A 461,373-nucleotide genomic window follows, 5' to 3' on the forward strand; every position below is an offset into this window, starting at 1 on the left:
TAAAAACTCTGAAAACATACGGAAGCATCAGGTTTCTTTTGAAAAAGCGCAGGATACTTTTTTTGATGCAAACCGTATGATTTTAGAAGATATAAAGCATTCCAGTTCTGAAAAACGTTATTTTTGCATTGGAAAAACAGACGAAGGAATTTTGACAGTGCGTTTTACAATACGCGGTCAAAATATTAGGATTTTCGGCGCAGGCTATTGGCGCCAAGGAAAGAAACTCTATGAAGAGCATTTACAGTAACCCCGAAAAAGCAGTAATGGAAGCATTGGATTCTGCCGTATTAGTGGCGGATTTTCTTCCTTCACCAGCAGAGCTTATAAAAAAAACAACAAAAGAAAAAATAACAATCTCAATAGATTCTGATTGTATTAGTTTTTTCAAAGCAGAAGCAAAGAAAAATAATACAAAATATCAGACTATGATGAATGAAGTACTTTCTCAGTATGCAAAGCATTATGCGGTAAATTGAATTGTAGAATAGAACAATCGTATAACACCCGCTTCAACGCTGACATTGCTGTGCAATGCAGGTTAAGCGTTAGTTAGATGGACATGCTGTCGCATGCAGAAGAAAATAATATGCGGATATAAAATCATTATGGAACATAATTCGGAAATTCTGTGTAAAAATTCAGAAAAAATTCATACAACTGAAATGGGTATTGAGCAAATAAAACGCAATCTTGATTTAAATACCTAAGATGTTGTTGAGTGGTGTAAAAATAAAATTCTTGATAAGAGAAATTCAATAATCAGAAAAGGAAAAATTGGTATATAAGTATTGAGGATATTGTGATGACCGTTAATGCATACAGTTATACAATAATTACAGCTCATAAGAAAAAAAGCTATATGACAATAAAAGAATTCGAGAATAAATATTGGTACATGAGTGAACTCAAAGGATTAGCAAAATTACTTGAAATTCCTTTTCACACAAAAATACGAAAGGATCAGCTTGAAGACATTATTATTCGATTTTTGGAAACAGGAACTGTAAACAAAAAGAATAGTTATCAGAGTAAAAGCCGGAATAAGGACATATTGAATAATCATAGTTATGTTGAAAATTTTAGCAACAAAAAAGAAACATGGGAATTCATAAATAGTGAAATGGATAGACGAGTTCGAGGATTAAAACCAAAATCAGGGGCGAAATATTGGCTTAATCGCTGGATTGAAAATAAACTTTCTAATTGCAAAAAAATAACATATAATGATGTCATTTGTGAATATATTCGTTTAAATAAAACTGAAGGAAAACTTCCGCAAATCCCGTCCTGTAAATTTAATAACTTTATAAGCGATTATCTGGCAAATGAAAAAAATGCAACACGAGAAGAGGCTTTGCAAGCATGGAATAAACTAAAAGATATGAAAGCAAAAAAAGATTATATAACATGGAAAAAGAATAAAAATACATAGAAAATTTCATCTAACACCCGCTTCAACCTGACACTTGTTTTGTCACGAAAGTTGCTGGAGGCGGTCGCTGCTGGTGCAGCTCCCTTTTTAATACAACTTTCGTGCCAACTTTGCCTTACGCTATACGCTTCGGCAAAGGCACAAATGCAGGTCAAGCGAATGTTAGTTGGACATTGCTAGCGCAATGCATTTTTTGGATTACTGTACTAATTATCGTTTTTTGTGTAAAATTACAAAAAGGATTTATTCATAAGACACTATGATAACAACGAATATATTATCGGGAGATTGTCTGGAAAAACTAAAAGCATTACCCAACTCTTCCGTCGACCTTATTGTTACCTCACCTCCTTATGCCGATCAGCGGAAAAATACGTATGGCGGTATAAAACCGGAGAAATATGTATCATGGTTTCTTCCGATTGCTGCGGAGCTTTTTAGAGTTTTGAAAAATGACGGTACTTTTATTCTCAATATAAAAGAAAAGGTTCAAAACGGGGAACGCAGCACGTATGTTCTTGAATTAATCTTGGAAATGAAAAAGCAAGGCTGGTTATGGACAGAAGAATTTATTTGGCACAAAAAAAACTGTTATCCCGGAAAATGGCCGAACAGGTTTAGGGATGCGTGGGAGCGTTTGTTACAATTCAATAAAATAAAAAAATTTAATATGTATCAAGAAGCTGTAATGGTTCCTATGGGAGATTGGGCAAAAAATAGGCTTAAAAATTTATCGGAAGTCGATAAAATACGGGACAACTCAAAAGTCGGAAGCGGTTTTGGAAAAAATATTTCAAATTGGCTTGAAAGAGATAGGGCATATCCAACCAATGTCCTTCATTTAGCCACTGAATGCGGTAACAAAAACCATAGTGCTGCATTCCCTGAAAGTTTGCCTGAATGGTTTATAAAATTATTTACTCAAGAATATGACACTGTCTTGGATCCTTTTATGGGATCGGGTACGACAGTCTTTGTTGCAAACCGTATGAACCGTCATGCGATAGGAATTGATATTGTAGATGAATACTGTGAAAAGGTACAAAAGAAAATCAATGAACAAGAGATAATGTTGTTTGAACGTGAGGTTAACTATGGGTAGTTTGAGCATAGATGACGTAAAAATATATGTTGAAAACCATATTGGTACCTTTCATAAAAAGAGAATAAGCAGTTTAGATAATTTAAAACTATCGACAATCTTAAAAAGAAAGAATCCGTATCTTTTTAAAGCAAAAAATATTTTAACTGCCGAACAGATTGTATCCGGATTTTTAAATGCTCATATTTCCTCAAATGAAGAAACAATCTTTGGCGACTGGCTTGAAGGACTTGCTCTTTTCATTAACTCTAAAGTGTATGGAGGTTATAAATCCGGTATACAAGGTATTGACCTTGAATTTGATGATAAGAATACACGTTATATTGTCAGTATAAAATCGAGTCCTAATTGGGGTAACAGTTCTCAAATTAAGAAAATGATTGCCGATTTTAAAACAGCTAAAAAGACATTACGGACAAGCAACTCTCAGTTACATATTGTTGCAGTGAACGGCTGCTGCTACGGTAAAGAAAAGAATTATGATAAAGGTGATTATTTTAAATACTGCGGTCAGCAATTTTGGGAATTTATTTCAGGAGATGAAAATTTATATATTGATATCATTGAACCGTTAGGATTTAAAGCAAAAGAAAAGAGTGATGAGTTTATGCAGTCATATACACAGATGATAAATAAATTTACCGGAGAATTTATCCAAAACTATTGTTTATCTTCCGGTGAAATCGACTGGAATAAAATAGTAAAATTTAATTCTGCAAAAGAAAAATAAAAATGGTTATCAACTAACACCCGCTTCAACCTGACATTGCGGAAGAGCCGCAAATGCAGGTTAAGCGGCGGATGTTAGACCGATGTCTTACGGCACGATTAACTGTAACTTTGAAAAATGGGATGCATTTTTTTGTAAATTAAAGCGAAAACCCAAATTAAAAGCTTAGGTTCTTTGAATAAAGTTGTGTTTTATTATTATCTACTTGGATAAGAAAAATAAATTTTTATCTAAGAATTTTAAAACTTGCTAAGTAAATCAACAAAATAAAAGTCCTTCGGACGGTCTGGTAATTATAATAATTAACTTGTTAAGAAAAATAAACTTTGTCTTAGGGTTTTAAACTCGTTAAGGAAAACAACAAATAAAAGTCCTTCGGATGGTCTGGTAATTATAATAATTAACTTGGTAAGGAAAATAAATCTTGTATCTTAGGATTTTAAAACTTATTAAGGAAATCAATGAATTATAAGTCCTTCGGACGGTCATGGTGATTATAATAATTAACTTGTTAAGGAAAAATAAAGTTTTATCTTAGGATTTTATAACTCGTTTAGTAAATCAACAAAATAAAAGTCCTTCGGACGGTCATGGTAATTATTATAATTATTTGCTAAGTAAAGTAAAATTTTAGCTTTATAGTAAAATTGTTGATTTTTTAATTTAATGATGAAAAGCTGTATAGGCTAAAAAAAGTCTAATTGTTAAGAATAAGCTTATAATTTTAAGATAATATTATTTATAAAAGTTTAGTTTTGTAAATAATAAAGCTTCATAGTAAAATTTTAAGTTTTTTTATTTATTAAATATAGTAATAAAAAGCAAAATAGTGTAAAATTAAAAGCATAATTGTTAATATAAGCGATTAAATAAACTAAAAGTGTCTAACACCCGCTTCAACCTGACATTGCGGAGTAGCCGCAAATGCAGGTTAAGCGAATGTTAGGTTAATGGCACGTAGTGCCACTTATTGTTAATAAAAAAAGCTAAAAATTGATTTTATGACAAATAGAAGTTGACAATAATCTTACTTTTGTATATATTATAATATATACGGAGGTGCTGATATGGTTTGTGCAAAAGTATTCACAAGCGGAAATAGTCAGGCTGTAAGGATACCTAAAGAATTTCATATTGCTTTTTCTGAATTATTTATCAAGAAAATCGGTTCATCAATAATCCTAACACCAAAAGAAAGCAATTGGGAAAATCTTGAAAGAAGTCTTTCTGAGTTTTCTGATGATTTCATGACAGAAGGAAGAAGTCAACCGACAATGCAAGAAAGGGAAGTTTTTTAATGTATTTGCTAGATACAAATATCTGTATTTTCCTCATAAAGAATAAAAATCTATATTTAAAGGAAAAAATATTTAACTGTAAAAAAGAAGAATTATTTCTTTCTTCTATTACAATTGCTGAGTTGGAGTATGGTGCTGCGAAAAGTCAATTTAGAGAAAAAAATCGCCAAGCTCTTTTGGATTTTTGTTCCGATTTTACTAACATAATAGGTTTTACGACAGAAGATACAGAAACATACGGAATGATTAGGGCTTATCTTGAAAATAAAGGGATAGCAATTGGACCTTTTGATACACAGATTGCTGCTCAAGGCTTAGCTAGAAATCTTATTGTGGTTACAAATAATATAAGAGAATTTTCTAGAATACCAGGACTAAAAGTCGAAGATTGGACAAAAGAATAATAGAAACCTAACACCCGCTTCAACCTGACATTGCGGACGAGCCACAAATGTAGGTTAAGCGAATGTTATACGGATGCCTGAAGGCACAATTAACTGCAACTTTGAAAAAGTAGGGTGTTTTTTGTAAATTTAAGGCTTAAAACTAAAATTAAAAGCTTAGGTTCTGTGAGTAAAGTTTTGTTTTATTATAATATCTACTTGGATAAGTAAAAATAAGCTTTCATCTGAGTATTTTAAACTCGTTTAGGAAATCAACGAAATAAAAGTCCTTCGGACGGTCTGGTAATTATAATAATTAACTTACTTAGGAAATAAAAATGAGTCTTATAATAATATTTTTTTTATTGATAATTTATATTCCGTTTCTTTTTATTAAAGATGAAAAAAGTAAATTATATTTCAGAATAATTGTGATAATATCAAATATATGTTTAATGCTTTTATCAATATTTTCTTTTCAATTATTAAGATGTTTAAGTGTTATTGGAGTACTTATATACTTTTATTTATGTATGCTAGTTATAATTTTAAACATCTTATTTGTTATAACAAACATTATAAAACTAAAAAAAATAAGGGGATTATTTTTTTTAATACCAATTGCGTTTTCTATTTTCTTTAGTTTTTTGATTATAAAAAATCAGTTATCGGAAAGAATTGCTTTAAAAATTGAATTTAAAAAATATAAAAATGAGCTTGATAGTTATATTACGAATAATGTAAAAAATGAAAGTATACGAATATTTGATAATTATGTAGGAATTATATGGGATCCTGGTTTTTTAGATACATATAGTGTTATAATTTATGATAAAAATAATAATTTAGATATTTTATATGATTCATCTGAAGATATGTTTGAGGATAAAGAAATGTATAATGAATTTAAAAAAGCTTTTGAATATGAAAAAATTGTTAATTTAATAAAAATTGAGGATAACTATTTTAGATGTAATATACATCAGTAAACGATTGCGTATAACACCCGCTTCAACCTGACATTGCGGAGGAGCCGCAAATGCAGGTTAAGCGAATGTTATACGGACACGCCGCTGGCGTGCTAAGGAGAAAAAAATATGGTACTTAAAGAAACGACTTCTAAACAAGATAGAATAGATATTGCACTAGAAATGTATAATTTAATTGGAATAACAAAAAAGACACTTCGTAAAACAAAAATAGGCTGGTTTGTTGTTCTTATAATTGGAATAGGAGCATTAGTAATGGGGTATTGTATGAGGAATACCGGAAAAAATGATAATTTTCGATATTTCATTTATTTATTTGGTATTTTCTATACTATTCGTTCTATGATTGGCTTAATTTTTTTAGAGCGAGAGTACAAAGCTCGTGTTGCAAAAAAATTAAAAAAATATGATGCCGAAGTACTAAAGAGATATAACATTTCTGAGAATATTGAAACAATTATAGAAGTAACTGATAGTTATATTGAAACAGTAAGTCTTGGTACGATTTCTAGGTATAACTTACAAGATTATATTACAAACTCTGAATCAGAAAAATTTTATATTTTAGAATTCTCAAATGGAAGGTATATTTTCTTAAAAAAAGAAATATTGGGAAAGAAAGAAAATTATGATGCGATTATAAAAACAATAGAAGAAAAAGAGAATATTTTATTATCAGGTAGGTAGAACTTGATGATAAAATAAAACTTTAGAGAAGATATAATGAAGAAGAGGCTTAAGTCAACTTTATACCACTTGACAGTTTATAAGTATTTTAAGATAATTATTTAGTAAAATATTACGAATATTAGAGGTGTATATGATTGCTATAAAACCTGTTTCGGATTTGCGTAATTATAATGAAGTTTTGCAGGATGTTGCTGATGAATCGCCGGTTTTTCTTACTAAAAATGGCAGGGGGTGTTATGCTGTGATTTCTATAAGAGATTACGAAAAATTGACGGCTACGAAAACTCTTTTTTCTGAATTGAAGAAAGGTGAGGAATCTGCTTTGCAAAACGGATGGCTGGATCCAACTGAAGTCAGAAAAATGGCAGGACTTTGAATGTTTGAGATAAAGATTGCTCCGCAAGCGGCAGCAGATTTACTTGAAATCAAAGATTATATAGAGAATGAACTTCAAAATCCCATAGCAGCACATAATACCATTTCAAAAATTATAGAAACTTATGAAAATTTAACGGCTTTTCCAAATGTAGGGATTCCTGTGGAAAAATATGTTTCATTTCCTACAGATTATAAGTTTGTGCTTGCAAATAATTATTCAATATTTTATAGAATTGAAGACGAAGTTATAAGAATTGTAAGGATTTTGTATTCAAGAAGAGATTTTGTTCGTATTTTATTTGGAGAGAATAGCAAATAGCGTCTAACACCCGCTTCAACCTGACATTGTGGACGAGCCGCAAATGCAGGTTAAGCGAATGTTAGACCGATGCCTTACGGCACGATAAACTGTAACTTTGAAAAATAGGATATATTTTTGTAAATTAAAGCTTAAAATCCAAATTAAAAGCTTAGTTATTTTGAATAAAGTTATATTTTATTATAATGACTAATTGAATACGAAAAAATAAATTTTTTTCTAAGTTTTTTGAACTTGTTAAGAGAATCGATGAAGTCCTTCGGACGGTCATGGTAATTATAATAATTATTTGTAGTATTAAGATTTATTGTTAAAAAATTGAAAAAGTGATATATTATTTATAGTATGATATTCGATTGGAATAACGAAAAAAATATGATGCTTAAAAGAGATAGAAATATATCGTTTGAGCGGATTATTGTAGCAATTGAGCAAGATGGTTTATTGGATATTTTAGAGCATCCAAACAAAGAAAAATATCCAAATCAACTTTTGCTTCTTGTAAAAATTGATAGATATGTATATGTAGTTCCTTGTGTACTTGAAAATGATGTTTGTTTTTTGAAAACTATTTTTCCAAGTAGAAAATATACGTCTAGATATCTTGATTGGAAAGGAGAAGGAAATGAATAGTGAAAAAGAGTTGTATGAATCTATAGAAAATGATGAATGGAAATCGGTAAAAAATTTTTATGATTTTAGTAATGATTTAAAAAAGGCTGCTGAAAGTATGATTATGAAAAGAGATAAGATAGATATAATGCTTGTAAAGCAAGATATGAATAATCTAAAGGCCAAAGCTTTTGAAGAAGGTATGGAATGTGAAGTTTTTGCAGGAAGTATTTTACATAAATATTTAACTGGAAAGCTGATAGAAAGATAAATAATTCAATGCGTCTAACACCCGCTTCAACCTGACATTTGTTTTGTCACGAAAGTTGCTGGGGGGTCGCTGCTAACGCAGCTCCCTTTTTATGCAACTTTCGCGCCAACTTTGCCTTAACTCTTCGCTTCGGCAAAGCCACACATGCAGGTTAAGCGAATGTTAGACGGACGGTGCACAGCACCGCTGGGAGAAATATTTTGAATAATAAAACTAAAAAACAGCATTATATTCCGCAATTTATTTTAAGAAATTGGTCTGATAATAAATCTTCGATAAAAGTATTTTTATTACGAGATAATCAAATTATATCGAATGCTCCAATTAATGGACAAGCTCAAAAAGCATTCTATTATGGAAAGGATCAAAAAATTGAAAAATTGTATGGATCGTCAGAAGATGAAGCAAGTGTTGTAATTAAAAAAATTCAAAAAAGAGAAGAATTAACTAAAGAAGATATTCGAGTTTTGAAGCATTTTATTGTAGTACAAAATACTAGAACTCCAGGTAAGATACAGGAGTTTACTGATAGTATAACCGAAATGTCAAAAGAACTATTAATAAAATCTCATAAATTTGATAATTGGAAAAAAGAAATTGAAGCTGCAAAAATTGAGCTCAATAATTATCCGTTTTGGCAACTACTAATGTATTTACAGAGCTTTCTTTTGTTTGTAGATTTAAGGTTTTTAATATTAGAATCAAAAACTACAAATAAATTTGTAATAGGACAAAACCCTGTAATAATAACAAATAAATTCCTAGAAGAAAAGAGATGGACTAATTCGAAAAAAGGACTTGCATTAAAAGGTGTAACGGTTTTATTACCTATTTCTCCAGAGTTTGTAATTTGTTTTTATGATAACGAATCATATTCAATTATTGGAGAAAAAAAATATCATAAATTAACGGATGAAGAAATAAATAATTTAAATATGTATCAATTTGTAACTACTGAGAATTCAATTTATTTCAAAGAGTTTAATGAAATTTATAACAAATTTAATTCAGTAACAGAAGAATACAGAAACAATTCAAAAGCAACACTTAAATCTTCACCAATTATTAACAATACACAAATAATTCAGATGGGAAATAAAGATTATCCAATAGAACCAAAACAAGAATTTTTGGCAATAAAAGAAAAGGCTTGGTTATTACCACTAGAGTATTGTTCATTAGAAAGAAAAGGAGCTAGAGCCGCTCAAGAATATATTGAAAAAGATCCTAAATTGTCAGAGCTTCTTCAAATTGATTAAAATAAAATCGTCTAACACCCGCTTCAACCTGACAATTGTTTTGTCACGAAAGTTGCTTGACGGTCATTGCTAACGCAATTCCCTTTTTTATGCAACTTTCGCGCAAACTTTGCCTTACGCTATACGCGTCGGCAAAGGCACAAATGCAGGTTAAGCGAATGTTAGACAGATGCCTCACGGCACGATTAACTGCAACTTTGAAAAATACAGGATGTAATTTTGATGAACATGTAAATGCTATTGCGTTTATACATTCGCTATCTTGTTATTTAGAATACAAAAAGAAGATTTAAAACAATGAATGAAAAAGAAATAATGTCAGAACTGAATAATTTGACTAAGCAAAAAGAAAAATGGAATACATCTATTGACAATGTAGTATTGATACTCAAAAGTACCAATTCTAAAAAAATAAAAGCAAAATCATTGTGGTTGCTTGGTGAAATGGGGCTACAGAATTCTTCACAAATACAAGACCATATACAAATAATAGCCAGTTTTCTAAATGATAAAGAGCCTAAATTAAGAGAAAGAGCTGTTAATGCTTTAGGAAGGATTGGAAGAGCTAACCATTTATTAGTAATGCCTTATTGGGATAATATAATGGATATGAAAAATGATGAATCATCGGATGTCAGAATGTGTTTTATATGGGCTTGTGAAAATATTGCAACAAATTCTCCTGAGTTATATAGCAATTGTATGGATATTTTTTTAGAGTTGATAAATGATAAAAATGACAGAGTTCGTATAGAAGCTCCTGAAATGTTTAGAGTTATAGGAAAACGAAAACCAAAATATGTAGAACCCTATTTGGACAAATTGCAATGGTTTGCTGATAATGATTTACATCGAGTTGTTCGTATTCATTCAGCAGGGGCTGTTCGAGTTACAAAAAAAGCATTGGAAGCAACTAAAAATATCGATGAATAAAAACAGCAAATAAGATAGTGTCAAAAGGAATAGTGGCTTTAACCGATTGGTGCAAAGTTTATTTTAAGCTTTATCTTACTGACAGCTTTTATACTCGATATGTTATAGATTATTTTTGGGAAAAATAGTATTATTAATAAAGGAGATTTATATGACGATTGCAGATTTTGTAAATGAAATTATGGAGCTTTTTATTAAGTCGGCTTCTAGACCTGATGATGTTCTATTAGTTAGAGATATTTTTAATAAATTTTCTATTTCACAAGGCTCAGAAAAACATTTAAATTTTATAAAGGCTGTAGAAACGCTTAAATCACAGGGGTATATTTCTATTGAGAAAAGAGCTGCTGGTTTAGAATGCCTTGTATTAACAACCAAAGGTTTTGAGTCGATAAAAAAAGTGAAAAGGATTTTATGTCGATCGAAGATTTTGTAAATGAAATTATGGAGTTTTTTATTAAGTCGGCTTCTAGACCTGATGATGTTCTATTAGTTAGAGATATTTTTAATAAATTTTCTATTTCACAAGGCTCAGAAAAACATTTAAATTTTATAAAAGCTGTAGAAAAGCTTAAATCACAGGGGTATATTTCTATTGAGAAAAGAGCTGCTGGTTTAGAATGTCTTGTTCTCACTGATACAGGATTTAATACTATTGGTTAGATAATATTAAATGCTATAAAAATAAAGTATTTCATAAAAGCAGTCTATAACATGATGTAAAAAGTAATGCTTGTCAATTTGTATTAAGTTGTATAAATAAAAGTGTCTAACACCGGCTTCAACCTGACATTGCGGAGGAGCCGCAAATGCAGGTTAAGCGAATGTTAGACAGATGCCTTACGGCACGATAAACTGTAACTTTGAAAAATTTGCTGTGTATTTTTATAAATTAAAGCTTAAAACCCAAATTAAAAGCTTATGTTCTTTGATTAAAGTTGTATTATAATATCTACTTGGATAAGGAAAAGAAAACTTTTATCTAAGTATTTTAAAACTCGTTCAGGAAATCAACGAGTTAAAAGTCCTTCGGACGGTCATGGTGATTATAATAATTAACTTAGTAAGGAAAATACAAGTTTAGTTTTGTGTTTTAACATTATTATGTAATATAAAAAATAAAGCTTATTTATAATATTTGATTTGTTGTTAAAAAGCTGAAAAAATGATATATTATTTATAGTATGATATTTGATTGGAATAATGAGAAGAATATGATGCTCAAAAAAGATAGAAATATATCTTTTGAGCGTATTATTATAGCGATTGAACAAGATAGTTTACTGGATATTTTGGAACATCCGAATAAAGAAAAATATCCAAATCAACTTTTGCTTATTGTTGAAATTGATAGATATGTATATGTAGTTCCTTGTGTACTTGAAAATGATATTTGTTTTTTGAAAACTATTTTTCCAAGTAGAAAATATACGAGAGAATATCTCGAAAGGAAAGGAGTAGAGAATGAATAGTGAAAAAGAGTTATATGAATCCATAGAAAATGATGAATGGAAATCGGTAAAGAATATGCATGAACTTAGTAGTGATTTAAAAAAAGCTGCTGAAAGTATGCTTATGAAAAGTGAAAAGATAGATATAATGCTTGGTAAACAAGATATGAATAATCTGAAAGCAAAAGCTTTTGAAGAAGGTATTCACTATGAAGTTTTTGCAGGAAGTATATTACATAAATATTTAATTGGAAAACTGGTAGAAGGATAAAAAAACTAATGTGTCTAACACCCGCTTCAACCTGACATTGCGGACGAGCCGCAAATGCAGGTTAAGCGAATGTTAGATTGACCTGCCTAAAGGCAGGCGGGTAATGGAACCGATCGAAACAGAATAAAAAATAAAATAATTGCAATGAAAAAGAACATTGCGAAAGGAAGGTCGAAATGAAAAATATAAAAATACCTTTAAGGATATTGTTTGTATTCAGTATGTTGTTTATTTCTATAGTAACACTACTTGTAGGGTGTTCTCAGCCTGTAGGTTTCCCGCAATCTTTTCGGGTATATTATAGGGCACCTCTAAAAACCTATTTTTTAGTGTACCTATTTATTATTTTAGTAGCTTTTTTATAAATTGTCTAGTGTAAAACTTGGATTCTTTATCTTAGTTCCCTTACTTTTCATTTTATTACCTATATGCTCCCTCATTTTATTTCTTTAGATAGCAATATCGACATAAGTTGTATGTTAAGTTCATCATTATTATCGAAAATGTTGCACGAGCTAATCCTATCGTTCTTACATAGATACCTTTCATTGAGTTTGTCATAAAGCCAAATACATGTTCTACTCTCGCCCGTATTTTTGATTTTTTTCTGTTACTGATTTTTTGTTTTTTAGTAAGAGGTTTTCCTCTTGCTCCTCTTTCACAAATTTGCCCTTCTATTCCTTTCGCTTTTAAAATCCTGTCTATTTCTTCTCCTATATAAGCACTATCTGCGTATAATCTTTCATCTTCCTTTTCAACTAAATTTTTTAATTCTTTACTATCATGAACATTGGCTGCTGTTACCGTCGCTTTCAATATAAGCTTACTTTTTTTATCTACTTTTATATGATCTTTATAACCGTAATAGCTACGTTTGTGCTTCTTTGTCCACCTAGCATCACAGTCTTTTTGTGATAATTTTGCCTTATTTTTTGCTTCTTGCCATTGTTCAGGGATTTTTCCGTTTTTGATTTGTTCATTTTCATCTTTGCTGTTATGCTGTATCGGAGCTTCTACTATTGTCGCATCTATTATCGTTCCCTCTTTTCCTATTAAGTTATTTCTAGCTAATTCTTTTCCAAACTTTTCAAATAACTTTTTTGATACTCTCGCTTCAATGAGTTTTTCTTTAAAAAGCCATATTGTTTTTGCATCGGGTACTTTATCTTTTAATTCCAATCCTAAAAATCTCATAAAGGATAGCCGATCGTTTATTTGATATTCCGTTTGATCATCACTTATGTTGTATAATTTTTGTAAGATTATTATTTTAAACATCATTACATAATCGTATGCAGGTCTTCCGCCTAAACCTTTTGGCTCTTTGGTTAATGCTTTTTTCAATAGCGGTCTGAATATTTCCCAATTTATTTTTTCATTTAATTTTTCAAGACTATCTCCTAACTTGCTTAATACTCTTAAACGATCTTCTTCATCAAATAATCCTTTTTGTTTCATATCTCATTTTATCATCTTTTTAATCTTTTTTAAAGGGGGTTTTTAGAGGTGCCCTATAGTGATAATTATTCACAGCTCATCACGGATGCAAATTATTCAGCAAAAGTAAAAGTTGAAGGTATTCAGGTAATTACGCAACAGGTAAGTTGTGGATATGCTGTAATAGAAATGCTTGCAAAATGGAAAAATAAAAATATTAACGAGCAATCATTGTTATCCCAAAATAATGGTAGGATTTCCACATCTCTTGGAGCAGGCTTTTTGAATGAAACGGCCAAGCAGTTTCCGGAATGGAACATAATTAGGTGTGTAAATATTTCCAATACCGAATTGCTAAGGCAAATATATTCGTCACTCAAAAATGGATTTCCCGTCCCAATTGAATTTGCTGCGAAAAATACAGATGATGAATGGACACTTCATTTTGCTCTTGTTAATGCAGTTGATTTTCCTAACAATCAGATTTTTGTGTTAAACCCGTATGGGTATGAGGAAACATATACTATAGATAGTTTTATCAAAGCAACACGGTATGAGTGTTATGAAAATATGGAGTGGTATTTCTCCGCCGGATTCCATATGGGTTTATTTAATAAAAACACAATCTATCTTTTAAGTAGTAAATAAGGAGGTGGTATGAAGCGGGTAACGATTACTTTCTTTATGTTTATTTTTTTCGTATCGTCTATTTCTCTGTATGCAGTAGAAACCGAAAGACGGTTTTCTATTCAAACAAATCCGATTTACATCATCATCGATGCAATTTATCCTTTTCTGGATAAAGAAAAGCAGACTAATTATTTTACAATGAATCTTGAAGTTCAATATTCGCTAAGTAAACAATTTTTCCTCTCACTGAATAATATCATCACATATGAAAAGTATTTAATGAGTTATTATCAAGATAGTAGTGGAAGAAAGTTTAACAAAAGCTTTGCACAGCAGTTTCAATATATAGCTGAACCGGAGTTTGCATATAAGCTGTCCGGCTCATATCTGCAGGGCTCCTATGTTGGTGCAGCTCCCAGAATAGGGTTCACACATGTCTCTTCAAGTAATATAAATGACACCTTCCTTATCTTGGGTTTTGGTGTTATTTCCGGTTACCAGTGGATAATAAAACAGGGGTTTACAATTCAATTAGGAGCCGGAATCGGCAGATCGTGGACTATTCCGGTCAAAAAGAATGTGAGTGTATATGACCGACGAAGTGAATGGCGTTTATTCAATCTTCCCTTTGATATACCTCTGAAAATACAAATTGGATATTCTTTTTAGGGCGTATATGGTATATAAAATGACAATAATGATAATATCAACTCTTATGTTGATGGTGTTTTATTTTCTTTTGTTGTATGGAGGAGTAGCTTTTGTTCAGAATAAGAAGTTTTTTTCTTCAGCACCTAAAGAAGTTTATGATGCCATTCCTAATAAAAAAGAAAAATTTCATGGTGCCCATATAATAGGCCGGATTATAATTGCAATTGCTTTTCTTATCTTTTTAGGTGCATTTATACTTGGTGCATGGAACGGAATACATAATAATTTTAATTTTATCGAATTCTTTATAAGGGCACCTCTAAAAACCCCCTTTAAAAAAGATTAAAAAGATGATAAAATGAGGTATGAAACAAAAAGGATTATTTGATGAAGAAGATCGTTTAAGAGTATTAAGCAAGTTAGGAGATAGTCTTGAAAAATTAAACGAAAAAATAAATTGGGAAATATTCAAACCACTATTAAAAAAAGCATTAACCAAAGAGCCAAAAGGTTTAGGCGGAAGACCTGCATACGATTATGTACTGATGTTTAAAATAATAATCTTACAAAAATTATACAACATAAGTGATGATCAAACGGAATATCAAATAAACGATCGGCTATCCTTTATGAGATTTTTAGGATTGGAATTAAAAGATAAAGTACCCGATGCAAAAACAATATGGCTTTTTAAAGAAAAACTCATTGAAGCGAGAGTATCAAAAAAGTTATTTGAAAAGTTTGGAAAAGAATTAGCTAGAAATAACTTAATAGGAAAAGAGGGAACGATAATAGATGCGACAATAGTAGAAGCTCCGATACAGCATAACAGCAAAGATGAAAATGAACAAATTAAAAACGGAAAAATCCCTGAACAATGGCAAGAAAAACAAAATAAGGCAAAATTATCGCAAAAAGACTGTGATGCGAGGTGGACAAAGAAGCATAAACGTAATTATTACGGTTATAAAGATCATATAAAAATAGATAAAAAAAGTAAGCTTATATTGAAAGCGACGGTAACAGCAGCCAATGTTCATGATAGTAAAGAATTAAAAAATTTAGTTGAAAAGGAAGATGAAAGATTATACGCAGATAGTGCTTATATAGGAGAAGAAATAGACAGGATTTTAAAAGCGAAAGGAATAGAAGAGCAAATTTGTGAAAGAGGAGCAAGAGGAAAACCTCTTACTAAAAAACAAAAAATCAGTAACAGAAAAAAATCAAAAATACGGGCGAGAGTAGAACATGTATTTGGCTTTATGACAAACTCAATGAAAGGTATCTATGTAAGAACGATAGGATTAGCTCGTGCAACATTTTCGATAATAATGATGAACTTAACATACAACTTATGTCGATATTGCTATCTAAAGAAATAAAATGAGGGAGCATATAGGTAATAAAATGAAAAGTAAGGAACTTAAGATAAAGAATCCAAGTTTTACACTAGACAATTTATAAAAAAGCTACTAAAATAATAAATAGGTACACTAAAAAATAGGTTTTTAGAGGTGCACACATGTTATTCATTACATTGTATATATCCCGATTTGTGCCGCTTTAGCGTGGATATGCACTCTGATGTACCTCTAAAATAATAAAGTAAAAAATCTAAATTATGAAGTTAGAGGCATAGCCTGTAACTATATAAAGGAGTAAGGATGAAAAAAGTACTTTTAATATTACTAATTTTAATTATAAATATTCCCTGCTTTTCACAAGTGATAAATATCGATTATTTTCCAAAAAATAATGATATTGATAAACAATATGAAATAGATATGCAATCTTGGAGTACTAATTATGAATGGCAGATTATTATTGGAAAATATTCATCTATTTGGGAAAGACAAATGTATTTGGAAATGGAAAGACTTATTTCAATCATTCCACATTTTGAAAAAAAAATAAGAAAAAATCAAAAAAAATGGGAAGAAACTATAGAACAGGATTTTAAATTAATAGCTGCAAATGTTGATTTCAATAAAATAGGACGAGAAGTATATATTGGTGAATATTGCACTGCAAGAATAGAACTTTATAGAAACAAAGCAATATATTATTTATGTCTTTATTACACAATCAAAGATCAGATATCAGAAGATAATTTATATACTGATATTAAAAAAACTGAACTAGCAAAATAAATATTAACTTATTTAATCTTATTATTGTTTCAAAGATGAATTATGTTGCGGTTCGTGAAAAATTCATTCAGTTTGATATTATTTTTAAGCCGTAAAAGAAATCGGATAATATGAAATTGATTAATAGGATGTAAGCTCATGAAATATGATTTTAATTTTCTTGAAGATTATTTTAAAGATTACAATGTAACTATAAATATAGATGGTGATACATCTTTTAAAATTACTTTAGATCAAGAAGTTACAATATATTTTCAAAATGCAGAGAATGAAGATGATTCATTAATTGCGTTTGTAAATGGTGAGTGGCATTGTCATGATGATATAATTTTTTCCGGAAAAAACGGCTATTATATATCTTTAAATTATATTGATTTTATTTCAGAAATAATTGAAGGGAATGTATTAATTTGTTTATTATATTCAGCCGGAAAATTAAAAGATATTTTTCCTATTCATAAAAATTATTTTGATGAACTCGATTATATGGAATTTGGTGAAGAGTTAAGAATAAAAAAATTGAAAATAGAAAAAAAATTTGGAAAACTTAATTATGAGCAAGAGAATTGAAATATTAAATTCTTTTTATGATGATATCGATGAAGACTCTAGGTTGGACAGAAGCCGTCATGGACAATTGGAGTATATCACTACAATGAACTATATTCACCGATATGCAAAAGCCGGAGCGAAGATATTGGAAATTGGAGCCGGTACAGGCAGATATTCCATTACCTTGGCAAAGGAAGGATATAAGGTAACGGCTGTTGAACTGGTAGAAAGCAATCTTGAGGTGCTGAGAAAAAACGGCAGCGGTATTAAAAATATCGTTTCTTATCAGGGGGATGCCTTAAATCTTGATAGATTTGAAGATAATAAATTTGACATTACATTATTATTCGGGCCGATGTATCATTTATATGATAAAAAAGATGTACACAAAGCATTGGATGAAGCAATTCGCGTTACAAAAAAAGGTGGAATAATTTTGACGGCTTTTCTTTCCGTATATGCCATTATGAACAACAATTACCTTAAAGAAACTCTTGCCGCAGGTATAAAGATGAACTTCGATGATGATTATAAAGTTAAACATTTTGAAGAACAGCTGTTTACAGGCTATGACATTACAGAATTTGAACAGCTTTTTGAATCTCATAAGACAAAGTATCTGACTACCGTTGCTGTAGACAATATTTTGGAATCGGCAGAAGGTAGAACCGATTTTAAAATGCAGGATAAAGACTTTGAGCTATTTGTGAAGTATCACTTAGCAACATGTGAAAAAAGGGAATTGCTTGGAGCTTCAAGTCATCTATTATATATATGCAAAAAAGAAGATTGATGGAAATCAAGAGAAAATTGAAAGAAAAGTTTCAGAAATATGTTCTAAATTGTAAAATAGACATGTAAGTATAAATAAATTTATGAAGGTATAAAATGAAAGATAGGCGTGTAGTTTTAAAGTATTTTGTTGTGATAAATTGGACTGATAGACAAAAGTACACTGAAATATTTAAAAAATTTATAAATGAGTTTAATAAGTTTCTACATAATAAAAAAATTGATATTATTGACAAATTTGAAATAAATTATAAAGTACAAAAAGATAATTTAGAAAAATTCAATAATGCAAAAGAAATTGTTGATGTTTTTGCTAGTAATGGACCCAAGAAAATATCTGTTATACTGGAAAATCCGGCTTTGAACCTTATTAAAAAAGATAGAGAAAAATATTTAATCGGTATTATTTTAGATTTTAAAGAAGGTATACCGGAATTTGATATACAGGAGATTACAAGATTCGTTGATGATATCTTTCATATTACATACGGGTACGGATTTTTTCCCGGTAAAAATCAAGATATAATTACGGAAAGTTTTATAAAACAAGGTTTATTCAGTGCTTCGATAAAAGGAAAGCAAAACGACTGTAAGGTGGATGAAAGCATTGCAATGGGGAATGTAAATAAATTTTATGAGTATAATTTTCTCAATAAACTACAAATAGACAAAAATACAATTTTAGACTATAAATCTATAGGAAATAATTTATTTTACTATAAACACAAATGATTATTGTAAAAGAATAAATATATATTATATACAAAGAATATGAAGCAATATACATTTTACCTTTTTGACATGGGATCTACCTTATTGGAATTCCATAATCCAAAATGGAATGAAGATGAGATAGTTAAAACCGGTCACAAGCGCATGATAAACCATATTTCTGATATCTATGGGCAGGCTATTGCCGATAAAATAGACAAGGAAGTTATTTTACCATGGTATACTTATGTTGAAAATGAACGTAAAATTAAGAGAATTGAATACCGTATCTGTGAAGCCTTGTTTTTAAAATTTTACGAATTGGGAATTCATATTTCTTATAAAGAAATTATCGAAATATTAAAAAAAGATTATCTTGATTTTTATAATTATGCCCATCCGAATGAAGGAGTAATTGATTGCCTTAAACTATTAAAGGCTAAGGAGTGTAAAATTGGTGTTGTTTCAAATATCATGTATCCTCAAGAAATATATATTGAAATTTTTAAGAGGGTAGGGCTTGACACATTTATTGATAATTATACTTTTAGCTATGAAAATACATATATGAAACCTAATCCTTCTATTTTTTTACGAGCACTTATGCAGCTAAATGCGAAAATTTCTGAAACGCTTATGGTGGGAGATAATGAAAAAGTCGATATTATAGGAGCAAAAGCTGTAGGATTAAAAACCTGTTTATATGACAAAGATAAAAAATATAAACAGCACCAAGCCGACTTTTATATTAATAATTTTATGGAGCTTATTGATTTTAAAGTACGCTATGAATTATAAATTTATATTTTTACGGCACGGCAGATCATTGGCCGATGATGAGGGTAAACATGAAGGGCAATATGATTCTCCTTTAACTGAAATAGGAATAAGGCAGGCTAAGAACATCACCGAAATATTGAAAAGTTATGATTTTGATTTGATTATATCTTCTCCATTAAAACGAGCCTTGCAAACTGCCGAAATTATTTCAAAAACATTGAATATCAAAATTGAAGTAAATGACTTATTTAAGGAACGTGATAATGGTATTCTTGCCGGTTTGACATTTGAAGAAGCCGAAATAAAATATCCTGAACCTAAAAATCAAAGTATTTATAGAAACTTTCCTTGCGAAAGCGGTGAAAATGAAATTCAGCTTAATTCCAGAGCCTTATTATGTATAAATGCTATATTAAAGAAAAAACCCGGAAAATATTTAATTATTGCTCATGGAAAAATACTCAATGCGATAATCAAACAAATCCTAAAAATGCCTATAGGAAATCTTAATAATTCTGCCGTTTTCAGATTAAAAGATACCGGATATATTGAAATGGATTATTATATTGAAAAAGATTTATGGGTATTCAATAAAATGGAAAATCGGATATAAATAAAATTAGATATAAATACCGGAGGTAAATGTTTAATGGATTCACAAATTATAACTGCTGCAAGATTGGAATCAGCCGGAAAATATGAGGAAGCTCTGGCGGCTTACGAAAAAATTATTATTGAAAATTTGAACGATGAGGACTTATTATATCTGCAGAGATCTATTGCAGCTTGTAAATATTATCTAAAAGACTATGAAAGTGCCGAAAAAGCATTTATTAAAATTTTGGAAGAAGACAAAATAAGTGCCGATGAAAGAGGTGATATTGAAGATTGCTTGTACCTATGCTGTTTATATGGAAATAAGATAGAAAAGGCTGAAAGATATTTTACTAATAAATTGAAATTATCTGAAAATAATTATGAAGAAAACTTGTGGAATTACTGGTATTTGGGTCAAATATATTATTTAAAAAAAGATTATTCAAAGTCAGAGCTTATGTATAAAAAGGCCTTGGAAGCTGCAAAAAAATCTAATAATGCAAGGATAAAATTCTTTTTAGCTCATTTACTCGGTATTCAAATTATTTTAAAAAAGTACGATGAGGCATGGGAATATATCGAAAAAAATAATGAATATGAAGATAAGTCATCGGGTCTGTATAAAATAGTGCAGGGCGTATTAACAAAATGTACTCACCCTAATGATAGTAATTGGAAAAAAATATATGATCAAGGAATCAAAGAAGCTAAAAATGAAAAATTTGAAGAAAATATTGAGTTAGGAAAACGGCTGTTAGATTCACCGATTTCAAAAGAAGAAATTTCGCAATTTCTTGATAAAAATGGCCGTATTGTAAGGTGGCCTAAAAAAAATTATGACAAAATAAATGTCTTAAAATATTTGCAAGAAAAATTCGAGCCCGATAAAAAATATTCTGAAATTGAAGGGCACCTCTAAAAACCCCCTTTAAAAAAGATTAAAAAGATGATAAAATGAGGTATGAAACAAAAAGGATTATTTGATGAAGAAGATCGTTTAAGAGTATTAAGCAAGTTAGGAGATAGTCTTGAAAAATTAAACGAAAAAATAAATTGGGAAATATTCAAACCACTATTAAAAAAAGCATTAACCAAAGAGCCAAAAGGTTTAGGCGGAAGACCTGCATACGATTATGTACTGATGTTTAAAATAATAATCTTACAAAAATTATACAACATAAGTGATGATCAAACGGAATATCAAATAAACGATCGGCTATCCTTTATGAGATTTTTAGGATTGGAATTAAAAGATAAAGTACCCGATGCAAAAACAATATGGCTTTTTAAAGAAAAACTCATTGAAGCGAGAGTATCAAAAAAGTTATTTGAAAAGTTTGGAAAAGAATTAGCTAGAAATAACTTAATAGGAAAAGAGGGAACGATAATAGATGCGACAATAGTAGAAGCTCCGATACAGCATAACAGCAAAGATGAAAATGAACAAATCAAAAACGGAAAAATCCCTGAACAATGGCAAGAAGCAAAAAATAAGGCAAAATTATCACAAAAAGACTGTGATGCTAGGTGGACAAAGAAGCACAAACGTAGCTATTACGGTTATAAAGATCATATAAAAGTAGATAAAAAAAGTAAGCTTATATTGAAAGCGACGGTAACAGCAGCCAATGTTCATGATAGTAGAGAGTTAAAAAATTTAGTTGAAAGGGAAGATGAAAGATTATACGCAGATAGTGCCTATATAGGAGAAGAAATAGACAGGATTTTAAAAGCGAAAGGAATAGAAGGGCAAATTTGTGAAAGAGGAGCAAGAGGAAAACCTCTTACTAAAAAACAAAAAATCGGTAACAGAAAAAAATCAAAAATACGGGCGAGAGTAGAACATGTATTTGGCTTTATGATAAACTCAATGAAAGGTATCTATGTAAGAACGATAGGATTAGCTCGTGCAACATTTTCGATAATAATGATGAACTTAACATACAACTTATGCCGATATTGCTATCTAAAGAAATAAAATGAGGGAGCATATAGGTAATAAAATGAAAAGTAAGGGAACTAAGATAAAGAATCCAAGTTTTACACTAGACAATTTATAAAAAAGCTACTAAAATAATAAATAGGTACACTAAAAAATAGGTTTTTAGAGGTGCCCTGAAGTAAATGCAATCTTAAAAACTTGGCATACTTTCAATGACCATGCGCTTTTACGGCGTGAACTTTTTGATAAATTTTTATTGGAACGTACTCCTGATTGTAAAGAATATTGGGTTACTAAGGAGAAAGTTTAAACTTTGTAAGGTTTTATTATGATTAATGAAGAAAAATTTAAAACAGAAATTATTAAAGATGCGGAAAAATATGTAGAAAAAGTCTTTAATGAAGATTTCAGCGGTCATGATTTTTTCCATACGATGAGAGTATATCGCACGGCAACTTATATTGCTGAAAAAGAAAATGCCGATATTTTTATTGTTCAATTAGCAGCCTTATTGCATGATGTAGATGACAGAAAACTTTCACCTAAGACAACTGCAAATAAGGATAGGGCTGTTTTATTTATGAAGTCTAAAAATATAAGCGATGCTTTATGTAAAAGTATTGTTTCTATTATTGCAGAAGTTTCGTATGCAGGTAAGGATTCCAAGACGCCTTCTTTAATTGAAGGGATGTGTGTTCAAGATGCTGATAGATTAGATGCCCTAGGTGCAATAGGAATTGCAAGAGCCTTTGCTTACGGAGGAAGCCGTCATAGACAAATGTATAACCCGGTTGTAAAGCCGTGTATGGACATGGGAAAAGAAGAATATCAAAATCATGTATCGACTACAATTAATCATTTTTATGAAAAATTATTTTACCTTAAAGACTTGATGAATACAGCTACAGCAAAGAAAATTGCAGAAAAAAGAGAGTTGTATATGAAAGACTTTGTTTTGGAATTTTTAAATGAATGGGAACTAAAAGATTTATGATGTTTGATAAAAATAGTTATGTTACAATTACGGTTTAAAAAACTTTATTTCCTTTTATTTGCAATGACTATTAGCATAATAATAATTATCTTATTAACCGGTGTTTAGTTGAATAGTAATAACAAGGCTAAATCTTATTTTATTGGCAGGATAGAAAATTTTGATGGTTATTTTGTAAATGACAATTATATCCTTGTCAATTTTTCCGGTAATGGAAGTCATCTTTATGGAGGAATAGTACATAAAGATAAATTTAAAAATAAAAAAGGTTTATCTGCCGAAGACATTGAAAATTGTTTAAATAGTGAAAATGCTTATAAATTTAAATTAAATGATTATCCTGACAATGCCGTGATATATATCGGGAATTATGATTCGGATAAAAGTATAGAAGTGTTTTTTTATGAATTTATGGGTTGGAGCATTGAATTTCCTATAGAAATTACGCCCTCAGGTATAGTGCAAAAACACGGTATGTTTAATAATATAGTTGTTACTTTTTCGGTAATACTGCATACGCTTCCTGTTTATATTTTTGTATTTATATGCAGTATACTATTATTACTTGTTTTGATAATTTATATAGGTATAAAACTTTTAAGGTTTATAAAAAATAATATTTATTCATGGAAGCTTTAATTTTTAAAGCTTTGTTGTAAATCGGATGTTGTAATGAGAAATTATGTATATATTTGGAATAATCCAAATAAAAATTATATTATTGTTTCAGGTATTGAATTTAAAGATATTGTAAGCATAGATAAAAATAAAAATTATCTTTTATTATCCCATGAATCTGAAACTGCAGAATATGATTTAAATACCCGATTTGATTATATCAGGTCTAATAAAATAGATAATCTATTAAAAGAAGATATATATAGTTTTGGAAATTTTTCTTGGGTTCCATATACAGGAGAAGTTTTTCCTATGCTGTCAAAAGAAACTATTGCGGAATTGCTTTATTTTAACCACATTACAGAACCCTTTGGTAAAATCCTTTTTGATGAGTTATTAAATGAATATTTAGCCTTTGCACATGATGACGGCTGGTTTTTAAAAATGTATTATGATAATTTTCAGTTTATAAATAAAATACTTGAAAAGATAAATAAAGAATTTTCTTGTTGCATTAACACATCGGAATTCCGAAAAGGACTTTATGCCTATTGGATAGATAAAAACGGTATAGAAACTGAAATTATATCTGATGATATAGATAAAATTTTAAATAAGAGATATTGGAAACATAAGACGGTATAATATATATTATTCACATACCAATAAAATATATTCCAACAAAGGAGTTCAAACATATTGATATTTTTAATTATTTTTTTAATTGTTGATTTTTGTGTTTCTCTATTTTTGATGATCAATGGTATTAAAAAATATATTATTTCACTTGATTCCTGCTTTTTAAATATTGGGTTAATAACAACAGTTATATTTTTTGAGATAGCGGCTCTTGTAAATTCTTATTATTTGGATTTTGTTTTTATGCCGATTATTATTTGGCTTTTCGGTGTGTTTTTTTTGATTTATCTTGTGGTGTGCGAATATAAAACCTATTCGAATGTACAAGAAATTATTGGCCGTCTTACTTTGACAGGCAAGCACAAAGATGTTTGTGATGCTTTGCTGGAAGGCTTTATCAAATTTGGTACAGGTATGCCTCCTCGTGGGTCGTTTAGATGGTATGGATCTGATGAATATTTATATCAAAAAGCTTTTCTGGAGTTTTCTAATTTGGATTTAACGGAAGAATCGGAAGATCTGATTAAATTCCAAAAACCTATTCGAAAATCACAAATTATAATAAAAATATGGATTGCTTTTTTTATAGCCTTTGCCTTGCAAATAGTTCCGGTAATAATCGGTCTAAATATGCGGAGTTAAGTTTTTTAAGGCTTTTTATAAACTTTTTATCATTTTGCAAGTATATATTTTTCAATAGGCTATATCATTTATCTATAAATAAGATATATTAAAATAAAGGAGGTGAAGTTTTTTAATGAAAATAACTTTTTGCAAAAAAGAAATCGTGATTTTGATAGTCTTTTTATTATGTATTGCTTTGTTTTTTTTGGGGAAAAAATATGAAAATAATTTTATAAATAATATTTTAGATATAGCTTTTGAAAAACATAATAAATATTATGGAGAGCAGCAATATACAATTGAGAATATATGTATTTATAAAGAAAAATATATTATTGTAAGGTTTATTTTAAAAGATGCAGACAAAATAATGCAAGAGGAGCAAGCTTTCAATTGTTTTGGACAATGGAGAGGTTGTGATATTGTTGAAATTACAGATGATTAAACAGTCAATAATCGGCCTAAAGATACGGAATAACTGATAATCTTTCAAAATTTATGCGACAGTCCATCAAAAAGAGGAAAAGAAGTGAAGTTTTCTTACGGTTTGAAAACATGTAAGTCTATATCAGTTATAAACTTACAAAATGGGCAATACCGGAATCGAACCAGTGACCCCAAGCGTGTCATGCTTGTACTCTAACCAACTGAGCTAATTGCCCTTAAAATTCATTAAGATAGTGAGATAATATATTATTTTTCACTTTACGTCAAGCCCCTTTTTTGTTATATTATATATGTTGCAGATTTTATTCTGTGAATTTATAAATTTTAGGAGTATGACAATGAACAAAGAAATAAGCTTTTTTTTATGTAAAGAGCAAAAGGGAACCATTATAGGGCTTGATTGCTGCCCGGATGCTGAAGTTTCATGCTGTGGAGAAAAACTTTCAGCAGTAAAAATCGGAAGTGTTGATGCTGCAAAAGAAAAGCATGTGCCTGTAATCGAAGTAAACGGAAACACCGTAAAAGTTAAAGTAGGCTCTGTTGCACACCCTATGACTGAAGAACACCATATTGCTTGGATATGTCTCAAGACTGAAAAAGGGCTTCAGTTTAAGGAATTGCCTGTTACCGGTGCTCCCGAAGTTGAATTTGCCCTTACAGCCGATGATAAGGTAATTGAAGCTTACGAATTCTGTAATCTTCACGGAGTTTGGTCAGGAAAATAAGGTTTAATTTTTTATGAGCCTCTAAAAATGAAAGTTTTAGAGGCTTTTTTTGTGCTTGAGTATGTAAGTTTAATTTTTAGAGGTTGATTTTGATTAAAAGAGTATTAGTTACAGGAGGAGCCGGTTTTATAGGTTCCCACATCGTTACGGATTTATGCGAAAAAGGCTATGAGCCTGTTATTTTGGATAATTTTTCTAATTCTTCTCCCAAAATAATTCCGGTATTGGAAAAAATATGCTCTAAAAAGCTGGAGCTTGTACAAATTGACATAAAGGACAAGGAAAAACTCTTTAATTTTTTTAAAGATACCTCTGTCGATGCGGTAATTCATCTTGCCGCTTATAAGGCTGTAGGAGAATCCGTCGAAAAACCCTTAAAATACTACGAGAACAATATTTCAGGCCTCGTCAATCTTTTATCCGCCATGCAGGAACACAAGGTCAAGAAGTTTATATTCAGCTCTTCGGCCACGGTTTACGGCGATGCAAAGCTTGTACCCATCCCCGAAAATTCTCCCATTTCGGCAACAAATCCTTATGGAAGAACCAAACTGATTTCGGAAGAAATTTTACAGGATACGGCCTTTTCCGATAAGGATTTAAGCATAATTGCCTTGCGTTATTTTAATCCCATAGGTGCCCATAAGAGTGCCGACATAGGGGAGCTTCCTTCAGGTATTCCGAATAACCTTTTTCCTTATATTGCTCAAGTTGCCTTGGGAAAACTGCCTCATCTAAACGTCTTTGGAAACGATTATGACACCCCTGACGGAACCTGTATCCGTGACTACATCCACATTTTGGACCTCGCATCAGGACATACCGCAGCCCTAGAGAAATTAGATTCAGGCTTTAAGGGCTTTGACGTATATAACCTTGGAACAGGAATCGGCTATTCTGTTTTGGATATAGTGAACGCCTTTAAAAAAGCTTCCGGTATCGATCTTCCCGTAAAACCGGTTGCACGCCGTGCCGGAGATGTTCCACGCTCTTGTGCAAATCCCGACAAGGCCCACAAGGAACTCAACTGGAAGGCAAAATACAACCTTGAAGAAATGTGCAAAGACGGCTGGGCTTGGTATAACAAACACCCCGAAGGCTTTGTGTAATAATCGGCTAAGATGAAAAATAAAAAATCGGCTCCCAATCTGATAGTAATGCTTACAAGAAATGACTTTACGGTCAATAATGCTTATGATCTGTTTAGTGAGTGTAAGCATTTGGGCGTTAAATATTGGGGAATAAAAGAAGCTCCTTTGCCTGAATCAGAGATAAAACGCCTGTTTTCCTTTTTTCATCAGTACGGTAAAAACGCTGTTCTTGAATCGGTTACTTATTCTGAAGAGGAAGGTTTGGAATCCGCAAAAAAAGCGGCAGCCTGTGAGTGCGATATTTTAATCGGAACAAAATATTATGATTCCATAAATGAAATTTGTAAAAAAAATAATATAAAATATATGCCTTACATAGGAAGGGTATATAATCGTCCATCAATCTTGGAAGGAACTTCCGATTCTATTATCGAAGAATCAAATAAATATATTGACAGTGGTGTTTATGGGGTAAATTTTCTTGGATATCGGCACAAAAATACTTCTCATGAGCTTATCAAAAATGTATTACAAAAAATAAAAACGAATATTTGTGTTGCAGGCAGTATCGATGACTTTGAGAAACTCAATGAAGTGATAAAATATTCTCCTTGGGGATTTACTATAGGTAATGCTTTTTTTGAGAACAAATTCGGTTCAGGTTTTTCTCAACAGATTGAAAGACTGTGTTCCTATCTTGGTAAAGAAGAATAAAATGTTAAAGAATTTTTTTTCTCACGCATATACAAAAAATGTCTTTTGTATAGATTACGAAAAACTTTTTCGGTTGGGCTATAAAGCCCTTATATTCGATATTGATAACACCCTTGTCCATCACGGCGATGATGCGCCCAATGAAGTTAAAACCTTATTTTCTACTTTAAAAAAAATAGGCTTTAAACTAATTTTGCTTTCGGATAATTCTAAAGAAAGGGTTGAAAAATTTGCGAGGGATATTGGTTGTCCTTATATTTGTGAAGCCTCTAAACCCGATACCTCTCCTTTTTATAAGGCTTTGCAGATACTTGATACAAAAAATAATGAAACAATAGTTATTGGCGATCAGATTTTTAAGGATATCTTGGGTGCAAATAAAAGTAACATTCCGAGTATTTTGGTGCAGTTTATAAGGCTAAAATCCGAAAAATGGATTGGATTTACGCGATATGTTGAAAAGCTTATTTTGTTTTTATATAAATTTGCCGGAAAATATAATAATAGAATTGGGAATATAGAGATCAAAACGGCAAAAAAACGAAGGCTTTTTTGCGAAATAAATCCGTTTTTTTATAAAATTTCGGTTCTAAAAGAAAGACTCAAACGGCATTTAACGAATTCGCTTTCAAAAACATCCTTTGCGAAGGATAAGTCTATTGATAGGCTTCCCGTAAGGATATTCCGGTATAGTTCAAGCCTGATTAAACGCGGAAAAGACATTGATCCCGTTTTACAGCAAAATAAGGCCTTGAATATCGATATTTCGGCAAACAAAATTAACGGATTATTGATAAATCCCGGTGAGGTTTTTTCTTTTTGGCATATACTGGGAAAACCTTCAAAACGAAACGGTTTTAAAGAAGGAAGAATTATAGTAAACAATAAATTGATTGCCGGAGTAGGGGGCGGGCTTTGCAATCTTGCGAACACAATTCATCAGCTGATTTTACATAGTCCGCTGGATGTCATTGAAGTTCATTTTCATTCCGATTCATTAGCACCGGAGGAAGGTGAGCATAAAATATTGAGCTCCGGAACTTCCGTAGATTATAACTACATTGATTTTAGATGTAAAAATAACACGGAGCAAACTTTTCAATTACTGACTTGGTGCGAAAATGAGCATCTTTTTGCAGAGTTAAGAAGTGTTACGGATATTGCTTATAGCTATCGGCTTTTAGAGGAAAATCGCCGTTTTGTGAACGAAAACGATAAATATTTTTGCATGTCGGAAATTTATAAGATTACGTGCGAAAAATCTACCGGCCGAGTTCTAGAAAAGAAGCTGATAAGGAATAACCGGTCCGAAGTTATGTATGATTATTCTTTAATATGAATTATTTCTCAAGCCTATTGACATTTTATACGGTTTTTTGCTATACTTCGACCCTAGTGTTTAAATTTGTTTGGTATAAACCCGTTAATATGCCGGCAAAAGATTTTTTTTATGAGGTATAAAGATGTACGCACTTATTGAGTATAAAGGCAAACAGTATAAGGCTGAAAAGGGCGCAAAACTCGTAGTTGATAAGCTATCTGCAGAAAGCGGAAGCAAAATCGACATCGACACCGTTCTTTTGATCAGCGATGGCGATAAGGTTACTGTAGGAACTCCCTATGTAAGCGGAGCCAAGGTTTCTGCTACAGTAGGCGATTCTTTCCGAGAAAGAAAGATTATTGTTTACAAGCACAAGGCTAAGAAAAACTACCACAGAACCCAAGGTCATAGACAGGCTCATACCTGCATTACTGTTGACGATATTATCGGGTAAGAAAAGTGGTAAAAATTCGGCTTTTTTCAAATGCTGAAAACTGTTTTTCGGCCTTTGAATCATCAGGCCATGCAATTTCTGATACTGAAGGAAAGCCGGAAAAAGGCGGCAACATAGTTTGTGCCGCCGTTACTATTTTGCTTAAAACGGCAGTTTTAAGTTTGAGCTCGGCGCAAAAAGAGAGTTCAAGCTTAAAGGCCGAGATTAGGGCAGACAATCCGGGCTATCTTTCGGCAAAGGTAACAGCTTTTTCGGATGACGATAGACCCGAATTGCAGTATTTACTGAAATTTTTAACAATAGGTTTAATGGCCATCGAGGCAGAATATCCTGATTGTTTGGATTTACAGATAGCTTAAAGATTTTGATAATTTTTTTGGAGGATTATTATGGCACGTAAAAAGGGCGGCAGCGGTGCAAAAAACGGAAGAGATTCCAATCCTAAATATTTGGGTGTTAAAGTTTACGGCGGACAAGAAGTATCAGCCGGTTCAATTTTGGTTCGCCAGAGAGGTACTTCAATTCATCCGGGTAACAATGTAGGCTGCGGAAAAGACTATACATTATTTGCAAAAACTGACGGTGTAGTTACCTATCATGAAAGAAAGGGTAGAAAACTCGCCTCAATCGAAGCAAAATAACTTTGCTCTTCGAGCTTAAAATGTATAAATTTGAAAGCCGGTTTTTGCCGGCTTTTTTTGTAGGAAAAAAGAATCGATTATGGTAAAATTTGCAGATGAATCTAAAATAAGGGTTTCCTCAGGAAAGGGCGGCAACGGCTGTATTGCCTTCAGACGGGAAAAATATGTTCCCATGGGAGGACCGTCGGGAGGTGACGGAGGACGCGGCGGCGACCTCATATTTGAAATACGCCGTAACATGAGGACTCTGGTTCATTTGCGGCATAAGCGTGTCTACAAGGCAAAAAACGGCGGAGGCGGCGAAGGCTCTCAGCGTTTCGGTAAAAAAGGTGATGACTGCATAATTCCTCTTCCTCCCGGCTGCGTTATAAAAGACCCTGAGACGGGAAAAACTATCTTGGACTTCGGCGATGCGGAAGAAGGCCGCTTTGTTTTTCTCAAGGGCGGAAACGGCGGCTGGGGAAACTGTCATTTTAAGACCTCCACCAATCAAGCCCCTAAAACGGCTCTTCCCGGACAAGAAGGGGAAACGAGGGAAATAATCGTAGAGCTTAACATAATAGCCGATATAGGCTTGGTAGGCTTCCCTAATGCCGGTAAATCATCTCTTCTCGATTATTTTACAAATGCAAGGCCCAAAATCGCTCCCTATCCCTTTACCACCAAAATTCCGAATCTTGGAGTTTTGCGTGTGGATGAAGAAAGGGATGTTATCATTGCCGATATACCGGGAATCCTCGAAGGGGCTTCTGAAGGTATTGGCCTCGGTATAAGATTTTTAAAGCACATATCCCGCTCGGCAGGTCTTGCCTTTTTAATCGACCTTTCAGATGACAATTATTTGAAGGCATACGATATTCTTTGTAAAGAATTGGAAAACTATTCAAAAGAATTGGCTCAAAAGAAAAGGATAATAATTGCGACAAAATTGGATTTACCCGATACAAAAGAAAGATTGGCGGAGCTTAAAAATGCAATTCCCGATCAGGAAATTTTGGGTATCTCGCTTTACAATGAATGGGGCTTATCTGAGGTAAAACAGGCCTTTATTCGATTGGCCGATGAAATGCAAAAATCAAAACCGCAAAAAGAAACTCTTGACCCCTACGCGCAAAATCAAAATTTTATGACGGTGGAACTTGATGACATTTCTTATGAAGAACAAAACGATGATGAACACTTCGGAGCAACAGTCAGCCTAAGCCGCAAAAGGAAACCTAAAAAATGAGATTGGCAATCTTAGGCGGTTCTTTTAATCCCATTCATCTGGGACACTTAAATTTAGCTTTTTACTCTCATAAAGAATTAGCCTATGATAAGATTGCTATTGTTCCGGCCTATATTTCTCCCTTTAAAATTTTTTGTAATGATACGCAGGTTGAGGACAGGCTCAAGATGATAGACCTTGCCATTGCAGATAAGCCCTACATGTACTGTGAGCTCTATGAGATTGAACGCAAGGGTGTTTCTTACACAATAGATACAATCGGCTATCTCTATCAAAAATTTCCCGACATCGAAGGAAAAATAGGTCTTATTATCGGGGACGATTTAAAAGAAAATTTTTTCCGCTGGAAGGATGCGGAGGAAATTATAAAAAAGACCGACATAATTATCGGTAAAAGAACAGGGGTTAACGGTTCTTTTAATCTCTCGGATATCGAGCCTGAAAAGGCTTCTATCAAAGAATTAAATAACGAAATTTTAAATATTTCGTCGACTCAAATAAGAGATGCGGTTTTAAAAAATGAAGATTTTTCTTCTCTTGTTCCAAAACCCGTTTACGACTATATTATCAAGCACGGCCTTTATAAGAAAAAAGAAATACCTGTTTCTGATATTAAAAGCAGCATTTCTAAATTAATCAATGCCGCCGATATACAAGCAAAAATACGGGAAATAGACAGCTTTGCAAAAAGTGTTTTAAATGAATCCCGATATGCTCATTCGGTGCGCGTCGCAGAATATGCCCGTCATCTTGCAGAAGAGTATAAAACCGAAGGCGTACCGCCGGCTCTTGCTTATTTTACCGGGCTTGCCCATGACATCTGTAAAAAGTGCTCGGATGAAGAGCTTGTAAAACTTGTAGAATCCGATAATCTCGGAATTGATGATATTGAAAAGACCCGCTTAAATCTTTTGCACGGAAGAGCAGCTGCCGTTGTTTTGCAAAAAAAATTCGGCATCAATGACAAGTCAGTCCTAAAGGCTGCTGCCTTTCATACCTTCGGCTACGAAGGAATAGATGCCTTGGGAAAGATTGTTTACATAGCCGATAAGATAGAGCCGGGCCGTCCTAATACCGAAAACTTTAGGGAGATGGTAAAGTCTTCTTCTCTTAATGAGTTGATGCTTGCTGTCTTGAATTGGAACCTCAGCTTTATCGAAAAAAAGAGCGCTAGAGTTCATCCCGAAACAAAAAAAATGTATGAACAAATACAAAAGGAGCTTAAAAAATGAAAATAAAACTTATGGATACCGGAAAAAATATTATATTCCTCTTAGTAATTCTTATCGTTTTAATTACCTCCTTTGTTGTAGTGCTTTTAAAAATGCAAAGAGATACCGTTCAGGATTATCTTTCTTCCGATAAAATTTTAAAAGTTCTTTTGGTGGTTGAGGACAAGGGAGTTCCAATTTCGATAAGTATACTGGCCTATTATCCTGAAACGAAGAGGGCTGCCATGTTCGATGTACCTGCAAATATCGGTTTGATTATTCAATCCTTAAACCGCACAGATGCTATCGGAGCCGTATATACAGAAAAAGGTATATCGAGTTTTAAAACCGAAATCGAAAAACTTGCAGGCATTTCCGTGCCTTTTTATCTGACATGCAATCTTGATAATTTTTCTATGCTGACAGACATGCTTGGCGGGCTTTCAGTTTTTATCCCTTCGCCTGTGGATATAGAACTTGATAATAAGCGGGTTCTTTTGCCTTCAGGATCCGTTTCTCTTGACGGCGATAAGATACGGGATTTTCTTGTTTATGAGGATGAATTGGATACGGAAGGAGAAGCAGCTGCAAGAAAGCAAAAGGCCGTTCTTGCTCTTTTTAGAGCAATAAGCGATAATTCGCCCGAGATTTTTTCTAAGGAGAGGTTTTCGGTTTTAAGCAATAATTTTAGATCGAATGTTTCAGGTTCCGACTTAAAAAATTTAATTGAATCTATAAGCAAGATGGATTCTGAGCGCTTGGTGCCGCAAAGACTTACCGGTGCTGTCCGCATTATCGAAGACAAGCGTCTTTTGACTCCGTTCCGTGAGGGGCAGCAGATAAAAGAAATTATCCGCCAGACAATTGCCGTTTTGGCATCCGATGATTCTTCTGCTCTTGAACGCGTTTACGCCTTAGAAATTTTAAACGGAACAAATGTACAAGGGCTTGCAAAGAGCACCTCCGAGCTTTATCAAAGCTTTGCCTATGACGTTGTCAGCATAGGCAACTCAGAAAATCCTGTAGCCGAAACTGTTTTGATAGACAGAATCGGAAACCCTTCCGTAGCTAAAATTGTTGCAAAGGTTATACGATGTAACAATATTCAAACTACGCAGCTTCCTGCTGAAGGAGACTACGGAAGCGAAACCAATGTTGACTTTACCCTGATTTTGGGTTCGGATTTTAACGGTTTTTTTGTTGTCGAGAAAAAAGATGACAAAAAAGATAATGATGATGAAAATGATAAGGATAAAAACTAATGATAGAAAATTTTGACTTTTATGCTCCGGCCTTGGAGCTTGGAAAATTATTGCACGATTTTAAGGGTGAAGATGTTGTTGTCTTGGATTTGCGGGATAAAAACATTTGGACCGATTTTTTTGTAATTTGTACCGTAACAAGTGCCGCTCATTCAGGCGGTTTGGAAAAAAGAGTGTACGAATTTTTGCCTGAGCACAACTTGGAAGAATATCATACCAAGCGTAAGTCTCCCGACGGCGATGAGTGGCGGCTTATAGATTTGGGCGGTATTGTTGTTCACCTTATGAGCGAAACTGCCCGTAATTTTTACAGCCTTGAAAAGATTTGGTTCGATTCAAAAAATGTTCTTGAGGACTAATTTAAATTTCTTTTGATGAAGCTTTAAAAATGAATAAAACAAATCGTTTTAAAAATTATTTTTCTCTTTTTGCAAGTTTTTTTAAGATAGGTCTTGTAACCTTCGGCGGAGGGCTAGCCATGCTGCCCATATTAAAAAGAGATTTGGTTGATTCCAAGGGCTGGGTAACAGAGGCTGAGATTTTGGATTACTTTGCAATAGGTCAGAGCACACCGGGAATTATAGCGGTAAATGTTGCAACCTTTGTCGGATATAAAAGAGGAGGGCTGATAGGTTCAGTTTTTTCTACCTCAGGGGTTGTTTGTCCTTCTCTTATAATAATTACGCTCATAGCCGCCTTTGTTTCAAATTTTAACGAATTAGTCTGGGTTCAAAAAGCTTTAAAGGGAATAAATGTTGCAGTTTCCGTTTTATTGGTAAAAGCAGTTTTTGCATTCGGAAAAAAGACGGTTTTTGATCTTTGCACATTTTTAATAGCAGCCTTTTCATTTGCGCTTATGTTTATTTTTAATGTGCAGGGAATATGGATAGTAATAGGCTCGGCTTTTTTTGGTTGGCTTTTTCAAACCTTCAAATCGCGGCAGCTTTTAAAATCGAGCGGAGGAGAAAAATCCTAATGAGCCTGATTGGTTTGTTTTTTTTGTTTATGTACATAGGGCTTTGTACCATAGGCGGCGGCCTTGTGGCTATTACTTTGATGCAGCAAGAGTTGATTACCAGAGGGCTTATAAGTTCCGAAGATTTTTTTGCAATGGTTGCCATTTCAGAATCAACTCCCGGTCCGATGGGGATCAATATGGCAACCTATATAGGCTATGAACTTTACGGAGTTTTGGGAAGTATAGTTTTGACTACCGGAATTGTTCTTCCTTCACTGATAGTTATAGTTTTGATAGCCCGCTTTGCCTCAGCTTTCCAAGAAAAGCCTTTGGTAAAAAAAAGTTTTTACGGCTTAAGAGCCGGAGCTGTCGGTATGATTGCCGTTGCCTGTTGGCAGGTAATAAATATTTCGGTTTTAAATTTATCTGTCTTTAGAACAAGCGGAAAAATACTCGACATTGTGCATATAAAACAGTTTGCTTTTTTTTGGCTTCTATTTTTTGTAAGTGTTTTTTTTAAAAAGCTTCATCCGGTAGTTTTGGTTGCAGCCGGAGCCCTGTTCGGCATTCTGTTTTTATAATCAAAACCTATTGACATTTTTTGTATTTTGCTATATTATATTCACCGTTACGGGCAATAGCGCAGTTGGTTAGCGTACAAGTCTGGGGGACTTGGGGTCCCCGGTTCAAATCCGGGTTGCCCGATAAAGAACTTCGTTTTTAAAAACGAAGTTCTTTTTTTTTGCAAAAAAAGCAGTCTTTTAGACTGCCTTTATCTTTTAATATCCGAATACCAGTTTTACTGCTGCTTCAGCACCGGCAGCTTTAAAGCTTTCCGTAAATGAAGGCGATGTCAAAGAAACAGCTGTTTCAACTCTGAAAATTCTTGTTTCCAAAAAAAAACCTGCCCCGTTTTTCCATACCCTATCTTCATAATTCATTGAAAGGTAAGTTCCCAATACCTTTAAAAATCGGCTTTCGATTTTAAGACCTGCATCTACATAAAAGGGCCTAAAACAATGACAGCCTATGCTCGGCGTAATAATCAAATAATCGTTAGAAAAAGGTCTTATATCCGAACTTACTGAAAGTTTTAAAGGCCGGAATATCTTTTTTTCCGGTAAATCGTATACTATCGGAGTTTCTGTAAAAGATCCGCCGGGAGGTTTTATTTTTGAGGCCTTGTCGGGTGTTATAAAATTATTCAGATATTGAATTATAGATTCTATTTTAAAATCTCCTTCGAATGTTTTTGAAAATCCTTTATTTAAATGTGCCGGAAAAAGCGGAATATTTATAAGATTAAAATTTATATTTGCGAGTTCATTAAATTTATAGGTACCGTAAAAACTAAAATCTACGCCTCCCTTCGATAAAATATCTTTTATATCTAATTTTGACTTGGGGTTTCCAAATATGGGAATATGAGAATACATATTAAGTTTTAATTTGCCTTTTAAAACTAATCGGCCGGTTATCGAATCCGTTAAAAATTCATAGTCACCGATATCGGATTCCATATAAAAGCCGGGTACAAAATAAGAAGTGCTGAGTCTGAATTTAAATGAGTTAAAACTCATGCCGTAAAAAATACCTGTTGATGCAAATGTTTGTGAATTGCCTAAGATTTTTCCTTTAAAATTGTTCGATGAAAGATTCCCTTTTGCCGCAAGATCGATTATATTTTTTGGTATATTTGAAAAAGTATAGGCTTCCGCTTTTACAAATATACCGAATTCAATTTTCGATTTTATATAAATGTTTAAATATATGTTTGCATCGGCAGCAGTCGATATTCCGAAACCCGCTTTGGGCAGCGTATTTGACATTTGCGATAAATCTATTTCAAGCGTTTTTTTAAATAAATCTTTAAATCTAAAATATGAATTTGAAGCTCCGGCTTTAAATTCGATGCCTAAAGCGAATGACTGTCTGCCGGTTTTTAAAAAAGGTTCTTTGGGCGGTTTTTCGGTTTCTATCGTTTTATCTTCATTTTCGATTAATGTTTCGGTAGATTCAGGTTCTTCTTCTTTAATATCTTCTTCGGTTTCATTCTCTTCGTTTTCAAAAGAATCGGTAAAATAATCTATTCCGTTTCTTATTCTAATTTCGTTGAGCATTGTCTCTGTTTGTTCGGTTAAATAATCTGATGAAGTTTCCGTATCTTCGGAATATATGTTTAGAAATATAAGTGAAATTACAGTGAATATAAAAATATATTTTTTCATTTAACTTACCTCTTAAAATTCATGGATTATATCCATATTCGTAACTGTGTAAGCCGAAAAGTTTAAAGCTCCGTTTTTTTTGAGTCTTTGATTTGATGCATTATCAAATTTAATATTTACTTCAATGGGAAACGGTATTCTTTTTTGAATTTCTTGTAATTCGTTTTGAGGTATTTTTATTTTGATTTCATTTTCTCCATCTTTTAATAAGATGTTTTTTTGGAATTGATGTATGCCGTTTTCTTTCCAATCGGGATTTAAAATCTCTGCTTTAAGGTTAATACCTAATTGATTGTTATATTTTATTACAAGTTCCAGTTCTTTTGTTTTATTGATAATATCATCAATATTTTTATTTGCTTCTTTGCGTGAAAATATATCTTTAATCGATATAATTTTTTTTGTTATGGCACGGTTTAAAGTTGCATCAGCTTTAATATCAAAAACAATGTCGATATTAAATTGCGCTCTTCCGTTGTTTTTTTCTAATGCTTTTTTTGAAACAATGAGTTTTTCTAAACTTGAATTAACATCAAACTGCATTTCGGCTGCCTTTTTTGCAAAAATATTTTTTATATCGATATCGGTATTAAACAAGCTTGCCTTTGAAAAGTTTGTTTTGTATGCAGATACTTCCGAAAAATCGGGTCTTGCTTCTACAAAGGATACCTCTCGGCTCTGGTTTTGAATTATATCTATATGTGAAAAATTTGTTTCATTTTTCGGCTTATATAAAAGTTCTATGTTTGTGTTAAGCGTAGGTTTATCTTCCATTTTAATAATGTTTGAATTAAGATAAATATAAGCGGCTGCAGGTTTTGGATCGATATTATCTAAATACTCATTGTCCTTAAATATATTTAAGATCATAGGATTTTTCGGGATTTTACTTTTGATGGTGTTATTAGGCTGTGCAGGTTTTATACAAGCCTTGTTCCAGTCAAAGTTTACGGTAATCTTTCCGCCTAAAGAATATGTATGTTTATTTTTTATATTTTGTAATTTTAAGATTTTAGGATTTGCCGAAGTATGAGATTCCGGAAAACCCAGATTCGCTGTAAAGTCTAATTGAGTTAACCCGCCGAGTTCCAATTTATAATTATCTTTTTTAATCATATTATATGTTTCTGTATTATTTTGATCGGTAGTTACAAAGGTGTGAGAGCCATTACCTATCGGTGGTGATTCAATAGTAATATTTATATCATTTCCTTTTGGTAAGTTATTTGTAAGTTCGATATCTGCCGAAATGCTGTTAAATTCTATCCAGTCTACAAGATTTTTTAAATCTGTGCTGATTGGTTGTGTAACCGTGTAATCAAGATTCAGATCTTTTTCAATCGTAATCTCTTCAAATGTATTTATAGCACTTGCAATGTTTAAAGTTAAGTCTCCGCTTCCTTGGTAACCGGCAGGTATTGTTCCTGTTATTTTTATCTTTCCTGCAATAGTTATAGGATCACTTGGTTTTAGTATTAAACCTTTTAAGCCCAGTTCTCCTTCCACATTCGAATTAGTCTTGTTTGTAAAATTTTTAAAATTAATACCATTACTTCTCACTTCTATCCCGGTATAATCAATGTTTATTGTATTTGGTAAATTAGCTCCTGATACTGAAATATTTAGTTTTCCTTCTGCAATTTTGGCTTCTTTAAAACTTCCTGCCGTAAATGATAGTTCCTGGAAATTTTGAATAGGAATTTCTATCGGCTGTGCCGACAGCGGAATATCGTTTCCGCTGATGTTATCTGGAATTTCCACTCCGGTCAATTTTTTACTTCTTCCAATGTTAATTTCAGGAATGTTTATTTCAATGTTGTCAATATTTTTTTCGATAGTGCCCGGTGCAAAATTTTTGATTTTATCAACATAGTTACGCATGTCGACTTCTGTTCCGGTAATAGGGTAATGTACCAAATAATGTAAAGTATTGGCTTCATCTCCATATTCATATACTTTAATGGAATCAAGTTCTTCTACGTTTCCTTTTAGTGCGGTTTCGACCGATTTTTTCGTGATAAAATCGTCAACATTTATCCGACTTGTTCCCAGATTAATCTTTATTTGCGGGGAGGCTTTTATTCTGACTTTTTTAAAAAAGCCTTGTTTACATGATGTTAAAATAAGCAATATTAGAATAGCCGAAAATATATTCCTTTTGTGTTTCATTGTTTGTGTCTCCTCGATATTTTCGTAAATCTGACGGGTAAGAAAACGGCATAAAGTCTTTTTCTTAAACCTTATGAGAATATCAATTTTCTCTATAAAAGTCAATAGGTAAGAGCAAGATTTTTTTGTATTAATGCTTATATTTTTCATTTATATATTGATATATTCTTATATTTATGATAGCATTTAGTTATGAAAACTCTTGATAAATCATTACCGTTGTTGTTAAAACGGATTTCTGAAAAATATCCCGATATAAGGGCGCAAATGTTTAAGGGAGAGGATAAGGAATTCCGAAGCCTTTCTTATAAAGAACTTTATGAGGCAACTCTCGATTTTGCTGCCGGATTGCTTTCGATTGGAGCTAAACCTAAGGACCATATAGGTCTTATAGCCGATAACCGTAAAGAATGGCTTCATGCAAGTTTTGGAATTATGAGCATAGGAGCTGCAGATGTTCCGCGAGGCTGTGATGCAACCGAACAAGAGATAACTCACATTCTTTCCTTTTCGGAATGTAAATTTGCCGTTTTGGAAAACGAGGCTCAGGTCAAAAAAGTTTTGAACAATATAGCCGAAATTCCTCTATTGGAATCGATTATCGGTATTGAGAGTGCAGATTTTAAAAAGCTTATTGAAGAATATAAAATTCAAGAAAGAAAGATCAGATTTTATACCTATGCAGACATCATCGAATTAGGAAAGAGTGCAAGAATCGAAGGCAAATTCAAACCTGAAGAATATGCCGAAAACGTTGATACCGATGATTTGGCATCTATAATTTTCACTTCTGGAACAACCGGAAATCCTAAGGGTGTTACAATGACTCATAGGAATTTTATGACGCAGCTTGTTGAGCTTCCCGATAGGATTATCCTTAAACCCGGTCAAAAAGCTATATGTGTTCTTCCTGTCTGGCACTCATTTGAAAGAGCCTGTGAGTATGTTATAATGATTTCAGGCGGTACTATTGCTTATTCAAAGCCTATAGGAAGTGTTCTTTTAGCCGATATGATAAAGATAAATCCGTCTCTTTTTCCCTCTGTTCCTCGAATATGGGAGGCCGTTTATGACGGTATATTTAAGGCAATGAAAAAAAGGGGCCGCCCGCTTTATTATCTTTTCCTATTCTTTATTGATGTAGGAATAAAGACAATGAGGTTAAAGCGCAGAGTAACAGGTCAGTGTCCTCATTTTCAAAAAAGAAGTAAGTTTATATATCCGGTATTGGCCCTTCTCCCTCTTTTGTGCATAGCCCCTCTTTATTATATAGGAGACCTACTTATTTACCGCACAATCCGCAAAAAGTTCGGTAAATGTTTTAGAGCAGGTGTTTCAGGCGGAGGTGCATTGCCTCCCAATGTTGACGAATTTTTTTGGGCAATACGCATAAGCGTTATGGAAGGTTACGGTATTACCGAAACGGCTCCCGTAATTTGTGTCCGTCCCATGCCTAAGCCGGTTTTCGGTACGCTGGGTAAACCCCTTGCATGTTTTGAATCCAAAATTATAGATAAAAATGGCAAGGAATTGCCTCATAACAGAAAAGGATTGCTTCTTGTCAGAGGTGATGCCGTAACAAAGGGCTATTATAAGGATCCGGAAAGAACTGCAGAAGTCATAGATAAGGACGGATGGTTTGATACAGGCGACCTTGCAATGAAGACAATTGACGGGGAATTAATTCTTAAAGGAAGGCGAAAAAATACTATAGTTTTGCGCGGCGGAGAGAATATTGAGCCTGTGCCCATTGAAGTAAAACTGCAAGAGTCTCCTTTAATTTCGATTGCCGTTGTTTTAGGTCAAGATCAGAGAGGTTTGGGAGCATTGATTGTAGTCAACAAAGAAAATCTCCAATCATGGGCTGCGAATAACGGTCTGCGTAATGTTCCTGTCTCGGAACTTGTATGTGATCCGAATGTTCAAAAAATGTATGAGGCTGAAGTCGCCGAGCTTGTTAATTCAAAAACAGGATTTAAACTTTTTGAAAGAATAAATAAGATTGTTCTTATTCCTGAAGAATTTCAGGCAGGAAAGGAGTTGTCAGCAAAGGGCGAGATGATGCGCCATAAAATAAATCAGCTTTACCGCAAAGAAATATACGAGCTTTTTAAATAAGCCTTTAACACAAAGTGTATAAAGCTTAGCATAAAGCCCTTATAAGATTATTTCTTATAAGGGCTTTTTTGTGTTTAAAAACGATTATGCAAAAAAAAAGAACTCAAAACTTTGAGTTCTTTTGCGGCGAACTGGACTTGAACCAGCACACCCGTTAAGGCATCAGCACCTCAAGCTGACGTGTCTACCATTCCACCACCGCCGCAACTGAAAAGGATTTTATCAGATAATCAAAAAAAAGTCAATAGGAGATAAAAACTAAATTTTATTTCCTATTAAATATTATATCCAAGGATTTTCCGTTTCATCGGTATTTTGGTTATCGTCATTGGCAGCATTCGATGTATCTTCGTTTTCATTTATTTTTTCTCCGTTTGCCGGAGCTCCGTCTGCCGGAGGATCTATAAAAATTGAAGGATCTATTTCTATAGGTTCTATGTCTACCTTAATTTCTTCTTCACCTTGGGCCATTCCCGATCCCTTGATTCTGTCTATACCCATATCCCTAAGCTTTATACCTGTCGTATGTTCGGTACAAACTTCAGAAGGCTGAGTTCCATAAAGGAAGGGTAGTGTGATGGTTTCATCGGTGCAGTTCTCCGATGGCAGCATTCCGGATTTTTTACATACATCAACCATTATAACGCCTTTTTCAGGCCGTACGAAATCTTTAAAAGGTTTATTTTTATGGACTTCCCTCATAAAGTTAGCTGCAACATATCCTGATAGTGCGGCTCCTGCATTATCGGTTCCAAGCGAATAACTTCCGCGGTCAAAACCGTACCAAACAACTGCCGAGTAGTACGGAGAATATATAGCCGTCCATGAGTCTGCCCAGTTTTGGGTTGTTCCCGATTTTGCGGCCATCGGCATTCTAAATATCTTTCCCGTTTTTTCGTTTTTATAATCGAATTTTTTACCGCCGGAAGAAGCTCCGTAAAGGGTTCCCAAGGTAAGAGTCTTTTTAAGAATTTCCGTCATAATAAAGGCATTGCTGGGGCTTATAACCTGCATTGCAGCTCCGCGTTTTCTTTGTTCGATTCTTAAATCCAATTCCGGATCCATTATCGTAACTCCATCCCTGTCTTCTATTGCTCTTACGGCTATCGGGTCTACAGCCCTTCCTTGATTTCCGAATACTGCAAAGGCTCTTAAAAGCTGAACAGGAGTTACGGCACTTATTCCGAGGGCTAAGGGATATACTTTTTCAAAGGTTTTATCTATTTCCGCAGGGTCGGTAATGCCCATGAGGCTTGCGATACGGTCTATAGCTCTGTCAAAACCTACAAGTTCCAAAGTTTTAATTGCCGGAATATTTAAAGAGAGGGGTAAGGCCTTATATACAAGAACGGTTCCGTTCCATTTACCGCTGTAGTTGTTAGGAATATATTGTACTCCGTCTGCCGATTCAAAAACTTGAGGAGTGTCATCAAGTCTTGTGGCTGCGGTAATTATTTTTTCGTCAATAGCAGCCGAGTATATCAAAGGTTTTATTGTACTTCCTACCTGAAGTTTTGACTGGGTTGCTCTGATAAGCTGGTTGGTCTCGCTGTATTTGCTTCCCCCTATGATTGCTGTTATATAACCCGTTTCATTTTCTATCGAAATAAAGGTTCCTTCTACAACTCTTTCTTTTAAAACTTCCTGTGTCTTAGCTGTAGATTGTTTTGTAAGAGTTTTCAGGTTGTCTATACCGCACATTAAAGCGAGCACATCTATTGTGTCGTTTAATTTTTTTCGGTAATAAGAATTGGTCTTTACCTTGAGCTGCTTTTCTCCGAGGCTTAACGATTCTATTCCGAAACAAAGGCTTAAAAGGGAAGTCAGATTGCTGTAGTGCTCCGCTTGACTGAATGAAGCCGAGGTTGAAGCGGAAACTCTATCGTTTGCCGTAGTAATATATTTTTGGAATTCCTTATCGGCAATTTCCTGATGCCGTAAATCGCAGGTTGTGTGTACCGTGTACCCGTCTTTATATAGGTTCATTGTACCGTATAACATATTGTCTGCAACTTCTCGTCTTACATATTCGGAAAACCACGCTGCTTTGTCTTCCCGTGTAAACCATGCCGATAAGGCAATTCTGGTATAGTCAAAATTCGCCCAGTAATCTTCAAAGGATTCTCTTGCTTCTTCTTTGGTGATAAAGCCCAGATTGACCATATTTTGAAGAACATTTTCCTGTCTTTCTTTTGCCCTGTTCGGATAATTGAAAGGATTGTATCTTGTCGGATTTGAAAGCTGTATGATCAAGATAGCCGCTTCTGCCGGCGTAACTTCTGCTGCGGAACGGCCGAAATAAAAGCGCGAAGCCGCACTTACTCCGTTTGTGCCCCCTCCAAAATAAGCTTCATTTAGGTAGAGCATCATAATTTCATCTTTTGAGTGCCGCCTTTCCATTTGGATAGCCCACCAAAGTTCTTTTATCTTTCTTCCAACTCTTTTATCTGTTCTGTCACAATATAGAAGTCCTGCAATCTGCTGAGTGATTGTACTTCCGCCTCCTAAAGACCTTCCGGTAAGCTGTCCTATTACGGCCCTGATTATTGATTTTATTCTAAAACCTTTGTGCTCGTAAAAGAGGCGGTCTTCACGGGCTAAAAGAGCTGCAATCAGGTTAGGTGAAATGTCTCTGTAGTTGATGAGCTCTCTTTTTTCATCCAAAGAAAATTCGGTTATAAGATCGCCCCTTATGTCCAATATTCTTGACGGGAGGGCAGGATTGAAGTCAACAAATAATTCGCTTTGTTTTATGTTTTTTGTAAGTGCCAGCATTTTTCCGAGAGCGAAAGCTCCTCCGGCTAAAACCAAAAAAATCAAAATAAGATATAGGTATATTATCTTGTTAAGCTTATTCATACTTTATATAAGAACATAAATTTAAGTTTTTTACAAGGGGGTTTGGAATTTTGTTTCAAGATATAAAAAAAGAGCCGGTTTAAAAAACCGGCCCGCCCATCAGGCTGTCGGCGGACGGTGGGTGGGAGGGGAACCATCCGCCGATATTTATTTATCGGCGGAGAATCAAAAAACTTAAAGCTATCTTCGCTTATTTTTTAAAATAATCCATCTGATTTTATCTGCAATGTTAAAGAGTTTGTACATGAACGGTTTATAAACAAGGTCGAATGTTCCTATGTATTCCACCAATTGAGGCTTATATCCTGCCTTAAATTTATGAAAGCCGTACCATGAATTCTCTGTATCGGGATTTGGACCTAAGCAGCCCCAAAGGTCAAAAAGAGAGCAATTTAAGTTTTTTCCGTATTTAATTGCTTCCCACATTATTAGATTATTCGGCATCAATTCCCGATGGCTGTTTCCTGAGGCTCCATAGGGGTAATAAAGTTTCCCGTTAAATTTAAAGAGTATCCATGCGGTTAAAACTTCTTCTCCATAAACGGCTTCAAATATTCTTAGACTTTCTTTCGGAAATATTTTAAACATTTGCCTAAAATATTTTCCGTTGTGATTAAAAAATCCCTGTCTTTTTGTGGTTTCTTCCATCAGCCTTATATAGTCTTCCATGCCTTCTTCGGTGCTTTTGTCGATTACACTTACTCCTTTTTTTTCGGCAAGACGGATATTGTACCTTGTTTTGGAATGAAAAGAGGCTAAAAGTTCGTCTTCGGTTTTTTCGATATTTAAAAGAAAATTATATTTTTCAAAAAAAGGTTTTCCGATTTTTGCTCCGTTTTTTAACAAAAAATTTATTTTTTCTTCAAAAAAATTTCCGGGTAAAAGGGACGTTTCGGTTGAAGACTCAGTTTCGGATACGGGTTTAAAGATATCCGGTTCTATTTTTATAAAAACCGCATTATGTTTTTTCCCAGCTTTTTTTAAGGCTTCAAGGCATTCAAAATCAGGCATTACGGTTTTTGAAGCTATGCCGACCGTATAATTAGTCTTGGGTATTTTAGAAAAAATAATCTGAATTCCGCTTTTTAGTTTTCCGTCTTCAAAAAAACCTATTCTTTCAGCCGCTGCTCCCATGCTTTCCTTAAAGTCGCCCCAAATCCATGATTGGATGGGGTGAGGTGCAAGCTTGTCGAATTCGTCTTTATATTCGGATGTTAAGAGTTTAGTTTCTTTCATAAAAAATTCCTATTTATTTTTGTTTACAAAATTGGCAGGATTTTTTGGTATACCTTGCTCATGTATTTCAAAATGAAGATGAGGGCCCGTTGACATTCCGGTAGATCCTACGGCTCCTATGATTTTACCCGATTTTACGGTTTCATTCAAGGTCACATAAACCTTACTCAAATGACCGTAAAGACTTATTCTTCCATCGGTGTGGGCTAAAATGATGTAGTTTCCGTAAACATTGCTATAAGAGATTTCTTTTATTCTGCCTGCAGCACATGCCATGACAGGGCTCCCTGTGGGGGCTGCAAGGTCTATTCCCGGATGGTAGCCGGTTTTACCCGTAAACGGATCCTGTCTTTTGCCGAAGCCTGAAGTAAGAACAGCTTCTTTAAGAGGAAACCTATAAAATGGCATAAAGAAAAAAGCTCTTATTGTTCCGTCAAAAATTTCTCCCGGAAAACAAAAGATATCTCTTTTTCCCTCCATTCCGTATATTTTTATTTTTACAGGTTCAAGTTTACTTTTTTTAAAAAAAGCTTCGGTAAGTTTTTCGATACTTGAAATGGATTTTCCGGGAAGGTAAACAGCCGGCATTGTAGGAAGAATAAGATTCTGTCCCGAAATATCGGTTTGAACAGATTCAATTCTGTTTAATGTAACTATTGCATCATAAGGAATGGAGCAGCGGGCCGCAATTTTTATTATGGTGTCTTCACCGGTTGCCTTATAAGTGTAAAATCTGAGCGGGAGTTCATTTCCGGTTTTGGCTGCGGCCAAGGCTTTACGGGCATCGGCTACATCATCACTGTATTGAACAAAAATATGGTCATCAATATTTAATTTTTCTATGTGAGGGTAGGGGATTTGGGCATACATGAAGGATGCCGATAAAAAAAAGGAAAAAACAAGAAATTTAAAGACCTTCATTACCGTTATTTTTTGTTTGATCAATACCGAATGCCAAAAAACCGTAAATTACAAAAATCAAAACAAGCACAATTAGTGCCGGTATCTTATTGAAAGTTAAAACCAAACCTATGCATAATAGGAGTCCTCCTATTACGGTTATTTTTTTTAAGATGGAAATGATGAGTCCGCGAGGGCTTTTTTTGTATGCCTTAATTACCGATTTTATTAAAAGGTAAAAAATTCCGCATACAAACAGGCTTATGGAAATTATCGTGTACAGACCCGTATTTGTAACAGCCAGCTTCCACAAAGGATAGGCTACCGCGATACCTGCGAGTATACACACTCCGGCTATTGCCGAAAAGGTCAACAGACCGAAAAGAACGGCCCCGTATCCCTTGATGATTTTTCCAATATTCATAAAGCCCTCCAGACTCGTGATTGAGGTTAATTCTCCTTAAAATTTAAGGCGGATTATTCCTCTGAGATTGCTTCAACAGGGCAAACGCCTGCGCAAGCACCACAGCTGATACAGGTATCAGCATCAATTACGTGTTTGCCGCCGGCTTCGCTGATAGCGTTTACGGGGCATTCACTTTCGCACGCGGCACAGTTCGTGCATTCGTTAGAAATTTTATAAGCCATTTGCATACTCCTTATGATAAATTTCCATATTTTTATTATAACATTTACACATAAAAAAGGCAAGGTCTCCCATGAAACTCAGAAACTTGAGTAAAAAAAAAAGAGATTGGCAGTTTTGCCAATCTCTAAATTAAACGTCCTTGAAATAAGATTCAAAACGTATCATTTTATCGGTTAAAAAAAACGGCATCCGGATGTCAAAATGATGCCGTCTGTAAATCCGACCGTTATTTATATTATCGGGTATATTTAAAAAAAACTTAAATTTTTTATTCAAAATATGTTAAAAAAGACGGTATTTTATGATTATTTTCAATAAAAAAAGGGATATAAGATAATCTTATATCCCTTTAAGTGCCGTCGGACAGAATCGAACTGTCGACACAAGGATTTTCAGTCCTTTGCTCTACCGACTGAGCTACAACGGCGTAACACAGGCGATATTATCAGTTTTTCTAAATTATGTCAATAGATTTTTCAAATCTTTTTCCAATAAATCGCCTTTAGTTTAGTAGATTAACTTGACGGGGCAGTGATCTGAGCCCATTACTCCGTCCAATATGATAGAATCCTTTATTTTAGGTAAAAAAGAATCATTTACGCAGTGATAATCAAGCCGCCACCCGATGTTTTTTTCTCTGGCTCTAAAGCGGTAGCTCCACCATGTGTATTTTTCTGGTTCTTGGCAAAAGTGCCTAAAAGTATCGGTATAGCCTGATGAGGTAAACTCATCCATCCAAGCCCTTTCTTCAGGAAGATAGCCGGGATTTTTTTCGTTGCTCTTAGGATTTGCTAGGTCTATCGGCTTATGGGCTATGTTGTAGTCCCCGCAAAGGATTACGTTGTTTCCTTTTTTTTGAATGGAATCGCAGAATTCGAGAATGGCTGCGCAAAAGTCCAGCTTGTAGCCTAGGCGGGCTCCTCCGTCTTGCGAGTTGGGAAAATAAGCCGAAATAATAGAAATCTTGTCAAAGTCGGCTACCAAGACCCTTCCTTCATCGTCGAATTCTTTTAAACCCATTGTTCTTACCTGCAAGGGTTCTTTTTTTGTAAATACGGCAGTTCCCGAATAGCCTGCCTTCTTTGCTGAAGCCCAATAGGCAAAATATCTTCCGTTCGGGAGCTCAGGTTCCGTAAGCTCCTTGCTGAGTTGAGGCTTCGCTGCTTTTGTTTCCTGCACGCAAAGTACATCGGGATTTTCGGTATTAAGCCAATCCAAAAAGCCTTTTTTTTCTACGGCCCTGATGCCGTTTACATTCCATGAAATAATCGAATTCATAAAAAAATTCCTTAACTATAATTGTTATAACTGCGACAAAATTTCTGTGTGGTCTTCAAAGATTGCAACGGTATGCTCCATGTGGCATGAAACTGACCTATCGGCTGTTACGACAGTCCATCCGTCTTTTTTTACCTCGACATCGGCTGTTCCCATGTTAATCATGGGCTCTATTGCAACGACCATTCCTGCCCTCAGCCGTGGATTCGGCCTCATTCTTTCGGGTACGTTCGGAATGCTCGGGTCTTCGTGCACGCCGAGGCCTACTCCGTGTCCGCAATAGTCATAAACAACCCCGTAATTATGGGAACTTGCCAGATTAAAGACAGCCTTCGAAATATCGGAAACTCTTTTGCCTGCCTTACATGCTTCGATTCCTGCGTAAAGACACTGAGTGGTAACTTCCAAAAGTTTTAGGTTTTCCTTTGAAACATTTCCGACAGGGTAGGTTACGCAGGCATCGCTTATGTAGCCCCCAAGGTCGATTCCTATATCCATCGAAACAAGGTCTCCGTCTTTTACTATTCTTTTTCCCGGAAGACCGTGAATAACCTCTTCATTTATCGAAATACATGCTGCCCCCGGAAAACCTTCAGAATACCAAGCAGGAACACCTCCGATTTTTTTTATATAGCTGACACAAAAATCATCAAGTTCTTTTGTAGTCATACCGGGTTTTATTACCGGTTTTAATTCTTCAAAAAGTCGGGCAAGAGCCTTACAGGACTTTCTGATACCGTTAATTTGTTCTTCCGTTTTAATTATAATCATAGCGATTCTCCAATTGATTTTGAATAATTTTAATGCCCCTTAATTTGGGGCTGAGCAGTATTGCCTCATTTAAGCATTGAGAGGCTCTATATGTGTCCCCAAACCTATAATATATTTCGGACATACGTTTAAGAATGTTAGCTCTATCTATCTTTTTAAAGCCTAATTCCAGAGCAGCTTCATAACAGTCTAAGGCAAGCTCGTCTTCGGTATACCTATGCAGTTTATCGCTTATTATGGATTTTATCAAGCCGGTAACCTCAGGAAAAAAATGTTTAAAATAGGGCTTTTGTTTTTCCAAGTAAAAGATTTCTTCCAAAAGCAAAAAAGACTCATAATATTCTCCGCGGAAATAAAGTTCTTCTGCAAGGACAAAGCCGCAGTCCATAAAATCTTCTTTATTAAAATACTTTGAAAGATAAAAGCCTCCTGCCTCGCTTCTTCTTTTATTGTATTCTTCTACGGCAGACTGTTCCAATCCGTGGAAAAGATCAAAAAAGATGAGTTTAGCCCGGCTTTCGTAATCCGTTTTTTTTAAAAGCCAAAGCCTGTAGTCGAAGCTTTCCGCCGCATTTTTTTTTGAAAAAAAATCGAAATAATCAAAAGGGTTTTCGCCCGCCGTTTTTTCTTTTAAAAGACTTTGATAGGCATTTAAAAGAAGCCTCATAGCCGATTCGGATTTTTCCTTTTCTTCTTTTGTCTTATTTTGAGTTAAGTCCGGATGGTGAAGCTTAGCTTTTTTTCTAAAAGCCGTCTTTATCTCGGCCGGTGAAGCCTCAGGCGAAACTCCTAAAATGGCATAATTATCGTTTTTTTTCATCATAGAACCCGTGATGATAGCATTTATTTAGGCCGATGTCTAGTAGAAAAAATCGATGGAATTCTTTTAAAAAAATTTGATTTTTCTTAAAACTCTTATTAAATTTCTATTTATATAAAGCTAATTTTTAAGGAGAAATCTAATGGGAATTTATGATTATACTGTTAAAGACAGTTTTGGGAATGACTTTTCTTTTAAAGACTACAAAGATTATGTCATTTTAGTCGTGAATACGGCTTGCGAGTGAGGTCTTACCCCTCACTTCCAAGGTTTGGAAGCATTGTACAAAGAATACAAGGATAAGAAATTCCTTGTTGCAGCCTTTCCATGTAATCAGTTCGGAGGGCAGGACCCCGGAACAAACGAAGAAATAAGGAATTTTGCTCAAAGCAAGTACGGGGTTTCTTTCCCCATAATGGCAAAGATTGAAGTTAACGGTGAAAATACCGAACCTCTTTTTTCTTTTTTGAAAAAAGCTTCTAACGGTGAAGACATCAAATGGAATTTTGCCAAATTCTTAGTCGATAAAACGGGAGAAAAAGTCACAGCTTATGCACCGACTGTTGCTCCTGAAGACTTAAAAAAAGATATCGAAAAACTTTTGAAATAAGATTTTTGATTGACGGCACTTCATTCCTGTGGTATAATTCTTCATTGAAATAAAAACATTTGAGGTGATTTTATGATAATAAACAAAAATGAAGTGCCGAAAAAAGTTAAACCCAATCTCCGCGGCGGTAACGGTGAGATAAGCGTAATAGAATTTTTAAGTGTCAGATCGGTCAAAAACTGCCGTATGTTTTCCGAAATGACTGTTCCGGTTGGAGCAAGTATAGGAGAGCACGTGCATACAGGTGAAACCGAAATCTACATTATCCACGAAGGCAAAGGTCTTGTTACGGATATGGGTGAAAAGCAGGAAGTCGGTCCCGGCGATGTAGTAATTACCGAGGATAATCAACTTCACAGTCTTGAAAATACAGGTGCTGTTCCCATGGTGTTAACAACTCTTGTAATAACGCATTAAAAGAATTACCCGGCTAAATATATAAACCCTTATAGATAATTTTAAAATTTATTATTGCGTTTTTTTTGACTTTGGTATATAATCTTTTTTCAAGGAGATTTATATGAACGCAAAAAAAAATAAAGCTTATCTCAATTGGTTTGTTTTCACTGTGCTTTTAACCTGTGCTACATTTTTAACCTCATTTTTTCCGTTGTGGGCAAATGTTCCTATCAACATTATCGCTCCTATTGTCGTGCTGTTTGCATGCAAAATGGTAATGTTTGAGCGGCTAAAACTTTCAACCCTCATCATAATGAGGACTCTTATCGTTTTGGTTTTATTTAACCTTATGAACGGAGACTTTTTTGTTAAACTTGTTCTAATTTTTTTGGTTATCAATATTTTGGAAGCAACTTTTACAGATTTATTAAAAAATAAACAACCGTATAATTTTGTTACCGGTCTTGTTCTTGCCGCTTCCGTTTTCTGTCTTGCAGGTTCTTGGCTGCCTGAATATATGGGCCCTCTTACCGGTATTTATAAGGCTGAAGCAGGAGTTTTCGGAGAAGGACTTTTTGCTTCTAAAACCGTTTTTACGGTAGGAACCGTGTCTTGGATTTTGGCCTATACTCTTTGGAATTGGCTCTTTGTAATCGGAGAATTCGGACCTTCCGTTGCTCTTGAACATGTAGGCATTCTCCTAATGCCTCTTTTAGGAATATGTATCACCGGCACTCCCGGTTTTTGGCTCGTATTCCGTGCAAACTCTCTGACCACAGGAGGAGTTTTTCAAATCTCGTGTAAAAATTTTGTTGAAAACGAATTTAAACATGAGTCAATGATAAGACTTTGCGAAAAAATAAAAACCTCAAAGTTGCAGTGTATTTTAATGATTGTGAACTTAATATTAATGGCTGTTCCGATTGTTATGTTCTTTACGGGTAAGGGATTTTAAGATTTTATGGAAAATTATGATGTCGTTATTATAGGTGCCGGAAACGGAGGGCTTGCATCTGCTGCAACTCTTTCTCAAGCCGGAAAAAAAGTATGCGTGTTGGAAAAGCACAATATCCCGGGCGGATGCGGTACAAGCTTTTGCCGAGGCCGTTTTGAATTTGAGGTGGCCTTACACCAGCTGAGTTCTATGGGAACAAAGGAAAATCCCGGCCCGCTTCGCAAGCAATTCAGACGCTACGGAATCGAAGATAAAATCGAATGGATTCCTATCGAGTCCTTGTACAAAATCAATTTGCCTGATGGGCGAGGGATTACTCTTCCTGCCGATAAGGAAGAAGTTCAAAAAAAACTGATTAAAGAATTTCCGGCAGAAGCGGAAAACATAAAAAGGTATTACCAAACCGTTTATAAGTTCAATGAAGAGATAAATTCTTTTAGGGCAAAAAGTGCGGGCTCTAAAGGAGAACCTTCGAGGCTGAAAAAATGGCTTACCAAAACATTATTTCCTTCCGTATATCCTACCTTGACAAAGTATGCCGTACGAAGTACGCAGGATGTTCTTGACGAGTTTTTTAAAGATAAGGCTCTGCAATTATGCCTTTCCGCCTATTGGTGTTTTATGGGAGTCGCTCCCGAAAACTTTCCTTTCACGATTCTTGCAATGTGTACTTATATTTACACAGAGGATAAGCCCTTTTATGTAAGAGGCGGTTCTCAAGTTATAAGTCAGGCCCTTACCGAAATGATTCGGGAAAACGGCGGAACCATTTTATTTAATAGAAAAGTTGAACGTATTATTATTGAAAACGGAAAAGCTTGCGGTGTTATCGATGATGAAGGACAGGAGTTTAGAGCAAAGAAGATAATATCCAATATTTCGCCGACTCAAACCTATGCAAAACTTTTGCAAAAGGAAGAGCTTCCCGATTCAGTCCGCTCGTATTTTAAAAGTTATAAGCCGGGTATTTCCGCTTTAACTTGTTTTATCGGACTGGACTGTCCGCCGGAAACGATAGGTTTTACCGATTCTTTTAATTTGACCTATGCGAGTTTGGATGCAAATGAAGATTTTAAAAATGCCTATAAGCTTGATACTTCAATCGATCCGATTATTTCTACATGTTACACAGTAGATGATCCTAAAGTTTCACCTCCGGGTACAAGTATAATCACTGCCGGAACTCTTAAATATTCTGAAGCCTGGGAAAAACTTTCGCCTGAAGAATATCATCAAAAAAAATATGAACTTGCTTCGACGATAATTGACAGGCTTGAAAAACGCTTTCCCGGTTTACGAAGCCATATCGAAGAAATAGAAGTTGCAACTCCCTTAACCCATATGCGGTATCTTGGACATCCTTCCGGGGCTATTTATGGATATGAACAAGATTTACGCTCTTCGGTATTTTTCTTTCCTGCAACCGATAATGCTATTCCTAATTTGGTTTTTGCAAGCGGATGGGTAAATACCTGCGGTTTCGGCCCCAATTATATGTTCGCCGATAGGCTTGCATCGTCATTATTAAAGGAGATGGACAATGAGTGATCTTAAAACTCTTATTATAAGCCGTATGGAAAACGGAGCAAATATATTAAACGAATTGGCTGTTTCAAAAAAAATAGGGAAGGATATTACGGTTGATGCATCGGCTGTCGAGAAAAAAATTAACCAGTATCATCCCAATATTATGAAACTCATAGTTTCCGAAACCGAAAATATCGGCAATTATGCAAAAAAAATTCGCTTTGTAAGTGAAACAGGCTTTTTACCGATTTTTGAAGCCGGTCAGTACATAAACCTTTTTGTTCAAATTGAGGGGGTAAGAACTTCAAGACCTTACAGCCTTTCTTCTTCTCCAAAAGAACGCAGCTATTTTGAAATTATTGTTGCAAGACAAGAAAAAGGTTTTGTTTCCGATTATCTGATTGATAATGTAAAGCCGGGAGACAGATTTGAAGCTAACGGCCCTGCCGGAGTGTTTCATTTTAATCCGGTATTTCATCATAAAAGACAAGTTTTTTTGGCCGGAGGAAGCGGTATTACTCCATTCCTTTCAATGAGCCGGGAAATACTTCATGCCGGTTTGGATCGAGAGGTATTCCTTATTTATGGAACTCGAAACGAAGAGCTTGCCATAAATCATGAGGAGTTGACCCATCTTTCCGCCGAGTTTAAAAATTTTCATTATTCTTTGGTTGTATCGAATGACCCTGAATGCAAAAAATACCGTACAGGTTTTATCGATTCCGAATGTATAAAGGCTCTTGTTCCTGATTATAAAAATGCTACCTACTATATCTGCGGCCCCGAAATTATGAACCAATTTTGCAGCAAGGCTTTAACCGAAATAGGTATTTTGCCTAAGCACATAAGACGGGAAATGTTCGGCGCAAGACAAGACATTCAAAGCGAGCCCGGATGGCCCCAAAACTTAAGCGGAAAAGAAACCTTCACTATAAAGATCGGCGATAAAAAAATTCCTGCCTTATCCGGCGAAAGCGTTCTTACTGCCTTGGAGCGCTCGGGTATCAGAATGAATGTATGCTGCAGAAGCGGTGAATGCAGTTTGTGCAGAATCCGTTTGGTTTCGGGAACCGTTTTTACGGCCCGCGGAGTTTTAAGCCGATATGCGGATGAACTTTTTAATTATATCCATTCATGCAAGGTTTATCCCACAAGCAACTTGGAAATTATTTTGTAATTTTATTTATGGAGGAATAAGATGTTTTTCTTTACAGGTTATACTTTAAAGACTTTACTTGGATTTGTCTTTTTACTGGTTATGCTCATAGGGCTTAATGAATTGACGAGAAGGAGCAAGTGGATTTCGATTATCTTTTATGCCGCTTTACCGATTGTTCTTTCTATCTTTGTTTGGCCTCTTACAACTGCAAACGGAGGTTCAGGCGCAACTTGGTTTGCATGGGTAAAAACTTATTCGGCTTTGGCCGGTGTCATAGGTTTTATGCTTTTGCGCTATGTAAAAAAACTTGAAACAAATAAGTTTATGCTTACCTTTCCCATGCTGATTTTGGTTATCAATATTTTGGAAGCTGTTTATGCCGACATTGAATGTTATTCAATGCATGGCGTAGTACGCGGAGGACTTTTGATGGAAGGAGGTCCTTGGAATATTATAAATGCTATTGCAGGTATCTTCCTTTGTCTTTCTCTTTCCGGCTGGCTAAAAATAAAGATAAGCAATACAAAATCACGGGATATGATTTGGGCCGATCAATTATGGTTTTGGATTATTGCATACGATTTATGGAATATTTCTTATTGCTATAACTGTATTTCGAACCGCTCTTTTTATGCGGGATTTACATTGATAGTTTCTTGTACGGTTGCGGAATTTTTCTTCCGAAAAGGTGCATGGCTTCAGCATAGGGCTCAAACTCTTGCTATCTTTGCAATGTTCTCTCTTACCGCCAATTATGCTTCATATACGGATTGGTTCGGTATTACCTCAACTCAAGCCCCGGCTCCTAAAACCGTATTGGCTATTGCTGCTTTGATAGTAAATGTTGCCGTATTTGCTTACGAACTGTATATTATAAGCAAAACAAAGCGTAATCCGCTTAAAGAAGAAGTTTTTACCGATTTAAAATCATACAAGGCTATACTTGCAGAAAATAAATTGGTATAATTCTATATTCGATATATTTTTATATATGGAGGTTTATTATGGCAAACGAATTTAAGGCAAAAGCCGAAATCGATTTGGGCGAAGGTTTTAAAGTTGAATGTGAGGCATCCGGCAAAAAGATTATTGCAGATGAACCTGTCAGTTTCGGCGGAACCGATTTGGGTATGAACCCGATCGAAGTTCTTTTGAGCGGCCTTGGGGCTTGCAAGTGCGTTATTTCGAAAATGCTCGCAAAGAAAAAAGGCCTTAAACTGGATTATTTGGCTGTCGAATGTATAGGTTCTTTCAGTTCAGGAAAGGTAGGACTTTCCGATATTGAAACAATCTATCATATTAAGTCCGATGCTTCCGATGAGGAGCTTGAAAAGTTTATGACCTTGGTTGACAATAATTGTCCGGTAAACGACACACTCAAAAATCCGCTCCCCATAACTCATAAACTTATTAGAGCTTAAGTCTCTTGTATTTTTTTTGAGCTTTAAAGATACGGATTTATTTAATCCGTATCTTTTTGCGTTTCCTGTCTTTTTGTCTTTTTCTTTCGGCGGACATGTTTAACCTGTTTACCCAATTTTGCAGGGCGGGGCTGGCTTCTTTCCATCGAAACCTTAATTCCTAAGTCATTTAGAGTGCTTTTTACGGCAAATTCCAATTCCCTTCTTTGAGGATTCATTGGGAGAATAAAGTGTCTGCATTCTTTGTAAACGTAAGTGTACACTTCTTGAGGAAGTCCTTCAGGGTCTGCAATCAGTTTTATGTAATCTTTTAGTAATGATTTTAAACACTCTCCCTGTTTTATCTGATGTTTAGAATTGGCTTCTTTATCCAAAAGAGCAAGGTTTTCTAAATACATCTTTTTGAATTTGGAAGAAGAGTCTATAAAAGCGCAGGCTCCCGGCTGAAGGTAAACATAGAGCTTAAAGTCTAAAAGTTTTTTTATAATGTCGCTTGAGTGCCCGCTAAAAACAATCTTATTTATTTCTTCGGTTATTCTTGACGGGGACACAAATTCCAATAGATAGGCATTTTTACGTATTTGCAGCTGAACAAAAAACGGAATACTTGAATCGGTCATTGCTGCATACTTTATAGCCCGAATCATTCTTACCGGATCTTCTGAAAATATAAGTTGAAGCGGAATAATGGGTTTTATCTTTTTTGCTCTTATATCCTTAACCCCGCCTACATAATCGATTACGAGCTCGTGAATAGGGTCGTAGTAGAGGGCATTTAAAGTAAAATCTCTCCGGTGTACATCCTCATCAATCGTACCGAATTTATTTCCTATGCTTCCGTCTTCAGTAGATCTAAAGGTACTGACTTCATATATTTTTTCTCCAAAAAATATATGAACCAATCTAAAACGTCTGCCTATTACTCTGGAATTCCGGAACATTTTCCGTATTTTTGAAGGTTCTGCCGAGGTCGCAATATCAAAGTCTTTTGGAACATGGCCTATCAATAGATCCCGTACTGCTCCCCCTACTATGTAGGCTTCAAAACCTTGAGAATTTAAACGCTGTATAATTTTCACGGCTTCAATGTCTATTTTTTCGGGGGCAATGTGGTGCTCGTCCTTAGTATAGACTAAAGCCTGCCGAACCTGCTTTCCTTCGGCATTTTGACCGTATCGAACTAACATTTTTGAATGAATATATTGCATGTAAAAAGGCTTTATGTCAATGAGTACTTGCTTATTTTTATTAAAATTTTATGGTTTTAGATAAAAAAGCTCTTTAAAAATTCATTGGAATATAGTACAATATTTCTTCTATACATTGCATAATTGGGGAAGCAGCGAAAAAACTATGACAATAAATAATGCCGGACTCGGAACTATAATCTCTACAGATATCGTTGTTTTAAATGATCATGAAAGAACCTTGGTCGAACATGCTTTCGAGCGATTAAATGAAGAATACAAGTCTGCTGTTTTGGAAATAGGAAAAAAACTCATGGACTTGGAAAGAATGTCGGCTGCAATTTCCCGTTTTCCTTCAATCCATGAAACAAGCGTTCTTGCCGGCGAAAAACGAAGTCAGGCAACCTTGATAGAAAACCTTTGTAAAACCCCTTCCGATGCCCGCACTCTTTCAATGCCCACAAAGGCCGTTTTGGGGAGGGGGTTTCTTGTCGCCAAATTCCATATTTTTTCGGCCCTTAGCAAGGTTGCTTCAAATTCCTCATTTTCTGAAGAAGAAATTGAAGAACTCAGATCCGCTACCATGAATATCATGTTTACTATTATGTCCGAAGATGTATATATTTCGATTTTGGACAGCAATATCTTGGATGAGCAAAAACAAGAAAAGGTTGCAAATGCTTTAACCTATCTTTGGGAACACCGCTTGGATCAAAACACAACTTCATTTGCTCCCGTCTTAACCCGTGTTTGGACTGCCCGTGACACAATAGCCCCCGTATTCGGCACAATGATGGGTACAAGCGAGCTTTTTTTGCTTTCTTCCAAACTGGATGACTCATGGCAAAGCTTCATGCTTGCAAAACTTTCTAATAAAACGGTAGGACAGTCACTGGAAGAGTTTTTATTCGGTATCTCATATGAGGACATTCTCTATGTCCGCAACCAGCTTGTAAGCTGTAAGATACCGGCAATGGGCAGGGACGATGTTGCTAAACTTTTAAACAAAAAACTTGATTTTGATAATTCCGATCCGCGTCATTTTTACTCTTCCTATGTGCAGCGCCGAAACAACGCCGATGCCCGTAAGCGCCTCAACGCCGCCGGCCCCAAAAACACAATCGAAGACTACTACATCAGCTTTCTATTCGAAAAAGGCTTGGAGCTGAAAGACGGGAAGGCTGAAGGTAGAAAGTGAGAGGTGTTAATTAGGTAAATATTGTGTTTTTTTACCTTTACCATCTTTTATTATATTTCCGTTTTCACTAAGACTCTTTAGAAGCCTCGATACGCTTGATGAGCTCATGCCGAATTTTTGTTCTATATCGGAGCGGGAGACTCTTTCCTGATTTTTTATAAATTCCATTATTTTTACTTCTGTGTCCTTTAGCTTATTATTTTGAAGTATATGGTTTGAATTAACATTGGGCAGCACTATTTTAAAGGCATTTGCAGTATTTTCGATTACCGGCTTTTGTGTAAGATTCTCGTATGCTCCTATAATTTTACTCATACCTGTTCCGTAGGCTTCAATAAGGTGAAGACGGTAAAAAACTCCTGCCAAATTCTTATTTCTGCATACTGAAAGCCCCAACATAATATCCTCAAGTAAAATTCCGGGCAAAAGTCCGCCTATAGAAACAAATTCAATTCTGTCCGTATATATGCTTATCAATGAGCTTGCACTAAATGAATAGTCCCTATGTACCAATAGATTTAAAAGAGCCTCACGAATTGCTGATGGAGGGTAATCCCGTGTGTCTATACGCAGCAGCTTATCAAAGGTTGATCTGGTTTGATTGTGCATGTCGATGTACGCATAAATATCATTCAATTGTTGAATGAGAGAGCCTGAAAATTCTTTTCTGTCCTTGAAAATACTTTGATCCCTGCCTTCAAATACGGCTGCCTTTACGGAGTGTATACATTGGTCCGATAACAATAATCCCATATTTGTGTATATCTCGTCTTGATTAAATATTTTCAAGGTTTGTTTTTGTTTGGCTCCAAAATCCAATTTTCTCAACTTAAATTCCTTTGATAAGGCATTAAATGTTAAATTTTGTTCTGTGGAGCGCATATCTTCAAAATTATCACCATCCGTTTCCTTTATCATGTTTCTTATTGCCGTATCGCTTGCAGGGGCGGAGGATGAACCCTGCCTGACATATACACCTTCCGGTCTTAAACCTTTTTTAGCAAGATAATAGGGGCGGTTGCTGCCTCTTTGAACGGTAATTTTGATTATTGCCTTTCCCTGTTCTTGTATTATTTTATAATTAACAAACATTGTTATATCAGGTCTGATTGAATCTCTTATCATATTACTAAGCCGGAGCATTGAATCATCAATATCTTTTAGCCCTGCGATTGTGCCGTCATCCTTGACACCGGCATAGACTGTTCCGCCCTTGCAATTTGCAAATGCGATAATCGCTTTTTTGATGTTTTCATCGATAGTTTCTTTGAGTTCTAAGATTTCACTTTCTTGAAAAATCAATTTATACCTTCCTTTGTAGGCAAACTTGTACTTGGGTATATTATAACTTGTTTTATGTTTCTCGTCAAGTATTTTTGGGGAGAACTGACGAGAATGAGGAGAACTGACGAGAATGGGGAGAATAGTTTTAGGCTACTCCCACTCAATCGTAGCCGGCGGCTTTGAGGTTATGTCGTAGACTATTCTGTTGATGCCGCTTACCTCATTTATGATACGGGAAGAAACCTTGTCCAGTACCTCGTAAGGGATGCGTACCCAGTCGGCTGTCATAAAATCCGAGGTCTTTACTGCACGCAGGGCGAGGGTATAGTCGTATGTTCTAAAGTCTCCCATAACGCCGACCGTCTTTGTGGAGGTAAGCACGGCAAAATACTGGCTTAAATCTTTTTTTATGTCTGCCCGTTCAAGTTCGCTTCGCCAGACAGCATCGGCTTCACGCAGAATATCGAGCTTTTCTTCGGTTATCTCGCCCATGATTCTTATGGCAAGACCGGGGCCGGGGAAGGGTTGGCGGTGTACCAGATAATCGGGGAGGCCGAGCTCCGTGCCTAACTTTCTTATTTCGTCCTTAAAGAGAGTTTTTAGAGGTTCAATCAATGACTTAAAACTTATGTGATCGGGAAGGCCTCCTACATTGTGATGGCTCTTTATAACGGCAGAACTCTTGGCTCCGCTTTCAACTATATCTGCATAAATTGTGCCTTGGGCAAGGAAGTCCACGGTTCCGATTTTTTTGGCTTCTTCTTCAAAAACGCGGATAAACTCTTCACCGATTATCTTGCGTTTTTTTTCGGGATCCGAAACGCCTTTTAGTTTTCCTAAAAAACGGCTTTCCGCATTTACTCGGATAAAGTTCATCGGAGCATCTCTAAAGGCTGCCTCTACCTCATCTCCCTCGTTTTTGCGCATAAGGCCGTGATCCACAAAGATACAGGTAAGGTTTTTTCCCACAGCCTTGTTTAAAAGGGCTGCAAGCACCGAAGAATCTACTCCGCCTGATAGAGCTAAAAGCACCTTGCCGTCACCGACCGTATTTTTTACATCTTTTATTGCTTCGGCCAAAAAGCTTTTCATGTTCCAATCGCCCTTGGCTCCGCATACATTGTATAAAAAGTTTTTGATTATATTTTGACCTTCTTCGGAATGTTCAACCTCGGCATGGAATTGAATACCGTAAAGCTTTTTTTCCTTGTTTGCCATGGCTGCATTTTTTGTGTTTGCCGTTTGAGCTGCCGAGACAAAGCCTTCAGGCAGACGGGAAACACAGTCTACATGGCTCATCCAAACCGAAGATTTATCCTTTATGTTTTTAAAGAGCGGAAAAGCTGTGTCGAATTTTGTTATGGTTTTGCCGAATTCTCTTTTTAAGCTTTTTTCGGCCTTTCCGCCGAGGCAATGAGCCATGGCCTGCATACCGTAACAGATGCCTAAAATCGGAATACCTAATTCAAAAATTTCTTTTGGGGGCAGGGGAGCATTTTCTTCATAAACGCTGTTAGGCCCGCCCGTAAAAATAATACCTATCGGCTTATTTTCTTTTATGTAATCAAGGGTCTTTGAGGCTCCGACAATATCCGAATAAACATTTAGGTCGCGTACCCGCCTTGCTATGAGCTGATTATATTGACCGCCGAAATCCACAATTAAAATCTTTTCCGTAATCTTCATAAGAATCATTTTAGCCGATGAGTCTTTTTTTTTCAAGATGTATATCTTTCAATTGACTTATGATAATGATTGTGTTATACTTTTTTTAACGAGGTATAAAAATGTTTTTAAACAGTGTCGCCATCCGCACGGATGAAATGGAAAAATCACTTGAGTTTTATGAAAAAGTGCTCGGATTTACTTTTAATTATATGATGTCGGCCGCTCCCGGAAAAAGAATTGCCTTTTTGACGGATCCCGACAGCGGAATGAATCTTGAACTTATCAGTCATGAAGTTCCAAAAGCTCACAACGGCAGCCGCCTTTCTCTTACCGTTCAGGTAGACCAGATAAGCGAGGCTGAAAAATATTTAAAAGCCAATAATGTCCGCATTACGGCTCCTCCAAGAACCGTAAAGGACGGTAAAAAAATCTTAACCGCAGTAGATCCCAACGGGGTTGAAATAGACTTTATAGAATTTAAAAAAGAAAACGAATAAAGGACTTATTATGATTAAGACTGTAAAAGATATAAACTTAAAAGATAGACGTGTCATAATGCGTGTCGATTTTAATGTTCCGATGAAAGACGGAGTAGTGCAGGATGATACCCGAATCAGGGCCGCCCTTCCTACAATAAAATATATACTCGAACAAGGCGCAAGATCTCTTGTTTTGATGAGCCATTTGGGCGATCCTGCAAAAGATACAAAAAAAGCCAAGGAAAAGGCCGAAAAAGACGGAAAAGCTTTTGATGAAGATGCCTATGTCGCCGGAAAGCACAGGATGAAGCCCGTAGCCGAATACTTATCCGATCTTCTCAAACTTCCCGTGGATTTTGCTCCTTCATGCATGGGGCAGCTTGAAAAGGTAAAATCCCTTCCACAAGGCGGGATTTTAATGCTTGAAAACACCCGCTTCCACAAAGAAGAAACCTCAAAGGAAAAGGCCGAACAGCAAATCTTGGCAAAAGAACTCAGCCTTTACGGAGATGTGTTTGTAAATGATGCTTTCGGAACTGCTCACCGCTCCCATGCTTCTACAGCCGAAATTTCGAACTTCCTAAATGTTCGTGTCGCAGGTTTTCTCATGGAAAAAGAAATTAAATATCTTGAACCCATGTTAAATAATCCTGCAAAGCCGATGACTGCAATTATAGGCGGCGCAAAGGTTTCTTCCAAGATTGCGGTTTTAGAAAGCCTTTTAAAAAATGCCTCTTCTTTAATAATCGGAGGAGGAATGGCCTATACTTTTTTAAAGGTTCAAGGAAAAAAAATAGGGAAATCCTTGTTTGAAGAGGATTTTATAGATACGGCTAAAAATCTTCTGGATGAGGCTGAAAAGCAGGGTGTAAAAATAATTTTACCCATCGATCATATATGTTCTGAAACTTTTTCGCCTAATGCTGAGGCTGTTCTAATAGATACATCCGATATTCCCGATAATCTTATGGGAATGGATGTAGGACCCAAAACTCTGGCTCTTTATAAAGATATTGTATCTTCATCAAAGTCTATTGTTTGGAACGGCCCTGTCGGTGTTTTTGAGTTTGAATCCTTTGCAAAGGGAACCGAAGAAACTGCCCGTCTTGTAGCATCCGTAACCGAAAAAGGAGCTGTTACAATTGTGGGCGGAGGCGATTCCGTAGCTGCCGTCAACAAATTTAATCTGTCCGATAAGATGAGCCATGTGTCTACCGGAGGCGGAGCTTCTCTCGAATTCCTTGAAGGGAAAATTCTGCCGGGTATTGCTTGTCTTGACAGTGTATAGGTTTTAATGAGTTATAAGACGAATAAGAAGCCCTTTTTTTTGATTTTTCTCTTAAGTTTGCTTTGTCTGAAAGCCTTTTCTGCAGGAGTTTCGGTTACCGATGCTGCAGGAAAGCTAGATCTTGATATTTCGTGGGATCCTCTTTCGCAAGAATTGATTTTTATGAAAAATAATTCTCAAGTGAGCTGTAAAGTAGGGGAAAGTCTTATAGTATTCGATAACGGAAAAGCCGAATTTACATATCCTCCGTATCAAAAAGACGGACTTACCTTCATAAGCGGTGAAATGTATAAAAAACTTGAAACGTTTTTTGCAGTTCCTCAAAAAGAAACAAAATATAGGGTAGGGGTTATTTTGATAGATCCGGGGCATGGAGGCAAAGATCCCGGTTGCGTCGGTTCATACACCGAAAATAACAAAACAATAGTAGTCCATGAAAAAACGGTTGCTTTAAAGGTAAGCCTTGACCTTTACAAGATGTTAAAAAAAGCTTATCCCGATAAAAAAATTCTTTTAACCAGAAATAAAGATGTCTATCCTACCCTCGAAGACAGGGTAAATATGGCAAATTCCGTAAAACTTAAGAAAAATGAAAGTATTCTCTATGTTTCGGTCCATGTAAATGCTTCTCTTAACTCAAGAGCTTCAGGTTTTGAAGTTTGGTATCTTCCGCCTGAATATCGGCGTGAAGTAGTCGATAAAAAAACTGTCCCCAAAGAAATACATTCTATCTTAAATTCGATGATGGAAGAAGAATTTACAATGGAAAGTATCTTGATGGCTCAAAACATTTTGGACGGGTTGGATGCTCAAATCGGAAAAAGAGTCCGAAACGGGGCATACGCGAGAACCAATGGTTTGTGGTAAGGAATGTAAAAATGCCTAGTGTTTTAATCGAGTTGGGTTTTATCAGCAATAAAACGGAAATTAAGCTTTTAAATTCACCCGACTACTTGAAAAAATGCTCGCTTGGCATATATAATGGACTTTCGGCTTTTATAAGCAATTTTGAAAACAATTAATCGGAGTATGGAATGAATTACATAAAAACAAAGATCGTTTTAGCTTTTTTATTACTATTGATAATAGGAACTGTACTTTTACATCTGTTCTAAATAAAAACATGACCGCTATGTTTTTTTAAAATTCCATAACAGGTAAGGTAGATACCGAAATACGCTATGTTCCGGTACAAAATATAAAGGAACCCGAAGCCGCTTTTTTTGAAGAATTGATGCTCGGTCCCGTAAATCATCATTGTTTTTCCTTTATTCCGGCCGGTTCCAAACTTTTGTCTTGTTTTGTGAAAGAAGGCATTTTATATGCAGATCTGCCTGCTTCTTTTATTGATGGAATAAAGGAAGAATTGGATTCCGAGGAAATCCGGAAACTTTTGCAAAAAAATATATTTACAAACTGTAAACATTTAAAAGCTGCCTATATTTTTGCAGAAGGTACCGAGATTTACGAATTATTAAAAAAATAACGTCAAAAATGAAGAAAAAGTGTTGACAAAATTGAATTATTACGTATACTTATAGTAACAGGGCATAAATTAAGTGCATAAAAGGAGTTTTTGAATGAAAAAAACATTTATACTTGTAGCTATGGCATTCCTTTTGATGGGTGCCGTTGCGGTTGCTGAAGAAGCGATTATTATTGATTTCGCGCTGTTGAATGCCGATATCATTGCAAATGATGCAGGCAAGATGACTCAAAACCGACGAACCGTTATGGATTACGGTCAAGCTGCCGGTGCCTCTTACACTGAGGAACAAAAAGCTTTGATGAGATCATCTTTGGCCATTGAGCAGTGGGAAGTAAAATTAAATTCTTCTGCTAGGAACCCTCTTTCTGTTGCTACTTCAACAGTTAAAGAAGCTGAAGTAAGAGCTGAAGGCGATAAATTCGCAGGTCAGAAGTTGATGGGTGTACGCATCTTGTTCCCGACTTGGACAAACAATGCCAATGCAGAAATTAGACCCGGATTTTTAATTCCTGCTTACGAAAAAATGGCTCAAGTTGACGATCAGGGTAACTTACAGGAACCCACTGAAGAGGATAAGGCTTCAGGAAAATCAAGATTTGAAGAAGGCTACGGTGTTGTTCGAAATACCGGCGTTATCAAATCAATTGCCGTAAATACTTATGGTATGAACTTCCCCCATGGTCTTTATGTTCTTCTCAGAGATCAGAACAACGAAGTAAAAAGATACTTCATGGGTTATCTTTTGTTTGACGGTTGGAAAGAGCTCGTTTGGAACAACCCTGCCTATATTGCACATGTAAAGGCCAGAGAGTTGAGACTTTATCCTGTTTATCCTGTTTCTCTTCCCCATGTTGCTTTCGAAGGTTTCTTAATTACCAGAGATGCAGCTCATGACGGAGGCGATGCTATCGCATACTTCAAAGATGTTAAAATCATTTATGACAAAGCAGTATTGACAACAGTACGTGACTTTGCTGATGAAGATCTTTGGGGTATTCAGACCGAAAGAGAAATGAAACGAAAGAAGATTGAAGTTGAAAAATTCGGACATGTTCAGGTTTTAAGATTCCTCGAACAAGAGAAACTTGCTACCGAAGAAGGTTTTACACCCTCTGAAGGTTCCGAAAAGAAACAACAATAAGTTTTAAAAATTAGCATAAGCGGTCGAGATAATGACTCGGCCGCTTTTGTTTGATGTCCTGTTAGGTTTTACCAAAATATGTTGTCTGAAGATATTCCTTGGCTCCCTAAAAAAGAGAAATTGAGGGAGATGTATTCTTCTTATGTGCCTCATTTAAATGTTTTGATAGTGCGCATAGAAGAGTTTTGCGTTCTATTGTTAAAATAGCTTCTGCACCCACATATAAGACAAGGGTAAAAGTTTTAACAGTTATTATCTGAAACTGTTGAAATTTCCGCCCAAAAGTGATACGTCCGATTTACCTGTCCTCACAGATATTATGGGGGTCAGGATCATATGTCCTTTTTTACAGGATATAAATGAAGTTGAAACTATTTTACTAAAGAAATTTAAAGTAATAGAAGTAGAGCGCAAAGGTTCGGAAAGGACTTTAGAGAATTCGGATATGAATCTGTTCATTTTTGCTCGAAATACCCGAGGATTTAAGGTAGGCCTTGTATTACCTAAAATTTAATCTTTGAAATCCAGCTTAGAACAATTCTTCAAGATGCTTGGGCAGAGGTTGAACATGAGCTGGTATATAAGTCGGAGTTTTCTCCCTTTGATCAACCCCTAAAAAGAAAGCTTGCTTCGATAAACGCAAGTTTGAGTTTGGCTGATATTATTTTTCAGGAAATTCGCGATTATCAAAACAAGCTTAATACTGAACTTGAAAAGAGACGCTTTGAATTTTATTCGATGGCTGACGAATATACGGCAAAGGTTTTGCCTGAAACCGATATTGTTCAGCATGATAATTTAGAGCATAGCGGAGAATTGAAGGTTGCCGAAACAATAGACGATTTGATTTTGGCCGCGATTGAAGCCCATAATCAAAATCTTTTGATAAGGCAGAAAAAATTATACAAAAATAATCGAGCAAAACCCGAATGATGTTGTCCTTTCGGTCGTATTTAAGCATAGGGGAATGGCGTATTTTGCTCAAGCTGACTATGAAGATGCTTATAAAGATTTTTTGCAGAGTTGTAAATACAATCCTGCTAACTTTCGATCTCTTTACTATGTAGGAATAGCTTTAACTCTCTTAAATAGAGATGATGAAGCTATCGAGTATTTTACAAAATCGCTTGAAATCAATAAGTTTCAAGCTCATGTTTATTTTAGGCGAGCATTGTCCTATTTTAAATTGGCCTTGTATCCTGAAGCTGCCAAAGATTTAGATTCCGCCTCGGATCTTGGCTTGGCTGAAGAAGATGCAAAAAAATTGCGCATAGCTATTGCAAAAAAAATTGATATGGTGTAATCTAAGCGGCTGTATTATGTCATATACAATAACTATAGTTTTAAATTAATTACGGAGGTACCTTAAATGAAAAATCGATCTGCGATTAAAAGACATAACCAGAGTGAAGTTCGCCGAATGCGAAACCGCTCTGCAAAGAGTGAAGTACGTACAACAGCAAGAAAGTATACTGAGGCTGTTCATGCCGCTAATGCAGAAACTGCCGCAGCCTTACTTCGCGAGCTTTCCAGTCAGCTTGATTCGGCAGCCAGAAAGGGAATTTTAACAAAGAATTCGGCAGCCCGCAAAAAGTCAAGAATGCAGCTCTTGTATAATGCTTCATTTGCAGCAAAATAAAAATGAAGGAAAACCGCAAAACCTATCCGGTATTGCGGTATTTTTTTATAATTTAAAAAGATGAAAAAAAAACTGTCGAAGGTAGACATAATAGATTCCGTTTATAGAAATAATCCTCAATATCAACTTAAGCAGATTACAGGTATAACAAATCTGTTTTTGGAGGAATTGTCTCTTCTTTTGAAAAAGGGAACTCCCATAGAAATACGAGGTTTAGGTTCTTTTGATTTTGTGGTTTTACACGGAAAAAAAAATGCCCGAAATCCTAAAACAGGAGAAAGAGTTTTGACCGCTGACAGGTGTAAAATAAGGTTTAAGCCGGGAAAAGAACTTAAAGAGGCTCTCCTTAAATTAAATACAAAAGAGTTTTAGGATAATGAAAAATAAACACATTTCTTTTTTTATAAATCTTTTACTCGCCCTTTTTGGAGCTATTCTCTTTGCCCTATCTCATCCCAATTATTTATGCTTAAACGGATTCAGTTTTTTAGCTTACATAGCCCTTATTCCGTTTTTTTTATTGATTAAAAGAACCCGTCTTAAATTTTTCATTTTTGGGGAGCATTTTCGGGAGCTCTTTCATATTTTATTTTTAATTTTTGGATAATGTTTTTCATCCTATTGCGATTTATGTAATTATTGCAAAATACTCCGTAATGTATTCGATTTTATTTTTTATGTTAAAATAATCGATTCTTATCTTCCGAAATACGGTTTTATTTTTCAAACGATAGTATGGGTGTCCTTTGAGTATCTAAGTACTTTAGGCTTTTTGGGTTATTGTTACGGTATAATGGGCTATAGTCAATGGCGCTTTTCCGTCTTAATCAGAGTATCTTCCATATTTGGAGTTTGGGGAATTTCTTTTTTGGTTATTTTCTTTTCAGCTTGTACGGCTGCAATAATTTTTGATTTTTTTAAAGAAAGAAAGGTTTGGCCGGTTTTTAAAAAATATAACTTGCCTATGATGATTTGGCTGGGAACATTTTTCGCTTTTATTTTATACGGAATTTTTACAAAGATAAATCTTTCAGAAATTCCAAAAACAAAGATTGCTCTTGTCCAGCCTAATAGAGACCCATGGCTTGGAAATTTGGAAGTTTATAGAAATAATTATGAAGAACTGAAAGATTTATCTGAAAAAGCCATAAAAAATTTTCCTGATTTGGAATTAGTAGTTTGGCCGGAAACTGCTTTTATTCCCATGATAAGATGGCATTATAAATACACCTCAACCTCTAATCCCAATTCTCTTTTGGTGCGGGAATTACTGCATTTTTTGGATAATCAAAAAGTTTCTTTTTTAATAGGAAATGATGAAGGTGTTTTGGATAAAAAATTTTTAGATAACAATTTTGATGATCTTGAAGATAAGAGGCTTGACTATAATGCTGCCTTACTCTTTACTCCAAAAAAAAATGTTTTACCTCCTGAGCCTCAAGTATACCGAAAAGACACTTGGTTCCGTTTACGGAACATTTTCCTTATCAAAAACTTTTCCCGGTATTTATCGATTCTTAAAGAAAATGATACTCATTTTGGGAAAAAGGAGATAAAGCAAATCTTCTTGAGTTTAATCATTTAAAAATCGGAGTGCCAATTTGTTTTGAGGATACCTTCGGCTATATTTCAAGGGATTTTTCAAAAAACGGTGCAAATATCATAATTAATCTTACAAATGATGCTTGGGCAAGAAGCCTTGTAAGCCAATACCAGCATTTGGCTATGGCCGTTTTTAGATCTGCGGAAAATCGCATACCCGTATTGCGGGCTGCAAGTTCCGGTCAAACGGCTTTTATCGATCAAAACGGCAGCATAAAAAAAATGGCGGCTCCGTTTACAAAGGACATTTTAATTGCAGATGTACCCGTCTTGACAGAAGGATATAAAACGGTTTACTCTTATTTTGGTGATTTTTTCGGAGTATTTTGCACAATAGGTTCAATTATGATTTTGTGCTTTATCATAGTGAATAAATTTATCGAGAAAAATTCGGAGGTTAAATGAAACGGAATAATAAATATAAAGAAAAGAATGTGACGGTTTTAGGTAAAGAAACCGTTTTTGACGGAGTGATGAAATTTTCTGAAAGTTTGCAAATTGAAGGTAAATTTATCGGTGCCATAGATTCTCAAGGTTCTTTACATGTGTCAAAAAGTGCCGATTGCAGAGTTCAGTATGTAAAGGCTGCTTCTATTACCGTTGAAGGCTCTGTTGTCGGGTCCCTTTCTGCTGCCGATAAAGTTGATTTAAAATCCGGATGTTCCGTTAAAGGCGATATTACAGCCGGGAAGTTAAGAATAGCCGACAAGGTTTCTTTTGAGGGCTCTGTCAGAATGATTAAAAATACCGGTGTTCCCGAAAAAAACTTTTTTTCGATAAAGTCGGAGCAGCTTAAAGAACAGCTTAGCCGTCAATAATTTAAAAGCTTTTAAGGTAAAGCTGAGTGATTGATTTTGAACTTGTAAAAAAAGTTTTTTTTGTTCTAAAAGAAAGAGACATAAAACTTATAACCTGCGAATCATTGACCGGAGGTTTAATATCTTCGGAGTTTACAAAAATTCCGGGTGCGTCCGAAGTTCTTTGGGGCGGCTATGTGGTATATACGCCTCAGGCAAAAATTGAACTTTTAGATGTAGACCCTATGATTTTAAAAAACTTCGGCCTTGTGAGTGCTCAAACCGTAGAAGCCATGAACTTGGGAGCCGTTAATACGTTTTTAGCGGCTTCTTCCGCTCCGATTTCTGTAGTTTCTATTGCCGTAAGCGGAGCGGCCGGCCCTTCGAGTCTTGAAGGCCATCCGGCCGGAACTGTATATGTGTCTTCTGCTCTTTTTGATTCTAAAAACTTGAATTTTAAAATTCAAAACGGTTTAAAAAAAGTCGAAAAATCTTCTCTTTTATTTGATACTCATTTTTATAAATTTTCGGGTTCAAGGGATGAGGTGAGAGAACAAACTTTAAATAAAGCTTTTTTACATGTTCTATCATTGATAAAAAATTGATAATCATACACAAGTTATGAAAAAGATAAGACTTTATACAAGACAAGATATTCGTTCGTTAAAAGAAATTGAAGAATTAGGATGTTTTACAAATAAAATTTCTTATGTTAAAGAACAGTTTGATGATATGTCGGATTATATTTTAGATTGTTATAAATATTTTGTAAAGAAGCTTCTACGCGCGTTACAAAAGCTGAAAATGTAGAACTTCCGGTGTGGTGTTCAATAAGCAACGAAAATTGTCTTCATCCGATTGAAAATACTATTGTTTATGTTTTGGATGTACCTGAAGACGAAGTTATTTATTTTGACGGTACAAAATGGGATTATGTTTTAAATCACCATTATATTCCTTTGGATGAAGAGGATCATAAAAGTTACAAGGCTCATTTAAAAGAAAGAGGTTTTGATAACGGTTTTGAATTTTTACCGGGAAATATAAGGGAAATTTCCGCAAGAAGTTAAAATAATCATGGACAGTTGGACAAGAATTTTTGATATTGATGAATGGAATATTTTTAAAGTTCAGGCAAATATCTGGCAGATTAAAAAAGAATGGATAAAAACTATAGTGAATATCGGAGAACCTATTCCGTAATTTTTTTGTTTTAATATACATGAAAAAAAGAACGGCAGCTTCTATTAGAAACTGCCGTGATTTTAAGTGTTGAACTGAAATTATAAATATGGAATACTGTTTTTCGTAAGACTCCTCCAAGTCTTTTATTCGTAAGGAATAACCTCAGTTCTCCACAAAATCATAAAATGAATAGCAGTGTCCTCGTACTTTGTTCCCTTGTACACATCCAATATCGTAATCTTAACATCTTCTTGTTCCGGCAAAAAGCTTATATCGACAGTTTGAGGATGAGGCGTATCTTTTACGGTAAATTCCTTTTTCTTTCCGCTTTTAACACCCTCAACAGATATTTTTTTAATCCTTCCGTTTTCATCATAAAGCTTAGGGTTTGAAGCTGAAATATAACCGTTCATCAAGAGGATGTATTTATCATCACTATTTTTCCATGTTTTTATAACAAAGGATTCTCCTATACCCCAACCGTCTACTCCTTCTACCCAAGGAGTATCTTGGTTCATATCAGATAGGTTTTCTATCTTGTACTCTCTTTTTTCTTTTTTTGTTTCTTCAACAAGATGTGAATTTACATTTTCATAATTGAATAAAGGATACTCTCCTGTTCCTCCCATAGGAAATCTTGTAAAAAAATCTGATGCTTCTTCACCATTGAGTGCAGGCAACATGCCCAGGCCTATAACAGCGTCCTCATTTTCTCCCCAAGCTTTTTTTGCCAAGCCCGTTAAAAGCATAAACTTATTGCCTAAATATTCTTTTGATTCGGGATCAAGATTTGCATATAGGTCTTCAGGCATGTCCGCATTCAATTCGAATAGAGGAAAGCGGCCTACGTACTTTTTTTTTGTACTTGTAGATTTTTTTTACCTCTTGCTCTTTTGAATTATACCAGCTTATCTCAATCATGTTTCCTTTTGGAATCGATAAAATAAGCAACAGGAGGTCCATCCGTATATCCGAAGCCTGTTAAATCAAAGTTTTGCCCTATTGCAAAACTACCCATAATTAAAAAGACACAAAAGTGAAGTTTTTTTTAATAAACCGATCTTTCTTTCTAAAAACATTTTCGTTTCTCCTTACTGTTTTATATATGAATAGAAAAGCCCTAAAATCTTACCATTTTTCTTATCGGGAAGCCAAATATCAAGTTGTGTATTTCCTATATTTTTATTATAAAATTTTACTATTATAGAAATATCATTTTTTTTAGGCTCCATAACGGTAAACTCCAGTTTCTTGTTTTTAATCTTTTTAATAATTTGTGAGTATGTATCATTTCTTTCGATAATAAGCCCTTTTATATCAACCTTATGAAAATCTCAAGATCGAAACCTATATGTTCGAAAATGCCGTCATTGGTTAGAGTAATTATAAATCCATCATCCTCATACATAATATTGAATCTTCCGGGTGTATGTTTGTAAAATGTCGGCTTACCGAATTTCTTTTCAATATCTTTTTTGCTAAGTACCGAATTAAATTTGAATTCTTTTCCCTGCACTATAATGGTGCCATCGGCGATTTTAACTTCACTGATATCATTTGAATATATTTGTATTAAAAAAATACAAAACAAAGCACAAATAAAAATATTATTTTTCTTTTTAAAAACATTTTCTTTATCTCCTTATAATGAATATTTTATTCATGAATAAGATCCATATACAGTGCTGTGGCCATGAGTACAGGCTGCCTTCCAGACTCAGCACATATAATTGTTATATTTACTTTTCCGAATTTTTTGCTGATAAAGTCCATATCTATCATGGGATTAGTACCTTCTTTTTCATAAAGATTGTATGTGATTTTAAGAGCCTTTATTTTTTTTTGGATACTATTATATGTATCATCCGGTCTTATTTCTAGATCATATATTACAATCGGATCCGTATCTTCATTTGTTATAAAAAATTCAAATCCGCAAAAATAATTTTGACGGTCAAACATGAATATCAATCTTTCCTCTTTATAAATAACCTCAAGAAGTTTTGCCTTATCTGCAACTCCAAAAGCTTTACCTATTTTTGCTTCCAAGTCTTTTAACGTATATTTTTTACCCGGAATTAACTTTTGATTTCTAAATATAAAGGGAGCATCATTGACTATGAACTTTGCCTTTTCTGCCGCACTAAGAGCTGATGCAAAACTACCTACAACTAACAAAAGGCATAAAAATGCACTTTTTTTCGATAAACCGATTTTTCTTTTTAATAACATTTTCTTTTCTCCTTGTAAAAGTTTTTAATTAGTTTTTTAAATCATGCATATTTTTAGCGACAGCTTAATCCACATACCAAAGGCTTACATATGTTACTTCTTGTTTATTTGAAGTTGAACAATAAATTACTAAGAGAACATTTCCAAATTTATTTTTAAATCTAACTTTGAATTCAAGATCTCTATGATTTGCTTTATAAATAACATTAAAGTTTCTTTTGAGCTCTATTAGTTTTTTGACTATGCTTGAATGATTGTCATCTTTTGATATGAATAATCCATAGATATTTAAGCCTTTTATTTTTTCGGGATATTTAAAAACAAACCCATCAAATGAATTCTCTTGGTCAAAATTAAAAACAATCTTATCCTCATAAGAACGACACCAACCTCCCGGATTGTCTTCATGCCAATCAGGTTTACCCAATTTTTTTTCAATTTCGTCTCTGGTGTATTTTTTCCACGGAATAAGAGGCAAGTCCTTATAAATAAAAGGTTCATCGCTAATTACGAATTCTGCCTTTTCTGCCGCATTAAGAGCTGCTGCAAAACTACCCACAACTAACAAAAGGCATAAAAATGCACTTTTTTTCGATAAACCGATTTTTTCTTTTAAAAACATTTTCTTTTCTCCTTATTAAAAGTTTTATTCGTAAGGAATAACCTCAGTTCTCCACAAAATCATAAAATGAATAGCCGTGTCCTCGTATTTTGTACCCTTGTACACATCCAATATGGTAATCTTAACATCTTCTTGTTCGGGTAAAAAACTTATGTCCACAGTTTGAGGATGGGGTGTATCCTTTACGGTGAATTCTTTTTTCTTGCCGCTTGTAACTCCCTCAACCATTATCTTTTTAATTCTTCCGTTTTCATCATAAAGTTTAGGATTTGAAGCTGAAATATAACCGTTCATCAGTAAAATGTATTTATCATCACTGCTCTTCCATGTTTTTATAACAAAGGACTCTCCTATACCCCAGCCGTCTACACCTTCTACCCAAGGAGTGTCTTCTCTCATGTCGCATAGATTTTCTATCTTGTATTCTCTTTTTCCTTCCTTTGATTTTTCGACAAGATGAGAACTTACATTTTCATAGTAAAAATAAGGTGTTTCTCCTGAGCCCCCTGAGGGAAATCTTGTAAAAAAGCCTTCTGCTTTTTTACCCTTGTGTGCAGGCAGCATGCCAAGACCTATAATATCATCCTCGTTTTCTTTCCAAGCTTTTTTTACCAAGCCCGTTAAAAGCATAAATTTATTGCCTAAATATTCTTTTGATTGAGGATCAAGGTTTGCATATAGGTCATCGGGCATATCGGTATTCAATTCAAATAATGGAAAACGGCCTATGTACTTTTTTTTGTAAGTATAGACCTTTTTTACCTCTTCTTCTTTTGCATTATACCAGCTTATTTCGATCTTATTTCCTTTTTGGAATTCGATAAAATAACCAAGTGGAACTCCGCCGGTATATCCGAAGCCTGCCAAATCAAAGTTTTGCCCTATTGCAAAGCTGCCCATAATTAAAAAAAGACATAAAAATAAGCTTTTTTTAAATAAACCGATCTTTCTTTTTAAAAACATTTTCTTCATCTCCTTATAAAAGTTTTATTCGTAAGGGATAACTTCGGTTCTCCACAAAATCATAAAATGAATAGCCGTGTCCTCGTATTTTGTACCCTTGTACACATCCAATATGGTAATCTTAACATCTTCTTGTTCGGGTAAAAAACTTATGTCCACAGTTTGAGGATGGGGTGTATCCTTTACGGTGAATTCTTTTTTCTTGCCGCTTGTAAGACCCTCAACCATTATCTTTTTAATTCTTCCGTTTTCATCATAAAGTTTAGGATTTGAAGCTGAAATATAGCCGTTCATCAAGAGTATGTATTTATAAAAAGACATGTTTTTGGTGCTTATTGTAAATGTCTCTCCTATACCCCAGCCGTCTACGCCTTCTACCCAAGGGGTATCCTGTTCCATAATTGATAAATTTTCTATTTTATACTCTCTTTTTCCTTCTTTTGATTCTTCGACAAAATACGAACTTACATTTTCATAATTAAAACAAGGATATTCTCCTGTTCCTCCCATGGGAAAATCAGAAAAAAAGTCTGAAGCTTTTTTACCCTTGCGTGCGGGCAGCATACCCAGTCCTACAATACCGTCTTTATTTTCTCCCAAAGTTTTTTTCGCCAATCCCGTTAAAAGCATAAATTTATTTCCGTAATAGTTTTTTGATTCGGTATTAAGTCCTGCATATAGGTCTTCAGGCATATCGGCATTCAATTCAAATAAGGGAAAGCGGCCTATATACTTTTTTGTAAGTATAGATTTTTTACTCTTTCTGATTTGCATTATACCAGCTTATTTCAATCTCGTTTCCTTTTTGAATTCAATAAAATAGGGCATGGTACCGTATCCGTATATCCGAATCCCGTTAAATCAAAGTTTTGCCCTACGGCAAAACTACCCATAATTAAAAAGACATAAAATAAACTTTTTTTAAATAAACCGATTTTACTTTTTAAAAACATTTTCTTTTCTCCTTATAAAAGTTTTTAAGTAATTTTTTAAAACCGGACAGGTCTTTAACCTGTCCGGAAAATGTTGATAGTAAATAATTATATATCTACATGCCGTTTAGATGTTATGGTAACGCTGATATTTTCGGGAGTGATTCCTGTCAGCATATTCATAAAATCATCATGTGTGGACTGTCCTCCTGTTATGGACGAAATACACCCTGCAGACCAAGGATTAATCCATATTCTATTCCCGCCGTCTTTCGGTATAAAACCTTTTTTATATTCGGTAGCATGAAAAAGATAGTATTTGGAATTTATATCATCCCTAATATTTTTAGGAATGTTTGTATCCTTAGTTTGCAGCCTCAACGTATTTGCAATTTTATTGAATTATATGTACCATCTGCTTGCTCTGTCAGGTCTTCTGCCGTAAAATAATATTTACCGTCAGGTAAGGTCATACCTTCATGTTTATCGGCAAAGGCTTTACTTTCCGCATTAGCACCAACCATGTCCTGAATATTGCATTTTACAACCTGACCGCTGGCCAATTTTAAGCTTTCAATAGTCCTGACAGAATCGAATTCGTTTCCATACCCGTCATGCTCACGCTTAATTGAAATATCCATACCGTCAACATTAAAATTATTCATTTCGATATACCTGCCATTTACATCGATAGCAATAATTGGGCTTGAATAGTCATTGAGCTGTTTATCTACGGCAATGGCTTTTCCATTTAACCAACTAGATTCAACTTGACTGGCAAAATCAGTATCCATTTTTGCTAGCAATGCTGCTTTTCCTCTCTCTCTTGGTGATAAGATGTCTTTATTCCTTCCATTTCCGGTATTAGGGCCGGCAGATGATTTTGTGTCTGCCGGTGATGGAGTTGTTTGGTTCCCGGTATTCCCATTGTTGCCGGTGTTTCCGGCAGCAGGAGGGGGTTGATTTTCTCCGTTGTTGCCGTTTCCGCCGCCTGTACCTGAATTGGAATTATTGTCATCATCATCCCGGTGATCTCCGCGTTCTATTGAGTCATCATCACCGTCACGATCGTCACCATCATTTCTACCGTTGCCGCCTCCGTCATTTTCTGGAGGCTGTGTTTCATCCTGTCCCGGTTTAGGGTCAGTCGGTGCCGGTTCCGGGGGCGGAGTAGGTGTCGGCTCTGCCGGTTTCGGCTTTTTGATCGGCGGATTATTTGGATTAGGTTCAATAGGATTGTCATCAGTGTCTCCAGGGGTATTGCCATTGCCCGGCGGATTATCAGGTGCAGGTTCTGTGTCTATGGGTTTAGTTCCCCGAGCCGGCGGTTTAACCGGATTGGGTTTCGGGATCCAGTTCTCCACATTATCATCATTCGCTGTCGTTATAGGTATAAAGGCGAATGCCCGACTTTGGCTTCAGAATCATTTCTTCCGCCGTTACTGCCGGAGATTATAAAATCATCTAAATCTCTTAAGTAATAAGAATTTTTCCAACTTTCCATAAATTTTCTCCTTGTAAAAAAAATATTTTTTCCATGCATAGAAAATATGGAAGCTTTTGGAAATTACTTAATTTTCCTCCTGCTTCCATTATATTATAGCTTTTAATTAAAAACAAGACTACTTTTTCAAAAAAAATATAATTTTTTATATTTTGTCTTTTTTTGGGATATTTTTACTCATTTTTGAATAATATTTATAAAATTTTGCAGAATTTAAATAAAATTATTTTCTCTCTTGACACTATGACACCTATTGTATAATATTAACCTTAGTTGGAGGACTATATGAAATTGGTTTTGGTCAGGCATGGCGAAAGTGAATGGAACAAGCTTAATTTATTTACCGGATGGACGGATGTGGAATTAAGCGAAAAGGGTGTAGAAGAAGCAAAGGAGGGCGGAGTCTATTTAAAAAAAGAAGGTTTTGATTTTGACATCTGTTATACTTCTTATCTAAAAAGGGCAATCCACACACTCAATCATATTTTAAATGAGATGGATAGAGAATGGCTTCCCGTCATAAAAACTTGGAAGCTTAATGAAAGACATTACGGGGCCTTGCAGGGCTTAAACAAGGCAGAAACGGCCGAAAAATACGGAGAGGATCAGGTAAAAATTTGGCGCCGATCCTTTGATATTGCCCCTCCTGTCTTGGAAGGAGGAGATAAGCGTTGTCCCTATTTACAGGAACAATACAGGGGAATTGAAAAATCAGAGCTTCCCCTAACAGAAAGCTTAAAAGATACCATAGCCAGAGCCGTTCCTTTTTTTGAAGAGACTATAAAGCCTCAAATGCTTGAAAAAAAAAGAATTCTTATAACAGCCCATGGGAACTCCCTCAGGGCATTGGTCAAGTACTTTGAAAATTTAAGCGATGAAGAAATCATTTCCGTAAATATTCGACAGGCGTCCTCTTGGTCTACGAATTCGATAAGAATTTTAAGGTTATGAGTAAACGCTATCTGGGAGACCAAGAAAAATAAACGCAAAAATAAATGCAGTTGCAAATCAAGGAAAAAGAAATAAGGTAAGAATATAAAATGAAGCGAATTTAGTAGGATGCATAAATCACGAGTCGAACAGCTTTAATCCTATTATTACGGGTATTGAAGATTTTGTTATTTTTAGAGGAGAAGAAGTTTTAACAAAAGGTTTAAAACCCTATTACTCTTCTACCGGAATTATCGAAACTATTCAAAATGGGCTGGGAGGCAGTACCTGCCGTAGTTGCAAGGGCTGTTCCGAACGGCTTGGTGGATTATAATCTATATACCGAGCTTAAAAAGAATTTTAGCCTATATAGATAAGGCTCTTTTAGGCTCCGATTGACGGCATCTGCTTAGGCCTTCACGGTTCTTTAAAGGTTCAAAAATAGGACCTGCCGAAGGAGACCTTTAAAAGCAATCCGCGAAAAGCTTCCCCATATTCCTTTAACGACAGCTTTGGACATGCATGCTACCGTAACCGATGAGATGATTAAATATTGTGACGGTATCGTAGGTTATAAAACCGCTCCTCATATTGACTGCTATGAAACCGGTGTCCATGCAGCCGAACTTTTAAAAGCTGCCTTAGAGCCTTCAAATAAACTTTGTATAGGGTAAAAATCCCATGCTGGTGGCAGGAGAAAAAGCGAAACCGCCGCCGAGCCTATGAAGAGTTTAATCGCCTCTTGTGTCGAGGCCGAAAAGGAAAATGGCTTGCTTGCCGCCTCCGTTCTTTTGGGCTTTCCGTGGGCAGACAGCAAGGATAACGGAGTAAACATTGTAACAACTGCCTTAAACGATCAGGCCCTTGCAGACAGGGCAGCCTTAAAGATAGCCAAGGAATTTGGGCCGAGCGTCATAATTAAATTTAAGGTAGAGCATTATGATTCCTTTACTTCAATAAAACCGCTGTTGAATCTGTAGTGCAAAATAAAGAAGGCCCCGTCTTTGTCTCCGATTCGGGAGATAATCCATACAGCCGGTTCTTCGGGGATTCCACCGAGTGCTTTGAGGCCCTTTTAAAACAAAAAGAAGCTTTAAAAGCTCTACCCACTAAGGTGCTTTATTCAGGATTTTTTGATAAGGCTGCCGTTGAAAAATGCTTTGAGGCAGGGGAGGGCTCTTCCTTAGAAATAACTATAGGCGGAACATGGGATAAAATCAACGGCAAAAAAATTCCTTGCCCCGTAAAGGTTTTAAAACTTGTAAAAAACTACGGCGTTTATGATTCCCGATTGGCTTTTGTCGAAATGGAAGACATAAGAATAGTTTTAACCTCAAATCACATAGGCTTCGGGGATGATGAGCTCTTGCCTGCCGGGTGTAAACGCAGAAGATTATTGTATAGTTATCGTAAAGCTGGGTTATTTGGAACCCTGTTTTCAAAAATAGCAAAGAGGGCGATATTGGCGGAATCTAAGGGCTGTTCAAACGAGGTCTTGGAAACCTTGATTACCCTCAAACTCGCGTCCAATATATCCCTTGGATAAGGACATGGATATAAAATTATAATTTAAAATCGGTTGGTGTTATGAATAGAGAGAGTGCTGCGTTTCGGAATCGATGTCGGCTCGACAACCGTAAAGGTTGTTGTTTTAGAAGATGACGGAACGGTTTTGTTCAGTAAGTATCAAAGGCATAGGGCCGATATACGGACAACTATTATATCCGTTTGCGAACTTGCTGTTGAAGCTGTCGAAAAAATACGGAGAAGATGTAGAGCTCCCTCATTGTAACGGGATCAGGAGGGCTTGCCGTTTCGCACTGGCTCAATATACCCTTTATTCAAGAGGTCGTAGCCTCAACTGCCGCCGTAAAATAATTCCTCACACCGATGTTATAATAGAACTCGGCGGCGAGGATGCAAAGATTACTTATTTTGAGCACGCCAATATCGAGCAAAGAATGAACGGAACCTGTGCAGGAGGTACGGGCTCTTTTATAGACCAGATGGCCGCCCTCTTGGAAACCGATGCCTTGGGCTTAAACGAGCTTGCAAAAAATGCTAAGACCATTTACCCTATAGCCGCCCGCTGCGGAGTCTTTGCCAAGACCGACGTTCAGCCTCTCATAAACGAGGGGCAAAAGAGAAGACATAGCAGCCAGTATCTTCAAGCTGTAGTAAGCCAGACTATTTCGGGGCTTGCCTGCGGTAAACCCATCCGCGGAAAGGTTGCTTTTGGGAGGCCCCTTACATTTTGGATCAGTTAAGGCACAGGTTTATCGAAACCTTAAAACTTAATGATGATGAAATTATCACGCCTGAAAATTCTGAGCTCTTTGTAGCCATGGGGCAGCCTTGAGTGCTGCCGGAGGCTTTAAGATACCCAAGGCCTCAAGCTCTCCCTTTAACCGGCCTGCTCTCTGGGACCTAAAAGGCCCGGTTTAAAACTTTTCAAAAGAGCGAATGCAAATCTCCTCTTATTTTTGAAGAAGAAGTTGAAGCCGAACCAATTTTATAAAACTTTCAAAATTCAAAAGATATTTATAAGATAGCTTCTTCCGAGATGCCCGAGGTTCAGCGCCTTCCTCCTCTTTAAAATGAAGAAGAACTTGAGACTTTCAGGATAAGGCATGCAAAGGAAAAAGCTCCCCGGCCGATATTTCTCTGCTTCCGGCCCCGTCTTTAGGGCTTGATGCAGGCTCAACTACCACCAAGGCCGTTTTAATTGATGGGGAAGGAAAATTCTTGGCGTTTTATGACGTAAATGCAGGAAACCCTGTCGAACTTGCAAGGGTTTTAAAGACCTTTACAAAATGCTTCCTCCAAAGCCTATATAGCCCGCTCCGTTTCTACAGGATATGGGGAGGGCCTTTTTCAGGCTGCTTTGGGTGTAGATGCAGGAGAGGTTGAAACGATCGCACACTACCGTGCCGCAGAATCTTTTACCCGAGTAGACTTCCTTTGGATATAGGCGGTCAAGATATGAAGTGCCTCCGCATGAAAAACGGAGCCATAAGCTCTATTCAGCTGAATGAAGCTTGTTCCTCAGGCTGCGGAAGCTTTTTGGATAACTTTGCCCGATCCCTCGGAATGAGCATAAGCGAATTTGCGAGCATGGCTCTTCTTGCCGAAAAACCCGTAGATTTAGGTACACGATGCACGGTTTTTATGAACAGCCGAGTTAAGCAGGCTCAAAAGAAGGAGCCTCGGTAGGAGACATTTCTTCAGGTCTTTCTTATTCCGTTATAAAAATGCCTCTTTAAGGTTATTAAATTGCGCGATGCCTCCGAGGTAGGAAGCAAGGTTATAGTGCAGGGCGGAACCTTTAATAACGATGCCGTTTTGCGTGCTTTTGAGCTTGTTTCGGGAAGACAGGCTGTCCGCCCGGATGTCGCAGGGCTTATGGGTGCATACGGAGCTGCCTTAATTGCAAAAGATCAATGGCATGACCTTGACGAAGAAAATCTTTCTGAAGGAAAAATAAGATCGAACATTGCCGATATGGAAGGCTTGGAAAATTTTAAGGTAAAGCTTGATTTATTGCGCTGTCCCAAATGCCCAAATAACTGCCTTTTAACCGTAAACACCTTCGATATTTGCGGGGTAAAACGGCGATTTATTACGGGAAACAGATGTGAACGCGGTGCTGAACTCGACAAAAACAGCGGACTTGAAGAGTGTTCATCTCAAGTTTCCGTTAAGGATCAAGGAGGCGTAAATAAAAAAGATATACCCAACCTCTTTGACTGGAAGTATAAGAGGCTTTTTAAATATAAACCCATTCCCAAAATGAAGCTCCACGGGCGAGATAGGAATCCGCGGGTTTTAAACATGTACGAAAACTATCCGTTCTGGTTTACCTTTTTTACTGAGCTGGGATTTTCGGTTAGAATTTCTCCCCGCTCAACCAGAGGAACCTACGAGATGGGTCTTGAATCTATTCCGTCCGAATCGGTTTGTTATCCCGGAAAGATAGCTCACGGTCATATTGAGGCCCTCTTAAAATTAGGCGTAAAAAATATTTTCTATCCCTGTATTCCTTACGAGAAAAAAGAAGATGACGGAGCCGGAAACCATTATAACTGTCCCATTGTTACAAGCTATCCTGAGGTTTTAAAAAACAATATCGATGTTCTAAGGCAGGATGCAAATATAATTTATTTAAATCCCTTTTTACCCTATTATGACAAGAACCGATTGATAGATCGTCTTCATGAGGAGCTGTGCAAAGTTTTCGATATGTTTGGAAGAAATAATGACTGCCGTTAATGCGGCATGGACCGAAGAAGAAGGCTTTAAAAAGGAAACGGAGGAGAAGGGAGAAGAGGTTTTACGCATAATGAAAGAAAAAAATCTTAAAGGCATTGTGCTTGCAGGCCGTCCCTATCACCTTGACCCCGAAATAAACCACGGCATCCCTGAAATGCTCAACGGTCTCGGTCTTGCGGTTTTAACCGAGGACTCGGTTGCCCACTTAGGAAAATAGAGCGCCCTTGCGTGTCGTAGATCAGTGGACTTATCATAACCGTCTCTATAGGGCCGGAAACTTTACTGCAACTCAAGATAATCTGGAATTTATACAGCTTACCAGCTTCGGCTGCGGTTTGGATGCGGTAACGGCCGATCAGGTTCAGGAAATAGTTGAGTCAAAGGGGAAGATGTACACCCTCATAAAAATAGATGAGGGTTCAAACCTCGGAGCCGTGAGAATAAGAGTACGTAGTCTTTTGGCTGCTGTCAAGGAAAGAAAGAGGCATAAACTTTCTTTAACAAGAAAAAGCTCGGCCTATGAGCGCATAGTTTTTTCAAAGGATATGGAAAAACGATACACTATTTTAGCCCCTCAGATGTCTCCCATTCATTTTGACCTTATAGGTGCGCTATTTCGCACTCAGGCTATAACCTGGAAATTCTTACCGAAATCGATCAAACTGCCGTAGAGTACGGCTTAAAGTATATAAACAATGATGCCTGTTATCCTGCCATCATAGTTGCAGGACAGATGATAGCAGCTCTAAAATCGGGCCGCTACGATTTACGCACCACAGCTTTGGCGATTACTCAAACCGGAGGAGGCTGCCGGGCCACAAACTACATAGGCTTTATAAGGCGGGCCCTTATAGATGCAGGCTTGGTTTTGTACCGGTAATAGGTATCAGTGCCCAGTCCATCGAAAAAATCCGGGTTTTAAATTAAAATTTTCCTGTTTTGCATAGGGTTGCTCAAGCTATGTGCTTAGGAGATCTTTTAATGAGGGTGCTTTACCGCACCCGGCCCTACGAAAAGGTTCCCGGTTCTGCAAACGATATATAAAAATATGCCGTCCTTATCAAAGATGCTCTAAAAAATGTCTTCTAAAAATATAAGGAAATTATAAACGGCATTGTAAGCGAGTTTGATAATCTACCCTTAAAAATATACGAAAACCGAGGGTCGGCGTAGTAGGGGAAATATTGGTTACCCCACCCCGCAGCCAATAACGATATTTTTAGTACAATCGAGAGGGAAGGAGCGGAATGTGTCGTCCCTGATCTTTAGACTTCTTCCTTTATTCTTCCGTTTCGGGTATCTATCACAATACCTATCTCGATTACTCGTTTAAAAACGATTCATTGCAATTTACAATCTGGGTCATAGAAAGATACAGAAAGCCGATTAAAAAGCTTTAAAGCGAAGCAAGCGTTTTACTCCCTGACAGCATATACAGATTAGCCGATTCTGTAGACGGAATTTGCAGCTGGGTAACGTTACGGGAGAAGGCTGGTTCTTGACAGCCGAAATGATAGAGCTCATTCATTCGGGAGTTTCAAATATTGCCTGCGTGCAGCCATTTGCCTGCCTCCCTAATCACGTAACCGGAAAGGGAATGATAAAGGAATTGCGCCGCCGCTATCCCGAGGCAAATATTTCTGCCATCGACTTCGACCCCGGAGCCAGCGAGGTAAATCAGCTCAACCGCTTAAAACTCCTCCTGGCCAATGCCAAACCCGGCCTCCACCCCGATGAAACAAAGTGAGAAGTCCTTTGTACTTTTTCTCCCTTCTTGACACTAAACTTTTATTTTAGTATAATTTTAACTTATAATAATAAGGAGTTTACTTTGACAAGAGATTTAGAGTATTAAAGGAATTTATCTTGCTCCTTACATGCAGGTTGCTACTGCCTTAATCGGAAAGGCCCGTCATGCAGGAGGAAATATGTTCCGGCATCAGGTAGATACTATGGGCATTCTTATAGACTACGGGTACATCGACAGTGTTCTTTTTAAAGCTTCGCTAATCCATGACGTTATCGAAGATATTGAAGATTTTAATGTAAACGAAATTTTAAATATCGATTCCGAGTCGGGACAGGTTTATGAGCTTGTTTTGGAAGTTACCAAAAAAGGGTCAAGAAAAGTCGGAGTATCTAAAAACATAATAAAAACAAATCCGAAAAGGCTAAAATTTTAAAATGTGCCGACAGAATAAGCAATATGATAAGTTTGGTTTTGTGACGGATCCCGAATTTATTGAACGCTATTGCAATGAGACGGAGCTCTATATTTTCCCATAGCTTTGAAGTTAATTTTGAAATGTACAAGGAGCTTATGGCCTTGGTAGTTTCCCGCAGACAATATTTGGTTGAGTGCGGTTATCTTGAAGAAAGCGTGAAAAATGCAAAGCGCGTTAAAACAGTTAGGGAATAACGATAAACAGTTCACGGGGTATTTATGATTGAAATTCAAATGTTTCAAAGGCCTACGGCTCTTCAAAACAAAGGCTGTAGACGGAATTTCGGTAAACGTAAAAACGGCGAAATTTTCGGCTTTTAGGCCTAACGGAGCCGGAAAACAACTACAATTAAGATGATAACCGGAGTTCTTAATCCCGATTCCGGCTCAATAATGGTTGACGGCATAAACATAGCCGATGACCCTATGGAAGCAAAAAGAAGAATCGGCTATGTTACCGATAACCCGGAGCTTTTTTCTCAGTTAAAGGCTGCCGAATACTTAAATTTTATAGGCGACGTTTATGGAGTACCCGCCGATATAAGACAAGAAAGAATAGAGCGTTATACCAAACTTTTCGGCATAAATGAAGCCTTAAACGGGAGCATAGGCAGCTTTTCCCACGGAATGAAGCAAAACTTTGGTTACCGGAAGCCTCTTATCCGATCCTCCTGTCTGGATCTTGGATGAACCGATGGTCGGTTTGGATCCCAAATCTGCCTTTTCTTTAAAAGAAATTATGAGAGAAAGAGCAGACGCAGGAAAGGTCGTTTTCTTTTCGACCCACGTTATGGAAGTAGCCGAAAACTTTGCGACAGGCTTGCAATCATAAATACAGGTAAAATTATGTTTGAAGGCTCTTTACAGGAGTTGCGTGAAAAGAGGCGAAAACGCTTCTCGAAAAGCTTTTGGAGCTTGTTGAGGATAAGTCATCTTCAATTTGAAAATGCAGAAGCCTAAAGAGAGTTAAAAATTATGAAAGTTTTTTAGATTGGTTAAAATTATTTGGCTTCGGTTTTAACTTTAAAAATTTAAGGCCCAAATCAAAAAGAAAAAGAAGGGTGATCAAACCGTTACAAGAAATTTGCTAAAGTGATAATTTGGTATGGCAATTCTATTTATCTTGGTTTTTGCGAATTTTGTTTATCTTCGGTTTTTTTCTCAACTTAAACTTTGATAAGGCATTAAATGTTAAATTTTGTTCTGTGGAGCGCATATCTTCAAAATTATCACCATCCGTTTCTTTATCATGTTTCTTATTGCCGTATCGCTTGCAGGGGCGGAGGATGAACCCTGCCTGACATATACACCTTCCGGTCTTAAACCTTTTTAGCAAGATAATAGGGGCGGTTGCTGCCTCTTTGAACGGTAATTTTGATTATTGCCTTCCCTGTTCTTGTATTATTTTATAATTAACAAACATTGTTATATCAGGTCTGATTGAATCTCTTATCATATTACTAAGCCGGAGCATTGAATCATCAATATCTTTTAGCCCTGCGATTGTGCCGTCATCCTTGACACCGGCATAGACTGTTCCGCCCTTGCAATTTGCAAATGCGATAATCGCTTTTTTGATGTTTTCATCGATAGTTTCTTTGAGTTCTAAGATTTCACTTTCTTTGAAAAATCAATTTATACCTTCCTTTGTAGGCAAACTTGTACTTGGGTATATTATAACTTGTTTTATGTTTCTCGTCAAGTATTTTTGGGGAGAACTGACGAGAATGAGGAGAACTGACGAGAATGGGGAGAATAGTTTTAGGCTACTCCCACTCAATCGTAGCCGGCGGCTTTGAGGTTATGTCGTAGACTATTCTGTTGATGCCGCTTACCTCATTTATGATACGGGAAGAAACCTTGTCCAGTACCTCGTAAGGGATGCGTACCCAGTCGGCTGTCATAAAATCCGAGGTCTTTACTGCACGCAGGGCGAGGGTATAGTCGTATGTTCTAAAGTCTCCCATAACGCCGACCGTCTTTGTGGAGGTAAGCACGGCAAAATACTGGCTTAAATCTTTTTTTATGTCTGCCCGTTCAAGTTCGCTTCGCCAGACAGCATCGGCTTCACGCAGAATATCGAGCTTTTCTTCGGTTATCTCGCCCATGATTCTTATGGCAAGACCGGGGCCGGGAAGGGTTGGCGGTGTACCAGATAATCGGGGAGGCCGAGCTCCGTGCCTAACTTTCTTATTTCGTCCTTAAAGAGAGTTTTAGAGGTTCAATCAATGACTTAAAACTTATGTGATCGGGAAGGCCTCCTACATTGTGATGGCTCTTTATAACGGCAGAACTCTTTGGCTCCGCTTTCAACTATATCTGCATAAATTGTGCCTTGGGCAAGGAAGTCCACGGTTCCGATTTTTGGCTTCTTCTTCAAAACGCGGATAAACTCTTCACCGATTATCTTGCGTTTTTTCGGGATCCGAAACGCCTTTTAGTTTTCCTAAAACGGCTTTCCGCATTTACTCGGATAAAGTTCATCGGAGCATCTCTAAAGGCTGCCTCTACCTCATCTCCCTCGTTTTGCGCATAAGGCCGTGATCCACAAAGATACAGGTTTTTCCACAGCCTTGTTTAAAAGGGCTGCAAGCACCGAAGAATCTACTCCGCCTGATAGAGCTAAAAGCACCTTGCCGTCACCGACCGTATTTTTTACATCTTTTATTGCTTCGGCCAAAAAGCTTTTCATGTTCCAATCGCCCTTGGCTCCGCATACATTGTATAAAAAGTTTTTGATTATATTTTGACCTTCTTCGGAATGTTCAACCTCGGCATGGAATTGAATACCGTAAAGCTTTTTTTCCTTGTTTGCCATGGCTGCATTTTTTGTGTTTGCCGTTTGAGCTGCCGAGACAAAGCCTTCAGGCAGACGGGAAACACAGTCTACATGGCTCATCCAAACCGAAGATTTATCCTTTATGTTTTTAAAGAGCGGAAAAGCTGTGTCGAATTTTGTTATGGTTTTGCCGAATTCTCTTTTTAAGCTTTTTTCGGCCTTTCCGCCGAGGCAATGAGCCATGGCCTGCATACCGTAACAGATGCCTAAAATCGGAATACCTAATTCAAAAATTTCTTTGGGGGCAGGGGAGCATTTTCTTCATAAACGCTGTTAGGTCTCGCCCGTAAAAATAATACCTATCGGCTTATTTTCTTTATGTAATCAAGGGTCTTTGAGGCTCTGACAATATCCGAATAAACATTTAGGTCGCGTACCCGCCTTGCTATGAGCTGATTATATTGACCGCCGAAATCCACAATTAAAATCTTTTCCGTAATCTTCATAAGAATCATTTTAGCCGATGAGTCTTTTTTTCAAGATGTATATATCTTCAATTGACTTATGATAATGATTGTGTTATACTTTTTTTAACGAGGTATAAAAATGTTTTTAAACAGTGTCGCCATCCGCACGGATGAAATGGAAAAATCACTTGAGTTTTATGAAAAAGTGCTCGGATTTACTTTTAATTATATGATGTCGGCCGCTCCCGGAAAAAGAATTGCCTTTTTGACGGATCCCGACAGCGGAATGAATCTTGAACTTATCAGTCATGAAGTTCCAAAAGCTCACAACGGCAGCCGCCTTTCTCTTACCGTTCAGGTAGACCAGATAAGCGAGGCTGAAAAATATTTAAAAGCCAATAATGTCCGCATTACGGCTCCTCCAAGAACCGTAAAGGACGGTAAAAAAATCTTAACCGCAGTAGATCCCAACGGGGTTGAAATAGACTTTATAGAATTTAAAAAAGAAAACGAATAAAGGACTTATTATGATTAAGACTGTAAAAGATATAAACTTAAAAGATAGACGTGTCATAATGCGTGTCGATTTTAATGTTCCGATGAAAGACGGAGTAGTGCAGGATGATACCCGAATCAGGGCCGCCCTTCCTACAATAAAATATATACTCGAACAAGGCGCAAGATCTCTTGTTTTGATGAGCCATTTGGGCGATCCTGCAAAAGATACAAAAAAAGCCAAGGAAAAGGCCGAAAAAGACGGAAAAGCTTTTGATGAAGATGCCTATGTCGCCGGAAAGCACAGGATGAAGCCCGTAGCCGAATACTTATCCGATCTTCTCAAACTTCCCGTGGATTTTGCTCCTTCATGCATGGGGCAGCTTGAAAAGGTAAAATCCCTTCCACAAGGCGGGATTTTAATGCTTGAAAACACCCGCTTCCACAAAGAAGAAACCTCAAAGGAAAAGGCCGAACAGCAAATCTTGGCAAAAGAACTCAGCCTTTACGGAGATGTGTTTGTAAATGATGCTTTCGGAACTGCTCACCGCTCCCATGCTTCTACAGCCGAAATTTCGAACTTCCTAAATGTTCGTGTCGCAGGTTTTCTCATGGAAAAGAAATTAAATATCTTGAACCCATGTTAAATAATCCTGCAAAGCCGATGACTGCAATTATAGGCGGCGCAAAGGTTTCTTCCAAGATTGGTTTTAGAAAGCCTTTTAAAAAATGCCTCTTCTTTAATAATCGGAGGAGGAATGGCCTATACTTTTTTAAAGGTTCAAGGAAAAAAAATAGGGAAATCCTTGTTTGAAGAGGATTTTATAGATACGGCTAAAAATCTTCTGGATGAGGCTGAAAAGCAGGGTGTAAAAATAATTTTACCCATCGATCATATATGTTCTGAAACTTTTTCGCCTAATGCTGAGGCTGTTCTAATAGATACATCCGATATTCCCGATAATCTTATGGGAATGGATGTAGGACCCAAAACTCTGGCTCTTTATAAAGATATTGTATCTTCATCAAAGTCTATTGTTTGGAACGGCCCTGTCGGTGTTTTTGAGTTTGAATCCTTTGCAAAGGGAACCGAAGAAACTGCCCGTCTTGTAGCATCCGTAACCGAAAAAGGAGCTGTTACAATTGTGGGCGGAGGCGATTCCGTAGCTGCCGTCAACAAATTTAATCTGTCCGATAAGATGAGCCATGTGTCTACCGGAGGCGGAGCTTCTCTCGAATTCCTTGAAGGGAAAATTCTGCCGGGTATTGCTTGTCTTGACAGTGTATAGGTTTTAATGAGTTATAAGACGAATAAGAAGCCCTTTTTTGATTTTCTCTTAAGTTTGCTTTGTCTGAAAGCCTTTTCTGCAGGAGTTTCGGTTACCGATGCTGCAGGAAAGCTAGATCTTGATATTTCGTGGGATCCCTTTCGCAAGAATTGATTTTATGAAAAATAATTCTCAAGTGAGCTGTAAAGTAGGGGAAAGTCTTATAGTATTCGATAACGGAAAAGCCGAATTTACATATCCTCCGTATCAAAAAGACGGACTTACCTTCATAAGCGGTGAAATGTATAAAAAACTTGAAACGTTTTTTGCAGTTCCTCAAAAAGAAACAAAATATAGGGTAGGGGTTATTTTGATAGATCCGGGGCATGGAGGCAAAGATCCCGGTTGCGTCGGTTCATACACCGAAAATAACAAAACAATAGTAGTCCATGAAAAAACGGTTGCTTTAAAGGTAAGCCTTGACCTTTACAAGATGTTAAAAAAAGCTTATCCCGATAAAAAAATTCTTTTAACCAGAAATAAAGATGTCTATCCTACCCTCGAAGACAGGGTAAATATGGCAAATTCCGTAAAACTTAAGAAAAATGAAAGTATTCTCTATGTTTCGGTCCATGTAAATGCTTCTCTTAACTCAAGAGCTTCAGGTTTTGAAGTTTGGTATCTTCCGCCTGAATATCGGCGTGAAGTAGTCGATAAAAAAACTGTCCCCAAAGAAATACATTCTATCTTAAATTCGATGATGGAAGAAGAATTTACAATGGAAAGTATCTTGATGGCTCAAAACATTTTGGACGGGTTGGATGCTCAAATCGGAAAAAAGAGTCCGAAACGGGGCATACGCGAGAACCAATGGTTTGTGGTAAGGAATGTAAAAATGCCTAGTGTTTTAATCGAGTTGGGTTTTATCAGCAATAAAACGGAAATTAAGCTTTTAAATTCACCCGACTACTTGAAAAAATGCTCGCTTGGCATATATAATGGACTTTCGGCTTTTATAAGCAATTTTGAAAACAATTAATCGGAGTATGGAATGAATTACATAAAAACAAAGATCGTTTTAGCTTTTTTATTACTATTGATAATAGGAACTGTACTTTTTACATCTGTTCTAAATAAAAAACATGACCGCTATGTTCTTTTTTTTAAAAATTCCATAACAGGTAAGGTAGATACCGAAATACGCTATGTTCCGGTACAAAATATAAAGGAACCCGAAGCCGCTTTTTTTGAAGAATTGATGCTCGGTCCCGTAAATCATCATTGTTTTTCCTTTATTCCGGCCGGTTCCAAACTTTTGTCTTGTTTTGTGAAAGAAGGCATTTTATATGCAGATCTGCCTGCTTCTTTTATTGATGGAATAAAGGAAGAATTGGATTCCGAGGAAATCCGGAAACTTTTGCAAAAAAATATATTTACAAACTGTAAACATTTAAAAGCTGCCTATATTTTTGCAGAAGGTACCGAGATTTACGAATTATTAAAAAAATAACGTCAAAAATGAAGAAAAAGTGTTGACAAAATTGAATTATTACGTATACTTATAGTAACAGGGCATAAATTAAGTGCATAAAAGGAGTTTTTGAATGAAAAAAACATTTATACTTGTAGCTATGGCATTCCTTTTGATGGGTGCCGTTGCGGTTGCTGAAGAAGCGATTATTATTGATTTCGCGCTGTTGAATGCCGATATCATTGCAAATGATGCAGGCAAGATGACTCAAAACCGACGAACCGTTATGGATTACGGTCAAGCTGCCGGTGCCTCTTACACTGAGGAACAAAAGCTTTGATGAGATCATCTTTGGCCATTGAGCAGTGGAAGTAAAATTAAATTCTTCTGCTAGGAACCCTCTTTCTGTTGCTACTTCAACAGTTAAAGAAGCTGAAGTAAGAGCTGAAGGCGATAAATCTGCAGGTCAGAAGTTGATGGGTGTACGCATCTTGTTCCCGACTTGGACAAACAATGCCAATGCAGAAATTAGACCCGGATTTTAATTCCTGCTTACGAAAAATGGCTCAAGTTGACGATCAGGGTAACTTACAGGAACCCACTGAAGAGGATAAGGCTTCAGGAAAATCAAGATTTGAAGAAGGCTACGGTGTTGTTCGAAATACCGGCGTTATCAAATCAATTGCCGTAAATACTTATGGTATGAACTTCCCCCATGGTCTTTATGTTCTTCTCAGAGATCAGAACAACGAAGTAAAAAGATACTTCATGGGTTATCTTTTGTTTGACGGTTGGAAAGAGCTCGTTTGGAACAACCCTGCCTATATTGCACATGTAAAGGCCAGAGAGTTGAGACTTTATCCTGTTTATCCTGTTTCTCTTCCCCATGTTGCTTTCGAAGGTTTCTTAATTACCAGAGATGCAGCTCATGACGGAGGCGATGCTATCGCATACTTCAAAGATGTTAAAATCATTTATGACAAAGCAGTATTGACAACAGTACGTGACTTTGCTGATGAAGATCTTTGGGGTATTCAGACCGAAAGAGAAATGAAACGAAAGAAGATTGAAGTTGAAAAATTCGGACATGTTCAGGTTTTAAGATTCCTCGAACAAGAGAAACTTGCTACCGAAGAAGGTTTTACACCCTCTGAAGGTTCCGAAAAGAAACAACAATAAGTTTTAAAAATTAGCATAAGCGGTCGAGATAATGACTCGGCCGCTTTTGTTTGATGTCCTGTTAGGTTTTACCAAAATATGTTGTCTGAAGATATTCCTTGGCTCCCTAAAAAAGAGAAATTGAGGGAGATGTATTCTTCTTATGTGCCTCATTTAAATGTTTTGATAGTGCGCATAGAAGAGTTTTTGCGTTCTATTGTTAAAATAGCTTCTGCACCCACATATAAGACAAGGGTAAAAAGTTTTAACAGTTATTATCTGAAACTGTTGAAATTTCCGCCCAAAAGTGATACGTCCGATTTACCTGTCCTCACAGATATTATGGGGGTCAGGATCATATGTCCTTTTTTACAGGATATAAATGAAGTTGAAACTATTTTACTAAAGAAATTTAAAGTAATAGAAGTAGAGCGCAAAGGTTCGGAAAGGACTTTTAGAGAATTCGGATATGAATCTGTTCATTTTTTGCTCGAAATACCCGAGGAATTTAAGGTAGGCCTTGTATTACCTAAAAATTTAATCTTTGAAATCCAGCTTAGAACAATTCTTCAAGATGCTTGGGCAGAGGTTGAACATGAGCTGGTATATAAGTCGGAGTTTTCTCCCTTTGATCAACCCCTAAAAAGAAAGCTTGCTTCGATAAACGCAAGTTTGAGTTTGGCTGATATTATTTTTCAGGAAATTCGCGATTATCAAAACAAGCTTAATACTGAACTTGAAAAGAGACGCTTTGAATTTTATTCGATGGCTGACGAATATACGGCAAAGGTTTTGCCTGAAACCGATATTGTTCAGCATGATAATTTAGAGCATAGCGGAGAATTGAAGGTTGCCGAAACAATAGACGATTTGATTTTGGCCGCGATTGAAGCCCATAATCAAAATCTTTTTGATAAGGCAGAAAAAATTTATACAAAAATAATCGAGCAAAACCCGAATGATGTTGTCCTTTCGGTCGTATTTAAGCATAGGGGAATGGCGTATTTTGCTCAAGCTGACTATGAAGATGCTTATAAAGATTTTTTGCAGAGTTGTAAATACAATCCTGCTAACTTTCGATCTCTTTACTATGTAGGAATAGCTTTAACTCTCTTAAATAGAGATGATGAAGCTATCGAGTATTTTACAAAATCGCTTGAAATCAATAAGTTTCAAGCTCATGTTTATTTTAGGCGAGCATTGTCCTATTTTAAATTGGCCTTGTATCCTGAAGCTGCCAAAGATTTAGATTCCGCCTCGGATCTTGGCTTGGCTGAAGAAGATGCAAAAAAATTGCGCATAGCTATTGCAAAAAAAATTGATATGGTGTAATCTAAGCGGCTGTATTATGTCATATACAATAACTATAGTTTTAAATTAATTACGGAGGTACCTTAAATGAAAAATCGATCTGCGATTAAAAGACATAACCAGAGTGAAGTTCGCCGAATGCGAAACCGCTCTGCAAAGAGTGAAGTACGTACAACAGCAAGAAAGTATACTGAGGCTGTTCATGCCGCTAATGCAGAAACTGCCGCAGCCTTACTTCGCGAGCTTTCCAGTCAGCTTGATTCGGCAGCCAGAAAGGGAATTTTAACAAAGAATTCGGCAGCCCGCAAAAAGTCAAGAATGCAGCTCTTGTATAATGCTTCATTTGCAGCAAAATAAAAATGAAGGAAAACCGCAAAACCTATCCGGTATTGCGGTATTTTTTTATAATTTAAAAAGATGAAAAAAAAACTGTCGAAGGTAGACATAATAGATTCCGTTTATAGAAATAATCCTCAATATCAACTTAAGCAGATTACAGGTATAACAAATCTGTTTTGGAGGAATTGTCTCTTCTTTGAAAAAGGGAACTCCCATAGAAATACGAGGTTTAGGTTCTTTTGATTTTGTGGTTTTACACGGAAAAAAAAATGCCCGAAATCCTAAAACAGGAGAAAGAGTTTTGACCGCTGACAGGTGTAAAATAAGGTTTAAGCCGGGAAAAGAACTTAAAGAGGCTCTCCTTAAATTAAATACAAAAGAGTTTTAGGATAATGAAAAATAAACACATTTCTTTTTTTATAAATCTTTTACTCGCCCTTTTTGGAGCTATTCTCTTTGCCCTATCTCATCCCAATTATTTATGCTTAAACGGATTCAGTTTTTTAGCTTACATAGCCCTTATTCCGTTTTTTTTATTGATTAAAAGAACCCGTCTTAAATTTTCATTTTTTTGGGGAGCATTTTCGGGAGCTCTTTCATATTTTATTTTTAATTTTTGGATAATGTTTTTTCATCCTATTGCGATTTATGTAATTATTGCAAAATACTCCGTAATGTATTCGATTTTATTTTTTATGTTAAAAATAATCGATTCTTATCTTCCGAAATACGGTTTTATTTTTCAAACGATAGTATGGGTGTCCTTTGAGTATCTAAGTACTTTAGGCTTTTTGGGTTATTGTTACGGTATAATGGGCTATAGTCAATGGCGCTTTTCCGTCTTAATCAGAGTATCTTCCATATTTGGAGTTTGGGGAATTTCTTTTTTGGTTATTTTCTTTTCAGCTTGTACGGCTGCAATAATTTTTGATTTTTTTAAAGAAAGAAAGGTTTGGCCGGTTTTTAAAAAATATAACTTGCCTATGATGATTTGGCTGGGAACATTTTTCGCTTTTATTTTATACGGAATTTTTACAAAGATAAATCTTTCAGAAATTCCAAAAACAAAGATTGCTCTTGTCCAGCCTAATAGAGACCCATGGCTTGGAAATTTGGAAGTTTATAGAAATAATTATGAAGAACTGAAAGATTTATCTGAAAAAGCCATAAAATATTTTCCTGATTTGGAATTAGTAGTTTGGCCGGAAACTGCTTTTATTCCCATGATAAGATGGCATTATAAATACACCTCAACCTCTAATCCCAATTCTCTTTTGGTGCGGGAATTACTGCATTTTTTGGATAATCAAAAAGTTTCTTTTTTAATAGGAAATGATGAAGGTGTTTTGGATAAAAAATTTTTAGATAACAATTTTGATGATCTTGAAGATAAGAGGCTTGACTATAATGCTGCCTTACTCTTTACTCCAAAAAAAAATGTTTTACCTCCTGAGCCTCAAGTATACCGAAAAAGACACTTGGTTCCGTTTACGGAACATTTTCCTTATCAAAAACTTTTTCCCGGTATTTATCGATTCTTAAAAGAAAATGATACTCATTTTTGGGAAAAAGGAGATAAAGCAAATCTTCTTGAGTTTAATCATTTAAAAATCGGAGTGCCAATTTGTTTTGAGGATACCTTCGGCTATATTTCAAGGGATTTTTCAAAAAACGGTGCAAATATCATAATTAATCTTACAAATGATGCTTGGGCAAGAAGCCTTGTAAGCCAATACCAGCATTTGGCTATGGCCGTTTTTAGATCTGCGGAAAATCGCATACCCGTATTGCGGGCTGCAAGTTCCGGTCAAACGGCTTTTATCGATCAAAACGGCAGCATAAAAAAAATGGCGGCTCCGTTTACAAAGGACATTTTAATTGCAGATGTACCCGTCTTGACAGAAGGATATAAAACGGTTTACTCTTATTTTGGTGATTTTTTCGGAGTATTTTGCACAATAGGTTCAATTATGATTTTGTGCTTTATCATAGTGAATAAATTTATCGAGAAAAATTCGGAGGTTAAATGAAACGGAATAATAAATATAAAGAAAAGAATGTGACGGTTTTAGGTAAAGAAACCGTTTTTGACGGAGTGATGAAATTTTCTGAAAGTTTGCAAATTGAAGGTAAATTTATCGGTGCCATAGATTCTCAAGGTTCTTTACATGTGTCAAAAAGTGCCGATTGCAGAGTTCAGTATGTAAAGGCTGCTTCTATTACCGTTGAAGGCTCTGTTGTCGGGCCTTTCTGCTGCCGATAAAGTTGATTTAAAATCCGGATGTTCCGTTAAAGGCGATATTACAGCCGGGAAGTTAAGAATAGCCGACAAGGTTTCTTTTGAGGGCTCTGTCAGAATGATTAAAAATACCGGTGTTCCCGAAAAACACTTTTTTTCGATAAAGTCGGAGCAGCTTAAAGAACAGCTTAGCCGTCAATAATTTAAAAGCTTTTAAGGTAAAGCTGAGTGATTGATTTTGAACTTGTAAAAAGAGTTTTTTTTGTTCTAAAAGAAAGAGACATAAAACTTATAACCTGCGAATCATTGACCGGAGGTTTAATATCTTCGGAGTTTACAAAAATTCCGGGTGCGTCCGAAGTTCTTTGGGGCGGCTATGTGGTATATACGCCTCAGGCAAAAATTGAACTTTTAGATGTAGACCCTATGATTTTAAAAAACTTCGGCCTTGTGAGTGCTCAAACCGTAGAAGCCATGAACTTGGGAGCCGTTAATACGTTTTAGCGGCTTCTTCCGTCTGATTTCTGTAGTTTCTATTGCCGTAAGCGGAGCGGCCGGCCCTTCGAGTCTTGAAGGCCATCCGGCCGGAACTGTATATGTGTCTTCTGCTCTTTTTGATTCTAAAAACTTGAATTTTAAAATTCAAAACGGTTTAAAAAAAGTCGAAAAATCTTCTCTTTTATTTGATACTCATTTTTATAAATTTTCGGGTTCAAGGGATGAGGTGAGAGAACAAACTTTAAATAAAGCTTTTTTACATGTTCTATCATTGATAAAAAATTGATAATCATACACAAGTTATGAAAAAGATAAGACTTTATACAAGACAAGATATTCGTTCGTTAAAAGAAATTGAAGAATTAGGATGTTTTACAAATAAAATTTCTTATGTTAAAGAACAGTTTGATGATATGTCGGATTATATTTTAGATTGTTATAAATATTTTGTAAAAGAAGCTTCTACGCGCGTTACAAAAGCTGAAAATGTAGAACTTCCGGTGTGGTGTTCAATAAGCAACGAAAATTGTCTTCATCCGATTGAAAATACTATTGTTTATGTTTTGGATGTACCTGAAGACGAAGTTATTTATTTTGACGGTACAAAATGGGATTATGTTTTAAATCACCATTATATTCCTTTGGATGAAGAGGATCATAAAAGTTACAAGGCTCATTTAAAAGAAAGAGGTTTTGATAACGGTTTTGAATTTTTTACCGGGAAATATAAGGGAAAATTTCCGCAAGAAGTTAAAATAATCATGGACAGTTGGACAAGAATTTTTGATATTGATGAATGGAATATTTTTAAAGTTCAGGCAAATATCTGGCAGATTAAAAAAGAATGGATAAAAACTATAGTGAATATCGGAGAACCTATTCCGTAATTTTTTTGTTTTAATATACATGAAAAAAAGAACGGCAGCTTCTATTAGAAACTGCCGTGATTTTAAGTGTTGAACTGAAATTATAAATATGGAATACTGTTTTTCGTAAGACTCCTCCAAGTCTTTTATTCGTAAGGAATAACCTCAGTTCTCCACAAAATCATAAAATGAATAGCAGTGTCCTCGTACTTTGTTCCCTTGTACACATCCAATATCGTAATCTTAACATCTTCTTGTTCCGGCAAAAGCTTATATCGACAGTTTGAGGATGAGGCGTATCTTTTACGGTAATTCTTTTCTTTCCGCTTTTAACACCCTCAACAGATATTTTTTTAATCCTTCCGTTTTCATCATAAAGCTTAGGGTTTGAAGCTGAAATATAACCGTTCATCAAGAGGATGTATTTATCATCACTATTTTTCCATGTTTTTATAACAAAGGATTCTCCTATACCCCAACCGTCTACTCCTTCTACCCAAGGAGTATCTTGGTTCATATCAGATAGGTTTTCTATCTTGTACTCTCTTTTTTCTTTTTTTGTTTCTTCAACAAGATGTGAATTTACATTTTCATAATTGAATAAAGGATACTCTCCTGTTCCTCCCATAGGAAATCTTGTAAAAAAATCTGATGCTTCTTCACCATTGAGTGCAGGCAACATGCCCAGGCCTATAACAGCGTCCTCATTTTCTCCCCAAGCTTTTTTTGCCAAGCCCGTTAAAAGCATAAACTTATTGCCTAAATATTCTTTTGATTCGGGATCAAGATTTGCATATAGGTCTTCAGGCATGTCCGCATTCAATTCGAATAGAGGAAAGCGGCCTACGTACTTTTTTTTTGTACTTGTAGATTTTTTTTACCTCTTGCTCTTTTGAATTATACCAGCTTATCTCAATCATGTTTCCTTTTTGGAATTCGATAAAATAAGCAACAGGAGGTCCATCCGTATATCCGAAGCCTGCCAAATCAAAGTTTTGCCCTATTGCAAAACTACCCATAATTAAAAAAAGACACAAAAGTGAAGTTTTTTTTAATAAACCGATCTTTCTTTCTAAAAACATTTTCGTTTCTCCTTACTGTTTTATATATGAATAGAAAAGCCCTAAAATCTTACCATTTTTCTTATCGGGAAGCCAAATATCAAGTTGTGTATTTCCTATATTTTTATTATAAAATTTTACTATTATAGAAATATCATTTTTTTTAGGCTCCATAACGGTAAACTCCAGTTTCTTGTTTTTAATCTTTTTAATAATTTGTGAGTATGTATCATTTCTTTCGATAATAAGCCCTTTTATATCAACCTTATGAAAAATCTCAAGATCGAAACCTATATGTTCGAAAATGCCGTCATTGGTTAGAGTAATTATAAATCCATCATCCTCATACATAATATTGAATCTTCCGGGTGTATGTTTGTAAAATGTCGGCTTACCGAATTTCTTTTCAATATCTTTTTTGCTAAGTACCGAATTAAATTTGAATTCTTTTCCCTGCACTATAATGGTGCCATCGGCGATTTTAACTTCACTGATATCATTTGAATATATTTGTATTAAAAAAATACAAAACAAAGCACAAATAAAAATATTATTTTTTCTTTTTAAAAACATTTTCTTTATCTCCTTATAATGAATATTTTATTCATGAATAAGATCCATATACAGTGCTGTGGCCATGAGTACAGGCTGCCTTCCAGACTCAGCACATATAATTGTTATATTTACTTTTCCGAATTTTTTGCTGATAAAGTCCATATCTATCATGGGATTAGTACCTTCTTTTTCATAAAGATTGTATGTGATTTTAAGAGCCTTTATTTTTTTTTGGATACTATTATATGTATCATCCGGTCTTATTTCTAGATCATATATTACAATCGGATCCGTATCTTCATTTGTTATAAAAAATTCAAATCCGCAAAAATAATTTTGACGGTCAAACATGAATATCAATCTTTCCTCTTTATAAATAACCTCAGAAGTTTTGCCTTATCTGCAACTCCAAAGCTTTACCTATTTTTGCTTCCAAGTCTTTTAACGTATATTTTTACCCGGAATTAACTTTTGATTTCTAAATATAAAGGGAGCATCATTGACTATGAACTTTGCCTTTTCTGCCGCACTAAGAGCTGATGCAAAACTACCTACAACTAACAAAAGGCATAAAATGCACTTTTTCGATAAACCGATTTTTCTTTTTAATAACATTTTCTTTTCTCCTTGTAAAAGTTTTAATTAGTTTTTAAATCATGCATATTTTTAGCGACAGCTTAATCCACATACCAAAGGCTTACATATGTTACTTCTTGTTTATTTGAAGTTGAACAATAAATTACTAAGAGAACATTTCCAATTTATTTTAAATCTAACTTTGAATTCAAGATCTCTATGATTTGCTTTATAAATAACATTAAAGTTTCTTTTGAGCTCTATTAGTTTTTTGACTATGCTTGAATGATTGTCATCTTTTGATATGAATAATCCATAGATATTTAAGCCTTTTATTTTTCGGGATATTTAAAACAAACCCATCAAATGAATTCTCTTGGTCAAAATTAAAACAATCTTATCCTCATAAGAACGACACCAACCTCCCGGATTGTCTTCATGCCAATCAGGTTTACCCAATTTTTTCAATTTCGTCTCTGGTGTATTTTTCCACGGAATAAGAGGCAAGTCCTTATAAATAAAAGGTTCATCGCTAATTACAGATTCTGCCTTTTCTGCCGCATTAAGAGCTGCTGCAAAACTACCCACAACTAACAAAAGGCATAAAATGCACTTTTTTCGATAAACCGATTTTTCTTTTAAAACATTTTCTTTTCTCCTTATTAAAAGTTTTATTCGTAAGGAATAACCTCAGTTCTCCACAAAATCATAAAATGAATAGCCGTGTCCTCGTATTTTGTACCCTTGTACACATCCAATATGGTAATCTTAACATCTTCTTGTTCGGGTAAAAAACTTATGTCCACAGTTTGAGGATGGGGTGTATCCTTTACGGTGAATCTTTTTCTTGCCGCTTGTAACTCCCTCAACCATTATCTTTTTAATTCTTCCGTTTTCATCATAAAGTTTAGGATTTGAAGCTGAAATATAACCGTTCATCAGTAAAATGTATTTATCATCACTGCTCTTCCATGTTTTTATAACAAAGGACTCTCCTATACCCCAGCCGTCTACACCTTCTACCCAAGGAGTGTCTTCTCTCATGTCGCATAGATTTTCTATCTTGTATTCTCTTTTTCCTTCCTTTGATTTTTCGACAAGATGAGAACTTACATTTTCATAGTAAAAATAAGGTGTTTCTCCTGAGCCCCCTGAGGGAAATCTTGTAAAAAAGCCTTCTGCTTTTTACCCTTTGTGCAGGCAGCATGCCAAGACCTATAATATCATCCTCGTTTTCTTTCCAAGCTTTTTTTACCAAGCCCGTTAAAAGCATAAATTTATTGCCTAAATATTCTTTTGATTGAGGATCAAGGTTTGCATATAGGTCATCGGGCATATCGGTATTCAATTCAAATAATGGAAAACGGCCTATGTACTTTTTTTTGTAAGTATAGACCTTTTTTACCTCTTCTTCTTTTGCATTATACCAGCTTATTTCGATCTTATTTCCTTTTGAATCGATAAAATAACCAAGTGGAACTCCGCCGGTATATCCGAAGCCTGCCAAATCAAAGTTTTGCCCTATTGCAAAGCTGCCCATAATTAAAAAAAGACATAAAAATAAGCTTTTTTTAAATAAACCGATCTTTCTTTTTAAAAACATTTTCTTCATCTCCTTATAAAAGTTTTATTCGTAAGGGATAACTTCGGTTCTCCACAAAATCATAAAATGAATAGCCGTGTCCTCGTATTTTGTACCCTTGTACACATCCAATATGGTAATCTTAACATCTTCTTGTTCGGGTAAAAAACTTATGTCCACAGTTTGAGGATGGGGTGTATCCTTTACGGTGAATTCTTTTTTCTTGCCGCTTGTAAGACCCTCAACCATTATCTTTTTAATTCTTCCGTTTTCATCATAAAGTTTAGGATTTGAAGCTGAAATATAGCCGTTCATCAAGAGTATGTATTTATAAAAGACATGTTTTGGTGCTTATTGTAAATGTCTCTCCTATACCCCAGCCGTCTACGCCTTCTACCCAAGGGGTATCCTGTTCCATAATTGATAAATTTTCTATTTTATACTCTCTTTTTCCTTCTTTTGATTCTTCGACAAAATACGAACTTACATTTTCATAATTAAAACAAGGATATTCTCCTGTTCCTCCCATGGGAAAATCAGAAAAAAAGTCTGAAGCTTTTTTACCCTTGCGTGCGGGCAGCATACCCAGTCCTACAATACCGTCTTTATTTTCTCCCAAAGTTTTTTTCGCCAATCCCGTTAAAAGCATAAATTTATTTCCGTAATAGTTTTTTGATTCGGTATTAAGTCCTGCATATAGGTCTTCAGGCATATCGGCATTCAATTCAAATAAGGGAAAGCGGCCTATATACTTTTTTTTGTAAGTATAGATTTTTTTTACTCTTTTCTGATTTGCATTATACCAGCTTATTTCAATCTCGTTTCCTTTTTGGAATTCAATAAAATAGGGGCATGGTACCGTATCCGTATATCCGAATCCTGCCAAATCAAAGTTTTGCCCTACGGCAAAACTACCCATAATTAAAAAAAGACATAAAAATAAACTTTTTTTAAATAAACCGATTTTACTTTTTAAAAACATTTTCTTTTCTCCTTATAAAAGTTTTTAAGTAATTTTTTAAAACCGGACAGGTCTTTAACCTGTCCGGAAAATGTTGATAGTAAATAATTATATATCTACATGCCGTTTAGATGTTATGGTAACGCTGATATTTTCGGGAGTGATTCCTGTCAGCATATTCATAAAATCATCATGTGTGGACTGTCCTCCTGTTATGGACGAAATACACCCTGCAGACCAAGGATTAATCCATATTCTATTCCCGCCGTCTTTCGGTATAAAACCTTTTTTATATTCGGTAGCATGAAAAAGATAGTATTTGGAATTTATATCATCCCTAATATTTTTAGGAATGTTTGTATCCTTAGTTTGCAGCCTCAACGTATTTGCAAATTTTATTGAATTATATGTACCATCTGCTTGCTCTGTCAGGTCTTCTGCCGTAAAATAATATTTACCGTCAGGTAAGGTCATACCTTCATGTTTATCGGCAAAGGCTTTACTTTCCGCATTAGCACCAACCATGTCCTGAATATTGCATTTTACAACCTGACCGCTGGCCAATTTTAAGCTTTCAATAGTCCTGACAGAATCGAATTCGTTTCCATACCCGTCATGCTCACGCTTAATTGAAATATCCATACCGTCAACATTAAAATTATTCATTTCGATATACCTGCCATTTACATCGATAGCAATAATTGGGCTTGAATAGTCATTGAGCTGTTTATCTACGGCAATGGCTTTTCCATTTAACCAACTAGATTCAACTTGACTGGCAAAATCAGTATCCATTTTGCTAGCAATGCTGCTTTTCTCTCTCTTGGTGATAAGATGTCTTTATTCCTTCCATTTCCGGTATTAGGGCCGGCAGATGATTTTGTGTCTGCCGGTGATGGAGTTGTTTGGTTCCCGGTATTCCCATTGTTGCCGGTGTTTCCGGCAGCAGGGGGTTGATTTTCTCCGTTGTTGCCGTTTCCGCCGCCTGTACCTGAATTGGAATTATTGTCATCATCATCCCGGTGATCTCCGCGTTCTATTGAGTCATCATCACCGTCACGATCGTCACCATCATTTCTACCGTTGCCGCCTCCGTCATTTTCTGGAGGCTGTGTTTCATCCTGTCCCGGTTTAGGGTCAGTCGGTGCCGGTTCCGGGGGCGGAGTAGGTGTCGGCTCTGCCGGTTTCGGCTTTTTGATCGGCGGATTATTTGGATTAGGTTCAATAGGATTGTCATCAGTGTCTCCAGGGGTATTGCCATTGCCCGGCGGATTATCAGGTGCAGGTTCTGTGTCTATGGGTTTAGTTCCCCGAGCCGGCGGTTTAACCGGATTGGGGTTTTCGGGATCCAGTTCTCCCACATTATCATCATTCGCTGTCGTTATAGGTATAAAAGGCGAATGCCCGACTTTGGCTTCAGAATCATTTCTTCCGCCGTTACTGCCGGAGATTATAAAATCATCTAAATCTCTTAAGTAATAAGAATTTTTCCAACTTTCCATAAATTTTCTCCTTGTAAAAAAAATATTTTTTCCATGCATAGAAAATATGGAAGCTTTTGGAAATTACTTAATTTTCCTCCTGCTTCCATTATATTATAGCTTTTAATTAAAAACAAGACTACTTTTTCAAAAAAAATATAATTTTTTATATTTTGTCTTTTTTTGGGATATTTTTACTCATTTTTGAATAATATTTATAAAATTTTGCAGAATTTAAATAAAATTATTTTCTCTCTTGACACTATGACACCTATTGTATAATATTAACCTTAGTTGGAGGACTATATGAAATTGGTTTTGGTCAGGCATGGCGAAAGTGAATGGAACAAGCTTAATTTATTTACCGGATGGACGGATGTGGAATTAAGCGAAAAGGGTGTAGAAGAAGCAAAGGAGGGCGGAGTCTATTTAAAAAAAGAAGGTTTTGATTTTGACATCTGTTATACTTCTTATCTAAAAAGGGCAATCCACACACTCAATCATATTTTAAATGAGATGGATAGAGAATGGCTTCCCGTCATAAAAACTTGGAAGCTTAATGAAAGACATTACGGGGCCTTGCAGGGCTTAAACAAGGCAGAAACGGCCGAAAAATACGGAGAGGATCAGGTAAAAATTTGGCGCCGATCCTTTGATATTGCCCCTCCTGTCTTGGAAGGAGGAGATAAGCGTTGTCCCTATTTACAGGAACAATACAGGGGAATTGAAAAATCAGAGCTTCCCCTAACAGAAAGCTTAAAAGATACCATAGCCAGAGCCGTTCCTTTTTTTGAAGAGACTATAAAGCCTCAAATGCTTGAAAAAAAAAGAATTCTTATAACAGCCCATGGGAACTCCCTCAGGGCATTGGTCAAGTACTTTGAAAATTTAAGCGATGAAGAAATCATTTCCGTAAATATTCCGACAGGCGTTCCCTTGGTCTACGAATTCGATAAGAATTTTAAGGTTATGAGTAAACGCTATCTGGGAGACCAAGAAAAAATAAACGCAAAAATAAATGCAGTTGCAAATCAAGGAAAAAAGAAATAAGGTAAGAATATAAAATGAAGCGAATTTTAGTAGGATGCATAAATCACGAGTCGAACAGCTTTAATCCTATTATTACGGGTATTGAAGATTTTGTTATTTTTAGAGGAGAAGAAGTTTTAACAAAAGGTTTAAAACCCTATTACTCTTCTACCGGAATTATCGAAACTATTCAAAAATGGGGCTGGGAGGCAGTACCTGCCGTAGTTGCAAGGGCTGTTCCGAACGGCTTGGTGGATTATAATCTATATACCGAGCTTAAAAAAGAATTTTTAGCCTATATAGATAAGGCTCTTTTAGAAGCTCCGATTGACGGCATCTGCTTAGGCCTTCACGGTTCTTTAAAGGTTCAAAAAATAGGACCTGCCGAAGGAGACCTTTTAAAAGCAATCCGCGAAAAGCTTCCCCATATTCCTTTAACGACAGCTTTGGACATGCATGCTACCGTAACCGATGAGATGATTAAATATTGTGACGGTATCGTAGGTTATAAAACCGCTCCTCATATTGACTGCTATGAAACCGGTGTCCATGCAGCCGAACTTTTAAAAGCTGCCTTAGAGCCTTCAAATAAACTTTGTATAGGAAGGGTAAAAATCCCCATGCTGGTGGCAGGAGAAAAAAGCGAAACCGCCGCCGAGCCTATGAAGAGTTTAATCGCCTCTTGTGTCGAGGCCGAAAAGGAAAATGGCTTGCTTGCCGCCTCCGTTCTTTTGGGCTTTCCGTGGGCAGACAGCAAGGATAACGGAGTAAACATTGTAACAACTGCCTTAAACGATCAGGCCCTTGCAGACAGGGCAGCCTTAAAGATAGCCAAGGAATTTTGGGCCGAGCGTCATAATTTTAAATTTAAGGTAGAGCATTATGATTCCTTTACTTCAATAAAAACCGCTGTTGAATCTGTAGTGCAAAATAAAGAAGGCCCCGTCTTTGTCTCCGATTCGGGAGATAATCCTACAGCCGGTTCTACGGGGGATTCCACCGAGTGCTTTGAGGCCCTTTTAAAACAAAAAGAAGCTTTAAAAGCTCTACCCACTAAGGTGCTTTATTCAGGATTTTTTGATAAGGCTGCCGTTGAAAAATGCTTTGAGGCAGGGGAGGGCTCTTCCTTAGAAATAACTATAGGCGGAACATGGGATAAAATCAACGGCAAAAAAATTCCTTGCCCCGTAAAGGTTTTAAAACTTGTAAAAAACTACGGCGTTTATGATTCCCGATTGGCTTTTGTCGAAATGGAAGACATAAGAATAGTTTTAACCTCAAATCACATAGGCTTCGGGGATGATGAGCTCTTGCCTGCCTTGGGTGTAAACGCAGAAGATTATTGTATAGTTATCGTAAAGCTGGGTTATTTGGAACCCTGTTTTCAAAAAATAGCAAAGAGGGCGATATTGGCGGAATCTAAGGGCTGTTCAAACGAGGTCTTGGAAACCTTGGATTACCCTCAAACTCCGCGTCCAATATATCCCTTGGATAAGGACATGGATATAAAATTATAATTTAAAATCGGTTGGTGTTATGAATAGAGAGAGTGTGCTGCGTTTCGGAATCGATGTCGGCTCGACAACCGTAAAGGTTGTTGTTTTAGAAGATGACGGAACGGTTTTGTTCAGTAAGTATCAAAGGCATAGGGCCGATATACGGACAACTATTATATCCGTTTGCGAACTTGCTGTTGAAGCTGTCGAAAAAAAATACGGAGAAGATGTAGAGCTCTCCCTCATTGTAACGGGATCAGGAGGGCTTGCCGTTTCGCACTGGCTCAATATACCCTTTATTCAAGAGGTCGTAGCCTCAACTGCCGCCGTAAAAAAAATAATTCCTCACACCGATGTTATAATAGAACTCGGCGGCGAGGATGCAAAGATTACTTATTTTGAGCACGCCAATATCGAGCAAAGAATGAACGGAACCTGTGCAGGAGGTACGGGCTCTTTTATAGACCAGATGGCCGCCCTCTTGGAAACCGATGCCTTGGGCTTAAACGAGCTTGCAAAAAATGCTAAGACCATTTACCCTATAGCCGCCCGCTGCGGAGTCTTTGCCAAGACCGACGTTCAGCCTCTCATAAACGAGGGGGCAAAAAGAGAAGACATAGCAGCCAGTATCTTTCAAGCTGTAGTAAGCCAGACTATTTCGGGGCTTGCCTGCGGTAAACCCATCCGCGGAAAGGTTGCTTTTTTGGGAGGCCCCTTACATTTTTTGGATCAGTTAAGGCACAGGTTTATCGAAACCTTAAAACTTAAAGATGATGAAATTATCACGCCTGAAAATTCCGAGCTCTTTGTAGCCATGGGGGCAGCCTTGAGTGCTGCCGGAGGCTTTAAGATACCCAAGGCCTCAAGCTCTCCCTTTAACCGGCCTGCTCTCTTGGACCTAAAAAAGGCCCGGTTTAAAACTTCTTCAAAAAAGAGCGAATGCAAATCTCCTCTTATTTTTGAAGAAGAAGTTGAAGCCGAACCGAATTTTATAAAACTTTCAAAATTCAAAAAAGATATTTATAAGATAGCTTCTTCCGAGATGCCCGAGGTTCAGCGCCTTCCTCCTCTTTTTAAAAATGAAGAAGAACTTGAGACTTTCAGGATAAGGCATGCAAAGGAAAAAGCTCCCCCGGCCGATATTTCCTCTGCTTCCGGCCCCGTCTTTTTAGGGCTTGATGCAGGCTCAACTACCACCAAGGCCGTTTTAATTGATGGGGAAGGAAAAATTCTCTGGCGTTTTTATGACGTAAATGCAGGAAACCCTGTCGAACTTGCAGTAAGGGTTTTAAAAGACCTTTACAAAATGCTTCCTCCAAAAGCCTATATAGCCCGCTCCGTTTCTACAGGATATGGGGAGGGGCTTTTTCAGGCTGCTTTGGGTGTAGATGCAGGAGAGGTTGAAACGATCGCACACTACCGTGCCGCAGAATTCTTTTTACCCGGAGTAGACTTCCTTTTGGATATAGGCGGTCAAGATATGAAGTGCCTCCGCATGAAAAACGGAGCCATAAGCTCTATTCAGCTGAATGAAGCTTGTTCCTCAGGCTGCGGAAGCTTTTTGGATAACTTTGCCCGATCCCTCGGAATGAGCATAAGCGAATTTGCGAGCATGGCTCTTCTTGCCGAAAAACCCGTAGATTTAGGTACACGATGCACGGTTTTTATGAACAGCCGAGTTAAGCAGGCTCAAAAAGAAGGAGCCTCGGTAGGAGACATTTCTTCAGGTCTTTCTTATTCCGTTATAAAAAATGCCCTCTTTAAGGTTATTAAATTGCGCGATGCCTCCGAGGTAGGAAGCAAGGTTATAGTGCAGGGCGGAACCTTTAATAACGATGCCGTTTTGCGTGCTTTTGAGCTTGTTTCGGGAAGACAGGCTGTCCGCCCGGATGTCGCAGGGCTTATGGGTGCATACGGAGCTGCCTTAATTGCAAAAGATCAATGGCATGACCTTGACGAAGAAAATCTTTCTGAAGGAAAAATAAGATCGAACATTGCCGATATGGAAGGCTTGGAAAATTTTAAGGTAAAGCTTGATTTATTGCGCTGTCCCAAATGCCCAAATAACTGCCTTTTAACCGTAAACACCTTCGATATTTGCGGGGTAAAACGGCGATTTATTACGGGAAACAGATGTGAACGCGGTGCTGAACTCGACAAAAACAGCGGACTTGAAGAGTGTTCATCTCAAGTTTCCGTTAAGGATCAAGGAGGCGTAAATAAAAAAGATATACCCAACCTCTTTGACTGGAAGTATAAGAGGCTTTTTAAATATAAACCCATTCCCAAAAATGAAGCTCCACGGGGCGAGATAGGAATTCCGCGGGTTTTAAACATGTACGAAAACTATCCGTTCTGGTTTACCTTTTTTACTGAGCTGGGATTTTCGGTTAGAATTTCTCCCCGCTCAACCAGAGGAACCTACGAGATGGGTCTTGAATCTATTCCGTCCGAATCGGTTTGTTATCCCGGAAAGATAGCTCACGGTCATATTGAGGCCCTCTTAAAATTAGGCGTAAAAAATATTTTCTATCCCTGTATTCCTTACGAGAAAAAAGAAGATGACGGAGCCGGAAACCATTATAACTGTCCCATTGTTACAAGCTATCCTGAGGTTTTAAAAAACAATATCGATGTTCTAAGGCAGGATGCAAATATAATTTATTTAAATCCCTTTTTACCCTATTATGACAAGAACCGATTGATAGATCGTCTTCATGAGGAGCTGGGTGCAAAGTTTTCGATATGTTTGGAAGAAATAATGACTGCCGTTAATGCGGCATGGACCGAAGAAGAAGGCTTTAAAAAGGAAACGGAGGAGAAGGGAGAAGAGGTTTTACGCATAATGAAAGAAAAAAATCTTAAAGGCATTGTGCTTGCAGGCCGTCCCTATCACCTTGACCCCGAAATAAACCACGGCATCCCTGAAATGCTCAACGGTCTCGGTCTTGCGGTTTTAACCGAGGACTCGGTTGCCCACTTAGGAAAAATAGAGCGGCCCTTGCGTGTCGTAGATCAGTGGACTTATCATAACCGTCTCTATAGGGCCGGAAACTTTACTGCAACTCAAGATAATCTGGAATTTATACAGCTTACCAGCTTCGGCTGCGGTTTGGATGCGGTAACGGCCGATCAGGTTCAGGAAATAGTTGAGTCAAAGGGGAAGATGTACACCCTCATAAAAATAGATGAGGGTTCAAACCTCGGAGCCGTGAGAATAAGAGTACGTAGTCTTTTGGCTGCTGTCAAGGAAAGAAAGAGGCATAAACTTTCTTTAACAAGAAAAAGCTCGGCCTATGAGCGCATAGTTTTTTCAAAGGATATGGAAAAACGATACACTATTTTAGCCCCTCAGATGTCTCCCATTCATTTTGACCTTATAGGTGCCGCTATTTCGCACTCAGGCTATAACCTTGAAATTCTTACCGAAATCGATCAAACTGCCGTAGAGTACGGCTTAAAGTATATAAACAATGATGCCTGTTATCCTGCCATCATAGTTGCAGGACAGATGATAGCAGCTCTAAAATCGGGCCGCTACGATTTACGCACCACAGCTTTGGCGATTACTCAAACCGGAGGAGGCTGCCGGGCCACAAACTACATAGGCTTTATAAGGCGGGCCCTTATAGATGCAGGCTTGGGTTTTGTACCGGTAATAGGTATCAGTGCCCAGTCCATCGAAAAAAATCCGGGTTTTAAATTAAAATTTCCTGTTTTGCATAGGGTTGCTCAAGCTATGTGCTTAGGAGATCTTTTAATGAGGGTGCTTTACCGCACCCGGCCCTACGAAAAGGTTCCCGGTTCTGCAAACGAGATATATAAAAAATATGCCGTCCTTATCAAAGATGCTCTAAAAAAAATGTCTTCTAAAAAATATAAGGAAATTATAAACGGCATTGTAAGCGAGTTTGATAATCTACCCTTAAAAAATATACGAAAACCGAGGGTCGGCGTAGTAGGGGAAATATTGGTTAAATTCCACCCCGCAGCCAATAACGATATTTTTAGTACAATCGAGAGGGAAGGAGCGGAATGTGTCGTCCCTGATCTTTTAGACTTCTTCCTTTATTCTTCCGTTTCGGGTATCTATCACAATACCTATCTCGATTACTCGTTTAAAAAACGATTCATTGCAAATTTTACAATCTGGGTCATAGAAAGATACAGAAAGCCGATTAAAAAAGCTTTAAAGCGAAGCAAGCGTTTTACTCCTCCTGACAGCATATACAGATTAGCCGATTCTGTAGACGGAATTTTGCAGCTGGGTAACGTTACGGGAGAAGGCTGGTTCTTGACAGCCGAAATGATAGAGCTCATTCATTCGGGAGTTTCAAATATTGCCTGCGTGCAGCCATTTGCCTGCCTCCCTAATCACGTAACCGGAAAGGGAATGATAAAGGAATTGCGCCGCCGCTATCCCGAGGCAAATATTTCTGCCATCGACTTCGACCCCGGAGCCAGCGAGGTAAATCAGCTCAACCGCTTAAAACTCCTCCTGGCCAATGCCAAACCCGGCCTCCACCCCGATGAAACAAAGTGAGAAGTCCTTTGTACTTTTCTCCCCTTCTTGACACTAAACTTTTTATTTTAGTATAATTTTAACTTATAATAATAAGGAGTTTACTTTGACAAGAGATTTAGGAGTATTAAAGGGAATTTATCTTGCTCCTTACATGCAGGTTGCTACTGCCTTAATCGGAAAGGCCCGTCATGCAGGAGGAAATATGTTCCGGCATCAGGTAGATACTATGGGCATTCTTATAGACTACGGGTACATCGACAGTGTTCTTTTAAAAGCTTCGCTAATCCATGACGTTATCGAAGATATTGAAGATTTTAATGTAAACGAAATTTTAAATATCGATTCCGAGTCGGGACAGGTTTATGAGCTTGTTTTGGAAGTTACCAAAAAAAAGGGTCAAGAAAAGTCGGAGTATCTAAAAAACATAATAAAAAACGGGTCCGAAAAGGCTAAAATTTTAAAATGTGCCGACAGAATAAGCAATATGATAAGTTTGGGTTTTGTGACGGATCCCGAATTTATTGAACGCTATTGCAATGAGACGGAGCTCTATATTTTTCCCATAGCTTTGGAAGTTAATTTTGAAATGTACAAGGAGCTTATGGCCTTGGTAGTTTCCCGCAGACAATATTTGGTTGAGTGCGGTTATCTTGAAGAAAGCGTGAAAAAAATGCGCAAAGCGCGTTAAAACAGTTTAGGGAATAACGATAAACAGTTCACGGGGGTATTTATGATTGAAATTTCAAATGTTTCAAAGGCCTACGGCTCTTCTAAAACAAAGGCTGTAGACGGAATTTCGGTAAACGTAAAAAACGGCGAAATTTTCGGCTTTTTAGGGCCTAACGGAGCCGGAAAAACAACTACAATTAAGATGATAACCGGAGTTCTTAATCCCGATTCCGGCTCAATAATGGTTGACGGCATAAACATAGCCGATGACCCTATGGAAGCAAAAAGAAGAATCGGCTATGTTACCGATAACCCGGAGCTTTTTTCTCAGTTAAAGGCTGCCGAATACTTAAATTTTATAGGCGACGTTTATGGAGTACCCGCCGATATAAGACAAGAAAGAATAGAGCGTTATACCAAACTTTTCGGCATAAATGAAGCCTTAAACGGGAGCATAGGCAGCTTTTCCCACGGAATGAAGCAAAAACTTTTGGTTACCGGAAGCCTCTTATCCGATCCTCCTGTCTGGATCTTGGATGAACCGATGGTCGGTTTGGATCCCAAATCTGCCTTTTCTTTAAAAGAAATTATGAGAGAAAGAGCAGACGCAGGAAAGGTCGTTTTCTTTTCGACCCACGTTATGGAAGTAGCCGAAAAACTTTGCGACAGGCTTGCAATCATAAATACAGGTAAAATTATGTTTGAAGGCTCTTTACAGGAGTTGCGTGAAAAAAGAGGCGAAAACGCTTCTCTCGAAAAGCTTTTTTTGGAGCTTGTTGAGGATAAGTCATCTTCAAATTTTGAAAATGCAGAAGCCTAAAGAGAGTTAAAAATTATGAAAGTTTTTTTTAGATTGGTTAAAATTTATTTGGCTTCGGTTTTTAACTTTAAAAATTTTAAGGCCCAAATTCAAAAAAGAAAAAAGAAGGGTGATCAAACCGTTACAAGAAATTCCAAGGCTAAGATACTTGGCATGGCAATTCTATTTATCTTGGTTTTTGCGGAATTTTTGTTTATCTTCGGTTTTTTGATTTTCGGTTTATACGGAACGGCAAAGGCCTTAAACAATATTAGCATTCTTTTTGAGGTAACGGCAGTTATTATATCCTTTATGAGTCTTTTATTCGGCTTTATGCTTACTATTTCTACCTACTACATCGGTGAAATTGAAGAACAGTTTTTGTCGATGCCCATAAGGCCCCGTACCTTGTTTGCATCAAAATTTGTTGCAAACAGCATAAACGCTCTGATTACTTCTTTTGCCTTTTTTTCGGTTTTAATGGGAATATACGGGTTTATGGAATCTCCGCCTTTTTTATTTTATGTCTCGGCTGTCATTTGCGCCCTTATAATTCCTCTTCCAATGATTTCGATTTGTTATTTTTTTAATATCCTAATTATGCGTTTTACAAGGGTTTTTAAAAATAAAAATGTTATCATGGCTGTAAACGGTATTTTAGGTATGGCCTTGGCCCTCGGCTTCAATTATATAATTCAATCTACTACGGGCTCCGATCCTGAAGCTGTTTATAGGATGGTAGAATCCAATGCTGCGGCTTTTCAAAATTATGGAACATACTATCCTCCGGTAAAACTTGTAGGTCTTATTTTAAGTGCTCCCGATTCCGTTTTAAGCTTTTTATATATTATATTACTGATTGCCTTTTGCACGTCTATTCCGGCCTTGGTTATAGGCCTTATGTCAAAACTTTATACCGAAAGTCTAATAGGCTTTAACGAAAAAAACATAAAAAAACTTGAAGCAAAACAGGTTTCAATCTTTTTACATAAAAACATCAAAAAATCCTCTCCCTTCATCGCTTATGTAAAGAGAGAATTTAAAATGATGAACCGTACCCCGATTTATCTTTTAAACGGCCCCTTTTCGATTATCTTTATGCCGATATTGATAATTGTTATAAGTATTGCAAGGGGTGCAAACTTAAATAATGTTCCGCCTCATGTACTTATCTTTATGCAGGGGAATGCAGGCTTTGTAGTTACAGGCCTTGCGGCAGGCTTTTTAGGTTCAATGACCAATATTGCGGATACGGCCCTTTCACGTGATGCAAAATTTATTCCGTTTATTAAGAGCCTCCCTGTTGATATTGCATCTTATATGTACGCCAAATTAGCCCATGCCATGATCTTTGCTCTATTGGCAATAGTAATAGGAGTGGGCTTTGCCGGTTTTGTATTTAAATTCAATATTTTACACATGGTTTTAGCCTCCTTGGTGGCTCTTTGCTTTTCGGCCTTTGTCAATCTAGTTTCTTTATTTTTGGATACGGCTCATCCAAAACTGCATTGGGATAATCCTGTTGCAGCCATGAAGCAAAATACAAACGTGGTTTTTATCATGCTTTTTAACATGATTATTTTGGGCCTTTCTGCCGTTGTGGTATTTTTTACGATGAATTCATACCTTTGGGTAATCTTGATTTATTTTTGCGGTATACCGGCTGCTGCCTTTGCCGTTTTGATTAAACCATATGGAATTTATGCGGAAAATAAAATAGCGAGTATCGAATTGTAATTACCTGCTAGACTAAAATGCATTTTTTTTGTAATCTTTATAAAGCATTATGGAACGACTTAAATTATATTTTTATTATTTTAAGAACAAAATTCTAAAAAAGTATGAGGGTAAAAAAGCTAAGTCGGCAATAGATACCGAAGAAATCAAAGAAGAAATTTGGGAAGCCGATTTTTCTAAAAAAGTAAATACCCGCTTTATTGAAGAGACCGGAGACGGTTACCAATCCTTATTTGAAGAAAATCTTGATGGTAAACGGGTCTACTCGCTGGAATTAAAACGCAAACATCTTTATGCATGGGCTTTAAACCCTGTGTTCAGGTATAAAGATTTTGTGCTTGATGCAGAACTTGAACTGCCTGTTTTTAAAGATAATTTTCTTCCCGAAGAAAATACAAGCGCAGGCTATTGTGCCGCAGGTTTTGTGTTTAGGCATATAAGCGATAAGGCTTTTTATTCGCTTCTTATTTCAGATAAGGGATGGATAAGGCTTGAAGCCGTAGTCAATTCTACGCCCATGCCCATCTTAGGCTGGACAAAACCTTTGATCGATGTTGAAAGTTCAAAATTCAAAATAAAATTAATCTGTGTCGGAACAAGTATTACAATTCTTGTGAACAATACTTGGTTGGGTAAATTCGATTCCGATATTGTTCAGGCTGCAGGAAAAATCGGTTTTGCAGGACAAAACTGGGAATCTTATTCAAAGGTAAAATTTTATTTGAACGAATTCAAAATTATTTCCCAGCCCCTCCTTGTCGAAAGCACCGATTCGGCAGCCAACAATCCTGATGCTATTTCGCCTGAAGCCTATATAAACCTTGCTTCAACATATTATGCCATGGGTCAGTATGTTGCGGCCATCTATCAGATAAAACAGGCTTGGAAACTTCGTGATCCGGATATTCAAGATCATATTTTGGCCGGAAGAATATATTTTGCTCAGCGTTTAAACGCAGAAGCCGAAAAAGAATTTCTGTCTGCCCTTGATATCGAGCATGACAATTACGAAATAATGGCTGAACTGGCCGGCCTATATTATAAGTCCGGCGATATGAAAAAACTGGGAGCTCTTTTAAAAGATATTCCGAATGAAGAAATTAAAAATTCGGTTTTGCTTTGTTCCTTGCAGGGGCATTTTTTAAATTCTCAAGGAGAACACGAAAAATCTGCATCCTTTTATGCAAAAGCCTTTGCTTTAAATCCCGAACAAGGCTTGCTAAAATATAACGAAGCAAATGAACTTAACCTTGCCGGAAAAAAAGTTGAAGCTGTCGAGGCCTATGCAGAAGCCGGGAAACTTTTTTTGGCTTCCGAAGAATATAACGAGATGGCCGATGTAATAAATGCCCTTGAGCGTATTGCTCCGGACGATGAGCGTACTTGGGCCTTAAGCGGTAAATTCTATTATGCCATAGACAATAAATGGGAAGCTAAGGTTAATTTTAAAAAACTCTGCGATGCAAAAACAAGCGATTCTACAATATGGTATTTATACGGACTTCTAATTCATGATGAAAATCCTGAGGAAGCTATAAAGTTTTTTAAAAAAGCTTGTAAGCTCGGACCCGAGCACGGACTTTATCATTTTAGATTGGCTGAAGCCTTGTACCTGATAGGGGAGGATTGTTCTGTTCCTCTTGCAGAAGCCGAAATACTCGAACCCAACAACGGATGGATTTTCAATTTAAAAGCTCTTTGTGCAATTGATGAAGATGCCTTCTTCGATGCTCAAATCGAAATCGAAAAAGCCCGTAACATGCTTCCCGATGAGATAGTGGTTTTAGAAAACTATGTAGAAGTTATGCGTCTTCAAGGCCGATTAAAAGAATGTGCTCCTCTTTTTGACATTGAAGCCGGTACAGCCGATTTGGCGGCTGAAAGGAACAGGGCCGAAGCCTTTCATATTTATGCCAATGCCTTATTCTTTGATGAGCAATATGATGAAGCCGATATATGGTATCAAAAAGCCTTAAAACTGAAGCCAGTAGATCCGGTTCTTTTGACAGATAAGGCAGAAAATTCTATCGAGATAGGTTATCTAAATGATGCTGACGGCCTTTTGGTTAAGGCTATGGATATAGAGCCTACAGAAAGAATATACAGGCTTATTTCCATTCTTTCGGTAAAAAAAGGCGACCATGCCCGTGCCGAAGTCAGTTTAAGGCAGGCTATCGAAGAATTTGGAGAAAGCGATGAACTTTTGTTTGATCTTGTAAACCTTTATATTCAGACAAACCGGAAAGAAAAAGCCAAAGAAACGATAAAGCTTTTAGCTGATTGTGAAGACCAAGAGCGCTTAAAAGAACTAAAAGCTTTTTTAAAAAAATGATTTTAAAGATTAAAAAATCTTCACTTTTTTCTCCGCAGCCTATTGAGGTTCCTCCGTCAAAAAGCCATTCCATGAGGGCTCTTGTTTTATCCTCCTTTGCTGAAGGCTCTTCCGAGATTAAAAATTTTCTTATGAGCGGAGATACCAAAACGGCTTTATCGGTATTCAAATCCTTAGGCGTAAAATTTAAAATCGAACAAAAAACAAAATCCTCTGCAGATATACTTGTTTTTCCGCCTAAAGAAGGTTTAAAAAAACGGATTGAAAAGCAAAAATCCGTAAAAATAGATACCGGGAATTCCGGAACCCTTTTTTATTTTTTAGGCTCCATTCTTTCTTTAATCTCTTCAGACTTTGTTTTAACAGGCGACTCATCAATTCTAAAAAGACCTGTCAAACCATTAACCGAAATTTATGAAGGCTTAGGCTTAAAATACGAATTTCTTAACAGCACCGAAAGAGCTCCTATACGGGTTTTAGATGCTCATATCAAGGGAAAAGAAGCTCCCATCAGCCGTTTAGGAGAAACATCTTTAATCAAAGATTTTGAAGAAAAAAAACTTTATCTTGCAGGAGATTTTTCTCAGGTTGTAAGCGGGCTTCTGCTTGGGGGAGCTTTGACCGATTACTCTTTGCAGATAAATTTAAAAAGGGCAGGGGAGCTTCCATATTTAAAAATGACCCTTTATTGGCTTAAAACTTGCGGTATCGAATTTATTGTTTCGGATGACTTTAAAACTTTTAAAATCGCGGGCGGGCAGAAAATTCCTTCATTTTCATCAAGTATTCCGGGTGACTGGTCAAGTTCAGCTTTTCCTATTGCTCTATCGCTGATTACGGCTTCTCCTCTCAGCATAAAAAACATAGATATAAATGATGTTCAAGGGGATGCGCGTATAGTCGAAATCTTAAAAGAAATGAATGCAGATATCCGCTTTGAAGAAGAAACACAAACCCTTAAAATTTACCCTTCAAGCTTAAAAGGCGGTGTTTTTGACTGTTCCGATATTCCCGATGCAGTGCCGGCTCTTTCTGCAATTTCCTGTTTTGCAAAAGGCGAAACACTTTTAAAAAATATAGAAATATGCCGCTATAAGGAGTGCGACAGGATTTCAGCAATTGTTTCAGAGCTTACAAAACTTGGAGCAGATATTACTGAAGGGAAAGATTTTTTACTTATCCGCGGAATAGTAGGAAAGAATCTAAAACCTGCTAAAGTTTTTTCACATGGGGATCACCGTATAGCCATGATGCTGGCGGTTATTGGAGCCGGTATCGATAGCAAAGACGGTTCCGATTTTATTCTTCAAGATGCCCAATGTTTCGATATAAGTTATCCTTCTTTTTTGGAAGAACTCAAAAATATAGGTGTCAATATTACTGCCGATAAGTAGTTGACTTTTTCTTTTTAATGTTTTAAAATTTCATCTTCGATACCGTACCTACTGGGTATAAAGGATTTTCTCATGCACAAAGTGTATAAAAAAATAATTGTTTTATTTTTTACTCTTTTTACTTTTAACTTGCTTGCAGATGAAGACATTTTTGTTTTTTATTCGCAGCCTTCTTCAATTGCGTCCAAATTTGTTACGGGTATTTCGCAAGATTCTTACGGCCGAATTTGGTTCGGAACAAAAGAAGGGCTTGCCTGTTATGACGGGATTAAATATAAAAATTATGAGTATATTCCTTTTTCGGAAAATTCGATTCAGTCCTCGCAAATTCAATGTCTATATAAGGATACTTTAAAAGGCAAAAACGGAAGTGACGTATTTTGGTTGGGAACTTTTGACGGTGTTGAAATGTTTAATGTCGATACGGAAACTTTTACCCATTTCGATATTACTAATTCGGTAGTTTGCTGTTTTTTGAGAGATTCGGAAGGACGTTTGTGGGCCGGTACATTAAACGGGCTTTATATTTTAGATGAAGAAAAAGGCACGGCCGTAAAATTTTCTACAACCTCATCTTTTTATATCGGGAACAACAGCATAAGAAATTTGTATCAGGATTCAAAGGGAGTAATTTATGCCTGTACCTACGGCGGATTGTGGGAGTATGATGAAGACATAAGATGTTTTAAAATTTCTTCCTTGCTTGATGATAAAAAATTGTGCAATAATGTAACCGTTTATAATATTTTGGAGGATGCCGGAAAGTATTGGGTCTCGGTATGGGGGACGGGACTTTTTCTTATCGATCCCGAAAAAAATACAAAGAAATCTTTTTCTTTTTCGAATAATAAAATTTATTGCATGTCAAACGATTTTCGCAATAATATTTTACTCATAGGTACATGGGGCGGGGGCTTTATCGGCTTTGATAAGAATTCATACACGTATACCGAATATACTTCAAATCAACGCTCTTATAATCTTTCAAACGATTTTATTTTTTCCATATTTGTAGATAACTACGGTTCTCTTTGGCTTGGTACAAACGGAGGGGGCGTAAACATTTACGATACCAAACGTATGTGGTCAAAGTTGATTTTACCGCATGAAAATAAAATTAACGGCCGAGAGAATGCCGTTTCCGATTTAAAAACCGATAAAGACGGAAACTTATGGATAGGACTTTTAAGTAACGGTATAACTCATTATAATTTTAAAACAGGAAAAAAGAAAAACTATTTTTATTCCCAATACGGTCAAGCAAAAGTGATTTCAAATTCCGTATTTAAATTTTTTATCGACAAAAATAACGATATCTGGGCAGGTACCGATAAGGGTTTGTGTAAGTACAATAAGAGAGCTGATGCCTTTTTGCCCGTTGCTTTATATAATAATAATGTTTCCGAGACAGGCGAAAAAATAATATACAGTATAACGGGAGATGAAAGCGGCAACTTGTGGATAGGAACCTATGAAGGTGGGCTCATTAAATTTTCTCCTTCATCAGGAATAATAAAAAAATATAAAAACGATCCTCAAAATCCTCACAGCTTAAGTAGCAATCTAGTTCTTACTCTTAAAACGGATTCTTTAAAAAACCTTTGGATAGGCACAAACAAAGGTCTTGCCAAGTACATGCCTGAAACAGATGATTTTATTATATATCGTTACAATATAAAAAATAAAGAGGGAATCTCATCGGATAAGATTACATCTTTTTTCCAAGATTCTTCAGGAAAAATTTGGATAGGAACAAATGACGGCGGTTTAAATATTTTTGACCCTATCACAAAAAAAATTACAAAATATACCGTAATTGAAGGTTTACCTGCAAACAGGATTACCGGGGTTACGGATATGGATGACGGCTCCGTATGCGTAACATCAGCTAAAGGAATGACTGTTTTTAATCGAGATAATGAAATTATATACAGCTATACTTTTTATAACCATGAAAGGCGTTTTACTACTGAACCTATTAAAATCGGTAATTCATGTTTTGTAGGTACACAAGAAGGTGTTTTAGGTGTCGACCTCGAGTATTTAGTATCTTTTAAAAAACAGGAAATTCCGGTCAAGATAAGAACTATAGGAATAAACGGAAATAAAACATCTACTTTTAAAATGGATATGGAAGAACGTTTTAGTTTTAAGCATTCCGAAAATAATATCAGCTTTGAGTTTGCCTCCATGGATTTATCTCCCCTTTCCCGGCCTTATTATGTTTTTATGCTTGAAGGATTTGATAAAACTTGGGTAAACGGTAATTTAAAAAATTATGTTCAATACACCAATCTTGATCCCGGATACTATACCTTTAGGGTAAAAGATATATCCAATCCATATCCTGAACCGGCATCATTTTCATTTGTTATCGAAAGACCTTTTTGGTTGTCTGCTCCGATGATAGCGGCCTATATTGTTAGTTTTGTATGCTTGGCTGTTTTGATTTGCAGGCTTCGTCAGCTTTTTCAGTATAAAGTTGCAAATAAAAAACTTCAAGAAGAACAAAAAGATCTTATATCGGCAAATGAACAGCTTACGGTATTATCCACAATAGATCAGCTGACGGGGGTCGGTAACAGAAGACAGCTGGATACGGCAGGTAAAGATTTTTGGCGCAAGGGTTTGGACAATAAACAGAAGATGTCCCTCATAATGATAGATATAGATTTTTTTAAACAATACAATGATTTATACGGACATCAAGCAGGCGATCATGTTTTGCGCAGTGTCGCTCAAACCTTAAAACAAAATCTTAGGGCTAAATATGATTTTGTCGGAAGATACGGCGGAGAAGAATTCTTAGTCTTGCTATACAACAGTTCTTCTGCCGAAACAATGAAGATAGCCGAAAAATTGCGGATTGAAGTCAAAAATTTAAAAATTGAACACTCAGCCGCTAAGGATAAAGTCCTTACAATAAGTTTAGGTATATACACTGCTGTTCCGGTAAATGAGCTTTCGTATGAGACTATGCTTTCCTATGCAGATGCGGCTCTTTATAAGGCCAAGCAAAGCGGAAGAGATTGCTGCAAAATGTATACCGAGTAGTTTATGAAATTTAAAACTTCCTATTGACCATTGCAAAAATAAGGTGTAGACTATTCACTATGAAAGATAAGATAATCGACGCCGCTATTAGGCGTGTTCCCGATTTCCCCAAAAAGGGAATCCTTTTTTATGATATTACGGGTATTTTGGTAAATCCTAAAGTTTTCAGTTATTGTCTTGATAAGATGACCGAAATGTATAAGGATGAAAAAATAGACGCAGTTGCCGCTATAGAAGCAAGAGGCTTTATCTTTGCTGCTCCTTTTGCCTACAAGATGGGAATTCCTCTTATTTTAATACGCAAAAAAGGAAAACTCCCGGGAGAAACTTACTCGGCTTCTTACAACCTTGAGTATGGACAGGCTGCTGTTGAAGTTCATAAAACCGATGTGGTAAAAGGTCAAAAAGTTCTTCTTTTAGATGACTTGATTGCTACAGGCGGAACTCTAAATGCTGCCAGAAAGATATTGGAAGAAGGCGGAGCTGAAGTTTCAGGCTTTTGCGGCGTTGTCGGCTTACCGTTTTTAAACTACAACAAGGTTCTAAAAGATTTGCCCGTAAAGACTCTCATAGAATATGAGAGCGAAGAAATTTAAATCTATTTTTAATATTTTTGATTTTTTTCACCTTGAATATTTTTAATTTATATGATAAAATCTAAAAGTCGTTTTGTAATTTCTATAAAACGACTTTTAAACTTAGAATTTATGCTTTATCTATAGTATTTGGAGTTATGATATGACTAAAACAAGAGGAAAGGTAGTCGGTATTAACGGTAACATGATAAGCGTTGCTTTTGAAGGCTTAGTTACCCTTAATGAAGTAGGCTATGTTGAGGTTGGTTCAAAAAAACTAAAAAGCGAGGTAATTCGAATTCGCGGTGAAATAGCTCAGCTTCAAGTATTTGAAATTACAAAGGGAATAAAAGTAGGAGACACCGTAGAATTTACTGATGATCTCCTTTCCGTCGAGTTAGGTCCCGGCCTTTTAGGTCAGGTTTATGACGGACTGCAAAACCCTTTACCTGAACTGGCCGAACAAGCAGGTTATTTTTTGGAACGGGGTATCTACTTAAACGCTCTTTCAAGAACCGCGAAATGGCATTTTACTCCCTCTGCGAAAGAAGGCGATTCTTTAAAACGTGCAGACATTTTAGGAACCGTACCTGAGGGCAGCTTTACCCACCGTATCATGATTCCTTTTAACATGTATGGCTCTTATAAATTAAAATCTATAAAACCTGAAGGGGATTATACCGTAGATGACACAATAGCTGAGGTTACGGACGAAAGAGGAAATGTAATTCCTCTTACCATGAGCTTTAAGTGGCCCGTAAAACGCCCGATTGACTGCTATGCAGAACGCTTAAAACCTACCGAAACCTTGGTTACAAAGATGAGAACAATGGATACATTCTTCCCTGTTGCTAAGGGCGGAACCTATTGTATTCCCGGTCCCTTCGGTGCAGGAAAAACCGTTTTGCAGCATGCTACCAGCCGAAATGCCGATGTCGATATTGTTATCATCGCAGCCTGCGGTGAGCGTGCAGGTGAGGTTGTAGAAACCCTTACGGAATTCCCTGAGCTTAAAGATCCCAAAACGGGCCGAACCCTTATGGAAAGAACGATAATTATCTGTAACACTTCTTCAATGCCTGTTGCAGCCCGTGAAGCTTCAGTTTATACCGGTGTAACCCTCGCAGAATACTACCGCCAAATGGGCTTGGACGTTCTTCTTCTTGCAGACTCTACAAGCCGATGGGCTCAGGCTCTTCGCGAAATGTCGGGCCGCTTGGAAGAAATTCCCGGTGAAGAAGCCTTCCCTGCCTATCTTGAATCCTACATTGCAGCCTTCTACGAAAGGGCTGGTATTGTCCGCTTAAGCGACGGCTCAAAGGGTTCCGTTACAATCGGAGGCACCGTGTCTCCTGCGGGCGGTAACTTTGAAGAGCCTGTAACTCAGGCCACTCTAAAAGTTGTAGGCGCCTTCCATGGTCTTTCACGGGAAAGATCCGATGCCCGAAAATACCCTGCCATTCACCCCCTAGATTCTTGGTCAAAGTATCCGAGCGTTCTTCCTTCAGAACAAGTCAGATACGGAAGAAGCTTTTTACGCCGAGGTACCGAGGTCGAACAGATGATGAAGGTTGTAGGTGAAGAAGGAACAAGTATCGAAGACTTTATCATTTACTTAAAAGGCGACTTACTTGATGCCGTTTACTTGCAGCAAAACTCCTTTGATAAGGTAGACGATGCAGTTTCGGTTGAGCGCCAGCAGCATATATATAATATCTTGGTTGAGATTTTAGGTTCTTCATTTAAATTTATTTCTAAGGATGAAGCCCGCTCTTATTTCAGCAAACTTAAACTTATGTTCATCGACTATAACTACTCGCCTTGGGGCTCGGATGCATTTAAATCCCATGAAGACGGAATTAAAAAGCTCATCGCCGAAAAAGCGGATAGCTTAGATGAAAGCGCAAAAAAATTATTGAAGCAGGCGGTGTAAGATGAAAAAGGTATATAGTAAAATAGAATCGATTAACGGTTCGGTTATTACGGTTAAGGCCGACGGAGTTTCATACGGAGAATTGGCTGAAGTTCAAACCCGCTTCGGAGCCTCCCTTGCAGAAGTCAATAAGCTTGACGGTGACTTGGTTTCGTTGCAGGTTTTTGCAGGAGGACGAGGTGTTTCGACCGGAGATGAGGTCCGCTTCTTAGGTAAGGAAATGCAGGTAAGCTATTCCGAAGATTTGCTCGGCCGAATATTTAACGGTTCAGGCGATCCGAGAGATTCAGGGCCTGCCTTAAAGGACAACATGATTCCTATAGGCGGTCCTTCGGTAAACCCATCAAAGCGTATTCTTGCAAACAGAATGATCAGAACGGGTATTCCGATGATCGACGTATTTAATACCTTGGTTGTTTCTCAAAAGCTGCCCATATTTTCAAGCTCCGGCGAGCCTTACAACGAGCTTTTAGCTCGAATAGCCATGCAGGCCGAGGTTGACGTAATTATCTTGGGCGGAATGGGATTAAAATATGACGATTATCTTTATTTTAAAGACACCCTTGAAGAAGCCGGTGCTTTAAGCCGAACAGCTATGTTCGTTCATACGGCAGCTGACCCGACTGTTGAATGTCTTATGATTCCGGATATGTGTCTTGCAGTTGCAGAAAAGTTCGCCATCGCAGGTAAGGATGTTTTGGTTCTTTTAACGGACATGACAAACTTTGCAGATGCAATGAAAGAAATAGCCATTATTCAGGAACAGGTTCCTTCAAACCGAGGTTACCCCGGAGACCTTTACAGCCAGCTTGCAGCCCGCTATGAAAAGGCTGTAGATTTTGCTGATGCAGGATCGGTTACGGTCTTGGCCGTTACAACAATGCCCGGAGACGACGTAACACACCCCGTTCCAGATAACACAGGTTATATTACCGAAGGCCAGTTCTATCTTAAAAACGGACGAATCGAGCCTTTCGGAAGTCTTTCACGATTAAAGCAAAACGTAAACGGTAAAACAAGGGACGACCACCGTGCGCTTATGGACAATATGATTAAGCTCTATGCTTCATATAAGGACACTCTGGAGAAAAAATCTATGGGCTTTATGATGAGCGAATGGGACGAAAAACTCTTAAAATACGGTGCAAAATTCGAATCGGGAATGATGGACTTGTCCGTAAACATTCCGCTTGAAGACGCCCTCAGCTTAGGCTGGAAGATTCTTGCCGAATGCTTTACCCGTGAAGAAACCGGTATTAAATCCGACTTGGTAAATAAGTACTGGCCGGCAAACTAAAGGGTAGGCTATGGCAATAAAACTGACGAAGAATGAGCTTAAGAATCAAAAAGAATCTTTAAAAATGTATAGAAGATACTTGCCGACTCTTCAGCTTAAAAAACAGCAGCTTCAAACCGAAATCCGCACCATCGAAGCCCGGGCTAAAGAGGTCAGGCTTCACAGGGATGCCCTCAATCAGGAATTCGAAGACTGGGTAGCGGTATTCGGTGAGCAAAATGTTTTTAAACCCTCCATGGTTAAGATAAAAGAGATTCTCACCTCAACCGGAAATATTGCGGGGGTGAGCATCCCTGTTTTTTCCGGTGCGGAATTTGAACGTGCTAAATATGATCTTTATAAGACGCCCCTTTGGGTTGATACGGCTGCAGAAAAAATGCAGGAAGTTTTGAGCTTAGACCTTGAAGCAAAGGTGCTTGATGAACAGGTGCGCCTTTTAAATTCCGAGCTTAGAACTACCACTCAGCGCGTAAACCTCTTTGAAAAGGTTAAGATACCCGAAACGAGGGCAAACATAAAGAAGATAACGGTTTATTTGGGGGATCAGCAGGTTGCAGCTGTTGTTCGCGGTAAAATTTCTAAAAAGAACCTTGAAAAGGTTCATGATAAGGATGAGGCTCTATGATTGTACCGATGAAAAAACTAACCCTTTTAGTCTTAAAAAAAGAGCAGCGTCATGCCTTAAAGAATTTAAGAAAATTAGGGCTTTTACATATTGAAGACCGTCCTGCAAACGGCACCTTGATAAATGAGTTAAGATCCGAAAAAAATGACATAACTCTTGCTATTAGTCTTTTAACGGAATATCTTCCCAAAAAAGAGAAAAAAGGCGTAACGCCCCCCTCTCTTTTAAGTGAAGAAGATACTCTTACATTTGTCGATTCGGTACTGTCTCTTACATCTTCTTATAAGAGCAATATGGAAGAAGCTGCAAGATTGACAGGTGAAATCGCTTCTTATGCAGACTGGGGAGAAATAAATACTGCCGATTTTACTTTTTTGGCAGAGAGGAGCATATATCTTTTCCCTGCAAGTACTTCGGTAAAGACTTATTCTTCACTTCCGGAAGATATTAAAACTATTTTGGTAGGACATGGGAAAACCGGTGTGAGGTTTTTAATCCGGAGCGAAACAAATGCTCTGCCTGCGGATTTACCTCAGGATATTATTCCTTTAAAACTTCCTGAAACTTCCGTTAAGGCCTTAAAAGAGAGGTTAAAGAGCTTACAGGCAAAAATCTCTTCCTATAAACAGGAAATGACAAAGATGTCGGCATACTTAAATTCTCTCCATGCCTTGGATGAGGTTGTAAGCAAAAAGCTTCAATTTGAAATAGTTCATGACGGTATGCAGACAATAGATTTCGGGGATCAAGATGATGATGAAAGAGTTCAGCTCGTTTGGCTTACAGGATATATTCCCTGCGAAGATGAGGCCAAACTTATTTCTCTTGCAAAAGAAAATTCTTGGGCCTATCTTTCTCAAGACCCTGAAGAAGAAGATCCTGTTCCGACAAAGATAAAGCGAAATAAGATTGTAAATCTGATTTCTCCCTTAATCGACTTTTTGGGTACTGTTCCGGGATATACGGAGCCGGATATATCTCTTTGGTTCCTGCTCTTTTTCGGAATTTTCTTTGCAATGATATTCGGGGATGCCGGTTATGGTGCCGTTTTGTTCGTAATTTCAATTATTTTGATATTAAAAACAAAGGCAAAAAAACAAAAAGTGCCTACGGCTTTTTATATGTTCGGCTATTTAGGTTTGATGACAATTATCTGGGGTACCCTGGTTTGTAACTGGTTCGGTATGTCTACCGAAATTGTACCGCCTTTTCTTAAAAACTTGGCTGTTCCGGCTATTGCAAACTTTACCCCTGAGGATGTACGCAATCAAAACCAGATTTTGCTTTGCTTTACTCTAGGCTTAACCCAGCTGATGATAGCCCATGTAGTAAGCTTATTTAGGAATATTAAGTCCCCTAAATTTCTTGCCGATGTAGGTTCTCTTTCGATGCTCGGCGGAATGTATTTTGTGGTTTTAAACCTTGTTGTAGATTCCCAAAAGTATGCAATAAATAATGCCGTGCTTCTTGCGATCGGTGCGGGTTTTGCTTTAAACTTTATCTTTGTAAACTATTCTAAAGGAATAGGGCAGGCTATTGTTGAAAGCTTAAAAAACATTATCAATATGCTTTTGGGCGTAGTAAACGTATTTGCAGATATTATGAGCTACATAAGACTTTGGGCTGTAGGTCTTGCCGGAGGCGCTATAAGTGCAACCGTAAATGAGATGGCAGGCCCTGCCTTAGGAGGCTTTATAATCTTTGCAGGTGTCTTACTTTTATTGTTCGGACACGGTCTTAACTATATTATGAACGTGCTTTCCGTTATAGTCCACGGTGTTCGATTGAATACCTTGGAATTCTCTAATCATGTAGGCTTGACTTGGTCGGGCTTTAAATATGAACCCTTTAACGAATAAATTTGGAGGAAGGATATGACTTTTGGTTTTTTTGGTGCTGCTGCTGCGTTGGGTATTTCAGCTATCGGTTCTGCAATCGGTCTTGCCATTGCAGGTCAGTCAACAATCGGTGCATGGAAGCGCTGTTATTTAAATAACAAGCCCGCTCCCTTTAGTTTGGTCGCCTTTGCAGGTGCTCCTCTTACGCAGACTCTTTACGGATTTTTGCTTATGAACAGGATGCTTACTTCATCCCAGAGCGATTGGTTCTTATTGGGCTTAGGCCTTGTTTGCGGTGTTTCTATAGCATCGTCCGCTATTGCTCAGGGTAAGGCTTCTGCTTCAGGTTCCGATGCTATGGCTGAAACAGGAAAGGGCTTTGTACAGTACATTACTATCGTAGGTCTTTGCGAAACCGTTGCTCTTTTCGTAATGGTCTTCGGGATGATGAAATGCTAAAGCATGCTTAGTACATGGTAGCCGCACTATAATGCTTTTGAAGCAGTTGGCTTCCTTCTGTGCGAAATTTTGAACAAAATTTCGCACATTTTTCAAAAAAGGGCAAACGCATCATGAGGGTAAATAAAATAGCAAAAAAATAGGCTGTGAATACCCCTCTTGCAGTCGCATAGCGGCGAAAGGCGGGTTGAACAGCCTATGTTTTTTGCGAAGATAAAATTATGATGCGTTTGCCCTGAACTAGGTATTGACTAAGATAGTATTTTTTGATATTCTATGAAAACTCCGGCTCGCAGAAAATGCGGGCCTCAGAAATGTGTCCATAGGAGGGAACATGAGAAACTATGAACTTATGACGGTTTTTCCGGTTGAAGAGGATCTCTATAAACCGGGAATAGATGCTCTACATTCAATTCTGGCAGATTTCGGTGTTCAGATCAAGTCTGAAGAGCCTTTCGGCGATCGGGATTTAGCTTATGAAATCAAAAAGAAGACAAAGGGACGATATGTTCTTTTCAACATCGAAGCAGATCCTGCGAAGATGATTGAATTGGATAAACGTTTTAAGCTGATTACTCAGATGTTGACTTATCTTTTTGTCCGTTTAGAGGACTAAAAAGGAGGCTTTATGGCAGATATAAATCATGTAGTATTGGTGGGCCGCTTGACTCGAGATGCTGAGCTTAAATATACGTCTTCCGGTATTGCGGTTTGTAATTTTGCCGTGGCCGTCAATAGAAGACGAAAAACAGGCGATGACTGGAGCGAAGAAGCAAGTTTTTTTGACGTGGTTCTTTGGGGCCGGCAAGGTGAAGCCCTTAATCAATACCTTGTAAAAGGTAAACAGGTTGCTATTGACGGTGAGCTTAGGCAGAACCGTTGGGAACAGGACGGGCAAACCAGAAGCAAGGTTGAAATTGTTGCTAACAATATTCAGCTTGTAGGCGGCTCTACAGGTCAGGGCGGGCAATCACAGTCTGCACCTCAACGCCAAGGATCATATCAGGGCGGTGGAAATAATCAGTACAATGATGGAAATCAGGCACCTTCTGCTTATCAAAGACGGCAGGAGCCTTCTTATGATGACTACCAGCCGGATATGGGAAATTCAGATTTGGATAATATTCCATTTTAAGGAGATTTAAATGTCGGACGAAACAATGAATGATGTAGACATGGAAGCTAACATGCAGGAAAATATTCGCGAAGGCGAAGACAAAAGAAAGGGTAGATCTTTTTACCGCAAAAAGGTTTGCCGATTTTGTACACAAAAGTTAAAGATCGATTATAAAGAACCGGATGCTTTACGCCGCTTTATAACCGAACGCGGTAAGATTCTTCCCAGAAGAATTACCGGAACTTGCGCAAAACATCAGCGAAAACTTGCCGTTGAAATTAAACGGGCAAGAGCTGTTGCCTTGCTTCCTTTCGTTATGAACGAGTAGAAATTTTAATGTAAGCAGCTGCCTTAAATTTCTTATTTTTAGGTTTTGCTTACATTAAAACAGACTATGTAAAAAGCCCTTTCCGACTCCCGGAATTGGGCAGATATTTTTTTTAGGAGCTTGTATATGAAAGTAATTTTAAATGAAGACGTTAAGTATCTCGGAGAAGAAGGAGATATTAAGAACGTAGCAAAGGGATATGCCCGAAACTACCTCTTCCCCAGAAACTTAGCCGTTCCTTGTAATGAGTTCACTCTCGCTCATTTTGAATCACGCAAAGAAGAAATTGAAGCTAAAAAAGCTGCAAAACGTCAGGATGCAGCAGGGCTTAAAGAAAAACTTGAAGCTCTTTCAATTAAGATTCTTATGCCTGCAGGACCTAACGGAAAACTTTACGGTGCCGTTACAACTCAAACAATTTTTGATGAACTTCAAAAACTTGATTTCGATATTGAAAGAAAACGTATCGAAATTCCCGGTCAGACAGTTAAGAGTACAGGTGTGCATAAGGCTGTTATCAAGCTTTACGAAAGCACCTCGGCAGAAATTTCCTTTACTGTTGAGGCACAGATTGCCGAAGAAAAACCTGTTAAGCCCTCCGACAAAAAAGGAAGAAAGCCGCGAAGAGATGAAGAAACTTCGGATGAACAAGTTTCAACAGAAGAAAGCGCTGCTGAAGGATCTGTATCTGAAGAAGTTCAAAATTCAGAATCGGAAAATTAATATTTAAAATATGCGGATATTTTTATCCGCATATTAAAATTTCAATTTGAAACTTTTATGGATAGTAAAGAAAAACCTCATCCCAAATATAAACAGTTTACTATTCGCTTTTTAGACCGCTCTATTAGATTTTTAAGTGCGTCTGTTTTTGTTCTTATTCTTTTTTATATTTTAAGCAGTTCTCAAGATTTTTTGGATTCAAGTTTGTTTATAATTTTAAATGTTTTGATGAGCCTTTGCATATTACTTATAATTTTTACTTTTGCTGCCATTTCAGTCAAAACTTTTTTTATGATCCGCTATAAAGAGACCGTGCGTATTGCAGGCTTAATTGCAGATGTTTTTTTATTTATTATATCGATAGGTTTGGCTGTCCTTTTTTCTTTTCTTGTTGTGGTTGCTCATGGAAATGTTTAAATAAAAAAGACTGCCCTTAGGCAGTCTTTTAACCATTATGCAGTTTTTCCGTCAAAAAGTTTGATCTTCGGTTTTAGAGAAGAACTGCCTATCATTTTTTTGTTTACAATAAGTTCTTTTCTGCCTTTTAATGAGGGGGCTTCAAACATTGCATCAAGCATGAGTTTTTCGACAATTGAGCGCAAGCCTCTGGCTCCGGTATTTTGGTCTATAGCTTGCTGTGCTATTGCCGTAATTGCATCTTTTTCAAAATGCAGGTCTACATTATCAAGCTTAAAGGCTGCCTGAAATTGCTTTATTATGGCATTTTTAGGTTCAACCAATATGCGTGTTAAATCTTCTTTTGTAAGTTCATTTAAGGCAACTTTTATAGGGATTCGTCCTATTAACTCCGGAATAAGGCCGAACTTTACCAAATCATCCGGCGAAACCTGATCATATAAATCTGCAAGATTTTTTTCGCTTAGTTTTTTTACCTCGGCTCCAAATCCTATGGGTTTTGTTGCGATACGGGTTTCGACTATCTTATCTAAACCTACAAAAGCGCCTCCGCAGATAAAGAGGATATTTGTTGTGTCTATTTTAAGCATATCCTGATTGGGATGCTTTCTTCCGCCTTGAGGAGGAACGGAAGCTGTAGTACCCTCAATTATTTTAAGCAAGGCCTGCTGAACTCCTTCACCGGATACATCACGGGTAATAGAGACGTTTTCACTCTTTCTTGAAATTTTATCTATTTCGTCTATAAAGATGATACCTCTTTCAGCTTCTTTTATATCCCCGTTAGCATTTTGAATTAGTTTTAGCAGGATATTCTCGACGTCTTCTCCTACATAGCCTGCCTCGGTCAAAGTTGTGGCGTCGGCAATGGCAAACGGAACCTGCATTTTTTGTGCAAGCGTTTTAGCTAAAAGAGTTTTTCCTGAACCTGTAGGACCCAATAAAAGAACATTGGACTTTTCGATAACTACATCATCTTCTAAAGGAGGATTCATAATACGTTTATAGTGATTATAAACGGCTACCGATAGGACTCTTTTTGCCTGATCTTGGCCTATTACATATTCATCAAGATAATCTTTTAGTTCTTTAGGTGTAGGAATAGGGCCTGTATGGTCAACCGGTCTTACCGTCTTATAGGACTTTATATAGCTTCCGCAAAGGTCTACACATCTGTCACAGATGGCAATACCGCCGGGGCCCGGGACTACAAAGCGCTCCGCACTTTCAGGTTTATTGCAAAAAGAGCATATTAAAGCTCCACCCATTCTATTTCGAGCCATCTTTTCTCCTGTTCATAACGGTATCTATAATACCGTAGGTTAAGGCTTCTTCCGCCGACATAAAAAAATCTCGCTCCATATCGGCTGCTACCTGTTTTTCGGTTTTACCTGTGTTTTCTGCAAAATATTTTATTGTAAGTTTTTTTAGTCTTACGATTTCTTTGGCCTGTATGTTGATATCTACGGCCTGACCTTGAACGCCTCCCCATGGCTGGTGAATCATAACACGGGATGAGGGGAGGGCATAACGCTTGTTTTTTGCCCCTCCTGCTAAAAGGACTGCTCCCATGCTTGCGCATTGACCCAAACAAATTGTTTGTACATCGGGACGGATATGCTGCATGGTATCGTAAATAGCAAGACCTGCAGTTACAGAACCTCCGGGACTGTTTATATAAAGACTTATATCCTTATCCGGATTTTGTGCTTCCAAAAACAAGAGCTGGGCTACAACCAAATCAGCCGACATATCGTTTATCTCTCCGTCCACAAAGATAATTCTATCTTTTAAAAGACGAGAAAATATGTCATAACTGCGCTCTCCGTTTCCTGTTTGTTCAATTACATAAGGTACAAGTGTACTCATTTTTTTCCCTTATATTTAGATAGAAATTAATCTTTTAAAAGTTCTTCAAAGGTAATTTTTTTGCCTTTTTTGATTGTACATTTTTCGTAAAGAGCTTTAAAAAGTTTTTCTTCTTTTAAGCCTTCGGTTAAATATTCTTTTTCGCGCGGATCAGAATAATATTTCTTTAATTCATCAAGAGAAATATCCATGCGTTCCGATAAGCGTACATATTCGGCTTCGATTTCATCATCGCTTACTTCAATATTTTTTTCTTTAAGAAGGGTTTCGATTAAGACTCTCTCTTTTAAGTTCTTTTCGGAATCTTCTCTCCATCCTTCCAAAAGAGTTGCTTTTGACTGCGGCCCTTTGCCGAACATTTTTTCAAGTTCTTCAGGTGTGGTTCTAAATTGGTTTGCCATCATCATCCATCTGGATTCCAGTTCTGCACGGATCATTGATTCTGGAAGGTCTATTGTATGCTCCTTTACCATCTGTTCGGTTAAAGAGGCTTTTTGTAAAGATTTGATTTTGTCTTCGGCACTTATTTCGAAATTCTTCTTTATGTCGGCTTTTAGCTCATCCAAGGTCTTGTACTTTTCGTTTATGTCTTGAGCAAAATCGTCATCCAGTTTGGGCAGGTCTTTATATTTAAGTGCTGTAAGAGTTACCTTTATTTTCTTGGTTTTTCCGGCAAGATCCTTATTTGAATCATCTTCAGGGAAGGTTTTGGTAATTTCCTTAGATTCTCCTTTTTTCATGCCGATTATGTCATCATCAAGTTTATAGATGTTTTGGCCCGAACCTAGAGTGAATACAAAGTCTTGTCTTTCTGTGCCTGAAATTGTTTTGCCTTCATCATCAAGCTCGCAATAATTTATTGTTGCAATGTGGTCTTTTTCTGCGGCACTGCCTTCTTTGCAGGCTGTAACGAGGGCATTTCGCTCCTGAAGTCTTTCAAGTTCTTTTTTTATGTCTTTTTCCGAAACACTTGCTTCAGGAACTTCGACTGTAAAGCCTTCAGTTTTTTTAATTTCGACCTTGGGGAAAACATCGTAGTGGACCGTAAAGGAAAAGTCTTCTTCAACTTTTAATTCGGGTTTTTCGTTTAATTCGGGATATGAGTAGGGAAGGGGCCTTTCATATTCGTTAAGAGATTCAAAGATTTCTTTTAAAGAATCTTCGATAAGGTCTCCTGCCAAATCGCCCTTTATAGCATCGCCATATTTTGTTTCAAGTACTGATACGGGAACCTTTCCTTTTCTAAATCCCGGTATTTGAAGCTCTTTTGAATATTTGTTGAGCAATTTTTTATAGCTTTCTTGAACCTCAGCTTTTTTAATTTTTACTGAAAGTTCCGCATGTGATTTTTCTTTAAGAGTTACGTTCTTTTCGTAGTCCATTTTTCCTTCCTTAAGAGTTGATTTTAAGACTGCCCTTTGCAAAAGGGTAAAAAAAAAGCGATCCGTTCACCGAATCGCTTTAGAAGCGGGAAACGAGGATTGAACTCGCGACATCCACCTTGGCAAGGTGGCGCTCTACCACTGAGCTATTCCCGCAATTCTACTCCACTTTTTTGTTTTTGTGGAATTGTGCGAGAGGAGGGACTTGAACCCTCACGCCGAAGCACTAGATCCTAAGTCTAGCGTGTCTGCCAATTCCACCACTCTCGCTTAACAGTGAGCGTGTGTATAATATACATAAACCCAAAAAATGTCAAGTATTGCAATTTAAAAGTAAGCCATCTAAAATGCCTCACCAACGAAAAGGAGTATATTCTTTTTTTTTATTTTTGTCAATAGTTTGGGATAAAAAAATATAAAATAATTGACAATGACTGCAAAAATGGATATCTTTTAAAGGTATTTCACTAAATTTTAAAATAGGCTGCTTGGGAGTTTTAAATGCTTGAGGATATCTATAAAAATGAAATAGTTAATGCATGGGTAGAAGATAATGAGCCCATCGATTTGATTGAAAAAAGGTACAAAAATATAAGTTCTGTTGTTGATGGTATGTATGATTTTGTATTGTCTTTTTCTTATTATTACACCATAAGAAGAGATTATGGCACGGATAGGAAATATACAATGATTGAGATGCATATTTTAACGGATATTTACGATAATGAAAATATCACGGTTTCAGCTCTTGCAAAAAAATGGAATAGAACATCAAGTGCAATTTCTCAAATTGTGCATAGACTTATAAAATGGGGATTGGTTTATAAAGAAGTTAATGAATCCGACGGTAAAGTCTTTTTTTTACGAACTACAGAAAAAGCTAAAGAAACGGTTTTAAAACATAAAGCTTATGACAATAAAGATAATGTCAAGACGCGAAAAAAACTTTTGGAATCTTTTACTGTGGATGAAATGGTAGCCTTTGATAAAATTCTAAAAGCCTATACACGAATTCTTGAAAAAAATAACAGTAAAAATAAGCCTTTATAAAAAATCCCTCTTATGCTTCACAGATGAAACACAAGAAGGCCTAAATTTTACTCACGATAAAATTTTACTTTTTAATGTCATTTTTTTCGATCCTTTAAAGCTTTGCTTAATCTTTCTAATGTTTCTTGAATAACGGATGAAGGAGCTGCCAAGTTAATTCTTTCAAATCCTATTCCTCCGTCTCCGAAAATATAGCCTTCATCAAAAAATATTTGAGCTTTGTGAATCATAAAATCTTCCATAGCCTTATGCTCCATTTTCAATGCTCTAAAGTCCATCCATTGCAAATAAGTGCCTTCAATGAGAGGTGCTTTTATTTCGGGATGATTTACTTCAAAAAATTCTTTTACGATTCTTTGATTTTTATCTATAACCTTTATACATTCATCCAGCCATTTTCCGCATTCTTTATAGCAAATTTCGCAAGCCTTATAGCCTAGTGTTGTAAATGGCATTCCGCTTGTAATATCCCGTGATTTTTTGAATCTTTCCCTCATATCAGGATTTTTAATTATTATGTTGCTCATACCCATTCCTGCTATATTGAATGTTTTTGATGGTGCTGTAAAAGTAATCATCTTGTCGGCAAGAGCTTCATCGATAGATTGAAGCACTGTATGTTCATAGCCGGGCATAATTAAGTCAAAGTGAATTTCATCTGACCAGAGAAGAAGATCACTCTTTAAAACTATATCCTTTATTTTTTGAAGTTCATCTTTTTTCCAGACCCTGCCCACAGGATTGTGAGGAGAGCAAAAAAGCAAGGCTTTATTATTTTTATCCTTGGATAGTTTTTCCAGTTTTTCAAAATCGATCGTATAGTATCCGTTTTTTTCCAACAGTTCACATTCTACGATTTTGCGCTCCTGATCTTTTACAGCCATAAAGAAAGGATAGTAAACAGGGGTTATTATAATAACTCCATCGCCCGGTTTTGTAAATTCCCTAACAGCATTGTACAATGCCGGAACGACTCCCGCCGTATTTATTATCCAGTCTGTTTCAATCTCCCAGTTATGTCTATCCTTCATCCATTTTTTTACGGTTCTTTTATACTCGTCAGTTGGGCCTGTATATCCTAACACGGCTTCGTCAAGATATTTTTTTAAACCTTCAATAAGTTCCGGCGGATTTTTAAATTCCATGTCGGCCACCGAAAGAGGCACCACATCATTTCCAACTTGGGGATTTTGCGAATACATTAAATTCCACTTGAGTGAACCTGAATTTTTCCTTGAAATTTTTGTTGTAAAATCGTAAACCATTTTTTTCTCCTATTCTTCCGTTTCAGCAAGTAAGGCATCTTCTATAATTTGCCTTTTATTTGCTTCCAATTCTTCAATTTTTACATTTCCGGCTTTTAAATTGTAAATTGAGAGGATCGATATTATGACCATAATACCTATCATAAAAAGTTTTTCTTTTGTAGAAAGCATCATAAATAAGTTATAACAAACGATTGCCGCACAAAGTGCCGAGAGTATACATATGATATCCATAAGTATTCTAGGCATATGCAATACAGATTTTTTCCATTGTTCCGGATAGTCTCTTATTACCTTAATACATTTTATATTTGTATATAAATTTGTCAACATAGCAGGTATCATTACCAAAGAGACGATCGCATCTAATTTTAACCCAAGCAAAACCGGTAAAATTGACAGGATATAGTAAATACCGTAAACAGCCCATGGATAACCTGTTTTAGTTGTTTTTGTAAAAAATTTTGGCAGCCAACCTGCTTGTGCCACTTTCAGTATTGGATATCGAACCATTATTATACCGGTAATCATTGATGTTGCTATGGCAAAAACAGCTCCTCCCATTATAAAGAGAATGAAAATTGATCTTGGAAAAATCTCGGCGGCTACAAGTGAGAGATTTTGGCCTGCGACCTCGCTTATGGGAAGAACTCCTGCCGATACATAACCCATTAACCCATAAACGATAGCAATTGCTATTGTTACAAGAAAAATACCATAAGGTATATTTTTTTTAGGTTTCATTGTAACAGCCGATACCGATACCGGGCCCATTGTGGTTCCCTGGCATGCCCATCCCATAATTGCTATTCCTGCAATAACTCCTTTAAATCCATCAGTAAAAAAATTAGGATCGGAGAAATATCCAGGTTTTACCTTTGGAATACCGAATACAATGTAAAAGACAATTGCTGCAATTAATACTACAGTCATTATATTGTTTATTGTGGATATAAACTTTGAGCCTCTTATTGTTGCCGCAAAAAATAAAGTAATAATTATGATTGCAATTAATTTTGTGTATGGTATAATTTGCGGTAGTACTATTCCTGCATAGTTTACCATCGCAAGACCATACATAGCGACAGAAAAACCATTAATAAATGTTATATATCCATTTACACCTGTAAAAAAAGGATTAAAAACCAATGCTTTTTGACTATAATCACCTCCTTCAAACATAAACATTGATGATAAAAGTACATTGTAAAAATATGCCAAAAGCATAAAAATACAACCAGCCATAATTGATACCAATATGGATTTGCCGGTAGCGGCAATACCCAATCCGGTTAGCACAAAGATCCCGGAACCTACAGCTCCACCAAAACCTAGAGAGAAAATGTTAAATAAATTTAAATTTCTCTTTTCTTTTGTTGTTTCCATACTACACTCTCCTTTATATTGATATATAGTTAAGCTTATTTATTATTTATATCCTTAACTATTAAGTATATTATAAAATACCTTGTTAAAAAATGCAAGTCTTTTAATTGTTTTTATTCATTTTATACTGACAAAATTATAAAAAATGCTTATATTATTAAATAAATTACTATACAACTTATAAAAAAATAGGAAAATCGGTAAAAATTTGAAAATGCGCGAAGATTATAATTTGGGTTTTATTTTGCAATATGAAAATGTTGCTTGGTTTGATGAAGAATGCGGAGAGGTACGTATTTTAGACAGGCGTGTTTATCCGGCAAAAACGGAATTTTGTGTGTGTAAAAAATATGAGGAAGTTGTTAAAGCTATTGCCGATATGGTGACCCAAAGCGGCGGCCCATTTGCTGCGGCTGCTATGGGTATGGCTCTTGCTGCCTATCAAGGGAAAAATCTTTCAAAAGCTGAATATATTAAGTTTATGAAAGAAGCTGCCTATGCTTTATCCCATGCCCGGCCGACTACGAGTAAGGCAATGGAAGCTGTTACTGCCGAATCCTTGAGCCTCTTTGAGTCTCTAATAAAAAATGGTGTCTCCTCAAATGATATTATCACATCCTTAAAGCAAAATGCCGTGGAGCAAAATAACAGACGTTATAAAAAAAATACGGCAGCCGGCTCTATTTTCGCGGATTTGGTTCCTGACGGATCTTCAATTTTAACCCAGTGTTTTGGTGAAACGACGGTAGGAGGATATTTGCGTAAGTTTAACGAGACTAATAAAAAAATCAAAATTTTTTGTGCTGAAACCCGGCCTTATTTTCAAGGAGCACGCTTAACAGCTTCTTTGGCTTATGATATGGGCTTTGATACGACTGTTGTTACGGATAATATGCCGGCTCTTCTTATGAGCGAAAAAAAAATTGATTTTTGCGTTTCAGCTTCCGATGTTATAACTCTTGACGGCTTTATTATAAACAAGATAGGTACACTTCAAATGGCTATAGCTGCAAAATACTTCGGTGTTCCTTATTATGCAATAGGCTTTCCCGATAAAAACTACGCTTGCGCAAGTAAGGTAAAAATAGAATACCGCAATCCCGAAGAAACACTCTACGCTATGGGAAAACGAACTGCGATTTTGCCTTCGGATTGTAAAACTGAGAAAGAAAATAAAAGCGGTTTAATTTCAGGCCTTTATCCTGCCTTTGATATAACCCCTTACGATCTTTGTTCAGGTATAATTACAGACACCGGTTTTTTTAAGCCTATAATTTAAATATCAAACTGACTCCGGCCGATTCAAAAAACATATCGATAATTTTTTTTGAGTTTATGATTTTTTTGGTAAAATGTGTTTTGTCTTTAAAGTTATAGTAAATAGGAGCCGTTTTCCACACAGCATTAAGTTTTATGCGTATTTTTTCGGCAGGCTTAAAAAATAAAGAGCTCCTTAATTCGAAGTTCCATAATTTTTCAGCCTTGTTTATTGTACCCGGCAGAGGTTTATATAGTTTTTTATAAGTAATAAACTCAAGCCTTATTCCGTTCAAATATAGAGGCATATTATATTCTATGGAGTAAGAACCTTTATAAGCTGCTCCGTTTCTGTTTTCCCCTAAATCATTATCAAAAAACCAAAAATCTTCTTTTCTTGCAGGAAAAAGAGCCTTATAATTTATAAAATGCTCTGTTTTTAAAATGAGGTCAGCCCATTCGTTTCTTATTTTGGAGTTTAAATTAAAATATAATTCAATTCCGCCTTGAGCATTAAAAAACAACTTTGAAAAATATAGAGGTTCAATAACTTGAAAATTATTGACATTTTGATTTTCTGCAATGCCGTAAAAATTTAGAGCAGGGTAGGCCCAGCCTGTTCCCAGTGAGGCTTCTGCAATAAAATTTATAAAAGGTAAATATGCCAGTTTTAAATTAAAGGATCCTAAAATATTTGCAGGTTTTAAGCTCCCATTCAACTTCAGTTCCGTATATTTTGCAGTATTGTTTTCCATGTGGAACCGTAAAAAATAAGATAAGGATATATTAAAATTAAGGGGATAGTTTAGTCCGGTTTCAATTTCAAGCTTGCCGGGTTCTTCAGCTCTTCCTAAAAAATTTACAAAGCCGATGAGAATAAGCACTACTGAATATATTTTTTTTTGTTTCATCGTATGTCTATGTCAATAAAAGCCGAAGCAGGAGAATTAACTCTTACTTCGGCTTTTGTTATTTACCGATTATATCGGAAGCCGATTAATCGGCGATGCCTCAATTTTTTTATTCGGCATTTGTTGCGGGGGTTGTGGGCTGGATAAGATTCCCGGCTCTGTCGATGATATCGACATCGGAATTGGGTGTTATCTGATCAACATAGAATGTGTATAAAACGGGATCAGAAACATTTCCTACATTATCGATAGCCTTAACCTCAATGTTGTAAACTGCATTTTGTGTAAATCGGATGGGTTCAACATATTTAGTATATTCTCCATCGTTTACTTTTATATAAATTGCATCAACACCTGAAAGTTCATCTTTTGCAGCAAAAGAAACCGTTTCGCTTGTAGAAACAATAACTCTTCCTTCTTCATCTACAACACTCTTGCTGGGGAATATCATGTATTCCTCATCCTTGTTGATAAGACGGTTGGAGTTTGCAAGGCTTACAACAGGTGCAGTTTTGTCTATAGTAACTGCAAGCAGTTTAATGGGAGAAAGGTTACCTACATTGTCAATGGCCGTATAATAAAGATTTACGGGACCTTCAGCATCAAATGAAACATAGGTTTGCTCCGATTCTCTTCCGTTTCCTGAAAGTTTGAGAGCATTTAGATCTGTTCCCATATAAGCGGCTGCTACACCTGCTCCGCCTACGATATCGGCAGCAGAAACATACCATTTTGTGTTTGCTGAGCAGTATACTATTACACCATCGTTATACAAAGGTTCTGTTGTTTTGATTATTGTATCGGGAGCCGTATTATCTACTATTACCGAAAAAGTTTTGGGTAATTCCAAGTTTCCGCTGTTATCAAAGCCCCTGTATGAAATATCAAATTTCCCTTCTTCAAGAAGTTGGAAGGGGTTTTTGTATCTCATAAAATCGGCGCCATTTAAGGCAAACTCTACAAATTCAAGTCCGGTTTCCTTATCGGTTGAGCGGAGTTTAAAAAATACGTCACTGTTTACATAGTTTTTACCTTCTTCCACGTAGTGGATTGCAGGACGGACATAATCGGTTCCGACAATCGAAGGAGCTTGAGCCCAAGCTGAAACAAATAAAAGCGAACATACTGCTGCAAAAAAAAATTTTTTAATCATTAGTTACCTCCAAAATGATTTTTTTAAATTTCATAGTGTTTATTCTACACTGTGAATTTCTACTCTTCGGTTTTTGAAACGTTCAGTAATCTCCGAATGGGTACGGGCAGGTTCAGCTGCTCCTTTACCTTCGACGATTATGCTGTTCGCATCAAACAGTTTCATTTTTTGAAAATAGCCTGCTACAGCGATAGCCCGCTGTAATGCGATGCGATCTTCATCCTTTTGCGAGTCGAGTTTTGCACTGTGGCCTGAAATTACGATTTTCTTTACATTTTTTGCTTTTAGATCTTCGCTTATTTCTTTAAGTCTTTGTGCAGTAAACTGATCGATTTGATAGGATTGCGGTGCAAAATAAATTACGTAGAAATCATCCTGCATATCTTTTTGTTCCGCCTTCTTATCAGTTTCTTCTTTTACCATTTCCTGTTCTTGAACTTTTTCAGGTTCAGCCGGCTTTTCTTCTTGTTTAGGGGCAGACTTACACGAAAATAACAAAAGAACAGACAACAGCAAAAGTAATACTCTTACTTTTTTCAAAGAAACCTCCTTAAAATAATAATCTTAAGTATATTATGCTTCTTTTCCTGTCAATAGTCAAGGATTTTTTATGATTTTTATGTAAATCATTTCTCCTTGGCTTCGGTAACAAAGGTCGTATATTGGGATAAAAATAGAAGAGGCACGGTACCGATAGGGCCGTTTCTTTGTTTTGCCAAAATCAGTTCTGTCGGAATGGGTTTTGCTTCATCCTCGCTTGTATCAACCCTTTCGCGGTGCAAAAACATAACTACATCGGCATCCTGTTCAAGAGAGCCTGATTCCCTTATGTCGGCAAGTCCGGGTTTTTTCCCTTCAGCATCTCGTGTAAGCTGAGAAAGAGCTACCACCGGAATATTAAGCTCACGGGCCAGACTTTTTAAGGATCTGGAAATTTCTGCAATCTGTTCATGGCGCGGTACGGCTGCATTTTCACCGGTAATAAGAGTGATGTAGTCGATAAAAATGATTTTTACGTTATATGGAGGGCTGCAAAGCTGCCGGGCTATAGCCCTTAAATCCAATAGCTTCATATTCGGCATATCTACAAGGTAAAACGGTGCTTCATAAAGAGCTCCGCAAGTTTCTGAGACTTTTCCGAAATCTCTTGCCGTGAGGTTTGCAGATCTTATCCTGTTGGAATTTATCTTGGATCTGGACGCAATCAATCGCTGTACCAGCTGCATATCCGACATTTCAAGGGAAAAAAAGGCTGTCGGTATTTTTTCGTCGATAGCGATATGGGCAGCCATAGTCATGGCAAGAGCCGTTTTTCCTACCGAAGGACGGGCTCCCACAATGATAAATTCGGAATTCTGAAACCCGTAAGTCATATTATCCAAGCTGGTAAAACCGGACGGTACGCCGGTATACTCTCCTTTACGTTCATGAAGTCTTTCGAGGACTTCCAAGGTGGGCATTATAACTTCTGCGAGAGATTTAAAAGTTGCGGAATTTCCGGCTTCCGTAAGGTCAAAGATGCTTTTTTGGGCTTCTTCAAGTACGGTGCGGCTCGATATGCTGTCATCAAAAACATCAGCCGAAATTTTATTGGAAACTTTTAGCAGATTCCTTCTTATGGCAGCTTCCAGTACTATTTTTGCATAAAATTCGTAGTTTGCAGAGCTTGGAACTTCATCCGTCAAAGAAGCTATATATCCTGCTCCTCCGACTGCTTCCAATTCATTTGTAGAACGAAGGTAGTCTGTTAATATTAAAATATCGGCCTTTTGGGAGCGGGTGTCTAATTCCGAAATAGCCTTATATATCTTTTGGTGTTGAGGAGAATAAAAAGCTCCTGCATCCAATATAGGCCTTACAAAGGTAAAGACATCCGGATCTATTAAAATCGCTCCCAAAACGGCCTTTTCCGCTTCCATATTGTTGGGCGGAAGCTTGTTTTTTAAATTTTTTATACCATCCATAACTTCCCTCTCACGAAGGGCTATTTTAACAGATAGTAAGATTAAAATCTAGCCGAAAAAACTTTAAATCTTAAAAAGTTTAACTTCTACGCTTTTTTTCTCTTTAATTTCTACTTTTAATTTTTTAAATCCTTTCGGTTTTCCGCCCTTATGATTACTGTATCCTACGGGTTCTTTAGGCATACCTAAAAAGTTCCTATCCAGTTTATCATTTTCGTTGGAGTCTTGGTAAACAAAGAAAACATATTCTCCTTCAGGAAGTTTTTCGGTTATGCTCATATCTTTGCCGTCTACTTTAATGCTTACCGTCTTTAAAGGTTCTTTTTTCTTAAAAGATTTTTCGTCTCCGTAGATCATTAAAAAGAGCTTTCCTTCGATGGCCGTAATGTTTGTGATGTTAACAGTAACTTCAAACTCCGGTTTTGCTTCTTCCGAATGTAGATTTGTGAACACCGTAAAAAGAATTGCAAAAATAAAAATCGATTTTTTCATCGTATTTCTCCTATTATTTTCATTTATGTATATTTTCCTATTCGGCATTGCCGTAAAAAATCTTTACCCGATTAAAATGTACAAGGAGGTACATTCAGTATCGGACACGGATGTCCGTGGTTCTATTCTTACGAGTTTTTTGCAGAGCAAAAATACTCGAAGATCAAAAATGTACACGGATGTACATTTTTGATCGACGTATTGACAATTTCTTTCTTATTCCTTAAAATATCGTGCTATGAATAAAGATATTACGGTTGATGAACTTCGTTCAAAATATATAGAATTTTTTAAAAGTAAAAATCATGTCGAGATTTCGGGCCGCTCTCTAATACCCGAAAATGATCCGACGGTTTTGTTTACTACGGCTGGTATGCATCCGTTAGTTCCTTACTTGATGGGAGAACCTCATCCTGCCGGAACCCGTTTAACCGACGTGCAAAAATGTGTCCGCACAGGCGATATAGACGATGTAGGAGATGCTTCTCACTTAACTTTTTTTGAAATGCTGGGCAACTGGTCATTGGGAGACTATTTTAAAAAAGAATCTATTTCTTATAGCTTTGAATTTTTAACCGACGAAAAATACTTAGGTATTCCCGTCGATAAACTTTCCTTTACGGTTTTTGAAGGAAATGAAAACGCCCCCAGAGATGAAGAGTCGGCTTCCATTTGGGAAAGCTTGGGAGTTTCCAGAGATAAAATTTTCTTTTTGCCTAAAGAAGATAACTGGTGGGGCCCTGCCGGAGAAACCGGCCCCTGCGGTCCCGATACCGAAATTTTTATAGATACGGGAAAAAAAGCTTGTTGCGATAAATGCGGCCCCGGATGCAGCTGCGGTAAGTACGTCGAAATCTGGAACAATGTTTTTATGCAATACCACAAAAACAAGGACGGCTCCTATTCCCCACTGACAAGAAAATGTGTAGATACCGGAATGGGAGTTGAGCGTACCGTTGCCATGCTTCAAGGTAAGCCTTCAGTTTATAACACCGAGGCCTTTACCTCGATTATTAAATCGATTGAAGACTTGAGCGGTGTAAAATACGGCGATAACGAAAAAACCGATGCCTCAATACGCATTATAGCTGACCATATCCGAACTGCCTGTTTTATCTTAGGAGATCCTAAAACTACTCTCCCTTCAAATATCGGGGCGGGCTATGTTTTACGAAGAATTATCAGGCGGGCAGTAAGGCACGGCAAAAAACTCGGCATAGACGGAAACTTTTTATCGGTTCCGGCTGCTGCCGTTATCGCGCAAAATTCAAACTTTTACACCGAGCTGAAAGACAACGAAACTTTAATTTTAACCGAGCTTAAAGCCGAAGAGGATAAATTCCTTGAAACCTTAAAAAAAGGCGAGGCCGAATTCGAAAAAATGCTCCCCAATCTTTTAAAGAATCCCAAAAAGATTATTCCCGGAAGGATGGCCTTTAAGCTTTATGATACATACGGCTTTCCTATTGAGTTAACCGAAGAGCTTGCCTCAGAATCGGGATTGACGGTTAATAGGGAAGAGTTTGATGAGGCTTTTAAAAAGCATCAAGAGCTTTCAAGAGCGGGAAGCGAGCAGGTGTTTAAGGGCGGTCTTGCAGATCATTCCGAGCAGACGACAGCCTATCACACCGCTACGCATCTTTTGCATAAGGCTTTGAGGGTAGTTTTAGGTGATCATGTTCAGCAAAAGGGTTCAAATATAACGGCTGAAAGGCTGCGCTTTGACTTTTCTCATCCTGAACCTATGACGGAAGCAGAAAAGAAGGAAGTTGAGCGTCTTGTAAATGAGGCCATAAAAGCCGATTTACCGGTAACCATGGAAGTTATGCCCTTGGATGAGGCTAAAAAAATAGGAGCTATGGCTCTTTTCGGCGAAAAATATGAGGATGTTGTAAAGGTTTACAAGATAGGAGACTTTTCTACAGAAGTATGCGGCGGTCCCCATGTCGAAAAAACCGGTGTTTTAGGTAATTTTGTAATAAAAAAAGAGCAGTCTTCCTCCTCCGGAGTAAGACGCATAAGGGCTGTGCTTGAGCATTAAGTGTAACCTATCTATTGTGCAGTTTGTTATATAGGACAAAAGTTTGGCTTTGCCTTCTTTAAATATATCATTCCCCGGCGGGGATAATTGATGAGGATGAAATGAAAAAGAAAGTTTTTAGTGTGGTGATGTTGATTGGTTTTTTGAGTGTTTTGGCTGCTCAAAATGATTTACAGGTTATTGCACAGATAAATCTGTCAAAAAAAGAACCTATTACCCTTGGACAGCTTAAAAAGCTTGTTAAGTTTGCCGAGTCTCAAGGCGGCAATATAAAAACAAGTGACGACAAAAAACAGATCCTTGAAAGGTTAATGAGAACTAAACTTTTAGTTCAAGTTGCAGAAAAGGAAAACATCAAGATTGCTAACTCGCAAGTAGATGCAGCCTTTAACGAAGCTGTTTCTACAATAGTGAATTATCCCATAACTGAAAGCGAATTTGCAAAGCTTATAAAACGCGAACAAAATGTTTCTCTTGACGAATTTATGAAGAATTTGACCGGAAATAATGTTGAAGAGCTAAAAAAGATAATAAAAGATAATTTGACGATACAAACCTATATATCTTCAAAGAATCAAGCAGAAATTATAAAGATGGCAACTCCTACAGATGCTCAAATACGATCCTTCTATGAGATGAAAAAAGGAGAACTTGTACGTCCCGATATGGTTAAAATGCTTCTTGTTGCAGTCAAAAAAGAAGGAAAAGATAAAGAAGAAATCGAAAAAATCAATAATCTATATAACAGAGTTAAGAAGAATTTAAAAGAAATAGCAAATATTAAAAAAGAAGCCGAAAAGAATAATTATATTGCCCAAGAAGGCTACATACCTAAAAATGCGATAGGTGCACAAATTTTAAATGCTACACCTGAAGCCTTAATGGATATTTTTTCAAAAAATGTAAATCATATCTTTGATATTCAAGATAGAGCCGACAGCAGACAGTTTTTTATTATAATTGAAAAACTTGATGCAAAAATTTTAACTTTAAGCGATTTACCTGATCCTGCGTCAACGGTTACCCTTTATGATCAGATCAAGGGAATGCTCTCTCAACAAATGGCTTTAAATGCTGTTGAAACGATTATTCAAAGTACATATACAAGTTTGAAAACTGATGCAAATTGTAAAATTTTAAAAACCAATGCAGAGCTTGATAAGCTTTTTGCATGGTAATTGCAGATTCTGATGAGTATAGGCAGACGAAGAGGACGGATTCTCGCTTTTCAAGCTCTTGCAGCTTGGGATATGGGAGGAGCCGTCCTCGATGATTTATTGACATTCTCGTGGCAAAAAGAACAATCCGAATCTGAAGAAAGTTCCGATAAATATATTTTTCCCAAAATGATGCTTTTAGGTACTATCGAAAATATTACCGAAATAGATAAAGCAATTCAGGAAAATCTAGACAACTGGGTTATTGAAAGACTTAACTCCGTTGATAAAGCTATATTGAGATTGAGTGTTTATTCTCTTTTATACCAAAAAGATACTCCTGCTCCCATTGTCATAGATGAAGCCATAAATTTGGCAAAAGATTTCGGTACGGATGATTCTTATAAATTTGTGAATGCGGTACTTGACAGTATTAAAAATAAATCTTAAAATTTCAGAATGAAACGGCAAATAATTTTTGTAAACCTTGTCCTTTTATTGTTTTTGATTTTTTCCTGTTCGCAAAAAATGGATGAACAGGCTTTTTCGCAAGCCCTTTCAAAGATTGATACTCAAATCTCTGAGGGCCGTTTACCGAAGGCTTTAAAAGGATTAAAGCGCCTTTCAAAAAAAGCTTCAACTTCTACAAATTACGTTAGTATTGTAAAAAGACAGTTAAAACTAAATGCCGTTCCTGATGCCTTAATTTCGCTTCAGGCAGGTATAAAGAGTTTTCCCGAGTCGGTTGAACTTCCTGCTTTATTGACCTATGTACTTACCGATACAGGGAAGGCGGCTGAAGCTTTACCGTATTGTGACAGGTTGAAAAATTCTTCTTATGCATCTTTAGGTGCTGAAGCTTCGATTTTGGCTGATGTTTATTTTAACTCGTTTAACTCCGATTCCGGTCTTTTAAAAGCCGCTTATGATAAAACAAAAAATCAAGTTTTTTTAAAAAATGCGGCTGTTTCTTTGGCATCCAAGGGGCGGTTAAGAGAGGCTTCAAATTTGCGTTATGCAATTCCTCAGGATACGGCTCCTGAGCATCCTTTTTTTTGGAGCTGTATTGTTTATGACTTGGGTGTCTTTGATCCTATTTTTGGGGATTTATATTTTTCTCTTGTATATGCGGATAAAGAGGGCGGTTCAGGAAAATTGGCGGAAAAAGCCCGTCTTCATTTGATGCTGGCTGCAGATGCCGCCTTTGGGCAGGGTGATACTGAAAGAGCCAGAGCTTTTTGGCAGGCTGCCGTGGACAGGAGTCCCGAGATGTCTCCGATAACGTTTTATGATTTGGCTTTGACTGCTCCCGATGAAAAAGAAAGGGTAGATCTTTTAATCGAGTGTATCGATTTGTATCCCGATTTTTATCCTGTCATAGCCCGCTATATTCGTGAAGCTCTTGCTTTAAGGGAATTAAATGATCCGGATAGTCTTACTTCCTATCTTGAGTCTAAAGGTTTTTATTCTCTTAAAATGGAAGAGACATATTTTACCTCGCCCAAAATGACCTATTTACCGGAAGAACTTTTAACTAGGGCTATGAATCGCCCCGAATTTGATCCCAGATTTATTTTGGAAGAATTTAGATATAAACAGATAAAAGATAAGACCTATGCTTCTAAAGCAAGGGGTAAGGCCGATATGTGGAAGATTCTTGAAAAATACGGAAAAGAATCGACTATTCGTGAATATGCAAAATGGTATTTTGCCAAATCAGGTGATTTTAATGCTTGTTTTAGTGTAGGTGACATAGGCAAGCGGTATGAAGATTCTTTTTATTTGGGAATAGCTTCGGCAGCAGGAGGCGATTTTGAAAGTGCAATTTCAGAGTTTGCCACCTCGGCTCAAATTCCGGCCTATGCTTATGCCTCAACCGTAAATTCGGCCTATATGTACTATATGCTGGGGAAAACTGAAGAAGCCGTAAATGCTTACAGCCTCGCATCTTCTATGACCAAAGATAAAATGGAGCAGAGTTTGCTCCATTATGAGATAGCTTTAATTTTCTACGAAAAAAAAGCTTTTGATAGAGCTATAAGCGTTTTAGGTTATGCCTTGGAGTTGAACCCAAAAAATTATCAAGCCGCGTCTCTTATAAAAAGGCTAAAGGCTCTTAACTAATCGTTTTCAAGTTTAAATATTACTATGCCCGATGTTTCGGTTTTTTTGGGAATAAAATTTGCTGCAGAAACAAAGTCTATGAATTTTTTTATGGAACTTGTTGAATCCTTATCATTTCTTTCAAGATATTTATTTTCAGCATATTCTTTTACTATTTTTAAGGCATTCTCATAGTCTTCTCTTAAAATATAAAAGGCTGTATAGTTTGTTCCTGCTACTCCTGAACCTACCAGTATCGAAGAAAGGTGCTCATTTTCTGTACGGAATGGAATGCCTTCGTTTTGAAAAAGAGATTTTATTATCATTATATCTTCCTGATAAAAAAGATACATGAATTTGATTGACTTTTTTCCTCCACGCACAGCCTCAAAAAAAGCATCTTCCATTTCGACTATATTCTCTAAGGCTTCACTTTCTTCAGTCGATCCGTCATTTAATTTGACTCCTTGCGAATTTTCTTCCCAAGATTTCTTTAAAAATAAAAACAAAAAAATACCGGTTAAAACGGCAACTAACCACCACATAAGTACTCCCATAAAAACTTTTTGCAAGGATTATTAAATCCTGAAAAAAGTTTTTTCAAGTAGTTTTGCATTTTGCAAAACTACATATAATAAAACGATGTTTTGTGCAAAGCACAAAACTCGAAGATAAACAGTGAGGCAGAATTCCTGCCGAGCTGTTTATCGTATCTCCCAATTTAGATCATCTTATTCATTTTTCCGTAGATATTGCGGACAATTGTTTTTTGATCTTCATTAAAATTTTCTCCTGCAAGGTCAATCAGACTTTGAAGGGAAACAAGGCATTCGTGCAAGGCTGTGTGAAAACCTCTTGAGGTTTTAAACCAAAAATGCCCCGTGCCGTCGCAAAAGAGGGTTATAAAGCCAAGCTGCTTTGTAGTTTTCTTTGCGATTGTAGTTCTAAATAAGAGGTTTAAAGAATTTATAAGCTCTTCTAAGTCCTCTTCGATAAAATAATTTTTGCGTTTTTCAAATCTTTTTTCGTCTGCGGTTTTTTCGATTGGCTCGATATTAAAATTATTTACTACATTTAAAATCAAATCCATTTTTTCTCCCGATAGAAGCTCGCTTTTGCCGATTTCTATTTTTCCTCTTAAGCCCTTTAACTGCTCCAAGGCTCCGTTTTGATTTTCCTCGGTATATTTTCGGCGAATAGCCTCGGCCGTGAGTTTAAATTCCTTCCAAGGCAGGATGAGATGTTTTTTGCCCTTTATCTTTTTTATAAGATAGCGGGTTCCTTCGATTAGAACGCTTTCTTCTTCGATCTTTTTCTTTTCTTCTTTTGTTTCGGCCCTCTGTTCGTCTTTTCCTGTTTTTGAGCTCTTATCTTTTTTTTCTAAAAGGGCAGGGGCGACCTCTTCGATTATCTTTTTTGAAAGAGGGGATACCGACATGGCATACATGCGCGAGGTTCTAACTATTTCGCCTGCAACTATAAACTGCTCCTTTTCCTTGTACATGCAGGAGCCGGGATGAATAAAAATCTTTTCGGTAGTAAGGGAGCGGTAAGAATCCCTTCCTTGTGCCGAGCATACAAACTGAATCATTCCCTTGGCTATGGCCGTAAGATAGTGCTCCATTTTTCCGCCCGAAAGAATCGGCACTCCCATATCTGAAACGATGAGCTCAAGCTGTTCTTTTATGTTGGCTATTTCGGCCATTACCCTGTCATCAAGATAGTGAATCTTGCAAAACCTCTCCTTATCAAGGGCTTGAGAGTACATCCTAAAAACCTTTAAGAATGAAGCAAAGTCTCCCAAGGGCTCATCGAAGAGGGCATGAGCCTTGCGGGCTTCAATTTCTTCACCCTCGGGGAAGATGACCGGGCTTCTTGCCGATAAAAAGGCCGCGGCGATTAAAACCTCTTCTACAAGGTCGGGGTATTTTGTGATAGCTTCGACTATAATTCTTGACTGCCTCGGAGCCAAGGGGAAAAGACACATCATCTTTCCTATGCTGCTTAAAGAGCGGTCGCTTTCGAGGGCATCAAGCATGTTAAGGGTGTCTATGGCCCCTATGATGCCTTTTTTACCCGGAGGCGAAATAAAGTCGAAATTTTCAAAGTCGAGGATGCCGAGTTCAGCCATGCGCATAACAACCTCGGATAGGTCTGTACGGTAGATTTCTTCGAGGGTATAAAGCTGCCTCGTTTCAAAGTCCTTGCGGGTATAAAGTCGGTAGCATACGCCTTCCTGAGTTCTTCCGGCTCGTCCTCGTCTTTGGTTACAAGAGGCCTTCGATATGAGGGTCTCATCCAAGCTTGAAGTAAAGGTAAAAGGATTATAAAAGTTAAGCTTTGCAAGCCCTGAATCTATGACGACCGCAATGTCATTTATGGTAATTGAGGTTTCTGCTATGTTTGTCGAGATAACAATCTTTTTTTTGCCGAAGGGCGGAGACTTAAAAACCCTCTCTTGTTCTTCCTTGCTTAAGCGGCCGTAAAGGGGAAGGATAAAAAGTTTTCTGTACCACGGTTCTTTTGAAAGCCTTTCGATGCAGTCCTTGATAGCCCTTTCTCCGGGAAGAAAAACAAGGATGGCTCCGCTCCGTCCCTCGCTTAAGATGCGTCCTACAATCGAGGCTATCTTGTCCATCAGGGCCGTTTCCGCTTCCTGCGTTTCTGTCGAGGCCTTGATTACGGGAGGGTCAAAGATAAGGGTAACGGGGTAGGTGATAGCATCTATTTTGATTACCGGGCATCCGTCAAAATACATCGAAAATAGATCGGTGTTTATGGTAGCCGACGAAATAATTACCTTAAAGTCCTTGCGTTCGGCTATTATCCGCTTTAAAAGCCCCAAGATAAAGTCTATGTTTAAACTGCGTTCATGGGCCTCATCGATCAAGATTACGGAATACTTACTGAGCCAAGGATCGAGCTTCAGTTCCTGTAAAAGAATGCCGTCGGTCATTATTTTTATCTTTGTATCGCTTGAGGTCTTGTCCTCAAATCTCATCTTATATCCGACAAGGCCGGGCATGGGTTCTTTAAGCTGTTTTGAAATAAATTCGCTTACCGAAAGGGCCGCAATACGGCGCGGCTGAGTAACACCTATCATACCTGAACGGCTGTAACCTGCTTCATGTAAAATAACCGGCAGCTGGGTAGTCTTGCCTGAGCCTGTGGGGCTTTCTACAACTATTACCTGATTGTGCTCAAGCATTTCCAATATTCTGTCTTTTTGTTCGTATACCGGTAGATTTTTATATTTCATATAGTGAGCATTATAGCCTATTTTTGAAGAGGCTTCAAGTATGGGCCTTGACATAAGCTCCTTAAATTGTTACCCTATGGCAGTTTTATGGTTATCAATTTATTTTGGAGAAAATATGAGCACAAATTTTAAACCTTCGATTGTTACAGTTTTTGTTCCGCTTTTTGCGGCCCTTATTGCCGTAAGCGGTTTTATCGCCTTTCCTCTTCCCGGAACTCCCGTTCCCATAGTGCTTCAAAATATGATGCCTATTTTGGCATCGGGGCTTTTGGGGGGGCTTTACGGGACGGCTTCAACTGCAATTTTTTTGGCGGCCGGCTTATTAGGGCTTCCCGTCTTTTCGGGGGGAAGGGGCGGTTTAGCTCATCTTTTGGGTCCTACGGGCGGTTTTTTAATCGGCTACCTTGCAGTTGCCGCTTTTTTAATTCTTTTTTTTAGAAAGCCGGGTGTCAAGGACTTGGCCGGTTTTAAGTTTATAGGCTATTTAAAAATACTTGCAGCTTCTTTTTCCGGCTTTGCCCTTATCTATGTGTTTGGGATAGCAAGATTTATGCAGCTTACGCAGAGGGGGCTTTTTGAGGCCTTGAGCCTTACCTGCCTTCCTTATTTGCCGGGGGATTTTATCAAGATGATCTTGGTTTCCTTTTTGATTTACAAGCTGCGTCCTGTTACGGCAAAATACTTTTTGAGGGAATCCTAAAGTATGAGCGAAGAAATTATAAGCTTAAAGAATATAACAAAGACCTTTGTTCAAAGTTCATTTGACGGAGTGTTTAATTTTAAGGCTTTGGATGAGGTTTCTTTAAGCGTTTTTAAGGGGGAACTCCTTCTTATTTCGGGAGCAAACGGTTCGGGAAAGACCCTCCTTATGTCGATTATTGCAGGGCTTATAAGGCCCTCATCGGGGTTTGTTGAGGTAAAAGAAAGATGCGGAATAGTTTTTCAAGATTCCGATTTACAGATTCTGGGCGAAACCCCTGAAGAGGATATTCTCTTCGGATTAAAAAATATAAAACTTCCGAGAGAGGAAAGAAACAAAAGGCTGGAGGAGGCTTTAAAAAAAACAGGCCTAATGGATAAGAGGTATTATTCTTCCCGCTCCTTGTCGGGAGGAGAAAAAAGGCGGCTTTGCGTTGCAGGAATTTTGGCGATGAAGTTTCCCGTCATCATCTTTGATGAGCCCTATGCGAATTTGGATTATGAGGGGGTAGTGCAGGTTAATGCTCTTATTAAAGAATTAAGGGCTGAAAATTATACGATTCTTCTTTTAAGTCATGAGCTTGAAAAATGCTATGCCCTTGCAGACAGGTTTTTGGTTCTTCATCGGGGGAGAAAAGTTTTTGACGGAACACCTGATGAGGGCTTAAATCAAAACTTAAAAGAGTGGAGCATAAGACCTCCTCTTTTTTCATACACAAAGAGGGAGGATTTGGTTTGGATATAAGACCCTTATTTTCTTATAGGAGGGGAACAAGTTTTTTACATAGGATGTCCCCCCTTTTAAAATTGCTTTTTCTTTTCGGGTTTACAGCCGTCATTTTTTTCTCCCCTAATTATGTGCCTTTTTATTCGGTCTTTTTTATTTTACTTGCCCGTTTTATAGATTTTTCGTTTTTGGATCAATTAAGGGATTTAAAACCCATCTTTCCTTATTGTCTGCTTCTTTTAAGCCTTCATATTTTTTCTTTTTTTATAAAAACGGAAAGCAACATAAAGGACTTGAGTTTTCTTATTTTAAAACTCGTCGGCCTTATGCAGATAAGCTCTCTTTTTTTTAATACCACAAGCTCCCTCCAATTAAAAGAAACACTGGAAAAAATTCTACCCTTTAAGGCAGCTGCTTTGTTTTCTCTTTTTTTGTTTTTTATTCCTCTTTTGTTTTCTGTTTGGACAAAACTGGATTATTCATGGAAGGCTAGGGGCGGAAAAAAAGGCTTTTTTAAATTTTTTAAACTCCTCCCTATTTTTATCTCCGAAGCCATGTACAAAGGAGAAAAACTGATGTATGGATTGAAAAACCGATCATAATCTAATAAAAATGATTGACATAAGCTTATAATTATCTTATAATAAAACAATGATATCGATTCGATGGAGCCGTAAAGCTTCAAAACAACTTGATAAAATACAAAAAGCCGATAAGAAACAGATTCTTGAAGCTGTTGATACTTTATCCGGTTTTCCTTATGTTTTAAATGTAAAAGCATTAAGTAATCACACATATGATTATCGGTTGCGTGTCGGTAGATATAGGATTCTTTTTAATCACATGGAGAAAATACATATACTATCAATCGAGGAGGTAAAAAAAAGAGATGACAACACCTATTGATGTTCAATTTATAGCGGGAAAAGACGGAAAACCGGAGTATGCGGTTATCCCTTTTAAAGCTTTTCAAGCATTATGTAATCATAAGGTAAGAGAATTTAACGAAAAAGAAACAATCCCGCATGAAGTAATAAAAAAAATACATTTGGAAGATATGAGTTCTATTCAGGCATGGCGTGAATACTTAAACTTTACACAAACTGAAATTGCCGAAAAAATGGGAATAAGCCAGGCTGCATATAGTCAAATGGAAACCTCCAAAAAGAATCGAAAAGCAACACTGGAAAAAATAGCAAAAGCGATGAATATTGACTATTTGCAATTACGAATATGATTTTCCTATCTTTCCCCTGTAGTTGACGGCTTAGAGCTTATTTTGTATAATTATATTCTATGAAAGTATTGCATTTAGGCGAGGAGACTTTGAGGGAGGTTTCTAAGCCGGTTGAAAAAATAGATGAAAATATTAAAAGCTTAATAGAAGAAATGTTTGTTACCGTAAAAAAAGAAAACGGTATAGGCTTGGCCGCTCCGCAGGTAGGAGAAAATATAAGGCTTTTTATCGTATTTATAAATGATCAAAAATATGTTTTTATAAATCCCGAAATTATCGAAACTTCTCAAGAAATGTGTGTGATGGAAGAGGGCTGTTTAAGTATACCAAAGGTCTATGATGATGTTGTACGCCCGTCTTCCGTAAAGGTTCAATTTTTAAACATTGACGGCAAAATAAAAACCATAGAGGCATCAGGCCTTCTTGCAAGAGTAATTCAGCATGAAAACGACCATTTAAACGGAGTTCTTTTTATAGACCGTTTAAGCGAAGAAAAAAAAGCCGAAGCTATCGAAAAGTTTGAGCGTAAAAAAACTCTTTTTGCAAAAAAGAGGATCCGCCTGAGATGAGAATCCTTTTTGCGGGAACGCCTTCCTGTGCTGTGCCGGCCTTAAATTTGATAGCTCGCGAATTTGACCTTTGCGGAGTTTTGACTAATCCTCCGGCTCCGGCAGGGCGGAATAAAAACATGCAGGATTCCGATGCTGCTCTTGCAGTAAAAGAACTTATAAAAGAAGGTGTTCTGCCTGAAGATTTCCCTGTTTTGACGCCTCAAAAACTTGATGATAATTTTAGAAAAGAACTCGCAGCTCTAAAGCCCGACCTTTTGGTTTGTTTTGCCTACGGTAAAATTTTCGGGCCCAAGACGATGGCTCTTTTTCCGTTAGGCGGAATAAATATTCATCCCTCTCTTTTACCTAGATGGAGGGGATGTGCTCCCGTTCCTGCGGCCATACTGGCAGGGGATAGACTTACAGGAATTACAATTCAAACGATTTCGCCTCAGACTGACTGCGGCAATATTCTTGCACAGATTGAAGTTCCTTTAAATAATTCTGAAACTACAGAAAGCCTTTTAGCTGATTGTTCGAACAAGTGTTGTCCTCTTGTGCAGGAAGTTCTTTTAGATTTTGGAAATAAATTAAAGCTGGCAAAACCTCAAGATGACTCAAAGGCTCTTTATTGTTCTATGCTTAAAAAAGAGGACGGTCTTATAGATTGGTCAAAGCCGGCTGAAGAAATTGAAAGAAAAATAAGAGCTTTTACCCCATGGCCGGGCTGTTTTTCCTTTAAAAAAGGCGAAAAAATCGGCATAATCGAAGCGAATTTTTATATTGAGGCTTCAAATGAAATGACAAAAAATCAAAAATTTGGTACAATACTGGGTACCGATAAAAAGTGCGGTATTTTAGTTCAAACAGGAAACGGTGTTCTTGCTGTTTCCATTTTACAAAAACAGGCTAAAAAAAAGCTTGGATGGAAAGATTTTTTAAACGGTTCTCCTAATTTTTTGGAAGGCTGTTTTGAAACATAAATTTTAAAATATGGATGGTGTAATAAATGGGACTAGATAATATTTCGGACAGTATAGAGAGTAATGGAAAAGTAATACTTTTTACCTCTTTGGTAATGCTTGTATTTTTTGTTTTTATTTCTACGATAGTATTTTTTATGTCGGTAAAAACGGCTGATCAAGTTTTGGTTCCTAATGTTGAAGGTGAAAAATTTGAAGATGCTGTGCTTAAACTGCAAGTTAAAGAATTATATACCCGTCTTCAATTGAGATTTTCGGATGATCCGGAAGACACCGGAAAAGTTTTAGAACAAAGTCCTCCTGCAGGTACTATCGTAAAAGCAGGAAAAAGAATAAATCTCATCGTAAGCAGCGGTCCTGTTGTTGACAGGGTTGAAAATTATGTCGGAAAAACCTTATCCGATGTACAGCAGCATTTTGCCTCCTTGTTTACGGCCGGGCGTAAACAGCTTCTTTCTATAAAAGAGCCAATTATGTATAAATCCAGTTCCATTCCTGCCGGTACTATTTTAGAGCAAAATCCTGCTCCCGAAACAAAAATTACCGAAAGTATTGTAATTGAATTTATCGTAAGTAAGGGGCCTGAAAACGAAAAAGTTTCCATTCCGAATATGGAAGGATATAAACTTCCCGAAATTTATTCGGCAATAGCAAAAAATAAGCTTTCCTTTAAAATAAAATCAGAACTTAACTCTTCGATAGATGCTCCAACGGTCGTAAGCCAAAGTGAAACAGCCGATTCATCTGTAGATGCATATTCTCAAGTTGAACTTGGTATGCAATTCCCTGATTCTACAGATAAAATGATTTACGGAATATATTCGCCGATTTTGCCCAAATATCCTTATCCTGTAAAGGTTGCTGTCGATGCCGTATATCCTGACGGAAAACGTGTTGAACTTGTAAGTTTTGATCATCAGGGCGGGAAATGCGATATTCCTTATGGATTGCCGCAAGGAACAGTTCTTGTTCTTACTGTATTAAATAAACAGGTTCAAATGTTTGAAGTAAAACAATAGGAGACAAAAATGAGTAGAAAAATTTACAAAATTTTAAGTTTAATTTTGATTTTCTTTATTATGTTTTCATGTAAGACAACACCTAAGAATGATCCTAATTTTATAGGTGATTTTGATTCTTTTGATTTAGGCTCGGTCATGGCCGGTGTTGTTACGAGGATTAAGGGTGAGATTAAACCTACGGAGTTTAAATTTACTTTTTTTCCGCGTTCAAATATTGTTTCCATTAAACATAAATTTATGGTCGATACTGTAAGTATTTTTTTGGATCAAAGCGATAGGGAAATCTTGATTAAGGCAATGGAAACTTACATTGATGCATATAAAAATCATTCTTTGACCAAGGCTGATTCAGATAAAGATGCTTTTTTTGCTAAAACAAGAATTCTCATGGCTTGGGGCTTATTTGGAGGATCTTCTCATAGAGCTGAACCTGTGTTAAGAGCTCAGTATCAATTGTTGTCGGAGAATAGACCTTATTTTATTTTGGCTAATGCAACAACACGGGCTATAGGGGAAAAAGATGATTCCAACTGTCCTGCATTGAGGTTAGCTCTTTCACCGGCCCAATGTGAAGATTTTATAATGCTTTTAAAACAAGAGACTCTTGTTCAAGCTGTAGAGAACATAAAAAAAGATTTTGAGCGCTTTGAACCTGCAAATAACCAAAACGGAAATACGGAAGCTTCAGAAAAAAACGATACTGTAAACTATGACGGTTTTTAGATAATCGTTATTTTTATCGGCATTCCTGTATTTTATAAATCTTCTATATTGCCGTCTTTATCTACCAAAAATACTCGCGGAGTATTTTTGGTAAAGAAGCCGTTTTCTACTACACCTGTAATCTTGTTTAAACTTTCTTCTAAGGTTTTAGGATTTACAATAACTGACTCAGGCCATTTTACATCAATTATAAAATTGCCGTTGTCGGTAACAACCGGCCCCATTTTTTTTATGCCTTCACGCAATACAACCGTTATACCTTGGGCTTCGAGAGTCTTTGATATACTTAAACGGGCTTCGGGTATTATTTCAATCGGAAGGGCGAAGCCTTTTCCCATCGATTTAACTTTTTTTCTATCATCGGCAATTACAACAAATTCTTTTGAGTTGTATGCGATTATTTTTTCTCTAAGAAGGGCGGCACCTCCTCCTTTGATTAAATTTTTTTCCGGGTCAATTTCGTCGGCTCCGTCGATAGCCAAGTCTAACGAACCGCCGATTTGCTGCGAGCTTAGGGAATATATAGGTATGCCCAGTTTTTCACATTCGATAGATGTTTGAAAACTTGTCGGCACAGCATAGATTGTTTTTAATTTGCCTGAAGATAAAAGTTGGGATAGACGGTGTACAGCCGGCATGGCTGTCGAACCTGTGCCGAGACCTATTTTCATTCCGTCAAAAATTTTCCCTTCCGAAAAAAGAGTGTCGATTGCATGATAGGCAACTTTTTCTTTTAATTTTGATGTATCCATTATAAATATTCCTTTCCTGCAAAAGCTTTAAATTGATGATAGGCTTGATATTCCAGCATTTTATAGCCGTTACAAACCCTGCATCCTGAAGTTCTTGCCCGTTTTAATAATTTGGTAGTTTCAGGTCTATAGATTAGTTCGAATACTTTTTCTTTTCCTGTAAAGGTATAAAAGTTAAGAGGATCCGCATCTATGTTGGGTTCCATACCGGCATTTGTTGTTTGAATGATTAGGTCCGAAAAAGCATGAAGATGTTTGATATTTATCGGATCTAAAAGAGCCCATGTAAATTTATATTTTTCTGCAATGTTTTGTGCATTTTCGGCTGTCCGGTTAAAGATACAGGCCTTACCGTGGAGAGATTTAACTACCTCGGCAACGGCTCTGGCTGCACCTCCGGCTCCTATAATGGCAACCTTATATCGGCGTAAATCTTTTTCGTTTAAAAATTCTATTAAAGCTTGTTCAAAGCCGTCAACATCGGTATTGCAGCCGAACCATTTTTTGTTTTCGTTTATAAGAGTATTTACGGCTCCGATAAATTTTGAAGCTTCAGATATAGAATTTATTTGAGGTATTATCTCGCTTTTAAAAGGAGCAGTAACCGAAAGTCCTTTTATGTTAAGAAGATTGGCAAAATCCAAAGCTTCTTTTGATGACAATGCAGATATGGGAATGTATACCGAATTAAGATTTTTGCGTTTAAAACCCTGATTATGAATTTTAGGACTCAGACTGGTGTTTACGTCTCCGCCTATTACACCGTATACTGCAGTTTTACTGTCAATTTTAGAAAACCGATATAGATCTTCTAAAGTTTCGGGATCTATCAGTTCTTTTTCAAGTTTGTTTTTCTTTATGTATTCGGGTGTAAAGGTGTATACAATTTGTGAGTTTAATTTTTTTGATAGTATACGTGAGCATAAACCATAGGGACCCATTGCCGATAAAATATACTCTTGATTTTGTATCAGCTTTGAAGCTTTAAAAAGTTCTGAAACGTCATTTAAACAACTTGCAGTAAAGGCAAATTTAGGAATGTCGGTTTCAAATCTGGGCAAGCCTTCCACAGTTTTTACTATATTTTTTACAGGAACCTTGCTGTGCAGACTTCTTATTATCTTAATATCAAAAGCTCTTGCTGCTTCTTCAATTCCTGATGAGTCAAAATCGTTTTCTAAATCTATGTAAGAAAAATTTTTTATCGGATCTGAGTTTGCGAAGGCAAGGCCTCGAGCGAATATTGTCATTCGAGCACCTTCTCCTCCGGTAAAGTTTCCTCCATCCGATTTACGTCTTACGGTTAAAATACATGGAATTCCTGCTCTTTCCGGAAATTTTCGTAAATAGAGTATTTCGCTTTGATTTAGATAATCTACGCGAAGCTCTGCAATATCGATAAATTTTTTATATTTTTCTAATGCGGAAAGATTTTTTTCGATTGTTTTTTCCGTTAAAACAAGACAGACCTTTGTAGACATAATCAGCTTTTTTTTCGGTCTTGGGTTACATAGCTTCCTTCAAACCCTTTGATTTCTTTTATTTTTTTAAGCCAATACTCGGCCTCGGTTTTGTTTTTAAAAGGTCCGACTCTGACGCGGTGTGTAAGACCTGTTGCAGTCTCCTTGGTAAAGATTTCAGCCTTCATGTGTTTTGCTGTAAGCTTATCCCTTGCAGCCTCGGCATTTAACCTGCTTGTCAAAGAAGCTGTTTGAACCCAGTATAGGGTGGAAACGGTTTTTTGAGCGGGGCTTTTTTTGACAGCCGGTTTTTCGGTTTTTGGAGGAGTCTTCTTTTCTGTTTTAGGTTTTTGAACCGTATTTGATGTAAGGCCTTTTATGGAAGCAACCCCTGTATTTTGATTTTTTGTCTCTGCAGCAGTTTCTTTTTTTTCGGATTCGGAAGGTTTCGTGCCGGCTTCCTCATTTGTGTTTAAGTTTTCAGCAAGATTGTCAGGTAAACTTGCCGTTTTTTCATCTTTTTGGCTATTGGTTAAATCACTCACGTTTATTGAGGTCTCTGCGGTTCCTGTTTGTCCTTCTCCGCTTACAACGGTTATATTGTTTGCGATATTTACAAGGGCAGGCGAATCCGATTCAAGCGGGGGAATTGATTCAGGATTCCGTGTCCACTGGAGCGGATCTACATTTGTATTTATCTTATCTGCTTCTATTCTGCCTAAGTCGGATATTTCAGCCGCTGTCATGGTGCTTTTATTGCGGAACGGAGCATATAGGTACAATCCGACCCCGAAGATAATCAAAGCAAACAACGAAAGAAAGAATACTATCCATAAAATTTTTTTCTGTTCCATAAAATAACCTCAAAAACCTCTTTTTTTGATTTCATGCAAAAGTTTTCTTTTTAAACTTGCAGGAGACCAAGAGTTCTTTACTACTATTGTATCGGCATTTAAAAAAAAGTATTGAGAAAAGAATTTCTTTTGTTTTGAAAATCTTAACCGAATATTTTTTAAAGGAAGCCTGTCCCTTTTTTTTGCCCTTATGAACCTTAAAATAAACGGAGCATCTATGTACAATATAAAACGGCATTCTTTTATAAGTTTCGTTTTATGAAGGGTAGGGGCGTTTAAAAGAATGGGCCTCTCAGGCCTTTCTGCAAAGGCTTTTTTTATCTCCTCCCTTATTTTTTCTTCAATTATGGGAAGAATAAAGTCTTCCTGTTTTTTTAATAGAGCTTCATCCGAAAATACCAAAAGTGCAAAGGCTTTTTTATCTATGCCTTTTTCCGTTTTTAAATCTATCCCCCGCTTTTCGGCTTCGGCCTGAAAGAGATTAAAAATTTCGTTTTCATACTCTACAAAGACCCTTCGTGAAACGGCATCAGCATCAATACAATAAAAGCCGTACTCCTCTAAGATAGAACTTGCCGTGTTTTTCCCTGAGCAGGAGGGGCCTGAAAGCCCTATCAAAATCGGTTGAGTTCCGGCCATTAGTGAAATTCTCCCCAGCTCATTCCGGATTCGATGCTGACCCTTAAGGGGACTGAAAGTTTGATTACGCCTTCCATTTTTTCTTTTACGATGGACATTACCTTTTCTTTTTCAGTTTCAGCAGCGTCTATTATAAGCTCATCGTGCACCTGTAAAACTATGGTCGCATCAAGTTTTTGCTTTTTTAAGGCCTTATCGACTTTAAGCATGGCAAGTTTTACTATGTCGGCGGCTGTGCCTTGAATGGGGGTGTTTACAGCAATGCGTTCAGCCCCTGCCTTTTCTATCTTGTTCTTGCTGTTTATAGCCGGAAGATAACGCCTTCTTCCCATAATTGTTTCAACATAGCCTCTTTTTTCGGCCTCTTGGCAGACTTGGGTCATAAAGCCTGACACTCCCGAATAGGTTGCAAAATAAGCCTTTATAAACTCGTCAGCCCTTTTGCGCGGAATTCTCAAAGAGGAGGCAAGGCGGAAGGCGCTCATGCCGTACATTACCCCGAAGTTTATGGTCTTTGCGATGCGCCTCATATCCTGTGTTACATCCTTCATGTCTACTGCGAAGATTAAACTTGCAGTTTTGGCATGAACGTCTATGCCCTTATTAAAGGCTTCCACAAGGTTGTGATCCTTTGAAAGATGGGCAAGGATTACAAGCTCAATCTGAGAGTAGTCGGCAGAGATAAGAACCCGCCCCTTTTCAGAGTGAAAGGCTTCCCTTATCCTCCGCCCCTCGTTTCCGCGTATGGGAATGTTTTGTAAGTTTGGGTCACGGCTTGAAAGGCGGCCTGTGGCGGTTCCGGTTTGAATAAAACTTGTGTGGATTCTTCCGTTTTTATCGGTCATCTTGGGAAGGGTGTCGGTGTATGTGGATTTCAGCTTTGCAAGAGCCCTGTAATCCAAGATTTTTGCAGGCACAGGGTCTTCGGAAGCAAGGCTTTCGAGTACCGAGGTATCGGTAGAGTAGCCCGTCTTAGTTTTTTTGCCGGGAGTGAGCTTTCTTTCTTCAAATAATACTTCTTGAAGCTGCTTGGGCGAAGCTATATTGAACTCATGGCCTACGAGTTTATAAATATCCTTTTCGCATTCTTCAAGTTCTTTTCCTAATTCTTTTGAATAAGCATTAAGTTCTTCTCCCTTTAAAAAGATGCCTTTTATTTCCATCTCGGTTAAAAGTTTTGTGATAGGCATTTCAAGGTCAAAAAAGAGCTTTTCCAGATTATTCTTTTTTAAGAGGGGTAAAAATTTATTATAAAACTTAAGTGTTATGTCCGCATCCTCTGCAGCATAGGGGCAGGCTTCCTTTAGCGGAATATCCGAAAAGTTTTGCCCGCTCTTTACAAGCTCCTTAAATCTTATCGTTCTTAAACTCAAAACACTTTCTGCAAGCTTATCCATTCCGTAAGAAGATCGGGCAGGATCCAAAAGCCATGCGGCTATCATTGTGTCAAAAAGATTTGCCGAAATGCCTTTTACAAGGTTTGAGCAAAGCGCCGCCTGAATGTCGAATTTTCCGTTATGCATTATGAGGGTCATCTTTGACTCAAATAGCTTTGATACGGCCTTTTGAGCATCCTTAAAGGCTATGAGCTTGGGTGCCTCTTCTCCAAGTTCGGGGCTCGGCGCCTTTAATGGAAAGTAATAAGCCTCTCCTTCTTTTAAAGCAAGGGAGAAGCCGCAGATTTCCGCATTTAGAGGATCTTCGCTTGTGGTTTCACAGTCATAGGCTGCAAGACCTTGTTTTACGGCCTCGTCTATGATTTTAAAAAGCTCTTCTGCCTCGTCCACAAGTTTGTAATCACCCTTGTTTTGAGGAAGGGAGATTTCTTCACCTGCACCTAATTCTTGCGGAAGCATCTCGAGAGGTGCTTTTTCGGTAATAATTTTTTCGGAATAGAGCTTTGCAATATTGGGAAGCTCTTCGTTTATAAAAAGACGGGCGGCTGCTTCATAGTCCATTTGGGAAGTAGAGTAGGTGTTTAAATCTTTTTCGATAGGAACATCGAAGCGGAGTTTTATGAGATCTTTAGAAAAATAAGCCGCTTCCTTTCCTGTTTCTATCTTTGTTTTTAAGGCTCCTTTTAAGTTTTCTGTATTTGCATAAATGCCGTCGAGGGTTTTGTACTCTTCGAGGAGCTTTACGGCCGTTTTCGGACCTACCCCCTTTACTCCGGGAACATTGTCGGCCGCGTCGCCTATAAGGGAGAGGAGGTCTAACATTCCGCCGGGATAAACTCCCCATTCTTCTTTTACGTTTTCGGCTCCGAAGCCTTCCCAAGCCTTAATCTTCCCCGGCTTTAACATGGTTGTGGTTTTTGAAACCAGCTGCATTAAGTCCTTATCGCCCGAAATAATCACACATTCACGCCCTTCCTTTTCTGCGAGGGCTGATATTGAAGCGATTACATCATCTGCCTCAAAGCCGTTACAGCGGACTGCGGGAATTTTAAAGATTTTTAAAATTTCTTCTATTTTGTCGATTTGAGCATGGAGGTCATCGGGCGTTTTATCCCTTGTGGCCTTGTATTCTTTGTACATCTCGTGCCTAAATGTGGGCGTAAGGGAATCTAGGGCTGTAACAAATAGTTTAGGATTGTATTCGGTAAATATGGAATGAAGGCTTTTAAAAAAGCCGAATATAGCCGAAACGTTTTCGCCCTTACTGTTTGTAAGAGGTCTTGAAATAAAGGCAAAATAAGAGCGGTAAATAAGAGCGTAGGCATCCAAAACATAGATTGTATCTTTCATAAATTAAGACCTCCGTTAGAGGGGAATTATACTATGTAAGAGCCATTAAATGCAAGCTGTATTGTTTTTTTTATATTTTTGTGCTATTATGATAAAGGTTGTTTTTATAGATAAAAAAATATCAGTCTTAGAGGTTTTTATGAAAAGGAAATTATTGTTTGCTTTATTGCTCGTTTTGACTCTTGCTTCTTGTTCTTTGTTTTTTCAAGAAGAATACGGAACCGTTACGATAGATTTAGAAGGCGGTAATGCCCGTTCTATAAATTCTTCTACGGGGCTTCCTAATCTTTCGGATTCCGAATTGGAAATAGAAATAACGGGTGACGGGCAAGGTACTCTTTACAAAAAAATCCTTGCTTCGGAGCCTAAGTTTTTTCAAGCTAATTTTCCTATAGGAGCAAGGCTGGAAATAAGCATAAAATTAAATGGTCCATCTTCTTCTTGGTCGGCTAATGCAAAGCACACAGTGAAGGAAGGCAATAACGATATACTGCTTCTTTTAAATAAAAATGCCTCAGCCTTGGCAAACGTGGGCTTTTCGACGAAGGCTGCGGCAAATACATATGAATTTAATATAGCCGGAAAAACAATTGATATTAGCTCAAATCCACTGCCTCTTTTTACCAGAGACAGCCGAGGCCGCCTATACATTGCCTATAAAGAAAGCTCCGGTTGGAGGCTGAACCGCTATGAAAGCGACGGAACACCGAATAATTTTGTCTCCGGTTCTCAGATATTATCTACGATTACCTCTGTCTCAAGTGTAAAACTCGCCTCCGATCCCATAACCGGAAAGGTTTATGCAGCAGCAAATTCAAAGCTATATCTTATAAAAGATGACGGTTCGACAATTGAAACACAGTTCGGAGTAGCCGCCATCCCTGAGGGCCTTATTGCTGTTTATAATAATAACTTATTTGTATTAGATTTAACTCCTGCTGCTCCTAATAATAATTTAAAAATGTTTAATATCACAGAAGGAGGAAGCGGTCTTGCACTTACAGAAGTCGGTACTGTTTCCGTATCAAAAGAACAAATAACTGTATCAGGGACACAAATTCAGGTAGATTTTAAGGATATCCTTGTAAAAAACGATAAGATATATATCCTCTTTGCAAAAAATAGTCTGCCTTCGGGAACTCCTCTGGCTCATTATTACTCCTTAGGCGGTATGCTTGAATATACATACAATGCTTCGGGGGCTTCTTGCCGGGTTTCAAAAATACGGGTTTAACGGTACTGTAACGGCTGATTCTTCCGGTATCGTTACTGCCGGTGAATCTAACTTTTATGGTGCAGTCTCTTTTATCGGCTATGATGAGCAAAACATCTACATTGCCGATGACGGCTGCACATTAAAAAAAGAAAGCAATAATATAAAAATAGATAAAAACGTAAACCGCATATTTTCGTTTAATACCTCAACCAAGGCCCTTTATTCTTACGCAACCGAAAATAAATGGTTTAAGGAATACGAAGAAACCGCCACACCTTCTCCCGGTACGGGCAAGGTCTTATTGTGGGAGAAGAATACTGATTCAGGCGCTCAAGGCTTTAAATTCTATCTTGTTGATGAAGATAAAGTTAACAACCAATTGCCAAATACTCCTTTCCTTCAAGACGGAGGTTCTGATTACCCGACAGATGTATTTTGTTATGATCAAGAAGGGAACCTCTATGTAGTTTGGTTTGATTATCCAAGTTATTTTGTAAGAAGATATGAAAAATCTAAGGGTTACAGTACGGCTGACACCAAAGAAAATCAACAAAAGATGGTAAATAATTCCGGAAGTACATCTCTTTCTGCTTCTGAAAAACCGACAGCTATTGCTGTTGATGTTTCAGATAACGAAAAGGGGTACTTGTATTATAGCTATGAAACGGGTGAGAAAGTTATAATAAGGAATAGATGGTTTAAATCTAGCGGTTTTAAGACAGGCTCATATCTTAATAAACACACATTGAATAACCTTTCTGGAGCTAATGATTCTAAAATTACTTCTATGACTGTAAATAATGACGGTTTATTTGTTGCTCAAAAAAACGAATATACTAGTCCAAAAAAATTTAAAAATGTTATACATAAATACTCAAATTTTGACCACTCAAACACTGATTATATAGGTGATACATCAAGTCCTATACTGCATGGCACCGGTAATAATTATGTTGATGAAAATATTTTTGCAATGCAGATAATAAATGGTGTACTATATTATACAGTTATTAAGCAAGATGGACAGTTGGAAAATCAAAATACAAACATTGTAAAAACATCAGCTAAGTTAGTAAAAAGCAGCAATTCATTAAATAGCGCAATGAATTATCAGTCTTTTGACACTGTATGGTCTACCCAATCTTCTTCTACTGACGGCTACGCCCCATACAGGTTCATAGGTACGGTTCCCAATAAACTCATAATCGCCTCCGACGGTTATTATGGGGATAAGAACAGTACCGGTGATAAAGCTCAAAATAAAAACAAGGTCTTGACCTTTGATATCAATACGACTTCAACTATTTGGACTGTTACACATAAAGATACCGATGCAACATTTTCACGGGAGTTGACCCATGATACCACAAATGGCTTTAAGTGGGAGTAAATAAAATTAAACCGCAAAGGTAAATTCAGCTAAGACTGCATAAAAAATTGCGGTCTTAGCCTTCCTTGCGGTTAAATTCTATCTTTCCTAAAATTTGAGCTAGATATTGTAACTTCAAAACAATATTGCCTTGCTTTTGTATGGACATTGGTGTATAATATAGGTGTTTAATAACTTTGGAGGGCAAATGGCAAAAACAGCAAATCTTTATGCAAGAATTGAACCTGACGTAAAAGAACAGGCTGAAATTATTTTAGATTCCCTTGGAATTCCTGCATCAAATGCGATAAGTATGTTTTATAAACAAATTATTTTAAACAGGGGCATTCCTTTTGAGCTAAAACTTCCGGCAAAGCCTCCTATTATTTTAGAAGATTTAACTGAAGAAGGCTTGAATAGAGAGCTTATGAAAGGCTACTCCGATATAACTAATGGAAATAAAAAAGCAGCTGAGGCGGTTTTTGATAAGATTCAAAAAGATTATTGTATATGACATATAAAATCGAAATTTCAGGTCATGCAGAATCCGATTTAAAAGATATTTATGAATATATTGCCTTGAAGTTGTTTTCACCTAAAGCTGCAGCTCGGCAATTAATGAGGCTAAAAGCCGGTATCATGAGTCTTGATCAGATGCCTAAGCGATATAAAGCCTATCAAAAGGAACCGTGGTATAGTAAGGGCTTGCGTGTTATGCCCGTTGATAAATTTTTAGTTTTTTATATACCATCGGAAGCCGATAAAAAAGTTTATATTATTCGTGTAATATATGGCGGAAGAAATATTGAAAAAGAATTGAACAATTGACAAAAATCAATTTAGCATTTGTCCTTCTACCTTCCCCAAGATTGACTTATTCTTTTTATATTGATATAATCTTGTTATATTAAAATTTAAGGGGTATCTATGCAAATAAAACGAGAAGCGGTTTGCGGAACACTCCAATCAAATGATTGCCTTGTCCGTATTGTTCCTTCCGAAAAACTTGAACTTGACTTAAAAAGCTCTGTTTTAAACGAATTCGGTGCACAAATTAAAAAAACGGTGCAGGAAGTATTGGATGAGTTTGAAGTAAAAAATGCCAAACTCTTTATCGAAGACAAGGGCGCCTTAGATTGTACAATCAAGGCCCGTGTAGAAACAGCATTGAGGCGCGCAAATGAAGAATAGAAGAAGTATGCTCTTTATGCCCGGTAATAATCCGGGAATGTTGGTATCGGCCGATATTTTGGGCGCCGACTCCATAATTTACGATTTGGAAGATGCAGTCTCTCTTGATGAAAAAGACTCGGCGAGAACATTGGTTCGGAATGCTCTTTCCTTTTTAAAGTTTACCCACTCCGAAATCACAGTCAGAATAAACCCCATCGACTCCCCTTATTGGGAAAAGGACTTGGAGGCAATTATTCCCGTTCTTCCGGACGGAATCGTAATTCCGAAAGCCTCTGTCGATGCAGTTCACTCTGTCGAACAAAAAATAAACGAGATAAAAAGTGAGCATAAGATAACTAAAGATTTCAGCTTTCTTATGCTTGTAGAATCTGCCCGCGGAATTATGGATGTAAATTCTATCGCAAAGGCATCGCCCCTAATTCAAGGTCTTCTTTTAGGCGGTGAAGACTACTCCGTAGATATGGGAATTCAGCGCACCCGTCTTTCAAAAGAACTTGAATATGCCCGCTTTAGTTTGACGACTGCCGCCCATGCCTACGGCTTGGATTCCCTCGACACCCCTTTTACGGATGTAGAAGACTTTGAGGGTCTAAGGCTGGATACGGCCTTTAGTAAGAGCATAGGCTTTTCGGGCCGCTTGGTTATAAATCCCCGTCAGGTCGAAGAGATACATAAAATATTTTCTCCTTCCGCTGCCGAAATTGAAAGAGCCCAAGCTATTTTACAGGCAGCAGAAGAAGCCAAACAAAAGGGCTTAGGCGTATTCAGCTTTAAGGGAAAAATGGTTGACTTACCGGTTATCAAGAGGGCTCAGGCTCTTTATGATTCTGCCAAAAACTGGGGCTTGATAAAATAGGGAGGTAAGGATATGAATAACATACTTGGAAGAGAAGGCTTGGACAATCCTTTTAAGGGAGCCTTTGTAAATAAAAAAAATGCAAAATACGAGCTTACAAAAAATGTAAAGCCCGCTTTCGGGAAAACATTAGCCCAAGCCCTTGATGAACTTAAACTCCATGACGGAATGGTTATAAGTTTTCATCATCACCTTAGAAACGGCGACTATGTTCTTGATATGGTAATGAGGGAAATCCAAAAAAGAGGAATCAAAGATTTAACCGTAATGGCTTCTTCAATTTTCCCCTGCCATGAAATTTTGGTTGAACTTATGGAAGACGGAACGGTTACTCAGCTTATGACTTCTTATATGTCAGGCCCCGTTGCCAAGGCTGTAAGTTACGGTAAGTGTAAAAAGCCCGTAATTATGACGACACACGGAGGCCGCCCCAGAATGATTTTAGAAAAAGAGGTTACCATAGATGCTGCCTTTTTGGCATCTCCTTGTGTAGACGATCAAGGAAATATTTCGGGCTCTGAAGGAAAGTCGTTTTGCGGCTCCCTGGGTTATGCCGCAGCCGATGCTCAGATGGCAAAAAAGACTATAGCCGTTACCGATACAAGGGTTTCAAAGGTTAAAAGGCCCGACATTGAAGGCCGCTTTGTAGACATGGTTGTTGAGGTAGACAGGATAGGAGACCCTGCAGGTATTGTAAGCGGAACAACTCAGATTACAAAGGATCCTATCGGCTTGAAAATAGCCCGCGACTGCCGCACCTTGATTGAACATTCGGGGCTTTTTAAAAACGGATTCAGTATGCAGACAGGGGCAGGCGGTATTTCTCTTGCAGTTGCAGATGAAATGCACCGGGCCATGAAAGAAAAAAATATAAAGGGAAGTTTCGGCTGCGGCGGAATTACAGGCTATTTTGTAAAGATGCTTGAAGAAGGGCTTTTTGAAAACCTTTACGATGTTCAGTGCTTCGATCTTTCAGCCGTAGATTCTACCGAAAAAAATACAAATCATCACAAGATTTCGGCCGACCTTTATGCAAATCCCAATAATCCAGATCATGTTGCAGGAAAGCTTGATGTCGTTATCCTCGGTGCGAGCGAAATAGACTTGGACTATAACGTAAACGTAACTACAGGTTCTGACGGTATAATATTGGGAGGTTCGGGCGGACATGCCGATACGGCAGCCGGAGCTAAGCTTTCGATAATAGTTTCAAAGCTATTTAATGCCCGCATTTCTTGCCTTGTAGACAAGGTACGCACGGTAACCACTCCCGGAGAAACAATCGATGTTTTTGTTACAGATAGAGGTATTGCAATTAATCCGCGCCATGCAGATTTAATCAAAAAACTAAAATCCGAAACAAACCTTGAAATTAAAACTATCGAAGAATTAAAGGAAATTGCAGAATCCTTTACAGGCAAGCCTCAAGTTAAGCCCCGCTCTGCTGAGGTAGTGGGAATAAGCACCTACCGCGACGGCACTGTTTTGGACGTAATAAACAAGGCTTAAGCTAAAAATTCTTCCTATTGACTTTTTTGTTGATTTTTGGTAAAGTTTCTTTATCAAAAATCAACATGCCAACTTAGCTCACCCGGCAGAGCAGCACCCTCGTAACGTGCAGGTACTCGGTTCAAGTCCGAGAGTTGGCTTTTTTTTCTTTTAAAATAGTTTTTTCTTTCTATATAAGTACTCATCATTAGCTTGAATCATTGGAAATTTTTAAAGAAACTGCAAGGAGCGCGGAGGGGAATATTTAAAGTGATTTAAAAATCCCTGATTATATTCGTAAAATTTAAATTTTAAAAAAAAACTTGACAGGAAAACTTCGCAATGGTATAATTAAATCGTAGTAAAACTACGATTATGTTCAAAACCATAAACTGGAGTAGCGGTGTGGATATTTATGATACGGATATTTTTTTGCTTATAAAAACTAATTATGCCATTTTGAGTAAAGGACAAAAACAGGTTGCCGATTATGTTTTACAAAACACGTCAACTGTTATGCTTTCTTCTATAGCTGCTTTGGCAAAAGAATGCAAGGTTAGCGAAGCAACCATAATGAGGTTTTTAAGAAAAATCGGCTATCATTCTTATCAAGTTTTCCGAGTTAAACTAGCTCAAATTTACAGCGGAAAACATAATAATCTTTATAATGAAGAAATTCAAAATGAAGACAGCAGCGAAACCGTTATAAAAAAAGTTATTGCAGATATCGGAACTGCAATTCAACAATTACTTACACTTAATAGTACTTCTCTTTATCTTGAAGCGGTAGATGCCATATTAAAAGCAAAAAAAATATGTATATTTGGAGCAGGTTCTTCGGGTTATGTGGCCGGGGACTTGTATCACAAATTGCTAAGATTCGGTTTAAATGCCGTAACAAGTGAGGACTCTCATATACAGGCAATTCATTGTGTTCATATAGATAAAAACGATTTACTGATTTTGATATCCCACTCCGGAGAAACCCTTTCGTTAATCGACTGTTTGCAAAACGCAAGCCGTTTAGGTGCAAAGGTAATGTCAATAACAAGTTTTCCTAACAGCAGTTTGGCAAATAAAAGTGATTTAACTCTTCTTAGTTGTTCCAATGAAACGAAATTTAGACCGGATGCTCAAAAAAGTAGAATTCTACAAGTGGTTATTACCGATATTTTGACGGTATTTATTGCTGCAAGGTTAAAAGAACAGGGAAAAAAGAATATATATGGTTCACAATTGGCTGTTGCCAAAATGAAGAAATAGCTGAGGTAAACTGTTAAAACAGTTTTAAAAATATTTTGAAAGGAGAAGAAGATGGCTAAGATGATTAAAAAAATTGCGATATTGGGAGATGCAATGATTCCCAATCCTCTGTTTGAAGCTGCATACAATAAGATTCTAAAATCTTATTGTAAGGAAGTTGTTTATGGGGAGTATGAAAGCGTTTGGGCAAATCTACAAGACAGAAGACTTAAGGTCGAACAAAATGGGCCCGAAATCGAAGAGGTCGATCCTGTATTGGCTTCAGGCGGGAAAGCTAATGACAGCGAGATGGTGTTGGGGCTTTTTCAGCCTATGAGTAAAAAAATGATGGATCAAATGCCTAGTTTAAAAATTATAGGAGTTTGCCGTGCCGGAGTTGAAAATGTCAATGTAGAAGCTGCTACAAAAAAGGGAGTTCTTGTTTTCAATGTTCAAGGCCGAAATGCTGAGGCTGTAAGCGATTTTACGATTGGATTGATATTAAGTGAAATACGAAATATCGCCAGAGCTCATTTTTCTATTAAAAATAAAGAATGGAGAAAGGTTTTTTCTAATTCAGATAACGTGATGGAGTTAAAAGGAAAAACTATCGGCTTGATCGGATTCGGTTATATCGGTCAGCTTGTGGCAAAAAAATTATCAGGCTTTGATGTAAATGTAATTGCTTACGATCCCTATATCAAAGAAGAAGTTGCAAAAAAACTCGGAGTAAAATTAGTCGAAAAAGAAGAACTTTTTAAAACTTCGGATATAGTTTCTGTTCATGCCAGGTTATTACCTTCCACAAAAGGTATAATTGACAAAAAAAGCATAGATTCTATGAAGAAAACGGCCATCTTTATTAATACCGCTCGTTCAGGCTTGGTTGATTATGATGCCTTAGCCCTTGCTCTTAAAGAAAAGCGAATTTTAGGGGCTGCATTGGATGTTTTTGAATCCGAGCCTCTTGAGGAAAATAATCCTTTAATAGAGCTTGATAATGTTACATTAACTACACATATAGCCGGAACTACCAGTGAAGTTTTAGCAAACAGTCCCGGTTTGTTAATGAACGATATTAAAAATATATTGGAAGGAGGTAATAGTAATTTTATTGTTAATCCTGAAGTTTTGGACAATGCTGAATTTAAAGCTTGGTTAAAAAATTAAGAGGATTAAGAAGGTGTGTTAAATCTTATGTGTCAAAAATATATACTAAGATTTAATTTAAAAACGAATAACCTTTTCCCTTACTGTGTGCGTTTTGTAAGGGAAAAGGCACAATACTCATAATTTTCAAGAGGAGAAAAAAATGGTATCAGGAACATTATTGTTATTAATTTTTTTATTGTCAATAGGGCTTATTTTATTGTCTATTATCAAATTTAAATTAAATCCGTTCATTACATTATTGGTTGCCGGAATTTTAACGGGACTGATGGTTAGGATGCCTATGGGACAAATTCCAAAGGTTCTTTCGAGCGGGTTTGGCGGCACTTTAGGCGGAATAGGTATAATTATTGGTCTCGGTGTTGTATTGGGACAGTTACTTGCCGAGGCAAATGCTACAGATCAAATTGCCGATTCTTTGTTAAAAAAGACAGGCAATAAAAAAGCTCCTTTAGCAATGAATATAGCAGGCTTTTTGATTTCGATTCCGGTATTTTTTGATGCGGCCTTCGTTATTTTTGCGCCGCTTATTAAACAGCTGTCAAGAAAAACAAAGATGCCGTATATTACCTATCTTACATCCTTGGTTATCGGTTTAATTGTAACCCATGCACTAGTAATACCTACTCCCGGACCTGTTGCTGTTGCTAATGCCATGGGTGCGGACTTCGGAATATTTTTATTATATTCTCTTTTGGTGTCCATTCCGGCTGCTTTGGTCGGCGGATATTTTTTCGGTTCTTTCCTCGGAAAGAAAAACCCTGCAGTTGCAGAGCTGTCAACTGAAGAAGAAAAATATGAATCCCATGCCGATAATCGTCCCGGTATAGGTTTATCTTTGACAGTCTTGTTGCTCCCCGTAGTTTTGATTCTTTTAGGTTCCATTTTATCATTGGTAATAAAAGGAGATAGCGCTTTTAAGTCTTTTTGGACTTTTGTAGGTGATAAGAATATTGCTTTAACGATAGCCGTCCTTTTTGCCATGATTGTTTTAAAGCCTTATATAAAAAGGAGTATTACAGACGTATTTATAACAGCTATAGCACAGGCCGGTATGATTTTTATGATAACAGGAGCCGGCGGAGCTTATGGTAATATGATTAAGGCTACCGGTATTGGAGATTTCTTGGTAGGAGCTTTCCAAGATGTAAGAATGCCCATGATTCTTTTAGGATTTTTGTTAAGCCAGATTTTGCGGGCTGCAACAGGTTCAACTACCGTTGCCCTTGTTACAACTTCTGGAATTTTAGGTTCTGTGGCAGCAGAAATGGGCTTGTCGCCGATCCTGATAGGTCTTGCTATTTGTGCCGGAGGTATAGGATTATCACTTCCCAACGACAGCGGATTCTGGGTTGTATCTCGATATGGAAATTTATCTGTACCGAATACAATGAAGGCTTGGACTTTGGCAGGAACCATTGCAGGCGTAACGGGATTAATCTGTGTAATTATTTTAAGCTTTATTCCTCTGCCTGGTTTGATGTAAACCCTTAATTTAGCTGCAACAAAAGTTTATTACTTCTGTTGCAGCTTTTTAGACAATGCGTAATACTACGTTTTTACCTTGGATTATAATATGGAAAAAATAGAAACAATTGTGGCTTTGGATATCGGAACATCCAGCATTCGAGCTATACTTTATAACCTTGCAGGTGAAGAACTTTTTTCCTCGCAGGTAAAATATAGCCCCGTTTTTTATAACGATGGGCGTGTAAGACAAAGCCCTACCAGCTGGGGCTTGTCTTTGATGCTTGTTTTGGGCAAATGTGCTCAAATTATAAATGAAAATCATTATAAGAATCTCGCTATCGCCGTTACTGCACAAAGAGCTTCGGTTCTATGTATGGATGAAAAAAATAATGTTATGGGCGATGTTCTTATGTGGCAGGAAAAAACCGCTTATGCGGAAACTGATAAGATAATAAAGGAAATTTCTGAAGCCGATATATATAAAATTACGGGTCTCAGAGCCGATTCTTATTTTTCAATGCCGAAAATCCTTTGGTTAAAACATCACGAGCCTGATATTTTTTATAATACCTATAAATTTTTAGGTATTCAAGATTATGTTATTTTCCAACTGACCGGAAAATATATAACGGATCATTCTCAGGCATGCCGCACTATGATGATGGATATAAAAACTTGTGAATGGAATGAAGACCTTTTAAAGATCGCCTGTATCAGCAAGGATAAATTGCCTGAACTGGTTTCTCCCGGAAACGTTGTAGGAAAAATTAGTATTGATACGGCTATGATGACCGGGTTAAATCCCGAAACAGCCGTTGTAATTGTAGGCGGAGATCAGCAAACAGCAGCTATAGGTATGGGAGTTATCAATGAAGGCTCTATAGAGGCAAATACGGGAACAGGCGCTTTTCTAATAACCCATACCGATAAGCCCGTTTTTCATCCTGAGCGTAAAACACTTTGCTCAGCCTCCGTTATAAAAGGTAAGTGGGTTGTAGAAGCCGGAATTCTCACAGGAGGAGCCTTGTATCATTGGTTTGGTAAAGAATTTGTACATAGTGAAGCAGCTTCTCCAACAATGGTAGATTATCCGACCTTGGATAATTTGGTCAAAAGTTCACCTGCAGGAGCAAACGGTATTGTTGCCTTACCTCATTTTAAAGGAGCTGCTGCACCTTTTTGGGATCCATATGCAAAAGGCGTTTTTTTTAATTTGACATTAGCCAATACAAGGGCCGATATGGCAAGAGCCTTACTTGAATCTGTGGTTCTGGATATGGGTGAAAATCTTAATCTTATTCAAAGTTTAGTATCTTCAAAATTCCGTGAGGTTATTGTTGCAGGAGGTTTAACTACACTTGATATATACAATCAAATTCAAGCGGATGTATTTAATCTCCCGGTAAGGATGCCGCCGACGGTGGAGGCTACAGCAAAAGGAGCTTTAATTTGTGCAATGGTAGCTTTAGGTATAGAAAAAGATCACATAAGTGCTTTTTCAAGAGTGGGGAGTGTGAATGAAAAAATTTTTAATCCTATTAAAAATAATGTTACACTTTACGAAAAAACTTTTGAATTCAGAGATAAGCTCTATAACACATTGGAAAATGGGAATATGTATAAAGAATCTTTTGATTATAATAATTATTTAAGAGATTTAATAAAAAACGATGGATAAAATATTTTTATGGGGGTATTCAATGATAACTAATTTAAAAAAATTGCTTTTAAACAGCAAAGGCGGAATTGCTTCTTTTAATACTGTTGATTTAGAAATGGCAAAAGGCTGTATCTTGGCCGCGGAAGAGCTTGATCGGCCTATTGTTATGGGTGTCGCATCAAGACATTGGGAAATCTTGGGAGGAAAAATCTTTTTGGCCTCCTTATTGGCTATGGTAAAAGAAGCTAAAGTTCCTATTGCATTGCATTTGGATCATGCTAAACCGGACCAACTCGATATGATTAAAGAAGCTATAGAAGGCGGTATGACTTCCATTATGATTGACGGGTCTACCTTGCCTCTGAAGGAAAATATAGAAATTACAAAAAAAGTTATAGAAATTTGCCATCCTTTGGATATCAGTGTAGAAGCTGAATTAGGAGCTATCATTGGAGATGAAGGAATTGCCAATTTGGTTGACTCATCCAAAACAAAAAAATATACCGATCCTAAGGATGCTGAATTTTTTTGTCAAGAAACAGGAGTTGAGGCACTTGCAATTGCAGTAGGCACAGCTCATGGATTGTATAAGGATCCCCCTAAGCTACAGCTTGAGTTAATTTCTGAAATACATTCTGTAGTTGGAGAAACTTTTTTAGTTTTACATGGGGCAACCGGTATACCGGATGAAGCCATAAAAGAGTCTGTAAAAAGGGGAATTAGAAAAATTAATTTCTTTTCCGGTCTTTTGCAGGAATCAATGAATACCGTCCGTTTAGTTGAAGATGGAGATAATGATTATGTAAAATTGAGAAAGGCTATTAGAGAGACTTGCAAAAATACGGCTAAAGAAATTATTGCTCTTTACAATTGCTGATTATAAGCCGGTCTTTGTAATCATTTAAGGTTTATGGAGGTATCTATGAAAAGAAGTTCTTTTAGTTTCATTATTTTATCATTTGTTTTAATTTTATTATCTTGTGTGAGCAATAATGGGAAAATAATTAATGAGGAATTAAAGCCGAATAATTTAGTATTTGAAGCAAAACAGATAACCGAATTTAAGAGTGGTAAAACTCTTACTTATAAGTACTATTGTCCTAAGACTGAAAAAGACAAAAAGAAAACTTATCCATTGGTTGTAATGGCAGGAAATTTTTTTGATGACTATCTGATTGATGAACTTACAAAAAAAATTAACGGCAAAAAGGAAAATGTCAGTTATATTTTACTGGAAAATACTGACCCTAATTCTTTAATTGCTGTTATAAATGATTTTAGATCTATGAACTATCCTATTACGGATGATATGATTTACCTTATTGTAAATAATACAAATACCAAATTTATTCCAAAAATAAAGCTTAATTATGAAGCCTTATTTGCCAATATAATTATTTTAGATATTACAAAAATTGAAGAATCCATTGATAAATTATTGGCTATAAGACGAGGTATTATTTATAATGCAGTCTTAAAATCGCAAAATATTTTATCTTCTGATGAAGATTCTAAATTGGCTGTTGACGGTAAATCAGATACCATTTGGACCGATAGTAAAAAAAGTCTGGAAATCGTTTTTGGGTTTGATAAGATCATGAAGATCAGCCGATACAGAATCGATAGTATGCAGCCTATGGGAGCTATAAAATTTGAAGTGTTTATTGGCAATAAATGGCAAACAGCAGATAATTATACTAATAATACAACAAATGTAATTGATCGCTGTGTACCAACAATCGAAGCCGATAAAGTTAGATTGGTATTTACAAATAAAGAGCTTGCCATAAAAGAAATAGAAATTTTTGCAGAATACAAAATAACGGAAAAATATAAAGTTTCAGAATTTAATTATAAGGGCGTAAAATTACCATACAGACTCTTTATACCGCAAACATTAAAACAGCATACTAACATTCCTTTGGTGGTCTTTTTACATGGAAGCGGTCAAAGAGGCTCTGATAATAGGCAGACTTTAGGTGTAACTAAGGCTGAAGGAGCTCTTATTTGGGCTTATCCTGAAAACCAGAAAAACTATCCCTGCGTAGTTTTGGTTCCGCAAATAGATAAAAACCAACTATGGAGAGATAAAGACGTTATGGATGCTTTCTTTAAATTAGTAGAAGACTTGCAAAAAACTTATCCTAACATAGACAAAGATAGGATTTACGGCACGGGCTTATCAATCGGAGCAGAAGGGTTGGCAAATATGTCAATTGTAAAGCCCGATTTTTTTGCGGCCATGCTACTTGTTGCCGGAGGTCCAAATAATCCGGTGGGAGGCGGTCCTGCTGTAGAAGAAACTGTTGTACCTAATGTTGCCAAATTTGCTAATATCCCGATGTGGGAAATGCAGGCATTTGATGATAATATCAGAAGTATAAACTTGACTACTAAAATGATAAATGCCTATAGAGACCTAGGTTTTAATCCTAAATTTACGGTTTATCTTCCGGGAGAGACTCATAAAGCCGCAACTAATGCTCATAGTTCTTGGTTGTTGGCATATAAGGATAACAGGATCTTTTCTTGGCTCTTTAAACAAAATAAAAATAACAGGCTTGCTCCTTTTCCCCAAGCTGTAAGCCGCATTCCTCAACTTACTGATGAGGATATATTAAAATTAGCAGAGCCGGGTAAGAATTATGTAGACTTTGATAAAGTTTTTAAATAATAAGGGAAAAGTCCAGTGAATATAAATTATCGTCTTTCAAAGCAAAACTCCCCTTGCTTTTATTAAGGTCATCGTGTATACTTTAGTGAGATAAAAATATAATGCTTAAAGATTTTAGGCTGTTTTAGGGAGATTAGTATGTATGATTTAATTGTTTTGGGCGGAGGCCCGGGCGGTTATGTTGCTGCCATAAAAGCAGGGAGGGCAGGGTTAAAAACCGCTCTTATCGAAAAAAACAGGCTGGGAGGAACCTGTCTAAATAAGGGCTGTATTCCTACAAAATACCTTCTTCATACAGCCGAAGTATTCGGCAGCTTTGCCGAAAACGACCTGGGTCTTTCAGGTGAAAACTTAAAATACGACATAAACTCCATCTACGAGAAAAAAAATGCCGTTATCGATAAACTTGTAGGCGGAATTGAAAAAATAATTGAAAATGCGGGGGTTGATTTTTTTAATGCAGAAGGCAAAATCACTTCAAAATCTTCAGTAAATGTAGACGGAAAAGAACTTGAGTTTAAAAATCTTATAATCGCAACAGGCTCTTCCGTATTCGCTCCTCCCATAGCCGGAATCGAAACGGCTTTAACCTCAGACGATATTTTGGGAAAAGAACCGGTCGATTTTAAGAGCGTCATCATAATCGGAGGCGGCGTTATCGGTGTAGAATTCGCTACAATGTATGCCAATTTAGGAAAAGAAGTAACCATCGTAGAACTTGAAAAAACAATCCTACCTCCCTTTGACAGGGATATAGCCATGCAGCAAGCCCTTGTTCTAAAAAAGAAGGGTGTAAAGATAATAAACGGTGCCATGGTTACCAAAATCGAAAAAACAGGCTGTACCTTCACGCTTAAAGAAAAAGAAGAACATATTACAGCCGATGCCGTAATCGTATGTATCGGCCGAATTGCAGAAATAAAAGACATCGGCCTTGACTCTGCCGGAATTGATCATGATAAGAGAGGCATAATCACAGATGCCTGCATGAAAACAAATGTCGACGGTATCTATGCTATAGGAGATGCCGTAAAGGGAAACGTAATGCTTGCCCACAATGCCGAAAATCAGGGCCACCTTGTTGTCGAAAATATTGTAAACAATACCAAACATGAAAAGCAAGACGTTATTCCTTCCTGTGTATACTCCACACCTGAGATTGCAGGTGTAGGTCTTTCGGAAAAAGAGGCGGAAGCTAAGGGCATAGCCGTAAAAATCGGTAAGGTTCCCATGGGTTCAAACGGAAAATCGGTGCTTTCCGGCTTGGATGTAGGCTTTATTAAGGTTCTCTTTGATCAAGAAGACAGGCTTGTAGGCTGTCAGATGATGTGCGATTCGGCTACAGATATGATAGGTGCTATCGGAACTCTTGTAACAAACAAGGCAAAGAGGGAAAATATCTTAAAATCCATGTATCCTCATCCGACGGTAGTAGAAGCATTCTATGAGGCCGTAGAAGATGTCGAAAAGTCGGCTACACACATGATCTATAAAAAATAACCATAAGAGAGCTTTAAAAAACTTCAGTTTTTAAAAATAACCTGACGGCAAGGTTTTAAGAGCTTTGCCGTTTTTAATTTTTTAATTAAAGCAATATTTTTTTATATATTTTCCTATTGCTTTTCTTTTATATCTGGTATACAATATAACTGGTAATGGGTAATTATCAATTACAAATTACCAATCACAAATTAATAAATTTAGGAGGGATAAGATGAAAAGAACACCTTATTATGAAAGTTTGCTCGCCAAAGGCGGCAAGTTCGTTGAGTTCGGCGGATATGAAATGCCTATTCAATTCGCCGGTATTTTAAAGGAGCATCTTGCTGTACGCAACAATGTAGGACTTTTCGATGTTTCGCACATGGGAGAGTTCTATATTGAAGGAGATAATGCCGAAGCTGCCATAAATGCTCTTATTACAAACGACATTCGAGGAATGGCTGACGGAGATGTCCGCTATACTCTTATGTGTAATGAAAAGGGCGGAATTGTAGATGACTTCCTTGTTTACCGCTATAATCAAAAGAAATTCCTCTTGGTTGTAAATGCCGGAAACCATGACAAGGACTATGACTGGGTAAAAAAACATTTAGATAAGAGCGTTACCTTCACAGACCGCTCACCCGAAATTGCTCAGCTTGCAATTCAGGGACCCAAGGCTACCGCATTGGTAAAAAAGTTTATTGATGCTTCTGCAATGCCCTCCGCTTATTATACCTTTAAAACATTCCAGTGCCCCAAGGGAGAAGTAATCGTTTCTCAGACAGGTTATACCGGTGAAGACGGTTATGAAATCTACTGCCCCAAAGAATGGGCTATCGAACTTTTTAATCAGGTTATGAAGGCAGGAGAAGAGTTCGGAATCGAGCTTTGCGGCTTAGGCTGCCGGGACACATTGCGCCTTGAAGCCGGAATGCCCTTGTACGGCCATGAAATGACTGAAGAAACCTTGGCTACCGAAGTAACCTTAAAACCCTTTATCAAACTTGAAAAAGAAGACTTTATCGGCAAAAAAGCTCTCGAATCCAATGAAGCTAAAAAAATCCGAAAAGGCTTTAAGATGATTGACCGCGGTATTGCCCGAGATCACGACAAGGTATTCTTAGGAGACAAGGAAATCGGCTATGTCACTACAGGAACTTCTTCGCCCTCATTAAAAGTCGGTATCGGACACATGAGAATCGACCGAGGAATTAAGGATGAAGAAGTATTTATCGAAGTACGCGGTAAAAAGCTCAAGGCTAAAATTGTACCTACAAGCTTTTTAAAAGAAATTAAGGGTTAATTAAAAAGGTTTTATAAGTTTTTACCAAAAACTTAAAAATATAAAATAGGAGTTAGATATGGAAATTAAAGAAGATGTAAAGTATTTGGAATCACACGAATGGTTCAAAAAAGAAGGAAACATCGGTATCATCGGTATCAGCGATTATGCTCAAGGTGAAATGGGCGATGTCGTATTCATTGAGCTTCCTGAAGTAGGAGATGAAGTTACAGCCGACAAGGCCTGTGCTACAGTAGAATCGGTAAAGGCCGTTTTCGAAATCATCAGCCCCATGACGGGAAAAGTCGTTGAAATAAACGAAGACCTCTTGGATGCTCCCGAAAAAATCAATGAAGATGCTTTCGGTGCATGGTTCTTTAAGGTAGAACTTAAAGGAGAGTCTTCAAAATTGATGGATGCAGGTGCATACAAAGGTCTCTGCAAGTAGTATTTGTAAGTAGACTTGATAAACAGTAGGGCAAAAACTGCCTCGCTGTTTATCTTCAAGTTTTGCCTTATTTTAATTAGGAGGGTTTATGTCTAACTATATTCCTCACTCCGCTGAGGAAACAAAAGAGATGCTTGATCTCATCGGCGTAAAATCGATTGACGATTTATACGGCTTTGACTGCAAAGACTGTAAAACAGTTGATGTAGGCGAGGGAAAGACTCAAGCACAAGTCGAAAAGTTCTTTCAAAATTTAAGCAGTGAAAACACTGTTTTTAAATCCATATTACGGGGTGCCGGAGCTTATAACCACTATGCTCCCGCAGCTGTAAGGCACATGGCTTCCAGAGAGGAATTCTTAACAGCCTACACACCCTATCAGCCCGAAATGAATCAGGGCGAACTTCAAGCAGGTTTTGAATATCAGTCTATGATCTGCGAACTTACCGGAATGGATGTTTCCAATGCCAGCGTTTATGACGGAGGCACGGCTGTAGCCGATGCCATAGTTATGTCCCTTGGCCGAAAACAAAACAAGGTTTTAATTTCGGAATGTGTTGAACCCAGCTCAATCGAAATTGCTAAAACCTATCTAAGGCACAGCGGCGTAGAATTCGTAATGATTCCCCGTGACGGCTATAAAACCGATGTTTCAAAGATTAAAGGTCTTTTAGATGAAACAGTCGGAGCCGTTATTATGCAGCAGCCCAACCGCTTCGGTACAATCGAAGACTGTGAAGCTGTAGGAAAAATGGTAGAAGGCACCAAAACCCAGTTTGTAATGAGCTGCAATCCTATTTCTTTGGCAATCCTAAAAACGCCGAAAGAATGCGGTGCTTCAATTGCTTTGGGTGAAGGACAGGCTTTAGGTCTTCCTCTTGGAGCAGGCGGCCCCTATCTAGGCTTCCTTTCTACAATCGAAGACAATATGCGAAAAATCCCCGGAAGAATCATCGGACAGTCAACCGACCATGACGGAAGAAGAGCCTTTGTTTTAACTCTTCAAGCCCGCGAACAACATATCAGACGCGAAAAAGCAAGCTCCAGTATATGTTCCAATCAAGCGCTTTGTGCTTTAAGAGCTTCAATGTTTATGTCTGCCTATGGAAAAGAAGGATTAAAAACCGTTGCAAATGTTTCTTTAAGCAATGCGCACTACTTTGCCGATGAGCTTAAAAAAATCGGTTTAACCGTAAAAAATAACGGCGAGTTCTTCCACGAATTCGTAACGGACGGAAAGGGAAAGGCTGATGCAATTCTTTCAAACCTTGAAAAAAACGGTGTTTTAGGCGGTTTAAAGATTTGTGATGATGCTATTCTTTGGTGTACAACCGATGTTCTTTGCAAATGCGAACTTGACAAGGCCGTAAAAATTATTAAGGAGGTATTGTAATGAGCGAATTGATTTTTGAAAAATCCGTAAAGGGTCATAAATTTGCCGAAGCAAAATTAACCGTACCCGAATACAAACTTGATTCAAAATATTTAAGAGCAAGCGATGCAAAACTTCCTGAAGTTTCGGAACTTGAATTTGTCCGCCACTATATGGAATTAAGCAAGAGAACTCACGGCGTAGATAACGGCTTTTATCCCTTAGGTTCTTGTACAATGAAGTATAATCCTAAGCTCAATGAAGAAGTTGCCGCTCTTCCGAACTTTACCAATATTCACCCCTTGCAGCCTGAACACACAATGAAAGGCTGTGTTGAAGTTATGGGCGACTTAGGTAAAAAACTCGGTGAAATTACCGGTATGGATGCCTTCTCCCTCCAGCCCTCAGCAGGTGCTCACGGAGAATTCACAGCCCTTTTGGTAATCCGAGCCTATCACGAAAAACGCGGCGATCATGCCCGAAACAAGATTTTGGTTCCCGATTCGGCACACGGTACAAACCCTGCCAGTGCTGCAATGGTCGGATGCGAAATCGTAAACATTCCTTCAGATAAAGACGGAAACGTTGATATCGAAGAATTAAAAAAGACTGTAGGAAACGATACTGCAGCCCTCATGCTTACAAACCCGAACACCCTCGGTCTCTTTGAAACCCATATCAAAGAAATTGCCGAAATTGTTCACAATGCAGGCGGCTTATTGTACTATGACGGTGCTAACCTTAACGCAATTATGGGAAGAGTAAGACCCGGAGACATGGGTTACGATATAGTTCACTTGAACTTGCATAAAACATTCTCAACTCCCCACGGAGGCGGAGGTCCGGGAAGCGGCCCTATCGGTTGTAAAAAATTCCTCGAAGAATTCTTACCTGTTCCTGTAGTTACCGGTTCTGACGGCAGCTATAAGTTAGACTATAACCGCCCGAACTCAATCGGAAGGGTTAGAAACTTCTATGGAAACTTCCTCGTATTCTTGCGTGCCTATGCCTATATCTTAACTCTCGGAAGCGAGGGCATAAGGGAAAGTTCAGGCTATGCCGTCTTAAATGCAAACTATCTAAAGAAAAAGCTTGAAAAAGAATATGAAGTTGCCTTTGACAGAACCTGTATGCACGAGTTTGTTCTCACCCTTGACAAGATCAAGGAAGAGACAGGTGTAAGTGCCCTTGACATAGCTAAGGGCTTAATCGACGACGGTATCCATCCGCCGACGATGTACTTCCCGCTCATCGTACACGAAGCCTTGATGTTTGAACCTACGGAAACTGAAAGCAAGTCCACATTGGACTTTACAGCCGAAGTTATGATCAAACTCAAAAAAGAAGCTTATTCAAATCCCGAAAAGCTTCACGGCTATCCCTACACACGCCCCATCGGCCGCGTAGACGAAACAAAGGCAGCCCGAGAACCTGTTTTAAGGTACAAGGCTTGCTGCTGTGACTGTAAATAAACAGTATTGAAGCTTTATCCCCCTCTAAAACTGATGTTTTTAGAGGGGGATTTTTTTTTGCTAATAGGTTACGAGAACATAAATCATTGACACATAAATATGTTGACTTGACAAAATACTATTTTAATGTAGACTATAAATAAGGAAATATATCGATGGCTGTACTTTCATTAAACGAAATAAAACTAAGGGCACAACAATTTGTACTGAATTGGAAAGATAAGGCTGCAACCGCACGGGAAGAGGCGGATGCCCAAACATTTGAAAACGAATTCTTTGCAATCTTCGGCGTTCCGAGGAGTAAAATTGCCGTTTTTGAACAAAAGGTAAAACTGCAAGACGGCTCAAACGGTTATATAGACCTTTTTTGGAAAGGTTACATTCTTATCGAAATGAAAACGCCCGGTAAGGACAGAAAAAAAGCCTTTGAACAGGCAAAAACTTATGCCAATGCGCTAAGTAATTCCGATATGCCTAAGGGAATTCTTATTTGCGATTTTTGCAATTTTGATTATTGGGAGCCTCTAAAAACATCAGTTTTTAGAGGGTTTCCTTAAATTTAATTTGCGATGTTTTTCATAAGTCATTGATACATAAGGACTTATGATTAGAGATGCTCTTCACGAATTGAATGCTGCCCTGTATAAAAAAATTATCTTCATACTATAAAAGGCAATACTTTTGCATAAGACAGTTTTACCACCTTGACTTCTTCTTATTTTTGATAACAATGTTAGCATAAATTCTTTTATATAGGGAGAGATGTTGAAGTTTGCGGCTAAAACACTGCCATATAGAAAATATTTAAATTTTTTGTATAATATGTGTTATGAGTTCTATAGATATAGCTTTGATGTGCAGGGCATTGAGCGACAGTACCCGTTTGGAAATAATTCAGATGTTAAACGATGGGGAAAAATGTGCCTGCAAGATTTTGGAAAAATTTTCAATTACACAGCCGACCCTTTCGTATCACATGAAAATATTAACCGACTGCGGTCTTGTTCTCACTCGAAAAGAATCCAAATGGATTAATTATTCTCTCGACAAGAAAAAACTTAAAACATTTCAAAAAGAAATTAACGCCTTAACCGATAAAAAATAATGCACCGAGCTAATAACGCACTCTCTCCTTTTCATGTATTGATTTAACTTCTGAAAAACTTTAAAAAAAAGCAAAAATACATATTGACAAATATCTATATGTTTTGTATGTTATACATAGAGAAATATCTATGTATAAGGAGGTGTCGTATGAACACATTTTTGGAACTCGCCAAAAGCAGACATTCCGTGAGGAGTTATGAAAAGCGTGCTGTTGAGGCGGAAAAGCTTAACTGTATTTTGGAAGCGGGGCGTATTGCTCCTACGGCAGCGAATATGCAGCCCTGCCGTTTTCTTGTTTTAAATGACGAGGCGGCGATGAGTAAGCTGCAAAAAGCATGTACTCCGCACGGGGCACCGCTTGCCATTGTGGTATGCGCCGACAAAAAAGCGGTGTGGGTTCGCCCCTTTGACAAGGCGAGCATGACAGATATTGATGCGAGTATCGCTGCCGACCACATGATGATGTGCGCTCAAGACATGGGGCTTTCAAGCTGTTGGATTACTTATTTTAAGCCCGATGTAGTGCGTGCCGAATTCAATATCCCCGATGATTTGATTCCGGTAAACATTTTGGTTATCGGTTACGGAAAAGAAGCGGCAAAATCGCCTGACCGCTATGACGATGAGCGGAATCCGATGGACATGATAGTTCAATACTCATCATTTTAGAAAAACAAGATGATAGATGTTGAACTCGGTCCTATAAGACCACCGTCGGAACATCAAAGCCTCTTGTTGCGTTTGACAAGAGGCTGTTCTTGGAACAGATGTTTTTTTTGCGGATTGTATAAGGGAATGCGCTTTTCGGTGCGTTCTACCGAAGAGGTTATAGGCGATATAAAAAAATATGCTGCCTATTACGGGGAACGCGCAAGTTTTTTTAAATCCTGCTTTTTGCAGGACGGAGATGCCTTTAATATTCCCGCAAAGGATTTTCGGCTAGAATAGATGCCCTATTACGGCTACAATAGGGCACATGTTTCAGCACTACACGAGGCAGCCTCGTGAAATACCATAACAAATAGTAAGAAAAAGCTTTTATATGGGCATCTTTTATTTCTGCAGAGGGGGATATTCCCCGATTTTCCGTGGCGGGGAAAATAATGTATTTATGAATAGAAATATAACCACCAGGATATAATCAAAAGAGCCGCCATAATTGGTAAATAAAAATGACTTATTGTTGGCATAGTTTTTTTTGGAACTCTGATATTAGAAATATCCATTGAAAAATCTATGTCTTTTTCATTTTTTTCTCGCACAATATCATATAACACACGATATGCTCGTTCTATTTTTAAGAAATGTATATTTAAAAGCCAAAATAATCCTGTAGGCATCATTGCACATAACATAATGAACCAACTCTCTTGTTTTCCAGCGAGAGCTAATACACCTACAACCAATAAAATTGTCCATGTCTTTAACTGAATGGAATTATTATTCATTCGTTCGATAACATTTTGAATAAATTCTAAATGTTTTAACTTATTATCCATAAATTCTACCTCTTTTTGATAAATTGTCTGTGAGTTTTATATCTGGAAATAAGAGGTTTAATTTCATTAATGCAGAATTCGGATATTTTTCGTCACTTGGCACATCCATTTCCCACCTAGACAACTCAGTCATTGATAATTTATATAAATTTTTAATATCAACAGGAAAAGCCATTGTTAGTTTCTTAGATTCTATAGAAAACGATTTTCTCATTTCTCCTTCAACAAACTTTCTGGGGCTATTTTTTCTGATAAAATTTAGTAATAATAATTCATAATATATCCAAGGAGAATAAGTCATTTGTCTAATATTATTTGTAGACAATGAATTGGGAGTATTAAAAAAGAAAACATAATCCATTTTATCTATCATTTTTAAAAGCGCTGTCGCCAATATCATATGAACATGGCTGGTGGATATATTTCTTTTTTCATAATCATATATCAATCCGTAGTACGTATCTTGTTTAACGCAGTATTCATCGTCAATTTTTTTTAATAATTCATTGGCGTATCCCCATACTCTTGAGTCAACAAAACTTTTTATACCGAATCGCTGATATAACCAGTGTTCAAACTTTTCCACTAATCCAATATCCTTATGTGAATGTGAGATAAAAACATGAGCATCAACACTTGGAAACCAGTCTTGTTCAAGACTTTGTACATCAATAGCATTATTAGGTAGCAAAAAATTTTCCAATGATCGCTGTATATTGAATTTATTAGAAATATCTATATCAAAAAAATTATCATAAAGCTGATTACTGTTTTTTAATAAATCATCTATTTCGTTCTCTGTTATTTTAACATTAAAAGCTCTATACATAGATATACTCCTTTCATATTTCAAAATACGAATATATTTTATAGAGGTCAAGGTATTTAATGAAATAATTATTTAATTTTTTGTATTTTATCACTCTTCAAAAGAGGTATAAATCATAATTTCAAGCATCAAAATACTTATAAAACTTTACAAGCTCTCCATCCAACACATAGCCTTATCTACCTTTTTATGATATAATTATCCTTACAATTAGGAGGTTTTGTAAAAAAACATCTTACCCATAGTTGAACAAGAATTACGTGATGAATATGGTTTTAAAATCGATGACTTTCGTCTGGAAGAACTATATCCTCTTGAAAGCTCTTATATTCAGCCTATGACAGTTTCATTATTAATACCTGAAGAAAAACCTAAAAATTTATTTACTACAACGGCTGTAAATTTACCATATACACGCATTTATAAGAAAATTGATTTTATAACGCTTCTATTTCTTTTAAGCTTAATCCTGTTCCTTCGGCTATTTTAGCAATATCAAAACCAAGCCGTTTAAATGCTGCCGCTGTTTCAAGAGCTTTTTGATATGAGCCTTGTTCAATACCTTGCTCAATTCCTTCAGCAAAGGCGATTTCCCGTTCTTCGGCACGTTGTACGGCTATATCGGTCTCATAATCATATTCGGCTAGTAACATATTTAATACCTCCTTAGTTTTGCGTTTTAAATAATCACGCAAAATATTGTTTGCTATACATTCTTCAATGGCTTTTTGAAAGCCGTTTTGAGGATCAGTTTTTTTCCATTTCCGTACCGTTTCTACAAATATGGTGTATTCATACATTGTTTTACAGTTTTTCAATACAGGATGGCATTTTTGATGATTTATGTTTATTACCTTAACTATCAATTCAAGATTAGGTTCTTCTGTTTTTTCAATAAAAGCATCCGATAATTTTAATGTCTTATCACAAGGAAAAGTTTCTTCTCCATTGTAAAATACATAGAATTCCGGAATCGGGATATACAGCAATTTACGGCTATATTTTTCTTTTGATTCAAAGAGTGTTTCATATAGCCGGGTGACATATTCAAGGCAGCGTAAAGGCATGTTGGGGTTAATAGTGGACTGATGTTCCGCCAGAACTATGATTTTATTGTCTACTAGATAAGAAACATCATTATAAAATATCATATACAAGATTTGGTCAAGCCTTATACTTTTCAGTTGCTCTTTATCGCTAAGAGCAGTATTATGTAACGCATTATATAGCGACAAAAAATTCTCTTTTGCTTTTTCATCTTCACTAAAAAGGTCAACAAAAACCGAGTCTTTGTATTTTCTGTTTGAAGTGCTCATAATTATCCGCCTCTCCTAACTGTTTGTATTATAGCATATATTATAATTTTTTGTAAGCTGTGTTATGCCAAAACTAGCTCTTGACGAATTCGGAAAAATATGGGATTATAATTATCTTGAGGTGATTTTATGGATGAAAAATTAAATTTGGTTATTCTTGACGGGTTTACTTCCAATCCCGGAGACCTTTCTTGGGAAGAGTTAAAAGCCGTTTCAAATCTTACAATATACGATAAAACAAGTGCGGATGAGCTTATTGAAAGGTGTAAGGAGGCAGATGCCGTTCTTACAAATAAGGTCGCTTTTTCTAAAGAAATAATGGACGCCTTGCCTCGTCTTAAATATATAGGTGTTTTGGCTACAGGATACAATATTGTCGATGTCGAAGCTGCGAGGGCTAAAAATATCTGTGTAACAAATATTCCGTCGTACAGCACGGACAGTGTGGCCCAACTCGTTTTTGCTCTTATTTTCCATTTTTATTGGCGTGTAAAAGAGCACAGCGATGAGGTTATGGCCGGAAAATGGACTTCTTCTCCTCATTTTTGCTATCACAGTTTCGATATAAGGGAGCTTTCCGATAAAACCCTAGGAATTGTCGGCTTCGGCAACATAGGTCAAGCTGTCGCAAAAATTGCCCTTGCCATGAACATGAAGGTAATCTACTTTAACCGTTCGTCAAAAACCGTCAATGGCTTGGAAGAAGCAAAACAGGTTTCAATCGATGAGCTTTTTTCTTCTTCCGATATAATAAGCTTAAACTGCCCTTTGACTGAAGAAACAAGGGAAATTATAAATGCCGGCTCTTTAAAAAAAATAAAAAAAACTTGTATCATAATCAATACGGGAAGGGGCCCTCTTATAAACGAAAAAGATGCAACTGAGGCCTTAAAAGAAAAAAGGCTTGCAGGGCTTGCCTGCGATGTATTAAGTTCCGAGCCGCCTCATAAAGATAATCCCTTGTTTAACGCTCCTAACTGCATTATAACGCCCCACATGGCATGGCAAACCCTTGAGGCAAGGGAAAGGCTGATAAAAATAGCTGCCGACAACGTAAAAGCCTTTATTTCAGGAAAGGAGATAAACAGAGTAAACTAAATTGTAAATTCTTTATAAAGAATTAAGATTTCAAGGGAAAAAATCCTTGCTATTTTGGCAAACATATTGTACAATTATTGGTGTAAGGTGGATTTAACTTAGGTTATAGAATATATGACATAAGGAGTATGCGAATGAGCCGACTTGAGATCTTTTCACAAAACAAATCACAACTTGTTGTTGAAGAGCTTTATAAAAATCTTCAACATAGAATAGAAGCAAGCCCGCCTGGTCTTTGCCCTGTTTACATAACACGTGCGTTTATCGAAATGTGTCATGCCCAAACTTGCGGAAAATGTGTGCCTTGCCGTATAGGCCTTTTACAGTTAAAGCATATTTTAACCGATGTCCTAAACGGAGATTCCACAATGGAAACCCTTAATCTTATTGAAGAAACGGCAAAATCGATAAGAGAAACGGCAGACTGTGCCTTGGGTTATGAGGCTGCAGATATGGTTTACAGAGCCATAATTTATTGCCGTGACGACTTTGAAGAACATGTAAAAAACGGAAGATGCGGTTGTATAACAACTCAACCAGTGCCCTGCGTAGCCCTTTGCCCTGCAAATGTGGATATTCCGGGCTACATAGCTCTTGTGAGAGATGAAAAATATGCTGATGCTGTCCGCCTAATAAGAAAAGATAATCCATTCCCCTCTACATGTGCCTTTATCTGTGAACATCCTTGCGAACATAGGTGCCGCCGAAATATGGTAGATAGTGCTATAAATATAAGGGGATTAAAAAGAGTTGCCGTAGAATTTGCAGGTAAAGTGCCTCCGCCTCCATGCGCTCCTTCTACAGGAAAAACAATAGCTATAGTCGGAGGCGGTCCTGCAGGGCTCACCGCGGCTTATTATTTACAGCTCATGGGGCATCAGACAACCGTATATGAAATGCTGCCCAAATTAGGAGGAATGCTCCGTTACGGTATACCTAATTACCGTCTTCCTAAGGACAGGTTAGACGAAGATATAGATGCAATTCTCGAAACCGGAGTTAAAGTTGTTTACGGTAAAAAAATAGGAACCGACATAGAACTCAATGAACTTATAAAAGATAATGATGCGGCTATTATAGCAATTGGAGCCTCAACCGACAAAAAACTAGGCCTTGAAGGAGAAGATGCCGAAGGCGTTATCTCTGCCGTTCAATTCCTTAGAGATGTGGGAATGGATAATGGTATGGATTTAACAGGCAAAAAAACTGCAATAATAGGAGGCGGAAACGTTGCCATGGATGCTGTGCGTACTGCTGTCCGCCTAAAATCCGAAAAAGTTACCTGTCTTTATCGAAGGCGTGTAGCCGATATGACGGCTCTTCCTGCCGAAATTGAAGGAGCCTTAGCAGAAGGTGTAGAAATGATGACCTTAAAAGCACCTTCAAAACTTGAAGTAAAGAATGGAAAACTCACAGGCGTTTGGGTTACTCCCCAGATGATTTCCAAAATAAAAGACGGCCGAGCCTCCGTTGTATCTACAGGGGAACCGGATATTTTTATTCCGTGTGAAGTGCTTGTCGTTGCAATAGGACAGGATATCGAAACTCAGCATTATGAAGAGTCAGGTATACCTATTGATAGAGGCAAGCTTTTTACGATGCCCAGCGCAAGTTTTAAAGGAATTCCCGGATTATTCTCGGGCGGGGATTGTGCTTCAGGCCCCTCAACAGTTATAAAGGCCATCGCCGCCGGAAAAGTTATGGCTGCAAACATAGATGAATATTTAGGTTACAGCCACACTATAAGCTGTGATGTAGAAATCCCTACACCTAATATAGATGACCGGCTTGCATGCGGAAGGGTAGAATTGGGCGAGAGGGAGGCCTCGGAAAGAATAAAAGACTTTAAAGGTGTAGAATTATGCATGAGTAAAAAAGAGGCTTGTCAGGAATCAAACCGCTGTCTTAAATGCGATCATTTCGGCTTTGGAATATTTAAAGGAGGGCGTGAACGATTATGGTAAATTTGACTATAGATAATATAAAAATAACTGCTGATGACAACATGACAATTATGGAAGCTGCCGATAAATCGGGTATTCCTATTCCGAGACTTTGTTTTTTAAAAGACATCAATGAAATCGCCGCATGCCGTGTATGTGTTGTTGAAGTTGAAGGCAAGGAAAAACTTATAACCTCCTGTAACAACTCAGTCGAAGAAGGAATGATTGTATATACCAATAGTCCTAAAGTAAGGCTTGACAGAAGAAGAACGGTTCAGATGATTTTGTCTCAACATGATTGTAAGTGTGCAACCTGCGTAAGAAGCGGAAACTGTGCATTACAAACACTGGCAAACGATCTTAACATTCAAGATGTATTATATGAAGAACAGCTTGAACATCAGCCCTGGGATAAGAAATTTCCTCTTATACGGGATTCAAAAAAGTGTATTAAATGTATGCGCTGTATTCAGGTTTGCGACAAGGTTCAAAGCCTTAATATTTGGGAATTGGAAGGAACGGGAGCCAGAACAACCATAAATGTTTCGGGCTCAAGAACCATAGCCGAAGCCGATTGTTCTTTATGCGGTCAGTGCATAACTCATTGTCCCGTAGGAGCTTTGCGCGAAAGAGACGATACCGAAAAATTCTGGAGAGCGGTTGCCGATCCTGATAAGGTTGTTGTTGTTCAAGTTGCCCCTGCAATCCGTACGGCTTGGGGAGAACACTTAGGCCTTGATCTAAAAGACGCTTCCGTCAACAAAATATTCGATGCCCTAAAACGAATGGGGGCCGACTATGTTTTTGATACAAGTTTTTCGGCCGACTTAACCATAATGGAAGAAGCTTACGAATTTCTTGAGCGTTTTTCAAAGGGAGAACTAAAAGATAGGCCGATGTTTACCTCCTGTTGTCCGGGGTGGGTACGTTTCATAAAAAGCCAATATCCCCATCTGGTTTCTTATCTTTCTTCGGCAAAGTCTCCAATGCAGATGTTCGGGGCTGTTATGAAGTCTTATTTTGCAGAGACAATCGGTAAAAAGCCTGAGGATATTTTTTCGGTTGCAATTATGCCCTGTGTCGCAAAAAAAAGCGAGATAGATATGGAGCTTTTCTATGGGGAGTATGCAGGTCACGATATGGACTGTGTTATTACAACCAGAGAATTTGTAAGAATGATTAAGTCAGCCCATATTCTTCCCGAAACCCTCAAAGAAATAGAAGCGGATAAACTTTTCCACGATGCTTCAGGTGCAGGAATTATCTTCGGAGCTACAGGCGGTGTCATGGAAGCGGCCTTGCGCACAGCTTATTACGCAATCATGGGAGAAAATTGTCCGCCCGATGCTTTTAATGTCGTAAGAAATTCCTTACAAGAAGAATCAGGCATTATTGAAGCTTCCTTTAATCTCAAGGATATTAAGTTGAGTATAGCTGTTGCAAGCGGCTTAGGCAATACAAGACGGCTTATCGATTCCATAGAAGCTGGTGAAAAACACTATGATTTTGTAGAAATTATGGCTTGTCCCGGCGGCTGTGTAGGAGGAGGAGGGCAGCCCATACATGACGGTTATGAATTGGCTTTTGACAGAGGGCAAAATTTATACTTTATCGATAAGAATTCGAAATTACGCTATTCCCATGAAAATGAAGATATAAAAACCCTCTATAATAATTTCTTCGAAAAACCGAATAGCCATAAAGCTCACAGTCTTTTGCATACGGATCACTTTTTATGGGAAATGCCTCGAAGTCCTAAGCGGGATAGAAAGGGGTATGTTATAAGTAAAAATACCGTAATAAAGATACCATAGAATAAGCGATACGGAGATTTTTCCCCTGTTGTTCTTTCTTTAAAATTTATGTATACTTACTTCCAAGAGTATTTTTAATACTCTTGGAAGGATTTTTATATGAACTGGAAACTGATTTATTTTTTATTGATAGTATTATTTTTAGGCTTGTTTGCAGGATTTAACATGAAAAATTCTTGCGATGTTTCTTTGATTTTTTATACGTTTGAAAATATACCTGTTTATGTAAGCAATATTTTTTCGTTTTTAATCGGTCTTATTTTAACCATTCCTTTTTTCTTTGGAAGCAAGAAAAAGAAAAATAAGCAGACGAAAGAAATAAAAGAAACTCTTACCGCGAGCGACGGAATCGGAATAGATACTGTTGATCTAAAAAAACCTAAAAAATCATGGTTTAAGCGTAAAAAAGAATCTAAAACTTCAATTCCTGAAAATAATCCTGAGATTAAATGAGGTAAAAAAGTATTTATGGAATTAAAGATAAAAAAAATATTGTTTTTTTTATTTTCTCTCTTTTTTTTGCATAGCTTAACGGCTCAAGATTCCTTGCCTCAAAATATTCAAAAGATTATAAAAAACGGTTTCACAAAAAAAACTCCTCGTGAAGTTTCTTCATTTATTGAAGCCGAAATAAAAAAAATATCTTCAAATGCGGAAAAAATTATAGCCCTTTCGGTTTTAGCCGACTATGAAGAAAGATTCGACTTATTTTCTCGAGCCGGAAAACACTATCTTGAAGCTGCAGAACTTTCTCCCGAAGCCGGAAAAAAAACTCTTTTAACCAAGGCTCTCGGAGCCTTTCTTTTGGCTGACAACATAACCGATGCTTCCGAACTTTGCAGCAGCCGCTTATTACCGTCGGTTAATGAACCTTTTTCAAAAGACGATATAAAAATCCTCACATTTTTTGAATGGTTAAAATTGAAATCTGAAGAAGATGCAGCTCTTACAAACATAAAAAAATATGTTGTAGATTCAAGATTTAAAGAATTTCATCCGGCACTTCTTTTAAGCCTTTGGTGGGTAGATGGGGATAAAAAGGCTGAAAATACTCTTTTAAAAAAATTTCCTAACAGCATTGAAGCAGGTGTTGTAAGAGGCGATACAATTTTAAGTCCTAAAACTTTCTGGTATTTGATGCCGAGGAATATTGCATTAAAAGAAACAGATGCAGAAGATGAGGATAAACCGATAGGTAAGACTCAAGGAACCGTACAATCCCAAGAATCCCAAGGAAATTTTTCCGCCAAATTTTATCAGACCGGTTTTTTTAAAAAAGAAAATTTTGCAAAGGGGCTTTCAGATGAGCTTAAAAAGAAAGGTTTTACCGTACTTATAAAAAAAGAAGAACGCGGAGATGAAACTTTTTTTTCGGTTTTGGTAAAAGATGACGGTAAGGGAGATATGGTTATACGCTTAAAAAGTGAGGGTTATGAAGCAGTTCCTATCTTTGATTAGTTCTTTTTCTTATTTGTGTCAGCTTTTACTTCTTTTTTGATCTCAGGCGGATTTAAAAGTCTTTCGATTTCTTTTTCCAGTTCACTAATAGTTTTTTTGTCGTCATCTTGTGTAAATTTTTCTTTTGATTCGTCGAGAAGTTCTTTTGCTTCTTCATATTTTTTTACGATAATTAAAAGCCTCACATAATTAAAAAAATATTCGGGAGTTTCTTTATCTTCCAAATAAATCTTTTCATAAATTAAAAGAGCTTTTTCTTCATTACCGGAAGATGCCAGGGCATAGGCATAGGCTGTAGATATTTTTATGTTTTCGGGAGCTTTTTTGTAAAGAGGTTCAATATATTTTAGGCAAGAATCCCAATCTTTTTGAAGAGCATAAACTTGAGCCAGATTATATTGGACCGCATTTTTATATTTTTCCGACCTTTCGGCTTTAAGATAATAATCTACAGCCTTAGAATAGTTTTTTATCTCCGTATAGCCTTGAGCAATTGAAAAATACTCTCCTGCAAGGTCTTCTTCAACGGAGCCCTTTGCAAAAGCTTTTGAAAACGAAATAAAAAAGAAGACTCCCAAAAAAAGTATAAAAATATTTTTTTTCATTTTTTTACCCATCATAAAAACTCTTTAGTTTCCTAAAACGGTTTTCTCTATCTGTCTTAATTGAGAGCGGTATAACCCCGAAATATTTGAGCCGTAATCTGCAAGGAGCTGAATGATGTTTCGAGGTGTTTCATCAGTGTCGTTTCCGTTTATTCTGTCTCCTGCATCGCCCAAGCCCGGCATTATATAGGCCGAGGTGTTTAGGGCAGGATCCATCCAAAGGGTGTAGAGGGTACAATTATCCAAGGCACGCACAATACGCAAAGCTCCCTTTAAGGCAGAAATTACATGGAAGCAGCTTATGGATTTCGGCTTTATACCCAATTTTTTTAAATGCTTTACAACTGTTACAAGACTTCCTCCGGTAGCATTCATAGGATCGGCAAAAATAAGATCTTTGCCGTCCAATTCTTTTAAGTTAAAATATGACCTATCCAAATCAAGGATGTACTGCATATCATCTTCTTTGCGGGAATCATCCCTTTTAATCTTAAAGAGGGCAAAGGGGGTTACATAGCCGTGAGAAGAATATTCTTCGATTTCTTTTGAAAGAATCATTGAAGGGAGAAGGGCTCCTCTCAACATAACGCACATAACTGTGTTTTCGATTTTATGGTCGATATCGGTTATTTTGTGAACGGCATAGTTTTGCACCGGATCGGTAACAGGAGTTTTTACTACAAGATAGTTTTTCTTATCTTTTTGGTGCCCCTTATAAGCAAGTTTAAAAAGCATTTCAAAAGAACGCTGGGTGTAATATAGGAATTCGCTGTGTTCCGTCTTTATAGAGCGGAGCTTTGCAATAACTCTTGAAGCCTCGGCATGACTTTCGTGTTCCGTATCGAAGGAAAAAACTTTAAGTTGCGGGATTTCCTTGCAGATATTTTGCATAAGATGTCCCATCTCGGTATAGAGCCTTATAACCTCTTCCTTGGCCTTTTTCTTCTTTTCTCCGTTCTCCTTTTCTAAAACCTTAAAATTTTCAATAGCTTCCCGGTAAAGAGCATTCATTTCGTTAAGATGCCTTAGATCGTCTTCAGTTAAATACCCGTCAAGAGCTTCAGCTCCCATAATTACCTTACCCATATCGGCTCCTAATTTACAATCAGGGAAGTATAAAAGAAAATCTGTAAAAATTCAAGTACTCGCTGAAAATCTGATATCCGTGTCCGATTTTTCAGCTTAGAGTTTGTGGCAAGCACAAACTCTTGAAGTTGGGAACCACCGGCATCCGTGCCGGCTCGGGAATGTACATCCGTGTCCGATTTTTCAGCATGGTAAGATTACTTATTATTTTTTAGTATATATTTATATAGTGCTTTTTTTATATCTATTGATATATTTGCTACATTTTTTCTTGCAGGAGTATGTAATGGGACAACACGGATTGATCTTCCTTTAAAAGTATAATAATAGATATTTATTTTTTTACCTTGCTCTTCATGAGTTTCCGGTTTATTGTTTTTATCTTGTTTTAAAATGGCATCGTCAGTTTCTACATAATATTTTTTAAAAAATTTTTTGTACATGTCTTTGGAAGTAAGTACGATTGTATCAATACCTTTATATTTATCAAGAAGGGAGTTAAGATCGTTAGTTTCCATAACTTCAAGGTTTTTATCTGAATTATTATTTTCAGTTCGTATTGCTTTTTTGACAATATCTGTTATGCCTATATTGTGTTTTTCCAATACTTCTTTTTTTTCTTTTATTGTCTTTAATGAATTTTCTTTACAACATAAAGCATATTCTATTAATTCCCAAAATTCGTTACGCTTATTGCCGTAATACCAATCTTCTTTGTCATTCTCTTTATTAGGATCCGTAAAATCTTTTCCCGGAAAGGTGCCCAATATTAGTGTCTTTGTGTTTTTAGAGACGAAGGGTTCAAACGGATGTACATGTTCTGTGCTGCTATTTAAAGCAGAATTGTTTTTGTTGTTCATAAAATTTTCCTTAAAATATAATTTTTCCGCTTTTTGCGATTGCCCTTATAAATTGCGGAAAGTTTTATAAGGGCAGTTTAATTATTTACCAAAGGCCAGAATATCCGTGGTTCCATATTTGGCGAGTTTTCGGCAGAAAACTCGAAGCTCAAAATCTGACAAGGATGTCCGATTTTGAGCGGTTAAAAGCCTGCTAGACAACAAACTCTACTATTGTAGTACTTGAAGCGGTAGTCCACACCGCCATAGTCGAAATAGACTCGCCACGCGACATCATAGTCGTAGGAACCCTGAGACGACGACCAAAAGGACGAAGTGCCGAGACTTAAATCAGCATAGGAGTTTCCAAGACCGTGTATTTTTGCAAGGCTCTCATTGATTGTCTCGCGGTTCTTATACACCTCGCACAACTCCGCAAGACTCGGCATATACCACTTGATATCCGCCCCTGCCAAAACAGTACTATATGTAGTGTTATACCGGTTTACCCAGTCAAAGGCAGGATAGTTTTCTGCTGCATTTGCCGTACCGTCAGGGTCAATACTGCATATATAATGCCAGTTATCGCTTCCGTCAAGGTCTCCGGTAAATGTTGCTGTGGAAGCAGCTCCGCTTCCTTCAGCAGAGGGTGTACAGATTATACCTTCAAACTTCGTCTTATAGCCGGTACTTCCATTCTTTGCCCACATTAAACCTGACGGGCCTATATGGAGGGCGATACCCAGAGCTGATCCATAGCAGTTTAGCCCTGCAATAATTGCAACATGAGGATTGCTTGAGTCTATCGCGGTATAGCTGTCTTTATCGACAAGAGTTTTATCCGCAAGCACGATTTTACCTACAGTGTACTCGCTATAGTCTTTTACACTAAAGGTGCCGTTCAGACTTTGACTTCCGCTTGTAGTTGTTACGGTATAATCTCCTGCCTGTCCGGGGATTATCAGTTCTACTGTAAGCTCAGTATCGCTTAGGATGCTAACGGTAGAACCGTTTGTAATTGAAGGTTTATCTGTACAGCTTAAGGTAAAGTTACTCGGAGTTACGCCCGGAGCCTTAAAGTTTGTTCCCCTTACCCTCGCAATAAGCTTTGAGTCTTCCTTTGAGGTTCCGGCTTTAGGGATATAAAAGGAGGTAAATTTAGGAGCTCCATATACCTGTATTGTAGGATTGATTATGTTTTGTCCGTAATTGTATGACAGATTAGAATAGATTTCCTTCTGTTCCTTATCTCCAAAAAATACCTTAGCTATAAAGACTCCTTCTTTTTGGGGTACGGGGATATCCGCTTTAAAGTCTGAGACAATTCCTGCCTCTTGAGTCCTTGCATCAATGGATATCTCACCTCCTTCTATTACGCCTTCACTATTTTTATGCCTCCTGCAACTGCAAGATTTGCTCCTGTTATGGTAATCTTTGTCTTGGTTTCACCAGTTACCTCAGTTGAAGCTATACTTTTTAAGCTTAATTCGGGCTGTGCGGTAAGCCTTGCTTCTTTTGTGATTACAAAGCTTTCCGTTACAGGAGAATAATTTCCGCAAAGCTTTATCTTTACCGTATACCTTTTACCTTCAAAACTTGCATCATTGGATGAAATAAGGGGAGCTGTAAGGTCCACAGAGGCTTGATTATTTCCCGTATTTATGGATGTAACCGTTACAAGACTTCCCTGTAAGGCTCCTTCCTCATCAAAAATACCGGCCTTTACTGTAGTATCGGTTTGACTTGATATGAGGTTGAAGTTTGAACCTGTAATGGTAAGTCTTATCGTAAGATCGGGATCATTGTATGCAAGATGTTTACGGTTTAAAAGTATCGCAGTAAGGGAGGACTCATGGAGGCGGTAAGGGAGATTTTTGCTTCTTCGCCCTTGTTTCCTGCTCTGTCTACAGTCTTAAGGGTGAATTCATATTCCGATCCGTCAGGTTCAATATTTTCAATCGTAAAGCTTGTTTCGGTTTTGACCTGCTCCGTTACGATCGGCGTTCCGCCCTTTTTGTAACTTACAAGATAGTGGGAAAAATCGGTATCTATAGAAGCATCCCAGTTTAAGCTTATTATTTGGGTACCCGAATTGTAGTATGCTCTAAGACTTTTAACCTTTGAAGGAGCTGTCTTGTCTATATTGCTAATCTCAATAATTTCAACTTCTCTTCTGCCCTCATTGTCCTGAACACCCACGGAATACTTAGAGTTTTCGCTTACCTCAAAACTATTACCGGTAATTGTTGTTCCGCTTGCCAAAACGTCTTTTGCACTGTGTACGCCTTTTTTCCATTTTGCAGTTTTTACCGATGTACTTGAAGTTAGGCTGATGGTAACATTTCCGTTCGTAGGAGCTGTAGGATTTTGCGTCAGGTTAAGGGTCATAGGGGAACCTGCCGGTCTGGGACTTTTTTTTATGCTTGTCCCCTTACTTTTGTTAAGGCTTGTGTCGATTGTCTTAACTGTAAATGTGTATTCCGTACCTTCCGTAAGGTTTTCTACAATAAAACTACCTTCTTTACTCTTTTCAGCCGAAAGATAAACGGCATTGGCAAGGGTTCCTGCCGCAGGGCTTGCTGTAATTTCTACCTGATACAAATCCTCATCACTAGGATTTTTCCAGCTTAAACTTACCTTACCGCTGCCGGCAACTGCTTTAAGTTCCGTAACTTCGGCGGGCGGAACCTTGTCCCCAAGTTTTACCTCAGGCTTTTGCGGACAGCCTGTAAATAAGAGACCCGCAACCACCAACAATGCAGTAATAAATACTGCCCGATTTAAGAATTTCTTCTTAATTTTTAAATTAGTTTTTTCCATAACTAATTTTCTCCTTTTAAAGAAATTAATTTATATAAAAGGGAACCTCTAAAAACTTCAGTTTTTTAGAGGTTTTCCTTAAATTTAACTTGCGATGTTTTTCATAAGTCATTAATACATAAAGGCTTATGAAAAACTCGACGGGCATATCTAAAAACCTAACAAAGTTTTTAGATTGAGAAAAAAAATTATTTGTAAAATCAAAACTTATATGATAAAAACAAAATAAGCAGTTAGAGATATTAGAACTAATAGAGAAAATGGGGGAGGGTAAACTCAGGCTAACATTTTTTGTTTCTTTACAAAGCCTAAAAAGGGAAGGCAAAGAAACTAATGTTAAACACAAAAAATACTTAACCATGTGAAAATAATAGTCTAAAAACTGCAAGATGTCAAGACTACTATAAAAATGACATAAAAATATCGAAGTATAAAATTAAAAAGGTTTATCGAGCTGCAATGAATGGGATATGTCGTAGATAAATCCGTTGTTTTGACAATACGCCTCTATGTCTTTTTCAATTTTTTTGCTTGGGCCGTATTCCAGTAAATAGACGGTAAATCCGTAGGTTTTACATTTATCCAGATAGGCAAAAAAATACTCTCTGTCTTCTATGGGTTTTACTCCAAATGTATTATTCTTAAAATTTATTTCGGTAAATACGCTTTCCTGATTGATTCCGTTTACGATTCCTTTAAGAGCATTTTGCTTCATTGCTTGACTTATAAAAGTATCTCCGCCGTTTATTATAATAGGTTTATTTTCTTTATGTATTTCATGTAAAAGAGTCATAAGTCCCCGATATATTTCGGGTGTTTGATAATGATAATAGATGTCGGCATTATCAAGAAAAAAACCGTCTATGCCTTTTTGAGATAAGAGCCGTGCTTTGTCCTTTATTCTTTTTTGCCATCTTTTGTCCGCAACATTTATCCATTTTTCTTCATCCCAATTTTCATAGTCGCCTAAAGCTATATCTTCAAACGCTTCATAATCATCGCGGAATGTTTCGATAGAGCCGATGTTTAAATAAGAAAATATATTAACATTTCCGTTTTTGTGAAGCTGTTCTATATCTTTTTTAGAAAAAAATTCAGCATCAATTACCAGTGTTTTTATTCCTTTAAGATTTACCGCTTTGTCGGAGACCATACCTATCAGTACTTTATACTCTTTGTTGTTTTCTGCCGCCATGCCTTTTATTACAATAATCGTAAAAAAAATCAAAACCATGTAAAGATATTTTGTGTTTTTCATAAACTGCTCCTTATCAAAATGAGAATATTATATCTCTTATTTATTTGCTGTGTATACTACGGCATAATCTTCTGCACGGCTTTCCGTAAAGCTGTAATCAGAATATGCTGAAACGGATTTGAATCCTGCCTGCTTAAATAAGGCTAAAAGCATTTGCCTCTTAAGTGGATGTAATACCGTAAAATCCGAACCAACGGTACTGCACAGCTTATCGGTAAATTCTATAGTAAATCTGATATCCCCGTCAGGTAAAAAATCATAGTGCCGCTTAAAAATAAAATCTTTCGTTTCTTTATCTTTAAAGTTCATTTTTTTATCAGCAAGGATGCGGTCATAATTGAGAACTTCAACAATAAAGATGCCGTGTTCCTCTAATGACCCATACACGGAACTAAAAAAACGGCGGAGAATATCTTCATCACGCAAATGCGGAAGCGTATTACCGAAACACAACACTCCCTTAAATTTACCGAACTGCATAATATCGGCGATATCTGCATGATAGAACATAAGTTCACCTGTTTTGCGGATACACGAAGCTTTCTTTTCTGCAATTCCAATCATCTTTGCATTTAAGTCGAGTCCGCATATATTATATCCCTTTTGATATAAACCCATTGCAAGTTCACCGGTTGCACAGCCTGCATCGCACAATCTGCCCGGCAACGGACAAAGGTGTTGTATAAATTCAAGTTTTTCCGTTTCAAGCGGAAAAAGGTCGCTGTAATGTTCTGCAATTAAATCGTATACATTCATAGTTTTTCCTTATAAAAGTAATCAGCATTGGTAATAGTTTTTTAGTAAAATATATAGGCTTAGTATACGGTTAAGTGCTATGGTTATCAAGCGGTAAAAATTTTTCCTATTGACAAAGTTTTTTCTTTAAATATACTGGTAACATAGTTATCAAGGCAGAAAATATGAATACCGGAACTTACGCACAAACACACGAAACGATTCTCAAAAATGGCAAAGAACTTTTTTTGAAGGAAGGCTTTGAGCGTGCCAATTTGCGTGAAATATGCAGGCTTTCAGGCGTTACTACAGGCGGATTTTACCGGCACTTTAAGGATAAGGCCGACCTTTTTTCCGCATTGGTGGAGCCTGCGGTTCAAGGCTTGTTGGAGCAATATTCCGCCTCCGAAAAATTGTGCTTCGGAGTGCTTGAAGAAGGCGGCATAGAGGAAATATGGAAGGTTTCGGCTGAAGCCCTTGAAGATTTTGTCTCTTATATTTTCGACAATCTTGAAGCTTTTAAACTGGTTCTATGCTGTGCATCCGGTACCAAATATGCCGATTTTACCGATTGGATGGTAAAGCGGGAAATGAAGGATATGTATAAAACCTACGAACTGCTTGAAAAAAAAGGTATTGCCGTCCGCCGGCTTCCCGAAAAAGAATTGCACATGCTTACCCATGCGTATTTTTCCTGTATCTTTGAAACCGTGCTGCATAACTTTTCAAAAAAAGCCGCCTTACAGTCAACGAAAACTTTGGCAGAATTTTTTTCCGCCGGCTGGAGGAAGGTTTTCGGGGTGGAGGATTAAAAGGACGGAATACCGATTAACAAATTGTTTCCTAAAAACAGAAACATAGAAGGAAAGAGATAGTACTTTGAGACAAAACTTTATGAATAATGAATTTGAAATTGAACTGCAAGATACTGAATGGCAGTTTTCTTATATCGATCATGATAGAGAAATTGTAAGAGCTATTGTAATTGATAATAATGAAAATTATTATTTTGTAAGAGTGCAAAGAGACGATGATTTTGGTAAAGTAACACTGATTGAAACTGCAGGCGGCGGTGTTGAACCTAATGAAAATTTAGAAGATGCAATTAGAAGAGAACTTAAAGAAGAATTGGGTGCGGAAGTTGAAATTCTTTCTAAAATAGGAGTTGTCAGTGATTACTATAATTTAATTCACAGGCATAATCTGAACAATTATTATCTTTGCAGAGTAAAATTTTTCGGCGATAAGAATATGACGCAAACAGAAATTGATGACTTTCATTTATCTACCTTAAAGTTACGTTATGAAGAAGCTGTAGATGAATATAAGAAATACTCAAACAGCAGGTTAGGAAAACTCATTGCAAATAGAGAGATTCCGATCCTTATGAGAGCAAAAAAGATGATTGTTGAAAATCCCATATTTTGATAAACAGGATATTTTTACTACAAAACATTTTCCCATCCTCTTGACCTTTTTTCTTATTTTAGATAACATTGTTAGCATATAATGCTATCATAAATGCTTTTATATAAGGAGGCATGTTGAAGCTTCAGGTGCAAATAGAACCTTCCGCTTCAACTAGAGTTTTGTGTAAACACAAAACTCTCATCATTATATGCACTTTCTCATTGACATTGCGAAAGTGCGTAAAAAATTATATTCGCAATTCTTATTCGTAATCCGCTTTAGCGGATATGTACAATAAATTTCTTTGCAGAACAGAGCTGATAAGCTCTGATGAATTGCTCATCTAATTTTTTTAGGAGGTGTTGTATGAACACATTTTTGGAACTCGCCAAAAGCAGACATTCGGTGAGAAGTTATGAAAAGCGCGCTGTTGAGGCGGAAAAGCTTAACAGTATTTTGGAAGCGGGGCGTATTGCTCCTACGGCGGCAAATATGCAGCCCTGCCGTTTTCTTGTTTTAAATGACGAGGCGGCGATGAGTAAGCTGCAAAAGGCATGTACTCCGCACGGGGCACCGCTTGCCATTGTGGTATGCGCCGACAAAAAAGCGGCGTGGGTTCGTCCTTTTGATAAGGCAAGTATGGCGGATATTGACACAAGTATCGCTACTGACCACATGATGATGTGCGCTCAAGATATGGGGCTTTCAAGCTGTTGGATTACTTATTTTAAGCCCGATGTAGTGCGTACCGAATTCAATATTCCCGATGATTTGGTTCCGGTAAACATTTTGGTTATCGGTTACGGAAAAGAAGCGGCAAAATCGCCTGACCGCTATGACGATGAGCGGAATCCGATGGACATGATAGTTCAATACTCATCATTTTAGAAAAACAAGATGATAGATGTTGAACTCGGTCCTATAAGACCGCCGTCGGAACATCAAAGCCTCTTGTTGCGTTTGACAAGAGGCTGTTCTTGGAACAGATGTTTTTTTTGCGGATTGTATAAGAGGATGCGCTTTTCGGTGCGTTCTACCGAAGAGGTTATAGGCGATATAAAAAAATATGCCGCTTATTACGGGGAGCGCGCAAGTTTTTTTAAATCCTGCTTTTTGCAGGACGGAGATGCCTTTAATATTCCGGCAAAGGATTTGCTTTCGATATTGCATACACTTAAAAAGTATTTTCCGGCACTGCAAGCGGTTACTACTTATGCCCGTTGTGACAGCATTTTGAAAAAGACCGAAAACGAATTACAAGCTCTTTGCGAGGCGGGCTTAAATCACTTGTATCGAGGAATTGAAACGGGCTCGGACACGATATTGCAAAAAATCAACAAGGGGATAACCGCAGAGCAAATTGTAAAATCGGGCTTGGCAGCTAAGAAAGCCGGCATGACATTATCGGAATTTACCTTGCTCGGAATCGGCGGTAAATCTCTTTCCGAAGAAAATGCAATCGAAACGGCTAAGGTAATCAATGCCGTTAATCCCGAATTTATCCGCGTACATCACACGGCATTTAAACCGAATACAAAATTGGGGCGGGATGTCGAAAAAGGATTATTCGATTTGCAATCGGAAGAGGAAATGGTTTGTGAGCAAAAATTTTTTATCGAGCAGCTTACCGATATTACAAGTTATTATGTGAATGAGCATATTGTAAACTTACTATTGGAAGTGCGGGGAAAACTGCCTGAAGATAAAAATACAATGCTTGCAATTATCGACTCGTACCTTTCGATGAGTGCGGAAGATAAACTTAATTTTGCCGTCGGAAGAAGATTGGGATATTACTATTACCTCAAAGATATGCAAAACGAAGCCGAAAACACCGCCGTTACAAAGTACATAAAAGAAAACCCTAATACCGACTTTGCCTTATTTTGTAATGAGTGCAGAGCCAAGATGATATAGAAAAAGGGATCAATTTTTAATTATGAATGCTTAATGAGGAATTGGGGCCCTTTAATGAAGGATACAATATCTATAAAATATGTACCGTTGTTGTAGCAAATTTATTAAACAAGATTATCATGTGCGGCATTCATTAATTGACGCAAGTAGGAATAAATGGCATAATAAATGAAAAGAACCGGCGAATTTAAATTTTTTAATGAGACAAAACTTTATGAATAATGAATTTGAAATTGAACTGCAAGATACCGAGTGGGAGCTCACTTATATTGATCATGATAGAGAAATTGTACGGGCTATTATAATTGATAATAATGAAAATTATTATTTTGTAAGAGTACAAAGAGATGATACTTTCGGAAAAATGACACTGATTGAGACGGCAGGCGGCGGTGTTGAACCTAATGAAAATTTAGAAGATGCAATTAGAAGAGAGCTTAAAGAAGAATTGGGTGCGGAAGTTGATATTCTTTCTAAAATAGGCGTTGTCAGTGATTACTATAATTTAATTCACAGGCATAATCTGAACAATTATTATCTTTGCAGAGTAAAATCTTTTGGTGATAAGAATATGACGCAAACAGAAATTGATGACTTTCATTTATCTACCTTAAAATTACGTTATGAAGAAGCTGTAGACGAATATAAGAAATACTCAAACAGCCAATTGGGAAAACTCATTGCAAATAGAGAGATTCCGATACTTATGCGGGCAAAAAAGATGATTATTGAAAATCCGATTTTTTTGGAAATATAAGGTTTCATACAGGGATTACCGGCAAGCAGATAAATTAAAGCATTTGTATCAGCTAAAAAATCAGTTCCACTCATTCCGCATTTCCTTCTGTATTTTCAATGCATCTTGATGAAATTTTAGTGAACCGAAATATTTTGATAAATCCGTATGTTTTTCTTTTTCGGCTGATTGATTATATCTATAAAGAATATATTGGACATAATTCTGTATATCGGCAAGGCATTCTTGCGGAACCGTTTTTATTTGTTCAACTAATGTTTCATAAACCATATATTTCTCCCTAATTAAGTATATCAAAGGAAGTTTCTTCAAACTACATTACTATATCATTTATTGCCGAATATTTCTACTACTACAAAGTCCCTCCATCCTCTTGACTTTTTTCCTGTTTTAGATAACAATGCCAGCATACAATGTTATCTAAAAATCATGAGAGGGAATAAAATGAACCAAGATATGAAAACACAATTATTGACAAAAAGCCCGATGGAACTGCTTTTTAAGTTGGCGGTTCCCGGAATAGTCGGTATGGTCGTTATCGGGCTGTACCCGTTTATGGACGGAGTATTTGCCGGAAGGATTATCGGAGACTATGCGATGTCTGCAATCAGTATCTCGATGTCGCTGACGCTGATAAACGGAGCGGTGTCGGCCTTGCTCGGAGTCGGAAGTGCGTCCATTTTGTCGCGGGCAATCGGCAAAGGTGATACGGAAACGGTAGATAAAATTTTCGGCAATGTTTGTTATTGGGTGCTGCTTTTTTCGGCAGTGATTACGGCGACGGGTGTGCTTGCCGCTCCCTATTTTTTGGAGATGGTGGGAGCAAAGGGAGCGATTAAAGATTTCGGCGTGCGGTATTTGCGGATTGTATTTTTAGGTTCGGTGTTCGTAAACTTTGCTCAAACCGGAAATATGACCATGCGCGGCGAGGGTGCTTTAAAGCAATCCATGCTCATTATGGGAGCGGGAGCTCTTTTGAATATCGTGCTGGATCCGATTTTTATGCTCCTGATGGGGGACTACGCAATTGAGGGAGCTGCGGCTGCTACGGTGATCTCGCAAATTGTGCAGGCGGTTTTAACCCTGCGGTATTTTGCGAAAAAAAGCCCCTTTGTCAAAATACACAAAATTAAAAAGTATAAAGAAATTTACCGTGAAATGTTTGGCATCGGAAGCTCGGCTATGCTCATGCAGCTTTTGTTTGCAGTGCAGCAAACGGTTTTGTTCAAGCAGGCGTTTACCTTCGGCGGCGATAACTGGGGGATTTTAATGTCCGCTACAATGCGGCTATACATGTTTTCGTTTATTCCGCTGTGGGGTATGAGTCAGGGCTTACAGCCGGTTATCGGGGCGAACTACGGAGCCAAGCAGTACGAAAGAGTGCGGGAAACGATGAAGCTTTTTATGTACGGGGCAACGCTTCTTGCGGCTCTCTCGTGGGTTCCGGCAATGCTTTTTTCCGAAACTCTCTTGTCGATCTTCAATGTGCGCCCCGAGATTATTGCAGCAGGCAGTATCAATTTCAAACTGTTTTATTCCACATTTATTTTATACGGCATTATGATTATGACGCTTACCTTTTTTCAATCAATAGGAGATGCCAAAAAAGCGGGAGCTATCGTCCTCTTGCGCCAGCTCATTCTCTTTGTGCCTGCAATGCTGATTTTGCCTGAGCTGTTTGGAAGCCTTGCCGTCTGGTGGGCGGAACCTGCCGTTGATTTTACAATGATACTCATCGGCTTTATCATGCAGCAAAGGGTGTTATGGAGGTTATGATATAGTGTCATTTATTGAGTATTTCATAATAAGAAGGTACCTAGTTGGAAAATGTGAACACTTGTGGTATAATACATATTATTAAGTATAATTTAAATGAAATTGCAGTATCTGACAAAAAGGAGAATAGAATGACTATTTCAAAATTAAAACGAGAAAATATTTTTTGCAATGATTTCAAAGATTTAAAAGTAAATAACGAAATTCAATTTAGTAAAAATGGTGTTGCAGTAATTTATGGACCAAACGGAACAGGAAAGACTAGTCTTGCAATGGTTTTGGCTCAAGAAAAAAATACTGAATATACAGTTCAATTTAACGGTAAAATGTATACGGAACAAGATAATTCATTTGTTCATATAATCCATGATCAAAATGGAAGAAACATAATCGAAGGATCAACCGAAGATTTTATTCTTGGAGATAATATAAAAAGAGAGTATGAGTTAAAAAAAGATCTAGATAGCGGTTTTGACTCATTGTATTCTAATTTAATTAATATTCTCAAAGAAAGATATGGAATTTCAATAAAATCATCAATTTTTTTAAATTTTATATCTGATAATTTATTAAAAAATTATATATCCGACTTAGCAAATAGCAAACAAAAAGGAAAAAATATTTCAAGAGATGAATTTTTAAATCATTTTTCAAGTAAAAACTTAAAAGAAATTAATAAATCTTTTGATGAAGAAAAATTTTCTTTTTTTGTTGAAGATCTAAGAAGTAAGAATTCTTGTTTAAAAGCACTTGAAAAAGTAGTAATCGATTCTTTCTGCAAAGAGGATGAATATGAAAAAATTGAACAAACCGATGATGCTGTAAGAATTCTTGAAAAATATAAAGAAATTCATAATTGTATTGTTTGTGATACACAGATTGACTATAATATCTTATTAACCAGAAAAAAAGAACAAAATAAGCATATCCTTGCATCTTTATCCCAAAATTCACGCAATATAATTGAAAATATTATTAATATAATTCCTATAACAGATAAATTTAATATCAAACAAATCCTTGTAGATGTTTTCAAAACCGGCAATCTTGATGAATTACATGCACTAATTTCAGAGATAAATTTATATAAAAACTATTATAACACTCTCCTTGAAAATACTTTTATTGAAAATATAAAAAATTCAAAATTGTTAGACATTCATACGGAATACTCTCAAATAATTTCGGAAAAACTTGAATTTGAGGATGAAGATGTTCTTTTTATTGAAAAATTCCTCAATAGTTGCCTTGAAAGAAAAATATCTTTATCACGTGATGAAAATAAAAATATTCGTTTATTGCTTGGCAACGAAGAATTTCTAAACCAATCACGTACTGATTTAATGTTAAGTAATGGGGAACAAAATTTTTTATCACTTTCATTTGAACTTCTGAAAGCAAAAAAAACAGATAAAGAATTAATAATTTTAGATGACCCTATTTCAAGTTTTGATTCCATTTATAAAAATAAAATTGCTTATGCAATACTTAAATTTCTCAATAATAAGAAATCACTGATATTAACTCATAATACTGATTTAATAAAATTATTGGAACACCAAGCAAAAGCCTGTTTTACTTTATATTATATGAACAATACGGTAGGAGAAAATAATGGCTTTTTACACATAAATGAAAATGAAATAAAAATATTATTATATATTCCTAATTTAATAAATGTTTTCAGGACAGAGATTAAACAAGAAATTATAGATGAAAAAGCGTTTCTCATATCTATTATTCCTTTTATGAGGGGGTATTGTTTGTTAATAAATGACAATGAAAACAAAGACAAGCTTACAAAATTAATGCATGGGTACGAAACTGAATGTGAAGAATTATCAAAAATATATAATACCGTATTTTCAACCGAAATAATTGAAAATAAATACACAATATCAGCTTGTGATATTCTTAATTATGATGTTAACAATTTACAAATAATAAAAAATGATAATTACCCACTTCTTTCTAAAACATTAATTCATTCCTTTACATATCTGTATTTACGAATGGTTGTAGAAAAAAAACTTGTTGATAAATTTTCTATAAATGTAAAAAAATATGATATGCTTAGCAGTATAATTAATTATTCTTTTTCTGAAAATACAAAGGTTAATATTGAAAATAGAGTTTTCTTTTTATCAAAAAAAACACTATTAAATGAATTTAACCATTTTGAAATGGATATGAATATTTTTCAACCTGCTATAGATATTACAAATTTTGCATTAAAAAAAGAAAAAGAAGATATTATTACAAAACTTGCATCGTTATAAGCAAAGATAGTTTAATTTTCTTTGAGATTTGATTATAAAAACTGATAGAGCTGACTATTGTAAATAACTACTTTTTGATGTAAGTTTTGTGATTATTTTTAAGTAAATGTTAATAGATATAAATGCAGTTTAAAATTCTGCGTGGTATAGTATTAAATAATGATATATGTGGTAGGAGCTATAATATGGAAATACATGAGGCTATAAACCTAGCAATTGATAACATTATTATTGAGGGGCTTAATGATATTTATCCAAATGTTTTTGAAGTGTCTTTGCTCAAGGATATTAATTTTAGAGAAAAGATAATTGAAGCTACTATTCATAAAATAAAAAAAAATACAATAACAGAGATGGATTTTCAACCTCTTCAATATTCATATTTTCCTAAAAAAGAAGCTTTTGATTTTCGAAAAGCTGCTTCCATACAACCGTGGGATTTAATAAAATATATGTCTCTTGTGCTTTTATGTGCAGAGGAAATTGAAAGTAAAAGACCTGCAAAAGATAAGAATATTGTTTTTTCTTATCGGTTTTATCCCAAAGATGGACGATTGTTTGATACAAATTATGATTATAAAGCATTTCAAAAAAATCTTTCTGATAAGATAAAAGAAAAAAGATATAAGATTTATATAAAGGCTGATATTGCAAATTATTATGATAGACTTAATCTACATCGTCTTGAAAATATTCTTTTATCTTATTGTAGCAATAAGACAATTGTTAAGTTGATAAATCAGTTGTTATTATTTTGGTCTAACAGAGATTCTTATGGCTTGCCCGTTGGTTCAAATCCAAGCAGAATTCTTGCAGAGGCGGAATTAATTGAAGTCGACAATTATCTTTTATCAAAGAAAATAGATTTTATAAGATTTGTAGATGATTACAGAATATTTGCAAATGATGCAAAAGAAGCTCATTACTATTTAAATTTATTTATTGCACGTTTATCATTGGAGGGATTATCTGTAAATACAGGGAAAACCTCAATTGAAAAAACAAAAGAATATCAAGGAGAAACTAAGACGGTATCTACCATTGAAGTAATTGATACCTCTCATGTAAAAAAAATAAGGGCGAAAATCCAACTCGATTAATTGTAGGTTATTCCGGCCTAATCCCTACGAAATATCGGCAACCAACTCAATCTGAAATAAGTATGTACCAAACAATGGAAGTTACAGAAATTAAAAGTAAAATAGCAGGGGAAGAAATTATAAAACCAGAAATTATTAGAGATTTCGTAAAATATATAGCTATTAACAATGCTTGGAAATTATTAGACACATTATTGGATATAATGGATAAATTTCCTCAGTTTATCCCGTATATTTGTGATATGATAATAAAAAAACAGAATACATTATCAGAAAATGCAAAACATAAAATTAAAGATAAATTTTTGTCTATAATTCAAAGTTCAAAATCTTATCCGGAATATATTTATTTATCTGCTGTAACAATATTGACAGAAAAACAATTTCTTTCTAAAAATGAAGTATTAAATTTTTATAGAGACTTAAGACGTTCAACTGGTGCATTCATTGGTAGATATACAATAGATAGACTTGAAAAATTCTTAACACGAGGCGAAATATTGGAAATAAGGAATGAATTCCATCAAGTTGGATTGTGGGAAAAACGTTCTATTATTAAAATATCAAAGGAAAAATTGGATGAAGAAGAAAGCAGGCCATGGTTGAAAAATATCAAAAGTTCAATAAAAATCGATCCGTTTTCAGAGTTTTTGCTTTGATTTATTACTTTTAACAAAATTTTCCAATCAAATATTATAATTTATGCAATATATTTTAAATGTCAATAATATTTACACGCTCTCATGTGTTGAAAAAGGATAAATTCATCAAATGGATTATAAAAGAAAATCTAAAAAGAATAGACTGATAACATTAGATAGAGCATTAATATAAAATATTAAAATCTGTCTATCTTGATTTTATTAACTTAATGTACAATAATTTACTAAACAAATACAATTTTAATAAGAACAAGGATATCTCCCATGCCCACAACCAACCTCACTCGTTTAAAAGAAATATCCAGAAGACCCAAAGAATCACTTGAAGCAATCGGCACAGACGACATTGCATTCATACAAGACTTTCTTACCTGTAAAACAATGCGTATCTACAGTGCCGGAGCCATCAGAATAATGGAAAACAATTTGACCTTCTAACTTTGATATTTTACATTTGAAGTTTGCCATTCGAACTTCAAAATTTAACATTTGACCTTCGACCTTCTACATTTGTACTTCCCCATCTTCTCTAAACCCTTTTTTAATGCTATAATCTTATCTATAAAATGAAACTGGATTTATATATAGATAAAGACGGACAAAAACTAAGATGCGGATATACTACGGGGAGCTGTGCGGCGGCGGCGGCTAAGGCGGCGGCTTTGATTTTGGGCGGTGAAACTATGACCTCGGTTAAAATCGATACGCCTGCAGGGGTCGTACTTGACCTTCCTGTAGAGCATTGCCGCTCGTATAAAGACAAGAACGGGACAGCTATTGGAGAAGCTGCCGTTCAAAAAGATGCGGGGGACGACCCTGACAGCACCGACGGCATCTACATCCATGCTCGGGTCTCTTATAGAAACGATGGGAAGGTTCTCATTGACGGTGGAGAGGGTATAGGAAGAATTACCAAAAAAGGTCTTTTCGGAGAAGTAGGGGAGGCTGCCATTAATCCCGTACCCCGTCAAATGATAGAAAAAGAAATTTTAAATGTTTCAAAAAGGGGCTTCAATGTAGAAATTTTCAGTCCTCAAGGAGCCGAAATCGGCAAAAAAACCTTTAATAAAAATATCGGTGTTGAAGGCGGCATCTCTATTATCGGCACAAAGGGCATAGTCTATCCTATGAGCGAGGATGCTATCAAAAAAACCATCTATCTTGAAATAGACGCAATACTACAAAATTCCGAAAAAAAAGAAATTCTCTTAGTACCGGGAAACTACGGGGAAGGCCTTAAAGAAAAACTAAAAAACATAATAGACCTTCCTACCGTAAAAATGTCAAACTATATAGGAGATAGTTTAAGCTATGCCTATTCCAAAGGCTTTAAAACCATGACTTTGCTCGGCCATATCGGTAAATTTGCCAAACTTTCCATAGGTATTTTTAACACTCATAACCGCAGTGCAGATACCCGCATGGAGGCCTTTGTATACTACCTTGCCATGCAGGGGGCAGACAAAAAAACAATCGAAACCGTCAATTCCTTTTTAACGGCTGAAGAAGCCTTCAATTTTCTTGTTGAAAACAAGATGGAAAACCTCATCAAAGCCATGGAAAGAGGGGCCGAAGAAAGAATCAAAAAATATCTCAAGGATGAAAGCCTTTCAATAAGGGTTTTAATCTACTCGATGAAATATGGTCTCCTAGAATAAAGTTAAATCTGCATTTTTTTGGTATTGCCGTATAGTTCTTCACGCAGCTTTTTTACATGTTCGTCTTTTATATAGTCATCAAAATTCATCATCCTGTCGATTATGCCGTTGGGCGTAATTTCGATAATCCTGTTTGCGATTGAAGAAATAAATTCGTGGTCATGGGAGTTAAAAAGAATAACTCCGGGAAATTCCACGAGGGCATCGTTTAAGCTCGTAATGGCTTCAAGGTCAAGGTGGTTTGTAGGCTCGTCGAGGATTAAAACATTAGCTCCCGAAAGCATGAGCTTACTCAATATACAGCGCACCTTTTCGCCTCCCGATAGAACATTTACGGGCTTTAAGGACTCGTCGCCAGAAAAAAGCATTCGGCCTAAAAAGCCCCTTACATAGGCATCATCTTGGTCGGGAGAATATTGTTTAAGCCATTCCGTGATATTTAAATCGTTATTAAAATACTCGGCATTATCCTTATTAAGATATGCATGGGTTACTGTCTGTCCCCAATAAACATCTCCCGAATCCGGAGTTAATTTTCCGGTTAAAATATCGAAGAGGGCTGTTTTGGAATTATGCTCTTGTCCTACAAAGGCTATCTTATCGGTTCTGTTTACCGTAAAAGAAAAATCGTTTAAAAGTTGAATTCCTTTTTCTTCTGAAGTGTCAGGTGTCTTATAAGAAATTTTTTCGGTACGGACAACATTGTTTCCGATTTCACGATTGGGTTTAAAATGAACATAAGGAAATTTACGGCTTGTAACTTCTATTTCTTCTAAGGCAAGTTTATCGTATACCTTTTTTCGGCTGGTTGCCTGACGGCTCTTTGCTGCATTCGAGGCGAAGCGTAAGATAAACTCTCTTAAATCCTTCATCTTTTCTTCCCGTTTCTTTTGCTGATCCTTGGCCTGCCTTTGCATAATCCTGCTCATCTGGTACCAGAAATCGTAGTTACCCGAATACATGCGGATTTTGCCGTAGTCGATGTCGCAGACATGGGTACAAACAGTATTTAAAAAATGCCTGTCGTGAGAAACAACAATTATAATATTGGGGAATTCGATTAAAAATTCTTCAAGCCAGGCTATGGATTCAAGGTCTAAACCGTTTGTCGGTTCGTCCAAAAGAAGAATATCGGGGGTTCCAAAAATAGCCTGAGCAAGCAAGACCCGAACCTTTTGGCCTTCGTCGAGTTCGCTCATCATTCTGTCATGATAATTTTCATCAAGGCCCAAACCTGAAAGAATCTGCTCTATTTGATTTTCAGCTTCCCAGCCGTTTAAATCGGCAAATTCGGCCTCCAACTCCGAAGCCCGTATTCCGTCTTCTTCACTAAAATTTTCTTTTGCATAAATGGCTTCTCTTTCATTTCGAACATTGTAGAGCTTAGGATAGCCCATAAAAACCGTGTCTTTTACGCTGTACTCATCAAAGGCAAAGTGATCCTGTCTTAAAACTGCCATACGCTCTCCGGGGGTGATACTGAACTCACCCGAATCGTGCTCCAATTCTCCCGAAAGAACCTTTAGAAAAGTAGACTTTCCGGCTCCGTTTGCCCCGATAATTCCGTAGCAGTTTCCTTTCGTAAATTTTAAATTGACATCCTTAAAAAGCGGCCTGTCGCCGAACTTTAAACTTAAATCGCTTACTGTAATCATAAGCTACGATAATACAATAAAGAGGATAAAATGTCAATCAATTCAATTTTTGGTATTAAGTCAATTTTGAAGATGAAGAGCCCGACCAGCCGAGCTTTGACCTTAGGGCCTTGTAAAAATTGTCGGGAGAGCAGCCGGCCATTTTTACCTTATTGGGAGACTCGCTTATTATGATTTCATCATCCTCTTGTAATGAAACCATCTCCTGTCCGTCAATTGAAACGATGGTATCTTTTGCCCTTGTGGGAAGAACTTTTATCTTCATCTGCCCTGATGAGGGGAGAACTAAGGGGCGGTTCGACAAGGAGAAGGGTGAAATGGGTGTTAAAACAAAGGCCGAGACATCCGGATCCAAGATAGGTCCTCCTGAGGCTGCCGAGTAGGCAGTCGAGCCTGTAGGGGTCGAAACGATGACTCCGTCAGCCCTAAAAATCCCGAATGAAATTCCGTTAAACGAAATATCCAGGTTTATCAGCTTTGCTATGCCTGAACCCGAAACAACAATATCGTTTAAGGCCTCATATGTTGCAATTTCTTTATTTTCCCGCCTTATCGAAGCTGAAAGAAGCATCCTTTCATGTAAGGCTTCTTTTCCGTTTAAAAGGCGTAAAAGTTCGCCTTCCCATTCCTTGGGTTCAATATTTGCAATGAAGCCGAACCTCCCTAAGTTTATAGGAAAAACCGGAATATGCCGCGGAGCACTATAACGGGCCGTAAATAAAACCGTACCGTCTCCGCCAAGGCTTATTGCAAGGTCATAGTCTTCATTTAATTTAGGAGAATGGGAGATGCCGTCATATTTGTATACAAAAGAATCGATTCCCTTTGCCGATAAAAAAGCTTCGATTTCTTTACAAATCTTTTTTGCATTTGGTTTTTCGACACTTAAAACAATAAGGGCTTTTTTCAAAATTCACATTCCTTAAAACTTTGGAAGCCTAATTTTATAAAAAAATTAGGGCAGGGTAGCCAGTACTCTGGCAATCTCGGCCGACTTTTTTGCTCCCAATCTCGGATAGAGCGGAAAAAGCACACATCTTAGTAAAAGAGAAGACGCATTTATAAGGATTTCCTGATTTTCTTTTAAATACTCGACAGTCGAATTTTTAAAAGCAAGCTCTATATCTATATCCTTTTTTGCCGCATATTTTTGTACATCCGAAACTCCCGAATTCAAAATAACGGGAAAAGAATAAACAGGATTTACCGTATCTTCTTTTTGGGCTATCGTTTTATGCTTTCCCTGCATCAAAGAGCGTACATAGGACTCATGCATTTCCTTACGCTGCTCCATGTTCTTTGCCATCTGTTTTAGCTGAACAAAGGCCAGGGAGGCATTTATATCGGGCAATTGGTCTGTAATAGGGGCTTCATCGTAGAGTTTTTTTAAGACTATTGCGTTTCTTCTTTCGGGAGCCAATAATACGGCGCCGCCCCCTCCGGTTAAAATATCTTTTTCTTCCAGTCCCAAGATAGAAAAAATCCCCATGCTGCCTGCATATTTTTCCTTATATGCCGCCCCTGCACTTTGCGAAATATCTTCTATTACGGGAATGTTTAAGTTTAATATCTTTTCTATGTCGGGTAAAAAACCCAAAGTCTCATGCAGAACAAGTGCTCTTCCCCCTGTTTGTACGGCATTTTCAAGGCTTTCAAAAGAAGGAAAAACGGAGTCGGCTTCTACATCAAGTACAATGGGCTTATAGCCTTGGCGGTTTAACTCGACATACTGCCAAGAGGGCGCCAAACTTGAGATAATAACCGATGAACCTGATTCAAGGTTTAAGGCTTTTAAGGCGTATGTTAAGGCTATTGCAGGGCTTCTTAAAGCGGCGGCTCCGGCTGTTTGAAAAACTTCACAAACCTGCTTAATAAGCTTTTGATTCATCTCGCCGGGGCCTATTTTTTCCTCGACCATACACGTAAGAACTGCATCCATTTCGGAGCGTCTTATAGTGGAACTGTAAACGGGTATTTTCATAATTTTTATAAATTGGTAATCTTTTGTAATTCTTTCGGATTAAAGAGCCTGTGAATGTCCAAAATTATTAAATATCCCGGATCTCGGCGGACAACGCCGTTAATGTATTCCGCTCCGATACCTGCTATCATTTGAGGCGGAGGTTGTATTTCTTCTTTTTTTACATCGACGACACGGGCAACCCTGTCGATTATGATACCGATTTTGTTGTTTTCAACCTTTATGATTATAAAGCCGCCTAAAAATTCATCCCCTGCATCCAAAGAAGCTTTTTTTATGTGAAATCTCTTGTGAAGACTTATTACCGGGATAATCTCACTTCTTAGGTTAAAAATTCCTTCGACATAATACGGAGCATTGGGAATCGGTCTTACATCTTGAACCCTGACTATTTGGTCAACATCCATAATTTCTACACCGTAAAGCTCTTCTCCAAGTTGGAATGTAACTAATTTTAAAAGGTTATCATTTTCAACCTTGGCCTTTTTATTAAGGCCTCCTGCATTTGCCATATAGTTCCTTCCTCCAATATCTTATGATATTACCACACATACATATAAAATTCAAGTGGAAAATGGAGTTTTGTCAATTTTTTATCATTCCTTCAAAATAGTTTATTTTCATTGCAGAGCGTACCGAATGAGTTGTGGCAGTTGCCTTTTCCCTAGCTTTTTTGGTGCCCTCAATCAGGATTTGATACACCGAAGGGAGGTCTTTTTGAAAGGCTTCCCTTTTTTCCCTGATGGGTCTAAGTTCTTCCTGTAAAATATTGTTTAAGAATTTTTTTATTTTAACGTCGCCGAGACCGCCTTTTTGGTAATGTTCTTTTACCTCGTCCAAGCACGAATAATCGCTCCAGAATTCCGGGAAGTGCTCGTTTCGGGTAAAGGCATCGAGATAGGTAAAGACGGGGTTTCCTTCAACCTTTCCGGGATCTTCCACACGGAGATGATTCGGGTCGGTAAACATTCCCATTACCTTCTTTTTGATTTCTTCGGGGCTGTCAGAAATATATATACAGTTACCGAGCGACTTACTCATCTTAGCCTTTCCGTCCGTTCCGGGAAGCCGTCCGCAAGTCTTGTTCGAGGGCAAAAGCTCCTTAGGCTCTACCAAGGTTTCCCCGTAAAGGGAATTAAAGGAGCGGACAATTTCTCGGGTCTGCTCAATCATCGGCATTTGGTCTTCGCCTACGGGAACCGTATTTGCCAAAAAGGCGGTAATATCGGCTGCCTGACTGATAGGGTAGGTTAAAAAACCTACAGGGATACCTGCATTAAAGCCCCGCATTTTAATCTCATTTTTTACCGTCGGATTCCGCTCAAGGCGGGCAAGGGTTACAAGGTTCATATAATAAAAGGTAAGCTCGCAAAGCTCAGGAATTTGAGTCTGCACAAGGATTGTCGATTTTTGAGGATCTATTCCGCAAGCAAGATAGTCCAAGGTAACTTCAACAACGCTTGTCCTAACCTTTTCAAGATTATCCGCATTGTCGGTCGTAGCCTGTGCATCCGCAATCATAATATAAATTTCGTCGTATTTACCCGAATTTTGCAAGGCAACCCTGTTTTTTAATGAACCGACATAGTGCCCTATATGAAGTTTTCCTGTGGGTCTATCCCCGGTCAAAATAATGTTTTTCATCTAAAGTCCTTACCCATTAATTGCCAAATGCAATTCATCCAGCTGTTTTTGGTCCACTTCGCCGGGGCTGCCGTCCATGGGGCTTACCGCAAAGGAGTTTTTCGGGAAGGCAATTACTTCTTTTATCGAACTTTCGCCTGCCATAATCATAACTATTCGGTCAAGACCGGGAGCAATGCCTCCGTGGGGAGGAGCTCCGTATTTAAAGGCTTCGGTTAAAAAGCCGAATTTCTTTTCTGCCTCGCTTTCATCAAAGCCTACAATTTTAAAAATACGCTTTTGAAGTTCGGGATTGTGGATTCTTATGGAGCCTGATGCTACCTCATATCCGTTTAAAACCAGGTCGTAAAGGTCGCCTTTTACGGGTTCGGGATTTTCTTCCATCGTTGCAAGATATTTTTCCTGAGGAGATGAGAACATGTGATGAGCCGGATCCCACTTGTTTTCTTCCTCGTTCCATTCAAAGAGGGGGAAGTCTACAATCCAGACAAATTTAAACTCGGCGGGGTTTAAAAGTCCCAAATCTTTTCCTAGCTTGCTTCTGACTGCCCCTAAGGCTGTGCAGGCAATCTTGTACTTATCGGCTACAAATAGAATTAAGTCTCCCTTTTCGGCTCCGAGTTTTGAGCAAACCTCTTTTTCCTTTCCTTCAAAGAATTTGGAAATACCTCCTTCGAATTTTGCTCCTTGTTCCGTTACCTTAATCCAAGCCAAGCCCTTAGCCTTGTATATTTTTGCTGCGGCTTCAAGTTCTTCAATCTTTTTGCGGCTGTAGGCTTCGGCCTGTCCCTTTACTACCAAGGCTTTGACGGCTCCGCCTGAAGAAAGAGCATCTTTAAAAACCGCAAAGTTTCCGATTTCTGCCATAAAGGCGGCGTCCTGCATCTTCATTTCAAAACGCAAATCGGGTTTATCCGTGCCGTAAATATCGATAGCCTCGTCATAGCTAAGCCGTTCGAAGTTTTCAGGAAGCTCAACATTTATGCTCTTTTTAAAAGCATACTGCATCATGCCCTCGGTCAAAGTTAAAACATCTTCGCGGGAGGCAAAACTCATTTCAATATCTATTTGAGTGAATTCGGGCTGCCTGTCGCCGCGGGCGTCTTCATCGCGGTAGCAGCGCGCAATTTGAAAATATTTATCAAAGCCCGAAACCATTAAAATCTGTTTATAAATTTGCGGAGATTGAGGGAGGGCATAGAATTTTCCGGGGTAAAGGCGAGAGGGAACGAGATAGTCGCGCGCGCCCTCCGGCGTGGACTTAATAAAGGTCGGCGTTTCAATTTCCAAAAATTCTTTTGAGGTTAAAAACTCCCGCACCGCAAAGGCGAATTTGGAGCGCAAAATAATATGCTCCTGCATAGACTTTGAGCGCAAATCCAAATACCTGTATTTAAGACGCAAATCCTCGTTTGCGTTTGTTTTTTCGTCAATTTGAAAGGGAAGCACCTCGCTTTTTGAAAGCACTTCAATCTTTAATGCCTTAACCTCGATTTCTCCTGTTGCCATTTCCCTGTTTATCATGGAATCGGGGCGCAGCCGTACAAGCCCCTCAACGGCAATACAAAATTCCTGCTTGAGGCTTACCGCAAGGGCCTTTAATTCTTCGCTTGCATCATCGTCCACAACAACTTGGGTCAAACCGTAACGGTCGCGTAAATTTAAAAAAGTAATACCGCCGTGATCCCTCTTTCGGTGAATCCAGCCGTTTAAAACAACAGTTTTTCCTGCAAAATCCTTGTTTAAGCCGCCGCAGGTTACGGTTCTTTGCATTTTTTCCATAATCAAATATTATAGTTAAAATACAAAAGCTGTGCAATAGGGAGAAAATTATAAACATTTAGTATAAATTATAATAGGTCTTGTAAAAGCTTTTTATTTAGTTTATTATCAAAAAGGAGTTTTTATGAAAAAAATTATTATTCTAATTATGCTTGTTGTCTTATGTTTGACTTGCACAGGCTGCATAGATATTGTACAGCATATAACCCGTCTGCCTGACGGATCCGAGCAAAATACAATAAGAATAACTGTTTCTAAAATGATTTTTGCTCTTGTGGCAGGAAGCTCTTTCAATGAAGATAAAAATTATGAAGAATTTTTTAATGATAAAGAAATTAAAGAGCTTATTGATATTCCGGAGTTGAGCCCTTTTTCGGCGAAAATATCAAAAATAAATGATCCGATTGATATTGGCTACTTAATAGACATGAATATCAATTACAATGATAAAAATATTCTAAAAAAAATAAATTCCCAAGACTCAATAGATTTTATTCCAAAATACACAGGTGAAAAAGCAATAATTAATTTGACTGCTTTTTCAGAAAAATCAAATGAAAAACCTAATAATGATGAAGCCGCTATGGCATTACTGGCATCAGGAAAATATAGATTATTAATAAGTAAATCCTGTATAAAAAATATCAGCAAGGTAGTTCTTAAAAATGATAAGGAAGAACTTGATTATACATTTTTAGATTTATATGACCAATTTTTAATTGAAATTCCTATACCTATACTTTTTTCCGAAAAGGTAGTTTTGGAAATATATTTTTAAAAAAGATTAAATTTTTTTAAAAAAATTTTACTCTTGACTTCAAATAATCTCTACAATAATTATAAAAGGGGAAATTTTTTCTTCTTTAAAAAATTATTGGAGAGATGAAATATGGAAAAACTTTTTAAAATTACCCTCCGTAATGACTACGCATTTAAGAGAGTATTTTGGAGCAGAAGAAAACAAGGATATTCTACAGGACTTTCCGGAATGTATACTGGATATTCCGCCTGAAAATATTGCAGGATTGGAGCTCGTGGATAAGGAGTTTCATAAAGATAAGATGTACACTGAAAACTTAAAAACAGGAGAAGTATATACAAAATTACCTAGATGTATTACAATAAACATAGTAGGTGAAGGGTTTAATCTTAACTCGCTTATTCACAGTGAGTATAATGTAGTTGAAAAGCATTTAAACGACATACTTTCCGATGAACTTGAAATCCACTTTTTAAACTTAGCCAAGGTAAAAGAGCAAGAAGAAAATGTCGAACATGATGAAAAGAAAAAGAAACTTTATAACCGGCTAAGGTTTATCAAAATAAGCTTGAAACTGCCAGACTGATGAGGAATGAAAATCTTGGAATTGACTTAATTTCAAAGATTACCGGCCTCAGCGAAGAAGAGGTGGAGAAACTGTAAATTAGGAGAGGGCATTACTAAATTGGTTATTAAGACTTTTAAAAATCCCTTCGCAGCCTTTGCGTTCCTTGCGGTTAATTTCCTCACAGATTTTTTATCTTGACATTTTGCAGTTTGTAGAGTACAAAGAGAGAAGTTCAAAGTACGAAGGTCGAAGAGCGATGTTCGACATTCGTACTTCCAATCGTTCGACATTCGTAATTTCCGACATTTGCACTTCGCCCTTTCTTTCATTCGCACTTCCCATGGGAAACTTAACCGGCTAATATTTTAAAATTCCAACTCAAAAACAATATTCACTTCCGCTGAAACTTCAATTTGCCCCATAGGCGAAAAATTTCCGTCTGAGGACTCATCGTAGGCTTGTTTCATGTTTTGAACAGCATAGGCTCCTGTATACCCGCGGGGTGACATTCCTGACGGGTTTTCGCTTATGCTTATTATCTTGCCTAGAGAAAGAGGTTTCCCTCCGTTAGAAGCCGCCTTACAAAGGAGGTTAGCTTTTTCTTCAGCCGCTTTTACGGCTGTAACCCTTGCCTCGTCCATCAGTTTTCTCATGTCGGCAACAGAAAAACCCACATTGTAAATTCTATCTACGCCTGTGTTTAAAAGATCCGTTAAAAAAACTTCGTAATCTTCGATTTTTGTAAGAAGAACTGCTATATTTTGGACAACCTCGTAGCCGTCAAAATATTCATTACCGTTGTCTCTGTACCTGTATCTGGGGTTAATATTTACGCGTTCAATACTGATATTTTTTTGCTCAATTTTATACTTTTCAAAAAGCTCTTTTAATTTTAAAATAGCAACATCGTTTTTATTTTTTGCTTCAGATAAATCCTTATCCTTTGAAAAAACCGAAAACGAAATCGAAACCTGATCGGGGGATTTTAAAATTGCGGAGCGTCCTGTAACGCTTATAAAACGAGCTTCGTTTGCTGCAGGACTACATGCATTAAATAAAATAAAACTTATATATAAAACTCCGATAAGTCTTATACTTTTGATAATAGAATTTTTCATAAAGCCTCCGAATTTGCACTTGCAAAAAGGTAAAAAAACTTTGTAAGTAGTATACTAAAAATAACAAAATTTTGCCCGATAAAGTTACGATTTTTTATTTTTAGTCTTTTAAAATCGATAAAACTATGCTATCATTTACATAGGAAAAAGTTTTTATGGAGTTATAATAAACAGCTCGGTAGGAATTCTACCTCGCTGTTTATTTTCGAGTTTGCCTTTCAGGCAAACATCGTTATATTGTATGCGGTTTGAGAACAAACCGCTTGAAAAAACTTTTTGTAAGGATTTGATAAATCCTTACAAAAAGTTTTTATGGAGGAACTTATGAAAATAATGATGGTCACAAGTGAACTTGTTCCTTTTGCAAAAGTAGGAGGATTGGCTGATGCGGTTACCGCATTATCTACAGCATTAGCAAAAAAAGGGCACGACGTCAGAATCGTAATGCCTCGTTATTATAAGATAGATAGAAAAAACTTAAAACAAATTCCCGGAGCAATGGCCGTTCATCTCGGCGGTTATGAACATTGGGTAGGAGTGTATGAATCTGTTTTGCCTTCTTCAAAGGTAAAGGTTTATTTTATAGACCATGAACAAGCATTCGGAAGAGACGGTGTTTATGGGGCTTATTTTGAACCCGATTTTTCCGATAATCCAAAAAGATTTTCTCTTTTAGCCCATGCCGCCTTCCAAGTTTGTAGAAAACAGGCGTGGATTCCCGACATTGTGCATGCCCATGATTGGGCTACAGGATTAGTGCCCGTACTTTTACGCTTTACCGAAAAAAATACCGAATTTAAAAATACTGCAAGCATTTTTACTATTCATAATATGGGATATCAGGGTGTTTATTCTAAAGAAACTTTCCCCGATACAGGCCTTGATTGGAGCGATTTTTATAATACGGGTTTTGAAGACTGGGATAGAATAAACTTTTTAAAAGCAGCTATTGTTTCATCCGATATGCTTACCACAGTATCTCCTACTTATGCAGAAGAAATCAAACGCCCCGAATTCGGTTTTAGAATGGACGGAATCTTGCGTTACAGAGAAAAAGATTTAACGGGAATTTTAAACGGAGTAGATACCTCAATCTGGAATCCTGCAAAGGATGAATATATTCCCTACAGATATACTTCCAAAAACCTTGAAGAAAAGGAAAAAAATAAGACGGTTTTACAGGAAAGAATGGGACTTGAAACAGATCCGTCCATTCCCGTCTTTGGAATGATAAGCCGATTGGTTGATCAAAAAGGAATTTCCGAGCTTTTCGGTCCAATGTACGGCTCGGCCTTTAAGATATGCTCCGATATAAAACTTCAAATGGTTGTGTTAGGGGCAGGAGAAGCTTGGTGCGAAAAAGAACTTCATTTTCTTTCCCAAAGATTGCCGAACTTTAGGTGTTACATAGGTTATGATGAAGAATTAAGCCATCTAATTGAAGCAGGAAGCGATTTTTTCTTGATGCCCTCAAGATATGAACCTTGCGGCTTGAACCAAATGTATTCTCTTCTTTACGGAACCCTGCCCATAGTCCGAAAAACAGGAGGCCTTGCAGACACGATAGAAAACTACAATGAAGAAACCGGAGATGGAACGGGTTTTGTGCTTGAATACTTGAGCCCTCAAAGCATCTATGATACGGTCGGCTGGGCAACTTATGCATGGTATAATAAAAAAGATCATATAAAAAAGATGAGAACCAAGGCCATGGGTAAAAAGTTCGGATGGACCATAGCTGCGGAAAAATATCTAAAAGTATATGCCGATGCTATTGAAAAAAAAACGTCCATAATATAGACTAAAGAAAAAAGAGGAGGAGGTCTTTACACCTTATTTCTATGATAAAATATGTAACTTCATTTTTTAAAGCAATCAATGCAAATGCTCATCCGGGAGATATCGCTCATGCAGCGGCTCTGGGGCTTTTTTTGGCAATATTACCGAAAAATAATTTAACCTTTACTTTTTTATTTTTTTTATCGGTGTTTATCAGAATCAACAAAGGAGCTTTTTTTATATCCTTTATCTTGTTCGGCTTTATAACCCCATTTATGGATGTATTGATAAATAATATCGGCTTTTGGGCAGTTCAACTTGCTTTTTTACGACCCGTTTTTATTGCTTTGGAAAACATTCCCTTTGTAGCTCTTTTTAAGCTTTCAAATACAATGGTCTTGGGCGGCATAATTTGGGGACTTATACTGTATATTCCTGTATACATCTTAACAAGAATTATAACAGCAAAATATCGAAAATATATGCAGCCTTCTGTAGGTAATGTAAAGGGTGCCGGTTTTTTGGGTAAGATACCGATTCTCCGTCACTTAACAAAAATTTCTGATATAAAGGACAACTTTTAATATGACAGATAAAAATAACGAAACATTGCAAAAAGATGAATTAAAAGCCGCCAAGAAGGCTGCCAAAGGAGCTAAAAAGCTCGAAAAGGTAAAAAAACTTTTTAAAAAACGCTACACCAAACGAGCCCTTAATCGAAAAATTTACAAAAAGATCTTTATTCCGGCGGATAAAGATTTTATCCAAGGTTTTATAGTTTCAAGCATTGATGAAAAAACAAATAAAGAATATTTCGAATTCGATAAAACAAAGATAAACGATAAAACTCAACTAAAGCGAATAAACAAAATAGCTTTGGAAATAGGCAGGCAAAAGGGAAGGGTGAATATTCCTGCTGTGTTAGGTGCTTTGGCTTGCGTTTTTGCAGTTTTGTTTTTTGTATATATTTTTAGAAATGTATTGGCAAAAAAAATAGTTGTAGGAACTTCCGAGGCCGCCTTCGGTGCAAAATGCGAGGTTAGCCTTGTAGACTTCGATTTATTTAAAACCCGATTTAGAATTCAAGGATATAAGGTTGCAAACAAAAATCAGCCCATGCGTAATTTATTTGAGATTAAAAATATAGACTTTTATTTTAATCTTTTGGAATTAAGCCGCGGAAAATTTGTTGCAGAAAATATGGCTATAGAAGGTTTTACATGGAATACGGCACGGAAAACCTCAGGAGCCTTACCGCCTAAAAAACAAAAACCTGTCGATCCCAATAAAAAACCTAATCCCATTACCGAACTTATAAATGATGAAGTTAAAAAGGTACAATCGCAAATATCGGTAGACAGCGGTTTAAAAGCCGTTCAAGACCAAATAGATCCGAGAAAAATTCTTGAACGAGAAAAAGCGGCCTTTAAAACTCCGGAAATTACAGAGAAAATAATAAACTCCGTAGACCCGATGGCTCAAAAATGGATTAAGACTAAAGATGATGTAGAAAAGCAAGTTGTAGATACGGTTGAAGCTGTTCAAAAATTAATAGCCATAGATATAAATAAAATTAATGATGTAAAACAGCTGCAAGAGTTAATCGAAATTATTCAAAAAGTGGTTAAAACAGGACAAGATGATTTCAATTTGGCAAACCGCCTTTTTATCGATGTTCAAAACGATATTAAAGATGTTGACCGCATGGCACGGGATGCAGGTGCTGCGGTTAAAAACGATATAAACCGCTTAAATAAAATCGCAGGGCAAATCAAGTCCATAAATGTCGACACCGGAAAAAAACTTATTGCTGATCTTATAAATACCTTTATAATAAATACCCTTGGTGTATATTATCCTTATTTTGCACAAGGAATGGCTCTTTTACAAAATTCACAAAAACAGCCTAAACAAGAAAAAGAGCTTACATTGGCTCAAAAATCAAGGGCTATGGAACGCCTTCCCGGTAATACTTTTATATTCGGAAAAGATTCTGTTCCGACATTTTTAATCCGAAATATTTCGCTTTCGGGTCATCATCCTGAAAAGGATGTATTTGAAATCGGAGGAACCGCAAAGGCTATAACCAACGATTACGACAAACTGGGTGCTCCGCTTACAATCAATTTAAATGCAGCCCATGGAAAATTAAAGGAAACTGCAGAGGGTATAATAGATTTGCGTTCTTATACCAAAGAGCTGGTTGATACGGGCTTTACCTTTGAAGGCTTGGACATGGATATACCTTCGCCTGCAGATGCCGTTCCTTCTCTTACAGGCGTATTAAAAACAGGAGGCGGTGTAAAGGTCTCTAAAAATAAGGATGTGGTTATAGATGCAAATATGGAAATTATGAAAAGCGTTCTTACCGTTCAAAAGTTTGAACCGGCCTTCGTTTTTGAAATCTATCAAAATGTTCTATCCGATATTAAAAATATAAACGTAAAAACTCTTCTTACAATAAATAGGGGTGAAAGATTTAAGCTCGATGTGGATACCGATGTCGATAATCAAATTGCTGCAGCCTTAAAAAAAGAATTTGCAAGGCAGGTTGAAAAGGTAAAAGCTGAGCTTATACGACAGGGGCAAAAATGGCTCGATGAACAAAAAGAAAATTACAAAAAAGAAATAGATGCTTTTATGTCGGCAGCAAATAAGGCTAAAAAACTTCTTGATGACGTAAAAAACTACGAAAAAATATTGGACAAGAAAAAGGCTGAAGCCGAAAAACGCATAAAAGATATTGCTGCTGGCAAGATAAAAGATGTTCAAAATGAGGTAAAAAAAGAAGCCGAGAATAAGGTAAAAGATATCTTTAAAGGATTCGGGTTTTAATGTCCTTAAACAATAAAGAAATTGACCTCATTCTTGATGAACTAAAATTAGAAGGCTGGTTTATTCAAAAAATAAGTCAGCCCTCTTATACAACCTTAGTTTTTTATCTTTATAAAGATAAACCTTTGACTCTTTTTATTTCTCTTGAAGCCGGTGCATGCAGACTTCATTCTACACGCAAAAAAATTCCTAAATCCGATAAACCGATGCGTTTTATGGAACTTTTGAAATCCCGAATCAAGGGCGGGAAAATCATAAAGGCCGAACAATTAAACGAGGATAGGATTATCCGTTTTCACATTGCAAGCGGGGTGGGGCTGTTTTTTCTGTATTTTAGAATATGGAGCGGGGCCGCAAACATAGTTTTGACCGATGAAAATGATCTTATAATAGACGCATTTTACCGGCGCCCAAAACGAGGAGAGATTTCCGGAGGGACATGGATAACTCCTGATCCGCAAAAAATAAAAAAACAAGATTATTCCGTTCGAGAGTATGATAAAACAAAAAGTTTTAACGAGGCTGTCGAAGAGTGGTATATAAATAATGCTCCTCGAGTTTCTAAAGATGCCTTATTGGCAGAAGCCGAAAATATTTATGGTTCTAAAATTGTAAGAATCGAAAAAGCTCTTTTAAGACTGAAGGCGAAAAGGGAAGAATTTTTAAATGCTCAAAGCTTAAAAAACGCAGGAGATTTGCTTTTTTCAAACCTGCATCTGATAAAAAAAGGAATGAATTTTGTTGAGCTTGAAGATTACACAAAAAACGGCACAAAAATAAGTATCAGCTTGGATCCTTTAAAAACGCCTCAAGAAAATGCGAATCTCTACTACGAAAAATATAAAAAAGCAGTTTCAGGTTTGGATGCCTTGGAAGAAGATATTCTGTCGGCAGAAAAAGAAATAGAAAAACTAAAAGAAAAGATAGAAAAAATTAAAACTGAAGAAAATCCGTATTTAATTCAAAAAATTCTTCAAAAAGAAAAAATCCCTGTTCAGCAAAAAACTAAAAACACAAAATCGGCTCCGGGTTTAAAATTCTTTTGTGACGGTTGGACTATTTTGGTAGGCCGCACGGCCGCCGAAAACGATGAGCTTTTACGGCATTTTGTTAAGGGGGCAGACCTTTGGCTTCATACAAGGGATTATGCAGGCGGCTATGTCTTTATAAAGGCTAGGGCAGGGAAGAGTATCCCATTGCCTGTTTTGATTAAGGCCGGAAACCTTGCTGTCTTTTATTCAAAGGCAAGAAAAAATGCACAAGCCGATCTATATACCACTCAGGTAAAATATCTGCGGAGGGCAAAAAACGCACCCAAAGGAACTGTTCTTCCGGCCCAAGAAAAAAATCTTTCCATAAAATTGGATGAAAAAATCTTAAAACAGTTGGAAGAAGAAAAAATATCGGTTTTATAGGTTTATAAATTCTACTGAGGGATTTGCATTTTTACTCATTGTTAAAATTCCGTAACTTTTATTGGAGCTCATTCGCGGTCTTGATGCTGAGCCGGGATTTATAAAAAACATACCGTTTACTTCTTTTATCATAGGTACATGTGTATGCCCAAAAATGCAAACCTGACACGAATGCTTTACTGCAAAATTTGAAAGAGTGTTCAGTTCAAAGTCGACATAGAATTCGTGTCCGTGCGTTAAAAGAATTTTTTTTCCGCATACTTCCAAAAAAATAATTTCAAAAAATTCCAAAAGCTGTTCCGGATTTTTTTTAAACCCGAAGCCCGTTTTTCCCGCATCCAAATTTAAGACATATTTTTTTGAATCGCAATTCCCCATGACAAGAGCTGCTACAGGAGGCATGCATTCCATCAATTCTTTTTCGTATTGTGAAATTGTTATATAATTTAAAAAATCTGCAAGGCCGTCTCCCGAAAACAACACAGCATCCGACTTTTTTCCTTCACGGCATAAGATATTAATTATCGTATCCGCATTACCGTGTGTATCCGAAATCAAAATAAGACGGGCACTGTCCGCGTATTTTAGTTTTTTAAGAGTTTCAGGGGAAGCAAAAATTCCTTTATCAAAGTGCTCCAACGAGTTCACAATTTATGCACCCCCTTCAAGGTTGTCAGGATTTATAATTCCGTCATTTTCCGTTTCATTTTCTTCCGATTTTTCTTGATTGTCCGAGTTGCCTTCTTGATTTTCTTCAGTGTCTTTGTAAATTAAAAGATATCTATGCGATTGAAGTCCCGTATCGGAATCGGTATACGGTTTTATTATATAATGATTAGGAAATAGGTCTTTACCCAATATGGTTTGTGCAGTAAAAAAAGCTTGTTGAAATTCTTCTATTGGGAATATTTTTATCTGTTTATTGTGTGCATTTATATCCTCACCGGCAAAAATTGCTGCAACAAGCAAGAGCATAACCTCATTGTCACTTATTAAAAAATCTTTTTCTTCATTTAACAATTCTTTAGGAATTTGAAAATCGACTACAATGTCTGAAGCGGCTTCTAAAGGGAGTATTTCATCCATCGGTAAAAGGCTTATTATCGTAAGATTAGGATTTTTCTCTGCCGCATTAATGAGATATTTTCCGCCGTCTTCCGGAATACCTATTGAAATAAGAATTGTAGTTTTTTGTTCTTCAATTTTTTCATTTATCATTCTGAGACGAGGAAGTTTGCTTTTTTTTACCATGTCGGAATAGGGTAAAACTTGAACATGAGAATCAGAGCTGCCCAAACCATATTCGTTTTCAAGATATTTTAAGATATCTTTCCGTTCATGATAATCTTTTCCAAGCACGATGAGTATATTGTTTTTGATAATTCTTTTGGGTTTTATTTTTTCGTAAACAACTTCTTTTTCTTTATTGTTATTACACGAAATAAAGAAAAACGTGAAAAGTAAGCTTATAAAAATTAAGAAAATTAAAAGTTTTTTTTTCATAAATAATTTTTCCTTTTTTTGTCTTTAAGTTTTAGTTTAAAAGGATATAAAAAGTATATCAAAATTTTATGGTAAAGGAAAGAGGAGGCGAAAAGATTTTAATGTTCTTTTCTTTAATTTTCCATTAAATACCCCGAATAAGTAGACAGAACATACATTATAGGAAGTTTTATAAAGGCTTTTTTTGTAAGAACGGTTTGGATATTTATTTTTTAAGTTTTTATACTTGAGCCCTTTTACTTTTTTATCCTTTTCAGCTGCCAAGAATAAACCTTAAAAGGAACAAAATCAGGATATAGATCTACAATATTATCCACTATTTTTGTATCTTCTTTTGTAACAACTTCCTTATAACCGATTATTTCTTGAAACCCGTCAGGCATTTTTATTAATTGAACTCTGCCGATAAAATATCCCGGATGATTTTTTTTTGTAAAAGCAAGCAGCTATGTCGTCTTCTACTTTAAACGAATAATTTTGAGAATATATCCCCAAAACACACAAAATAAATAAAATTGATATAAAATATTTACGCATTTTTTTCCTCCATGTTTTTTATTTTATATAAGGTTTGCCCTAAAGGTTTTCCCTTTTAGTTCTTTTAATTCTGCATAGGCAAAATTCCCTATCAAACTTTCAGGCGGATTGCCTTGGATTACGGCCATTTCTCCTTGTTCGGTGTGCCCGAAAAGCTCGGAACTGTCATTCCTTGAATGGGATTCAACCAAGATATCGGCCTTTTTGCCCAGCTTAGCCTTCATCTTTTTTGCCGTAATTTTTAGCTGTAAGTCAATAACTCGCCCGAGTCTTTCTATTTTTATTTCTTCAGGAATTCTGTCAGGATAATTAAAGGCCCTTGTTCCTTCACGCGGATTATAATGATACATAAAGGCTGAATCGAATTCTACTTCATGCATCAAGTCTAATGTAGCTTTTACATCATCTTCAGTCTCTCCGGGAAAGCCCATCAAAATATCCGTACTCAAGGCTATGTCGGGAATGGTTTCTTTTAGACGTTTTATTCTGTTTTTATAGTGTTCTATAGTGTAAATCCTGTTCATTTTTTTTAAAATTGCATCGGAGCCGTGCTGGACAGGAAGATGAACAAGTTTGCAAAGTCTTTTTTCTGCAGCGATTGTGTCGATTAAGGCATCGGACATATCCTTAGGATGGCTTGACATAAAGCGTATCCATCTTATCATATCGGTTTTGTCTGCCTCTCTTGCTATAAGGCGTAAAAGCTCGGGAAAATTTATCAGACTCCCCTCCCCGTCTTCTCCTTTGTATGAGTTTACGTTTTGGCCGAGCAGGGTAATTTCTCTTACTCCCCTTGATGAAAGTTCGGTAATTTCATGCAAGATTTCATTTACCGGACGGGAAACCTCCCTGCCCCGAACATAGGGCACGATACAATAGGTGCAAAAATTATTACAGCCGTTCATAATCGGCACATAGCTTTGAAAAGATTTAGGTGAATGAGAAAGAGGAGCAAAATAATAATTGGATGAAGGCTTTTCTTCGATATTGTTGCTTGCAAACTCGGCCATATAGCTTGAATCTTTGAATCTAGCTTCAATTTCATCAAAAATTTGCGGCAGAAGGTTCCGCTCAAACATTCCGACAACATAATCGATAAGGGGAAATTCTTCCTGTATTTCGGTATAAAGTCTTTCAGCCATGCAGCCGATCAAAAGCACAAAAAATTTTCTCTTTTTTTTCAAACCGGAAAAATGTCCTAATCTTCCTAGAACTCTGTTTTCGGCAGTTATACGCACGGAACAAGTATTGATTATAAGCAAATCGCAGTGCTCGGCATCGGATGCAGCTGTCCATTTTTTTTCAAGTAAAATTTGTTCCATTGATGAGGATTCAGCCTGATTCATTTGGCAGCCGTAGGTTTCAAAAAAGTAAGTCATAAATTCCGAATATTTTAAAGCAGAATAAGAAAAATGTCCATAGGGCTAGCTAAGTACGTGTCTTTCGGCATGGTAACTTGAGCGCACAAGGGGGCCGCTCTCAACAAAGGAAAACCCCTTTTCTAAGCCTATTTTTTCATACTCTTCAAAGGTTTCGGGTCTTATATATTCTTTAACTTCTATATTTTTAGTAGATGGCCTTAGATATTGGCCAATGGTCATAACTTTACAATTTATTTTGCGCAAATCGTCCATGGTTTCCAAAATCTCATCCCTTGTTTCACCAAGGCCCAACATAATACCGGATTTACATACCAGTCCTGATTCTGCAATTTGCTTTAAAACCTTAAGAGAGGTCTCGTATGTAGCCCTGCTTCTTACATGGGGTGAAAGACGGCGCACTGTTTCAAGGTTATGAGAAATAACTTCAGGTTTTGCTTCGATAATCATTGATACCAAATCTTCATGGCCTTGAAAATCAGGGATTAAAACTTCCATCGTGACATTAGGAGTTCTTTCTTTTACGGCTTTTATAACCTTTACCCAGTGAGAGGCTCCGAAATCTTTTATATCATCCCTGTCTACCGAGGTTAAAACTACGTGTTTTAATTTTAAGGCTTCAACGGATTGAGCTATTTCCATAGGTTCATTTGGGTTTAGAGGTAAGGGATGACCTGTAGGTACATTACAAAATTTACATGCACGCGTACAGATATTCCCGCAAATCATAAAGGTTGCAGTTCCGCACCTCCAACATTCTCCCTGATTAGGGCATTTTCCGCTGGTACAGATAGTATTTAATTTATGTATTTTAATCGTGTTCGACACTTCCTGCGAAAGTGCTCCGCTGGGAAGTTTTATTTTTAACCAATCAGGTTTTCTTTGATTACAAGTCATACACAAATCCCCTAAAATTTATTTTCTTCTTTAATTATATTTCAAAACAGTAAAAAGGTCTAGACGGTTAAAAATATGTTTTTTAATACTCTTGCATATTTTTTTTTTTTAATTATAATATTTTTATGAAATACATAGTTAACAATTCGCATGACCCTGAATATAATATGGCTTTTGAAGAATATTGTTTTAGAAATCTGCCTTTGGAAGATGAAGAATATGTTTTTTTGTGGAGTAACAACCCCACTATTCTTTTAGGTAAAAATCAAAATACCTATCAGGAAATAAACGAAAAATATATAAATGAAAACGGAATAAAGGTAGTAAGACGCATTACGGGCGGAGGCGCTATCTATCAAGACCTTGAAAATATAAACTTTTCTTTTGTCACAAAAACAAAGGGAAACGAAAAAATCGATTTTAAAAAATATTATATTCCTATTGTAAATGCGCTAAAAAAAATCGGCGTTGATGCGGAACTTTCAGGAAGAAACGATGTTACGATTGACGGGCAAAAATGTATAGGGGCATCTCAATCGGTATGGCAGGGACGAGTTTTAAGCGACGGCTCCATTCTTTTTAATGTTGAAATGGACGCTCTTTCCAAGGCCTTGACAGTACGAAAAGAAAAACTTGAATCGAAGGGCGTAAAAAGTGTCCGCTCAAGGGTTACAAACATAAAGCCCTATTTAAAAAGAGATATTACCGTAGACCAATTTAAAGATGAACTTTTAAAAGCTATCTTTGAAGTTGAAAACCAAGAGCCTGTAGAATATAAGCTTTCGGAAGAAGAACTTAAAGGTGTGATGAAGATTTATGAGGAAAGGTTTTCCCGCAAAGAATGGAACTATGGAGCTTCTCCCAAGGCCGAATATTCCCACTATGAGAGATTTCCTATAGGCAGTATCGAAATCTTTTTTAATGTCGAAAAAATGAAAATAAATTCTTTAAAAATTCACGGGGATTTTTTCGGTACGGCCGATAAGGGAGATATTGAAGAACTTTTAAACGGCTGTGAGTATTCTGAAAGTGTTTTAACCAAAAAATTATCGGATGTCGATTTAACACCCTACTTCGGAAACATAGAAAAAGAAGCTTTTATAGGAATGTTTTTTAAGTAACTGTTTTAAATTATGCAAAAATTGACTTAAGCAAAAAGTGATTAAAAATTTGATTTGTCAAAAAAAGCACCGATTAAAAACCGGTGCTTTTTTTATTAAAACTAAGCCTTATTTTAAATGACAGGCTACAAAGTGGCCGTTTCCTCTATCTTCAAGGTCAGGACGAGTTTCTGTACAGATGGGCATCTTGTGGGCACATCTTCCGCAAAATACGCAGCCCTTAGGCGGATCAATGGGACTTGGAACGTCTCCGGGGAGAATTATTCTTTCCCTCTTTAAACCGTACTTTGGAATAGGAATTGCAGAAAGTAAGGCCTTTGTATATGGATGAATGGGATTTGAAAATATCGATTTATAATCGGTTATTTCAACTATTTTTCCTAAATACATAACAGCAATCCTGTCGCTTATGTGTTTAACTACACTCAAATTGTGTGATATGAACAAATAAGTAAGCCCCAATTCTTTTTGAAGCTCTGCTAAGAGGTTCAATATTTGTGCTTGAATACTTACATCCAAGGCAGAAACGGGCTCGTCCATAACGATGAATTTAGGCTTTAGGGAGAGAGCCCGGGCAATACCTATGCGCTGCCTTCTTCCTCCATCCAATTCATGAGGGTAGGAGTCTTCAAGGCGTTCTTCCAATCCTACAATGTTCATAACCTCTTTTACTCTTTTTTGTACTTCGGCTTTTGTTTTATAGGCCTTGTTTACGTAAAGGTAGTCCGCAATGAGCTCAAAGGTGTTTAATCGAGGATTTAATGAAGAATAAGGATCCTGAAAAACAATCTGCATATCCTGTCTCATCATCCTCTTATCCTTGCGGCTTTTATATTCAAGGGTATTATTCCCTTCAAATATTACTTCACCTGAGGTAGGTTCATGCAATCTTAAAATTGCCCTGCCTGCCGTAGATTTTCCGCAGCCTGATTCGCCCACAAGGCCTAATGTTTCCCCCTTGTTTATGCTGAAACTTATATCGTCTACAGCATGAAGGAGGCCTTTTTTTGTGGTAAAATATTTTTTTAAGTTTTTAACTTCAAGAATTGTACCGCTCATTTTTCACCCCCTTTGTCAAATAAAAAGCATGAAACGCAGTGGGAATCATCCAAATCAATCATCTTAGGAACTTCACATTTACATCTTTCGGTTGCAAACTCGCACCTCGGATGAAATTTACAGCCTGTAGGAAGATCTACAGGGTTAGGAGGAGCACCCTTGATAACATGTAAGCTCTCTTCATCGGCATCCAGTGTAGGAATTGAAGCAAACAAGCCTTTTGTATAAGGATGTTTCGGATCGGTGTAAAGTTTTTCGACAGTACCGTATTCGATAACCGAACCTGCATACATAATTGCAACATGGTCGCAGATTTCGGCAACAATTCCCAAATCGTGGGTTATCATAATCATCGAGGTATTATACTTGTTTTGAAGCTCAATCATAAGTTCCAAAACCTGAGCCTGAATTGTAACATCCAAGGCTGTTGTAGGCTCGTCTGCAATGATTAGCATAGGATTACAGGCAAGGGCCATGGCAATTACAACCCTCTGCTTCATTCCGCCTGAAAACTGGTGCGGATAATCGTTGATTCTTTCCCTCTTTATGCCGACCGTTTCAAGCATTTGAGCCGTTTTTTCTTTTAGTTCTTCTTTTTTTAAGTTTTGATGAAGGGCTAAAACTTCGGCAATCTGCTCGCCTACAGTCATAACAGGGTTTAAGGAGGTCATCGGATCTTGAAATATCATCGAAATTTTATTTCCGCGTATTTCCTGCATTTCTTTTTCGGTTTTGCTTAAGATATCTTCTCCGTCAAAAGAAATTTTACCGCTCATTATTTTTCCCGGAGGATTCGGTACAAGCCGCATAATTCCTAAGGCTGTGGTGGTTTTTCCCGCTCCAGTTTCGCCTACAAAGCCAAGGGTTTCACCCTTTCCCAGTTTTAAGTTTAAATTGTTTACGGCTTTTGTTTCTCCTGCTTCGGTTATATAGTAAATACTTAAATCTTCAATGTTTAATAATTCTTCCATAAAAAGCCGTCCTTATCGTTTTAATTTTGGATCAAGAGCATCGCGCAAACCGTCACCCAAAACGTTGAGGGCAAAGATTGTAATAACAATGGCGAGTCCGGGGAATAAGGTTAGATGAGAGTAGCTTCTTATATAAGCTCTTCCTCCCGAAAGCATGGCTCCCCATTCGGGAGTCGGAGGCTCAAGGCCGAGACCGATAAAACTTAAACCCGCTGCATTCAATATTGCATAGGCAACACCCAAGGTCGCTTGAACAATTATGGGCGCCATACAGTTGGGAATTATGTGTTTGAAGATAATTCTAAAATCTGAAGAGCCCCCTGCCCTAGCCGCTTCGATAAATTCCATATCTACTATGGACATAACCGCCGAACGGACTATTTTTGCATAGCCGGGAATTCCTGCAATACCTACTGCAATCATCAAATTCCCAAGGCCGGGGCCTAAAGAAGCAACTATGGCTATCGCAAGAAGGATATCCGGAATAGCCTGCAAAACATCTATAAAGCGCATTAAGGTTGTATCGACTCTTCCTCCGAAGTAGCCTGTAACGGCTCCGATAAAAGAACCTACAATCAAGGCTATACCTACGGATATAAAACCTACCTTTAACGAAATTCTTGCACCGTAAATAACACGGCTTAAAATGTCGCGTCCGAACTCGTCCTGTCCAAAAGGATGGGCTGCACTCGGGCCTGCAAATTGGTTATCCAAATCGGTACCGTCAAAGGTATAGGGGGCTACAAAGTCTGCAAACACAGCCATTAAAACCAAAACTATAATTATAAACAAGCCCACCATGGCAAGCCTATTTTTACTCATTCTATGAAAAACGCCTCTAAAGCCGTTCAATTTTTTTCTGTCTTTTATTGTTTTCATCTTGCCGGTCTCCTATGTATATTGAGTTTTAATTCTCGGATCGACATAGGTATAAAGTATATCGACGATTAAATTTACGATTGCAAATGTTACGGCAACAAATAAAACGCATCCTAAAACAACAGGGGCATCACGCAATTTAATGGAGTCAATCATGAGCCGTCCTATTCCGGGAATGGAAAATATAATTTCGGTCATAACAGCACCGCCCATCAATTGTCCGAATTGGATACCGACAATCGTTATAACGGGAATAAGAGAGTTACCCAATGCATGTTTAAAAATAACTATCTTTTCTTTTTGCCCCTTTGCCCTGGCTGTTCTTATATAATCTTGACGGATCGTTTCAAGCATACTTGAACGGGTCATTCGTGTTAAGACTGCAACAGATTGAGCTCCCAGAGCCAAAGCAGGCAAGACCATGTGCTTAAAGCCTGAAAATCCCGATGAGGGGAACCAGCCTAACTTTACCGAAAATAAAAGAATCATCAAAAGTCCCAGCCAAAAAACCGGCATCGATAAGCCGATTAAGGCAAAGACCATCGTTATATGATCAAAAACGGAATATTGTTTTATAGCCGATATGATACCCAAAGGAATCCCAAGGCATATTGCAACTATGGTTGAAGCTACGGCTAATCTTATGGTGGCACCTACACGGGCTCCTATTTCTAAAACGACCGGCTGCTCTGTGATGTAGGATTCACCCAGGCTTCCTTTAAAAACAATATTTTTTAAATAGCGTCCGAACTGGACTAAAAATGGATCGTTTAAGCCCATTTTTTCTCTGAGCTTTAAAACTTCTTCAGGCGATGCATTTGTTCCTAACTTATTCCGCACAGGATCGCCCGGTGTAAAATATAAAAGCGAAAATACTATAACCGATACACCGAACATTACAGGAATCAATAGAAGAATTCGCCTTATTATATATTTAAGCATACTACAACCTCTAGAATAAAATAAGCCGAACTTTAAATCAAGTTTTAAAGTTCGGCTATTGAATTTTTAATTATTTATCGGCGGGTTTGATATTTCCCAAAAAGTGATGACCTAACGGGGATAAACGTAAACCTGTGATATTGCTTCTGATTCCTGCAGCTTGTTCACCGTTATATTGGAAAATAGCCGGTGTTAAATACATAATTCTTTCCTGAATCTGCTCGTAAACCTTAGCTCTTTCGGGTCCGTCTAAAACTCGGCGTCCTTTAATGATAAGTTCGTCAAGTTCAGGATCGCTTAAGAAAACATAGTTTCCGCCCGGACCTCTCGAAATTGAATGGAAACATGGATAAACAACCATATCGGGATCGGGTGTATCCGAAGACCAACCGATTTCAAATAACTGCTGCTCGCCTTTTTCCAACATTTCAATGTATTTTGACCATTCAAGAACTTCGATAGAAAGATCAATACCTACATCCTTAAACTGTTCTTTCATGATAACGGCCATATCGATTCTTTCTGTTCTTTCATTTGTTGAAAGCCGAATTTTTAACCCGTTTTCATACCCGGCTTCTTTTAACAGCTTTTTAGCCTTTTCTACATCCCTCGGAATAGGCTTTAGTTTATTTGCAATTGAATAGCGGATAGCAGGTGCATAGGGGCCCGATGCAGTTCGGCCCAAGCCCTTCCAAACAGCCTTTACTATCTGATCTGTATCAACGGCACAGGCAATAGCCTGTCTGACTCTGACATCATCAAGAGGCGGCTTACCGCAGTTCATTCCCATGTATTGGGTTAAATAGTCAAAGCTTCTGATAAGTTTGATTTCGTTGTTTCCATTAAATCGATCCAAATCATTGGGAGAAACATCGTATACGATATCTGCTCCGCCTGATTCAAGCTCAATAATACGGTTAGTAGGTTCCGGTATAATTCGGAATTCTAGGTACTTGTAATAGGGTTTTTTACCTTGATATCCTTCATATCTTTCAAACTTTATTTTATCCGATTTTGTATGACTTATAAATTTATATGGACCTGTTCCTATGGGGTTTCGTGCATATTGATCTCCTGCTGCTTCAACAGCTTTTTTATTTACTATGTGAGCTGATGAATGGCAAAGGGCCGTTAAAATACCGGCATAAGGAGCCTTCATTTTGAATTTTACCGTATAGTCATCAACAGATTTGATAGTATCGGGATCTATATCCGAAAATATGTGGGCAACAGCAGGAGATGCACAAGCTCTTAAATAGCTGAATACTACATCATCTGCTTTAAGCTCTTCTCCATTGTGGAATTTTACTCCCTTCCTCAAATAGAAAGTATATTCCATTCCGTCGGCAGAAATGTCGTATTTTTCGGCCAGAGCAGGAACAACCTCATTATCCGGAGTAATTGCGATTAAACCTTCATACATTTGCATCATTGCATTTGCAGAATATGAGTCGTTTTGGGCACTTGGATCCATTGTTATGGCATCACTGGACATAGCAACAATCAATGTCTGAGATCTAACGTCATTGGCTTCTCCTCCGCAAGAAATGATAAATGATGAAAGCATCACCATCAAAACAAAAATACCAAAAAACTTCTTCATTATACACCTCCTAAAGTGCATTTAACAATACGTATACAATAATTCTAGCACCGAGGTTTTGATTTGTCAACGTTTAAGAGAAAAAATTATGTATTTTTCTTCTTTTTTCTCTTTTCTTTTAGATTTCCTTTTTCAAGCAAGAGAGTTTTAGTAGGTATATCGCAGACTTCAAAATCACCAAAATATTGAATGGCTCCGGGGAATCTATAGACGGTTTCGACAGCCCATTTATCCCGATTTTTTTCGTAAGTTTTAAAGGGCTTGCCTTTTAAGTCTACTACGGATTTTTTTATAACGGGGGTCATCTTACCCTTTCTTCTTTCCATATTCATCATCATGGAAAGAGGCACGCCGCAGGGAAGCCAATAATCGACATCATCGGTTAAGTTTTGAACCGATGCTATATAGCCCGAAAAACCGTTAACGGCCAATAAAAATGCTGTAAAACCTAAGGTATAACAATAATCGGAATCGAAGTTTGAAGGAAATGCGGAGCGTCCCTCATAACCGAAAAAGTGAGCATAGGTGCTGAATCGTCCTTCAAACCTTCCATCTTTTTTCATTTCGGTTATTTTTCTGGTAACCAAATCTATCAAAAGTTTTTCCGTTTCAATTCTGGAAACTTGAACGTTTCCATGAGGATCGCGGTCCATTAAAAGCTGTAAAGATATGTTTTCAGGGAGGCTGTCAAAAAGTGTAAAGGATTTTTTTGACATGTGTTTTTGAAGCCAAGAATGTTTGCCCGAAAAAGTTTTTAGTTTTGAAAAAGCTGAGGCCTTTCCTGCCATAAGATCGTTTATTTCTTCGATCAATTCATCCATTTCAGGGATAAATTCTATAATTCCTTCAGGAACTAAAATAACCCCGAAGTTTTCGCCTTTTTTGGATCTTTTTACAATGATATCTACAATGTAATCCGTAACCTGCTGCAAGGTAACTTTTTTTTCGGCCAATTCTTCACCTATTAAACAGATATTAGGTTGAGTTTTTAAAGCACATTCAAGGGCAATGTGACTGGCAGACCTTCCCATGAGTTTTATAAAATGCCAATACTTATGGGCGGAATTTACGTCGCGGCAAATGTTTCCGATTAGTTCCGAATAGAGTTTTGTTGCAGTGTCAAAACCGAAGGAGGTTTCTATATATTCATTTTTTAGATCTCCATCAATAGTCTTAGGAACTCCTATAACCTTGGTATTTAATTTTGCCTGAATAAAATATTTTGCCAAAAAAGCGGCATTTGTATTTGAATCATCTCCGCCTATTATTATAAGAGCATCCAGCTTCAATTTTTTTACGTTTTGAATTGACCTTGCAACCTGCTCCTCAGTTTCGATCTTTGTTCTGCCTGAGCCGATTATGTCGAAACCGCCCGTATTTCTGTATTTATCGATTAAGGCTTTTTTGATTTCAACATATTTACCCTTTACCAAACCTTCGGGGCCGCTTAAAAAACCGTAAAGTTTCGAATTAGGATTACCTTTTTTTAAGGCATCAAAAAGTCCTGAAATTACATTATGTCCTCCGGGAGCCTGCCCTCCTGAAAGGATTACGCCGAATTTTAAAGGCTTGTGCTCCAATTCGGATTTTCCTTTTACAAATTTGATAATAGGCATTCCGTAAGTATTCGGGAATATTTCTTTTAGTTCCTCCTGATTAGATTGTGCATAAGCAGCCTTTCCGATTTCAGGCTTAATCAAACTCAAAGGTTCCGCAAATACTTTTGGGATTTTCGGTTTGTAATTGTAGCGCAATCTCTGCATTGTGGATTCATTCATTTTTTACTCCTTTAAAATTTAATGCGGCCGTTTAAACTTCTTGCAAGTGTTAAGCGGTCGGCATATTCCAAATCGCCTCCGACAGGTAAACCTGAGGCAAGTCTGGTTATATTTACAGGTAAGTCCTGCAATATTTTTTGAATATATAAGGCTGTAGTATCACCTTCAATTGTGGGGTTAGTAGCAAGGATAACTTCGGTAATTCCGCCTTCGTGAATGCGTCTAATAAGCTCGCTTATATGTAATTGATCGGGGCCTATACCTTCAAGAGGAGCTATGAGTCCTCCCAAAACATGAAACAAGCCTCGGTATTCGGGAATTGAAGAAATCGTATTTACATCCTGAGGAAAACCTACCACGCAGATAGCGGTTCTATCTCTTGTCTCATCTGCACAAATATTGCAAATATCTTCTTCAGTGTAAGAACCGCATATTTTGCATGGATGAATTTTTTCGTGTAAGGTTGAAACGGCTTCAGCTAAACGCATAGCATCAGCCGGGCCTTGCTTCAAAAGATGATAAGCAATGCGGGCAGCACTTTTATGCCCGATACCCGGCAGGCGGGAAAATGAATCTATAACGGCATCAAGGGCATTCATTCCGGCTTACCCCCTCCTTAAAAAGGCAGGCCGCCTGCAAGATTTGCAAGGGGCCCCAGTTTATTTTGTAAAAGCTCTTTTAATTTTGCAACAGCATCATTATGAGCAGCCCTGATTAAATCTTGGAGCATGGGTACATCCCTGTTATCAACAGCTATTGGATCAAGAAAAATAGACTCAACTTCAAAACTGCCCCTTAGCCTTATTTTGACAAGGCCTCCTCCGGAAGCACCTTCAACAACTTCTTGATCTAGGTCAGCTTTAAGATTAGCAATTTTTTCTTGGATTTCTTTTGCATTTTTCATAATATCAAAAGGATTCAATTTGCACTCCTCATAAATACTTTTTATTTATAGTAAGTAATAACTATAGATTAACATTTTTTTATAAATAATACAAGTACGGATTTTATAAATACCTTTACAAATCTTTTATGGAAAAAGATTTTCTTTGGATAGGACTGTATCCGTTAAGCCTGATAGCTTGTACATGAGCCTTTGTTGCATAGCCTTTATGCTTTTCATATCCGTATTCGGGATAAAACCATGAATAACGGGTCATAATTCTATCCCTTGCAGTCTTAGCCAAAATAGAAGCTGCCATAACTTCATGTACTGAATCATCGGCCTTTACGACAGCCTTAATCGAAGAACAATTTTTTATATTAGGAATAGAATTACCGTCAACAATTATATCAGGCTCTTCAAATTTTATATTTTGAATTTTACAATATTCTTTAAGTTTTATATAAAGATCATCATAGGCTCTTTCCATAGCCAAAAAAGTTGCCTGAAGTATATTTATTTCATCTATTTCGTAATTGGATGCCCGGCCTATTCCCCAAATTACCGAAGGATTGGAATATAATATTTTACGTACCGATTCTCGTTTTTTTTCGCTGAGTTTTTTTGAATCTTTTAAAATAGAAAAAACAAAATTATCCGGAAGAATTACAGCGGCTGCCGTAACAGGGCCCGCAAGAGGCCCCCTGCCCGCTTCATCAATACCGCAAAACATTAAGGCTCCCTCTCAATGGATTTTAAAAACCCGCGGACAAGCGGATTAAATTTAATATCCAATTTTGAATTTTTATTATACCATACAGCCGTATCTTTATTTTGTGCCGTTTCAGGTAAACGAATTAAATTTAAACGGCCTAAAGATATTTCGGAATTCCATGCTTCTAAAAATCTGGCTGTAAAACCTGAATTAAAAGAAGCATTTATGTTATCAAGTTCTATTATGGAATTTGAAGATGAAATTGCAGCAACCGAAAATCCTGTACCTTCAAATTCAAGATTTTGAAAAACAGCCGATGAATTATTTAAATTAAATATAAGACAATATCTTTTTTGATCCGATATTATCTTGGAGTCGGATATATCCAAATGGGAGTAAAAAGAGTTTAGCACCGCTCCGCCTTCAAAGGCTTGTATTTTTACGTTGTTAAGTTTTATGCCTGCCTTATCCGCATAAATTATAGGAACTTCCCTAGGCTCTTCAAGTCTTTCTCTTCTAAAAATATTGCAGTTCTCGACTTCAAAATTTGCACCGATTACGACAAAGCCCGAATTTTTAGAAAAATGAATCGAGGTTTTTTGTGCAGCCGAAGTAATTTTTATATTGCGTGTAATAAGTACAGCTTCATTTAAAATACAGTCTCCCCTTATATAAATTTTCCATTTTTCGGAACCTGTCTCATTTTTTTTTGAAAGTGAAACCCTATTTATATATTTGACTGCCTCATAGATAGTTGAAAAAGGCTTTGACGGATTTCCGTCAGGATTTTTTACCTTGGAATTATTATCAACATATACGGCGTTTCTGTCTATTGTAAATTCTTTTTTTATGCCGGCGCTTCTATTACCGGCTTCATCCTTACTGTAAATATTTACCGAATAGACGGTTTTTTCTCCTATAACTCCCGTCAAAATAATTTCTCCATTTGATGAAGTAAAAATAGGCGGTTCAATCTCCGTTATTATACGGTTATCGGAAGGAGTCTTAATTTTTATTTTTACACTTGAATTTGTAGCAGATAACGGCGGATTAAAAGAAACTTCAGGTATTTCGGGCGGCAGCTTATCTATAGTAAAAGAAGTTTGAAAATCGCCATGAAAAATTCCGTCATAAAAGGCTTTTATTTTAACGTCAAAAAAACGTTCTTCCTTTAGTCCCAAATCGAAAGTATAGGAAGCGTCTTTTTTAAATTTGAAAGAATTCATTGTAGGATCGATATAAGCACAACCGTCTCCTGTTTCAAAAAAATAATCGTACCGTTCATCATCAAACTTAAGTTCTATATTTCTGTTTACAGGTGCTGCAGGAACCGGAGAGAGTGAAGGTTTTTTCGGTAATGATATTCCGTTTATTTTTCCTTCCTTTGTTTTTGTCCAATAGAACACGCAATCTTTACTTCTATCAATGAACACCGGCCCGTCATATATATTTAAAAGATGTGAAATTTCAGGAGACGGTTCTTCTTTTTCTTTTATCAAATAATAAACCGGTAAATCGGAGTTAAATTCCAAAAAATACCAATTTAAGATATTGTACTCGGAATTTTTTTCAAATAAGTTTTCATCAAGTGCGGTTTCCGGTATTTTAGGAGAAGAGAGCCCTGAGGGTGAAACTTCATATTTTACTATCTTTTCATCAACACTGCCCGATTCGGAAACGGCCTTTATTCTAAGCTCCACTTCTCCTTCTTTTTCAAGCCTTATAGGCCCTGTGTATAAAAGACCGAATTCCTGAGGGTCGCTTCCGTCAACGGAATAGATAATTTGAGTTCCGGGAGGAGTTTTAATGATAAGCTGTTGTGCCTCATTCCAAACCCCTTCTTTCGGACTTAAAACATTTAAAAGTTTTTTTTGTTCAGGCCGTTCAACTACCAAATGAAAAGGTTTACTCATTTTTCCGGACGAAGATTGAGCCCAAATGCAGAGATGTGTTCCAAAAACAAAAAAAAGATTTTCATCTTTTGGTATTTTTCCGTTTGAATATAAATCTGCAAACGGATTAAAAGATCTGTAAAAGACGGAAACAATTTCTTCATCTTTAGGTTCAGGATATTTTACGGTCAGACTGACGCCGTCTTTTTGATAGTCTTGTTTTATTTCAAGCTCATCCAATTCATAGCAACTTATTTTAAAAGAAAAACAGAAAAACAGAGTTATGATAAAACCGATTTTTAAGATGCTATGAATCTTCATTTTTTTCAATTTATTATTCCTTTAAAGACTTCTCTTAAAGCAGGATTGTTTGAATAATAATTTTCTTCAAGCTCTGCACTCGAAAGACCAACTAATTCATGACTCATATAATGAATCCAAAGATTATCTTCTTCGGTACGTATATCGTGTTTTCGGCACCAATAATCCGGATGATATTCATATTGCTCATTTTTGTTATGGAAATACTTATAATCATGGACTGCAATTTTTATATTTTCTCTTTTTAATCCTTGTTTAACCAAATAAGCTACAAGATAATTTACAGTAGCTCCCGAATCAAAGATATCATCCACCAATAAAACGGAAGCATCTGTTTTTAATTTACTCGGCGGAAACGTCCAACCATCCAAAATAACTTCCGAGTTATTATGTACACCCGAATATGAGTGCGCAACAACAGTCGAATATAAAATCTTTTTTTTGTCTTTATAGGCTATCTTAAAAAACTCGCTTATTACATTTGCTAAATATGCACCTCCCCTCATGGAGGCATAGATAATATCGGGAATATATCCTTCGTCATACATCTTTCTTGCAAGAATGAGGCCGTTATCTCTTACTGTGTTGTAGCTTAAAAATTCTTTCATAAAATCCTCGTGATAGATAGAAGATTATATCATGTTACGGCATATTTTTCAATATATTTTTTATTTTATTTTTTTAGAAGAGAATCTATATAATCGATGGTTTGACAAGCCGTGTTTTCCCAATTATATCGTTTTACCCATTCCAAACCTTTTTCAATCATTTCTTTTCTTTTTGCCGTGTTTGCATCGCAATCAATTAAAACAGAAATAGCTTCTGCAATTTCTTCCGGTTTTTTTGAGTCGAAAAATAAAGCAGAATCTCCTGCAATTTCGGGAAGGGCGCCTGCTTTTGCACAAGCTACCGGAACGCCGCATGCCATGGCTTCAATAATGGGTAGGCCTACGCCTTCGATCATCGATGGAAAAACACAAAGGTCTGCCGACGAATAAAGATGGGGAAGACTTTCATGAGGAAAATATCCTGTAAGCAAAATATCCGAGGAAAAACCGGACTGCAATACTGCATTATGGACGGCTTCGGAATTATCGCCGTCGGAGCCTGCAATTACAAGACGATGAGAAGAACCTGTTTGCTTTTTAAATAAGGCAAATGCTTTTATCAATTCTACATGGCATTTTTGCGGATGTGTTATGCGGGAAGCATAAATTATATAAGGCTTTTGAATGGCAAAGGGTTGAATTAAAACCTTGTCTTCATCGTTTGTAATGGGTTTAAAAAGAGAACAATCAATACCATTGTATATAACTTTTATATTGGAATCGGAAACACCGAATTGGGCTAAATCGGTTTGAATATATTTTGTGGGGCTTATAATACCTGAAGCGCTTTTAAGAGTACGCTTTAGCCCCATCTTCGCAATCATTCCCAAATCTGCCGATAAAAGACTTTGAATAATCAAAATTGACGGAACTGTAAAAGCCGGAGGTAAAAGCTCTACACCGCCCGGATAAATAACGGCATCATACCTTTGTTTTTTTATAAAAGAGTTTAAATTTTTAAAATGCCAGAGTTTTTCCGAAAATTTTGTATCGGAAATATCAATTCCTGCAAAAGAAACATAATCTATATCGGACGTATAAGTATACTTGTCAAGTTCCGGACCGAAAAGCTCGAATTCGTAATCATTTTTGGGCAAATTTTTTACAAGAGAAAGTATATAAGAGCCTATACCTGAGCGCCCGTGATCACATCCGAATGCATCAACTCCAATTTTCAAAATAAATTCCTCCGAGCATAAGGATTATATCACAAATAATAATTTTATGCTATAAGTGCTTAAAATTTAAGCCTTATTGTCCTGCCGCTTTTTTTAACAATAAAGTATTTCCTGCCCTATTATGCTCTTGAACGGTTTTGTTAAAAATGTGTTTTCCCGTATCTGGATCTATCAGTCTAAAATAAAAATAATCCGTATTTGCAGGATTGCAGGCTGCATTCAAAGCCGTAAACCCGGGATTTGAAATAGGTCCCGGCGGAAGACCTGCATGAATATAGGTATTGTATGGATTTTGGATTTCCAGATCTTCGAAAAATAACCGCTTGGGATGTTTTTTATTTTTAATTTCGGTAATTATGTATTCAACTGTTGCACATGACTGTAGTCCCATATTTATTTTAAGACGGTTTGTAAAAACACTTGAAATTATAGGAGCTTCTTCAGGCAGTTGATATTCTCTTTCGATAATGCTGGCTAAAATTACTTTTTTATGGATATCCGAAAACTCTTTAGGAAAATTCGGAATGGAGACCGTCTTTTCGAAAAAAGTTTTTATAATCATCTTTATCATCATTTCAGGAGTGTCTTCCTCCCCGAAAAAGTAAGTATCCGGATATAAAAAACCTTCTGCCGTATCTGCTTTAATACCGTTTTGTGCTAAAAATTCCGGATCTGAGATTATGTTTATAAATTCTTCTGCTTTTATAAGTCCTGCATTATCAAAAATTTGAGCCGTCTTTTTTAAGGTTAATCCTTCAGGTATCGTAAGTTTTTTAAGAGCTTGAGAGCCTTGTGTAAGTTTATGCAAAATATCCTGTGTAGTCATTTCGGAGTTTATTTGATACGTCCCTGCCCTTAGGTTAAGTTTCTTTAGGCGGACATAGGCATAAGCATAGAGCTCCGAGCGTATAAGGTTTTTAGCTTTTAAATCGCTTATAATTGTTTTTGCAGCACTTCCTCGGCTTACTTTAAATGTCACAACAGACTCATAAAAATCCGATGGAGGATTATTCAGTTCTAAAATCCCAAAAAAAGCTCCGGCCGCAATAAAAGCGGCTGCACACAAGATTACAATAATAATCTTTGATTTATTTTTCATATACAAAATTCCTTAATTTATTATAAACAGGCTTTTTCGAAAAATGCCTCAGCCTCTCCTATAGTCATTTTTCCGTACACATAAGACTCTGCAAAATCGGACAAAGGTTCCAAGGCTTTAGGAAGAGAATCGGCATTTTTTCTGAGATACAAAGCCAATTGTTTTAATTCCTTATCCGAAAACAAATATGACAGGGATTCGGTTTCACTCATATTAAAAAAGACCTGCCTTCTTGAGCAATAAAAATTTCAATATCGGGTGCGCGTGAACAATCCCTATACCAATCAGCGGTCTGTTTGAGTGAAAATACCTTTTTATCTTGATAAGTAGGTTCATGATGAAAAAGAGCAATGCTTTTTATTTTCCAGCCGGCTGCAAAGTCTATTGCAACGGAAAAAGTCGAATGCCCCCACCCTTCCTTTTGGATTGAGTCCGTAAGAGTGTATTGAGCGTCTATTATCAGCATCTCGGCATCGGTATAAAATTCGGCGTTTTGTTCGTTTCTTTCAAAATCACGCGGACGAAGTTCCGTATCGGTGGAATAGATTATTTTTTTTCCGTTTTCGATTACGGAATAAGCAGTGCATCCTCCCGGATGACGCACTCTATGCCAGCCTATTTTTGTATCGCCTATTTCGACATATTTTTGATCAGGTTCTATATATTTAAATTCAAAAGAAGCACCGAAGCCGTCTTCTCCAAGCATCGAAATCGGAAAATACGGGTATTTCATTTGGTCTTCTAAAAATTCCTTTGCTTTTTTTCGGGTACTGTATACTATAATCTTGTTTCGAGGATCGTAAGCAGGATTAAAAAAAGGAAGACCTTGAATATGGTCCCAATGGAAATGCGAAAAAAATAAATGATAGGTTGTGTTTTTTCCGTAATCAGGCCTTTTCATTAAATCTATGCCTAACTCTCTTATCCCTGTTCCGGCATCAAAAATCAGATGCTCCCCTTCATTTGTTTCAACTTCAACACAGGAAGTATTAGAGCCTATGGTGCCGAAAAGCCATTTAGGCAGAGAGGCTAAAAAACGCTCCCTTGAATCCTGACTTTCAAGGTCCTTTAGAGTTATTCTTTGAACTACTGCTGCAATTTTACTTTGAACTTGCGCCGGCGTAAGCGGAGCCGGAAGCGAGCCTCTAACACCCCAAAATTTTACAAGCATAAAATTATTCCTTAAACTTAATCTACTCTCCGCTTAATACAGGGCTCAGCCTTTCGCCTTGTAAGAATTTTTTCAATTTTTTCGGCAGAATAAAATTCACCTTTTCCCATGCCGGGACAATATTGGGCATTTATATCCCACATATCTTTTGAACTTAAAACCGAATTCCAAAAAGGAAAGTCCGAACATTGTCGAGGTCTTGCAGTATAAGCCTTACATCCCTCATCCCAAAGTATACAGTCATAATTGGATTTTTCCTTTAAAGATAGGTATTCAAAACCGTCCTCTTTAGGAACCCAGCGGCAATACACTTTTATAAATTCGTCTTTCTGCATAGCTGTCCATTCCAATAATCTTAAAAGATCATGTTCGGACAAAAACACAAATCCCGGATCAAATCGGCAACAGGCCGAACATCTTGTGCATGAAAAATGTAAACCGTCTTTCCAGAATTTATTATTCATAAATAATAGTATAAAACAAAAAAGGGATTGTTTCAAGATCTTTTTTATCAAAAGATTTAAAACAATCCCTAAAATGGGGAGTCAAGGATTCGGACCTTGGAAGGCATAGCCAACAGATTTACAGTCTGCCCCCTTTGACCGCTCGGGAAACTCCCCATAAAAAGCCAACTTAGGGATTCGAACCCTAGACCCCGAGATTACAAATCACGTGCTCTGGACCAGCTGAGCTAAGTTGGCATAGACAACAAAGGGGAGTTTACTCGATAAACCGAATTTTGTCAAGAGGTTTTAATGAAAATTTTAGATAATTTTTAGGGTATCGTGTAAAAACCGATGTTTTTAGAGTCCGCCTCTTATAAATTTGATTTCTCCGTTTGACTCCGCATATAAAAGATATTCGGTATCGGGTTTAAAATTACGCAAAATGACGGTTTTTATCTTTGCAGAAGAAAAGAGTTTTAAAAGATAAGGGGAAAATACCGTATATCCATAAAGCTCTTTTATAAGAGCTTTTTCTTCTTTTGAAAAAAAAGTATAGTCATAAATTGCAGGAAAGCCGCCGCGGTTATAATAATTAAAGAGGTTTAAACCCGTTCCTTGTTTTGATTCATCCGAAAAAATTCTATACGGAAAAACTATTGGACCTGTCTTAAATGTAAAAACTATGCATTCCAAATTAAGTTCTTGTCCATGCCATGCCCTTTCATAACTATTTATGAGCTCTCCTTTGGGTGTAAAAAAAGAAATAACGGCGCTTACCGTTTCGGTATTTTGTCCGAAAGTTTTTATTACGGTACCGGTATTGTATACGGTAAAACCGGACTCGGAGATTTGTTTTTCGATGGAATTTAATTTATCTGCATAAAAATCTGCAGCTCCGAAAATTAAAAAAAACAAAAATGAGACGGATAAAAAAATAATCAAAAATCTTTTTTTTCTTTTTAAAAGCAAAGTTATACCTTCCCGATGAGTTTTAAAAATGCTTCTTCGGTTATGATAGCTGTTCCCAATTCTTGGGCTTTTTTGTTTTTAGATGAACCCGAATCGGGGGTATTGGTTACAAGATAACTTAGGCCCTTTACAACGGAGGATTTTACTGTTCCGCCCTTCTCTTTTACCAAGACTTCAGCTTGAGCTCTCTTCATCGTATTAAGCTCCCCTGTAAAGCAAAAACTCAAACCCTTTAAAACGGCTCCTTCTTCAGCTGAAAGGGGGGGCTTAATTTTTATAAAGCCCTTATCGATTAATCCTGTCATCTCATCTTTTAAGATCGAAAGATTGGTTACCAATGTACGGGATAGTACCTGCCCGAACTGATAAACATTTGCAAAATCTTCTTCTGAGGCTTTAAGAAGTTTATCCAAATCATCAAAACCGGCTTCTTCAAGCTTTTCGACCATGGTTTCGCCGATTCCTTCTATATCAAAGCCTGCAATAAATTTAGTTAAGCTTATTTCTTTTTTGGAATGAAGGGCCTTATAGACCTTTTCGGCAGAGAGCTTTCCCATGCGGTCTATAGCCGCCAATTCTTCAATGCTGAGGGTGTATAGGTCAGTAATGGAATTGACACGTCCCATATCAAAAAGCCTTTTTATGAGGGTAATGCCGAAATCTCTTATGTCGAGAACGCTTATCCATTTTTCGATTCGGTGATGAATAAGCTTAGGACAGCTCATATTGGGGCAATAAAGCCTCGTTCCCTCATTGGTAAGGGGGGTACCGCAGACAGAGCAGGTATCGGGATATTCTATTTCTTTAGCATCCGGAGGGTTATCTGCAAGGCCTTCTATTTTAGGAATTATCTCCCCCCTCTTGGTTACCACTACATGGCTTCCGATTTTCAAGTTGAGGGCCTTGATTATGTTCGGGTTTGCAAGACTTGCTCTTTTTACCGTAGTGCCTGCAAGGCGTACCGGCTCGATAAGGGCTATTGGGGTATAGGTTGCCCCCGACTCGCTCCATTCGATTTCTTTTAAAATGGTAACGGCTTCTTCTAGGCTGAACTTAAAGGCGATCTGCTTTTCGGGGCGGGCTCTTTTCATGTCATCAGGATCGATTGTATCGTTTTTTATTACAAGGCCGTCTATATCGTAGTCCAAGGAAGGACGGATATCCATAACATGGGCCCTGTATTCTATTACCTCATCAATGCTTTTACAGTATTTTACTTCAACACAAGTAAATCCCGCTTCTTTAAGCCAATCGAGTTTTTCGGATTCGGTTTTAAATGGGGCTTCTCCCGTAAAGGGGCGGCCTATGCTTCCTTGGACGGCATCATAGGCAAAGAGGTTTAAGTGCTCGCACATTTCCCCGGTCTTTTTTTTCATAAGCCCGTTTGCGGCATTTCGGCAATTAGCCTTATCCTTAAAGTATTTTTGATGAACGGAGCGGAGCATTATAACCTCGCACCTTATTCCTCCCGAAAAGGGTTTACCCCCATCGGCACCGGAACTGCCTTTTACTGAGATGTTTTTTATGAGACCCTTCATTTTAAGCACATTCTCGGTTATATCGTCTCCGATTTTTCCGTCGCCTCTGGTAACTGCACGCACAAAGCGGCCTTCTTCATATTGAAGCTCAAGGCTCGCTCCGTCCATTTTATATTGCACGATATATTCTTTAAAGGGCATCTTTAAGGCCCAGGCTTCAAAAGAAGGCGGATCGGCAGCCTTTTCCTGGCTTCCCATTGGAATGATGTGTTCGGACTTTGGAAAACCGTCGGTAGACTCCAAAGGAACGGTAAAAAAAAGTTTATTTTGAGGATCCAGTTCCCTTAACTCGTCCCAAAGAGCATCGAATTCCGCATCCGAAATTTCAGGCTGGGCATTATAATAAAGGTCTTGATGCCTTTTAATAGTTTTTTCAAGGTCTAAAATTCTTTTTTCTTCAGTTGTTGACATATTTATTTGCTCACCATTGTTTTTAGCATTATATCACAACAGCATATAAAAATAAAGTATACTTTAAAATCAATTGCCAATTTTACTCTTTTGTGATATATTGTGAGGTAATGAGTGAATTAAAAAAGCGGCTTGAAAATATCGAAAAGACTCTTGATTTATTTTTACCCGAAAATGTAACATCCTCTTGGATTTCTCAAAGTTTCGGCGAATTAAATGCAAATTTGTCCGATGACTTTTTTTTAAATATAATTAACCCTGTAAGGGATTTGGTAAAGAGAGGCGGAAAAAGGTGGAGGCCCCTTCTATGTGTGCTTTCATGTGAATTGGCCGAAGGCGATCCCGAAAAGGCCTACCCCCTTACCCCCCTCATAGAGTTTTGCCATACGGCAAGCCTTGTTCATGACGATATAGAAGACAAGTCCGAGACCCGCAGAGGGGCTCCGGCTGCTCACATAAAATACGGGCTTGATACGGCCTTAAATTCAGCCTCATGGCTCTATTTTGAAGCCCTTAATCCCCTGATCAATTACAAGACATCCGAATCGGTAAGGGCCGGAATATACTCGCTTTATTCTCAAAATTTAAGAAGGCTTCACTTAGGGCAGTCGATGGATATAGGCTGGCATTCAAATCCCGATATCATTCCGTCCATCGATCAATACATAACAATGATAAGCCTAAAAACCGGCTCGCTTGCAAAACTGGCAGGAGAGTTGGGATTCATAGCTGCCGATAAGTCTATGAATGAGGTTTTGGAATACGGAAAACTTATGACCGATATGGGAATAGGTTTTCAGATATTGGATGATGTCAAAAATATTACCGAAGGAAATGCAGGTAAAAAGCGCGGAGACGACATAATCGAAGGCAAAAAAAGCCTACCGGTAATTTTTTATGCAGAAGAAAATCCTCAAGGCGCCGAAAAAATAAAGCTTTTATTTAAACAGGCAGCCAAGGAAGGAATAGATTCTCCGGCTGTAGAAGAGTGTATTTCGGCTATTTCTTCTTCAAGGGCCGTAAAAAGGGCCGAAGATTACGGTAAAAAGATTGTAGAAGCTTCATTGATAAAGCTTCAAAATAATTACAAACAAAACGAAGCAAAAGAACTTATCTTCGATTTGTTTAACATGATATTGAGGTAGAAAATGCAAGAATCGGCTCAATTTTTTAACGATACGGGAGTCAGCATGTCGATGCAGGGGTTTCATAACGAAGCCATAGCCTGCTTAAAAAAAGGACTTGCCCTTGAACCGGACAACAGCCTCATGTGGCTTAACCTCGGTTTAAGCTATTATGCGGCCAAAAGACAAAACGACAGTAAATTTGCCCTTTTTCAATCTTTAAAATACAATCCCTACGAGGCAGATGCTTGGGATTCTTTAGGCCTTGTTTTGTTTGAAACCGGAGACATCGATCAGGCCGAAAGAGCCTTTGAAAGCGCCTTAAAACTTGAACCCGAAAACGGCCGTGTTTGGAACAATTACGGAACGGTTTTATTTAACAAGGAAAACTATAAGGCTGCAAGAAGAGCCTTTGAATCGGCCGTTACCCTTGACCCCGAAATGGGAGATGCTGTATTTAATTTGCGTGATACCTATCTTGAATTGGGTATGGATAATTTAGCCGAAAAATGCAATAAGATTTTAAAAGAAATGGATTATCAAGAATAAAATGAATATTCTATATATTGCTGAAATTACAGGCAAAGCAGGAGTACGTCTTATAAAAACACAACTTTCAAATCTAAAAGAAAAATATAAGGCTGATTTTGTTATTGCCAATGCAAACTCTGCTACAGGCTCAGGAGGCCTTGGAAAGCAGCATGCCGTATACCTAAAAAAATTAGGCATTGACTGTATAACCTCAGGGGACTTAATCTTTCAAAAAAAAGACTTGGTGGATTACCTTCCTAAAACGCCCCATGTGCTGCGCCCATTTAATTTACCTTCGGAATCTCCCGGCCGCGGATGGAAAATTTTTAGTTTAAAAATAAATAAAAAAATAGCCGTTGTTTCTGCTATCGGAAGAATAGGCAGACATAAAATTATGGCGGAAAATCCATTTACTGAAACCGAAAAACTTGTTTCCCAATTAAAAGAAGAAACCGACCATATCTTTGTAGATTTTTCTTCATTTGCAACTGCCGAAAAGCAAGCCCTTGGTTTTTTACTTTCAGGAAAGGTTTCAGCCATTGTAGGCTCGGGTACAAAAGTACAGACAGCCGATGAATGTATTTTAGAAAATAAAACCGCCTATATAACAGATGCAGGCAGAACGGGGAGCCTTAATTCTGTCGGAGGCTATTCAATTGAAGATAAGATAAGGGAGTACCGAACATGTCTTCCTGATTTTGGGAAGGATGCATGGGCTCGGCCTACTCTTCAAGGGCTCTTTATAAAAACGGATAATGACGGAAACGCTATAGAAATAAAAAGAATTTTTGAGGAGTCAGAACTTTGCAAAGACACGGAATAGTTACCTCAGTATGGACTGATAAAAATATGGAAAAGATAAACATAGATTTGGATAATTCCCAAACTGAAGAGTCCTGCGCTATAAAACAAAAAGATTGCTATGCGGTAAAAAGCTGTGCAACATGCGGAGGTTGCGGCTTTGCCGGAAAAAACAAGGAAACAGGTCTTTTAGCCGTAAGCGGAAATAAGATTACTGCCTTAAACAAAAGCGGTAAAAGTTTAAAAAAAGGAGACCCGGTTATTGTCGAAATTAAGGAAAATCAAACAAGACTTCAAGCCCTTTCTTCGGTTATCCTTCCTATCCTCCTCGCATTTATTTTAAGCTTAAGCTCTTACCTCTTTTTTCACACCGAAAAAGCAATTGTAGGCGGTCTTTTTTTAGGGCTCATAATAGGAACAGCCCTAGCCTTCCTATTAAAAAATAAAATGGGAGATAAGGCCCTGCCTCAAGTAATAGGCCGCCTGTAGGTTCATTAATCAGGCAGCCTAAACCGATTTTTACTTACGGATTGAATACTCCGGGCTGGGGAGCCCTGATTCTTACCAAGGCTGTAAAGGCATCGGAGTTTAGACTCATAAATTCTTCTATCGAAGTTTCTTTTCCGCTTTCATATACATCGATATGAAAATTCCCGAAAACATCAAAATAAGGAAAAAAGGCTGCAATATGGTGATACTGACGCAAAGGAGGATTTCCTTTTTCCCGGCTTACGGCTCCAAGATAAAAATGGCCGGGCTCACTTATTGCAAGATAATAAAGAAGAGCTTGTAAATAGGGAGTTTGATAGCCGGCAGTTTTCTCGTATCCTTTAAACGAAGCAAAATCCTGCTTCATATTTTTTTGTCTTATGGGAGGCACAAGGGCAAAGGGTTCTATCATAACGTCAACACCTGAGACTATCGGTTTTATTGTGCGCTTTACGTTTAAGCTTAAAGCTGCGGCCGCCAGATTGCGTATCCATTCAAGCCCGAAATGCAAGTCTTTATCCTTATATGGTTTTGTAAAATAAGTATCGGGTACATCGGTTTTAGTTCTAAGACTCTTAATAAAAATACCCTGCCCTGCTATCGGCCTAATCATTCCGTCTACTATCCATTTTGCAAAACCTGAACAGTTTACTCCGCCTTTTACGTCTTTAAGTCTTTGATCCGGTCTAATGGCTTTAACAATATCGTCCTCAGTTTGAGCCCTTCCATCCGTTAAATGGACCGGTTTACCGAATTCGTCAAAACCGCCGTCTTCAATAAATACCAATGTTTTTAATCTGTCTCTGATGGTATCGGAAGCAGCTTCTACACCGTTATAAAAAATCGGAGGGTTAAATATATCCCATGGAAGCATTTCTTTTGTAATAGAGCGTAATTCTAAAAGAGAAAGATAATATAAATTTTCGAACGGAATACCAACTGATATATCTTTTCGTACATAGGCATTAAACAGGCAAATACTTATAAGAGAACGCCCCTTAACCTGAGCCGGTCTTATACTCAAATAAAGCTCAGGATTTTCACGAGGATAAATTTTAATACACTCAAGAGCTCCGGTTTCATAATTTCTATATAAAATCCATGTTCCCTGCGGAACCTTTTCGAGATTTGAAAACTCGGTATCTATAGGGCTTATAACTACGGCAAGGAGATTTTTTTCTTTTAGATATACGGGCCTTACTTTAAAAAGATTTCCGGCAGAATCCGCCTCAATTTGTAAATGATTGGTTGCAATTTCTTCAGGCTTTTCTAAAAGCCATGATCTTGCTATATCTCTTCTAATCAAGGCAGAGTCGGGTACTCTTTCAAGCGGAACAAGAGGAATAATACCGTTATCCCCTTGCGAATAAGAGTCTTCATAGGATATATCTATTTTTTCATCTCCGTAAACGGAACAAAGAACGAAAAACAAAAGAAAAACATATTTTTTAAGTTTTAAATTAAAGCTGCCCATATTCACAGTATCGGATAAATAGAGGATGAACTTAACAGGATATGTTTATCAATCCGCCTCTCTTGCAATTTGGCATACGAGTTCAATATCATTTGCAAAATAATCATCGTCCATATCGATAGTTGCAGCATAGGAATTATAAAACAAATGATGGCTGCGGCTGTCCCATGAAATTATATAACGCTTATCCGTTTCTATTTTGTTCGGTCTAAATATTTTACGAGCGAAAGTTTTTTTCATTGTGTCCATTTCAATCTTGGAAAAAAGATCTACTCCGTTTAACTTCATAGATATTCCTTCTTTTTTCATTTTTTCAATATAAAAACTTTTTACCGTAAAATGAATGATACTACAGTCTTGCAGCGGAGTGTCTTTTTTCATGTTTCCGTAGAATATAATTTCGGCAATCGCCATATTGTTTTTCGCCAAAACTCCTTTGGAATAAGGAACAATCTTCGTACTCTGCCAATGGTAACCTTTTGCGATAGAAATGTCCATTGAATCGGAATATTTTTCAAATTCATCCGAATAAGGAAAGTCTCTATGATCCGACATTGTCGCATGTCCCGTTTCCATATAGATGTCAAAGCCGTCATTCATAAGTTCTTTGACTATGGTTTGCCCCAATTTTATTTTTGTGTTATTTATGGTGAGTATGGGGGATTTTACAGGTAAGCCGATAATAAGATATGTCATCATGCAAAAGAGTAAGAACAATAAAGAGCCGAAAAGAGCAACCATTGCTTTACCTGTACGCTTTCTAGCATTAAACACAGCCATAATCGGAACAAGGAATATGGTTCTTATTAAAACAGCTGTTGCCGACGGAAATTTTGTACCCTTGTATATAATCTGTATTATAAAAAGAATTGCTATTACAAACATCAAACCGTACACAAAAATTTCCCCTATGCTCAATTTGCCGGCTTTTGTATTTTCATTCACAGGTTCATCAATTAATCTTTTTCCGTTGACAATTGTATTTTTATAATTGTGATACAGGTAGTAGGCGGCACAAGCAAATGAGATACCTAAAAATGCCAGCATTCCAATGTGTAAAAGTTTTCCCAAGAGGTTTCTCCTTTTTATTATATCGCTCATTTTAAAATTTAATCAGTATTACTAAAAATCCTTTCCGCCTGCTAATCACAGGCAGAAAGGATTTTTCAAAAACTATTTATACTCATCCTTTACATAAGAATCGGGCGAATCTTTTCTTTGCTCCATCAAAGCCTTAAACCAATCAGGAGCATTCGATAAATCGACCATATTGGGTAGCTTTTTTTGATAGATATTTAAAAAATCGGCACAATAAAGGAGCCATAGAACATTACCGCCCCAGTCGTTTATTTCAGCGGAAGAATAAGGGTAGTTTTTGCCGTAATTTAATATTTTATTAAGTCTAAGCCAAACCCATTGAGTGCTTTGTTTTTTCTTAAAATTTGTTTTTTCCCTATCTGTATATTTGAATAAATCTTCACTATCTTGATAAGACGGAAAAATTATATTGCACTCATTATCCTTATTATAAAAATAAATCTTATTTATTTTTTTCGAATCTGTTCTATAGCCTATTTTATATTTCGAATTAAGAAGTAAATCGGCCTTCTTATTTATAAAAGCCGAAGGTTTATCGGCATAATTTTCCGGAATATTTGAACCAACGGTTACAACAATCCATTTTCGCAAGATGCGCTCATCTTTTTCGTCAAATCCTTCGATACCAAAACTATGCTGTTTTAAATTTTCCAAGTTTTTTACCGTAAATTCCGTGGAGCCATCTTCAAAAGTCTTTAAAATTTCAAAACCCTCATCTCCTATGCCTTTTTTTATAACAATTTTTTTAATTGCCGGAATATTTATCCAGGAAAGACGGACCGACTTATCTCCGGGGTTTGCAGTAAATATAAATTTACCAAGCTCCAAGTCTAAATCGGTTTTACCGTAATTGGGAACGGTTTTGCGGTACTCCAATACTTCTTTAAACCAATCGGGGGCATTTGTCATATCGACCATTGAAGAAATCTTAGCCTCATACATATTGATAAAATCGGCAAGGTATAAAATATAAAGGACATTCCCCATTCCGTTGTTAGCATTAAAAGCACCAGAAGCAAACTGTTTTTCATTAGTATTTAAGACCTTATTCATCCTGTACCAAAACTTATTTCCAGAATTTGAATTTAACCCTTCAATTTCTTCTTTATCAAATCCAAAAACCTTTTCGGCTTCTTGGTAAGCAAAAGGAAGCATAAGCCTTTTACCGTCTTTTGTAAATTGGATTTTTTCCGATAGGCCTTCGGTTGTAAATCCGATTTTTTGATTCGGCTTAAGAGGCTTTTGCTCATTTTTTTCACTAAAATAAGGCTGTTTGCCTCCCTTTCCGCTTCCGACTGTCTCACATCCTGTAAACAAAGTACTTACAATAATTGTAAATACAACCAAATTAAAAAAATGTTTTTTCATTTAAAAACTCTCCTTTTAAATCGTTTAATTTTATGGGTTTTTATTAATTTTGTCAAGCAAAAATCTCTCTTATCAACTTTAGATTATACAAAACAATAATCTTATCGGCTGTTCCGCCTGTAGATATATTGTTTTTTTCGCACCATGCAGAAAATTCGGTAATAGCAGTTTCTTGAACCGGCCATTCTTCCTCTATGGAAAGGAGACTGTGAGCTTTTTTTTGTACTTCATGTAAAGTGTTTTCTCCTTTGCGTTTTATAATCGTAGTGTCGCAAGTTGTTTCAATCATCTTGACAATAATTTTTGCAAAGTTATCCCCCTCTAAAAAAGTTTTTTTATAAAGGGGGAGCCAAACTTGAAAGTGCTCTGCAAAGCCTGAGAGGGCCAAGCCCCTCACTCCCCCGCTACCTAAATTACTAAAGGCTTGTAAGGAGGCCGAGGAACAGGCTTTAAGTTCAAAATCTTTTTTTAAGGGAAAAGAAAAGGCTGCTATTTCCCTGCTTAAATCGGCAAATGTTTTTTTTCCTTTTATTATGCGAAAGGTGCAGGCGTTCAAAATAAGAAGTAAAAATAAAGCTCCCTTATAGGTGTTTACTCCTCCCGTTAAATCGAATAGGCATTCTTCTTGTTTTTTTCCGTATTCGCGCAAGGCTTCAAAGGAAACACAATCTTTTGCACTTAAATTTTTAATTGCATTCCCGATTAGGGGAATACATCCGAGCATGAGTAAAAAGTCCATATCCTTGTGGGAGCCTTGAGAATTAACCGTAACACAGCCGAAGCCTAATGGACGGCAAAGCTCTGCAAGTAGGGAGCTTTCGGTTAAATTACCCAAAAGCTCAAAAATATCCCCGTCGTTAGACAGGTCGTAAGACCAATCTTCATGAACTTTTTTTAAGATAAAATCCATTATTTCTTTTTGGGAATGAGCACGGCTCCTCGCACAGATCACGGCATCTTTTTCGCATAAAAAACATTTCCGCCTCTTATTATTTTGGGGGAAATCATTGCGCGAAAAAAGTTTTTCCGCAGTTAAAACATCGATATCGGCAAGACGACCTAAAGCTTCGGTATTTTCAATTTGTATGCTTAAAGATTTTACTTCCAATGGAGGGGCATTTACAATCAAAAAAAAGATTAAGCCTTCTTCATCCGTGTAAGAGTGAAAAATTTTGACGGGGTTCATCTTTTTTTTACATTCCAAAAAAATGCGGTATACAATCCAATTCGATTCGATTGAACCTTTTTTCTCACCCGGAATATTTGCCCTTATCACTACAAGGCTTGAAGACGGAAAACGGCTTAAAAGCTCTTTTTCAAAAACATCGGTCTTTTCTCTTTTTTCCAATAAGGACAGGCTCATCTTTTCCCCCATAAAAACTTTTTGCAGCAAATATCAATTTGCGAAAAAAGTTTTTTCAAGTAGTTTTGCTTTTGCAAAACTACATACAATAACGCGATGTTTTGTGCAAAGCACAAAACTCGAAGATAAACATGGAGGCTTGTATTTCAAGCCGTAATGTTTATCGAATCTCCCATAAAAACTTTTCAAAATAATCAGTCTTTTTCTTTTAAAGAACTTAGAAAATTATAAGTCGCTTCCGGTAAAAATGAGCGTACTTCTTCAAGACTATTATTTTGAAATGCACTTCTTACTCTAGTTGCAGAAATTATTTTGTTGTTATGAGTTTTTTTCCGTTCAATTATTTTTACCTCGCATTGGGGCGGGAGTTCTTTTAACAGGGTTTGATTATATATTTCCGTACTCGGATCCAAGGGCTCATCTCCCAAAAAGCGGGTTTTAATATTAAATATAGGTACAAAGTATTTTAAAAATATCCTTGCATCGAGCTGGGTTTGATTTTTGCTAATCAAAGTTTTTTCTTTTAAAAAATAAGACGGAAAGGTTGCAGAACTTATTAAAAACTGAGATGAGGGAAGCACTATTACATTTTTTAAGTCTTCAGTATTTTTTTTGATAAGCATAAAGCGGTCTTGAAAAGAAAAAAAACTTTTATCTGTTTCAACAGCAAAAACTAAAAGGCGTTTATCGGTTCCGCAGTATTCTAAAGCCTTTTCTATTAAGTACCTATGCCCAAGGGTAAATGGATTTGCATTCATAACTATTGCAGCGTTTTCGGTTTCCTTTATATCGCCGGGGCAAAGGGAAAGAAGCTCATTCTTTAAAACCTCTTCTACAGTTTTTTCTCCTCTATATAATAAGGCAGAGTCATCCGATGAGGCTAAGCTTATAAAACCTGCCCCCGTAAAAAATGAAACGCTTGATCTTTTTGTAAATATAAAAAAAGATTTATAACCCTCGCCGTAGGCTTCCTTTAAGAGGGCTGAAAGAATCTCATCGGTAAGGCCGATGCCCTTAAATTCATCCTTGACGGCAAAGCATTTTAAAATATTTTTTTCACGCCCTCCGCAGGCGGCCAAATTATCGGCCTCATCAAAGATGCCGTAAACACTTTCAAGAGAATCTTCAATAAGGCCGCTTTCTTTTAAAAGAGCCGAAAACTCTTCTTTCCGGCTCTTTATTTCTAAATTGATTTTTTGTAAATTAGTCATTTACCTTAGTTGAGGCTTTTTAAATACTCTTCACGGCCCAGCTTGTAAAGGTTATTCCCCTTAGAATCGATGATGCATGTTACAGGGAAGTCTTCAACATAGAGCTTACGGACAGCTTCAGCTCCCAAATCTTCATAGCAGATAACCTCAGCCGATTTAATTCGGCTTTTGATTAGGGCTGCAGCTCCTCCTATAGCGGCAAAATAACAGGCTCCATGCTCTATTATTTTTGCAACTACCTCATCGTTTCTTTTTCCCTTTCCGACCATGGCCATGAGCCCCTCATCTAAAAGCTGAGGGGTATAGGCGTCCATGCGGTAGCTGGTGGTGGGGCCTGCAGAACCTATGGGTTCTCCGGGCTTTGCAGGGCTGGGGCCCACATAGTACATGACGGAGCCTTTGACATCTATGGGGAGTTTTTCACCCTTTTCCAAAAGCTCGCATAGGCGTTTATGAGCTGCATCCCGCCCTGTATAAATATAGCCCGTTAATAAAACAATATCTCCGGCCTTAACATCTTTTAAATCTTCCCTCGTAAGGGGTGTTGTAAGTTTTTTCATTTCAGACATTTTCCTCATCCTCCCTTATAAAGTAACTTCCTTATGGCGTGTTGCATGACAGTTTATATTTACACAAATAGGAAGACCTGCAATATGTGTAGGATAGGTTTCAATTAGAACACGCAAAGCTGTAGTTTTTCCGCCGTAACCTTGGGGGCCGATTCCTAAGGCGTTTACTTTTTCAAGCATTTCTTTTTCTAAATCTGCATAGAAAGGATCAGGGTTATAACTATCCATCGGTCTCATCAAGGCTTTTTTGGCTATCAAGGTTACCTTATCTACAGTGCCTCCTATTCCGACACCCACTACTATGGGAGGACAGGGGTTGGGCCCTGCAAGTTCTACAGTTTCCAATATGAATTTTTTTACACCCTCAAGACCGTCGGATGGTTTAAGCATTGCAAGGCGGGACATGTTCTCGGAGCCGAAGCCCTTGCCTGCAAACATAATATGAAGCTTATCGCCGGGAACAATATTATAATGAATTACGGCAGGCGTATTATCCTTTGTGTTTACCCTGTTGTAAACCGGATCGGCAACAACGGATTTTCTTAAATAGCCTTCCATGTAGCCCTGCCTTACACCCTCATTGATAGCGTCTTCAATGTAGCCGCCTTCAATGTGTACATCTTGTCCGATCGTAACAAAGATTACGGCCATTCCCGTATCTTGGCACATGGGCGAATTCGTTCTTTTTGCAATATCGGCGTTTTCTATAATCTGATCGAGAGTATCACGGGCTAAGTTCCATTTTTCGGCTTCCCGCGACATCTTTAAACTTGTTAACACATCTTGCGGAAGATAATAGGCAGCTTCAATAGCCATCCTCTTAACTTCTTCCGTAATTTTTTTTGCTTCTACAATGTGCATACTCAAAAATACCCCCAAAAGTTATTTCTTGGGGGTAATTATAGAACATTAAAAGATTACTGTCAATTGATGCGGGATAGACTTACAGTTTAATTGTCTCCACCATATATCTGATGGAATTTCCTGTTTTATCGTATTGATGTTTTTCGATTACAAAGATGAGGCTTGTGTTTGTATTATCGATGATTACTTTTTTGATTGCATAATCGCGTACACCTGATCTGATCTTTCCTTTTTGACCTGTTGATTTTTTTATCTTATTGCCGTTGGGTTTGATTATTTCAACTTCAATATAAAAAGAAGCTTCTAAATTGGATTTTTTATCCTTGTAGAGCATTACCTTGTACTCATCATTGGTTTCAAAATCTTTAAAGATCAAGGTTGTTTCGTTTATTGTAGAATTTGTGGCCGAATAAATAGCCCTGCCTTCATTTTTATCGCTTATATTCCATTTTGAAAGAGAAAAATTAGCCCTGTCTAAGAGGTTTAAAAATATATTTTTACTTTCTTTGTCGGCTGTCTCTGAGGTCGGACTTGTTATAAAGCGGCCCGAAGGCAAAAACTTATTTTCTGCTACATCTACTCCATAAATTTCTGCATAGGCACGGTAGGTCTCATCTGTTAATCCGTATTGTCCGAAAGCAAATTTACTTCCGTCAGATGAAAAACCTAAATTAACAAAGGTAGCAATATCGCCTGCAAAAAGAAAAAAAGAACAAACAATAAAACAAAAAGAAATAAGAACTTTACGCATAATAACACCTCTCATCTATCATCAAATATCGGTTTTAAAAAAAATAACTAAAGCCTTTTTACAATTTCAATAACGCCGGCATCTAAAATTGCGATAAGGCCGGTTCTTTTTTTGTAAAATTGTACATGGTTTTAAGGGCTGCAAAGGGGCCTATTACCGAAATAAGCACAAATGTTAAAAAAAAGCACCCAAGAGTCCAAAGAAAAGAAGGGTTTAAAAAAGGCAGCTTCATTCCTGTAACAATTGCCCGGTTAAATAAAAAAACAATCAAACACGATAGAGCTGTACCTATAATCGCTCCCGACATGCTTATAATAAGAGACTCCAAAACTGCAAGCTCAAATAACTTTTTTTTGGTGCTTCCTATTATCCTTAACATTCCGAATTCTTCTTTGCGCTCATTAAAAATCGAAGAAAAAGAAACCGCCAAAACTATAAATGAAAGAAGCCATAGGATTGCAATAAGAATATAAACATAGATATTCAAGCTTGAAATACTTGAAGATATATTTGTCATCATTCTTTTTGATATTAAAGGATAGATTTCTTCTCCCTTAAATTCTTCCCTTATCTTTTTAGCAACAGCTTTTACATCGTATCTCGGGTTTATTTTTACCATAACACTTGAAATCAAATTTTCATCTTTCACAACAGGATGCTGCATAATTCTTTCATACTCTTTTGCAAGTTTTCTTGCATTTTCTATTGTCATAAAAATAGAATTATCGAATCCCATTCCGGTTTTGCTCAAGCGTCCTGCAATAACAAAGGGCTGATTAAAAAATTTTACTTGAGAATTATAATCTCCCGATATATTACTTCCAACCACAATTTGATTATCTAAAAGAGGAAGTTTTATTTGTTTTTTAAGCCAAGGTTTTACATTAAAATCGGAATCAAAATCAATACCGATAATTTGCAAAGGAAAAGAACAGCAGCCTGCAGAAAGGGTTGCAATAAAAAGTTGGGGAGATGCAAGTTCAACACCTTCAATTTTTTTAATGCGTTCCGCTACTTCCGCATCAAAATAAAAACTATTCGGCTCCCCTCTCAATAAGGCGCTTTCAATTTTTGAATCATAGCCTTGAGGCACAACAATAATATCTGCACCCAGACGGTTTGAAAGGGATGTCATTCCCCCTTTTAAACTTTTTACCAAAAAGCTGCCTGCAAATAAACTAAAGGCTAAAACAGCCGTAAGAATAATTAAGCTTGCAGTTCTAAAAGGCTTTCTCTTTATGTTTAATTTTGAAAGCTCAAATACTGTCAGTTTTCTTATCTGTAAATTTTCCATAAACCCCCATTGTAAAAAAATACTTAATTTTCTTTTGCATCCTTCAATGCAGTTTCAACAGCATCCTTAAACAGTTTATAAGAAATTGAGGCACCGGCGATTACATCAACCTCATCAATGTTTTGAGCTTCGACCAATTTTTTACCGTATTCTGCTGAGCGTAAAACAGAGGCTTGAGCAATCTTATAAAGGCCGAGGTTTTTTATAACACCGTCCGTTTTCCCGTAATCGGGACCTTTCAGCTTGCCGTCTTTTTCATAAGACAAAAATATACATTCGGCAATCTTATTATTTTCGATTTTTATTTCGACCTCGGCCGTTCCGCCCCAATCATCTTTGATACTCGAAACAGCTTTATAAACACCGTCTTTATATTTTAAGGTGTTCGTTGTTTCCGGTTTTGAACAAGAAAAAATACAAGTAACACAAAGTGCAGCCAAAATAATTTTATAATTTTTCATACATTCTCTCCTCGCGCAGGTCTTACCCTGCTCATTTTTTCGATTCTTGCTATCTTACCATGCTCAAGAACAACCATCCGTTCAGCCTGATCTGCAACTTCAGGATCATGAGTTACAACTATGATTGTACTTCCGGCATTGTGAAGCTTTTCAAAAATTTCCATTACAAGTTTTTCGTTTTTTTCGTCAAGGTTTCCTGTGGGCTCATCGGCAAGCAGGAGCTTGGGATGATTTATCAGGGCACGGGCAATACAGACGCGCTGCTGCTCTCCGCCCGATAATTGATTGGGAAGGTGCTTAGCTCTTTCTTTTAAGCCCACACTTTCAAGGGCTTCAAGGGCTTCCTTTTCATCGGGGAGGCTGTGATAGTATTGGGCCATCATAACATTTTCAAGAGCTGTAAGATAGTTTACAAGATGAAATTGCTGAAAGACCAAGCCTATCATGTCCCTTCTGACTATGGTCAACTCTTTAGAAGAAAGTTTTGAAATGTCCTGTCCGGCCAAATCAATCTTTCCTAAAGAAGGCTTATCCATACAGCCGATTATATTCATCAAAGTGGTTTTACCTGAACCCGAAGGCCCCATTATAGAAAGCCACTCCCCTTCTTCAACCGTTAAATTTATTTTATCGAGGGCTTTAAGATCTCCGTATATTTTAGAAATTTCGGTTAAGGTTAAAATATTCATAAATTAATTCTCCTTAAAAATTTAAGATTATTCTCCGCGCAAAACAAGAGCCGGATCCACATCCACAGTTGCCCTTACGGGAAAGAGGGAAGAAACAATGGTGATGACTATGGAAGAAATAACGGTAAAGGGAGCCAGTCTTAAAGGAAAGGAAACCTCTCTTGCAAAGACGCTTATACTTACATTATTTGCAAATAAGTAGCCGAGCCCAACTCCCAAAATACCGCCCATAAGACCGAGCATAACAGCTTCTCCCAAAAAATCTATAACAACACTTTTATTGGAAGCGCCTAAGGCTTTTTTTAAACCGATTTCTTTTCGCCGTTCAACTACCACTGCCATCATGGTTGTAGTTACACATATCATAGTCAAAAATAAAACAATGATTGTAACAATCCAAACAAGGGCTTGTAGTTTACTTAAAACCGTATCCTGCGATTCGGTAACACGCTTAACAAGACGGGGGGTAATACCTTCAGCATTTTTTAAAACTTTTTCGGCAATCAAATTAAGATATTCCCTGTTTCCGTCAATACTGCATTCAATTACATCGAAGACATCGTTATAGCCTATAATATTTTTTATATCTTCAAGACTCATAAAGATAAACTCTTCTTCAACGCCTCCGGTAGTAACGATGCCTGAAACCTTGAACTCGTTTACGGTTACATCGCCGTCAGGCTTAGGAGTGTTTACAATAAAATTATCTCCTACGGATAAACCTATAGCCTTGCTTATTTCATGGCCGATTAAAACTTCTTTTTTTTCGTTAGGCCATTGTCCGCGTACAAGCCAATAGGGACTATTGTTCTTTGCATTTATAAGATTGGTTGCGGCTATCATATAGGGCTGCTCGTTTACCTTTGCAGGTTTATAGATATAAGGAGCAAAGCCTACAAGTTTTTCCGATTCTATTTCTTTTTTTATTTTATCGATTTGCTCTTTGCTTATTTTTGTATCGCTTTCGGAAGGAAGAAATATCATATTCGCTCCGTATGAGCGGAACACAGTTCCCATCTGCCGCGGAATGTCGTAATAAATAGTCAATAAGCCCGATAAAACGGTTGAGCCGATTGCAATAGCCAGCAAGGCTACCAGCATTCTTGAGCGGCGCCGTACTAAAGAACTTATTATCATTTTAAAATACATCTTATTTTTAGTCATATCTTAAAAACTCCTTAAACCTTAAACGCGGACTCTTATTTTCCGTGTAAAACTTCTGTGGGGTTTAGTTTTAATAAATATTTTACCGACGGAAGACTTCCCAAAAGGGTAATCAAAAAAATAATAAGCACCACAATAGGAATGACCATTGGAGCCGGAGGAATTGCAGAACCGAAAACGCTTCGGCCTATTATCTGTGTTAAGCCCAAACCTATAAAATATCCGGCAGAGCCTCCGATAATTCCTATCACCATAACCTCGGTTAAAACCGAAACGGTAACTGCAATATTGCTTGCCCCGATAGCTTTTTTTAAACCGATTTCGGCCCTTCTATCCATAACACTTGCCGTTACCAAGTTTGAAATACCTAGGGCCGAAGCTATCAAACTTAAAATCGTAATTAAAAGCATGAGCATGGTTGTTTTATTTAAAATAGCCCCTTCCGATTCGGCCACCTGTCTTATCGGCTTTGCAACCGCATCGGTTATAACTTCCTGAATCTGATAACAAATGCTGCTTACATAGGCGGTACAATACCATATTTCCATTTCCTTTATCGTTAGACTTAAAGGGCTTCTTGCAGCCTTTCTTGCCAAATCATTGTCGGGAGTTGTCAAGGCACTTACCTCGATGCTTTCACAAACATTTGTCTTTCCTAAAAATTCTTGTGCCGTATGCAAGGTAGTAAAAATTACCTCATCTTCATTGCTTCCCGAATTAAAGATTGCAGAGACCTTTAAGGTTTTAGAGGCTGCGGCGCTTGTCAGTTTTATCTCATCCCCTACCCTAATATTGTTTCTTCCGGCAAAAAGACTTCCTACCATACAGGAAGAATTATCATCATCCGAAACCCAATTTCCGTTTACCTCCCACCAGGTACGCATTCTTCTTATTCCGGTTATAACCTCCTGCCCGGTATGCAAGTCTATCGTAAAATCGAACCATGTACCAGACAAGCGGACAGGCTTATCCGCCCCCTCATAGTCAACTTGCACATTTAAAAAAGGCGCATAATCGACAATATTGTACGCCCAAAATATGGTTTTAATCTTATACAATTCATCTTCTTTTAAAAATTTTTTTGTATTTCCGGATTCTTCCCCGTAAATATCATCTAAAAGAGAAGATTCCTTATGAGCAACATTAATATTGGCTCCATAGGTTTTAAGTTCTTGGTTTACCTTATCTCCTACACCCAGCATTGTGTTAAGCATAGAAGTTGAAAGGCTTGCTCCTAAGGCAATCGTAAAAGCTATCATTACCATTTTTCCTTTTTGCCTAAAAAGGGAGCCGGCTATCATTCTCCAAAACATAACATCTCCTATAAAAACTTTTTGCAGGAAGCCTGAGCTTCCGAAAAAAGTTTTTTCAAGTAGTTTTGCTCTTGCAAAACTACATATAATAACACGATGTTTTGTGCTTTGCACAAAACTCGAAGATAAACAGTGAGGCGGAATTCCTGCCGAGCCGTTTATCATATCTCCTATCTTATTTAAAACGATGAGCCTCAGACTCAAGGTCGGATATTTTTATTTTGATATTCCCGGCATGCACAATATAAGGAATCGGAACAGGATTACATCCTCCGGGAAAACCTATGGTAGCCTTATTCATAACTACATCGCAAAGTTTGCATATTACTTCATTATTCCTTTCAAAATAACCGCTGGGGCCGCAGATATCGCAGGCATCAAGACCTACCCCATACGCACCTTCACTTTTTTTTATGGCAATAAAGCGCATACTGATTCCTTCTTCCGTTATATATTCATAGCGGTGAAGTTTATCGTCCTCCAGCTGTTCTAAAGAAATAACAGCCATACCGTCTTCGATTGTATAATTTTCAGGCGGAGATAAGGGAACTTCCCTATCCACATAAAAACGTAAAACGGATAAAGAAAAAATCGAAATCAATAAAAGGCTTAAAGAAAATCGAGCCCATCTTTTTGCATTCCGTTTTTTTGCTTTTATCTTTCTTAATTCGGCATTATTATTATATGCTTCGGTAATTTTAATATTTTTTTTCCATAAAAGAATCGGAGCAAACATTATAAACACAATAACTGCAAATATAAAAAAGTTTCCGTTATTTACCACTGTTGCAATAAACCAAAAAATAAAATCATTCCGCGGAATTATCCTTAAAGAATACAGGCGTTGTATAATCACGACAATTTGAGTTATTCCGAAAATACAAAGAGAGGCTGTTACGGTAACTTTTAATTCGATATCGGATAGTTTTATCAAGGTTTTATAAATCGAAAGACTTGCAAGAATAATAAAAACTATTCCAAGTAAGTAGCCTATAAGTCTGTATAGAACAAGGGTGCTTACGGCACTTTCACCGTAATTAACCAAGGTTGTCGAAAGAGTTATTATAACGGGAAGATAATAAAATATTGTTGAGGCCGTATATAAAAAAACGGCTGTACTAAAAATATTTTCATACACGAACGAAGTTTTTGCTTTGAACAATAAAAGAACAATTAAAATTAAAAAGAAGATACTGACGGGAATCATCGACCAAAATGCAAAATTGGTTCTGTTTATGTAATTAGGAATCGATCTCAATATTGCAGAAACAATACTGCCGATAAATCCTGTAAGTATACCGAATAGAATAATATATCTTTTTTTTTCGGGTCTTTGGGTTCTAAAAGAAGCAAAAACTACTGCAAGGACTAAGGCAAAGCCAATGCCGGCTTCAATAACCCTTATATAAAATTTTAAAATGATGCACCTCCAAAAACGCCAAAAGTAACCACCGAAGCTAAAGCCGCGGCGGTTACCGATTATGAAGAGTATTTAGTATTAAACTATACTACTTTTCGAACAGGTTTACCACTGAGGTCCTGTCCATTCAAAATCTTTCCATTCAACAACGATGGGTTCCGTCCAGAAGCGTCCGGTAACACCTGTTTCTTTATCGACATGGATAAGATAATCATTTCCCGGTGCTTTAATTTCAAATTTGATATTGTACTTACCTAAGCCTTCTTCAAATTTTACGTTAGCACCATAGTGAGGTCCGTCACTGGCGTTCATCGGCATAAATGCAACTTCCTGTACCTTTGAAGAACCTACTTTTTGGATGTAAGCCTTAACATGGAGGTAAGGAACAAAGTCGCCTTTTCCGTACCCCAATGCAGCGCCTTTGTCATTAGCTGCAATATCGGCTTCCATGTGGCAGTCAGCTTCATTCTTAGATAAGCTGTTACCGGCAGGTTCCATATCTACAGGCTGAAAATAAACACCTGCAACCGTTAATATTCCTGCATCCTGCTCATCGCCGATGGGGAACTCGTCAAATCCTGCAGCACCTTCTGCTTCGGGTGTAGGAGCTGCCATTTTGTCTGCGGCAGGAGCAGCTGTCATGCCCTGATCTGCCGGTTTCTTTTCGCATGATGTAATTACAAAAGCAATTGCAAGCAATGCAAAAATACAAGATAAAGTTTTTTTCATTTAAAACTCTCCTTTATATTTAATTTTTTTGGCCCAAATTAATTATTCTTTGCCTTCTTCTTTCTTTTTTAATTCGGCAAGAATCTTTTTATTTTTTTTGACATATAAGCTCGAAAAAACGATAATCGTAATTAAAACAATTATTTGAGGTATCAAACTTTCATAGGTTGCATATATGCCTAAAAAATCCAACTCAAAGTTTTGCATCCACGGGATTATGGTTTTACCTACAACTCCGGCAGCCTGCAATTCCGAAACTCCTTTTCCGGTAAACGAAAAGCAAAGTATGTACATCAAAATACTTGTTACCGTAAAAAAGGGCTTCAAAGGCAGCTTTACGCTTAAAAATCTAAAAGCAAGGAAGACAGCAATTAAAATTACTGCCGATAATACAACGGCTAAAATCATCGCTCTTTGGCCGCTTGCACCTTGAACGGGAACTCCTTGGAAGAACAAAATAAGCTCAGCTCCTTCCCTTGCAACAGCAATAAAGGCAGCAAAGATCAAAACCCATTTATTGCCGGTAGATACGGAAGATTCAACCTTCTTTTGAATGTATCTTTCCCAAGCTTCCGTTTCGGACTTTGAAATCATCCAGTTGCTTACGTAAAATAAAACTATTACGGCAACAAACATACCGATGCCTTCAAAAATTTCTTGAGCTATACCGCTTTGCGCTCCTGCCAATAGCCCGAATAAAAAGGCAAGCACAATGCTTATCAATATACCTGCAAGAGCTCCTATATAAACGGAAGAGATATACTTCTTTTTTCCGGTTTTTACAAGATAGGCAATAATAGCCGCTATAACCAAAATCGCTTCCAAGCCTTCACGCAGCACAAGCACAAAACATGAAATAAAGGTCGCAACAGCGGCAGATTTTCCGCTTCCGCCCTTGTTATTTGAAGTGCCGTCCAACTCTGCTGCATCATGATAGAGCATTGCAATAAGAGCATCCTTATGAGCTTTTATCATTTCACTGTCAGTATCGTTTTTTACATTTTTTCTGTATTCATAGAAAGCATTTTCGACAGCCGTTTTACGCGCTCCGGAAAGATAACTCATCGTTATTTTTTCCATTCCCTTAGATTCGTAATATCTAAAATATGCGGCATTTACCTCATCATAGGCTTCCTTTGCTTTTCCCTGTGTATATAATTCGTAAGCATTGTTTAGATGGATTTCCATTTTTTCGACTATTTTTGTCCAAGAGCTTAAATCTTCTTTTTCTTTTGCAAAAAGAGAAAAAAGGCAAAGAGAAAAAATCAAGAGGAATGAAATCTTTTTATAACTTTTATTTAACATATTAACTCCAATTTTGTAACCATAATTAACAAAATCTATCTAAAGTATATCAAGTCAAAAAAACAATGTCAAGTCTGACTTACATGTTTTTGTTATTTTTTTTTAATTTACATACCCCGGTTACAAGAAAATCACCGTCCTCCGCTCAATTCTCCGGCTTCCATCCTATAAATGGTACAATCTTCATTTAATATTCCGGAATCATGGGTTACAATTAAAACGGCGGTACCCAATTTATTTACCTCCCTGAGAAGGTTCATAACCGTCTCAGATGTTTCCCTGTCAAGATTTGCCGTAGGCTCGTCGGCGATAAGCAATTTAGGAGAATTCATAAGAGCCCTTGCAATTAACATTCTTTTCATTTCTCCTCCGGATAAATTTTGGGGCATCTCATCTTTTAAATGAGCAATATCCATCAAGTCCAAGAGGCTTAAAGCCCTTCCTTCACTGTCACCGTCACGATTAAACAAAAAAAAGGGAACGCGTACATTGTCAAAAACCGAAAGATTAGGTAGATAGCCTAAAAATTGAGGAACAAAACCTATCGACTCATTACGGTAAAAGCTCTTCTCGGCATCGCTCATCGAAGCAAGATTCTTACCTTCAAACAAAACCTGTCCCTCAGAAGGGTTTAAAATACCGGATACCAAGTTCAAAAAAGTGGTTTTACCCGAACCGGAACGGCCGACAATAAATACAAAATCCGAAGCATCAATCGTAAAATCGACATTTTTTACGGCAAAAAAAGGAGTCTTACCTCTGGTGAAGGCTTTTGAAAGAGATTTTGTTTTTAAAAGCATAAGTTTCCTTTATTATATTAGTTTACTCGATTAGTTTATTCGCATTTTTCTTTGCGTGAAAGAAAAACATAAACTGCACTTACTGCCATTAAAGCAATAGCCAATAAAATAACTACAGGCTTTGTATACATATTACAAGTCATGTGAGAGTGTGCACAAGTGCCTATAACAAGGGTTTGAAGTAAAATAAGGCAGCCTCCGATTCCGATATTATAAACGGATATTCCGAAACGGGATTTTTTACAGATAAAAAAAGCAAACCCTGATAAGGCAATCAAGCCGCCCAAAAGTCTTACGGCTTCTCCCATCCAATGGCATTTCATAAAACCGCCTCCGTCCTTTGGAGGGCATACATGGGCAAAGCCGAATGGAGCGAATAAAACCAATAAACCGATTATAATAATGAGAGCACTAAATATATATCTTTTCATTTTTTTTCTCCTGATATAGAAAATTTAAAATATTATCTTAAATTATAATAAACACATCAAAAAAAATGTCAACAGAATATTACATAAATTTTACTTTTTTTATAATTTAACTCTTGTTTTTATATATACCCTCATATCAGGGCAACCGCACCAGAATGTTTATGAAGCGGTTACCTTCTTTACTGTGCGAAATTTTTAACAAAATTTCGCACATTTTTCAAAAAAAGGGCAAACGCATCATGAGGGTAAATAAAATAGCAAAAAAATAGGCTGGGAATACCCCTCTTGCAGCCGCATAGCGGCGAAAGGCGGGTTGAACAGCCTATGTTTTTTGCGAAGATAAAACTATGATGCGTTTGCCCTGACCCTCATATTGACCTCAGCAATTTTTTTTTATATAATACGCCATTATGGATATTTTCGATATTATAGGCCCCGTTATGATAGGACCTTCCAGTTCACACACAGCAGGAGCCGTCAGAATAGGATATTTAGCAAGGGTTCTTCTTGCAGAACCTGCGGTAAAAGCAAGGGTTTTCCTGCACGGTTCTTTTGCCTACACCTATAAGGGACACGGTACAGACAGGGCAATTGCAGCAGGCATTATGGGGATGAAGCCTGAAAATGAGCGTATCAGAAACAGCCTCACCCTTGCAAAAGAGCAAGGCTTGGACATTTCTTTTGAATCTATAGATATTCCGAATGCACATCCCAATACCGCCCTGATTGAAGTTACGGGTATTGACGGAAAAGAACTTTCCGTTCAAGGTTCGTCTATAGGGGGCGGGAATATTGTAATTACAAAAATAAACGGAAAACCTGTAGAACTAAGCGGTAAAAGTCCTACACTGGTAGTAGAATATCAGGACATTCCGGGAAGAATAGCTGCAATAACAAGCGTAACCGCAAAATACAAGATAAACATATCTCAAATTCATATCGGACGGGATTACCGAGGCGGAACTGCCACAATGTGCCTTCAGATGGACGGTTTAAGCGTCGGTCCCGAATTAAAGGAAGATATTTTACAAATAGATCACATCAATAATGTAATTTTAATTCAACCGGTATAATTTTAAAAGGATAGACAATGAACGCAAAAACAATAGAGTATAAAAAAATAGAAGACCTGATACAGCAGGCAGCCGAAAAATCTTTAAGAATTTCGGATATTATTTTGGAAGATCAGTGCACGGTTCTTGAAGAAACTAAAGAACACTGCTTTGAAAGAATGCAAGAGCATTTGAATGTAATGCTTGAAGCTATCGAAAAAGGAACAAACCCCGATATCCGCTCGACAAGCGGTCTTACGGGAGGCGATGCCTATAAAATATATGAAAGAGCAGAAAACGGCAAGGCCCTCTGCGGCCCCCTCCTTGCAAACGGCATAAGAATGGCTATGGCTGTTTCGGAATTAAACGCCTCAATGGGAAAAATAGTCGCAGCCCCAACAGCAGGCTCCTGCGGTATTCTTCCGGGTGCAATTGGGGCAGTCCTCAAAACAAAGGATGTAAAAAAAGAAGACGCCGTTATGTCTCTTTTTACGGCCGGAGCTATCGGCATGGTTATAGCCAATACGGCTTCTATTTCGGGAGCTGAGGGCGGTTGTCAAGCAGAATGCGGCTCGGCTTCTGCAATGGCAGCAGGGGCTATCGTAGAGATGTGCGGCGGAACTCCTGAAATGGTAGGGCATGCAACGGCCATTGCAATTAAATGTATCCTAGGCCTCGTATGCGACCCCGTAGCAGGCTTGGTTGAAGTGCCTTGTGTAAAACGGAATGCCTCAGGCGTAAGCCTTGCTTTTACGGCAGCAGAACTTGCCCTAGCCGGAATAAAAAGCGCCATCCCCGTAGACGAGGTTATAATAGCCATGAAAAAAGTCGGAGACTCCATGCCCTCTTCTTTAAGGGAAACAGCTGAAGGCGGCCTCGCCTGTACAGCCACAGGCAAAAAACTTCAAAAAGAAATATTCGGAAAAAAACTGTAAAAGGATATCTTTAATTTTTTTTTAAGAGTAAAGGTTATTTTTCAACCTTTTCAACAATATAAGTGAGCCCCTCTCTTCTTAAAACCCTCACAACTTCTCCTTGGGGAATTTCTCCGGAAAGAGATCGGGCGCTCCATGTTGTACCCTTATATTTTATTCTGCCTTCTTTATTATGAAAAACAGTTTCTACAACATCTGCAAGTTCTTCAATATATTTATCGCTTTTTTTATCCGGATAAAAAACGGTTCCCTTAAAAATCGGGGTAAATTTTTTACGTAAAAAAACTAAAGAAAGAACGGAACATATTATGAATATTATGATTTGAAGCCATAGAGCTTCGTTAATAAAAGGAATCAGTGTAAGTGCAGAAGTAAAAACAGCACCAAATCCAAAAAATATAATAACAAGACCGGGAATTATAAGCTCCAAGCCAATACACAGAACTCCGGCTAAAAGCCAGATTGACCACCACGCCATAACTACCTCCATAAAAACTTTCCGGAAAAAAGCATAAGCACGAGAAATCCCGTGCTTAGCTTATAAAGACAATCAGTCTTTAATATTGTATCGTTTCTTAAAGCGATCAATTCTTCCTGCAGTGTCAACAAGTTTTTGCTTTCCTGTGAAAAAAGGATGACACTGTGAGCAGATTTCAACCTTGATATCTTTTACTGTGGAACGTGTATTTATTACGTTACCGCAAGCACAAGTAATGGTTGTTTCTTCATATTTCGGATGAATATCTTTTCTCATACAAACCTCCCAAGGTAGTGTTATAATATACAATATTTAGTCTTTTTGTGCAAGACCGGCATTCATTGATTTTAAGAAGGCCTCATTATTCTTACTCTTATTCATTTTATCTATTAAGAATTCGATAATATCGGCATCATCCATTGAGCTGATGAATTTGCGCAATATCCACATAAGCTGCATTTCCGCTTCCGTTAGTAAGAGTTCTTCTTTTCGAGTTCCGGAGCGTTTTATATTGATAGCAGGGAATAAGCGGCGATCTGAAAGTTTTCTGTCTAAGTTTACTTCCATGTTGCCCGTTCCCTTAAATTCTTCAAATATAACCTCGTCCATCTTGCTTCCCGTTTCAATAAGAGCTGTAGCAATGATGGTCAAGCTTCCGCCCTCTTCTATATTTCTTGCAGCACCGAAAAAGCGTTTGGGCTTATGAAGAGAGTTTGAATCCACACCTCCGGATAATACCTTGCCTGAGGTAGGCATTGTCTGGTTATAGGCTCGCGCCAAACGGGTGATTGAGTCTAAAAGAATAACGACATCCCTTTTGTGTTCAACAAGGCGTTTAGCCTTTTCAAGAACCATTTCCGCAACTTGAACGTGGCGGGTTGCCTGTTCATCGAAGGTAGAAGAAATAACCTCTGCATTTACAGTCCGCTCCATGTCGGTAACCTCTTCAGGCCTCTCATCTATTAAAAGAACTATGAGATAAACTTCAGGATGATTTGCCGTGATTGCATTAGCTATCTTTTGAAGCATTATAGTTTTTCCTGTACGAGGAGGAGCTACAATCAAGCCTCGCTGCCCCTTTCCTATCGGGCAAAAAAGATTCATGATGCGGGTAGAAATTTCTTGAGTTGTAGTTTCAAGATTTAGTTTTTCCCTCGGATAAAGAGGAGTCAGGTTATCAAAGGGAATGCGACGCTGAGACTTTGCAGGCTCATCAAAGTTAACCGTCTCAACTCTTAAAAGGGCAAAATACCTTTCCCCTTCTTTTGGAGAGCGGATTTGACCGTAAACCGTATCTCCCGTTTTAAGATTAAAAAGCCTTATCTGGCTGGGAGAAACATAAACGTCATCGGTTCCGGTTAAGTAGCTGTTTTGCGGAGAACGCAAAAAACCGTATCCGTCAGGAAGTGTTTCTAAAGAACCTGAGGCGAAAATAGTACCGCCCTGATTGGTATGATTTTTAAGGATATGATAAATCACATCCTGTTTTTTCATTAACGAAAGCTCATCTTCGGGTACACCGTATTTTATGGCCATATCCCTCAAATCGTGCATACGCATCTTTGTGAGATCGTTTATAATAATTTTAAATGAAGGATCAGATACGGGCGGGATTTCTTCTTTTTCTTCTTGAACATCTTTTGGTACGCGCTTTTTTGCAGTCAGGCTTGTTTTTTTTGCAGGTTTGACTTCAGCTTCATCCTGAGAACTTTCTGCTTTTTTGCGTCCCCGTGAACGGATTACAACCTTTTTTTCAAATGTCTCATCAATAGAATCTCTGGTCTGTTCGATCGTTGCCTGTTCTACATCAGAGTGAATTTCATTTGTCCGGGTTTCTGCCTGCATCTCATCTGAGCTGACAACCCCGGTATCAAACAAGGTTTCCTCGGAAGCTTGCGGCAAAGTTTTTCTTTTTCTTATTGTCATCGGATTTTTCTCCTACGCTTTGTAACTTAACATACATTCTAAAATTCAGTATCCGGTTTGGGGAACCGAAAAAGATATGCAAAAATGATTAATTGTTACTTATCGAATAGATTTTTAGTTTAACAAATTTATGTTGTTTTGTCAAGTAAAAGCTTTTTTAGCTTTAAGATTACTAAAAAAATACCCTCGATCAAATCGAGGGTATCCATCTCCTAGGGGAATTGAACCCCTGTTGTCGGGATGAAAACCCGATGTCCTAACCACTAGACGAAGGAGACAAGGTCAAAGCTCGTTGCAGATGCAATGCGCTGACGAGAATGAAATATATCATATTTTTATAATTATGTCAAGTAAAAATTTAAAAATTATTTTTATTTATCGGTATTTCCCGCTAAATCGGGACGTAAAACTTCAGCTCCTCCAATGTAAACATGAAAGGGTCTTATCCGCGAATAAAAATAAATTAAAATTCTTATGGTTTTAGGCAAAGAGCCTTTTACACAAGGTTCTGCAGAACAAAATAAAGGTACCGATTCGGCAAAACCTTTTTTTCTTAAAGCTGCGGCAGGATTTAATGATTTAATATCATCGGTAACGGTAAATTGTATTGAAACTATATCTTTTTCAAAAAGAAAATTTTTCTTTAAAATAATTTCGTAAAGGTTCTTGACTGCTTCAGATATACTCTCTTCGGTATCTTCACAACAAACAGCCCCCCTTACGGCTTTTAATCGTTTAAAAATACTCATGGTTTAATTTCTATAATTTTGAAGATTTTTTTCAGAATAAAAAAATAAAATTGCACTGCACAAAAAGTGCAGTGCAAACTAAGCTTATTTTTTTGAAGTATTCTTTAAAGAAGTTTTGGCTTGAGCCTTCTTTACTTGGGCCTTTGCGCCGGTTTTTTTAGCAGGACTTTTAGCTTTTGAAGCTTCAACTTCAGCCTGAGCTGCAGCAAGTCTTGCTATAGGAACCCGTAAGGGTGAGGCTGAAACATAATCCATTCCTGCCTTACAGAAAAACTTAACCGAATTTAAGTCTCCTCCGTGTTCGCCGCATACACCTATTTCCAAATTCTTTTTAACTTCCCTTCCCTTTTGAATGGCAGAAGCTACCAAGAGACCTACACCTTCTTGATCCAAGGATTGGAAAGGATCAGCCTTAAATACTCCGGCCTTATTTTCGTCGACATATTCAGGTAAGAATTTTCCGGCATCATCACGGCTTATACCTATGGTCATCTGTGTAAGGTCGTTTGTACCGAAAGAGAAAAATTCTGCATGTTCTGCTATTCTGTCGGCATGTAAAGCGGCTCTGGGAGTTTCAATCATAGTACCGACCATATACTTAAGCTTTTTATCCTTGGCTTTTTTCTCAATAATATCGTCTGCTACTGCCCGAATCCTCTTCTCCAAAATCTTAAATTCTTTTGCATCGATTGTAAGAGGAATCATTATTTCGGGTAGAACTGCAATTCCCTTCTTTTGAACGGTGCAGGCGGCATTGATAATGGCCGTAACCTGCATCTCAAGAATTTCAGGATAGGTAATGCTCAAACGGCAGCCCCTGTGTCCCAACATCGGGTTTGCTTCGGTAAGCTGGTCTACGCGGTTTTTAACGCTTGCAAAACTTATATTAAGCTTTTCGGCTAACTTTTGCTGACCTTCTTTGTCATGAGGAACAAATTCATGTAAGGGCGGGTCAATCAAGCGGATTGTTACGGGATAGCCGTTCATAGCCTTAAAGATACCTTCAAAGTCTTTTGTCTGATAAGGAAGAAGTTTTTTTAGAGCCTTTTCTCTTGCTTCCTTATTTTCGGCAATAATCATCTCACGGATTGCCTGTATCCTGCTCTCATCGCTAAAGAACATGTGCTCGGTTCGGCAAAGGCCTATACCTTGGGCACCGTGACCGATAGCAATCTTTGCATCTTCAGGAGTATCGGCATTTGTTCTTACCTTTATTTTGCGGATTTGATCAACCCATTCCATGATTTTTTTATAGGCTGCAGGAGGCTTGGGAGTAATCAAGGGTAACTCGCCCTTGTAAACAGCTCCCTTTGAACCGTCCAAGGTAATATAATCACCTTCTTTTAAGACGATTCCTTTAGATGTAACTTGTTTTTTCTCATAATCAATTCTTAACTGCTCACAGCCTACTATACAGCATTTTCCCCAGCCGCGTGCAACTACAGCTGCATGGCTTGTTTTTCCGCCTGTTGCGGTTAAAATACCCTCGGCAGCATGCATACCGCCTACATCTTCGGGGCTTGTTTCATGGCGGACTAAAACGGCTTTTTTCCCGTCCTTTGCAGCAGCTTCAGCAGCCTCTGCCGAAAGGCAAATTATACCGCATGCAGCTCCCGGAACAGCAGGAATACCGTCAACAAGGTGGGCAGCTTTTAAATCGGAAGTCTTAGAATAATCCAAAGCCTTGTAAAAAACACCTTCAATATCCGAAGCCTTGATACGGGTAACGGCTTCTTCCTTGGTTATAAGTTTTTCTTCAACCATATCTACAGCCATTTGGAAGGCGGCTGCAGGAAGCCTCTTACCGGTTCGGCATTGGAGCATGTATAGTTCTCCTTCCTCAACGGTGAATTCCATATCCTGCATATCTTTATAATGTTTTTCGAGAATTTTGCGGGCATTGCAAAGTTTTTTATAAGCAGCCGGATCTTTTTTAGCAAACACATCAAGCTTAATGGGAGTTCTTATTCCTGCAACAACGTCCTCTCCTTGAGCATTAAAAAGATACTCACCGTAAAAGTCGTTTTTACCGGAATTCGGGTCGCGCGTAAAGCAAACACCGGTTCCCGAATTATCTCCTTTGTTTCCGAATACCATCTGCATAACGTTTACAGCAGTTCCTCTGATTCCTACAATGTTTTCAACCCTTCGGTAAGTAACGGCCTTATCGGACATCCAAGAACCGAATACGGCTCCGATAGCGCCCCAGAGCTGCTTTATAGGCTCTTGAGGGAAGGGAGCTTTTATCTCTTTTTCGTAGAGTTTTTTAGATCTATCGATAACTTCCTGCAATTCGGGCTCATTTACATCGGTATCGGAAACCTTTGCTGATTGAGCAAGACCAAGACGTTTTTTTGTTCTTTTTTCTTTTACATCATCAAGTATTTTATCGAATTTTTCCCGTTCAATATTCATCGCTGTAGAACCGTACATCAAAATAAATCTTCGATAAGCATCCAGAGCAAACCTCAAATTCCCCGTCTTTTCGGCCAAGCCTTGAACCGATTGATCATTGAGACCCAAATTTAAAATCGTCTCCATCATTCCGGGCATCGAAACGGGGGCACCTGACCTAACCGAAACTAAAAGAGGATCTTTTTTGTCCCCCAGTTTTTTTCCGGTAATTTTTTCCAGCTTTGAAAGATAAGATTCGACTTGAGCTTTTAGTTCGACAGGATACTTTCTGTTATTTTTATAATACTCTTCGCAAACCTCGGTTGTAATAGTAAACCCCGCAGGAACAGGAAGCCCTATAGCCGTCATTTCGGCCAAACCGGCACCCTTGCCTCCCAGTACATCCTTCATTGTACCATTACCTTCAGCGCTACCTCTGCCAAAAAAATACACGTATTTTGACTTTGCCATTGCATTGTCCTCCTTGAACATTGAACAATTATTACAATATACTTGTACATTGTATCTTGTATAATATCAATTGTCAATGTATAATCATAGTAATTATGAAAAAAATTATTAACTCTTATTTGATTTTATTTATTGCAGCCGCTCTCTTTGTTTTAAATTCCTGTAATTCCACGGGAATTTTTAAATCAAACTTATCGAAAAATAAAGAAGATATAAACGAGCTTATTTTAAGCTTTTCAGGCGATATCATGGCTCATGATGTCAATTTTAAAATGAAGGACTATAATCGAATTTATGATGATATCAAAGACATCCTTTTAAACGATGACTTGACTTTCGGGAATGTAGAAACTCCGGTTTGTGAAGAAAGGCCTTATTCAACCTTTCCTTCTTTTAATATCCACAGGGATTACCTAAAAGCGGCAATTGACGGGGGATTTGATGTCTTTGCTTTTGCCAATAATCACACCAATGATCAGGGAATTAAAGGAATAGACGGAACTATCAAAAGTTTTGCTGCTTTAAAAGAAGAGTACAAAGATAAAGAACTTTTTTCTTCGGGCTTAAAAAATAAAGAGGATGAGGATTTTAAACCTGTCTTAATAGAAAAAAAAGACTGGAAGATCTTGTTTTTATCCATAACTGAGCTTGTCAACTCTCACGGTAAATCAAAGCAGCGGCTTTATTATTCGGAACCCACAAAGTCAGGAAGAGAAAAACTTCTTTTATCCATAAAAAAAATGAGAGAAGAAACCCCTTGCGATATATTTATTCTTTCTCTTCATCTAAACGAGGCGGAATACGGCCTTAATGTTTTAAAAAGCAAAAAAACATGGTTTAAAGCCCTAGCCGATGCAGGAGTAGATATAGTTTGGGCTCATCATCCCCATGTTTTACAGGATTGGGAATTTGCCGAGACGGAATCTAATAAAAATGTTTTTTTTATGTACTCGATGGGGAATTTTATTTCGGGACAAAGATGGAAGGTAAACTATGCAGATCCTGCATATTACAGGGAATATACGGGCGACTCAATAATAATGCAGTTAAAACTAAAAAAGATTGACGGAATCTTGCAGAGCGAAATGGAAGCAAAGCCTGTTTTGATTACAAACTACAACGAAAAAGACGCTCCGGTTATAAAACGCTTTACAAAAGAATGGATCGAGACCCTCTCAGAAAAAGAAAGGGTCTATTATCTTAAACGCCTTGAACTTATGAAGGCCTATTTACCTAAGCTAAAATAAAAAGCTTAAAGTAATAATTTTTACATGAGGCTCTTGTACTTTTCGGCCAAGGCCTTTGCCTTTACGTTTGCAAGGCCTCTGTAGCGTTCGGGGTTTGCAAAAAACTCTTCGGGCTTATCAAAGTTAAGTTCCTTTAATCTTTCCGTAACAAGGGCAAAGACCTTTTCTTCGGCTTTTAAGGCTTCATAAAAACTTAACTTTTGATTTTCGGCAGCAAGGGTAATTTTGCGTATTACCTCGTGAGCATCTGAAACACCGCATTCTGCTAAAAGAATGTAGGCGGGCTCAGCCATAACTCCTCCCCTTACTCTTCCGCCGCCCTGTAAAAGGTTTTTAAGCATGTTTTCTCTATCGGCCTGTAAGCCCTTTAAAATGGAATTCATACGGTTAAAGGCCAAGGAAAGTCCGGTTAAATAATCGGCAATAAACCTCTGGCTTGCAGAGTTAGATAGGTCTCTTTGATGCTCAGAGATTTGATCCATATAAAAACTCATCACGCGAGGAGAAAAGGTCTTCCACAAGCTTTTTACGTGTTCAGAGTTCCAAGGGTTCCGTTTTTGAGGCATGGTCGAAGAACCTACCTGAGTTGCACTAAAGTGTTCAAAAACCTCCCCTATCTCGGTTCTTTGCAGATTGCGTAAATCGTCTGCAAGGTTTGCAATTATGCCGAAGGCAATATTTGCTTCAAGAAGGAGGCGGAGCATGTATTCGGGTTCTACAAGCTGATGAGAATATTCTGAGGGCTTTAAACCGAGATAATCAAGATAGATTTTTTCGAATTTCATCGGGTCGGAAACTATTAAAGAAGCCGCATTATAAGCGCCGACAGCTCCGGCAAATTTTCCGCGTAAATCTTTTACAAGCTCTTCCAGCCTTAAAATAGACTTACCTAAGCGGGCTACATATTCGGAAACTGCATAACCGAAGGTAATAGGAACGGCGTGCTGACCGTGAGTTCGCCCGACCTGAGGTGTTTCAGCTTCCCTTTCGGCTATATCGCAAAGTAAGATTTCGGTTTTCTTTAAAAGAGGAATTATCACCTTTACGACAGCATCCCTTATCCTCATAGAAAATGCCGTGTCAAGGATGTCGGCACTGGTAGCCCCAAGGTGAACCAAGGGGGCCGTTGCTTCAGGTACCTTTTTCTTTAGGACATTTACCAAGGCCCTTATATTGTGCTGAGTTTTATGTTCTTCTTCGTAGACTTCGGAAGGATCTATATTTAAGGCAATATCGTCCAAGGTTTTTTCCAACTCGCTGCTCAACTTAGGAAGTAAAGAGCTTTTCTTTTCTTCCGCAATTTTAAGATGGGCCTTTACAAGGGCCATTTCTGCCATGGCGCAATAAACGATACCTGCTTCTTCAGATAAAAAAACCGAAAGCTCATCATAAAGTCCTCCTTGCGGAAGAGAATAACGATGATCTATCGGTGAGATGTTTTTAAAAATGCTTCTTGTTTCCATGCCTAACATAATGACTTAAAGAAGATGTTTAGTCAAGCGGTTCAAAAAGATGCCCGTTTATCTTTCTTATATCACTTTAGTCGGCAGGCAGCACTCTTTCTATCTGCCTAATATTGTTCGCCATTTCAGGTTCCAAAACTGTTGTGTCAAAAAGATTAACCAGATTACGGCAGCCGTCAAAGTCTTTTGCCTTAAAAGCCTGCATCAGTTTTTCGTATAAGTCTTTAAGTTCTGCAAAATCTTTTATAGTATCTGTATTTTTATAACGTACATAGTAACTTGTTACATTTCCCTTTCCTTTTAACTCCCGTACGGGACGTTTAAAAAGAGAATAGCGATCGCCTATTATTTCAGCCGTCTTTTCGGAAACGGTACAAGCCATGGGGGCCGTTGCCGATTCAAGCCTAAAGGTAGTGTTTACTACATCTCCGAAAATATCGAAAACATACTTATGAACACCAACGATACCTCCCGTTATCTTTCCCGAATCTATGCCTATCTTTACCTGAAAATAAGACTTATTTTTTTTGTTGATGGATTCAAGCACAGAGAGCATTTCAATCGCAGCATCTACCAAACGAAAAGCGTGATCTTCTTCTCCCCTAAAACCGCAGCAAGCCATGTAGCCGTCTCCCAAAGTCTTAATCCTTTCACAGCCGAATTTATCCATAATGCGGTCAAAATGAGTGAATATATTGTTTAACTCAGAAATAACGGTTTCGGGTGAGTTGGTACTTGACCATTTTGTAAAATTAACAAGATCGGCAAATAAGACGCTCACGGCAGAATAAACTTTCGGCTTTGAAGTTCCGGTTTCGATTAACTCGTCTATAATGGGAAGAGGTAAGGTGTTTCTTAAAAGTTTATCGCTTTTTTCTTTTTCTTCAGCCAACTCTTTAGTCTTCTCTTTTACCTTTTTGTCAAGCTCCTTAGCCCTTCGTTTTAATGATCTAATCCTTATTTGCACAACCGAAAAAACAAGACTGCCTATAAAAAGAGTTAGAACAAGATAAAACCAAATTGTCTGATAGAAAAAAGGCTCTTTATAAAATTCTATACCTGTACCGTTTTCGTTTATAATTCCGTCATTATTGGCGGCTCTTACCCTGAAAACATATTGTCCCGGAGAAAGATTTGTGTAAGCTATTTCGCGAGTTGTTCCTGAGGACTTCCATTCTTCATCGTAACCTTCCAGTTTGTATTCAAAACGAACCCTTTCGGGTATGGTAAAACTGAGGGCCGTAAATTTAAAAAGAATACGCTTAACCTGAGCTTTTATTGTAAAGTTATTTTCTTCCAAATCAAAATCATGACCGTCCAAAATAACGTTTTCTATAACGACAGGAGGAGAATGTTTATTTGTAACATAATAAGACGGATCGCAAACTGCAACCCCTTTTAATGTCGGAATGTATACGGTATTTTTATCGGTTACATGAGCCCAGGCATTTGCCGATAGCTGTCCTGTAAGACCGTCAAGTCTGTTATAGCGGACAAGCCCCTCGGCAGGATGCCTGTTTAAGACGGCCTGTAAGAATTTTTGAGCTTTAACCAAAATAAGTTCCTTAGGTGTTACAAGCCAAAGGTTATCCTGACTGTCGTATAGGGCGTTGTACACGCTGAGCGTCTTTTGACATATTGCAGTATTTGCATCGTAAAAATTTCCGTCTTTATAAAGGATTAAACCGTCGCCTGTGCAAAACCATATATTTCCATCCTTGTCTTCAACAATACGGAAAACGATATTACCGTTAAAGCCTTCTTCTTTTGTAAAAAGGCGCTCCACTTTAATTTTAGGTCTATCTTCAGAAATAGAAACATTAAGTTCCGCTGCACCGCTTCCATTAGTACCGAACCAGATAGTACCCTTCCTGCTTTCCATTGCACACAGGGTATACAGGTTTGATAGACCGTCGGCTTCGGTGATATTCGTCACTACGCCATTATAATAAACAGCCGGAGCTGATGTAGTTCCTATCCACAAAAGACCGTTTGAACTGCGCATTGTAAAGCGAACCCGATTACCTGCAAGACCTTCTTTTTTTGAAATGCTTTTTATGCTGCCGTCCTTAAAAAAAATAAGGAGCCCCTTATCCGAATAGGTAGAAAAATATAAAGAACCGTCAGCTTCTTCCCTTATTTGCCTGACACGGTTACCCTCAGTCATTTTAATAAGACGGTCGATGTCATCGGAACGCTTTTTAGAAAGTGAAGAGCTTTTTAAACATACAACGCCGTCATCCTTGGCTATCCATATATTTTTATCCTTATCTTCCAAAACGGAATTTGAAGCGGAAGGAGGCAGGGATTCTGCACTGGCAAGGTCGACAAAACGCCCCTTGCTGAATTTTACCAAACCGCCTCGTTCCATACCTGCCCAAAGGTTTTCTTCAAAATCTACACATAAACAAGAGACAATATTGTTAGGTAAACCGTTTTCTTCGGAGAAGAATTCGGCCTTTTTGTCTTGGAGAGTTATAATTCCCTTATTAGTGGCAATATACATATTACCGTCTATGGTTCGCAAAAAACGGTTTATACCGGTACCGTCAAGGTTTTCTATCTCTATAACTTCTTGTATAGAGTCGTTTTTTATCTTGATAATTTTTCCATTGAGTGTACCGAACCAAAGAGTACCGTCGGTATCGTCATAAGCTGACGAAAATGTATAATCTTTTATTTCCTGCAAATACGGAAGGTTTATTATTTTGCCGTTTTGAATAACTGTAAGACCTTTTATGTTGGCTCCTACAAAAATTTTATCATCTACAGGCATAATAAAAGAGACAATGCCTATATTCTTGTCGCTTTCGTCTATATGTTCAAAATATCCGTCAGGTGTACGCCGAAATAGTCCGCCGGCAGTACCGACCCACATCACATTGTTTCTGTCTACTTTGATTGCACGTACCGAAAGATTGGAAAGACCGCTTTCAAGTCCGTATTCTTTAAATTGTTTGTTTTTATATGAATATAGTCCGGTAGAATTTGTGCCTATCCAAATAGTTCCTTCTGCATCCTCATACAATGTACGCGGAGCAAGTCCAAAAAAGCCGTATTCCTCAGCAGTAAATTCGGTATAGTTATTTCCGTCAAATCTCATAAGGCCGTCATAAGAAGCCAGCCAGATATAACCGGTACTGTCCTGCAAAATATCCATTATCCTGTTTGACGGTAATCCGCTTTTTTCGTCAGACCAAAATGTTTGTACCGATGAAGCCAAATTGCCAAAAGAAATTTCGGTTGCTGCCGAAAGCATTGTAAAAACAGTCATCAAAATACATAATACTTTTTTTTGCATAATTACCCGTCCAATACACTTAACCATTACTGCAACCTCCGAAGCTAATTGTATCATAAAACAGGTAGTTTATTCAATGCAAAATGTTGAAAATGTCAAATTTTATGAGGAACTATGGAGGAATACACTATATATGCAAATACAAAGAAAAACTACTTATTTTTTTAAATATAATATTGCCTAAAGTCTAGGCTTATAATACAATATAAAATAAAGGGAGAAAAAATGAAAAGATTTGAAGATTTAACATTTACGGATGATTTTATGTTTTGTAAAGTTATGCAAAATCCAAAATTGTGTACAAAACTTATTGAAATGATCTTATCCGACACAATAGGTAAAATTGCGTATGTTTCGGTTCAGCACAGTATTAACACCTATGAACAGGCAAAATCCGTACGATTTGATGTTTTGGTGCAAGCAGAAAACGGTAAATTTTATGATGTGGAAATGCAGGTAAGCAATGAAAGGAATATACCTAAAAGAATGAGATTTTACCAAGCGGCCCTGGACATTTCTTTTTTGGATAAAGGAAATTCCTATAATAACTTAAATGACAGCTTTATAATTTTTATCTGTTTATTTGATGTTATAGGTAAAAATAAATCTGTTTATACCTTTGAAAACATTTGTATAGAGGACAAAAATACATCTTTACAAGACGGAATGAAAAAGGTTATAATAAATGCAGAAGCTTTTAAAAACACTGAGGACAAAGAATTAAAAGATTTTTTAACATACCTTAAAACAGGTAAAGCGAATAATGAATTTACAAGGGGGATAGAAGAAATGATACAAACAGTAAAACAAAACGAACAGGCAAGACAAGAATACAGATTATTATCTACTTTTGAAATGGATATTAAGGACAATGCAAAAAGGGAAACCGCAAAACTTATGAAGTTAAAAAACTTTGATACAGTCTTAATTAAAGAAATAACAGGACTTTCCGAATCCGAAATAGAAAAATTGTAGTTGAATAAAGGGCTTATTGACAGAATTTCAATTCTTGGACTTAGCCACACGCAAGCCGATATCGCTGTCGCGAAGATCGGGATAGCCGTTGCCCCGGCAGGCACGGGAGACATAGTTAATGCCGTTGCGCCAGCTGCCGCCTCGAATGATGCGGTAAGAGCCGGAACCGGCACCTGCATAGTCCGCAGGCAACCGTTCAGGTAAAGCCCGATCCCTGTCCCAACACCATTCCCAAACATTACCGCTCATGTCGTAAAGCCCATAGCCGTTAGGCGCTTTTTTCTTGACTTCGTGCGTTTTATCATTGCTGTTATTGCGGTACCACGCATAGTTTATAAGTTTGCTTACCTCATCGGTTCCTGCCCATTTTCCGGCAACGCCGCACTTTGCAGCCCACTCCCATTCAGCCTCTGTCGGCAAGCGGAAACCTTTTTTGCTCATGTCCATACCGGGTTCTTTTTTTGCATTTGCATGGGCTATAGTGTATACTTTAGCGGCATTATCTTTTAGGTAATATACACATTCGGCTTCTCCCAAATCGGATGCCTTTTTCGTCAGTTCATTACAAAAGGCTATACAATCATACCAGCTTACATTCTCCACGGGCCGCTTTTCTTGGCTCTCTGCGGGATCGGCTTCTTTACCGGAAGTTCCGTTAAAGCCGCTAGGTCTACTGCCCATTACAGCTTCCCACAGCTCCTGCGTTACTTCCGTTTCGCCTATCAGGTAGGCACTTAAACTCACCGCGTGAGGTTTGTTTTTGTCGCAGTAATCGTTATGTCCCACCATACCGTCTGTTACGGCGGGGATGTTTTTCATTGTAAATCTGACACTGCCGACCGCATAGGTTTTATCGGAAGGTACGGCCCGATTTGTTTCGACGCCCTTGCCTTGTCCGGCATTGAGACAGGTAGAGAAAAGTATCATCATCATAATTGCCGATAGCAATACTGCTATAGCCGTTAATTTAAATTGTTTCATTTAATCTAATTTGTAGTTTAATGTGTAATCAATGTTTAATTGGTAATGTGTAATTGCCCATTACCACTTAATCATTCCTCACTACCAATTACCCATATATCCATTATCCATATCCTTATGCGGTAAGTGCGGCTTACCCTATAAGGTAAGCCGGTGTTACCTTATGCGGTAAACCGGTATTACCTTATAGGGTAAATCTGTGTTACTCTATGAACTTCGGGTAAGAGCTTTGCCGAATCTGCCTGATTTTAGCGTTTTAAGCTGTTTTGTAGCGTTGGCATACTTCGTTCTTACCTCGATGTACCAGCTGCCTGCCGGCAAGTCCGCAGGGATTATTGCCATGAGGCGGGCGGGTTTGTTTTCGGCGATGACGGCAGCTCGGACGGCTTCTCCCGTTTCGGGGACGAAGAAGATGCCTTGAGCCGTATCTTTCGGGTCAAACTTGAGCCGGGAACCTACCAGTTGGACAACGCCGCCTGCGGTCAGTACTTCGTTTACCTTGCCCGATACGATGTCGGTAACTTCGGTAATGTAGGGGTTGGTGTCGGCGGCTTCGACCTTTTCGCACTTGATTTTACCTACGGCTTCTTTAAGCAGGGTGCCTGCCGAAAGGTTTAAGTGCACGGTGTGCCGTTTTTTGTCGAAGCTGTCGGCTGCCCCGTTAAAGGTGCCCGATATGCTTAGAGAGGTGTTCATAAGCGGGGTGTTGACGGCCGAGCCGTCGGCGATGAGCGCGGCGCACACTTCGCCGTAGACTTGCAGGGTTGCCGCAATGTCGGCCCGTGTAAGGGTGGTGCCTTTGTCCATCATAAGGTCGATAATCTCGTCAAGGGTGTACGAGCGCACGTCCTGCGCCTGCGCCATGTAGTCGTCCGGCGCAGGGGTGAGTAAGTTTTCGCGTAGTGAATACTTTAACATAGTTTCCTCCTAAAAATAAACCTGCCTCCAAAAAATTATCCCGCAGGCTTTATCAAAAGCCGAGGAACAATTTTTACGCACGTTCGCAACGTTAGTGAGAACGTGCATACGATGATGAGAGTTTTGCGCTTGCCGCAAAACTCTAGTTGAAGCGAGCGGTGCCATTTGCGCCGTGAGCTTCAACCTGCCTCCTAAAAGTTGTTTTTTAAGGGGAGGTATCCCCTTAGACCCCCGCTCAAGAATGTACGTCCGTGTACATTCTTGAGCTTCGAGTTTGCGGTGCAAACTCGTACGACTATACTGGGCAAACATCCTGTTTGCCGCGCTGCCAAAGGGGACACCCCGATATTACCGTATCGTACTGTCCATCATTATGCAGATAGAGTGCCTATCATTATGCTGATGGCCAGTCCATCATTATGCTGGTAGGGTGTCTACCATTATCGTGGTAGACCGGCCACCATTATGCTGGTAGACTGCCTACCATTACGCTGCGGGTGTGTCCCGCCTTAGTGTGGGGTACCCACCCGCCTTAGTGTGAGGTACCCACTCGTCCGAGTGTGGGGTACCCACCCGAGCGAGTGAGTACCCCTGATCCGAGCGATACGAGAGGCTCGTATAAGGCGATACGAGCCATTCGTATAACGGCATTCGAGAGGCTCGAACAGGACGGCTCGAAACGTTCGAGCATAGCGTTAAATCTCAACCCCTGGCCAGCTTCCATTCCATTTATACATCTTCCACTTCTTGTTATTTTTAGCATTATCAAAGGCATCCTTTAAGTCTTGCGGAGCGGTAAAGTCCGTGTGATTACCTTCGGTAATGCCGGTGTGTTCGGTGTAAAGAATACAATTCGCATTATCACTATCCTGCCGAGCCGGTAAATCGTCAAAGAGCTTTTTAAATGCGTCTGCATTAAGCTGATTGCTCCAGCAGTTCAGCGTTCGCAAAGCGGTGCAGCCCTGTACATTAAGGGCGGTGAGCCGGTTGCCGTAGCAGTGCACCCCTTGCAAAGCGGTACAGCCCTGCACGTTAAGCTCGGTAAGCTGATTGCCGCCGCAGTACAGCTCTTTCAAAACGGTTAAGCCCTGCACGTTAAGCTCGGTAAGCTGATTGCCGCCGCAGTACAGCTCTTTCAAAACGGTTAAGCCCTGCACGTTAAGCTCGGTAAGCTGATTGTTGTAGCAGTCCAGCTTTTGCAAATTGTTTAAGCCCTGCACGTTAAGTTCGGTGAGCCGGTTGCCGTAGCAGTGCACCCCTTGCAAAGCGGTACAGCCCTGCACGTTAAGCTCGGTAAGCTGATTGCCGCCGCAGTACAGCTCTTGCAAAGCGGTTAAGCCCTGCACGTTAAGTTCGGTGAGCTGATTTGTTCCGCAGTACAGCTTTTTCAAAGCGGTTAAGCCCTGCACGTTAAGAGCGGTCAGCTGATTGCCGCTGCAGTACAGCCATTCCAAAGCGGTTAAGCCCTGCACGTTAAGGGCGGTGAGCTGATTTTCGCCGCAGTTCAGCTCTTTCAAAGCAGTTAAGCCCTGCACGTTAAGGGCGGTCAGCTGATTGCCGCTGCAGTACAGCCGTTCCAAAGCGGTTAAGCCCTGCACGTTAAGGGCGGTCAGCTGATTGCCCCAGCAGGACAGCCATTCCAAAGCGGTTAAGCCCTGCACGTTAAGGGCGGTCAGCTGATTGCCGCTGCAGTACAGCCATTCCAAAGCGGTTAAGCCCTGCACGTTAAGGGCGGTGAGCTGATTTTCGCCGCAGTTCAGCTTTTTCAAAGCGGTTAAGCCCTGCACGTTAAGGGCGGTCAGCTGATTGCCCCAGCAGGACAGCCATTCCAAAGCGGTTAAGCCCTGCACGTTAAGGGCGGTGAGCTGATTGCCCCAGCAGGACAGCGTTTTCAAAGCAGTTAAGCCCTGCACGTTAAGCTCGGTAAGCTGATTTTCGCTGCAGTACAGCTCAGTGATCTTGCCTTTGAGGATAACAACAGTGCCTTTTGCGCGCAGCACGGTTTGGGCGCCGCTTGTAAGCTCCGTTTCGGTACAGCCTTCTACAGCTACGGCGGAACCGTCCGAGGTTACTGCCTTAACTTGGATGTTGAGCTTGTCGGGGCTTAAGATGAGCGAGGCGCCGCCTTCGACAAAGGGGGCATGCGGTTTTTCAGGTACGGTTTTTCCCTTTTCTTCTTCAACCAACATCTTCTTTAAAAACGGGTTTTCACAAGACATAACCGATACTAAAAGTACCGCCAAAAATAAAACTAAAATCTTACCTTTATGTTTTTTCATATTCTAAATCCTCCGCTTATTCCGGCAGCCCAGATTACGGGGTAGCCGCCTCTTATATAGGGCTCGATAAAAAAGTTTTTTACTGCAAAGCGGTAACCGAATGTTCCTTCTCCCAAACCGAATACAAAGGGTTTTGCGGTCTTTCCGTTCCAGCCTAAGGAAACGCCTCCTTCCGCCTGAACAAAAAAGCCCGAATCGCAGGTTTTAAACTTTGCAAAATCATAAAAATTCCAGCGGAATAAAAGAGCCGTATCAAGAAGTCCGTATCTTTTAAATCCCGTCGAATACAAGAGCTTTGCACCGGCTGAAAACCTGCCGGTCTTTACCCAATCAGGCAATACAACAAGCCCGTAAAGCCCTGCACCCAAGGCATAGCCTTTCGGTACATTCATATTCCCTTCCGCCGAAATACCCAAAGACCAATGAAGGCCGTCTTTTTCTCTCTTAGGTTCATCCTCAACCTCTTGGGCAAAAAGAACGGAAGCTCCCATAATCCACAAAAACACCGGCACACAGAGTACTGTTTTTACATAATTTTTCTTCACATCAATTCTCCAAACAATTATTAATTCCCCATTACATTATTCATCTTCCCAGCGTATGCGGCACACAACATCTACTTCGCCTTTGTCTTTATTGTGGAATTCAAGCCTAAACGTTTTTTCTTGATCAAGCGATATTGTTGATCCTTCAAATTCCAACTGATCGTTCTGATACGTAATATCTTTAGTTACTTCTACAATAAGGTCATCATTAGAAGCACCACCGGTTTTATCCTTTTCTTTTATCAAAAAATAAGCTCCTACCGTCTTGTCATCAGTGTAATCGAAAAGAACTTCTTGGCTGCTGTTTATGTTATACGTTTTCCCCTTTTTTTTAGGTTTCCATGCGTTATCCCTACCCAGACTATGTACATTTTGACCATCGAGTTTCATCGTCCAGTAATACTCGGCATCTGTAGCACCGTCATGCTCTTTTATACTGATAATCTTTTCAATCGTATACGTCAGTTTTCCCGTTACAAACTTTACCTCATTGCCGACTTTTTTATACCGCCAGTTATTACCGCCGACCGGAGCGAGCTGAAAGTTTTCCTTCTTTGCATGCTCACCCACGGCAAGCACTCTGTTTTTTTGGTAGTCGGCAACTCTTATTTTTGCGGCGGGTTTATTTGCCAATGCGCCGGTTACGGTAACGGTTTTGCCGCTTTCCAAATAGACCTCGTTGTCTCTGCCTGTCTCATCCGTAACTAAAGCACTGCCTTCCATCTTGAATGTGCCCTTTACGTATACGCCGCCGCCCTTACCGGCCTTGCAGTTAGTGATAGTGCTTGAGCCTTGCATAATGAGCGTGCCTCCATTGTCGATGTATACGCCGCCGCCTTCATTAGTTGAGCCTACTTGGGCGTTTTTAAGCGTTATGTCTTTAAGAATGAGTGTTTTGCCGTTTTCCAGCTTAAAGATACGCGTTATGCCGCTTGCGTTCAAAACGGCGGAAGAGCCGCCCCTTATGGTGAGGTTTCTGCCGAGCCTAATTTCGCCCGCATTGTTTCCGTTTGTCGCTTTTATTTCCCCTTTAATGACGATTGTGTGGGCACCGTACGGTTTTGCCGCTTCATCTTTAAGCTGTTTCCACGCATCGCTGCCGCCGCCTGCTAAATTGAATTCACCCGGTTTAAACTTTACCCTTACGGTTTTTTCGGCAGTTACGTTGGAGAGGGTATAGCTTTGGTTCGTTCCGTTTACCGTGCTGCCGCCTACAGTCCAGCGGTCTACTTCCCAGCCGTTATCGGGCGTTGCGGTAAAGGCTACGCTTTCGCCGTGCGGTACGGTGAAGCTTGCGGTGCTGCCTCCGTTTGCTATTTGGGGGGAGCCGTTATACACACCTTTAAGGCTTCCGCCCCGTCCGTCTTGTACGCTGAACCTTACTGGGTAGGTTTGGCGTTTTACGGTAAACCTTATAGGTTGTGTTGTACTGCCGTTTTGAGCTTTTACTGTAATGGTAAACTGCGTTACACCGTTTGCGGGTATGTTTGCGTTTCCGCCGGGACTTACGCTTGCCGTTGCTCCCGTGCTGTTAGCGTCAAACATAAAGTCCGTTACTCTTGCCGTAGTTGAAGCCACCGTGTATTCGGAAGTAAAAGGAGCTGTTTTAAGTTCTCCGTTCAGCTTAAAGCTCGCCAAGTTTGCAACGTCGTTTTGTGCACGGGTTACCTGTACCGTTTTTGACCATGCAGGATAATTTCCCGGACTTGCCGCAACATTTATGGTAAGATTTTGGGGAACTCCTTCCGTTAAGGTAAGCGGCAGCTGAGGTGTTACGGTAAAGGGAATATTCTGCTGCTGCCCGGCAAAAGAAAGCTGTATGTCGTTTTGCGATAATTGCGTTACCGTATACGGCAGTGTAACTGCACCTGCCGAAGCATCTTGCCCGTGTATTTTAAGCGTTTGCGGTGTTAAGGCACTAAGCTGTACGAATTGTACGCTTACCTCTGTATTTGCCGTTACGGTAAGAGAGGCTGAGGCTTGACCGTTCTGTCCCGTAAAGCCGATGGAAGGCATACATGTCCAGTTTCCAACCTTGTATTGGTTAGGGTTGTTCGGTGTTGCGGTAAAGGTTACGCTTCCCCCGTAGGGTACGGTGAGGGTTTTGGTATAGTTTCCGCTCGCAGTTTCGGTGTTTCCGTTATAGGAACCTTGAAGGCTTCCGTTTCCGTCTACTACGCGGAATGTTACAGTGAATTGTTTAACCAATTTGACAAAGAAGGTTTTTTCATCGCTTGGTTCATAGTTCTGTTGACTTGCCTTTAGGCTGATTTTGTATAGGGCTTCGTTTTCGTTATTTCCAAGAGCCGGTAAGGTTATGGCGGCAGTTGTTGTGCCCGAAACAGAGTCTGCGCCGTTCCAGTTGTTTGAACCCGACACCTTTTTTGCTATAGTTCCGGTTATAGCTGCCCCTGCTTTTACCCGTGCCTGTAAAGTAATTGCCATATTGGTGTTTATTTCATGCGGAGAATTCTCGGAATTTTCCGTTATCGGGCTATTGTTGTGATACAGCCCAACGGGCGACAGTTTGTTTGTTGCCGTACTTTTCGTTATTTCGGGGGAGCTTAAGCCTTTTTCGTCGGTCAGTTTAAGTGTGTATTCTTTTGCGGCACCTACTTTTACTTGTACATCGGTTTTTAAATAGATTATCCACTTTTCTGTCGGCGTGTCATCTATGGTAACTCCCTGGTTTACATCGCCGACTTCCAGTTTTTTCACGCTTGCGACAGGTAAAAGAATGCCCGAATTGCCTATGTTAAAGCCGCTTTTATCCGGCTTTACGGTAAGGGGAAGGGTTTGAGCCGTTCCGCCCTGCGGGGTAACGGTAATTGATGCTATGTCTTTGTGTAAAAGCTCCGTACTTACGGTTTTATCCATATCTTTCACTTCAAAGCACAGTACATAGTACCAGGTGATGCCGTCTTGCGTTTTACACAAGGCTTTGTATTCTAAGGCGGGAGGCGGGGTATTGGCACGCAGTTTAAATGTGTATTTTTGCTCAAACTTTCGGCCTTCTTTATTGTAAAGGGTGATTGCAGGGCTTAAGTTTTGACTGCCCCACTCGGAATATTTTAAAAAGGCGTCTTTATATATCAATTCGATGCGGTCGGAAGATGTTTGTCTAAAATAGTAATCTATTTCTGCCCTAGGCGCATTCATACCGTCGGTACCTTTTACGCCGTTTTCAAAGACTACAATGTCCGAAGGCGAGCCTTGAGCACCGGGGATTTTAAGTATGTATTTTTGAGGATTTGTAAGTTTTAAGATTATGGTTTTATCTACGGCACTCGGCAAACAAGGATACCCCTCGTTGTCCGTTCCGGCTGCGGGAATTTCGTTTCCGGTAATTAGCACGGTAGATGACCAATATTCAAGATCTCTTTCAATATCCGAAAAAAAGTGATCACAAGCACTTGAAAGCAGTAAAACCGTAATTACAATCAAAAAAGCTTTAAACTTACGCATAAACTCACTCTCCCTAGTCTTTTGAATTATACCTAAGTTTATAACAAAATTATATAAAAAACAGGGGGTAAACGCCAAAAAGAACCATGGTTACCCAAAAAAGAACTTTGGTTACCTGCTCAAAATCGGACATCCGTGTCCGATTTTGAGCTTCAAGTTTTAGCCACAGGCTAAAACTTGCGAGCATGGAACCACCGCCGTCCATGGCGGACGAGGAAGTGTATGTCCGATTTTGAGCTTCAAGTTTTAGCCACAGGCTAAAGCTTGCAAGTATGGAAACCACCGCACATCCTGTGCGGTAAATGAACGGACATCCTTGTACATTTTTCATCAGGTATTGCTATTTTTTTTTAATACTACTATAATCAAAAGTATGAAGAAGTTTTTTAATGCCGGCCGTATTATGTATTTGTTGGGAATTTTCGTATTAAGCACTGCAATAGTTATGAATATTACCAATAACTTTCCGCTGGATGGGTTTCTTCCGGTCGTTCTTTGGATTGATATTGTCATTAACTGTATTTGTCTGTTTTTTTGCCTGATTCTTTTTATAAAACCCAAAAATAATATTCTCAACTATTTGATGTTTTTTATGGAAGCCGGAGTTACTGCACACATGGGATTCGTGGGTATCGGCACTCTTCTTTTTGCGGCAGGCTGTGTTATGGTTTTTGTAAACGGGGATTTTAAAACCTATTATAAACAAAAAATTGCGGCTCTTACAATTTATTGGCTTCTTATCAGTATAGGTTTGTATTTTTCTTTTAGTATAAAATATTTTATTTTTGAAATTACTTTGACCGGTTTTTATTTTGGGCTTCTTGTATGCCTATATAAAAAGCTTGAAGCAAACCTCTCATATCTTTTGCCTCCGACCGAGATAGTTTCTACCGAAATAAATCTTCCTCCCAAAGGCAGTGTTTTAGAACTGGAAGAATACGGTATCTCAGAACGCCAAAAGGACTTTATTTTAGGCTCGATTATGAACGGAAAAACTTATGAAGAACTGTCGGCCGAATTCCACGTAAGTACTTCTGTCGTAAAAAAAGATATGGCTTCGGCCTGTAAAAGTTTGGGAGTTGCAAACCGGGAAGCCCTGCGTATTCTTTTATTACAATACAAAATAGAATAATATTTAGGGAGCTTCAGCACTGTCTTTAAGCAGTTTTTTAACCTCTTCCGTTGGTATCGTAAACTGTGCATCCGGTGAAATATTTTTAAAGGCCTGCGACCCTATGAAGGTAAGACTTGCGGGTAGACTCACCTCAGTTAAGCTGGTACAGCCTTCAAAAACCCATTCACCGATTTTGGTAAGATTTTTACAAGCGGAAATATCCAACTTTGATAAACCGGTACAGCCTGAAAAAGCCCATTCACCGATTTCGGTAAGGCTAGCAGGCAGACGGACTTCAGTTAAGCCTGTACACCCGTCAAAAGCCATTTCGCCGATTTTGGTAACAGTATCGGGTATGGAAATTTGTGTAATACCTCCGGCTGCACATATAAGTTTGTTCATATTCTTTGTGTATATAATATTATCTTTACTGCAATAAACAGGATTCGCAGGATCGACTACAAGCGTATGTAAATTAGTGCAGCCTGCAAAAGGTCCTTCACCAATTTTGGTAAGAGTTGCAGGCAGGCGAATTTCAGATAAATCGGTACAGCCGTTAAAAGCCCATCTACCAATTTCGGTAAGGCTTGCAGGCAGGCGGACTTCAGCTAAACCGGTACAGCCAGAAAAAGCCTGTTCACCGATTTCTGTAAGATTTTTACAAGCGGAAATATCCAACTTTGATAAACCGGTACAGCCTGAAAAAGCCCATTCACCGATTTCGGTAAGACTTTCAGGTAAGTGGACTTTAGTTAAGCCGGTACAGCCGAAAAAAGCCATTTCGCCGATTTTGGTAACAGTATCGGGTATGAAAGCTTGTGTAAGGCCTCCGGCTGCACATACAAGTTCATCCATATCCTTTGTGTATATAATATTATCTTTACTGCAATAAACCGGATTCGCAGGATCGACTATCAGCGTATGTAAATTCTTACAGTCTGCAAAAGCTCCTCTATCAATTTCGGTAAGACTTTCAGGTAAACTGGCTTCAATTAACCCAGTACATCTGAAAAAAGCATAATAACCTATTTTAGTAAGACTCTCAGGTAAGCAGACTTTAATCAATCCGGTACAACCTAAAAAAGTCTCTTCACCGATTTCGGTAAGGCTTTCAGGGAAGCGAAATTCAGTTAAGCCAGTACATCCCGAAAAAGACTTTTCACCAATTTCGGTAAGACTTTCAGGTAAGTGGACTTTAGTTAAGCCGGTACAGTAAAAAAAAGCATAGTCTCCGATTTCGGTAACAGTATCGGGTATAGAAGCTTGTGTAAGACCTCCGGCTGCACATATAAGTTTTTTCATATCCTTTGTGTATATCACGTTATCTTTGCTGCAATAAACAGGATTCGCAGGATCGACTATGAGTGTATGTAAATTACTGCAATCTATAAAAGGATGATAACTTATTTGGGTAAGGCTTGCTGGTAAGTAGACTTCAGTTAAGCCGGTACAGCTGGAAAAAGCATTGTCTCCGATTTCGGTAAGGCTTGCAGGGAAGTCAACTTTAGTTAAGCCGGTACATCGGTTAAAAGCCATTTCGCCAATTTTGGTAAGACTTGCCGGTAAGTAGACTTCAGTTAAACCTGTACAGCCTGAAAAAGCCCATCTGCCTATGTCGACAAGATTTGTACAGGCAGAAAAATCGATTTCAGTTAAACCTTTACAGTCGTAAAAAGCATTCTCACCGATTTTTTTAACCTCTGCAGGAAGCACAAGTTTTCCTTTTAGTTTTGTTTTATCGGTAAGTCCGGTGAGCGTGCCGTCTTTATCAATGATTAGTAAGGGCTTTGTGTTTTTCTGTAACTGTTCTTCTAATTCCTTAAGCTTTGCTTGTGCCTCAGTCAGCCCCTGATCCGCAGCCTTGCCAAACCATTCGGAAGCTTTTTTATAATCTTTTTTTAGTCCTATTCCCTGATAGTATAGCCAGCCGAGACTAAACTGACCTTCGGCATCCCCCTGTTCCGCTGCTTTTCGATGCCAGTAGACGGCTTTTTCATCATTTTGCTCAACTCCAATACCATTGTGATACATCCAGCCGAGCTTATTCTGAGCCTTAGCCAGCCCTTGTTCCGCTGCTTTAAGGTACCATTCTGCGGCTTTTTCGGCGTTTTTTGCAAGGCCCAAGCCGTCAAAGTACATATTTCCAAGATTAAACTGTGCCTCAGCAAGTTTCTGCTCGGCGGCCTTACGGTACCAGTAAACGGCTGACTTATAACTCTGCTCTACACCCAGACCTTCCTTATACATAAAACCGAGATTATTCTGTGCCTCGGCAAATCCCTGTTCGGCAGCTTTATTATACCAATAGACAGCTTTTTCATAACTTTGCTCTACACCCCGGCCTTCCTTATACATAAAGCCAAGGTCGTATTGAGCCCACGCATGACCTTTTTCAGCATCCTCACGAAGTGTCCGTATTTCATCAGTTTCTTCTGCTATAAGAGGACTGACCAATACCAGCGGCAGCATACATACAGCTGTCATAATAAGTATTCTTGTAATGTCTAATCTTTTTTTCTTTATTTGCTTCATTTTACTTTATATCGATATAGAATTTTTTTATATACCTTATCCTTGCATCCGCCTTATCCCAAAACTTACTTTCAGGATAGGCTTTGGTTAGGGTTTGATAGGCCTCCAGGGCTTTTTTTACGTTTTTATTCGGTCCGTTTAGTTCATAAGCCTGACCGCGTAAAAACAAGGCTTCATCCAAATTTACCGAATAATCTTTTAAAAAGGAATCCACCGAATTTAAGGCTTCTGCCGAATTTCCCGCAGAAATATAGCCTCTTATCATGTCCAACAACTCGGAAGGGGATTTAATTTTTTTCTCATCTGTTTTAGATTCCGGCTTTTCGGTTACGGTCAAAAGATCGGGAGAATCATAAACCTTTAAATCGCCTGTATCTTTTTTTATTGAAGAAGATTCTTTTTGTATCGGAACCCCTTGCATGGGTTTGGAAGAATCCGAAGTATCTTTTTCAGGTTTCTTTTCAGCCGGTTTTAGTTTTGCAATATTTACGCTTCCTTTATAATCAGGAGCTTTAACAGTATCATTCAGCTTTGTCTTTGCTTTTTCTACATGAACGGCGATAGAATCCGAAATAAAATTATCCGAAAAAACATCAAAATGCGAAAAGTTAAGAATATAGTTGCCTTCGTTTAAAGCTCCAAAGTGGAATATAGAAGTGCCGTTTTGAAGTTTTCTTTGTTGATATTTTATACCTTTTTGTGCAGAGGATTCACCTAAGTATACCCAACCTTCTCCCGGATATACAACTTCAAGTCTCTGCCCTGTATAGAGTTTTACCGAACGGGAGGTTTTTTCTTCTTTTGTCTCATCAGGTTCGGTACTTGGAAATTCCGAAAAAACACGGGCAGGCTCAATCTCTTTCATTTTTTCTTCATTTACAAGATTCTTATCCGAATTATCGTCAGGCACAATAGTTTTATTCGAATCATCGGCCGGCTTCAATTTATCTTTCTCTTTCTCAGCCGATTGTACAGTTTCCGATTTAGCTTTAGAAGGAGTATTTGGTGTGTTTACGGCCGGCTTATCGGCAGGGACCGGCTCCATGGTCTTAGTATCAGTTTTTTTCGCAGAAGCGGGAGGCTCTTTAATCTCGGCTTTTTTTGCAGGAGCAGGAGGCTCTTTAGTCTCAGTTTTTTTTACCGGAGCAGGAGATTCTACCATCGAAGACGAATCAAGGCTTTTGTTATTCGGTAATGCCGGTTCATCTTCAGTATCAATTATAAGCTCCAATGCGGGTTTATCGCTGACAGGTTTAGGATCGGAAACCGATTTTTCCGAATCAGCCTCAACCTTCACTTCGTTTTGTTCAGAGCTTTTGTCCTGCTCGGAATTCTTATCCTGTAAATGATTATCTTCAATTACAATCTTTTCCGCATCCTTGTTTTCTATATCCTGAGCGGGTTCGGGTTTAGAATCATTCGGCACAACATCTTCGGTCTTTTTAATTTCTGCCGGATTTTCACCCGAGCTCTTTTTGGTACTTGCGCAGGAATTAAAAAGGATAAAAATCAAAAATAATACTAATATAAAACGCATTGAAAATTTCACGGAGCACCCTCCAGTATATTATCGACAAGTTTTTTATTCTGTTTATGCAGTTCTTCAATATCCTCTTTTGAAGGAGGTTCATACCAGTAATCAACCTCTTCTTTTTCCCATATTTTACGCTGCTCTCTTGAAAACTGAATGGGAGGAAGGTATAAGGGTTCATCTATGAGCTGCAATTTATCGGTATTGATTTTACCGCTTTTAAAATCGGAATTTTTAGAGGATAATACCGTTTTTTTCTCTTTGGAATATGCAGTATCTTCCTTTTTTTGTGAAAATATAATCAATAACACAAGACTTAAAATTAAAAGAAAAATCAAAACGCATACTATTATTATAACCAACTTCCTGTTATTAGAAAAAAAATCTTGAATATTTTTTAAAATATCGCTTATCTTAGTCTTGAAGTTTGTCATTGTTTTCGGAACTCTCCCCCTCATTTATCGTTTTTATCCTTTTAGGAGGATGGGGCGGAATATAAACTCCTTCCTCCGGTTCAACTTCTTCTTCGACGAAGGGCTCATCAACCAAATCTACCGTCTTTGCCTGAAGCTCCGTTTCGTTATCAAGCCTTATGGCTATAACCTTTGAAACGCCCGATTCTTCCATGGTAACGCCCAGCATGGCATTTGCACCTAAAACCGTTTTTTTGTTGTGTGTAATGACAATGTACTGACTAACATTTGCAAACTCACGGAGTGTTGTAACAAAACGGGTAACGTTTTGCTCGTCAAGAGCTGCATCAATTTCATCGAGAAGACAGAACGGAGACGGCTTTACCATATAGGTTGCAAATAAAAGGGCTACGGCTGTCATGGACTTTTCACCGCCCGATAGAAGGCTTATATTTTCAAGCTTTTTACCCGGCGGCTGAGCAAAAATTTCTATTCCCGATTCAAGCACATTTTTCGGATCAGTTAAGCGTATTTCGGCCCTTCCTCCGCCGAAAAGCCGTCTAAACATATTATGAAAATTCTTTTTAATTTTATTGTAAGTTTCCAAGAATAGTTCAGTAGATTCAGCTGTAATTTCATCGGTAATTCTCTGCAAATCTGCGCGGGCCTTATCAAGATCACTTATCTGCTTATTTAAGAATTCGTAACGCTCTTTAACATTCTCAAATTCTTCAGGCGCCATAAAGTTAACCCTGCCCAAAGAATCAAGTTTTTGCTTAATTACTGAAAGGCTGTCTCTTAGTTCACTTACCGACGCAGTGAGAGTAAACATTCTCTCTTCAAATTCCATGAGCTCTCTGGAATGTTTTTCCCTGAAATTTTCCTTTGTATTACGGATATCGGCTTCAATCCCGGCAAGGTCCAAGTGGAATTTTTCCAAAAGAGAATTTGCCTTTGAAAGCTCGGCAGTAAGTTTATCGATTTTTCCTCTCTTACTTGCAAGGTCTGAGTTTTTTACCGAAATTTCGTTTTCAAGTTTTTCAAGTTCGGCACTTATTTTTCTTCCTTCGTATTCCAAAGAATTTATCTCGCCTTCAAGCTCAGAAATATCTTCTTCCGTTTGTTTTAGCTGTTTTTCTTCGGCAAAAAATTCGTTTTCAAGATCGTGTAGAATTTTTTGTTCGGAAGAAAGCTGACGCTCCAAAAGTTTAACCTGATCTTCGGCGTTTTTTGCCTGAGCATCCACTCTGGCTCTGTTTACACGCAAATCTTCAAGAGTTTTGCGGTAATCATTTATCTTAATGGAAAGTTCGTTATTTTCTTCTATCAGTGCCGCAATTTTATTACGGTTATTTTCGATAGATTGCCTATTTTCCAAAATAGCGGTATCGACGGATCTTTTTTTGGTAATAATACCTTCGGGAGCTAAAAATTCGTCTATAAAACCGGCCGAAGATTTTTTATATTTTTCAAGTGAATTTTGAATTTCATTGCTTATGGTTAAAAGCGATGAAAAACTTTGAACTGCATTGTCTGCAAATTTTTTAACATCGGCCTCCGAATGATTATCTATCGAAGCGAAGTCCGAAAACAATTCTTTTCTTCCCGTAATCAAAACTTTTAATCGGTTTAAAGTCTCATCCAGTTCTTTTTCGGCCTCCAATCTGTTTGTAGAAGAATAACCTGCAGATCTTAAATTTTTATCAAGTTCGGTAACGATATCTTCGGTTATGGATTTTAACTCAAGTTCCATATCCGCCCTCATATCGTCAAACCGTCTTATATCGTCTTCAAGCCTTTTTATTTCTTCCTTATTTGAAGTAATCTTATGGCTTGCCAAATCTATGTTTTTTTCAAATTCTTCGGCATTTTTTTCGATTGCGGTAACCTGTTTTTTAAATTCGAAAACATCCGCATTTTTTTCGGAAATATCGTCTTCAAGGTTTTCAATATTTTCCTTTGTCGAAGAAGTCTTTGCTTCAAGCTGATTTAACTTTAGTTTAAGTTCGGAACGGCGTTTATTGTAAATTTGGACTTGCTCCTGCTTACCCTTTTGTTCGATGGCCAGATTTAGTACTTTGGTACGGTAAGCATTAAACTTTTCTTCCATTTCGTTTACAATATCCATATTTTCCGAAAGGATTCCGTGAATACCGTCAATTTGTTCCTGTATGGAGTTTCTTTTTTCGGATGCATCTTGTAAACTTTGTTTTTTTGCGGCAAGACCGTCTACAAAACTTTTTAAACGTAAAAGCTGAATATCTCTTTCGTGTTCAAAAACGGCTTCTTTAAGTTCACGGTACTTAATCGTCTGCTCGGATTGGACTTTTAAGGTATCATAGGATCTGCGGACTTCGGCTAAAGCAGCTTCAATCTGTTTCATGTTTTCTTGGGTTTTTTCGAGTTTTCGCTCAGCATCCTGCCTCTTTACCTTAAATTTGGTTATACCGGCCGCCTCCTCAAAAAGATACCGCCTTTCTTCAGGTTTACTCGAAAGAATTTGGTCGATTTTTCCCTGCTCCATAACGGAATAAGCCGCCTTCCCTACTCCCGTATCCCAAAAAAGCTCTCGAATCTCGCGAAGTTTTGCCGGCTGATTATTGATAAAATATTCACTTTCACCGGATCTATAAAGCCGTCTTTTTATGGCTATTTCGCTTAATTCCAAATTCAAAAGGCCCTTTTCATTGCTTATCATCAAGGTTACTTCCGCAACATTGAGCTGATTACGTTTTTCGGTACCGTTAAATATAACGTCTTCCATTTTATCGGCTCTTAAGGTACGGGAAGATTGTTCTCCGAGTACCCATTTTACGGCATCTACTACATTACTTTTTCCGCATCCGTTAGGGCCTAAAAGGGCGGTTATACCATCTGCAAATTCAATTTTTACTCTATCGGGAAAGGACTTAAATCCGAAAATTTCAAGACTTTTAAGAAACATAACCCGAACATCCTTTTATCATATACATATAAGAGATTATACAATTTATTCGCTTGTTTGTCATTAGGAATTGAAAAGTTTTTAAGAGATAGAATACTTTTTCCGATAAGAAGATATTATGAAAGTATTGATTTTTGACAGAAAAATAGAAACACTAGCCTTTTTGTGTGAACACTTGGAAAATCATGGAATTATAACGGTTGCCGCAGAAAACGGCAGTAAATTCATGTGTAATTATCTGGACAAAAGACTTGATGCCATCATAGCAGCAAAACAAGAACTAACCCACTACGGCCTAAACAGTATCGAATTACTCAAAAAAATATCCAAAGATATTACGGTTTGCACTTATGCTCATTCAGCTTATCACCACATAAAAAACATAAACATAATAAGTTCGTCTCATACGCCTAAAAATATAAAAGCAAACGAAAAAATACTCGAAATTATCCTTTCAAAGTGCAAAAAAAGAGCTGATCTTAATAAAGACTATATTTACAGTTTACCTAAAAAATCGGGGATATTATTAAAACATCTGATAATAAACAAAAAAAACGGGTTAAGCGATGCAGATATAAGAATCATATTTTGGGGAGATGAAAAATTGTCAAGACAAAACAGCATCTATAACCATGTTTATAATTTAAAAAAATCCCTAAAAAAAAGTTTTAACAATCGATACACTATTTTAAAAACAAATAAGCGCTACAGGTTAATAAGGCTAAAAAAAGAGGCTTAACCCATCATAGTCAAGCCTCGTTTTACATAATTTAGGAAATACCTAAAACGCCTGCAACACGCTCCAAAACCTTTTTGCGGTCAAGCGGTTTTACGATATAGTTCTTTGCTCCGAGTAAAAGAGCTTTTTTTACAAGTTCTTCCTTACCTAAAGCACTTATCATAACTATCTTGGCATTTTTATCGAATGCCATAATCTGCTCTAAAGCAGTTAAACCGTCCATTTTAGGCATTGTAATATCCATTGTTACAAGGTCAACATTAGGACATAATTGCTTATATTTTTCAACGCCCTCAAATCCGTCTACAGCCGTAGCAATAACTTCATAGCCTTCACTATTCAATATCTGCCCGATCTGCTTTGTAACAAATATAGAATCATCAACAACCAAAATCTTATAAGGTGTTCCATCCGGTTTTTTTCCTTCAGGTGCCCTCTCGTTAATATTGGGAAAGTCCTGTTTTGATATCATAATAAAACTCCTTTAATTTTCTTATACTCGATCACGAATTGCAACGTTGATTTCTACTTTACCTTGAGGAGCAGTCATCGGAACAATTAGGGCTTCAATATCGTTATTGGATATCTTCATGTTATCGCCTGTAAACAAAGCCGGCGGAGTTAAGTCAAACTTAAAGCCGAGATCATGAAGCTTTGTTACAGCCTGTGCCGTGATAAGATTAGCCAACTCAGTAATTGTTGCACGGGCAAGCTCATCAAATTCTGCCAACTCTTCGTTATTCATTGCAGAAGCAATTTTCAACGCAGTTTCTAAAGTCATATCAAATATGACACGGCCTTCTACATCTCCTGCAAGACCGACAATGGCAGCTACACCCATAACCGGCATACATGTCGATTTTAGGTACAAATCACCGCGTTTTATATCATCACCTAAAACTTGTGACAAGATATTGTACGCAGCTTCGCTAAACGGATTAATATACTCTACGCGCATTTATTTCTCCTTATCCTTTTATATTTATTCTTTTGTAAAAATTACAATATCACCGGCACTGTTCCTAAGCCATCCGTCCTGTTTAGGCATAGCTTCATTATGTCCTAAAATTATAAGCCCGGAATCCTTTAGTTTTTCTCTAAATTCTTCGATTAAAGTTCGTTGTACATTAGGATTTAAGAAAGAAAGAACATCTCTTGCCACAATTATATCCATATCGGGAACTGCATTTTGATGAGTACAATCATGATACTCAAAAAGAATCATATCTTTTATCTCTTTTGAAAATGTAAGATTACCCGAAGCCGTTTTTGTAATATATTGCTCATACATTCCTGAAGCAATATCATCCGGTATTGCAAGCATGGGAGCATTTGAAATAGCCAACAAATCCGAATCATTTGCATAAATCTTTATATGTGCACGAGGATAACGCATTCTTAAAAGAACGGCAAGACTGTAAGCCTCATATCCCGGTCCGCATCCTATACACCAAACGTTTATTACCGGAGAAGTATTTTCCGGAAGAATTTTATAATAGGCGTTTATATAAGCCTCGCTCCAAAAACGTTTTGTAAAAGGAGATAAGAAAGAAGATAAAAATTCTCCGGCATCTTTTTCGGATTGAATTTGCAAATTTCCGGAAGGCCGCAGGTCTTTCCATTCCATATATCTGTCCTTAATCCAATTTTCATTGATCGCAGAAATATAGAATTTACCCATAGCCGACAAGGTATCCCCGATAAATTTTATATCCAAATTTTCAGAAGATTGATTGGCCTGCATTTTAACAGGCTCTTTTATCACACTTGCAGTAACAGGCGGAAGGTCTTCTTTTACCTCTTCTTTTTGTTGACGTGAAGCAAAAATCTTATCGACATCAAGAAGAATGTATAAGCGTCCGCCGTTTTCGACAACACCATGAATATATTTAATATTTATGTCGCCGAAAATAGGATGCGGAGGCTGAATGGAACTGCTTGAAACTCCTACTACCTTATCAATAAAATCGACAACAACACCAAAAGTCTGATCCTGCACATTGATTATTACCATACTTTCGGGTTGATTCTTTTTGCGGGCCGGTACCGGAATATTAAAGAAAATACGCAGGTCAATTATCGGTATAATATCACCTCGCAAGTTATATACACCCAATACAAAGGGGGATGTATTAGGTACATAGGTAAAATTCCCCGCCTTTGCTATTTCTTTGACACGCATAATATCTATTGCATAATCTTTACCGGCAAGGGAGAAAGTTACCATCTTAAAATCAACTACAATAACTTGTTCGTGAAGAGATTCCGCTTCACCGTTCCCTGTACCCGTATTTGTATTTACTCTTATTTCTTTTGTTTCTTCCATCATGATACTTTCCTCAACCTACCAAATTGAAGCCTCTCGGCGCTCTCTAGCCTGCATTTCCTGTTTTAATCCCAGTTCAAGCAATTGTGCAACATCTATAATCAACGAAACCGAGCCGTCGCCCAAAATAGAAGCACCGGCAATTCCGGGAGAATTGGTAAACTGATCCTTTAAAGGTTTTATTACAACAGATTCCTCCCCTATCAAACTGTCTACCATGAGACCTACTTTTTTCTCTTCGGTTCCGACTACAACTATGTAATTATATCCGTCATCATCGGTTTCTGCCGATGTAATGCCGAATAGGCGGTTAAGCCTTAAAAGACTGTACACCTCATCACGGACATTGAAAACTTCATAATTATCAATACGGTTAATTTCGTCGGGCTTTACCCTGTGGCTTTCTATAACCGAAGTAATCGGAATGGAGTAAACTTCGTCCCCAACCCTTATCAAAAGTCCCTGTATAATTGCCAAGGTCAACGGCAGTTTTATAATAAATCTTGTTCCCACATTGGGTTCGGATTCTACCATTACGGTTCCGTTTAATTTTTCGATGTGAGTCTTTACTACATCAAGACCTACGCCTCGGCCGGACACACTCGAAATTGTTTTACTCGTCGAAAAACCGGGAGCAAAAACCAATTGGAAGGCTTCAATATCCGTAAGATTTTTATTGGGATGCAAAATGCCTCTTTCAACGGCCTTTTGTTTTACTGCTTCAACGTCAATTCCATGACCGTCATCTGCAACTTCAATAACAATCATGTTTCCTTCATTGCTTGCTTTAAGTAACAGTATACCTTGTTCGGATTTCCCTAAACTTTTTCTCACTTCAGGCGATTCAACACCGTGATCAAGCGAGTTCCGCACACAGTGCATTATGGGATCAAGCAAATCCTCGACAACCGATTTATCAAGCTCGGTGTCTTCACCTTCAATCACAAGTTGAACGTTTTTATTTAAATCTCTCGACAAATCCCGAACTACGCGGGGAAAGCGGCTGAAAATCTGACTGATAGGAACCATTCGTATCTTCATAACGCCTTCTTGAAGTTCTCCTGAGATACGGCCTAAATTTTGAGATGAAGATTTGAATTTTGTTACGGCTGCCTTCATTGAAGAATCAAAATCACCAAAGATCTCGATAAGCCCCGAATATTCGTTTAAAACATCTTGTTTTATAGAGTTGATATCGTAGCCCTGCTGAATTTTTTCAAGATAATCGGGAATCTTATCCAAAAGTTTTCTTGTTTTATCTTTGTAAACTGTGCTGGAATTCTGAAATTTATCGTAAAGTTCAGTAAATTCGATCGAGCTCTGGTTTAAAGAGGCCTTTGTTATAACCGTTTCACTTACCAGATTTAAAAGATAATCTATTCTGTTTGCATCTACACGTAAAATAGAACCTGAGGAAGAATGTCCGCTTCCTTGCGAGGCCGTTTGAGTCTGCTTTTTCTCGCTCTTTTCGACAGGTTTGGATAAGGCTTCGCCTGTTTCTACAGCTGCTTTTTCTTCTGTCTTTTCAGGAGCCTTTGTCACAGGAGCACTTGCCTGAGATGAAGTTTCCGAAGCCGTTTGTACGGGAACGGGAGCTTTATGAGCTTCATTCTTAACCTCAAGTTTTTCGGCACTTGCAGAAAGAGTGACATCGCCTATAAAGGCTGCTTTTTCCAAAATATTTTTGTCCGTAGCCGAAGATAAAAAATAAATTACGGTTTCATGAAATTCATCTTCATATAAAGCATCAAAATCGGGAACGGTTTTTAATACGCTTCCGTAGTCTTTTAAAGCGGCAAAAACCTGAATACCGCCTACCGAATTCATTAAATTCGATTCATCGAATTTTACTATAACCGCGTATAATTCTTCGCCTTTTTGAATTGTTTCCGCCAATTCAAGAAGCTCATACTCCGAAAAATAATCTTTAACATCCAAACTTGAAGCCGAAGCCTGCATTTTAGGTGCAGTCGCAGGCGGTGAAGAAGCAGGTATGGAAACCTTAGGAGCTGAAGACTTGCCGGCTTTTTTATCTGCTTTTTGCGGAATATAAGATCTCAATTGGTTTACAACGCCTGAAACATCATCAGAGTATATTGAACCTGAAGCTCTGGCATCCAGCATGAGCTTAATTATGTCTATCGATTTTAGCAATAAATCGACAGTCTCTCCGGTTACCTTAACGGTACCGCTTCTGATCTCATCGAGAAGATCTTCCATTGCGTGCGTAAATTGAGACAACTCGGTCATCTCGACCGTAGCGGAACCGCCTTTTAAAGTATGAGCAGCTCTAAATATCTCATCGACAGCATTACGGTCTTCAGGGTTTTGTTCTATAACCAAAACATTACTTTCAAGTATTTCAACTTGTTGTTCTGCTTCGCTAAAAAAATCTTTTAACAGTTCTTCGTTATTGATGTCAAGATAATCACTCATACATATATTCTATACTATTTATAATATTAGTCAAGAAGAAAACCGTTTTTTTTCACTTTATTTTATTTACTAATGGCTTTTTTTTTAAAGTTAACTAGATTTTTTTTAATATTTATTGTAAAATACTAGAATATGAGTACAAACAGCAAAAAAATAAAATTTTTATTGTTTCTCTTTTTAATAAAAACATCCGTTATTTTCGCGCAAAGTTTTTCGATTCCTCATTTTGAAAACACAAATCTTTTATACGGCATAAATAAAGCACCCTATGTAACGGGCAGCTCTGCTTTGTTATTCAAACTAAGGTTTGCACCGCATCATACAGTTTATTTCGATATGGATATCGATGCAAACATCGAAAAACTTCCGGAGTTCTTTTATTCGCCGCAAGATCCCCAATTCGACGGAAAATTCCGTTTTTGGGGAGCCTCAATTAATTTTCCGAAAATAAAGAACAAGCCGGTTGCTATCGGAATTTTTACGGGTAAATACGACACCTTGGGATCGGATTCCGTTTTACAGGAACTTCTTAAAACAAAAATACCTGAACCTGAGTTTCGAAGACATCATCCCGGTTCTGCGTTCCGTCCTCGCAACTTTGTTCAAGGAACAGGTTTAGGTATTTACGGAGCTTTTACTTCAAGGCTTTACATGGGAACATATGTAACTTGGAATGAAAAAATAAATGACGATTTGCAAATCAAATCTGACTTTAGGCTGGGAGGAGCTTTTGACTTTTTTGCCTTCGATTTTTTTGCAGGAGCTTCTTTCCCCAAAAACTTAAAGAAAACAAAATTAAGAGCCGGAGTTGCCGTGCTTTTTAAAACCGATGACGACTACGATTTTTTCTCTGAAGCGGGCCTTGCAGAAATAAAAATTGAAAACATGAGCGTAAAAGACTTTACTTCAAACTTCTATGCTTCCTTTGAAGCAAGGATAAAAAAGAACTTTATGCAGTCGGCTGTGGCTTGTTTTGTATCTCCCGTATTTTTACTTCCGCAAAGCATCAAAGATCCTTCACTAAAAGATTCTTTTTTTATGGGACTTAGTGCGGATATAAGTTTTGGAAACTCGGATACACACGGCGGTATTCATCTGATGGGCACGGTAAATCCGTTAAAACCCACAGTTATTACACCTTTTTCATTTTTAGTAAGTCCTTTTTATACTTTGAAATTTGAAAGCATCGAATTTGACTTTAGACTTCCCGTAAACCCATTACTTTACAACGATATATCAAAAATGATAACAGCACAAATATCAATAAAGGCGGTGTACTAATGAATTTTTATAAAAAAATTTTAAGCGTTGCGATTTTTTTTATATGCATAACAAGCGTATTTTCCCTCGAAATTGAAACTTCAGTAAGCGTCGGAAATACACCTTTTAACTCAAAAGGAATTACAGGAAAAATACCCGATTTCGGATTTAAATTGATTTTAGACGAAAATCTAGGCAAAAATGTAACCGGAAAATTATATATTCAGCGGGAGCTAGGTATAGGAAACACAATCGGAGGAAGAATAGCTTATACAACAGATTTATTAAATATTTCGATTGGACCTACATTGAGTTTGTTTAATGCGGGTATTGACAACAAGAATATAACGACTATCTTTCAACCGGGTCTGGGCACTTCCCTTTCTTTTAAATTACCCATAGGATTTTTTACCTCATTAGATACGAATTTTTCAATTCCTCTTGCAGCCGTAAAAACCAAAAACGTGTATCTGCAAAACGGAGAATTTGTTGCAGGATGGAGATTCCCTAATATACTCGCCTCAGTAAAAATTTCTCAAAAAAATAAGAGTATTGTTGAATCATCCGATGAAACACATATTTCCATCACCGACTTAGGTTTTTATACACTATCATACTCTAAGCCGTCAGGTATAAGGATTCCGTTAAACATAATTTATAGGATTAATCATTTTCAAAAAACCGGAGTACCAAGCGAAAAGATAGGCAATATAGTATTGGAAACGGGAGTAAATCATTATATATCAAGTGATATAGAATGGTTTGTTAACTTTGGAGCTTCGGTGTTTTCTTTTTCAGTAACAAAAAAAGGAGCCCCGGTTAAAAAGTTTTTTTTCAAAGCGGAAGCCGGTATTATTTTGAATATTAACTAATCCGCTAAAACGGAATCTTAAACAAAGCTTACAACCTTTATAGGTTAAATATAAAAGATAAGGAGTTTTTTATGAAGGTAGCTATCAACGGATTCGGAAGAATCGGAAGACTTGTTTTTCAAGCCTTGGTAAATCAAAATTTACTCGGAAAGGACAAATTCGATGTTGTTGCAGTTGTTGACCTTTCAACGGATGCAAAGTATTTTGCCTATCAGTTAAAATATGATTCGGTACAAGGCAAGATGAATGCCGAAATCGGCACTGACGGAGATGATGTTCTGGTTGTAAACGGTCATAAAATCAAATGTATATCCGGCAAAGGTCTGACACCGGCTCAATTACCGTGGAAGGCTCTTGGAATCGATGTAGTAATCGAAAGTACAGGTATTTATACAAACGAAAAAGCTTATGAACATCTTGATGCCGGAGCAAAAAAAGTTATCATTTCCGCCCCCGGAAAAAGTAAAGATCCGGCAAAACCCATCAAAACCTTTGTTATGGGCGTAAATGAAAATGAGTACAAGCCGGCAGAGCATCATGTAGTTTCAAATGCAAGCTGTACAACCAATTGTTTGGCTCCTGTTGTCCATATTCTTTTAAAAGAAGGTTTTGGAATTGAGACAGGTCTTATGACTACAATCCACGCCTACACGGCAACTCAAAAGACGGTAGACGGAGTTTCTCTAAAAGACTGGAGAGGCGGACGGGCTGCAGCTGTAAACATAATCCCTTCAACCACAGGAGCTGCAAAGGCTGTAGGTGAAGTTTTGCCCTCCACAAAGGGAAAGCTCACAGGCATGTCCTTTAGAGTTCCTACCCCGACAGGTTCTGTTGTTGACTTAACAATACGCACCGAAAAAGATAGCAGCATCGAAGAAATCGATGCTGCTATCAAAAAAGCCTCGGAAAGCTATCTAAAGGGTGTTCTAGCCTATTGTGATGAAGAAATAGTATCGACGGATATCATCCATGATTCTCATTCTTCAATATACGACAGCAAAGCAACCTTACAAAACAATCTTCCCGGTGAAAAGAGATTTTTTAAACTTGTTTCATGGTATGACAATGAATGGGGTTATTCCAACAGAGTAATAGATTTACTTAAATTTATTACAAAGTAAAACTCGTTTAAATTAACCAAAATAAAAAGCCCTGCAGCTGATTCATAGTGCAGGGTTTTCTTATAAGTTTTTTAAACCTTATTCCGGCATTTCAAATCCTTCAGGGATGTCAATATTTGTGGAAACTGTTTGGACGTCATCATCCTCTTCCAACTTATCGATCATCTTCAAAGCTTTTTGAGTTGTATCGGCATCCAAAGCTACATAGGTATCGGGAACCATGGAAACGGCAGCAGATACGGATTCAAAACCTTTCTCCTGTAAGGCTTCAAGCACAGATGCAAAGTCATTTGGATCTGTGGTAACGGTAATAACGCCGTCTTCAGTTGCAATGTCTTCGGCTCCGGCTTCGAGAGCAACTTCCATAATTGCTTCTTCATTTACAATTTCTGCATCATATTCAATAACGCCTTTTCGGTTAAACATATAGGCTACGGAACCTGTTGCACCCAAGTTTCCGCCGCTTTTTGTAAAAATATTTCTGACACTGGCGGCTGTTCTATTTTTATTGTCCGTTAAGACTTCAACCAAAACGGCAACTCCGCCGGGCCCATAACCTTCATACAATAATTCTTCATAGTTTACGGCACCGAGTTCTCCCGTTCCTTTTTTAATAGCTCTTTCTATATTATCCTTAGGCATATTTGCAGCACGAGCTTTTAAAACGGCTGTTCTAAGTCTGGGGTTGGTAGCGGGATCTCCGCCGCCCATTTTTGCAGCAATTGAAATTTCTTTAATAAATTTAGTAAACAGCTGGCCTCTTTTAGCATCAGCTGCTCCTTTGGCATGTTTAATTGTAGCCCATTTACTATGTCCTGACATGAAAACTCCTTAATCTCTTCTAAAAAAAATAGAGTTTAATATTACACAAAAAAACAAAATATGTCAATGCAAAAAGTTAAAAAAAAGCCCGATATAAATTCATATCGGGCTTTTAAAGCAGGTTTATGGACGTCGTGAAGCAACACCCTTTTCGATCAAGGCCATAAACTCATGTTCATACCAGTCTTGAGAATAAGGGAAATGCTTTCGGATAACGGGTTTTAATTTAAACTCGATAGCATCTTTACAAGCTTCGCAGACGTCATATTCGCGGATATGCCAGTAAGTCATTCCCGTAATAGGATTTACCAGCTCTTTTCTACAAATATCACAGTTCAATGTCTTCATAATAATACTCCTTAACATTTGTTTATATCAATATATATCATTCTACCTCATTTTTCATACTTTGTCGAGTAAAAAAACGATTTTTTTTCGGTTTAAAGCATTTTTTATCATTAAATTGCCCTTGTTCTTTCTTTTAAGAATACCTTGTGCTGTTCATCCAGATAAGGTGTAAGTCTTTCACAAACCTCTTTATGATATTCGTTGAGCCATTCGATATCCTCTGCCGACAAGATTCCGGGTACAATGGGTCGTGTATCAATGGGGCAAAGGGTAATCGTTTTAAATTGATAGAATTCTCCGTCTTCGGTTTTCATAAAATCGGTAGTAACCACCAAACTTTCTATACGTATTCCGTGACTTCCTGCAACATAGAGACCGGGCTCATTGGAAGTTACCATACCGATTTTCATTGGAACATCTAAAAATCGGCTTGAAATCGATTGAGGTCCTTCATGAACGGAAAGCACATAACCTACCCCGTGGCCTGTACCGTGTTTGTAGTCCCGTCCTCTAGCCCAAAGGTGCTCTCTGGGGATGGTATCGATAGCATGTCCGGTGGTTCCGGCCTTAAATTTAGCACGGGCAAGGGAAATATGGGCTTTTAAAACGAGTGTGTAGTCCGTTTTTTCCTGCTCTGTAAGTTCTCCAAGTTTTATGGTTCGAGTAATATCTGTTGTACCGTTTAGATACTGTCCTCCGCTGTCCAAAAGCAAGAAACTCTTAGGTTGAAGTTTTGCAGATTCGGCAGGGGAAGGCGCATAGTGAATGATGGCACCGTTGGGGCCGTAGCCTGAGATGGTCTCAAAACTTTCTTCTAAAAAGTCCTTGCCTTCTGCCCTGAATTTTAAGAGTTTTTCGCTTACATCCCATTCTGTAATACCTTTTCCTGCATTTTCCTCTACCCATTTTAGGATTTTTACCATTGCGGCGCCGTCTTTTTCCATAGCGTCATCGAAGTTTTTAAGCTCAACGGCATTTTTTATTGCTTTAAGCGTTGAGGTTAGATTTAAACCTTTTTCAACATTTGCTTTGATTTGGCTGTACAAATACACATTTGTTCTTGCAGGATCTATGTAAACCTTTCCTGTAAGTTTTGCGGCTTCTGCAAAGACATCTTCATACCCCATTACCGTAACCCCTTGAGAAACAAAGTATGATTCAACCTCGTCGGTTAACTGTTTCGGCGAAATAAAAATAATTGCCCTAGTTTTATCGATTATTGCATAAGCGGTAACAACAGGATTACATCTTACATCTCTTCCGCGGACATTAAAAAGATAGCAGACATCTTCAAGGGCTCCGATAACCGTAGAATCGGCTTTTTTTTCGGTAAGCATGGAGCGGACTTCTTCAATCTTTTCTTTTGCGGATTTTCCTGTGTATTTTTCCTCTAAGATAAAAGCTTCACTTAAAACAGCCTGAGGACGGTCTTTCCAGATTTCGTCTATTAGGTCGATATCTGTAACAAGTTCAATACCACCAAGCTCTTTTTGCATAGAATCAAAGCTGTAAACAGATACAACCTTACCATCCATTCCGAGTTTTTCACCCGGTTTTAAAGCGGATTTTAAAAACTCGTTTACGGTGGGAACCCCCGGCTCCATCATTTTATAAAGTTCAATTCCGGATCCTTCAAGCTGCTTTTCAGCCTGTAAAAAGTAACGGCCGTCCGTCCATAAAATAGCCTTATCCTTGGTAACAAGAACGGTTCCTGCAGATCCCGTAAAACCCGAAATAAACTCGCGTGTTTTATAGTTTTCGGGTAAATACTCACTTTGATGAGGATCGGAAGAAGGGATCAAATAAGCACTTAAAGAATGCTCCTTCATTTTTTGCCTTAGAGCGGCAACTCTATCTCGTATATTCATATAAACCATCCTTTAAAATATAATTTTATGTCTTGAGAGTATAATACTATTTATATTTTATGTAAAGCCTTTTAATATGTAAACCATTTACTATGTAAATTTAATAAAACGTTTATCGGTTCAAATGATATTGATAAATTCTATAAACTATATCCCTCTTTGCCCCTGTTTTTTCGATGTCGGTAATCATGGGAATATTGTACTCCCAAATAGTAGAGCCTTCGCCTTCAATATAGCCTTTTTTTATTGCAGCTTGATACAGGCGTGAATAAATAGCTGCTGAAACACCTTTATTACGATATTTAGGATCAACAAATAAAACAAAAGTTCTAAGACGTCTCATTTTACGTTTATAATAAAGGAATTTAAAAATACCTAAGGGAAAAAGCTTACCTTTGAGGTGCTTCAATACATCATTATAATCGGGAAGAGTAACATTAAAACCTATGGGACTGCCATCAGCTGTTCTCGCAATAAAAATCAATTCCTCATCGGCGAAAGATATCAGCTGTTTTAAAACCATATCAATTTCTTTACGGGTCATGGGCATAAAGTCTTCCCATTCTTCAGGTTCGGAATTTAAAAGAATTGTGTGAACATCTCCTATATCCCGCTTAACATTCTTTTTTAAGTCAATATGATCTACATGAAACCCATAGCGCTTTTCTACCAAAGGAGCTAATCGTACATATCGGCTTGCATCGACATCATCAAAACGGGCATGATAAGCATAGCAATCCCAATATTTTTCGAACCCGAACCTTATAAAAAAGTCGTTATAATATTTTTTGTTATAGGTATTCATTATATATGTGCGGTTTTCAAAATTATCGGTAATAAATCCCCGGTTATCTTCCCCTCCCGGAAGAGAAAGAGGGCCTTTAATTCTATCCATACCTTTTTCCAAAAACCATTTTTTTGCAGCATCAAGCATTTTTTCGGCGACGGCATAATCTTCAATACACTCAAATTGAGAAATATAACCGACCCGAATTTTTTTATATTCATTCAATTTACCGTCAATTCCGTACAAAATACGGCCTACTGTTTTTCCGTCAATTTGAGCAACTATCTTTACGTGAGGGCCTGCATCACATAAAGAATTATCGATTCCCGACACATATTTTTTATACTCGCTTATAATAGGCGGTATCCATGAACTATCATTCTTATACAACTCAAAAGGTAAAAGAGCAAATTCATTCAATAGTTTTGAATTATTAACTTCAAGTAAAACAATTTTATCCATAATTTTTTTCCTAAATTTTATTTTTATAGTAATAAAACAAGAAAATAACATTTTTTATAAGTATTTGTCAATATTGTAAATATTTTACAATTTTACACTTGAAAAATTCATAACTTATGTGTATAATGTGCTAATTGGAGGAATATATGAAGAAATCGATACTAAGTTTAGTCTTTCTTGTTCTAATTTTTTCCCTTTTTACGATTGCTCCGTCTTTTTCACAAAATGTTGATGAAGCAGATGTTTACTATGTAAATGTGCAAATTTTAAAAATCTTTGCACATTCAAAGGGCTTTTATGTAATCTACCGAAGAGCCGGATTAAAACATGCAGAAGTGTTTATTCCTAAAGCATGGCTTGAACCTAAAGATGGGAGAGCCAAAATGGAACTGGTAAACACCAGAGTTAATCCGTACCTGTCTTTTTATATTAAAGACGGAAAGTTTGATCATATAAAAATAGCCGCTCCCAGAGACTTAGGAAGCCCGATATGGGGCGCATTAAAAACTCCAAATGTCTATGACTCTAAATTTGACGGCATAGAAAGCCTTGAACTAAAATTTTAAAATCCAAAAACAGTTACTTCCCCTCTAAGGCTTAACAAGCTTTAGAGGGGTTTATGAGGAAGACATGCATAACAACAGCTCAGCAATCAGGAAACCTTTAATTCCTGTGAAATTGATTGAATTTTTGGACAACTATGAGAATTTTATTATTGCAGGCCATAAAGAACCTGACGGCGACTGTATTGGAAGCTGTCTTGCGATGTCCTTATTCCTCAAAAGAAAAAACAAAAACTGTATTTTAATGTCCGCAGGACCTTTTAAGCGCACAGAAATCAAAGATTATGAAAAGTTTTTTACCGATAAACTTGAAATTTCAGATAAGATCAATCCCAAAAACTCAGGCCTCATAATCCTTGACTGCTCGGGTTTTGATCGGGTCGGAGACATTGCAACCCTGATTAGGAATTTTAATTATATTATAATAGACCATCATGCTACAAACACCGAAAGGTCAGATAATTCCCTTATAATGCCTGAAGCTCCTTCAACAACATATCTGATTCAGTCCATTATCGAAGAAATGGGCGAAAAACCGACAAAAGAAGAAGCGGAAGCCTTATTTTTTGGACTTTGTACTGATACAGGCTTTTTTAGACATTTAGATGAAAGAAGTGCCGAAGTTTTTAACCACGCTTCCCGTCTAATTGCAGCCGGAGCCAATCCAAAACAAACCTTTATGAAAATGAACGGAGGAAAAAAGTTTGCTTCACGCCTCCTTATTTCCCGAATTCTCGATAGAATGAAACCCTATTATGACGGAAGGCTTGTTATTTCGTATGAAACCTATGATGATGCTATGGAATTCGGACTTGAAAGCAGAGATTCAGATATATTATATCAACTGATTCAGACAATGGAAGGAGTTGAAGCTATATGTATTGTAAGGCAGGAATCTCCAACTCATTGTTCGGTAGGCTTTAGGTCTTTGGACAAGATTGATGTAAGTAAGATAGCCTTATCTTTCGGCGGAGGCGGCCATAAACAGGCTTCGGGTCTATACATCGAAGGAAAATTCGATGAACTGATACCCAAATTCGTTGAAGCCTTCGGGAGCCAAATGTAAATTCTAAGATTGATTTTTTTAAGATAATGTGGTAGAATGCTTTCGATAATGCAATAGGAGAAAAGTTTTGAATAACGATGAAATTTTGTTTCCGCTTTTGGAAAAAGGCGATATAAAACATACAATGGAAATGGCCGCAGCAGAAAATAAAAAGCCCTTTGAGATCATAAATGAAGGAATGAATATCGTTACGGCCTCTATTTTAGCTGATATACCCTCGGTTTATAAAATGGACTTAATAAGAAAGGTCGGAGCCCTTTTTTCTACACAAGAATACTGCGAACTCTTAAATCAAAAAATGTTTACGCTTAAACCTGAAGAAAGGGATAAATTAAAAGATCAGGGGATATTGATAAATAAAGAAACCACGCTTCCCTACTGTCAATGGTTTAATATTTTTGAAATAGCCTTCCCATGGCTGCCTCTTTCCGTTTTTGAAGATTTTGCAGTTTATCTTAGGGACGAAAAAAAGCTCATTCTCGACAAAGAAACAATTGAAATTGTCCGGGATAGTTTTTCGGCATCCAAAAGATATTCCGAAAGAGAGCTTTCACGTCTTTTTGACTCAAATATATTAAAAGATCCGGCAGATATAGACGATGAAGAATAAAAATCGCATTTTTTTTTAATTTTTTAAAAAAAAGCCCTAAAGTTTTAGAATCATAAAACCGAAGATAGATAATGAGGGTCTTCTATCCTCAAAATAAAGCAAGGATGCTTTATAAAAACATTATTCCAGGGAGGAATATCTATGATTATTAATCACAACATGAGTGCGATGTTCGCACAGAGAACGCAGGGTGTTACCAATGTACGCATCGGTAAAGACATCGAAAAACTTTCATCCGGTTTACGCATTAACCGTGCAGGCGATGACGCTTCCGGTCTTGCAGTTTCCGAGAAAATGAGAAGCCAAATTCGAGGTTTAAACCAAGCTTCTGCAAACGCTTCAAACGGCATTAACTTTATTCAAGTAGCCGAAGCTTTCTTGCAGGAAACAACCGACATCATGCAGAGAATCAGAGAACTGGCCGTTCAATCTTCAAACGGTATCTATTCCGCTGAAGACAGAATGCAGATTCAGGTTGAAGTTTCTCAGCTCGTTGCCGAAGTTGACCGAATTGCAAGTTCAGCCCAATTTAACGGTATGAACATGCTTACAGGCCGCTTTGCCAGAGCAACAGGTGAAAATGTTGTTACCGGTTCAATGTGGTTCCACATTGGTGCAAACATGGATCAGAGAATGCGCGTATACATTGGAACAATGTCTGCAGCAGCTCTCGGAATCCGAAATATCGGTGATGAATCAATCATGACAATCGAAACAGCTGATGCTGCAAACATGAGCATCGGAACAATCGATGAAGGTCTTAAAAAGATCAACAAGCAAAGAGCCGACCTCGGCGCTTACCAGAACAGAATGGAGTTGACGGTTGTAGGTATCGATATCGCTGCCGAAAACCTCCAAGCCGCAGAGTCAAGAATTCGTGATGCCGATATGGCAAAACAGATGGTTGAATACACCAAAAACCAGATTTTGTCAAATACCGGTACTGCAATGCTCGCTCAGGCTAACAACAACAGCCAGCTTGTAATGTCTCTTTTAAGGTAACAAATTTGTAAAATACTCTTGTATTTTTTTAATTATAAGAGTATAATGAGTTAAGCGTGAAGGGGATTTCCCCTGCACGCTTAAGCGATCTTTGAAAAAATGCCCCCTTGAGGGGCGGCCCTTATGAAGCCCTGTATCACAGTATTATTAGCAGTTTGAAGAAAATTGTTAATAATACTGTGTTTATAATTTGTATAAAAGGCGCTAAATTTTATGCATTATTATAAAATACAGGAATATTTTTCAGCAAAGGATGCTGAACTATAGGACTTCAGGGAGGGTCATATGATTATTAATCACAATATGAGTGCAATGTTTGCACAGAGACAGGGAGGAGTCAACGAACTTCATCTCGCAAAAAACATCGAAAAACTTTCCAGTGCGGAAAGAATCAACCGTGCAGGTGACGATGCTTCCGGTTTAGCCGTATCCGAAAAGATGCGCAGCCAGATCAGAGGTTTAAACCAAGCCGGACAGAACATTCAAAACGGTGTTTCTTTCATTCAAGCAACGGAAGGTTATCTAGGTGAAACTACAGATATAGTTCAGAGATTAAGAGAATTGGCTATCCAAGCCTCAAACGGTATTTATTCTGCAGAAGACAGAATGCAGATTCAAGTCGAAGTTTCGCAGCTTGTTGACGAAGTAGACAGAATCGCAAGTCATGCTCAGTTCAATGGAATGAATATCCTTACAGGCCGCTTCGCACAGGATTCCGTATCGGGACCCATGCAGCTCCATGTCGGTGCAAATATGGATCAAAGAGAAAAGATCTATATAGGAACAATGACAGCTACAGCACTCGGTATTATTGGAGAGCAGCAGGGCGGAGAAGACAAGATGATTTCTATGTCTTCAGTAGACGGTGCAAACATGGCATTGGGAACCCTTGATAATGCTCTTAAACAGATTAACAAGCAGCGTGCAGACCTGGGTGCATACCAGAATAGGTTTGAAATGGCATATAACGGTATAGCAATTGCTTCCGAAAATATGCAGGCTGCCGAATCAAGAATCCGAGATGCAGATATGGCTAAGGAAATTGTAGACTATACAAAGAACCAGATCTTGATCCAGTCAGGAACTGCTATGTTGGCACAAGCCAATGCACAGCCTCAGGCTGTTATTAGGCTTCTTCAATAACGAAGCAGATCTTGTAAAGGCCGATAAAAGAGATAACCGGATGTCATCTCTTGAAGTTAAAAGCCTTTAGAATTTTTAGGAAGATGAAGATGCGCCCTTCTTCTTCCTTTTTTTTACTGCTAAGAGTTGATGCTTAAAACGTTATAACTATATTTAGATGTCACGGATGATGTCTATTTTAAAGCCAAGGAGGTTTTTTATGAGTATAGAAGTAAACGGCATAGGGCACCAAGCAGCATTACAGCAAAGACGTGATACCGTGATTAACGGCTCAATGCGGGCTGCATCCGATGCAATAGCACAAAACGAAGCTGCCGAACAAGCCGAAAATCAAAAGAAGCTGGTGGACCCGAATGAAATCTCAAAAGCTGTTGCACAAATCCAAAAATTATGTGAGATGTGCGATCGTAAATTACAATTTAGAGTAAACAAAGAAACAAACCGTATAGTCATTAAGGTAATAGACGCAAATACCGACAAGGTAATCAGGGAAATTCCATCCGAAGAAATACAAAGACTGCAAGCAAGAATACGCGAAACGGTCGGCCTTTTATTTGACGAAACAATCTAGTCGGAAATTTTCCCTTTTTTAGGTATTAGAAAAAACAGGGGTTTAAATGTCCGATTTAAGTATACCGGGAGTCAATAGTCCATACGAAAAGCTTGTTGAAGCTTTGATTAAAAAGGAAAGAGTTCCTCGCGACAGAGAAGCCGAAAAACTTGAACGCCTGAAATTACAGGATGATTCGTGGAGGCAGGTCAATAAATTCTCTCTTGAAGTGCGCAATGCTGCAAGAGACCTATATTCTTTTAATAATCCTTTTGTAGAAAAAATAGCAGAATCCACTAATGAAAGATCCTTTACGGCTACAGCTTCCAGAGGAGCTAAGGATCAAAACGTAAAACTCAATATAGTTCAAGTTGCAGAAGCCGATAAATTTTTAAGCAGTGAAATTAGTAAAGACCTTCAAATAAAAAAAGGAAAATACACCTTCAAAGTGGGAGAAAAAAACATATCCGTAAATTGGAAGGGAGGAAAATATAAGGGCTTTATCGACCTTATAAACTCCAAGGCGAAGGAAATTTTAAACATAACCGAAATAAAAATAACGCCTGACACTAAGTCCCTTTTATTTTCATCCAATATAACCGGTGCAAATAACAGATTGGAATTTGCAGATGATGCCCTGCCCTTCGCTCTTGAGATGGGTCTTATCAAAAAAAACGATACATCGGCCATAAAAACCTCGGTCTCTTCAGTTGAAACTAAGCCCGAATCCTCACAAAAAATAAATTTTTCCGAAACCGTAAAAGCTAAAGGTCAATACGTAATGGAGCTTACCGTTTCGATGAAAGAGCCTACAAAACTTTCAGACAAAATTGAAGACAATGGAAACAAAATTTATGAACAAATAGGCTCAATATCATACAGAGGCATAGTAATACAAAATGAACCCTCAAAAGACGGCCTCGATAAAATGCAGAGCGCCGATAAACCTTCAGCTTCGGCATCGAAAACTGACATGAATATTTTAGCTTTAGAGTCAACAAGAGGAGTACTTATTCCCCTGCCCCCTCTTTCTAAAAATGCGGAAACACAGACAATTACAATTCCATTGGCCGAATACGGGGATGTAAAAGCTCTTGCAATAAACAATAATAACACCGATAAGGCTGTCTTTATCGAAAATATCAAAATATTCGATCCTAAGGCCGCCGGAGACTATGTTCCGGTAAACCCCGTTTCGACAGCGCAGGATGCAATAATCAACTTTGAAGGCATACAAATTAAAAGAGATAAAAACGATATAGACGACTTAATACCCGGAGTAACCCTTCATGCTCACGAAACTTCGGAAAAACAGGAAAAACTGACTATAAAACCCGATGTAGAGGCTGTCAAAAATGCGATTATCGAACTGGTAGCCAAATACAATCGTGTTTTTGCTCAAATAAACATATTGACCCAAAATAAGCCGGAAATAATCGAAGAGCTGACCTATCTTTCGGAAGCGGAAGTTGAAGATGCGCAAAAAAAATTAGGACTTATGTACAGCGACTCTACTCTGATGACATTAAAATCCAACTTGAGACAGACAATAAATACTCCATATAAGGCATCGGAGGATTCAAAAATATATATGCTGGCTCAACTTGGCGTTTCCACAAAATCCGATTCTTCAGGCGGCATAGATATGTCCCGTCTTAGAGGATATTTGGAGATTGACGAAAAAAAACTTGATGAAGCCTTAAACAACAATATGGAAGAAGTAAAACTGTTTTTCGGTTTTGATTCTGACGGAGATATTTTAATAGATTCCGGGCTTGCACACGCAATGTATGAATATATCGATCCTTATACACAAAGAGGCGGTATCTTCGGTGTAAAAACAGACTCCTTAAAACTAAAGATGGATTCTTCCCAAAAAAGAATAGAAAACTATGACAAAAAATTAGCCGAAAAAGAGCTGGCTCTTAAAAAGAAATACGGAATAATGGATGGAACCTTAAAAAGTTTACAAAAACAATCGCAGACAATGAAGAATTTTACCGATTCTCTAAAAAAAACTAAGGATGAATAAATGAACATAAAATTAAATGGACAGGAAATCGACTTAAAATTCGATACCGAAACAACAATAGGCGACGTACTAGGAAACATTGAAGAAGTATGCCGAAAGCAAAAAAATACGATAACGCAAGTATGTGCAGACGGTAAAGAATTGACTTTAAGCCAACTAGATGAGCTTTTTACAAAGTCTCTGCAAGAAGATATAACTATTGAGCTTTTTACCACAAGCGGAGATGACATTAAAGAACTTTTAAAAGAACTTGGTCAAATATTTATAAAAAATTCAGAAGAAATCGAACAAATTCCTATCAAAGTACAAACGGGAAACGATATGGAAGTTATCAAAACGATAGAAGAATTTTCGCTTAATTTGGCAAAACTTTATGAAACGGCAAAATTGTTTGATATTGCCGATATTCCGAACGATTTAAATTTCGGCGAGATGACATTAGGCGAATATCAAAAAGAAATATCGTCCAATTTGGATGCTATAATAAATGCAATTGAAGGTATCGACACCGTAGAAATATCGGACATTGCCGAATATGAATTGGCACCGCTTGTAAAAAAGTTAGGAAATGGTTTATTATCAATAAAAGCATAACCGGAGAATAAAAATGATTGTTTCTGAAATAAAAAATATCGAAAAAGAAGATACTCACATATATTATCGGCAAAAATATGTCGGAACAGCTATTTATACAATATTGGGCAAAGAGCAAAACGGAAAGGTTGAATTTTTTGTAGAACATAAACCTACAGGAGAAACGGAAATACAGGTACAAATGCTGGATAAAATAGATTACCCCGTTTTGCAGATAATGATGGAATTAAAAGCCTGTGTCCGCCGTTTAATCGAAACGAGGAAATTACCCTAATATGGATTTTATAGTAAAGACCGAAGATGAAACTACTGATTTAGGAAAAAAGATAGGAAAAAAATTAAAAAAAGGAGATGTTATAGCTCTAAGCGGAACTCTCGGAGCCGGAAAAACCTATCTTACAAAGGGTATAGCACAAGGCTTGGATATTCAAGAAGATATTACCAGCCCTACTTTTACCTTGATATCCGAATATTCGGGAAGGCTTCATCTATATCATATGGATGTATACAGGCTTGAAGGAATTGAAGATTTTTTAGACTTAGGCACCGAAGAAATGCTATATGGAGAAGGAGTTTGCGTCATTGAATGGAGTGAAAAGGTAAAGCCGGTTTTACCTTCAAACACTATTTATATAAACATAACAATAAATGATGACAATTCAAGAAAAATAGTCATCGATAACGGACTTTATGAGGATTTATGAACATAGTTTGCATTGATACAAGTTGGGCTTCCATTACAATAACGGCTCAAGGAAAAGAAGGAATATTTACCTCTATATTTACTCCCTCTAAGGCAAGACACTCGGCAATTCTTATTCCTGCATTGGAAAAGGCCGTAAAAGAAGCCGGATTTTCTGTAAACGAAACCGATATCTTGGTATGTCCTCAAGGTCCGGGAGGCTTTACCGGGTTAAGGCTTGCATACTCCACCGCAAAAGCAATTCAGCTGCAAACCAATGCTCAGTTTTTTTGCGTCTCTATTTTGCAGGCCCTTTGTCATAAATACGGTGAAGAAAGTCAATTCTTGTCTATAATCGATGCAAAAAGAGATTGTTTTTATGTGCAGGCTTTTAAAAATAAAAAGCCTGTTTCTGAAGCTCTCGATATAAGCGCACAAGAAGCTCTTAAACTTATCGATAAAGATAAAAAAACTATTATTTGCGGTTTTGGAACAAAAAAATTCAAAGAAGATATGGCTAAAGAAGATATGGCTTTTAAATCGGATAATTTTACCTTTATGGAGGCAGATAAGGAAATTTCTTCAAAAATATTACTGGATTGTTTTACGGCAGGTCAAAATTGTATAAAGGTTGAGGATCATGAAGGTCCTGTATATATAAGGAAAAGCGACGCAGAATATTAAGTATTTTCTGAAAAAAAGGAACTTGAACCTATGAAAAAAACTAAAAAAAAGGGAAAGAAACCTAAACGAGAAAAACTTCATGAAAAAACATTTCTCACTCTTGATGAGGTAGAAATTCTTGATGAGGTTGAAGAAGATTTGGAGGAGTTGAGCGGCGATATTTATCAAAATGACCCAGATAGTCTTCTTCATCCTGTAAATTTAAACAATCAAGAAATTAAAACTGAAGTTTTAAAAACGGCTGTAGACCTGCTTGCAACGCCGACAGTGTGCTCAATGCTGTTGGATAAAAATTTTTTAATCTTGTACATGAGTGATGCGGTAAAACATCTTTTTGAAGGCTATCACAATATAGAAAAAAAACCTTTCTTTAACATATTCGGCAGCACACTTGAAAAATCTAGCCTTGATGATCTTTTAAAAAAACTAAGAGCCCATAATCAGGGATATTCTTGGTCTGGAGTTTTAAAGCATAAAACAAGATACCGTAAAACCATGTACACAAAAACAAACATTTTCCCCTTATTCGATAATAATGCACTTAACGGATATTGGGTTATGTTTGAAGACATAAGCAGCTCCTACTTAAATCAATATAAGGGGATAATGGAAAGTCTTTTAAACGCATCAAAATTAAAAGATAACGATACAGGCTTTCATAATGAAAGGCTCAATTATTATTCGAAAGCACTGGCAGAAGCTTTGTTTAAGGAAAACTTATTTCCTCAAATAGATGCCGATTTTATCGATAATATTTCATCCCTTGCGGCCATACACGATATAGGAAAAATCGGCACCCCCGATTATATCTTACAAAAAAAAGGTTCTCTTAATGATATAGAATGGGCAGTTATGAGAGAGCACACCATTAACGGAACACTAATCCTTGCAAATTATCCTATACCTATGGCAAAGGAAATTACCCTAAGCCATCATGAGCGCTGGGACGGAAGAGGTTATCCTTACAGACTTGCAGGAGAGATGATCCCGCTGTCGGCACGAATAGTAGCAATAGCCGATGTTTATGATGCTCTCAGGATGAAAAGATCATATAAAGAAAGTATTCCTCATAACGAAACCGTTGAACATATTTCAAATGGAGCCGGAACCCATTTTGATCCTACCCTTATAGAAGTATTCCGCACCATTGACAAAGAATTTAATTATGTCTGGGAACAAAATAAAGATCAAAATCAAGCAGAATAAATTTTAAAACATAGTGTCTATTTCTTGAAATACTTCCTGTAAAAATATGTTCAAGTAAGTAAAACCCTTTTCGTTTAAATAGAAACTTTTATCCGTTAAAACGGCTTCATTTCTATCCGCCCATTTTAAAATAGTTTTTCCTGCAAATGCAGTAATATCTTTACCGAATCGTGACTTAAAAAAAGCTCTATCCATACCTTCCGTAAGTCTTAATCCCATCATAAAAGCTTCTTCTATAAATTCTTTTTCAGCTATAGTTTCGTATTCATAGACATCATCTCTGTTTTTACATTGCATCCATTTGGTTATATTTTTACAGGCAGAAAACCGCAATGCGTAAGCATGGGCGTAAGCAAGAGCTTGAGCATGTGCATGAGTACTCGAATATTCAGGCGGAGTACTTTTATCAAAGAAAACAGTACCGAAAGCCCCGGGGCCCACACCTATATAGTCTTGCAGTCTCCAATATTTCTCATTATGTATACTTTTATATAAATTTTTGTATGAAAAATTAGACACCTCATACTTATTATAGCCATTTTGCTCTAAAATACCTTTGCCGTAAGACCATAAAGCAGCTATTTCGTCATCTTTTTCGGACGATATCTTTGTATTTGAACACAGGGCGTATAGAGAAAAATGCTCAGGTTTGAAATTCACTAGGATTTCGATATCGTCTTTTAAAACTTCGAAAGTCTGATTATTTAACCCTGCGATTAAATCGCAAGAGAGAATTAAGCCTTTTTGACTGCGTAAAAGTCCGAGGGCTGAAAGACTTGTTTTCCTCCCTCCCCGTCTTTTACATTCTTTTAATACCTCATCGGATAACGATTGGATTCCGACCGAAAATCTGTTAATACCTCCATGAACCGCAGCCGTTAAAAAATCTTTATTTAAGTCTTCAGGATTGATTTCTACCGTAAATTCGGCGGGAGGATTTTTTTGTTCCTTTATGATTTGAGACGAAATGAAATAAAGGTCATCAGGCGATAAAAGTGAGGGAGTTCCGCCTCCTATATAGACAGTATCCCATTCGTTTACATCATATTTTTTTGCTTGAATTTTTATGTCTTCCATTAATCTTAGAGCAAAAGGGCTTACTCCACTGGCGGATAAAATATCGGTAAACCGGCCGGCTTGAACGGAAAAAAAATCGCAATAATTACATTTTTGGAGGCAAAACGGAATGTGGATATAAAGACCGGCTTTTCGCATCAATCAATAAGATTTAAATTCTTTTAAAGGCCAATATTTTAGGATAATCTTACCGCATATTTTTTTTTCGCCTTCAACGATACCCCAAAGACGCGAATCATCCGTAATTATTCTGTTATCGCACAGTACAAAATATTCGTCATCTTTTAATACGGTCTTAGGATAAGAACCCGAAAAAGGCAAAGAAGAATCCCAATCGGCAGGAAGACCTTTAATTTCAATATCATAATTTTTTTTAGTTAACTCAAATTCGGTTAAAAAGTGATCGGAATCCTTAGTTTTTATGTGTAAGACAAAGTTTTCCATGTATACCGTATCTCCGGGTAAACCCACAATTCGCCTTATTGAGCAAGAATCCAAAGTTTGCAGATCAAAGGGTTTAACAAGCTGAAAGGTAAAAAAACCGATAACGGAATTTACGGCAGCCTTAAAAAAAGATTTATTATTGGAAAAGGCTCCATTAATGATAACCAAATCACCTCTATTTGCAGAAGATACAGGGGCATAAATCGGAGTAGTCAAAACCATATCCCCTGCCGAAATTTCAGGAAACATGGTGTCGGTTTGGAGCCTATAAGTTTTTAATAAATAAGACGTTATCAGTATATATGCAAAAAAAGCAAAAAACACCAAAAAAACAATAAACACAACCTTATTACGGTATTCACGCTTTGCCGTATATGAAAAATTCCGATATTTTGCAGTCATTGTAATCCTCACCACATAATATCATTTTCCGCTGTCGTTGACAAGTGTCTAATCTATGAATATAATATGAATATGGAAAAAATACCTGTAAAAGTCATCGCAAAAAACAAAAAGGCATTTTTTAATTATACGGTTGAAGAAAAAATAGAATGCGGCCTTGTTTTAAAAGGTACCGAAGTAAAATCTCTTAGGGAAGGCAGAATATCTTTTCCGGATGCCTTTGCCGAAATTAAAGATAATGAAGTTTGGGTTAAAAATTTTCATATTTCCGAGTATGTATACTCTTCGGTTTTTAATCACGACCCTGAACGGCCAAAAAAACTGCTTTTAAAAAAGGATGAAATAAGGCGTTTAAAAAGAAAAGTAGAAGAAAAAGGATATACATTAATCCCCTTGGAATTTTATTTTAAAAACGGTATCGTTAAAGTACTCTTAGGTGTTTGTAAGGGTAAAAAGACCTTTGATAAACGTGCGGACATAAAAGAAAAAGATCTTAAACGAGATATGCAAAGAGAGATAAAAATAAGGAGTAAATAATGAAAATAAAAAAGTTTTACGGGATTCAAAGGTATTTACTCTTAATGTTGACTGTGTTGATTTTTACTGCAGCTAAGAGGCTTGATGCAGAACCATCTGTTGGAGTATTTAAACTTGAATCGAAGAATATAACCGAACAAACTACAACGACAATCAGTAACGCTATTTTCAGCTTTGTAAAAGAATTAAAAAAATACGATATCATCGACATGAGAACCACTCCCGTAACGGAAACCGATGCCCGGCAGCGCTTTGATTATGTTTTTGCAGGCAAGGTAACGGGCTTGGAAAACGGAATACAACTTGAACTAATGCTTAAAAATTCATCGGATAATATTACAAGGCGTATATCTAAAATTTATCAAAGCGTTAACCTAATCTTATTGGATTCCCGCATTTTAGTCTCGGATCTTTTCGATAAATCGGTTAATTTGTCGGCAGCATACACCCCGGAAGAAACCTCACAAAATAATGACGATGTAGAAGAAGTAAAAAATATCGACATCCTTTCAGGTTCATGGCAGGGAGAAGAAGACCTTGAACGGGTTGAAATTATGAGGGGCGGCAGAGGAATAGCCCTGCTTTCTAGCGGAATAACCATACTTCTTCAAATAAAAATAAATGACGGCCATTTGACAATAAATCAGTCGGGCAAACCTTCGGCAAGGCAATTTATAAATCTACCGGATGAGATAGCAAAAAAAGCTGCCGAGATGGGAAAAACCCCTTCATGGAAATTTTTAGTTTCGGCCAACAACAAAATTTTGGTCGGAGAAAAAACGGATATTGAAATAGTTTATCACGGAAACACCCTTGTTTCGGTAAATGAAGTTATAAAAAAAGTACGCTGGGTAAAAAATTAAAAGACCAAGTGCAGGGCACCCTGCCTAAGTATACGAGGTTCTTTATCAGTCAAATCGACGATTGTAGACGATAAACCCTTTTGCTCTCCTCCGTCAATTATCAAGGAAACCTTATCTTCAAACTCGCTTATTATGTCTTTAATATTGCTTAAAACGGGCAATCCCGAATAATTTACACTTGTAGAATAAATCGGAAAACCGGTCTTTTTTATCAGATTTCTGAGCCAGTTGTCGTCAGGGCATCTAAAAGCAGAAGTACCACCCCCTTCCCTATCCGGTACTATTATACTCAAGGGCCCCGGCCAAAGATTTAATACGGATTGAGGAATGAGCCTATCCGTATATTTATAAATGTCTTGAGGTTTTTCGATAAGTCCTATAAAACTTTTTGCAGCATCCCGCTTTTTTATTTTGATAATCTTTTCTTTTGTGGAAGGAATAATACCCGAAAAACCGTACACCGTATCGGTCGGAATTATAATAATTTCGCCATTTTTTAAGACGGAGGCAGCCGATTCTAAAGATTTAGGATCTTCTTTTAAAATAACCATCTTTTTTTTACCGCCAACATCTGAAAAATTATAACAATTATTCCCAAAGAAGCAGCTATTGTTTTGCATATATAATCTGAAAGAAAATATGGAGTTTCAATTTTTAAGATTGTTCCGGGATTTAAATCCTTCCCAAAGCCTGAATTAAAGTTGACAAGCTTGATTATTCCCTCATTATTGTATATATAACCGAGTTCATGAGCATAAATAGCTATTGTTTCAGGGTCATATGTCAAATTCCGTATAAGACTATCCAAATCATTTCCCGTTTCCCTAAGAGTCCGGACGTGATCTATAAGAGCGTCTCTTTGGAGCTCTATAAAACGTTTTGAATATATTCCCTTAGGACCCAAAAAAACGGCTAAAACAGTGTAAGCAAAAATAGTGATAAAAACGGGAATAAGCACTCTAAAATAGATTTTCATAGTCTAAATATATAACGGCATTTTATGTTTTTTTCTTGAATTTTTTGTCAAATTATTCAAATTAAATAATTTAAGGTTATTTACAAATTCTGTCGATATATAGTATAATTATTGATATGAGTTATACGGGAGAAATAGCATGGCATTAGACTTTAACAAAATCGAAGAACCGGATGATTCGGTTTTTCCGGTAAAACTTGAAGATGATTCAAATCTCGATATGTACGGTGTATGGGTCAAAAAAAGACCTGAACATAAAGACGGTTATGAAAATGAGTTACCTACAGAAAATGACACTGCTGAAGATCCTTTTGACAATGATATTATTGAATTTGATGATCATGATGTCGTGGATTTGGATAATTCGGACGAGTCTTTAGAATTCGAAGAATTAACAACAATAAACAATTTTGAAACCATCGATAGTGATGATTCTTTTGAAGATTTGGGAATCATTTCAGATGACAGTGACATTATTACTTCCGATGAAGACGGCATTTCTCAAGAAAGCATAACTGAAGAAAATACTATTTATGACGGAGACGAATTCGATATTTTCGCAGAGTCCGATGCAGAGATTATTGATGAAGGACTAGAAAATGAAGAAGAACAAAAGCCGGATATAAACGAATTTGAAACTCTTGATGTGGATGATTTTTTAAGCGACGAAGAAGACTCGGCCGCCTCATCATATGACGAAAACGAGAGTAACGATGAAACGGATAATTTAATCCCTGATAACGACAACATAAAACTGGATCTTTCCTTCGATGAAGATTACTTGGAGACAAAAGAAAGCGATGCCATAGATTTTGAAGGAAACGATAGTTTTGAAATAATCGCGGATGAACCCGATACATATGATACCGAAAAAGATGATACGGCTTCAAAAATAGAAAATTTACCCGAAAGAACTATCGAAGATATTTCGGACTTTGATGAAATTTTCGATGAACTTGAGGCAAAGGACGAAACTTCTGAAGAAACAGTAGAAGAAAAATCAAACGATATTCCTCTTAACATCACCATAGATGAATACTCCGATATAACCTCCCTTGCAGGCAAAACAATGGGAACGGATGACGATTTGGAAGATGTTGAGATATTCAGCGATGTAGCTGACTTTGAAGATGTAGAAGAACCGAATCACGCCGATAAAAACGATAATGACGGCTTGGTCATCGAAAGCACAATAATTGAAGCTGGAAATATAGAAGAGATAAAAAAAGAAAATGAAAAAATTATGAACAATTCCGATTTTGATTCTATGTTGGATGACCTTATGGATGAAGACTCCAAAACGGAAGAAACAGAAGAAGCTTTTACAGAAGAACCGGCACAGAAAAAATCCATATTTTTTGACGATATTGAAGCCCTCGAAAACGATCTTTTGGACTCAAATGGAGATGAGGCTTTGCAAGACAACTTAGAAACCGAACTCCATAAAGAAACCAATAACGAAAAAGAAAAATCCTCACAATCCGCCGTTTTGGCAAACGATAAAGCTACCGAGATATTGATTCAGATTGCAGGCGAACTTGTAAACATAAAAAATGAACTTGCAACCATGAAATTTGAAATGGCTCAAACACAACAAAAACTAGAAGAATCCAATGGTGCAGAATCTCAAGCGCCGGCTGTTGCCGATACCATCTTAAATGAGGTAACCGAAAGCGATAAAACGGGATTTTTTAATGACGATGACGGAGACGAAACGATAGCCCTTACAGGTGATGAGCTTAACAATATATTGATAACGGCAGATTTTATGGAAGAAAACACCGAAAAAGATTATGAAATTCCTGAAACATTGGATGAAATTGACGAAGCTTTTTTGGATGACGATGCGGATACCGATAATGAAACAGAAGCCGATACCGAAGTTTTTAGCGACGAAGATTTACTAAATGCCGTGGAACCTGAGCATATAAACGATTTAAGGGAAGATGTCAGCTACCTCGATGAAGAAGGCGGCATAGATCTTGAAGATGAAACAGTACAAGGTATTGATTTTGATACCTTTGATGAAAACACAGATACTCCGGCTCAAGAAGATACATCTATTGAAATTGAAGACTTCGTTTCGGAAGAGAAAGAAATCGATGATGATAAACAAGGAAGTATCGACGAATTCGACTTACCCATAACCGAACTTGAATTACCCGACGGCCAAAGTATTCCGTTAGGAGATGAATACAGCGGCTTTGAAACAATTAAAGAAAATATTGAAGAAGGTCATGACGAAGCTTTAAGCCTTGAGGATGGGAATACCGTATTTTCACCTGAAGAATTGGATATGGCAGCCAAGGATATTCCGAGGCTTGAGCTTGATGAAAGTGCGGCAGAAGAACAAAAGATAAAAACGGAGACTTTACCCATTCACCTAAAAGATGAAATAAAGTCGGTTCTAACATATATGGATCAGCTTCTTGAAAGTCTACCTGAAGAAAAGATTGAAGAATTTGCCAAGTCTGAATACTTTGATACTTATAAAAGGCTTTTTGATGAGCTGGGGATATCCTAATGGGATTGAGACAGAAGGCGGAGGCTGTAGGTATAAACGCTTACCGGCCTCCGAATGCTCCGATTGAATGGGCTTCTTCACCTTTTTTTGATGCAAAAAAGAATTTCAAGGACTTACTTAAAACCCTTCACATTGAAAAGGGAGGTTTTTTGGTAAAAACCGGTGAAGACTTTTACAATCTTTGCTTTGCGTCGGGTGTGGACATAACTACATTTCATAGATGTGTCATACCGGCAGAACTGATAGATAGTTTTGCAGTTGAAGAAAATGAGTGGTATTCCCTTTCCGACAAGGACTTAAAATCGATAAAAAGCTATTTTTCTTCTCAGGAATATATAAGTATTACCGATATCTTTTTATTTTCCATTGAAAAAGATAAAACTTTTTTGTTTTTAATAAAATCTCAAAAGGATGTTTATCGGGACAGCTTTGATCTTCAAAAAGCGGATAAAGATTTAAAAGATTTTTTGCCTTTATATAACGAATGTAAATTTATTATAGAAACGGCAAGACCCGTATACCCTTTTCAGTATGGTACTGATACAATAATGCTTAAAATAAAATCGGCCCTTAATTTTGATAATACGGCCCATTTATTAAAAATTGCTTTTTTTCATATTTTTCCCGACAGCGTAAAACTGCAAAGCGACTTAAATACCATAAGCCTCTATTATTCGATTATAAATAAAATTCTTAATCTTATGGGCAAGTCAAACATGGCAATTTTAGGTATGGATAATTGCCTTTATGCTTCGATATTTTCATCGGAAACCATGCCTATGGAACTTTACACAAAAAAAATAACTGCAAGCTTAACAAAGATTTACGGAGAAGATATATGTTCCAGATTATTGATGGAATATACCGGAACCTCAAAAAATATAAACGAGATAAAAACATTTTTTAAGGCCGTAATAAATGATAAAACAAATTAAACTTCACTCTTCTTATAATCCCCAAAAAGAAGCCGAAAGGTTTTCCGGCACAATAGGGGGCAATCCTAAAATTATCGTTATAACGGAACCCGGAGAATCTTATCTTGCTCCGATTTTACGCAAGAGATTTCCTGAAAGTAAATTGATAGCAATGCGGTACACCGATAATTATTTTTTGGACTCGGATAAACTTTGGGATAATGTTTGGAGACCGGCATCAGGAAATCCCGCTTTTTTTTTGATTAATAATATTCCTGATGAGTTTTTAGCTTCTGCTTTGTTTTTGCCGTGGAAACCTGCAGAAAATGTTTGGCCTGATTCGGCCTCACGAATATGGAAAGAAATATCCGAAGCTGTAAAAATAATTCAGAGCATAATAGCCACAAGAAATTTTTTTGGAAAAAAATGGCTTAAAAACATGGGCGAAAACTTTATTTTTTCGGAAAAACTTGTCGATATCGATTTTTCGGCAAAAAGAAATTCGGATAATGCCGAATCCTATTTTTTTGCAGGCGCAGGACCTACTCTGGATAAGGTTTTAAATAATTGCCGTGATAATATAAATAACATGTTTACCGCGGCAGCAGCTTCAGCCCTCCCGGCTCTCAGCAGCCGAAATATACGTTTAAATTTATGTATATCGACTGACGGCGGATTTTGGGCAGGCAATCATTTAAAATATCTGTATAGCGATAATTTTAAAGAAACTGCCCTAGCCTTCCCTCTTGAAGCAAAAATTCCTTCCGGCATTTTAAAAAAAAATCAATGCGTTTTTTTAAGCTACGGTTCGGCCCTTGAAACTCTTTTTTTTACAAAGTTGGGTATTCTTCCCTTTCAAGCAAAAAGAAACGGAAGCGTATCAGGAACTGCAATAGAGCTGCTTTTGGATAACACTGAAGGTAAAATCTTTATTGCCGGTCTGGATTTAAAAGAATCCAAAGGATTTTCTCATTGCTCGCCGCATGAAAGTCAAAAACAAAAAGAAAGTAATGCAGACAGATTAAATACATTATCCACTTTTGCAGCTGCATCCAATTTTGATCTGAGGTCATTAAAAACTTACGAAAAATGGTTCAGCCGGCTGCCCAACCCAAGAGCAGAACGTCTTTTTAGGATAGGACAAAATTTAACGGCCTTGGGCAACATAAAATCGGTAAGTGAAGAAGATTTTAAAATTCAAACTTCCAACCAAGGAAAAAATACCGAAATAAACAAAATAAAACCTTTGGAATGTAAACCCTTAAAAGAAAAAAAAGCTCTCTTATCAGAAATTTATACGAACATAAAAGACGAAATAAAAAGCAATATCTTTTTCGATAAAGTAAAAGTAAGTGTAAAAGAAACAGGTTTTAGTACACCGGAAAAAGAATTGTGTGAATTTATTTCTTTTCAAAATTATATGAGTTTTATAAAAGAAAAAGGCACAAGCGGCGAAAAAGAAATCAAGGTAAAACTTGAAAACGAGATAACGAATTTTTTGGAAAATCAAATTAAAAGGTTCGACTCATGAATTTATTAGATAAAAATATAGAAAGTTTAAAAAGAAAAAATTTACAACTTGCCGAAGATATTATAAATTCGGGCGAGGGAACGGATTATCTGCACACCGAAACTTCCAAGACAGGCTTACTTCTTCCCGTATTAAAAAACGGCAAACACCTTCATTCAAAATATGACCCGTTAAAAGAAGCGGAAAGACTTTTTACCGGGAATGAAAATTTTGTTCTTTTTTGCGGATTGGGAGCCGGCATTCATATAGAATATTTTTTAACACATTTTAAATTAAAACACTGCGCCGTAACGGAAACTGATTTTGCAAATTTAAAAAGCCTTTTTAAAATAATGGATTTTTCAAATCTGATTATAAATAACAACTTAACCTTTTTACCGCCGTTGGAATCGGAAAATTTTGAAAAAGAATTTATTAGTTCTTATATTCCTGCTTTGCACGGCAATTTTGAAATAAAAATTTTAAGGCCCTGGGAAGATTTTTACAAAGAAAAGATGCCCGAATTCGAAAAGAAAATTCAAAATTCGCTTGAAAAAATACAGGCCGATGTTTCGACTCAGGCGGCTTTCGGTAAAATATGGATGCGGAATATCATGCATAATTTAAAAACGGCAGCTTTAATCCGCCCTTCAATTCCTAAGCCGGATACAAGAAAAAAAGCCTATATTTTGGGAGCCGGGCCAAGCCTCGAATTCGCTCTAAAAGATATAAAAAAAGAACGAAATAAAATTGTTCTTTTTGCTTCCGATACTGCATTTCCCGTTTTAATGGAGGAAGGAGTAGAAGCAGATTTTTTTGTGAGTATGGATCCGCAAAATATTTCTTATGCTCATTGCTTTAAGCCTTTTACACAAAACACCATAGGTATATTTGATCTTTGTGCAAACCCGATTCTTGCAAGGGAATTCTTAAAAAACGGCAACGCTTTTTTCTTTACAAAAAGCGATCATCCCTTTGCACAATTTGCTTCGCTTTTTTCGCCCTTCCCTTATATGGAAACCGCAAGCGGAACTGTTGCCCTTGCGGCAGGAGCTGCAGCCTGCGCTATGGGATTTAAAGATCTAAATTTTGAGGGTTTGGATTTTGCCTACACTGACGGTAAGACGTATGCAACCGGAACCTATCTTTCAAAGCGGTTTGAAAATACATCCCTTAAAACTTCACCTTTGGAAACAAAATTTTGTGATTTAATGTTTCGAACTCAGGTAGAAAAAACCGAAAAACAAGGGAAAATAACTTACACGACAGCTCTTTTAGACTCATACAAAAGCTTTTTCCTTTCAAAAATTTCATTTTTTGAAAGAAGATCTCAAAAGGTAATTTGGAATAAAGACGATTTTTCTTTGTTCCCTTATACCGAGTTTATCTCTTATTTAAAAAACTCTATTGATAAAGATAAGCAAAGGCTGACAACGGCTCTTTTGCCCTATTTTGCCTATTTAAGCAAAAGATTATCTAAAAATATGCCGGATTTTGCCGATTTAGAACTTGTACTATCTCAAATTCTGGAGTATACTATAAATTAATGAAAAAGATGTATATTGGCATATATGCCGCAATTGCGTTAATAATTATATTCGGAACATTTTCATGGTTTGTTTACGGGATTATAAAAGACTCCGATTACGGTGCGGAGGAGTCCCGTTCTATATTTGCCTATTTTGCAAAGCAGATCATAATATCTTCCGAAAAAGACAACTTTGCACAAACTTCTTATAATCAGAAGTTATATGAGCTTGCAAACGAATTGGAAATAAAAGCCTTTGTTATTTCTAAACCTTCTAAAAATGTTGTAGTATCTTGGCCTAAGGATTCGGACCTCATAGGCTATGATGAGGCAGGTAATTTTATCATAAAGCCGGCTTCATTGTTTGTAGTAAATCATACCGGAAAAATAAATGTAAAAACAATGCAAAGCTATGATACGGAACTTGTGCTTACAGCATCGATTCCGACACTAAAACCCGCGGCAATTTACTTGAGGCTTAGAAGCGCATTTTTTATAATATTAGCCGTTACCATTTTGACTATAATCATAATTCTTGTGACAAATCTTACAAATACTCAAGAAATGGTATATGCCGATATAAAACAAGGCGGATTCGGAGATGGAGAGCTTGAAGATGAGGTTTATCCGAATATCGACTACAATGAACCAGAGCAAAATTTTCAGGACAACAGCGGCATATCCGAAAATATCGGGAACCATAAAACCATACACGAAACCGCCGATGATGATGTGTATGGACTTGAAGACTTGGATAATTTAAAAATTACTCAACAATTTCCTTATGAGTCCGGAGCAGGAACAACCTATAAAGAAGAAAAAGATATTGCCTATATAAGCTCCGACTCAGAAGAATATACGGACATTCAAAATACATCGGTTTTTGATACTGCAAATGCAGAAGCCATCGAAAAAGTCAGAGGTCTTTACTCCCCCATTACGGGAATCAGCTGGCAGGAATATTTACCCGAGTATTTGGAATCGGAATTACGGCGGGCAGCCTCTTCCGAACAAGATATAGCCCTGGTTATTATGAAACTTGATGATTTCAGCCTCGAAAGCATGATAGGAAAGAAGATTGCGGCTCTTTTAATAGACTTTATCAAATTTAGAGATATGATTTTTGAATTTGACAGCAACGGTTTTGCCGCCATCCTTCAAGACACAAACTTGGATGAGGCTATGAAAAAGGCCGAAGAGATATATAAGGGCACGAAGAGTATTTTAACGGAATACGATATATCGAAATCGGTTTCGATAGGAATTACCACCAGAACTTCACGTCTCATTTCTTCGGGAAGAATGATAGAAGAAGCTCAGGCCGCCGTAAACCGCGCCATAAACAACAATGACGATCCTATAGTAGCCTTTAGAGTCAATCCCGACAAATACAGGGAATTTATTTCGGATAATTAAAAACGGGCATCCTTGGGGCTTTATCAAAATCTTTAAAAATGTCACATAAATGTAAGGTTTATCCGCTATACTGGGCACCATAAAGAAGGTGCCCCATTATAATGGTAGACCGTCTACCATTATAATGAGGGAGCACCTGCATTGTTTTTTGTGAGGTTTTTATGGAAATTATACGGATTGAACATGTGTCCAAGACCTACGGCAAGGGCGATATACCGGTAAAAGCCCTTGATGACGTAAGCCTTTCGGTTGACAGGGGTGAGTTTGTTGCGATTGTCGGTTCTTCGGGGAGCGGAAAAAGCACCCTCCTTCATATTTTGGGCGGGGTGGATTCACCGGATTCGGGAAAGATTTTTATTCAGGGCGAAGATATTTCGAAGTACACGGAAGATGAACTTGCCCTTTTCAGAAGGCGGAAGGTGGGGCTTGTCTATCAGTTTTATAACCTTATCCCGAACCTGTCAATCGAAAAAAATATCAGCCTGCCGCTTGTGCTTGATAAGCAAAAGGTCGACAAGGATAAACTTATCAATCTTGCCGAAAAGCTCGGCATAAAAAATAAGCTAAGCAATTTTCCGCACGAACTTTCAGGCGGACAACAGCAGCGGGCGGCCATTGCGCGGAGCCTCATTTATTCTCCCGCCCTCCTTTTGGCGGACGAGCCTACGGGAAACCTTGACCGCAAAAACACCGACGAGATTATGAGCCTCCTTCAATATGCAAATAAAACATATAATCAAACCGTTTTAATGGTAACTCATGACGAGCGGCTCGCCCTTTCCGCTTCAAGGATTGTGGAATTGTCGGACGGTAAAATTGTAAAGGACGAGGCTCTATGAAAAAACTCTGCATAAAAAATTACGATGTGAAAAAAAACGGAGCCGTCCTCCTCGCCGTTACAATGACGGGCATATTTTTTTCGCTCTTTGTGAATATAGCTTATTCTTCATATTCAAGTAAGATTGCTTCTCTTAAAGAACGCTTCCCCTACGATGCCGTTACGCGTAAATCCTATACGCAGGAAGTGCGGAGCCTCATCGCCGCTCACAAAAACGTCAAGGAAACCCGCATCATTCGGGACTTGATTTCGATTCGGCATGAGGGCGTTTTATGCACGCTTGAAGAAGCGGAAGGCAGTATGCTCACCCGAGATGCCTTGATTGAAGGGCATTTTCCGAAAGACAACACGGAGCTTATAATCTCTACGGAATTTAAAGAAAGGTTCGGTCTTGGAATAGGCGATACAGTGAGCGTAACCGCGGGAAAGCGCATTGTGCGGTTAAAGGAAGGGGGAAAGGCAGCCGAAAGCGAAACTTCCGCCGAAACCGGCACCGAAGAAGGTAATGAGCGGATTGTGCCTGCGGGAGAATATCCTGCAAAAGGCGAAGCCTTCCGTCCTGAAGGAGAGCGCTCCTTTACCATTACCGGTATTTTTAAAAATAACAGGACTACCGTCACGGCAAATCCGAATGTGAAGACTTCAGCCTTAGGCGATGCTTTTAAGGACGGAAAGACCGCAAACATAGCCCTTGTTTTTGCAAATAAATGGAAGGGCTATAAAACCGTAAAAGATCTCGCTTCTTTAATAGAGCCTGAAACAGAGGACTTCCGCAATGTCTTTTTTGTAAACGATCTGCTTCTTGCCGTATACGGAGCCTTTGACCGAAATGAAATTTCTATTGAGCAAATCCTTACGGTAACGCTTTTTCCTCTCTATCTTGCGGTGGGAACGGTTCTCGTCTTTGTGCTGATGCTTAAAAATATTTACGGCATTTGGGCCTTCAATAAAATACGGACGCTTGCAATGTATAAAAGTATCGGCTCCTCTCGTAAACAGCTCAAAAAACTCGTGGTAAAAGAAGCCTTAAAGCAAGCCCTGCCTGCGGCCTTCTTCAGCCTTATTCCGGGCAATATCCTTTCGTTTCTTATTATCGAGTTTATAAAGGGGACAGAGAAAAACGCTCAACATCAAATTGTTTCGAGCTATAATTTCAGTATAACGGTGAATCTTATTGCAGGAGTCTTTGTTTTTATCTGTGTTGCGCTTTCGGCGAGCCTTCCCGCCCGTAAGCTTTCCCGCATGGACATTATCGAAGCACTAAAAGGCGGCTTTGAGCTTAAAAAAGAGAAACGGAAAAGGCAGGCAAAAAGCCTTGAAAAAGAATTGCGCAAAAACAACTTTACTCTTTTTAAGGCGAGTACCGCCCTTGTTACCTTTTCGCTTAGCCTCATCTTTTTTATTTTGCTTATGGAAACGGGACTTCATGTAGAGCGCAATTATTGGAAAACTGAGAGCGTCTATAATTTTTATCTTTTTTTGCGCACCCACAGAAAAGGAATCCCCGAGCCCTTTCAGCGCCTGCAAGACAAGCTCGATAAAAAAGATTATTTAATTTACACGCAAAAATATGCGTTTATGTATCCCGAAACTTTTTTGTCGGACGAGTTTAAAAAAAAGGGATTTTATAAAAAGGCGGAGGGTAAACTTTTTAAAAGAGAAAACGGTAAGGCGGTTATCTCGGTGTTTTTTACCGGCCTTTTGCCCGATGATTTTAAAAAGTTAACGGGGCACAGCGATTACCGCGGAATTGTGGTGCTTAACTCTGTCCGCAAAAATTTTGAAGATGAGGTTTCCAAGGCTCAATACATTCCCTATTTTGACGAAAGCGTAAAAAGTCTTCCCATAACTCTGTACGGAATCGGCAGTACAGGCAGTGATATGGCGGAAAAAGAATTCGTTGTCGAAAAATACATTATGGAACTTCCCCAAGATTTTTTAGACGATAGAAACGAAATTGCAAGCGGCTATGATGTGGTGGTCTTTATTCCGGCAGAAGAATTGGATCGGCTTTTGCATGAACATTTTACTCCGAAAAACGAATACGACTATACGTTTACCCGGTATGTTATGAATATCCGCACCGAAGAGCATAAAAATACGCCTCTTGCCGATGAAAACTATTATAACAATCTTTTAAAAAATTACATACAGGAGGAAGAGCGGTTCAGTGTTGAAGGTGAACAATTGCACTCGGCCAATAAGTCCGAATCCGATGTGCTTTCCCTTTTATTGTATTCGGTATGTGCCGTCTGCACTCTGATTACCCTTGCTACCGTGTACGCTGCCGTAAACATGTTTTTTGCCCGCCGAAAGCGCGAAATATTTTTGCTCAAATCGTGCGGCATTCGGGAAGCTGAACTAAAAGCCTTACTTATGCGCGACTATTTTTATTTTATGCTGCGCTCGGTGCTGTATGCCGTACCGCTTTGTACAGGCTTAACGCTTTGGTACGGAACATTGAGCATTTCGTTTACGTTTAAACGCTTTTTAATCTATATGAACTATCCTGTGCTCGCAGCTCTTACCGTACTGATTGCCGCTGCCGTCTACCTCTTTTTCCGCCTTGGCGCAAAGCGTTTTCAAGGCATGAATATAGCGGAGGAGGTAAGGGAGTAACTAAAGCGGATAATTATTGCATTATGAATTGAAAACGTGTGATTTTCGTGCTATAATGGTTAAAGAGCGGACATCCTGTCTGCTCTTTAACTCCGGTTTTACGCGGGGCGTAAAACCGGTTACCTAAAGCTTTTCTGCACGTCCATGTGCAGGTTGTAAAAGCTATGTGAAATGATGAGCGGGATGGGAACGTCCTGTTCCCTTTTTAACTTCAGTTTTGCGTTGCAAAACTTGTTATCTGCGGCTTTTCTGCACGTCCGTGGTGGAATAGGAGGGCAAGTTATGAGTACTGCAAATAGAAAGTACAAAGATTCTGTCTTTGTTGATTTGTTCGCAGAAGATGAAAAAGCAAAAGAAAACTTTTTATCGCTTTATAATGCCTTGCATAGGACAAATCTACCGCTTTCTTGTCCTGTAGAAAACATAAGGCTTGATAATGTCATGTATATGAACATAATAAACGATGTTTCTTGCCTTGTGGACGGTAAAATCATAGTGTTGGCTGAACACCAGTCCACCATAAACGAAAATATGCCTTTACGCTTTTTGCAGTATATCGCTCGGCTCTATGAAAAACTGCAAGCTCCGACAGACAGGTATCTGAGAAAGCTGTCAAAAATACCCGCGCCTGAGTTCTATGTTTTCTACAATGGCACAGATGATTATCCTGAAACCGCAATTCTAAAACTCTCCGATGCCTTTATTACAAAGCCTGAACAGATACCGCTGGAACTTGAAGTAAAGGTATTTAACATAAACAAGAATAAGGGAGCGGAAGTATTAAGCCGCTGTAAACCGCTTGAAGAATACAGTCTTTTTGTAGAAGAAGTACGAAAGCAAATGCAGCTCGACAGCGAAAACGGCTTTACCAATGCGGTAAAAATATGTATAGAAAAGGGAATCTTAAAAGAATACTTAATGAGAAAATCACGGGAGGTAATAAATATGTTGGTAGCAGAATATGATTATGATACGGACATTGCCGTACAGCGTGCAGAAGCAAGCAGAATAGCTTTTGCTGAAGGAATTGAACAAGGAATTGAGCAAGGGTTCTCCGACGGCTCTTACCAAAAAGCTCTTGAAACGGCAAAACTTATGAAACAAGCAAATTGTGAGCTTGACTTTATTATGCAAATGACAAGACTTTCCAAAGAAGAAATAGAAAAACTGTAACAAAGTGCGAAGTACAAATGCCGAAGTACAAAGTTCGCCCCTCGCACTTCGCCCGTTCGCCCCTCGGACTCGCACTTTGTACTTTCTTAAAACAAATTACAAAAAACTTTTCCAAAAACTTGTTATTCTCAAAAACTTGCATTATAATGTTTAAAGAGCGGACATCGTGTCCGCTCTTTAATCCGAGTTTTACGCTCCGCGTAAAACTCCTTACCTATAGCTTTAGCATACATCCGTGTATGCGCCGGAAAGTGAATGGAGGAATGTGAACTGCGAGGATTTATGAACGGCAAAATAAACCGCTTAAACAGTATAATAAAGGGTTCTCAAAAAAGTTCGGAAAAACGGCAAAAGTACTTGACACGGTACCGCATCCACGCGCAAAATTCACAGCTTCACAGCTTCACAGCTTCACAGCTTCACAGCTGAGGGCTAGCTGTGCCCAAATACATTTTCACTCACACACAAAACACACTTCGCATATAAAAGAGCGTAGGGTAAAGCCCGTACCCTCTTTTTTTATACACAAACCCCCGTAATCGGTTTAAAAACCGCACGTCCTGTGCGGTTTTTAAACCGAGTTTTGCTTGCGCAAAACTCATTACTAACGGCTTTTCTGCACATCCGTGTGCAGGATTTAAAACAGGATGTTTTATGTGCGGCTTTCGGCACGTCCTGTTCGGTTTTGAACTCGGGTTTTGGGCTTTGCCCAAAACTCATTATCTATAGCTTTTCTGCACGTCCGTGTGCAGATAAGAATTATGAATTATTTATTAAGGAGAAAAACAATGAAAAACACAAAACAAAGAACTGCATTTTTAAGAAATCGGGCGGCAGTCCTCACACTTGCCGCATCGTTAGTGATTATGGGGCTCTTTACCGCCTGCCCCAACGCCGCAGGAGGCGGCGGAACAAGTTCCGGCGGTAACACGGGCGGGGGTAGCAGCACCTCGCAATCCACATACACCGTAAACTTTAGCGTAGAAGACGGGAACGGAACACTTACGGCAAAGGTAGACGGCACGGCAATAAACAGCGGCGCCCAAGTGGAAAAAGGCAAAACCGTAACCTTTACCGCAACACCCGCAGCGGGCTACAGAATAACAGGCTGGAGCCGTAACGGCAGCTACCTGCCCATTGCAGGAAACACTTATTCGGAGCCAATTACCTCCGATGTAACGGTAGAGGTAGGCTTTGAATTGGATGTTCCCAACTACACCGTAAATTTCGGCACAGAAGGCGGGAACGGAACCCTTACGGCATTAGACCCTAACTCACAGCCGATTACAACGGGTACCGAAATAGCAAAAGGAAAAAAAGTCCGCTTTACCGCAGAGCCCGCAACAGGCTACATGACCGGCAGCTGGACAATCTCGGGCGGCAGCTTTGAAGCGGGTACCGGCACCCCTGAAAATCCCCTTGCAAACGTAACGGTAAACGCCCCTCTTACGGTAAAGGTGAGCTTTAAGCCGGCAGACACCATACCGCTTGCAAAATTAAGAATCGAAGGCACCGTGCTTAAAGGCTTTAAGGAAGGAGAAAACCCCGCAGGTATATTGCGCGTACCCGCGGGCATTACCGAAATTGCCGACAACGCTTTTCATTCCTGTACCGGCATAACGGAAGTACACCTTCCCGAAAGCCTTACCAAAATCGGCAAGTATGCTTTTAAGGATTGCGAAGGTATAACAAAGCTGACTATGGGCAAAAACCTTACCCGCATCGCCTACGGTGCTTTTGACAGCTGTAGAAACCTTGAAGGAATGCTCGAATTCCCCCCGAACCTTGCCGAAATAGACGGTGGTGCTTTTAGCCAATGCAATAAAGTAAGCGGCCTCGATTTTTCCAAGTGCACACAGCCCCTTACAATCGGCGAGTATGCCTTTGAAGACTGCGGAATAACAGGAACCGTCAAACTTCCCGCACGCCTTAGCTCTGTGGGAGATGGTGCGTTTTGGGCCTGCAATAAGGTTGCACTCTTTGACTTTTATGAGTGCAGCAACCCGCCCCTTACGGCAATCGGCACCAACGCCTTTAACTATACAGCCGGCAGGTTTAAAGTTAAAACCGGCACAGGCATAAAAGCCCTGCTCACCGCCTCAGGCGTAGCCGCAGGCAGAATAGACGAGGAAAGTTAATTGTTTCAAAACCGAGCCTCCTGCTCGGTTTTGAATCCCGGTTTCGGGCAAGCCCGAAACCGATTACTAACGGCTTTCCCGTACCTCCGTGTACGGGATTGTAGAAATTAAATTGAACATACAGCTGTCAGCTGTATAGGCCGGATTCCAAAGGCCGGCGAGGCCTTTGGCAGTGCGGGAGAGAGAGGGGGTTCTAGGGGGAGAGAGAACCCTGCCCTGAACGGGGGTCTTTCTCCCCCTAATGTTTTGGAGGAAAATTATGGCTAAAAAGAAAAAATCAGTTTGGGAAGTCTATCTTCGTCCCAACACCTTAACAAAAGAAAACGACCGCGACTGTATTGCGGACGTTCATGCTCACGCCGCAACTCAGCGTAACGAGGACATTGCAGAGCTCATCACAAAGGAGCGCACCGAGTTCCGCAAGGAAACCATCATCAACATCCTCAACATGCGCGACAAGGCGGTTAAAGACCTTATCCAAGAGGGCATAAGTTTTATGGACGGCTTGGTGCAAATAAGCCCGCGCGTGTCGGGGGTATGGGCAACCGAAAACGCCCCCTACGACGAAAAGGTTCATAAGCGCACGGTAGACCTTGTGCCGACGGCGGACTTACGCACGGTGCTTGACGCAATCGGCGTAAAGGTAATGGGTGCAAAAGAAGAAAGCGCCCGCATTACCGCAATCACCGACACGGCCACCGGCTTAAACGACGGTACGCTCACCATAGGAGATGACATCATCATCGAAGGCAACAAGCTTAAAATCGACGAAACCGACGCATCTCAAGGCGTCTTTTTCCGCCTTGCGGACGGCACCGAGCACAAAGTAACCCGCCGCCTCTCGGTAAACAACCCGAGCCAAATAATCGCCCGCGTACCCGCTGCGGTACCGGCGGGAAAGGTTACGGTAATAATACGGACAAAGTACTCGGGTACCTCCGTTCCATTAAAAACCGTAAAAGAAATGCAATTTAAGCTTCCCTGCACTGCAAAAGCGTAGCAGCCGATCTATCAAAGCCTCTTTGTACACCCTATCAAAGAGGCTTTACATATCCGCTCAGCACTCCGTTTATCAAAATATCGGTTTCATAATCATATTCAGCCTGTAACATATTGGTTCTTATAAAGCCTCAATTTCTTCTTTGCTTAAGCCCGTGGCTTGCACTATTTTTGCAGTAGAATCGCCGAGCTGTTTTAATATCTTTGCCGTTTCAATTTTGGTTTGGTAAGCACCTTGTTCAATGCCAATCATTAGGCTTTCTTGTCTTTGTACCGCGATATCGGTGTCATAATCGTATTCGGCCAGTAACATATTGATTACCTCCTTAGTTTTGCGTTTTAGATAATCTTTCAAAATATTATTTGCTATACATTCTTCAACGGCTTTTTGAAAACCGTTTTGAGAATCCTGTTTTTTCCATCTTCGTACCGTTTCTACGAATAACGTATACTCATACATCGTTTTGCAGTTTTCCAGTACCGGATGGCGGTTTTCCTTATTTATATTTATTACCTTTACAGTTAATTCAAGGCTCGGTTCTTCTGTCTTTTCTATAAAGGCATCCGAGAGGTTTAGAGTTTTATCGGAAGGATAGGCTTCCTCTCCATTATAAAAGACATAAAACTCCGGTGTCGGAATTTTTAGGAGGTTACGGCTGTATTTTTCTTTTGATTCAAAGATAGTTTCGTACAGGCGGCTTACATATTCAAGGCAGCGCAAAGGCATGTTAGGATTAATTGTTGACTGATGTTCGGCAAGCACTATAATTTTATTGTCTACGAGATACGACACATCATTATAAAAAGTCATATAGAGAACTTGGGTAAGCCTTATATTTTCTACGGGACAGGACAGCGGTAGATTCGTACCGTGCAAGGCGTTATAGAGCGATAAAAAGTTTTCTTTTGCCCGTTCGTCTTCTGCGAACAAATCGACAAAAACAGAGTCTTTGTAGCTGCGTTTGTGTTTAGACATTTTCTGCACCTCCTTATCTGTTATTATACCACAATTTTACGGATTTACAAATGCCCTAGCACCCGATAATGGTATCTATTCCCCTTAGATAGCTTTATCTAATATCCTTAGATAAGGTTATCTATACTCCTTAGATAGCCTTATCTATTCCCCATAGACAGCTCTATCTATAATGCTTTTTATTTATAAAACGTAAATTTAAATACGGCACCGTTTTCGTTGTAAGCGCAAAGGGTACCGTTGTTTTTTTCGGCAATGGATTTTGCGATGTTTAAACCTAAGCCGAAACCCTTGGAATCGGGAGTTTTATAAAAGCGGTTAAAGACGGAACGCAAGGCTTCTTTTTGAATACCGCTCCCGTCATCTTTAAAGATAACTTCCGTGTAAAGGGGCGTTTCGTTAAAAAAGACGTTTACAGTATTTCCTTTTGAAAGATAGGAAGCTGCATTTTTAAAAATGTTCATAAAGGCTTCGGTTATCCAATAATAGTCGGCACTTATAAGGATACCGGAAGATTCGATATGAACGGCAATGCCTTTTTGTTCAAAAAGATGTTCGCAAGCCTCATAAGCTTCAAAACAAGCTTCATAAACGGAAACAGGTTCTTTTTTCATCGGCACGGTTCCGGATTCAAGGCTTGCCGAATGAAGCAGCCTTTCGGTAAGCTCATTTAAGCGGTGCAGCGGAGAATTATCTGCGGACGGGCTTGAGTTTTCCAAAGAAAGGAGCATTGCCGTAATGGGTGTTTTTATTTGATGGGCTATATCTTCAAGATTTTTTTGAAATCTAAGCTTTTCGGCTTGAGCATTTTCCCGTTCAAAAATGAGTTCGGTATACAGCTTGTAAAGCCTATCGTAAAGAAGCCCCCCGTTTTTAGGAATCAGTTTTCCCTCTCCTTTTTCAAGGGAATCAAGGTAAGAGGCGATGTTGTCCGTTTCTTTTTTATTCTGCCGCCTGTAAAAAAAATATTCCAAAAGAAAGGCACTCAAAATCAAAACAAAGACGGCACAGAGCATAAGATAAAAAAAGGAGTAGTCCTCCCTATACATGAGTTTTTCAAGGAGTTCCGTTTTTATGTCTTCCGTCCGTATGCTCTCCGTCTTTATTTTTTGCAGGGCTTCAATCTTTTTCTCGTCGGGAAGATATTGTAATACGGCGGAAAGAGAAGCCGTATATTTTGCCTGAAAGTTTTTGTAAGCAAAAAAACTGAGAGCCGTCAAAATGCAAAAATAAACGGCAAAGCGTATTTTTAAGCCGTTCATGTTAACCCTTCCATCTGTAGCCTATTCCTCTTACGGTTTCTATCTTTGAGCTGCCTATCTTGTTTTTAAGGCGGCCCATCGTAACGGTCAGCGTGTTATCTTCGACAAATGCCTCGTCCTTATCCCAAATATGTTCCAAGATAAGGCTGCGCGTTAAAACCGTACTCGAGTTATTTAAAAAAAGGCTCATTATTTGATATTCTTTTTTTGTTAATATAATTTCCTTTTTATCGATGAGTATTATAGGCTCTCCGTTTTTTATATTCAAATAAATATCCTGATTATTGTTCCGGCGTAAAATTGCGTTTATCCGCGCTTTAAGCACATTGAGGCTGAAAGGCTTTGTTACATAGTCGCAAGCGCCCTCTTCCAAGGCCCTGACAATCGTTTGCTCATCATCTTGAACCGAAATAACTATGCAAGCCGATTTTATTTTCGGGATAAGCGGTAAAGAAGATTCTCTGCCAAGGTTTAAATCGAGGAGTACAATATCGGAATCAAGATAGGGCAAAGCCTCTTTTATCGAGGCGGCTTCCGCAATATCGAAATCCGCCTTAAAAAAAGTTTTTATCTCTTTTCGTATCGCATCATCGTCTTCAATTATAAGGAGAGTCATAAGTTTTTACTCTTTTTCAAACCTTGATTTTTCTGCCAATTTGCGTATATTTTTATTTGCATCGTATTGTATTTCACGGTATATATTGGAATCGGCAATACCATGTTCCATCATTTTTTCGAGCACCTGTCCGCGACATATTGAACACTTTGTTTTGTGATAGAGTAAGCGTAGAATATACTTAAAGATATCGTGTTTTGCCAACTCTTCCGACTCCAAAACGGAGTCAACAATATCTTCAATATCGTACATACCGCAGTTATCAAGCAGTTCAAGCAGTTTCCATTCCTTATCTTCAGAATAAAATTGTACGCAAATTTTTAAAAAACCGGTTGCTGTGTTTTCATCGTAACGTTCAAGCAAAAAATCATATACATCGGGATTATGCATGAGAACGAGGGCTTCAACAAGGTTTGTACGGTATTCTCCGTCTTGAATCGAGTCAAAGGAATCGAATAAGGCTTGGAGCGGTACCTGTATACATTTCTTCGGAAATAAACGGATCAGTCTTTTTTTTAGTACCTCATCCGCTCCGATAAAACAACCGGAAAGTTTTTTTATATCCTCATCGCTTGCCTGCCTGTTTATCCAACGTCGAATGCGCGGAAGTTCCGCTCTTTCTTTGAAATCCGGTTTTTGTAATGTTAAAATAACTTCCTCTGCCGTATAAGTTTGAACCTCTCTCGGCGAGTGTTCCCGTTTTGTTTGGGCTATGCTCAAGTAGCGGTATATAGCAGGGTCGTGTTCTTCTTGAAGCATTGCCGTTATTGTTTCAGTATCGTAACCCGTATAGTCTTGGACACATAGGTTGTAAAAATAATATCCTGCAAATTCTTCTATATCCTTATCTTCAATATGAGAGCCGAAATAGCGGGCAAGATATACGACAGCTTCATACTTATCAAGTTTTATAAGTTCATCTATACCGATTATATAAAAAGGTAGCTTTTTTTTTGCATAGTATTCGAACTTTTTATACAAGGCATTTTTTTCAAAGCGTCCGTCCTGTGCCAGCCTGACAGCAAAATTAAATACTTGCTCATCACCCCTATCATCCGAATCCATTTTATTAAAATATGCAATAACCCTGCTGTCAACCTTTTTTCTTTCAGGGTACAACTCCAATAAATCGTATACATAATCGGAACGGCTTCCTTCAAAAGATGGACCGAAAGCTTTATTTTCGATAATATTTTGGTAAAAAATATCTTCTACAATTTCAGAGGGCTGAATACATTTATTTTGAAGCAAAATATACGGAACACCTGTTCCTTTTTCCAATTCCTGTTCAAAAACAGTTATCATAAATCCTTACTCTTTCCTTACCAGTTCTCCCCGCTCTTCAAGTTCCGTTAAAATGCGGGCATAGTTTTTTTCGTCGATTTTATAGCGGAGGCGGTATAAAATGTAGCTGCCGACAATGCAAAAAAGAGGAAAGACGAGCATGGCGCTTTTCATCATCAAAAGGCCTTCTTTTGTAACCTCGGCGGCGGATGAAGCTTCTTTGATTCCCGAAAGGATGACGACTGCGCTTACGATGCCGTTTCCGATAGCTCCCGAAAGCTTATTGATAAAGGGCTGAATCGAAAACGAAATACTGTCATTCCGCTTGCCCAGCTTCCAATGGCCGTAGTCAACGCAGTCGGCAAGGAACATGAGCATCATAAGCTGAATAAAGGCTTGACCCACAAAGAGCAAAACGCCCGAAATGCCTATAAAAAGCATGGTATTTGTAGGAGCAAAAAAGAAGATGAGGTAGCCCGCCAAAACCATTATTATCGAAGCCGTATATATGTTCTGCCTTACAAAAAATTTACTTAAAAGCGGAAAAATGATTAGGGCTGAAATTTGGGAAAGGCCGAGAATAACCGCAAATACGGAGTACATACCTTCATCGCCGTAAGCGTACTTAAAAAAGTAAAGGCCGAAACTTGTTGTAGTCATGTAGCCTATCATAAAGAGGGTCATGGCTATTGCCGTCAAAAGGAGCTGGTCGTTTTTTACGATAACGCTTAAAAGTTCTTTTAGGGAGGTATGTTTTTGAGGCTTTGTTATTTCGGGCTCTTTTACTCCGATTAAGGTTATGATTTGACCGAGCCACATAATCACGGTAACCATAATTGCAAAGAAAAAATATCCCTTGGCAAGGCTTCCCGTCTTATTGCCCAAAGCGGTTGTAAGGGGCACTATTCCTGCAACAACAAAGAAAAGCCCCACATTTGCACAAATACGGGCAATAGCGCCTATTTTTTCCCTTTCCTTTTGATCCACACTTAAAGAAGGAAGCATCGACCAATAGCTTATATCGTTTGTCGTATAAGTCATGCCCCATAAAAGATAGATAATACCGAAAATGGCAGCATAGGCCCCGCCCTTAATCCCGAAATCGGTAAAAAGAAGGATTGTTAAAATCCCCGAGGTCAGGGCACCGAAGGCTATCCAAGGCTTAAACTTTCCGTACTTGGTCTTGGTATTATCTACTATCAAGCCCATAATCGGGTCATTACAGGCATCAAAAATGCGGGCTGCAAGGACAATAACCGTAATGCTCCACAATACGTTTGTAGGAACATAGATTACATCTGTCATGTAAAAAATAAGATACATGCTTATCAATGAGTAAACCATATCGCGTCCTATAGTACCCAGACCGAAGGTCCATCTATTTTTGTTCATACTTCCTCCAAAGTTAAGCATAAACAGTATAGCACAATTTTTAAGGATGTGCAAAGTAAATTTAAGATTAAAACTATAGTATTATTATTAAAAATAAGTTATAATCTATAATAGTATGAAAAAAATTTTAAGATATGTTTTGCTTCTAAGCTGTTTCTTTTTTTTAAGTGTTTCTCTCCCGGCAGAACAAATGTATTCCCCTTCATGGGGCTATGCACTTGACCTCCCTGAAGATTTCGTTTTAGTCAATAGAGAAGGAAATGAAAGATATCTTTTTCAGCATGCAATCCTTCCCGTTGACCTGCAAATAGCCTTGTATGAAGAGCCTCAATTTAAAAACATAAAAGAAGCTGCCGAACATATTTTTAAGCAGTTAAAAATGACTCATAAGGATGTTCCTTTTATATGGAGGAATAAGGAGGCTCTTTTATCGTCCGTTTCCTTTTTATATTCTCCTTCCGAAAAATATAAGCCGAAAGAGCTTTCAGGCTGGGTTTTAACCCTTGCGCTCCCCAATAAAACCGGCTGGCTCGTGCTTCTTACCTACACCGACAAGGATAAGGCCAAGGAGTGTGAAAACCTTATGATTTCTTCCCTGGATACCGTTTATACCGATACGATGTCTTATTTTGAGCCGGGGCCGGTTACAACAGCCCTATATACTAAAACAAAAGAAAAAACTCTCGATTATGTTTTTAACAATAAAAACATATCCTTTACGATAGATGAATCGGATGCTCAAGCAAACCAATCGGTGATTGACAGGGAATTTTCAATTTTGACTATGTATTTAAATCACGATAATTTAATCGCAGCTTGGCAGCGATTTTATAAGGTAATTTTTAGAGATGCTTGGAGCCGTATAGCACCTGCTTCCTTTGCAGTCTACACTTCAATCTTTGACGAAAACAACCAAAGCGGCTTTGCAGAAAAAGCGGCAAAGGAACTTCTCTTTTTAGTTCAAAATTTTAATTACGAAAGAGACAGAAAGGGAAGCGATTTTATGAATCTCCCTCAAGCCCTTGCAGAAAAGAGAGGAGACTGCGACAGCAGGGCTCTTCTTATGGTACTCATGTTAAAACAGATGAACATAGATGCAGTTCTTTTGGTTTCACCGAATAAGTCACATGCCATAGCCGCAGTAGAATGTCAGGGAAGCGGAACCTGTTTTACTCATAACGGCAGAGATTACCTGGGCTGCGAAACTACAGCCCATGTTCCAATCGGTGAAATAGCCGATGAGATAGCTGCTCCCGAAAACTGGTTTCCCGTTGAGTTTTACGTAATAGAAGACCTTGAATCAAATTAATCTCAAGGCAGACAAAAGCCGAAGGCTTTTAATTCTGCACGGCAAATCCATAGCTATCCCAGACTCACTATCGTCTTTCCGGAGCCGCCTTCCTCGGGCTTTGCAAAGCGGAAGTCTTTGACATAGGGACTTCTTTTTAAAAAATCGTGAGATAATTCTTGAAGAATTCCGTGGCCTTTTCCGTGAATAATAGCAAATTCCGTAATGCCGTGCACCAAGACTAGATCCATCTGATCCTGCAAGGCCTTTTGAGCTTCTTCAGCCCTCATCCCTAAGAGGCGGAGCTCAAAAGAAGGGCGTGAGGCCGGGGCACTTGTGTCGCTTATAAGGCTTACAATGGGTTTAGAAAGTTTAAGCTTTTCTTGATTTTCACAAATCTCCATATCGTCCTCCGAAATAGTAAGTTTTAAGTTATCTACGGCAACCAGCCACTTACCTTTTTTTTCTTCACGGATAAGTTCACCGTTACGGCGGAGGCTTTTAATTATAATGCGGGTACCTTCTTGCAGTTTGGAATTTTGAGGAGCCTTGTTTTTTTCTTTTGAAGTATGAAGCCTTTCGTCTATTTGCGATTGCTCAAGTTTTAGAGCCTCATGTTCTTTGCCCAAGTCTTTTTCAAAATCGTCAATCCATTTTTTAACGCTTAAAGTTTTTTCGCGGCTTAGTTCACCCTCTCTAAGTTCACGGACAAGGTTTTCAAGAAATTTTCTTTTTTCTTCAAAAAAAAGATCAAGCCTTTTTATTCCGTCCCGTTTTAGTTCCAATTCTTTTTGCTTTAATTGAAGCTCCTTTAAATCGGAGCGGCGCCTATCCTCTTTTAGTTTTAATTCTTCTTCTTTTTTTTGAAGTTCGAATTCGTTTAGGTCTTCATGCTTTTGAATGAGCCCCTTTATAAGATCGGAAACATCGGCCCTGTTGTTACCCAAATAGGTATGAGCTTTTTCGATTATATGTTCGGGAAGGCCGTTCCGTTTGGCTATGTCGACTGCATGACTTTCACCAGGAACTCCCATGAGAATCCGATAGGTTGGACTCAAGGTGTTTTGATTAAATTCGACTGAGGCGTTTACACAAGAATCCTTGCTGTAGCCGTAATTTTTTAAGGCCCCATGATGGGTGGTAACAAAGACAAAGGCTTTCTTTTCTAAAAGATCGTCAAGAACGGCCATGGCAATTGCACAGCCTTCTTGCGGATCAGTACCGCTTCCAAGCTCATCAAGAATGATAAGACTTTTATCCCCTGCCCGCCTTATAATCTCTGAAACATTTTTCATGTGAGCCGAAAAGGTAGAAAGGGATTGGTCCATTGACTGCTCATCTCCTATGTCGCAGGCTATAAAATCAAAGTAAGGGAGACGGGTCAAGGGCCCTGCAGGGAGGGGCCAACCTGTTTGGTTTATAAGAGCGAAGAGGGCTGCCGTTTTTAAGCTTACGGTTTTTCCTCCGGTATTAGGCCCTGTTATAATAAGTACCCTGTCATCCTTAGATAGTTTTAAATCTATAGGAACTGCCGATTTTCCAAGCAGGGGATGGCGGGCTTGATGAAGATAAAAGGAGATGCCGCCGTCATTTTCAGAGTGAGAATTTTTAGCGATGCTGCCTGCAAAGACACAATTATTGGAATGTGCCCAGCGGGAAGCGGCTGCAATACAGTCCAATTTTGTAATTGCCTCACAGGCTTCTTTTATTTCTTCGGTATGCTCTGCAATTTGAGAAGTCAATTCTTGTAAAAGCCTCAAGAGTTCCCGCTCGTATTCGGCATGGGCTGCAATCAAGTCATTATTTTTTACAACTATTTCTTCAGGCTCAAGATAAAAGGTTTGCCCCGATTGAGAATACTCATGAATTATTCCGGGGATTCTTCCTTTAAAGTTGGATCTTACGGCTATAACCTGTCTTCCGTCCTTTACTGTAGGGAGATTGGATTGAAGCATCTGGCGGGTTGCATCGTTTGTAAAATAGTTCCGCATAGTTTTATCTATGTCGTCCTCTATGGAACGTATCTTGCTTTTTATTGCCCGCAATGAAGGAAGATCCTGCAATTCTCCGTTTTCATCTATAAAAGAAAATACCAGCTTTTTTAAATGGAGCATATCGGGTATTTTTTTTACAAAGGAAACAATCGAGTTTTCATTCGGCTCTTCATTTTCCAAAAAAGGGCTCAACCATTCGTGTAAAGAAGAAACGGACAAGGCCAAAAGCCCGACCGAATAAACGCCTTCGATATCAAGGGCAGCCCCTTCAATATCGATACCCTCAAGAAAGGGAAGAACAGGAGGGCGGTATTTAATCGAAGGAGCCTTATATGCCCTTAAAAGATTTAAAAAATCTATCCCTAATTTTTTTTCTTCTTCTATTCTTTTTGTATCCGTGTCAGGATTCTTTTTTAAACAAAATTCTTTTCCTTCATCCGTTACACAATATGATGCAATAATTTCTCTTATCCTCGAAAACTGTAAAACTTCCAGCGTATGCTCAGTCATAAATCCTTCCTAATATTTTTTTACCGTTTCTTGTAATTCTTTATTTATAAGCTCAAAACTCGTGTACCTATCCTTATGAATATCTCCCTTTTTTAAGGCTTCTAAAAGGGCGCAGCCTGGTTCATGGGTATGGGTGCAGGAAAGGCCGAATTTACATGAGCCTATTAGTTTTTCCATTTCGGGGAAATATAGGCCCGTATCCTCAGGCTCGATGCCGTAAATTGCAAAGTTCCTCACACCGGGTGTATCGATTATGTTTATCGAATGTTCTTTGCCCTTTGAGGTAAGGGCTCTTATTTTAAAGTATTCTCCCTGAGTTGTAGTGTGAGTACCTCTGTCATACTTATCGGAGATTGCAGAGGTTTTTAAATTTAAATCGGGGGCTATAAAATTTAAGAGGGTACTCTTCCCCACTCCGGATTGTCCGACAAGGGCAGAAGTTTTAGCCGAGAGGGTCTCTATTAAGTTGTCCATTCCCCTGCCCTCCTTTGCCGAAACTTCAATCGTCTTATAGCCCAGCCTTTTCCAATCTTCCATCCTATCTCTTACATCATCAGCTATTTTTAGATCGCACTTGTTTAACACAATTAAAACCGGAATCTTTTGAATCTCGGCCTGCACTAAGATCCTGTCTACAAAGCGCGGACGGAAGGGAGGATTTGCGGCAGAGGCAACACAAACAAGGAGGTCGATATTTGCGGCTAAAAGCTGAGGCATATTCAGTTTTTGGTTTAAACGCAAAAAAGAATTTTTTCTTTCGATCAAGCCTGTTACCAAACCCTCATCTTCCGAGTGAGTATCGGGCTCAATGTTTACAAGGTCGCCTGCAGCAAGAGGATTATAGTAAAGAGCAGAATCTTTTAAGATCTTTCCCTTAATGGAACAGTTTCTTAATTTTCCGTCTTCACATTCAACAAAAAAAATATTATTAGATCCTTTTAAAACCAATCCCTTCATTTTAAAAATACCCTAAAACCATACCAAAAAGATCCGCATAAGCGGAATATTTTTTTGTATTTTCTTCAGTTTTTTCCGAGGTGATATAAAAAATATCTTTTTGAATATTTTTTAATTTTGAGTTCTCTTTCTTTAATTTTTGAGGAGGAGATATTTTTAGTGCCCGGTTTACAACCCCGTCCAATGAGTCCACAATCCTTATATCCGGTTCACAGACGGCCTTAAACTCATCCCTCAAGTGTAAAAAATGAGTACAGCCTAGGACTGCCGTATCGGTTCCTGCCGATTTAAAAAACTCAACCGCAGGCCGGATTGCAGCCTTTTTATCTTCTTCACTTCCCGAAAGCAGGGAGTTTTCTATTTTGCTGACCAAAACCGAATCGGCACGCATAAAAAATTTACAATCAGCTCCGAACTCGTCAATGAGGTTTTGAACATAGATATCGTTTACAGTTCTTTCGGTTGCAAGGACGGCTATCTTTTTATTTTTACTTGCCAAGACTGCGGGCTTTATGGCAGGAACCGTGCCCACAAAAGGAATATCGAATTTTTCCCGCAGATGCGAAAGAGCCGAAACGGTCATCGTATTACAGGCTATTATTATAACCGAAGGTCTCAGCTCTTCGATTATTTTTTTTACAAGATTTTGCGTATACTCTATTACCTCTTCAAGTGTTTTTTCCCCATAAGGAAAATGTTTTGTGTCTGCAACGTAGGCACAAGAACTTTGAGGCTCAATTTCTTTTAAGTGCCTTAGATAAGGCAGGCCTCCTATGCCTGAGTCGATAAAAACATATTGAATATTTTTTTCTTTTGTCAAATTTTCTCCCCCAAAAATTATCTTAAAAAACTTACCTTAAAATCCAGTTTATTTTTACTCCGTTCTTTTCCATACGCCTAAACCAAGTTTCCTGCCTCTTTGCAAATTGACAAATAGCACGGTAAAGAGAATCAAGGTATTCTTCTTTCTTTTCTATTTTGCCTTGAAGATATTGGGCGGTAAATTTATATTCAAGTCCCAAACTTTCAAGCCTTTCCCAGGAAAAACCGGCTTTGTGAAGGCTTTCAGTTTCTTCGATCATTCCGTCATTTATGCGTTGAATCAGTCTAAGCCTTATTCTTTCCCTTAAAATTTCCCGAGAATATTTAAGGCCTATTATAAGGGGGCGGATATCGGGGCGGCTTGCGTTTAGTATCTCGACTGCATCGGGATGAGTCTTTTTATATTCGGCAATTTCAATAGCCCGAATAAGACGATCCATGTTTTCAAGGTCGGTTTTATTATGCATCGGAACTTTGTATTCAAAAAAAACTTTTTGTAAGCTCTCCAAATTCTTACCGGCCAAGGACACCCTCAGTTCTTCATTTTTCGGAACAGGAATTAGCTCATACTCCCTTATAAGGGCATCGAGATAAAGCCCCGTTCCTCCGGCAAAAATCGGAAGTTTTTTTCTCCTTTTTATATCCTCAAAGGCTCTGTAAGCATCATTTTGAAAATCGAAGACATTGTACTCCCTTTCCAAGGTACAAATATCGATTAAGTGATAGGGTACCTCTCCATACTCGTCCAAGTCCTTTCCTGTACCGAGATCAAGGCCCTTATAAACCTGCCTTGAATCGACAGAAATAATTTCGCCGTCAAGTTCCCTTGCAAGACCCACGGCATAGGAGGTCTTTCCCGTTGCTGTAGCGCCCAGAATGACCATTGAATTATACTTATCGGATAAGGACTTAAAGTCAAGGCTCATAAATAAAAACTATAGTCTGTTCCTGATAACGTTTAGCACTACCCCCAGAAAACATATACCGCCGCAGACAAAAATATGCATGTTAACGGATTTGGCTAAATACCAATTTGCGAGAGCGTAAGAGCCTAAAAAGGTAAAAACTATAAAAGAAATAAAAGCAATCAGATACACCGCAAAATCGCTGGCGATGGTTAAGTTGGCTGCTAAAACATAGTATAAAAAATCAAAAATAAGTATTGCACCTATTATTATCAGAAGGAAAAAAATAATCTCGTTAGAATCGGGGACATTGATATTTCTGTAAAATAAGTAGGCAAAAACCGAGCTGAAAATACCGAAAAGAGCCGATAAACTATTACTTAACACATCTTCAGAAAGAGAAAATGAAATTAAGAAGAAAAATCCCAATCCGAAAAAGGCGTGTAAGAAAAAGTATTGAAGGAAAAAACGCCATAAGTGAGAGCTCAAATAAGACGAAATCTGTAATCCCGAAAAAGGAAAAAATGAAACTATAATCAACGAGACTAATCCGCCCAATATGCCGAATAAGAAGGCTGCAAAATTACCTCCTCTTTCTCTTGAAAACAAGGCATAAAGCAAGAAAACTAAGGGTAACACTAAAATCAAAACAAAATCCATGAGTGGTATTTTATCACAAAAATGTCAATATATCAAGTATTTTTGAATAATTGCTCTTTACAAATATATTTTTTAAATGTATACTGCTTAGATATGACAATTGCAGGAAGAAATAGGGCGCGCCTCGTGGCCATATCGATTGTAAGTCTGATTCTCTTATTATCGCTGATTTCGTTTACAGGCATAGTTTTTTCAGGGAATATCGATAATTATGCCGTATTGATGAGTATTTTAGCCTTTCCAATTTTATCGCTTACCTTCTTAATTTTTGTATATTTTACCTTTAAAAAGACTCATGCAATCGAAGTATCCTTTTTTGCCATGTTTACAATATGTATAAGTTTTGAAAGTTTAAGACTTATTTTCCCTCTCTATAATTTTTCAAACATAGTCATGGAAGCTGTTGCAAACCTTTCAAGATTGGTATATTTTTTCAGATTAGCCGGAATTATGTCTCTTTTTATGGCCGGAATTTTTGCCAATAAGGTAATCAGCCGAAAAATAGCCTCCGTTTTCTTTTTTATCTTTTTTATATCTTTTTTGGTATGCTTGACCATGCCTATCAACAACTTTTATATAAATCGGCACTTCTTATCCGACACAAAAGCCGGACACTCTTATATATACCTATTTTTAATCATAGCAATACTGGCCTGTTTAAACTACTTTTTTGTATATATAACAAAAAATATCAAAGAATACCTATTTGCAACCATTTCTTTAATCGGATCTTTAATCGGCTATTATATTCTTATTTACGCCTCATCCTATTATTTATTGAGTATAGGTCTTACACTTTTTGTCGCAGGAAATATAAGCTTTATAAAAAACATTCACAGCTACCATCTATGGCAATAGAAACAAAAAATAATAAAAATGAGTATTGATTTTTAGTCCATTATGATGTATGCTTAATTTATGGCAATTAAATTTTACTCACTCGGTGCTGCAGAAGAAGTTACCGGATCTAAACACATTCTTGAAGTTGACGGGCATAAATATTTGATAGACTGCGGAGCGTTTCAGGGAAAAAGAGCTGAAGCAGACAAAAAAAACAGGGATTTTAATGTTCCTGCTTCTGAATTGGAAGCCGTCATTTTAACCCATGCACATTACGACCATTGCGGTTTGTTACCATTACTTGGAAAACATGGATTTAACGGAAATATATATGCAACTCCGGCCACCAGAGATATAGCTAATCTTGTTATGATGGATTCTGCGAGGATTCAAGCCAGAGACAGGGAATATTTATCTAAACAAGCTGCAAAAAAAGGAGAAAGTTTTAAGTGGGTTCCTCTTTTTGATGAAAAAGACGTAATTCAAACCGTCAATCAGTTTGTAACAATATCTTATCACCGGCCTACATGGATAGGTCCGAATGTTCAGCTGGAATTCTATGATGCGGGTCATATTTTAGGTTCGGCAATGGCTGTAATTACCGCAAAGGATTCTGAAGGAAAAGAAGTAAAAATAGCCTTTACCGGAGACCTGGGCCGAAAAAATAAGGCTATCATCCGAGATCCTGACATTATTCCGCCTGTAGACTATATAGTAATTGAAAGCACATACGGTAATAGGCGCCATGAAGAAACAGACAATGCTTTAAAACTCCTTGCCGAAAAAACAAAGGAGCTTGTAGAAAACAAGGGAAAGATGATAATTCCGGCCTTTGCCGTCGAAAGAACCCAGGAAATTGTCTATTATTTTCACCTATTGGTAGATAAAAAAATAATTCCGGACATTCCTATCTATGTAGATTCGCCTATGGCAGTAAACGCAACGAGTATTTTTCAGGTTCATCCAGAATGTTATGATGCAGAAACACATGAAGCTTTTTTGACGCACCATAAAAATCCTTTCGGCTTTAACTCCCTCAAATTTATAACGAGTGTATCCGAGTCCAAGGACTTAAACAATATTGACGGGCCCATGGTTATAATAAGTGCAGACGGCATGTGCGAATTCGGCCGAATAACCCACCATCTTGCAAACAATATCGAAAAGCCTTCAACAAAAATAATGTTGGTAGGTTTTATGGCAGAAGATACCCTCGGCCGCCGTCTTCAAAACAGAGAACAAGAAGTAAAAATTTTCGGAGAATGGCATCAGGTGAGAGCCGAAATTTTGCAGATAAATGCTTTCAGTGCTCATGCAGATTATTTTGAAGCCGAACAGTGGCTCGACTCATTGGAAAATCCCAAACTTAAGACAATCTTCTTGGTTCACGGGGAGCCCAAAGCTCAAAGCTATTTTACCCAATATCTAAACGAAAACGGTTACAAGGATGTAAAAACGGTAAAATACGGCGAAACTTATAATTTGGACTAACATATGAAAAGAATAATAACAGGCTTTCACACAATAGATGAGATTTTAAGAGCCGAAAAACTTAAAATCGAAAAAGAAAAGAACACTGAGTCAAGCCTCGAAATTTTTTACTCGAAAGAGGGCCCGCGAGTAAAGAAAATTTTAGAGACTGCACATAAATTAAATATAAAGATTGAAAAAAAAGAGGCAGGGTTTCTTGATTCTCTTACCAAGGCCTTGCCGGAACAGTTAAGGAATCATAGGGGAATTGTTCTTATAGCAGAGGCTGAAAATCAAAAAAAAGGAATGAGCATCGATGAGCTTTTTGCAAAACTTGCAGAAAAGGACTCAGCCTTTGTTGTAATGCTGGATTCCGTTACAGACCCTCACAACACAGGTTCCATCATACGGAGCGCAGACCAGTTCGGTATTGACGGAATCATAGTTCCCGAAAATAAAAGCGCCGGAGGTTTTGAAATTATCGGCAAGGTAAGTGCAGGAGCTTCTGCATGGGTTCCCTATGTCGAGGCAACTAATTTGGTTAGAACTGCGGAAAGATTGAAAAAGGAAGGGTTTTGGATTTACGGTGCCGATGCAGGAGGCAAATCTCTCCCCGATATCGACTTCCCCAAAAAGACGGCCCTCATTATGGGCAGCGAAGGAAAAGGTATGAGCCGTCTCGTAGAAGCAACATGCGATGAGATAGTATCCATTCCTACTCATGGAAAACTTGACAGCCTAAATGTCTCCGTCGCAGCCGGTATTCTATTATATGAGATAAGCAGAAAAAAAGAAAAATAAAACATAAGCCTTTTACAACAAAAATAAAAAAGCCCTGACAAGAAATCTTAATTTTCTGTCAGGGCTTAAGTATTAAAACTTTAGAGCTTTTTAATTCTTAGAAGCTATAACCTTTTTTACGGCGTCACCAAGAGGCATTTCATCCTCAGTCCTATTCGTCATATCCTTTAATCTGACTTTATAATTTTTCATATCCCTATCAAATTCTTCTACACAAGAATCTTTAGTTAAGAAAAGGCCCCATCTGATATCCTTTTTTTCGGCATAGGCGTACTGATGGTTCATCTTTTTAGGTTCGGGATAAACTTCGGAATTGATTTTTTGTGTTTCCAAAAAGTTCGATATCTTGTAAGAAAGAATTTGACTATCTTCGGGTAAAGAAAAAATAAGAAGGTCGGTAAAGCTTGCCTTTGTTTTTGGGTGTTCCAACTGTTCAAGAGCGGCCAATAATCTGTCAAGCCCGATGGAGGCTCCTACGCCGGTAATACTTTCTTTCATGTAAAGGCCTGTCAGGTTATCGTATCTTCCTCCTGAACAAATTGAGCCTATTGACGGTAAATCGGTTAAAAATGTTTCAAATACAACACCTGTATAGTAATCCAAGCCTCTTGTAATTGAAGGATCAAAAACTATAGAATCTTCTATTCCGACAGCTTTCACCAAGGAATAGATATCCTTAATCCGCTTTGTATCTTCACTTGCACCTCCGGCTAGAGCTTCAAGATGCAAAAGAGTTTTTTCAAAATCTTCACTTTTTAGTTCCTTGTTAGCACCGGAAATATAATCCAATATTTTTTTTGCTTTTTCTTCAGAGCTTAATTCGCTAAGAAGTTTTAAAACTTCACTCTCCCCTACTTTAGCAAGTTTATCCACAATCCTTAAAATTTCTTCGCTGTCGCCGGAAAGATTCAAAGATTGTAAAAAGCGGTTAAATACACCCCTATGGGAAACATGGATTTTAAAATTAGAAACACCTAACTCGTTTAAAGATTTTTTGATAAGCCGTAAAATTTCAAAATCAACTGCAGCAGTATCAGAACCTAAAATATCAAAATCGCATTGCAAAAATTCCCGATAACGGCCTGCCTGAGGTTTTTCTCCGCGCCAAACCTTTCCTAAATGATAACGCTTAAACGGAAAATATATTTCGTTTCTATGTTCGGCAATAAAACGGGCCAAGGGAACAGTTAAGTCAAAGCGCATAGCAACATCCCGTCCGCCGTTATCATTAAAACGAAAAACCTGCTTTTCGGTTTCTCCTCCGCTCTTTCTCAAAAGAATCTCAGAATATTCCAAAGCGGGAGTGTCGATGGGTACAAAACCGTAATCTCTAAAAATCTTTACCAGCTTTTCCATAAGAAGAGCTCTTTCTATTTCATCTGCAGGAAGAAAATCTCTAAAGCCCTTTAAAACTTTCGGTTGTATTAAATCACTCATAAATCTATTTTACAATATTTTTTTAGATTGGGCAAGGGTTATACTACACCGCCAATATTTATCTCTCCTTATAATTTTTTTCTATCCAATTACGGTACTCACCGGAGCGGACATTTTCTATCCAATCTTTATTATTTAAATACCAGTCAACAGTATTTTCAAGCCCTGTTTCAAAATCAAAATTGCGTTTCCAGTTAAGTTCTTTTTTTATTTTTGTACAGTCAATGGCATATCGGCGGTCATGGCCGAGCCTATCTGTTACATGGCTAATGGTTTTCCTTGCAGTTTCTTCGCTAAGTCCTGCTTTTTTGCAAACAATTTGAATGAGTTTATTTAAAAGTTTTATATTTTCCCATTCATTTTCTCCGCCGATATTATAGGTTTCACCGGTCTTTCCTTTTTTTAAGATGAGCCTGACAGCCTCATTATGATCTTCGACATGAATCCAATCTCTAATCTGTTTGCCGTCACCGTAAACGGGAAGATTTTTACCTTCAAGCATATTTAAAATCATCAACGGAATCAACTTTTCCGGGAACTGAAAAGGTCCGTAATTATTGGAGCAATTTGAAATTGTAACAGGAAGTCCGTAAGTATGGAAGTAAGCCTTTACCAAGTGATCACTGGATGCCTTACTTGCAGAATAAGGAGAGCGAGGATCATAGGCTGTTGTTTCTTCAAAAAGACCTTGATGTCCCAATGAACCGTAAACCTCATCAGTACTTATATGATGAAAAAGAACATCATCACGCATTGTCCCGTCAGAATTTTTCCAAAATTGCTTGGCTGTTTCCAAAAGGTTAAATGTACCTAAAACATTTGTCTTTAAAAAAACCTCAGGCCCCAAAATAGAACGGTCTACATGACTTTCGGCTGCAAAATTAACAACAGTATCTATATTATATTCGGTAAAAATCTTATTTATGATTTCTTTATCGCAGATGTTTCCGTGAATAAAAAAGTAACGGGAGCCTCCGAATTCGGATTCAACATCGGCAAGACTTGCGGCATTGCCTGCATAGGTAATAGCATCAAGGTTGATGACTCGGCCCTTAAAATCGGTTTCCTTTTTTAATAAGGTTCTGATAAAATTGGAGCCGATAAAACCGGCTCCGCCTGTTACCAAAATATTTTGTAGATTTCGCATTTAGATTAACTCCTTAACCTAACAATTTTCTGCAATGTATTTTAGATAATCTCCATACTCATTATTATAAGACGAAGATAAATTTAAAAGCTGAGTCTTTGAAATCCATTTTTGTAAATATGCTATTTCTTCTATACATGAGACATACATTCCCTGCCTCTTCTGAATTGTTGCAATAAAATTTGAGGCTTCTAAAAGACCGTCATAAGTTCCCGTATCGAGCCATGCCATACCTCGGCCTAGTTTTTCCACTCTCAATTTACCCATATCCAGATAAGCATTATTTACGGATGTAATTTCAATCTCGCCTCTGGCCGAAGGTTTTACCGATTTTGCAATCTTGATTACTTCATTATCATAAAAATACAAGCCCGGAATTGCATAATTTGATTTTGGATTTTGAGGTTTCTCTTCGATAGTCAAAACATTTCCTTCATCATCAAAATCAACTACACCGTAAGCTCTTGGATCCTTAACATAATAACCGAAAATTAAGGCTCCGCCGTTGTCTTTTATGGATAAAACAGCATCCGTCAAGGTACTGCTAAAACCTCGCCCATAAAAGATATTATCGCCCAAAACTAGGGCACAAGAATCGGAACCGATGAATTTTTCACCGACTATAAAGGCATCAGCAAGACCTCGAGGTCTATCTTGGACGGCATACTCAAACTTCATACCCAGCCAATTGCCGTTACCGAAAAGCTCCTTAAAAAGCCCTATGTCTCTAGGTGTAGAGATAATTAAGACCTCGCGTATACCGGCAAGCATCATAACCGACAAGGGATAATAAATCATTGGTTTATCATACATTGGTAAAATTTGTTTTGAAACAGCCTTGGTAAGCGGATACAAACGGGTTCCTGCACCGCCTGCTAAAATTATAGCTTTCATAAATACCCCCTATCAAAAAATTGATGATATAGGAACATATAACACGTTTCTACTCGGTATGAAAAACATGATCTTGAACCTTATCAATAAATTCATACCTTACTGTGTTACTTAGACCATCAGGCAAGGAAACCGGAGGCTTAAACCCGGTTTTTAAAATATTTACAGAATCAAAAAGAGTATCGGCACAGAATTTTTTTACCCTGATTGAGCTTATCGATAACTTTTTTCCTGTTATTTTTGCAAGTAAGTCAAAGCAAAGCCCGCCGAAATAGCCCAACCAATAAGGCCAGTGGAAAATTTTATGATTAGGACTTCCTAGAATTTTATAAACTTCATTAGTAAGAGAGTTCATATCAAAGTCAGGTTTATCGATATAATTAAATAAGTGTTCACCGCTTCCATTAGCTAAACAAAACTCGATAAAAGCTGCCACATTTTCAACATAGGCCATTGATTTTTTATTTTTTCCTTTACCAACAAAGGGAAAAAAACCTGAACTGATTTGCCTTAATAGATTGTAAACATTTCCTCTATTCTGCTCTCCGAAAACAACAGTCGGTCTGATTATGGTAAGCGAGTTTCCTTTACCGGTTTCAAGCCATTCACGGTATTTTCCTTCGGCAAGCCACTTGGTTCTGCCGTAATCATTAAAATAATTTATCTCACCCATTTCATTTGTATTAAGGGGAGCGAAACCATAAACGGCAACGGAGCTTGTAAAAATAATTTTTTTGATCCCCAACTCAGAGCAAACCTTGCATACATTTTCGGCACCGGCAACATTTACTTCATCATAGAGGCTCTTAGGCTCAACATCATCCCTATGTTCTGCCGCCAAATTAATAACACAATCAAAATCGGAAGATAATTCTTTTTTTAAAAAATCAACATCTCTTACATCAGCAAAGACTCTAAATTCAGGGTAATACTTACTATCCTGCTTATCGAGAATTTTAATTTTATGACCGGAGAATAAAAGTCTCTTTGTCAATCTTGTTCCTATAAAACCGGAACCGCCTATTATTGCTATGTGCATTTATTTTAACCCTTTGCTATTTCTTTGTATAAATTACGATAATTTTTCCACATAATATCTAAAGTAAAAAAATTCGAAAACTTCTCAAATGAAGCTCTTTCCATTTTAGACTTCTTTTCATTATCTTGCAAGATATTACTTATTGCCTTAACGGCATCTTCATCAGTTTCAATCAATAATCCGTTTGTATTATCTACAAGCTCAGGAATTCCGCCAACATTAGATGCAACAATAGCTTTTTTTTGAGCCATAGCTTCAATAATAGTCATTGGAAGACCTTCATAGTTGCTAAATAAGACAAAAAGATCACAGTACGGCAAAAGGCCTGATGCATTAGGACAATCTCCAAGCAATAAAACATTGGAAGGGATTGAAAACTCTTTTTTTATCTCTTCCATCGATTTTTCGGCAGAACCGCCTGCCCAAACAAAAAGATAATCCTTCATGGCAGGATCTGAAGCAACAGATAAAAAGCTTTGAAACTTTTTTGGATATGCGATACGAGCAATGGTTATAATGACTTTTTTATATTTTACACTACCAAAGTTAAAATTTGGTATTTTTTTTGGAATTCTGATACCGTTATGAATTGTCAAAACCTTAAATTTAATTTTTTCATTATATAAATTCCTTTGATCATACTTAGACACCGAAACTATAGCGCCACATAATCTTTGCAATAATCGCTCTAAAGGTAAAAAAAATCTATGGTGTAACCGTATAGAGTCAAATCCATGAACAGTATAAACTATATTTTTTCTATATTTTCTCCCTGCAAGACGACCAAGAACACCAGCCTTACTGGAATGAAGATGAATGATATCCGGAGAAAATTTATTAATTACATTCTTTAACTCAAAATAACATTTAAAATCAGGTAAAAACCTAATAGGTTTTACCATATTTTTTATTTTAAACTTGATAACAGAAGAAGATAAATTATCCCAAAGATACCCATCTTCCATTGAAGCTACAGCAACGGTATTTCCTTCACTAGACGTCATATTTGCCAACGAAATACATACGGTTTGAGCTCCGCCGAGTTCTGTATTGGTAATTATGTGTAAGATTTTCATGGTTACATCTATTTATTTTTTTTATATCTAATAAATCTATTAAAAAATCCAAATACGCCTACTTCTTGAATAATACATACTATATGCAATGGAGCAAAAATAATATGTGTCAGTATACTACCAATTTTAGGAATAAAATATTGACAGTATCTTATATATTTTTTTCTTAAAGGAGGTGTCCAACTAGCATCAAAATGATGAATCGTATGTGTATTAGAAGTAATCGTAATTTTACCGGTTCTGGCATCCTTAGGATTAAAATAATCAGGAGTGTATATGTGAATATTTTTAACTATTTGAATATTATTCTTTTTAGTTAATCCATATTGCCTTAGTATATCCGTCACACGTATCACTACAGTAGTAAGATCCATTTTACCATTTGGTTTTATAAAAAAAGATTTTCGATAGGATTCTAATATTTCAAAATATAAAGGTTCGTTAGGAGGAGCAGCTATACCCAATCCACTTGCTACATCACCTATTTTTTCCATGCCAAAAAAAGCTCCGGTTTCAATAATTTTATCAATGGGTTTAATAATTTCAACATCAGTATCAAAATAAATTCCGCCATAAGTATATAAAATATCGAATCTAGCATAATCACTTACAAAAGCATACTTTTTTGCTTGATAAGCTTGAGCCGTATACGGTATTTTATTTACATCATAATTATCTTCATTCCATTCTCTAATCTCATATTCTGGACAGAATTTTTTCCATGATTCAATACACTTGAGAGCCGTTTCAGGTAAGGGGTTCCCTCCAAACCAGCAATAATGAATTACCTTTGGAATCATTTTATCTATCCGCTTTTCCTGTAAATAATTCATTTCAACTCCTAATGGCTCCAATTTTTAGGTTCATATACATTATCTTTAACAAAAGCCCAATCATGCTCAGAAACTTTAAACTTAGTCATCTCAAGCTCCTTATCAGCCTGCCAGCCTCCGCCTATCATAATCTTTGCAGGGCTTTTAAGTTGGCTATCCTTAAAAAGCATTCCTGTAAAAGGATTTTTTTGTAATTTTTCATCCAAGTCTTTAACCGTTAAAAACGGAATATCGGCCAAGGTCATAAAAGTATTATCTATCCTAAGATTGCCATCAGAGTTAAAATCCTTCATCATCATAAGCGGAATCAGTTCTTCAGGTCTAAAACCCGTACCGGTAAAATCTTTTAAAAAACTCATATCCCTAGTCTTCATAGAATATCTACCGTGATCACCCACAATTATTATACGACTGTTATCATAGCAATCATTTTCTTTTAAAAACCTAAAAAACTTTGCACACTCTTCATGGGCTAAATAATTTGCATAAAAATGCTCAGCCGTATATTCGTTTAAACAATAATTATCGGCTAAAGGAATTAGAAATTCCAGTCCTAATATTTTAATATCGGATTGTTTAGGAGGTTCATGTGTTATATTGTTTACAATTATATTAATGCAATTTTTATCTTCGACAAATTCAACTTCTTCCTCTATATTTTGAAGAGCAGAATAAGAATCGATAAAAGGCATTTTAATATATTGCGGTAACATAGCATTTGCATAATTACCTCGGGAATAAAAAACTCTTCTTATTTCCGAAGGAAAAATTCTAAAAAAAGAAAAATATAACATATCACGGCGTACACCGGATAGACTTGCATTATTCTGCGAAAATTTTAAGTTTTTTAATAACCGCTGACTATATTTTCCCGGATAGTCAATATTTTGTGCAATCATATCATATTTATCAAAAACAGATAAATCCGGCTCCCAAGAATAATTAAGCCAAGGAGGATCAGTAAAGCTGACATTCCAACCATTTTCACTAAAAAGCTTAGGGAGTACACTTAAAGCTTCATTATGCTTATCAACCAGCAATTCCGAATAGCGTTTATTGAGATTATCGGGTGTATATTCATATCCGCCGAATAATGAAGGTGTACTCATATTTGTACTGATACCGAATGCGATGGTATTTTTAAACAAAGTAAATCCAGTATATTCTTTTTTTACAAAGTCATTATTTTCAAAAACTGGATCAATAAAAAAATTCATTGAACGGTCAAGCATAAGGATAAAAATATTTTTTCCGGTTTTAGATATTCGATAGGGTTTCTTTTCAATATTATCATACGCTATATAATTTAGAGTACGATTATATTCTTTATGAATAGTTATAAACGAAAAACTTACTACAATTAAAAAGCTTATAATAATTATCGTTAATATTGGTATTAAAAATTTTACAAATCTTGAATATATAAAATAGATTACAATAATGCCTACTACACATAAAGACAGTATATTCAATATAAAGTATGTGACACTATGATATAACCTATCGACATCTTCAAAAACAAGAAAGTGATTTATATCCCCATAATTACCTGTAAAAATAAAAGCATTTATTAATGCTCCGAACAAAGCAAAAATTGCTATATGTAAAAAATACTGTTGAACTTTTCTTGAAAAGAGTTTATATAAACATATAAGCCAAAATAATATTCCTACACTTTGTATAACCGTATAATAAAGGATCCCTAAGGGATTTGTAAAATTATCAAAATTAGCAAATTCTTGAGGAGAAGTGGCAATCGTTGTAGAGGGAATAACAAGTCCAACAAAAATAAGAAAAGCAGAAACAGCCGATAAAAAAATATAAAATCTTTTTTTATCATTATCAAAAATAGATATCTTTTGTTTACTTTCAAAATATAAAAACAATCTTTTTACAAAGGGAAATATCAAAAGAAGAACTGTAAAACCAACAGATATAAATATAGGTTTTCTCTTACCGGCACTCAAAGCAATTACTATAGTTAAAACTACTGCAACTACAGCCGCAATAATAAACCAAGTTTTTGCACTCAATCTTACCCTATAAAAAATATTTTTAAATAATGAAAAAAGATTATTTAGCGTCCAGTACAAAACCAATCCCGATGGTGAATCATATAGTAATATCAAAAATAAAAAAGCAGTCACATACAGGGTAAGCTTATCTTTTAACTCCAATCCTCTTGTATACACGGCAGAGGCAGCAAGATTTATTACCGTCATTAATATAGGCAAAAGATTCAATGAAACAGCACCTACATTAACCAATTTATCAGGAGAACCTAAATCATTTAAAAATAAAAAAGAAGATTCTTTTAATGCAGGCAGCTCCGATAAAAGTTGATATGCTGCTATAAAAAAGGGGATCTGTATAAATAGGGCAAAAAGACTCCTTAGTGCATACAAGGGATGATAACTATTTTGTCTATAATATGCTGACAATATCATGTACTGCTCATCACCTTTAAACACAGACTTGATATCCTTTACCTTAGGTTTCATTCTTTTTTGAATAAACCGCTCTTTTTCCTGCCACTTTTCAGCTACATTATAAATCGGCAAAGTTATTAAATTTATTCCTAAACTTAAAATAATTATTGATAACCCTATGTAATCTTGCGTTATATTATTTGCTATAAATAATATAAACTCTACAAACATATATACTGGATAAATAAAAATTGTATACAAAAAATTCAGCATGTTTTTTTAAGCTCCATTAAAAATTCATACGCCTTTTCTCCTGCGAGTCCTCTATTTTGCCATGCAGTATCTTTAGCTTTTAATCTGTTTTCTTTTAAGGCAGAGCTTTCACAAGTTTCCTGAATAATTTTTTTTATATCGCTGAAGTCTGTAGATTTTAACTCCCGTCCTATATCTTTTAGTACGGAAAACTTCCACGGAAGCTCTTTTAAATCTCCTGAATCATAAGGCCGATGATCAAATTCGTTATTACAGTATAAGAATGGTTTATCAAATAAAAAGGAATAATCAAATATAACGCTCGAAAAATCGGAAATCATTATATCGGCTTTTGAAAGAGAGGCAATATTTTCAGGTTCATAATCCCAAGAAAGGTTATCATTTATTTTGTATTTTTCTTCTAATTTTTTTAGCATGCCGGCCTCGGTAGTCTTACTTTGAGGATGGGGACGCACAATAATATTCCAGCCGGTTTCTACAAGAGGAGTAAGAAGTTTTTCTCCATACTTGGAAAGAATACCGTTCGTCCCCCATGAAGGTGCTATCAAAACGGTAAAACCCTCATTTTTTTGAGGCAAGTTCTTTAATTTTTCATTAAGCACATCCAAGTAAGGACAGCCTACTACACATAGTTCTTTTTTATTTATACCTCGCAAATCTTCAAGCTCTCTTATTCCCTGCATCTGATACTCGCCTGATAAAAGAACCGAATCAAAGTAATCGAGACCGAAGAGTCTGTAACTTGTAGCATCATCAAGGGCATGAAGAATATGGCTGTAATGCTTTACTTTTTTAGATCTCTTTAATTGATATACATCCAATCCCGGCGTAGTCATTAAACAGATATCAGCCTCTAACATATTAAGGCGGGCAAAGGCCTTATTCCCTTTTCCTATATACTCAGGTTTTATATATTCGTAATTCTGCAAAAAAACAGGATCATCTTCAGATGAGGTGTAAAAAATCACCTTTACCTTATTCTTTTCAAATTCATTACATATAGGAGCAAATACATTCCAATACTGTTTGCCCTCAGAGTAAAAAACAAAACCAGTTTTACTTTCGTTAAATTTTGTTTTATCCTTATAGATTAAAACTTTTAATCTTATTATAGCCGTTTTTGTCAAAAAATATAGAGTTGTAATTAGTCCTATTACAATAGAAAAAAGAATACTACCCGTGCCCGGATCAATATATAACAATGGAAGCATAATAAAATTCTCCTATTCCTTATTAAAATTTGTTTTACTCCAATTATTAGGATCGTAGACATTATCTTTAACAAAGGCCCACTTACCCTCAGAGTCTTTAAATTTCGTCATTTCAAGCTGATAATAAGCCTGCCAATCACCGCCTGTCATAATCTTTGCAGGACTTTTACATTGACTATCTTTAAAAAATATTCCTGTAAAAGGATTTTTTTGTAATTTTTCATCTAAACCTTTAACTGTCAAAAAAGGAATATCCGCTAAGGTCATAAAACTATTATTTACTCTAAGTTCTCCTTTCATGTTAAAGTCTTTTATCATTAGTAAAGGGATAAAATATGATATAGATTCAAAATCCGATTTATCAAAATCTTTTAAAAAGTCCATAAATATTGTTTGTATTGAATGTTTCCCATGATCACCGGCAATTATTATACGACTGTTATCATAGCAATCATTTTCTTTTAAAAAACTAAAAAACTTTGCACATTCTTCATGGGCTAAATAATTTGCATAAAAATGTTCAGAAGTATATTCATTACGAACATGTATACAGGATAGATAAAAATTGTATACAAAAAATCCAGCATATTATCCAACCATCACAATTTAATAGAATTTATTTTTTTATCTTCATCCAATTGGACTCAACAAAAATATTTTTTTCTTTAAGATAAATATTTAAAATATCATCTTCTAAGAAATTACCAATCACAATTTCTGTTTTTTCTTTGGTTTCCTTAAATGTCTTTCCTGTAAAAGGATTTTTTGTAAGCAAAGTAATATTCTCAAAACCGCTTGTTGCCATTATCGGAACATCAGCATTGGTCATAAAATCCATATTAAGATTCAGTTCACCGGAAGCATTAAAGTCCTTCATCATTAAAATAGGCATATAATAAGTCTGCTGAAGTGTTTTATCCTTAAAATCAGTATCAAATATAGAATTATTTAAAATTAAATTTCCATATCCATGATCGGCAACAAAAATAATTCTTGTATTATCATATACACCATTTTCTTTTAAGATTTTCATCATATCACCAAGAATCAAAAAAAGATAAGCATCCGATATATAATGATTTAAAGTAACCTCATTTGCGGACCTCTCTTCACATTTTTTTATAAAGTCATCCGAACAAAATAGACGAGCCTGTGAAGCAGATATTGGCGTATGAGAAACATTATTAACAATTAAGTTAAAACAATCCTTATCATATCCCGTACTTATATCACGCTTAATAAATTCAAGAGGGGCAATTTTTGCAACAAAATCAAATAAACCGTATGCAGATGGTTTACTCTGTAAATATCGGCCCTTATTATAAAGCCGTTTACGCACAAGATAAGGAGATACTTTTAAAAAAGAAAATCTGATAGTGTTCCTCAATGTTTCCGAAAACGGAAGAACTTTATGCTGAATACCGATTTTATGCTTTTGAATCCACTCCCCTACATATTTTCCTTCCATATTCAAAGCTTTAACACCATCATAAGGTTCGAATATGGAATTATCGGGTATCCAACTATGGTTGGCAAGCGAGGCATCGGTAATAACCGTATTCCAACCTGATTCCGAAAAAAGACGGGGCATAACACAAAGAGATTCATTATACATATCACGATTCGAATCCGTATTTTTTCTAAAAGACGCAGGAGTGTATTCATACCCACCGTATAGAGCAGGCGCACCGATATAAGTATGACCGCCAAAAGAAATTGTATTGGGATACAGGGTAAAGCCCGTAAAATTCTCTGAAATTTTAGGAAAGTCATCAAAAATAGACGGAATAAAAATACCGGGCATCCTGTCAAGCATAAAAACTAATACATTTTTACCGGTTTTAGTAAAACCGTAAACTTTTTCGATATGTCCTATAGATTTATTCTTTTTATCTATCTTGATAAGTTTTGTAACATTTTTATAGCCCGAATATATCTTTACTGCATTAATACAAGAGAGGGTCAAAAAAGAAACAAGTAAAATCTTCGACACAAAAATAGATTTTTGAGAAAGTTTATACTTAAGAAGAACTACTATGAGTGCAATGCTCAAAAAAAGAGAAAGTAAGTTAATCACATTCTCCTGTAATGAATGAATCAGAACTTCATCAGTCGCAAAAGAGAGAAAACCTGTAAGCGAGCCGTAATTACCTTGAAATATAAAAACATTAATTACAGAACAAACCAAAAAAATAAAAGCGATAAATGAAAAAAACGGCTTAACTCTCACATTTGCCAAGCGATAAAGTATTGCGGGCCAAATAAAAAGAAAGCCGCAACCTTGCAATAAGGTAATCCAAAGCAAATAAAAAGGATTTTGATACTGAATTGTATAGGAAAATTCTTGAACGGAAGAAGCAACCAAAGAGGAAGGAATTACGGCACCTAAAAGAACAGTTATTGAAACTATAGAAAAATAAAAAAGAGAATTAACGGCTTTTATATCCTTAAAAAATGTTATTGAATTTATAAAGTACTTTAAAAGTTTAATAAAAAACGGAATTAAAATATACATTATCATTATTCCTATAATAAGAATAACAACAATTGGTTTTTGAGCTCGAGTTATAAAAAAAACACCTCCCGTTACAATGAAAATAAGCCCTAACAAGTACCATATTTTTTTATTATACTTAAATTTTGCAAAAATATTTTTTCCTAATGAAAATATGTTATTAAGAGTCCAATAGAAAACCAAACCCGAAGGAGAATCATAAAGCAAAAAAAGAAAAATTAAGGCCATAATATATAGCTGTATTTTTTCTTTTATCGAAAAGTCCTTGGTGTATATCATAACAGATAAAAGATTGACCAAGGTCATTAAAATCGGCAAAAAGTTTATCTTATATGATAATATATTGAGTAAAGCATCAGGCTTTCCTAAATTGGGCAAAAAAAGAAAATTATATCCTTGCAATAATGTAAGTTCCGATAGAAAATGATATGCTGCAATAAAAAAAGGAATTTGAACAAGCAACCCAAGCATACCTCGCAAAGAATATAGGGGATGATAGTTATTTTGGCGATAATACGCAGAAAGAATCATATATCTTTCATCCCCCTTAAATACCGCCTTTATATCTTTGATTTTATTTTTTAACTTTTTTTGTAATAATCTCTCCTTATTTTGCCATTCTTCTGCAGCAGCATAAATGGGTAAGGTAACAATATTTACAAATAAGCTTACTATAATTATTGCGCCGCCTACATTCTCATTAAAAATTTTAAATGCAACCAAAAAAATCAATTCGATAATCGATTCAAGCGGATATATAAAAAGCGTATATAAAAAAATCATCATTTTACAACTCACATAGTTAATATTTTTTAGGTTGACTTTGAATGACGTAAATCATCACCAATTTCAGAAGTAAAAACTTCGTTAACTCCTACAATTGAGGGAGATATAAGCCATATTTGAGAAAATCTGCGATAATATTTCCAGTTATCGGCTACAGTAAACACTTTTTCATTACTATAGTATATTTTTTTTGCAGCATCTAATCCAATAACATATCCATATGTTCCGCCATAACTGTTTAAGACAAGATACATTGAATAATTATTAAATAATTTTTTTTTCCACAACTTTTTCATAGGTTTTTTAGCTGTAGTTCCCAATAAAACTACTTTATTCCCAACATTAATTTGAGAAATAGCCGTATAAACTTCAAAAAAATTAGGTAAAATGGCAATATCATCTTCCAATATCAATGCTTGACTGATATCCTCATCAATCATTTTTTTATAAATAGCTTTATGACTTAAAGCACAACCTATCTCACCTAAGCTCAACTGTCTTTTAGTTATTTTTTGTGATAATTGCGAATTATAAATTTCATCTATATTTTTTATATTACGACCGTAAACAGCAGGAAAGAATTCATAATCAATTGGTAGATCCTTAAGGAGTTCCTGCATATATTTTTTTCTTTCAATATTATGTTCTAAATTAAGCACAAAAGTTCGCATAAAGATCCTTTATAATTTTTTTTAGTCTGTATGGCATAAGCTGCCTAAGAAATATATTTATTTTATATTTAATAAGTTCAAGATATAAACTTAATTGGGTTTTGTTTATCTTTTTTTCATAAGGTAAAAGTGTATCTTCACTAAAACAGCCGGATAATAAATTTAAAGAAACACGCCAATCTTTTTTTTGAGTATTCATTAAAATCTGTATATAAAAAATATACTTTAAATATTGTCTTTCAATATACAAAACCGCATCGGTATTCTCTCCGGCATGAGTATTAAAAAAAAAGCTAAAAGCATCAAGATTAGCTTTTATAGAGTCTAAACTTTTTTTTACTGAAGATAAATCATTTTTTTTATTTGAAATTCCGCTTTCATCGTTGTACAAAACTAAGGGCGCATTTATAAAAGTATAACTTTTTGCATAATAAGCGATTATAACCGATTCATATAGATCTTCGCCCATTACCGAGTAAAAGCTTTGCATTTTTGAAAAAGCTTTTTGCAATAATTCCTTTTTATACACCTTATTCCAAACAGTACCCGCCCTAGGATTTTTAAAATATACCAAACTATCAAAAAAATTATTTATCGTAATAAAAGGAACAGGTAAAGATACGGTTTTTGTCTTCTTATGCTTATAAGCAAATTCCAAAACATCATAATCCGTTTCTGAGAGTATACTATGCAAAAATGAACATGCAAAAACTTCAAGAACATCATCACAGTCCAAAAAAAGAATATAATCGCCCGAAGCATTACTTACACCTGTTTGTCTTGCACAATGAGGCCCAAGATTTTTTGAATGAGAGATTACCTTTATTCTATTGTCTTTTACTGCATATGATTCTATCTTTTGTAAACTTTCATCCGTAGAGCAATCATCAACACAAATTATCTCAATATCAGCATAAGTCTGATTCAAAATACCGGATAATGTTTCATCTATAAAAAGGCTGCGATTATATATCGGAATTATTATACTGAATTTCATTTTTATGTTTTTATATTAACTTCAATTTTCAAAATTAAGGTAAAAATATATAAAAAAAATCTCTAAAGCACCAAAATATTATTTTAAATAAACTATACGTTTTTCTAAAAAAAACATATAGAAGACAGTATGATTCATTACGAAAGTTTCTTGCACGGTTTTCAGTTTTATCAATTATTGATGCGATCTCATCTTGACAATTTATAATATTTGGAATAACAACCGATATATTTATAATCTTCCACCATTTACCCCATTGATCAATAGGTCGTATAATAGGGAAACTTTGAGTATATATTTTCTCAGCCGTTTTTTTACAAATTATATATCCATATGTACCATAACCGGAATTAAATATTTTTTTTAGTTTATAATGTTGAGCAATGTTCTGAAAATATATTTTAGTTTTTAGTTTTTTGTCTGACTGTCCAAGAAGAATAATTCCATTGTTATCAAGTTTTAATATTTCAGAAAAAACTTTATTAAAATCATTTGAAATAATAATATCATCTTCAAAAATCAAAGCCTGTTCTATATCTTCTTCTATCATTTTTTTAAAAATTAAAAGATGACTCATTGCACAACCGATTTCGCCTAATTTTAATTCTCGGCCATATTCTTTGATTGCGCTCTCTTTATCATAAACCTCTTCTATATTTTTTATATCCTTACCGTTTACTGCATCAAAAAACTCATATTGAAGATTTGTTTTTTTCATCTCTTCAATCATATGTTGACGGCGATCTGTAGATTCTTTTAGATTGACTATAAAAACTCTCATTTAAATTAAATAACTTACCTTCTTTCTGCAATATACTCTCGACATCGTCGTAAAATATTCATAATAGGCCTAATTAATTTTGAAAAAGGTACGAGAGGTCTATATATTCTTTTTATTTCTTTTATTTGCGTATCAAGATTATTTATTTCCTTTAACAATAATAACATAAAGCCGGTTTCACCAAATCGAGTCTTTATTATATTGATAACTTCTTGTGATGTTGTATTTTTTAATGCTGTAGTATATAGGCTATCATTAAAATCTTTAATATAACAAATATAGCCTTTACACTCTTCAGATATAAAAAAATCACAAAGATTTTTATATACATTATTCAAACTCATATCTATAAGTTTAAATTTTTCAGGATTACTAAAATTGACAAAATTTGTTATGCCGGAATCCTGACGGTAATTATATAATGGAGTATGAATCCTTTTTCTTTTTTTTGCGTAATATTCTATAATTGCCATTTGATAGTAGTCTTCACTCCAGACTGCATAAAAATCCACCATCTGTGAATAAATAGGCTTGATAAACACTGCATTAAAACATTTATTCCAAACTGTATGATTGGCATTTGAAAGAAGAACATTTTCAATATCCTTTATATTGTCTGCTTTGGAAAATACATTCCGTTTTTTTATACCGTTTCTCACTTCACAATAATTAAATTCGATATAATCATAATTATCTTTTTTTGCTGCACGGTACAAAGTATGTAATGCTTTAGGTTCAAGCCAATCATCACTGTCCAAAAATAAAATATACTGACCGGCAGCATTTTTTACGCCTGAAATCCTTGCTGCTAAGAGTCCCTGATTATGTTCATGTTTAATAATTTTTACTTTTTCGTTATCAGCGAACTTGTTAAGTATTTCTTCAGAGTTGTCTGTCGAACCGTCATTAACACAAACTAACTCATAATCGGAATATGTCTGGTTTAACACAGATAAAATTGAAGTTTCAACATATTTTTCAGTATTGTATACGGGCATTATAATCGAAAATTTCATGCATTACTCCTTCGGCAGTACATAAAACAAACGGTAAAAAATACAAACTCAAAGGGAAAAAGCAGTAAATATATGCACGCTTTGACAATGCCTTTCAATTTTAATTTTTTGGTTTTGCGCACTTTAAAACTTTTTATTGTTGATACAAAATGAGTTCCTCTTGCAAGAACTGACAATGTTTTTCCCCTATATGCGGGCGGTAATTTCCCTTGCCGCTGCACATATTCCGCATTTTCTTGAATACTGCGTATAAAAATATGCGTATCAGGAAATACCGGTACTGTATACCCCGGATATTTTTCAAAAGGAAAACAAAACTCTTTCAACTCATTTTCTATTTTTTTTATATCTTCTTTAAGCGCCGGGTATCTTTTATATACTTGAGTATTTACAATAGATTTTACAGGATCAAAATACTGTTTTTTTTGCCTATGCTCTTCAGTTGTCAATCCCGTAAATGCTTTTATTTTTTCTAATGAAGCTTCGTAGTCATATATAAGAGATTCAAAAGGAAGAAATAATGCCGTATCTTTCCATTCGGTGTTTATTTTGTGTCTTTCAAAACGGGTTGAACGATACCATGTTATAAATGTATTAATATCTGAAGGAATATATCCTACCCCCCACTCGCTTTTATTTACCGCGTATAAATCGCGGGGGTCTTTATCAATCACAAGTGTTTTTATGGAGTTAAAATACTTTCTATAGTTATCTATACTGTATGCCGGTAACAGCTGGTCAAAAACTGCATATTTTGTTGAAACAGAAAGGTTTGAAAACACATTTGCAATATATTGTTTTGCATTTTCATAAAAATCATCTTTTTTATATGCATAGCAGCAAGGTGCTAATGTATGATAACAAGGCTGCCAACCATCGGGTTCATAACTGTTTAAGTGTTTTTTTTCATATAATTTTTCAAAAAACAGCTTAGCAAAAAAACAACGCCAATGCTCTTTGGCGGATATTTTTTTTGTTTCCAGCGAGCGGTGCCACCAGCCGTTCCATTTACAATCAACAATTGATTCAATGAATCTTTCCGTACAAGAATAAAAAAAGTTACCGAAATGTTTTTTATAATAATAATCGTGTTGCAGCTTTTCAGCTAAAAGTAAAAAACGTTTTACAGCTAAATCTACTTTCAGCCTGTGCCCTTCAACGAAAGCTTTTTCCAAATCAAAAAGTCCGTCAGCTTCATGCAGGAAAGTACATTCAAAATCATTGCCGAAACTTGTTACCGAAGAAAACTCTTCCAAAATATTTGTTCCGGCAGAACTTCCCGTTCCGCCGAAACCTGTTGATGTTAAAATGCTGAATGGTAAGACCGTATTCATACAGTTTCCTTCCGTAATAAGACTTTTTTTGCTGTACACATTCTAAACGGGGTGCAAAGTGTGTAGCGGGATAAATTCAAAATGTGATAACCAAAGAGCATAAAATGATAAAAAGTTTTACGGGTTTTAAATCTAGTAATAGAAAACTTTATTCTTTTTAGTATTTCATCGGGATACCAAACATACACAGCTTTTATTTTTTTAAAAGCTTCTTGTTTTGTAAGCAGAACCTCTTCCGCCGTTTGTTTTTCCGGTAAAGAGGCAAGCAGATTTTCAAATTTCAAAACAGTATTTTCAACAGAAAAATCTTTTATTCTTTCCAAGCAGTTTTCCGACATTTGAGTATAAAGAACCGTATCGGTTAATAATTTTTTTAATTTATCGGTATAATCATCAACATCCCAACTGGCAAGCAAACCGCATTTTTCCCCATAAGCTAATTCTTCTGAAGCTCCTGCAACAGGCGTAGTTACAAAGGGTTTACCCAACGCCATAGCCTCGCAAACTACAGTAGGGAAGCCCTCTGCAAAAGAAGACATACACAGTATCTTTGATTGTTTTAAATAGGGCATAGGATTTTGTTGATAACCTAAGAAGAACACCTTATCGTAAATTTCAAGTTTTTCCGCCTCGGCTTTTAAATTTACCTCCTCTTCCCCTATGCCTATAACAAGCAAACCGCACTGTATCCCCACCCTATTCAATTTTGAAAGACTTTGAATTACAAGAGAAACATTTTTATTTTTATCCAACCGTCCAATACAGGTTAAAAAAGGATAGCCATATTTTTCAATATTAAATTCAAAACTGCTTTCTGCTTTTTGCCGTATGTCTTCAATATCTATAGGATTATGAATTATTCTGGATTTATGCAAATATTCAGGAAAAACTTTTTCTAAAGATTTAAGAGATTTATTTGAAATAGTAATAATTTTATCGGCGCAGTCCCATGCATTGCGCTGCAAGTCCCTGTAGTATTTATCGCTTGCTGAAGTATGCGTATAATCAAGATCATCAATCGCACCATGGAACCATGCGATCACTTTTTTATCTTTAAATGCAGGTAACATAAAGGAAGGTTTCTGATAATTCCATGATATAACAATATCTGCATCCAAATTTTTTATAGTTTTTATTATTTCGGGATGCAACTCTAATACATAGTCCCAAATCTGTCTAATATATAACGGGGTGTAAATACTATATAGATGACCTAAAAATTCAACATTAGAATTCAATGGTTCCTTCTTTACATTATAGTTTACAATCTCAAAAATAGAAATGTCGTATTTTTGAGAATCAAGGTTGTTTAATAAGGTTGTTAATACTTTCTCCGCACCACCGCCATTTGAATGAGTATAAGTGATAAAAAGAAGTTTTAGTTTTTCTTTATCTTGCATAATTTACTCATGCCAATCATTTATTTTTTCAATAACATACTTTACCTGCTCATCTGTCAACACAGGACTCATAGGAAGGCTAACCACTTCCGCATGTATTTTTTCTGTGATAGGCAGATTAAGATGCGAGTATTCTTTATATGCGATTTGCTTATGAGGAGGGGTAGGATAATGAATGGCTGTTTCAATTCCGTAACCTTTTAAATACTCAATAAAAGGTTTTCTGTTTTGAATTCGAACAGAATAAATGTGCCAGACATGTTCTTCTTTTTTATGAATAAGGGGTAAAATTACTTCTTTATTTTTAATACCGTTATTATACATTTCGGCAATTTGCCTTCTTCCGGAGTTATCTGCATCCAACCTTTTTAGTTTTACTGAAAGCACTGCAGCCTGTATTTCATCAAGGCGGGAATTTTCACCTTTTAACTCATGTACATATTTAATTGAAGAACCATAGTTTGCAAGTTTACGTATAATAACCGCCAATTCATCATCATTTGTAGTTACACAGCCGCCGTCTCCTAAACAACCCAGATTTTTACCCGGATAAAAACTAAAGCCTGCTGCATCACCAAAGCTGCCGCTTCTTTTGCCGCTTATTTGCGCACCATGGGCTTGAGCTGCATCTTCAATTATTTTAAGATTATGTCTTACAGCAATTTTAGAAATAACTTTCATATTGCACAAGCGGCCGTATAAATGTACAGGCATAATTGCCTTCGTTTTAGAACTTATCTTATCTTCTATTTTTTTTACATCAATTAAATAATCATCGATATTCGGCTCAACAAAGACAGGCATCAAATTTTCTGCACTCACAGCAAGAATAGTAGCTATAAAAGTGTTTGCAGGAACAATAATTTCATCACCTTCATTAAATACACCAAGCTGTTTATAAGCACGGAGAATTAATTTTAAGGCTTCAAGCCCGTTTCCTACACCAATGCAATGCTTAACACCGCAATAAGCCGCAAAGCTTTTTTCAAAGGATATACATTCTTCACCATGAATATACCAACCCTTTTTGACAACTTCATTTATTTTTTGAGAGAGAATCGGTTCAAAGCTTTCAGTGATTTTTTTTAACGATAAAAAAGGGATTTGCATAAAAAGCCTCTATATCTATAACTTTTTATAAAAAGTTTTATTCAAAGAATATGTACTGCCATAAGATTCTTTATTTTTTAATAAACCTTGATTAAGATAATGACCAAAATTTTCAGTTGAAATTCCCCATGAAATTTTCTTATAATTTATCTTTTTTGCTTCAAGTATCATAGAATAATACATAAAACTCATAGGGCTTAATTTTGCAAACTCTTCTTTCGAACATAAGTACTGAGTATGCATAGTTCTTTTTTTTGGAAAATAAAAAACTACAGACCCTGCAATTATATCATTATTTAACATACATTTGAAAAAAGAAATATTATCAATAATGTATTTTTCTTTTAATGTAATAAACTCATTTAACGAATGAACCGGAGCAACTCCATACTTTTGTAAATTTAAAGTTATAAGATTATGTAATATTCTTATCTCATTATCTGATTCTATTTTTTTATATTTTAGATCTTTTTTCAAACAATTATTTATATTTGTTCTTTTCCCTTGAGAAAAATTAGAAAGTACATCTTCATCATACTTTTCTAAATCAATATATGTATTTAGTTCAGAATATTGCTGATATTTTTTATAATATAAAAGATATTCCAAAAGTGCGGGACTTTCAATAGATAAAATATCCGGTGTTATTTTTAAATAAACCGAAGTAAAATTATTTTCCTTTAAATACTGTTCGAAAGTTTCGATTATTTCCAATAAAGCAGCGCCGCAATAGTGTTTTTTGTCTATAATTATGCCGCCATACGTTGAACCTTTATGTGAAAAAAAGCAAGATGAATCTTTAGGATCTTTACAGGCAGGAATTACGGCAGCCAAGTTATTCTTTTGATTAAAAATTAAAAGAGAGCAATCTTCAAATCTGTCTTTAGGATGATAATTTAAAAATTTTCGGCTTTGTAAAAAAGTGCCGTTTAAAGATTTATTTAATACAAAATCATCCCAAAGGTTTTCATAATTATCGTTATACTTTTCAATTCTAAACATTTTCCTGCCTATATTTTAAAAAATCATCATAACTTCGAATGTAATCATCTTCGGTATAATATTCCGAAGCAAGAACAAGGGCAACAGAACCGAATGAAAATTCCATAAGATTTCTCCAAATACCCGGAACAATAAGCAAGCCTTGCGACGGCTTATTTAAAAATAATTCTTTTTTATTTGAGCCGTCACCAAGTTCAACCTTAAAAGATCCCGAAGCAGCAAGAAGAAGTTGAAATAATTCTTTATGAGCATGAGCTCCCCTATCCTGATTTTCAGGAATTCCATAAAGATAGTATATACGTTTAACATCAAATGGTAAGAGAGTTCTATTATCAAGACGAGTAAGATTAGGTACAGTTCCTTTAGTTAAGTTTAAAATTTTGCAATCTTCAATGGAATACGGCATTAAATCTTCCTCACATTAAATTCTTCAGTTGAAGATATAATCAATACCGCTGTATTTTCCGCAAATCGCAATAAGGTGAAATCGGTATTTTTAGCGATGTACATTCCCTTATTTGCATTTTCCAAAAATACGCCGTCTATAAAATCATCACTGCTGCCATTACCGAATAAAAAACTTCCTGAAAGTGCAACAAAAAAGAAATTCGTATTTTTATTATCCGTAAATTCATATTGTTCATCAGTGTCGTATATATTTAGAAGGTTTACACCCTTAATTTCAAATGGAATATGATTTTCACTTTCAAAAAAAGAAAGACAGCCTCTTTCATCTCTAATTTTAGGTAGTTGAATAAGTTCAATAGTTTTATTTTGTAAATCTTTCATCGTAAAAACAATATTTTCTTAACTATAGTTTTAAAAAAAAGAAAAAGCTTTCTTTTATGCTTATGTCTATCTCTTAGTTTCCATGCATGTAACTTATAAAGATTAATATAATCTTTATATTCAAAACCATAAATATTTTCCTTAAAAAAATCAGGATTATTATTAAAATATTTTACCAAACTCATAAAAGCCCATGAACTGATATCTTTTCTTGAATTTTTACAACAATCAATCATAAAGTAAAATTGAAATTCTTTTTCACTATAAATAGAAAAATCTGGGAAAATTTTTACTGCAATTTCATATGGTAAATTTAAATAATTAGCAAAAATAAAATTAAGTTCATTCATATAACAATGTGATACCCACTCAGAATTTCCGCTTAGCTGAGGTACTCCATTATTAAATTTCCTATATAAAATAGTCGGCACATTCATAAAAAATACATTTGCATACAATAAACACCTAATATTCAAATCATAATCATGAGTATAAATAAGACTAGGGTTGAAAGGTTTAATAGTATTGAACATTGATTTTTTAAGTGATATTCCAGGAGAAGATATTAAATTGCCTTCATAAAATAAAAGATTGAGCAACTTAAACTTTTCTATACAAAAAAAATTACCAGATTTATTTTGTTTATCTCCATTTTCATCAATAACTTCAGATCTTGCAAAAATAACTTCTAATGATGCATTATTTTTAAATTCATACATAACTGATTCAAGATGATTAGGCAATAAAATATCATCACTAGCAATTAAAGTAACATATTCAGTCCTTGATATTTGAATGCCATCATTGAAAGTTGCCCCTGGTCCCCAATTTTTCTCATGCTTAAAATAACGAACTTTGTCTGACTGATATTTTTGCACAACATCTTCAGTGTTATCACCGGAACAATCATCAATTATAACAATCTCAAAATTTTGATAAGTTTGCCTTAAAACACTTTCAATAGTTTGAGAAATATAATCGGCTTTATTATATGTAGGAATTACGACCGTAATTTCAGCATTCATATCAAAATCTAATCCCTTTTAAATAAGTCTCTCGTATAAATCTTATCCTTAACATCATCAAGACATGAATCATACCTATTAGCAATTATGACACTACTCATTTTTTTAAATTTTGCAAGATCATTTACAACAAGACTTCCAAAAAAAGTTTCTCCGTCATTTAAAGTAGGTTCATAAATAATAACATCAGCGCCCTTGGCTTTTATCCTTTTCATAATTCCTTGAATGGAACTTTGACGGAAATTATCGCTATTTGATTTCATAATAAGACGATACACACCAATAACTATTTTTTTCTCATTATTTGCATTAAACGACATGGAATCGGAGTAATCATAATAGCCGGCTTTTTGCAAAACCCTATCGGCAACAAAATCTTTGCGTGTTCTATTTGATTCTACTATTGCCTGAATAAGATTTTGAGGAACATCCTGATAATTAGCTAAAAGTTGTTTTGTATCTTTCGGCAGGCAGTATCCTCCATATCCAAACGATGGATTGTTATAAAAAGAGCCTATTCGCGGATCAAGACAAACACCTTCTATTATGGACTGAGTATTCAAGCCCTTTAGTTCGGCATAGGTATCCAACTCATTAAAAAAACTTACCCTTAGAGCCAGATAGGTATTTGCAAAAAGTTTTACAGCCTCAGCTTCAGTAAAATCCATAAATAGAGTATCAATATTTTCTTTTATGGCACCTTGCTGCAACAATCTTGCAAAATCCTCAGCAGCTTCCGTAAGTCTCTTGTCTTTTAAATCAGTTCCTACAATGATTCTGCTTGGATAAAGATTATCAAAAAGAGCATTACTTTCCCTTAAAAATTCCGGACTGAATATTATATTTTTACTTCCGGTTTTTTCCCGTATTGCTTTTGTAAACCCCACCGGAATAGTGGATTTTATCACCATAACGGCATTAGGATTATAAGTCATAACGAGTTTTATTACCGCTTCAACGGCACTTGTATCAAAAAAAATTCTTCGCGGATCATAATTAGTAGGCGTTGCGATTACAACAAAATCCGCATCGGAATATGCATAGGCTGCATCAAGTGTAGCTTTAAAATTAAGAGATTTATTTAAAAGATAGTATTCAATCTCTTTATCCTGAATAGGAGATTTTTTATTATTTATAAGATTAACCCTATCAGGTACTATATCTACGGCATAAACTTCATTATGTTGTGAAAGGAGAACAGCAATACTTAACCCGACATAGCCCGTACCTGCTACGGCAATTTTATATTTTTTCATTTTTTATTTTTATCTCCGCGACTGTAAAAATCTAACCAAACCATAGGGAAGCAGATATTTAATAAGTTTTTTCACAGTAAATTTATATTCTACATTCTTTTTGTTTACTTTATATTTATATTTTTCGGTCTCGGATAATAAGGCAAATAATTGATTTATATTGGTTATACAGGCCGTTTGCGTTACAATAACCTTGTCTTGCAATAAATCATTAAAACAAAAAACACTTTCTTGTACTTGAGTTTTGATATAGGGGTATGTGAGCCATCATTATACAACATCATACAGTTAGAGCTGTAAATTGTAAAATCTTTATGAGCATCAAGGAATCGGTATAATGTATTGACTTCGATTGTAGGCTGGCATTAATACGGTTATTTTATTCATATGATACCAATTTACTGTATTTCATTTAAACTCAATAACAGCATCTTGAGTTCTATTTTGATAATTTTTTAGCATTATTAATGAGTAGACTAACTCTAATGGTAAAATAAAACTTAATAATATAATTTTTATTATACCTTTGATTATTGAAAATGATGATTTTCGTTTTTTCATTGATAACAGCACAGGATACAATTTCGAAAAAATAAAAGCTCCTTTTATATTGGAAAAAGGCAGTTTTCCTGTCTTTTGAAAGATACAAACCGTTTTTCGTATATCTTCAAGCGATACGTTCTCTTCTCTTCTCTTCTGCAAAATATCTTATCTGACTTTCAGAGTAATCATAACAAAATTCAGGAAGTTCTTTTTCTATCTTTTTTATATCATCAAAATACTTAGGATATTTTCGAAACATCTGTGTGTTTTGCATCGATTTTTCAGGAATAAAAATTTGCCCTTTTTTAACATGATCTTCGTCAGATAAATCTAAAAACTTTTTTATTTTTGATAGACTGTCTTCATAATCATATATTAAATTTTCAAATTGAATATGGAGTATATTATTTTGATTATTTTCTTTTTGGGGTTTAATACATTGCCGCCTGTATCGATAATATTTTATCCAGTTATCCGTATCCCATGTCGGCATATACCATTCGCCGTATATTTCCTTGTTTATAACATAAAGATCTCTGGGATCACGATTGGCAATGAGAGCCTTTGAATTTTTATAATACATAATTTCATTCGGTGTAGTGGAAGTTGCGCTGTAAATTGCATCCGATAATATATATTTGGCAGTTCCCGTATTTTTCGCATATAAAGGTGAAAATACTTTTTCGATGTAGCTTTGAGTTTTTTGATAAAAATCGTTTTTAAAATCGGCATAATAAACTTTACCGAAAGGAATAAAAGACGGTTCCCAATGATAAGGTTCATAGGCTTCATAGCTGCGGTTACCGTATTTATATTCATATAACTTTTTAGCATATGTAAACATTTTGCTTTCGTTTTGATTTAAGAACGAATAATCGTAGTCTTTATGTATAGCGCCCATATACCAGTCGGATATGGAAGCAATATATTCTTGGGCATACTCATAAAATTGCGTACCGAAATTCATACGGTAATAAGGTTCTTGAGCTACATTTTTTGCATTAAATAAAAAGGCTTTAACTGCATTATCCACGCCATAGTTGTTTTTTAAGGCAAGTTCCAAATTAAGAATATTTTCCGTAAAAAATTTACATTCGAATTCGGCACCGCCTTTTAACGTAATTATCGAAGAAAATTCTTCTAAAATATTTGTTAAAGCAGAACCGCCGCTTGCAGCAAAGCTGCTTGTTCCGATAATGGTCGGTACTTTCATTTTAGCCCCTCTTTAATTGTATAAATCGCACCAATCCGTAAGGTAACGCATATTTGATTATTTTTTTTATTGTTATATTATTTTTTACTGTTTTCGATATATCATTTGCAAAAAAACTTTTATCATAGTATTTTTCATTTTCCGTCATTAAATCTATGAGCTGTTTTATATCTTCAATATTTATCGTTTTTGTAAATGTGTTTGTATCGATAGTTGCTTTTAATTCTTCAAAACATTCTTTTACAGCATGCATAGATGTTTTTATAAAATACTCGGGATATGTATAATCAAAATATCTAAAATAATCATAGTAGGCCTGAGCCGATAAAAGATTTCGCTTAAATTGACCGGCACTTGTCCAAATTCCTGCATTATGAATTCTATAAACGGCAACAATTTCATTTTTAAAATAAGCTTTTCCCTTGTGAAGATGAAAAATATATCGTTCGGTATCTGCCCGAAAAGAAGATTCGCTTTGGGTTCCTACCGCTTTTTGTATAATTTCAGGTATGCCGTTATTATAAACGACATTTCGAAAAATACTTCCGGCAGTTTGTGTAATTATTACTTTATTTTGCAATAAGTCATCAAATGTAAAAAAAGCTTCCGGCAGTTTATTTTTGATAAATGGAGTACTTGTATTATCCTCATACAACATTTGACAGTTCGAACTGTAAATTGAAAAATCTTTATGAGTATCTAAAAAATCGACGGCTTTTTGTAAAAAGTATTCATCAGTATAATAATCGTCGGGATCAAGTACACAAAAGTACTCCGTTTTTACTTTTACCTGAGCTTTTAGAATATTCGCCAGAAGCTTTTCATTTTTTGCGGATAAAAGTATTTCAATTGTATCGGGATGCCGTTTTTGCAGTTCTTTAATAATTGCAACCGAATTGTCCGTAGAACAATCGTCGGTAATAATCAGTTTAAAACCGAAATCGGTTTTTTGCGAGAGGGCTGAATCAACCGCTTGCATTATATATTGTCCGCGGTTATATGAGGGCATTAGAATGGTTAGTTTGTTGTGCATACAGGAAAACTCTATTTTTCTTTTATATCGGTTAATTTTATTGAACTAGGCATATTAGCATGATTAGTATAATGTATTCCACCGTATGGGATAAAAGTAAGTTCACTGAAAAGTATCTTACCTTCCACATTATATAAATCTACTTTTACAAATGGAAACGGCTTAGATAAACATTCAGCAATTTTTATCATTTCGGTTATATTATTAGGCAACAAAGGTACCGCAACAGTATCAACATTTGAATTATTTTGTAAATAATAATCAGGCCTATACTTTAATAACTCATCAAAATAATATAGGTTAATATCCGTTTCTCTATCAGTAATAACTTGCAAAGTTTTAAATTTTCCATTTTCACAAAAAAATTTATAATCAACAGGAAGCAAATCATTTTTTGTTTCTATAAATTTTTCACAAATAATTTTTTTCCTTATAAATTTATACTGTGTCTCAGCATAAAGCTTCCAAAAATCTTCGTGCAGCCACTTTTTAAGCTGTTTTTTCGTTTTTTGTATATCCAAAGTTTTTTTGTTTTTACAGATGATATTATATCCGCATCCGTGATTACACTTCAGTACAAATTTGTCCGGTAAACTTTCAAAATCAATTTGATCCGGATTGTCCCACACCCCTATTAAGTCATTCAATATTTCTTTACAGCCCATTCGTTCGACATAATTGCGTACAAGATATTTGTCGCAGCATTCCGTTATAAGAGGATGTTTGTAATACGTATTAAGTTTTAGCCACAGTAATTTTTCATTTAAAGTTTGAGGGTTATTCAAATCAAATTTTTTATTAAATGCTTTTTTATATAAAATTCTTGTTGCCAGTACCGGAGATAGGGTTGAGAGTAATATTCTTAGCCATGTTCTGTCTTTGTATAGCCAGTTTTTTATTAAGTGATATGGCGGTAGTAAAATAGGTTTCAAAATTTTTTTTAGTGCTTTGTTCATAACTTATTCATTATCTATAAAACTCAAATTTAATGGGTGTACCTTTTTTTATATGTACCTTTGATTTTTTTCCTAAAATTTCATTTATATACTTAGGATTTATACCATCCCCCGGTCTTATAGATCTTACATTGTCTTCTGTAAAGATATCTCCCTCTTGTATATCCTTGACGGCAAATAAAGAACGCGAGAATTTTCTGCTTTTTTTACTCAATTCCGAAAGTTCATACGAAACACATCCCAGACACTGTTCCGTTTCACGTATTCTTTTTACCATAACAGCAAACTCTTCGGCTTCCATAGAAAATGCGGCGTCAGGCCCCCCTATGGAACGGTCAATAATAAAATGTTTTTCAATAACTTTTGCTCCCAAAGCAACAGCCGCGCAGGCACAGGTATCACCCAGTGTGTGATCCGATAAACCCGCTTTACAGTTAAATCTTGTACTCATATCCGGTATGGTTAAAAGATTTGCTTCATTCAACGGGGCGGGATAAGAAGATGTACACTTTAACAAAGTAATATCGGAATTCCCTGCTTTTTTACAGGCGGCTAAAACTTCTTCTATTTCCTGTAAGGTAGCAAGACCTAGGGAAATAATCATCGGCTTATGTTTTGAAGCTGTGTATTCAATTAATGGAATATCCGTAATTTCAAACGAAGCTATTTTATATATGGGGTTGTTAAGCGTTTCAAGAAAATCTACCGCCGTTTTATCAAAGGGAGTTGAAAAAAGAGGAATACCAAGTTCTGCCGCATAATCGAATAATTCTTTATGCCATTCCCAGGGGGTATACGCTTGCTGATACAGCTTATATAAGGTTGTACCGTCCCAAAGGGTGCCTTGTTTTATCTGAAAATATTCATTATCACAATCCAATGTGATTGTGTCGGCCGTATAGGTTTGAATTTTTACCGCATCGGCACCGGCTTTTTTTGCCGCTTCTATTGTTTTAAAAGCTATTTCTTTTTTGTGATTGTGATTAGCCGAAAGTTCGGCAATTATAAAAGTTTTCATTATTTTCCCCATAAAATTTTAAATACAAAAACTATATAATAACATTTGCAACAAATTTATAATACGAGCCATTGTATTGAACACCAGAACTGACACATATGAGACAAGTTTTAAGGTTACTATTTAATGGTATGTATACAAAATTTTCCATAGTACATCTTATATTATAAGACGTATTCTTATACTCGAACTCAAGAGAAGGATAATCTTTAAAAGTTTTACTTATTTTTGGATTATCTACCTGCAACAACATTAGCGAGGAACCGTTATGTGTCGGTTCCGATATCGAATTCCTTCCCCATATATCATCAGGCGTCTGTAAAAATTGATTGAGAAAAGTTTTGTTTTCTTGTTTCACATATTTAATATCCAGTGTTTTGTCTAGCAGCATATTTTCAGGTTGTTCAGGCAACGGGACTTCTAAAGCTATAGTAACTTCAATAATATCTAAGGTTGTTAATTTTGATAAAGTATCTTTACCAGTAATAGGTAGGTCATTATCTAATTGTTTTCCGCTAGGATCGGCAACCAACCGACACCATTTCTTCTTATCAGAATACGGATTTAAAATACCCGCCAAACAACGTCCTCCCGATTTGATAGAATTTGCAACAACTAGAAAATCAGTACCCATATAATTCCTCTTGAGGTTTAATTTTAATAAAGATGAGTAATCTCAAAAATATTACCAAATGCCGTATTTAAATACTCGGCGGCAAGGCGGCGATGACAAAAATCCGGTAAATGTTCGGAACAAAGTAAAACCGAATTCTTCAACATATTTTTCTTAATATATTTGTCAGCTCTTCGCTTATGTAATAAATTAAGATATTGTATTTCATATTCATTCCAAGTAATTTTTTTGTGTTTATAGTCAGCAAGAATATCTTTTGTCGGCGCTAAAATAGCTGCTTCTAAATACTCCCAATCAAGTATGGTTTTTAAGAAAAATACTAGATCAGCTTTTTTAGTAAAACCGGCAAGTTGAGAAGTATTATGTAGTCTAATGTCAATCAACTTATTGGCGGTAGAACTCTTTAAGAGATTAAAGAACTGTTGAGCGGATTTTTCCGTATACCCTATCGTATATAAATTAGACATAATCAAAAACCTCCTGTTTTATCGCATTAATATTTTCTGAGTGCGGTCTAGAATATGCAATTTTATTCTCTAATATCTTATATGCTCTTTCTAGAAGCATATCTCTATTTTCAAATAAGTCAAATTGCAAATTAAATTTTTTAAGGATTTCGTTTTCCAATTCTTCAGTAGACTTTGTCTTATTCAAGTCATATATATGGCTCGTTGAAATTCTTAAGATTTTTTTTATTCCCCGTGAAACTAAAGAGAATCTATGACAATCTAAGGGGTCATATTCTGTACACATTAAAGCAATAGAATAACCTTGTTCAAGTCCATGCCGAATACGTGTAATACCATCTTTAAAAACTTGTAGAGTCATTACTTTATTAAAATCAACTGTATTATTTAAATAAACAAAATCTTCATCACGTCGCGCACCGAATTCTTTTGAAAAACTGCCATACCTGATTTTATTTTTTAATAATTCTTTTTTTAAGAATTCAGCATTATATTGATAAGTAAATCTGCTGTACGGAATAGAACGTACATCTGCAACTACTTTAATATGATATTTTTTAAGAATATCAATAAAGTCACAAATAGGTCTGGTCGAACAACCTATAGAATATAAAAAATATGGTGAGTTCATTTCTATTTTCTTCTCCGTACAATATCCGTGTTTACGGGATCAATTTTAAAAATTTTAAGCCCGTAATACAATATATTATTTTACTTCTTCCTCTTTATAAATATATGCAAGTATGCAGCCGTTAGGTGTTTTTATTACAAAATACGAATTTGAAGCAAAATAAATTTTACCGTTTTCATCTGAATAATTAAATCCCATATCGGAGTATTCTATCTTCTGAACGATTATCTTTTTTCCTTTATAATAAAAAAAAGCACCGGGATATTCAGGCGGTGCCATTGCACGCACCCAATTATAGATGCGTTCTTTCTGCCATGACCAATCAATTAATCCATCTGAAGCAACACGCTTAGGAAAATATGTTGCTAATTTTTCATTTTGCTTTATTGGCTTAAGACTATTTTGTTTTATATTTAAAATAAGCGAGTCTATTAATTGTGGATAAAAGATTTTATATTGTTTTAATATGGAACCACCGGTATCGGTATCTTTTATAGGTATAATTATTTGTTGTAGAACATCGCCTTCATCACAAGTTTCTGTAATAAAATGTGCCGTAACACCGACTATTTTTTCATTATTAATAATACTCCATACATGCGGTGTGCGCCCTCTGTATTTTGGGAGTAATGACCCATGTATATTTATTGCATATTTTAAAGGAAAAAGTATTAAATCTTTTTCAATAATAAAAATATAATTCACTGTAAGTAAAATATCAGGTCGTTTAATATGGCAAAGAAACTCTGAAGTTGCATTGTTTTTGGGATTTCCTATAAAGCAAGGAATTTTATGACAATGCACAAAACTGATAATTTCCGTTGATTTTTTGTTTGTAAAAACGGCAGAAATCGATATATCATGACGGCATAATAAATATTGTAGAATCGTTAATCCAAGTCCGCCTGAAACACCGATGCAAATAGATAAGGGCTTTTTCATGCGGCATTCTTCCGGCTATATGCCGCATATAACGTAAGAGGAAGCCTAGGTTTCCTTACCCCCCCCCTATGTATACTTTTGTATACATATTCTGTCTAAATGAAGTATAATGTATAGGTTTCAAGTTACCGCTACGGATTATTTTTAAAGAATTGGTAAACCCTTCATTAAGTAATAAGTCATACACTCCTATGTGTGAAATAAATTGACAGCCTAATTGTTTGTAAGCGGGATGTTGATAATTTTGATAAAAAACATCTATCCCGTGTTTGACTAAATTTCCGCCGGGGCTATATTCTTCAATGTATTCAGCCGAGCCATATGCAGAAAGATAATTATCAGCACCCAAAGCCATACATATATTCGATAAAAGTTCATCTTTTTTTGCTTTATTCTTTTTTATTTTTGACGAAAATATAAATTCAGTTTTAATGCCAATTTTTCGAGAAATAGCTATAATTAGATTGGAAGTGAACTCTCCGATACTTGAGTATTCTTTTTGGTAAAAAGTATGTAAGAAGTTATATACATCATTAAAATACAAGGCTTTTGAATAACTATGTTTTATTGATAATAAATGCTTTTCTTGCCAATTATTTCCCTGAACATACATTGTATTACATATTAACATATCTTCACGACTGGATTTTTTTATAATAGGAATTGAAAGAAGTAACTCATTGTCTTGTGACTTAATTTTATTTCGTACTTGCCAACTTCTTTTAACCAACTGGACATCATCTAAAAAAATAAAAATATCTACTTGGTCAATCATTGCAAAATACCCCAGCCACGGCATATAAGTGGGTTGCATTATAGCTATTGTTTTCATAATTTAACTAACCTCAAAATCCTTCGTTTTAATGCAAATCTCATCATTATATTTAATGTACAGAGTGTCATTGTTTTTTATTATATAATCTGATTGCATAGCCAAAAATGTATATGCAATATTTTTTATCCAAAATTCTTTATCGCTAATTATAATTTTAGCTCCACGATATCGTGACTGAGCTCTTACCTTATTATATATAAGCGTTAAATTATCAGTATTTATATTTATAAGGTAGTTTTCTTCTTTTACCATAGGATAATAAAAATCCGATGTATTTTCCAAGCAAACTGTATTATGTTTTAAATAACTAATCAATTCATCCAGTAGCAGGGGAACCTTTTCCGTTAAACAATCAAACAACTCTGTTTCTTTCATCCATATATAATACGGGACGGTTTTTTGCGCAACAATATTTCCTTCATCAATTTTTGACGTGACTTCATGCAAACTAATGCCTATTTTCTTTTCATTTGCGATTGTTGCCCAAAAAGTAGGATGGCGTCCTTTGTAGTTTGGTAGTGCACTGTAATGAATATTAAATATTTTAACAGTTTCTAACTCTTCCATAGGTATTCTTTTACCAAAAGAACACATGATAAAAAAATCAATTGCAGAACAAGTATTTTTTATTGTTTTTATAATATCCTTACTTGTTTTAATACTAATTAAAGGAATATCACGCACCAAGCTAAAAGTAATAAGCTCATCATTTATTTTATCATTTTCAAAAATAATTCCCTTTAAACACAGCTGAGGATGGTGATAGATCATTTCAGGTATCTTATAATAATTGCCGATATATATAACATTTATCATTTGACTTATCCTGTTTTATTCAATTAAGGAACTTCTAATAATTGAATGTATAACAACATCTTTGTATTCACCGTTACACGAACAGTGATCTTTTAAAACAGCTTCTTTTTTAAATCCGTTTCTTTCAAAAACAGGATACAAATGCGGTCGTAAATCGAATGCATAGGTATATATTTTATGCAAGTTAAGTTCCTGGAAAGCAACTTCTTTTAAAAGTCTAAAAAATATGTCCCCGTACATATCAAAATATTCTTTTTCCAAATCCGTATTCATAATAAATGAGGTTTCCGCATTATTATCTATCCAATTAATATGCACTAAACCGCCGTATCCGATACAAATATTATTTTCTAAATAAGAAAATAATATTTGATCGGGCTTATCCGTATCGAATAATTTTGAAACTACAGTATCAAAATATTTATTTTGTTTTTCGACGGTTAAGGGCTCGTTTTGGCGTAAATGATATATCTGTTCATTGCGCCATTTCATTATATCAAAACGGTCTTCATATCGAATCGGAACAATAGAGTAATGTTCAAAAGTGTAGATTTGTTTTTTTAATATTTTATATGATGTCTTCATTGATATATGTAGATCCGAAATTAACCGTTTGTTTTGGTATTCAAAAAATTGATAATCCCGTTGACTGATTTTAATAAGACAATTTCTTCAGGTTCAAGCTCTATTCCGAATTCATTTTCAATTTCAAATGCAATATTCAATTGTTTCATAGAATCCCATTCCGGAATATTCTCCTGTGAAGAAGATTCATCAATCGCGACATTCTCAAAAACTCTGCTTAATAAGCTGATTACTTTCTTTTCCATTTTTTCTCCTTAACTTATTTGGTGATTATTGCAGTACAACACCTGTCCAAAATCGGTACAAAGGAAACGGTATGTTTATCGCAATAATCGTATACGGCTTGTTTACAGCCCGGATAGGTCATACTATCAAAATCCTGAATAAAAATATATCCTCCTTTTTCCAGTCGAGGATAAAAAAATTCCAAACCTGCATATATGGGATTGTATAAGTCCGCATCCAAACTGACAAAACAAAACGAATCTTCAAGCCCGTCAGCTGTGTCGGGAAACCAACCTTTTTTAATTATGACATTTTCCCGTATAGGCATTTTTTTGAGCACTAAATCTACAGATGTATCTTTAAAAACACTCTCATCGCCATTTACTTCTTTAGTTGCCAAATCGGTTTGTGAAAAACCTTCAAAGGTATCAAATAAATAGATTCTTCTATCGGGAAGTTGTTTACTTAAAAAAGAAGAAAATTCACCTTGATACACTCCCAGTTCCGCAATATTTCCTTTTATCTTTCTTTCTTTTATGTATGAGATACAATTTTTGGCCATTGCGTAGCGTTCTTCATCCCATTTTATAACATCTTCATGCATGAAAGTAATAATTTTTTCCTTGTCGACTCCCATTTCCAAAAGGTTTGCCGTAATTTCTCTTTGATATTCAGAAACGCTGATAATAACAAAATCAAAATCCGTACTTTTTAGAATTGATGGGGAAAAGATTTTATACCCCCCCATAATTCATTATAATATAATGAATTATTATCTAAAAAGCCTTTTATCTCATACATATCATCATTCAGTAAAAGGGCAACTTTTTTGCCGTATCCCGATGCGCAGTAAATAAATACTTTCTTTTTCATTTTTTATTCCTCCGTTATAGAAACAGTATATATATCATTGGGAACATAGTTAAAAGAAGACATATTCAAACTATATCTTTTTTCACCTGTATCCGATTCCGATACTAAAGTAAATCCGTTATTTTCATAAAAATTCTTAACCTGCATATTTTTCAACGTGGGTATATATGATGCTTTTAATTGAGTGTATCTATTTTGCTTTAAAACCGTAATAATCTGTTTTAAGAATTCATTTTCGATTCCTTTGCCTAAGATTCTGCAGCTCAATAAAAAGGAATCGACTTCATCCTGTTTTATAATGATACAGCCGGTTATACCGCTGTCTCCGAATTTATCCGAAACGCTCATGCAATATATTTTTGAACCGGCTGAAATCATATTTTTTAAATCCGCATCCGTATACCGCTTGGTAGTCAAATTAAACTGATTGGTTTTTTGCGTCATTTGAGCAATTCGGGGAATATGTATATCATCTGCTGATTCTATTTTTATATGTATATTAAGACTTTTTATAAAACTTTTCATATCGGTAAATTTTGATTCTTCGGATTTTCTTTTTGCATTTGCCTTATATGTTTCGGTTTTATTTTTATCCTCTGTAGTTACGGCATAAATACGAAAATAATCGGTTATCAAGCTTTCAATAAAAAAGGGTAAATTATAGGGGTGTTCGGGAAAATCCGGAACCGCAACTTCAGGTATGTTTTGTCTTATCAGCTCTCTTTCCGCGGGATTATCATCAATAAAAACAAAACTGTCAAGTCCGATATTCAACTCGGAGGCTATTGCTCTAAGATTATCCGCTTTGTTATTCCAATTGATACGATAAGAAGAAACAACCGTTTCATTTATTAAGTTAAACGGATTCTTTTTCCAACAATCCAAAACATCTTGCTCATTATTTTTACTGCAAATTGCAATAATAACACCGGATTTTTCAAGTTCAATAATCGCTTTTTGAAAATATAAAAAAGCTTTTCCGGGATAATCTCCGCCGATTTTTATGCCGTCGATGCCGTCTTCACCGAGAACTCCGCCCCATACAGTATTGTCCAAATCCAAAACCAGACATTTTTTTCTTTTAAAAGCAAGCTCATCTCTGATTTTTGCATACCATAATTGAAAATCCTTAAGCAACTTTTGACTGAATGCAAGTTGTGATGTAAAATAATACTTCCAATCAATTATTTCATTTTTTTTATACCGAAAAATAAAATCGGTAAAATCGATTATTTTAATATTTTCTTTTTCTTTTGATTTTTTTACAATGTGATTGTTAAATGCAAAAACGGCATGATCAATATCAAAGTCAGAGCTAACAATCTTTGTATTAAACAGGTTTACCAAAGTGAACACATAGATCATTTTATTTTCAGAGATTTGAGAATATACAAAATCAAATTTTTCCGTATAAGAATCTACAATTTGAGTTTTTAATTCTTGAGCAATTTCATACGGAGTTTGATAAAACCAAATGAACTCATCCGCATCGTCCGGTATGCACGAAATATCATCATACCCCGAAAAAGAATGTGTTTTGTTATCGAAAAAAAATTCTACTGTATTATTTCTAAAAACAAACGTTTTCATTTTTCTACTAATTCAATAAGGCCTATATTTTTATTAAACAAAAAACAAACTTTTTTATTATTTATTGCAATCGCTTCAACCGGCTTTGAAAGCGGAATAAATTTTTCCCTCTTCAGCTCGGTTATTGTATCGGATATATTTTCAACTTCATAGCAAATATGATAGGGGGCAACTCCGCTTTTTTGTAAGATTTTATAGACGGGAGATTTTTCATCAATCGGTTCTATCAATTCAATCATAGGCATCCCCCCCCCCCCGATTATTTCACTGTATCCGTCAGTAAGGAAGCAGATATTTACATGTTGAATAGGATCATAAACGGTTTGAGATTTAGAATACCCTTGCATAATATAAAACGGAGCCGTTTCTTCAATATTAAAAACGGCAATACCGATATGATGATATTTCATTAATTTTTTTGGCCCTTATATGTTGCAATCATTTTTGATTGATTGTTTAGAATATCTTCTTTAATAATATCAAAAGTTTTATTTAAAGGTATGGACAATATCCGTGAACAAGCTATTTTTGTTTCTTCTATTATTTTATTGTCCAAAAGATAATTTTCAAGCGGTTCCAAATTCACCTCGGCATCCATATCATAGTCTCGCACAAACATGGAATATGTTCGTAAAGATTCCATGCCGGTTTCATCTATATAGTTGGCAGAAAAATTTTTAACGTATCTATAAGACACCCCAACTGTCTGTTCCACGTAATGAACAAAGGTAAAACTATTTTGCATACTGACATCAAGAATGATATTTTTTCCGTTTTTTTTATATAAATATGCAAAAGGAGAATCTTCTGCAAACGAATCCGTATTGTTTAATTCACACAGGTATTCCCTGTCTTTCCCTGCAACAGCCCACGAATAGATAGGATGCTTTGTTCTCTTAAATGCGGAATGTTTCAATGCAGCTTGAGATAAGGAACCCGTTTGCGAAGGAGTATTTTTATAATCGAACTGTATCCCTTTACAAAAATCCCAATTATAGGTTGGAAATAGGACCGTTCCTGCAGTTCCTATCTTATTCAGGATTAAATCAAGTAATTCATTGATATCAAAATTTTCTTTATTTTTATGAAAATAATATCCCAGTCGTACAGCATCTGACGTAAATAACACGATATCACCGTTAAAAATAGGTAGTTGATTTATAAAATCATTCATCAAACTCATAGCTTATGCCTCAACTGTCAGTAAATTTTCTTTAATAAGTTTATTTATATTTTCAAGCAGCTCATCAACCGGAACGCCTATAATATTACTTATATCGATTAAGTCATTATGGCCGTTGCAGTATTGAATAAAATTAACCAACTTAAAAACTTCGTCATATTGTCCCTTTCTTGATACTGTTGGGTATAGACCTCTTTTTCCCAATTGCGGTTCACATAAACAGGCTATCTTATATTTTTTATTATGTTCTAAAGCATTTATACATTTTGTCATGACATTAAAACTGCCCTGAAGTCCGCTCGGCGATATAAGCGATAAATTATCTGCCGATGTGTGATATTCGGGGTAAATGCCGTAAAGAGAACGAGAAAAACAAACAACAGGTAAATCTATACCCGGTGCATTATAGCGGCGTTCATCACTGCCAGATTGAAGGTGCGGATATGTTTTATATTCCGGATAATGAAAATGTAAAACATTTTTTAATACTTTATCGGCAAGGGTATTTCCGTAAGCGGATTGAAGATATGAATATGTTCTATCATCTCCTACACAAGTCAGATTAAAACCTGCAACAATATTTTTTTGCATTGTTTTATAATGTTTACTCAAATAAGCAATGGAACCTATGGTTTCGGGTATAAAAATAATTCGGTATGAATATCTGCGGTTTTGTAAATTTTTTATATAGTGTGCCAATGCAGTTGCAAGAACGGGACCGGAAAGCTCATTGTTTGCTAAAGAAGGATGACAAATATATGTTGAAAAAAAGAGTTCAGAGTTCTTTTTATTTTTTTGAGAAGCGGAACAATCGGCAGGAAGATATATCTCCCCGTATGTTAATGCCCCGTCTTTAAGAGAACTATCTATATAAATCTCAAATTCATCATCAACGGCGTATGTGTCGATAATTTCTTTTTTTTGATTTTCAGAACAACAAAAACCGAACCTTTCCTTGTAATATGAAGTGATATAGGGTATAACATCTGGCTGAAAGGGTTCCGTATATAAAAGAGAAAGTAGTTCTTCCTTGGAAACTGTTTTTGAAACAGGTATAGAATAGCCCATAACATGAAGATTTGACTGCGCAAAATCTATAATTTTTTTACCGTTTGAGTCTTTTATCCAAGCATCTTTAATATTCCACTCTTTAGGAACAATCCAGTCAAAAACCTTGGTTCCGCTGGGAACTTCATGAATCTTCAATTCTGGAATTTCTTTTTTAATAATATTAAGAGTTTCACGTACTCCGTTGCCTGTAATACTACGGCAAATGGGAAATAATTCTTTTGCCAGTACATACATTTTATCGCCTTCGTTCATTGTTGTAATTTAATCCTTTAGTTTTAGTGTAAGTGCATTTTTAATATTGAGCGTATCGGTAAACCCGCGTTTAAACTTTGAAATATCGTTATATTTTTGATCTGCAATTGGTGTTACATCTCCTATTTCAAAAATACAGCAATTCCGGTTCTTTGCTTCAAGTATTGATTTAAAAAGAACATAATGGCTGAGAGGTTTATTTTCAGCCATTAATTTTCTATCATATACACCTATACCATAACATGCGGTACGTTCATCGCATGTCGGTATTCCAATCGATGTGTCGGTATATGACCAATTACTCTTTATGCGCTTATACAGGCCGGATTGTTCAAAGGCGATTTTTTCCGAATCATTTAAATCTTTAAGAAATTTGACTTTCATTTATTTTATATTCCTTTTAAAGACAGGGTCTACTTTCCCGCCTTTAAGAATTCCGTCAAGACTGTCCTGTGTAATTGCTTGTCTTATGAGAGCAAACGCTTTTTCGGTTGCTTCAAGGTATAAATCGATTTCTTTTTCCGTATGCGAGCCGTTCAAATTACAAATTGCAAATACCAAAATGCCGTTTTCAATCATAACTTGGGAGTATACGCTGTGTATATCCAAATACGATAATCTTCCTATTTCGTCAAAGGCAAGACCGCAATGCGGGGGCAACCCACTGACCGTGATAATCTTTTCAAGCTCATATTTTTTTACCAGATTTTTTAATCCGGTATGCATTTTTTCTCCGAGTTTCCAGATGGAATCATAAAATCCGGGCTTTTCCAAAACCTTAATTGTTGCCAAGGCTGCTGCCATGGAAAAAGCATCCCCACCGAATGTGGTTGAAATAAAAACACCATTTTCTATTTGTTGCATAAGTTCTTTTTTACCGGCAACTGCAGAGATGGAATATCCGTTTCCCATTCCCTTACCGAAAGCGGCCAAGTCGGGAGTTACCTTATACAATTCGGAAGCTCCGCCCAAGGCATAGCGGAAACCGGAAACAACTTCATCAAAGATAAGAATTGCATTATGTTTATGTACCAAATCCTTTAATGCTTGCAGATAGCCTTCTTTCGGTCCGTCTGTCTGAATCGGTTCCAGGATGACGGCTGCAACATTATCCTTATATGTATTTAATTTTTCTTCTATATCACTAAGGTCATTGTATATGAAATTCTTTGTAAGCTCGCAAACCGCTTTAGGAACTCCTTTATTGTTGTTTGACGCACCGATTGACCAATCATGCATACCGTGGTAGCCGCTCATCAATACAATTTCTTTTCCGGTATACGCTCGTGCAAGACGAATTGCGGCAGTGGTGGCATCGCTTCCGTTTTTTACAAAGCGTACCATTTCGGCACAGGGAATGGTTTGACATATTTTTTCGGCAAGTTCAACTTCTATGGGACTTTGTAAAGAAAAGCTTGCACCCTTATCCAATTGTTCTTTTACGGCAGTATTTATGCGGTCATCATTATATCCAACAGTGATAGGTCCCAGGGCACAGATAAAATCAATGAATTCATTGCCGTCAACATCGTAAACACGGCAGCCTTTTGCATGATCGATGTATAAAGGAGAAATTCCTTTGCAAAAGTAACGGTAGGATTTGCTGAATGTTTGTGCGGCAAGCGGAGACACTTTTAATTCGCGTTCAAGCAATTCATTTGATTTTGTATACGTTTTCATATTTACACTCCTTGTAGAATTTTATATTTTAATTCTGCAGCTTTCCAGTCTTCCATTGTATCGATATCATGACATTCGGTTTCATCGATTATATAAGCACCCGTATTCGGCGGTACTAAGGTTTTATTTTCCAATAATGCTGATGTTTTGCAAAAATAAAACATACCCACGTCATAATATTTCGGCACTAAATCCTGCGAGCGGATAAGTTGAGCTTTACGATCATTCGGAACAAGTATACCGCCGTTAACGGCCATCGCCCATTCTATCGGTACCGGATATTTACACACCGGCATAATGACATCGGTTTTTTCTTCGCACATTTGTTTATAAGCGGTTTTAAGCGAGTCGGCCGTTAAAAAAGGAACACAAGGATAAATACAACATACCATATCAAAACCAATGTTTAATTTTTTATATTCGGTTAATACTTCTTCCAAAACATCGTAGGTAATTGCGTAATCCGAACTGGTTTTAGCACTGCGCATAAAGGGAACTTCGGCACCATAGTTTTTTGCAACGGCAGCGATTTCTTTATCATCGGTTGAAACCATAACCGTATCAAAGAGTTCCGATTTTTTTGCCGCGTCAATCGCATAGGCAAGCATAGGTTTACCCATGAATTCTTTTATATTTTTCCGAGGAATACGTTTTGAGCCTCCTCGTGCCGTTATAATTGCAATGGTTTTCATTCTTTACTCCACAAGGAAGGATTGATAATCTTTTCATTATGAACGGAAAAACTGCTGTAATCGATGGAAGGACACGGAGATATAGAAGCGTTATAAATTTCTTCCAAATCTTTTAAGCATGTAACACCGACAACTAATTTATCAACTTGTTTTAATGACAATACGAAATGCAGAGCATACAAAAGTTTCGGATGGGGGATTCCTTGCAAAATATGTTTTATCGAATCGAATTGCGCCGGATAATCGGTCATCAGTAATAAGCCTTGTAAAAAAACCGAGCGAACGTGTATTTCAATTTTTTTACTTTTCAATTCAGGAAGCAGCGGTATAAAACGCTGATCCAATAAGTTAAGAGGAATTTGCACGATGTCTACAGGATAGTTTTGAATTATCCGTAAAAGTTTTTCGGGAGAATACACACTTACGCCGATCTTATGTACCAGTTTTTGCCTTTTCCAATATTCAAACTTTTGCCATGTTTTATCATTTATTTCATCTTCACGATGAAATAAGAGAGCATCAATGGAACTGACGTTTAATTTACAAAGAGAATCCTCGAGTTCTGCATCACCCGATAATTTGGTAACAATCTTAAACGATGATAAATCATAACGGCCCAAAACGGCTTCGCTTTCACCGTAGCCCTGTGCCGTATCCAGCGTATTTATATTGTGGATTTTACAAAATGTAAGAATCTTTTCTATTTCGACCGCCGGCACTTGACCGCGTGTATTTGAGATGCCGTAGTTCATGCCGAATTGAACGGTACCGAGTGCAAGTTTTGTCATTTACAAATTATCTCCCGAATTGCATTGATTACCGTTTTTACATCGCTATCTGACATTGCAGGATATAAGGGAATCGATAAAGCTCTTTCATAATATTTTTCCGCAATAGGGTAGTCCCCGATTTTATAATTATACCGTGTTTTATAATAAGGCTGAGTATGCACGGGAATATAGTGTACTTGCGTACCGATTCCTTTATCGGCCAATTTTTTCATAAAATCTTTACGTGTTGTTCCGATTGCTTCAAAGTCGATTTGTAAGACATAGAGGTGAAAACAGGAAACTTGTTCTGAATTTCTATACGGAAGTTTAACATGAGGCATACCAGCAAAAGCCGTATTATATTGATTTACGATATGCTGACGCCGCTCTCTAAAACGTTCAAGTTTTAAAAGCTGAGAATACCCCAATGCGGCCTGCATATCGGTCATACGATAATTAAAACCGAGACTGTGCATTTCGTAATACCAGGGACCGGGATTTTGAGTAAGCAACTCAGCATCTTTTGTCATACCGTGACTTCGTAATTGTAAAAGGCGTTTATACAAGACTTCATCATTTACCGTTATCGCACCGCCCTCGCCGGTGGTGATTGTTTTTACCGGATGAAAAGAAAACACTGTCATATCCGAATATTTGCAGCTTCCCACAGGAGCACCATCCGCATAACACGAACCGATTGCATGAGACGCATCTTCAATAACTTTGATATTATGAGTGTCTACAATTTTTCTAATCAGCTCCATATCGCAGGCTAAACCGGCAAAATGGACGGGAATAACAACCTTTGTATCCGATGTTATTTTTTTCTCAATTTTATTTGGATCAATATTATAAGTATCGGGATTTATATCCGTAAAAACAGGCTTTACTTTATTATACAAAAGACAATTTGCCGAAGCTAAAAACGTATTCGGAGTTGTAATTCCCTCAGAATTTTCCGGTAAATTAAGAGCTTGTACAGCAATATGCAATCCTGCCGTTGCATTAGAAACTGCAACACAATAACGAGCACCTGTTATTTCACAAATTTTATTTTCAAAGCAGCTGACTGCAGGCCCTTGAGTTAAAAAGTCTGACTTTAATACAGCTATAACAGCTTGTATATCATTATCGTCAATATATTGGTGTCCGTATTGAATCATCAGATATTTCCTACTTTATCTTTATTATCCTCAATCCATTTTCTAAGCTGAGGTATAGTCATCCATTCAGCATTATTGTCAGATGTATAGCAAAACCCCTCAGGCACAGATTTGCCGCCTTTTATCATTTTTTCAGCTTGCCCCCACTCACATATTTGAGGAATAATTTTAAAATGTTCTGGATACTCATAAGTAAAATGAGCATCTTCTACACCTATCATTTGCTCATGAAGTTTTTCACCCGGTCTGATTCCTATTTCTATCTGCTCTGCATTTTCGTCTACGGCAGCCGCAATATCGCAAATATTCATGGAAGGAATCTTCTTAACATAAATTTCTCCGCCTTCCATATCTTCAAACGCATGCCATACAAGCTCGACTCCCTGCTCAAGAGAGATCATAAAGCGAGTCATTCTTTTGTCGGTTATAGTCAGTTTCCCTGTTTTTGCCGTATCAAGGAAAAAGGGAATAACCGAACCGCGGGAGCCCATTACATTGCCGTAGCGTACTACAGCAAATCGTGTTCTTCCTCCTGTATAAGAATTCCCTGCAATAAAAACTTTATCGCTGCACAGTTTTGTTGCTCCGTATAAATTTACCGGCTGACTCGCTTTATCTGTACTCAACGCCACACAGCGTTTTACCCCCTTATCGATACAGGCATCTATGAGATTCATAGCACCGTTTACATTTGTTTTAATACATTCGAAAGGATTATATTCGGCTGTAGGAACAATTTTTGTAGCGGCGGCATGAACCACATAGTCAACACCATCAAGAGCACGATACAAACGTTCCCTATCACGTACATCACCTATAAAAAAGCGAACACGAGAATCATTTGGAATTTTTTTTGCCATCTCCCATTGCTTCATTTCATCTCGCGAATATATAATAATCTTTTTGGGATTATATTTTTTTAAAGTCATAGGAATAAAGGTGTTGCCGAAAGAACCGGTACCTCCGGTAACCAGAATTGTTGAATGATTTAACATATAATACAACTCCTATACATAAAGCCATAAATCATAATATATAAATATCAAAATTAAAATAAATACATCATAACTATTTAGTTAAACAAAAATTCACACCCAGTTAGTCGTGTGATTTTTCTCACAACTCTTTTAGCGAAATATATAATTTCTCGAAAACTATATATATACTTTATTTTAGATTTTTTATTTACAACAAAAAAAACATTTTCAGTTAAAATAAGTATTTTTTCCTTATAATGTAAGGACATAGCCCGCTTCAAAGAAAGTAAGTCTTTTTTAAATTCCGAAAAAGATAATGATCCAAACTCAACATTAAAAGGTGATGTTTTTACAAATTTTCGAATATCTAAAAAAGGTGTGGCAAAAACAAATTTTCCAATTTTATTTTCTTTATCAATACTTTTCACAATTCTTTCAGAACATGTTTCATTATTAGTAAAAGAAACATAATTACCTAAAATTGACTTTTGTTCATTATTTAAAACACTGGATTGTTTGTTTTCCATAGAACTAATTATAGATAACAGTTCATCTTCAGTATTTAAAACTTTACTAAGCTGATCAGGAATAGTAATGGGGTATTCAAGTGAAATATTAGGCTGATATGAAATAGCCATTTTCCCCATAATAGCAGCTTCCATTCCTGTAGTACACCCACTATGAATCACTAGTGATGCACATGCTATCCAAGGATTTACAGAAAACTTTTTTACAACATAAATATTACTATAATTCTTAAAAATATCTTCCACATCTTGTAATCTTTCAGCTGGATGAGGTCTAAAAACAATTTTTTTTTCAGGAAATTCAGTTGCAATTGTTTTTATGGCAGAAAAAAAATAGGGAGCAAGAGTATTGACTAATCTGTTCATCCTTTCAACAAAAGCAATACTTCTTTTCGATTCACCGTTACAACTTATAATTGCAACTTTCGAATCATAATCATCACGAGTAGCAATATTGAAATTTGAATTTACTAAAATATAATCAGAACCGAATTCTTTTAGTATGTAAGAAATTTCACTCGAAAAAGCACTTGTTACGATATTAAAATTCAATAAATCAAGCCTAGGATTCCCCAATACACAAATCTGATTCGTATAATTCCGTAAAAACTTTTCGATAGTATTTTTTTGCCTTTTTCCCCATGTAATAATCAAGTCTATAGCTCTCAATGTGTTTTCATTTAAACTCGTTTCAACATATTCCTCTTCAATATCATAAATCAAACCTTCTTCATCCCAGCCTACTACAAAATTTCTATTCCTATGAAGACTATCTAAAAATGGGAATCTATACTTATAAAAATCTTTTGTTATATATACGGAATCTTCGGCATTAACCATAAATTCATCCATATGCCAAAGGCTCCCGATACAAACACTATAACCCGCTTGCAAAAAATAATTTGCGAGCAACAGTTTAGCTTTATACTCTCTATTCTTTACTTCAATTGGTATAAAAACTATTTTACCTTTTATAATGACTTTCATATATTAATCCTAATCAGTTACAATAAATTTACAATTATTTAATTTAATGCAATCAGAATTTAAATTTACCCAATTATTATCTTCTTCAATAACAATATCCGGTGTAAATTCATCCAAAACACAATAGTTCACAGCTGGACCTGACAGTGAAATCTCATCGGCAACCCAAAAATATAGAGGATATCTCCCAGGTAATAAAGAATTTTTAGGAATACTTAAATAAATATGCTTGTTAAAATCTGAAGTTATTATATCATTTTTAATGCAAGTCTTAAATTCAGCAAGGCTTTCACCAAATTTATTTTTTACTATTAACGCAAAATACAAGCCTTTAAAAGTTTTATTTACTTTTAATGCAATCTTTATATTAATATCATCAGTTATCTTATAACATTCCTTATCAAAAATAATATCACTAAATTCAACAGCACCATTTCCCCTTTTGATATTTTGATCCTTAACAGATAATAACTCTCTTCTATAATTTTGCTTTTTACTTTCAGAGTAGACAACGATAGTCTCATTTATAGAAGCATAGTTAATAAGCCTTCCCTTCTCAAGAATGATTCCCTTATTACAAAGTGACTTTACCGCTGCCATATTATGGCTGACAAAAAGAACCGTCCTACCCTGCCCTGTCGAAAGTTCGCTCATCTTTCCAATTGCCTTCTTTTGAAACTCTGCATCACCCACAGCCAGCACTTCATCAGCAATAAGAATATCACTATCCAAATGAGCGGCAACCGCAAAAGCAAGGCGGACATACATACCGCTTGAATAACGTTTAACCGGTGTATCGATATGTTTTTCAATACCCGAAAAGTCTATAATTTCATCAAGCTTGCGGTCAATCTCGGACTTTTTCATACCCAATATTGCACCGTTAAGATAAATATTCTCGCGGCCTGTTAACTCTCCATGAAAGCCCGTTCCTACTTCCAATAGGCTTGAAACCTTTCCTTTTATCTTAACGAGTCCTTCAGTAGGTGTAGTAATACGGGAAAGAACTTTTAAAAGAGTTGACTTCCCTGCTCCATTCTTTCCTATTATACCGACCCTATCTCCCTGCTTAATATCAAAAGTTAAATCTTTTAATGCCCAAAATTCGGTATCAGAGCCTAGATATTTATCTTCACCAATCTGCGAATGAGGATCTTCTTTTCCGCGTTTTAACGCCCACCAGCTTTGAATATCCCTAAAAAGAGCATCGTTATTTATTGTCCCAAGTTTATACATCTTAGAAAGATGTTCTATCTTTATTACAGTATTACTCATATTTAATCCCAAATACCGAGTTTTTATTTTTTTGCCGTATATCCTGACAGATGTTACCAATCAGAACATCCGTTATCGGCATAGATTTTATCAATTTCAGATTTTCCAGCCAAGAAAGCGGAAACGTTTTTAGACGCTCAATAAGCGTACAATCCTCAAAGGATTCCTTTTGGTGTGCAGCTTCCAAAATTATTTTCCAATCAAACTCATACATCAAACAAACGGAAACAATGTCAAATACATCTTTTTCTTCGTCACGCCCAATAACAGCCGTTAATTTATTTGCCAGTATATTAAACACATTATCAACGGCAAAATCGCATATTTTATTTGAAATTCCGTACTTGTATACTCTATCGTTTACAAAGTCAATTTTCAGTTGTCCGGTTTTTATCCGCAAAAAGTCTTTTGCATTTATCACAGTTTCAATTTTAAATTGCTTTTTTAGCCGGTAGATAATCTCTTTTACTTCATCATAAAAATAAGACTGTCCGTTCATAAAAAAGTCCAAATCGTCCGAATAACGTGCATTACAATAAAAGCGATGGAGTGCAGTTCCCCCTGTTAAATAAAACGGAGTCTCTTCTGAAAAGACAATCCCTAATACCCTATCTTGAAGAGAATACAACTCATCATAATTCTGTACTATAGTTTTTTCCATTGTAACTTTTCTATATACTGCCGTTCGTTCAGCATTGTGTTTCTCAAGGCCATGTATACTTCCCACGTTAAACCGGAACGATGAGAAAAAGTAAAGCCGTCAAAAAGAGTGCATAAATCCTTTTTGGAAAACAACAGCAAATCACCGATTTTATCCTGCGAGTTATATACAATACGGTTAAAAAGCCATTGTTTTTTTTTAATATCGCTGCCTGTAATAATAGAATGCAGTTCCGTTTCACTGATAGTACAATCCCATAAACAATCCTGCATCGTTAATTTCATCTTATTATTCCTAATAGTATCCATTCAATACCCTTAATTTCCTTTATCCCCTACACCACATCAATAAAGTTACGCTCATTTTGATTAAACATAATAAGCCCTAAAAATAAAAAGAAAAAAGTCAGCAAAATACTCGAAATAATTGCTTGCATTGGAATCCCACCGGCCCCATAAAACAAAACCCTAAAAAGTTCAATAGGAGCATTCATGGGGTTAGCATATAAGACCCAATGGAACCTTTGAGGAATTTGAGATACAGGATAAACTACAGCCGTAGCATACATTGCAAGATTTAAGGCAAAATTTACTAGGAGTCTTAAATCTTTATACTTAGTTGTTAAAGCCGAGATAACCATCCCCATGCCTGTTGCAACAGCTGCAATCCAAATCAAAATAAGAGGAAAAAGAAGAGCTAACAAAGAAGGTCTTAAAATATCTGAGGTTACTAAATAATAAACAAAAAAGCCCATTAAACACAAAAATTGCACCAATATTCTTGTTACATTACCGGCAATATTACTTATAGGAACGGTAAGACGAGGAAAATAAACCTTTCCAAATAAAGATGCATTATTTACAAAAATATTCGTTGCATCGGTGAAACAACCTGCAAAAAAAGACCATAACATAGTTCCGGCATAATAAAATAAAATATGCGGAACGCCGTCAGTACTTAACTTTGCCAGATTGCCAAATACGAAGGCATACATTACTGTCGAGATAAGCGGGTTTATAATAAACCATAATGGCCCCAAAATTGTCTGCTTATACTGCGTAACAAAATCCCTCTTTATAAAAAGAACTATCAGGTCTCTATATCTTATTACCTCGCGGATAGGTATATCCAAAAGTTTCCGCTTAGGTTCAATAATTAAATCCCAAGATTCTTCCGTTTTTGTTATAGTCATAAACTGTTCCTTAAAAATTATTCAAAATATTCCCATGCAGGCATGATTTCTATTCTTTTGTCTTCTTGTACAAAAACATCATGCGAATTCTCGGTAAGGATTATACCTTTTTTAAGTTTAAAAAAATCCATTGCAGCCAATAAGCCTTTTATTTCCCGCTCCGTGTTATCATGCTCCAATTTTAAGCACACTTGAATACACATAGGGGTAGTATACGGATTGATAACAAAATCACATTCACAATTACCTTCGTTATAATAATAAATTTGCTTATCGTCAAAACTGCCGTATTTTCTACGCAACTCGTTAAATACGAAGTTTTCTAAAATATGCCCGGCATTTTCACTAAACGCAAAACCGGCGGTGCGTATAAAACCTATATCCGTAAAATAAACTTTTTTCGGTGCAAGGCTTTGCGCTTTTTGCGACCATGCAAATTTTTGAACCAAACTCAATAAATATGAGTTTTCAAAGTAGGAAAAATATTCCAAAATTGTCGTATGAGATTTTACACCGGCAACATTTTTTAGTTTGCTGGGAGAAATCAAAGAACCTGCATGTGAAGCTAAAAAAATATAGAGTCTTTGTAAAGAGCGTTCATCCGATACATTGTACCTGACAGCTATATCCCTGTATAAAATATCTTTTTGAAGCTGTGTTAAAATTTCGGGGTTTTTTAATTTTAAATACTCAGGAAAACCGCCCATTTGAAAATATTTCTTAAAAGAATTATATCCTCTTTTTGTCTTTGAAAAAGTTAAGTATTCGGAATATGAAAAAGGAAAAAGTTCTTTAACAATATGTCTTCCTGTTAGTTTTGTCCCCAGCTCCCTGCTTAAAAGTGAAGCATTGGAACCTGTGAGCACCACTTTAAATCCCTGGTCAAGTTTTTGGCGTACATAAAGCTCCCAATTTGCTGCAGTTTGAATTTCATCAAAAAAGATAAGCTTTATGCCGGTTTCGTCTATGATCTCATCTAAAATACCGTAGTCCGAAACTGAAAATTCAAGCAGACGCAAATCATCAAAATTTAAATAGAAAAACGGCTTTCCGGTCTTTTTTATAAATTGACGCAATAAAGTGCTTTTACCGCACCTTCTTACACCGCTTATAACAAGAGCATGATTTTTTATATCCGGAAGAAAATTTAAGGCAAATCGAAAAACACCGTCATCGGTATCTTTTATGCTTTCAACTTGACTTAAATATATCTCACTTAATCTCGCCTTTTGCATATATTAAAAGTATACACAAAAAATAAAATATGTCAATGGTAATGGCATAAATATGTCGATATCATCAACATATTTATGCCATTACAAATGGAGTATTATACCCCAACTCCAATACCTTTCATATACTCTTCAAGTTTTACGGTAAATCTGCGCATTTCCTCCGGCTGAATATCACCTATATTGGCAATGCGGAAAGTATTGATGTTTCCAAGTTTCCCGGGATAAATCGTAAAACTGTGTTCCCCAGCAAAATCATGCAAGGCGTCAAAACTGTACTTAGGAGTTTCAGGCTCTAAAATTGCCGTAATAAACCGGCTTTGATGTTCTTCTTTTACCAGCATTTTAAGACCGAGTTTTTTAACGGCTGCAACCAAAATCTTCCAGCATTCACTGTAACGCTCATACCGCTTTTGCACTGTTTCCTGTTTTGTTTCAAGCACAGCCTGACGCAGTGCATACATGGTTTGTACCGGAGGAGTAAAACGGGTTTGGTGCGTTTTTGTAAAGTAGGCATACTGGTCATAAAGGTTTAAATAGTAATTCCGCATGGGATAATCTTTTGTTTTTTCAAGCTCAGCCTTATTGCAAATGACAAAGCCGACGCCCGCCATCCCTTGAATATTTTTGTTACTGGTAGAAGCCATAAAGTCAATACCCAAAGTTTTTAAATCCATAGGCATTCCGCAATAGGCACTGACAGCGTCCACAACCGTAACCATGCCGTATTTTTTTGCCATAGGGCAGATAATATGCAAGGGATTCAAAAGACCTGTCGTTGTTTCATGGTAGACACAGGCAAGGTGCGTGTATTTTTTTGTTGCAAACTCCTCTTCAAGTTTTTGTAAATCAAGCGGCTCATAAGTTGAGCTTTTAAAAACATCCATCGGGATTTTATAAACTTCTGCAATTTTTGCAAGGCGGGCACCGTAGGAACCGTTGTCTATTACCAAAAGCCGTCCGGTGTCAGGTATGCATGAAGAAATCATAACCTCATCAGCCCCCGTACCGGAGCAGCCGAACATAACGGTTTCGTATTCGGCGGGATTGGTTTCAGGAGCGAGCGCAAACAGTTTAAGTTCATCGCAGAGCCACTGCATTAAGTCTCCGAATGCTTTTTCGCGCGGGCAAATATCGGCGGCGACTTGGGCGTATTTTACGCTGTCCGTAGTGGTTGCAGGGCCGGGATTAAGAAGCACCTCCCTGCGTACTGCACGCAGCTGCTCATTTTCGATTATATGAGGATAGATATTTTTTACAGCCATCTCTAAATGCTCTTCATTATCTATTTCTCTCCAAACAAAGTATTCAATTTTTTTTATTGCAACGGCTTCGGTTTTAGCAGTTTCCAAAAGAGCATGTTCATATTCCATCTTAGGTAAATCGCCGCGATGAGCTTGTGCAAACTCACACATCTTATCCAATGTACATTTGGTTAATTTTGTAATACCGACAAGTTCTCCGAAAATATTTTTTAAAGAATCCTTATTTTTAGAAAGTCCTGTAAGACAAGCCTTGTCATCAGCTTCAAGATACACCTCATCTCCGGATTGGGTAGCACCGCTTGCCAAAATAAGATTTCGCCGAGCATCGTTTATCAGCACAAACAAACCGGCAGAATCATAAATCAGGTCGGACTCTAAAAGTAAAAAACTTCCGTCCACAAAAGGAGCGCACACTTCAAGGGTTCCCATGCTTCCGGTATTTGCGTAGTTTTCATTTTTTACAGTTGTAATTGCAGAATATTTTTCGGCAAGCCGCTCATAATATTCGCTGCAATGTCCGGTGCCGATTATAATTTTTTCAATTCCCTGTGCAAGGAGTTTTTTTACCGACTGCTCTACAATCGGAGTGCCGCCTATTTCCAAAAATCCTTTCGGCATTGTTTTTGTTTTATCTTTTAAACGCGAGCCCAAACCGCCCGCCAAAATTACAGCTTGTTTAATCATTTTTATCCTCCAAAAAATTCATAAAAGCCTTTTTGTTTTCGATAGGAGAAGATTTGGGTCTTCCCAAATCCTGCCGCGCCCCCTTAGATACTAATACCTCGATAAAAACGGAACCGGCATTTGTGCATAATTCCTTTAACTGTGAGTTTAACTCTTCAAGGGTTTTAACACAGAAAACCCTATCATAACCGCAAGAGCCGGCAACAGCGCACAGGTTAATCTTTCTTCCTACAGTAGGTTGACCGCCTACAGAATCATGTGCACCGTTATTCAAAACTATATGTACCATGTTTTTCGGTTTTTGTGTGCCCACCGTAGTCAATGCTCCAAGATGCATAATTGCAGCTCCATCTCCGTCTATACAAAAGACTTTTTTATCGGGTTTACTTAAAGCAATTCCGAGAGCAATTTGCGAAGCATGTCCCATAGAGCCTACCGTTAAAAAATCTTTGGCATGACCTTGGCTATGCTTATCGCGCAGCTCGTAAAGCTCCCGTGATGCCATCCCCGTGGTGGAAACAAAACAGGCATTTAAAGGAGCATTCAGTATTATTTTTTCGATTGCTTCCTCGCGGCTTATCTCGGCGGGAACAGCTTCATTTGTTTTTAATTTATAAGAATCGAAAGTACCTTTTTTAATAATTACGGCATACGGAGAACTTTCAGTTTTAATGTGCACATAAGCCTTGCTGATTTGCGCTTGGGCTTCTTGTTCTTCTTCTTTTAAAATGCAATAGGGTATTTCCATTGCCTCAAGAAGAGAGCAAGTTACCCTGCCTTGTTTGATATGCTGCGGCTCATCATGCACATTAGGCTCCCCGCGCCAGCCTATTACAAGCAGCATGGGCACTGAATATACTTCTTTATCCGCAAGCGACAGCAGAGGATTAACCGTATTTCCCAAACCGGAATTCTGCATGTAAACAAGCGGCACGCTTCCCGTTGCAAAATAATGCCCTGCGGCAAGCCCTACCGCACAGCCTTCATTGGCTGCAATAATATGATTTTTACTTCCCGCCGTATCGGTTAAATATGCGCAAAAGTTTTTTAAAAGAGAATCGGGCACACCCGTAAAAAAATCAGTGCCGTTTTCTTTTAGCAATTCATAAAAAAACTGAGGTCTTATCATTTATTTAGTTCCCGGAATAAGTTCCAAAATTTGTTTAATCGAAAGACACAATTCATTCACTTCTAAAGAGCGCTCAGCTTCCAAAATAGTTTGAGCCGCTTTAAGCATTGCAGGATACGAAGCGCGCAGCATGTGGTTTGCATAAATGATTATATTTGCACCCCAAGCAGCCAATTCTTTTTCAGTAAACTGATTGTAAGTAGTAGGCACTAAAACTATCGGAACTTTTTCGTATTCCTTTCTAAAGCGTCCGCAAAACTCTTTTATGTCGTTTCCGTGTTTTTCCTTACTGTGAATCATAACGCCGTCGGCACCGGCTTTTACATAGGCAAAGGCGCGCTCCAAGGCTTCGTCCACAGTACCGCCTGCAATTAAGGCTTCAAGACGGGCAATAATCATAAAGTCCTTTGTAACTTGCGCTTTTTTTCCTTCGGAAATTTTATGAGAAAACTCTTCGACAGAAGCCAGTTCCTGTTTTGCTTCCGTACCGAAAAGACTGTTCTTTTTTAAGCCTACCTTGTCCTCAATTATAATTGCAGAAACGCCGTTACGCTCAAGGGTGCGGACAGTAAAAACAAAGTGTTCAGGCTTTCCGCCGGTGTCTCCGTCATAAATAATAGGCTTAGTGGTGCATTCAAGAATGTCTGTTAAACTTTGCAGACGGGTTGTAAGGTCAACCGCTTCAATGTCGGGTTTTCCCTTACTGGTAGAATCGGTGAGGCTTGAAGACCACATTCCGTCATAGCGGTGAACCCCGTCATCTTTTTGCACTTCAAGGTTTTCGATAATAAGACCTGAAAGGCCGGAATGAGCTTCCATTATTCGGACTATGGGCTTAGCTTCAATAAGGCGGCGCAAGGTTTTCCTTCTTATATCGGGAGTAGTGCCTATGCTGTGCATATTTGAAGCAAGCGCACTTGAATTGATTCCCTTTGTGTACGGAACTTCAATAACTTTGCCGCCCCATTCTTTCATCACTTCGATAACTTCATCGCGGATTTTACTTAAAGAGCCGGTTTTCCAATCATCGCCGTGAATAATAAAATCAGGTCTTATTTTTTTTAAGTTCGGAACATAAGACCAGTCTTCCTGCGGGACAACTTCGCTCACACCCTTTATGTTTTCTACAACTTGCTTACGCTGCTCATAAGTGAGATACGGAAGCCGTTTATGTGAAACGATTGCACTGTCGGTTAATAAGCCGATTATCAGATGCCCGTGTTTTGCACCCTCATTGATGATGTTTATAATCCCCGGGTGAATAATATCTCCGGTAAGTCCCAGATAAATTGTTTTTTCCATAAATAAAATTCCTTGCAAGATTATATTTTAAAATTTTTAGTTAGCTCCTCAGCCTTTTTTATAAGAGGCTGATACAGGGTTCTAAAACGATCCCAAGAAGAAAAAAGAAGATTTAATGCTTCAACAACATCTTCTTCTCGTTCAGGATACTCGTGGGCAAGATTATTTCTGATGACCCTAAAAAACTGCCAATCATTTACGGAAGACAATAAGCCTAATTTTTCAAGCCTATTAAGTACATCGATAAACGGAATTATTCTATCATCGTTTTCCAACACCTCATAGAGGGCAGGAATTAATCTTAATCCGATACAATCCTGTAATTTTGAAAACCTGTACAAAAACTGATCTAAAACGGCAACTCTTTCATCATCAAAAGAATTAATGCTATTTTCGGTAAGAGGAAAAAAAGGTTCTAAACATCCTAAAGCTTTTAAAATCCTTGCTTCGTGTTTTTCACACTCCTCTTTAGCAGAAATAAGCTTTAATCTTTCTACCTCTCCCATAAAACAAGACCATCCTTATACGCATTTTTTACAACCAATCTTTTATCCTCTACTCCGTATGAAGTGATAAGATCAATCCTCCGTTCTCCAAGTTTGGTTTGAATTTCGGCTAAGGCATTAATCTTTTCCCTAAAAGCTGAGGAAGGCTCGGAGGGAGTTTCAACCAGGAGATCTATATCTCCGCCTTTTTTACCGTCATCAGCACGGGAACCGAAAAGAATTATCTTAAAAACTTCAGGAAAATTCTTACAAATAGCATTTATTATAATATTCTTCGACCATTCATCTAAACGCATAAAAATCCCATGTCGTTTACTTAAAATCACTCATCTGCAGGCAGCTTGGAAAGGTTTTGAGCATAAAAAAAGCTCTTTATTTTTCAAAAGAGCACAAAAAACCATTGCTTTTTTATAGTTTTTATAAAAAAGCTAATCAAAAACAAATTACCGGCCGCCTGCAAAAGATCGCCGAAACAGATTCAGTTGCAAAAAAACCTCGTCACCCGATAATACACTAAAAATTAAAGACTTTCAATAGGTTTCTAAAAATAAATAAAAAAAATGCCTAATCCGGCTCATAAGCCGTTTTATGCAATTCGATAATTTTTCGATGTAAAAAATGATCCACCATCTCTTTTTCGGCCATGCCTAAAGGCTCCCCATTATCGCCTATTATGGGAACCGCATAAATATCTTTTTCGGTATAAAGTTCATATAAATCTTTAAGACCTGTTTTTGCGGAACAAAAAGTATTTGCAGGCTGCATAATATCCATTGCAAAAACACAATCATAGATAGCCGTCATTGTCAATGTTTCTTTTAGATGCTCAAGGCTTATCATACCGGCAAGGCAGCCGTCGGCATCTTTAACGGCATAATTTAAGTTAGGGCTGCGGCTAAAAGAATCTATTATGGCACTCAAGGGCATATTTTCAGGAATTATTGCAGGAGAATCTGAAGAGCAGATTGTTTTTCCATTCCATACAACATCCCCGACTGATAATGTACATAGCAAATCTTCCTCGGTAATATCCAGACCGCATTCTCCTGACTTTTTTACCCCGTATTTTACGCATATGGGACCGGCCAACTGGACTATAAAGGTTGTTGCAGTAATTATGAGCAGAATAGTCGGTCCTATTGTATCAGAAAAATCATGTCCGGCCGAAATAGAAAGACCGATAGCAACACCGGCCTGACTTAAAAGACAAAACGGCAAATACTTTCTGACTGTTTCCGGAGCCTTTGTAAGCCAAGATCCCATGATAGAGCCTATTGTTTTCCCAAATGTGCGTAAAAAAACATATAAAAGAGCTAAAAGCGCAACAAAGGGTGTAACATTCCAAATATTCAATTTGGCTCCCACCAAAACAAAAAACAGCACATATATGGGAGGAGTAAAATTTTCTACCAATGTGAAAGTGGAACGGGTTTTTACCGGAGCAAAATTAACCATAAAAAAACCCAAAGCCATCGCAGCCAAAATGGTATCAAGGCTGAGAAGATAAGCAATCCCTGTAGAAAGAAGGAGACAACCTAAAGAAAAGCCTAAGATACGGCCGGGATCGGTCATCATATTTCTGATTATGAGACTTAAAAAAAAGCCTATTATACTGCCCAAACAAATAGACCCGAAGATATTATATAAAAGTAAAAGAATTTGTTTTCCGAAACTTGCAGTTTGTGCTCCCAAAAGAGAGGCAGCTATCGATGAAGCAAGTGCATACAAAACCAAAGCTACGGCATCATCCATAGCAACAATACCTAAAACTGTAGTAGTCAAAGGCCCCCTTGTTCTGTTTTCTCTCAAAACATCCGTGGTCGCAGCAGGAGCCGTCGCCGAAGATATAGCGCCTAAAATCAATCCTAAAGAAATTGAAGCCGGAAAATTCTTTGTAACAAAATATGAAACAACGGAAACTACACTTGAAACCGTTATAAACGGAACTATGGATTCAAAAATCAAAATACCGACAAATTGAGCTCCATATTTTTTGATTACCTTGGTTTTTAACTCTCCTCCGATCAAAAAACCTATAAGAGCAAGGGCTATACCTGACAAAGGATCCAAAGCCGTAATTATTTGTGCAGACAAAATCTGAAAGCCCGACTGTCCTATTATGATACCGATCACAATATAACCTACAACCTGAGGTATCTTTAATTTTTTAAACAAGGTTCCGCCGATGGCGCCTAAAAGTAAAATTATTCCCAAAAGTAAAATGAGATTTGTATTTTCAAGCCGTGAAAAGTGCATAAAAGCGGGAAGGAATTCAGCCAATTTATTCATAATTGTAAATAATAGCTCATTCAAAAAAAAAAGTAAATAAGTATACCGGTATAAAACGCAAATTTCTCAATTTTGATAAATTGACAAGGTTTAAAAAAGAGTATAAACTCTTTTCTATGACCTTATATGAATACTATATTATCTATCCTGATGGAGAAAAACAAGAAATTAACGGCCCGGTATCGGTCGGAACTTTTTTGGATATAAACGGAAATGAGCTGCCGCAAAGACTTCCTACAAATAAGATGATCGTTTATCAGGTACAAAGTAAACGGACTATCGAAAACCGAGGAATAGTTCAAATCATTTATATTGTCGAACAGCTCGATGCAGAAGAACTTTTAAATTATGTTTAAACACTTAAAACTATACGCAATAAATGATAAATACTTATAACGAAAGTGACTTACACAAAAGCCTGAAAGAGCATTTTTGCCCTCAAAAGGCCAAGATGGAACAAGCTCTTTTAGGAAGCATCTGTGATATTCTTTGCGATAACGGAAAAGTCATAGAGATACAAACTTCAAATTTGAGTGCACTGCGGTCAAAATTAGAAAAATTTTTACCTAAACACAAGGTTATGATTGTCTATCCAATAGCCGAAGATTCGTACATAAGGGTTATAAATACTGACGGAACAACAAAATGTACAAGAAAAAGTCCTAAGCATGGCTCATTTTTTCAAATTTTTAAGGAAATGTCGGGGGTTTACCATCTGATAGACAATAAAAATTTAAGTTTTAAACTTGTATATATAAGCTGTGAGATTATAAAATCCGATACGGATACCAAAAAAAAGAAAGGATACGGAATTATAAACAAAAAGCTCATAGAAATACATAGAATTGAAGACTATAAAAATATGAAAGCAATATGCAAAAAAGTTTTAAACCTTCTCCCTGAAGAATTTACGAATAACGATATAAAAAAACTGGGAGCAAAAAAACACGCTTCTTATACGAGCTGGTTTTTAAAAAAAACTGAAATTATATGCTCCGCAGGTAAAGAAGGCAGATTTACACTATACAGAAAAATTAATGACATATAAAAAAGGGTTAAAACTTCTTTAATAAAAAGTTCTAACCCTTTTTAGAATAAAAATTATATTTTACAAATAAAAAGCCTTTTACCCGTAAAAGTTATTTTACCAGTTATCGGACATATCGTCTTCATCCCGCATATCAACTTCATATAAGTCGCTTACGACACGAAGATCATCAAAGTAGATATAATAATGACCGTAAGCTTCTTCCGGATCGCATTCGATTCTGAAACCTACAATCTTAAGTCCCATACTTGTTCCATAGTGATAATCTTTTTGGATAATACCTGTTTTACCGGCAGAATTCTGCGGCGGGATAGCAACAGTCATAAGCTTCCAACCTGAATGGTTTAATTTTCCTACATAAAGCTCAAATCTTTTTCCCCAAAAATCTTCTACTATGAGTTTCATGGTATGCGGATAACTTCGTCCTACAACCCAAACACTTGCAGTCTTGGCAATTCCTTCTACGGGAAGAGCCTTTGTCGCATGAACTTCAAAAGAATTATGTCCGCGTCGATAAAATGAAACCTTAACACCTAAAACCTTTTCATCGGTAAGCTCAAGACCTTCCTCTGCAGGAATGGGCTTCTTATTCATAGGATTACCGTTAAAAAGTCTGGATCGTATTACACCTTCATCTGCAGACATCATTGAATACCAAGTGCCTTCAGTTTCAAACTTTTCGATAGAAACTTCTTTAATTCTCTGCTGAGCGGAATCAACACCGACTTTATTCGGGTCAGCAGCTTCTATTGTAGAAAAGTTGTCGTTTTGCTGAGCAAAAGAAAATGCAACAAATCCTGCCAAAAACAAAATTATAGCTATACTCTTTTTCATTATTTACCTCCACACCGCACCTATTCGGTTTTTTCACCATCGATAGACAAATCAGCCAATTCATATCCGTCATAAGAATCGACAAACACGTCTGTCAAGGCTTTAAATTCATCAAAAAATATCTTAAATGAATCAACTCTTTCAAAAGGAGCAGTTCTGATTCTAAAAGCTACAAAAGTAAGTTTATTTTTATTTCCGAGATATTTGGATGCCTGAGGAATGTTTGTAGGAACGGTAACATGCATATTTTTCCATCCCTTAAAGTTAACGGGACCTAAGGGCAATGTATGAGTTCGTCCTTCGCAATCTCGTACGAGGATTTCGATGTAGTAGTAATATCCTGCACCCCAAACCCACATATCCAATCGGTGTATATTTCCTTTAAAGGGGATTTCATAGGGCTTGCCGTCTTTAGCAGGAACAATGTCAACCCAGTTATCGCCTTTTCGGTTAAACTTAAACTCCAACCCAAGAAATTTAGCATTTTCATCATCATTATTCATTACTTTTACAGCACGGGGCATACCGTCAAGATATTGAATCTTAGGATAACCCTCAGTAATAAATTTGCTTCCAACAGGCTGATAAGCCCAACCCTGACCGTCAGGATTGTCAAATGTATCAACCATATAAGTTTGATAATTAATCGAACCACTCTGCGCCGTTAAAGGTGCAAATGCGAACAACAACATTAAAGCAATGCCCGCAAAAACTAAACCGCCATGTTTCATGTATAACTCCTTTTGTTTCGTTTCAAACTCTGTGTTGTATTATATTGTAAAAAACATTATTTGTCAAACAAAAAACAACATTTTCTGCAAAAAATAAACACACATAGTCAGTATCGGCAAATTACATCCGTTTCTACAGGGGTTTTTGAATATAAAATCCCTGTTATCGACATTATACCAAATTTATGTTAGAATATCAATCGCCTTATGACCGAATTAAGTAATTTTTCAAAAGCAATTCGCGATCCGATATGGAAACACATATGGATGAGCGGCGAATTATATGCAATTACCAAAGAAAAGCCCTTTATGCGCCTGTACAATATAAAACAGCTTGGGCCGGCGGAACTGGTATATCCGGGAGCAAGCCATACAAGAGCCTCGCACAGTATAGGAGTTTACAATACCGCCTTAAAAATGCTCAATATTTTATTAAAAAAAGGGGCTGATGCTTGGGTTTCAAAGCAGGGAGCGATGTCATTTTTAACGGCTGCCCTACTCCATGATCTCGGGCATTTTCCTTTTACTCACTCTTTAAAAGAATTAAAATTAAAAGAGCATGAAGATCTGACGGGAGAGCTGATTTTAAAAGAGCCCATGCGCTCTGCAGCAGCCAAAACCGGAGCAGACCCTGAACAAACAGCAGCCATAATAAGCGGAAAAGGTAAAAAAGATGCCGAAACGGTCTTTTTTCAAAAGCTTCTTTCGGGAGTTCTTGATCCCGATAAACTGGATTACCTTAACAGAGATGCTTTTTATTGCGGTGTTCCTTACGGAATTCAGGACACCGACTTTATTCTTTCCCAGCTGCTTCCGGATAAAAAAAACGGGATAAAAATAGAATCAAAGGCAATTTTAAGTGTTGAAAGTATCTTATTTTCAAAATATCTGATGTATAAGTCGGTTTATTGGCACAAAGACGTACGTATAGCGACCGCTATGATGAAAAAAGCTATATTTGCCGGAATGGAAAAGGAAAAATTTTGCCCCGAAGCTCTTTATCATCAGGACGATGAAGGTATTTTCAGACTCTTGGAAAAAAGCACTTATCCCGAAAAGAAACCGGCCGAAGACTTGCGCATCGGTAAAATATACCGAATCATAGCCGAAGAAGATTTTAAAGCCGAAAACCCAAAACATCAGGATTTGGAAGACCTCCATAAACGAAGAGAAGCTGAAGAAATTTTGGCCGAATACTTTTCGGCCAAAACAGGAATGAACATCGGCCATGAAGAAATTATAATCGACATACCCGAACGTATTTCTTTTGAATCCGATCTTTTTATAGAGGATGAAAAGAAGGTATTTACTGAAAGTTCTACCGTGTTTTCGAAAGAATTTATAAAAACGCTAGTTCCTTCCTTACGAAAAATACGGGTCGCAGTTTCAGACAAAATTCACAAAAAAGTTATAAATCTTCCTCAAACAATCTTGCCGATTTTTTAAATATCGGGTAAAATAGATTAGCAGTTTTGATAAACCTATGAGCGGATTAACCTAAGGAGAGTATTTATGATCATTCATAATGTTATGGAAGACTTGGTATATACCGAAGTCAACAAAGTATTTGATGAGGCCGAAGAAAAAAATGAAAGCTGGCTTACATGCAGTTGTATGCAATGCAGAATCGATACTATGTGCTATGTACTCAATCGGGTTAAACCCCGTTATATAAAATCGGGAAGAGGTTTGGCTCATTTTTTAAAATTCGAAAAGAACGAAAAAATTCAGATAATGGCAGATATTACGAGCCTGGTAATTGAGGGTATGCACAGGGTTCTTTCTACTCAAAGGCCTCACGACCATGAACCTATGCTCGAAAACGAAAACGCTCCCGTTTTTAACTTTCCTGCAATTACCGGGAATGTTTTAAACGGAAGCAACTTTAACCCCATGGAAGATGTCACCATAAGCCTTAAAATGAACGGCGAACTGGTTCCTCAAATGAGTATTTTGTGGGATAATCCGTACACAATATCAGACAAAACACCGGGAGCCTATACTTTCTGCCCCAAAGCAGTGCCTGCAAAAAAAGCAGGAGATACGGAAAAATTTATTTTTGTCTTAAAGGCAGAAAAAGAAGGTTTTGATCCGACCAACTTTTCTTTTGAACTGGATATAACGGCTGAAGACAGAGTAAATGCACCTTTGGATTCTTCAAATTTTTATCAAATTAAAAATTTATTTTTATGTACACACAGTGAGGAAGATTAATGACTAAACCTAAAGCCTTAGTATTACATGCAACAGGTACCAATAGGGATGGAGATGCTGCAAGAGCCTTAGAACTTGCAGGGGCCGAACCTGAAATTGTGCATATAAATAAACTTAAATCCAAAGAAAAAAATTGGAAAGATTATGCAATTCTTGTAATTCCGGGCGGTTTTTCTTATGCAGATGCCCTTGGAGCAGGAAAGTTATTTGCCTTGGATTTAAGCAATTATTTTTTTGATGAGGTAAGCGAATTCGTTTTAACGGGAAAACCCGTCATAGGAATTTGCAACGGCTTTCAGGTTTTGGTAAAATCGGGCATCCTCCCCGGCAAAGAAAAATACGGTAAAATCGTCTTAGAAAAAAATGCCTATAAAAACAGACAGGCTACCCTGACTTATAACAAACAGGGTAGATTTGAGTGCCGATTTACAACTATGATTCCTCAAAAATCCAATTGCATTTGGACAAAGGACCTAAAAGGCAATATACACTGCCCCATAGCCCATGGGGAAGGCAGATTTTTAACCGGCTCACAAAAAACTCTTGACAGCTTATTCGAAAAAGGACAAGCAGCCCTTCTCTACGGAGGAAAAGATGCAGATAAGGGGATTCCTGCAAACGGAGAATACCCTTTTAATCCTAACGGTTCTCTTGCAGACATAGCAGGCATATGCAACACAAAGGGAAATGTGCTGGGCCTCATGCCCCATCCCGAAAATAACGTGGTTATAAGGGAAAGAGATTCGGAACTTGAAAAAGAACGCACAAAACTCTGCCTTGATATGTGGAAGGCAGGAGTAAATTACGTTATTTAAAAAATATCTTGAGGTATTTACATGAATAATTTTTTTCAAAAAATAAAACCGATTTTTTTTATTTTAGTTTTGACGATTTTTGCCGTTTCCTGTTCAAATAAAATAGGATACGGAGTAGTAAACTGGTCTATTCCCGAATACAATCTTACTGCAGGCGATATTATTCCGGTTTATGTAAGATCAAACATAGAAAAGGTTTACATTGTAGGCTTAAACGAAAAAACGAGTGTCAGGGTCGAAATTCCGCTTTGGCAGTTAAGTTTTTTTGAATCAAAAAAACAAGCCGTCAAATTTCAATCTAAACTTGCAGAACAAAAACACAATTATGCGAAAGTTAAGTTGGATGGGCTTCCTATGAGATCAGATCCTGATAATAACTCCGCTCCTGTATACAGATTAAAAGAAGGACAGATTGTTAAAATTCTTTGGCTGGGCGAAGGAGTTCCTGTATTAAAAGGCGGAAAACCGATGGACGGTCAATGGTACAGGGTATTGACGGGAGACGGTATAAAAGGCTGGTGTTTTTCGTATAATCTTGCAATCTACGACGAAACAAATAAAGAAACTTCGGAAAATGCGAATTTAGCTCAAGAAACTGATGCAGAACTTGAGGCGATTTTAAGCGAATTTTGGTATCCCGAAAACTACCGCAAGATGATTAACAATAGACAAATCGACCTCGATAAAATGAGTTTAACATGGGGCTTTTTTCCCGGCTTGCGCTCCGGTATTGCCAGAGTTGAGCTTGAGAATACGAAAATTTCTTTTCCCTACACAAGGGTCATCAAGACAGGAAATAAATACAACTTTGAAGGCTCAAATCTTTCGATGCAGATAAGGGGAAAGGATATTATAACTATTGAATTTTCGGATAAAAACGGAAAACACAGGCTGGAAAATTTTATAACCTTAAATGCCACACCCGAAGATATAATCAATAAAGAAATAAAAAGACGGGAGATGCTGATAGACAAAATAGCAAAAACTTCCTCAGAATTTAAATCGGAAAATTTCGGTTCATTAAAAATAATGTCCGATGGTCAGTTTATTTGGAGCGGTTATACCCTTATCTCTCCTTCTATTATACCCTCGGGAGCAGGTTCTTCGGGAAAGGTAAGCATAAAGAATTTTTTGGATAAAAAGCTTTCAACCGACTATCAGGGGGCTTTGAGTTTTAGATTTGAAAAAACGGCAGAACCTGTTGTGTTTATGTACAGTATTTCCTCCAAAGGCCTACGCCTTGAAGCAGTAGAACCTTCAGGAATAAAAGATAATATTGTAATGCGCAGAAGCCTAAATCCGGTAATTTTATTCTTTTCTGCAGATTAAAAGCCATGCCCTTTATTCAGCTTTCAAAGATATCTCTCGCCTTCGGCGACAGAGACATTTTAAAAGACGTTACTCTTATTTTAACGGCAGGAACCAAGGCAGCTCTTACGGGAGCAAACGGCTGCGGGAAGTCTACCTTAATGAAAATCGTTGCAGGTCAGATAAAAGCCGACTCAGGGGAGATAGCCTCAGAAAAAGATACATCAATAGCTTACTTACCGCAGTCAGGGATAGTCCACAAGGGTAAAACCTTGGCGGAAGAAGCCGAAACCGCCTTTGCCTACGGCTACGATATTATCAAGGCCATGGATGAGGTTGGCGAAAAGATGAAAACCGAAAAGGATGAGCAAAAACTCCTCGTCTTGGCAAACGATTATCACGCCTTGCAGACCAGACTTGAAAATTCAGGCTGGAATTCAAAAAAAGGGCTTATCGACGAAACCTTACGCGGCTTGGGCTTTTCTTCTTCCGATTTTAATAAGAACGTCCAAGAGTTCTCAGGCGGCTGGCAAATGCGTATTGCCTTAGCAAAGGTTCTTTTACAAAATTCCGACATAATTGTTCTTGATGAGCCCACAAACTACCTCGATATTGAAGCCCGCTCTTGGCTTGAACTTTGGCTCAAAAAATTTAAGGGAGGCTTTTTACTTGTAAGCCATGACCGCTACTTTTTGGATCAAACGGTAAACGAAACTTACGAGCTTTTTAAGGGAAACCTAAAAAAATATAAGGGAACTTACAGCGATTATGAAAGAATAAGGACTGTTGAAGTTGAAGGCCTTATAAAAGCCTATGAGCAGCAGCAGGAAGAAATTGCCAAAACCGAAGACTTTATCCGTAAATTCAGGTATACTGAAAGCCGGGCAGCTTTGGTTCAGGACAGAATAAGGCGGCTCGAAAAAATGGAAAGGATTGAGCTTCCCGAACACCTAAAAAAAATCCGCTTTAGTTTTCCTCCGGCACCTCATTCGGGTAAAATAGTCCTACAGGCAGAAGGAATAAGCAAAGCTTATAGGATGGCTTCCGGTACTCACAGGGTAATTGAAAATTTGGATTTAACCGTCGAAAAGGGAGAACGCCTTGTTTTGGCCGGAAAAAATGGAGCAGGAAAGTCAACTCTCTTGCGTATTCTTGCGGGAGAAGATAAAGATTTTACGGGGAACTTAAAAGAAGGTGCCGGGGTTAAAATGGGATATTTTTCTCAAGACGAATCGGAGACCATTACGGGAAGCGAAAGCATAATAGACCTTCTCGAACGCTCGGCCCCTACCGAACTTGTTCCTAAACTATATGATATGCTAGCAGCCTTTTTGTTCAGAGGAGACGATATTTATAAGAGCCTTTCGGTACTATCCGGAGGAGAAAAATCGAGACTGGCCCTCCTCCTTCTTCTTTTAAAACCCTTGAACCTTTTAATCTTGGATGAACCTACAAACCACTTGGATTTACACTCCAAAGATGTGCTCTTGGATGCCCTAAAACGCTTTGACGGAACCGTAATCTTTGTGTCTCACGACAAGGGTTTTATACAAGACCTTGCAACGCGGGTTTTGGAACTCAAAGCCGATGAAGAAGGATTCCGGCCTTCAAGGGTAAGGAATTTTCCGGGAACATACGATTATTATCTTTACCGCATTGAACAAGAAAAAGCCGAGGACGATTCCAAAACTTCCGTAAATGGAACAAAACCTCAAGCAGCAGCTCAGCCGGCAAGCTCGGCTCCGCCTAAAAAAGCTTCAATGCTTTCCTATGAGGAGCAAAAAAAGCTCCGCTCGGAAAGAAGAAAATTAGAAAAAGAAGAAGAGCGGCTTTTAACCGAAATAGAAAAATGCGAAGCTGAAATCGCCGAAAATGAAGCCCTTTTAGCCGAGCCTGAAGTCTACTCCAACGGCGAAAAAAGTAAAGCCGTTCAGAAAAAAATAGAGGAGCTGAGAGCAAGGGCTGAGGAGCTTTCGGAAAGCTGGGCAGAGGCTGCCGGCAAATTGGAAAATAGTCTTTAAAAGTTAAAAAACTTAACAGCCCTCCTGAAAAGAGCTTTCGACACTGTAAGACTCCTTTACCACTTTAACGAAGTTATCGGGATTACAAGCACTCCGTCTTTACGGCAGTATGCAGCACTTGCCAAGCCGCATATAACCCCCATTACTTTCGGATAATTTGCGCCCTCGGCTTTTAAACTATCCCTTATCTTAATAAGGTTTGCGGCGGCCTCGTCTATTTGATTGGCGCCGAGTTTAATTTCAAATGCGGCCCAAGAACCGTCCTGCATTTCGATGACCGCATCTATCTCCCTATTTTTATAATCCTGATAATGATATACTGTAGAATCAAAGGTATCGGCATAAACCTTTAGATCTCGTTCACACAAGGCTTCAAACAAGAAGCCCAATGTAGACAAATCGGATAAAAGAGTTTTTTCTCCGGCCCCCAAAAGAGCACAAGCAAGTGACGGATCAGCAAGATGTCTTTTTTCCATTTGTTTAATGCGCACCGAAGACCTCATATTATGAGAAAAAGGTCTTTGATTATCTGTTAAAAAAAGACGATCAAAGATATCAAGATAGGTTGCAGTAGTTTCTATATCGATATCCTCGTAATCGGCGGAGCTAATATCGTTTTTGAGAGTACGGTTTGATGCCGTACTGCTTTCATTTCGGGCAAGGGATTTAAGGAGGAGCTTCATTTTTGAAGCATCTCTTTTTATACCATCAATTCTAAACACATCATCTTCTAAAACGGCATAGAGGTATTCTGCTGTCGTTTTTGATGAGTTTTTAGCGCTATTGCCTACATTTGCAGGCCACCCGCCTCTGATTATAAGATTTATAATATCAAGTAACCCAACTTCTTTTATTGGGGAAAAACAAGGTTTTCCCTCACAAACCTCTTTTAAGGACACCTCTCCTGTAGAATCCTTTGACTCATACAAAGACATAGGTCTCATTCTCAATCTGCCTATCCGTCCGGCACCGCTGTGTAAAATTCCCTTATGATTGGGAGTTGCTGAACCTGTAAGTATAAATTGCCCTTTTTTATTCCTTTTATCCACCTCAAAACGGACTGCATCCCACAAAAGAGGAACATCCTGCCATTCATCGATAAGACGCGGTGTCTTTCCCTCAAATACAATATCGGGACTCATTTCAGCCATTTTTCTGTTTTGAAAAGCACCTTGCGGTGAACCCAGATAAAAAAAACTCTTACTGTGATAGGCTGAAGACCATGTTTTACCGCACCATTTAGGCCCTTCTATACAGACGGCACCAAAGAGAGTCAAATATAAATCTATTTTGTCATCCACAGCACGGGGGATATAATTTTGAATCTTCATCCTATAAAATTCCCTCTAAATAAATTATATACTAATCCGATAGATTTTGCAATAATAATCCGATATATTAGGAGTATGTGGTAAAATTAAGAAACTAGGATTATTTTTGTTTTTTTTCTTGATCGAGTTTTTTGTCGGCAAATTGGAATAGCTTTCCGGAACTTACAAGATAGGCGCCTGCAGCCAAAAAGATTACAAACATTGCGATACCGAATATCTTCATAAAATCCCCGCCCTTACTGCCGAAAAAGTAAACAAGGCTGTATAATACCGTAATATTACATATTGCAGCGATTAAGTCATAAAGGAAAAATTTATAGAACGGGTATTTTACAAAGCCGCTTGTCATTGACACGGCATTTCTGACACCGAAAGGAATAAAGCGGCAAACTATGTAGGTAAACACCCCGTGTTTTTGAAGAGCTTTTAAAAGACGGTAGGTATTTTCTTTGGTGATAATTTTCGAAAAAAGCCCCATAGATACAGAGCCCTTCGAAATAAGTCTTCCCCAAAAATAAACCATACAGTCGCTTATAATCGCTCCTGCATAAAGCGCAATTAAAAAATGCGGAATGGAAGCCTTTTCACCTTGAGAAAGAACAGCCGACATTGCGACAAGTACGTCTTCAGAAATAGGTACATTAAAACCGCCTAAAATCAAACCAAGAAACACTACCAAGGGGAAATAAGTTATATAGTTACCTATCCAATTCAAAAACGCTGTCAACATGTAAGTTATGTTACATCATTTTAACTAAAAGTTCAAGCTCTTTTTGCCATATTTTTACCGATATTTCGGACGGCATAATCCACTCGCCGCGAGGCGAAAGAGAAAATCCCGTAACAGAGGCTCCTTCCGGACAGCATGATCTTTTAAACTGCTGAGAGAAAAATCTCTTGTAAAAAATATTCAGCCATTTTAAAATTTCGGTCTTGGAATAAGCACAATCCTTAAAAGCTTCAAGAGCAAGAAAATAAACCTTTTTAGGAGAAAAACCGTTCCCTATTGCATGATAAATAAAAAAATCGTGAAGTTCATAGGGGCCTATTATATCCTCAGTTTTTTGAGAAATTTCTCCGTTTTTAGGCGGAAGAAGTTCAGGGCTCACAGGCGTATTTATTATACTCGATAAAATCTCAAAAAATGCGGCATTTTTCTTTTCATCTTCAAAAAAAATCTTATCATCGGCAAAGCTTAATATGCAATCTTTTAAAAGGGTCTTAGGAATCGAAGAATTTACCTCGTACATCGACATTTGGTCGCCCCCGTAGGTCATCCATCCCAAAGCCGATTCTGACAAGTCTCCGGAACCGATCATGATGCCCCCGATTTGATTTGCCTTATCCATTAAAATTTGGGTCCGCTCACGGGCTTGCGCATTTTCATAAGCAATATCGTGATTTTTGATATCCTGCCCTATATCCGAAAAATGCTGTAACAAAGCCTTATCTATAGGAATTTCCAAAACCGTGCAGCCCAATATTTTTGCAAGTTCTAAGGCATTGTTTTTTGTTTTTTCGGTTGTACCGAAGCCCGGCATCGTAACGGCATGGATATTTTTTAAATCGGCATCCAGAAGTTTAAGCGAATAAGCACTTACAAGAAGAGCCAATGAAGAATCCAAGCCTCCTGAAATGCCTACCACACATTTTGAACAGCCTATAAATTGAAGCCGCCTTGCAAGCGAAGCACTTTGAAGAAAAATAAGTTCCGAAAAAAAGTTCTTATAAATAAATTTTTTATGAACAGCACCACAATCCGGTAAAAAAGGATTTTTTGCTACAGACCGATTCAAGACTTTTTTATTTTGAAGTCTTTCTTTTTCGATTAAAATTTCCCAATCGGCGGCATTATAACTTAAAGAACGATTAAAGGATTGTAAAAATGAAATATCAACATCGGCAGCCAAATAAAGTTCTTTTTTTGAAGAAAAGGGTTCTTTTTTTAAAATAGATTCTTTTACAAACGAGGTAAACTCAAGCTCTTTTCCGTTTTCATAAATGCCGCATTCTCCTGCAAAAATATAATCGGAAACCGGCTCCCCTATTCCGCAGTTTGCAAAAAGAACTGCCGAGTTTTTTTCTGCCGAAAGAGTTTTGTATCTTTGTCTTAGTGTTGAATCGAAAAGAGGCCGAGTCCTTTGAACAAGAGGATTTAAAATTAAATCCGAACAAGAATCGGGATCAAAGGAAAAGGAAAAATCCTTGCTCGGCAGATTCAAAGACTCTGCCCCATAGCTTACAATAAATTTAAGATGCTTCCCAAAGGGAATATTTTCGCCGCCAATAGAAATATGGCAAGGATCTTCTTTAAAATCATAAAAAAATGAGCTTAAAAATTCCTCAGGACCATGCGGCACAATAGCCGATATTTTACCTCTGCCTATTATGGCCGAGCAAGTATAAAGTCTTTGTCTATATAAAAAAGGAAAACCGATAACGGACAAAACGGAAAAGGACGAAGTCTTCTCGGCTATGCTGCAAACAGTCTCCCAAGCTTTTTCGATTAAAAGGTTTTGTTTAAAAACGGAACCCAAAGAAGCTCCTGTGATTGAAAGCTGAGGAAAAAGAATGAGATTTACACCTTCTTTTTCGGCTTTTTTAATTTCTTGAATATGAAGGCTTAAGTTTAAATCCAAGTCTGCAAGGGAAATTCTAGGAGAAGAAACCGCAAAACGGTAAAACCCCAGCTCTTCAATATAAAAATCAAAGCCTTTTTTTTTATTCATTTTTTTTCCTTTTTTTTGTCTTGCAAATAAAGAATAAGCGTCGCAGCAAGAGAACCTAAAATCATTAGGGCGCATAAAATCTGTCCTGTCGATATGTTTTTCCATGATTCGTAAACATAAATATTTGCAGATCCGGTTCCCAAGGATATGGGATATCCCTTGTTTGCATCAGGCTGGCGGAAGTACTCTATAAAAAATCTAAAAAAACCGTAGCCCAAGGTATAGACACAAACCAAAAAACCGTTAAATGGCTTTTTTTTGCGAAGAAGCCATAAGATAAGCCAAAGCACAATTCCTTCAAACAAGGCCTCATAGAGCTGACTCGGATGACGGGGAAGATTTATCATGGCAGCGCCTTCCTGTACGGCGATACCGGCTTTTTCGGCAAAATCCCTTACCCAGCTTTCACTCAAATAAAAACGGTCAAAAAACGGTGCTTGCGGGAAAATCATGCCTATTTTAGAGGTAGTTATTCTCCCGTAAAGTTCTCCGTTTGCGAAGTTACCTAAACGTCCGAAGGTATAACCAAGAGGTATAGAGACAGCCATAAGGTCTGCTACAGCGGCAAATTTAAATTTATATTTTTTTGCCCAGAGCACAACCCCTAAAAAACCGCCTATAAAGCCGCCGTGATAGGACATACCTTGAAGACCCGTAAAAATCAAGCGGCCTTCCCCATCCCTTGCAAAAGGCCAAAATATGAGCCAAGGAGCTTTTAAATAGGTTTCGGGATTATAAACAAGGGTTCCGAAAATTCTAGCCCCTAAAATAAGGCCTAAAATTCCCCAGATAAAAAGATCGGCAATATCATCTTGAGTCATAGCTTTTTCACTGCCGGAATACTTTTCAAATTCTCCTTTTTTTACCTGATAAGAGAACAAAAAATAAGCAATTCCAAAGGCAACAAGGTACATAAGACCGTACCAGCGTAAAAAAGGCAGCCCCGGAATAATTTCCGGATGAAGCCATGAAGGATATTGTATAGCTAAAAGCATTTTAAAACCCCTTATTGATCTAATTCGACTTCTTTAATAGGTGAACATATAATTTGTCCCGTCTTTTCATCAAATTCAAAAAAGACATTGTGATGAGTTTCCATAACTTCAAAATAACGGCCGTGACTTTCGAGAACTACTCCGGGGTAAACCGAGCCTGTAACCTTTATTTTTGAAGGAATGTGAAATTCAAAGTTTTCTTTTAAGTTAAATATACGTACCGTAAGAGCACTGTTCCGTTTTAAAAGTTTAACTTTCTTTTGACGCAGGGCATCGACATCCGGAGGATTTCCCTGTAAGTCTTTTTCAATCTTTTCAAGCTCAATATTATTAGCTTCCATTTCTTTTTCGCGGACTTCAATCTCATCCTTAATTAAATAATCTTGTCCGAACGAAATAATGGTTCTTAAGGTTTTTTCGGCGCCCAAATCATGGACGGATACGCCTTTTGCAGCATGAATACTTCCGCCGAGCAATACACCGGGACTTCCGGTCAAATAAACCGTGCCGTTTGTCTTTACCAAACACTTAAAACAATATGAGGCTATGCTTATATCTCCGCCTGAAAAAACCCGCGCATTTTCTGCATATTGAAGATTGGTTTTATCTTTAGCCCAAGCTGTACCGCGTCCTTTTCCGTTTATACCGCCGTTTAATATAAGAGAATCTTCGGAATATATTAAAGCTTTTTCGACCGTACCGGTAATAGTCAACTTACCCTTCGATTTTACCCGCACATCGTCTTTAATATCTCCCGTAATTATAAGATTACCGGGAAAACTTATATCGCCGAATTTCGGATCTATGTCGTTTTGAATTGTTTTAAGAGACGAAATTGAAAGAGCATTATTGAATAAAGAAAGCTCTCCGGATTCTGCTGCAAAAAATTTGATGACGTGTTTTTCTTCAGTAACTTTTACCGTTTCATCATTAGCAGGAATGTCTGAAGGCTCTGCATTTTTGGGATCAATGGTTTCTCCAAAAACATTTTTACCCTTTTCTCCCTTAGGCATAAGACGAGCTGTCAATATAAGAGCATCTTTTTCGACAGTTGCGGTGTGAAGTTCTTCATTAAAATCTACAGCCCATTCAAGTTTATAGGAGTCGGGTGCAATAGGAGGAGTTCCGCTTAATATGACAAACTCACATTCATCATTTACTTTTCTGGCCGATTCTATGATTTCGTTTATTCTATCTTCCGAAACCGAATCAAGTAAGTTGACCTCATTTAAGGCAGTCTTTACGCCTATTATCGAAAGCCTCTCACCTGCACCAAGCCCCGACTGCAAGATAAGAGAGGCCTCCATCTTGTCACGGCTTATAACAGCCCTTACCTTTGCATCTCTGTATGGAACTATGCGGATTTTCAAACCTCGATCGGTATTTGCAATCAAAAGAAGCCCTGTTACTCCTGCGCGCAGTTCGGAATGGTTTTGCACTATGTTTCTTAAATCCAAGAAAAAAGGATCGTTTCCCGGAAGCCCCGGAATGGCCTGACCGTATACATCAACGCCGGCTTCGCCCAGGCCGGCATCTTCAACCTCATAAATAAGATCGCCTTTTTCGACAACAGTCAGAGTTTCGGCCTCTGAAAGAGGATAATCTTGATCGGCTGTGGGATTTTCCACATCCGCAGTACGTAAATCCGGCCGTTTTAAGCGGTCTGCCAAACGCTGTACCTCATGATCCGGAACTTGCTCAAAATGAGTTATAAGCTTTTTATCCGGACCTCTTTTTGGAGGCGAACCTTCGGCAATCTGCATGGAAAATTCCATCTCAGAAGAATTTACAAAATCGCTTAAACCCTCTTTTATTTTTGCAGTATCGATATTTGCAATATTACTTCGTTGAAAAAGGCGGCTGATTGTGGACATATCGACATCATTCGCAGAATCAGCGGCTTTTCGTACATAAAGATAGGCCGCTGTCTTATCGTTATTGGTAGTTATTCTTGCATCAAAGTTAGGATCAAGCTCAAGGGCTAGAGGAACAGGTTCTATACCCGAGCCTGTATGTTTTTTTAAATAATTTTCAATGGTGTTTTTACTTACAAGAGAAGAGCTTTTTATACCGTTTTTTTTTGCCTGAAGATATATATCGTCCGCTGAAGGGCAATTTTCAGACTCAAGGAGCTCAGTGAAGGTTAAAAACCACTTACCGCTGTTATTTTTCTTTAAAGTCCACGATTTATTTTCCATACACTTTTTCCTATACTTTAAAACCCTGTTTAAGAGCCTTTGCTATTTTTGTTTTTAACAGTAAATTCTCATTTCGAAGCACATTAATTTCAAATTGTTGCGATTTTATAATTTCGCTCATTTCACCCGATGATAACACCTCTCCTCCTATCAAATCATCCAGATATTCCATTTTGGATTTAAAATCCGTTTCAGCCTCAGCTTCGGCCGACATAAAAGAATAATCCGAAAATTCCTGAAAATCTTCTCCATTATAATTTTCGGCTTCGGATTGAATAAGTTTATCGGCTATGCGGTATATAGCCTGAGAAATCATCGACTGAGGTTTATATCTTATTACAGGCAGTCTTGAAGCGAGTGCCTTATCTTGAACGGCGTCCGTATATATTACGCCTAAATGTTCAAGATCGATATTTAGATACTGTTTTGCGGAACGCCGTATCTTCATGGCTTTTTCCGCATCCTTGGGGTCATCCATCATGTTCATTATAATGCGGGGTTTAAAATGAGAAAATTTGCTTAAAAACTTTTTGGTATTTTCAGGATCAATGGACATAAGTTCTTCGGTAATTGTAGGAATATAAAGACGCTGCATACCGGGAACATCATTTTTAAGTCTTTCAAAAAAAGCTCCTCCCTTGGATTTTGCCGGGAATGAAGAGCACATCATTCTAAATACGATATTCTTTAAGAAAACATAAGCATCCAGAGTTGATGTTACAGAAGGAGATGTAATTATAATTCCTTGAGGAGACATCAAGAAAAAGTCCAAAATACCCAAATGGGTTCCGGCTCCTAAATCCAAAACCAAAAAATCGGCTTCCATCTTTAAAAGCTCTTTTACCAAAGAATTACGCTGATATATTTTTAATGCGGCAAACCCCGGAATCTCGGAGTCTCCCGGAACAAATCTGACATTTTCATATTCGGTTTCTACTATTATGTCTTTAAATTCTGCGGCCTTTGTCAAAAAAGTACCGATGCCGTTTTTACGCCCTTGTACGCCTAAAACCAAGTGAAGATTTGAAGCTCCCAAATCTAGGTCAGCCAATACAACCTTCTTACCTGCCTGCCCCAATGCAATTGCAAGGTTTGCCGCTATAAGACTTTTACCTACACCGCCCTTTCCGCTGGCAATGGGAATTATTTGCATAAAGATCTCTCCCTTTTTAAGCATAAAATTAATATTACAGTATCAATATACAAAAATAACCTTGTTGTTCGAGTCTGTAAAATAAACATATCAGCCGTCCAATCCGTCAGGCTCACAAAACTTGCAGTTTTTATCAAAAAAAACCAAGACGCAATAATCGACAAAAATTTAATGAAAGCTATCATCCTTAAAAGCAGATGAAATTCTTTTTCACCGTGAAGCAGCAAAAAGAAAAACACTGCCGGTGTACATAAAAATACAAAACAAGCCCAGTCAACAATACTCAAAGGCCAAGGCTGTTCCTTTTCGATATAAGTAAATAAGAGAACTTTTATTATTTCTATTGCCAATGCTGATACATAAAGTATATAAGGCAAAATGCGTCTCATACTTACAGTTTACGTAACTCAAGCCTTGCGGTCAAGAGGGATAGGAACTTTATTTTTCTTTTCCTGTTTTTTTGCATCAGCTTTAAAGAAAAGAAGTTTTTCCGTTTCAAAACCCGAATTTAAATCGACCTTCCAATAAAAAAGATTTCTTAAACCCATTATAGGATTCTTTGCATCCGAAATTTTTTCGTATATGGGAAGAATAATACACTCGGCCCCTTCATTTGATTCTATATTAAAGACGGTTTTTCCTTCAGGTTCATCTATTTGAATCCATGATACATTCGAAAAGATATTTTTTGTTTGCGAGGCTTCATATTTTTGATCATCAGCACAAACGGTAACGCCGGGAAGTTTTTTTTCTGTAGGACTTACGGATATGTCCAGCTCGACCATAAAATAAGCAGAAAGATTAAATGGGCTTTCATTTTTAAGAATATATTGAACCTGAACGCCCTGATCATTGAAGATATACTGTTTACGCAGGGAGACCAATTGATTAAAACTGCGGAAACTTCCTTCGGTTTTCATCAGAAGTTCGAATTTAAGTCTGTCGCATTTTATATCTTGATAAAGATTTTCACAAAAGACAGGTTTTGCAATAGCCGACTTAAAATCACCTTTTTTTATTGTTTCAAGCTCATCGGAAGATATAAGATGATCTATAAATAAACCTGTCTCTTCGGAACATATATCGGCATAGTTTTTATAGGCAGAAAACACATCCAGTTCACAAATTCTTCCGCCCAATGCGTGAACATACATGTTAAGATGTTCCCGTTGAGAAATAAAATCTTTTACTCCATCCAGATCAAAATCCAAACTTGTTAAGGAATCGGCGAATATCCCCGGCACCCTTGTCTGTTTCTCGGCTAAAAGTAAATTACGGTAACAATAATGCCGCAAATCTCTGTTATATTTTTCATGTTTTGAATCAAGGTTAAAAAGAATACCGCTTTCGGCCTTCCACAAATACAATAAAGAATTGTTTTTACGGGCCTTATCTCCCCGCACCTGATTTACAAGGCTGTGTACGTAAATCATCTTTGCATACATGGCATAAACATTGGGTTTATTAGCCAAAAGCTGTTTTACCGAAGTATTTACAAGCTGATTTGAAAATATTGCGTTTGACGGTATAAAACCTTTTTGATATATCTTCTTATTTTTAAGAATTTGTCCTGCATGGTTTAAAGAAATAACCGAATCGGGCAAGGAGATACGTTCAAAAAATTCATCCATCCACGATTTTTTTCCCTTCGATCTATCAAAAAAGCGGACTGCAGTATCTCTCGACAAAAAAACTACAACACTTGTCTCGGTTATGACACTTGCATGACTGCATAAAAAATCATAGAAGGCTGCAGGGCTCATATCGGTATTTTCAAATTCATAAGTAGAAGGAATGCCGAATAAAATTTTTCCCCCATCTTCCATACAAACCGGAACAAAGGCATTTAAACCGGCTTTACTAAAAAAGCGGGAGTCAAGCAAACAATATTCAATTCCGCATTTTTGAAGATTGGAAAGAACATTGGGATTCCATGCGAAATAAGGAAGATACATTCCGCGGGGTCTTTTATATGAATGCTTGCGTAAAGTATCGGTCATGTACTCTATTTGACCTATCAGGTCCGACGAGGGTATCATCGAAACAAAGGGTTCATAAAAGGCATTTGCGAGAATTTCTACCTGTTTTCTGTTATGCATCTCATAAATAACATCAAAAAAAGAGGGATTTTTACGCTGTATCCACTCCAAAAACCTGCCGCTTAAGGCCAGCGTAAAAGGAATAGAGGGAGAAGCATATAAATTCGAGAAAAAATCTTTATAATCCTGGGTATAGTCTTCTTTTGAAAACTCGTCAATTATATTATAGTCGGCATGAACGGCAAAACATATCTCCAGTTTTTTTTTACTGTTTTTTTCCACAAAAACCCCTTTACATTTTTACAATGCCTCAATTATAAATTATAAGCCCGGCCTTGTCAATCCTGAACCGTTTTTTTATTACGGTATTTATTTTTAAAATTAAAAAAACTGAAAAAAAGGCGACAAATCGGTAAGATAAAAAGCCGACAGCATCAAACCCATACTTATCAAAAAGAGAGAAGCCTTTTTCCATTCATTAAAAGGTTCATTTGCATCTACCTTTCTTTTTATGGCAGTCAAAATAAATAAAAATACAAGAAGACTTAAAGCAGCCGAAAAGATTAAAGCAGCACATTCAAAAAACGAGGAGGATTGATAGAGACAAAAAAATACCAAACCCCAGCTGAAAATCTTTTCTTCAGGCTTTAAATCGGCAAATTTGGGCAATACAAGCTTAATAAGCAGATTAGAAAATTCCAAAAAAACTATTGTGAGCACCGGAAGCAAAAAATGAACTTTTAAAGGATTTAAAACATACCGGCATAAGGCCCAAGTGAGGCTGACGGATATAAATACTGTAACTATGTTTTTAAGTAAAACGAAATATAGCTTTTTCGGGTTTGCAAGATATACATAAATACATTCCAAACCTATTCCGTATACAAAGACTATTGAAGATACGAAAGTATAAAATAAAATAAGGCTCATTCTTCCCCCCTTTCTCTCAAGTTAATATTCGGCGACTCTTTTGTGACGGAAAAATAAATCCATATTATAAGACCAAGGAGTATAAAAGCTCCGGCTGTAGTTCCCAAAAAACGGAATGCAGGGTGAGCCGAAAAATAAGGCAGATGAAGGGATAAAAAACCCGATGATACGGGAAACGAAATTGAACCGAAAGCAAAAAACTCCCTCAAAGCCGATAAAACCAAAATTAGAGCAGAATACCATATAGGTATATCCAGAGACTCGGAATCTTCATAATACTGTTTTAAGCCTAAAAAGATAATGTACGAAAATGTCAATATATAAGTATATACCCGAATGGGTCCGTGCACTATGGGCAATATGCCTTCCAATAAAGAATTTACCAAAGCCGTACCCGTAATCATAAATACGCTTACAAAAATATACTCAAAGCGGTTTATATCCATGAGTTTTGCAACATAACTTCCTAAAAGCCCCAAAAAAAAGACAACCCACAATATAACGGCTAAAACTATACCGTAAGCAAAATTTGAAGATGCCGGAATTATGGGACATAAACCAAAAATAAACACAATTAATTTTTTATTTGCCGCCATTTATTTTTCCCCCTTACCGTTTAATTCAGCTTGCCGAAAGGCTTTATCGAGCTTCTTTGCACAAATATTTATAGTCAGAGGCGTTATTCCGTAATACATAGCCGGTTTATCCGAAATCTGTCCGCACAAACCGCAAAAAAAGCTTTGGTCAAATCCCCCGCTTTTTGAATATAAAAACAACCCCTGATACATTCCGTATTTTCCGCTCATATTTATAAAAGCTGCATAGCCTTTCTTATCTCCAACCCTTACTTCAAAAACGGCATTGCAAAAATTCATGTTTAAAGAAGAAGGCGCGACGGGTTTTACAACTTTTATGTTTGAATAATGTGAACATAAAGGAGAATTTTTTAGAATGTACTCGGCGTCCTGTAAATAAGCATCTTGCTTAAGTCCCGAAACCAGATAACTGCTTCCCCAAAGCAACAAACCTGATGCAATAAAAAAAGCAAAAAGTAAGGCGTATTTTTTTATTTTTTCTATATTGGAATTATTCATAAAGTTTCCTTTTTTTAGCCTGTATTTTTATTTCAAGTATTTCGATAAGCGGAGAAATAATATTACAGAGAATTACGGCAAAGAAAATTCCTGCCGGAGATGCTCCATGGCCGCATATAAAAAAGGCGCAAATACCTGTAAAAATTCCGCCCATAGCTTTTCCGTATTTGGTTTTAGGAGAAGATGCAGGCTCATTCATAACAAAAAAGGAGGTAAATAAAACGCCTCCCGTTAAAACGGCTGACAATATATCGCCGGCAAAATAAGCATTTGAAACAGGAACCATTCCGAAAGCCCATACCAAAAGAGCGTAGGATGCCAAAAAAGCAGCCGGAAGAATATAATCCGCAACCCTGATCGAAAATAATATTATTGACGAAATCAATGTAATTATATTATAGCGGAAAGCCGGTATCGAAGACGTAGAATTTAAAAAAAGACTTATATAACCTTCGGGAAGAGTCACTCCCACGCTGTGCAATAAAAGAGAATTAAGAGCTGAGGTTATAGTAAAATCTGTTTTAAGCTTTACAAGTCCGTTTGCTTCCATTACTGCAAAAAAACTCCCCTTCTCGCTTAAAAGAGAAAAGCCGGAAATCAGCGGCGGAAAGGCTTCCGGACGGGAAATATATGCAATACATACGGCAAGGGCAACAGGGTTTATCCAATTACGTCCTGTACCGCCGAAAGCGATTTTTACTATAAACACTGAAAAAGCGCTTAAAATAAAAACAAAAATAAAACCTATTCCCGTCGGCATAAAAAAACCAATCAGCAGACCTGAAATTATCGTTTCAAGGGATAGATTAAATTTGGACGAATTCGAATATGTAATTACATTTTCTACCGCCAATACACCCAAAACGGCAATTAAAATATTTAAAAGAGCATAAAAATCGGCAGTTATTATAAGAATTAAAATTTGGATGCTCAAAAGAGAAAGAACGGCTATGTGCATTCCAAATACAGGCAGACGGGTATATACAAAGGGAGCTGCCGTTAAAGACTGATTCGAATAAGATCTCATACAAAACTTCCTTTTTTAATTTTTTGTGCAGCATTTAAAATAATGGAGCATAGAGGAATCCTTGACGGACAGCAGGCAGAACAACAAGAACATCCGCCGCAAATTTCTATTTGTTTTACAATATCGGTATTAAAATCTTCTTTTTCAATAGCCCTCACAATTTTCTTGGGTTCCAAATAAAGCGGACAAGAACTAAAACACAAACCGCAATTTATGCAATTTTCCGAAGCGGATTTTTTTATGCCGTCTTTTCCGGGAATATGAATTGATTTTAAAGTGCTTGTTACCGGAATATCCAAACTATCGGCCGATAAACCTCCGATAAGCCCATTTAAAATGATTTGTGCAGGCATACTTTTAAAACCGCCGCATTCTTCTATCAGGTTTCCTATAGGAGTTCCGATTTTAACTTTTAATACCTTATGCTCATTAACCGCTTTACCTGTTATGAGAACATAAACTGAAGTAATAGGATTATTGGTCTTTACAACCTCATACGTATACATGGCCGTGGGTACATCTATTAAAAAGGGATTTTCTTTCTTTGCAAAATAATTATTGTGAATAAAAGGATAATCGGTTGAGGCATTTACAAATTTTACCTTACAAAGCGGTTCACAAGTTTCCGATATTTTTTCTAACTTGTAAAGATCGTTTTTACACAATTTATGAATACAGGTAACTGAAACGGCATTGAGTATCTTGGCCATTATTCCCAAGCCCTCGGCAACTTCCGTAAAAAAAATATCAAATAAAATTGAATCGATGCCCGATGAAGGATCTTTGTCAAAAAGATTTATAAATATTTCGGTATTACCTTTTTTTAAAGATTCCCTTATCTGATAAACAAGGGGCACTGCCGGCATATTAGCCGTATTTAAAATACCGGAATAACCGATCGCTCTGATAATTTCCGATTGTGAAGACGTTCTCCACGGATAATCAGCCGATGGACGTCCCAAAATATCAAAAGAACCCTCGAGTTTTACGGCAGCAGTATGAATGAGCTTTCCGTCAGGGAGGGTAAAGTCAACAAAATCATACAATATTCCGGGTATGGAAGAATATATGCCCACAGAAAAAGGATCTTCGGTACGGGCTATAATCTGGCCTTCTTTAACGGTTTCTCCCTTCATAACAAGGATCTGAGGCTGATTTTTTGCATCAAAAGCTATCGGTATAAAAGCCCTTTGAGGCAAAAAAGCATTTCCTTCAAACGAAGCCTGCAATTTAGGATATTCCAAAATCTCTTTACCCCGTTTAAATCTTAAAAATTCTGTCATTTTTCAAACACTCTCAATAATATAATCATTAACGGCATTATAGCCGAAACAAGGGCAACAAGCAAAGCTGCCGTATTATAACGGTTAAGCGGAAATTTTTTAGGCGCATAAGAGGCTGTTATAAAACACCCCTGACTGTAAAGCAAGTCTTCGATAGACGGGCTGGTCCTGAACGATATAACGCTCCGTATAAAATCATCATCCAAATTAAATATAAGGCCGTCTTTTTCGGTTACCACGCCTTTTTCATCTACGGAAAAATCACTGAAACTAACCCTGTCTTTTTCCTGCGAAGAAAAATCAAAGCGTGTAAATGGGATAACCTTTGCATTCCACGCATCTGAAATCAAGTTTCCCAAATCGGGAAGCTCATCGCCTGTCCGTATCTTTTTTAATTCATCAAAAGCCGTCTTGGAAAAGCCCGGAATCCGAACCGATGCCTCAGGTACAGGCAGATATAGGGTGTTTTGATAAGCCTTGATAGTTTTATTAAAACTGAAATATAAAAACATTGCCGAAAAAATAATAAAACAAACGGCACAAGAAGAAACAATAAACAGATGTTTTGTATGCCAAAATTTTGCAACCGATTCGGGATTCATTACATAGGCCCTTATGGTCTTATGAACCTTTTGTGTATCTATCTTCTTTTCAACCAAAAAACTCACTCTTTCGCTGATATAAGTAAGGGATGCAGAAGCTAAAACTGCGAAGGCAAATAGAACCAAAGAAATATTACTGTTGAATTTTGCAATTATCAAGGCAACAAACGGAAAAAATACTAAAAGAGGGTTCTTTTTTACTCTGGATAAAAGCTGTTCTCTTGTAAATTTTAAAGAGGAACCTATTGCTTCCGCCCAAAAAGCAAGAGTGTACATAATCAGGATTGAAGATGACAAAGCCAAAATTCCTCTCTGAAATGCTGCATAAAGAACAAATGGAAAAGCTGATGTAAAATAATTTTTTTTGCGGCTTGTATAAAAAAATGATACGGCAAAAAAGATTGCAGCAGCACAAAATTGAAACGTCGAAAAAGGAGAATTATTTTCAATAAAAAAATATTCGGTATTTCGTTTTAAAAAGTTGAAAAAATCATTTGTTATAGTCTTTTCTGAAGGAATATACATATATCTGATATTTTCTTGATCGTTTATAAACCACTGAGCATATCTTTCTTTATCGGTAAAGGGAAATCCCGTATATCCTTGTTCTTCCAAATCGGCAAAACGGTTTTCAATCGTCTGAGAAGAAATAATACCGGTAATACCGTTTTCCTCAGCCGCATGTAAAATTTCCGCTTCATCAACCTCCATCGGTAAAAACAATATACGGTAAGCCTTCCACAATGTAGATTTTGAACTTACAGGAACAAAGATTAAAAGAAAAAAAGAGATAATCAATAAAAAACCGGCCGTAATATCAAGGCCGAATACATACTTTTTAGCTTGATTCATAACTTTATCCAAAATAAGCAAATAATATTGAAGTGATGATACCCAAAATTATTCCGGCAACGGCTTCAACGGGTTTATGCCCCTGAATTTCACGGACAGCCTTAAAGCTGTAGTCTCTATTTTTTTCGGCAAATTTTGCACCAAGGTCATTTAAAGCCTTAGCCTGTAACCCGCTGGATCTTCTAACACCCACAGCATCCCTTATGACTATAAGAGCCATAAAACATGCAAAAATAAAGAAATCCGAGTCAAAGCCCTGTCTTATGCCTATGCTTACGGTTAAAGAAGCCACAAGAGCAGAATGACTTGAAGGCATTCCTCCGGTTCTCCAAAATACCAGCTCGACAAAATCAAGAGGGGTTTTTATTGAGGCATTGAATAATGCAAAAATAGTTTTTATAATCTGACTCATCATCCAGCTGGTTATCGCAGATAAAAAAATCGGATTAGAAAAAAACAGGCGCCACTGCATTTTATACATCGTTTCCAACATATTACTAATTCTCTACAAAATAGCTCTTTTGTCAAGTCTGTAAATGGTATATAATGTATAAATGATTAAAGAAAATAAAATTTTTTATATAGGCGAAGACGATTCGGGCAGAAGATTAGACCGTGTAATCCGTAAATTTTTAGAAAATATGCCTCTTTCAGGTATATATTCTGCAATCCGCCGGGGAAAAATAAAGGTAAACGGTAAAAAGAAAAACGGTTCTTATCTGACCAAAAAAAATGATGAAATTTCGATAGATATAAACCTGTTTACTTTGACGGAGGGTTCGGACAAAAATCAAATAAATTCTTTAATTCCAAAACCTGATGTGATATTAAAAACCGATGACTTACTTTTTGTAAATAAAAGAATTGGAGAACTTGTACACGGCCAAAACAGTCTCTGTGATGCAGTATCAAAGTACTTTCCGCCCAAAGAAAAAAGCCTCTCATTTAAAACAGGGGCACTGCATCGTCTTGATAAGGATACAAGCGGAATTCTAGCCTTTTCTCAAAGTTTAAAAGGGGCTCAAAATTTTTCAAAAGCTTTAAGGGAAGGAAAAATCGAAAAATTATACATAGGAATAACGGAAGGTAGACCATCATTAACGGAATTTAAAAGTACAATCGATCAAAAAGAATGCCTTTGTCTTATAAAAATTCTGGAATTTTCAAAAAAAGAAAATTTAAGCCTTGTACTCTTTAATCTTATAACCGGAAGAAAGCACCAAATACGGATACAATGCGCCCAATTCGGTACCCCGTTATTAAACGACAAAAAATACGGCTCAAAACAAAAAAAAGAAATTTCGCAAGATTTACCGAAAAAATTCGGTTCGGTATACTTTCTGCATGCTTATAAACTAAGGTTCAACGAACAATTTTTGGATAAATTACCAAACGAGATTACCGCCCCCTTTCCCGAATATTTTAAGAGGGCGGTTCAAATTTTATTCACGGTAGATTTGACAAAGTTAAAAACTTAGCTGAGATAAGTAATTCATTACTTATCTTTTAGCTCTTAGAGAATTAAATACTGCCAATAAGGCAACTCCGACATCGGCAAATACGGCAGCCCAAAGACCGGTAAGTCCTAAGGCTCCCAAGGTTAAAAAGCCTATCTTTATGCCGAATGCCAAGGCTATGTTTTGCCAGACAATCTTGCGGGTGAAGCGGGCTTGTTTTACAGCAGCGGCGACAAGGCGCGGATTATCGTTCATAAGAACAATATCAGCCGCCTCAATCGCGGCATCGCTGCCTATGCCGCCCATAGCTATTCCGGCATCTGCGCGGGCCAAAACCGGAGCATCGTTTATACCGTCTCCGACAAAAACAACAGAAGCTTTTTTATTCTTTGCCTTAACCTCATCGGAAATCTCTTCAAACCTTGAAACCTTTTCATGAGGTAAGAGCATTGCGGTATAATTTTTTATGCCTAAATCTTCTGCAATTTTTTTGGCCGATTTTTCGTTATCGCCTGTAAGTATCTCTACTCTCGAAAGCCCCAGTTTATTTAAATCTGCGATAGCTTCCCTCGCCTCATTTTTTAAGGTATCGGTTAAGATCAAGCAGCCTATGTACTCACCGTCATAGGCGGCATAAACTTGGGTTCCGCCTATTTCGTCTCCGTATAAGGGAATTTCCTTTCCTATGTTTTCACTTATGAAGGAATTTTTTCCGGCTAAAAGAGTCTTGCCTTTATATTTTACCGAAATGCCTTTTCCGGCTTTTTCGTAATAGTCTGTAAGTTCTTCTTCTTTAAAAGTCCTTGTTACTTCTTCAGACAAATTAATTAGAGCACAGTCTTGAACAGCCTTGGCAATAGGATGATGAGAGTTTAATTCTGCAAGGGCAGCAAGTTTTAAAAACTCATCCTTTTCTACATTGTCCGCAGGCATCAAGGTCAGAACCTTTAAAACACCCTTGGTAAGAGTTCCCGTTTTATCGAAGACTACAGCATCGGTCTTTGAAAGAGCATCTACATAATCGGCTCCCTTTATAAGAATACCTCGTTTTGCAGCTCCTCCTATTCCGCCGAAATACCCCAGCGGTACCGAAATTACAAAGGCGCATGGACAAGAAATTACCAAAAATACAAGGCCGCGCGAAATCCATGGTGCAAAACTTTCCCAGCCGTTAATGGGAGAAGAAAAAATAAGAGCGCTTAAAAGAGGCGGTAAAACCGAAAGTAGAACAGCTCCTATAGTAACAATCGGGGTGTAAATTTTTGCAAAGGAGGTAATAAAACGCTCTACCCTTGCCTTCCTGTTTTGTGCAGACTCAATGAGTTCAAGCATCTTTGAGGCGGCCGTATTTTCCAAGGAGGCAGTCGTCTTTACCGTTATCATACCGGTTAAGTTTACAAAACCTGCGAGAACGGGGCTGTCCTTTTCTGCTGTACGCGGAAGGCTTTCACCCGTCATGGATGAGGTATCAAGTTCGGCGCTTCCTTCATAGATGATTCCGTCCAAGGGAATTTTTTCGCCTGCTTTTACAAGAACAAGGGAACCAACCTCTACTTTTGAAGGATCTACAAGTTTTTCTTCTTCACCTGGTTTATAAATACGGGCAAAGTCGGGGCGGAGATCCATGAGATCGATAATTGAACGCCTGGATTTTTCGACAGCCAAGTGCTGTACCACCTCGCCCAAATTGTAAAAGAGCATAACAGCTGCACCCTCAGTCCAATCGCCCAAAATAAAGGCACCTATGGTTGCAACCGTCATTAAAAAGTTTTCGTCAAAAATTTGGCCCTTTAAGATATTTTTTAACGAGGTCAGCAATACCTTGTAGCCTGCAACAAACCAAGCGATGACAAATAAAAGAGTCGAAAAGGCAAATTTAAAATTTTGAATTTGAATTACGGTTTCCGCAAGAAAAATGCGGGTAAAAATACCTGCGGCAAACAAAATGGCCGAAATACCGAATTGAACTATCATCTCTTTTGACGAGCCGTGATGATGTTCACATCCGCAGCCTGAATGATCGTGGTGATCATGAGAACAGCAATGCTCATCGTGATTGTGCCCGTGATGGTCATGCATGCGCATTCTGTAATCTTTTGCATGGTGCTCATGCCCGCGCATACTGTAATCTTTTGCATTGTGCTCATGCCCGCAAGAGCAATGTTCGTCGTGACTGTGGTGCTCATGCCCGCAGGAACAATGTTCATCATGCTCATGTTTGTGTTCATCATGATTGTGTTCGTTTTCTTTTTTAAAATCCATTTACTTACCCTCCCTGATGTGTTCCAACCCCACGGAATATAAGATTCCGACATGGTTATCATCGATTGTATAATAAACCTGTTTTCCGTTACGGCGGCTTTTTACTATTTTAGCCTGCCTTAAAATCCTAAGCTGGTGAGAGACGGCCGAAGCGGACATTTCCAAAACTTCGGCAAGGTCAGCCACACACAGTTCTCCCGATATCAAAGCGGAAACTATTTTAATCCTCGTGGAATCGCCGAAGTTTTTAAAAAAATCGCTTAAATCGCTCATAGTTTGCTCATCGGGCATCTTAGCCCTTGCATGAGCTACAGTTTCTTCATCCGAAACACCTATTTCTTCATCTTCTATCATATTTTATCACCTATTCATATGAACAATTGTTCATATATCATTATAATAAATTTTAAAAATTTGTCAAGTCCTATCTTGCTAAGAATTGCTTTTTCTGTTACAATGTTGAAAGCATAACTTTGTTAAGGAGAAATTTATGGAAGTTCAATTACAAGAGCTTGTTGATAAGATAAAAAAAGACGGAGTTGCCGCTGCCGATGAAAAAGCTGCCGAAATAATTAGAACAGCAGAAGAAAAGGCAAAAAATATTGTTGAAAAGGCAGAAGCTGAAGCTCAAGAAAGCATCAAAAAAGCAGAAGCAGAAGCTCTCAGATTCCAAAAAGCAGCTGAATCTTCGATAGATCAGGCAAGCAGAAATACTCTTATTGCATTCAGACAGGGTCTTTTAAACGAACTTAATGCTATTATAAAAACCGAAACAGCTAAAAATTATGATTCGGCAGTTCTTAAAAATCTGATTCCCGAAGCTGTCAAGGGCTGGGTAAATACTAACAATACTGAAGATTTATCCGTGATTCTTTCAGAAAAAGATCTTAAAGAGCTTGAGTCATCTTTAAGTGCTGCCTTAAAAGAACGCATAGCCAAAGGATTGGAGCTTAAAGCCGACAGCAAGACTTCAGGCGGATTTAGAATAGGTACTAAGGATGGAGCCGCTTATTATGACTTTTCAGCAGAGGCTGTTGCGGATTTATTCTCGTCCTACCTAAGCCCCAAAACAGCCGAAATTTTAAAGAATGCGGCAAAGGAGCTCTAAAAGGTGGCCTCCTACTATTACTTGACGGCTCAACTGCCTTCAATATTTCCGAATATACAGCCTCCCATGAGCTTTAAAGCCTTTAAAGAACTTGCTTTACGTTCCCTTTCAAAAAAAGATGCTCAAATTTTGGAAACTCTTTCTCTTGAACCTCCAAGAGAAGAAGAAAGCACAGGCTCTGCGTATCTGGATAAATGGTATGAGTTTGAGCGCTCTTTACGGCTTGCACTTGAGCAGGTACGCTCGGCAAAGTTAAAATGGGAAGTTCCTGTATCCTACGACGAAAGAATTTTACTCTCCTCAGCATTTACACCGGTACAAATCGCAAGAGCAGCTGCGGCAATTCAAAACCCTCTTGAAGCCGAAACTTTTTTGGATAACGCAAGATTTCAGGCTGCAGATACGGTAAGAGGCTCCGAGGTATTTTCATCAGACGGAGTTTTTTCCTATGCCGTTAAACTCCTTTTAAGAGAGCGAGCCTCAAAATTCGAAACGGAAAAAGGCAGAGAAGAATATTCTTCGATATACAACAGTATTCTTGATGAAGAAAAATAAGCTGATTATAAACCCGGCACTTAAAATAGGCGGCCGGGTTTTATGTTGATAGATTACTTATGCTCTGCCCTTTAAAAGACTTGAGATTTAAAGTATGGATAGCTTTTTTGACCCTTTTGTCCGGTTTTATAAATGTAGGAGCCATTCTTAGTTTTTCTTTACCTGTGAGCCATCATACGGGAAACGTAAGCCATCTGGCCCTTTCAATCGCAAATAAAAACATTGAAGAAATTTTAGCCCTTATCTTCATAATTCTTGCCTTTTTTGCAGGAGCTTTTTTGTCAGGCCTCTTGTTCCATGAAAGAAAATTTGCGTTAAAAAAAAGATACGGCATTTTATTGATGAGCCTTGCCTTAATATTTTTAAGCTTGGCCTTGTTCAAAAACCAAGTGCCGCAAAACCTAAAAACATCAGCCCTAAGCTTTGCTGCCGGAGTTCAAAATGCCATGTTTATCTTTTATGGAGACATCCTTGTAAGAAGCACCCACATAACGGGCTACCTCACAGATGCGGCCTTTGCCTTAGCCATGTGCCTCCGAGGCAAAAAAGACAAATTCCGTTTTTTTATCTTTTACAGCCTTAACATTCTTTTTTTCTTAAGCGGAGGAATTATAGCAAGTCTTATCAAAATTGACTCATTTTTTCTAATTTCAGCCGGTCTTTATTTTGTTGCAGGCCTTTACTATTTTTTAATGAGAAAAAAAGGGAAGATTTAAAATTTTAAGAGGTATAAAACATATGGAATATGCATATTCAATCAGCAGCATCGATAAACTTAAAGAATATAATTTATTTTTGGAAACTCATAAAAGTAAAATAGCGGCTTATATTGATTTTATTCAAAATTCCTACAGTGTAAAAGATCTGCCCGAATATATAGTTTTTGCAGATTTTGATATGGCAACAAAGGTACACAGCAGCATAAGTATTCCGGCATATACCAATGAAATTAGAATGATTATCACTCCTGAACTTAATATTTGGAAATCCATATATTTAAAACAACTCGAAGTTTACAAAGCCGAGGATGTGGAAAATATTCAAAGTTACTATTCAAATAACATAAATGAAAATACTATTTTGCAAATAATAGGACATGAATTAATGCATCAAAGCGAACTCTTTCTTGACGATTTTGACGATGAAAAAAAATTTGAAGAAGGAATTTGGTTTGAAGAAGGGATGGTTGAATATATAAGCAAAAAATTTTTTCTTACAACCGAAGAATTAAAAAAAGAAAAACAAATTAACACCAGTCTGGTCAAACTTTTTGAAGAAAAATACGGCATTTCATCTATAGAAAATTTCGGACAAGAAACCTACGACGAGAATTATACTTCAATTTTTTATAATTACTGGCGCAGTTTTTTGACTATCGACATTTTGGTTCAAAAATTCCATACAGTATTCAAAGTTTTTGAACACTACCATAATTGGGATAAGGCAGGACGTTCCATACCCTTATCAAAATGGTTTCAAATATAACAAGGATAATTTGGAAACAAGCGCCTATCACTTGCAAAAAAACTGAAAATATGGCATTATACAAGAGAAATAAAGTTTTATTGGAGTATGCATGAATATTATTTTATTGACCTTGGCCGTATCGCTCGTGTTGTCTCTTTTGTTGGGCCTTCTACTTGGCTTTTTTAAGAAAATATTTTATGTGGAACCGGACAAGACGGCAGCGGCCGTAAGAGAGGTTCTTCCGGGAGCAAACTGCGGAGCCTGCGGTTACCCCGGCTGTGACGGATTTGCTGCAGCAGTTGCGGCAGGAGATGCACCCGTAAACGGATGCCCTGTAGGAGCAGCCCCCGTAGCTCAAGCCATAGGAAAGATAATGGGAGTCGATGCTTCGGCTTCGGCGAGAGTTGCTGTTTTAACCTGCCAAGGCTCTCACGATGTCTGCAAAAACAAATGCGACTACATAGGAGTCAAAACCTGTAAGGCTGCAAAGATTTCGATCAACGGAACAAAGGAGTGTGATTGGGGATGCATAGGTCTCGGCGACTGCGAACATGCCTGCCCCTTTGATGCCATTCATATAAAAGAAAACGGACTTCCTGAAGTAGATTACGATAAGTGTACAGGCTGTGCCGTCTGCGTTGCCCAATGTCCGCAACACGTTTTAACCACTGTTCCTATCGATCAAAAAGGAGCTATAGCCCTCTGTTCATGCAAAAACCCGCGTAAGCCTCAGATTATGAAAAACTGTAAGCGAGGCTGCATAAAGTGTATGAAGTGTGAAAAGAACTGTCCTACGGGAGCCATAAAGGTAATAGACGGAATACCCAAGGTAGATTATGCTCTTTGCGATTCATGCAATAAGTGCGTTGAAGGCTGCCCCACAAAGGTTCTCATGCTTACAGAAAACAAGATAAAGTTTAACTCTTGTGCATCTTGCGAAGGCTGCCAAAGCGCATAAAATGAAAAGCGGAATTGTAACGATAATAGGCCGCCCCTCAGCCGGAAAGTCAACATTTTTAAATACGGCTTCGGGCGAAAAAGTTTCGATTGTCTCATCAATTCCGCAAACAACCCGAAATGCAATAAGGGGTATCGTAAACACTACCAAGGGGCAGATAGTTTTTATCGATACCCCCGGCTACCACAAATCCGAAAAAAAGCTTAACCTAAAACTTCAAGAAATTGCAAAAACCCGTCTGGAAGAAGGGGATGCAGTCCTATACCTCATAGATATTTCAAGGGAATTCGGAGAAGAAGAAAAAAACATCTGCTCTCTTTTAAATTCCTTACAGGGAAAAACAGTAATAGGGCTCAACAAGGCCGACCTTGCCTCCACAAAGACAGACGGTACACCAAAACCCTCGGCAAACTCAAAAGTTGACAGTGTAAAAAATGAGCTTTTAAGGCTTTTACCCGATATTCCTCAAGAAAGAATCTTTGAAATTTCCGCCCTAAAGGATGAGGGCATAAATGAAATTTTAGCCTCCCTCATGGAACTTCTTCCCGAAGGAGAAGCCCTCTACCCCGAAGATATCTACACCGATCAGGATGTCGTCTTTAGGATTACCGAAATTATAAGGGAACAGGCCATAGCCCACACCAGAGAGGAAATTCCTCACTCCCTCTATGCAGGGGTAGAAGATGCAGAAATGCGTAAAAACGGCAAAGAACTTTGGGTGCGGGCCTTCCTCTATGTCGAAAAAGAAAGCCAGAAGGCCATGCTCATAGGCAAGGGAGCCGCCGTCATCAAAAGCATAAGAATAAAATCCATGGCCGAAATGCGTAAAATATTCCCTTATAAGGTTCAACTGGATCTTCAAGTCCGTGTCAACAAAAACTGGCGCCAAAAAGATAATATTATACAGAAGATTTCGTATTAGAATTTCCTAATGCTTAAAGTGTCTTACTCCCGTTACCAGCATAGCCATTCCGTGTTTGTTACATTCTTCAATGCTTAAGTCGTCTCGGATTGAGCCGCCGGGCTGGATTACGGCCTTTATTCCGGCCTTGCCGGCTTCTTCGATTGTGTCGGGAAATGGGAAGAAGGCATCTGAGGCAAGGACGGCATCCTTTACCCGCTCTCCTGCTCTTTCGATGGCTTGGCGGGCGGCATCAACTCTGTTGGGCTGGCCGCAGCCTATGCCGACGGAGCAAAAACCTTTTTGGGGATTTGAAGGATCTATCGGGGCGGCGAGAAGAATGGCATTGGACTTAACCATGGTGCAAGCCTTCATGGCAAATAGTAAAAGAGACCTTTCAAGGGGAGTTGCTTTCCTTGAAGCTGCGTCCTTATATTCCGTGCTTTCAGGGTCGCCTAAATCTTTTTCCTGCTTTAAAAAGCCTCCCAAGACAGACTTATATTCATAAAGTTCTTTTTCCTGAGGGAAAGGAGCTTCGATGAGGCGTAAGTTTTTTTTGCCCGCCAAAAGTTCTTTTGCTTCTTCGGTAAAAAGAGGGGCGATAATACACTCGACAAACAAGGTTCCAAGGGCTTCAAACGAAGCCTTATCGAAGGGGCGGTTTAAGGCGATTATACTTCCAAAAGCCGAAACAGAGTCGCAGTCGATGGCTGCCCTTAGGGCGGAAGAAACTTCGGAATGGGGAGAAGAGTATGCGGATTCTTTTGAATCCTCCTCGTTTATTTCGGCAAGGCCGCAGGGGGTGAGGTGTTTTACCACAACGGCTGCAGGTTTTGTAAACATGGAAACAGCCCTCCATGCAGCATCGGCATCGAGGATGTTGTTATAGGACAGCTCCTTTCCCTGTAAGACCCTGCCTCCTAAGGGGCCGGTCTCAGCCTCGTTTGTATAAAGCCATGCCTTTTGGTGAGGATTTTCCCCATAACGCAACTCTTGCCCCGGATGGGCACAAAGTGTAAGGGAAGTCTTTTCTTCCATACCATGGCTAAGCCGGTCTAGCCTGCTAAGCCAAGAGGTTATTGCCGCATCGTAGCGGGTACAAAGATCAAAGGCCTTTATTGCCAACTTTTTGCGTAGAGAAAGAGAAATTTCTCCCACCTTTTCGATTTCGGAAGAAATTTCGTCATAGTCGGCGGGGTCGCAGATAATTGCAACCCGGGAATAGTTTTTTGCGGCTGCCCTTAAAAGAGCAACTCCTCCTATGTCTATGTTTTCGATACAATCGCTCTCAGTCGAATTTGGAGAGCTTATAGTTTTTTCAAATGGATATAGGTTGGCTATCACAATGTCGATTTCGCTAAAGCCCAGGGCCTTGAGCTCGGCCCTATCCTCCTCGGTATCGCGGGCTAAAATGCCGCCGTGAATCATGGGATGAAGGGTCTTAACCCTTCCGCCTAAAATTTCAGGCGAAGAGGTATATTCGGAAACCTCTTTTACCTTAATGCCTGCCTCTTCCAAGGTCTTTGCAGTTCCTCCTGAGGCAATAAAATCATAACCTGCCGCTTTTAAGCAAGCCGCAAAATCCTTTAAACCCGTCTTATCCGAAACCGATGCCAATACCAATCCCATAACTTCCTCCATAAAAAGTCAATGAGAAAATATCAATTTTCGATTTGACTTTTTAAGCCGTTTCGTAACATCAGTGAGAAACGGCATTCAATATTGCGATGTTTTGTGCAAAGCACAAAACTCGAAGATAAACAGTGAGGCAGAATTCCTGCCGAACTGTTTATCGAATCTCCGGCAAATTCTGTAGCGTTTTTATTACAAGGGCGTGTTCCGCCTCGTGCACTCTTTTTTCAAAATCTTCTAATCCCTCATTTTCAAAAATCGGAACTTCCTCGGTAAAGATGACAGGCCCCGAATCGACTCCCTCATCGGGAACAAAGTGGGTCATAATTCCGCACCGCGAAATTTCCCCCTTCATAAAGGCCTCGTACTGCCGCTCTATAGCTTCCGTTCCCGGAAAGGTCCCGGGCAGGGCCGGATGAAGATTTATAAGCCTATCCTTAAATGAAGCTATAAAGCTATCCGTTAAAATTCTCATCCAGCCCAAAAGCAAAACATAGTCCGGTTTAAATCCGCTAACCTTTTCGGCAAGAAGGGCATCATACTCATTCCGGGATGACCCTTTTTTAAAGGGAAGATAAAGGGTTTTAATTCCTTCCCTTTCGGCACGGGTTAGGGCAAAGGCATCTTTTTTGTTTGAAACGACAGCCTCAATCGTGTAATCAATGGAACTCATTTTTATTCCGTCGATTACGGCTTGAAGATTAGACCCATTCCCCGAAACCAATACCACAAGCTTCTTCTTCATTCCTAATTCCCAATTACCCATTAAATATAGCTTATCCGTTTCTTCCGCAGCAGTGCTTGTATTTTTTTCCGCTGCCGCAAGGACAAGGATCGTTTCTTCCTACCTTGGGAACGGTACGCACAACTTGAGCATTTTCGGGACGGCTTCGAGAAGAAAGGGCTGTCTGCCCTGCACCCGAAAAACTTCCCATCGAGTTATGCTGGGCATTTCCCTGAATGGAACGCATTTGCCGTGAAGCATGGGCTTCTTCTTCCGTGCTGATTTGAACACGGACAAGACGGGATGCAATTTCGATTCTTATATCGTCAAGCATGGAATAAAAAATATCGAAGCCTTCAAGCTTGTACTCTGTCAAAGGATTTTTTTGTCCGTAGGAGCGAAGATAAACCGCCTCGCGTAAAGATTCCAAATTTTCAAGATGGTCGAGCCATTTTTTATCGATAGCCTGCAAGTATTGATAGCGGATAAACATGTTTAAGTTTTCCTTACCGGCAAGAGCTTCTTTTTCTTTTAGTTCCTTTGTAAAATGCTCGACAAATTCGTTTATCTCTTCTTCATGATTCTTTTTGTCGATGTTTGAAAAATCTTCTTCGGTCAGGGTATAGGCAAACTTTTCCCTAAAGATATCCTTTATACGGCGCGCACTTTCCTCCTTTTCGGATTTAGAGCTTGAACTATACTCATCGAATTTTTCGCTTATAAATTCTTCTAATGTGGCATAAATGCGCTCGATGAGGTTTTCGTCTGCAAGGATTGCATTGCGCTGCTCATAGATAAAGGAGCGCTGTTCGTTTAATACGTCGTCATATTCCAGTAAGTGTTTTCGAATATCGAAGTTTCTGGTTTCTACCTTTGTCTGAGCCTTTTCAATACTCTTATTTATCCACGGATGCTCGATAGGTTCCCCTGCCTGCATTCCGATCTTGGACATAACATTCTTTAAGTTTTCTCCCCCGAAAAGCCTCATGAGATCGTCATCGAGAGAAAGGAAGAATTTGGAGCGGCCCGGGTCTCCCTGACGGCCTGAGCGGCCTC

General features: G+C 37.2%; 446 protein-coding genes, 10 tRNA genes and 18 pseudogenes (2 of these 474 only partly in view). 237 read left to right on the forward strand and 237 right to left on the reverse strand.

Annotation, left to right across the window (positions count from 1 at the left end):
• From E4O01_RS04350 to E4O01_RS04440, 19 genes are all read left to right on the forward strand, one after another.
• Window positions 1-250, forward strand: partial view of a BrnT family toxin gene (locus tag E4O01_RS04350; protein WP_253694589.1) — the 3' portion only. The gene continues 23 nt to the left of window position 1, outside the view; 250 of the gene's 273 nt are visible here — the last part of the coding sequence; its start codon lies beyond the left edge, outside the window; its stop codon occupies window positions 248-250.
• A gap of 16 nt (window positions 251-266) precedes the next feature.
• A complete protein-coding gene (locus E4O01_RS04355) occupies window positions 267-479 on the forward strand; it encodes a BrnA antitoxin family protein (protein ID WP_253694590.1) in 213 nt (70 codons plus the stop codon).
• Window positions 480-802: 323 nt separating this feature from the next.
• The gene (locus tag E4O01_RS04360; RefSeq protein ID WP_253694615.1) at window positions 803-1,435 is read left to right on the forward strand and encodes an SAP domain-containing protein; all 633 of its coding nucleotides are present in this window, start codon (window positions 803-805) and stop codon (window positions 1,433-1,435) included.
• A 259-nt stretch (window positions 1,436-1,694) separates the two neighbouring features.
• On the forward strand, window positions 1,695-2,537 hold the full coding sequence (locus E4O01_RS04365; protein ID WP_253694616.1) for a DNA-methyltransferase: 843 nt from the start codon (window positions 1,695-1,697) through the stop codon (window positions 2,535-2,537).
• Window positions 2,530-3,267: a PmeII family type II restriction endonuclease gene (locus E4O01_RS04370; protein ID WP_253730186.1), complete on the forward strand. Its 738-nt coding sequence runs from the start codon at window positions 2,530-2,532 to the stop codon at window positions 3,265-3,267. The genes E4O01_RS04365 and E4O01_RS04370 overlap by 8 nt, the downstream gene beginning before the upstream one ends.
• A 1,067-nt stretch (window positions 3,268-4,334) precedes the next feature.
• Complete coding sequence (locus E4O01_RS04375) at window positions 4,335-4,565, forward strand: type II toxin-antitoxin system antitoxin VapB (protein WP_253694618.1); 231 nt, start codon at window positions 4,335-4,337, stop codon at window positions 4,563-4,565.
• Complete coding sequence (locus E4O01_RS04380) at window positions 4,565-4,969, forward strand: type II toxin-antitoxin system tRNA(fMet)-specific endonuclease VapC (RefSeq protein ID WP_253694619.1); 405 nt, start codon at window positions 4,565-4,567, stop codon at window positions 4,967-4,969. Before E4O01_RS04375 ends, E4O01_RS04380 begins: the two co-directional genes overlap by 1 nt.
• Window positions 4,970-5,286: 317 nt before the next feature.
• On the forward strand, window positions 5,287-5,937 hold the full coding sequence (locus tag E4O01_RS04385; RefSeq protein ID WP_253679575.1) for a hypothetical protein: 651 nt from the start codon (window positions 5,287-5,289) through the stop codon (window positions 5,935-5,937).
• A 108-nt stretch (window positions 5,938-6,045) separates the two neighbouring features.
• Window positions 6,046-6,624 (forward strand): prevent-host-death family protein, encoded by a 579-nt coding sequence (locus E4O01_RS04390; protein ID WP_253694621.1) that lies wholly within the window; start codon window positions 6,046-6,048, stop codon window positions 6,622-6,624.
• 133 nt (window positions 6,625-6,757) lie between these two features.
• A complete protein-coding gene (locus tag E4O01_RS04395) occupies window positions 6,758-7,003 on the forward strand; it encodes a type II toxin-antitoxin system prevent-host-death family antitoxin (protein WP_002688978.1) in 246 nt (81 codons plus the stop codon).
• Window positions 7,004-7,324, forward strand: coding sequence for a type II toxin-antitoxin system RelE/ParE family toxin (locus E4O01_RS04400; protein WP_253694622.1), 321 nt, complete (start codon window positions 7,004-7,006; stop codon window positions 7,322-7,324). It abuts the gene before it with no gap.
• A gap of 345 nt (window positions 7,325-7,669) precedes the next feature.
• Window positions 7,670-7,957 (forward strand): toxin, encoded by a 288-nt coding sequence (locus E4O01_RS04405; protein WP_253694623.1) that lies wholly within the window; start codon window positions 7,670-7,672, stop codon window positions 7,955-7,957.
• Complete coding sequence (locus tag E4O01_RS04410; RefSeq protein ID WP_253694624.1) at window positions 7,950-8,207, forward strand: hypothetical protein; 258 nt, start codon at window positions 7,950-7,952, stop codon at window positions 8,205-8,207. The genes E4O01_RS04405 and E4O01_RS04410 overlap by 8 nt, the downstream gene beginning before the upstream one ends.
• A 200-nt stretch (window positions 8,208-8,407) precedes the next feature.
• Window positions 8,408-9,466: a DUF4238 domain-containing protein gene (locus tag E4O01_RS04415; RefSeq protein WP_253694625.1), complete on the forward strand. Its 1,059-nt coding sequence runs from the start codon at window positions 8,408-8,410 to the stop codon at window positions 9,464-9,466.
• A gap of 297 nt (window positions 9,467-9,763) precedes the next feature.
• Window positions 9,764-10,399, forward strand: a complete 636-nt coding sequence (locus tag E4O01_RS04420; RefSeq protein WP_253694626.1) for a sister chromatid cohesion protein PDS5 — start codon at window positions 9,764-9,766, stop codon at window positions 10,397-10,399.
• 151 nt (window positions 10,400-10,550) lie between these two features.
• Window positions 10,551-10,835, forward strand: coding sequence for a hypothetical protein (locus E4O01_RS04425; RefSeq protein ID WP_253694627.1), 285 nt, complete (start codon window positions 10,551-10,553; stop codon window positions 10,833-10,835).
• Entirely contained in the window at window positions 10,814-11,062 is a 249-nt protein-coding gene (locus tag E4O01_RS04430; protein ID WP_253694628.1) for a hypothetical protein, read from the forward strand. The genes E4O01_RS04425 and E4O01_RS04430 overlap by 22 nt, the downstream gene beginning before the upstream one ends.
• 521 nt (window positions 11,063-11,583) lie before the next feature.
• Entirely contained in the window at window positions 11,584-11,871 is a 288-nt protein-coding gene (locus E4O01_RS04435; protein WP_253694629.1) for a toxin, read from the forward strand.
• Window positions 11,864-12,121, forward strand: coding sequence for a hypothetical protein (locus E4O01_RS04440; RefSeq protein ID WP_253694630.1), 258 nt, complete (start codon window positions 11,864-11,866; stop codon window positions 12,119-12,121). The genes E4O01_RS04435 and E4O01_RS04440 overlap by 8 nt, the downstream gene beginning before the upstream one ends.
• Window positions 12,122-12,562: 441 nt before the next feature.
• Here E4O01_RS04440 and E4O01_RS04445 read toward each other — a convergent pair whose 3' ends face one another.
• Window positions 12,563-13,579, reverse strand: coding sequence for an IS5 family transposase (locus E4O01_RS04445; RefSeq protein ID WP_253730187.1), 1,017 nt, complete (start codon window positions 13,577-13,579; stop codon window positions 12,563-12,565).
• A 48-nt stretch (window positions 13,580-13,627) separates the two neighbouring features.
• Here E4O01_RS04445 and E4O01_RS04450 point away from each other — a divergent pair, with 48 nt between their 5' ends.
• The 18 genes and pseudogenes from E4O01_RS04450 (at window position 13,628) to E4O01_RS04535 (ending at window position 25,683) form a co-directional block, all read left to right on the forward strand.
• The gene (locus E4O01_RS04450; RefSeq protein ID WP_253694640.1) at window positions 13,628-14,206 is read left to right on the forward strand and encodes a hypothetical protein; all 579 of its coding nucleotides are present in this window, start codon (window positions 13,628-13,630) and stop codon (window positions 14,204-14,206) included.
• Window positions 14,207-14,215: 9 nt separating this feature from the next.
• Window positions 14,216-14,857, forward strand: a complete 642-nt coding sequence (locus E4O01_RS04455) for a DUF3575 domain-containing protein (protein WP_253694641.1) — start codon at window positions 14,216-14,218, stop codon at window positions 14,855-14,857.
• A gap of 19 nt (window positions 14,858-14,876) precedes the next feature.
• Window positions 14,877-15,152: pseudogene (locus tag E4O01_RS04460) on the forward strand (hypothetical protein); the annotation flags it as partial.
• Between the two features lie 52 nt (window positions 15,153-15,204).
• Entirely contained in the window at window positions 15,205-16,221 is a 1,017-nt protein-coding gene (locus E4O01_RS04465; protein WP_253694631.1) for an IS5 family transposase, read from the forward strand.
• A gap of 282 nt (window positions 16,222-16,503) precedes the next feature.
• Window positions 16,504-16,989, forward strand: a complete 486-nt coding sequence (locus E4O01_RS04470; RefSeq protein ID WP_253694638.1) for a hypothetical protein — start codon at window positions 16,504-16,506, stop codon at window positions 16,987-16,989.
• A 138-nt stretch (window positions 16,990-17,127) separates the two neighbouring features.
• A complete protein-coding gene (locus E4O01_RS04475; RefSeq protein ID WP_253694637.1) occupies window positions 17,128-17,559 on the forward strand; it encodes a hypothetical protein in 432 nt (143 codons plus the stop codon).
• A complete protein-coding gene (locus E4O01_RS04480; protein WP_253694636.1) occupies window positions 17,543-18,334 on the forward strand; it encodes a class I SAM-dependent methyltransferase in 792 nt (263 codons plus the stop codon). Before E4O01_RS04475 ends, E4O01_RS04480 begins: the two co-directional genes overlap by 17 nt.
• 95 nt (window positions 18,335-18,429) lie before the next feature.
• Window positions 18,430-19,065, forward strand: coding sequence for a hypothetical protein (locus E4O01_RS04485; protein WP_253694635.1), 636 nt, complete (start codon window positions 18,430-18,432; stop codon window positions 19,063-19,065).
• 39 nt (window positions 19,066-19,104) lie between these two features.
• Complete coding sequence (locus tag E4O01_RS04490) at window positions 19,105-19,842, forward strand: HAD family hydrolase (protein ID WP_253694634.1); 738 nt, start codon at window positions 19,105-19,107, stop codon at window positions 19,840-19,842.
• Window positions 19,832-20,437: a histidine phosphatase family protein gene (locus E4O01_RS04495; RefSeq protein WP_253694633.1), complete on the forward strand. Its 606-nt coding sequence runs from the start codon at window positions 19,832-19,834 to the stop codon at window positions 20,435-20,437. The genes E4O01_RS04490 and E4O01_RS04495 overlap by 11 nt, the downstream gene beginning before the upstream one ends.
• 36 nt (window positions 20,438-20,473) lie before the next feature.
• Window positions 20,474-21,340: a DUF2087 domain-containing protein gene (locus E4O01_RS04500; RefSeq protein ID WP_253694632.1), complete on the forward strand. Its 867-nt coding sequence runs from the start codon at window positions 20,474-20,476 to the stop codon at window positions 21,338-21,340.
• A 42-nt stretch (window positions 21,341-21,382) separates the two neighbouring features.
• Window positions 21,383-22,399 carry an IS5 family transposase gene (locus tag E4O01_RS04505; RefSeq protein WP_253719333.1) on the forward strand — a complete coding sequence of 339 codons (1,017 nt, stop codon included), beginning with the start codon at window positions 21,383-21,385 and terminating at the stop codon, window positions 22,397-22,399.
• 151 nt (window positions 22,400-22,550) lie between these two features.
• The gene (locus tag E4O01_RS04510; RefSeq protein WP_253695176.1) at window positions 22,551-22,673 is read left to right on the forward strand and encodes a DUF2087 domain-containing protein; all 123 of its coding nucleotides are present in this window, start codon (window positions 22,551-22,553) and stop codon (window positions 22,671-22,673) included.
• A gap of 18 nt (window positions 22,674-22,691) precedes the next feature.
• Window positions 22,692-23,357, forward strand: a complete 666-nt coding sequence (locus E4O01_RS04515) for an HD domain-containing protein (protein ID WP_253687656.1) — start codon at window positions 22,692-22,694, stop codon at window positions 23,355-23,357.
• Window positions 23,358-23,465: 108 nt separating this feature from the next.
• A complete protein-coding gene (locus E4O01_RS04520; protein WP_253694645.1) occupies window positions 23,466-23,996 on the forward strand; it encodes a hypothetical protein in 531 nt (176 codons plus the stop codon).
• 33 nt (window positions 23,997-24,029) lie between these two features.
• Window positions 24,030-24,620: a hypothetical protein gene (locus tag E4O01_RS04525; RefSeq protein WP_253694646.1), complete on the forward strand. Its 591-nt coding sequence runs from the start codon at window positions 24,030-24,032 to the stop codon at window positions 24,618-24,620.
• Window positions 24,621-24,728: 108 nt separating this feature from the next.
• Entirely contained in the window at window positions 24,729-25,256 is a 528-nt protein-coding gene (locus E4O01_RS04530; RefSeq protein WP_371819635.1) for a hypothetical protein, read from the forward strand.
• A gap of 115 nt (window positions 25,257-25,371) precedes the next feature.
• Window positions 25,372-25,683, forward strand: a complete 312-nt coding sequence (locus tag E4O01_RS04535) for a hypothetical protein (RefSeq protein ID WP_253694648.1) — start codon at window positions 25,372-25,374, stop codon at window positions 25,681-25,683.
• A 143-nt stretch (window positions 25,684-25,826) separates the two neighbouring features.
• Here E4O01_RS04535 and E4O01_RS04540 read toward each other — a convergent pair.
• Window positions 25,827-25,900 (reverse strand) — tRNA-Val (locus E4O01_RS04540).
• Between the two features lie 123 nt (window positions 25,901-26,023).
• Between E4O01_RS04540 and E4O01_RS04545 the strand changes: the two genes are divergently transcribed.
• The 14 genes from E4O01_RS04545 (at window position 26,024) to E4O01_RS04610 (ending at window position 35,995) form a co-directional block, all read left to right on the forward strand.
• The gene (locus E4O01_RS04545) at window positions 26,024-26,410 is read left to right on the forward strand and encodes a desulfoferrodoxin family protein (protein ID WP_253694649.1); all 387 of its coding nucleotides are present in this window, start codon (window positions 26,024-26,026) and stop codon (window positions 26,408-26,410) included.
• 89 nt (window positions 26,411-26,499) lie between these two features.
• Complete coding sequence (galE, locus tag E4O01_RS04550; protein WP_253694650.1) at window positions 26,500-27,519, forward strand: UDP-glucose 4-epimerase GalE; 1,020 nt, start codon at window positions 26,500-26,502, stop codon at window positions 27,517-27,519.
• A gap of 12 nt (window positions 27,520-27,531) precedes the next feature.
• On the forward strand, window positions 27,532-28,215 hold the full coding sequence (locus E4O01_RS04555; RefSeq protein ID WP_253694651.1) for a hypothetical protein: 684 nt from the start codon (window positions 27,532-27,534) through the stop codon (window positions 28,213-28,215).
• A 1-nt stretch (window position 28,216) separates the two neighbouring features.
• On the forward strand, window positions 28,217-29,554 hold the full coding sequence (locus tag E4O01_RS04560; protein WP_253694652.1) for an HAD-IIIA family hydrolase: 1,338 nt from the start codon (window positions 28,217-28,219) through the stop codon (window positions 29,552-29,554).
• Between the two features lie 124 nt (window positions 29,555-29,678).
• Entirely contained in the window at window positions 29,679-29,990 is a 312-nt protein-coding gene (gene rplU / locus E4O01_RS04565) for a 50S ribosomal protein L21 (protein ID WP_253679404.1), read from the forward strand.
• Between the two features lie 5 nt (window positions 29,991-29,995).
• On the forward strand, window positions 29,996-30,349 hold the full coding sequence (locus tag E4O01_RS04570; protein ID WP_253694653.1) for a ribosomal-processing cysteine protease Prp: 354 nt from the start codon (window positions 29,996-29,998) through the stop codon (window positions 30,347-30,349).
• A 30-nt stretch (window positions 30,350-30,379) separates the two neighbouring features.
• The gene (gene rpmA, locus E4O01_RS04575) at window positions 30,380-30,631 is read left to right on the forward strand and encodes a 50S ribosomal protein L27 (RefSeq protein ID WP_253694654.1); all 252 of its coding nucleotides are present in this window, start codon (window positions 30,380-30,382) and stop codon (window positions 30,629-30,631) included.
• A 79-nt stretch (window positions 30,632-30,710) separates the two neighbouring features.
• Window positions 30,711-31,859: a GTPase ObgE gene (obgE, locus tag E4O01_RS04580; RefSeq protein WP_253694655.1), complete on the forward strand. Its 1,149-nt coding sequence runs from the start codon at window positions 30,711-30,713 to the stop codon at window positions 31,857-31,859.
• Entirely contained in the window at window positions 31,856-33,091 is a 1,236-nt protein-coding gene (locus E4O01_RS04585) for a nicotinate-nucleotide adenylyltransferase (protein WP_253694656.1), read from the forward strand. The genes obgE and E4O01_RS04585 overlap by 4 nt, the downstream gene beginning before the upstream one ends.
• Window positions 33,088-34,332, forward strand: coding sequence for an LCP family protein (locus E4O01_RS04590; protein WP_253694657.1), 1,245 nt, complete (start codon window positions 33,088-33,090; stop codon window positions 34,330-34,332). Before E4O01_RS04585 ends, E4O01_RS04590 begins: the two co-directional genes overlap by 4 nt.
• The gene (rsfS, locus tag E4O01_RS04595) at window positions 34,332-34,691 is read left to right on the forward strand and encodes a ribosome silencing factor (RefSeq protein WP_253694658.1); all 360 of its coding nucleotides are present in this window, start codon (window positions 34,332-34,334) and stop codon (window positions 34,689-34,691) included. Before E4O01_RS04590 ends, rsfS begins: the two co-directional genes overlap by 1 nt.
• Window positions 34,692-34,720: 29 nt before the next feature.
• Entirely contained in the window at window positions 34,721-35,308 is a 588-nt protein-coding gene (locus E4O01_RS04600) for a chromate transporter (RefSeq protein ID WP_253694659.1), read from the forward strand.
• The gene (locus E4O01_RS04605) at window positions 35,308-35,871 is read left to right on the forward strand and encodes a chromate transporter (RefSeq protein WP_253694660.1); all 564 of its coding nucleotides are present in this window, start codon (window positions 35,308-35,310) and stop codon (window positions 35,869-35,871) included. The genes E4O01_RS04600 and E4O01_RS04605 overlap by 1 nt, the downstream gene beginning before the upstream one ends.
• A gap of 50 nt (window positions 35,872-35,921) precedes the next feature.
• A tRNA-Pro gene (locus E4O01_RS04610) sits at window positions 35,922-35,995 on the forward strand.
• Window positions 35,996-36,069: 74 nt separating this feature from the next.
• Here E4O01_RS04610 and E4O01_RS04615 read toward each other — a convergent pair.
• Window positions 36,070-37,518 (reverse strand): hypothetical protein, encoded by a 1,449-nt coding sequence (locus E4O01_RS04615; RefSeq protein ID WP_253694661.1) that lies wholly within the window; start codon window positions 37,516-37,518, stop codon window positions 36,070-36,072.
• A gap of 12 nt (window positions 37,519-37,530) precedes the next feature.
• A complete protein-coding gene (locus tag E4O01_RS04620) occupies window positions 37,531-39,687 on the reverse strand; it encodes a hypothetical protein (RefSeq protein ID WP_253694662.1) in 2,157 nt (718 codons plus the stop codon).
• Window positions 39,688-39,879: 192 nt separating this feature from the next.
• On the opposite strand from E4O01_RS04620, the gene E4O01_RS04625 reads away from it, so the two are divergent.
• Window positions 39,880-41,805: an AMP-dependent synthetase/ligase gene (locus E4O01_RS04625; protein ID WP_256484122.1), complete on the forward strand. Its 1,926-nt coding sequence runs from the start codon at window positions 39,880-39,882 to the stop codon at window positions 41,803-41,805.
• Between the two features lie 122 nt (window positions 41,806-41,927).
• Here E4O01_RS04625 and E4O01_RS04630 read toward each other — a convergent pair.
• The 10 genes from E4O01_RS04630 to E4O01_RS04675 all read right to left on the reverse strand — a co-directional run bounded on the left by E4O01_RS04630 (window position 41,928) and on the right by E4O01_RS04675 (window position 50,321).
• Window positions 41,928-42,010, reverse strand: a tRNA-Leu gene (locus E4O01_RS04630).
• A 77-nt stretch (window positions 42,011-42,087) separates the two neighbouring features.
• Window positions 42,088-44,664 carry a penicillin-binding protein 1A gene (locus tag E4O01_RS04635; RefSeq protein WP_253694663.1) on the reverse strand — a complete coding sequence of 859 codons (2,577 nt, stop codon included), beginning with the start codon at window positions 44,662-44,664 and terminating at the stop codon, window positions 42,088-42,090.
• Window positions 44,665-44,844: 180 nt separating this feature from the next.
• A complete protein-coding gene (locus E4O01_RS04640) occupies window positions 44,845-45,900 on the reverse strand; it encodes a lipid II:glycine glycyltransferase FemX (protein WP_253694664.1) in 1,056 nt (351 codons plus the stop codon).
• A 9-nt stretch (window positions 45,901-45,909) separates the two neighbouring features.
• Window positions 45,910-46,821 (reverse strand): M23 family metallopeptidase, encoded by a 912-nt coding sequence (locus E4O01_RS04645; RefSeq protein WP_253694665.1) that lies wholly within the window; start codon window positions 46,819-46,821, stop codon window positions 45,910-45,912.
• On the reverse strand, window positions 46,808-47,224 hold the full coding sequence (locus E4O01_RS04650) for a hypothetical protein (RefSeq protein ID WP_253694666.1): 417 nt from the start codon (window positions 47,222-47,224) through the stop codon (window positions 46,808-46,810). Before E4O01_RS04650 ends, E4O01_RS04645 begins: the two co-directional genes overlap by 14 nt.
• A gap of 53 nt (window positions 47,225-47,277) precedes the next feature.
• A complete protein-coding gene (locus E4O01_RS04655; RefSeq protein WP_002670897.1) occupies window positions 47,278-47,448 on the reverse strand; it encodes a DUF362 domain-containing protein in 171 nt (56 codons plus the stop codon).
• Window positions 47,449-47,803: 355 nt separating this feature from the next.
• Window positions 47,804-47,876: transfer RNA gene (locus tag E4O01_RS04660), tRNA-Phe, on the reverse strand.
• 80 nt (window positions 47,877-47,956) lie between these two features.
• Complete coding sequence (locus tag E4O01_RS04665) at window positions 47,957-48,727, reverse strand: exodeoxyribonuclease III (RefSeq protein ID WP_253694667.1); 771 nt, start codon at window positions 48,725-48,727, stop codon at window positions 47,957-47,959.
• A gap of 24 nt (window positions 48,728-48,751) precedes the next feature.
• Complete coding sequence (gene map, locus E4O01_RS04670; RefSeq protein WP_253694668.1) at window positions 48,752-49,498, reverse strand: type I methionyl aminopeptidase; 747 nt, start codon at window positions 49,496-49,498, stop codon at window positions 48,752-48,754.
• Window positions 49,485-50,321, reverse strand: coding sequence for a DnaJ domain-containing protein (locus E4O01_RS04675; RefSeq protein WP_253694669.1), 837 nt, complete (start codon window positions 50,319-50,321; stop codon window positions 49,485-49,487). Before E4O01_RS04675 ends, map begins: the two co-directional genes overlap by 14 nt.
• Before the next feature lie 139 nt (window positions 50,322-50,460).
• On the opposite strand from E4O01_RS04675, the gene E4O01_RS04680 reads away from it, so the two are divergent.
• From E4O01_RS04680 to E4O01_RS04710, 7 genes are all read left to right on the forward strand, one after another.
• Window positions 50,461-50,928, forward strand: coding sequence for a glutathione peroxidase (locus E4O01_RS04680; RefSeq protein WP_253694670.1), 468 nt, complete (start codon window positions 50,461-50,463; stop codon window positions 50,926-50,928).
• A gap of 72 nt (window positions 50,929-51,000) precedes the next feature.
• A complete protein-coding gene (locus E4O01_RS04685) occupies window positions 51,001-51,345 on the forward strand; it encodes a cupin domain-containing protein (RefSeq protein WP_253694671.1) in 345 nt (114 codons plus the stop codon).
• A 103-nt stretch (window positions 51,346-51,448) separates the two neighbouring features.
• The gene (locus tag E4O01_RS04690; RefSeq protein ID WP_253694672.1) at window positions 51,449-52,282 is read left to right on the forward strand and encodes a DUF5692 family protein; all 834 of its coding nucleotides are present in this window, start codon (window positions 51,449-51,451) and stop codon (window positions 52,280-52,282) included.
• Between the two features lie 6 nt (window positions 52,283-52,288).
• Window positions 52,289-53,830 (forward strand): phytoene desaturase family protein, encoded by a 1,542-nt coding sequence (locus E4O01_RS04695; protein ID WP_253694673.1) that lies wholly within the window; start codon window positions 52,289-52,291, stop codon window positions 53,828-53,830.
• The gene (locus E4O01_RS04700; protein WP_253694674.1) at window positions 53,823-54,986 is read left to right on the forward strand and encodes an iron-sulfur cluster-binding domain-containing protein; all 1,164 of its coding nucleotides are present in this window, start codon (window positions 53,823-53,825) and stop codon (window positions 54,984-54,986) included. The genes E4O01_RS04695 and E4O01_RS04700 overlap by 8 nt, the downstream gene beginning before the upstream one ends.
• A 21-nt stretch (window positions 54,987-55,007) precedes the next feature.
• Complete coding sequence (locus E4O01_RS04705; RefSeq protein WP_253694675.1) at window positions 55,008-55,934, forward strand: DUF5692 family protein; 927 nt, start codon at window positions 55,008-55,010, stop codon at window positions 55,932-55,934.
• Between the two features lie 38 nt (window positions 55,935-55,972).
• The gene (locus tag E4O01_RS04710; RefSeq protein ID WP_253694676.1) at window positions 55,973-56,389 is read left to right on the forward strand and encodes an OsmC family protein; all 417 of its coding nucleotides are present in this window, start codon (window positions 55,973-55,975) and stop codon (window positions 56,387-56,389) included.
• A 41-nt stretch (window positions 56,390-56,430) separates the two neighbouring features.
• Here E4O01_RS04710 and pcnB read toward each other — a convergent pair whose 3' ends face one another.
• Window positions 56,431-57,576 (reverse strand): polynucleotide adenylyltransferase PcnB, encoded by a 1,146-nt coding sequence (gene pcnB, locus E4O01_RS04715; RefSeq protein ID WP_253694677.1) that lies wholly within the window; start codon window positions 57,574-57,576, stop codon window positions 56,431-56,433.
• Between the two features lie 166 nt (window positions 57,577-57,742).
• Here pcnB and E4O01_RS04720 point away from each other — a divergent pair, with 166 nt between their 5' ends.
• Window positions 57,743-58,774, forward strand: a complete 1,032-nt coding sequence (locus tag E4O01_RS04720; protein WP_253694678.1) for a hypothetical protein — start codon at window positions 57,743-57,745, stop codon at window positions 58,772-58,774.
• Between the two features lie 6 nt (window positions 58,775-58,780).
• Here E4O01_RS04720 and E4O01_RS04725 read toward each other — a convergent pair whose 3' ends face one another.
• On the reverse strand, window positions 58,781-60,076 hold the full coding sequence (locus tag E4O01_RS04725; protein WP_253694679.1) for an RNA-binding domain-containing protein: 1,296 nt from the start codon (window positions 60,074-60,076) through the stop codon (window positions 58,781-58,783).
• A 132-nt stretch (window positions 60,077-60,208) separates the two neighbouring features.
• Complete coding sequence (gene guaA / locus E4O01_RS04730; RefSeq protein ID WP_371819636.1) at window positions 60,209-61,753, reverse strand: glutamine-hydrolyzing GMP synthase; 1,545 nt, start codon at window positions 61,751-61,753, stop codon at window positions 60,209-60,211.
• 92 nt (window positions 61,754-61,845) lie between these two features.
• Here guaA (E4O01_RS04730) and E4O01_RS04735 point away from each other — a divergent pair, with 92 nt between their 5' ends.
• From E4O01_RS04735 to E4O01_RS04820, 15 genes and pseudogenes are all read left to right on the forward strand, one after another.
• Window positions 61,846-62,223 carry a VOC family protein gene (locus tag E4O01_RS04735; protein ID WP_253694680.1) on the forward strand — a complete coding sequence of 126 codons (378 nt, stop codon included), beginning with the start codon at window positions 61,846-61,848 and terminating at the stop codon, window positions 62,221-62,223.
• A gap of 10 nt (window positions 62,224-62,233) precedes the next feature.
• Entirely contained in the window at window positions 62,234-63,493 is a 1,260-nt protein-coding gene (pgk, locus tag E4O01_RS04740) for a phosphoglycerate kinase (RefSeq protein ID WP_253694681.1), read from the forward strand.
• A 6-nt stretch (window positions 63,494-63,499) separates the two neighbouring features.
• Window positions 63,500-64,515: pseudogene (locus tag E4O01_RS04745) on the forward strand (N-acetylmuramoyl-L-alanine amidase).
• 209 nt (window positions 64,516-64,724) lie between these two features.
• Window positions 64,725-64,979 carry a hypothetical protein gene (locus E4O01_RS04755; protein WP_371922614.1) on the forward strand — a complete coding sequence of 85 codons (255 nt, stop codon included), beginning with the start codon at window positions 64,725-64,727 and terminating at the stop codon, window positions 64,977-64,979.
• A gap of 94 nt (window positions 64,980-65,073) precedes the next feature.
• A complete protein-coding gene (locus E4O01_RS04760; protein WP_253694684.1) occupies window positions 65,074-66,123 on the forward strand; it encodes a flagellar filament outer layer protein FlaA in 1,050 nt (349 codons plus the stop codon).
• Between the two features lie 78 nt (window positions 66,124-66,201).
• Window positions 66,202-67,426, forward strand: a pseudogene (locus E4O01_RS14765) ((p)ppGpp synthetase).
• A 66-nt stretch (window positions 67,427-67,492) separates the two neighbouring features.
• Complete coding sequence (rpsT, locus tag E4O01_RS04780) at window positions 67,493-67,762, forward strand: 30S ribosomal protein S20 (protein ID WP_253694686.1); 270 nt, start codon at window positions 67,493-67,495, stop codon at window positions 67,760-67,762.
• A gap of 60 nt (window positions 67,763-67,822) precedes the next feature.
• Complete coding sequence (locus tag E4O01_RS04785; RefSeq protein ID WP_253694687.1) at window positions 67,823-68,134, forward strand: HU family DNA-binding protein; 312 nt, start codon at window positions 67,823-67,825, stop codon at window positions 68,132-68,134.
• Between the two features lie 4 nt (window positions 68,135-68,138).
• Complete coding sequence (locus E4O01_RS04790) at window positions 68,139-68,369, forward strand: hypothetical protein (RefSeq protein ID WP_253730194.1); 231 nt, start codon at window positions 68,139-68,141, stop codon at window positions 68,367-68,369.
• Window positions 68,370-68,501: 132 nt separating this feature from the next.
• Complete coding sequence (locus tag E4O01_RS04795; RefSeq protein WP_253730195.1) at window positions 68,502-69,347, forward strand: nitrilase-related carbon-nitrogen hydrolase; 846 nt, start codon at window positions 68,502-68,504, stop codon at window positions 69,345-69,347.
• 8 nt (window positions 69,348-69,355) lie between these two features.
• Entirely contained in the window at window positions 69,356-69,769 is a 414-nt protein-coding gene (locus E4O01_RS04800; RefSeq protein WP_253730196.1) for a nitrilase-related carbon-nitrogen hydrolase, read from the forward strand.
• Entirely contained in the window at window positions 69,766-70,182 is a 417-nt protein-coding gene (locus tag E4O01_RS04805; protein ID WP_253694689.1) for a bactofilin family protein, read from the forward strand. Before E4O01_RS04800 ends, E4O01_RS04805 begins: the two co-directional genes overlap by 4 nt.
• 26 nt (window positions 70,183-70,208) lie before the next feature.
• Window positions 70,209-70,766 (forward strand): CinA family protein, encoded by a 558-nt coding sequence (locus E4O01_RS04810; RefSeq protein ID WP_253694690.1) that lies wholly within the window; start codon window positions 70,209-70,211, stop codon window positions 70,764-70,766.
• Window positions 70,767-70,782: 16 nt separating this feature from the next.
• Window positions 70,783-71,231: pseudogene (locus tag E4O01_RS04815) on the forward strand (DUF3841 domain-containing protein).
• 7 nt (window positions 71,232-71,238) lie between these two features.
• Window positions 71,239-71,364, forward strand: coding sequence for a DUF3841 domain-containing protein (locus E4O01_RS04820; RefSeq protein WP_253730197.1), 126 nt, complete (start codon window positions 71,239-71,241; stop codon window positions 71,362-71,364).
• Window positions 71,365-71,489: 125 nt separating this feature from the next.
• Here E4O01_RS04820 and E4O01_RS04825 read toward each other — a convergent pair.
• The 8 genes and pseudogenes from E4O01_RS04825 to E4O01_RS04865 all read right to left on the reverse strand — a co-directional run bounded on the left by E4O01_RS04825 (window position 71,490) and on the right by E4O01_RS04865 (window position 77,459).
• Window positions 71,490-72,425, reverse strand: a pseudogene (locus tag E4O01_RS04825) (hypothetical protein).
• A gap of 12 nt (window positions 72,426-72,437) precedes the next feature.
• Window positions 72,438-72,578 (reverse strand): hypothetical protein, encoded by a 141-nt coding sequence (locus E4O01_RS04830; protein WP_253730198.1) that lies wholly within the window; start codon window positions 72,576-72,578, stop codon window positions 72,438-72,440.
• A gap of 424 nt (window positions 72,579-73,002) precedes the next feature.
• On the reverse strand, window positions 73,003-73,578 hold the full coding sequence (locus tag E4O01_RS04835; RefSeq protein ID WP_253694695.1) for a hypothetical protein: 576 nt from the start codon (window positions 73,576-73,578) through the stop codon (window positions 73,003-73,005).
• A 64-nt stretch (window positions 73,579-73,642) separates the two neighbouring features.
• Window positions 73,643-74,200, reverse strand: a complete 558-nt coding sequence (locus E4O01_RS04840; protein ID WP_253694696.1) for a hypothetical protein — start codon at window positions 74,198-74,200, stop codon at window positions 73,643-73,645.
• A gap of 24 nt (window positions 74,201-74,224) precedes the next feature.
• Window positions 74,225-75,163, reverse strand: a complete 939-nt coding sequence (locus E4O01_RS04845; protein ID WP_253694697.1) for an NADase-type glycan-binding domain-containing protein — start codon at window positions 75,161-75,163, stop codon at window positions 74,225-74,227.
• A gap of 24 nt (window positions 75,164-75,187) precedes the next feature.
• Window positions 75,188-76,116, reverse strand: a pseudogene (locus tag E4O01_RS04850) (hypothetical protein).
• 87 nt (window positions 76,117-76,203) lie between these two features.
• A complete protein-coding gene (locus tag E4O01_RS04860; protein WP_253730201.1) occupies window positions 76,204-76,476 on the reverse strand; it encodes a hypothetical protein in 273 nt (90 codons plus the stop codon).
• Entirely contained in the window at window positions 76,473-77,459 is a 987-nt protein-coding gene (locus E4O01_RS04865) for a hypothetical protein (protein WP_253730202.1), read from the reverse strand. Before E4O01_RS04865 ends, E4O01_RS04860 begins: the two co-directional genes overlap by 4 nt.
• Window positions 77,460-77,884: 425 nt before the next feature.
• Between E4O01_RS04865 and gpmA (E4O01_RS04870) the strand changes: the two are divergent.
• From gpmA (E4O01_RS04870) to E4O01_RS04900, 14 genes and pseudogenes are all read left to right on the forward strand, one after another.
• A pseudogene (gpmA, locus tag E4O01_RS04870) lies at window positions 77,885-78,638 on the forward strand (2,3-diphosphoglycerate-dependent phosphoglycerate mutase).
• A 66-nt stretch (window positions 78,639-78,704) separates the two neighbouring features.
• Window positions 78,705-79,509: pseudogene (locus tag E4O01_RS14770) on the forward strand (M81 family metallopeptidase).
• Complete coding sequence (locus tag E4O01_RS04880; RefSeq protein ID WP_253730203.1) at window positions 79,509-80,075, forward strand: MlrC C-terminal domain-containing protein; 567 nt, start codon at window positions 79,509-79,511, stop codon at window positions 80,073-80,075. Before E4O01_RS14770 ends, E4O01_RS04880 begins: the two are co-directional and overlap by 1 nt.
• A 54-nt stretch (window positions 80,076-80,129) precedes the next feature.
• On the forward strand, window positions 80,130-80,321 hold the full coding sequence (locus tag E4O01_RS14775; protein ID WP_371922615.1) for a hypothetical protein: 192 nt from the start codon (window positions 80,130-80,132) through the stop codon (window positions 80,319-80,321).
• On the forward strand, window positions 80,272-80,796 hold the full coding sequence (locus E4O01_RS14780) for a BadF/BadG/BcrA/BcrD ATPase family protein (RefSeq protein ID WP_371922616.1): 525 nt from the start codon (window positions 80,272-80,274) through the stop codon (window positions 80,794-80,796). Before E4O01_RS14775 ends, E4O01_RS14780 begins: the two co-directional genes overlap by 50 nt.
• A 715-nt stretch (window positions 80,797-81,511) precedes the next feature.
• Window positions 81,512-81,742: a BadF/BadG/BcrA/BcrD ATPase family protein gene (locus tag E4O01_RS14785; RefSeq protein ID WP_371922617.1), complete on the forward strand. Its 231-nt coding sequence runs from the start codon at window positions 81,512-81,514 to the stop codon at window positions 81,740-81,742.
• Window positions 81,743-81,802: 60 nt separating this feature from the next.
• Window positions 81,803-82,798 carry an acyl-CoA dehydratase activase-related protein gene (locus tag E4O01_RS14790; protein ID WP_371922618.1) on the forward strand — a complete coding sequence of 332 codons (996 nt, stop codon included), beginning with the start codon at window positions 81,803-81,805 and terminating at the stop codon, window positions 82,796-82,798.
• Window positions 82,785-83,015 (forward strand): acyl-CoA dehydratase activase-related protein, encoded by a 231-nt coding sequence (locus E4O01_RS14795; protein WP_371922619.1) that lies wholly within the window; start codon window positions 82,785-82,787, stop codon window positions 83,013-83,015. Before E4O01_RS14790 ends, E4O01_RS14795 begins: the two co-directional genes overlap by 14 nt.
• Before the next feature lie 7 nt (window positions 83,016-83,022).
• Window positions 83,023-83,469, forward strand: a complete 447-nt coding sequence (locus E4O01_RS14800; RefSeq protein WP_371922620.1) for a hypothetical protein — start codon at window positions 83,023-83,025, stop codon at window positions 83,467-83,469.
• 62 nt (window positions 83,470-83,531) lie between these two features.
• Window positions 83,532-83,678, forward strand: a complete 147-nt coding sequence (locus E4O01_RS14805; protein WP_371922621.1) for a hypothetical protein — start codon at window positions 83,532-83,534, stop codon at window positions 83,676-83,678.
• 582 nt (window positions 83,679-84,260) lie between these two features.
• On the forward strand, window positions 84,261-84,545 hold the full coding sequence (locus E4O01_RS14810; RefSeq protein ID WP_371922622.1) for a hypothetical protein: 285 nt from the start codon (window positions 84,261-84,263) through the stop codon (window positions 84,543-84,545).
• A gap of 84 nt (window positions 84,546-84,629) precedes the next feature.
• Window positions 84,630-85,217 (forward strand): annotated as a pseudogene (locus tag E4O01_RS04890) (hypothetical protein).
• A 159-nt stretch (window positions 85,218-85,376) separates the two neighbouring features.
• On the forward strand, window positions 85,377-85,712 hold the full coding sequence (locus tag E4O01_RS04895) for an ATP-binding cassette domain-containing protein (protein ID WP_253730204.1): 336 nt from the start codon (window positions 85,377-85,379) through the stop codon (window positions 85,710-85,712).
• Window positions 85,713-85,716: 4 nt separating this feature from the next.
• Window positions 85,717-85,854 carry a P-loop NTPase family protein gene (locus tag E4O01_RS04900; protein WP_253730205.1) on the forward strand — a complete coding sequence of 46 codons (138 nt, stop codon included), beginning with the start codon at window positions 85,717-85,719 and terminating at the stop codon, window positions 85,852-85,854.
• Between the two features lie 546 nt (window positions 85,855-86,400).
• Here the strand turns inward: E4O01_RS04900 and E4O01_RS14815 are convergent.
• Both E4O01_RS14815 and guaA (E4O01_RS14820) read right to left on the reverse strand, forming a co-directional pair.
• Window positions 86,401-86,634, reverse strand: coding sequence for an AlbA family DNA-binding domain-containing protein (locus tag E4O01_RS14815; RefSeq protein WP_256484762.1), 234 nt, complete (start codon window positions 86,632-86,634; stop codon window positions 86,401-86,403).
• Window positions 86,635-86,788: 154 nt separating this feature from the next.
• Window positions 86,789-88,316, reverse strand: a pseudogene (gene guaA, locus E4O01_RS14820) (glutamine-hydrolyzing GMP synthase).
• A gap of 91 nt (window positions 88,317-88,407) precedes the next feature.
• Between guaA (E4O01_RS14820) and E4O01_RS04925 the strand changes: the two are divergent.
• The 12 genes and pseudogenes from E4O01_RS04925 to E4O01_RS04990 all read left to right on the forward strand — a co-directional run bounded on the left by E4O01_RS04925 (window position 88,408) and on the right by E4O01_RS04990 (window position 97,934).
• Entirely contained in the window at window positions 88,408-88,785 is a 378-nt protein-coding gene (locus E4O01_RS04925) for a VOC family protein (protein WP_253694680.1), read from the forward strand.
• Between the two features lie 10 nt (window positions 88,786-88,795).
• Window positions 88,796-90,052: pseudogene (gene pgk / locus E4O01_RS04930) on the forward strand (phosphoglycerate kinase).
• Between the two features lie 6 nt (window positions 90,053-90,058).
• A pseudogene (locus E4O01_RS04935) lies at window positions 90,059-91,070 on the forward strand (N-acetylmuramoyl-L-alanine amidase).
• Between the two features lie 12 nt (window positions 91,071-91,082).
• Window positions 91,083-91,541, forward strand: coding sequence for a GerMN domain-containing protein (locus E4O01_RS04940; RefSeq protein ID WP_253694683.1), 459 nt, complete (start codon window positions 91,083-91,085; stop codon window positions 91,539-91,541).
• A 94-nt stretch (window positions 91,542-91,635) separates the two neighbouring features.
• A pseudogene (locus E4O01_RS04945) lies at window positions 91,636-92,681 on the forward strand (flagellar filament outer layer protein FlaA).
• A gap of 78 nt (window positions 92,682-92,759) precedes the next feature.
• Window positions 92,760-93,992 (forward strand): tetratricopeptide repeat protein, encoded by a 1,233-nt coding sequence (locus tag E4O01_RS04950; RefSeq protein WP_253694685.1) that lies wholly within the window; start codon window positions 92,760-92,762, stop codon window positions 93,990-93,992.
• Between the two features lie 66 nt (window positions 93,993-94,058).
• Window positions 94,059-94,328 (forward strand): 30S ribosomal protein S20, encoded by a 270-nt coding sequence (rpsT, locus tag E4O01_RS04955; protein ID WP_253694686.1) that lies wholly within the window; start codon window positions 94,059-94,061, stop codon window positions 94,326-94,328.
• 178 nt (window positions 94,329-94,506) lie between these two features.
• Window positions 94,507-94,698, forward strand: a complete 192-nt coding sequence (locus tag E4O01_RS04960) for an HU family DNA-binding protein (protein ID WP_253730210.1) — start codon at window positions 94,507-94,509, stop codon at window positions 94,696-94,698.
• Between the two features lie 4 nt (window positions 94,699-94,702).
• On the forward strand, window positions 94,703-96,340 hold the full coding sequence (gene lnt / locus E4O01_RS04965; RefSeq protein WP_253730211.1) for an apolipoprotein N-acyltransferase: 1,638 nt from the start codon (window positions 94,703-94,705) through the stop codon (window positions 96,338-96,340).
• Window positions 96,337-96,751, forward strand: a pseudogene (locus tag E4O01_RS14825) (polymer-forming cytoskeletal protein). Before lnt ends, E4O01_RS14825 begins: the two are co-directional and overlap by 4 nt.
• A 26-nt stretch (window positions 96,752-96,777) precedes the next feature.
• Window positions 96,778-97,333: pseudogene (locus tag E4O01_RS14830) on the forward strand (CinA family protein).
• A 16-nt stretch (window positions 97,334-97,349) separates the two neighbouring features.
• Window positions 97,350-97,934, forward strand: a complete 585-nt coding sequence (locus tag E4O01_RS04990) for a DUF3841 domain-containing protein (protein ID WP_253694691.1) — start codon at window positions 97,350-97,352, stop codon at window positions 97,932-97,934.
• A 125-nt stretch (window positions 97,935-98,059) separates the two neighbouring features.
• On the opposite strand, the pseudogene E4O01_RS04995 reads toward E4O01_RS04990, so the two are convergent.
• The 10 genes and pseudogenes from E4O01_RS04995 to E4O01_RS05050 form a co-directional block, all read right to left on the reverse strand.
• Window positions 98,060-98,995 (reverse strand): annotated as a pseudogene (locus E4O01_RS04995) (hypothetical protein).
• A gap of 12 nt (window positions 98,996-99,007) precedes the next feature.
• Window positions 99,008-99,547: a hypothetical protein gene (locus E4O01_RS05005; protein WP_253694694.1), complete on the reverse strand. Its 540-nt coding sequence runs from the start codon at window positions 99,545-99,547 to the stop codon at window positions 99,008-99,010.
• Window positions 99,548-99,574: 27 nt separating this feature from the next.
• A complete protein-coding gene (locus E4O01_RS05010) occupies window positions 99,575-99,889 on the reverse strand; it encodes a hypothetical protein (RefSeq protein ID WP_253730217.1) in 315 nt (104 codons plus the stop codon).
• A gap of 81 nt (window positions 99,890-99,970) precedes the next feature.
• Window positions 99,971-100,144 (reverse strand): hypothetical protein, encoded by a 174-nt coding sequence (locus tag E4O01_RS05015; RefSeq protein WP_253730218.1) that lies wholly within the window; start codon window positions 100,142-100,144, stop codon window positions 99,971-99,973.
• A 309-nt stretch (window positions 100,145-100,453) separates the two neighbouring features.
• Window positions 100,454-100,693: a hypothetical protein gene (locus E4O01_RS05020; RefSeq protein ID WP_253730219.1), complete on the reverse strand. Its 240-nt coding sequence runs from the start codon at window positions 100,691-100,693 to the stop codon at window positions 100,454-100,456.
• An 83-nt stretch (window positions 100,694-100,776) separates the two neighbouring features.
• Window positions 100,777-101,708, reverse strand: a pseudogene (locus tag E4O01_RS14835) (hypothetical protein).
• 24 nt (window positions 101,709-101,732) lie between these two features.
• Window positions 101,733-102,002: an NADase-type glycan-binding domain-containing protein gene (locus E4O01_RS05035; protein ID WP_253730221.1), complete on the reverse strand. Its 270-nt coding sequence runs from the start codon at window positions 102,000-102,002 to the stop codon at window positions 101,733-101,735.
• A 13-nt stretch (window positions 102,003-102,015) separates the two neighbouring features.
• A complete protein-coding gene (locus E4O01_RS05040; RefSeq protein ID WP_253730222.1) occupies window positions 102,016-102,669 on the reverse strand; it encodes a hypothetical protein in 654 nt (217 codons plus the stop codon).
• Between the two features lie 87 nt (window positions 102,670-102,756).
• Window positions 102,757-103,443, reverse strand: a complete 687-nt coding sequence (locus E4O01_RS05045) for a hypothetical protein (protein ID WP_253730223.1) — start codon at window positions 103,441-103,443, stop codon at window positions 102,757-102,759.
• On the reverse strand, window positions 103,401-104,150 hold the full coding sequence (locus E4O01_RS05050; RefSeq protein WP_253730224.1) for a hypothetical protein: 750 nt from the start codon (window positions 104,148-104,150) through the stop codon (window positions 103,401-103,403). Before E4O01_RS05050 ends, E4O01_RS05045 begins: the two co-directional genes overlap by 43 nt.
• A gap of 285 nt (window positions 104,151-104,435) precedes the next feature.
• On the opposite strand from E4O01_RS05050, the gene gpmA (E4O01_RS05055) reads away from it, so the two are divergent.
• The 20 genes from gpmA (E4O01_RS05055) (at window position 104,436) to E4O01_RS05150 (ending at window position 130,476) form a co-directional block, all read left to right on the forward strand.
• Window positions 104,436-105,179 (forward strand): 2,3-diphosphoglycerate-dependent phosphoglycerate mutase, encoded by a 744-nt coding sequence (gene gpmA / locus E4O01_RS05055; protein ID WP_253694700.1) that lies wholly within the window; start codon window positions 104,436-104,438, stop codon window positions 105,177-105,179.
• A 14-nt stretch (window positions 105,180-105,193) separates the two neighbouring features.
• Window positions 105,194-106,675 carry a M81 family metallopeptidase gene (locus E4O01_RS05060; RefSeq protein WP_253694701.1) on the forward strand — a complete coding sequence of 494 codons (1,482 nt, stop codon included), beginning with the start codon at window positions 105,194-105,196 and terminating at the stop codon, window positions 106,673-106,675.
• Between the two features lie 19 nt (window positions 106,676-106,694).
• Window positions 106,695-111,197 (forward strand): 2-hydroxyacyl-CoA dehydratase, encoded by a 4,503-nt coding sequence (locus E4O01_RS05065; RefSeq protein ID WP_253694702.1) that lies wholly within the window; start codon window positions 106,695-106,697, stop codon window positions 111,195-111,197.
• 85 nt (window positions 111,198-111,282) lie between these two features.
• A complete protein-coding gene (locus tag E4O01_RS05070; protein ID WP_253694703.1) occupies window positions 111,283-111,867 on the forward strand; it encodes a nucleotidyltransferase family protein in 585 nt (194 codons plus the stop codon).
• A gap of 42 nt (window positions 111,868-111,909) precedes the next feature.
• A complete protein-coding gene (locus tag E4O01_RS05075) occupies window positions 111,910-112,668 on the forward strand; it encodes an ABC transporter ATP-binding protein (protein WP_253694704.1) in 759 nt (252 codons plus the stop codon).
• Between the two features lie 15 nt (window positions 112,669-112,683).
• A complete protein-coding gene (locus tag E4O01_RS05080) occupies window positions 112,684-114,384 on the forward strand; it encodes a hypothetical protein (RefSeq protein WP_253694705.1) in 1,701 nt (566 codons plus the stop codon).
• A gap of 49 nt (window positions 114,385-114,433) precedes the next feature.
• Entirely contained in the window at window positions 114,434-116,716 is a 2,283-nt protein-coding gene (locus tag E4O01_RS05085) for a tetratricopeptide repeat protein (protein WP_253694706.1), read from the forward strand.
• Window positions 116,713-118,110 carry a 3-phosphoshikimate 1-carboxyvinyltransferase gene (gene aroA / locus E4O01_RS05090; protein ID WP_253694707.1) on the forward strand — a complete coding sequence of 466 codons (1,398 nt, stop codon included), beginning with the start codon at window positions 116,713-116,715 and terminating at the stop codon, window positions 118,108-118,110. Before E4O01_RS05085 ends, aroA begins: the two co-directional genes overlap by 4 nt.
• 72 nt (window positions 118,111-118,182) lie before the next feature.
• A complete protein-coding gene (locus E4O01_RS05095; protein ID WP_253694708.1) occupies window positions 118,183-121,164 on the forward strand; it encodes a ligand-binding sensor domain-containing protein in 2,982 nt (993 codons plus the stop codon).
• A gap of 59 nt (window positions 121,165-121,223) precedes the next feature.
• Window positions 121,224-121,760 carry an adenine phosphoribosyltransferase gene (locus E4O01_RS05100; RefSeq protein ID WP_253694709.1) on the forward strand — a complete coding sequence of 179 codons (537 nt, stop codon included), beginning with the start codon at window positions 121,224-121,226 and terminating at the stop codon, window positions 121,758-121,760.
• 142 nt (window positions 121,761-121,902) lie between these two features.
• The gene (locus tag E4O01_RS05105) at window positions 121,903-123,672 is read left to right on the forward strand and encodes a V-type ATP synthase subunit A (protein WP_253694710.1); all 1,770 of its coding nucleotides are present in this window, start codon (window positions 121,903-121,905) and stop codon (window positions 123,670-123,672) included.
• A gap of 1 nt (window position 123,673) precedes the next feature.
• Window positions 123,674-124,969 (forward strand): V-type ATP synthase subunit B, encoded by a 1,296-nt coding sequence (locus E4O01_RS05110; protein ID WP_253694711.1) that lies wholly within the window; start codon window positions 123,674-123,676, stop codon window positions 124,967-124,969.
• 10 nt (window positions 124,970-124,979) lie between these two features.
• On the forward strand, window positions 124,980-125,594 hold the full coding sequence (locus tag E4O01_RS05115) for a V-type ATP synthase subunit D (RefSeq protein WP_253687718.1): 615 nt from the start codon (window positions 124,980-124,982) through the stop codon (window positions 125,592-125,594).
• Window positions 125,591-127,453 (forward strand): V-type ATPase 116kDa subunit family protein, encoded by a 1,863-nt coding sequence (locus tag E4O01_RS05120; protein ID WP_253694712.1) that lies wholly within the window; start codon window positions 125,591-125,593, stop codon window positions 127,451-127,453. Before E4O01_RS05115 ends, E4O01_RS05120 begins: the two co-directional genes overlap by 4 nt.
• Before the next feature lie 15 nt (window positions 127,454-127,468).
• Window positions 127,469-127,891, forward strand: a complete 423-nt coding sequence (locus tag E4O01_RS05125; protein ID WP_253694713.1) for a V-type ATP synthase subunit K — start codon at window positions 127,469-127,471, stop codon at window positions 127,889-127,891.
• A 334-nt stretch (window positions 127,892-128,225) separates the two neighbouring features.
• Complete coding sequence (gene rpsF / locus E4O01_RS05130) at window positions 128,226-128,507, forward strand: 30S ribosomal protein S6 (RefSeq protein WP_002669351.1); 282 nt, start codon at window positions 128,226-128,228, stop codon at window positions 128,505-128,507.
• 12 nt (window positions 128,508-128,519) lie between these two features.
• Complete coding sequence (gene ssb / locus E4O01_RS05135; RefSeq protein WP_253694714.1) at window positions 128,520-129,026, forward strand: single-stranded DNA-binding protein; 507 nt, start codon at window positions 128,520-128,522, stop codon at window positions 129,024-129,026.
• Between the two features lie 40 nt (window positions 129,027-129,066).
• Entirely contained in the window at window positions 129,067-129,336 is a 270-nt protein-coding gene (gene rpsR / locus E4O01_RS05140) for a 30S ribosomal protein S18 (RefSeq protein ID WP_371819637.1), read from the forward strand.
• Between the two features lie 126 nt (window positions 129,337-129,462).
• Complete coding sequence (gene rplI, locus E4O01_RS05145; protein WP_253694715.1) at window positions 129,463-130,059, forward strand: 50S ribosomal protein L9; 597 nt, start codon at window positions 129,463-129,465, stop codon at window positions 130,057-130,059.
• 57 nt (window positions 130,060-130,116) lie between these two features.
• Window positions 130,117-130,476 carry a hypothetical protein gene (locus E4O01_RS05150; RefSeq protein ID WP_253694716.1) on the forward strand — a complete coding sequence of 120 codons (360 nt, stop codon included), beginning with the start codon at window positions 130,117-130,119 and terminating at the stop codon, window positions 130,474-130,476.
• A 35-nt stretch (window positions 130,477-130,511) separates the two neighbouring features.
• On the opposite strand, the gene clpX is transcribed toward E4O01_RS05150, so the two are convergent.
• The 5 genes from clpX to E4O01_RS05175 all read right to left on the reverse strand — a co-directional run bounded on the left by clpX (window position 130,512) and on the right by E4O01_RS05175 (window position 133,997).
• The gene (clpX, locus tag E4O01_RS05155; protein WP_253719339.1) at window positions 130,512-131,759 is read right to left on the reverse strand and encodes an ATP-dependent Clp protease ATP-binding subunit ClpX; all 1,248 of its coding nucleotides are present in this window, start codon (window positions 131,757-131,759) and stop codon (window positions 130,512-130,514) included.
• A complete protein-coding gene (clpP, locus tag E4O01_RS05160) occupies window positions 131,746-132,345 on the reverse strand; it encodes an ATP-dependent Clp endopeptidase proteolytic subunit ClpP (RefSeq protein WP_253694717.1) in 600 nt (199 codons plus the stop codon). Before clpP ends, clpX begins: the two co-directional genes overlap by 14 nt.
• Before the next feature lie 26 nt (window positions 132,346-132,371).
• Window positions 132,372-133,727 carry a trigger factor gene (tig, locus tag E4O01_RS05165; protein ID WP_253694718.1) on the reverse strand — a complete coding sequence of 452 codons (1,356 nt, stop codon included), beginning with the start codon at window positions 133,725-133,727 and terminating at the stop codon, window positions 132,372-132,374.
• A gap of 84 nt (window positions 133,728-133,811) precedes the next feature.
• Window positions 133,812-133,883 (reverse strand) — tRNA-Gly (locus E4O01_RS05170).
• 34 nt (window positions 133,884-133,917) lie between these two features.
• Window positions 133,918-133,997: transfer RNA gene (locus E4O01_RS05175), tRNA-Leu, on the reverse strand.
• Window positions 133,998-134,228: 231 nt separating this feature from the next.
• On the opposite strand from E4O01_RS05175, the gene E4O01_RS05180 reads away from it, so the two are divergent.
• Entirely contained in the window at window positions 134,229-134,777 is a 549-nt protein-coding gene (locus tag E4O01_RS05180; protein WP_253694719.1) for a MarR family transcriptional regulator, read from the forward strand.
• A 77-nt stretch (window positions 134,778-134,854) separates the two neighbouring features.
• On the opposite strand, the gene E4O01_RS05185 is transcribed toward E4O01_RS05180, so the two are convergent.
• Window positions 134,855-136,042, reverse strand: coding sequence for a cystalysin (locus tag E4O01_RS05185; protein ID WP_253694720.1), 1,188 nt, complete (start codon window positions 136,040-136,042; stop codon window positions 134,855-134,857).
• Window positions 136,043-136,051: 9 nt separating this feature from the next.
• Window positions 136,052-137,428: an APC family permease gene (locus tag E4O01_RS05190; protein ID WP_253694721.1), complete on the reverse strand. Its 1,377-nt coding sequence runs from the start codon at window positions 137,426-137,428 to the stop codon at window positions 136,052-136,054.
• A 214-nt stretch (window positions 137,429-137,642) separates the two neighbouring features.
• On the opposite strand from E4O01_RS05190, the gene E4O01_RS05195 reads away from it, so the two are divergent.
• Window positions 137,643-138,707, forward strand: coding sequence for a s-methyl-5-thioribose-1-phosphate isomerase (locus E4O01_RS05195; protein ID WP_253695179.1), 1,065 nt, complete (start codon window positions 137,643-137,645; stop codon window positions 138,705-138,707).
• Here E4O01_RS05195 and E4O01_RS05200 read toward each other — a convergent pair.
• The 5 genes from E4O01_RS05200 to E4O01_RS05220 form a co-directional block, all read right to left on the reverse strand.
• Window positions 138,697-139,596, reverse strand: a complete 900-nt coding sequence (locus E4O01_RS05200) for a hypothetical protein (protein WP_253694722.1) — start codon at window positions 139,594-139,596, stop codon at window positions 138,697-138,699. The genes E4O01_RS05195 and E4O01_RS05200 overlap by 11 nt on opposite strands.
• A gap of 109 nt (window positions 139,597-139,705) precedes the next feature.
• Window positions 139,706-140,749, reverse strand: a complete 1,044-nt coding sequence (locus E4O01_RS05205) for an OmpL47-type beta-barrel domain-containing protein (protein WP_253694723.1) — start codon at window positions 140,747-140,749, stop codon at window positions 139,706-139,708.
• Window positions 140,750-140,788: 39 nt separating this feature from the next.
• On the reverse strand, window positions 140,789-141,289 hold the full coding sequence (locus tag E4O01_RS05210; protein ID WP_253694724.1) for an OmpA family protein: 501 nt from the start codon (window positions 141,287-141,289) through the stop codon (window positions 140,789-140,791).
• 86 nt (window positions 141,290-141,375) lie between these two features.
• On the reverse strand, window positions 141,376-142,713 hold the full coding sequence (gene dnaB / locus E4O01_RS05215) for a replicative DNA helicase (protein WP_253694725.1): 1,338 nt from the start codon (window positions 142,711-142,713) through the stop codon (window positions 141,376-141,378).
• A gap of 63 nt (window positions 142,714-142,776) precedes the next feature.
• Window positions 142,777-143,205: a DUF2141 domain-containing protein gene (locus E4O01_RS05220; protein ID WP_253694726.1), complete on the reverse strand. Its 429-nt coding sequence runs from the start codon at window positions 143,203-143,205 to the stop codon at window positions 142,777-142,779.
• A gap of 238 nt (window positions 143,206-143,443) precedes the next feature.
• On the opposite strand from E4O01_RS05220, the gene E4O01_RS05225 reads away from it, so the two are divergent.
• The 4 genes from E4O01_RS05225 to E4O01_RS05240 all read left to right on the forward strand — a co-directional run bounded on the left by E4O01_RS05225 (window position 143,444) and on the right by E4O01_RS05240 (window position 148,527).
• Window positions 143,444-145,246, forward strand: a complete 1,803-nt coding sequence (locus E4O01_RS05225) for an alanine--tRNA ligase (RefSeq protein WP_253694727.1) — start codon at window positions 143,444-143,446, stop codon at window positions 145,244-145,246.
• Window positions 145,247-145,347: 101 nt separating this feature from the next.
• Window positions 145,348-146,424: an MOSP complex formation periplasmic protein, TDE1658 family gene (locus E4O01_RS05230; protein WP_253694728.1), complete on the forward strand. Its 1,077-nt coding sequence runs from the start codon at window positions 145,348-145,350 to the stop codon at window positions 146,422-146,424.
• A gap of 12 nt (window positions 146,425-146,436) precedes the next feature.
• On the forward strand, window positions 146,437-146,853 hold the full coding sequence (gene nusB / locus E4O01_RS05235) for a transcription antitermination factor NusB (RefSeq protein WP_253694729.1): 417 nt from the start codon (window positions 146,437-146,439) through the stop codon (window positions 146,851-146,853).
• Window positions 146,854-146,862: 9 nt separating this feature from the next.
• Window positions 146,863-148,527 carry a tetratricopeptide repeat protein gene (locus E4O01_RS05240; RefSeq protein WP_253694730.1) on the forward strand — a complete coding sequence of 555 codons (1,665 nt, stop codon included), beginning with the start codon at window positions 146,863-146,865 and terminating at the stop codon, window positions 148,525-148,527.
• Here the strand turns inward: E4O01_RS05240 and E4O01_RS05245 are convergent.
• Together E4O01_RS05245 and E4O01_RS05250 are read right to left on the reverse strand one after the other, a co-directional pair.
• Window positions 148,524-149,051: a putative signal transducing protein gene (locus tag E4O01_RS05245; protein ID WP_253694731.1), complete on the reverse strand. Its 528-nt coding sequence runs from the start codon at window positions 149,049-149,051 to the stop codon at window positions 148,524-148,526. The two genes, E4O01_RS05240 and E4O01_RS05245, sit on opposite strands and share 4 nt — an antisense overlap.
• A 176-nt stretch (window positions 149,052-149,227) precedes the next feature.
• Window positions 149,228-151,765: a helicase-related protein gene (locus E4O01_RS05250; RefSeq protein WP_253695180.1), complete on the reverse strand. Its 2,538-nt coding sequence runs from the start codon at window positions 151,763-151,765 to the stop codon at window positions 149,228-149,230.
• A gap of 115 nt (window positions 151,766-151,880) precedes the next feature.
• On the opposite strand from E4O01_RS05250, the gene E4O01_RS05255 reads away from it, so the two are divergent.
• The 9 genes from E4O01_RS05255 to E4O01_RS05295 are packed head-to-tail and all read left to right on the forward strand — an operon-like array spanning window position 151,881 to window position 157,707.
• The gene (locus tag E4O01_RS05255) at window positions 151,881-152,465 is read left to right on the forward strand and encodes a biotin transporter BioY (protein ID WP_253694732.1); all 585 of its coding nucleotides are present in this window, start codon (window positions 151,881-151,883) and stop codon (window positions 152,463-152,465) included.
• A 3-nt stretch (window positions 152,466-152,468) separates the two neighbouring features.
• Window positions 152,469-153,209 (forward strand): energy-coupling factor ABC transporter ATP-binding protein, encoded by a 741-nt coding sequence (locus tag E4O01_RS05260; RefSeq protein WP_253694733.1) that lies wholly within the window; start codon window positions 152,469-152,471, stop codon window positions 153,207-153,209.
• On the forward strand, window positions 153,200-153,793 hold the full coding sequence (locus E4O01_RS05265) for a CbiQ family ECF transporter T component (RefSeq protein WP_253694734.1): 594 nt from the start codon (window positions 153,200-153,202) through the stop codon (window positions 153,791-153,793). Before E4O01_RS05260 ends, E4O01_RS05265 begins: the two co-directional genes overlap by 10 nt.
• Before the next feature lie 49 nt (window positions 153,794-153,842).
• On the forward strand, window positions 153,843-154,097 hold the full coding sequence (locus E4O01_RS05270) for a type II toxin-antitoxin system RelE family toxin (protein ID WP_253694735.1): 255 nt from the start codon (window positions 153,843-153,845) through the stop codon (window positions 154,095-154,097).
• On the forward strand, window positions 154,081-154,428 hold the full coding sequence (locus E4O01_RS05275; protein WP_253694736.1) for a helix-turn-helix domain-containing protein: 348 nt from the start codon (window positions 154,081-154,083) through the stop codon (window positions 154,426-154,428). The genes E4O01_RS05270 and E4O01_RS05275 overlap by 17 nt, the downstream gene beginning before the upstream one ends.
• Before the next feature lie 59 nt (window positions 154,429-154,487).
• Window positions 154,488-154,997, forward strand: a complete 510-nt coding sequence (gene def / locus E4O01_RS05280) for a peptide deformylase (RefSeq protein ID WP_253694737.1) — start codon at window positions 154,488-154,490, stop codon at window positions 154,995-154,997.
• Window positions 154,994-155,962: a methionyl-tRNA formyltransferase gene (fmt, locus tag E4O01_RS05285; protein ID WP_253694738.1), complete on the forward strand. Its 969-nt coding sequence runs from the start codon at window positions 154,994-154,996 to the stop codon at window positions 155,960-155,962. Before def ends, fmt begins: the two co-directional genes overlap by 4 nt.
• Before the next feature lie 26 nt (window positions 155,963-155,988).
• Window positions 155,989-156,981, forward strand: coding sequence for a PASTA domain-containing protein (locus E4O01_RS05290; protein ID WP_253694739.1), 993 nt, complete (start codon window positions 155,989-155,991; stop codon window positions 156,979-156,981).
• 9 nt (window positions 156,982-156,990) lie between these two features.
• A complete protein-coding gene (locus tag E4O01_RS05295; protein ID WP_253694740.1) occupies window positions 156,991-157,707 on the forward strand; it encodes a hypothetical protein in 717 nt (238 codons plus the stop codon).
• A gap of 32 nt (window positions 157,708-157,739) precedes the next feature.
• On the opposite strand, the gene rpiA is transcribed toward E4O01_RS05295, so the two are convergent.
• The 5 genes from rpiA to polA are packed head-to-tail and all read right to left on the reverse strand — an operon-like array spanning window position 157,740 to window position 164,159.
• Window positions 157,740-158,459, reverse strand: coding sequence for a ribose-5-phosphate isomerase RpiA (rpiA, locus tag E4O01_RS05300; RefSeq protein ID WP_253694741.1), 720 nt, complete (start codon window positions 158,457-158,459; stop codon window positions 157,740-157,742).
• A complete protein-coding gene (locus E4O01_RS05305) occupies window positions 158,459-159,940 on the reverse strand; it encodes a type I 3-dehydroquinate dehydratase (RefSeq protein WP_253694742.1) in 1,482 nt (493 codons plus the stop codon). The genes rpiA and E4O01_RS05305 overlap by 1 nt, the downstream gene beginning before the upstream one ends.
• 2 nt (window positions 159,941-159,942) lie before the next feature.
• Window positions 159,943-160,773: an SPOR domain-containing protein gene (locus tag E4O01_RS05310; RefSeq protein WP_253694743.1), complete on the reverse strand. Its 831-nt coding sequence runs from the start codon at window positions 160,771-160,773 to the stop codon at window positions 159,943-159,945.
• A gap of 9 nt (window positions 160,774-160,782) precedes the next feature.
• Entirely contained in the window at window positions 160,783-161,412 is a 630-nt protein-coding gene (gene coaE / locus E4O01_RS05315) for a dephospho-CoA kinase (protein ID WP_253694744.1), read from the reverse strand.
• The gene (gene polA / locus E4O01_RS05320; RefSeq protein WP_253694745.1) at window positions 161,412-164,159 is read right to left on the reverse strand and encodes a DNA polymerase I; all 2,748 of its coding nucleotides are present in this window, start codon (window positions 164,157-164,159) and stop codon (window positions 161,412-161,414) included. Before polA ends, coaE begins: the two co-directional genes overlap by 1 nt.
• Before the next feature lie 139 nt (window positions 164,160-164,298).
• Here polA and E4O01_RS05325 point away from each other — a divergent pair, with 139 nt between their 5' ends.
• The 23 genes from E4O01_RS05325 to E4O01_RS05435 all read left to right on the forward strand — a co-directional run bounded on the left by E4O01_RS05325 (window position 164,299) and on the right by E4O01_RS05435 (window position 186,612).
• Window positions 164,299-165,393 carry a hypothetical protein gene (locus E4O01_RS05325; RefSeq protein ID WP_253694746.1) on the forward strand — a complete coding sequence of 365 codons (1,095 nt, stop codon included), beginning with the start codon at window positions 164,299-164,301 and terminating at the stop codon, window positions 165,391-165,393.
• Window positions 165,335-166,765 (forward strand): hypothetical protein, encoded by a 1,431-nt coding sequence (locus tag E4O01_RS05330; RefSeq protein WP_253694747.1) that lies wholly within the window; start codon window positions 165,335-165,337, stop codon window positions 166,763-166,765. Before E4O01_RS05325 ends, E4O01_RS05330 begins: the two co-directional genes overlap by 59 nt.
• 187 nt (window positions 166,766-166,952) lie before the next feature.
• A complete protein-coding gene (locus E4O01_RS05335; protein WP_002669240.1) occupies window positions 166,953-167,258 on the forward strand; it encodes a type II toxin-antitoxin system RelB/DinJ family antitoxin in 306 nt (101 codons plus the stop codon).
• On the forward strand, window positions 167,255-167,572 hold the full coding sequence (locus E4O01_RS05340; protein ID WP_002669239.1) for a type II toxin-antitoxin system RelE/ParE family toxin: 318 nt from the start codon (window positions 167,255-167,257) through the stop codon (window positions 167,570-167,572). The genes E4O01_RS05335 and E4O01_RS05340 overlap by 4 nt, the downstream gene beginning before the upstream one ends.
• A 99-nt stretch (window positions 167,573-167,671) precedes the next feature.
• Window positions 167,672-167,935: a citrate lyase acyl carrier protein gene (gene citD / locus E4O01_RS05345; protein ID WP_253694748.1), complete on the forward strand. Its 264-nt coding sequence runs from the start codon at window positions 167,672-167,674 to the stop codon at window positions 167,933-167,935.
• Window positions 167,925-168,794 carry an HpcH/HpaI aldolase/citrate lyase family protein gene (locus E4O01_RS05350; protein WP_253694749.1) on the forward strand — a complete coding sequence of 290 codons (870 nt, stop codon included), beginning with the start codon at window positions 167,925-167,927 and terminating at the stop codon, window positions 168,792-168,794. The genes citD and E4O01_RS05350 overlap by 11 nt, the downstream gene beginning before the upstream one ends.
• A gap of 12 nt (window positions 168,795-168,806) precedes the next feature.
• Window positions 168,807-170,303: a citrate lyase subunit alpha gene (citF, locus tag E4O01_RS05355; protein ID WP_253694750.1), complete on the forward strand. Its 1,497-nt coding sequence runs from the start codon at window positions 168,807-168,809 to the stop codon at window positions 170,301-170,303.
• 67 nt (window positions 170,304-170,370) lie between these two features.
• Window positions 170,371-170,443: transfer RNA gene (locus E4O01_RS05360), tRNA-Thr, on the forward strand.
• A 244-nt stretch (window positions 170,444-170,687) separates the two neighbouring features.
• Entirely contained in the window at window positions 170,688-171,545 is an 858-nt protein-coding gene (locus E4O01_RS05365; protein WP_253694751.1) for a MurR/RpiR family transcriptional regulator, read from the forward strand.
• Between the two features lie 51 nt (window positions 171,546-171,596).
• Window positions 171,597-172,694, forward strand: coding sequence for a 2-hydroxyacid dehydrogenase (locus tag E4O01_RS05370; RefSeq protein WP_253694752.1), 1,098 nt, complete (start codon window positions 171,597-171,599; stop codon window positions 172,692-172,694).
• A 142-nt stretch (window positions 172,695-172,836) separates the two neighbouring features.
• On the forward strand, window positions 172,837-174,180 hold the full coding sequence (locus E4O01_RS05375; protein WP_253694753.1) for a GntP family permease: 1,344 nt from the start codon (window positions 172,837-172,839) through the stop codon (window positions 174,178-174,180).
• A gap of 90 nt (window positions 174,181-174,270) precedes the next feature.
• Window positions 174,271-175,842, forward strand: a complete 1,572-nt coding sequence (locus E4O01_RS05380) for an FGGY-family carbohydrate kinase (RefSeq protein ID WP_253694754.1) — start codon at window positions 174,271-174,273, stop codon at window positions 175,840-175,842.
• Complete coding sequence (locus E4O01_RS05385) at window positions 175,835-176,701, forward strand: class II fructose-bisphosphate aldolase (protein ID WP_253694755.1); 867 nt, start codon at window positions 175,835-175,837, stop codon at window positions 176,699-176,701. Before E4O01_RS05380 ends, E4O01_RS05385 begins: the two co-directional genes overlap by 8 nt.
• A 45-nt stretch (window positions 176,702-176,746) precedes the next feature.
• Window positions 176,747-178,498 (forward strand): PHB depolymerase family esterase, encoded by a 1,752-nt coding sequence (locus tag E4O01_RS05390; RefSeq protein ID WP_253694756.1) that lies wholly within the window; start codon window positions 176,747-176,749, stop codon window positions 178,496-178,498.
• 138 nt (window positions 178,499-178,636) lie between these two features.
• The gene (gene lpdA, locus E4O01_RS05395) at window positions 178,637-179,998 is read left to right on the forward strand and encodes a dihydrolipoyl dehydrogenase (RefSeq protein WP_253694757.1); all 1,362 of its coding nucleotides are present in this window, start codon (window positions 178,637-178,639) and stop codon (window positions 179,996-179,998) included.
• Between the two features lie 214 nt (window positions 179,999-180,212).
• Window positions 180,213-181,286: a glycine cleavage system aminomethyltransferase GcvT gene (gene gcvT, locus E4O01_RS05400; protein ID WP_253694758.1), complete on the forward strand. Its 1,074-nt coding sequence runs from the start codon at window positions 180,213-180,215 to the stop codon at window positions 181,284-181,286.
• Between the two features lie 58 nt (window positions 181,287-181,344).
• A complete protein-coding gene (gene gcvH / locus E4O01_RS05405; RefSeq protein WP_253694759.1) occupies window positions 181,345-181,713 on the forward strand; it encodes a glycine cleavage system protein GcvH in 369 nt (122 codons plus the stop codon).
• Window positions 181,714-181,801: 88 nt separating this feature from the next.
• Window positions 181,802-183,106 carry an aminomethyl-transferring glycine dehydrogenase subunit GcvPA gene (gcvPA, locus tag E4O01_RS05410; RefSeq protein ID WP_253694760.1) on the forward strand — a complete coding sequence of 435 codons (1,305 nt, stop codon included), beginning with the start codon at window positions 181,802-181,804 and terminating at the stop codon, window positions 183,104-183,106.
• The gene (gene gcvPB / locus E4O01_RS05415) at window positions 183,106-184,557 is read left to right on the forward strand and encodes an aminomethyl-transferring glycine dehydrogenase subunit GcvPB (RefSeq protein ID WP_253694761.1); all 1,452 of its coding nucleotides are present in this window, start codon (window positions 183,106-183,108) and stop codon (window positions 184,555-184,557) included. The genes gcvPA and gcvPB overlap by 1 nt, the downstream gene beginning before the upstream one ends.
• A gap of 155 nt (window positions 184,558-184,712) precedes the next feature.
• Window positions 184,713-185,114: a type IIL restriction-modification enzyme MmeI gene (locus E4O01_RS05420; RefSeq protein ID WP_253694762.1), complete on the forward strand. Its 402-nt coding sequence runs from the start codon at window positions 184,713-184,715 to the stop codon at window positions 185,112-185,114.
• Window positions 185,115-185,386: 272 nt separating this feature from the next.
• Window positions 185,387-185,662: an ArsR/SmtB family transcription factor gene (locus E4O01_RS05425; RefSeq protein WP_002678328.1), complete on the forward strand. Its 276-nt coding sequence runs from the start codon at window positions 185,387-185,389 to the stop codon at window positions 185,660-185,662.
• Window positions 185,663-185,811: 149 nt separating this feature from the next.
• Complete coding sequence (locus E4O01_RS05430; RefSeq protein WP_253694763.1) at window positions 185,812-186,333, forward strand: nitroreductase family protein; 522 nt, start codon at window positions 185,812-185,814, stop codon at window positions 186,331-186,333.
• 9 nt (window positions 186,334-186,342) lie between these two features.
• Window positions 186,343-186,612: a radical SAM protein gene (locus E4O01_RS05435; protein ID WP_253694764.1), complete on the forward strand. Its 270-nt coding sequence runs from the start codon at window positions 186,343-186,345 to the stop codon at window positions 186,610-186,612.
• A 161-nt stretch (window positions 186,613-186,773) separates the two neighbouring features.
• On the opposite strand, the gene E4O01_RS05440 is transcribed toward E4O01_RS05435, so the two are convergent.
• The 3 genes from E4O01_RS05440 to E4O01_RS05450 all read right to left on the reverse strand — a co-directional run bounded on the left by E4O01_RS05440 (window position 186,774) and on the right by E4O01_RS05450 (window position 189,308).
• Window positions 186,774-187,163 carry a hypothetical protein gene (locus E4O01_RS05440; protein WP_253694765.1) on the reverse strand — a complete coding sequence of 130 codons (390 nt, stop codon included), beginning with the start codon at window positions 187,161-187,163 and terminating at the stop codon, window positions 186,774-186,776.
• Window positions 187,156-187,992, reverse strand: coding sequence for a hypothetical protein (locus E4O01_RS05445; RefSeq protein WP_253694766.1), 837 nt, complete (start codon window positions 187,990-187,992; stop codon window positions 187,156-187,158). Before E4O01_RS05445 ends, E4O01_RS05440 begins: the two co-directional genes overlap by 8 nt.
• A gap of 437 nt (window positions 187,993-188,429) precedes the next feature.
• Window positions 188,430-189,308, reverse strand: a complete 879-nt coding sequence (locus E4O01_RS05450; protein ID WP_253694767.1) for an Rpn family recombination-promoting nuclease/putative transposase — start codon at window positions 189,306-189,308, stop codon at window positions 188,430-188,432.
• A 129-nt stretch (window positions 189,309-189,437) separates the two neighbouring features.
• Here E4O01_RS05450 and E4O01_RS05455 point away from each other — a divergent pair, with 129 nt between their 5' ends.
• The 5 genes from E4O01_RS05455 to E4O01_RS05475 all read left to right on the forward strand — a co-directional run bounded on the left by E4O01_RS05455 (window position 189,438) and on the right by E4O01_RS05475 (window position 195,621).
• A complete protein-coding gene (locus tag E4O01_RS05455; RefSeq protein WP_253694768.1) occupies window positions 189,438-190,406 on the forward strand; it encodes a D-2-hydroxyacid dehydrogenase in 969 nt (322 codons plus the stop codon).
• Window positions 190,407-190,540: 134 nt separating this feature from the next.
• The gene (locus E4O01_RS05460) at window positions 190,541-192,370 is read left to right on the forward strand and encodes an NAD(P)-binding protein (RefSeq protein ID WP_253694769.1); all 1,830 of its coding nucleotides are present in this window, start codon (window positions 190,541-190,543) and stop codon (window positions 192,368-192,370) included.
• Window positions 192,364-194,163, forward strand: coding sequence for a [FeFe] hydrogenase, group A (locus tag E4O01_RS05465; protein ID WP_253694770.1), 1,800 nt, complete (start codon window positions 192,364-192,366; stop codon window positions 194,161-194,163). The genes E4O01_RS05460 and E4O01_RS05465 overlap by 7 nt, the downstream gene beginning before the upstream one ends.
• Before the next feature lie 99 nt (window positions 194,164-194,262).
• Entirely contained in the window at window positions 194,263-194,616 is a 354-nt protein-coding gene (locus tag E4O01_RS05470; protein ID WP_253694771.1) for a hypothetical protein, read from the forward strand.
• A gap of 15 nt (window positions 194,617-194,631) precedes the next feature.
• Complete coding sequence (locus E4O01_RS05475; RefSeq protein WP_253694772.1) at window positions 194,632-195,621, forward strand: hypothetical protein; 990 nt, start codon at window positions 194,632-194,634, stop codon at window positions 195,619-195,621.
• Here the strand turns inward: E4O01_RS05475 and E4O01_RS05480 are convergent.
• The 8 genes from E4O01_RS05480 to E4O01_RS05515 all read right to left on the reverse strand — a co-directional run bounded on the left by E4O01_RS05480 (window position 195,618) and on the right by E4O01_RS05515 (window position 202,985).
• A complete protein-coding gene (locus E4O01_RS05480; RefSeq protein ID WP_253694773.1) occupies window positions 195,618-196,226 on the reverse strand; it encodes a tetratricopeptide repeat protein in 609 nt (202 codons plus the stop codon). The two genes, E4O01_RS05475 and E4O01_RS05480, sit on opposite strands and share 4 nt — an antisense overlap.
• A gap of 24 nt (window positions 196,227-196,250) precedes the next feature.
• Window positions 196,251-197,312 (reverse strand): uracil phosphoribosyltransferase, encoded by a 1,062-nt coding sequence (locus E4O01_RS05485; protein WP_253694774.1) that lies wholly within the window; start codon window positions 197,310-197,312, stop codon window positions 196,251-196,253.
• Between the two features lie 197 nt (window positions 197,313-197,509).
• Window positions 197,510-198,172: a uracil-DNA glycosylase family protein gene (locus E4O01_RS05490; RefSeq protein WP_253694775.1), complete on the reverse strand. Its 663-nt coding sequence runs from the start codon at window positions 198,170-198,172 to the stop codon at window positions 197,510-197,512.
• A 182-nt stretch (window positions 198,173-198,354) separates the two neighbouring features.
• The gene (locus tag E4O01_RS05495; RefSeq protein ID WP_253694776.1) at window positions 198,355-199,002 is read right to left on the reverse strand and encodes a hypothetical protein; all 648 of its coding nucleotides are present in this window, start codon (window positions 199,000-199,002) and stop codon (window positions 198,355-198,357) included.
• Between the two features lie 521 nt (window positions 199,003-199,523).
• Window positions 199,524-199,787 (reverse strand): hypothetical protein, encoded by a 264-nt coding sequence (locus tag E4O01_RS05500; RefSeq protein ID WP_253694777.1) that lies wholly within the window; start codon window positions 199,785-199,787, stop codon window positions 199,524-199,526.
• A gap of 188 nt (window positions 199,788-199,975) precedes the next feature.
• The gene (locus tag E4O01_RS05505; RefSeq protein WP_253694786.1) at window positions 199,976-200,971 is read right to left on the reverse strand and encodes a fibronectin type III domain-containing protein; all 996 of its coding nucleotides are present in this window, start codon (window positions 200,969-200,971) and stop codon (window positions 199,976-199,978) included.
• Between the two features lie 436 nt (window positions 200,972-201,407).
• Entirely contained in the window at window positions 201,408-202,229 is an 822-nt protein-coding gene (locus E4O01_RS05510) for a glycoside hydrolase family 191 protein (protein WP_253694780.1), read from the reverse strand.
• A gap of 36 nt (window positions 202,230-202,265) precedes the next feature.
• Entirely contained in the window at window positions 202,266-202,985 is a 720-nt protein-coding gene (locus E4O01_RS05515; RefSeq protein ID WP_253694781.1) for a class I SAM-dependent methyltransferase, read from the reverse strand.
• A 164-nt stretch (window positions 202,986-203,149) separates the two neighbouring features.
• On the opposite strand from E4O01_RS05515, the gene E4O01_RS05520 reads away from it, so the two are divergent.
• The 5 genes from E4O01_RS05520 (at window position 203,150) to E4O01_RS05540 (ending at window position 207,048) form a co-directional block, all read left to right on the forward strand.
• Complete coding sequence (locus tag E4O01_RS05520; RefSeq protein WP_253694782.1) at window positions 203,150-203,776, forward strand: TetR/AcrR family transcriptional regulator; 627 nt, start codon at window positions 203,150-203,152, stop codon at window positions 203,774-203,776.
• Between the two features lie 82 nt (window positions 203,777-203,858).
• Entirely contained in the window at window positions 203,859-204,392 is a 534-nt protein-coding gene (locus E4O01_RS05525) for an NUDIX domain-containing protein (protein WP_253694787.1), read from the forward strand.
• Window positions 204,393-204,740: 348 nt separating this feature from the next.
• A complete protein-coding gene (locus tag E4O01_RS05530) occupies window positions 204,741-205,262 on the forward strand; it encodes a nitroreductase family protein (RefSeq protein ID WP_253694784.1) in 522 nt (173 codons plus the stop codon).
• Window positions 205,263-205,271: 9 nt separating this feature from the next.
• On the forward strand, window positions 205,272-206,291 hold the full coding sequence (locus tag E4O01_RS05535) for a radical SAM protein (RefSeq protein ID WP_253694788.1): 1,020 nt from the start codon (window positions 205,272-205,274) through the stop codon (window positions 206,289-206,291).
• Window positions 206,292-206,505: 214 nt separating this feature from the next.
• Window positions 206,506-207,048, forward strand: a complete 543-nt coding sequence (locus E4O01_RS05540; RefSeq protein WP_253694789.1) for an NUDIX domain-containing protein — start codon at window positions 206,506-206,508, stop codon at window positions 207,046-207,048.
• A 60-nt stretch (window positions 207,049-207,108) separates the two neighbouring features.
• Here the strand turns inward: E4O01_RS05540 and E4O01_RS05545 are convergent, their stop codons facing one another.
• Entirely contained in the window at window positions 207,109-207,318 is a 210-nt protein-coding gene (locus tag E4O01_RS05545; protein WP_253679123.1) for a hypothetical protein, read from the reverse strand.
• Between the two features lie 174 nt (window positions 207,319-207,492).
• On the opposite strand from E4O01_RS05545, the gene E4O01_RS05550 reads away from it, so the two are divergent.
• The 6 genes from E4O01_RS05550 to cbiD all read left to right on the forward strand — a co-directional run bounded on the left by E4O01_RS05550 (window position 207,493) and on the right by cbiD (window position 214,523).
• Window positions 207,493-208,824, forward strand: coding sequence for an MATE family efflux transporter (locus tag E4O01_RS05550; protein WP_253694790.1), 1,332 nt, complete (start codon window positions 207,493-207,495; stop codon window positions 208,822-208,824).
• 131 nt (window positions 208,825-208,955) lie between these two features.
• Entirely contained in the window at window positions 208,956-211,103 is a 2,148-nt protein-coding gene (locus E4O01_RS05555; protein ID WP_253679119.1) for a hypothetical protein, read from the forward strand.
• A gap of 185 nt (window positions 211,104-211,288) precedes the next feature.
• A complete protein-coding gene (locus E4O01_RS05560) occupies window positions 211,289-212,203 on the forward strand; it encodes an RNA-directed DNA polymerase (protein ID WP_253694791.1) in 915 nt (304 codons plus the stop codon).
• Window positions 212,204-212,277: 74 nt separating this feature from the next.
• The gene (locus tag E4O01_RS05565; RefSeq protein ID WP_253694792.1) at window positions 212,278-212,862 is read left to right on the forward strand and encodes a hypothetical protein; all 585 of its coding nucleotides are present in this window, start codon (window positions 212,278-212,280) and stop codon (window positions 212,860-212,862) included.
• Window positions 212,863-213,129: 267 nt separating this feature from the next.
• Window positions 213,130-213,303, forward strand: a complete 174-nt coding sequence (locus E4O01_RS05570; protein ID WP_253694794.1) for a hypothetical protein — start codon at window positions 213,130-213,132, stop codon at window positions 213,301-213,303.
• A 128-nt stretch (window positions 213,304-213,431) separates the two neighbouring features.
• A complete protein-coding gene (gene cbiD / locus E4O01_RS05575; protein ID WP_253694795.1) occupies window positions 213,432-214,523 on the forward strand; it encodes a cobalt-precorrin-5B (C(1))-methyltransferase CbiD in 1,092 nt (363 codons plus the stop codon).
• Between the two features lie 2 nt (window positions 214,524-214,525).
• Here cbiD and E4O01_RS05580 read toward each other — a convergent pair whose 3' ends face one another.
• The 6 genes from E4O01_RS05580 to aspS form a co-directional block, all read right to left on the reverse strand.
• Window positions 214,526-216,178: an ABC-F family ATP-binding cassette domain-containing protein gene (locus E4O01_RS05580; protein ID WP_253694796.1), complete on the reverse strand. Its 1,653-nt coding sequence runs from the start codon at window positions 216,176-216,178 to the stop codon at window positions 214,526-214,528.
• 55 nt (window positions 216,179-216,233) lie between these two features.
• The gene (locus E4O01_RS05585; protein ID WP_253694797.1) at window positions 216,234-217,088 is read right to left on the reverse strand and encodes an NAD(+)/NADH kinase; all 855 of its coding nucleotides are present in this window, start codon (window positions 217,086-217,088) and stop codon (window positions 216,234-216,236) included.
• A 45-nt stretch (window positions 217,089-217,133) separates the two neighbouring features.
• Window positions 217,134-218,159 (reverse strand): DegT/DnrJ/EryC1/StrS family aminotransferase, encoded by a 1,026-nt coding sequence (locus E4O01_RS05590; RefSeq protein WP_253694798.1) that lies wholly within the window; start codon window positions 218,157-218,159, stop codon window positions 217,134-217,136.
• A 5-nt stretch (window positions 218,160-218,164) separates the two neighbouring features.
• Window positions 218,165-218,671 (reverse strand): chemotaxis protein CheW, encoded by a 507-nt coding sequence (locus tag E4O01_RS05595; protein ID WP_253694799.1) that lies wholly within the window; start codon window positions 218,669-218,671, stop codon window positions 218,165-218,167.
• Window positions 218,672-218,744: 73 nt separating this feature from the next.
• A complete protein-coding gene (gene trpS, locus E4O01_RS05600) occupies window positions 218,745-219,803 on the reverse strand; it encodes a tryptophan--tRNA ligase (RefSeq protein WP_253694800.1) in 1,059 nt (352 codons plus the stop codon).
• 9 nt (window positions 219,804-219,812) lie between these two features.
• Window positions 219,813-221,576, reverse strand: a complete 1,764-nt coding sequence (aspS, locus tag E4O01_RS05605; protein ID WP_253695181.1) for an aspartate--tRNA ligase — start codon at window positions 221,574-221,576, stop codon at window positions 219,813-219,815.
• A 133-nt stretch (window positions 221,577-221,709) separates the two neighbouring features.
• Between aspS and E4O01_RS05610 the strand changes: the two genes are divergently transcribed.
• Together E4O01_RS05610 and E4O01_RS05615 are read left to right on the forward strand one after the other, a co-directional pair.
• Window positions 221,710-222,363 (forward strand): hypothetical protein, encoded by a 654-nt coding sequence (locus E4O01_RS05610; RefSeq protein WP_253694801.1) that lies wholly within the window; start codon window positions 221,710-221,712, stop codon window positions 222,361-222,363.
• A 111-nt stretch (window positions 222,364-222,474) separates the two neighbouring features.
• Window positions 222,475-222,907, forward strand: a pseudogene (locus tag E4O01_RS05615) (PD-(D/E)XK nuclease family transposase); the annotation flags it as partial.
• A 371-nt stretch (window positions 222,908-223,278) separates the two neighbouring features.
• Here the strand turns inward: E4O01_RS05615 and E4O01_RS05620 are convergent.
• Window positions 223,279-224,031, reverse strand: a complete 753-nt coding sequence (locus E4O01_RS05620) for an SIMPL domain-containing protein (protein WP_253694802.1) — start codon at window positions 224,029-224,031, stop codon at window positions 223,279-223,281.
• A 324-nt stretch (window positions 224,032-224,355) separates the two neighbouring features.
• Here E4O01_RS05620 and glgA point away from each other — a divergent pair, with 324 nt between their 5' ends.
• From glgA to E4O01_RS05640, 4 genes are read left to right on the forward strand one after another with little or no spacing between them, the layout of a single operon-like run.
• A complete protein-coding gene (gene glgA, locus E4O01_RS05625) occupies window positions 224,356-225,831 on the forward strand; it encodes a glycogen synthase GlgA (protein WP_253694803.1) in 1,476 nt (491 codons plus the stop codon).
• A gap of 41 nt (window positions 225,832-225,872) precedes the next feature.
• Window positions 225,873-226,394 carry a DUF2062 domain-containing protein gene (locus E4O01_RS05630; protein ID WP_253694804.1) on the forward strand — a complete coding sequence of 174 codons (522 nt, stop codon included), beginning with the start codon at window positions 225,873-225,875 and terminating at the stop codon, window positions 226,392-226,394.
• A gap of 1 nt (window position 226,395) precedes the next feature.
• Window positions 226,396-228,645, forward strand: coding sequence for a TIGR03545 family protein (locus tag E4O01_RS05635; protein ID WP_253694805.1), 2,250 nt, complete (start codon window positions 226,396-226,398; stop codon window positions 228,643-228,645).
• On the forward strand, window positions 228,645-230,060 hold the full coding sequence (locus E4O01_RS05640; protein WP_253694806.1) for an NFACT RNA binding domain-containing protein: 1,416 nt from the start codon (window positions 228,645-228,647) through the stop codon (window positions 230,058-230,060). Before E4O01_RS05635 ends, E4O01_RS05640 begins: the two co-directional genes overlap by 1 nt.
• On the opposite strand, the gene E4O01_RS05645 is transcribed toward E4O01_RS05640, so the two are convergent.
• The 5 genes from E4O01_RS05645 to lipA form a co-directional block, all read right to left on the reverse strand.
• Complete coding sequence (locus E4O01_RS05645) at window positions 230,055-230,708, reverse strand: metallophosphoesterase (protein ID WP_253694807.1); 654 nt, start codon at window positions 230,706-230,708, stop codon at window positions 230,055-230,057. The genes E4O01_RS05640 and E4O01_RS05645 overlap by 6 nt on opposite strands.
• A gap of 3 nt (window positions 230,709-230,711) precedes the next feature.
• A complete protein-coding gene (locus E4O01_RS05650) occupies window positions 230,712-231,563 on the reverse strand; it encodes a hypothetical protein (RefSeq protein WP_253694808.1) in 852 nt (283 codons plus the stop codon).
• A gap of 236 nt (window positions 231,564-231,799) precedes the next feature.
• Entirely contained in the window at window positions 231,800-231,946 is a 147-nt protein-coding gene (locus tag E4O01_RS05655) for a hypothetical protein (protein ID WP_253694809.1), read from the reverse strand.
• 177 nt (window positions 231,947-232,123) lie between these two features.
• Window positions 232,124-233,479: a tRNA (N6-isopentenyl adenosine(37)-C2)-methylthiotransferase MiaB gene (gene miaB / locus E4O01_RS05660; protein WP_253694810.1), complete on the reverse strand. Its 1,356-nt coding sequence runs from the start codon at window positions 233,477-233,479 to the stop codon at window positions 232,124-232,126.
• 45 nt (window positions 233,480-233,524) lie between these two features.
• The gene (lipA, locus tag E4O01_RS05665) at window positions 233,525-234,376 is read right to left on the reverse strand and encodes a lipoyl synthase (RefSeq protein ID WP_253694811.1); all 852 of its coding nucleotides are present in this window, start codon (window positions 234,374-234,376) and stop codon (window positions 233,525-233,527) included.
• A 125-nt stretch (window positions 234,377-234,501) separates the two neighbouring features.
• On the opposite strand from lipA, the gene E4O01_RS05670 reads away from it, so the two are divergent.
• Entirely contained in the window at window positions 234,502-235,497 is a 996-nt protein-coding gene (locus E4O01_RS05670) for a lipoate--protein ligase (RefSeq protein ID WP_253694812.1), read from the forward strand.
• 108 nt (window positions 235,498-235,605) lie between these two features.
• On the opposite strand, the gene E4O01_RS05675 is transcribed toward E4O01_RS05670, so the two are convergent.
• The 20 genes from E4O01_RS05675 to ligA all read right to left on the reverse strand — a co-directional run bounded on the left by E4O01_RS05675 (window position 235,606) and on the right by ligA (window position 253,960).
• Window positions 235,606-236,556 (reverse strand): ABC transporter ATP-binding protein, encoded by a 951-nt coding sequence (locus tag E4O01_RS05675; protein WP_253694813.1) that lies wholly within the window; start codon window positions 236,554-236,556, stop codon window positions 235,606-235,608.
• Window positions 236,553-237,527, reverse strand: coding sequence for an ABC transporter ATP-binding protein (locus E4O01_RS05680; RefSeq protein WP_253694814.1), 975 nt, complete (start codon window positions 237,525-237,527; stop codon window positions 236,553-236,555). The genes E4O01_RS05675 and E4O01_RS05680 overlap by 4 nt, the downstream gene beginning before the upstream one ends.
• A 12-nt stretch (window positions 237,528-237,539) precedes the next feature.
• Window positions 237,540-238,406 carry an ABC transporter permease gene (locus E4O01_RS05685; RefSeq protein ID WP_253694815.1) on the reverse strand — a complete coding sequence of 289 codons (867 nt, stop codon included), beginning with the start codon at window positions 238,404-238,406 and terminating at the stop codon, window positions 237,540-237,542.
• Between the two features lie 12 nt (window positions 238,407-238,418).
• Window positions 238,419-239,348: a nickel ABC transporter permease gene (gene nikB, locus E4O01_RS05690; RefSeq protein ID WP_253694816.1), complete on the reverse strand. Its 930-nt coding sequence runs from the start codon at window positions 239,346-239,348 to the stop codon at window positions 238,419-238,421.
• Between the two features lie 70 nt (window positions 239,349-239,418).
• Window positions 239,419-240,951: an ABC transporter substrate-binding protein gene (locus E4O01_RS05695; protein WP_253694817.1), complete on the reverse strand. Its 1,533-nt coding sequence runs from the start codon at window positions 240,949-240,951 to the stop codon at window positions 239,419-239,421.
• 86 nt (window positions 240,952-241,037) lie between these two features.
• The gene (locus E4O01_RS05700) at window positions 241,038-242,729 is read right to left on the reverse strand and encodes a diphosphate--fructose-6-phosphate 1-phosphotransferase (RefSeq protein WP_253694818.1); all 1,692 of its coding nucleotides are present in this window, start codon (window positions 242,727-242,729) and stop codon (window positions 241,038-241,040) included.
• Window positions 242,730-242,740: 11 nt separating this feature from the next.
• Entirely contained in the window at window positions 242,741-243,328 is a 588-nt protein-coding gene (recR, locus tag E4O01_RS05705; RefSeq protein WP_253694819.1) for a recombination mediator RecR, read from the reverse strand.
• Window positions 243,329-243,345: 17 nt separating this feature from the next.
• The gene (locus E4O01_RS05710; protein WP_253694820.1) at window positions 243,346-243,651 is read right to left on the reverse strand and encodes a YbaB/EbfC family nucleoid-associated protein; all 306 of its coding nucleotides are present in this window, start codon (window positions 243,649-243,651) and stop codon (window positions 243,346-243,348) included.
• Window positions 243,652-243,748: 97 nt separating this feature from the next.
• Window positions 243,749-244,345, reverse strand: coding sequence for a ribonuclease HII (locus tag E4O01_RS05715; protein WP_253694821.1), 597 nt, complete (start codon window positions 244,343-244,345; stop codon window positions 243,749-243,751).
• A complete protein-coding gene (locus E4O01_RS05720; RefSeq protein ID WP_253695182.1) occupies window positions 244,345-246,540 on the reverse strand; it encodes a chitobiase/beta-hexosaminidase C-terminal domain-containing protein in 2,196 nt (731 codons plus the stop codon). The genes E4O01_RS05715 and E4O01_RS05720 overlap by 1 nt, the downstream gene beginning before the upstream one ends.
• Window positions 246,541-246,545: 5 nt before the next feature.
• Window positions 246,546-247,148 carry a phosphoribosyltransferase gene (locus E4O01_RS05725; protein WP_253694822.1) on the reverse strand — a complete coding sequence of 201 codons (603 nt, stop codon included), beginning with the start codon at window positions 247,146-247,148 and terminating at the stop codon, window positions 246,546-246,548.
• Window positions 247,149-247,213: 65 nt separating this feature from the next.
• A complete protein-coding gene (locus E4O01_RS05730; protein WP_253694823.1) occupies window positions 247,214-248,326 on the reverse strand; it encodes a glycosyltransferase family 4 protein in 1,113 nt (370 codons plus the stop codon).
• Between the two features lie 73 nt (window positions 248,327-248,399).
• Complete coding sequence (gene mltG / locus E4O01_RS05735; RefSeq protein WP_253694824.1) at window positions 248,400-249,425, reverse strand: endolytic transglycosylase MltG; 1,026 nt, start codon at window positions 249,423-249,425, stop codon at window positions 248,400-248,402.
• A 20-nt stretch (window positions 249,426-249,445) separates the two neighbouring features.
• Window positions 249,446-249,637 carry a hypothetical protein gene (locus E4O01_RS05740; protein ID WP_253694825.1) on the reverse strand — a complete coding sequence of 64 codons (192 nt, stop codon included), beginning with the start codon at window positions 249,635-249,637 and terminating at the stop codon, window positions 249,446-249,448.
• Window positions 249,634-250,596 (reverse strand): MBL fold metallo-hydrolase, encoded by a 963-nt coding sequence (locus E4O01_RS05745; protein WP_253694826.1) that lies wholly within the window; start codon window positions 250,594-250,596, stop codon window positions 249,634-249,636. Before E4O01_RS05745 ends, E4O01_RS05740 begins: the two co-directional genes overlap by 4 nt.
• Window positions 250,597-250,613: 17 nt before the next feature.
• Entirely contained in the window at window positions 250,614-251,060 is a 447-nt protein-coding gene (locus E4O01_RS05750; RefSeq protein ID WP_253694827.1) for a YkgJ family cysteine cluster protein, read from the reverse strand.
• Window positions 251,061-251,134: 74 nt separating this feature from the next.
• Window positions 251,135-251,216: transfer RNA gene (locus tag E4O01_RS05755), tRNA-Tyr, on the reverse strand.
• A gap of 6 nt (window positions 251,217-251,222) precedes the next feature.
• Window positions 251,223-251,297: transfer RNA gene (locus E4O01_RS05760), tRNA-Thr, on the reverse strand.
• A gap of 102 nt (window positions 251,298-251,399) precedes the next feature.
• Complete coding sequence (locus E4O01_RS05765; protein WP_253694828.1) at window positions 251,400-252,011, reverse strand: hypothetical protein; 612 nt, start codon at window positions 252,009-252,011, stop codon at window positions 251,400-251,402.
• A gap of 2 nt (window positions 252,012-252,013) precedes the next feature.
• A complete protein-coding gene (gene ligA, locus E4O01_RS05770; RefSeq protein ID WP_253694829.1) occupies window positions 252,014-253,960 on the reverse strand; it encodes an NAD-dependent DNA ligase LigA in 1,947 nt (648 codons plus the stop codon).
• 110 nt (window positions 253,961-254,070) lie between these two features.
• Between ligA and E4O01_RS05775 the strand changes: the two genes are divergently transcribed.
• Genes E4O01_RS05775 through E4O01_RS05790 form a run of 4 tightly spaced genes read left to right on the forward strand, consistent with a single transcriptional unit; the run spans window position 254,071 to window position 256,905 of the window.
• Window positions 254,071-255,105, forward strand: a complete 1,035-nt coding sequence (locus E4O01_RS05775; RefSeq protein WP_253694830.1) for a polyprenyl synthetase family protein — start codon at window positions 254,071-254,073, stop codon at window positions 255,103-255,105.
• A 3-nt stretch (window positions 255,106-255,108) separates the two neighbouring features.
• Complete coding sequence (locus tag E4O01_RS05780; protein ID WP_253694831.1) at window positions 255,109-255,633, forward strand: tetratricopeptide repeat protein; 525 nt, start codon at window positions 255,109-255,111, stop codon at window positions 255,631-255,633.
• 1 nt (window position 255,634) lies between these two features.
• Window positions 255,635-256,438 (forward strand): YmdB family metallophosphoesterase, encoded by an 804-nt coding sequence (locus tag E4O01_RS05785; protein WP_253694832.1) that lies wholly within the window; start codon window positions 255,635-255,637, stop codon window positions 256,436-256,438.
• Window positions 256,420-256,905, forward strand: a complete 486-nt coding sequence (locus tag E4O01_RS05790; protein WP_253694833.1) for a SoxR reducing system RseC family protein — start codon at window positions 256,420-256,422, stop codon at window positions 256,903-256,905. Before E4O01_RS05785 ends, E4O01_RS05790 begins: the two co-directional genes overlap by 19 nt.
• Before the next feature lie 34 nt (window positions 256,906-256,939).
• Here E4O01_RS05790 and E4O01_RS05795 read toward each other — a convergent pair whose 3' ends face one another.
• From E4O01_RS05795 to E4O01_RS05880, 18 genes are all read right to left on the reverse strand, one after another.
• Window positions 256,940-258,385, reverse strand: coding sequence for a hypothetical protein (locus E4O01_RS05795; RefSeq protein ID WP_371819617.1), 1,446 nt, complete (start codon window positions 258,383-258,385; stop codon window positions 256,940-256,942).
• 42 nt (window positions 258,386-258,427) lie between these two features.
• Window positions 258,428-259,450 carry a hypothetical protein gene (locus tag E4O01_RS05800; protein ID WP_253694835.1) on the reverse strand — a complete coding sequence of 341 codons (1,023 nt, stop codon included), beginning with the start codon at window positions 259,448-259,450 and terminating at the stop codon, window positions 258,428-258,430.
• A gap of 102 nt (window positions 259,451-259,552) precedes the next feature.
• The gene (locus E4O01_RS05805) at window positions 259,553-260,845 is read right to left on the reverse strand and encodes a hypothetical protein (RefSeq protein ID WP_253694836.1); all 1,293 of its coding nucleotides are present in this window, start codon (window positions 260,843-260,845) and stop codon (window positions 259,553-259,555) included.
• A gap of 52 nt (window positions 260,846-260,897) precedes the next feature.
• A complete protein-coding gene (gene citX / locus E4O01_RS05810) occupies window positions 260,898-262,208 on the reverse strand; it encodes a citrate lyase holo-[acyl-carrier protein] synthase (RefSeq protein WP_253694837.1) in 1,311 nt (436 codons plus the stop codon).
• A gap of 194 nt (window positions 262,209-262,402) precedes the next feature.
• A complete protein-coding gene (locus tag E4O01_RS05815) occupies window positions 262,403-263,419 on the reverse strand; it encodes an adenylyltransferase/cytidyltransferase family protein (protein ID WP_253694838.1) in 1,017 nt (338 codons plus the stop codon).
• A gap of 5 nt (window positions 263,420-263,424) precedes the next feature.
• The gene (locus E4O01_RS05820; protein WP_253694839.1) at window positions 263,425-263,988 is read right to left on the reverse strand and encodes a Fe-S-containing hydro-lyase; all 564 of its coding nucleotides are present in this window, start codon (window positions 263,986-263,988) and stop codon (window positions 263,425-263,427) included.
• Window positions 263,989-264,003: 15 nt separating this feature from the next.
• Window positions 264,004-264,849, reverse strand: a complete 846-nt coding sequence (locus E4O01_RS05825; protein ID WP_253694840.1) for a fumarate hydratase — start codon at window positions 264,847-264,849, stop codon at window positions 264,004-264,006.
• 82 nt (window positions 264,850-264,931) lie between these two features.
• Complete coding sequence (locus E4O01_RS05830) at window positions 264,932-265,603, reverse strand: DUF2259 domain-containing protein (protein WP_253694841.1); 672 nt, start codon at window positions 265,601-265,603, stop codon at window positions 264,932-264,934.
• Window positions 265,604-265,685: 82 nt separating this feature from the next.
• Complete coding sequence (locus E4O01_RS05835) at window positions 265,686-266,897, reverse strand: ABC transporter permease (protein WP_253694842.1); 1,212 nt, start codon at window positions 266,895-266,897, stop codon at window positions 265,686-265,688.
• Window positions 266,898-266,920: 23 nt separating this feature from the next.
• Window positions 266,921-267,358, reverse strand: a complete 438-nt coding sequence (locus E4O01_RS05840; RefSeq protein ID WP_253694843.1) for an FMN-binding protein — start codon at window positions 267,356-267,358, stop codon at window positions 266,921-266,923.
• Window positions 267,355-268,047: an ABC transporter ATP-binding protein gene (locus E4O01_RS05845; RefSeq protein ID WP_253687894.1), complete on the reverse strand. Its 693-nt coding sequence runs from the start codon at window positions 268,045-268,047 to the stop codon at window positions 267,355-267,357. The genes E4O01_RS05840 and E4O01_RS05845 overlap by 4 nt, the downstream gene beginning before the upstream one ends.
• 27 nt (window positions 268,048-268,074) lie before the next feature.
• Window positions 268,075-269,211 carry an ABC transporter permease gene (locus E4O01_RS05850; RefSeq protein WP_253694844.1) on the reverse strand — a complete coding sequence of 379 codons (1,137 nt, stop codon included), beginning with the start codon at window positions 269,209-269,211 and terminating at the stop codon, window positions 268,075-268,077.
• A 35-nt stretch (window positions 269,212-269,246) separates the two neighbouring features.
• Window positions 269,247-270,524, reverse strand: a complete 1,278-nt coding sequence (locus E4O01_RS05855; protein ID WP_253695183.1) for an ABC transporter permease — start codon at window positions 270,522-270,524, stop codon at window positions 269,247-269,249.
• Between the two features lie 175 nt (window positions 270,525-270,699).
• On the reverse strand, window positions 270,700-271,731 hold the full coding sequence (locus E4O01_RS05860; RefSeq protein WP_253694845.1) for a Fe-S-containing protein: 1,032 nt from the start codon (window positions 271,729-271,731) through the stop codon (window positions 270,700-270,702).
• 318 nt (window positions 271,732-272,049) lie between these two features.
• A complete protein-coding gene (locus E4O01_RS05865) occupies window positions 272,050-272,673 on the reverse strand; it encodes an iron transporter (protein WP_253694846.1) in 624 nt (207 codons plus the stop codon).
• A 42-nt stretch (window positions 272,674-272,715) separates the two neighbouring features.
• Window positions 272,716-273,978 carry an FTR1 family iron permease gene (locus tag E4O01_RS05870; RefSeq protein ID WP_253694847.1) on the reverse strand — a complete coding sequence of 421 codons (1,263 nt, stop codon included), beginning with the start codon at window positions 273,976-273,978 and terminating at the stop codon, window positions 272,716-272,718.
• A gap of 131 nt (window positions 273,979-274,109) precedes the next feature.
• Window positions 274,110-274,778 carry an ABC transporter ATP-binding protein gene (locus E4O01_RS05875; RefSeq protein ID WP_253694848.1) on the reverse strand — a complete coding sequence of 223 codons (669 nt, stop codon included), beginning with the start codon at window positions 274,776-274,778 and terminating at the stop codon, window positions 274,110-274,112.
• 35 nt (window positions 274,779-274,813) lie between these two features.
• Window positions 274,814-275,209, reverse strand: coding sequence for a DUF4418 family protein (locus tag E4O01_RS05880; RefSeq protein ID WP_253694849.1), 396 nt, complete (start codon window positions 275,207-275,209; stop codon window positions 274,814-274,816).
• 410 nt (window positions 275,210-275,619) lie between these two features.
• Between E4O01_RS05880 and sdaAB the strand changes: the two genes are divergently transcribed.
• Window positions 275,620-276,282, forward strand: coding sequence for an L-serine ammonia-lyase, iron-sulfur-dependent subunit beta (sdaAB, locus tag E4O01_RS05885; RefSeq protein WP_253694850.1), 663 nt, complete (start codon window positions 275,620-275,622; stop codon window positions 276,280-276,282).
• A 17-nt stretch (window positions 276,283-276,299) separates the two neighbouring features.
• Window positions 276,300-277,196, forward strand: coding sequence for an L-serine ammonia-lyase, iron-sulfur-dependent, subunit alpha (sdaAA, locus tag E4O01_RS05890; protein WP_253694851.1), 897 nt, complete (start codon window positions 276,300-276,302; stop codon window positions 277,194-277,196).
• 34 nt (window positions 277,197-277,230) lie between these two features.
• Here sdaAA and E4O01_RS05895 read toward each other — a convergent pair whose 3' ends face one another.
• From E4O01_RS05895 to ppdK, 6 genes are all read right to left on the reverse strand, one after another.
• Window positions 277,231-277,674: an NfeD family protein gene (locus tag E4O01_RS05895; RefSeq protein ID WP_253694852.1), complete on the reverse strand. Its 444-nt coding sequence runs from the start codon at window positions 277,672-277,674 to the stop codon at window positions 277,231-277,233.
• A 72-nt stretch (window positions 277,675-277,746) separates the two neighbouring features.
• Window positions 277,747-277,950 carry a 50S ribosomal protein L31 gene (gene rpmE, locus E4O01_RS05900; RefSeq protein WP_253678984.1) on the reverse strand — a complete coding sequence of 68 codons (204 nt, stop codon included), beginning with the start codon at window positions 277,948-277,950 and terminating at the stop codon, window positions 277,747-277,749.
• A 36-nt stretch (window positions 277,951-277,986) separates the two neighbouring features.
• Window positions 277,987-279,519, reverse strand: a complete 1,533-nt coding sequence (gene rho, locus E4O01_RS05905) for a transcription termination factor Rho (protein ID WP_371819638.1) — start codon at window positions 279,517-279,519, stop codon at window positions 277,987-277,989.
• Window positions 279,520-279,806: 287 nt separating this feature from the next.
• Window positions 279,807-279,878, reverse strand: a tRNA-Glu gene (locus E4O01_RS05910).
• Between the two features lie 93 nt (window positions 279,879-279,971).
• Window positions 279,972-280,349, reverse strand: coding sequence for a chorismate mutase (gene aroH, locus E4O01_RS05915; RefSeq protein ID WP_253694854.1), 378 nt, complete (start codon window positions 280,347-280,349; stop codon window positions 279,972-279,974).
• A gap of 84 nt (window positions 280,350-280,433) precedes the next feature.
• The gene (ppdK, locus tag E4O01_RS05920; protein WP_253694855.1) at window positions 280,434-283,214 is read right to left on the reverse strand and encodes a pyruvate, phosphate dikinase; all 2,781 of its coding nucleotides are present in this window, start codon (window positions 283,212-283,214) and stop codon (window positions 280,434-280,436) included.
• Window positions 283,215-283,309: 95 nt separating this feature from the next.
• On the opposite strand from ppdK, the gene E4O01_RS05925 reads away from it, so the two are divergent.
• Entirely contained in the window at window positions 283,310-284,461 is a 1,152-nt protein-coding gene (locus tag E4O01_RS05925) for a CapA family protein (protein ID WP_253694856.1), read from the forward strand.
• A gap of 20 nt (window positions 284,462-284,481) precedes the next feature.
• On the opposite strand, the gene E4O01_RS05930 is transcribed toward E4O01_RS05925, so the two are convergent.
• Together E4O01_RS05930 and E4O01_RS05935 are read right to left on the reverse strand one after the other, a co-directional pair.
• A complete protein-coding gene (locus tag E4O01_RS05930; protein ID WP_253694857.1) occupies window positions 284,482-285,924 on the reverse strand; it encodes a lyase family protein in 1,443 nt (480 codons plus the stop codon).
• Window positions 285,925-286,000: 76 nt separating this feature from the next.
• Window positions 286,001-289,252 carry an adenylate/guanylate cyclase domain-containing protein gene (locus tag E4O01_RS05935; protein WP_253694858.1) on the reverse strand — a complete coding sequence of 1,084 codons (3,252 nt, stop codon included), beginning with the start codon at window positions 289,250-289,252 and terminating at the stop codon, window positions 286,001-286,003.
• Window positions 289,253-289,450: 198 nt separating this feature from the next.
• On the opposite strand from E4O01_RS05935, the gene E4O01_RS05940 reads away from it, so the two are divergent.
• A complete protein-coding gene (locus tag E4O01_RS05940; protein WP_253694859.1) occupies window positions 289,451-290,200 on the forward strand; it encodes an Rpn family recombination-promoting nuclease/putative transposase in 750 nt (249 codons plus the stop codon).
• A 27-nt stretch (window positions 290,201-290,227) separates the two neighbouring features.
• On the opposite strand, the gene E4O01_RS05945 is transcribed toward E4O01_RS05940, so the two are convergent.
• The 6 genes from E4O01_RS05945 to E4O01_RS05970 all read right to left on the reverse strand — a co-directional run bounded on the left by E4O01_RS05945 (window position 290,228) and on the right by E4O01_RS05970 (window position 298,671).
• Entirely contained in the window at window positions 290,228-291,181 is a 954-nt protein-coding gene (locus E4O01_RS05945; RefSeq protein ID WP_253694860.1) for a formylglycine-generating enzyme family protein, read from the reverse strand.
• A gap of 207 nt (window positions 291,182-291,388) precedes the next feature.
• Window positions 291,389-292,099 (reverse strand): DNA-binding domain-containing protein, encoded by a 711-nt coding sequence (locus E4O01_RS05950; RefSeq protein ID WP_253694861.1) that lies wholly within the window; start codon window positions 292,097-292,099, stop codon window positions 291,389-291,391.
• 695 nt (window positions 292,100-292,794) lie between these two features.
• Window positions 292,795-294,378 (reverse strand): leucine-rich repeat domain-containing protein, encoded by a 1,584-nt coding sequence (locus E4O01_RS05955; protein WP_253694862.1) that lies wholly within the window; start codon window positions 294,376-294,378, stop codon window positions 292,795-292,797.
• Window positions 294,375-294,923 (reverse strand): hypothetical protein, encoded by a 549-nt coding sequence (locus tag E4O01_RS05960; RefSeq protein WP_253694863.1) that lies wholly within the window; start codon window positions 294,921-294,923, stop codon window positions 294,375-294,377. Before E4O01_RS05960 ends, E4O01_RS05955 begins: the two co-directional genes overlap by 4 nt.
• A 36-nt stretch (window positions 294,924-294,959) precedes the next feature.
• A complete protein-coding gene (locus E4O01_RS05965; RefSeq protein WP_253694864.1) occupies window positions 294,960-298,388 on the reverse strand; it encodes an InlB B-repeat-containing protein in 3,429 nt (1,142 codons plus the stop codon).
• A gap of 49 nt (window positions 298,389-298,437) precedes the next feature.
• Window positions 298,438-298,671 carry a hypothetical protein gene (locus tag E4O01_RS05970; protein ID WP_253694865.1) on the reverse strand — a complete coding sequence of 78 codons (234 nt, stop codon included), beginning with the start codon at window positions 298,669-298,671 and terminating at the stop codon, window positions 298,438-298,440.
• A 90-nt stretch (window positions 298,672-298,761) separates the two neighbouring features.
• On the opposite strand from E4O01_RS05970, the gene E4O01_RS05975 reads away from it, so the two are divergent.
• Window positions 298,762-299,520: a helix-turn-helix domain-containing protein gene (locus E4O01_RS05975; protein WP_253694866.1), complete on the forward strand. Its 759-nt coding sequence runs from the start codon at window positions 298,762-298,764 to the stop codon at window positions 299,518-299,520.
• Window positions 299,521-299,523: 3 nt separating this feature from the next.
• Here the strand turns inward: E4O01_RS05975 and E4O01_RS05980 are convergent, their stop codons facing one another.
• The 4 genes from E4O01_RS05980 to E4O01_RS05995 are packed head-to-tail and all read right to left on the reverse strand — an operon-like array spanning window position 299,524 to window position 306,922.
• Window positions 299,524-301,986, reverse strand: a complete 2,463-nt coding sequence (locus tag E4O01_RS05980) for a leucine-rich repeat protein (protein ID WP_253694867.1) — start codon at window positions 301,984-301,986, stop codon at window positions 299,524-299,526.
• A 49-nt stretch (window positions 301,987-302,035) separates the two neighbouring features.
• Entirely contained in the window at window positions 302,036-303,571 is a 1,536-nt protein-coding gene (bamD, locus tag E4O01_RS05985) for an outer membrane protein assembly factor BamD (RefSeq protein ID WP_371819639.1), read from the reverse strand.
• A gap of 8 nt (window positions 303,572-303,579) precedes the next feature.
• A complete protein-coding gene (locus tag E4O01_RS05990) occupies window positions 303,580-303,999 on the reverse strand; it encodes a hypothetical protein (protein ID WP_253694869.1) in 420 nt (139 codons plus the stop codon).
• On the reverse strand, window positions 303,980-306,922 hold the full coding sequence (locus E4O01_RS05995) for an AAA family ATPase (protein WP_253694870.1): 2,943 nt from the start codon (window positions 306,920-306,922) through the stop codon (window positions 303,980-303,982). The genes E4O01_RS05990 and E4O01_RS05995 overlap by 20 nt, the downstream gene beginning before the upstream one ends.
• A 118-nt stretch (window positions 306,923-307,040) precedes the next feature.
• Here E4O01_RS05995 and E4O01_RS06000 point away from each other — a divergent pair, with 118 nt between their 5' ends.
• Window positions 307,041-307,661 carry a helix-turn-helix domain-containing protein gene (locus tag E4O01_RS06000; RefSeq protein WP_253694871.1) on the forward strand — a complete coding sequence of 207 codons (621 nt, stop codon included), beginning with the start codon at window positions 307,041-307,043 and terminating at the stop codon, window positions 307,659-307,661.
• Between the two features lie 31 nt (window positions 307,662-307,692).
• On the opposite strand, the gene E4O01_RS06005 is transcribed toward E4O01_RS06000, so the two are convergent.
• From E4O01_RS06005 to E4O01_RS06020, 4 genes are read right to left on the reverse strand one after another with little or no spacing between them, the layout of a single operon-like run.
• A complete protein-coding gene (locus E4O01_RS06005) occupies window positions 307,693-308,133 on the reverse strand; it encodes a response regulator (RefSeq protein WP_253694872.1) in 441 nt (146 codons plus the stop codon).
• Between the two features lie 21 nt (window positions 308,134-308,154).
• The gene (locus E4O01_RS06010) at window positions 308,155-308,619 is read right to left on the reverse strand and encodes a chemotaxis protein CheX (protein ID WP_253694873.1); all 465 of its coding nucleotides are present in this window, start codon (window positions 308,617-308,619) and stop codon (window positions 308,155-308,157) included.
• 24 nt (window positions 308,620-308,643) lie between these two features.
• A complete protein-coding gene (locus E4O01_RS06015; RefSeq protein ID WP_253695184.1) occupies window positions 308,644-309,987 on the reverse strand; it encodes a CheR family methyltransferase in 1,344 nt (447 codons plus the stop codon).
• 18 nt (window positions 309,988-310,005) lie between these two features.
• Window positions 310,006-312,423, reverse strand: coding sequence for a chemotaxis protein CheA (locus E4O01_RS06020; protein ID WP_253694874.1), 2,418 nt, complete (start codon window positions 312,421-312,423; stop codon window positions 310,006-310,008).
• A gap of 132 nt (window positions 312,424-312,555) precedes the next feature.
• Between E4O01_RS06020 and E4O01_RS06025 the strand changes: the two genes are divergently transcribed.
• The 3 genes from E4O01_RS06025 to gap all read left to right on the forward strand — a co-directional run bounded on the left by E4O01_RS06025 (window position 312,556) and on the right by gap (window position 315,676).
• Window positions 312,556-313,704: a hypothetical protein gene (locus E4O01_RS06025; protein ID WP_253694875.1), complete on the forward strand. Its 1,149-nt coding sequence runs from the start codon at window positions 312,556-312,558 to the stop codon at window positions 313,702-313,704.
• The gene (locus E4O01_RS06030) at window positions 313,704-314,555 is read left to right on the forward strand and encodes a hypothetical protein (protein ID WP_253694876.1); all 852 of its coding nucleotides are present in this window, start codon (window positions 313,704-313,706) and stop codon (window positions 314,553-314,555) included. Before E4O01_RS06025 ends, E4O01_RS06030 begins: the two co-directional genes overlap by 1 nt.
• Window positions 314,556-314,626: 71 nt before the next feature.
• On the forward strand, window positions 314,627-315,676 hold the full coding sequence (gene gap / locus E4O01_RS06035; protein ID WP_253694877.1) for a type I glyceraldehyde-3-phosphate dehydrogenase: 1,050 nt from the start codon (window positions 314,627-314,629) through the stop codon (window positions 315,674-315,676).
• Between the two features lie 78 nt (window positions 315,677-315,754).
• On the opposite strand, the gene E4O01_RS06040 is transcribed toward gap, so the two are convergent.
• The 4 genes from E4O01_RS06040 to E4O01_RS06055 all read right to left on the reverse strand — a co-directional run bounded on the left by E4O01_RS06040 (window position 315,755) and on the right by E4O01_RS06055 (window position 319,963).
• Window positions 315,755-316,498, reverse strand: coding sequence for a YebC/PmpR family DNA-binding transcriptional regulator (locus E4O01_RS06040; protein WP_253694878.1), 744 nt, complete (start codon window positions 316,496-316,498; stop codon window positions 315,755-315,757).
• Between the two features lie 123 nt (window positions 316,499-316,621).
• Window positions 316,622-316,846: a hypothetical protein gene (locus E4O01_RS06045; RefSeq protein ID WP_253694879.1), complete on the reverse strand. Its 225-nt coding sequence runs from the start codon at window positions 316,844-316,846 to the stop codon at window positions 316,622-316,624.
• A gap of 110 nt (window positions 316,847-316,956) precedes the next feature.
• Window positions 316,957-318,714 (reverse strand): aminopeptidase P family protein, encoded by a 1,758-nt coding sequence (locus tag E4O01_RS06050; RefSeq protein WP_253694880.1) that lies wholly within the window; start codon window positions 318,712-318,714, stop codon window positions 316,957-316,959.
• Between the two features lie 112 nt (window positions 318,715-318,826).
• On the reverse strand, window positions 318,827-319,963 hold the full coding sequence (locus E4O01_RS06055) for a hypothetical protein (protein ID WP_253694881.1): 1,137 nt from the start codon (window positions 319,961-319,963) through the stop codon (window positions 318,827-318,829).
• Window positions 319,964-320,109: 146 nt separating this feature from the next.
• Here E4O01_RS06055 and E4O01_RS06060 point away from each other — a divergent pair, with 146 nt between their 5' ends.
• The 12 genes from E4O01_RS06060 to E4O01_RS06115 all read left to right on the forward strand — a co-directional run bounded on the left by E4O01_RS06060 (window position 320,110) and on the right by E4O01_RS06115 (window position 330,095).
• The gene (locus E4O01_RS06060) at window positions 320,110-320,529 is read left to right on the forward strand and encodes a hypothetical protein (RefSeq protein WP_253694882.1); all 420 of its coding nucleotides are present in this window, start codon (window positions 320,110-320,112) and stop codon (window positions 320,527-320,529) included.
• 64 nt (window positions 320,530-320,593) lie between these two features.
• Complete coding sequence (locus E4O01_RS06065; protein ID WP_253694883.1) at window positions 320,594-321,592, forward strand: DHH family phosphoesterase; 999 nt, start codon at window positions 320,594-320,596, stop codon at window positions 321,590-321,592.
• Between the two features lie 67 nt (window positions 321,593-321,659).
• Window positions 321,660-322,202 carry a hypothetical protein gene (locus E4O01_RS06070; protein ID WP_253694884.1) on the forward strand — a complete coding sequence of 181 codons (543 nt, stop codon included), beginning with the start codon at window positions 321,660-321,662 and terminating at the stop codon, window positions 322,200-322,202.
• A 141-nt stretch (window positions 322,203-322,343) separates the two neighbouring features.
• The gene (locus tag E4O01_RS06075) at window positions 322,344-323,204 is read left to right on the forward strand and encodes a flagellin N-terminal helical domain-containing protein (protein ID WP_253694885.1); all 861 of its coding nucleotides are present in this window, start codon (window positions 322,344-322,346) and stop codon (window positions 323,202-323,204) included.
• Between the two features lie 285 nt (window positions 323,205-323,489).
• Complete coding sequence (locus E4O01_RS06080; protein ID WP_253694886.1) at window positions 323,490-324,347, forward strand: flagellin N-terminal helical domain-containing protein; 858 nt, start codon at window positions 323,490-323,492, stop codon at window positions 324,345-324,347.
• A gap of 199 nt (window positions 324,348-324,546) precedes the next feature.
• Window positions 324,547-324,918, forward strand: a complete 372-nt coding sequence (locus E4O01_RS06085) for a flagellar protein FlaG (protein WP_253694887.1) — start codon at window positions 324,547-324,549, stop codon at window positions 324,916-324,918.
• Window positions 324,919-324,964: 46 nt separating this feature from the next.
• Window positions 324,965-326,929, forward strand: coding sequence for a flagellar filament capping protein FliD (gene fliD / locus E4O01_RS06090; RefSeq protein WP_253694888.1), 1,965 nt, complete (start codon window positions 324,965-324,967; stop codon window positions 326,927-326,929).
• Window positions 326,930-327,523, forward strand: a complete 594-nt coding sequence (locus tag E4O01_RS06095) for a hypothetical protein (protein WP_253694889.1) — start codon at window positions 326,930-326,932, stop codon at window positions 327,521-327,523. It begins immediately after the preceding gene.
• A 13-nt stretch (window positions 327,524-327,536) separates the two neighbouring features.
• Entirely contained in the window at window positions 327,537-327,797 is a 261-nt protein-coding gene (locus tag E4O01_RS06100; RefSeq protein ID WP_253694890.1) for a DUF4822 domain-containing protein, read from the forward strand.
• A gap of 1 nt (window position 327,798) precedes the next feature.
• Window positions 327,799-328,227, forward strand: coding sequence for a tRNA (adenosine(37)-N6)-threonylcarbamoyltransferase complex ATPase subunit type 1 TsaE (tsaE, locus tag E4O01_RS06105; protein WP_253694891.1), 429 nt, complete (start codon window positions 327,799-327,801; stop codon window positions 328,225-328,227).
• A complete protein-coding gene (tsaB, locus tag E4O01_RS06110) occupies window positions 328,224-328,889 on the forward strand; it encodes a tRNA (adenosine(37)-N6)-threonylcarbamoyltransferase complex dimerization subunit type 1 TsaB (protein ID WP_253694892.1) in 666 nt (221 codons plus the stop codon). The genes tsaE and tsaB overlap by 4 nt, the downstream gene beginning before the upstream one ends.
• Window positions 328,890-328,919: 30 nt before the next feature.
• Window positions 328,920-330,095 carry an HD-GYP domain-containing protein gene (locus E4O01_RS06115; RefSeq protein ID WP_253694893.1) on the forward strand — a complete coding sequence of 392 codons (1,176 nt, stop codon included), beginning with the start codon at window positions 328,920-328,922 and terminating at the stop codon, window positions 330,093-330,095.
• 3 nt (window positions 330,096-330,098) lie between these two features.
• On the opposite strand, the gene E4O01_RS06120 is transcribed toward E4O01_RS06115, so the two are convergent.
• Window positions 330,099-331,310, reverse strand: a complete 1,212-nt coding sequence (locus E4O01_RS06120) for a coproporphyrinogen-III oxidase family protein (RefSeq protein ID WP_253695185.1) — start codon at window positions 331,308-331,310, stop codon at window positions 330,099-330,101.
• Window positions 331,311-331,313: 3 nt separating this feature from the next.
• Window positions 331,314-332,018 (reverse strand): signal peptidase I, encoded by a 705-nt coding sequence (gene lepB, locus E4O01_RS06125; RefSeq protein WP_253694894.1) that lies wholly within the window; start codon window positions 332,016-332,018, stop codon window positions 331,314-331,316.
• Between the two features lie 72 nt (window positions 332,019-332,090).
• On the opposite strand from lepB, the gene smpB reads away from it, so the two are divergent.
• Window positions 332,091-332,555 carry an SsrA-binding protein SmpB gene (gene smpB / locus E4O01_RS06130; RefSeq protein ID WP_253695186.1) on the forward strand — a complete coding sequence of 155 codons (465 nt, stop codon included), beginning with the start codon at window positions 332,091-332,093 and terminating at the stop codon, window positions 332,553-332,555.
• Complete coding sequence (locus tag E4O01_RS06135; protein ID WP_253694895.1) at window positions 332,555-333,418, forward strand: TP0183 family DNA metabolism protein; 864 nt, start codon at window positions 332,555-332,557, stop codon at window positions 333,416-333,418. The genes smpB and E4O01_RS06135 overlap by 1 nt, the downstream gene beginning before the upstream one ends.
• Here the strand turns inward: E4O01_RS06135 and E4O01_RS06140 are convergent.
• Together E4O01_RS06140 and E4O01_RS06145 are read right to left on the reverse strand one after the other, a co-directional pair.
• A complete protein-coding gene (locus E4O01_RS06140; RefSeq protein ID WP_253694896.1) occupies window positions 333,415-333,969 on the reverse strand; it encodes an L-threonylcarbamoyladenylate synthase in 555 nt (184 codons plus the stop codon). The genes E4O01_RS06135 and E4O01_RS06140 overlap by 4 nt on opposite strands.
• A complete protein-coding gene (locus E4O01_RS06145) occupies window positions 333,957-334,394 on the reverse strand; it encodes a septum formation initiator family protein (protein WP_253694897.1) in 438 nt (145 codons plus the stop codon). The genes E4O01_RS06140 and E4O01_RS06145 overlap by 13 nt, the downstream gene beginning before the upstream one ends.
• A gap of 139 nt (window positions 334,395-334,533) precedes the next feature.
• Here E4O01_RS06145 and E4O01_RS06150 point away from each other — a divergent pair, with 139 nt between their 5' ends.
• The 10 genes from E4O01_RS06150 (at window position 334,534) to E4O01_RS06195 (ending at window position 350,054) form a co-directional block, all read left to right on the forward strand.
• Complete coding sequence (locus E4O01_RS06150; RefSeq protein ID WP_253694898.1) at window positions 334,534-336,918, forward strand: midas domain-containing protein; 2,385 nt, start codon at window positions 334,534-334,536, stop codon at window positions 336,916-336,918.
• Window positions 336,918-337,853: a hypothetical protein gene (locus tag E4O01_RS06155; protein WP_253694899.1), complete on the forward strand. Its 936-nt coding sequence runs from the start codon at window positions 336,918-336,920 to the stop codon at window positions 337,851-337,853. Before E4O01_RS06150 ends, E4O01_RS06155 begins: the two co-directional genes overlap by 1 nt.
• On the forward strand, window positions 337,837-339,363 hold the full coding sequence (locus E4O01_RS06160) for a 6-hydroxymethylpterin diphosphokinase MptE-like protein (protein WP_253694900.1): 1,527 nt from the start codon (window positions 337,837-337,839) through the stop codon (window positions 339,361-339,363). The genes E4O01_RS06155 and E4O01_RS06160 overlap by 17 nt, the downstream gene beginning before the upstream one ends.
• A complete protein-coding gene (locus E4O01_RS06165) occupies window positions 339,360-340,889 on the forward strand; it encodes a motility associated factor glycosyltransferase family protein (RefSeq protein WP_253694901.1) in 1,530 nt (509 codons plus the stop codon). The genes E4O01_RS06160 and E4O01_RS06165 overlap by 4 nt, the downstream gene beginning before the upstream one ends.
• Window positions 340,889-342,286, forward strand: a complete 1,398-nt coding sequence (locus E4O01_RS06170; RefSeq protein ID WP_253694902.1) for a diguanylate cyclase domain-containing protein — start codon at window positions 340,889-340,891, stop codon at window positions 342,284-342,286. Before E4O01_RS06165 ends, E4O01_RS06170 begins: the two co-directional genes overlap by 1 nt.
• Window positions 342,287-342,447: 161 nt before the next feature.
• On the forward strand, window positions 342,448-343,125 hold the full coding sequence (locus E4O01_RS06175; protein WP_253694903.1) for an ABC transporter ATP-binding protein: 678 nt from the start codon (window positions 342,448-342,450) through the stop codon (window positions 343,123-343,125).
• On the forward strand, window positions 343,122-345,743 hold the full coding sequence (locus tag E4O01_RS06180) for an ABC transporter permease (RefSeq protein WP_253694904.1): 2,622 nt from the start codon (window positions 343,122-343,124) through the stop codon (window positions 345,741-345,743). The genes E4O01_RS06175 and E4O01_RS06180 overlap by 4 nt, the downstream gene beginning before the upstream one ends.
• A 282-nt stretch (window positions 345,744-346,025) precedes the next feature.
• Window positions 346,026-346,916: an Rpn family recombination-promoting nuclease/putative transposase gene (locus tag E4O01_RS06185; RefSeq protein ID WP_253694905.1), complete on the forward strand. Its 891-nt coding sequence runs from the start codon at window positions 346,026-346,028 to the stop codon at window positions 346,914-346,916.
• A 788-nt stretch (window positions 346,917-347,704) separates the two neighbouring features.
• Complete coding sequence (locus tag E4O01_RS06190) at window positions 347,705-349,054, forward strand: leucine-rich repeat protein (RefSeq protein WP_253694906.1); 1,350 nt, start codon at window positions 347,705-347,707, stop codon at window positions 349,052-349,054.
• Window positions 349,055-349,313: 259 nt separating this feature from the next.
• Complete coding sequence (locus tag E4O01_RS06195; RefSeq protein WP_253694907.1) at window positions 349,314-350,054, forward strand: DUF4469 domain-containing protein; 741 nt, start codon at window positions 349,314-349,316, stop codon at window positions 350,052-350,054.
• A gap of 120 nt (window positions 350,055-350,174) precedes the next feature.
• On the opposite strand, the gene E4O01_RS06200 is transcribed toward E4O01_RS06195, so the two are convergent.
• The 5 genes from E4O01_RS06200 to E4O01_RS06220 form a co-directional block, all read right to left on the reverse strand.
• Complete coding sequence (locus tag E4O01_RS06200; protein ID WP_253694908.1) at window positions 350,175-351,029, reverse strand: Rpn family recombination-promoting nuclease/putative transposase; 855 nt, start codon at window positions 351,027-351,029, stop codon at window positions 350,175-350,177.
• 179 nt (window positions 351,030-351,208) lie between these two features.
• Window positions 351,209-352,291, reverse strand: coding sequence for a sensor histidine kinase (locus E4O01_RS06205; RefSeq protein WP_253694909.1), 1,083 nt, complete (start codon window positions 352,289-352,291; stop codon window positions 351,209-351,211).
• A 1-nt stretch (window position 352,292) separates the two neighbouring features.
• The gene (locus tag E4O01_RS06210) at window positions 352,293-352,907 is read right to left on the reverse strand and encodes a response regulator transcription factor (RefSeq protein WP_253694910.1); all 615 of its coding nucleotides are present in this window, start codon (window positions 352,905-352,907) and stop codon (window positions 352,293-352,295) included.
• 6 nt (window positions 352,908-352,913) lie between these two features.
• Window positions 352,914-354,212, reverse strand: coding sequence for a hypothetical protein (locus E4O01_RS06215; RefSeq protein WP_253694911.1), 1,299 nt, complete (start codon window positions 354,210-354,212; stop codon window positions 352,914-352,916).
• Window positions 354,213-354,218: 6 nt separating this feature from the next.
• Window positions 354,219-355,583, reverse strand: coding sequence for a glycoside-pentoside-hexuronide (GPH):cation symporter (locus tag E4O01_RS06220; RefSeq protein ID WP_253694912.1), 1,365 nt, complete (start codon window positions 355,581-355,583; stop codon window positions 354,219-354,221).
• Between the two features lie 190 nt (window positions 355,584-355,773).
• Here E4O01_RS06220 and E4O01_RS06225 point away from each other — a divergent pair, with 190 nt between their 5' ends.
• Complete coding sequence (locus E4O01_RS06225) at window positions 355,774-356,892, forward strand: transglutaminase-like domain-containing protein (protein ID WP_253694913.1); 1,119 nt, start codon at window positions 355,774-355,776, stop codon at window positions 356,890-356,892.
• 53 nt (window positions 356,893-356,945) lie between these two features.
• Here E4O01_RS06225 and E4O01_RS06230 read toward each other — a convergent pair whose 3' ends face one another.
• The 5 genes from E4O01_RS06230 to E4O01_RS06250 are packed head-to-tail and all read right to left on the reverse strand — an operon-like array spanning window position 356,946 to window position 362,698.
• The gene (locus E4O01_RS06230; protein ID WP_253694914.1) at window positions 356,946-359,375 is read right to left on the reverse strand and encodes an endonuclease MutS2; all 2,430 of its coding nucleotides are present in this window, start codon (window positions 359,373-359,375) and stop codon (window positions 356,946-356,948) included.
• A gap of 9 nt (window positions 359,376-359,384) precedes the next feature.
• The gene (gene rsgA / locus E4O01_RS06235) at window positions 359,385-360,332 is read right to left on the reverse strand and encodes a ribosome small subunit-dependent GTPase A (RefSeq protein WP_253694915.1); all 948 of its coding nucleotides are present in this window, start codon (window positions 360,330-360,332) and stop codon (window positions 359,385-359,387) included.
• Between the two features lies 1 nt (window position 360,333).
• On the reverse strand, window positions 360,334-361,152 hold the full coding sequence (murI, locus tag E4O01_RS06240; RefSeq protein WP_253694916.1) for a glutamate racemase: 819 nt from the start codon (window positions 361,150-361,152) through the stop codon (window positions 360,334-360,336).
• A 31-nt stretch (window positions 361,153-361,183) separates the two neighbouring features.
• A complete protein-coding gene (gene miaA, locus E4O01_RS06245) occupies window positions 361,184-362,080 on the reverse strand; it encodes a tRNA (adenosine(37)-N6)-dimethylallyltransferase MiaA (protein WP_253694917.1) in 897 nt (298 codons plus the stop codon).
• A 9-nt stretch (window positions 362,081-362,089) separates the two neighbouring features.
• Complete coding sequence (locus E4O01_RS06250) at window positions 362,090-362,698, reverse strand: hypothetical protein (RefSeq protein ID WP_253695187.1); 609 nt, start codon at window positions 362,696-362,698, stop codon at window positions 362,090-362,092.
• 147 nt (window positions 362,699-362,845) lie between these two features.
• Here E4O01_RS06250 and E4O01_RS06255 point away from each other — a divergent pair, with 147 nt between their 5' ends.
• From E4O01_RS06255 to rlmB, 3 genes are read left to right on the forward strand one after another with little or no spacing between them, the layout of a single operon-like run.
• A complete protein-coding gene (locus tag E4O01_RS06255; RefSeq protein WP_253694918.1) occupies window positions 362,846-363,577 on the forward strand; it encodes a hypothetical protein in 732 nt (243 codons plus the stop codon).
• 60 nt (window positions 363,578-363,637) lie between these two features.
• Window positions 363,638-365,050: an MBL fold metallo-hydrolase RNA specificity domain-containing protein gene (locus E4O01_RS06260; protein ID WP_253694919.1), complete on the forward strand. Its 1,413-nt coding sequence runs from the start codon at window positions 363,638-363,640 to the stop codon at window positions 365,048-365,050.
• A 3-nt stretch (window positions 365,051-365,053) separates the two neighbouring features.
• Window positions 365,054-365,830, forward strand: coding sequence for a 23S rRNA (guanosine(2251)-2'-O)-methyltransferase RlmB (rlmB, locus tag E4O01_RS06265; protein ID WP_253694920.1), 777 nt, complete (start codon window positions 365,054-365,056; stop codon window positions 365,828-365,830).
• 90 nt (window positions 365,831-365,920) lie between these two features.
• On the opposite strand, the gene hisS is transcribed toward rlmB, so the two are convergent.
• The 58 genes from hisS to E4O01_RS06555 all read right to left on the reverse strand — a co-directional run bounded on the left by hisS (window position 365,921) and on the right by E4O01_RS06555 (window position 424,049).
• Window positions 365,921-367,267 carry a histidine--tRNA ligase gene (hisS, locus tag E4O01_RS06270; protein ID WP_253694921.1) on the reverse strand — a complete coding sequence of 449 codons (1,347 nt, stop codon included), beginning with the start codon at window positions 367,265-367,267 and terminating at the stop codon, window positions 365,921-365,923.
• A gap of 58 nt (window positions 367,268-367,325) precedes the next feature.
• Window positions 367,326-368,414, reverse strand: a complete 1,089-nt coding sequence (gene rfbB, locus E4O01_RS06275) for a dTDP-glucose 4,6-dehydratase (protein ID WP_253694922.1) — start codon at window positions 368,412-368,414, stop codon at window positions 367,326-367,328.
• A gap of 18 nt (window positions 368,415-368,432) precedes the next feature.
• Complete coding sequence (rfbA, locus tag E4O01_RS06280) at window positions 368,433-369,308, reverse strand: glucose-1-phosphate thymidylyltransferase RfbA (protein ID WP_253694923.1); 876 nt, start codon at window positions 369,306-369,308, stop codon at window positions 368,433-368,435.
• Between the two features lie 49 nt (window positions 369,309-369,357).
• Entirely contained in the window at window positions 369,358-370,347 is a 990-nt protein-coding gene (locus tag E4O01_RS06285; protein WP_253694924.1) for an NAD-dependent epimerase/dehydratase family protein, read from the reverse strand.
• A 5-nt stretch (window positions 370,348-370,352) separates the two neighbouring features.
• Window positions 370,353-371,423, reverse strand: coding sequence for a glycosyltransferase (locus E4O01_RS06290; protein WP_253694925.1), 1,071 nt, complete (start codon window positions 371,421-371,423; stop codon window positions 370,353-370,355).
• Between the two features lie 8 nt (window positions 371,424-371,431).
• Window positions 371,432-372,256, reverse strand: coding sequence for a glycosyltransferase family 32 protein (locus E4O01_RS06295; protein WP_253694926.1), 825 nt, complete (start codon window positions 372,254-372,256; stop codon window positions 371,432-371,434).
• A gap of 8 nt (window positions 372,257-372,264) precedes the next feature.
• On the reverse strand, window positions 372,265-374,958 hold the full coding sequence (locus tag E4O01_RS06300) for a YidC/Oxa1 family membrane protein insertase (protein WP_253694927.1): 2,694 nt from the start codon (window positions 374,956-374,958) through the stop codon (window positions 372,265-372,267).
• The gene (locus tag E4O01_RS06305; RefSeq protein WP_253694928.1) at window positions 374,952-376,169 is read right to left on the reverse strand and encodes a CDP-glycerol glycerophosphotransferase family protein; all 1,218 of its coding nucleotides are present in this window, start codon (window positions 376,167-376,169) and stop codon (window positions 374,952-374,954) included. The genes E4O01_RS06300 and E4O01_RS06305 overlap by 7 nt, the downstream gene beginning before the upstream one ends.
• A 12-nt stretch (window positions 376,170-376,181) precedes the next feature.
• Complete coding sequence (locus E4O01_RS06310) at window positions 376,182-376,553, reverse strand: hypothetical protein (protein ID WP_253694929.1); 372 nt, start codon at window positions 376,551-376,553, stop codon at window positions 376,182-376,184.
• A gap of 232 nt (window positions 376,554-376,785) precedes the next feature.
• Window positions 376,786-379,470, reverse strand: coding sequence for a membrane protein insertase YidC (gene yidC / locus E4O01_RS06315; protein ID WP_253694930.1), 2,685 nt, complete (start codon window positions 379,468-379,470; stop codon window positions 376,786-376,788).
• A gap of 26 nt (window positions 379,471-379,496) precedes the next feature.
• On the reverse strand, window positions 379,497-380,129 hold the full coding sequence (locus tag E4O01_RS06320) for a glycosyltransferase family 25 protein (RefSeq protein WP_253694931.1): 633 nt from the start codon (window positions 380,127-380,129) through the stop codon (window positions 379,497-379,499).
• Window positions 380,122-381,138 carry a glycosyltransferase family 2 protein gene (locus tag E4O01_RS06325; RefSeq protein ID WP_253694932.1) on the reverse strand — a complete coding sequence of 339 codons (1,017 nt, stop codon included), beginning with the start codon at window positions 381,136-381,138 and terminating at the stop codon, window positions 380,122-380,124. Before E4O01_RS06325 ends, E4O01_RS06320 begins: the two co-directional genes overlap by 8 nt.
• A gap of 34 nt (window positions 381,139-381,172) precedes the next feature.
• Window positions 381,173-381,919, reverse strand: coding sequence for a glycosyltransferase family 25 protein (locus E4O01_RS06330; protein ID WP_253719345.1), 747 nt, complete (start codon window positions 381,917-381,919; stop codon window positions 381,173-381,175).
• 14 nt (window positions 381,920-381,933) lie between these two features.
• Window positions 381,934-382,935, reverse strand: coding sequence for a glycosyltransferase family 2 protein (locus E4O01_RS06335; RefSeq protein WP_253694934.1), 1,002 nt, complete (start codon window positions 382,933-382,935; stop codon window positions 381,934-381,936).
• The gene (locus E4O01_RS06340; protein ID WP_253694935.1) at window positions 382,932-384,269 is read right to left on the reverse strand and encodes a hypothetical protein; all 1,338 of its coding nucleotides are present in this window, start codon (window positions 384,267-384,269) and stop codon (window positions 382,932-382,934) included. Before E4O01_RS06340 ends, E4O01_RS06335 begins: the two co-directional genes overlap by 4 nt.
• On the reverse strand, window positions 384,266-385,669 hold the full coding sequence (locus tag E4O01_RS06345) for a glycosyltransferase (RefSeq protein ID WP_253694936.1): 1,404 nt from the start codon (window positions 385,667-385,669) through the stop codon (window positions 384,266-384,268). The genes E4O01_RS06340 and E4O01_RS06345 overlap by 4 nt, the downstream gene beginning before the upstream one ends.
• 3 nt (window positions 385,670-385,672) lie before the next feature.
• Window positions 385,673-386,779: a DegT/DnrJ/EryC1/StrS family aminotransferase gene (locus E4O01_RS06350; RefSeq protein WP_253694937.1), complete on the reverse strand. Its 1,107-nt coding sequence runs from the start codon at window positions 386,777-386,779 to the stop codon at window positions 385,673-385,675.
• Window positions 386,780-386,794: 15 nt separating this feature from the next.
• Entirely contained in the window at window positions 386,795-387,781 is a 987-nt protein-coding gene (locus tag E4O01_RS06355) for a GNAT family N-acetyltransferase (RefSeq protein WP_253694938.1), read from the reverse strand.
• Window positions 387,774-388,187, reverse strand: a complete 414-nt coding sequence (locus E4O01_RS06360) for a sugar 3,4-ketoisomerase (RefSeq protein WP_253694939.1) — start codon at window positions 388,185-388,187, stop codon at window positions 387,774-387,776. Before E4O01_RS06360 ends, E4O01_RS06355 begins: the two co-directional genes overlap by 8 nt.
• A complete protein-coding gene (locus E4O01_RS06365) occupies window positions 388,187-388,570 on the reverse strand; it encodes a WxcM-like domain-containing protein (protein ID WP_253694940.1) in 384 nt (127 codons plus the stop codon). Before E4O01_RS06365 ends, E4O01_RS06360 begins: the two co-directional genes overlap by 1 nt.
• Window positions 388,567-389,595: a glycosyltransferase gene (locus tag E4O01_RS06370; protein WP_253694941.1), complete on the reverse strand. Its 1,029-nt coding sequence runs from the start codon at window positions 389,593-389,595 to the stop codon at window positions 388,567-388,569. Before E4O01_RS06370 ends, E4O01_RS06365 begins: the two co-directional genes overlap by 4 nt.
• A gap of 8 nt (window positions 389,596-389,603) precedes the next feature.
• Window positions 389,604-390,851, reverse strand: coding sequence for a nucleotide sugar dehydrogenase (locus E4O01_RS06375; RefSeq protein ID WP_253694942.1), 1,248 nt, complete (start codon window positions 390,849-390,851; stop codon window positions 389,604-389,606).
• Between the two features lie 667 nt (window positions 390,852-391,518).
• Entirely contained in the window at window positions 391,519-392,607 is a 1,089-nt protein-coding gene (locus E4O01_RS06380) for a sulfotransferase family protein (protein WP_253694943.1), read from the reverse strand.
• A gap of 1 nt (window position 392,608) precedes the next feature.
• Complete coding sequence (locus E4O01_RS06385) at window positions 392,609-393,640, reverse strand: glycosyltransferase family 2 protein (protein ID WP_253694944.1); 1,032 nt, start codon at window positions 393,638-393,640, stop codon at window positions 392,609-392,611.
• Between the two features lie 11 nt (window positions 393,641-393,651).
• Window positions 393,652-394,596 carry an ATP-grasp fold amidoligase family protein gene (locus tag E4O01_RS06390; RefSeq protein ID WP_253694945.1) on the reverse strand — a complete coding sequence of 315 codons (945 nt, stop codon included), beginning with the start codon at window positions 394,594-394,596 and terminating at the stop codon, window positions 393,652-393,654.
• A 10-nt stretch (window positions 394,597-394,606) separates the two neighbouring features.
• On the reverse strand, window positions 394,607-395,614 hold the full coding sequence (pseI, locus tag E4O01_RS06395; protein ID WP_253694946.1) for a pseudaminic acid synthase: 1,008 nt from the start codon (window positions 395,612-395,614) through the stop codon (window positions 394,607-394,609).
• A 31-nt stretch (window positions 395,615-395,645) separates the two neighbouring features.
• Complete coding sequence (locus E4O01_RS06400; protein WP_253694947.1) at window positions 395,646-396,248, reverse strand: dual OB domain-containing protein; 603 nt, start codon at window positions 396,246-396,248, stop codon at window positions 395,646-395,648.
• 23 nt (window positions 396,249-396,271) lie between these two features.
• Window positions 396,272-396,715 (reverse strand): DUF488 domain-containing protein, encoded by a 444-nt coding sequence (locus E4O01_RS06405; RefSeq protein ID WP_253694948.1) that lies wholly within the window; start codon window positions 396,713-396,715, stop codon window positions 396,272-396,274.
• On the reverse strand, window positions 396,708-397,346 hold the full coding sequence (locus E4O01_RS06410) for a DUF488 domain-containing protein (protein ID WP_253694949.1): 639 nt from the start codon (window positions 397,344-397,346) through the stop codon (window positions 396,708-396,710). Before E4O01_RS06410 ends, E4O01_RS06405 begins: the two co-directional genes overlap by 8 nt.
• A 75-nt stretch (window positions 397,347-397,421) precedes the next feature.
• A complete protein-coding gene (locus E4O01_RS06415) occupies window positions 397,422-398,288 on the reverse strand; it encodes a methionyl-tRNA formyltransferase (RefSeq protein WP_253694950.1) in 867 nt (288 codons plus the stop codon).
• Between the two features lie 55 nt (window positions 398,289-398,343).
• Entirely contained in the window at window positions 398,344-399,120 is a 777-nt protein-coding gene (locus E4O01_RS06420) for a WbqC family protein (RefSeq protein ID WP_253694951.1), read from the reverse strand.
• A gap of 3 nt (window positions 399,121-399,123) precedes the next feature.
• Window positions 399,124-399,939, reverse strand: coding sequence for a formyltransferase family protein (locus E4O01_RS06425; protein ID WP_253694952.1), 816 nt, complete (start codon window positions 399,937-399,939; stop codon window positions 399,124-399,126).
• A gap of 15 nt (window positions 399,940-399,954) precedes the next feature.
• Complete coding sequence (locus tag E4O01_RS06430; protein ID WP_253694953.1) at window positions 399,955-400,524, reverse strand: GNAT family N-acetyltransferase; 570 nt, start codon at window positions 400,522-400,524, stop codon at window positions 399,955-399,957.
• Window positions 400,525-400,544: 20 nt separating this feature from the next.
• The gene (locus E4O01_RS06435) at window positions 400,545-400,769 is read right to left on the reverse strand and encodes an acyl carrier protein (RefSeq protein WP_253694954.1); all 225 of its coding nucleotides are present in this window, start codon (window positions 400,767-400,769) and stop codon (window positions 400,545-400,547) included.
• A 14-nt stretch (window positions 400,770-400,783) separates the two neighbouring features.
• Complete coding sequence (locus tag E4O01_RS06440) at window positions 400,784-401,497, reverse strand: TylF/MycF/NovP-related O-methyltransferase (protein ID WP_253694955.1); 714 nt, start codon at window positions 401,495-401,497, stop codon at window positions 400,784-400,786.
• A complete protein-coding gene (locus tag E4O01_RS06445) occupies window positions 401,461-401,622 on the reverse strand; it encodes an LbetaH domain-containing protein (RefSeq protein WP_253694956.1) in 162 nt (53 codons plus the stop codon). Before E4O01_RS06445 ends, E4O01_RS06440 begins: the two co-directional genes overlap by 37 nt.
• Window positions 401,623-401,625: 3 nt before the next feature.
• On the reverse strand, window positions 401,626-403,212 hold the full coding sequence (locus E4O01_RS06450; RefSeq protein ID WP_253694957.1) for an HAD-IIIC family phosphatase: 1,587 nt from the start codon (window positions 403,210-403,212) through the stop codon (window positions 401,626-401,628).
• Window positions 403,209-403,622, reverse strand: coding sequence for a VOC family protein (locus tag E4O01_RS06455; protein WP_253694958.1), 414 nt, complete (start codon window positions 403,620-403,622; stop codon window positions 403,209-403,211). Before E4O01_RS06455 ends, E4O01_RS06450 begins: the two co-directional genes overlap by 4 nt.
• Window positions 403,622-404,395 carry an AAC(3) family N-acetyltransferase gene (locus E4O01_RS06460; protein ID WP_253694959.1) on the reverse strand — a complete coding sequence of 258 codons (774 nt, stop codon included), beginning with the start codon at window positions 404,393-404,395 and terminating at the stop codon, window positions 403,622-403,624. The genes E4O01_RS06455 and E4O01_RS06460 overlap by 1 nt, the downstream gene beginning before the upstream one ends.
• Window positions 404,396-404,398: 3 nt before the next feature.
• Window positions 404,399-405,718 carry a DUF4910 domain-containing protein gene (locus E4O01_RS06465; RefSeq protein ID WP_253694960.1) on the reverse strand — a complete coding sequence of 440 codons (1,320 nt, stop codon included), beginning with the start codon at window positions 405,716-405,718 and terminating at the stop codon, window positions 404,399-404,401.
• Window positions 405,719-405,727: 9 nt separating this feature from the next.
• Complete coding sequence (locus tag E4O01_RS06470; RefSeq protein ID WP_253694961.1) at window positions 405,728-406,102, reverse strand: hypothetical protein; 375 nt, start codon at window positions 406,100-406,102, stop codon at window positions 405,728-405,730.
• A complete protein-coding gene (locus E4O01_RS06475; protein ID WP_253694962.1) occupies window positions 406,103-407,398 on the reverse strand; it encodes an aspartate aminotransferase family protein in 1,296 nt (431 codons plus the stop codon). It lies immediately after the preceding gene.
• Window positions 407,399-407,400: 2 nt separating this feature from the next.
• The gene (gene pseF, locus E4O01_RS06480; protein ID WP_253694963.1) at window positions 407,401-408,090 is read right to left on the reverse strand and encodes a pseudaminic acid cytidylyltransferase; all 690 of its coding nucleotides are present in this window, start codon (window positions 408,088-408,090) and stop codon (window positions 407,401-407,403) included.
• Window positions 408,087-408,878 (reverse strand): aldo/keto reductase, encoded by a 792-nt coding sequence (locus E4O01_RS06485; protein ID WP_253694964.1) that lies wholly within the window; start codon window positions 408,876-408,878, stop codon window positions 408,087-408,089. Before E4O01_RS06485 ends, pseF begins: the two co-directional genes overlap by 4 nt.
• On the reverse strand, window positions 408,875-410,023 hold the full coding sequence (pseC, locus tag E4O01_RS06490; protein WP_253694965.1) for a UDP-4-amino-4,6-dideoxy-N-acetyl-beta-L-altrosamine transaminase: 1,149 nt from the start codon (window positions 410,021-410,023) through the stop codon (window positions 408,875-408,877). The genes E4O01_RS06485 and pseC overlap by 4 nt, the downstream gene beginning before the upstream one ends.
• The gene (gene pseB / locus E4O01_RS06495) at window positions 410,023-411,018 is read right to left on the reverse strand and encodes a UDP-N-acetylglucosamine 4,6-dehydratase (inverting) (RefSeq protein ID WP_253694966.1); all 996 of its coding nucleotides are present in this window, start codon (window positions 411,016-411,018) and stop codon (window positions 410,023-410,025) included. The genes pseC and pseB overlap by 1 nt, the downstream gene beginning before the upstream one ends.
• 77 nt (window positions 411,019-411,095) lie before the next feature.
• Window positions 411,096-412,514, reverse strand: coding sequence for a surface carbohydrate biosynthesis protein (locus E4O01_RS06500; RefSeq protein WP_253694967.1), 1,419 nt, complete (start codon window positions 412,512-412,514; stop codon window positions 411,096-411,098).
• 9 nt (window positions 412,515-412,523) lie between these two features.
• Complete coding sequence (locus tag E4O01_RS06505) at window positions 412,524-413,789, reverse strand: ABC transporter ATP-binding protein (protein WP_253694968.1); 1,266 nt, start codon at window positions 413,787-413,789, stop codon at window positions 412,524-412,526.
• A complete protein-coding gene (locus tag E4O01_RS06510) occupies window positions 413,782-414,450 on the reverse strand; it encodes a nucleotidyl transferase AbiEii/AbiGii toxin family protein (RefSeq protein ID WP_253694969.1) in 669 nt (222 codons plus the stop codon). The genes E4O01_RS06505 and E4O01_RS06510 overlap by 8 nt, the downstream gene beginning before the upstream one ends.
• On the reverse strand, window positions 414,435-414,734 hold the full coding sequence (locus E4O01_RS06515; RefSeq protein ID WP_253694970.1) for a hypothetical protein: 300 nt from the start codon (window positions 414,732-414,734) through the stop codon (window positions 414,435-414,437). The genes E4O01_RS06510 and E4O01_RS06515 overlap by 16 nt, the downstream gene beginning before the upstream one ends.
• Window positions 414,735-414,784: 50 nt before the next feature.
• Complete coding sequence (locus tag E4O01_RS06520) at window positions 414,785-415,636, reverse strand: ABC transporter permease (RefSeq protein ID WP_371819640.1); 852 nt, start codon at window positions 415,634-415,636, stop codon at window positions 414,785-414,787.
• A gap of 23 nt (window positions 415,637-415,659) precedes the next feature.
• Window positions 415,660-416,877 (reverse strand): ATP-binding protein, encoded by a 1,218-nt coding sequence (locus tag E4O01_RS06525; protein WP_253694972.1) that lies wholly within the window; start codon window positions 416,875-416,877, stop codon window positions 415,660-415,662.
• Between the two features lie 95 nt (window positions 416,878-416,972).
• Window positions 416,973-418,823 (reverse strand): 2-aminoethylphosphonate aminotransferase, encoded by a 1,851-nt coding sequence (locus tag E4O01_RS06530; protein WP_253694973.1) that lies wholly within the window; start codon window positions 418,821-418,823, stop codon window positions 416,973-416,975.
• On the reverse strand, window positions 418,816-419,952 hold the full coding sequence (gene aepY / locus E4O01_RS06535; protein ID WP_253694974.1) for a phosphonopyruvate decarboxylase: 1,137 nt from the start codon (window positions 419,950-419,952) through the stop codon (window positions 418,816-418,818). Before aepY ends, E4O01_RS06530 begins: the two co-directional genes overlap by 8 nt.
• A complete protein-coding gene (gene aepX, locus E4O01_RS06540) occupies window positions 419,953-421,254 on the reverse strand; it encodes a phosphoenolpyruvate mutase (protein WP_253694975.1) in 1,302 nt (433 codons plus the stop codon). It lies immediately after the preceding gene.
• A gap of 20 nt (window positions 421,255-421,274) precedes the next feature.
• Window positions 421,275-421,760 (reverse strand): apurinic/apyrimidinic endonuclease family protein, encoded by a 486-nt coding sequence (locus tag E4O01_RS06545; protein WP_253694976.1) that lies wholly within the window; start codon window positions 421,758-421,760, stop codon window positions 421,275-421,277.
• Window positions 421,748-422,056, reverse strand: a complete 309-nt coding sequence (locus tag E4O01_RS06550; protein ID WP_253694977.1) for a nucleotidyltransferase domain-containing protein — start codon at window positions 422,054-422,056, stop codon at window positions 421,748-421,750. Before E4O01_RS06550 ends, E4O01_RS06545 begins: the two co-directional genes overlap by 13 nt.
• Before the next feature lie 268 nt (window positions 422,057-422,324).
• Window positions 422,325-424,049: a cation:proton antiporter domain-containing protein gene (locus E4O01_RS06555; RefSeq protein ID WP_253694978.1), complete on the reverse strand. Its 1,725-nt coding sequence runs from the start codon at window positions 424,047-424,049 to the stop codon at window positions 422,325-422,327.
• Window positions 424,050-424,165: 116 nt separating this feature from the next.
• On the opposite strand from E4O01_RS06555, the gene E4O01_RS06560 reads away from it, so the two are divergent.
• Window positions 424,166-424,405 carry a hypothetical protein gene (locus E4O01_RS06560; RefSeq protein WP_253694979.1) on the forward strand — a complete coding sequence of 80 codons (240 nt, stop codon included), beginning with the start codon at window positions 424,166-424,168 and terminating at the stop codon, window positions 424,403-424,405.
• Window positions 424,406-424,500: 95 nt separating this feature from the next.
• Window positions 424,501-425,097 (forward strand): DUF8091 domain-containing protein, encoded by a 597-nt coding sequence (locus tag E4O01_RS06565; protein WP_253694980.1) that lies wholly within the window; start codon window positions 424,501-424,503, stop codon window positions 425,095-425,097.
• Window positions 425,098-425,193: 96 nt separating this feature from the next.
• Here E4O01_RS06565 and E4O01_RS06570 read toward each other — a convergent pair whose 3' ends face one another.
• Together E4O01_RS06570 and E4O01_RS06575 are read right to left on the reverse strand one after the other, a co-directional pair.
• Window positions 425,194-425,931 carry a flagellar filament outer layer protein FlaA gene (locus E4O01_RS06570; protein WP_253694981.1) on the reverse strand — a complete coding sequence of 246 codons (738 nt, stop codon included), beginning with the start codon at window positions 425,929-425,931 and terminating at the stop codon, window positions 425,194-425,196.
• Window positions 425,932-425,951: 20 nt separating this feature from the next.
• Entirely contained in the window at window positions 425,952-426,662 is a 711-nt protein-coding gene (locus E4O01_RS06575; protein ID WP_253694982.1) for a flagellar filament outer layer protein FlaA, read from the reverse strand.
• Window positions 426,663-426,869: 207 nt separating this feature from the next.
• On the opposite strand from E4O01_RS06575, the gene E4O01_RS06580 reads away from it, so the two are divergent.
• The 5 genes from E4O01_RS06580 to E4O01_RS06600 all read left to right on the forward strand — a co-directional run bounded on the left by E4O01_RS06580 (window position 426,870) and on the right by E4O01_RS06600 (window position 433,020).
• Window positions 426,870-428,108, forward strand: coding sequence for an HD domain-containing protein (locus E4O01_RS06580; RefSeq protein WP_253694983.1), 1,239 nt, complete (start codon window positions 426,870-426,872; stop codon window positions 428,106-428,108).
• Between the two features lie 66 nt (window positions 428,109-428,174).
• Window positions 428,175-428,876 carry a late competence development ComFB family protein gene (locus E4O01_RS06585; protein ID WP_253694984.1) on the forward strand — a complete coding sequence of 234 codons (702 nt, stop codon included), beginning with the start codon at window positions 428,175-428,177 and terminating at the stop codon, window positions 428,874-428,876.
• Complete coding sequence (purQ, locus tag E4O01_RS06590; RefSeq protein ID WP_253694985.1) at window positions 428,876-429,691, forward strand: phosphoribosylformylglycinamidine synthase I; 816 nt, start codon at window positions 428,876-428,878, stop codon at window positions 429,689-429,691. The genes E4O01_RS06585 and purQ overlap by 1 nt, the downstream gene beginning before the upstream one ends.
• Before the next feature lie 21 nt (window positions 429,692-429,712).
• Window positions 429,713-431,020, forward strand: coding sequence for an SH3 domain-containing protein (locus E4O01_RS06595; protein WP_253694986.1), 1,308 nt, complete (start codon window positions 429,713-429,715; stop codon window positions 431,018-431,020).
• A 5-nt stretch (window positions 431,021-431,025) separates the two neighbouring features.
• Window positions 431,026-433,020: an ABC-F family ATP-binding cassette domain-containing protein gene (locus E4O01_RS06600; RefSeq protein ID WP_253694987.1), complete on the forward strand. Its 1,995-nt coding sequence runs from the start codon at window positions 431,026-431,028 to the stop codon at window positions 433,018-433,020.
• A 56-nt stretch (window positions 433,021-433,076) separates the two neighbouring features.
• Here E4O01_RS06600 and E4O01_RS06605 read toward each other — a convergent pair whose 3' ends face one another.
• The 14 genes from E4O01_RS06605 to E4O01_RS06670 all read right to left on the reverse strand — a co-directional run bounded on the left by E4O01_RS06605 (window position 433,077) and on the right by E4O01_RS06670 (window position 449,746).
• Window positions 433,077-434,351 (reverse strand): ATP-binding protein, encoded by a 1,275-nt coding sequence (locus E4O01_RS06605; protein WP_253694988.1) that lies wholly within the window; start codon window positions 434,349-434,351, stop codon window positions 433,077-433,079.
• 100 nt (window positions 434,352-434,451) lie between these two features.
• Window positions 434,452-435,081 (reverse strand): DedA family protein, encoded by a 630-nt coding sequence (locus tag E4O01_RS06610; protein WP_253719348.1) that lies wholly within the window; start codon window positions 435,079-435,081, stop codon window positions 434,452-434,454.
• A gap of 10 nt (window positions 435,082-435,091) precedes the next feature.
• The gene (locus E4O01_RS06615; protein WP_253694990.1) at window positions 435,092-437,080 is read right to left on the reverse strand and encodes an NAD(+) synthase; all 1,989 of its coding nucleotides are present in this window, start codon (window positions 437,078-437,080) and stop codon (window positions 435,092-435,094) included.
• Window positions 437,077-438,075: a prolipoprotein diacylglyceryl transferase gene (gene lgt / locus E4O01_RS06620; protein ID WP_253694991.1), complete on the reverse strand. Its 999-nt coding sequence runs from the start codon at window positions 438,073-438,075 to the stop codon at window positions 437,077-437,079. Before lgt ends, E4O01_RS06615 begins: the two co-directional genes overlap by 4 nt.
• An 11-nt stretch (window positions 438,076-438,086) precedes the next feature.
• Entirely contained in the window at window positions 438,087-440,273 is a 2,187-nt protein-coding gene (locus E4O01_RS06625; RefSeq protein WP_253694992.1) for a FapA family protein, read from the reverse strand.
• Window positions 440,274-440,283: 10 nt separating this feature from the next.
• Window positions 440,284-441,426, reverse strand: coding sequence for a nucleotide-binding protein (locus E4O01_RS06630; protein ID WP_253694993.1), 1,143 nt, complete (start codon window positions 441,424-441,426; stop codon window positions 440,284-440,286).
• A gap of 407 nt (window positions 441,427-441,833) precedes the next feature.
• On the reverse strand, window positions 441,834-443,747 hold the full coding sequence (locus E4O01_RS06635) for an alpha-amylase/4-alpha-glucanotransferase domain-containing protein (RefSeq protein ID WP_253694994.1): 1,914 nt from the start codon (window positions 443,745-443,747) through the stop codon (window positions 441,834-441,836).
• A gap of 99 nt (window positions 443,748-443,846) precedes the next feature.
• Complete coding sequence (locus tag E4O01_RS06640) at window positions 443,847-444,395, reverse strand: hypothetical protein (RefSeq protein ID WP_253694995.1); 549 nt, start codon at window positions 444,393-444,395, stop codon at window positions 443,847-443,849.
• A complete protein-coding gene (locus E4O01_RS06645; protein ID WP_253694996.1) occupies window positions 444,392-444,991 on the reverse strand; it encodes a hypothetical protein in 600 nt (199 codons plus the stop codon). The genes E4O01_RS06640 and E4O01_RS06645 overlap by 4 nt, the downstream gene beginning before the upstream one ends.
• Window positions 444,992-445,489, reverse strand: coding sequence for a hypothetical protein (locus E4O01_RS06650; protein ID WP_253694997.1), 498 nt, complete (start codon window positions 445,487-445,489; stop codon window positions 444,992-444,994).
• Window positions 445,482-446,516, reverse strand: coding sequence for an RnfABCDGE type electron transport complex subunit D (locus E4O01_RS06655; protein ID WP_253694998.1), 1,035 nt, complete (start codon window positions 446,514-446,516; stop codon window positions 445,482-445,484). The genes E4O01_RS06650 and E4O01_RS06655 overlap by 8 nt, the downstream gene beginning before the upstream one ends.
• A complete protein-coding gene (locus E4O01_RS06660; protein ID WP_253694999.1) occupies window positions 446,513-447,799 on the reverse strand; it encodes an SLBB domain-containing protein in 1,287 nt (428 codons plus the stop codon). The genes E4O01_RS06655 and E4O01_RS06660 overlap by 4 nt, the downstream gene beginning before the upstream one ends.
• Entirely contained in the window at window positions 447,796-449,253 is a 1,458-nt protein-coding gene (locus E4O01_RS06665; RefSeq protein WP_253695000.1) for a hypothetical protein, read from the reverse strand. The genes E4O01_RS06660 and E4O01_RS06665 overlap by 4 nt, the downstream gene beginning before the upstream one ends.
• 4 nt (window positions 449,254-449,257) lie before the next feature.
• A complete protein-coding gene (locus tag E4O01_RS06670) occupies window positions 449,258-449,746 on the reverse strand; it encodes a divergent PAP2 family protein (protein ID WP_253695001.1) in 489 nt (162 codons plus the stop codon).
• 61 nt (window positions 449,747-449,807) lie between these two features.
• Between E4O01_RS06670 and E4O01_RS06675 the strand changes: the two genes are divergently transcribed.
• Window positions 449,808-450,731, forward strand: a complete 924-nt coding sequence (locus E4O01_RS06675; protein WP_253695002.1) for a pseudouridine synthase — start codon at window positions 449,808-449,810, stop codon at window positions 450,729-450,731.
• Window positions 450,732-450,752: 21 nt separating this feature from the next.
• On the opposite strand, the gene E4O01_RS06680 is transcribed toward E4O01_RS06675, so the two are convergent.
• Window positions 450,753-452,972: a heavy metal translocating P-type ATPase gene (locus E4O01_RS06680; RefSeq protein WP_253695003.1), complete on the reverse strand. Its 2,220-nt coding sequence runs from the start codon at window positions 452,970-452,972 to the stop codon at window positions 450,753-450,755.
• On the reverse strand, window positions 452,973-453,326 hold the full coding sequence (locus tag E4O01_RS06685; RefSeq protein ID WP_253695004.1) for an ArsR/SmtB family transcription factor: 354 nt from the start codon (window positions 453,324-453,326) through the stop codon (window positions 452,973-452,975).
• A 136-nt stretch (window positions 453,327-453,462) separates the two neighbouring features.
• Between E4O01_RS06685 and E4O01_RS06690 the strand changes: the two genes are divergently transcribed.
• The 6 genes from E4O01_RS06690 (at window position 453,463) to era (ending at window position 457,982) form a co-directional block, all read left to right on the forward strand.
• Window positions 453,463-454,080, forward strand: a complete 618-nt coding sequence (locus tag E4O01_RS06690) for a V-type ATP synthase subunit E (RefSeq protein WP_253695005.1) — start codon at window positions 453,463-453,465, stop codon at window positions 454,078-454,080.
• Between the two features lie 3 nt (window positions 454,081-454,083).
• Complete coding sequence (locus E4O01_RS06695; protein WP_253695006.1) at window positions 454,084-454,635, forward strand: DUF2764 domain-containing protein; 552 nt, start codon at window positions 454,084-454,086, stop codon at window positions 454,633-454,635.
• Between the two features lie 59 nt (window positions 454,636-454,694).
• Window positions 454,695-455,351, forward strand: coding sequence for a YoaK family protein (locus E4O01_RS06700; protein WP_253695007.1), 657 nt, complete (start codon window positions 454,695-454,697; stop codon window positions 455,349-455,351).
• Window positions 455,352-455,373: 22 nt separating this feature from the next.
• Entirely contained in the window at window positions 455,374-456,120 is a 747-nt protein-coding gene (locus E4O01_RS06705; protein WP_253695008.1) for an elongation factor Tu, read from the forward strand.
• A gap of 91 nt (window positions 456,121-456,211) precedes the next feature.
• Complete coding sequence (locus tag E4O01_RS06710; protein ID WP_253695009.1) at window positions 456,212-457,060, forward strand: RnfABCDGE type electron transport complex subunit B; 849 nt, start codon at window positions 456,212-456,214, stop codon at window positions 457,058-457,060.
• A 1-nt stretch (window position 457,061) separates the two neighbouring features.
• Window positions 457,062-457,982 (forward strand): GTPase Era, encoded by a 921-nt coding sequence (era, locus tag E4O01_RS06715; protein WP_253695010.1) that lies wholly within the window; start codon window positions 457,062-457,064, stop codon window positions 457,980-457,982.
• Window positions 457,983-457,988: 6 nt separating this feature from the next.
• On the opposite strand, the gene purH is transcribed toward era, so the two are convergent.
• From purH to secA, 3 genes are all read right to left on the reverse strand, one after another.
• Window positions 457,989-459,590: a bifunctional phosphoribosylaminoimidazolecarboxamide formyltransferase/IMP cyclohydrolase gene (gene purH, locus E4O01_RS06720; protein WP_253695011.1), complete on the reverse strand. Its 1,602-nt coding sequence runs from the start codon at window positions 459,588-459,590 to the stop codon at window positions 457,989-457,991.
• 160 nt (window positions 459,591-459,750) lie between these two features.
• Window positions 459,751-460,338, reverse strand: coding sequence for a phosphoribosylglycinamide formyltransferase (gene purN, locus E4O01_RS06725; RefSeq protein WP_253695012.1), 588 nt, complete (start codon window positions 460,336-460,338; stop codon window positions 459,751-459,753).
• Between the two features lie 31 nt (window positions 460,339-460,369).
• Window positions 460,370-461,373, reverse strand: the final stretch of a protein-coding gene (secA, locus tag E4O01_RS06730) for a preprotein translocase subunit SecA (RefSeq protein ID WP_253695013.1). Its footprint extends 1,753 nt past the window's final position; the window shows 1,004 of its 2,757 coding nt (coding positions 1,754-2,757); its start codon lies beyond the right edge, outside the window; it ends in the stop codon at window positions 460,370-460,372.

The organism is Treponema sp. OMZ 790 (assembly GCF_024181285.1).
GTDB lineage: Bacteria > Spirochaetota > Spirochaetia > Treponematales > Treponemataceae > Treponema_B.

Bases quoted from the DNA above. Each gene is read 5' to 3' on its own strand.
- E4O01_RS04675 (WP_253694669.1), bottom strand. From the start codon at position 50,321: ATGATGAAAAAAAACGATAATTATGCCATTTTAGGAGTTTCGCCTGAG.
- E4O01_RS04650 (WP_253694666.1), bottom strand. From the start codon at position 47,224: ATGAATATTGGAAAAATCATCAAGGGATACGGGGCCGTTCTTTTCGGT.
- rho (WP_371819638.1), bottom strand. From the start codon at position 279,519: ATGCAGGCAGAAACCCGGACAAATGAAATTCACTCTGATGTAGAACAG.
- E4O01_RS05560 (WP_253694791.1), top strand. From the start codon at position 211,289: ATGGAAATACATGAGGCTATAAACCTAGCAATTGATAACATTATTATT.
- era (WP_253695010.1), top strand. From the start codon at position 457,062: ATGAAAAGCGGAATTGTAACGATAATAGGCCGCCCCTCAGCCGGAAAG.
- E4O01_RS04370 (WP_253730186.1), top strand. From the start codon at position 2,530: ATGGGTAGTTTGAGCATAGATGACGTAAAAATATATGTTGAAAACCAT.
- E4O01_RS06300 (WP_253694927.1), bottom strand. From the start codon at position 374,958: ATGCTGAATTTTTTGTATACAATTTTTATTTATCCAGTATATATGTTT.
- E4O01_RS06290 (WP_253694925.1), bottom strand. From the start codon at position 371,423: ATGAAAATCTTACACATAATTACCAATACAGAACTCGGCGGAGCTCAA.
- E4O01_RS14805 (WP_371922621.1), top strand. From the start codon at position 83,532: ATGATAGCAGCTCTAAAATCGGGCCGCTACGATTTACGCACCACAGCT.
- E4O01_RS04390 (WP_253694621.1), top strand. From the start codon at position 6,046: ATGGTACTTAAAGAAACGACTTCTAAACAAGATAGAATAGATATTGCA.
- E4O01_RS14795 (WP_371922619.1), top strand. From the start codon at position 82,785: ATGACTGCCGTTAATGCGGCATGGACCGAAGAAGAAGGCTTTAAAAAG.
- E4O01_RS06630 (WP_253694993.1), bottom strand. From the start codon at position 441,426: ATGCAAATAATTCCCATTGCCAGCGGAAAGGGCGGTGTAGGTAAAAGT.
- rpmA (WP_253694654.1), top strand. From the start codon at position 30,380: ATGGCACGTAAAAAGGGCGGCAGCGGTGCAAAAAACGGAAGAGATTCC.
- E4O01_RS06350 (WP_253694937.1), bottom strand. From the start codon at position 386,779: ATGCAAATCCCTTTTTTATCGTTAAAAAAAATCACTGAAAGCTTTGAA.
- E4O01_RS04640 (WP_253694664.1), bottom strand. From the start codon at position 45,900: ATGAAAGAAACTAAACTCTTAACATCCGAATATAAAGACGAATTCGAC.
- E4O01_RS04555 (WP_253694651.1), top strand. From the start codon at position 27,532: ATGAAAAATAAAAAATCGGCTCCCAATCTGATAGTAATGCTTACAAGA.
- E4O01_RS04435 (WP_253694629.1), top strand. From the start codon at position 11,584: ATGATATTTGATTGGAATAATGAGAAGAATATGATGCTCAAAAAAGAT.
- E4O01_RS05305 (WP_253694742.1), bottom strand. From the start codon at position 159,940: ATGTCTACAAAGGTCTGTCTTGTTTTAACGGAAAAAACAATCGAAAAA.
- E4O01_RS06640 (WP_253694995.1), bottom strand. From the start codon at position 444,395: ATGAGCCTTATTTTATTTTATACTTTCGTATCTTCAATAGTCTTTGTA.
- def (WP_253694737.1), top strand. From the start codon at position 154,488: ATGAAAGTATTGCATTTAGGCGAGGAGACTTTGAGGGAGGTTTCTAAG.
- gcvPB (WP_253694761.1), top strand. From the start codon at position 183,106: ATGAGCGAATTGATTTTTGAAAAATCCGTAAAGGGTCATAAATTTGCC.
- E4O01_RS04830 (WP_253730198.1), bottom strand. From the start codon at position 72,578: ATGGAGCCTAAAAAAAATGATATTTCTATAATAGTAAAATTTTATAAT.
- E4O01_RS04560 (WP_253694652.1), top strand. From the start codon at position 28,217: ATGTTAAAGAATTTTTTTTCTCACGCATATACAAAAAATGTCTTTTGT.
- recR (WP_253694819.1), bottom strand. From the start codon at position 243,328: ATGAATGCCCTTGATGCCGTTATAGATTCATTTTCCCGCCTGCCGGGT.
- rsfS (WP_253694658.1), top strand. From the start codon at position 34,332: ATGATAGAAAATTTTGACTTTTATGCTCCGGCCTTGGAGCTTGGAAAA.
- E4O01_RS05785 (WP_253694832.1), top strand. From the start codon at position 255,635: ATGAATATTCTATATATTGCTGAAATTACAGGCAAAGCAGGAGTACGT.
- purH (WP_253695011.1), bottom strand. From the start codon at position 459,590: ATGGGATTGGTATTGGCATCGGTTTCGGATAAGACGGGTTTAAAGGAT.
- E4O01_RS06155 (WP_253694899.1), top strand. From the start codon at position 336,918: ATGGGATTGAGACAGAAGGCGGAGGCTGTAGGTATAAACGCTTACCGG.
- E4O01_RS06460 (WP_253694959.1), bottom strand. From the start codon at position 404,395: ATGAGTTTGATGAATGATTTTATAAATCAACTACCTATTTTTAACGGT.
- tsaB (WP_253694892.1), top strand. From the start codon at position 328,224: ATGAACATAGTTTGCATTGATACAAGTTGGGCTTCCATTACAATAACG.
- E4O01_RS06135 (WP_253694895.1), top strand. From the start codon at position 332,555: ATGAAAATAAAAAAGTTTTACGGGATTCAAAGGTATTTACTCTTAATG.
- E4O01_RS05260 (WP_253694733.1), top strand. From the start codon at position 152,469: ATGAGCGAAGAAATTATAAGCTTAAAGAATATAACAAAGACCTTTGTT.
- E4O01_RS05050 (WP_253730224.1), bottom strand. From the start codon at position 104,150: ATGGAAAGTTGGAAAAATTCTTATTACTTAAGAGATTTAGATGATTTT.
- E4O01_RS05240 (WP_253694730.1), top strand. From the start codon at position 146,863: ATGAAACGGCAAATAATTTTTGTAAACCTTGTCCTTTTATTGTTTTTG.
- E4O01_RS04720 (WP_253694678.1), top strand. From the start codon at position 57,743: ATGACAATAAATAATGCCGGACTCGGAACTATAATCTCTACAGATATC.
- E4O01_RS04365 (WP_253694616.1), top strand. From the start codon at position 1,695: ATGATAACAACGAATATATTATCGGGAGATTGTCTGGAAAAACTAAAA.
- E4O01_RS06305 (WP_253694928.1), bottom strand. From the start codon at position 376,169: ATGCTTCCATTGTTATATATTGATCCGGGCACGGGTAGTATTCTTTTT.
- E4O01_RS06510 (WP_253694969.1), bottom strand. From the start codon at position 414,450: ATGGAAAAAACTATAGTACAGAATTATGATGAGTTGTATTCTCTTCAA.
- aepY (WP_253694974.1), bottom strand. From the start codon at position 419,952: ATGATAAGACCTCAGTTTTTTTATGAATTGCTAAAAGAAAACGGCACT.
- E4O01_RS06655 (WP_253694998.1), bottom strand. From the start codon at position 446,516: ATGAGATCTTATTCGAATCAGTCTTTAACGGCAGCTCCCTTTGTATAT.
- E4O01_RS05510 (WP_253694780.1), bottom strand. From the start codon at position 202,229: ATGAAAAACACAAAATATCTTTACATGGTTTTGATTTTTTTTACGATT.
- E4O01_RS05750 (WP_253694827.1), bottom strand. From the start codon at position 251,060: ATGAATAATAAATTCTGGAAAGACGGTTTACATTTTTCATGCACAAGA.
- E4O01_RS04805 (WP_253694689.1), top strand. From the start codon at position 69,766: ATGAAACGGAATAATAAATATAAAGAAAAGAATGTGACGGTTTTAGGT.
- E4O01_RS06595 (WP_253694986.1), top strand. From the start codon at position 429,713: ATGAATAATTTTTTTCAAAAAATAAAACCGATTTTTTTTATTTTAGTT.
- E4O01_RS05290 (WP_253694739.1), top strand. From the start codon at position 155,989: ATGGGACTAGATAATATTTCGGACAGTATAGAGAGTAATGGAAAAGTA.
- E4O01_RS06685 (WP_253695004.1), bottom strand. From the start codon at position 453,326: ATGATAGAAGATGAAGAAATAGGTGTTTCGGATGAAGAAACTGTAGCT.
- pcnB (WP_253694677.1), bottom strand. From the start codon at position 57,576: ATGTTAGTTCGATACGGTCAAAATGCCGAAGGAAAGCAGGTTCGGCAG.
- E4O01_RS06700 (WP_253695007.1), top strand. From the start codon at position 454,695: ATGCTCTGCCCTTTAAAAGACTTGAGATTTAAAGTATGGATAGCTTTT.
- E4O01_RS04685 (WP_253694671.1), top strand. From the start codon at position 51,001: ATGATAATAAACAAAAATGAAGTGCCGAAAAAAGTTAAACCCAATCTC.
- E4O01_RS04665 (WP_253694667.1), bottom strand. From the start codon at position 48,727: ATGAATTCGATTATTTCATGGAATGTAAACGGCATCAGGGCCGTAGAA.
- E4O01_RS06660 (WP_253694999.1), bottom strand. From the start codon at position 447,799: ATGACAGAATTTTTAAGATTTAAACGGGGTAAAGAGATTTTGGAATAT.
- citF (WP_253694750.1), top strand. From the start codon at position 168,807: ATGAATAACATACTTGGAAGAGAAGGCTTGGACAATCCTTTTAAGGGA.
- E4O01_RS05950 (WP_253694861.1), bottom strand. From the start codon at position 292,099: ATGTTAAAGTATTCACTACGCGAAAACTTACTCACCCCTGCGCCGGAC.
- E4O01_RS06335 (WP_253694934.1), bottom strand. From the start codon at position 382,935: ATGAAATTTTCGATTATAATGCCCGTATACAATACTGAAAAATATGTT.
- E4O01_RS06175 (WP_253694903.1), top strand. From the start codon at position 342,448: ATGGAAATTATACGGATTGAACATGTGTCCAAGACCTACGGCAAGGGC.
- E4O01_RS06710 (WP_253695009.1), top strand. From the start codon at position 456,212: ATGAATATTATTTTATTGACCTTGGCCGTATCGCTCGTGTTGTCTCTT.
- E4O01_RS04535 (WP_253694648.1), top strand. From the start codon at position 25,372: ATGAAAATAACTTTTTGCAAAAAAGAAATCGTGATTTTGATAGTCTTT.
- E4O01_RS06075 (WP_253694885.1), top strand. From the start codon at position 322,344: ATGATTATTAATCACAACATGAGTGCGATGTTCGCACAGAGAACGCAG.
- E4O01_RS04735 (WP_253694680.1), top strand. From the start codon at position 61,846: ATGTTTTTAAACAGTGTCGCCATCCGCACGGATGAAATGGAAAAATCA.
- E4O01_RS05190 (WP_253694721.1), bottom strand. From the start codon at position 137,428: ATGGAAACAACAAAAGAAAAGAGAAATTTAAATTTATTTAACATTTTC.
- purN (WP_253695012.1), bottom strand. From the start codon at position 460,338: ATGAAGAAGAAGCTTGTGGTATTGGTTTCGGGGAATGGGTCTAATCTT.
- E4O01_RS05435 (WP_253694764.1), top strand. From the start codon at position 186,343: ATGATAGATGTTGAACTCGGTCCTATAAGACCACCGTCGGAACATCAA.
- E4O01_RS05275 (WP_253694736.1), top strand. From the start codon at position 154,081: ATGACAACACCTATTGATGTTCAATTTATAGCGGGAAAAGACGGAAAA.
- E4O01_RS06465 (WP_253694960.1), bottom strand. From the start codon at position 405,718: ATGAACGAAGGCGATAAAATGTATGTACTGGCAAAAGAATTATTTCCC.
- E4O01_RS05460 (WP_253694769.1), top strand. From the start codon at position 190,541: ATGAGCCGACTTGAGATCTTTTCACAAAACAAATCACAACTTGTTGTT.
- E4O01_RS06380 (WP_253694943.1), bottom strand. From the start codon at position 392,607: ATGAAAGTACCGACCATTATCGGAACAAGCAGCTTTGCTGCAAGCGGC.
- E4O01_RS05100 (WP_253694709.1), top strand. From the start codon at position 121,224: ATGAAAGATAAGATAATCGACGCCGCTATTAGGCGTGTTCCCGATTTC.
- E4O01_RS05520 (WP_253694782.1), top strand. From the start codon at position 203,150: ATGAATACCGGAACTTACGCACAAACACACGAAACGATTCTCAAAAAT.
- E4O01_RS05385 (WP_253694755.1), top strand. From the start codon at position 175,835: ATGGATAAAATATTTTTATGGGGGTATTCAATGATAACTAATTTAAAA.
- E4O01_RS06330 (WP_253719345.1), bottom strand. From the start codon at position 381,919: ATGAGAGTTTTTATAGTCAATCTAAAAGAATCTACAGATCGCCGTCAA.
- E4O01_RS04455 (WP_253694641.1), top strand. From the start codon at position 14,216: ATGAAGCGGGTAACGATTACTTTCTTTATGTTTATTTTTTTCGTATCG.
- E4O01_RS06260 (WP_253694919.1), top strand. From the start codon at position 363,638: ATGGCAATTAAATTTTACTCACTCGGTGCTGCAGAAGAAGTTACCGGA.
- E4O01_RS05125 (WP_253694713.1), top strand. From the start codon at position 127,469: ATGACTTTTGGTTTTTTTGGTGCTGCTGCTGCGTTGGGTATTTCAGCT.
- E4O01_RS06170 (WP_253694902.1), top strand. From the start codon at position 340,889: ATGAAAAAGATGTATATTGGCATATATGCCGCAATTGCGTTAATAATT.
- E4O01_RS06605 (WP_253694988.1), bottom strand. From the start codon at position 434,351: ATGAAGATTCAAAATTATATCCCCCGTGCTGTGGATGACAAAATAGAT.
- rplU (WP_253679404.1), top strand. From the start codon at position 29,679: ATGTACGCACTTATTGAGTATAAAGGCAAACAGTATAAGGCTGAAAAG.
- rpiA (WP_253694741.1), bottom strand. From the start codon at position 158,459: ATGGATACATCAAAATTAAAAGAAAAAGTTGCCTATCATGCAATCGAC.
- E4O01_RS05540 (WP_253694789.1), top strand. From the start codon at position 206,506: ATGAATAATGAATTTGAAATTGAACTGCAAGATACCGAGTGGGAGCTC.
- E4O01_RS05830 (WP_253694841.1), bottom strand. From the start codon at position 265,603: ATGCGTAAAGTTCTTATTTCTTTTTGTTTTATTGTTTGTTCTTTTTTT.
- E4O01_RS05545 (WP_253679123.1), bottom strand. From the start codon at position 207,318: ATGGTTTATGAAACATTAGTTGAACAAATAAAAACGGTTCCGCAAGAA.
- E4O01_RS04790 (WP_253730194.1), top strand. From the start codon at position 68,139: ATGAAAAATAAACACATTTCTTTTTTTATAAATCTTTTACTCGCCCTT.
- nusB (WP_253694729.1), top strand. From the start codon at position 146,437: ATGAGTATAGGCAGACGAAGAGGACGGATTCTCGCTTTTCAAGCTCTT.
- gcvT (WP_253694758.1), top strand. From the start codon at position 180,213: ATGAAAAGAACACCTTATTATGAAAGTTTGCTCGCCAAAGGCGGCAAG.
- E4O01_RS06010 (WP_253694873.1), bottom strand. From the start codon at position 308,619: ATGCGCGTAGAGTATATTAATCCGTTTAGCGAAGCTGCGTACAATATC.
- E4O01_RS05975 (WP_253694866.1), top strand. From the start codon at position 298,762: ATGAAGAAGTTTTTTAATGCCGGCCGTATTATGTATTTGTTGGGAATT.
- E4O01_RS05570 (WP_253694794.1), top strand. From the start codon at position 213,130: ATGCCCACAACCAACCTCACTCGTTTAAAAGAAATATCCAGAAGACCC.
- E4O01_RS05680 (WP_253694814.1), bottom strand. From the start codon at position 237,527: ATGGAAGAATTATTAAACATTGAAGATTTAAGTATTTACTATATAACC.
- E4O01_RS05935 (WP_253694858.1), bottom strand. From the start codon at position 289,252: ATGGTTAAGTGTATTGGACGGGTAATTATGCAAAAAAAAGTATTATGT.
- ssb (WP_253694714.1), top strand. From the start codon at position 128,520: ATGGCAGATATAAATCATGTAGTATTGGTGGGCCGCTTGACTCGAGAT.
- E4O01_RS05005 (WP_253694694.1), bottom strand. From the start codon at position 99,547: ATGTTTTTAAAAAGAAAAAATAATATTTTTATTTGTGCTTTGTTTTGT.
- E4O01_RS05780 (WP_253694831.1), top strand. From the start codon at position 255,109: ATGCAAGAATCGGCTCAATTTTTTAACGATACGGGAGTCAGCATGTCG.
- E4O01_RS05655 (WP_253694809.1), bottom strand. From the start codon at position 231,946: ATGCCTGACGGGTTTCAAGAAATAATCGGTTATAAGGAAGTTGTTACA.
- E4O01_RS06310 (WP_253694929.1), bottom strand. From the start codon at position 376,553: ATGGACTTTTTAAAAGATTTTGATAAATCGGATTTTGAATCTATATCA.
- E4O01_RS06085 (WP_253694887.1), top strand. From the start codon at position 324,547: ATGAGTATAGAAGTAAACGGCATAGGGCACCAAGCAGCATTACAGCAA.
- E4O01_RS04420 (WP_253694626.1), top strand. From the start codon at position 9,764: ATGAATGAAAAAGAAATAATGTCAGAACTGAATAATTTGACTAAGCAA.
- E4O01_RS06665 (WP_253695000.1), bottom strand. From the start codon at position 449,253: ATGAATCAAGCTAAAAAGTATGTATTCGGCCTTGATATTACGGCCGGT.
- E4O01_RS05350 (WP_253694749.1), top strand. From the start codon at position 167,925: ATGAAGAATAGAAGAAGTATGCTCTTTATGCCCGGTAATAATCCGGGA.
- E4O01_RS06015 (WP_253695184.1), bottom strand. From the start codon at position 309,987: ATGGAAGAAACAAAAGAAATAAGAGTAAATACAAATACGGGTACAGGG.
- E4O01_RS05200 (WP_253694722.1), bottom strand. From the start codon at position 139,596: ATGAAACAAAAAAAAATATATTCAGTAGTGCTTATTCTCATCGGCTTT.
- polA (WP_253694745.1), bottom strand. From the start codon at position 164,159: ATGAAAGATACAATCTATGTTTTGGATGCCTACGCTCTTATTTACCGC.
- coaE (WP_253694744.1), bottom strand. From the start codon at position 161,412: ATGGCCGGAACTCAACCGATTTTGATAGGGCTTTCAGGCCCCTCCTGC.
- E4O01_RS04410 (WP_253694624.1), top strand. From the start codon at position 7,950: ATGAATAGTGAAAAAGAGTTGTATGAATCTATAGAAAATGATGAATGG.
- purQ (WP_253694985.1), top strand. From the start codon at position 428,876: ATGACTAAACCTAAAGCCTTAGTATTACATGCAACAGGTACCAATAGG.
- pseC (WP_253694965.1), bottom strand. From the start codon at position 410,023: ATGATTCAATACGGACACCAATATATTGACGATAATGATATACAAGCT.
- E4O01_RS04440 (WP_253694630.1), top strand. From the start codon at position 11,864: ATGAATAGTGAAAAAGAGTTATATGAATCCATAGAAAATGATGAATGG.
- E4O01_RS05930 (WP_253694857.1), bottom strand. From the start codon at position 285,924: ATGGAAACAAGAAGCATTTTTAAAAACATCTCACCGATAGATCATCGT.
- E4O01_RS05120 (WP_253694712.1), top strand. From the start codon at position 125,591: ATGATTGTACCGATGAAAAAACTAACCCTTTTAGTCTTAAAAAAAGAG.
- E4O01_RS04620 (WP_253694662.1), bottom strand. From the start codon at position 39,687: ATGAAACACAAAAGGAATATATTTTCGGCTATTCTAATATTGCTTATT.
- E4O01_RS06450 (WP_253694957.1), bottom strand. From the start codon at position 403,212: ATGAAAACGTTTGTTTTTAGAAATAATACAGTAGAATTTTTTTTCGAT.
- E4O01_RS06470 (WP_253694961.1), bottom strand. From the start codon at position 406,102: ATGAAAGTCAAATTTCTTAAAGATTTAAATGATTCGGAAAAAATCGCC.
- E4O01_RS05375 (WP_253694753.1), top strand. From the start codon at position 172,837: ATGGTATCAGGAACATTATTGTTATTAATTTTTTTATTGTCAATAGGG.
- E4O01_RS06080 (WP_253694886.1), top strand. From the start codon at position 323,490: ATGATTATTAATCACAATATGAGTGCAATGTTTGCACAGAGACAGGGA.
- E4O01_RS06060 (WP_253694882.1), top strand. From the start codon at position 320,110: ATGAAGAAATCGATACTAAGTTTAGTCTTTCTTGTTCTAATTTTTTCC.
- E4O01_RS04375 (WP_253694618.1), top strand. From the start codon at position 4,335: ATGGTTTGTGCAAAAGTATTCACAAGCGGAAATAGTCAGGCTGTAAGG.
- E4O01_RS06325 (WP_253694932.1), bottom strand. From the start codon at position 381,138: ATGAAATTCAGTATAATAATTCCGATATATAATCGCAGCCTTTTTATA.
- E4O01_RS05150 (WP_253694716.1), top strand. From the start codon at position 130,117: ATGGATAGTAAAGAAAAACCTCATCCCAAATATAAACAGTTTACTATT.
- E4O01_RS06600 (WP_253694987.1), top strand. From the start codon at position 431,026: ATGCCCTTTATTCAGCTTTCAAAGATATCTCTCGCCTTCGGCGACAGA.
- E4O01_RS05115 (WP_253687718.1), top strand. From the start codon at position 124,980: ATGGCAATAAAACTGACGAAGAATGAGCTTAAGAATCAAAAAGAATCT.
- lgt (WP_253694991.1), bottom strand. From the start codon at position 438,075: ATGCTTTTAGCTATACAATATCCTTCATGGCTTCATCCGGAAATTATT.
- E4O01_RS04355 (WP_253694590.1), top strand. From the start codon at position 267: ATGGAAGCATTGGATTCTGCCGTATTAGTGGCGGATTTTCTTCCTTCA.
- E4O01_RS06180 (WP_253694904.1), top strand. From the start codon at position 343,122: ATGAAAAAACTCTGCATAAAAAATTACGATGTGAAAAAAAACGGAGCC.
- E4O01_RS05470 (WP_253694771.1), top strand. From the start codon at position 194,263: ATGAACTGGAAACTGATTTATTTTTTATTGATAGTATTATTTTTAGGC.
- E4O01_RS06440 (WP_253694955.1), bottom strand. From the start codon at position 401,497: ATGGGGGGGTATAAAATCTTTTCCCCATCAATTCTAAAAAGTACGGAT.
- E4O01_RS06420 (WP_253694951.1), bottom strand. From the start codon at position 399,120: ATGAAAACAATAGCTATAATGCAACCCACTTATATGCCGTGGCTGGGG.
- E4O01_RS05455 (WP_253694768.1), top strand. From the start codon at position 189,438: ATGGATGAAAAATTAAATTTGGTTATTCTTGACGGGTTTACTTCCAAT.
- E4O01_RS06400 (WP_253694947.1), bottom strand. From the start codon at position 396,248: ATGGGTACTGATTTTCTAGTTGTTGCAAATTCTATCAAATCGGGAGGA.
- tig (WP_253694718.1), bottom strand. From the start codon at position 133,727: ATGGACTACGAAAAGAACGTAACTCTTAAAGAAAAATCACATGCGGAA.
- E4O01_RS14785 (WP_371922617.1), top strand. From the start codon at position 81,512: ATGAAGTGCCTCCGCATGAAAAACGGAGCCATAAGCTCTATTCAGCTG.
- fliD (WP_253694888.1), top strand. From the start codon at position 324,965: ATGTCCGATTTAAGTATACCGGGAGTCAATAGTCCATACGAAAAGCTT.
- E4O01_RS05185 (WP_253694720.1), bottom strand. From the start codon at position 136,042: ATGGTTTACGATTTTACAACAAAAATTTCAAGGAAAAATTCAGGTTCA.
- E4O01_RS06435 (WP_253694954.1), bottom strand. From the start codon at position 400,769: ATGGAAAAGAAAGTAATCAGCTTATTAAGCAGAGTTTTTGAGAATGTC.
- E4O01_RS05085 (WP_253694706.1), top strand. From the start codon at position 114,434: ATGGAACGACTTAAATTATATTTTTATTATTTTAAGAACAAAATTCTA.
- E4O01_RS05335 (WP_002669240.1), top strand. From the start codon at position 166,953: ATGGCAAAAACAGCAAATCTTTATGCAAGAATTGAACCTGACGTAAAA.
- E4O01_RS04530 (WP_371819635.1), top strand. From the start codon at position 24,729: ATGATCAATGGTATTAAAAAATATATTATTTCACTTGATTCCTGCTTT.
- E4O01_RS04430 (WP_253694628.1), top strand. From the start codon at position 10,814: ATGTCGATCGAAGATTTTGTAAATGAAATTATGGAGTTTTTTATTAAG.
- E4O01_RS04625 (WP_256484122.1), top strand. From the start codon at position 39,880: ATGAAAACTCTTGATAAATCATTACCGTTGTTGTTAAAACGGATTTCT.
- E4O01_RS06150 (WP_253694898.1), top strand. From the start codon at position 334,534: ATGGCATTAGACTTTAACAAAATCGAAGAACCGGATGATTCGGTTTTT.
- E4O01_RS05325 (WP_253694746.1), top strand. From the start codon at position 164,299: ATGAAAAGGAAATTATTGTTTGCTTTATTGCTCGTTTTGACTCTTGCT.
- gcvPA (WP_253694760.1), top strand. From the start codon at position 181,802: ATGTCTAACTATATTCCTCACTCCGCTGAGGAAACAAAAGAGATGCTT.
- E4O01_RS06515 (WP_253694970.1), bottom strand. From the start codon at position 414,734: ATGAAATTAACGATGCAGGATTGTTTATGGGATTGTACTATCAGTGAA.
- rfbA (WP_253694923.1), bottom strand. From the start codon at position 369,308: ATGAAAGCTATAATTTTAGCAGGCGGTGCAGGAACCCGTTTGTATCCG.
- E4O01_RS04655 (WP_002670897.1), bottom strand. From the start codon at position 47,448: ATGGCTTATAAAATTTCTAACGAATGCACGAACTGTGCCGCGTGCGAA.
- E4O01_RS06020 (WP_253694874.1), bottom strand. From the start codon at position 312,423: ATGAGTGATTATCTTGACATCAATAACGAAGAACTGTTAAAAGATTTT.
- E4O01_RS05820 (WP_253694839.1), bottom strand. From the start codon at position 263,988: ATGTCTGAAATGAAAAAACTTACAACACCCCTTACGAGGGAAGATTTA.
- E4O01_RS06285 (WP_253694924.1), bottom strand. From the start codon at position 370,347: ATGCACATAGCAATAATAGGCGGTTCCGGTTTTATAGGAACAAGATTG.
- E4O01_RS05505 (WP_253694786.1), bottom strand. From the start codon at position 200,971: ATGGAAAAAACTAATTTAAAAATTAAGAAGAAATTCTTAAATCGGGCA.
- E4O01_RS05845 (WP_253687894.1), bottom strand. From the start codon at position 268,047: ATGAATATTTTAACCTTAACCGAAATTTCTAAAATATACGGAGATCTT.
- E4O01_RS06365 (WP_253694940.1), bottom strand. From the start codon at position 388,570: ATGAAAGATTTACAAAATAAAACTATTGAACTTATTCAACTACCTAAA.
- E4O01_RS05840 (WP_253694843.1), bottom strand. From the start codon at position 267,358: ATGAAAAATTATAAAATTATTTTGGCTGCACTTTGTGTTACTTGTATT.
- E4O01_RS04480 (WP_253694636.1), top strand. From the start codon at position 17,543: ATGAGCAAGAGAATTGAAATATTAAATTCTTTTTATGATGATATCGAT.
- E4O01_RS05955 (WP_253694862.1), bottom strand. From the start codon at position 294,378: ATGAAAAAACATAAAGGTAAGATTTTAGTTTTATTTTTGGCGGTACTT.
- aepX (WP_253694975.1), bottom strand. From the start codon at position 421,254: ATGGAAAAAACAATTTATCTGGGACTTACCGGAGATATTATTCACCCG.
- E4O01_RS04495 (WP_253694633.1), top strand. From the start codon at position 19,832: ATGAATTATAAATTTATATTTTTACGGCACGGCAGATCATTGGCCGAT.
- E4O01_RS05870 (WP_253694847.1), bottom strand. From the start codon at position 273,978: ATGTTAAATAAAAGTTATAAAAAGATTTCATTCCTCTTGATTTTTTCT.
- E4O01_RS05980 (WP_253694867.1), bottom strand. From the start codon at position 301,986: ATGACAGCTGTATGTATGCTGCCGCTGGTATTGGTCAGTCCTCTTATA.
- E4O01_RS05965 (WP_253694864.1), bottom strand. From the start codon at position 298,388: ATGCGTAAGTTTAAAGCTTTTTTGATTGTAATTACGGTTTTACTGCTT.
- E4O01_RS05270 (WP_253694735.1), top strand. From the start codon at position 153,843: ATGATATCGATTCGATGGAGCCGTAAAGCTTCAAAACAACTTGATAAA.
- E4O01_RS05860 (WP_253694845.1), bottom strand. From the start codon at position 271,731: ATGATTCCCGTCAGTATCTTCTTTTTAATTTTAATTGTTCTTTTATTG.
- E4O01_RS04645 (WP_253694665.1), bottom strand. From the start codon at position 46,821: ATGAAGGTCTTTAAATTTCTTGTTTTTTCCTTTTTTTTATCGGCATCC.
- E4O01_RS05480 (WP_253694773.1), bottom strand. From the start codon at position 196,226: ATGAAAAAAAATATTTTTATACTTTTTTTGGGAGTCTTCTTTTTTATT.
- E4O01_RS05370 (WP_253694752.1), top strand. From the start codon at position 171,597: ATGGCTAAGATGATTAAAAAAATTGCGATATTGGGAGATGCAATGATT.
- E4O01_RS06650 (WP_253694997.1), bottom strand. From the start codon at position 445,489: ATGAATAATTCCAATATAGAAAAAATAAAAAAATACGCCTTACTTTTT.
- E4O01_RS04385 (WP_253679575.1), top strand. From the start codon at position 5,287: ATGAGTCTTATAATAATATTTTTTTTATTGATAATTTATATTCCGTTT.
- E4O01_RS05485 (WP_253694774.1), bottom strand. From the start codon at position 197,312: ATGGGTAAGGTAATTATGGGAGCTGAAGCTCTTGACGGGTATTTAACT.
- trpS (WP_253694800.1), bottom strand. From the start codon at position 219,803: ATGAAAAACATTATTTTGACCGGGGATAGACCCACAGGAAAACTTCAT.
- E4O01_RS06375 (WP_253694942.1), bottom strand. From the start codon at position 390,851: ATGAAAAAATATAAAATTGCCGTAGCAGGTACGGGCTATGTCGGGTTA.
- E4O01_RS04585 (WP_253694656.1), top strand. From the start codon at position 31,856: ATGAGATTGGCAATCTTAGGCGGTTCTTTTAATCCCATTCATCTGGGA.
- E4O01_RS05590 (WP_253694798.1), bottom strand. From the start codon at position 218,159: ATGAAAATACCCGTTTACAGTTCCACTATAAGACGCTCCGAAATGGAT.
- E4O01_RS06190 (WP_253694906.1), top strand. From the start codon at position 347,705: ATGAAAAACACAAAACAAAGAACTGCATTTTTAAGAAATCGGGCGGCA.
- E4O01_RS05850 (WP_253694844.1), bottom strand. From the start codon at position 269,211: ATGACTAAAAATAAGATGTATTTTAAAATGATAATAAGTTCTTTAGTA.
- bamD (WP_371819639.1), bottom strand. From the start codon at position 303,571: ATGCGTTTTATATTAGTATTATTTTTGATTTTTATCCTTTTTAATTCC.
- E4O01_RS05630 (WP_253694804.1), top strand. From the start codon at position 225,873: ATGATAAAATATGTAACTTCATTTTTTAAAGCAATCAATGCAAATGCT.
- E4O01_RS05425 (WP_002678328.1), top strand. From the start codon at position 185,387: ATGAGTTCTATAGATATAGCTTTGATGTGCAGGGCATTGAGCGACAGT.
- pseF (WP_253694963.1), bottom strand. From the start codon at position 408,090: ATGAAAACCATTGCAATTATAACGGCACGAGGAGGCTCAAAACGTATT.
- E4O01_RS05675 (WP_253694813.1), bottom strand. From the start codon at position 236,556: ATGAGCGGTACAATTCTTGAAGTTAAAAACTTAAAAAAATATTTTACC.
- aroH (WP_253694854.1), bottom strand. From the start codon at position 280,349: ATGAGTATTTTTAAACGATTAAAAGCCGTAAGGGGGGCTGTTTGTTGT.
- smpB (WP_253695186.1), top strand. From the start codon at position 332,091: ATGGAAAAAATACCTGTAAAAGTCATCGCAAAAAACAAAAAGGCATTT.
- E4O01_RS04590 (WP_253694657.1), top strand. From the start codon at position 33,088: ATGAAAATAAAACTTATGGATACCGGAAAAAATATTATATTCCTCTTA.
- E4O01_RS06550 (WP_253694977.1), bottom strand. From the start codon at position 422,056: ATGCGTTTAGATGAATGGTCGAAGAATATTATAATAAATGCTATTTGT.
- E4O01_RS05720 (WP_253695182.1), bottom strand. From the start codon at position 246,540: ATGAAGATTCATAGCATCTTAAAAATCGGTTTTATCATAACTCTGTTT.
- E4O01_RS04820 (WP_253730197.1), top strand. From the start codon at position 71,239: ATGGACAGTTGGACAAGAATTTTTGATATTGATGAATGGAATATTTTT.
- rpsT (WP_253694686.1), top strand. From the start codon at position 67,493: ATGAAAAATCGATCTGCGATTAAAAGACATAACCAGAGTGAAGTTCGC.
- E4O01_RS04470 (WP_253694638.1), top strand. From the start codon at position 16,504: ATGAAAAAAGTACTTTTAATATTACTAATTTTAATTATAAATATTCCC.
- E4O01_RS05685 (WP_253694815.1), bottom strand. From the start codon at position 238,406: ATGAAAACAATAAAAGACAGAAAAAAATTGAACGGCTTTAGAGGCGTT.
- E4O01_RS06220 (WP_253694912.1), bottom strand. From the start codon at position 355,583: ATGAACAAAAATAGATGGACCTTCGGTCTGGGTACTATAGGACGCGAT.
- gpmA (WP_253694700.1), top strand. From the start codon at position 104,436: ATGAAATTGGTTTTGGTCAGGCATGGCGAAAGTGAATGGAACAAGCTT.
- E4O01_RS05880 (WP_253694849.1), bottom strand. From the start codon at position 275,209: ATGAAAAGATATATATTTAGTGCTCTCATTATTATAATCGGTTTATTG.
- mltG (WP_253694824.1), bottom strand. From the start codon at position 249,425: ATGAAAAATAAATCAAAGATTATTATTGTAATCTTGTGTGCAGCCGCT.
- E4O01_RS05580 (WP_253694796.1), bottom strand. From the start codon at position 216,178: ATGATTACAGTAAGCGATTTAAGTTTAAAGTTCGGCGACAGGCCGCTT.
- aspS (WP_253695181.1), bottom strand. From the start codon at position 221,576: ATGCAAAGAACCGTAACCTGCGGCGGCTTAAACAAGGATTTTGCAGGA.
- miaB (WP_253694810.1), bottom strand. From the start codon at position 233,479: ATGACTTACTTTTTTGAAACCTACGGCTGCCAAATGAATCAGGCTGAA.
- E4O01_RS05075 (WP_253694704.1), top strand. From the start codon at position 111,910: ATGATTGAAATTTCAAATGTTTCAAAGGCCTACGGCTCTTCTAAAACA.
- E4O01_RS04950 (WP_253694685.1), top strand. From the start codon at position 92,760: ATGTTGTCTGAAGATATTCCTTGGCTCCCTAAAAAAGAGAAATTGAGG.
- E4O01_RS04515 (WP_253687656.1), top strand. From the start codon at position 22,692: ATGATTAATGAAGAAAAATTTAAAACAGAAATTATTAAAGATGCGGAA.
- E4O01_RS05635 (WP_253694805.1), top strand. From the start codon at position 226,396: ATGACAGATAAAAATAACGAAACATTGCAAAAAGATGAATTAAAAGCC.
- E4O01_RS05110 (WP_253694711.1), top strand. From the start codon at position 123,674: ATGAAAAAGGTATATAGTAAAATAGAATCGATTAACGGTTCGGTTATT.
- E4O01_RS06215 (WP_253694911.1), bottom strand. From the start codon at position 354,212: ATGATAACTGTTTTTGAACAGGAATTGGAAAAAGGAACAGGTGTTCCG.
- E4O01_RS05045 (WP_253730223.1), bottom strand. From the start codon at position 103,443: ATGGATACTGATTTTGCCAGTCAAGTTGAATCTAGTTGGTTAAATGGA.
- E4O01_RS06145 (WP_253694897.1), bottom strand. From the start codon at position 334,394: ATGAAAATCTATTTTAGAGTGCTTATTCCCGTTTTTATCACTATTTTT.
- citX (WP_253694837.1), bottom strand. From the start codon at position 262,208: ATGAGCCTGTCCTTATTGGAAAAAAGAGAAAAGACCGATGTTTTTGAA.
- E4O01_RS05995 (WP_253694870.1), bottom strand. From the start codon at position 306,922: ATGTTTCTTAAAAGTCTTGAAATTTTCGGATTTAAGTCCTTTCCCGAT.
- E4O01_RS04475 (WP_253694637.1), top strand. From the start codon at position 17,128: ATGAAATATGATTTTAATTTTCTTGAAGATTATTTTAAAGATTACAAT.
- E4O01_RS06340 (WP_253694935.1), bottom strand. From the start codon at position 384,269: ATGAATACGGTCTTACCATTCAGCATTTTAACATCAACAGGTTTCGGC.
- E4O01_RS05700 (WP_253694818.1), bottom strand. From the start codon at position 242,729: ATGAATGAATCCACAATGCAGAGATTGCGCTACAATTACAAACCGAAA.
- miaA (WP_253694917.1), bottom strand. From the start codon at position 362,080: ATGAGCCTTGACTTTAAGTCCTTATCCGATAAGTATAATTCAATGGTC.
- obgE (WP_253694655.1), top strand. From the start codon at position 30,711: ATGGTAAAATTTGCAGATGAATCTAAAATAAGGGTTTCCTCAGGAAAG.
- E4O01_RS06505 (WP_253694968.1), bottom strand. From the start codon at position 413,789: ATGAGTAATACTGTAATAAAGATAGAACATCTTTCTAAGATGTATAAA.
- E4O01_RS04925 (WP_253694680.1), top strand. From the start codon at position 88,408: ATGTTTTTAAACAGTGTCGCCATCCGCACGGATGAAATGGAAAAATCA.
- E4O01_RS06525 (WP_253694972.1), bottom strand. From the start codon at position 416,877: ATGCAAAAGGCGAGATTAAGTGAGATATATTTAAGTCAAGTTGAAAGC.
- E4O01_RS05565 (WP_253694792.1), top strand. From the start codon at position 212,278: ATGGAAGTTACAGAAATTAAAAGTAAAATAGCAGGGGAAGAAATTATA.
- rsgA (WP_253694915.1), bottom strand. From the start codon at position 360,332: ATGAAGGGATTGGTTTTAAAAGGATCTAATAATATTTTTTTTGTTGAA.
- E4O01_RS04760 (WP_253694684.1), top strand. From the start codon at position 65,074: ATGAAAAAAACATTTATACTTGTAGCTATGGCATTCCTTTTGATGGGT.
- E4O01_RS05775 (WP_253694830.1), top strand. From the start codon at position 254,071: ATGAGTGAATTAAAAAAGCGGCTTGAAAATATCGAAAAGACTCTTGAT.
- E4O01_RS06225 (WP_253694913.1), top strand. From the start codon at position 355,774: ATGTATTCCCCTTCATGGGGCTATGCACTTGACCTCCCTGAAGATTTC.
- E4O01_RS06165 (WP_253694901.1), top strand. From the start codon at position 339,360: ATGAATTTATTAGATAAAAATATAGAAAGTTTAAAAAGAAAAAATTTA.
- E4O01_RS06100 (WP_253694890.1), top strand. From the start codon at position 327,537: ATGATTGTTTCTGAAATAAAAAATATCGAAAAAGAAGATACTCACATA.
- E4O01_RS05060 (WP_253694701.1), top strand. From the start codon at position 105,194: ATGAAGCGAATTTTAGTAGGATGCATAAATCACGAGTCGAACAGCTTT.
- E4O01_RS06025 (WP_253694875.1), top strand. From the start codon at position 312,556: ATGAGTACAAACAGCAAAAAAATAAAATTTTTATTGTTTCTCTTTTTA.
- pseI (WP_253694946.1), bottom strand. From the start codon at position 395,614: ATGAAAACTTTTATAATTGCCGAACTTTCGGCTAATCACAATCACAAA.
- E4O01_RS05255 (WP_253694732.1), top strand. From the start codon at position 151,881: ATGAGCACAAATTTTAAACCTTCGATTGTTACAGTTTTTGTTCCGCTT.
- E4O01_RS06565 (WP_253694980.1), top strand. From the start codon at position 424,501: ATGGAACAAGCTCTTTTAGGAAGCATCTGTGATATTCTTTGCGATAAC.
- E4O01_RS04500 (WP_253694632.1), top strand. From the start codon at position 20,474: ATGGATTCACAAATTATAACTGCTGCAAGATTGGAATCAGCCGGAAAA.
- E4O01_RS05450 (WP_253694767.1), bottom strand. From the start codon at position 189,308: ATGAGCACTTCAAACAGAAAATACAAAGACTCGGTTTTTGTTGACCTT.
- E4O01_RS06160 (WP_253694900.1), top strand. From the start codon at position 337,837: ATGATAAAACAAATTAAACTTCACTCTTCTTATAATCCCCAAAAAGAA.
- E4O01_RS05990 (WP_253694869.1), bottom strand. From the start codon at position 303,999: ATGACAAACTTCAAGACTAAGATAAGCGATATTTTAAAAAATATTCAA.
- E4O01_RS05725 (WP_253694822.1), bottom strand. From the start codon at position 247,148: ATGAAAGAATTTTTAAGCTACAACACAGTAAGAGATAACGGCCTCATT.
- E4O01_RS05180 (WP_253694719.1), top strand. From the start codon at position 134,229: ATGCTTGAGGATATCTATAAAAATGAAATAGTTAATGCATGGGTAGAA.
- lipA (WP_253694811.1), bottom strand. From the start codon at position 234,376: ATGACTTGTAATCAAAGAAAACCTGATTGGTTAAAAATAAAACTTCCC.
- nikB (WP_253694816.1), bottom strand. From the start codon at position 239,348: ATGCTTAAATATATAATAAGGCGAATTCTTCTATTGATTCCTGTAATG.
- E4O01_RS04700 (WP_253694674.1), top strand. From the start codon at position 53,823: ATGAGTGATCTTAAAACTCTTATTATAAGCCGTATGGAAAACGGAGCA.
- E4O01_RS06345 (WP_253694936.1), bottom strand. From the start codon at position 385,669: ATGCAAGATAAAGAAAAACTAAAACTTCTTTTTATCACTTATACTCAT.
- E4O01_RS05650 (WP_253694808.1), bottom strand. From the start codon at position 231,563: ATGAAAAAAAAACTTTTAATTTTCTTAATTTTTATAAGCTTACTTTTC.
- E4O01_RS05865 (WP_253694846.1), bottom strand. From the start codon at position 272,673: ATGAAAAAAACTTTATCTTGTATTTTTGCATTGCTTGCAATTGCTTTT.
- guaA (WP_371819636.1), bottom strand. From the start codon at position 61,753: ATGATTCTTATGAAGATTACGGAAAAGATTTTAATTGTGGATTTCGGC.
- E4O01_RS04990 (WP_253694691.1), top strand. From the start codon at position 97,350: ATGAAAAAGATAAGACTTTATACAAGACAAGATATTCGTTCGTTAAAA.
- E4O01_RS04900 (WP_253730205.1), top strand. From the start codon at position 85,717: ATGGTCGGTTTGGATCCCAAATCTGCCTTTTCTTTAAAAGAAATTATG.
- glgA (WP_253694803.1), top strand. From the start codon at position 224,356: ATGAAAATAATGATGGTCACAAGTGAACTTGTTCCTTTTGCAAAAGTA.
- E4O01_RS05525 (WP_253694787.1), top strand. From the start codon at position 203,859: ATGAATAATGAATTTGAAATTGAACTGCAAGATACTGAATGGCAGTTT.
- E4O01_RS05610 (WP_253694801.1), top strand. From the start codon at position 221,710: ATGAAAAAAATTATTATTCTAATTATGCTTGTTGTCTTATGTTTGACT.
- lnt (WP_253730211.1), top strand. From the start codon at position 94,703: ATGAAAAATAAACACATTTCTTTTTTTATAAATCTTTTACTCGCCCTT.
- E4O01_RS04490 (WP_253694634.1), top strand. From the start codon at position 19,105: ATGAAGCAATATACATTTTACCTTTTTGACATGGGATCTACCTTATTG.
- E4O01_RS06475 (WP_253694962.1), bottom strand. From the start codon at position 407,398: ATGAAAACGTATACAAAATCAAATGAATTGCTTGAACGCGAATTAAAA.
- E4O01_RS05430 (WP_253694763.1), top strand. From the start codon at position 185,812: ATGAACACATTTTTGGAACTCGCCAAAAGCAGACATTCCGTGAGGAGT.
- E4O01_RS04465 (WP_253694631.1), top strand. From the start codon at position 15,205: ATGAAACAAAAAGGATTATTTGATGAAGAAGATCGTTTAAGAGTATTA.
- E4O01_RS06355 (WP_253694938.1), bottom strand. From the start codon at position 387,781: ATGTTTAGAATTGAAAAGTATAACGATAATTATGAAAACCTTTGGGAT.
- E4O01_RS04615 (WP_253694661.1), bottom strand. From the start codon at position 37,518: ATGAAAAAATATATTTTTATATTCACTGTAATTTCACTTATATTTCTA.
- E4O01_RS06295 (WP_253694926.1), bottom strand. From the start codon at position 372,256: ATGAATTATTTACAGGAAAAGCGGATAGATAAAATGATTCCAAAGGTA.
- E4O01_RS06570 (WP_253694981.1), bottom strand. From the start codon at position 425,931: ATGAAAAAGAGTATAGCTATAATTTTGTTTTTGGCAGGATTTGTTGCA.
- E4O01_RS06230 (WP_253694914.1), bottom strand. From the start codon at position 359,375: ATGACTGAGCATACGCTGGAAGTTTTACAGTTTTCGAGGATAAGAGAA.
- E4O01_RS05080 (WP_253694705.1), top strand. From the start codon at position 112,684: ATGAAAGTTTTTTTTAGATTGGTTAAAATTTATTTGGCTTCGGTTTTT.
- E4O01_RS06645 (WP_253694996.1), bottom strand. From the start codon at position 444,991: ATGGCGGCAAATAAAAAATTAATTGTGTTTATTTTTGGTTTATGTCCC.
- E4O01_RS04895 (WP_253730204.1), top strand. From the start codon at position 85,377: ATGATAACCGGAGTTCTTAATCCCGATTCCGGCTCAATAATGGTTGAC.
- E4O01_RS06385 (WP_253694944.1), bottom strand. From the start codon at position 393,640: ATGCACAACAAACTAACCATTCTAATGCCCTCATATAACCGCGGACAA.
- E4O01_RS06050 (WP_253694880.1), bottom strand. From the start codon at position 318,714: ATGAATATACGAGATAGAGTTGCCGCTCTAAGGCAAAAAATGAAGGAG.
- E4O01_RS06705 (WP_253695008.1), top strand. From the start codon at position 455,374: ATGGAATATGCATATTCAATCAGCAGCATCGATAAACTTAAAGAATAT.
- E4O01_RS05640 (WP_253694806.1), top strand. From the start codon at position 228,645: ATGTCCTTAAACAATAAAGAAATTGACCTCATTCTTGATGAACTAAAA.
- E4O01_RS06610 (WP_253719348.1), bottom strand. From the start codon at position 435,081: ATGTTGACAGCGTTTTTGAATTGGATAGGTAACTATATAACTTATTTC.
- E4O01_RS06690 (WP_253695005.1), top strand. From the start codon at position 453,463: ATGGAAGTTCAATTACAAGAGCTTGTTGATAAGATAAAAAAAGACGGA.
- E4O01_RS05250 (WP_253695180.1), bottom strand. From the start codon at position 151,765: ATGAAATATAAAAATCTACCGGTATACGAACAAAAAGACAGAATATTG.
- E4O01_RS06140 (WP_253694896.1), bottom strand. From the start codon at position 333,969: ATGGTTATTTTAAAAGAAGATCCTAAATCTTTAGAATCGGCTGCCTCC.
- sdaAB (WP_253694850.1), top strand. From the start codon at position 275,620: ATGGATATTTTCGATATTATAGGCCCCGTTATGATAGGACCTTCCAGT.
- E4O01_RS04695 (WP_253694673.1), top strand. From the start codon at position 52,289: ATGGAAAATTATGATGTCGTTATTATAGGTGCCGGAAACGGAGGGCTT.
- E4O01_RS06040 (WP_253694878.1), bottom strand. From the start codon at position 316,498: ATGTCAGGACATAGTAAATGGGCTACAATTAAACATGCCAAAGGAGCA.
- E4O01_RS04400 (WP_253694622.1), top strand. From the start codon at position 7,004: ATGTTTGAGATAAAGATTGCTCCGCAAGCGGCAGCAGATTTACTTGAA.
- E4O01_RS04605 (WP_253694660.1), top strand. From the start codon at position 35,308: ATGAGCCTGATTGGTTTGTTTTTTTTGTTTATGTACATAGGGCTTTGT.
- lepB (WP_253694894.1), bottom strand. From the start codon at position 332,018: ATGACTGCAAAATATCGGAATTTTTCATATACGGCAAAGCGTGAATAC.
- E4O01_RS06415 (WP_253694950.1), bottom strand. From the start codon at position 398,288: ATGAAAAAGCCCTTATCTATTTGCATCGGTGTTTCAGGCGGACTTGGA.
- E4O01_RS04395 (WP_002688978.1), top strand. From the start codon at position 6,758: ATGATTGCTATAAAACCTGTTTCGGATTTGCGTAATTATAATGAAGTT.
- E4O01_RS06545 (WP_253694976.1), bottom strand. From the start codon at position 421,760: ATGGGAGAGGTAGAAAGATTAAAGCTTATTTCTGCTAAAGAGGAGTGT.
- E4O01_RS04600 (WP_253694659.1), top strand. From the start codon at position 34,721: ATGAATAAAACAAATCGTTTTAAAAATTATTTTTCTCTTTTTGCAAGT.
- E4O01_RS05015 (WP_253730218.1), bottom strand. From the start codon at position 100,144: ATGTTATTAAAAAGAAAAATCGGTTTATCGAAAAAGTGCATTTTATGC.
- E4O01_RS06530 (WP_253694973.1), bottom strand. From the start codon at position 418,823: ATGATTAAACAAGCTGTAATTTTGGCGGGCGGTTTGGGCTCGCGTTTA.
- E4O01_RS05245 (WP_253694731.1), bottom strand. From the start codon at position 149,051: ATGTGGTGGTTAGTTGCCGTTTTAACCGGTATTTTTTTGTTTTTATTT.
- E4O01_RS05945 (WP_253694860.1), bottom strand. From the start codon at position 291,181: ATGAAACAATTTAAATTAACGGCTATAGCAGTATTGCTATCGGCAATT.
- E4O01_RS05875 (WP_253694848.1), bottom strand. From the start codon at position 274,778: ATGCTTTTAAAAACAAAATCTCTTTCAAAAGCCTTCACCAGAGGTAAG.
- E4O01_RS05715 (WP_253694821.1), bottom strand. From the start codon at position 244,345: ATGTTTTGCGGTATTGATGAAGCGGGCAGGGGGCCTCTTGCGGGCCCT.
- E4O01_RS05465 (WP_253694770.1), top strand. From the start codon at position 192,364: ATGGTAAATTTGACTATAGATAATATAAAAATAACTGCTGATGACAAC.
- E4O01_RS05445 (WP_253694766.1), bottom strand. From the start codon at position 187,992: ATGTATAGAGCTTTTAATGTTAAAATAACAGAGAACGAAATAGATGAT.
- yidC (WP_253694930.1), bottom strand. From the start codon at position 379,470: ATGATGATTTTTTTATATACGCTTTTTATATATCCGCTTGAATCGATT.
- map (WP_253694668.1), bottom strand. From the start codon at position 49,498: ATGATTATAATTAAAACGGAAGAACAAATTAACGGTATCAGAAAGTCC.
- E4O01_RS05515 (WP_253694781.1), bottom strand. From the start codon at position 202,985: ATGAATGTATACGATTTAATTGCAGAACATTACAGCGACCTTTTTCCG.
- E4O01_RS06555 (WP_253694978.1), bottom strand. From the start codon at position 424,049: ATGAATAAATTGGCTGAATTCCTTCCCGCTTTTATGCACTTTTCACGG.
- E4O01_RS04835 (WP_253694695.1), bottom strand. From the start codon at position 73,578: ATGTTATTAAAAAGAAAAATCGGTTTATCGAAAAAAAGTGCATTTTTA.
- E4O01_RS06615 (WP_253694990.1), bottom strand. From the start codon at position 437,080: ATGAATAAAAAAAAAGGCTTTGATTTTTATATTGAAGAGCTGGGGTTT.
- E4O01_RS04710 (WP_253694676.1), top strand. From the start codon at position 55,973: ATGGCAAACGAATTTAAGGCAAAAGCCGAAATCGATTTGGGCGAAGGT.
- E4O01_RS06055 (WP_253694881.1), bottom strand. From the start codon at position 319,963: ATGGATAAAATTGTTTTACTTGAAGTTAATAATTCAAAACTATTGAAT.
- E4O01_RS04705 (WP_253694675.1), top strand. From the start codon at position 55,008: ATGTTTTTCTTTACAGGTTATACTTTAAAGACTTTACTTGGATTTGTC.
- E4O01_RS06045 (WP_253694879.1), bottom strand. From the start codon at position 316,846: ATGAAGACATTGAACTGTGATATTTGTAGAAAAGAGCTGGTAAATCCT.
- clpX (WP_253719339.1), bottom strand. From the start codon at position 131,759: ATGGCTCGAAATAGAATGGGTGGAGCTTTAATATGCTCTTTTTGCAAT.
- E4O01_RS04445 (WP_253730187.1), bottom strand. From the start codon at position 13,579: ATGAAACAAAAAGGATTATTTGATGAAGAAGATCGTTTAAGAGTATTA.
- E4O01_RS06195 (WP_253694907.1), top strand. From the start codon at position 349,314: ATGGCTAAAAAGAAAAAATCAGTTTGGGAAGTCTATCTTCGTCCCAAC.
- cbiD (WP_253694795.1), top strand. From the start codon at position 213,432: ATGAAACTGGATTTATATATAGATAAAGACGGACAAAAACTAAGATGC.
- E4O01_RS06410 (WP_253694949.1), bottom strand. From the start codon at position 397,346: ATGAACTCACCATATTTTTTATATTCTATAGGTTGTTCGACCAGACCT.
- E4O01_RS06575 (WP_253694982.1), bottom strand. From the start codon at position 426,662: ATGAAACATGGCGGTTTAGTTTTTGCGGGCATTGCTTTAATGTTGTTG.
- E4O01_RS04405 (WP_253694623.1), top strand. From the start codon at position 7,670: ATGATATTCGATTGGAATAACGAAAAAAATATGATGCTTAAAAGAGAT.
- E4O01_RS06115 (WP_253694893.1), top strand. From the start codon at position 328,920: ATGAAAAAAACTAAAAAAAAGGGAAAGAAACCTAAACGAGAAAAACTT.
- E4O01_RS04505 (WP_253719333.1), top strand. From the start codon at position 21,383: ATGAAACAAAAAGGATTATTTGATGAAGAAGATCGTTTAAGAGTATTA.
- rpsF (WP_002669351.1), top strand. From the start codon at position 128,226: ATGAGAAACTATGAACTTATGACGGTTTTTCCGGTTGAAGAGGATCTC.
- E4O01_RS04845 (WP_253694697.1), bottom strand. From the start codon at position 75,163: ATGTTTTTAAAAAGAAAGATCGGTTTATTTAAAAAAAGCTTATTTTTA.
- E4O01_RS04785 (WP_253694687.1), top strand. From the start codon at position 67,823: ATGAAAAAAAAACTGTCGAAGGTAGACATAATAGATTCCGTTTATAGA.
- E4O01_RS05095 (WP_253694708.1), top strand. From the start codon at position 118,183: ATGCACAAAGTGTATAAAAAAATAATTGTTTTATTTTTTACTCTTTTT.
- E4O01_RS05205 (WP_253694723.1), bottom strand. From the start codon at position 140,749: ATGATTAAAAAATTTTTTTTTGCAGCAGTATGTTCGCTTTTATTTGTT.
- E4O01_RS05825 (WP_253694840.1), bottom strand. From the start codon at position 264,849: ATGCACATTGTAGAAGCAAAAAAAATTACGGAAGAAGTTAAGAGGATG.
- E4O01_RS05440 (WP_253694765.1), bottom strand. From the start codon at position 187,163: ATGGATAATAAGTTAAAACATTTAGAATTTATTCAAAATGTTATCGAA.
- E4O01_RS05745 (WP_253694826.1), bottom strand. From the start codon at position 250,596: ATGCTTGTAAAATTTTGGGGTGTTAGAGGCTCGCTTCCGGCTCCGCTT.
- E4O01_RS05940 (WP_253694859.1), top strand. From the start codon at position 289,451: ATGAAAAGATTTGAAGATTTAACATTTACGGATGATTTTATGTTTTGT.
- ligA (WP_253694829.1), bottom strand. From the start codon at position 253,960: ATGTCAACAACTGAAGAAAAAAGAATTTTAGACCTTGAAAAAACTATT.
- E4O01_RS04690 (WP_253694672.1), top strand. From the start codon at position 51,449: ATGAACGCAAAAAAAAATAAAGCTTATCTCAATTGGTTTGTTTTCACT.
- E4O01_RS05340 (WP_002669239.1), top strand. From the start codon at position 167,255: ATGACATATAAAATCGAAATTTCAGGTCATGCAGAATCCGATTTAAAA.
- E4O01_RS05230 (WP_253694728.1), top strand. From the start codon at position 145,348: ATGAAAAAGAAAGTTTTTAGTGTGGTGATGTTGATTGGTTTTTTGAGT.
- E4O01_RS06095 (WP_253694889.1), top strand. From the start codon at position 326,930: ATGAACATAAAATTAAATGGACAGGAAATCGACTTAAAATTCGATACC.
- lpdA (WP_253694757.1), top strand. From the start codon at position 178,637: ATGTATGATTTAATTGTTTTGGGCGGAGGCCCGGGCGGTTATGTTGCT.
- E4O01_RS05535 (WP_253694788.1), top strand. From the start codon at position 205,272: ATGATAGATGTTGAACTCGGTCCTATAAGACCGCCGTCGGAACATCAA.
- E4O01_RS06425 (WP_253694952.1), bottom strand. From the start codon at position 399,939: ATGATAAATGTTATATATATCGGCAATTATTATAAGATACCTGAAATG.
- E4O01_RS06580 (WP_253694983.1), top strand. From the start codon at position 426,870: ATGACCGAATTAAGTAATTTTTCAAAAGCAATTCGCGATCCGATATGG.
- E4O01_RS05815 (WP_253694838.1), bottom strand. From the start codon at position 263,419: ATGACTAATTTACAAAAAATCAATTTAGAAATAAAGAGCCGGAAAGAA.
- E4O01_RS05040 (WP_253730222.1), bottom strand. From the start codon at position 102,669: ATGTTTTTAAAAAGTAAAATCGGTTTATTTAAAAAAAGTTTATTTTTA.
- E4O01_RS06445 (WP_253694956.1), bottom strand. From the start codon at position 401,622: ATGAAAAAGAAAGTATTTATTTACTGCGCATCGGGATACGGCAAAAAA.
- E4O01_RS06065 (WP_253694883.1), top strand. From the start codon at position 320,594: ATGCATAACAACAGCTCAGCAATCAGGAAACCTTTAATTCCTGTGAAA.
- E4O01_RS06500 (WP_253694967.1), bottom strand. From the start codon at position 412,514: ATGAAAGTCATTATAAAAGGTAAAATAGTTTTTATACCAATTGAAGTA.
- rlmB (WP_253694920.1), top strand. From the start codon at position 365,054: ATGAAAAGAATAATAACAGGCTTTCACACAATAGATGAGATTTTAAGA.
- E4O01_RS05855 (WP_253695183.1), bottom strand. From the start codon at position 270,524: ATGTTTTGGAGAATGATAGCCGGCTCCCTTTTTAGGCAAAAAGGAAAA.
- ppdK (WP_253694855.1), bottom strand. From the start codon at position 283,214: ATGGCAAAGTCAAAATACGTGTATTTTTTTGGCAGAGGTAGCGCTGAA.
- E4O01_RS05670 (WP_253694812.1), top strand. From the start codon at position 234,502: ATGAAATACATAGTTAACAATTCGCATGACCCTGAATATAATATGGCT.
- E4O01_RS05195 (WP_253695179.1), top strand. From the start codon at position 137,643: ATGCGCGAAGATTATAATTTGGGTTTTATTTTGCAATATGAAAATGTT.
- E4O01_RS04425 (WP_253694627.1), top strand. From the start codon at position 10,551: ATGACGATTGCAGATTTTGTAAATGAAATTATGGAGCTTTTTATTAAG.
- E4O01_RS06030 (WP_253694876.1), top strand. From the start codon at position 313,704: ATGAATTTTTATAAAAAAATTTTAAGCGTTGCGATTTTTTTTATATGC.
- gcvH (WP_253694759.1), top strand. From the start codon at position 181,345: ATGGAAATTAAAGAAGATGTAAAGTATTTGGAATCACACGAATGGTTC.
- E4O01_RS06675 (WP_253695002.1), top strand. From the start codon at position 449,808: ATGATTAAAGAAAATAAAATTTTTTATATAGGCGAAGACGATTCGGGC.
- E4O01_RS06585 (WP_253694984.1), top strand. From the start codon at position 428,175: ATGATCATTCATAATGTTATGGAAGACTTGGTATATACCGAAGTCAAC.
- E4O01_RS06560 (WP_253694979.1), top strand. From the start codon at position 424,166: ATGACCTTATATGAATACTATATTATCTATCCTGATGGAGAAAAACAA.
- E4O01_RS05475 (WP_253694772.1), top strand. From the start codon at position 194,632: ATGGAATTAAAGATAAAAAAAATATTGTTTTTTTTATTTTCTCTCTTT.
- E4O01_RS05225 (WP_253694727.1), top strand. From the start codon at position 143,444: ATGAATAAAGATATTACGGTTGATGAACTTCGTTCAAAATATATAGAA.
- aroA (WP_253694707.1), top strand. From the start codon at position 116,713: ATGATTTTAAAGATTAAAAAATCTTCACTTTTTTCTCCGCAGCCTATT.
- E4O01_RS06005 (WP_253694872.1), bottom strand. From the start codon at position 308,133: ATGATATCAAAACAGGACTTTCCCAATATTAACGAGAGGGCACCTGAA.
- rplI (WP_253694715.1), top strand. From the start codon at position 129,463: ATGAAAGTAATTTTAAATGAAGACGTTAAGTATCTCGGAGAAGAAGGA.
- E4O01_RS06185 (WP_253694905.1), top strand. From the start codon at position 346,026: ATGAGTACTGCAAATAGAAAGTACAAAGATTCTGTCTTTGTTGATTTG.
- dnaB (WP_253694725.1), bottom strand. From the start codon at position 142,713: ATGGATGGTATAAAAAATTTAAAAAACAAGCTTCCGCCCAACAATATG.
- rfbB (WP_253694922.1), bottom strand. From the start codon at position 368,414: ATGCGAAATCTACAAAATATTTTGGTAACAGGCGGAGCCGGTTTTATC.
- E4O01_RS06430 (WP_253694953.1), bottom strand. From the start codon at position 400,524: ATGAAGACATCATATAAAATATTAAAAAAACAAATCTACACTTTTGAA.
- E4O01_RS05805 (WP_253694836.1), bottom strand. From the start codon at position 260,845: ATGAAAAAACATTTTTTTAATTTGGTTGTATTTACAATTATTGTAAGT.
- E4O01_RS05220 (WP_253694726.1), bottom strand. From the start codon at position 143,205: ATGAAAAAATCGATTTTTATTTTTGCAATTCTTTTTACGGTGTTCACA.
- E4O01_RS06680 (WP_253695003.1), bottom strand. From the start codon at position 452,972: ATGGATTTTAAAAAAGAAAACGAACACAATCATGATGAACACAAACAT.
- E4O01_RS05740 (WP_253694825.1), bottom strand. From the start codon at position 249,637: ATGAGTGAAACCGAATCCCTGTCATATTTGTTTTCGGATAAGGAATTA.
- E4O01_RS06200 (WP_253694908.1), bottom strand. From the start codon at position 351,029: ATGTCTAAACACAAACGCAGCTACAAAGACTCTGTTTTTGTCGATTTG.
- rpsT (WP_253694686.1), top strand. From the start codon at position 94,059: ATGAAAAATCGATCTGCGATTAAAAGACATAACCAGAGTGAAGTTCGC.
- rpsR (WP_371819637.1), top strand. From the start codon at position 129,067: ATGGAAGCTAACATGCAGGAAAATATTCGCGAAGGCGAAGACAAAAGA.
- hisS (WP_253694921.1), bottom strand. From the start codon at position 367,267: ATGAGTGATTTAATACAACCGAAAGTTTTAAAGGGCTTTAGAGATTTT.
- E4O01_RS06120 (WP_253695185.1), bottom strand. From the start codon at position 331,310: ATGCGAAAAGCCGGTCTTTATATCCACATTCCGTTTTGCCTCCAAAAA.
- E4O01_RS06205 (WP_253694909.1), bottom strand. From the start codon at position 352,291: ATGAACGGCTTAAAAATACGCTTTGCCGTTTATTTTTGCATTTTGACG.
- E4O01_RS05035 (WP_253730221.1), bottom strand. From the start codon at position 102,002: ATGAACGGCTATATTTCAGCTTCAAATCCTAAACTTTATGATGAAAAC.
- rpmE (WP_253678984.1), bottom strand. From the start codon at position 277,950: ATGAGAAAAGATATTCATCCGAAATATGAAGAAACAACCATTACTTGT.
- E4O01_RS05555 (WP_253679119.1), top strand. From the start codon at position 208,956: ATGACTATTTCAAAATTAAAACGAGAAAATATTTTTTGCAATGATTTC.
- E4O01_RS05695 (WP_253694817.1), bottom strand. From the start codon at position 240,951: ATGAAGAAGTTTTTTGGTATTTTTGTTTTGATGGTGATGCTTTCATCA.
- E4O01_RS06370 (WP_253694941.1), bottom strand. From the start codon at position 389,595: ATGAATGCTGAAATTACGGTCGTAATTCCTACATATAATAAAGCCGAT.
- E4O01_RS04485 (WP_253694635.1), top strand. From the start codon at position 18,430: ATGAAAGATAGGCGTGTAGTTTTAAAGTATTTTGTTGTGATAAATTGG.
- E4O01_RS04635 (WP_253694663.1), bottom strand. From the start codon at position 44,664: ATGAATAAGCTTAACAAGATAATATACCTATATCTTATTTTGATTTTT.
- E4O01_RS06360 (WP_253694939.1), bottom strand. From the start codon at position 388,187: ATGCCGTATTCCATTGAAGATTGCAAAATTTTAAACTTAACTAAAGGA.
- E4O01_RS06000 (WP_253694871.1), top strand. From the start codon at position 307,041: ATGAAAGTATTGATTTTTGACAGAAAAATAGAAACACTAGCCTTTTTG.
- E4O01_RS04525 (WP_253694646.1), top strand. From the start codon at position 24,030: ATGAGAAATTATGTATATATTTGGAATAATCCAAATAAAAATTATATT.
- E4O01_RS06485 (WP_253694964.1), bottom strand. From the start codon at position 408,878: ATGACAAAACTTGCACTCGGTACCGTTCAATTCGGCATGAACTACGGC.
- clpP (WP_253694717.1), bottom strand. From the start codon at position 132,345: ATGAGTACACTTGTACCTTATGTAATTGAACAAACAGGAAACGGAGAG.
- E4O01_RS05925 (WP_253694856.1), top strand. From the start codon at position 283,310: ATGAAAAAAATTATTAACTCTTATTTGATTTTATTTATTGCAGCCGCT.
- E4O01_RS05620 (WP_253694802.1), bottom strand. From the start codon at position 224,031: ATGAAAAATTCTATTATCAAAAGTATAAGACTTATCGGAGTTTTATAT.
- E4O01_RS05595 (WP_253694799.1), bottom strand. From the start codon at position 218,671: ATGGCAAATGCAGGAGGCCTTAATAAAAAGGCCAAGGTTGAAAATGAT.
- E4O01_RS06455 (WP_253694958.1), bottom strand. From the start codon at position 403,622: ATGAAATATCATCATATCGGTATTGCCGTTTTTAATATTGAAGAAACG.
- E4O01_RS05310 (WP_253694743.1), bottom strand. From the start codon at position 160,773: ATGGAACAGAAAAAAATTTTATGGATAGTATTCTTTCTTTCGTTGTTT.
- E4O01_RS04380 (WP_253694619.1), top strand. From the start codon at position 4,565: ATGTATTTGCTAGATACAAATATCTGTATTTTCCTCATAAAGAATAAA.
- E4O01_RS05895 (WP_253694852.1), bottom strand. From the start codon at position 277,674: ATGGCGTGGTGGTCAATCTGGCTTTTAGCCGGAGTTCTGTGTATTGGC.
- E4O01_RS06210 (WP_253694910.1), bottom strand. From the start codon at position 352,907: ATGACTCTCCTTATAATTGAAGACGATGATGCGATACGAAAAGAGATA.
- E4O01_RS04840 (WP_253694696.1), bottom strand. From the start codon at position 74,200: ATGTTTTTAAAAGAAAAAATCGGTTTATCGAAAAAAAGTGCATTTTTA.
- pseB (WP_253694966.1), bottom strand. From the start codon at position 411,018: ATGTTAAATCATTCAACAATTCTGGTTACCGGAGGTACCGGTTCTTTC.
- fmt (WP_253694738.1), top strand. From the start codon at position 154,994: ATGAGAATCCTTTTTGCGGGAACGCCTTCCTGTGCTGTGCCGGCCTTA.
- E4O01_RS05065 (WP_253694702.1), top strand. From the start codon at position 106,695: ATGAATAGAGAGAGTGTGCTGCGTTTCGGAATCGATGTCGGCTCGACA.
- pgk (WP_253694681.1), top strand. From the start codon at position 62,234: ATGATTAAGACTGTAAAAGATATAAACTTAAAAGATAGACGTGTCATA.
- E4O01_RS05835 (WP_253694842.1), bottom strand. From the start codon at position 266,897: ATGGAAAATTTACAGATAAGAAAACTGACAGTATTTGAGCTTTCAAAA.
- E4O01_RS05550 (WP_253694790.1), top strand. From the start codon at position 207,493: ATGAACCAAGATATGAAAACACAATTATTGACAAAAAGCCCGATGGAA.
- E4O01_RS05390 (WP_253694756.1), top strand. From the start codon at position 176,747: ATGAAAAGAAGTTCTTTTAGTTTCATTATTTTATCATTTGTTTTAATT.
- E4O01_RS05420 (WP_253694762.1), top strand. From the start codon at position 184,713: ATGGCTGTACTTTCATTAAACGAAATAAAACTAAGGGCACAACAATTT.
- citD (WP_253694748.1), top strand. From the start codon at position 167,672: ATGCAAATAAAACGAGAAGCGGTTTGCGGAACACTCCAATCAAATGAT.
- E4O01_RS05105 (WP_253694710.1), top strand. From the start codon at position 121,903: ATGACTAAAACAAGAGGAAAGGTAGTCGGTATTAACGGTAACATGATA.
- E4O01_RS06625 (WP_253694992.1), bottom strand. From the start codon at position 440,273: ATGGAAAATAAATCGTGGACTTTAAAGAAAAATAACAGCGGTAAGTGG.
- E4O01_RS06390 (WP_253694945.1), bottom strand. From the start codon at position 394,596: ATGAACAAAGCACTAAAAAAAATTTTGAAACCTATTTTACTACCGCCA.
- E4O01_RS05380 (WP_253694754.1), top strand. From the start codon at position 174,271: ATGGAAAAAATAGAAACAATTGTGGCTTTGGATATCGGAACATCCAGC.
- E4O01_RS04940 (WP_253694683.1), top strand. From the start codon at position 91,083: ATGAATTACATAAAAACAAAGATCGTTTTAGCTTTTTTATTACTATTG.
- sdaAA (WP_253694851.1), top strand. From the start codon at position 276,300: ATGAACGCAAAAACAATAGAGTATAAAAAAATAGAAGACCTGATACAG.
- tsaE (WP_253694891.1), top strand. From the start codon at position 327,799: ATGGATTTTATAGTAAAGACCGAAGATGAAACTACTGATTTAGGAAAA.
- E4O01_RS06405 (WP_253694948.1), bottom strand. From the start codon at position 396,715: ATGTCTAATTTATATACGATAGGGTATACGGAAAAATCCGCTCAACAG.
- E4O01_RS06670 (WP_253695001.1), bottom strand. From the start codon at position 449,746: ATGTTGGAAACGATGTATAAAATGCAGTGGCGCCTGTTTTTTTCTAAT.
- gap (WP_253694877.1), top strand. From the start codon at position 314,627: ATGAAGGTAGCTATCAACGGATTCGGAAGAATCGGAAGACTTGTTTTT.
- E4O01_RS04545 (WP_253694649.1), top strand. From the start codon at position 26,024: ATGAACAAAGAAATAAGCTTTTTTTTATGTAAAGAGCAAAAGGGAACC.
- E4O01_RS05490 (WP_253694775.1), bottom strand. From the start codon at position 198,172: ATGAACAACAAAAACAATTCTGCTTTAAATAGCAGCACAGAACATGTA.
- E4O01_RS05530 (WP_253694784.1), top strand. From the start codon at position 204,741: ATGAACACATTTTTGGAACTCGCCAAAAGCAGACATTCGGTGAGAAGT.
- E4O01_RS05295 (WP_253694740.1), top strand. From the start codon at position 156,991: ATGAGTAGAAAAATTTACAAAATTTTAAGTTTAATTTTGATTTTCTTT.